Below are 360,623 nucleotides of genomic sequence, written 5' to 3'. Positions count from 1 at the left end.
GACAAGGCGGATAATTGCATCATCATCTGCTCCATCGAGAATATCGACCCGATGGGCGTCCACACCGGCGATTCGATCACCGTCGCCCCGGCGATGACCCTGACCGACAAGGAATACCAGATCATGCGCTCGGCCTCGATTGCCGTGCTGCGCGAGATCGGCGTCGAGACAGGCGGATCCAATGTCCAGTTCGCGGTCAATCCGGCCGATGGGCGCATGGTGGTCATCGAGATGAACCCGCGGGTCTCGCGCTCCTCGGCGCTGGCGTCGAAAGCGACCGGTTTCCCGATTGCCAAGGTCGCCGCCAAATTGGCCGTCGGCTATACGCTCGACGAAATCGACAACGACATCACCAAGGGAGCCATGCCCGCCAGCTTCGAGCCGACGATCGATTATGTCGTCGTCAAGATCCCGCGCTTCGCCTTCGAAAAATACCCTGGCGCCGAAGCGACGCTCTCGACGTCGATGAAGTCGGTCGGCGAAGTGATGGCGATCGGCCGCTCCTTCCAGGAGAGCATGCAAAAGGCGTTGCGCTCGCTGGAGACCGGCCTGTCCGGCTTCGATGACATGAGCTTGCCCGGCGTCGATGAGGCCGCCGATGAGACGGCGCGCAAACAGGCCGTCCGCGCGGCGCTGGCAATCCCGAGCCCCGACCGGCTGCTCGTCATCGCCCAGGCCTTCCGCGAAGGTCTCTCGCTTGAGGAAGTGCGTTCCGCTTCGCTGTACGAGCCCTGGTTCTTGCGCCAGATCGAAGAAATCGTACTGGTCGAGGGCGATATCTCGACGCTCGGCCTGCCGACCGACGCCGCCGCTTTCCGCGCCCTCAAGGCGATGGGCTTTTCCGATGCGCGGCTGGCGCAATTGACCAAGCAGGACGAAACCACGGTGCGCCGCGCCCGCCGGGCCCTGGGCGTGCGGCCGGTCTTCAAGCGCGTTGATACCTGCGCCGCCGAATTCGCCTCGCCGACGCCCTATATGTATTCCTGCTACGAAACGCCGGCCTATGATGGCAGCGTCGAGTGCGAATCCGAGCCGACCGGCCGCAAGAAAGCGATCATCCTCGGCGGCGGTCCCAACCGGATCGGCCAGGGCATCGAATTCGATTATTGCTGCTGTCACGCCGCCTTTGCCTTCGCCGAGATGGACATTGAATCCATCATGGTGAACTGCAATCCCGAAACCGTCTCGACCGATTACGACACCGCCGACCGGCTGTATTTCGAGCCGCTGACGATTGAAGACACGCTCGAACTGATAGAGACCGAGCGCTCGAACGGCACACTGCTTGGCGTCGTCGTCCAGTATGGCGGCCAGACCCCACTCAAGCTCGCCGCAGAATTGGAAGCGGAAGGCGTGCCGATCCTCGGCACCGCGCCGGACGCGATCGATCTGGCCGAGGACCGCAAGCGCTTCAAGGACCTGCTCAATCAGCTCGGCCTGCGCCAGCCACCCAATGTGATCGTCCATTCCGAAGACGAGGCGCGCGCTGCAGCCGAGAAGCTCGGCTTTCCGTTGGTGCTGCGCCCCTCCTATGTGCTGGGCGGACGGGCCATGGAGATTATCCGTGAAACCGACAGCCTGGAACGCTATCTGCGCGATGCGGTCAATGTCTCGGGCAAGACGCCTTTGCTGCTCGACCGCTATCTGACCGATGCCGACGAGATCGATGTCGACGCGATCTGCGACGGCGAGACCGTCTGGGTCGCCGGTGTGATGCAGCATATCGAAGAGGCTGGCGTACATTCCGGCGATTCGGCCTGCTCGCTGCCGCCCTATTCGCTATCGGCTGAGATGATCGCCGAACTGAAACGCGAAACCGTGGCCATGGCGATGGCGATCGGCGTCAAGGGACTGATGAACGTCCAGTTCGCAGTCAAGGATGGCGAAATCTTCGTGCTCGAAGTCAATCCGCGCGCTTCGCGCACCGTGCCCTTCGTGTCCAAGGCCATCGGCCAGCCGGTTGCCAAACTGGCGGCCAAGGTGATGGCCGGTGCCTGTCTGGCCGATTTCAAACTGAAAGATCCAGCCCCGAAACATGTCTCGGTCAAGGAAGCCGTCATGCCGTTTGCACGCTTCCCCGGCGTCGATCCAGTGCTCGGGCCGGAAATGCGCTCGACCGGCGAAGTGATGGGGATAGACATGACGTTCGAGGCAGCCTTTGCCAAGGCCGAACTCGGTGCCGGCATTCACCTGCCGCGCAGGGGCGGCGTCTTCATCTCGCTACGCGAGGGTGACAAGGCGGCGATGGTCGAACCGGCGCGGGTTTTGGCGATGCTCGGCTTCACCATTCTGGCGACCGGCGGCACGGCCAAGACCTTCAGCGATGCCGGCGTCCCGGTCACGCGAGTCAACAAAGTCTTCGAAGGCCGGCCCCACATTGTCGATTTGATGAAGAATGGCGAAGTTCAGCTCATTTTCAACACCACCGAAGGCCGCCAATCGCATCTCGACAGCTATTCGATCCGCCGCACAGCGTTGGAGATGAAAATCCCTTGTTATACAACCGCTTCAGCGGCGAGAGCGGCGATCATGTCACTGCGCCGGATCGATGACGGAGCCTTGGAACCGCGCGCCCTGCAAACCTATGCTTGATGGCGTGCAGCTCTGACGCTAGCCTGTTTTGATTTCCCGTAGTTAAGTGGTCGTATGAAACAGATCCCGATGACCGTCGCAGGGCAAAAAGCCCTCGACGACGAACTAAGACGTCTCAAGAGTGAAGAACGCCCGGCGGTGATCGCGGCGATCTCAGAGGCACGTGAGCATGGCGATCTCTCCGAGAACGCGGAATATCATGCGGCCAAAGAGCGCCAAGGCTATATCGAAGGCCGCGTGCAGGAGCTTGAGGACAAGCTCGCGCGCGCGCAGGTCATCGATGTCACCAAGATGAGCGGCAGCAGCGTCAAATTTGGCGCCACCGTCACGGTGCTCGACGAGGACACCGAGGAGCAGGCGACCTATCAGATCGTCGGCGAGGACGAAGCTGACGTGCATGGCGGCAAGATCTCGATCTCCTCGCCCATCGCGCGCTCGATGATCAACAAGGAAGTCGGCGATGTCGCCGAGGTCAACGCTCCGGGCGGACTGAAATCCTATGAGATCATGAAAGTCGACTGGGGCTGAGCCCGTCGACCCATCAATAATCAGTAACGGCCGGAGCGATGCTCCGGCCGTTTTCCATTGTCAGGCAAGACCTTTAGCGCAGCCCTGCAATGCGGTCGCCCGGGTCGATTGGCACACCGTCCTGGCGTAATTCGAGATGAACATGCGGGCCGGTCGCATTGCCGCTGGTGCCGATATGCCCGATTTGATCGTCGCGGCGCAGCTGGTCACCGACCTGAACCTCGGCGTCGGAGAGATGCGCATAGAGCGTGACCCAGCCATCGCCGTGATCGACCGCGACCAGCAGACCCCACAGCGTCGAGCCGTGATAGCCCCAACCGGAGAACACGACCTCACCTGCCCCGACGGCGTGCACGGGCGTGCCATAGGGCGCTGCGAGATCGATGCCGGCGTGGTGGGCGATGCGTCCCCCGCTCCGCTGACGGGCTTCGCCAAACGCGCTGTAGACAACCGCATTCGCGACCGGCGCGGTGAAACGCATCGAAACCGGCAGGGTCGAAGCGCAAGCAAGCAGCAAGAGCGAAAGCAGCACCGCCAGCACGAAGCTGCTCGCCAAGACCCGGCCCGTTCGCACCCGGATACGCGGGTCGCCGGGGCCGGGCAGGACTTCAGAATAGGTCAATATGAGCTGTCGCGACAAAGTCATCCCGGCGAGTCTGACAGGTCTTTGTGACCAGAAGGTGCTGGCCGGTCACACCGGCAAAAGGAAACGGCCGGAGCATCGCTCCGGCCGCCCTCATCCCCTATCTCTTGAAGACGACGGTCAGTTCAGTCCGGTCAGATAATCCGCCGGATCGACACGTTGCCCATCATGGTGCACTTCGACATGCACATGCGGTCCCGTCGCGACGCCTGTGCTGCCAACCGTACCGATGATCTGACCGGCGCTCACGGTCCCACCGCGCTGCACATCAATTTCGTCGAGATGGGCATAGAGCGTTGACCAACCATTGCCATGATCAATCTCCACCGTATTGCCCCAGCGATCCGAGCCATTATAGCCCATCGCGGCATGGGTCACCCTACCAGCGCCGGCTGCCGTCAGGGCAGTGCCTACCGGTGCGGCGATATCGATGCCGCCATGAAATGGGGGCGAACCAACCGGCCGTTCTGGACGCGGGCCATAGGCGCTGGTGATACGACCTTGCAGGATTGAACCGGACAGATTCGGAGCGACAGTGGACTGCGACGCGACCGCGAGTGCTGCAACCGCAGCCGGTGCTGGCGATGAGCCTTGCACGCCTGCGACCGCCCGAGGGGCCTTGGCCGCGATTCGGGCCTCAATGGCAGAGACGTCAGCCTGCGGGTCTATCGCCGCCATCACGTCATTGCCGACAGCCTGGTCAAGTTGCTGAGCCGCAGCCTGTGGCGCGATCATGTCGACCGGCGCGCTGACGACGCGCCGGGGCGTTACCGCCGTTTGCGCGAAGGCCACTGGAACAGCGAGGAGCAAGAGTGCGCCCGCAGTGAGAAGGGAGTGGCTGACGGTCTGGCCGCCTGAAAGTATGGCTTTAATACGCATTTCCCGATGTCTCCTGTCATGGGGTCCGAAGGCGGAGACCGGCTGGGCCGTCGTCCGCATGGTTTCAATCAGCGTCGCCGCATAGGCTCTGCGTTGGGTGTGGCCGAGCGCCGCAATGGCGTGGCGGTCACAGGCGATTTCCCGAGCCGCATCAAGTTCCCGCTCGATCTGGCGTAGGGGCCAGTTGAACCAGAACAGGATGGTGAGTGCCGAGCCGACCAAACGGTCACGCTCATCGCCGCGGTGCAAATGGCAGAGCTCGTGCACCAGGGCATGGCGAGCCAGCTCCGGTGAGTGCAACAGACTCTCCGGGGCAATAATCAGGCCGCGCCAACCGGTCAGAAAGGGCGTGGCCGCACGGGAACAAAAGCGCAGTTCCGGAGCCGGAAGACCCAGTTTCTCAGCCTCGCGATCCAGCAAAATGCGTTCATGGCGGGCCGCAATCCGGCTGTCACGCAACAGGCGGCGACGCTGGCCATGGCGCCGAAAGGCGAGCGCGAGCGCGGCGATCAGGCCGAGCGCGTAGATCGCCACCAGCATCCATTCCAGCGATGGCAGCACGAGAGCGGACGGAGCCGCTATCGCAGCGTCAACGCCTGGGTTGGCGGTCAACAGCAAGGCAGCGGGTTCGTCGATGAAGTCGAGCGCGGGCATGCCGGGCACCGTTTGGGGGATGGCGTAGAGCGCCGGTGCGATCAGCAGGGGCAGAACCGCGACCAGGCGCGCACTTCGCCACAGACCGGGCTGGGCGGGGCGCATGCGGGACTGCAAAGCAAGACCCGCCAGCCAGGCGAGGCCGGCCGCCGTCACTGAAAGCGCGGCGCCGAGCAGGAGGGCGGTGAGCAGACCGGTCATTGGGCGTCCTCCCCATCTTCCTGCCTGATTTCGGGCGTCTCCGCTTCGAGCAGGCGAGTCAACGCTGCCGCTTCGTCCTCGGAAAACAGCCGGCTATTGACGAAAGCGGTGGCCGGCAGCGGTCCGTCGAGATCGAGCACATTGGCCGCGAAATCACGGATCATCTGCCCCATCAACGCCACCTTGCCGACCTTGGCCGCGAACACCGAGAGGCCATGGACTTCGGAGCGTCCCACCAGGCCCTTGTCGGTCATGCGCGAAATCATCGTGCGGGTGGTCGAATAGGACCAGCCAGTTTCGCGTTCGATTCCGTTTTGAACCTCACGCGCACTCTGAGGGCCGGCTGCCCACAAATGCTTCAAAATCGCCAGTTCGGCCGGAGATGGCGCGGATAGTTTCATTCATGGCTCCCGTCACAGATACGCTACACTTGTAACCCATGTGACATCTGTAGCGCGCACCTGTCAAGGGGTTTGTCACGCTTGACCGCGACGAGGCCGCACCCTTTAACTCGCATCATGTCGCAAACGCAGGCCCCGCCCTCTTCCCCGCCCTTGTCGGCGACCAGCAGTTCGCCGGTGTGTTGGGTCGTCTCTGACGGCCGGCGCGGGATTGAAAACCAGGCGCTTGGCTTGGCCGACGCCGTCGCAGCGCAGCTCGCTCACCGCGACATCACCCTGCAGATCGGCACAGCCATCGCGCACAAGGACGGATCGGTCGCCCTGCCCGATTGCGGCCCGCCAGATTTGTGGATTGGCTGCGGCCGCGCGGCGATCAAACTGGCCGCCAGGCACCGCAATATCTCGCCGCGCTGTTTCTTCGCCTATGTGCAGGATCCGCGAACCCGCCACGGCGATTTCGATCTGATCCTCGCTCCGGCGCATGACCGGCTGGTGCGACCGAATGCGATCTCGATGATCGGCTCGCCCAACCGGATCTCCACCGCCGCACTGGCCGCCGGGCGTGCTGCCTTCGCGCCGCAGATCGACGCCCTGCCTGGCCCGCGTGCGGCGATCCTGATTGGTGGCGATTCCAAACGCTTCCGGCTGACGCCCCGGATCGCCGACTATCTCGTCGGTCGGATGGAGGATTTGCTGGCGCAGAATGTCAGCCTGATGATCACCCTGTCGCGGCGCACACCCAAAGCCCTGACCGAGCGCCTGACCAAGACGTTCGGCGGACGTGACCGCGTCTGGCTGTTTGATGGCGAGGGCGAGAATCCGTATTTCGCCTTCCTCGCTGCGGCCGACTGGATTTTCGTCACCGAGGAATCGACCAATATGCTGGTCGAGGCCAGCGCGACCGGCAAGCCGGTCTATGCGCTGCCAATGGATGGTTCTGCCGGGAAATTCACCCGTCTGCACGCGGCGCTGGAAGGCGTCGGCGCGCTGCGGCCCTGGCTTGGCAGACTTGAAACATGGTCCTACCCACCCTTGGCAGAGACCGCACGCGCCGCCAGCCTCCTCATCGAGCGCTGGCACCCCAATGCACCACCGCCCAAAGGAGAGACAGCATGACCCGTCTTCTCATATCCTTCCTCTCATTGTTCGGAGTCGCCATGTCGGAACCTGTTTCAGATTCAATTGTCAGCCGTGACGGCAATGTCTGGTTTGCCAGCCAGCCGAGCGAAGCCGATCTCGACGCCTGGGCTGCCGCCGGCGCCAAGCTGGTGATCAATTCGCGCACGCCGGAGGAGACCGCCAACTTGCGCTTCGACATGCGCACAGCCGTTGAGAGCCGCGGCATGCGCTATGCCGAATTGCCGATCGGCGGCGCATATGGAGCCAATCCGGCCTTGACGCCGCAATTGACGCAATTGCTGCAATCGGCCGACGGGCCCGTGGTGATGCATTGCCGGTCCGGAACTCGTTCAGCCCATCTCTATGCCGCCTATCTGATGACCCAGGACCCGTCCAACACCCACCCTTTCGACACGATGGGTTGGCCCGGTGGCCGCGATATGGGCATGGTCCACGCCCTGACACCCGACCCAACCGACTGATCGAACTGCCAAACGGGGCGGCAATAGCGGCAAGACGACCTATATAAGTGCCGACCCCTGAAGTGGCGGCTGCGCCCGCTCCCGAAATATTGAGGAATTCCCATGTCCGAGACGCGCCATTCGCGCCTGATCATCATCGGTTCCGGCGCCGCCGGCTATACCGCCGCCATCTATGCCGCCCGCGCCATGCTTGAGCCGGTGCTGATCGCCGGCCTGCAGCCTGGTGGCCAGCTGACCATCACCACCGATGTCGAGAATTATCCCGGCTTCGCTGACGTGATCCAGGGCCCCTGGCTGATGGAGCAGATGCGGGACCAGGCCGAAAAAATGGGCACGGAGATGATCTCCGACATCATCGTCGAAGCCGATCTGGGCTCCCGCCCCTTCGTGCTTAAGGGCGATGGCGGCACCGTCTACACCGCCGACGCTGTCATCATCGCCACCGGCGCCCAGGCCAAATGGCTCGGGCTGGAGAGCGAAGCGAAATTCCAGGGCTTCGGCGTTTCGGCCTGCGCGACCTGTGACGGCTTTTTCTATCGCGGCAAGGAAATCGTCGTGGTTGGCGGCGGCAATACCGCCGTCGAGGAAGCGCTTTTCCTGACCAATTTCGCGTCCAAGGTCACCCTCGTGCATCGCCGCGACAGTCTGCGCGCCGAAAAAATCATGCAGGACCGCCTGTTCAAACACCCCAAGATCGAAATGGTCTGGGACAGCGAGGTCGTCGAAGTGCTCGGCGAGATGGACCCTCCGGGCGTCACCGGTGTGCGCATCCGCAATCTCAAGACCGATGCCGTCAGCGATATTCCGGCGCACGGCTTCTTCGTCGCGATTGGCCATGCACCGGCGACCGAGCTCTTCCTCGAGCAAATGGAAACCAAGCATGGTGGCTATCTCGTCACCGAGCCGGGCACGCCGAAAACCTCGATCCCGGGCGTGTTCGCGGCTGGTGATGTCACCGACGACATCTATCGTCAGGCTGTCACCGCTGCCGGCATGGGCTGCATGGCGGCCCTGGAAGCCGAGCGCTATCTGGCCAGCCAGGAATAGAGCGCCGAACGGCGCACCCCCGGCTGACCGCTCGCCGAAGTGGTGATGACGACGCTGTAGTTGAGTGCTTGACCGAACCGATTAATTCGTCGATCATCGAAATGACGGAGCGACGGGGATTTATGCCCCGGCATTCCCGCTTTCGGCCGCCGCGTGATTGTGCGATTCTGGCCAATAATTATCGGCATGCCCGTCAGGACAGGGCCCGTATCGAGGACGCGTTATGTATCGAATTCTTATCACTGGCCTCGTTGCCATATTGCTGACCCCGGCGGCGAGCTTCGGAGCCGACGCGCACTCACCGTCAGCCCTCCAGCAATTTTCGTCCTTCAATGACAATTCCCGTCGGCATATTGATTATTCAGTCTGGTCGGACCTGTTGCACGATTTCGTCCTCAATGTTCCGATCATGGACCGCAAGCCCGAGCGTCAACGCACGCAATTGACCGGCAGCCGGGCCCTGACATCCAATGAGTCCCGCTACCGGTTCGAAGCCAATCGTGTTGCCTACAATACGATGTCCGACGAATACCGGCAGGCGATCACCGAGTATCGCGAAGATCTTGAAGCCCTGCCCTCGCAGATCGATCTGGCCAGTCTGAGCCGCACTGAACAATTGGCCTATTGGCTCAATCTGCACAATGTCGCGATCATCGAACAGATCATGCTCGAATACCCGGTCACACGGATCAATTCGATGCATGCGCATGGCAGCCGCGAGAATGTGTTCGACGCGAAGATCCTGACCGTCAACGGCGTGCCGCTCAGCCTGAACGATATCCGCCTGCGCATTGTCTACGCCCAGTGGGATGATCCACGGGTCATTTACGGCTTTTTCAACGGCGCGATTGGCGGCCCGGAATTGCCGCGCGACGCTTATGACGCGACCCGGATCTGGGGCCAGCTCGACCGCAATGCGACCGAGTTCGTCAACTCGCTGCGTGGCGTCGAGGTCGCCCGCACTGAATTGCGCGTCTCGCACATCTATCGTGAGGCCGAGCGTTTCTTCCCGAATTTTGACACCGATTTGCGCGCACATCTCAACCGTTATGCGAACGCTGAGACCCAGGAACAGGTCAATAATATTCGGCCGGTCAGAACCTCGGTGGAGGATTGGCACATTGCTGATCTGATCAATGGCTCAACACGCTGCACCGGCACGGGCGGCCCGGCACTAATGTATTCCACCACGGTCGAAGGCGCTCCGCGTTCCGACGCCATCAACGCGCCGCTCAGCTGCACCACCCTGCCAAGCAATGGCGTGATCTTGATGACCGCGGTCCAGGAGCGGCGGATCGAATTGATGCGCGAAGGCCGCTATGGCGAAGTCCGCACGATCGATATCCCAACCGACCAGAATGGTAATCGCATCCACCTGCGCCCGGCCGGAGAACCGACGCCGGCCTCCGATTCCGTCTCCGAAACCTCCGGGGAGTAGGCAAGGCTATCGCCCGGCCCGCTCCTGCCTGTAGAGTGCAGCGATAAGGGGATGCCGGGAGGGCGCCACGCATGGACTGGGACAAGCTCAAAACATTTCATGCTGCCGCCCAAGCGGGGTCTCTGACCAAGGCGGCCGAGATGCTCGGCCTGTCACAATCGGCGGTCAGCCGCCAGATCGCAGCGCTGGAGGAGGATCTCGGCGCCGCGCTCTTCCATCGTCATGCGCGCGGCCTGATCCGCACCGAGCCCGGCAATCTCCTGTTTGAGGCGGCCAAGGACATCGCCGCCAAAGCCGCGATCGCCGAAGCGCGCGTCCAGGACGCCCGCGACGAGCCGTGCGGCGAGCTGAAAGTCACCGCACCAATGGCGCTCGGAGCCATGTGGCTGGCGCCGCGTCTGGGTGAATTCCACGACCAGTTTCCGCAAATCCGGATCCGCCTGATGCTCGACGATCACGAGCTCGACTTGGCCGGCCTCGAAGCTGAGGTCGGCATCCGCCCCTGGCCCTCGACCCAGAATGACCTGGTGCAGCGCAAATTGCTCAACGTCAGCCAGCACCTCTATGCCAGCCCCGACTATCTCCAGAGGCACCAGGCGCCAGCCTCAATCGCCGATCTGGACGATCACTCGATCATCCATTACGGGCCGCCACAGCTGGCACCTATCCCGGGGCTGGACTGGGCCGCCAAGATTGGCCGGGCGGTGGGACAGGCGCCGCGCCCGGCAGTCATCGAGGTCAATACGCTTCACGGGGTAATGAAATCGATCGAAGCCGGCCTCGGGATTGGTGCCTTGCCCGACTATGTCGCCCGCGAAAATCCTTCGCTTCAATGCGTCCTGCCCGATCTGCACGGGCCGGATTTCGTGGTCTATTTCGTCTATCCCAGCGAATTGCGCGGTTCACGGCGCATTATCGCCTTCCGCGACTTCCTGCTTGAACAGGCCCGCCGCTGGGAAAGTTGACCGAGATGGCCCCGGTTCAAATGCATGGCTAAATTGTGGCGTCGTCCCATTTTTGCATGAGAACTATGCCGGATCGTCTCTGGTGCTGCAGCGCAGCATGGCGCATATAACTCCCACAGACGCGGTGATTACACCGCCTCCCTCCCTGCAAAGGGATTCGCATACCCCTCCTCCCCGTGAGGTATGCAAATTGCGCCGGGCCCTCCCCTCCCCCCCTGGGTCCGGCGCCCTCATTTCGGGCCTCTTTAGGCCCCCGACACGAAACTGCCCCGGCCAACAGGCTGGGGCATCTTTGTATCCGGAGCATTTTCAGGAAAAGTGGGAACCGGTTTTCCGGTTCGAAAATGCGACCTCTCAAGACTCAGCATTTACAGGAAAAGTGGGAACCGGTTTTCCGGTTCGAAAATGCGACCACTCAAGACTCAGCATTTTCAGGAAAAGTGGGGACCGGTTTTGTGGTTCGAGAATGCGGCACCCAACGAAATAGAGCCGCTCCATCGCGTGCGATGAAACGGCTCTCGTCAGGAAACTGGCGGGCGGATGGATCAGCCCAGGGTCGAGCGTAGCATCCAGGCGTATTTCTCGTGCGCCGTCAGACGCGGGCTGAGGACATCCGAAGTGGCGTCATCGCCGTTCGTGGCGGCCAGTGCCAGTGCCTTGCGGATGGTCGCGACAACCGCCTCATGCCCGCGCAGCAAATCAGCAATCATCACATCGGCCTTCTGGGCCTTGCCTTCCGAAGACACCGTGCCGGCGGCGGCCATCGCCGAATAGGACGCCGGCGCCTTGAAATCGAGCGCGCGGACGCGTTCAGCGATCAGGTCCGTGGCGAGCCAGAGCTCATTATATTGCTGTTCGAACAGCAAATGCAGATCGTGGAAGCGCGGTCCAGTGACGTTCCAGTGGTAGACATGCGTCTTGAAATAGAGCGCATAAGTATCCGCCAGAACCGCGGTGACGGCGGCGGCCATGGCCGTACGTTGCTCGTCAGAAAGGCCCATATTGATGCTCATAATGCTTCTCCTCTAGTCGCGTGCGGCGGGGGCCGCTGTGTCTGGAAACAATATGCTTGAACGGGACGCATAAAGCCAATCAGGAAACATTGTCAGAGCGATAGATTTTTCTTATTTCGCGACCAGCGAGTCACAGAAACGCTGGATCCGGATCCCGGCCTCCTTGAGCAGATCGTCCGAGGTCGCGTAGGAAATTCTGAACCCCGGCTCGAGCCCGAAGGCGACGCCCGGCACGACCGCCACCGCCTCGGCATCAAGCAAGGCCGAGCAGAAATCATTGTCATTATGGATCACGGTGCCATCCGGCGCCGTCTTGCCGATCACACCGGCGCAGTCAGCGAAGACATAGAAAGCCCCCTCCGGCGTTGGCGCGACCAGGCCCTTGGAGTGATTGACCCAGTCGAGCACCAGATCACGCCGGCGCAGGAAGGCGGCATTGCGCGCCTTGAGAAAGCTGTGGTCGCCATTGAGCGCCGCCACTGATGCCCACTGGCTGATCGAGCACGGGTTCGAGGTGGTCTGGGAGATCACCTTGCGCATGCCATTGATCAGCTCGACGGGTCCCGCCGCGTAACCAATCCGCCACCCGGTCATCGAATAGGCCTTGGAGACACCATTCATCGTCAGGGTCCGGTCCAGCAGACGCGGCTCGACCTCCGCGATGGTGGCGAATTTGAAATCGCCATAGATAATGTGCTCATACATGTCGTCGGTCATGATCCAGACCTGTGGATGCTTGAGCAGCACCTCCGCGAGTGCGCGCAGATCTTCGGCGCTATAGCCCATCCCGGTCGGGTTGGAGGGTGAATTGAGGATCAGCCAGCGCGTGTTGGATGTGATCGCCGCTTCCAGCTCGTCCGGGGTGATCTTGTAGCCATTGCCGATATCGGTCTTGACGCACACAGCTTCGCCGCCGAGCAGGCGCACCACTTCCGGATAGGTCACCCAATAGGGCGCCGGAATAATGACTTCATCGCCCGGATTGAGCGTCGCGGCGAGCGCATTGAAGATCACCGGCTTGCCGCCCGGCGCGACATGGATTTGGGCCGCCGTGTATTCGAGCGAATTGTCGCGGCGGAATTTCTTGACGATGGCGTCCTTCAATTCCGGAATGCCATCGACCGCCGTATAGCGGGTCTCATTACGCTGGATCGCCTCGATTCCCGCCTGCTTGATATGGTCGGGCGTGTCGAAATCCGGCTCGCCGGCACCGAGCGAAATGACGTCTATCCCCTTCGCCTTGAGGTCGCGCGCCTTCTGGGTCACGGCGAGGGTCGCAGACGGTTTCACGCGCTGCAGCGCGTCGGAGGGCGTAAAGGTCATCGGGAATGTCCTGAATCGAAGGATTGGCGTTGCGCAAACCTAGTCCCCGCATTCGCCCGCGCCAATCCCCGCAGCAGAGGGAAATGCGCAAAGCCCGGCTTTTGCCGCAAAAACTTGCGGAATTTTGCTGCGCCGCAACACCCGGTAGCACGCCCAGACATCGCCCCATTTTTTCCCGCAATGGCCGCAAACCCGCCCCGGGACGCGCAAATTCGCGGCCCAGCCTGATCATGGACAGGGAGATCGGCCGCCTGCTTCGAACACGCGCAGCGGGTGGCCGGTCACGACGCGAGGGACAACTCACATGGCATCCGGACACTCACACAGACCCGCTGGTGGACAGGCTTGGCTGGGGCTCATCACAGCCATCGCCGTTTTCGGTGCCAGCCTCTTTTTCTGGTCAGAAGCGCATGCGGACAGCGCCGCGGCACCATCAGAGACAACAGCGGCGACCGAGGCCGGCATGGTCCGTCTCAGCGAGATCAATGAAGGCGCGCTCCTGCTCAAGACCGTTGAGGGCGGGCTCTACATCCCGGCTCCATTGGTCGCGACCGATATCCGGCTGGATATCGCCGGTCCGATCGTGCGGGCGATCATTACCCAGCGCTTCGAGAACCCGTCCGACGCCTGGGTTGAGGGCACTTATGTCTTCCCGATGCCCGAGGATAGCGGTGTAGATCGGCTGCGGATGCAGATCGGTGACCGTTTCATCGAGGGCGAGATCCATGAACGCGAGCAGGCGCGCCGCATCTATGAGACCGCCCGCGCCAATGGCCAGCGCGCCAGTCTGGTCGAGCAGGAGCGCCCCAACATGTTCACCACCTCGGTGGCGAATATCGGCCCGCATGAGACGATCATCGTCCAGATTGAGTATCAGGATGTCGCCCGCCTGAATGACGGTACATTCGAGGTGCGCGTGCCACTGGCGATCACGCCGCGCTATATCCCGCAGCCGGAGGGCTTCGTCTTTGCCGCCGATGGCGGTGATCGGATGGAGGGTCTCGCCGACGCGATGCGGATCACGCCGCCACTGATGCATCCCTCCGCCGAACCGGGCGATTATCTGCGCCTGCCAGTCAGCATCCACGCCGACCTCCAGCCCGGCTTCGCACTCGGCGCCGTCGCCAGTCGCTATCACGCCACCCTGGTCGACCGTTCCATGCCCGGCCACGCCATCATCTCGCTCGCCGATGGCCCCATCCCCGCCAACCGCGATTTCGTCCTCACCTGGCGCCCGGCCGACGAGACCGCCCCCAGCGCCGCACTGTTCACCGAAGAGCTCGATGGCCAGACCTATCTCCTCGCGCAGATCCTGCCGCCAGCCCGGCTCGGTAGCGACACGCCGCGCCGGCCGCGCGAAACGATATTCGTGATCGACAATTCCGGTTCCATGGCCGGCGCCTCCATGCGCCAGGCGCGCCAAGCCCTGGTTGCGGCCCTCAACCGGCTCGAGCCCGGCGACCGCTTCAACCTGATCCGCTTCGACAATACGATGCAGCGCGTCTTCCCGCAGGCGGTCGATGCCATCCCGGTCAATATCGCCCGGGCGCGTAGTTTTGCCGCCAACCTGCAGGCAGAGGGCGGCACGGTGATGCTGCCAGCCCTGCGCGCCGCCCTGCATGACGACACGCCGGAGGACACCAGCCGTGTGCGCCAGGTGGTCTTCCTCACCGATGGGGCGATCGGTAATGAGGCCGAGCTATTCGCCGCCATCCATCAGGATTTGGGCCGCTCACGCCTCTTCCCGGTCGGGATCGGGGCTGCGCCCAACACCTATTTCATGAGCCGCGCCGCCCGGTTTGGCCGCGGCACCTTCACCCATATTGGCGATGTCAATGAAGTCGCCGGCGCCATGGACCGCCTGTTCACGGCGCTCGAACGTCCGGTGATGACCGATCTCGACGCGCTCTTTCCCGCCGGGGCCCTGAGCGAGATATGGCCAGCCCCCCTGCCCGATCTCTATTACGGCGAACCCGTCCTGCTCACCGCCCGCTTGGCCGGCCCCGAAGGCATGATGCGGCTGGAAGGCGAGCTGGCCGGCTCAGCCTGGCAGCAGGACATCGCTCTGACCGACGCCCGGCCCGCGTCCGGCGTCGCCACATTATGGGCACGCAATCGCATCCGCGCGCTGGAGGAAATGCGCTTCCAGGGCGCCACCCCGGCCAGCATCGACGCCTCGGTGCTGCAGACCGCGCTCGATTTCCACCTCGTCACCCGCCTGACCAGCCTCGTCGCCGTCGACGCCACCCCGGTCCGCCCGGTTGGCGATCAATTGGTCCAACGCGACGTGCCGCTGATGATCCCCGATGGTTGGGACTTCCAGGCGGTGATGGATCAACGCTTCGCGCCCGAACAACACGCCGCCCTCGACCCCAACCTACTCGCCCGCCTGCGCCCCGGTCAGGATCCCGACGCCGCGCCCGTCGATGCCGCTGGCATACCGCTACCAGCCACCGCAACACCGCGCGAACTGTTGATGGGGCTCGGTGGTCTGATGATGCTGATCGCCCTGATCTGGCTGATCGCCAATCGCGAGCGGCGCCTGTGGTGAGGGCCAAAACAGCTATCGCGGCGCTGGTATTGATCGCCGGTGCCGCGATCTTCGGTCAGGGGCTTTTTCTGACCGCGAAAGCGGAGTTCGCACAAATCCTGCTCGCAAGGGCGTGGACGCGTGCGATCGGCGGAGAGATCGCGGCCACACCATGGCCCTGGGCCGATACCTGGCCCGTGGCCCGGCTCTCCGTCCCTTCCTTGGGCGAGCACGCCATCGTCCTCGCCGAAGCCGGCGGCGAAGCGCTCGCTTTCGGTCCCGCCATGCTGACCGTCTCCGCCGCCGCCGGTGAGCCCGGCACCACCATCATCGCCGCCCACCGCGACACGCATTTCGAGTTCCTCAAAGATCTGAGGGTGGGCGACACCGTGATGCTCGAAACCCCCGCCGGCCAGCAGATCGAATATCGCGTCACCAATATGGAAATCGTCGACGCGGCCCGCTCCGGGATTGAGCCCGAAGGCGGACCGGCGCGGCTGGCCCTGGTCACGTGCTGGCCGTTCGGCGCCCTGATGCCGGGGCCGGAGCGCTATGTGGTCTGGGCGGAGCTAAAGGGCTAAAGGGGACAGGTATAATTAACGCGCCCGCACGACGGTTCCGCTATCGGCAAACCGGACAGACTGCGCGTTAATTATACCTGTCCCCTTTAGCTCCCGCTGGACGCCCGCGCGGGCGAGGCCGTAGCGAGCGCCCGGCCTGCCGCTCGAGCGTGGCGACCCAATCCTCTGCCCCGAGCGGATGCCCCGTCCGCGTGAAGAGCCCGATCCGGGCCTGAGTGGCGGCATCAAGACCTTGGGCGAGAAATCGCCCCCAGTCCGGGATGCGACGTAAGAAGGCAGGCTCGGCCAGCAGGCGGAAACGTTTGAGCCTGAGCCGGTGGCGCGTGCTCGACCAAGGCCAGTCCTGCGGCTGCTCACACAGGCCGGCACGAACCGGATTGAGCTCGACATAGCGCAGCGCCGCCAAGGCATGGCCCTCATCGAGCGGACAGGAGAAATAGCGCCCCTGCCACAGAAAGCCACTCCAGCCCTCGCGGGGATTGATCCGCTGCGTGTAACACAAATGGGTCTGATGCAGCGCTGCCGCCAGCCCCGTCTCGTCCTGTGGCACCAAAACGAGATGGACGTGATTGGGCATCAGGCAGAACGCCCAACAAGCCACACCATGCTTGCGGCATGCGACGCCCAGCAAATGCCGGTAGAGGGCATAGTCTTCATGACAGAAAAACACGCGCTGGCGACGATTGCCGCGCTGGGTGATGTGATGCGGGCAACCGGGAAGAACGAGGCGTGCAGTCCGTGGCATCACGCAATTATAAAGGAACAAAACACGAACACAAGCGGAAATTGAACGACGATGCTGGCACCGAAAAAGGGGCCATGTATAATTAACGCGCCCGCACCACGGTTCCGCTATCGGCAAACCGGACAGACTGCGCGTTAATTATACATGTCCCCTTTTTCTCACGTTCAGCCACGCGCCAGCAGGGCCTCGATCTTCGCCACCAGTGTCTCGCGTGCCTTGGCGGTGAGGAACACTTTCGGGAGCCGCATCAGCCGCGTCGCGTGCGGGCTCGCTCGCCGCACCGTGTCGCGATCGCCACCGGTGTTGAGATAAGCCAGTATCTCCACCATCATCGCCCGGTCGAAAGCCCATAGCCTCTCGCCACGATAGTCGAGCTGAAAGAAGGCCTCGCGCGGCCAGTCGACCTCGTGGGTGCGGTTGAGACCGCAGGCGAGGCAGCTCAGCCGCCCGGCCCAGGACAGCTTGGTGCCGGTCCTGTCGTCGGCGAGCATGACCGGCAGCGCCATCTCGCCATACAGGCCCTCGAAGCGGGCCTCGGCACCGCACTGCGGACAGGTCAGAGCCAGTTTCGGGGCAATGCCCTTGCGATCATAGACTTCAGTCATCGAAGGTCTCAAAAAGGGGACAGGTATAATTCACGCGCCAGCACGACGGTGCCGCTCTCGGCAAACCGGACAGACTACGCGTTAATTATACCTGTCCCCTTTTCTGGCGCTACTGGCCGGCTTGCAGCGCGCGGCCGCCATCGAGTATGTCGTCGCAGGTCTGCATCCGGGCGCGGTCTTCGCGGGACAGGCCGTCCATGGCGATGGCGCGAGTGGCATCGTCATACTGGGTGTCGGTGCCGAAGAACGCCGTCCACTCGGCGACGCATTCCTCATAGCTCGGTGCAGCCTGCTCGTCGTCCATGTGGTGATCGAGCGCCAGCGCCGGTGCGGCACACAGACCGGCTGCAGCGAGCAGGATCGCAAGGGTTTTCGTCATGGGGCCGGTCTCCTCGGCGGGTGGAGGGTCAATATCAGGCGCCACACTGCGCTGCCGCGCCGCTGCCGGCAAGCAGTTGGCGGCGAAAACCTTACCGGTTTGTCATGTTCCCGGACTGGCATCTGGCGACTGGCTCGGCTAGCGATAGACCCACGGCGGGGGCTGTTGGGAGTTTTGCTTGGGCCAGGCCGCCGTCCGACCCGTCCGTGAGATTGTCATTCGCCGCACCCTCGCCTGGGCGCTGGCGTTTGCCGCCAATGGTGCGCTGATCGTGCTGATTCTGGTGGCGCCGCGGCCGCCCGCCGCGCCGGCCGCTCTGACCGCGATCGATCTCGTTCTCGTCGCAACGCCGGAACCGGAGATCGAGCCGGACGACAGCCCGCCCGAAATCGCGCCTTCACCGCCCGCGCAAGCCGATATGGCGACGGCGACACAAGCCCGCGACGAAAGTGATGACGAACAGGTGGTCAATGCTGACTTGGCGGATGATGAAGAGGCACTGACCGACAATCCAACGGATAGCCCGCAGCAAGGCCTTGCTGCCTACGAAATTTCCGCCCTTCCCGAGACCGCCGCCCTGACTGGAACACCATTTATCGTTCGCGAAATCTTCTGCATGACCTCATCAGAAGCCAACCGTGAAGCCGGTCATTGCAGCGACGATCCCGATCCTGACGGCCTCGCCATGTTGCGCTTTGCCAGCGACGCCAATCTGGCGGCCGGGCAGCAGGCCGCAATCGGTCACGGGATGAGCGCCGAGCAAATTCATGCATTATTTGAAGGTGATGGCCTCGGGTTGACGGATCTGCGCGGGCGACCAACCCTGGCTGATACCAGCCGCCGCCCGACCTCCTCCGCCGACCAGATGCGCGACAGCCTGCCGCCACGCCATCCCGACCCGGTGTTTGGCGATTGACGATAGGCAGCAAGCCGGTTTCTCTGAGCCTTATGAACTTTCTGTCCGACACCACCGCCCCCGCCCATCCCAAACTGGTCGAGGCCATTGCCGCCGCCAATACCGGCTTTGAGCCGAGCTATGGCAATGACCCGATATCGGCCCGCGTCGAAGCCCGGTTGCGGGAGATTTTCGAGTGTGATCTCAAAGTCTTGTTCGCGGTATCCGGCACGGCCTCCAATGCTCTGGCGCTCTCCGTCCTGTGCCCGTCTGACGGCGCCATCCTGTGCCATGACGAAGCTCATATCCATCGCGACGAGCGCGGCGCGCCGGAATTCTATACCGGCGGCGCCAAGCTTATCCCGCTCGGCGGCGCACATGGTAAGATCGGGCTGTCCGAGCTGGACCGCGCCTTGGCGGAAATCCCGGAAGGCTTCGTCCACACCAGCCCGGTCCGGGTGTTATCACTGTCCAATCTGAGCGAAAGCGGTACCGCTTATTCGGTCGCAGAAGTTCGCGAGCGCTCAGAGCGCCTGAAGCAACGCCCCGCCTTCGTTCACATGGACGGCGCCCGCTTCGCCAACGCCCTGGTTTCATTGGGTTGTACGCCTGCGGAACTGACCTGGAAGGCCGGCGTCGACGCCCTGTGTTTCGGTGCCACCAAGAATGGCGCCCTCGGCGCCGAGGCGGTGGTGCTGTTTGGCCCGGTGATGGACCGGTTCGAGGCCTTGCAGGCGCGCCAGAAGCGTGGCGGGCATATGGCACCGAAAATGCGCTTCATGGCGGCCCAGTTCGAGGCTTGGCTGGAAGGCGATCTCTGGCTCGACCTGGCACGGGCCGCGAACGCTCGCGCCACCGACCTCGCTACCGGCTTGTCATCGATACCCGGTGTCGAAATCCTTCACCCCGTTGATGGCAATGAGATATTTGCTCGCATTCCGGAGTCCGTCGCCGCCAGCATGCGCGCCGCCGGAGCCGGGTTTTACCAATGGCCCGATGGTTCCGCCCGCCTCGTCACGAGCTGGTGCACCGAGCCTGGTGAGATCCAGGCCCTGATCGCTGCTGTCGGATAATTTACGTCTTGAGATTGTGGAACAAAGGGTGTACACCCGATTTCGCATGACAGGAGGCAGCAATGGCGCAAGGACGCGGGGTATTGTTTCATCTCAACTCGGTGGGGTTTGATCCCTTTGGCCGCGTCTTCATCGCCGATCGCGACGCAGCCCGTGCGCTGGCAGACATGCTGGGCAAGGCCGATGCGATCAGTTGTCGCTCCGGCTGCGGTGCGCCACTCAGCTGCGATACAGCCCTGATCACGCGCGAGGAATTGGTGCGAATGGGACCGGAATTGCTGGTCAATAACGCCGATTTCGCCTCGATCATCCGCAAGCGCAAGGCCGTCGGTGCCGGGGAGGCGGTCATTGTGTTCAACATTTACAAAGAGATGGCGAGTGCCGGCAAGGTGTGACAATCGGCCTCAGGAGGCTTCGGCCTCTTCCTCGTCCGTCGAACGACGCCAAGGGCCTGCGAAGCGCGGATCCTGGCGCCGGCGGCGGTCGGGTCCAAAATAGGTCGAGGCCTTGACGAAGCGGCGCGGCCGCTCGATCAGGGCCGAGATACGCCGGAACAAATCAACCGGACGCACCGGTTTGGCGAGGTATTCATTGACGCCGGCATTGATCGCCTCGATCACTTTGGAGCGATCCGTATGACCGGTGACCATGATGATTGGCAGATATTTATTGGCGCTGTCTGAGGCGGTGCGGACCAAGCGGGTAAATTCCAACCCGTTCAAATCGCCGAGCATATAGTCGACCAGCGCGAAATCCGGATTAACATCGCGCATGGTTTCGAACGCGTCGGCGGCATCGCGCACCTCGATAATCGTGCGAACACCAAACCCCTGCAGGATGGTGCGCAAGATCGTCGACATGTGTGCATTGTCCTCAACGATCAAAACACGGATGCGGTCGAAACTGCCAGACATGGGCTCTCACTGAGCATTGGTGAATCTTCAGTCCGCACAAGTCTGACCGTTCGACCTTAACCAAGTCTTGCTCCGCCCTGCCGCGACCGGTGTCACGCCGTGATTTCAGCAGTCTGTCACCCGTTTACAGTGGCTTACCCGACCCCGCGCGAAGCAGAGATTGGCACCCGGTCGAACCAAACGGCGATAGATCACTTTTCGGCGCCAGTGTGCTAGGCTCTGCGCCTGGATGGCGCTGGCCGTGACGTCCAGAGGAAAGGGCAATGCCGTGAATATGGCGGAACGATCCGTGCGTAGCCTGATCTTGCGGGCGCGTGCCTATGACAGCAAGGAACAGATCGACGATTTCCAGCCGGATCCGGACTCGGCAGAGCTGGATTCCGTTGAGTCCATGCTGACCGGTGATCGCGATCCGATCCGCGATGAGATCAGGAACTGGATTGATGGGCTTGATGAGGAAAGCCAGGTTGAGCTGGTGGCCTTGTACTGGATCGGGCGCGGCGATTTTGACGGCAATGATTTCATCGCCGCCGTCAAAGAAGCCCAAGCGCGCCGCAGCTCACCCACAGCTGGCTATCTGCTCGGCGTACCGATGCTGGGCGATTATCTGGAGGCCGGACTGGACGCGGTAATCGAAGCCGATGTGTTCGACGACGCCTGACGCCAGACATGGCACGCGAAGGCTTAGCCCCAGTGCACCTCAGTCTTGGGACCGCGCCCGGCCGCCCGAACGATATCGCTCCTGCGGCTGGAGATGACGTCCTGAATGCGTTGACCGAGCTTGTCCGGCATCACCGGTTTGACGAGAAAGCTGTCGGCACCAGCGCAAATGGATTCTTCGACGATATTGGCCTCGGAATGGCCGGTCAGCATAATGGTCGGAAGCGCCTGACTGCGCGACGTCGCATTGGCGCGCAGTTCGCGGATAAGCTTCACACCCGTTCCGTCCTGAAGTTCGTAATCCAGCAACATCAAATCGAGGTCTTGCCGATTGAGGTACTGCCAGGCGCTCTCGACGCCGTCGGCCTCAAACAAATGGTGACACCCCAAGCTGCCGAGCAAACGCGCGATCAATCGACGCGTTGCAGCAACGTCTTCGACGATCAGGATGCGGAACCCCTGCAGAATTGAACTAGTCATGACTAACCTCGGCGGCATTGACCCATTGAGTTGCCACAAAAAACTGAATTACCAATTAAGCCGAGTGACGGGATTGCACCGCGCCCCCGCGGGTCGCAGATTGCAATACCTGTCCAATTTTCTGCCCCAAGGTTCCGGCATTGACCGGCTTCGGCAGGACCGCATCGGCCCCGGCAGCCTCGGCGTCGCGAACAAAATGCGGCAGGCTGGGCGGCGCCAGCAGGATCATAGGCATGTCGGGATTGGCGCTGACCTGGCTATCGCGGAAGCGGCGAATGAGGTCGAGCCCGCTGGTCAGGCCGAGATCATAATCGACCAGGGCGAGATCGGGCCGGCTGAGACGGGCGACGACGAGGGCATCGTCCGGATCGCGGCACTCATAAATCCGGCTGATGCCGAGGCCACACAGCAGCGTCTTGAGCACGGTGCGGACCGAGCGGCTGTCGTCGATCAGTAAAAGCGTAACACCAGAAAGGTCGAGGGCGGACATGGGCAACTCCGGGATCCAGCCGTCCAGACTAGCCTGTCAGGCTTAACATCAGCCTACCCGTGGTTAATGGGGCGGCCGCGCCTGCTGACACCGTGGCGTCAGCATCGCACCCCCGCCCTCTGGCCGAGCGGGCACGGGATGCGTATATCGTGGGCATGGTCAAACTCACCCTCGACGACAGCCTCGCCGCACCGGAAGACTTCATCCTCGATACCGTGCCGGCGATCGCGCCCGCGCACCCGGTCGAGAATTGGGAGCCGCACCGCCCGGACCGGCCTGCGAAATCGGAAGGTGGCCAACGCTTTCGCTGCGTTGCCGAATTCGAACCGACCGGTGACCAGCCGCAAGCCATTGCCGAGCTGGTCGAAGCGATCAATGGCGGCGAGCGTGACCAGGTCCTGCTCGGTGCGACCGGGACGGGCAAGACCTTCACCATGGCCAAGGTGATCGAAGCGGTACAGCGCCCGGCCCTGATCCTGGCCCCGAACAAGACCCTGGCGGCCCAGTTGTACGGCGAGTTCAAATCATTTTTTCCCGATAATGCGGTGGAATATTTCGTCTCCTACTACGACTACTACATGCCCGAAGCCTATGTGCCGCGCACCGACACCTATATCGAGAAGGAGTCCTCGATCAACGAGGCCATCGACCGGATGCGCCATGCCGCGACGCGCTCCATCCTCGAGCGCGATGATGTTATCATCGTGGCCTCGGTGTCGTGTATCTATGGCATCGGCTCGGTCGAAACCTATACCGCGATGACCTTCGAGCTGAAGCCCGGCGACACCGCCGATCCGCGTGCTGTGATGCGCCAATTGGTCGATCTGCAATACATCCGAAACGACGCCGCTTTCGGCCGCGGCACTTTCCGGGTGCGCGGGGATAGTCTCGAGGTTTTCCCGGCTCACTATGACGACCGCGCCTGGCGCCTCTCCTTCTTCGGCGACGAGCTGGAGAGCGTCACCGAATTCGACCCGCTCACCGGCCGCGCCATCACCGATCTGAAAAGCGTCAAATTTTACGCCAATTCCCACTATGTGACCCCGAAACCGACCCTCAACCAGGCGATCCAGTCGATAAAAGCCGAGCTCAAGACCCGCCTCGCCTGGATGGAGAGCGAGGGCCAGCTGCTCGAAGCCCAGCGCCTGTCCCAGCGCACCGAATTCGACCTGGAAATGCTGCAGGCGACCGGCTCCTGCGCCGGCATCGAAAACTATTCAAGATACCTCACCGGCCGCAAACCGGGCGAGCCGCCGCCAACCATGTTCGAATACATCCCTGAAAACGCCATCGTTTTCGCCGATGAAAGCCATGTCTCCATCCCCCAGCTCGGGGCAATGTTCAAAGGCGATTTCTCGCGCAAGAAGACGCTGGCCGATCACGGCTTCCGCCTGCCCTCCTGCCTCGATAACCGCCCGCTCAAATTCGAGGAATGGGATGCGATGCGCCCCCAGACCGTCAGCGTCTCGGCGACGCCCGGCAATTGGGAACTCAACCAGACCGGCGGCGTCTTCGTCGAACAGGTGATCCGCCCGACCGGCCTGATCGACCCGCCGGTCGAGATCCGCCCGGTCTCGCTCACCAAAGACGGGAAAGCCGCCTCCCAGGTCGATGACGTCATCGACGAGGCCAGAAAGACCGCCGAAGCCGGCCTGCGCACCCTCGTCACCGTCCTGACCAAGCGCATGGCCGAGGATCTGACCGAATACATGCATGAGCAGGGCCTGAAAGTCCGCTATATGCATTCCGACGTCGACACCGTGGAGCGGATCGAACTGATCCGCGATCTGCGCCTCGGCACCTATGACGTGCTGGTCGGCATCAACCTCCTGAGAGAAGGCCTCGACATCCCCGAATGCGGCCTCGTCGCCATTCTCGACGCCGACAAGGAAGGCTTCCTGCGCTCCGAGACCAGCCTGATCCAGACCATCGGCCGCGCCGCCCGCAACAGTGAATCCAAGGTCATCCTCTACGCCGACCGCCGCACCGGCTCAATGGACCGCGCCATCGGCGAAACCGACCGCCGCCGCGCCAAACAGGTCGCCTATAACGAAGAACACAACATCACCCCCCTCACCATCAAACGCGGCGTCTCCGACATCCTCGAACAGGTCATGGAAAAACAAGCCAAAGCCCGCAGCCCCGGCGCCTGGCGCGGCGGCAAGGGCAGCGGCAAACCCAAAGGCATGCGCGACCAGGACCAGGCCGGCTATGGCGGCAATGTCATCGCCGTCATCGCGGATCTGGAGAAACGGATGCGCGAGGCGGCTGCGGATCTGGAGTTTGAGGAGGCGGCGAGGCTGCGGGATGAGATTAAGAAGTTGGAGGGGTAGACCAAAATGGAGTTGATCCAACACGAGTGATCTTGCGTTTTCCGTCCAGACTCGTTGACCCTCCATTCAACTACGGGGCCCCTTTTCTTGAGGGCGCTCCTTTGCGCCTCATTTCTTTTCACACAAAAAGCGCTAGAAAAGCTTTTTCGATAAACCGGCCAAAAAACCGGCCACTTCTGCGGACAAAATATTTCACCCAGAACGTGAAACTCTATGCTATTGTTGGAAACGTGAGAAAAAATGAACTGACCAAAAAACTGGCCAAAAAACCGGACAAATATGATGACAAGTGAAGATCGCAACGAATCCATTGGCCTTATGGAACCGCTGCTGATTTCCGAGTCATCACGACACCGAGGCGTGTTGAACGATCTCGCGCTTGAACTTGCGACCCGCTCAGCCGCATTCAAGAGCAGCCTGCCGAAGGAGATCGTTTCTGCCCTCGCAGAACTCGTCCGCTCGATGAATTGTTATTACAGCAACCTGATCGAAGGACACGAGACGCATCCGATCGATATCGAGCGCGCCCTGCTGGAGGATTATAGCGCCGATCCCGGGAAGCGGGATCTGCAACTCGAAGCCAAAGCGCATATCGCTGTCCAGTCATGGATTGATGCCGGCGGCGTAGCAGGCGCTGAAACCGACCCCGCAAGCCTGTGTGAGATCCATCGACGATTTTGCGTGCTCCTGCCAGACACTCTCCTTTGGGTCGAAAACCCGGAGACGAAAGAGAGGGCGCGCGTCATTCCCGGTGCCTACCGCACGGGCGATGTAAAAATAGGCCGCCATATTCCTGTGAGCCCCGGCGCCATTCCACGCTTTCTTGACCGCTTCCACGACGCCTATGGCAGGCCAGGAAAGGCCAGCGCGATCATCGGCGCTGCCGGCGCGCATCACCGTTTTTTGTGGATACACCCCTTTGCGGATGGCAATGGCCGCGTCGCCCGCTTGATGTCGCATGCCATGCTGCTGCGATCGCTGGACACCGGCGGTCTGTGGTCCGTGGCGCGCGGGCTCGCGAGAAAGGTGGAGACCTATAAGGAACACTTGGCTTCGTGCGATACCGACCGCCGGAACGATCTTGACGGGCGCGGCACATTGAGTGAAGAGGCCCTCGCCTCATTTACCCGCTTCTTCCTGGAAACCTGTCTTGATCAGGTCACCTTTATGGAGAGCCTGATGCAGCCCGCTGCGCTTCGAGAGCGTGTTTTGTTGTGGACGAAAAACGAAGCTGAAGTCGGGCGCCTGCCCGCCAAGGCTGGTCGCCTCATGGAGGCGGTTCTCTACCGTGGCTCATTGCCTCGCAGTGAGTTGGAAAACACCCTCGGCATGGCTGACCGAAGCGCCAGGCGCGTCGCTGCCGCGCTCGTCAAGGCCGGTGTCCTGACCTCGGAAACGCACAAATCCGACCTCAGACTTGCCTTCCCTGCCAGCTTGGCCTCGCTTTGGATGCCAGGTCTGTTTCCGGAGAAGTAGGGATGTTCGATCTGAACAGCCGCGAGGAAGCAATCCTAATTTGGCTCTCACTCGCGTTCGTCGGCATCATGTTTGTGCCTAAAGCTCGTCCGGCGCTGGCCAAGCTCATCAACGTGCTTTTCCAACCTTCGATTCTTGTGGCCATCGGGGCCGCGATCACTTGGGTCGCGCTTTGTGTTGCTCTTCTGGCGACGCTAAATATCTGGGCACTCTCGCACCTAAAAGGCACGCTGGTCTGGGTGCTAACCTTCGGGCTGGCAACGCTGTTCGATGTCAACCGCCTATCCGACACACCAAGGGCGCTTCGCACTCTTGCTAAAGATACCGTCGCAATAACGGCAATCATCGTCTTCATCGGTGAGTTCTACACGCTGCCGCTTTGGGGCGAACTTATCTTGATTCCGGCCTTGGTTTTCCTAGGCCTATTGCTCGCAGTTGCGGACACCAAACAGGAAACCAAGATCGTTGCGAGATTGTCTGAAAACCTTCTCATGATCGCTGGTTTGGGGATGCTAGGATTCAGCGTCTATCGGATCATTACTGACTTTCAGGAGTTCGCGAACCTCGACACTCTGCGTGATTTTGCGGTGCCAGCACTGTTGTCGCTGATGTATCTCCCATTCCTCTATGCCGTGCTCCTCTATATGGCCCACGAAAACGCCATCATTGGCATGAAAATCAAATTCAAGGACAACCGTCTCCGTCACTACGCGGCCCTGCGGGCGATGGTGGTGTTTGGCGGGAAAATTGAGCTGCTTCAGCGGTTCAAGCGCAACATGAACCAAGCCGAGGAGCTCAACCGAGCGACGATAGACGAAACAATCAAGGAAGTTTGGGAGTCTTACAAGCGCGCGAAAAACCCTCCCCACGTCCCCTGGGAGCTCGGATGGTCACCTTATACGGCCCAGAGCTTCCTGAAGGCGGAGGGGCTCAAGGCAAACGACTATCACCGGTTCGTTCGAGACTGGCTCGCCGAATCGCCACCGGCCGCGATTGATGATGGTTACCCTCCAAGCCGCATCACTTACAGAATCTACGGAACCAAACATATCGCAACCCGACTAACACTGACGCTGGACGTCAACCAGTTGGGCAAGCCGGAACAGGCTGACAACCGTTTCTGGGAATTGGCTGCGGTCCTGCTTTTCGAATCCATCGGCGACGAAGCAGTTGAAGTCTTCAAGCGGGATTGCATTGGTCGAGATAGCGGTGAGTACGTCATCAACGAAGTCAGCATCACGTTGAAGCGAGACAATTGGGGCATCGACGGTCATGGAGGTTACAGCCGCAGGCTGTTCATCTGTCACCCAGCACACGTGCCCGGTGACAACGGGTAAAGGCGCGCAAAGGAAGCCGCACCCACATTGATCGTGTCTTGTTGTTGATTCCCGGGATAAAGGGGGCCCACTGCACTCCCCCCTTAGCTCCCATGCCAGCCAGCGGGCCGTATCAAAGCCGCGCCGTCAAGGCCGCCTTCGGCGCCGCGTTGCGAGCATGCGCCTTGACGGCGCGAATTTGATGCGGCGGAGTCCTCGGCAAGAGGTTTATGGGTGGGTCTGGGCTGGAGCCCTGCCACTCAATCTCAAACGCCTATTCTATCGTCATCCCAGCGCCGGCTGGGACCCAGTTCGTAGAGCACGGCGCTTGATGAGTCTGGGTCCCAGCTTTCGCTGGGATGACGATCGTGGTGAGGTTGGAGTTTGACCTGTTTGGGTTTGGGCTGACGGCCTCGTCCCTCAAGCACAAACGCTCATTCTAGCGTCATCCCAGCGCAGGCTGGGACCCAGTTCGTAGGGCACGGCGCTTGATGAGTCTGGGTCCCAGCGTTCGCTGGGATGACGATTGTGGTGGGGTTGGAGTTTGACCTGTTTGGGTCTGGGCTGACGGCTTCGTCCCTCAAGCACAAACGCCTATTCTGGCGTCATCCCAGCGCAGGCTGGGACCCAGTTCGTAGGGCACGGCGCTTGATGAGTCTGGGTCCCAGCTTTCGCTGGGATGACGATTGTGGGAAAGCTGGGTGTCAAATTCGTCTGGCGGACAGCTCAATCGAGCGGGATCCACATGGCGATGGTCTCGAACCAGTCTTGCCAGTCGGGATTGGTGTCTTCGATCAGGCTCAGCTTCCAGGCGCGTTTCCAGGCTTTGATGTTCTTTTCGCGGGCGATGGCGTAGCCGAAATCCTGGTGGAATTCATACCAGACCAAGCGGGTGAGATTGTAGCGGGCGGCGAATTTCGAACCGCGGCCTTCGCGGTGCAGGATCATGCGCGCGCCGATATCACCCGTCACGCCGGTGTAGAGGGTACCGTTGCGCTGATTGGTCAGGATGTAGACGCAGGGATGCTTCGCCATGGGTTGGATGAGATTACATGTGAAGCAACATTATACACCTTTAAGGAGTCCATCGCAATAACGCTCGCGGGGCGGGCACGTAAAGGCACGCAATGTCCAAACCGTTATCCCGGCGCAGGCTGGGGCCCAGCCTGACAACGCGTCCAGCTTTACGAACTGGGTCCCAGCCTGCGCTGGGATGACGAACGTGGTGGGTTGATTTGAGCGGTGTGCGAGCGCGCCAGCCCCCAACTTATCCACCCCCTCCCCACCCGCCACTATACTTCCGCCCATGACAGCGAAAACACGACACCCGGCCCAACGCGAAGCGTTGGAGGCGCGGGCCCGGACCTTGCGGGAGCAGGGTGTGGGGACGGCGGAGATTGCGGCGGAGGTGGGGGTTCCCGCCTCGACCCTGTATCAATGGGCGGCGCGGGGGCGCTGGCGGCAGTGTGATTTGGCAGAGGCCGCGGTCGAGGGGACGGCCGCGCCGGGGCGGTTTGAAGTCAGGGCTGAAGCGCAGACGGGGGCCGCAGCGCCTGATCTGCCCAGCCTGCCGCCCAATGAGGCGGCGCGTTATCTGATGGCGCAGGCAAGCCGCTATGGCGTCGGCGGCCAGATCGCCAAGGCTGCGGCGACGGCGCGGCTGGCACGGCAATTTCTCGATCTGTCGGTGCGTGAGGCCGAAGCCGCGGCGCTGAAGGCCCAGGCAGACCAGAAATCACGGCGACAATTGCCACCGGAACTGGTCGGTGTGCCGCTGGATGCGCATTGCTTCCCGCTCGAATTTTCCCCCGGCTGGACCCTGAAGCGCGCCGAGGCCGAGGGGCGTGATGATCTGATCCCGATCGAGGTCCTGCGCGAGGATTTGCGCCAGAGACTATTCGGCCGGGACGATGCGACATCGGAACAGGACGGCGTTCCGACCCCCAGTCCAGAACCCGCGCCAGACGCGGCCCCAGACCCCGCCCCCGAGCCACAACCGACCTTGCGCCGCCGCGAAGGCCCGCACGTCTCGATCCGCCGGCTCTAGGGTCAGCCGGCTTCGGCGGCGGCGAGGTCGTGTTTGAGTTGGCCGATGGCGCCGGCCAAGGCGCCGGCGCCGCGGGCGATCTGGATCAGCAGAAAGGGGATGACGGCGAAAATCACGCCGGCGATGATCCGGTAGCCGAGGATCAGCCAGGAGAAGATGACGTTGTCGGGGTTATTGCGCACCGGGCTGAGGCTGAGATCGAACACTTCAAACGCATCGCTGAGCCCGCCGCGCATCGCCTGGTCGAGCACGAAGCCGATCAGGGTCTGCGGGCCGGCGCCGCTGGCGGGCGCATCGAGCAACAGCGCGGTGCCGGGCATCAACCAGTCCTGATAGATCACCAGTACAGCGAGCAGCGCGCCGGGAATGGCGACGCCGAACATCAGCACGAAACCGGTGCGGATCGCGGCGAGACGGATCGCATTTTCGGCGTAGGATTCGAATTCGCGAATATGGCGGCGGATGGTGTCCGGCTTCTGCGCCTTGCGGCCGCGCTGCTGTTTGATTAGCGCCGCCTCGTCGAAGCGGCGGATAATGCCGAGTTGGGCGATGGCGAGCGTGACCGAGATGATAAACGTCAGCGCGAGCCCGCCCCAGCTGAGCCAGAAGCGCGTCTCCTCGCGCGCCAGCCAATGCGACAGATCTGTCAGAAATTCCATGGCCCGATACCCCCCGAAGCTGGTCAATCTGTGGTAGGGTTCAGATTGCCACTGATGGCCGGTGCTGGCACGCAGTTTTCCGGCCGTGGCATGCGGTGAAAACGGGCATCGCCGGGTGGGGATTGCCAAGAAGTTGGCGCTATTTCCCAATTACTCGGCGAATTTGATCGCAAATTATGGCAAGGCTAGTCGATAAATCTCGCTTTCGCCGCAATTTGTGCAAACTTCGCCCCCATACCCCGCAACTCTTGGTCAAGAGGCAGGGAGGTGTCCGGTTTGCGGACTTATTCGACGGCCCAGTTCGAGATACGCATCGCTGACGGTCTGCTGGAAATGCGGACCGAGGGCCTTCGCACACCCGATATGGGCGCCGAGCCGCAGCGGGCGATGGAGAGCTTGTTCAAGGATGTGAGCGTGCGCGCCGTCGCCTTCGACATCCGCGCCTCGGATTTTCGCATCACGAATGTCGAGCTGGAATCGCGCGTCCGTCAGATCGGGCGTCAATGCCGTGGCCTGCCAATCGCCTTCATCAGTCGCGATGACCAGAAAGACCAGATCCGCATTGCGCTCGGCGCGATCGGGCAGATGAATGGCATCGCGCGTGGTTTTCGCTCGCGCGACAAGGCACACGCTTGGCTGCGCGAGGTATCCCGGCCGGCCTGACCCCTATTGCACCGTGCCGCTGGCGCGGCCGGCGATCAGCGTCGTGATCAGGCTTTCAAACCGCGCCAAGCGGGCGGCGCTATCAGGCGCTTCCAACAAGCCCTGGCGTGCTTCGGCCGGCATCGGTGCCAGCATGGCGAGCCGGTCGACCAGGGCCTCAAGCGGCATGGCGTCGACCCCGGTCCAGTCGAGCTGAATTGGCTCACCCCCCAACCAGGCCCGGAGCAGCGCAATCAGCCTTGGCCGATTGCCGGCCAGTGGCGGGCGCGGCACGAGATCGCTGACGTAGCGGGTGTAATCAACCCGGCCTGTCCGGTAGGGCGCTGCGGCATCGGTTTCGGCGTCGAGGGTAAAGCGGCAGATCCCGTCCAGTGTCAGCAGATAACGGCCATCACGCGTCTCGACGAAGGATTTGATGTGGCCGGCCGTGCCGACACGGCGCAGCGGTGGCTGGCCGGAGGGCTGATGGGTGGCCCGGTTGGTTTGCGGCTGGATGATGCCGATATGGCCGCCTTCGCGGCGCGCATCATCGACCATGTTGAGATAGCGCGGCTCGAACACGTTCAGCGGCAGGATTTCTCCAGGCAGGAGAATGCAGCCGGGAAGCGGGAAGAGCGGCAATGTGGCGGGCAGTGTGCGTGTCTTGGTCATGGACCAAAGATAGGAAGGGCTGACGCCGTCGCCAAGGGTTGGGCGAGGAATGCGTGCCTGGCGGCGCGTGCGGCTCGCAATGCAAGCCGCACGACATCCCCCATCCCCTGGGCCGTCAGACCGCCAGGAAGTCGCGCTTGCCGATCGGCACACCAATGCTGCGCAAAATCCCATAGGCCATAGAGGCGTGGAACAGCACGTTGGCGAGAACGTAATTCTGGACGAAGGCATGGCGCGGCAGGGTCATTTCCTTGCCGGGGCCGGCGGGGAAGGTGATCTCGCCCGACGGTTCAGCATCAAGCGCGGCGACCGGCAGAGCCCAGACAGCGGCGCGGGCGGCCGTCAGGCGGGCGCGCAAATCCTCGAACGAGGCTTCAGTGTCAGGAATCGAGGCGGGATCCTGTCCGGCCAGGCGCGACAGGCCACGCACGGAGAAATCGCTGACCAGCTGGACCTGGCGCTTGAGCGCGAACATGTCCGGCGTCAGGCGCCAGTCGAGATAGACAGCCTCATCGACCTTGTGCTCAGCGGCGTGGGCCGCCGCCTTGGCGAGAATACCGTCCAGCGCGCGATAGGTCTGGTCGAGCTGGGTCTTGGCAATGGATGAGAGTGGAATGGACATGATGACTTCCCCTTGGTTGGAAGCCAACAGATGGGGATGTTCGAGGCAAAGAGCCAGAGGGAAAATTTGAATATCTGCGATGGCGATATTCCGGTTCTCACCGGGGCCGGGCTGTCATCACGCCCGCCGCCGGCCATCGCGAATTGGCCGCAATGGCCGGTCGGTATCAGGCCTGTTCATCCCAGCGGCAAACGAGCTCGCCGGTAGCATTCCAGGTCGAAAGCCGGGCGCTGAAATTCGCGTCGGTATCGAGCAGGATGTCTGACAACAGCGCGTCTTCGCTGCCACCCGCCGGCACATCGCCTTCCTGGACGATATCAAACCCGCCGCCGCCCATGCGTTGGGTCACGACCATGCGGTAATTGCTGCCCGCATCGCCCATGCCCCACGCTGTGACGAGAAGTCCATCGGGGGTCTCAGCCATCTCGATGTGGCAGGCCGAGTTGGAGAAATTGACGCCAGGCTGATCCGAGAGAACCGGTTCGCCGGGCTGGATTGCGATCAGGGCTGCGCCTGCAATCGCCATCGCATTGACGGCTAGAATATTGATGCTCATGACAGTCTCCTTTTCACTGTCGAAAATTGAATGTCCGGGGCAAGCCGGGCTGCCGTGGGGAGGGCGAAGACGCCCTCCCCGAATGGGCGGCCGGGTTTAGTGTTGGCCCTGGATCACCAGCGTCACATTCCCGCTTCCGGTTTGCGTGACGTGGGCGTTCTGGCCATTGCCGACCTGGATGACGCCAACACCGTTATTATTGCCATACTGGTCTGTGGTGGCGGTGTTGTTGCTGCCGATCTGCGCGATCCCGGCCAGGTTGTTCGAACCGGTCTGAACGCTGGTGCCGTAATTATTGTAGCCCTGCTGGCCGATCACCGCGTCGTTGCGACGGCCGTACTGGTCGACATGGGCTTCGTTGTAGCGGCCGGTCTGGCCAACGGTCGTGCCGTTGCGTGCGCCGTCCTGGATGACGGTGACATACTGGCGGTCGCCGCGCTGATTGATCACCATCGACTGGCGATAGCCATTCTGGCGGGCGGCGAGGTCGTTGTTATAGCCTTGCTGGCTGATCGCCACGCGATTGCGCGATTGAGCTTCAGCGCCACCAACGGTGCCGAGGACAGAAACAGCGACGAGGGCGCTGGCGAGGAAAAGACGGATTTTCATGGCTTAACTCCATTTGGTGTTGCCCGACGCCCAATGCATCGAAGACTGATCCTGTTCTAACCGAAGCGAGGTGAGCCGATCCTGAGGTCCACGTTCAGACGTCCGACAGGTCGATGAATGCGAGATGTCTGGCGGTTTGTGCCACCCGGACAAGAAAACGCCCGGAGCCTGGGCACCGGGCGTTGAGTGGAGGGATAGACAGGAAGTCAGTGTCAGTGCTGGCGGCGAGCCGCGATGATCGCTCGCAGGCCGCGGCTGCGCTCAAGCTGGGACGCGCGTGGCGTGGTGCGATCGGGCATCGTTGCCGCAGCCGGACCGCGATAGGGCGCGGCGTTCGGCGCCTGATAACTGGTCGGCGACACCGCCGGACCGTCGAGCATCTCGACGGGGTAGAACGCCGGCGTTTGCGAGCGGCAGATCAGCCGACCCCGCTGGTCGAACACGGCCAGATCAACATGCAAGGCAGCGTTCTGGCCATATTCCGCATCGCGGATCTCGCTCATGGAACCCACCCTGCGGGTGCCGACAAAGCCCAGGCCCAAATGTGTCCGGGTCAAAATCGAGTCGCGTGAACCGGAGCCGGAAAAAGATCCGCTGAGACCGGCTTCCGTGGCACCGGTGGGCATCCCCTGATAGGCCAGCAAACGATAGCTTCCCGACAGGCCGGGCGCGGCCTTCGCCACAACCTGGGCCGAGGAATTGGAGAGATAGACCTGGACGGCGCAACGTTCATTCGCCGCGAGTGCCATGCCCGAGCTCTGGGCGTTGGCCGGAGCGGCACCGGCGACGAGCGCCAGACCGAGTGCAGCTGCAGCCAGTTTCAGTGCGGGTTTGGTGAAAGTCATTGATCGGGTCCTCCTGAACGACAAATCGGACGCGCACGTCCTATGGAGCCGTGAGTAGCAAACCCAGTCTGACGCGAGTCTGAGGAGGAAGTTCAGCGGGCGTTCACCCTGTCACTCGCCCGGACAGGCGGCTGACGGGTCAGGATACCGTCGCGGTGCTGCGAACAGTCTCATCTTGCCGAGCCGGCAAAAGGATCGAGGCGGCCAGAGTATTGCCGATGCCCAGCCAAGTCAGTTCGGCAAAGCCCATTGATTTCGCCAGCTTGATCCCACGGCCGCGATGGCCGACGCGCAGCGGATTGGCCAGCTCGGCCGTCTCGGCATCGATACCATCGCCATCATCCTGGATCAGCAGCGAAATCAAACGTTCACCGCGCTGAAAATCAACATTGACCCGACGCGCGTGATACTCCGGTTCGGCCATGCGCTGGGCCAGCTTGCGGGCCCAATTTCCACTGGCCAGACCCTGAGCCTTGTCCTCAGTGGAAAAATCGAGATTGCCATGCTCGATACCATTCGCCATCAGCACATAGAGCCCGACCGTCGTCTCACAGACGCGCGGCGCCATGGCGCCAAGGAAAAGCGCCGCCTGCACAGCCTCCTCCAGCGTGCGCAAGCGGAAACTCGCCGTGTCCAGCGTCGTCATGACGGGATTGGTCTGACTTGCTGCCGGCGAGATCTGGGACGCGCGATAGGCGAACAGGCCCTCGATCACGTTGGCGAGGGTGCCGGCATCACAGTCTTGGGTCAAAAATATATCGGCCGCCACAATGCGTTTGGGACTGACGGTAACAAGGATCGACTTTTGATGTGGTGCGGCATTGGCCCGGGCGGTCTCCAGGCAGGTAAGATTGGCATCATCGACAATGATCAGCGCGATCGGGCCGTCCGGATCGACGGTCGACCCCAGATAGACGGTCACGTCCATGCCTTTGGCGAGCGCCCGCGACAGTGTTCGCGTGCGCGGGCTGTCAGCCATGCAAAGCCAAAGCCGGTCCGGCGTCTTGTTCGACATCGATGCGGACATGCCAACCCCATTCCTTCGAGCCTGCCGCGGCCCATTCATGGTTAAAGTCTTTCAGCAATTTCTTAATAAGCGCTCATCGCGGTCGGCGCCACACCAGAGCGTCCGTCAGCAATTGTCGATCGAGCCAGATCCGCCCGGGCCCAGGCAAGAAAAAGGCCCCGGATCGCTCCGGGGCCCCTCATGCTTTGGCGGTCTCATCCTGCGAGCAGGCGCTTTGATCAGGCGTCGCGTCCGGCGACGACCCCAGCGGAGCGTTCGCTGCTGGTTGGGAAGCGGTAGAAGATATGGGTACCGATCCGGCGGGTCCGCACCAGCGAGGTGCTCCAATGCGGATCGACCGCAACGGTGTGATAATGGGTGGCGCGGCGGGTTACGTCGCGGCCAAAACCCATGAATGCGTGCTGGGCCACCAGTTCGGCCCGGCGCCAAGCGCGGCCGCGTGGCGTGCGCGTGGTCGAACCGTCGCACGTAAAGGAGAACTGGCAACCGGTATTCCGTTCGGCACCCTGATAGACCACACCGCAAATCGTGTCGGGATAGGCCGGGTGGCGCACCCGATTCATGATAACCTGGGCGACGGCGAGCTGGCCGACGAAAGCCTCGCTACGCGATTCGTAATAGACTGCCTGCGACAGGCAGTTCAGCTCGGCGGTAAAATCGGCGGCCATGGCAAAGTGCGAGCTGTCAAAGGTACGCAGATCGTCGAGTGGCCGCTCGGTCAGGATCGCGCCCTGCTGCAGGTCGGAATTTAAGGAAATGGCGGCAACTTGCAGCGTGCGCGGGGCATCCCAAGCGCCGTCGGCATCGCCCTCAAGCAGATAACGCTGGGCGAGCGACTGCCACATGACGGTCTCGTCCTGCTCACGGGCACGCCCGGAGGCGGCATTGAGCGCGAGCACGGTCAGTATGCACAGCACAATAAACGCCAGCGTATAAAACGCCGTCGCCACTTGCTCTTGCTGCCTGCGTACAGCGTCCAAACTCATTCGTACTCCGGTCTTCATCTCAGCCCGAATCGTTTCGATGCAACGACCGTACCATGCACAAATGAAGTCAATTTCGCATTAAATTTAGCGCGCCTCTCTATGAGGACAGACCGATCCGGTCAAGCACGCTGGCGGGTTACAAATAAGAAATGACTCTCCCAAGACAAGAGGAGAGCCATTTCATTACCCAAGTTCAATCACTTAAGATTGGCGTCGCAGATTCGCCTGCGCTGCAGCCAAGCGCGCAATTGGCACGCGATATGGCGAACAGGACACATAATCGAGCCCGACTTCTTCGCAGAATTCGATCGAGGCCGGATCGCCGCCATGTTCGCCGCAGATTCCCACTTTCAGATCGGGGCGGGTCTTGCGGCCCCGTTCGGCAGCGATGCGCACCAGCTCGCCGACGCCGTCGCGATCAATCGTCACGAAGGGATCTTTTTCGAGAATCCCCGCTTCAAGATAATCGCCGAGGAATTTGCTGGCATCATCGCGCGACAGGCCGAATGTGGTCTGGGTCAGATCATTGGTGCCGAAGGAGAAGAACTCCGCATCCTTGGCGATCTCGCCGGCCATCAGGCAGGCGCGCGGCAGTTCGATCATGGTGCCGATCAGGTATTTCGGTTTACCGCCGGTTTCCTCGGCCACGGCTTGCGCGACACCAGCGACCCGCGCCTTGAGAATGGAGAGCTCGGACACGGTTGCGACCAGCGGGATCATCACCTCGGCAAGCGGTTGAAAACCGGTTTCCTTTTCGACCGCGACCTGGGCTTCGAAAATCGCCCGTGCCTGCATTTCGTAGATTTCCGGGAAGGTGATGCCGAGACGGCAGCCGCGATGGCCAAGCATTGGATTGCTCTCGGCCAGATCGCGCGCGCGCACCATTAATTGCTCGGCAGGCAGGCCGGTCGCCTTGGCGACGTCCATCACATCTTCTTCCGTGTGCGGCAGGAATTCATGCAGCGGCGGGTCGAGCAGACGGATCGTGCAGGGCAGCTCGCCCATGATGCGGAAGATCTGCGCGAAATCATCGCGCTGCATCGGCAGGATCTTGTCGAGGGCGGTGACGCGGCCATCCTGGTCGTTCGACAGGATCATTTCGCGCACGGCGGCGATGCGGTCGGCATCGAAGAACATGTGTTCGGTCCGGCACAGGCCAATGCCTTCGGCGCCGAACTCGACGGCGGTCTGGCAATCCTGCGGCGTTTCGGCGTTGGCGCGCACTTTCATGCGCCGCGTCTTGTCGGCCCAGCCCATCAGGATGGCGAATTCGCCGGTCAGTTCCGGCTTGATCATCTTCGCTTCGCCGAACAGCACTTGGCCGTTGGAGCCGTCAATCGTCAGCATTTCGCCTTCATGGATGGTGCGGCGACCGACCGTGAACAGTTTTTTGGCGTAGTCGATCTTGATCTGGCCGGCACCGGAGACGCAAGGCCGTCCCATGCCGCGCGCAACCACGGCGGCGTGGCTGGTCATGCCGCCACGGGCGGTGACGATGCCTTCTGCCGCATGCATGCCATGAATGTCCTCGGGCGAGGTTTCGATGCGCACGAGGATGACTTTTTCGCCCGACTTGGCGCGCTCTTCGGCAACATCCGAATCGAACACGACGCTTCCCGTCGCAGCGCCCGGCGAAGCCGGAAGACCGGTGGTCAGCACATCGCGCTCGGCTTTCGGATCGAGCGTCGGGTGCAGCAATTGGTCGAGATGCGCCGGATCGATCCGCATCACTGCTTCGGATTCAGTGATCAGGCCTTCCTGGGCCATGTCGGTGGCGATACGCAGCGCCGCTTTGGCGGTGCGTTTGCCGGTTCGGGTCTGCAGCATCCAGAGCCGGCCACGTTCGACCGTGAACTCGATATCCTGCATGTCGCGATAATGGCGTTCCAGCTTGTCGAAGGCGGCGGAGAGTTCGGCATAGCTTTGCGGCATTGCCGCTTCCATCGACGGCGAGTGATCGCCCATGCGATCGCGCATTGCTTCAGTCAGGCATTGCGGCGTGCGGATGCCGGCGACGACGTCTTCGCCCTGGGCGTTGACGAGAAACTCGCCGTAATAGCCGCTATCGCCGGTCGAGGGGTCGCGCGTGAAGGCAACGCCGGTGGCGGAGGTCTCGCCCATATTGCCGAATACCATGGCCTGGACATTGACGGCCGTGCCCCAGCTGGCCGGAATGTCGTGCAGGCGGCGATAGGTCTTGGCGCGCTCGGTCATCCAGCTCATGAAGACGGCGCCGATCGCGCCCCAGAGCTGCTCACGCGGATCGGTCGGGAAAGGCCGGCCAAGGGCGGCAGCGGCGGCAGTCTTGTACTGGCCAACGATGTTTTCCCAGTCGTCGGCGCTCAAATCGGTATCGAGCGAATAATCGTTCTCATCCTTGAAGCCGTCGAGAATGTCTTCGAAAATCGCGTGATCCAGCCCCAGCACGACATCGGAATACATCTGGATGAAGCGGCGATAGCTGTCATAGGCAAAGCGGCGATCACCCGACAGCTCGGCCAAGCCGGCGGCGGTTTCGTCGTTGAGGCCGAGATTGAGCACGGTATCCATCATGCCCGGCATCGAGGCGCGGCCACCGGAGCGCACCGAGACCAGCAGCGGATTGGCCGGATCGCCCAGCACCTTGCCGGCGGTTGCTTCCAGCTTGGCCAGCGCGGTTTCGACCTGTTCGTCCAGATCAGCCGGGTAGTGACGCTTGTTCTCGTAATAAGCGGTGCAGACCTGGGTCGTCAGGGTGAAGCCTGGCGGCACCGGCAGGCCCAGCGTTGCCATCTCGGCCAGATTGGCGCCCTTGCCACCGAGGAGCTCACGCATTCCTGCCTCGCCCTCCGAATAGCCGGCACCGAACGCGTAAACCCACTTATTGCCTGCACTCATGACGTCAATCCCTGTTCAAGCATCGTCATCAACCATCAATCCGATTGAAATCAGCCACGGCACAGATCGCCGCCCGGATATCGGACAATAAAAGGAGTCTGTTGCGGCGCAACACGGGGTCGCCCACCACGTTCACCGTCACAGTCTCGAAAAACGCATCGATTGGCGCGCGGAGCAGAGCGAGCGCGGCCATCGCGGCGGTGAAATCTTCGGTATGCGCCGCAGCGATTCGCGCCCGCGCATCGGCCAGCGCAGAGATCAGCGCCCACTCCGGCGCTTGAGGCGGAGCAGCGAGATAGGCTGCGTCGGGCGCGCCATCATAACTCGTCCCGTCTTTTTTCTCTTCAGCCCGAAGAATATTCGCCGCCCGTTTGAAGCCAGCCAGCAGGGCCACACCGTCGTCTTCTCGTAGAAAGTTTTCCAGCGCGAAGCACTTCCGTGCCGAACGAACGAGATCGTCATCGCCGAGAGCAAAGACAGCGTCGATGACGTCGTGGCGCGTGCCATCATCGCTGAGGTGGACACTTAGTCGGTCGGCGAAAAACGCGAGAAGGTCAGCAACAATTTTGTCGAAGGCGGTGCCATACCGCTCAGTAAACCTTGAAATCTCAGCCAGCGCAAAAGAAGCGCTATCCTCATCGCCCTCAAGCATTGCGCGCTGCAGCTGCAAACGCAGTGACGACCAAGCTATCAAGGTGTCGAGCAGGGACCACGCCTTCGCCACATCTTCATCACTCACGTACTTACCATGAGCGATAGCGTTTCTGGTCTCCTTAGCGCCTATGTTGAGGTGCTTTGACAAACCAAAAACTAGTACGCTCCGATTGAGAAGCTCAAGCAAGCGGGCACGGCCGTCTCGGCTCACCTGCAATTGCAGCGAGTGGTCATCCTCGCCAAGCTTAATATCCCTAAATCTATCAATCAAATTATAGAGAAGGCTTGAGAGTAGTGGCCGTAACTGGATTCGAATGTTTGCCGGTTCGATCATGCGGATTACCCCCAGCGCCGCGCGCCTGAGCGCGAACGGATCCTTCGAACCGGTAGGCTTTTCGTCAATCGCCCAGAACCCGACCAGCGTATCGAGCTTGTCCGCCAGCGCAACGGCGACCGTTACCGGTGCGGTTGGCACGTCATCGGTCGGGCCTTGCGGTTTGTAGTGGTCCTTGATCGCGTCGGCGACGGCGGGGTCCTCGCCTTGGTCGAGCGCATAATAGCGCCCCATCGCGCCTTGCAGCTCGGGGAATTCATAGACCATTTCCGAAACCAGATCGGCCTTGGCGAGGCGGGCGGCCTTTTCGGCGAGGTCCGGATCGGCACCGACAATCGGCGCCAGTTCGCGCGCCAGCGCGGCGACACGTTCGACCTTGCCGGCGACGGTGCCGAGCTTTTCGTGGAAGGTGACCTTGGTCAGCTCCTTGGCCATCTCGTCGAGCGGCGTCTTGCGATCATTATCCCAGAAATGCCGCGCGTCAGACAGCCTTGCCGAAAGCACCCGGGCATTGCCCGCCGCGATGGCCTTGCCGCCATCCGGTGCCGCCTGGTTGGCGATGACGACGAAATTGGCCGCGAGCCCCGCTTCGCCCGGCTTGCGGACGGCGAAGTATTTCTGGTGGGTCTTCATCGTCAGGGTGATGACTTCGGGCGGCAGATCGAGGAAATCCGGGTCCATCTTGCCGAGCAGCGGCACCGGCCATTCGGCAAGGCCTGCGACTTCGTGAAGCAGGCCGGCATCCTCGACCAGTTCCAGACCGGCGTCCTGGCAAACCTTGCGCGCGCCAGCGAGAATGATCGCCTCGCGCTCTTCGCGCTGTTGCACGACATGGCCCTTTTCGCGCAGGATTTTGGTGTAGTGCGCGAAATCGGAGATCTCGAACGGGCCGGGGCCGTGGCGGCGATGGCCTTCGGTGATGTTGGAGGCGGCAATGCCGAACACCTCGAACGGCACGACGGCGCCATCAAACAGGCAGAGCAGACGATGCACCGGGCGCACCCAGCGCTGCAGCTTGTCGTCCTCGCCGAACTTCATTGATTTCGGCCAAGGGAATTCCTTCATCACCGCCGGGATCGCCTCGGCGACAACATCGACGGTCGCCCGGCCCGGCTTTTCGATGATCGCGACCCAGAACTGACCCTTCTTGTCGTCGCGCTTCTCGCAGCCATCGAGGCTGTCCAGCCCGGCGCCGCGCAGGAAGCCGGCAATCGCCTGCTGCGGCGCGTCGGTGCGCGGACCCTTGCGCTCTTCGCGAACATCATCGGTCTTCACCGGCAGGCCGGTGATGGCGAGGCCGAGGCGGCGCGGTCCCGCGAATGTCGTCAATGTCTCCCAGCCCAGTCCGGCAGCCTTGAGGCGTTCGCCCAACAGGCGCGCCAGATCGGCCTCGGCGCGCGCTTGCATGCGGGCGGGAATTTCTTCGCAGAAGATTTCAAACAGGAGTTCAGACATCAAACGCGTTCCGTTCAGGCGTGTTCTTGGGTGGACCAGCGTTCCATGAGAGCGAAATAGCCATCATCGGGCGCGTCTTCATAAATCAGGTCGTCATCATTGAACGTCATCCAGTCCTGGGCGCTACGCACCCAGATATGGCCGACGGGGCGCAGCTTGGCCCGATCATCGAGCGTGCCGGCCTTCAGCGACAGAGCCGGCTTGCCCTTGGTATCATGGGCGATGCGCGTGCCGCAGGCATCGCAGAACAGACCCATCTTGGCGGTCTTGCTTTTGGTCTCGACCTCGAAGGCCGTCGGCGCGCCCTTGAGGTAGCGAAAACCGTCGCGCTCGACCAGCATCGACATGCCGAAGGCGCTCGAGGATTGCTGCTGGCAGGCGGTGCAATGGCAGCAATACAGCGTCATCGGCTGTTTGGTGATCTCGAAGCGAATAGAGCCGCACTGACAGCCACCGCGCAGGGGCAGTTTCATGATGCACGCTCCACCAGGGCTCGCTCCGAGGCCACCCAGGCATCGGCGCAGCCCTTGGCCAGTTCGCGCACGCGGGCGATCCAGCTGGCGCGCTCGGCGACCGAAATCGCCCCGCGCGCATCGACCAGATTGAAAATGTGCGAGGCTTTGAGGCAGAAATCATAGGCCGGCAGCGGCAAGGGCTTGTCCAATACCAGCAGCGCCTTGCACTGATTGGCCGCGTCCTCGAACCAGCGTGTCAGCATGTCGACATCGGCATGCTCGAAATTGAAGGCGGAGAATTGCCGCTCGGCTTCCTGGAAAATATCGCCATAGCTCAGAGCTTCAGCCCCTTTGGCGCCGTTGAAGTCGAGGTCATAGACATTGTCGACGCCCTGGACATACATCGCCAGCCGCTCCAGCCCATAGGTCAGCTCGCCAGAGACGAGATCGACATCCTGGCCGCCCACCTGTTGGAAATAGGTGAACTGGCTGACTTCCATCCCGTCACACCAGACTTCCCAGCCGAGGCCCCAAGCGCCGACGGTCGGGTTTTCCCAATCATCTTCGACAAAGCGGACATCATGCAGATCGCGATCAATCCCGATCGCGTCGAGCGAACCGAGATAGAGCTCCTGCAAATCGGCCGGACAGGGCTTCAGCAGCACCTGGAACTGGTAATAATGCTGCAGCCGGTTGGGGTTTTCGCCATAGCGGCCATCGCCGGGACGGCGTGAAGGCTGGACATAGGCCGCTTTCCACGGCCGTGGGCCGAGCGAGCGCAGCGTCGTCGCCGGATGCAAAGTGCCCGCGCCAACCTCGACATCATAGGGCTGCAGAATGGCGCAGCCATGGCTGGCCCAATAGTGCTGCAGACGCAGGATGAGGTCCTGGAAGGACGGCGCTTTTTCGGCGGCCATGGCAATATTCCCGTCGGATCGGAAGTCGGGTTGAATTTGGCCGGACACTAGGCAAGCCGGGCGTCGTAATCAAGCCAGCGACAGCTGATCTTTTTGCGCTGCAACATTTGGGGAGTCCCGCTCAGACATCCATCGCGATCATCGCCTGTCCACGCAGGATGGCATCGGCCTCGGCGGTATGCGCGGCTTCGCCATCATCATGCAGCAGAAGCGGTGGCAAAATGACCAGCGGCGCTTTGCCGCCGAGCCGGGCGGTGACCAGCACCCGCTTGGCCGGGCGTTCGGCCCGCGGATGCACCGGCCGGATCGCGACCGAGCCGAAACGCGACGCCAGCGCCGCCAGGATATCGCCGAGCGCATCGGCGCGGTGGATCAGGGTCAGGCGGCCCTTCGGCTCGAGCACGCGGACAGCAGCGCCAATCCAGTCGGGCAGACGCGCATCGCCGGCCAGCCAGGCGCGCTGCTTCTCCGCCTTGGGCAGGCGCAGGGCCGTCGGATCGTCAAAATAGGGCGGATTGAAGAAGACCTGCGCGGCCTTGAGCGGGCCCAGCGGCTTTGCGATATCGCCCTGGCGCACCCTCACCCGTTCGCCGAGCCGATTGGCGGCAATATTCCCGGTCGCCAGCTCGACGGCCTGGGGATCGATCTCGATGCCGAGATAGCTGCAGGTGGGCATGCGTTGCGCCGCACACAGCAGCGCTGCGCCGGGTCCACAGCCGAACTCCACCAATAGCTCGCCCGGCTTGGCTGCGAGGCTGGCAGCGAGCAGCACCGCATCCATGCCGGCGCGATAGCCATGCGCCGACTGGCGCAATTGCACCCGGCCATCGAGCAGCCCGTCGAGCGTCGTCTCGCTCATTCGTCCTCCGGCAGGAGTTCGGCCAGCAGCCGCAAGGCTTCGACCTCATCCTCATCGAGCACCATCAGGCGGCGTTTGATGAAGGGCAGCCCGCCGCCATAGAGCGTCGACATGCCCTCATCGAGCACAATGCCCTCGATATCGGCATCGTTCAGCAGGCTCTGGGCGTAGGACAGCCGCACCGGATCATTGGTTTTCAGGACCTCTTTCATGCGGGGCACCAACTCCTGTGCTGAATTGCCACCGACATGGCCGCTTGCCGGACATGGCGGGGATTTCTATTGTCATCAGGTTTCTACCGGCTTCAAGGGAAACTCCCGGCGTGGACAGCATTGTGAGTGAAAAAGTGACGGCCTTGATGCCTGAACCGGCCGAGCGCAATGCCGCCGAGCGCCTCGCTGTGCTTGCCTTTGACGACATGCGCCGCGTCGACGCGTTGATCCTCGACCGGCTGCAGAGCCATGTGACGTTGATCCCCGAGCTGGCGCGCTATCTGATCGAAGCCGGCGGCAAACGCGTCCGGCCAATGATCACCATCGCCGCCGCCAACATGATTGGCTGCCGCGACGAGGCCCCGATCAAGCTCGCCGCTGCGGTTGAATTCATCCACACTGCGACCCTGCTGCATGACGATGTCGTCGATGAGAGCGGCATGCGGCGCGGCAAGGCCGCCGCCAATCTGGTCTGGGGCAATGCGTCGAGCGTGCTGGTCGGCGATTTCCTGTTTGCCCGCTCCTTCTCCCTGATGGTCGAAGCCGGCTCGATGAAAGCTCTCGGCGTGCTCTCCGCCGCCGCTTCAACGATTGCCGAAGGCGAAGTGCGCCAGCTCGCTGCGGTCAAGGATACCGGCGTCTCGGTCGAGACCTATCTGGAAATCATCGACGCCAAGACCGCCGCCCTGTTTGCCGCCGCCGCCCAAGTGGCCGGCATTGTCGCGGCCCGTCCAATCGTCGAGGAAAAGGCGCTGGAATCCTATGGCCGTGAGCTTGGCTTGGCTTTCCAGCTGGTCGATGATGCGCTCGATTATGATGGCGCTGCTGCCAAGCTGGGCAAATCGGTCGGCGATGATTTCCGCGAAGGCAAGGTCACCCTGCCGGTCGCGCTGTGCATCCTGTCGGCGGATAAGACCGAACGCGAATTCTGGGATCGGGTGATCGGCCGTCTCGACCAGCACGAGGGCGATTTCGAAACTGCACTCGATTGCATGCGCCGCCATGGTGCCCTCGAAGCCACCATCGAAGCCGCCCGCGCCCGCGCCGCCAAGGCGCGCGACGCTTTGTCGATCTTCCCGGCCAATCAATGGCGCCTGGCGCTGGAAGCCCTGGCCAGCTTCGTCGTCACCCGCGGCCACTGATTTTTCTGCCTATTGCGTCACGTCCTCGCCGGCTGCAGCGGCACGCCGGCGCACGATGCGGTGAAAGACTGTGAAGCCGGCGATGCCGATCACAAAGACGCCAATTTTCAACCCCGCCGGCCCCGCCGCGCCGATCAGCACCAGCGCGCCGCAAGCCAGGCTCAGCCCGGCCCAGATCGCCGCCACTCGGCGATGGCTCAGCCCGGTGCGGATCAACAACTGATAGGCATGCGCCCGGTGCGGTGCAAACAGGCGCCGCCCCGCCTTGGCGCGCGCCGCCATCGTCAACAAGACGTCGCCGAGCAGCGGCAGAATCAACAGCGGCGCCAGCCAGACGGTTCCGCTCGGCCCCAGCGCCGCCCAGCGCAGCGCCAGCCCCGCGAACAGGACCGAGGCCCCCAGCGCGCCGGCATCGCCGGCAAACAGGGTTCCGCGCGCCCGGATCAGCGGCACATTCCAGACCGCAAAACCCGCCAGAGCCGCGGCGAGGGCCAGGCTTGCCATCGCGACATCGTCGCCACCCGCCAATCCGAGCACGAGGCAGGCCGGGATCAGACAGGCCGCGATCAGCCCGTCCGAGCCATCCATGAAATTAACAGCATTCGAGCAGGTAAAGACCCATAGGCCAGTGCCAGCCAAACCGACAATCCACGGCAGGCTAACGACAAGTTCGCGAACAGGTCCGGCCATCGCTGCCAGGGCAAGGCTGATCGCCGCGAGAATGATGAATTTGAGCGCTTCGGGCAGGGTGAAAAGATCGTCGAGCAGACCCGTCACGCCAGCGATCCCGCCGCACAGGGCCAGCCCCGCCAGCATCGCACCGCTCGCCGGCGCCTGTTCTGGCATCAGCGCTAAAGCAATGAAAAATCCGGCTAATATCCCGATCCCCCCACCACGGGGCGTCGGCTTTTCATGGTTGGAACGTTGATTGGGTCGGTCAATAATTGCCGCCCTACGCATCACCCAGCCGAGCAGAAGCGCCGTCACGAAAGCCGCCAGCAGGGGCCAGATCTCAGACATGTCCGCCCTCCCCCAACTGCACCGGCATGATCATCCAGTCCGGCAATGCCGCCCGCAGCATCACCGCCGCCTGCTGCGCCTCGTCCAAGCTATTGTAAAGCCCGAAACAACTGGCTCCCGACCCCGACATTCGCACCAGGCTCGGCCGGCCCGTCGCAGCGAGCAATTCCAGGGTCCGGGCAATCTGTGGCACAGCACCAATCGCCGCCGCCTGCAAATCATTCGGCTCCGCTGCAAGCCAGTCAGACAAGGCCTCCAGCGCGGGCGCTGACTCGATCAGCGCCGCCGGATTGCCCTTGTCGAAGGCCTGGAAAACGGCAGCCGTCGAGACTGGAATTCCGGCATTGATGATCACCGCAAATAGCGGCGGCAGACCGTCAAGCAGTTCAATCCATTCACCAATTCCACGCATCCTGAGTGGGCGCGAATAGATACAGGCCGGCACATCGGCCCCCAGATTCAGCGCCAATTGCGCTAATTCTTCCACCGTCCATCCCAGCTGCCACAGCCGGTTGAGTGCCCGCAATGTCGCCGCCGCATCGGCCGAACCACCGCCCAGACCTGCCGAAACCGGGATCAGTTTTTCCAGATGAATCGCCGCCCCAACCCGCAGGCCCGCCGCAGCCTGCAAGGCCCGGGCAGCACGTAACACCAGATTGGCCCCCTCGCCCGCCAACGCCCGCGACGCCTCTCCGGACATAGTCAGCGTCAGACCGGGCGCCGGTTGAACGGTGATTGTGTCGCCCCAATCGGCAAACACCACCAGGCTGTCGAGCGGGTGATAGCCGTCTTGGCGCGCGCGGCCCACACGCAAGGTCAAATTGACCTTGGCCGCAGCGCGTTCGACGATTTCGCTGCCAGTCACGGACCTTCGACCTCGATCGGAACGGATTCGGCTGCAGGCACACCCGATTCCAGCCGCACCTCCAACCCGGCGCGCTCAGCATCATTGGGCTCGAGATCGAGCGTCCGGTGCCATTGGAAGCCGGCTTCAAGCTGGCGTCCGACCTGCCAATAGGCATCACCGAGATGATAGTTGATCGTCGCATTGCCGGGGTCGAGCGCAGCAGCGCGCTCCAGTTCGTTGACCGCGGCCTCGTAATGGCCGAGGCGGTAATGCGCCCAGCCGAGGCTGTCGACGATATTGCCTTGCTCGGGCTCCAGCTCGGCCGCCCGCGACACCATCTCGAAAGCGCGCGAGATATTGGCCCCGTGATCGATCCACAAATAGCCGAGATCGTTGAGGATTTGCGGCTCATTCGGCGCCACGTCGAGCGCTTCCAGATAAGCCGCCTCTGCAACCGACCAGTCCTCACTGTCGTAAAGACAGGCCGCGCGATAATAATAGTGCCGCCAATCATCCACCAAGCCCGCCGCATGACGGTCGACGATGACACTGCGATACAGCTCCGCAGCCTCGGGACACCGGTTCTGGACCCGAAGCAGATCAGCCAGGATCAAGCGGGCCTCAGTATTGCCGGTGCGATCAACCAGCTGCTGCGCCATCACGGTCGCTGTGTCCATCCGGGCCATCCGGGCCGTCAGCCAGATGCGGTCGATCTCGGAGGCGGTCTTGAACGGACCGTCCGGGACAGCGGCGTATTCGACCAGAGCCAGTTCTGGCAGGCTGATACGCTGCAAAGTCTCGCCCAGCATGACGCGGATTGCGGCATCATTCGGGTCGAGCCGTTGCAACATGCGCAGGTAGATAACCGCCATGTCCATCTGGGCCTGGGAGGCGAGGCTGGCTGCAGGGCCGAAGGCCGAACGGGCGGCGAATTGAGCAATTGTCGGGCGTCGCGCTGGGCGGCCGCCGGCCGTCACGCGATCAAGCGCCTGTTGGATGCTGGCATCGCGTGGATCGCCTTCCAGATAGGCTTGGTAGAGCGCGATGGCGTCGGCGGGACGCCGCTGTCGCTCAAGGAAATTTCCGTAGAGTTCGGTTGCCATGCGTGGGAAAGGCGAAGCGAAAACAGCCGCCTGGTAGGCACCATCGGCATCTTCGACGCGATCAGCGGCGTCGAACAACATGGCACGATGGATCGGAATGAAGGGGGACAGGAAGCCCGGCGATGACAGCGCTTCCGCCCCGGCCAGTGCTTGATCCACGGCACCGCTGCCGAGCAGAGCCCATTGCGTCCAGATCTGCGCCAGAAATGTGTTGAACGGGCCGAAGTCCGGCGCGCCATGCAAGGTGTCGAGCGCCTGTGCATAGCGTCGCTTGTCAATCTGATCCGCCGCGAGATAGAGGCTGGCCAGGCGGCTCGGATCGCCCTCTGCTGCGCTAGCCTCTGCCAACACGACGGAGCGATCCATTTCGCCAGCCAGAACGGCCGTGACATAGGCGCGATCCGTCAGAATAGCGTCGCCAGGCATGCGACGCAGCGCCTCGGCATAATAATCCGCCGCGCCCTGGGCATCGCGATTCACTCCGGCATGGCGGGCCGCCAGGAAGGCGCCATAGGCCGAACGGTCGTCATCGGGCACGGAGGCACAAGACACCATGGCGAAGACGGTGAGAAACAGGGGCAGGACGCGCAAGAGTTTGATCATGGCGTCATGCTCCTTCCTCGCGCGTCTGCGCGCAAGGCCTCAATACCGGTGGTGGACTACATATTGGCATACATCGGACCACCGCCGCCCTCGGGCGTCGTCCAGTTGATGTTCTGGTTCGGGTCCTTGATGTCGCAAGTCTTGCAGTGGACACAGTTCTGGGCGTTGATCTGGAACTTCTCCTCGCCGCTGACCTCATCCTTGATCCATTCGTAGACACCAGCCGGGCAATAGCGCGTCGACGGACCGGCAAACTCGCCCAGCTCCGAGCTCTCCTGCAGAGCCATGTCGGCGACCTTGAGGTGAACCGGCTGGTTCTCCTCATGATTGGTGTTGGAGATGAAGACCGACGACAAGCGGTCGAAGGTCAGCACGCCATCGGGCTTTGGATAGGCGATCGGCGTGTGCTGCGAAGCCGGCTCAAGACTGGCGGCATCGGTTTTGCCATGGCTCATCGTGCCGAAGGGCGACCAGCCGCCAAACAGCGTATTGCACCACATGTCGATGCCGCCAAGCATGACGCCGAGAAGCGTACCGAATTTCGACCAGAGCGGTTTGACATTGCGGACGCGCTTGAGGTCCTTGGCGACCCAGGAATTCTCATAGGCGGCCTGGTATTCGCTGAGCTCGTCATGGGCGCGGCCGGACTGGATTGCGGCAAAGGCGGCTTCGGCGGCGAGCATGCCGGTTTTCATGGCGTTATGGCTGCCCTTGATGCGCGGGACGTTGACGAAACCGGCGGAACAACCGATCAGCGCGCCGCCCGGGAAGGCGAGCTTCGGCACGGATTGATAGCCGCCCTCGGTGATGGCGCGGGCGCCATAGGACAGACGCTCGCCGCCCTCCAGCGTCGCACTGATTGCCGGATGGGTTTTCAGACGCTGGAACTCGTCGAAGGGCGACAAATAAGGGTTCTTGTAATTGAGGTGAACGACGAAACCGATCGAGACCAGGTTCTCGCCATAATGATACATGAAGGAGCCGCCACCGGTCTTGCCGTCGAGCGGCCAGCCCATCGTGTGCTTGACCATGCCCGGCTTGTGGTTCTCCGGCTTCACGCGCCACAGCTCTTTCAGGCCGATGCCGAATTTCTGCGGTTCCTTGCCGGCGGAGAGATCGAAACGTTCGATCAGCTGCTTGGCCAGCGATCCGCGCACGCCCTCGCCGATCAGCGTGTACTTGCCGCGCAATTCCATGCCCGGCTGATAGCTGTCCTTGTGGGACCCGTCCTTCGCGACACCGAAATCGCCGGTCACGACGCCCTTGATGGCGCCGTCTTCCTCGACCAGCGCGGCAGCTGGAAATCCGGGATAAATCTCGACCCCCAGCGCCTCGGCCTGCTCACCGAGCCAGCGGCAGACATTGCCCAGCGACACGATATGGCAGCCATGATTGCTCATCAGCGGCGGGAAAAAGAAGGTCGGCAGGCTGATCGAACCGTGATGACCCAAGATCTCGAAGATGTCGGTCTTCACGGCATCATTGATTGGCGCGCCCATATTCTTCCAGTCGGGCAAAAGCTCGTTGAGTGCCTTGGGGTCGACCACGGCGCCGGACAGAATGTGAGCCCCGATTTCGGCGCCTTTTTCCAGCACCGCGATCGAGACCTCGGCCCCGGCCTCGGCGGCGAGCTGCTTGAGACGGATCGCAGCGGACAGGCCAGCGGGCCCGCCTCCAACGATGACAACGTCATAATCCATGGATTCGCGTTCGATGGCGGCGTCAGTCATGGGGAAGCGACCTCTTGTCTATACGGAATCAGCACATATCCGGCTTGCGGCTATCCGGTCATAGCTTAGGATCGCCCCGGCATCCAGCGCTTGCGGCGCAGGGAAGCCAAATTTGTGACGTTGACGTTCACGTAAGGACTGACCATTCAAACCTCCCCCCTCACCTTGGCCGACGAAAAAGCCCTCAAGGCGCTGATCGCTTGGTGGGAGGAGGCTGGAATCCCGCTCGACGAACCGATTGTACGTCCGCGCGCGGCGGCAGCACCGGCGGCGAGCCGATCTACAGCATCCGCTCCAGCGAGCCAGCCCCGTTCAACCGAACCCCGCCCGGCGACAGCGGCCTCGGCCAAGGCCGCCGGCTTTGGCGATGGAGTCAGTGACGGACCGGGGGCGCGCGAACTGGCGGCCAAGGCCGACACGCTGGACGCGCTGCGCACGGCGATTGAAGGCTTTCACGGCTGCCCGCTACGCAATACAGCGCGCAATACCGTGTTCGCCCGCGGCAATCCGGCGGCGAAAATCATGATTATCGGCGAGGCGCCCGGCCGCGATGAGGATATGGAGGGCCAACCCTTTGTCGGCCCCGCCGGGCTTTTGCTCGACCGGATCTTCGCCTCGATCGGGCTCACGCCGGACCAGCTCTACATCACCAATGTCATCAATTGGCGTCCGCCGGGCAATCGCAGCCCGACCCAAGACGAAATCGCCTCCTGCCTGCCCTTCATCGAGCGCCATATCGCGCTGATCAAGCCGGACCTTCTCATCCTGGCTGGCGATATCGCTGCGCGGACCCTGCTCGCCAGCAGCGAGAACATCACCAAGCTGCGCGGCCAATGGGTCGACTACCCGCTGCGCGACGCGGCGGGCGAGCCAACGGGCAACACCATCCCCGCCTTGCCGACCTTCCACCCCGCCTATCTCCTCAAGCGCCCAACGGAGAAGCGTTTCGTCTGGCCGGACATGCTGGCGCTGGCGAAACGGCTGGAGGGCTGACCACACCCGATTGCGAATGACGCCGCGATCCCGCTCGTGGAAAATTCATGGCCTTTATAATTTTTGTTCTTGATTTGTTCTAAATCTGAGTCATAGTCCAGCTCATGACCGAGCGCCCTGGAGGCTACGCCCAAAATGCCCCAATCCAGACCCCGCCGCCCCGGGGTCGAGGTGCTCGGTCAAACCTTTCCGGGCGGTTTGAAGCGACGAGCCGCGAAGCGTTTGATGATGGCTGGACCGATGGCTGGACTGAGGGCGATGCGACGCCGCCGCAACTGGCGACCATCGTTCTGAAGGACACATCGCGCTCAATCATCGCGACCAATAATTCGCCTGATATTTCCTTCGACCAGTCGATCAATCCCTATCGGGGTTGCGAGCATGGCTGCGTCTATTGTTACGCCCGGCCCAGCCACGCCTTTCTCGGCTATTCGCCAGGGCTCGATTTCGAGAGCGTGATCTTTTCCAAGCCCGATGCTGCCGCCTTGCTCGAGGCGGCCTTCAACAAGCCGGGCTATCGGCCGCGCCAGATCATGCTCGGCGCCAATACCGATGCCTGGCAGCCGCTCGAGCGCAGACTGGAAACGACGCGCGATATCCTCAAAGTCTTCGCCCGCTACAAACACCCGGTCAGCTTCATCACCAAATCGGCGCTGGTGCTACGTGATCTCGACATTCTCGCCCCGATGGCGCGCGCCGGCCTTGCCTCGGGTGCGATCTCGCTGACCACGCTCGACCGAAAGCTGGCGCGAGATCTGGAGCCACGCGCCGCCGCACCGCACCGACGGTTGGAAACGATCAAAGGGCTGAGCGAGGCCGGCATCCCAACAACGGTGATGATGGCGCCGGTGATACCGGGGCTGAATGATCACGAGATCGAAGCGCTATTGGCCGAAGCGGCGACCGCCGGTGCCAGCCGGGCCGGCTATGTGCTGCTGCGACTGCCCTTGGAGATCAAGGATCTGTTCCGCGACTGGCTCGCCGATAAACGCCCCGACAGCGCAGCCCGCGTTCTGTCGCTGTTGCGCCAGATGCGCGGCGGCAAGGATTATGACGCCAGCTGGGGCACACGCGGTCGCGGCACCGGCCCCTATGCCGAGCTGATCGCAGCGCGCTTTCGCGCGGCGGTAAAACGCAGCGGTCTGGATGGCGCGCGGCCCGTGCCCGATTTCGCCGCTTTCGAGCGCCCGCTCGGCTCGGCGACACAGCCCAGCCTGTTCTGAGCGCCCGAGGGTAGTTATTCGATTGCAGCCCTGCCGCGCATTGATTACAGATTGTGCTGGGGGAAACATCATCATGAAACTTGCCCGAAACCTGTGTCTGGGGCTTTGCGCCCTTGTTCTCAGCGGCTGCAATTTCAACGAAATGGTGGCCGGTATCGTGCCGGACGACGCAAAACCCATGCTGGCCGAATTGATCGCAGCGGTCTCGGATCACGATTTGGAGGCATTCCGCCCCTACCTCAACCCGGAAATCGATCAGGCGGCCATCGAGGCCGCCCTGCCGCAAATTCTCGAACTGCTGCCCGAAGGCCCGCCGCAGGAGGTCAAATTGACCTACGCCTATCTTGGCGCAAGCGCGACCCTCAACGCCGGGACGCAGCGGACGCTCGCAACGGTCCACACGCTGACCTGGGACGAGCAGGTTCTGATGTTGCGCCTGGAGATGACCTCCGATGAAACCGGAGTATGGGTGATCAACAGATTCAGGTTCACCACCCCCACGCCTGAGCAAGTGGCCACACCGCCCGCCTTCAGCGAGCTGACCCTGAGCCACAAGATTTTCGGTGTCGCAGCGATCTTGGTGCCCCTATTTGTGTTGTTCACCCTGATCGCCATGTTCCGCACGCCGCAGATCAAGCGCCGCATCCTCTGGACCCTCTTCATCCTGATCGGCTGCTACCCGCAATTCGCGATCAATTGGAGCACCGGCGCCTGGTGGCTTGCTTCACCCACCATACAGACCGGTGAGTCCGGCGCATCGCTCAACCTGATTGGTTTTCTCGTCTTCGGTGCTAGCATTCTGCGCGAGGGCATAGGCCCCTGGGTCATCGCAGTTTGCGTTCCGATCGGCGCCCTTTTCTTCTGGTACCGCCGAATGAAAGGTGGACCGACCCGCAAGACAAGGCTTGAAGAGCGGGTGGAGAGCTAGGCTTGACCGGCCCTCCGTCCCTGCCTGTACAGCGGGGCATACAGGCGCAACCGGCAGCACGCTTGTCAGCCTGAATGAGGGTGGTGCCGGGACATGATTTTGGCCGACCACCGGGATAGGTTCGGCGACCGCTCACCGGGAAGCCGATCATGTCCATGGACCAAACCTTGATTGCCGGCGTCGATGAAGCCGGGCGCGGCCCGCTCGCCGGGCCTGTTGTGGCGGCGGCGGTAATCCTGGATCCGGCCCGGCCGATTGCCGGGCTTGGTGATTCCAAGGCGATTTCCGAGAAGCGGCGCGCCAGCCTCGCCGTGCAGATCCGGCAATATGCTTGGGTTGGGGTTGGCATTGCCGAGCCGGAGGAGATTGACCGGCTCAACATATTGCAGGCGACGATGACGGCCATGGCGCGCGCGGTGCGCAATCTGCCACGGGCGCCCGGACATGTTCTGATCGATGGAAATCGCGTGCCGGTCGGACTGCCCTGCAGCGCCGAGGCGATCATCAAGGGGGATGCCACGGAAGCGGCGATTGGCGCGGCCTCGATTATTGCCAAGACGGTTCGCGACGCGCTGATGCTGCGCGCCGCGCTGCGTTTTCCCGGATACGGGTTTGAGGGGCACAAGGGCTATCCCAGCGCCATTCATCGTAACGCTCTGATCGCGCTCGGCCCTTGCCCGATTCACCGTTTCAGCTATGCGCCGGTCCGAACGGCGCTCGAAAACCGCTAGACGCAGAATCGGACTCGCGGGTCAAATTCGGACTCCTTGTGGATAACTTGATTCGGACTTAACGACCCGTTAGGCCTGAATGGCTGAGAACAGCCCCTCATGCAGGCGAGTGGAGTGGTGCGTTATGGTGAAGTCCCCGATCGATCAGATTTTCGAGGGCGAGTGCGTCGAAGTGATGAAAACGCTTCCCGATGCGAGCGTCGATCTCGTCTTCGCCGACCCGCCCTATAATCTCCAGCTCGGCGGCGACCTGCACCGGCCCGACAATTCCAAAGTCGATGCGGTCGATAATGACTGGGACCAGATCGGCGGTTTCGACGATTACGACCTCTTCACCTGGAGCTGGCTGGAACAGGCCCGCCGCGTGCTCAAGCCGAACGGCGCCATCTGGGTGATCGGCAGCTATCACAATATTTTCCGCGTCGGCGGCATCCTGCAGGATGCCGGATTTTGGGTCCTCAATGACATCATCTGGCGCAAGACCAATCCGATGCCGAATTTCAAGGGCACGCGCTTTACCAATGCGCACGAGACCCTGATCTGGGCCGCCAAGACCAAGGACGGCCGTCCAACCTTCAATTATGCGGCGATGAAAGCCCTCAATGACGGCGTACAGATGCGCTCCGACTGGTCTCTGCCGATCTGTTCCGGTGGTGAGCGTCTCAAAGGCGAGGACGGCAAGAAGGCGCATCCGACGCAAAAGCCGGAATCGCTGCTGCACCGCGTCCTGCTCTCGACCACTAATCCAGGCGATCTCGTGCTCGACCCCTTCTTCGGCACCGGCACGACTGGCGCCGCCGCCAAACGTCTCGGCCGCCATTATATCGGCATTGAACGCGATGCCGAATATCTCAAAGTCGCCCGCGCACGGCTCGCTGAAATCCAGCCGGCCAGCAGCGATGCGATGTGCGTCACCCAGTCACCGCGCGCCCAGACCCGCATTCCCTTCGGCACGCTGGTCGAACGCGGTATGGTGAAGCCGGGCGATACGCTTTACTCGCCCAAGGGCCAACACACCGCCCGTGTGCGCGCCGATGGCTCGATTATCGCCGGTGACCGCTCCGGTTCGATCCATCAGGTCGGTGCCCAGATCCAGAGCGCACCGTCGTGCAATGGTTGGACTTATTGGCATATCCGCACCAAGCAGGGCCTCGCCCCGATCGATGTGATGCGGGCCGAGGTTCGGGCGACGCTCGAAAACTGACTCCTGTGAATAACTAGCGGCCGCCAACGTCTTTGCGCCGCGAGACCACCTTGTGCATCACGCTCGGCAGGGCGTGGTCCTGTAGCGCAGCGCCATCCGCCCAGATGCCTTCTTGCGGTTCCCAGCCAGGGCCCGCCTCGGCTTCGTGCACGGACAGGCGCAATTCGAAATGGGTGAAGACGTGGCGAATTTCCCCGCGATCCTCCCAGCTGGCCTCAAAAGGCGGCTCACCCGCCGCGCCGGCCTCACCCCACTCGCTCGACGGCACTTCCATCATCCCCCCCAGCAGGCCCTTGTCTGCGCGTTGGCGCAGCCAGATCCTGCCACCGCGCCGCACCAGCCAAGCGGTGCCATGACGGATCGGCCGGGCGATTTTCTTCAGCTTGCGTGGAAATTCGAGCATATCGCCTTGCGCCCTGGCCTCACAGGCAGAGCCCCACGGGCAGGCGTCGCAATCGGGGCTGCGCGGGGTGCAGATTGTAGCGCCGAGGTCCATGATCGCTTGGGCGTAATCGCCGGGACGAACAGGATCGGCGAGCTCGGCAGCAAGGCGGCGGATCTCCGGCTTGGCCTTCGGCATCGGTGTTTGAATTCGGTAAAAGCGGGTGAGGACGCGCTCGACATTGCCGTCAACAACGCTGGCCGGCTTGTCGAAGGCGGCGGCGAGAATGGCATTGGCAGTGTAATCGCCAATCCCGGGCAGCGCGCGCAGGCCATCCATCGTGTCGGGGAAATGCCCATCGAGCTCATTGGCGACCACCCCGGCACAGGCGTGCAGATTACGGGCGCGGGCGTAATAGCCCAGCCCGGCCCATTCGCGCATCACATCCTCGCGCGGCGCGGCGGCGAGGTCCTCGACGCGCGGCCACAGCTTGAGGAAGCGATGCCAATAGGGCGTTGCGTGCGGCACGGTGGTCTGTTGCAGCATGATCTCCGACAGCCAGATCGCATAAGGATCGGCTACATGCCCCGCGCGGCGGTCTTCCGGCCGCCGGCGCCAGGGCAGAGTGCGGCCTTCGCGGTCATACCAGCCAAGCAGGGCCTGGCGCAGGGCGTCAATTTTGGTCAGCGCGGCCATATGTTCCGTAACTTGCAGCGAGGCCTTATCGAGGCGACACTGCCAGCATGGTCTCGAAACCCCCTTCGTCAACTCTCGAACGGCAGGCGCGCCGCTTCCTCGAATCGCATCGCGGACGCCGTGCTATCCGCGCCGCGCCACCAGCCGGACGGGCTGCCGAACGCATTCTCAAACCATTGGCCAAACGTTTTGGCGTCGGGGTCGAGCGACTGGTCGAGCACTGGCCGGAAATTGTAGGCGCGCGTCTGGCCGAATGGTGCATGCCGGAAGCGATCCAGAATTCGGCCGGCAACAAGGTCTTGGTGATCCGCGCGCGCGGCCCGGCTGCCGCCGTGCTGCAGGCGGAGAGTCGGCGAATTCTTGAGCGCGTGCGCCTGTTTGCCGGAGACCGTGCCCCGACACGCCTGCGCGTTTTGCAGGGCGCCACACGTGCTCCCCTGCCCGCCGCCCGGCCGACGGCAAAGCCGCCAGCCGCACCGCAGGTGAGCGAGAGGGTAGAGGAATCCCTCGAGGCGCGGCTATTGTCCGCGCTTGATCGTTACGGCAATAGTGTCAAAGGCCGCAACGGCACCGATTTGTGATTCAGGGGGACACCCGCCATGCAACTGACCCGACGCGTATTCTCAGCCATCGCCTTGACCGCAACCCTGGCCTTGAGCGCCTGCGGCGGCGATGCCACTCCGGCCGGCGACAGCCAGTCGAGCTATGAGCGCGCCAATGATCGCGGCATCGGCAGCGCCACGGCGCCGCTGACCATGATCGAATACGCCTCAGTCGCCTGCAGCCATTGCGCCGCCTTCCACCAGGAAGTCTGGCCGATGCTTGAGAGCGACTATATCCAGACCGGCAAGGTGCGCTTTGTGTTCCGCGAAATGATTACCGGTTCGCCGCAATTTGCGATCGCCGGCTTCGCCCTGGCGCATTGCGTCGCGCCCGAGCGCTATTTCGACATGATCGATCTGTTGTTCCAACAGCAAAGAGCGATCTTCCAGGCTGCCGGCGAGCCCGGAGGTGCGCGTAGCCAATACCTCGCCATCGCCGCATCAATGGGGATGAGCGAAACGGCTTTCACAGCCTGCCTCGATAACCAGGATATCAATGCCGAGATCGTTGCCTCGCACGAGCAAGCCCTCGCCGATGGCATCGACAGCACGCCGCGCTTCCTGTTCAACGGCGAATTGCTGGAAGCCCGTCGGGCCCCAGGCGCCAGCGAGTTCACCTATTTCCTCGGCACCCGCCAGGTAATGATTGATGGCGAGCCGGTACCGGGCATTGTCGATGCGGACACATTCCGCCGCCTGATCGACCATCTTCTCGCCCAGTCGGATGGCGAAAGCGACGGGGAAGCCGCGGCCGCAGGCGAGCAGGAATAAGCGTCGGGAGCGGGCAGCTTTCAGTCGCAGCGCCATTCCCGAGCGGGTCGGCGCGGCGACTGCAGCCCACGCCTCGCTGTCTCACGACGCGCACGTATCGGACTGGCTATCCAATCTAACCTAGGGGAGTGTGCCGCTGTGCAACCGATCCGAACCATGTTTCCTGCGATTTTGGTCGCCTTGACCCTGTCTGTCGGCGCCTGCAGCGGTGGATCCGCTCCGGCTGGCGACGTTCAAACTGGCTTGGAACGCGCCGATGATCACGCAATTGGTAGCACCGACGCCCGCCTGACCATCACCGAGTATGCATCGGTCGCGTGTCACGCCTGCGCCGACTTCCACGACGCGATCTGGCCGATGCTGAGCGTTGAGTATATCGAGACAGGCAAGGTCCGCTTCGTCCTGCGCGAAATGCTCAACGGCTCAGCCCAATTGGCGGTTGTTGGGTTTTCGCTTGCCCACTGCGTCGCACCCGAGCGGTATTTCGACATGGTCGACCTGTTATTCCAGCAACAGAACGCGATCTTCCAAGCCGCCGGCCAGCCGGGCGGCGCGCGCAATCAATATCTCATCCTCGCCCGCTCGATGGGGATGAGCGAGGCAGCGTTTGATGCCTGCCTCAATAATCCGGACATCAGTGCGCCAATCATCGCCTCGAATGATCGCGCCATGAGCGAAGGCGTCAACGGCACGCCGCGCATTTTTCTGAACGGGGAGCAGCTTGATGCGCGCCGGGCTTCCGGTGCGGCCGGGGCGACATATTTCCTCGGAGACACCCAAATTCTGCTCGATGGCGAGCCGGTGCCTGCACGCGTCGATGCGGATACCTATCGCCGAATTCTCGACCATCTTCTTGCCCAACTCGACACGGAGACTGGGGAAGGATCCGATCCCGCAGACGCAGAGGACTGAGCCCTTGAAACCGATTACTCATCTATTCTGCAGCCTGATGCTCGCGCTGTTTATACTGGCCGGACTCACGGCCGCTGCCAGCGCCCAGTCCCCCGCCCAGGCGGAGCGGCCAGGCGATCACGCGACAGGGTCCGCGGGTGCCGAGCTGGTGATGGTGGAATATGCCTCCTTCGCCTGCCCGCATTGCGCCCATTTCCAAACCGAAGCTTGGCCGGTCATCCGCGACGAATTCGTCGAGACCGGTCGCGTGCGCTATATCTTCCGGCCGATGTTGACCTCACCGCCACAACTCGCGGCGATCGGCATGGTACTGGCCGAATGCGCCGATGAGAGCCGGTATTTCAGCGCGACGGACCTGTTATTCTCCGAACAATCCACAATTTTCGAGACCGCACAGGCCCAAGGCAATGTCGGGGCGGTCTATGACCGGATCGGCGGTGCTGTCGGCCTGTCGCCAGAAGCGCTGAACGCCTGTTTCGGCGATCCGGCAATGTCGGAAATGGTCAATGCCGCAGCAGTGCAAGCGAATGAAGATGGCATCACCGGCACGCCGAGCTTCATCATCCGCGGCAAGATCCTGGCCCTGTCGATGACCCCGCAAGGTGCGATCTACAATTGGGGCGACGAGCCGCTTTTGATCAATGGAGACACGGTCCCCGGACAATTGGACGGAGACACGCTGCGCCGAATCGTCCTTCACTTCCTCGACGGCGACGCGGAATAGCGCGGCCCGGACCCGTGTTTCACGCATTGATACCGGGCCATGACAGAGTACAGGACCCGATCGCCGGTCGGCGGTGATCGAAAGCTATGAGCATTAACGCGATGGAGGTCGGGTGAAATTCACGCAGCTCCGGCTGACCGGTTTCAAATCATTCGTCGATCCCGTGGACTTGCGGATCGACCCTGGCCTGACTGGCGTGATCGGACCCAATGGTTGCGGAAAATCCAACCTGCTTGAAGCTCTACGTTGGGTGATGGGGGCCACCTCGGCCAAATCCCTGCGCGGCGACGGCATGGAAGACGTGATCTTCTCCGGCACCGACAACCGCCCGGCACGCAATCATGCCGAGGTGATGCTCACCGTCGACAATTCCGACAAACGCGCCCCGGCCCGTTTCAATGATGCGGCCAGTCTTGATGTCACGCGCCGGATCGCGCGTGGCGCCGGCTCGGCTTACAAGATCAATGGCGAGGAAGTGCGGGCCAAGGATGTCCAGCTCCTGTTCGCCGATGCCGGTTCGGGCGCCAATTCCGCCGCCCTGGTGCGCCAGGGCCAGATCAGCGAGCTGATCGCCGCCAAGCCGGAAAATCGCCGCCGTATTCTCGAAGAAGCCGCTGGTGTTTCCGGTCTCAGGGCACGCCGCCACGAGGCCGAATTACGGCTACGCGGCGCGGAAACCAATCTCGACCGGCTGCAGGAAGTGATCGACGAGCTCAGTGCCCGCCATGGTTCGCTGCAGAAACAGGCCCGCCAGGCGGCACGCTACCGCAAGCTCTCGGCCAGCATCCGCACGCTGGAAGCCAGCGTCTGGCTCAATCGCTGGCGTGCGGCCGCGAGCTTGGTCGAAGAGAGCGAAGCGGCGCTGGTCGAAAAGCGTGAAGCGGCAGAAACAGCGACTGCGGCCGCCGCTGAAGCGCGGACCCAGGCGGAGATCCTTGCCGCGATGCGCGAGCCGGCGCGGCTGAAAGAGGCCGAAGCCGCGGCTGCCTTGCGACATCTCGAGCGCGAGCGCGACCGGATCGAACGCGATGCCGCTGAAGTCCAGCGGAGCATTGCCAGCCTCGAGGAACGCCTGCGCGAGCTCGCCTCTGCCACCGGCCGTGAACAGCATATCGTCGACGACGCCACCGCCAGCCGCGACCAGGCCAGCGCCGAGGTTGAACGGCTCGAAGCGGAAATGGCGCGCGAAAAATCAACGCTGGCCGGCGCCGAAGCCGCCGCCCTCGATGCGGACGCCCATCGCCGGGAAAAAGAAGCCCTGCTCGACGCCAAGGCCGGCGATGCGGCGGCGCGCCAGGCCGCACTGGAAAGCGCCCGGCGCGATGCCGAGCGGCTCGCGGCGCGCCTCGATCAAATCGAGCGCGAAATCACGACAGCCGGCGACGAGCGCCAACGCCTGCTAGCCTCCTCGGCTCTGTCCGAACTTGAGACCGCCCAGACCGCGCTGACCGAGAGCGAGGCCGCGCGCGAAGCTGCCAAGACGGCGCTCGAAGCCGCCGAACTCGCACGCCAGGATGCCGAGACCGGCCAACAGGCTGCAATCGAAGCGCTGCGCGAACTGGCGACCGAGCGTGAGACCCTTGAGCGCGAAGCGACGGCCATCGAACGCCTGCTTGCCAGCGCAATGCAGGGCAGCGTCTCGCCGGCCCTCAATGCGGTGCGTGCCCGCCCCGGCTATGAGCATGCCCTCGCGGCAGCGCTGGGCGATGATCTCGATGCTTCGCTGGATGAGAGCGCGGCGCGCCATTGGCACAAGACCGATTGCCATGCCGAAGCCCTGCCCGGCGGCTGTGTGCCGCTGTCTGACCATGTCGAGGCTCCTGCAGCCCTGAAGGCGCGCCTCGATGCCGTCGGTGTCATCAAGCCGGAGAAGGCCGAGGCGGCAGCCGCCAAGCTGAAACCCGGCCAGCGTCTGGTCACCCGCGATGGCGATCTGTGGCGTTGGGACGGGCTGGTTGCGCGAGCCGACGCGCCCTCCGCCGCCGTCGCCCGGCTGGAGCAACGCAATCGCCTCGACGCAATTCGCGAAGAGCTGGCAGGCAGCGAGGCCGCTTTTGCCGAGGCCACAAACCTGCGCGAGACCGCCCAGGCCCGCCTGGCCGAAACCCGCCAGACCGAACAGTCAGCCCGCGCCGCCATCGCCCCTGCCGAACGCGCTGTACGCACCGCCCAGGACAGCATTGCCAGCCTGCGCGAGACGGCGGCCAAGGCCTCGGCGCGTGCTGATGCGCTGGGCGAACGCCTGCAACGCCTCGAACTTGAACAATCCGAAAGCCAGACCGCGCTCGCGGCCGCCACCGGCCTGGTCACCGAGGCCGAGACCGCAGGCGATGACACTGAGGCGCTCGAGAGCGCCCGCAGCACAGCTGATAATGCCCGCCGGGTTGCTGCCGATGCACGGGCGGCACTGGAAAGCGTGCGCCGCGAATCGGAATTGCGCCGGCAGCGCCATCTCGCTGCCAAGCGCGACCGCGATGCCTGGGCCGAACGCTGCCAGACCGCAGCCGAGCGAATCGGACAGATCGCCGAACAAAGCACCGAGGCCCAGTCCGCGCTCGACCAGGCCTTGATGCGGCCGGACATGTTGCAACAGAATCTGCACGCCCTCACCGATACGCTGGAAGCTGCGACACACGCCGCCAGCGAGGCCCGCGCTGCGGCAGCAGGCACCGAGGACCAGCTCAAGGCCGCCGATAGCGCCGCCCGCTCGGCCGAACACGCTGCTTCCGCGGCGCGCGAAGGCCGCGCCGCCGCCGAGGCCCGGCTTGGCTCGGCCCGTGACCGGCTCAGCGAAACCACCGAGCGCCTGCAAGATGCGACCGGTGAGGCACCAGGAACCCTGTCCAAGCATGTCAGCGATGAGGAGCTCGAATCGCTTTCGGCCGGCGATGTGGAACGCCGGCTCGACGAAGCGCGCCAATCACGCGACCGGCTGGGCGCCGTCAATCTGCGCGCCGACGAGGAAGCCGAGGAATTGGCGAAGCGCGTTGAGGATATGAGCCGTGAACGCGACGATTTGCTTGCGGCCATCGACCGCCTGCGGAAGGCCGTCGACCAGTTGTCTCGCGAAGGCCGTGCCCGTCTTCTGGAAGCGTTCGACGTCGTCGACGGGCATTTCCGCACCCTGTTCGCGACCCTGTTCGAAGGCGGCCAAGCCGAATTGCGCCTGACCGAGAATGACGATCCGCTCGAGGCCGGGCTGGAAATCTACGCCTGTCCGCCGGGCAAGAAGATGGAAACGATGTCGCTGATGTCGGGCGGCGAGCAGGCGCTGACCGCTTCGGCATTGATATTCGCGGTCTTCCTGTCAAATCCGGCACCAGTCTGCGTTCTCGACGAAGTCGATGCGCCGCTCGACGATGCCAATGTTGACCGTTATTGCCGCATGCTCAATGAAATGCGGCGGATGACCGAAACGCGCTTTCTCGTCATCACTCACAACCCGCTCACCATGTCGCGCATGGACCGGCTCTACGGCGTCACCATGGCCGAAAGAGGCGTTTCCCAGCTGGTATCGGTCGACCTTGTCGGCGCGGAACAGCTGGTTGCCGCGGAATGAGTGTTTTCCGCAATTTTTTCAAAGATTTATTGGACACGCGCCTTTGCTTGACACTCCAAGGGGCCGAGTCTAGTTTGCGCGCGCCTGCCGGGAGGCTCGGCTGGCGGACCGATTTCCATGTCTGAACGAGACGATAGACCGAAAACACCCGACCGTAGCGAGGATCTGAAGGATTTTGACCGGCGCCTGAGCGAGAAGATCGCGCAGCACCGCGGCAAGACCCCGCAAGAGAACGATACGAGCAATGCCTGGAGTGTCAGCGTCAGATACGGTAGCGGCTTTGCCGGTGGTGTATTGGTCGGGACCGCACTGGGCTGGGCAGCGGACAAGTTTTTCGACATCGCGCCGTGGGGCATGCTGGTCGGACTGATACTGGGTTTTGCGGCCGGCTTGCGCAATATCATGCGCGAAGCGGCAGCGGCGAATGCTGAGACTGCGGCGAAAGCCGAAAATACTGGACGGGATGCCGGCGCCAAGCCGGGTTCTGACGCGACGAAAGAAGAAGAATGATGATGCTCGCCACCGATCCGATGCACCAATTCGTCGTGCAGCCCGTTCTCGAGCTGCCGACCCTGTTCGGTATCGATCTGACCATCACCAATGCGGCATTGTTCATGATCGTGACGACGCTGGTCACCAGCTTTGGACTGATCGCGTTGACCGGTCGCGGCGCCATGGTCCCGACCCGCTCGCAGTCGATCGCCGAGCTGCTCTATGGTTTCGTCGCCGATATGGTGCGTTCGATCATGGGCGAGGAAGGCCGCAAATTCTTCCCCTATGTGTTCACGCTCTTCACTTTCATTCTGGTCGCCAATCTGATCGGCATGTTCCCAGGCACCTATACGATCACCAGCCAGCTGGTTGTCACCTTCGCACTGGCGATGATCTCCTTCACCCTGGTTTTGATCACCGGCTTCGCCAAGAACGGTTTCGGCTTTCTCAAGCTGTTCGCGCCGGCTGGCCTGCCGCCGCTGATGTATATCCTGATCATTCCGATCGAGGTAATTTCCTTCCTGAGCCGTCCCTTCTCGCTGGCGATTCGTTTGTTCGCCAACATGATGGCCGGTCACACCCTGCTCAAATTGTTCGGCGGTTTCGTCCTGTCACTCTCGAGCATCGGCGCGGTTGGTATTGCCGCCGCCGTGATGCCACTCGCCGTTGCCACGGCGGTGACGGCGCTCGAGTTGATGATCGCCTTCCTGCAAGCCTATGTGTTCGCGGTGCTGACCTGCATCTATCTCAATGATGCACTGCATCCGACGCACTAGAGTTTTTCACCCTTCCAGCCACACACCTTATTCAACAGGAGCCATCCCATGGAAATCGAAGCAGCCAAGCAAATCGGTGCAGGCATTGCAGCTATCGCCCTCGGCGGCGCTGGCGTTGGTATCGGTACGATCTTCGGCCATTATCTGGCCGGCGCTCTGCGCAACCCATCTGCCGCAGCAGGTCAGTTCACCAATCTTCTGATCGGCTTCGCCCTGACCGAGTTTACCGGTCTGCTGGGCTTCGTCGTGGCGATGATCATCCTGTTCGGTTGATTTTTCTCCACCCGTTCCCATTGCCGTTCAAAGAGCATCGAAGATGATCAATTTCTCCGAATCCACATGGCTGATCGGCCAGGCACAGCCGCATGGCGAAGCCGCCGCCGATCAAGCCCATGCGGTGGTCGAACATGCCGCCGAGACACATGCCAGCAGCGGCTTGCCGCAGCTGGACGTCTCGACCTGGCCGGGACAATTGTTCTGGCTGGCGGTCACCTTCACCGTGCTCTTCATGATGATGTGGAAGGTCGTCCTTCCGCGCATTCGCAATGCGATTGAGGAACGGCGCGACCGTATCGCCGACGATTTGGATACGGCCGCCGACCTCAGGCAAAAGGCTGCCGACTCGGCGACCGAATATGAAAGACTGCTCTCGGAAGCCCGCGCCAAGGCGCATGGTCTGGTCTTGGCCAATCGCGCCGCAGTTGATCAGGAAATGGCTGCCGAAGCGGATCTCGCCGATCTTGAGATCGCCAAGCGTCAGGAAGCCGCCGAAGAGCGGATCGCCGACATGCGGACGAAGGCACTGGCAAAGGTCAATTCGATCGCTGTCGACGCCACACGGGCCATTATCACATCATTGACGGGGGCCGAGCTCGACGACAAATCGATCGAGTCCGCCGTCAGCGACGGTCGCTAAAGGACGCACATCATGAATTTCGACTGGATCCATCCAAACGAGGCCGCCTTCTGGGTCGCCCTGTCGTTCTTCATCATCATCGGTGTGATGATCTATGTCCGCGTTCCCGGCCTGGTCGCCAAGCAATTGGACGCGCGCGCCAAGGGCATTTCCGATGAGATCACCGAAGCGCGGCGCCTGCGCGAAGAGGCCCAGGAGCTGCTCGCCAGCTTCCAGCGCCGGCAGCAGGAAGCCGTTGACGAGGCTGCAGCCATCGTCGCCCAAGCCAAGAATGAAGCCAAAATCCTCAAAAAGCAGGCTCGCGATGATATGGCCGAGCGCCTTGAGCGCCGCACCGTCCTGGCCGAGCAGCGCATCGCCCAAGCCGAATCATCGGCCGCCGCCGAAGTGCGCGCCGCTGCTGCCGATCTGGCAGCCGCCGCCGCCGAACGCCTGCTCACCTCTTCGATGAAGAAGGCGGATCTCAACAAGCTGCTTGATGCCGACATCAAGCTGATCGGCACCCAGTTCAACTAGATCGCGTCAGCATTCCAGATAACAAAAGGCCCGCAGCGATCGCTGCGGGCCTTTTTGTTTGCCGGATTGTCAGCGCCTGGAGCGGCTTATTCGGCCGCTTCACTTTCACCGAAGGCGAAGCGGACACGTTTCCAAACCCATGGGAAGCGACGCAGTCCGTCGGTGATGAAGGTGTGTGCGGTCTTGGAGGCCGCAGCGACCAGCACCAGGCCAAACAGACCCATCGGCAAGCCAATCGGGATAAGTGGGGTCAAGAAAGCGACAGGGACAGCGAGGATCATCAAGATCACGCCGACCGAGATGACGACCGTGCGGATTACAAACACGAGCGCCGCACCGAATGCGTTCGACCGTGCCAATCCGTTCAGAGCCTCGTTCATGCGGTGACCATCCTCTAACCCGTTCTGCCTGGAACGCAGCCAGCATCGAGGCCGGTGAGCGTGACTGAATAGGTAACACGTAATTCGTAAACTTGACCCCAATGCGCGGCAAAAGAGCCGAAATTCAGGCAGTGTCTGCGACTCGTATGAGACCTGTTGTAAATCCGCACCGGATTCCGGCGCTCCGTCAGGCAGCGCCCGCGATCTTGCCGGCGTCCAGATTTTCGCTCCGAACTGGCGATTGCCCAATCGGAAGCGAACCTCCTCCCTCCAAATGAGCCGCAACAGGCGCAAACACAAGGTGGCGATGCCGCGATTTACATGAAAGATTTGTCACAGATGTCGAGTGCCCGTGGGCGGACGGGCCCGTCGGGGGAACAATCAGGCAGGCCCGATCGCGCCACCCCTCAACCTGGGCCGAGGGGTGGAGTCGATATGTCTTATTCCGCCGCGTCGGTAGCAGGCGTCCAGCGCAGCACGGGCTGACGTGCGGCGCGGGTTTCGTCGAGGCGGCGCATCGGGGCGTGGACCGGTGCCGCCAGGAAGCGGGCCGTCTCGCCGGCCTTGGCCGCAACAGCCAAGGCTTCCATCACATCGATGAAGCGGTCGAGCCCGCCCTTGGATTCGGTTTCGGTCGGCTCGATCAGCATGGCGCCGTGGACGACAAGCGGGAAATACATCGTCATCGGATGATAGCCCTCATCGATCATCGCCTTGGCGAAATCGAGCGTCGTCACGCCGGTGCCTTTCAGGAAGCGGTCATCGAACAGGGCTTCATGCATGCAATAGCCCTCGAAGGCCGGCGTCATCACAGTCTTCAGGCGTGCCAGGATGTAATTGGCGTTGAGGACGGCATCGTCGGCGACCTGTTTCAGCCCGTCTGACCCATGGCTCATCATATAGGTGAGCGCACGGGTGAACATGCCCATCTGGCCATGGAAAGCCGCCATGCGGCCAAACGGATGCAGATCCTTGCCTGCCAGCTCGCTCTCATGCTCGGCCATGTGCATGATCGCCATGCCCTTGGGATTATCGCGGTCGATCATCAACAGCGGCAGCGGCGCAAATGGGGCCAGCGCCTCGGACAACACCGTCGGTCCGGCACCCGGCCCACCGCCGCCATGGGGCGTCGAGAAGGTCTTGTGCAGGTTGATATGCATCGCATCGACGCCGAGATCGCCTGGGCGGACGCGCCCGACAATGGCGTTGAAATTGGCGCCGTCGCAATAGAAATAGCCGCCGCAGCCATGGATCAGATCGGCGATCTCACGGATATCGCGTTCGAACAGACCGCAGGTATTGGGATTGGTCAGCATGATGGCGGCGACATCATCGCCGAGCTTGGCTTTGAGCGCTGCCATATCGACGCGTCCGCCGGCATTGGCCGGGATCTCGTCAACGGTGAAGCCGCACTGCACGGCGGTCGCCGGATTGGTGCCGTGGGCCGATTCGGGCACCAGAACGCGGCGGCGATGTGTCTGGCCATCAGCGTCGAGACGGGCACGGATCGCCATCATGCCGCAGAACTCGCCATGGGCGCCGGCTTTCGGCGACAGGGCGACAGCGGGCATGCCGGTCAGGGTCAGCAGCCAATGGGCCAGCACGTCCATCACTTCATAGGCGCCCTGAACGGTGGAAGCCGGTTGCAGCGGATGCACATCGGCAAAGCCGGGCATCCGCGCGACTTTCTCATTGAGGCGCGGATTATGCTTCATCGTGCACGAGCCAAGCGGGTAAAGGCCCAGATCGATGGCGTAATTCTTCCGGCTCAGACGCACATAATGGCGCATGGTTTCCGGCTCTGACAGCCCGGGCAGACCGATCGGCGCCGTGCGCTCGAGCCCGCCAAGGCGGGTCTTGAGGCCTTTGGGTGCCGGAAAGTCGACGCCGGTATTTTCAACGCCGCCGCGCTCGAAAATCAATGGTTCGGCCTGTTCCAGCCCGCGTGAGCCGGAAACGGTGTCGGCATAACCGCCGGTGGCGATGTTTTCGGCCATGCGGGTCGGACGCCCTTGAGTATTCATTGCCATCAGAGGACACCCCGCAAGGCTTTTTCGAACACGATCATATCGCTCTCGGTATTGGTTTCCGTCGCCGTCACGAGGAGGAGATCCTCGAACTGGCCGGGATAGAGGCGGCTGGCGGGCACGCCACCGAGCACGCCCATGCGGGCCAGTTCTTCAACCACCTCGGCCGCCGGCTTGGGCAGGCGCAGGGTGAATTCGTTGAAGAAGCTCGTATTGAGCACTTCAACGCCATCAATCGAGACGAGCCGGTCGGCCAGCTCGCAGGCGGTCTCGTGATTGAGACGCGCCAGCGTGCGCAAGCCGGCTTCGCCGAGCAGCGTCATGTGGATGGTGAAGGCGAGCGAGCACAGGCCGGCATTGGTGCAGATATTCGAGGTCGCCTTCTCGCGGCGGATATGTTGCTCACGCGTCGAGAGGGTCAGCACATAGCCACGGCGGCCGTCGGCATCGACGGTTTCGCCAGCCAGACGCCCGGGCATTTGCCGGATGAAATTGCGCTCATTCTTGCAGGCGAACAGACCAACATAGGGTCCGCCGAAATTGAGCCCGACGCCAATCGACTGGCCCTCACCGACCGCAATATCGGCACCCATATCGCCGGGCGCTTCAACGAGGCCAAGCGAGACGGTTTCAGTGAAGACGGCGATCAAGAGCGCGCCCTTGGCATGGGCAGCTTCAGAGATGGCGCGCAGATCGTGCAGCTGACCGAAAATATCCGGCGTCTGCACCACGACACAGGCCGTGGTCTCGTCGATGGCGGCGATCAATTCGTCCAGACCGCCCAGGCCTGGCTTGGTGACGGCGATCTCGACATCGGAATGCTTGGCCAGCGTTTTGCTCGCCTCAACATAATGCGGATGCACGGTGCCGGCCATGACGGCCTTGTCGCGCTTGGTCACCCGCGCGGCCATCATCACCGCTTCGGCGCAGGCGGTGGAGCCGTCATACATTGAGGCATTGGCGACATCCATGCCGGTCAGGAGCGCGACCTGGGTCTGGAATTCGAACAGGGTCTGCAATGTACCCTGGCTGATTTCCGGCTGGTAAGGCGTGTAGGCGGTGAGGAATTCGGAGCGCTGGATCAGATGATCCACCGTCGACGGGATGTGGTGGCGATAGGCCCCTGCCCCGACAAAAAACGGCACCGAGCCGGCCGACATGTTTTTCGAGGCCATGGCCGACATGGCGCGCTCAACGGCGAGCTCGCCCTGTTGCAGCGGCAAATCGACCGGGTCTTTCAGATGCGCCGCGGCGGGCACGTCGGTGAAGAGCTCGTCCATCGAGGCGACGCCAATCGCTTCGAGCATGGCCTTGCGATCAGAGTCCAAGTGGGGAAGGTAGCGCATGTAATGAGCCTTAAGCGATGTGGGCGTTATAGGCGGCTTCGTCCATCAGCCCGTCGAGCTGGGTAGCGTCGGACAGCTTGATCTTGACGAACCAGCCAGCGCCGGCAGCGTCTTCATTGACCGTGGCCGGGGCATCGTCGAGCGCGGAATTGACCGCAACGATTTCGCCTGCGACCGGGGCATAGACTTCCGAGGCGGCCTTGACCGATTCAACGACAGCGAATTCATCGCCCTTGGCCAACGTCTTGCCGACATCAGGCAATTCGACAAACACGACATCGCCCAGCTGTTCAGCGGCGTGCACGGTGATGCCGACTGTGGCGGTGTCGCCATCGACGGTGATCCATTCATGGTCTTCGGTGTAACGCGTGGTCATGATCTGTCTCCTGTTCCAGCTGGTTCTGGAATGGTTGGAATTAGCCCCGGAAGAAATTATTCGGCACGAAAGGAAGCTTGGTCACGGTCGCCGGGCGCGGCTTGCCGCGCACGATCAGGTCGAGCTCGGTGCCCTCGGCCATTAAATCGCGATCGACATAGCCCATCGCGACCGGACCATTGATCGTCGGGCCGAAACCGCCCGAGGTCACGATGCCGATGATCTTGCCGGCCTTGGTCGCTATCTCGGCACCCTCACGGGCCGGTGCGCCTGTCAGCGTCAGGCCGATACGTTTCTGGGATGTCTTGGCATCGATCTGTTGCTGGATCACGCCCGCGCCCGGAAAATCGCCGCGCTCGCGGCGGGTCTTGGCCAAGGCCCAGATCAGCGAGGCTTCGACCGGCGTGCGGGTGGTGTCCATGTCATGGCCATACAGGCAGAGACCGGCTTCCAGGCGCAGCGAATCGCGCGCGCCAAGACCGATTGCCTCGACTTCATCCTGGGCCAACAGCAGCTTTGCGATATGGACCGCATCGGCCTCGGGAATGGAAATTTCGAACCCGTCTTCGCCGGTATAGCCCGAGCGCGACATCAGCACGTCGACGCCGCCCAAGCTGAAGGCGCCACACTGCATGAAGATCATCTTGCAGGCCTCAGGGCAGAGCCTGGCCATCACATCTTTCGCGGCCGGGCCCTGCAGCGCTAGCAATGCCCGGTCCTCAAGTCGAACCAGCTTGCCCTTGCCAGCCGTACCGGCGGCGAGATGGGCAAAATCCTGATCCTTCATCGCCGCATTGACGATCAGGAACACCCCATCACCATCGGGGCGCGAGACCATCAGATCGTCGCGGATGCCGCCCTGCTCATTGAGCAGGAGGGTGTATTTCTGTTCGCCGGCACCCAGCAGCGCCAGATCACAGGTGAGCAGCGCCTCAAGCGCAGCTTCATCGCCGGTATAGCGCGCCTGACCCATATGCGAGACGTCGAACAGACCGGCCTTCTCGCGCGTCTGCTTGTGCTCACCCATGATCCCGAGCGGATACTGAACCGGCATGTCATAGCCCGCGAAGGGGACCATCTTGCCGCCGAGTTCGACATGCAAAGCGTGAAGCGGGGTTTTATGGAGAATTTCGGTCATTGACGGTTCCTGACAAGAGCGCTGATCCTGCCAGCGGTGTTCCGCCGGCAAGTCGTCGCCCCCGCTGTCCCGTGACCTGAGAGATTCCGCGCGAACCCGCTCTTGCGAGACACGCTTGCTCCGTCGGTGGAGTTGAAGCCTGGCGGCTCCACTCACTTTCCAGCGTTCGTCTCTCTCGCGGTCCGTCTGCCTGAGCGTTTCCGGGGCGGTTGCGCCTTCGGCGCCGGCATATTCGCCGGTCTCTCCCGCGAGGAGATATCACCCGCCAGACGCGTCTCGCGACGGGTCTGGCAGTCGCGGCGCACTCTTAGTATCTGCCGCCGCAGAGTCAATCCACGACCGTCGATAATCATCGCGCCCTGTGGGTAAAATGCCCGGTAATTCGAAGCCGCGACAGCGCTGACTCATGATCAGGCGATTGCGGCCAACAGACAGGCCCGCCGGTTCGCGCTGGTTAGTCGCCCTGATTGGAGAGCGGCAGGCAGGCCATGAGCGCGTTTTGCAGGATGGTCGTGAAGCTCGTCTGGACCTCTGGCGTCATCGCGCCCGCCTCGGCCGCCGCCGTATCGCGTGCCGCCTGCCAGTCTTCGATCAGGCCCTGTTCCCGCGCGGCGCCTTGCGAGCCCAGCGCGAAGACGCGGTAAATCTTGTCTGAAGTCGTGTCGCGCACATGGCTGTCGAAACACGTGCAAAACTCGGTGTGGTCAACGGGCTCGCCGCCACTATGACCGACTTGCTGGATACGGCAGGCCTGTTGCAGCCAGACGGAGTATTGCTGCGGATCTTCGCTGAAAGCAGGGGTAGTGGTCGACTGCAACAACACGGCGGTGGCAATAAGGGCAACAGCGGGCATGTCGATCTTCTCCGAAGCACCGGAGGCAGACTAAAGCTTTACGGCTTTCGCTCCCTCCCCCGTTCGGGGGAGCCGCTACATTCGCTCGGGCGCTTCCAGGCCGAGCAAGCCAAGGCTGAGCTCGAGTTGCTTCAGCGTCGCTTCAGCCAGTGCCAGACGTGAAGCCTTGGTGGCCTCATCCGGAGCACCGAGAATCGGACAGGCCGAATAGAATTTCGAGAAGGCCTGGGCCAGCGAGAAAGCGTGATCGCACAGCGCGTTGGGCGCGCGATTATCGATCGCTTGGTCGACGGCGGCACCAAACGCATCCAGCGCCAACACCAGATCGCGCTCTTCATCGGCCCCGACCGAGATCGCGCCCGGTCGAACACCGGCCTCGGCGGCCTTGCGCATCAGCGATTTCACGCGCACCGCAGCATAGAGCAGATAAGGGCCGGTCTTGCCCTCGAAGCTGGTGAAACGATCAAGGTCGAACACGTAATTGGTCGTGCGATAATTCTGCAGATCGGCGAATTTGATCGCCGCCAGTCCCACCATGCGGGCGACGCGGTCATGTTCCTCGGGGCTGACATCAGCGGCGAGACCGGCCTCCTGAAGCCGTTGACCGGCGCGCTCGATGGCCGAAGAGATCAGATCGGCGAGCCGAAATGTGCCGCCATCGCGGGTGCGCAGACGCTTGCCGTCGGTGCCATTCACCGAGCCGAAATTGACATGCTCAAGCGCACCGTCCTTGACCAGTCCGGCCTTTTCGGCGGCGCGGAAGACTTGCTGGAAGTGATTGCCCTGGGCGCTATCGACGACATAGAGCGTCAGATCGGGGCCGAACGAGGCTTTGCGGTCGAGAATCGTCGCCAGATCGGTCGTGCCGTAGAGCGAGGCACCGCCCGAAGTAACGAGGATGAGTGGCGGCAATTCCTTCTTGTCGTCTTCGCGGGCGATATGGATCACCCAAGCGCCATCGCTTTGCTCGGCGATGCCGCGCTGCTTGAAATCCTCGACCATGGCCGGGATCAGCGGATCGACATCGCTCTCACCCTTCCACAGGTCGAAATGCACGCCGAGCGCATCGAAATCCTGCTTCAGCGCCGCGATTGAGACCGAAATGAAATGCGCCAGCAGGGCCCGATAGCCAGGCCGGCCGGCTTGCAGTTCAGCCGTCGCTTTGCGCGACAGTTCGAGGCGATCAGCGTCGGCCTTCGCCTTCTGGGAGGCCAGCGGGTAGAGGCGCGCCAAATCGTCGATATCGACCGGCGGTTCGTCGGGATATGGGCCTTCGAAGCCCGCGTCGAAATACGGCAGCTCAGGCTGTTCTTCGCGCAACTCGGTGATGAGGTGGCCCATTTGTAGGCCCCAATCGCCGAGATGGATATCGGAGACCACCGTATCGCCGCGAAAGCGTAATAACCGCTGCAGGCTGTCGCCCAGCACGGAGGAGCGCAGATGGCCAACATGCATCGGCTTGGCGACATTGGGGCCGCCGAAATCGATCATCACCTTGCGCGGCGTTGCCGTCACCGGGACTCCGGCGCGCGTATCGGCAGCAACCTCTGCGGCGCGCGCATCATAGGCGCTCTGGGCCGGTGTCAGATTGATGAAACCCGGTCCGGCGATCTCGGCCGCAGCGATCAGCGGATCACCGGCGATAGCGTCGACAAGCTTCTGCGCCAGCTCACGTGGATTCGATTTTGCCAGCTTCGCCGCTGGCATGGCACCATTGCACTGGAAGGGCGCCGTGCCGGATTTGGTCGAGGGCGTGACACGGCCCATCTCCCGCGGCAGCTGCAGGGCCGCGAACGCGTCGCCCAGCCGGGCGCTGAGCTGATCGGCAATTGACGGCATGAAATCAGTCCTGGCCAGCACCCACGCGGAAGCGTTGGCCGGTGCGATTAAAGGCGAGTTGTTCGTCGGTCAGTTCGAAACCGGTGAGGATCTCGAAATTGACCCCCGACGTATCAGCATTGAGACGCGGGATCGAAATCGCATCGATCGTTTCGGTCATGTAGACGCGATCCTGACCGGCACGGAAGCGGACAGTGACCGGGAAAACCTGTTTCTCGATGACAGCGATGTCGCGACGGGTCACGGCGACGAAATATTGATAGGTATGGCTCTCGCCCTGCGCTGCGGGCCCGCGACCGAAGGCCATGTCGAGCTCGAGATTGGCGATGATCGGGTTCTCGCCGGAATAGGTGCACAGCGAACGGACACCCAAAATTTCGCCGGTAAAGCCGATATTCTCGTAACGGACTTCGCCGCCCTGGAGTTCAACGATGCGGTGGGCATCATAGAGCGAAAGTGCCGAGGGACATGGACCGGCATTGGCGACCGGGTCACTGAAAGCCTGAACGACGGTCTGGCAACCCGAAAGCATGAAGGCTGCTGCGGCAAGGATGGCAAAAGAACGCATTGTGCACTACCTGACTTGAATACCCGCCCGGCCTCTGGATAGCGCCAAGCCACTTTGTTAGGACGGTCATACGATGCGCGCGAGGCGTGCGCAACGGTATCGCTGATGGAGAACTGACACCGATGAGTGGCGAGCGCCCCCCCCTTACTGTCCTGCTGGCTGCACCGCGCGGATTCTGCGCCGGCGTCGATCGCGCGATCCAGATCGTTGAGCGTGCGCTGGAGCGTTTCGGCGCTCCGGTCTATGTCCGCCACGAAATCGTCCATAACCGCCATGTCGTTGAGCGTCTCGAAGCGCTTGGGGCTGTTTTCGTCGAGGAACTCGACCAATGCCCCGACGACCGGCCGGTGGTGTTCTCCGCTCATGGCGTGCCCAAACAGGTGCCGGAAGAGGCAAAGCGGCGCAATCTGATCTATGTCGATGCTACCTGCCCACTGGTGTCAAAAGTCCATGTCGAGGCCCAGCGCCACCACGCCACGGATCGCGAAATCGTGTTGATCGGCCATGCCGGCCATCCCGAAGTCGTCGGCACGATGGGGCAATTGCCCGATGGCGCGATCACGCTGATTGAGACGATCGAGGACGTCGCTGACTTCACGCCGCTCAATGCCTCGCGCCTCGCCTTCGTGACCCAGACGACACTCTCCGTCGATGACACCTCGGCGATCGTCGCGGCACTGCAGGCGCGCTTCCCGCAAATCGAAGCGCCGCACAAGGAAGACATCTGCTACGCAACCACCAACCGGCAGGCGGCGGTCAAGGCGCTGGCGCCACGCTCCGACATCGTGTTCGTAATCGGCGCCCCCAATTCGTCCAACTCAGTGCGCTTGGTCGAAGTCGCCAAACGCGCCGGCGCGCCGCGCTCGCAATTGATCTCCAGCGCCGAAGACGTCGACTGGGCTGCGATCCGCGACATCGAGACGGTCGGCATCACGGCCGGCGCTTCGGCACCCGAGGATCTGGTCGAGGACTTGATTGCCGCGTTCAGAGCCCGGTTCGATGTCACTGTCGACAATATTCGGGTCACGGATGAAGATGTTGTGTTCAAGCTTCCCAAGATTGTGGGCTGACAGAAAGGCCCCGGCATGACCCGTTCACAACTCACCCGCTTGGGTCTCATTCTCGTGCCACTCGGCGTGGCCAGCTTCCTCTTGCATGAAGCCGGGCACTATTTCGCCGGGCGCGCCTTCGGTCTGAACATGTTTCTTCAGCTCAATAGCGCCGGTCCGGTTGATGGCACCCTTGAACTGAGCTGGCTGGCGCGCTTTTCGATTCTCGCGGGCGGCCCGGCAGTGACCATTGTTGAGGGCGTGTTGGGTTTTCTGATCGTGCGGCGAATGCCGGTTATTGGCGTTTCGCTGGCCTATTTCGCCTTCTATATGCGGATGTTGTCCTTTGGGATGTCGGTTTTCATCCACCCCAATGACGAAGCCAAAATGGGCGTAATGACCGGCATTGGCATCTATCCGATCCACTTGGCGGTCTGTGCGGTACTGGCCATCCTCGCCGTTCTCGCCATTCGCCGGGCCGGCGGGGGCTGGGGGACTTGGCTGGTCTGTTTTGTGGCTTCGAGCCTGGCCGTCACACTCGCGGTGTTCGGGGATCCGTTGATTGGCCGCATACTCTAGCGCGGCCCCAGAAATCCCAAACCCGACGGATCGGCTATCATTCGCAACCCTTGCGCATTCCCGGACCGCCCATCCGGCTCTCATCACGGCGGCAAACGTTCCAGGAGACCAATATGACGACGGAAAAGACGACCGAAAATTCAATGAACAAGACCCAGGTTACGGCGGTCGCGCCGGCCGACTTCATCGCAACCGTCGAACACCCAACCCGCCGCCAGGATGCCGAAACCCTGCTCGCAATGATGACACGGATATCCGGCTGGGAACCGCGCATGTGGGGCGAGACGATGATCGGTTTCGGCGAATATCACTATAAATACGCGACCGGCCGCGAAGGTGATTCCATGCGCACCGGCTTTTCGCCGCGCAAGTCCGGCCTCGTCGTCTACATCATGCCCGGCTACACCAATTTCACCCTGATCCTCGACCGGCTTGGCAAGTTCAAGGAGGGCAAGTCCTGCCTCTACATCACCAAGCTGGCCGATGTGGACCTGGATGTACTGGAAGAGCTGATCCAGGCGGGCCTCGACGACATGGCGCGGAAATACCCGAAATGAACTCCAAAGTGAGCACCGTGACGATCCATACTGACGGCGCCTGTTCCGGCAATCCTGGCCCGGGCGGCTGGGGTGCGATTCTGGAATGGAATGGCCATCGCAAGGAAATCTGTGGCGGTGAGGCCGACACCACCAATAACCGGATGGAGATGTTGGCGGCGATCCAGGCACTCGAAGCGATGAAGGCCAATCATCACGACATCATCCTGATCACCGATAGCAGCTATCTGCGCGACGGCATCACCAAATGGATCCATGGCTGGAAAAAGCGTGGCTGGAAGACCGCCGACCGCAAGCCGGTCAAGAATGTCGATCTGTGGCAACGCCTCGAAACCCTGACGCATGGCCAGACGATCGACTGGCGTTGGGTGCGGGGCCACACCGGCGATCCGGGCAATGAACGCGCCGACGAACTCGCCCGCCAAGGCTTGGCCGAGGCGCGGAGCGCAAAACGCTAAACCGTCGTCATTTTATTGCACGGCGCCGCGCGGAACTGCGTCGAGCGCTGCGGATATCTCCTTGATATCGAGCGGCTTGGACAGATAGCCGGTGGCGCCGATCTCAAGATAATGTTCGCGCGCGCCCTTGGTGGCATCGGCCGTGACGGCATAGATCGGAATGCCTGAATAGGGCTTGCCACTGCGACGGATCGTCTGAATCGCCTCGTCACCGGACATAACCGGCATCTGGATATCCATCAAAATGGCATCAAAGCGGTCGCTGTCGAGCGCTTCAATCGCCTCCAGGCCGTTTCCGGCGAGCCTGACCTCGTGCCCGGCATGCTGCACCAGGGCGGAGGCGACCAGCCGGTTGGTCATCACATCATCGACGACCAGTATCCGCGCCGACCCCCCCGGCCGGCCAGCCGGTACGAGTAATTCAGCGGGTTGGGTTTCAGCGGCTTCGGCCGGCGCCAAGGGTAGCTCGAACCAGAATTGGGAACCGGCACCGGGTTGACTTTCCAGCCCGATCTCGCCGCCGGCGAGCTGAACCAGGTCGCGGCAAATCGCGAGCCCAAGCCCGCTGCCACCATGCTCCCGCGTCCGCGAGGTATCGACTTGAGCAAAGCGGTCAAAAATCCGCTCCCTCTGGTCGGCAGCGATACCCGGCCCCGTGTCGGTGACGCAAAAGCGGATCCGGTTTTGCGGTTGCGGCTCGACCCGAACGGTGACCGAACCTTCGTTCGTGAACTTTACGGCATTGCCAATGATGTTGATCAACATCTGACGCAGACGCTTCTGGTCGCCGACAACCCTTACCGGCAGCTCGGCGGCCTGTTCGCAACGCAACGCAATCGCTTTTTTGCGAGCCGTCGCGTCGACCATGTCGAGCACCGATTCCACCACCGGCAGCCAATCGAACGGATCATTGGCCAGCTGCACCACGCCGGATTCGATCCTGGAGATATCGAGGATATCCTCGACCAATTCGAGCAGAGCTTCGCCCGAGGTTTGTAGCGTCCTGACATAGCCTTCCTGCTGCTCGGAAAGTGGTGTCAGCTTCAACAATTGCGACATCCCGAGCACGCCATTGAGCGGTGTGCGAATCTCATGACTCATATTGGCCAGGAATTGCGATTTGGCCTGATTGGCACTCTCAGCCCGGGCACGCTGGTGATCCAGTTCCTCTGTCCGTTCGACATCGTCAGTGATGTCGGCCAAGACCCCGGTCACCATCAAACTTCCATCCAGCCGCTTGCGAACAAGGCCGCGCGAACGCACATGCCGGATCGACCCGTCTGGGCGCACAATACGGTAGGCATGGGAATAGCCCTCGCCAACGTCCAGCACGCTGCGCGAACGGGCAAGAACCGCATCGCGATCGTCGGGATGGATCATAGCCGTCCATTCAGCAAATGTCGGGGTGGGCAGTCCGGCGCGCCCGAACAGGACTTTCAATTGTTCGTCCCAGATTGGTCGACCTGTTTCGATTTCGAATTCCCAAAGGCCGAGTTTCGAAGCGTCGAGCGCGACGGTCAGCCGGGTCGAAAGAGATTTCAACTCTTCCTCCCTGGCCCGGCGCTCGGTGACGTCCTGAAATGAGCCCACCAGTTTTGAGACCTGGCCATCAAGCGAGATCGCCCGCCCGACCGCGCGCACCCAGACGGAATTTCCCTTTGCGGTCACAAATGGAAGCTCAAGGTCCCAGGGCACACCATTGCTGACGCCGTGATCGATGGCTGCCTGCAGCGTGTCGCGGGCCTCGGGCGCATAGAATTCAACCGCCGTCACGAGGTCGGGCACATAATCATCATCGACTTCATGAATCCGGCGCGTCATCGAGTCCCAGAGCATCGTGCCGGCATCAAGATCGACTTCCCAACTGCCGATCCCGCCAAGCTCGGTCACCGCGCCCAGGCGAGCACTGGTACTCTCCCGCTCAGCGATCAGGCCCGAGCGCTCGGTAATGTCTTCAATCGAACCGGCCATCCGGATCGCTCGCCCGGTTTCGTTCCATTCAGCCTGCCCACACGCAGCCACGCGCAGATAATGTCCCTCAGAGTGCTGGAAATCGAGATCGAGAGCGAAGGGCGTGCGGTGCTTGAGATGGGCCCGTAACGCGCTCTGCAAGCGCACACGATCATCCGCATGAACGCGGTCAAAAAAGTCATTCATCGCGAGCGGATTGATCGTGCGCCCGTCAACCGGCTTGCCCGGCGAACGGCCGATCACTTGACGCAGTCGCTCAGAGGTAAACATCGTCCCCGCTGCGAAATCGAATTCCCAGATCGCGGCAGCGCTGCCGGCGATGGCGAGGTCATAGCGTGCCTTGCTCAGCGCCAGCTCAGCGAGCGCGCGGTCGCGGGCGATCTCCGTTCGCCGGGCCCGAAGCAGATTGGCGACCGTGGTGAAGAGTGGCGCGCACTCCGCGACGAGGGCTTCGTCATAACCACCGGGCCGGTTGGCAATCCCGATCATCGCAATGACGGCACCCTTTTCCTTGAGCGGCACGCCGAGATAGGCCTGCATTGCCGGCATGGGATCCAGAGCGGCAGAACCACGCGGATCTTGGTCTGGGGCATCGGCGATCACCAACTCGCCGGTCTTGAGCGTGTGCCCAACCAGGGTGTCGAAACGCCGGAATTCGAACGGTTCCCGACGCTGTTCATCAGGCTGCGCGCCGCTGGCGAGATCACTGAAAGCCTGAGTTCGGACATAGCGAGAGGATTCGTCCTCAACGACTTCGCCGATGAAGCCGCATGTGCTGCCGGTGAACTCCAGGGTAACGGCAAGCAAATGGTCGAAGGCTTCGTCGATCGAAGAAGCGTCGGTGATGAATTGCCGTTGAATTTCAGCGATGGCTGTCAGCAGCCGGTTGGCACGATGCGCCTCGGCGCTCTGGGTGCGGGTCTTGATTTGCTCTTCGACCACCCGCGCCAGCACTGCGAGGTGCTGCAACGTCATGCCATCAAGCTCAAACGGTTGATCATGGATCACGCACAGCGTGCCAATTCGATACCCGCCCTCCACCAGTAGCGGCATGCCGGCATAGCCACGGATATTGAGTGCGCCGGTGACAAGTGGATTTTGCTTGAACCGGTCATCCAGCCGCGCATCGGGCACATAGAGCATGGCATCCTGGCGGATGGCGTGGTCACAGAAGGCGACATTCCGCGGCGTTTCTTCAACGTCCAGCCCGACCCTTGATTTGAACCATTGCCGGTCATGATCGATCAGCGAAATCGCCGCCATCGAGGCTCCGGTCAGCGTCACCGCGAGCTTGGTGATCGAGTCGAACCCGTCCTCCGGGGCCGTATCGAGCAGGTTGAGCTCGTGCAGCGCCGCGATGCGTTTGGCTTCTTCGGTCAATTCCATGCCTGCTCCGCTTTTCGGCGGGGCAAACACTGCCCACGACAACCAATGCGGAACTCTGCCACGGCTTGGGTTTACGCCCCGTGAACCAGCGCCCTCATTGCTCTGCCGGATGCATAACTATGCCGGGTGTACGATCAGTGTCACGCCCCGAACCTCGTCGATAATGACCTGGCTGTCGCGGACCGGGTCGGAGCCGTCGCTCGTTTCGGCGCTCCATTCGCCATCGTCGAAATGGACACGGCCACGGCCGGTTGCAAAATCGCTGACCACTTTGACCCGCTGGCCGACCATGCGCGCAGCACGATCATTAAGGCCGGTCTCCTTGCCGCGGTTCAGGACAGGCCTGACCCAGCGATCACCCGCCCAGACGAGGACCAGGGTGAGCATGGCGAAAACACTCAATTGCACCGGCCAACTGACGCCCAGAAATCCGAACGCCAGAATGCCGGTGAGGAAAGCGGCGGCTGCCGGCCATAACAGGAAGGTCGTCCCGGTCAGCACTTCGCCAATCAGAAACAGACCGGCCAAGGCCCACCAGGCCCAGAGGCTCAGGCGTTCAAGCAGGGAAATTATGACATCCATCACTGACCTCCAGTTTCAAATTGCCGCATTTCAGGGCTTGCGGGTGGTCTCCCGAATCGCTTCATGCGCGGCCTTACCGAGTTCACCAACACCGGTGATCGTGCTGAGAATATTCGAGAATTCGGCCGGAATGATGACGGTGCGCTGCTGATCGCTGGTCGCCAGCTTGCCGAAGGCCTCGATATATTTTTGGCCGAGGAAATAATTGATCGCCGAGACATCGCCCTTGGCGATGGCGTTGGACACCATTTCGGTCGCCTTGGCTTCGGCCTGGGCCTCGCGTTCGCGCGCTTCGGCGTCGAGAAAGGCACTTTCGCGCCGGCCTTCGGCCTGACGGATCGCTGCTTCCTTCTCGCCCTCGGCGCGCAGGATGGCCGATTGCTTGGCACCCTCGGCTTCGAGAATTTCGGCACGTTTCAGACGCTCAGCCTTCATTTGCCGGGCCATCGCTTCGGTGATGTCGTGTGGTGGCGACAGGTCGCGGATCTCGATCCGGGTCGCCTTGACGCCCCAGGGATTGGTGGCCGAATCGAGCACAGACAGCAGACGCGCATTGATCTCGTCACGCTTCGACAGGGTCTCATCGAGATCCATCGAACCGATCACGGTCCGCACATTGGTCAGGCAAAGATTGAGGATGGCGAAATCGAGATTATCGACCTCATAGGCCGCGCGTGGCGCATCGAGCACCTGGATGAAAATCACCGCATCAACCGAGACGGTCGCATTGTCCTTGGTGATGACATCCTGATTGGGCACGTCGAGCACGCGTTCACGCATATTCATCTTGTAGCCGATGCTATCGATGAACGGCATGATGAAATGGAGGCCCGGCTTGAGGGTCCGGGTGAAGCGCCCGAAGCGCTCGACGGTAAATTCCTTGCCCTGTGGCACAGTCTTGATGACCGAGGCGATGACCGCCAGGGCCAGCAATAGCAGCACACCCGTGATAATGAGATCCATAACAGGCCTCCCTTTGTCGTTTCGGACCGGGCCTGTGCCCGGTCCGTCATGCGCCGGTCCAGCTTAGAGCTGGCCGAGAATATGGTCTGCGGACGACACCTTGAATTCGCCCGGTGCCTCGACATTCAGCTCCGTGACAACGCCATCCTTGGCGATCAGGGAAAAGCGCTGGGCGCGGGTGCCCATGCCAAAGCCGGTGCCGTCCATTTCGAGGCCGACCGCCTTGGCAAAATCGCCATTACCGTCAGCGAGCATCATGACGTCTTCGCCGACGCCCTGGTCCTTGCCCCAGGCATTCATGACGAACACATCATTGACCGACATGCAGGCAATGGTGTCGACGCCCTTGGCTTTGATCTCTGCGGCATGCTGCACGAAGCCGGGCAGGTGCTTGGCCGAACAGGTCGGGGTATAGGCGCCAGGCACTGAAAACAGCGCCACGGTCTTGCCGCCAAACACGTCGTCCGTGCTGACACGGTTCGGTCCGCTTGCTGTCATGGTCATGAAGCTGGCGTCCGGAATGCGATCTCCCACCGAAATGGTCATGGCTGATTCTCCTGCTGAAAAGACTAGTCGCGATTGCGCAGCCCAAGATAGCGGGAACACCGCTGGACGCATCCCCCTATTTAGCCGCATCATCCAATTATGAGCAGTAACGACTCACCTTCGCGGCCTCCCGGTTTTCTCGGCGGCAAATTGCTGATCGCTTCACCGGGGATCGGCGATCCGCGATTTGATCGCTCGGTGATCCTGATGTGTGATCATTCCGCCGAGCACGCGATGGGTATTGTGCTCAACAAGCAGGTCGAGGGCCTGCGCCTGCCCGAAGTATTTGAACAGCTCGGCGTCGAAACCACCGATGAGACCATCGACCGGCCCGTCCTGCTCGGCGGCCCGGTGGAACGCCAACGCGGCTTCGTGCTGCACACCAATGACTTCCAGACCGTCGATTCGACCTTGGCCGTGACCGATCATATTGGCCTGTCCTCAACCAAGGATGCCCTCGATGCCATGGCGTCAAGCACGCCGCCGCGCCGCTCAATGCTGGCGCTGGGCTATGCCGGTTGGGGTTCGGGGCAGTTGGAGGACGAGCTTGCGGCCAATGCCTGGCTGGTCGCCGATGCCGACGAGACTCTGGTCTTCAGCGACGATATCGACGGCAAATGGGAAAACGCGCTCGGCACTCTGGGCGTCACGCCGGAACATCTTTCGGGCGCATCGGGTACCGCCTGACGCCTCAGGCTGGCGGCAGGAAACGGCCTTCAATCCCGTCGCGCACCGCGAGCAGCGCTTGGTCGGGTGCGAGCGCGCCGGCATAGCGATAACCCTGCCCGAAATCACACCCCATCGCCCGCAGGCCGTCAGCACACGCGGCGCTCTCTATCCCTTCGGCGACGACTTTCATATCGAAATGCCGCGCCAGCTGGATCACCGATTGCACCACCGTGCCGGCGCTCTCATTGGCGGCCATGGCACGAACGAAATAACGGTCGATCTTGACGACATTGAAGGGCAGCATTTCCAGCCGCGCCAGCGAGGAATAGCCGGTCCCGAAATCGTCCAACGCCAAGGCCACGCCGCCGGCAGCCAGCTTGGCCATGGCGCTCGCGGCGAGATCCGGCTCGCGCATGATTTCGGTTTCCGCGATTTCAAGCTTGAACGCGCCCGGCGGCAATTTTGCCCGCCTCACCGTGTCGAGCAAAGCATCAGCGAAATCCGGCGACAATAATTCACTCACCGTGGCATTGGCGGCGACAAACAAGTCCCCGCTGCCCGCACATGCGGCGCGCCATACCGACAGGTCGGCAATCGCGGAGGCCCGCACTTCGGTACTGATCCGGCCGAGCAGATCGAGATCATCGGCCATTGCGAGAAAGTCCTGCGGCACCAGCACGCCGACACCAGGCCGCTCCCAACGCGCAAGCGCTTCGAACCCGGCGAGCCGTCCGGTCTCCAGCGCAATGATCGGCTGGTACCAAGCCAAGACTTCACCGGCGGCGACAGCATTGGCCAGCGCGTGTTCCTCGTGGATGCGCACAGCGCCATCCCCGCTCCAGCCGGCCGGGGTCATCAGACCAACAAATTGCTGCTCACCACTGCGTTCGCCGAGCAGGCGGATATAGGCGACGTCGCCACCCTCGCCGATCAGCCTGACCCGCAAATCGATCCGGTCGCCGCGAAGCGCCAAATCGAGACTGGCCTGATCAGCGGGGCCAAGACGGGCGCAAAATTCACCCCAGTCGCATTGCGCCCGGTCGAGCCCAAAACTTTCGAAGGCGCCGGTAAAACGGATCAGACCGCGATCCAGCGCGATGGTGAAAACCACCGCCCCGGCCGCGCGGGCACCGGTTTCGAAGTCGACTGAGGTCATAGTCTCGGATCGGTATTCAGCAGGGCGTAGCGATCATGGTCGCGCCAATCCCCGGCAATGTTGAGCAGACCACGCGCGCGGCCTTCATACTGGAAGCCAACGCTTTCGAGCAATTTGCGTGACGCCTTGTTCTCCGGGCGGCAGGCAGCTTCGACGCGATGCAGATCCAGGCTGTCAAACGCGAAGGCGAGAATCCGCCGCACGGCCGAACGCGTATGGCCTTGGCGGATATAGGGCGTGCCAACCCAATAGCCGATATCAGCGCTCTGTTGCACGCCGCGCCGGATATTGTTGAGATTGCAGGCCCCAAGCAGGACATTGTCGCGGCTTCGGAACACGAAAAACGGATAGCCCATGCCCGATTGACGGTCGAGTTGATAGCGTTCGAGGCGTCGCTTGAAGGCGCTGCGGCTCAGCTCGTCAATCGTCCAGGATGGTTCCCACGGCTCGGTGTGACCACGGCTGGCACCGCGCAGTTTGGCCCAGCTCTCATAGTCCTCAAGCATTGGCGCGCGCAGCCGGATGCCCTGACCCATCAGGGGCTCCACAATATCCGCATCACGCCAAAGTGCCACTGGTCTGCTCCCGTGGCGGCGATTGTTCGCCGCCTGTCCCTATTGCTTCTGCTTGGCCGACCAACGCAGCCGACCCCGGGCAATGTGCAGCGCCAAATAGACGCCAATCAGCGCCGCCGCCAGGCCGAACCACGTCAACGCATAGCCGAGATGCCGGGCCGGCGGGGTTTGTGCCAAGCTGGCAGGCAAGCCCAAATCGGCCCGGGCCCAGCGATCAAGCACCTGATCCGGGTCCGTTCCAAGCGCGCGCGCCATCATGTTCCGATCAAACACATACCACTGATTAGTGTCCGGATCGTTTCCGCTGGCGAATTGTCCTGGCCTCGGCAGCGCATCGATGCGCCAGCTCTGCGGACGGGAGACAATATTGCCGTCCATATCCTCAAAGCCGGTTTCCACGAACAGGTAGCGTTGCGGTGCATCAGCCGAGCAGCGCGGTGCCGGCATCAGCCCGACCCGAACCCAGCCCGGGCGGTCACGCAGGGAATAATAGCGCAGCTGCGCGCCGGCGAGCGGCGCCGGGGCTGTGATGCTCGGACCGAAAGGGCCATCGAACTCGCCGCACAGCGCTTGCTCAAAAGAGGTCACCGAGCCGCGCACGCCATAGGCGGCGATCAGTTCCGTCTTCCATTCCATCCGCCGCATTTGCCACATGCCGAGCGAAACGAGGATGGCCAGACTGACCAGCGTGAAGGCCGTCAAGACAGGGAGCGGTCTGAAGCGTGGCATGCGATGGGTCTCCACGGGCCGCCGAAGCGCGCCAGCAACGCTATTCGTCCAGCTGACCCTGTTGTGCGTCGTGTTGGAATTGCAGGGCAAACAACAGTCCCTTGAGGGGCCGCAGGCACAAGATCGAAGCCCCAAAAATGAACGGCACCTGGATGATCATATGCCCCCACCAGGGCAGGCCGCGAAAGGCGACCGCGACCAACAAAAACAGGGTGATCGCGAGGAAGCCGACGATGAACAGCGCAAACACGGTCGCACCGTCACCGACCTCGGCGCCTTCGAAAGTTGCACCACACGCATCGCAGCGCGGCGCAATTTCGAGCAGGCCGTCGAACATGGCGCCCTCCCCGCACTTCGGGCACCGGCCCGTCAGGCCAGCGACGAAGGGGGAGGGCTTTTCCACGTCAAATAATCCTACTGGAAGACCACATAGATGAAGGTGAACAGGAACAGCCAGACCACATCGACGAAGTGCCAATACCAGGCTGCCGCTTCAAGGCCGAAATGCTTCGTCGGCGTCATCTGGCCAGCCATCAGGCGGAACAGACAAATGGCGAGGAAGATGGTGCCGATGATGACATGCGCACCATGGAAGCCCGTCGCCATGAAGAAGGCGGACCCGTAGAGGTTTTCCGAAATCGAGAAGCCCGCTTCGGAATATTCGATCGCCTGCAGAGCGGTGAAGGAGAGCCCGAGGAGGACGGTCAGCAACAGGCCCAACTTGGCGCCCTTGCGGTCGTCATGCTGTAGCGCGTGGTGAGCCCAGGTCACCGTCGTGCCCGACAACAGCAACACCAGCGTATTCATCAGCGGGATATGCCACGGGTTGAACGTCTCTACGCCGGCGGGCGGCCAGGACGCCAACGCCGGGTCGATGCGGACTTCGTGGAAGATCGCGTATTCGAAGAAGACCCAGAACCAAGCGACGAAGAACATCACCTCCGAGGTGATGAACATGATCATGCCGTAACGCAGACCGATATCGACCACGGGCGTGTGATCGCCCTGGCTCGATTCCTTGATCACATCGCCCCACCAGCCGATCATCGTGTAGATGACCACGCCGAAGCCGAGAATCAGCCCACCCCAGCCGCCATCGGCATAGAGGATCGCCAGCGGATGATCAGGTCCGACGAGACCTTTCATATTGCCCACGGCACCGAGCGCCAGCAGGAAAGCACCCACGGAGCCGACGAACGGCCACGGGCTCGGGTCGACCAAGTGGTAATCGTGTTTTACGGCATGCCCAGCCATCGCGAATCTCCTGCGACTTCAAATCAGCCCTGTTGCGTGGTGATAACCGCCGCAGGGCAAAGGTTCAATGCTAAGGCGCGGCATCGCTTGGCGAAGACGCAGCCTCATCGGTTTCGAAAAACGTATAGGACAGGGTGATGGTATGCACATCATCCAGATAGGCATCTTCGACAATCAGCGGGTCGACGAAGAACAAGACCGGCATATCCATGGTCTGCCCCGGATCAAGTGTTTGTTCAGTAAAGCAAAAACACTCGATCTTGGAAAAGTACGACGCGACCTTGTAAGGCGCAACATTATAGGACGCGACGCCGGTGATCCGGCGGTCGGAAGTATTGGTCGCGCGATAATAGGCCAAGCCGCTCTCGCCGACATGCAGCGTTATTGAGCGCTGTACGGGCTCAAACTGCCAGGGAATGCCGCGACCGGTATTGGCGTCGAACAGAACGGTGACCTCGCGGTCGAGCACTTGCCCCGCCTCGCCCAGCGCAATCTGAGTGGTGCCACCATATCCGGTCACCTGACAGAACAGGCTATAGAGCGGCACAGCGGCAAACGCTGCACCGACCATCGCCACAGACGCAATGCCGGCAAACACGGCAACGCGCGCATTCTTGTTATCCAGCGGGTTCACAGGCTGCCAGCCTGGGCGAAATTATGCCCGATCCGAACCACAGAGACGACGAAAACCAACGCACAGAAGGCAAACAGGCTCAGCCCGATCGCGATATTGCGTCGCTTGCGCGCCGCCAATTGCTCGGGCGTCAGCACCACGCTTTCGCCCGGCACAACACGGCCTTCGCGGCCACCGAAGGGAATATGCTCAGCTTCGTTATCGTCTTGCGAGGTCATCCGCCGACTCCTGGAACGGCCATATATCCACCAAATCCATGCTCGATGATCAATGCGGCAAATAGGACGGTCAGATAGCCGATCGAATAGGCGAACAGATCGCGCGCAGCCTTGTCGCCGACGCGGACGGCATAGAGCGCGCCCTCCTCGGCAGACCCGGCTTCACCGGCGCGCGAGTTGAAGACGCGCCAGGCCAGCAGCAGGAACAGCGCCCCACCGCCCAGCGAAGTCAGGGCATAGGCGACGCCGCCAAGCCCGGTCAGCACCGGCGCGCCAGCGAAAATTACCAGCACAAAGGAATAGAGCAGAATCTGCAGACGGGTCGATTTGGGGCCCTTGGCGACCGGCATCATCGGAATGCCGGCGGCGGCGTAATCGCCACATTTATACAGCGCCAGCGCCCAGGTGTGCGGCGGCGTCCACAGGAAGATGATCATGAACAGGATGAAGGCATCGAGCGAGATGTGCCCGGTCGCCGCGACCCAGCCAATCATCGGCGGGAAGGCGCCGGCGGCACCACCGATCACAATATTCTGCGGCGTCGAGCGCTTCAGGTACATCGAATAGATCACGGCGTAGAAGAAGATCGAGAAGGCCAGCAGCCCTGCGGCGAGATAATTGCTCGCCATCGCCATCATCAGCACCGACAGGATTGAGGCAATGATGCCCAGCCCATAGGCATCGGCCTTGCTGACGGCGCCGCGCGGGATCGGCCGCTTGCGGGTGCGCTGCATGATGGCGTCGATATCGGCATCATAGGCCATGTTGAGCGCGCCAGCGGCACCGGCACCGACGGCCAGGCTCAGGATCGCAATGATCGCCAGCACCGGGTCCATATCGACCGGCGCCGCAACCAGGCCAGCGCAAGCTGTGAAGACGACAAGCGTCATCACCCGCGGCTTCATCAGATCGAAAAAGTCGCGGGGCGAGGCCGTCGAAACGGCCCCGCCCTCAGTGCGATGAACGCCGGGGTTGGTCGAGGTGTCCGCCATGGCGCCTATTTGATCCGCGGCAGCTCGTTGAACTGGTGGAAAGGCGGTGGCGAGGACAAGGTCCACTCCAACGTCGTGGCACCTTCGCCCCAAGGATTGGCATCGGCCTTGCGGCGACGGATCGCAGCTTCGATCAGCACCGCGAAGAACAGCACCATTCCGACCAGCATGATCAGATAACCGAAGGACGAAACCCCGTTCCAGAAGGCGAAGCCGTCGGCGTAATCGACATAACGGCGCGGCATGCCCTGAAGACCCAGGAAGTGCTGCGGGAAGAAAATGACATTGGCACCGACGAAGAAGAACAGGAATTGCAGGCGCGCGAGGATGGAATTGTATTTCACGCCCCAGATCTTTTCGAACCAGTAATACCAACCGGCAAAGATCGCGAACACCGCGCCGAGCGACAGCACGTAGTGGAAGTGAGCAACCACGTAATAGGTGTCGTGCAGAGACTCATCGACCCCGGCATTGGCCAGCACCACGCCAGTCACGCCGCCGACGGTAAACAGGAAGATGAAGCCGATCGCCCAGAGCATGGGAGTGCGCAGCTCGATCGAACCGCCCCACATCGTCGCGATCCAGGAGAAAATCTTGATCCCCGTCGGCACCGCGATGACCATGGTCGCCGCGACAAAATAGGCCTTCAGATCGACCGGCATGCCGACCGTGAACATGTGGTGGGCCCAAACGATGAAGCCGATCACGCCGATCGAGACCATGGCGTAGGCCATGCCGAGATAGCCGAAGACGGGCTTTTTCGAGAAGGTCGAGACGATGTGCGAGACCATACCGAAACCGGGCAGGATCAGGATGTAGACTTCCGGGTGACCGAAGAACCAGAACAGGTGCTGGTACATCACGGGATCACCGCCGCCCGCCGGATCAAAGAAGGCGGTGCCAAAATTACGATCCGTCAGCAACATGGTCAGCGCGCCGGCGAGAACCGGGAGCGAGAGCAGCAGCAGGAAGACCGTCACCAGCATCGACCAGACGAACAAGGGCATCTTGTGCATGGTCATGCCCGGAGCGCGCATGTTGAAAATCGTGGTGATAAAATTGATCGCGCCGAGGATTGAGCTGATACCGGCGATATGCAGCGACAGGATCAGCAGATCCATCGCAGGCCCCGGATGCCCCATGGTCGAGAGCGGCGGATACATCACCCAGCCGCCGCCGAATCCATTGGCGCCGCCAGCTCCGGGCACAAACATCGACATCACGGCCAGCGAGAAGGAGGCGGGCAGGAGCCAGAAGGAGATGTTGTTCATGCGCGGGAATGCCATGTCGGGTGCGCCGATCATCAGCGGAACGAACCAGTTGCCAAACCCGCCAATCATCGCCGGCATGACCATGAAGAAGATCATGATCAGGCCGTGCATCGTCATGATGACGTTATAGCTCTGGGCATCGCCGAAGAAGCCGCCGAATGCCGTGCCATTAAAGACCTGCAGGCCGGGCTCGGCCAGTTCCCAGCGGATCAGGCCGGACATGCCACCACCAACAATCCCCGCGATAATCGCGAAGATCAGGTACATCGTGCCGATGTCCTTGTGATTGGTGGAGAACACCCAGCGCTTCCAGTCATACATGCTGGGGGTGTGAGCGTCGTGATTTGCGGCGTCAGCAGACATGGTTCGGCCCATTCCTAATCGAGTTGCGCCAAGCGCGTATTCCGCGCGGCTTCATATGAGGCAATTACGGCATTCGATTCGTCGCTGCCCGGTTCAGCAGCGATCCAGGCGTCGAAGGCAGCCTGAGAAACGACGTGAACTTCGATCGGCATGTAAGCATGCCCCAGACCGCACAGCTCGGAGCACTGCCCGTAATAGACACCCTCTTCAGTGACCTGGAACCACGACTCATTAATGCGGCCCGGAATGGCATCGATTTTGGTGCCAAAGGCCGGCATTGCAAAATTGTGGATCACATCGGTCGCCGTAACCTGCAGGCGGATCGTTGCATCGAGCGGCACGACCAGCGGGTAGTCGACCGACAGATTGCGCAACTGCCCTGGCTGGAGGTCGGCTTCAGGCACCATCATGGAGAGATATTCCGGAGCCCCTTGGTCAGGATACTCAAACGTCCAGTTCCATTGGCTTCCTGTCGCCTTGATCGTGAAATCGGCGTCGGGAATTTCTTCTTGATAATAGAGAAGCGGGAAGGAGAAGACCGAGATCGCGATCAGGATCACCACCGGCAGAGCCGTCCAAACAACCTCGAGAAGGGTGTTGTGACTATTCTTGCTCGGAACCGGGTTGTTCTTGGAATTAAAGCGGATCATGCAATAGATCAGCAGACCCATGACGAAGAGCGTGATCGGAATGATGATCCACAGAAGCAAATTGTGGAATTCAGTGATCCGCTCCATGATCGGTGTAACGGCGTGCTGAAGACCCAGCGCCCCATCCACCGGTACGCTAAGCGCGAAGGCGGAGGTGGAGGCTAAAAACCAAGTGAGCACGATTGCGGTCAAGAAACGCATGGCTTCCCCATACAAGTCAGGCGTGAAGGCGAGGAACCCTCACCGATGGCGGCGGAATATAGAGCCGGTCACCTACGCTGTCAGGTCACCAAGCACACTATTTGTATCCCCTTGCGCAGGGCTTGGTCCAATTTGACGGAAGATTCAAGCCTATCAACAGTTTACCGTGCAGGTGGCGGAGCGCCATTATGCAGCTTTCTGCCTGAAATTGCTTTTGAATTTGCGATCTGCAATCGGTGTGACGGGCCGTGTGCGTCCATTCGCCTCACCGGGGAAGCGACCCGCTCGCGGGTCACGAATCAGGCCGCCCGCCGGTGACGGCGCTGCGATTGCTGCGCCCCGCGCTTATTCCCTCGCGGCGCGGGCTGAACTATGTCTACCCCTTCCAATGCGCGACAAACGAGGTCCTTCATGTCCGACGAACCGATCAGCCAGTTCGAATTCGACGCGGACGATGTCCGGCCCGTGCTTGCTGACGCACTCTCCGGTGCCGATGATGGCGAGTTGTTCCTGGAAACCGCCGCGTCCGAATCACTGGTGTTCGACGATGGCCGCATGAAGGCGTCCAGTTTCGACACCAGCCGCGGTTTTGGTCTGCGCTGTGTCTCTGGCGAAGCCTTCGGCTACGCCCATTCCTCCGATCCAACGCTGGACGCCGTCAAGCGCGCTGCGGAGGCCGCCTCGGCCGTCAAGCGCGGTCCCGCTGCGATTCTAGCTGCGCCGCCAGCCGGCACCAATCGCCGCCTGTATGACGCCATCGACCCGGTCGCCAACCCGGCCTTTGAGGTCAAATCCGCGCTGTTGCAGGAAATCGACGCCTATTGCCGCGCCAAGGATCCTTCCGTCGTCCAGGTCAGCGCTTCGATCGCCGGCTCCCTGCGCTCTATTTCCGTACTGCGCGCCGACGGCGATATGAAGACCGATATCCGCCCCCTCGTACGCCTCAATGTCTCGGTGACCGTCGAGCGCGAGGGCCGGCGTGAGACCGGATCGGCCGGCGCTGGCGGCCGCGCCGAATTCGATCAATGGATCGCGCCCGATGCGTGGAAAGGCTTGGCCAATGAAGCGATCCGGATCGCGCGAGTCAATCTCGATGCGATCGACATCCCGGCCGGGGTGATGGATGTGGTGCTTGGGCCAGGCTGGCCAGCGGTGCTGTTGCACGAGGCCGTCGGTCACGGCCTGGAAGGCGATTTCAACCGCAAGGGCTCCTCGGCCTTCGCGGGACGGATGGGCGAGCGCGTCGCCTCGCCGGGCGTCACCATTGTTGATGACGGCACGATGGAAAAACGTCGTGGTTCGCTCACCATTGATGATGAGGGCACCCCAACCGAGCGCACTGTCTTGATCGAGGACGGCATTCTGGTTGGTTATATGCAGGACCGGATGAATGCGCGCCTGATGGGCCAGAAGCCAACCGGCAATGGCCGGCGTCAATCCTACGCCTACCCGCCGCTGCCGCGCATGACCAATACCTATATGCTCGCCGGTCAGCACAAACCCGACGAGATGGTCGCCAGCCTTACCGACGGTATTTATGCCGTCAATTTCGGTGGCGGCCAGGTCGACATCACCTCTGGCAAATTCGTCTTCCAGTGCACCGAGGCTTATCGGGTTCGCAATGGCAAGATCGAGGCTCCGGTCAAGGGCGCGACCCTGATCGGTGACGGCCCGACCGCGTTGACGCAGATCACGATGATCGGTGATGATTTCGAGATGGACCCGGGCGTCGGTATGTGCGGCAAGGGCGGCCAGGGCGTGCCGGTCGGGGTCGGACAGCCGAGCCTGAAAATCGCCGGTTTAACCGTCGGTGGCGCTGCGTGACGGAAAAGCAATTATTGCGGAATATCTCTGCTGCGAAAGGGCTCGACATGGGGTTCCCCTCGCCCAAGTGAACCACCTTACCAATCGTTACATAGTGTGATTGGCGATTGGCCGATATCCCCTCTGCACGGTTTGGGGCCGGCGCACCATGTGGGGATATATGCGAGATTTCATAACATCAGCGATCGCGAGCACCGCTTGTTTGGCCGCAATCGGTTCGCCTGCATGGGCAGAGGCCGAGACCGAACAGAGCACCGATATTCGAGTGGAAACCCGCGATGGGCTATCGCGCTTCCCAAAAGCCTATTTTGACCAGTTTGCTCCCGTCACGGCGCTCGACATGGTGCAACGTATTCCCGGCTTTTCCCTGTCCGACGGTGATACCAGCCGTCGCGGCCTGGGCGACAGCTTCGGCAACGTCTTGATCAATGGCACCCGGCCATCGAACAAATCCCTGTCCCTGAGCACGGTCCTGCAACGCATTCCCATCGCCGATGTCGAACGGTTGGAACTGATCCAGGAGGCCTTGCCTGAATACAATATGCGCGGCCATTCGCGGTTGGTGAATGTCATCCTGGTCGAGGGTGCCGGCAATTCCGGCTCGTTCGATGCGCGCGCGCTGCTCTCGGCGTCCGGTCGACTGGGCCCGCGCGGGATCATTTCCTACGCCACCGTGGTGGGCCCGGTCGAGCTCACTTTCGGGCTCGACACCGGCATCTCCGGCACCCGGATCCGCCGCCGCAGCGTGTTCAATGATGCCAATGAGACGCTGCTCGAAAGCCAACGCGACAATGATCAGCGCCAATATCGGGAATTTCAGCCGTCGTTTTCGCTCAACTGGCTGATCGACGATGCGTCAAGTCTGCGTGTCGATCTCCAGGGCACGGTGTGGGACTGGCATCGCACCCAGGTCTCCTTCATCGACGCGCCGGCAACGGGTGGACTGGCTCCACTGCGCTACGAACAGAACCAGACCGAAAATCAGGGCAATTCCTATCAGGGGTCAGCGACCTATAATTACGATCTCGGCGATACGCTCTCACTTCAAACGATGGGGTTGCTACGACGCGAGAGCTGGGATGACGGGCCGGAAGCGTATGAAACCTACGATCCCGACGCTGGATTTCTGGGGTCCATCATCGTCTCTGGCGCTGGCGATTACGAGGAGACCGCCTTACGCCAGACGCTGGCCTGGACTCCCGACGCGCGCCACACGGTTGAATTCGGTGCCGAGATCGCGGTCAATGCTCGCGATACCAGTCTCGCCCTGTTCGAAAATGATGGCGTCACCATCACCCCCATCGTCCTCCCGGTCGCCAATACCCGCGTGGAGGAAACGCGCAGCGAAATCTTCGTCAACCATACCTGGACGATCAATGAGCGGCTCAGCCTTGAGAGCGGGCTGCGCTATGAGTTTTCGGAGATCGTCCAGACCGGCGATGCGGAACAATCGCGCTCCTTCGCTTATCCCAAGCCAAGCGTGACGCTGAACTGGCGTCAGGACGACCTTAACCGCCTGCGCTTCACGGCGCGGCGTGATGTTGCCCAGCTGGATTTCGGCAAATTCGCCAGCTCCGTCGATATTGCCGACAATAACGCCACCCTCGGCAATCCCGACTATGTGCCCCAACGCACCTGGACGCTCGAAACCGAATGGGAACGCCGCTTTGGCGATGAAGGCTCACTCTCCCTCCAGGTTGGCTATGACTGGATTGAGGATCTCGACGGCTGGGTCCCCATCACCACGCCGACCGGCGTATTCGATGCACCGGGCAATATCGGAGATGGCACCAATCTGCGCGTCACCGGCAATCTGACGACCCCGCTCGACAGCATCGGCCTGTCGAATGCCGTGATCGACATCTTTGCCGAGTGGTACAATACCAATGTCACCGATCCGCTGACCGGCGAGGACACGCCGTTCTCGGGAACGCGCGAATGGGAGTTTGCGCTGGATTTCCGCCAGACCTTTCCCGAGCTCCAGCTTGCCTGGGGCTGGGATTATCACTGGGTCACCGATGGCGAGGTTTTCCGGGCCCGGGAATATCGCCGCTACGGCAATACTGACGGGGATCTCGATCTCTATATTGAGACCACGCGTTGGGGCGGCGTCACCACGCGGCTCGGAGTCGATGCTGTGATCAATAATGGCGACGACCGGGAACGGGTCTTCTATGCCGGCTCCAGGGCCGCCGGCGTGGTCACTGGGACCGAGTATCGCAATGAAAGCGCGGGTTCGACCTGGTATCTGCAAGTGCGCGGTACGTTTTGAGTCAGAATTACAGAATAGATAAGTCACCAACTTGCGCACAAGGCATAAATTTTGGAAATCTTTCTGATTGAATATTAGTAACGATTCGAAACTTATCCTTTTCATTACATTATACCTTCGGTAGAATTACCAATATTTACATTGATTGCGAGAAATGTCCCAACTACTCCTGAGTTCATCGCTATGGGGGCGCGCAATCATTGTGGGGACACATGAAAACATATTTGAAATCAGCGGCCAGCGGCACAGCGCTGCTGGCCTGCCTTATCTTTGCGGGTTTCAGCGAGGCACAGGACGCCAATCCGGAAAACCCGCCAGGAACAATCGAATTCCGCAACGGCATCTCGGTATATCGCAATGACTATTTTGAACCCTTCTCGCCGGTCACGGCGCTGGACATGGTCTCGCGGGTTCCCGGATTCTCCGTGTCTAACGGCAATACCGGTCGGCGGGGCCTCGGCGACAGCTTCGGCAATGTGCTGATCAACGGCGCCCGCCCGTCGAATAAATCACTCTCCCTGGGCACCGTCCTGCAGCGCATTCCGATCAGCGACGTCGACCATATCGAGCTCATCTCTGAAGCCTTGCCGGAATACAATATGCGCGGTTATGCGCGGCTGGTGAACGTCATTCTCGTTGAGGGCGCCGGCAATTCGGGGTCATGGGATGCGCAGTTGAGCCTGTCAGAATCCGGCCGCCTCGGTCCTCAAGCGAATATTTCCTGGGCCCGGGTCGTTGGGCCCGTGGACATAACTTTCGGACTTTTTGCCACCAGTTCCGGCAACCTCGCCCGCCGTCGAAGAACAATGTTCGACGCTGCGGACACCCTGACCGAAATTCAACACGACAATGACCAGCAAGCCTACCGCGAGGCTACGCCATCCTTCTCGCTCAACTGGCAGATCGATGACCGCTCGAACCTGCGTTTCGACATCGAAGGCACACTATGGCGGTGGGCGAACCAGCAAGTCTCCTTTATCGACGCGCCGGCAGGCACGGGGGTTACCCCCCTTCGATACGAGCAGAACGCAACGGATAACCACGGCAATTCCTACTTCGCGTCTGCGACCTATGCGGTCGAATTCAGCGACACCCTGTCGAGCCAGACCATGGGCCTACTACGCCGCAGCACATCGGATAATGGCCCCGAGATCAATGAGGCCTATGACCCGGCAAGCGGGTTTCTCGGTGCCATCATCGTCAATAGCGGCGGCGATTCCGGCGAGACGGCGCTGCGGCAAACGCTGATCTGGACTCCCAATGACCGCAACACGGTCGAATTCGGGGGCGAGATCGCGGTCAATACAAGCGATAACAATCTGGCCCTGTTCCAGGATGACGGCACCACTGTGACGCCTATTGTCTTGCCGGTCGCCTCAACTCGCGTGGAAGAGACGCGCAGCGAGATCTTCGTCAATGACACCTGGACGATCAGCGACCAGTTCAGCCTGGAGAGCGGACTGCGCTATGAATTCTCCGAAATCGTCCAGACCGGCGATGCGGAACAATCCCGCTCCTTCGCCTACCCCAAGCCGAGCGTGACGCTGAACTGGCGCCGCGACGAGCATAATCGTGTGCGCTTCACGGCGCAGCGTGATGTCGCCCAGCTGGATTTCGGCAAATTCGCCAGCTCGGTCGATATCGCCGATAACAACGCCACCATTGGCAATCCGGATTATGTGCCTCAGCGCACCTGGACGCTCGAGACGGAGTGGGAACGCCGCTTTGGCGACGACGCCTCTTTCTCGTTGCAGCTGGGCTATGACTGGATCGAAGATCTCGACGGCTGGATCCCGGTCACCACCGCTGACGGCGTGTACGATGCGCCGGGCAATATTGGCGATGGCACCAATCTGCGCCTCAGCGCCAATCTGACGACACCGATGGACCGGGTCGGCCTCTCAAACGCCGTGCTCGATGCCTCAGCCGCGTGGTACAATACCAATGTCACCGATCCGCTGACGGGCGCAGACCGCCCATTCTCCGGCTATCGCGACTGGGAGTTCGGACTGGTCTACCGCCAGACCTTCCCGGCACAGCAATTGGCTTGGGGCTGGGAATCGCACTGGGCCTCGGACAGCGAAGTCTTCCGCGCCCAGGAATACCGTCGCCAAGGCTATACCGACGGCGATTTGAGCCTCTATATCGAGACGACACGTTGGGGCGGCGTCACAACCCGGCTCGGCGTCGATGGCCTGACCAATAATGGTGATGACCGGAAACGGGTCTTCTATACCGGCTCCAGGGCCGACGGCATTATTGCGGGAACCGAATATCGCAATGAAAACTATGGTGCGACCTGGTATCTGCGGGCGCGCGGCACCTTCTGAAGCTTGGCCGGATAACTGAGGGGCGGGTCGCCATCGCAGGCGCTCACGACGCGTTCACGTCTTCGAGAGCCATTCCGCCGAAACTGGTGCCAGCCTTGGTTCAAGGCTAGCATTGGTCATCCCGGCGGGAGGTGAAAACCCGCCCCTCATTTCCCACGCCCAGGCGGGCTGCAGGAGCATTTCGATGTCACACCGCAACCATCTTGGCCCCGCCCCGGCAGCCATAATTTGCCGCCGGACCCGACAGTCGCTACTGGCCGGCCTCGCGGTGCTCACGCTGTCCAGTGCTGCCCTCGCGGAACCCGTGGTTCTGGAGCGCGCGCCGAGCGGGCATTTGATCGTCGAAGTCGAGATTGGTGCCGGCGGCCCCTACATCTTCCTGCTCGATACCGGTGCCAGCAGTACGGCGATATCGCAACCGATCGCCGAAACGCTCGGCTTCCAATCGGTGTGGGAAGATTATGGCGATGTCCAATCGCTGACCGCGCGGTTCTCGGCCGAACATTTCACCTTGCAGGATCTTCGCTTCGCCGGCTTGGCACCGATCTCGCTCGACAGTGTCATCATCCCCGTCGATGGGGCGGAAGTCCGTCCGGTCGCGGGTCTATTGGGCGCCGATGCGATCCCGACAGCGCGCTATTCGGTCGATTTCGCCAACGCCACGCTGACCCTCGACGCCAATACCCCCGAGCACGCCGACGGCTACGTCAATTCCCAGAACCTGCTCCTCGGACAAGCTGAACTCGGCCAAGGCATGCACGGCGTCCGCGTGATGATCGATTCCGGAAGTGCCCGCACGCTGATCAATGAAAGGCTGCGCACCCAGGTCCAGCACCGCGCCGGCGGTGTCACCTATAATATTGATGGCGTGGCGAGTCGTCTGCCAAGCGATACCGGGGTGGAAGCCCAGCCCGTCCTGCTGCGTGGGCTGGAACTGGGCGGGCTATGCCGAAATTCGGTGCTCGCCCTACAGGCCGATCTCGACATTTTCGAAGCGCTCGATTGGGGCAATATGCCCGCCATGGTGATCGGGATGGATGTGCTGCAATACGCCACCATCACCGTCGACCGCGAAGCCGGTACATTCGAGATCAGCGCCACAAACGCGAACGATGCCTGCCGCGGCGAACGGGCGCGAGGCCTGGTGCCGGAGCAGGATGCTACGAGGTAGCCTCCGCCGCCAGACAAAGAAAAGGCCGCAGAGCGCTTGCTCCGCGGCCTCTCTTTTGTCTGCCAGTCCGGTGCCTATGGGGCGCCAGACGTGCGGTCCATCGACGGTCCACCGGCTTCGGTTTCTGTCGGATGGGGCGTCATCGTGCCATCCGCATCGCCCATCAGCTTCTTGATGATCGGCGAAATCAGCAGCATCACGACAGCAACACCCATCGCAATCATCCCGACCTGGGAATAGATCTGGATATAGGTCGCCTTGGCAGCCGCGACGTCGGTCAACTGACCGCCGATGGTCTCGGCACCTGTTGATGACGCGATGACGCCTGCAAGGAAGTTGGACAGGCCCGAATACAGGAACCAGGCGCCCATCGTCATGCCCACGACCGCGGGCGGAGCCAGTTTGGTGACTGCCGACAAGCCAACCGGGGAGAGCATCAGCTCACCCATGGTGTGGATCCAGTAGATCAGGAAGACAAAGTAGACGGCGGTCATACCTGTGGAGCCGCTGACGCCCATCCCGCCGACCAGAGCATAAAAGCCCAGGCCCGCCATGAACACGCCCAGCGCAAACTTTACAGGCGTTGAAGGATTGCGGCCGCGCTTGGCGAGCCAAATCCAGAGCCACGCCATGATCGGCGCGAAAATGAAGATGAAGCCGGCATTCAACCCCTGGAAGACAGGCGCTGGCACGGAGATACCAAACATGGTGCGATCCACAAGACGGTCCGTAAAGAGGCTCAGGGACGAACCGGCCTGCTCGAACAGGGCCCAGAACGGGATCTGCGCCAGCACAAAGTAAATCGCCGCAAACATCTTGCCACGTTCCGCACCCTTGGTCTGGAAAATCGCATAACCAACCAGCACCACGAACATGAGAATGCCCAGCGGCCCGAGAATTCCGCCCATATACTGCGGATTCATCACGGCCAGCATGGCCGTCGCGATAATGCCGAGACCGGCCAGATAGCAGGCCATTTCAACATTGACGGGTCCGAAGACCTTTTCCTTCAGCTTTGCGGGATTCGGTGGCTCGGCGCGCCCCTCCAGCCAGCTCTGAAAGATGAGGAAGGTGAACAGGCCCAGCAGCATGCCGATGCCGGCAAGGCCGAAACCCCAATTCCAACCATAGGCAATCCCGATCCAGCCGACCGTGACCGAGGCCAGGAAGGCGCCGAGATTGATCCCCATATAGAAAATGGTGAAGCCGGAATCCCGTCGTGTGTCGCCGAGATTATAGAGCGCGCCGACAATGGTGGAGATATTGGCTTTCAGGAAACCAACGCCGGCGATAATCAGCGCCAGCGCGAAGTAGAGAACATTGACGAAGAACGGGTCCTGCTCGACATGAGTCATGTCGCTGGAGAAGGGCAGTTCAGCTGGCAGGCCAACGGCATCCGGGTCAGCGATCACGAGGCGCGTACCCTCATCTTCGAAACTGATCAGGGACTGGCCCGTCTCGGAGACGATCATCTGATTGGCATCGCCGCCCCTGCCGTCGAGGGTGAACTCGTAGGACGCCCCGTCATAGGTGAAAATCTCCTGGGATCCCTGCCCCTCGAACGCCATCATCCCGTGTCCGAAGACGAGGAGAATTGCCCCAAAGGTGACGGCTTTTCGTTGCCCGAGATAACGGTCAGCGAGCGTGCCGCCGATGATCGTCATGACATAGACCAGGGCTGTGTAAGCCCCGTAGATCAGTGTCGAGCGTTCATCCGAAAACAGGAAGTGTTGAGTCAGATAGATGACCAGAAGGCCGCGCATTCCGTAATAGGAAAAGCGCTCCCACATCTCGGTCATGAAGAGAATTGCCAACCCCTTGGGGTGGCCGAAAAATGATGTGTCCGTCGATGCCGCAATTGGCGTGGCAGTGGTATCAGTCACGCAAGCCTCCCCTTTTCCCGCTTGATGCGGGCCCATTTCTGGCGCGCAATTGACCACGCGAAGGCGCAAGGCTCAAGCGTCACCTGCCGCTTGGGTCATTCATCTAGATTACAAATCAATGTGAAGCGGGCGAAAACTCAGTAGGCGCACTCGGTGAAGACCGGCTCGATAGAGCCTTTCCACTCGCCCTTGAAGCGTTCGATCAGGTGATCGGCGCGCGTCAGGCCCGAAACGGCGATTTCGTCGAGCTCGTCGAGGAAATGCGCTTCATTCTCGCCATAGCTGTTGAGACGGCCCCGCGCATTCAGCCCCGCCCGGGAAATCGCGAGCACTTCACGCGCCAGATCCTGCATTGGACGATCACCGTCATAACCCGCGCGCATGCCGTGTACGGCAGCAGCCAGGCGCAAACCTTCGCGATGATCGGCTGACCAACCCTTGACCAGATCCCAAGCGGCATCGAGCGCCGTGTCGTCATATAGCAGCCCGACCCAGAAAGCCGGCAAAGCGCAGAGCGTGTTCCACGGCCCACTATCAGCGCCGCGCATTTCCAGGAAGGTCTTCAAGCGCACTTCCGGGAACATGGTGCCGATATGGTCTTCCCAATCGCTGATGACCGGCTTTTCGCCCGGCAGGGCCGGCAAGCGGCCGTCGAGGAAATCCCGGAAGCTCTGGCCGGTGGCGTCGAGATATTTGCCGCCACGTTTGACGAAATACATCGGCACGTCGAGCACCCAGTCGACATAGCGCTGAAAGCTCATGCCCTCCTCGAAGACGAAGGGCAGCATGCCGGTGCGATTGCGGTCGGTATCGGTCCAGACATGGCCGCGATAGGAGAGATAGCCGTTCAGCCCGCCATCCTTGAAGGGGGAATTGGCAAACAGGGCGGTCGCCAGCGGCTGCAGCGCCAGCGAGACGCGGAATTTCTTGATCATGTCGGCTTCGCTGGAGAAGTCGAGATTGGTCTGGACAGTGCAGGAGCGGAACATCATCTGATGCCCCATCGTGCCGACCTTGGGCATATACGCCTTCATCAGCCCGTAGCGGGCCTTCGGCATCATCGGCGTTTCTTCCAGCGACCATTTTGGCGAGAAACCCAAACCCAGAAAGCCGGCACCGATTTCGTCGGCAACTTCGCGCACTTCCGACAAGTGGCCATTCACTTCGGCACAAGTCTCGTGCACGGTTTCAAGCGGCGCACCGGAGAGTTCAAACTGACCGCCCGGCTCCAGAGTGATCGAGGCGGCATTGCGCTTGAGCGCGACCAGCTTGCCGTCTTCCTCGACACGCTCCCAACCGAAGCGGGCCAGGCCCTCCAGCATTTTCTTGACGCTCGGACCATCGCTCTCATAGGGAATTGGCGTGTGGTCCTTCAGCGCAAAGCCGAATTTCTCGTGCTCGGTGCCGATCCTGAACGCGTCGCGTGGCTTGCAACCACTGGCAAGATAGGCGGCCAGTTGGTCGAGATGTTCGATGGGGGCACCTTCGCCGCCCTGGTTATACGTGCCGCTCATGCCAAGGCCCCCATCGCGGAACAAACCGCGCCAAACAATCTCTGTGTCAAATATGGAGGTGGAGGGCATTGAACAAGGGCAAGTCTCTGCGTTTCACGCCGACGTGAGACTCAGCCCCAATCACCGAGGCTGGCCTGCCACAGCGACAGCGCTGCGATCACAGCTGTCTCGGCACGTAAAATGCGCGGGCCAAGCGAGACAGCGCGAACAAAATCGAGCTGGCGCAATTGCGTGCGTTCTTCTGGTGAAAACCCGCCCTCGGGCCCAATCAACAGCGCTGCCGGCCCGGCCTCGCCAGCGTTCAGCACGTCCAACATCGGACGAGCCCGGCCCTCCTGCCCGCCCCAGGCGGTCCCGTCCTCATCGCCATCGCCCGCTTCGTCGCAATAATACAGCGTCCGCGCCGGATCCCAGCCCTCAAGGACGCGCTCGAGACGCGCCAGCGGCGCAATCAATGGCAGGTCGAGACGTTCGGTCTGCTCTGCGGCTTCCTTGGCGATGATGTGAAAACGCTCCGGCTTGATTCGATCGGCCTGGCTGCGCCGTGTTGAAACCGGGTGGATTTCGCGCACGCCCAACTCGGTCGCCTTCTCGACGATCAGATCGGTCTTCTGCCGCTTGACCGGCGCGAACAACAGCCACAAATCCGGCACGCTTGCCTGCGGCCGTGTCTGGGCGATCAGCGCCAACGTAGCGCCCTTGCGATGTGCGTTGCTGATCCGGGCCGACCATTCGCCGTCGCGGCCATTGAACAGACGCACACTATCGCCCTCGCCGCGCCGCATCACATTGAGGACGTAGTGCGTGTCCTCCCGGCTCAGCGCGAGATGGGCCGCCGGAGCGAAGGGGCAATCGAGGAAAAGGCGCGGATCGGTCGACATGCCCTTGGCTTTGGCGGCACTGCGTCTTGCCGTCAAGCCTGCCTTGAATTGGTCGCGCGGCTTTGCCACACCTTTGCGGATGCAATTGAATTTCGATCGGCGAGTCGCAGACTCCATTCCAAGCAGCTGGGTAGATCATGCGCCGGTGGCGCTGCGCCCCTATTTGCGTCTGGCGCGCTATGATCGCCCGATCGGATTCTGGCTGCTCGGCCTGCCGTGCGTGCACGGGTTGATGCTGGCGCGGATCGGCCAAGGCCTGGGCTGGATCGACCTCTGGTATCTGGTGCTGTTTGCGCTTGGCACCGTCGCCATGCGCGGCGCCGGCTGCACCTATAATGACATTGTCGACCGCGAGCTCGACGCCCGCGTTGCCCGTACCGCCAGCCGGCCCTTGCCGGCCGGAACGGTAACGCTGAAACAGGCTTGGATTTTCGTCGCGGCACAATGCGCAGTCGGCCTAATCGTTTTGATCCAGTTCCCGCTGCTGGCGATCGGGGTCGGTCTGGCCTCGCTGCTGCTGGTCGCGGCCTACCCGTTCATGAAACGGATCACATGGTGGCCGCAGGCCTGGCTCGGCTTGACTTTCAATTGGGGGATACCCGTCGCCTATGTCGCCGCGACCGGCAGGATCGACCTCACCATGCTGATCCTCTACGCAGCGGGCATTTGCTGGACGCTGGGCTATGACACGATCTATGCGCACCAGGACGGCGAGGACGACGCGCTGGTTGGCGTCAAGTCCACGGCGCGCCTGTTCGGCGAAAGCTCCCAGGTCTGGGTCGCCGGATTTTACGGCCTCAATGCGGTCCTGATCGGCATCGCGATTTGGCTCAGCGGCGCGACGCCCTGGGTCGTGATCCCTTACGCGCTCTATACGGCGCATCTGTTCAACCAGGTCCGCAAGCTCGACATCGAGAATGGCGATCAATGCCTGGCGATCTTCAAATCCAACCGCACGACCGGCCTGTTGCTCGCAGCGACACTGGCGCTCGCCGCCCTGCTTTGAAGCGGGCGCCTCCCGCCGCGCCAGATTAAATCTTGGTTATGTCCATTTGACCCAAAGCCCGCTTGGGGCTTTGATGTCGGCCAGCCAGATTTTAATCGAAGCGTGGGGAAAACATGACAATCTATCGAGGCTTGGCAGCGAGTTGCGCCGCCCTTCTCCTCGCCGCGTGCCAGCCGGCGGACCCCGTCACAGGGACTGACAGCGCGGCCGGTGATGCTGCAGTCACGCACGACACCAGCTTCCAGGTCGATGTCAGTTACTACCGGCTCGACAATGGTTTACGTGTCGTGCTGTCGGAAGATCACAGCGTGCCGACAGCAACGGTAGGCGTCTATTACGGCGTCGGTTTCCGCAATGAGCCGCAGGGCCGCACCGGCTTTGCCCATTTGTTTGAGCACCTGATGTTCCAAGGCTCGGCCAATCTGCCGCACGGCGCCTTCGACAATCTGATCTACGGCTCGGGCGGGGTGAATAATGGCTCGACCCGGTATGATTTCACGAATTACTACGAGGTCGTGCCGTCAAACGCGCTGCAGGCAATCCTGTGGGCAGAGGCTGACCGGATGGCGGCACCCAATCTCAACGAAGCCCAGCTCGACAATCAGCGCGAAGTCGTGCGCAACGAAGTCTTCGTCAATGTCATCAACCAGCCCTATGGCGGCTGGATCTGGATTGACTTGCCGATGGCGGCCAATGAGAACTGGCATAACGCGCATAATTTCTACGGCGACCTGAGCGATCTCGACGCCGCCAGCCTCGAAGACGCACAGAGCTTTTTTGACACCTATTACGCGCCCAATAACGCCGTCCTCGTCGTCGCCGGCGATATCGACAAGGGCGAGACGCTGGCCTGGATCGAAGACATGTTTGCGCCGATTGAAGCCGGCGCACCCCTGCCCGAGATCGACACCAGCGAGCCGCGCCAGAATGCCGAGAAATTTGATGTCCTCGAAGACGCGCTCGCCAATCAGCCGGCCTTGGCGGTCGGCTATCACATGCCCGATCGCGGCACGCCGGAATATTACGCCATGACGGTGCTCGACCAATTGCTGCTGCAGGGCGATGATAGCCTGTTGACCGCCTCGCTGGTCAATCAGGAAGGCTTCGCCTCCGGCGTATTCGGCGGCATCAATATGCTCGGCAATGCCTTCAATTATGACGGGCCAATGCTGTGGACGGTCGGGCTCATCCACGACAGCGAGTTCAGCGTCAGCGAAGTGATGGATACGCTCGACACCACAATCGAAGGCGTGCGCACCGATCTCGTCAGCGAAGTCGATGTCGAACGGGCGCGCACCAAGCTGCTCGCCGATTTCTATTCGACAGTCGACACCGGAACCCGTTTCGGCTTGGTCGACCTTCTCGCCTCCTTCGCCATGTTCGATGACGATCCCGAGCGGATCAACCGGATCACCGAAGGCTTCGAACAGGTGACGCCGGAGCTGATCCGCGCCACCGCCGAAGAGTTTCTTCGCCCGTCCAATCGCACCGTGCTCGAAGTCCGGCTCGCGCCAGACGATGCCGATGCGCCGGAATAACCAGGCCTTGATGGGAGCGAACACCATGATCAACACACTTTTCCGCGCGGCGCTCGCCGCCGCCAGCCTGGCCCTCCTGCCTGCGACCGCACTGGCCCAGGGCAGCGAGCAACCGCCCGTCGGCGCACCCAAGCCTTTCCACCTGCCGCAAACCCGCAGCTTCACGCTCGATAACGGCCTCGCCGTTACATTCATCCCCTATGGGCTGGCCCCGACGACGCGCATTTCGGTCCAGATCCGGGCCGGCAATATCGATGATGGCGACCGGACCTGGCTGGCTGATCTGACCGGAGCGATGATGGAAGAGGGCGCCGCCGGCCGTTCCAAGGAAGACCTTGCCACCGCGATCGCCGCGATGGGTGGTTCGGTCAATGTCGGGATTGGCTGGAATTCGTCTGGCGTCAGCACCAATGTGTTGTCGCAATACGCAGCCGATGCGACGGCCCTGCTCGCCTCCGTCGTGCGACAACCCAATTTTGACCCGGCCGAATTTGACCGCGTGCGCCAAAATCTGGTCCGCAATGTCGATATCCAGCGCGCCGAACCGGGTTCCATTGCCACGGAAGCCTTTCGCCGCATCCTGTTCGGTGATGGCCACCCCTATGGCCGCTCACTGCCGACCGAAGAGCAATTGCGCAGCTATACACTCGACGATGTGAGCGCCTTCTACGCCGCCAATTTTGGTGCCGGACGGACCCGCATCTATGTCGCCGGCCGCTTCGACGACGTGGAAATGGAAGCCGCGATCCGCGCCGCTTTCGGTGACTGGGCCCGCGGCGAGCCGGACCTGGCAGGCGGCACGGCGCCCCGGCACGGCCCGATCGTGCAATTGATCGACCGGCCCGGCGCACCGCAGACGACGCTTCGTCTCGGCTTCCCGGTGATGGCGATCGATGATCCCGACGCGCCGGCGATGACGGTGATGAATGCGATGCTCGGCGGATCCTTCACCTCGCGCCTGACCCGCAATTTGCGCGAAGACAAAGGCTATACCTACTCGCCTGGCTCGGGAACGACCTGGGTCATAGGCGGCGGGTTTTGGAGCTTCAATGCCGACGTGACCGCCTCCGAGACGGCACCGGCCCTGCGCGAGACCTTCATGGAAATCCGCAGGCTGCAGGACGAAACCCCGCCGCAAGCAGAAGCCAACAATATCCGCAACTGGCTGGCGGGGGTCTTCATCCTGCAAAACGCCTCGACGGGCGGGCTGATCGGCCAGCTCGCCAATCGTGACCTCTGGAACCTGCCGGCCGATTATCTCGACACTTACGTGCCGCGCATTCTCGCCGTCAGCGATGACGAAATTTCGCTGATGGCGCGCCAATATCTGCCGCTGGACGAGATGGTGCTGGTGCTGGTTGGCGATCTTTCCCTGATCGGCGACGAAGTCAGGGCCCTGCCCGAATTTCAGAATGCTCATATCATCACCGCATCGGACAACTGACAGACGCCGCAAATGGCATGGTGGCCGGGCCTTCGCGCCCGGCCATTTTGCGTTATACGCCGTCCATGACTGCAAGCCTCGACCCGATCGCCTTCGTGCGCGCGCACACCGTCCTGATGGCACCGCCCCTGGTGCCTGAAGTGCAATTGCATCTGGCCGTCGAGACGGTCGCGATCTGGGAGCAGACCGAGGAGGCCCTGGGTGCGATGGGCCTGCCACCGCCCTTCTGGGCCTTCGCCTGGGCTGGTGGGCAGGCGCTGGCACGCTATTGCCTCGACCATCCGCAGATCATCGCCGGCCGCCGCGTGCTCGACTTTGCCGCCGGTGGCGCCGTCTCGGGCATTGCTGCGATGCAGGCCGGGGCCGCCTCGGTGCTGGCCTGCGAACTGGATGCTTTTGCCATCGCGGCCATCGAGGCCAATGCGGCCGCCAATGCCGTTGCGCTGAAAACCCGGCTCGGCGATCTGGTTGGCAGCGATGAGGGCTGGGATGTCGTGCTCGCCGGCGATGTCTTCTACGAGGACGCACCGGCACGCCTGATCGGCGGCTGGCTACAAGATCTCGCGCGTCGCGGTGCCACCGTGTTGATCGGCGATCCGGGGCGTTCCTTCCTGCCCCAGGACCGGCTGGAAAAGCTGGCCGAATACACCGTTCCGGTCACCCGGGATCTGGAAGACCGCGAAGTGCGTTACGCCAAGGTCTGGAAATTCCGCTAGCCCCACTCCCCTGCCAGCCAGAATCACACCAGTTTCAGCCCCATGGCTCGTATCCGCGCTGTTGACCGGCGATTATTCCTTCTGCTCGAAATTGCGGCCCGGCGCCTCAACCGGGATGCCGATGCACGCCTGAAAGCCGAGGCTGGCGTCACTTCCGCCCAGGCGGCCGTGCTGTTCCTGCTCGCCCGACGCGGCGAGCGGCGTATGGGCGAGATCGGCGACATGCTGTCGCTCAACCCGCCAGCGGTGACAGGTCTGGTCAGCCGCATGCAAACCCTCGGACTGGTGAAAAAAAACGCCTCGAAAACCGATGGACGCTCGGCAGTGGTCTCGCTGACCGAGAAAGGTCGCGCCCTCGGCGATGCGGCCGATACCAGCCTGCGCGGCCTCAATACCGCGCTGGAATCCCGGCTCGGCGAAGACGACAGCAACATGCTCCACCGCGTCCTCACCCGCCTCGCCACAGAAGCCTGATCGCCAGCCCTGCTTGACGTATAGGTAAGCGTAAAAGCGTTAGCCAAGCGGCGGCGTCATGCTCTAGTGTGCGGCAAAATCAAATGGGAGACTGCGATGAGCGATCTGGTTCTGATCGAGGATGCCGATGGCATCCGCACGATACGCTTCAACCGCCCCGAGAAGAAAAACGCCCTGACGCGGGCCATGTACACCGCTGCCGCCACAGCGCTGGAGACCGGCGATGCGGATCCGGCGATCAAGGTTTTCATCATCGCTGGCGCCGGCGGTATCTTCACGGCCGGCAATGACATGGTCGATTTCATGCAGACCCCGCCAGCGCTCGGCGGCAGCGAGCTGCCGCCGGTCGGGCATTTCATGCAGGCCCTGCTCAACGTCACCAAGCCGGTCGTCGCGGCCGTCGACGGGCTCGCCATCGGCATTGGCGTCACCATGCTGATGCATTGCGATCTGGCCTATGCCTCGCCGCGCGCCACATTCAAGACCCCCTTTGTCGATCTCGCTTTGGCGCCGGAATACGGCTCCAGCCAGGTGATGCCGCGCATATTTGGCCATGTCATCGCCGCCGATCTACTGCTGCTCGGCTCGGTCTGGAATGCCGACAAGGCGGCGCGCCACGGGCTGATCAATGATGTCGCCGACGATGTCGAGGCCCTGGCCCGCGCCACCGCCGCCAAGCTCGCCGCCAAGGCGCCCGGCTCGCTGCGCGCCGCCAAGGCGTTGATGCGGCGCGCCCCCGAAGCCCTCGGTGAGCGCATGAATATGGAGAACGACCTGTTCGGCGAATTGCTGCGCTCGGAAGAATTCACCGAAGCGGCAACCGCCTTCATGGAACGCCGCAAACCGGACTTCTCCAAATTCGGCTGATTTGATCGTCTCAAGGGAGCAGGGCTTATGTTGCGTATCGTACTCGGCGCCAGCGGCGCTGTTCTGACAGCGGCCGTGGTGGCGCTCAACCTGTCCCCCATCGGCCAGATCTATCTGCCCTCCGCGACCGGCATCGTCGCCAAACAGATGTGCTCTTTGACCTGGGTCTCCGGTCTCGACCCGGATCAGGCCAAATCCCTCTACCTCGATCCCCTGCTCGGCGATGCCGGCAGCGTGTTGAGCTATTCGATGGACGAGGAGAGCCATGAGGTCAGCGCCTCACTGCTCGGCCTGTTCTGGACCCAGCGCGCGGTCTGGCGTGACGGGCTCGGCTGTACGCTGGTGCAGGGCGGGCATGGCTTCGATCCCGACCTGACAGTGCCCATCGCCCACGACTTCATCCCGATGCCGCTCGACACCGCCCACCGCGATACCTGGTTCGACACGGAAGCGCTGGACACAGCGATCGCCAGCGCCGTCGATGACAGCGCACAGAACAGCCACAACACACTCGGCATCGCTGTCCTGCATCAGGGCCATCTCGTCGCCGAATACTATGCGCCCGGCGCCAGCGCCGAGACCCGATTTCATGGCTGGTCAATGACCAAGAGCGTCATCGCAACGCTGGCCGGCAGCCTGGTCGAAGACGGCCTGCTGGATATCCGGGCCGAGGGCGATATCCCTGCCTTGGCCGCAGTCGGCGACCCGCAGCTCTCGGATATCACGATTGAGAGCCTGTTGCGGATGACCGGCGGGCTGGCCATCGCCGAGCTCAATAACGGCATGGACCCCAACTCGCAGATGCTGTTCACCCAGTGGGACATGCCGCATTTCGCCGCGACGCGCGAACGTCTCTATGCGCCCAGCGAGCACTGGCAATATATGAGTGGCAATACCATCCTCGCCGCCGACACGATGCAGCGCCGGCTCGGCGACAGCCTGCCCGAACAGATCACCGCGCTGCGGGCCCGCATTTTTGAACCGCTGGATATCTATTCCGCGATCATGGAGCCGGGCGAGAACGGCACCTTCCAGGGCTCGTCCTACATGTATGCCACGGCCCAGGACTGGGCCCGGTTGGGCCAGCTCTATCTCGATAATGGTGTCGCAAACGGCACCCGCATCCTGCCGGAAGGCTGGTATTCCATCGTCGCAGAACCCACGCCCCATTCGGGCGGCGGCTATGGGATGGGCTTCTGGCTGCCGACCGAGGCGACCGGCCTGCCGCGGGAAACCATTATGATGAGCGGATTCCAGGGCCAGTGGGGCTATGTCATGCCCGAGCAGGAGCTGGTGATTGTGCGCTTTGGCGCCACGGTCGGCGTCAGTTCGCGTTCTGGCCGACTGGCGCGTGAGATCGTCGCCTCGCTGCGGCCGCCGCTGGCGGCACAACCGGACGCGACAGCCACGCAACTCACCGGGGATCAGCCCGGCTAAGCCCCGGCGGCACACACCAGCGGCGGCGATTCAGCGACCAGGCCGGTGGCGATGACGGTGCGGACGTGAGTCCGCACCTCACCGGCGGTCGGGACATGGCTGCGAAGGCTTTGGAGCAAGGTGTGATTGGCCCGGCCGCGGCGCGGCGTGCCGACGGACCAGGTCTGGTAGTCCCGCTTTGATAGCGGCACCAATTCGAGACGTTGCGGGTCAGCGTGGCGCGGGTCATTGGCGATGGATTGCCAGAAGTCTTCCAGCGCATCGCGCCGACCTTCCAGCACTTCCAGGAACCAGCCACGATCCCAGATCAGGGCGCCGGTCATATGGCCGTCAGTGCTCGTCTTCATGCAACAGGCCAGAATACTGCCCAGATCGCCATTCAGCGCCCCGACGCCAAGATCGACCCGGGCCTTCGAGACCATCACTGCTCTGTGCAACATCATAAACGCGACCCGTGCCAATTTCCGTTCGCTGCTGACTAGCGAGAAGTCTTGAAGGCTTCGTCTCGGCAATCGGGATAATTTCAATCAAACAAGGCTAAAAACCGAGACATGCTTGGTATTCTAACCGGACCGACGGTGGCAAAGGCCCGCCGCAAATCAGCTTTTTCGCCCGGCCCAGCGCGGATGCGGCGCATCGCGCACTGGCAATTTGTGCAGCGAAGAGGCAGTTTCAACACAAGGTGCAAGCGAGACTGAGACATGGCCTATAAATCCCTGCGCGACTTCATCGACCAGCTTGAACGCGACGGCGATCTCGTGCGCATCACGACGCAGGTCTCGACCGATCTGGAGATCACCGAGATCCACAAGCGCACGCTGCACGCCGGCGGCCCGGCGCTATTGTTCGAGAATGTCGTCAATGAGCACGGCGTCAAAAGCGAGATGCCGGTTCTGGTCAATCTGTTCGGCACGGTGCGCCGCGTCGCCCAAGCGGTGACGCTCGGCGGCAAGCCGCGCTCGACGGCCGGAGAGCTGCGCGAGGTCGGTGAATTGCTCGCCTTCCTGCGCCAGCCCGAACCGCCCGCCGACCTCAAGGGCGCCATCGACATGTTGCCCCTGGCCAAAACCGTGCTGTCGATGAAGCCAAAAACCGTGAAGTCCGCGCCTTGCCAGGATGTCGTGCTGACCGGCGATGAGATCGATCTCGACCGTCTGCCGATCCAGACCTGCTGGCCGGGCGAGCCCGCACCGCTGATCACCTGGCCGCTGGTCGTCACCAAGGGGCCCTCATCCGACAAGCAGGATGACTATAATCTCGGCATTTACCGCATGCAGAAGCTGGGCAAGGACCGCACTTTGATGCGCTGGCTCAAGCATCGCGGCGGGGCCCAGCATTTCGCCCGCTGGAAAGACAAGAAGCCCGATCCCCTGCCCTGCGCCGTCGTGCTCGGTGCCGATCCCGGCACCATTCTCGCCGCCGTCACGCCGATCCCCGACACGCTGTCGGAATACCAGTTCGCCGGTATCCTGCGTGGCCAGAAGGTCGAGCTGGTCGATTGCAAGACCGTGCCGCTGAAAGTGCCCGCCGAGGCCGAGATCGTGCTCGAAGGCCATGTCATGCTCGACGAATATGGGCCCGAAGGCCCCTATGGCGACCACACGGGATACTATAATTCCGTCGAGCATTTCCCGGTCTTCAGGATCAGCGCCATCACCATGCGCAAGGATCCGATCTATCTGTCCACCTATACCGGCCGTCCGCCGGACGAGCCGTCCGTGCTCGGCGAAGCCCTCAACGAGGTCTTCATCCCGCTGCTGCAACAGCAATATCCGGAAATCCTCGATTTCTGGCTGCCGCCCGAGGGCTGTTCCTACCGCATCGCCGTCATCTCGATGAAGAAGGCCTATGCCGGCCATGCCAAGCGCGTGATGATGGGCGCCTGGTCCTTCCTGCGCCAGTTCATGTACACCAAATGGATCATCGTCGTGGACGCGGACATCAACCCGCGCGACTGGAAAGACGTGATGTGGGCCGTGAGCACACGCATGGACCCGGCCCGCGACATCGTCACCGTCGAAAACACCCCGATCGACTATCTGGATTTCGCCTCGCCGGTCTCCGGGCTCGGCAGCAAGATCGGGCTCGATGCGACCAACAAGATCGGAAACGAGACCAAGCGTGAATGGGGCGCGCTGCTGGATATGGATGATGCGACGAAGGCCAAGGTGGATGCGATGTGGGGGGAGTTGGGGCTTTAGCCGAATTTCACTTCGCCTTCCCAAACCGGCGTACCCGCGACGAACAGACAGCGCCGGTCGGCAGCGGTGAGAACTCGGCGACGGCACTGCGCAGTGGCCATCCGGATTCTGCGGCGGCGCTTGATCCGCTGAAGGACGTCCGCGCCTCAAGAATAATTTCATCGCCCTCTCGCCGGATACGTCCGGCCAGATCGAAGACCCTGTCATAAAAGCCTATCGGTACCGGGAGGCTTTCCAGCACAATTCCGGAGCTTCGATCCTCAATCGAAACATGAAGATGGGAGGGTTCCGGAAACACACCGATCGTCACGGCTGCGCGCAGAATGGAGTCCTTCAACTTTGACTCCAGAACGGTGAAACGAATGGAATCCCCCACCGCTTCGACATATCTGCAGGCGGCCTCGATCCGTTCCTTGTCTTGCGGGCAGAGCGCACACAATGCCTCACATGTCCGGGTCCGGCCCAGGCTCAACGCGTCCGGTATGTTCGGAAACTGCCGAGGAACGCCAACGCTCACATAGCGGTGCCACCAGAACGCTGCGATGTCGGAATACACGACATCGCCGGCGTTCACCGAGGGGGAGAACAGAAGGTAGAGCGAGTGGTATGCGCCGAGCGAGATGCCTTCAGTGTTGAGCCAGAATGCCAGGCGCCGCCCGAATGCATCCAGCTCGAAATCCCTGAGGTAGCTGTTTTGGCCACCAAGGAAATAGCGTATGTCGGAAATCAGCGATGGATCACCGGTCTGGGTCATGGTCGCTCCACTTGGCATTGACGCGCACCATCAACGGGCATGCCTGCCCGTGGGTCAAGACCGGGGGCGCTTGTGCTCAACACGCCGGAGATTACCGCTTCGTCCCTGTGCCAATTGCCGCATCGCAATCCCGCGTCATTTCGGGCAAACTAGACGTCACCGCTCCCTACACTCAGGACCGCGCCCATGCCCCCCGTCAAGATCGCCTATTATTCCGACCTGCTCTGCGTCTGGGCCTATATCGGGCAGCGGCGGCTGGATCAGCTGGTCGCCGACTTCGGTGCACAAATAGAATTCGAGCCGCATTTCTGTTCCGTCTTCCCCGATGCCTGGGGCAAGATCGAGGGGGCCAAGGGGTTTGAGGGGTTCAATGCGCATTTGCGCGAGGTGGTGGGGTCATTTCCCCATGTTGAACTACATCCGCGCGTCTGGCTCGATGCACAGCCGCGCTCCTCGGCCAGTGCGCATCTATTCGTCAAGGCGATCGAGTTGATCGAGGCGGAGGATGGCCAGGCGCCGGGCTGGGCTGATCGCGCCTCGACCAAAGCCGCCTGGGCGCTGCGCTGCGCCTTCTTCCAGCATGGCCGTGATATTTCCAGCTTTGCGGTCCAGTGCTCGATTTCCGACGAGCTCGGCGTTGAGTGCAGCCGGATCGAGGAGAAACTCTGCTCCTCCGAAGCCTTGACGGCGCTGCTGCGCGACTACCAGATCTGCAGCGACCAGGGCATCAAGGGCAGCCCGACCTTTGTGATGAATGAGGGCCGCCAGCGCCTGTTCGGCAATGTCGGCTACCGGCTGATCGAGGCGAATGTACATGAATTGCTGCGCAATCCACCGGCGAATCAAGCCAGCTGGTGCTGAAGCGGCCGGGGTTGCACGCCCAGATTCACCACACCTAATTTCCCCGGACTTGTTCCGGGGCCTGCCGGAGGAGAATACAGCCAGCTTGCCAACAAATGGCCGGCCCCGGAATTCGCTGCGCTCCTCCGGGGGAAGTGGTGTGCTTGGGGAGGCGTCGTATTCGCTCCTTATCCAGCATCCAAGCTACAAAATATCGTCATCCCAGCGCAGGCTGGGACCCAGATTCACGCACCGGCATCTATTTGATGTAGCGCCAATTTTCGCTCGCCTCCGCTCTACGAACTGGGTCCCAGCCTGCGCTGGGATGACGATTTATCGGTCAGTTTATCCCCACCCCCCAAACCTGCGCGCATACTTCAGCTGTTCCGGTCGCACGGGAGGCGTGAGCTCAGTCATTTGCGGCGATCGGGAGAGTGGAGCTCGTCCGGGCGGAGGTTTGACAGCCCAAGTTCCGGTGAGGCCATGATTGGGGAAGAGCGGCATCAGGGCTCGACCGTGCATCCCTGAATATTTCGAGACGGGGGCCGCAAGGCGTCCGACCAAATCTCCCATCTTTTCCAGGAAGAATTGGTGGGACGTCACGGATGTCACACTCAACTCAACTTCAACTCCGGAATCCGCCGGCGTCCCACACACCTCCCATCGCGAGGTGACCCCTTATCCCTCCAGCGGCAAGCCGCGTGGAGATTTTGGTGCAACGTGAAATGGGGACAGGTATATTTAACGCGCCCGCTCCACGGCGCTTGGCGGGCACACCGGACAGATTGCGCGTTAAATATACCTGTCCCCATTTTCGCCCCGCGCTGCCGAGCCGCTCTTGCGAAACTCGCAACAGCACGCTTCTATGGTTATATATTCGACAAATACCGGACAAAACGATGGAATTTCACCGCACCAAGCGCCTTCCGCCTTATGTTTTCGAAGAAGTCAATCGCCTCAAGGCCCAATTGCGGGCAAAAGGCGCTGACATCATCGATTTCGGCATGGGCAATCCGGATCTGCCGACCCCGGCGCATGTCCTGGCCAAGCTCAAGGAGACGGCTGACAAGCCGCACACGAATGGCTATTCCGCTTCGCGCGGCATCCCCGGCCTGCGCAAGGCGCAGGCGCGCTATTACAAGCGGCGCTTTGATGTCGAGCTCGACCCCGATAGCGAGGTCATCGTCACGCTGGGCTCCAAAGAGGGCTTCGCCAATCTGGCCCAGGCGATCACGGCACCCGGCGACGTCGTGCTGGCGCCCAGCCCGTCCTATCCGATCCACACATTCGGATTTCTGATTGCCGGCGGCACGATCCGGCATGTCAACGCGGCCTCACCGGATGAGTATCTGCGCGGGCTCAAGCATGCAGTGAGGCATACGGTTCCCAAGCCGATTGCCGTGGTGGTGTGTTATCCCTCCAACCCCACCGCACAGACCGCCACACTGGATTTCTATAAACAGGTGGTCGAATTCGCGAGAGAGCACGATCTCTTCATCCTGTCGGATCTGGCCTATGCCGAGGTCTATTTCGGCGATACGCCGACCCCGTCCATGCTGCAGATCGAGGGCGCCAAGGAACGGACAATCGAATTTACCTCGATGTCCAAGACCTATTCGATGGCCGGATTCCGGGTCGGCTTCGCGGCCGGCTCACCGCGCCTCGTCGCCGCGCTGGCGCGGGTCAAATCCTATCTCGATTACGGCGCCTATACGCCGGTTCAGGTCGCCGCCTGTGCCGCGCTCGACGGGCCGCAGGACTGCGTCGACGAGATGCGGGCGATCTACAAGCATCGCCGCGATGTGTTGGTGGAGAGCTTCGGCCGGATCGGTTGGAAAATCCCGGTGCCCGAGGCTTCGATGTTCGCCTGGGCGCCCTTGCCGGACGGATGCGAGGCGATGGGCTCGCTGGAATTTGCCAAGCAATTGATGGAAGAGGCCGGCGTCGCCGTCGCGCCGGGGATTGGTTTCGGCGAGCATGGCGAGGGTTATGTGCGTCTGGCCCTGGTCGAGAACGAGCAACGCATCCGCCAAGCGGCACGCGGGGTTGGCGAGTTCCTGAAAACCCGCCAACCCGCTATTCGCGCTGTGTAAATTCTAGAAGTAGTGCGTGACGCTGGTCGAGTGCGACCAGCTTCCGCCTGCCCGTGAACGGGAGCGGCGGCGGCGCATGCGCGATTGCATCACGGCGCGGGCATCGTCGAGCGAGGGCAGATCCTTGGCGCCGGCCGCGAGTTCATCGCGGTGAGCGACGAAATCATCATAGGCTTCAAGCTCGGGCGCCAAGGCATTGGAGACCAGCTCGATCATGATCGCATCGTCGATATAGCCAATGCCGGGCGTCGAATCGGGGATCAGATCGTCCGGATCGGCGAAATAGGCAAGCGCATCGAGGACGCGCTTGCGATCGTCACCGGCCAGACGCCAGTCGGCATCGCGCAGCATCGCGACCAGCGGGCCGAGCTGCGCGATCCGATCGCGAACAAAGGTCGGCGGATTGGCGGCCATCGCCTGCTGGCTCATCGCTGCCACGCCCTCGAGGATGACGGCTTCGTCATCGGCGGCGCGCGCATCGCGGGCCTTGGCGAGCCGGGCCCGGAAGAAATCCAGATCGGCTTCGCTCAGCTCGAACTCGACCTTGAGCGCGGTTTGGGTAGGAGCGGACATCAATTCAACCTCATCATTAGCCGACCTGGAAAAAGGGGCCGGTCGGCTAGGCCCGAATCAGGGACCGGACTGGCCCCCCCATGTGACGCAAGATTCCACATGACGAAAATTGCGCAAGCGGTATTGGGCTGAACTCAGTCCCCCGCGAACCAGCCGAAGCGCAGATTCTCGTAGACAACGCCGTCAATCGTCAACACGCCTTCCAACACGGCCTCGTCAGTGCTTCCGGAAGCCTCGGCAGCGAGGATCAGCTCGCGGCGATACCGACCGCGAAAGCTGACCACGCCCAATTCGTCGGACACCGCATCGAAGGCGATACTGTCGGATGTGACAACAAGATCGCCGGGCCAGACCCTGAGCCGGCGCGCATAACCGCCGCCGATCTCGCCCTGGACCCATTCACTGGTCGGGTCGGAGAAATCGAAGGCGGCCGGCGGGTATTCGGTGGCCTGGTGGTCAGCCACCCAGGGGTCCACCTCCCAGTCGGAGCCGAGATAGAAGGTTTCCAGCACCCAATCGCCGGCCCGAACCGGTGGATCCTGCAATGGCATGTAATAGCCGAACAGCGCCGTGCCCGGCTGGTGTTGGCCCGACGCCGCAGTCTGCGTTGCGGGCGCTGCCGTCGGGGCAGCAGCCGCCTCGAGGAAGAGCTGGTAATCGGTGGCGCTCTGTTCGGGAATCTCCTCCATCGGCGTGTGGCCGACGCCGGGATAGGTCACCGTCTGGGCTTGGGGTATGGCCTCGGCAAACTCCCCCGCCAGCGAAATCGGGACCAGATGGTCGTCCTCGCCCCACATGATCAAGACCGGCATCGTCAGGCTTGCCGCCTGATTGAACGCGTCGAGCGAATAGGCCATTTGTGCGCGTTCCAGCGTTGCATCACGATTGCCGGGGTGCCGGATCAGTTCGTAATAGCGATCAATCATCGGCTCGGTGACAACAGTCTGATCGGAGAAGGCGTCACGCAAGGCCTGCTCGACCAGGGGACGCGGCAGGAAGTTCTTGAGCGCCCGCGCGATCTGCGGATTGGCCGTCAGCGTGTAGATGAAGGGCGTCTCCTTGTCCGGATCAGCTGGCGGCCAGGGCGCACCGGAGGCGTCGATCAAAGCCAGACTGATCAAGCGCTCGGGATGGGCGACCGCATAGTTCAGCGCGATGGCGCCGCCGCGTGAATTGCCGGCGAGATTAAACTGTTCAATCCCCAGAAATGCCCGCACTTCCTCGACAATGCCGGCGGCGCGCTCAATCGAATAATCGCCGTCATTGGTCGCACCGGTCAGCCCGTGACCGGGCATGTCGATCGAGACCACGCGCCATTGCTCGCCGAGCAATCCGGCCCAACGCTCCCAAGTCTGCAGCGAGGCATTGGAGCCATGGATCAGGAAAACTGCGGGGCAGTCCGCACAGCCTTCATCGCGCATATGCACGGTGACGCCCGAGGACAGCTGCACGAATTGCGATGGCGGCTGACCGTATTTGGCGACGAGTTCATCATGGGGAATATCCGGCGCCCAGCCCCACCAGATAAGGCCGCCAATCGCCAGCACGGCGAGCCCCAGGATCGTCGCGATCAGGCGCAGGATGAATGTCATGAATGTCCCCGATATTTTCCTGCGGTCATACTGGAGCAATGACGAGCCGGGTCAATCGCGGGTTAAGCCGGCATTCACCCTGGAAACGCATTCAGATCGCCCGATCCCGACCCGCCTGCTAGCCTGCGCGTATGAATATTGCTCTCGATACCGCCGTCTCCGGCATGTTGAACGCCCAAGCCCAAGCTGGGGCGGCGTCCGAACGGCTCGTCAATGCCGCGGCCAAAGGCGAAGGCATTATTCAGGCTGTGATTGCGGTCAAACGGGCGGAAACCGCCCAGAAGGCGTCCGCAGAAATGGTCAAGGTCGCTGACGACATGATGCGGACCACGCTCGACATTATCGTCTGAGCCCGCCTCGGTCGCTGGGTGGCCGGTGGGAGTCATCCCCCGCTCATGCAGTCTCCATTGGCGTGTAGCTGCATGCGGGGGATGACGAACCGGCCGGCCTATCGATCTGCCCGCATCGAAATATGCACACAGCGCGGCCCGCCTCTCGCAATCGATCAGCAGATGTCCTATCTGGGGGCCATGACCGATAAAGTTTCCGTAGATATCGTCGCCGATCTGGTCTGCCCCTGGTGCTGGCTCGGCAAGCGCAATTGGGATGCCGCCCGCAAGCTGGTGCCGGAAATCCCGGTCGAAGCCGTCTGGCGCCCCTTCCAGCTCGACCCGGACCTGCCCCGCGGTGGTCGGCCCTATGGCGAGTATATGAAGGCCAAATTCTCCGGTGAAAACACCGAACGCTGGGCCCAAATGCGCGCCCATCTCGAACAGGCTGCGCCAGCGGCGGGGATTGAATTCCGCTTCGACGACATCCCGGTCCGGCCCAACACGCTCAATGCCCATCGCGTCCTGCGCTGGGCAGCGGGTCAGGGTGTGGCTGATGCCGCTGCCGAAGGTCTGTTCCGGGCCTTTTTCGCCGACAGCCGCGATATCGGCGATACCCACACGCTGAGCCAGATCGCCGGTGCGGCCGGCCTCGATGATGAGTTGACGGCCGAGCTGCTCAGCTCGGACCTCGACGAGAAGGCGCTGCGCGAAGAGGAAGCCTTCTTCCGCAAGCTCGGCGTCTCCGGTGTCCCGACCTATATTTTCAACGGTCGTTTTGCGATTTCTGGCGCCCAAGAGCCGAAAATTCTCGCCGATGCCATCCGTCAGGCGGCGCAAGAGCCGGCCGAAACCGAATAGGGCTTCCCCGAACGCACGGCAGCTTCTAGGTTTCAGCAGCAATTTCGGAGACCATCACCATGACCGCCATGCAAGCCGTCGCACTTTATGCTGGCCTCAACATTCTGCTGCTGGTCTTCCTGGCCCTGAATGTCAGCCTCAACCGGCGGCGCGCGAAAATCAGCCTCGGGGTTGGCACTGACGCCCGCCTGGAGCAGGCCTGCCGCGCCCATGGCAATACCACGGAAAACCTGCCGCCTGCATTGATTGGCCTCACCCTGTTGGGCCTGCTGGGCACCGGCACGCTCGTTATTCACGCGCTCGGCATTGCGCTGAGTTTGGGACGGGGTCTGCACGCCTATGGTCTACTCACCGACCCGGGTCGCAGCATGGGCCGGGTGACGGGAACGACCTTGACCTGGCTCGTCCTGCTGGCCAGCGCACTGCTTCTGCTCGCCAAGGCGATCAGTTGAACCATTGCGACCCACGGCCCTCGGGAGCTATAGCCGCAGCATGAACAATCCCAACACTGCCCCCGACCCGCAAAAACTGCAGGACATCGCTGCTGATTTGATTGCCCGCGCCCTGCGCGCCGGCGCCGATACGGCGGAAGCCGTGGTCAGCGAATCGCGCACCACCGAACTCTCCGTCCGTGACGGTGCGCTGGAGGATATCGAGCGCTCTGAATCGCTCGATGCCGGCGTTCGCGTCTTCGTCGGCGCGAAGCAGGCTGGCGTTGCCTTCTCCGACCTGTCCGAACATGGCCGCGCGCTGACCATCGAGCGCGCCGTGGCAATGGCTCGACTGTCACCGGAAGATCCCTTTTCGGCCCTCGCCGACGCAGAACGCCTGTGCCGCAAACCGCCCGAAATCGCGATGTTCGACCAGACTCAATGGTCGCCAGAGGAGCTGGAAGCGCGTTCGATCGAAGTCGAGCAGGCCGCACGCGCCATTGAGGGCGTCTCCAAGACCGATTCGGCCTTCGCCAGTTTCGGCCAAGGCGCGGCGGCCTATGCCACCACGACCGGCTTCAATCAGGGCTGGCGCAAGAGCATGTTCAGCTATGGCACCAGCGTCATCGCCGAAAAGAATGGCGCCATGGAACGCGATTACGCCGCGACTGCTGGTCGCCGCCCGGTCGATCTGCGCTCCACGCTCGATATCGGCACCGAGGCCGGTGAGCGGACGGCCAAGCGCGTCGGACCACAAAAAATCGCCAGCGGCGTGCAGCCGGTCGTGTTCGACCGCCGCGTTGCGACGACTTTCCTCTCGGCCCTGTGCGGCGGGATTAGCGGTCCGGCCGTGGCGCGCGGAATTTCTTTCCTGCGCGAGAAGCTGGATCAGCCGGTCTTCGCCTCCGGCATTAATATTGTCGATGATCCGCATCGCGACTGGGGCCACAGCTCGTGTGCCTTTGACGGTGAAGGCACGGTCAACCGCCGCTCCAACCTGATCGAGGATGGCCGTCTGACGACCTGGCTGCTCAACAGCGCCGCCTCGCGGCAGCTGAAACTGGCACCGACCGGTCATGCCCGACGCTCCATGGGCGGCGCCCCCGGTGCCGGACCAACCAATCTGCATCTGGAAGCCGGCGCCCAGAGCCGCGCGGCGATGATTGGCGGTATCGAGTCCGGTGTGCTGGTGATGGAAATGTTCGGGCCTTCGCTCAATTCCAATACCGGCGACTGGTCAGTCGGCGTGTCGGGCTATCGCATAGCCAAGGGCCAGATCGACCATCCGGTCAGTGAAATCACCGTCGCCGGTAATCTGATCGACATCTTTGCGCGCTTAATTCCAGCCAGTGATCTGGAATTTCGCGGGTCAGTCAATTCGCCCAGCGTGCTGGTCGATGCCCTCTCGGTCGGCGGGCTCTAGGCCAGGCGCAACGCCCTCTCTCAACGGGAAACGAAACATGGACAGCACCAAAATCAACCAGCAACTCCTGCACTTGGTCATCGGCGGCGAACTGGTCTGCGTTGATCCGCAGAATTGCGAGTTCAAGGACCTCGAATCCGTCGATTTCGTCGGTGCCTATGGCTGTTATGAAGACGCCAAGGTCGCCTGGAAAAACGCGGCACAGCGCACGGTCGACAATGCGCATATGCGCTATTTCATCATCCACGCCCACCACTTGCTCGAGCCCAAATCTGAGCAGCACCACGACTAACGGATCCGCGATTTGACCGATCAACCCAACCAATCCACAGCCGCGCTCGGACGCCGGCTCTGGCGTGACTGGGTCTCACGGCGGCCCGGGCTTTGGGTCGGAGCGGTTCTGCTCTCGGTCATCACGGCGGCGGCGGCGGCGAGCTATGCCGGCCTGGTCGGCTGGACCTTCAATCTGCTGGAACAGCGCGACGCGGGCTTCTTCCCGATCGCGCCACTGGTCGCGATCAGCCTCGCCGCGGTGCGCGGTGTCAGCCTGTATTTCCAGACCTTGCAGACCAACAAGCTCGCCCTGACGGTGATGCAGGATTTGCAGAACGCCATGTTCGTCAAGCTGGTGCATGCCGATTTCGCGCGGCTGCAATCAGAGCCGGTCGGCAGCCTCGTCTCGCGCTTTACCAATGATATCAGCCTGCTGCGTGAAACCCTGGTGCGGCTGGCGAATAATCTGTTGCGCGACAGCATGACCGTGCTCTGGGCCATCGCCTGGATGCTGTATCTCGACTGGATGCTGACCCTGCTGGTACTGGTGGTCTATCCGCTCGCCGCTTGGCCGGTGATCAAGATCGGCCAGCGTCTGCGCAAGACCTCGGCGCAGGCCCAGTCGCAAATGGGCGAAGTCACCAGTCAGTTGGAGGAAAGCTTCTCCGGCACAAGGATGGTGAAGACATACGGGCTCGAAGATTATGAAGCGGCCCGGGCCGACAAATCCTTCTTTGAACGTTTGAAATTCCTGTTCAGCATCACCGAGAACAAGGCTCGCGTCGATCCGATCCTGGAAGTGGTCGGCGGGATCGCCTTTGCCGGCCTGGTCGGTTTCGCTGGCTGGCGCCTGCTGGCCGGGGAGACCTCCGTCGGCAATATTCTCGGCGTGTTGACCGGGATCGGCGTGATGTCGCCAGCGATCCGCGCTATCGGCACGCTGAGCGCCGTCGTCCAGGAAGGCTTCGCTGTCCTTGATCGTGTCTTCCACCTGCTCGACGAGGACAATCACGTCGCCGCCGCGCTGGAAGCACCGGCCATCAAGGCCAGCGCCGGCGAGATCAAGCTGGACGCGGTCGGGTTCAATTATGCCGACGGCACGATTGCGCTGCACGATGTCACCCTGCGCGCGCCGGCTGGCAAGACAGTCGCTTTGGTCGGGCCGTCCGGCTCGGGCAAATCGACCATCCTCAACCTGATCCCGCGCCTCTACGACCCGCAGCAAGGCGGTGTGATGATTGATGGCACCGATATCCGCTCGGTCTCGTTGGACTCGCTGCGGCGCAATATCGCCCTGGTCAGCCAGGACGTGACCCTGTTTGACGACAGCGTTGCCGCCAATATCGGCTTTGGCCGGCTCGACGCTGATCGTGAAGCCATTATCGCCGCCGCCAAGGCTGCCGACGCGCATGATTTCATCATGGGTCTGCCAGATGGCTATGACAGTCCGGTCGGGCCGCGTGGCAATAATCTGTCTGGCGGCCAGCGCCAGCGCCTGTCGATCGCCCGCGCCATCTTGAAAGACGCCCCGATCCTGCTGCTCGACGAGGCCACCAGCGCCCTCGACACCGAATCGGAACAGCGCGTTCAAGCGGCACTCGAGCGGCTTTCAGCCGGGCGGACCACGCTGGTCATCGCCCACCGCCTTTCAACGGTGCGCCAGGCGGACTGGATTTATGTGCTGCAGGCAGGCCGGGTGCATGAGCAGGGTCGCCATGACGATCTGATCGCCGATGACGCGCTCTATGCCAAGCTGTGCCGGATGCAATTCGGCACTGAGCCGGGCTAACCGACCGACGCCGCGACGACCATTTTCGCGCGCAAATCCGCGGTTGGCAGGCGGACCGAAAACACCGAGCCGCCACCGGGCGCGCTTTCGACTTCGATATCGCCATTCATCAATTCAGCCAGCTTCTTGGAGATCGCCAGACCGAGACCGGTGCCGCCATTCTGGCGCGACATCGCCGACTCGCCCTGGCTGAACGGCATGAAAACACGCTCGATCAGCGCCGCATCCATCCCGACGCCGGTATCGCTGACTTCGAAATTGACCGTATGCTGGCCATCAGCAGCCTGCACCGTCAGGCAGCGAACCCGGATCTCCCCGCGTTCGGTGAACTTGACGGCGTTGGATAGCAGGTTGGACAGGATTTGGCGGATCCGCGCCGGATCGCCGCTGGCATCACCTCCGACGCAGGGGTCGATTTCGACATGCAGGTTCAGCCCCTTTTCGAGGGCCTTCATCCGATAGGGTCCGGCGACGCTGCGGGTCAGTTCCGCCGGACAATAACTGGACGCCTCAACCTCGAATCGGCCCGATTCAATATTAGCCAGATCGAGAATATCGTTGAGGATATCAAGCAGGGCATGACCGGAGCTCTGGATCAGCTCAACCATTTCGCGTTGCGAGGCCTGCAGGTCCGTATTCATCAGCAGGCTCGACATGCCAAGCACGCCATTCATCGGCGTCCGGATTTCATGGCTCATCGTGGCCAGGAATTTTGACTTTGCGCGGCTGGCCTCAGTCGCTTGCTGCCGCGCCTCGACGAGATCGTGGATGTCCGTCAGCGCCCCGACCAGCCGGATCGGTTCGCCATCCGGTGTTCGGACCGCTTCGCCGCGCAGGCGGAACCAGCGATGCGCCCCGTCGACTACCTTGATCCGCACCGACAGGTCAAAGGGACGTCCGGCGCGGAAATGGGCCTGAAGGGCTGACTCGATCCGGGGAAAGTCATCGCGGTGCAGCAGGGCGCGAAATTTATCGGCCGGCATCGTCGACTCGCGGGGTTTGTCGCCCAGCAATTCGCGGCATCGGGCCGATGTGTAGACCTGGTCAGTCTGGATGCACCAGTCAATAATGCCGTCTGACATGCCACGGATCGCCAAGCTGGCTCGCTCGCCGGTTTCTATTGCAAGGATTTCTGTCGTCAAACGGCGCCGGTAATGATGCAGGACTTTCAACAATTCATCCCCGTCCTCGATCGGTCGCTTGAACAGGGCGACAACGACGCCGATGGATTGAGCGCCCTGATAAAGGGGCATCCCGGCATAGCCGCGAATGCCCATCTCCTTGAGCATATGGTCGCGCGGAAATTGCTCGGCGACACCGTCCTCGAAAACAAGTGCTCCGGACTGCATCACGCTGGCGCAGGGTGTACCTTCGACCGGATAGCAGAAATTGCCGCTGATCACGCCCTGGGACGCGACATGTAGCGTTCGCATCTGCCGGTGACCGGCATCGGTTCGTCCGAGATAAACGCTATCGGCGCCGAAATAGTCGGCGACCAGGGTGACGAAGGCCGACAGAAATGCCGCACCTGATTCGCGTGACAACCGGGAATTGAGACCGTCCAGCCGCTCGTTCGTCCGGTCTGCGGCTAACACCATCTCACGCATCTGCACTCTCCCGATTCCCGTTTCAAGCCGGCCCAACCGGATATCAACGTGGTTAACGGGGATTAATCTGCCGCAAAGCTGGGGAAAGAGTCGTCATATCTGATGCATAGGGCGGGCATAAAGAATCAACCTGAGATTATTCGCGGCGAAGCAGCTTTTCAGTCAACAGGTTACCCCACCAGCTCGCCATGAACCCCGATTGCACCGCCTCCCGGTCATAAACGGTCTCGACCCAGTCCATGAAACCGATCGGATGCGATTCGTTATAGGCGCGATAGGTCTCGAAGAAATAGTCCAGTACGCCGGTCTTGCCCGCTTTGACGTGCAGATATTTCAGCGACAAGTGCGCGATGGCCTCATCATAGGGCAGGTTCAAATGCGTCAGCGCAAACATGACAGAGACCAGCCCGGCCCGGTCTGCGCCGGATTTGCAATGCACCAGGGCGGGATATTCGATGGTCTCGAAAATCTTCACCGCGCGCTGGATGCGATCCACATAGGGCGCCTCGCGTGAGCCGAACGGCATGTCGTGCAGGGCCAAGCCGTGCAGTTCGCACGCTTCGCGCTCAAGGTCGTAATAGCAAACCCCCGGCTGGGGCCCACGAATATTCAGGATCGTCTTGAAGCCGTCGGCCGCCAGGGCTTCGAGCCGGTCCGGCGAGGGTTGATTGGCCCGCCAGAGACCGCCGCCGACCTCGTGCATATTGTGGAAGCGCAGGCGCAAGACCCCGTGATCCTTCCAGAGGTAATCGCTCCAGGCGCGCTTTCGATCGGTCGGATCGGTGAGATCATAGGCCATGCGGGTTCTTTCTTGCTGGTCCCGGATTTAGGATGCCCGGGCCAGTGAGGCAACCGCGCGCCGTGCTTGACCTTTCAGGCGGTGAAGGCGAGCAAGGGAACACGATGTTGAAACGCTTGCTGTCAAAGCCCTGGGCCCAGGAAATCGCTGCCTTCCTCGCGCTGCTCTATGTCGAGCTGGTGCGCCGCTCGATTCGCTGGGAAGTGCGCAATGGCGAATACGTCCAGCAGGTCTGGGACGAGAATTTGCCGATTCTCGGCTGTGTCTGGCATGGTCGCGTTCTGATGGCACTTCAGGCTTGGAACCAGCATTATGACCGCATGGTCGCACTGGCATCGCGATCCCGCGAGGGCGATATCGGCTCACGCTTCGCGCGCTGGTACAAGGTTGGCCTGGTGCGGGGTTCATCGCGCAATAATGCCAAGCCGCAAGCGGGCAAGGGCGGTGAGGCCGCCTATCGCGCCATGGTCAGCCATCTCAGCGCCGGCGGTAGCGGCGCGGTTACGCCGGACGGTCCACGCGGACCGCGAATGCGCGCCGGCTATGGTGCCATCCGCATGGCGCGCGATACCGGCGTTCCGATCATACCCGTCACTTGGTCGACACGGCGAAAAACCGTGCTGCACAAGGCCTGGGACCAGCATTGCCTGCCGCATTTTTTCACCCGCGGCATCATCATCTGGGGTGATCCGATTTATGTGGCGAAAGCCGCGACGGCAGAAGAGATGGAGGCGGCCCGCCTGCTGTTGGAGACCCGGCTCAATGAGTTGACGCGAGAGGCCGATGAGGCTTGCGGCGGCGAGATTATTGAGCCCGACAGTCGAATGCGGCCTGGCACCGGTGCCACGGCCCGTGGCATAATCAATGCCCCTGCCAAAGCCGAGGGAGCCAAGCGGTGAACCTGCCCCCCTCCCTCATCGCCTATCGCCTGTTGATGCGCTGCGCCTCGCCCTTGGCCAAACCCTTGCTGATGCAGCGAACACGCGCCGGCAAGGAGGATGCCGCACGCCGCAATGAACGCCTCGGCCGGCCGACCTTTCCGCGTCCGCCCGGTCAGCTGGTCTGGCTACACGGTGCCAGTGTTGGCGAGAGCCTGGTCCTGGCCAGCCTGATCGACGCCTTTGCCGCTTCCCAGCCCGAATTGCGCTTTCTGGTCACGACCGGGACGATGACGTCGGCCAAGCTGATGGCCCAGCGTTTGCCGCCAGTCGCGCGCCACCAATATCTCCCAATTGACACGCTGGGTGCCGTCAGGGGCTTTCTCGACTATTGGAAGCCCGATCTCGCCGTGTTTGCGGAATCCGAACTCTGGCCCAACCTGGTGATCGAAAGCCAACGGCGCGGCATTCCGATGGCGCTGGTCAATGCGCGCATGAATAGCCGCTCGCTCGCCAATTGGAACAAACGCCCGGACTCGGCGCGCCATTTGCTGGCCTGTTTCGACTGGATCGGGGCCGCCGACAGCCGCACCCGCGACGGGCTGGAAAACCTGACCGGCCAAGCCATCACCCTGGCGGGCAATCTCAAACTGGAAGTGCGCGCCGAAACGCCCGATCCGAAAGCGCTGGCCGATATCCGCAAAAAGCTCGAAGGCCGCCCGGTCTGGCTCGCCGCCTCGACCCATCCGGGCGAAGAAGCGATCATTCTCCATGCCCACGCCCTGACCCTGAAGACCCATCCCGACGCGCTGCTGATCCTCGCCCCGCGCCATCCCGAGCGCGGCGAAGAGGTGGCCCGCCTGATCGACAAGCAGGGCTTCCGTTTCGTCCAGCGTTCGGCCGGAAAAATGCCATCGCCGGATCACCAGATATGGCTCGCCGACACGCTCGGCGAAATGCCGCTCTGGTATGGCGCCGCACCGGCGGCGTTGATCGCCGGCAGCCTGCTGCCCGATATTGGCGGCCATAATCCGATCGAGGCCAGCCAAGCCGGCAGCGTCGTTATCAGTGGCGAGCACACCGCCAGTTTCGACGATCTCTACGCGATTTACCGCCAGCACAAGGCGATGATCACCGTCACCAACGCGGCCACAATCACGGCGGCGCTGGAGAAGATCTGGTCGCATCGCGGTCCGCCGATCAAGGCCGCCCGCGCGGCCATCGCCGAAGCCTCTGGCGGGGCGATGGCGACCAGCCTGGCGGCGCTGGAAGCCTTGTTGAAAGACGGCAAGGCCGCGGAGATCGCGCCATGAGGGAGCCGGCTTTCTGGCGCACCGATGGCGGGCGCGGTTCGGGCAGCCTGGTGCGCGCCCTGTTGACGCCGCTGGGCTGGATCTATGGCTGGGCCACAGCGCGGCGCATTCGCAAGACGACACCGGTCGATCCCGGCATTCCGGTGATCTGTATCGGCAATCTCACCCTGGGCGGCACCGGCAAGACGCCCATCGCCCAGACCATCCTGACCCGCCTGACCGATATGGGCTATCGCGCCCATGCCCTGTCACGCGGCTATGGCGGGCGCCTGAAAGGCCCCGTCCGGGTCGACCCGGCGATACAGGGCGCGGGCGATGTCGGCGATGAGCCGCTTTTGCTGGCTCGCGTAGCACCGGCCTGGATCAGCCGTGATCGGCCGGCCGGTGCCCTCGCTGCCGTCGAGGCTGCCGCCCAAGTGCTGGTGCTTGATGACGGCCATCAAAACCCCACCCTGCGCAAACGGCTTTCCTTCGTCGTCATTGACGGCGAAGCCGGTTGGGGTGCCAACAAGGTGTTTCCGGCCGGACCATTGCGCGAACCCGTCACCAAGGGCCTCGCCCGTGCCGATGCGGTGATCGTGATGACCCGCAATGCCGACACCCTGCCCGATTATGAGGGCCTCGGCCTGAGCGATCTGGAGGTCCCGGTCCTGCACGCTTGGCTCGCCCCGACCCAGCCGCCGCCGCGCGGATCGTTGGTCGCCTTTGCCGGGATTGGCCGGCCGCAGAAATTCTTCGATGCACTGCAGGCTGCCGGTGCCGACCTGTCGGAAACCGGTCAGTTCGCCGACCATCACCCCTATTCCAAAGGCGATCTGAAACGCCTGCAACGCCTGGCCACGGCGCATGATGCGGCGCTGATCACGACGGAGAAGGATTGGGTGCGTCTGCCTGCCGCGATGCGTGACGACGTCACGGCCTGGCCGGTGCGCGCCGAGTTCGCCAATCCGGCGGCGTTGGACGGCCTGTTGCGGGACATGATGGACGCCAGCGCGCCGGGCCGCTAAATCCCGTTCATGATCGAAGCGCAACGCAATGCCTCCTTCCTGACTCGCGCCGGCTGGCACATCGAAGCCCTGGCTTGGGACAGCTATAACGCCTGGTACCGGGCCAAGGGGTTGGACCGGGCGTCGGATGCCGGCGGTGAGTTGCTGCAGCGCCTCGGGCCGCTGACCCCGACCCACAAGATCGCCCGCATCAATCTGCAGCGCTGCTTCCCCGAAGCCGCCGAACCGGAGATCGACCGGCTCTTGCGCGGAATGTGGGATAATTTCGGCCGACTGGCCGGCGAAATGCCGCACATGCATCTGTTCGAGGATGACGCCTTCTTCGAGGAGCGCGTCGAGTTCATCGGCCGTGAAAAGCTCGAAGCGGCACGCGATGCCAATCAGCCTCTGGTCATCATCTCGACCCATAGCGCCAATTGGGAAATCTCCGGCACCGCGATCTCCAAGACCGGCCTGCCCTGTTACATCACGTATCGGCCGGCCAATAATCCACTGATCGATGAGCGCATTCTCGCCGCCCGCGCCGATTACGGCATCAAGCTGATGACCGCCAAGGGCGGCGATGGTGCCAAGGAATTGCTGCAAACCTTGAAGCGCGGCGAGACCGTGGCGCTGATGAACGACCAGAAAATGAATGACGGCATCGAAGCGCCCTTCTTCGGCCATCCCTCGATGACGGCGCCCGGGCCGACCAAGCTGGCGATGCGCTTCAATTGCCCGCTGGTGCCGCTTTCGGTACGTCGGCTTGAGGGCGCGCGCTTCCGGATCGAGATCCATGACCCGATCGAAGTCTCGACCCATCCCGACAAGCCGACCGCCATCGTCGAGACCGTGACGCGGATCAATCAATGGATCGAAGCCGAGATCCGCCGCGCGCCGGAACAATGGTTTTGGGTCCACCGCCGCTGGGCGAAGGATGTCTACCGGCAGGGTTGATGTGCGCCTATTCGACCGTCTGGATAGCCGCCGGATCGAGCTCGAGCAAAAGGGCCGGGTCGACATAGAAGCTGTTCTGGAACTTCACCCGCCAGTCGAGATGCGGCCCGGTGGCGCGGCCGCCTGAGCCGATTTCACCGATCAATTGCCCCTGTTCAACCATATCGCCGACCGCCACGTGAACGGCGCTCATGTGCAGGAAACAACTGATCAGGCCGTGGCCATGATCGATGAAGACCAGCCCGCCCTCATAATACATGTCCGGTTCGGCCAGCACGACACGGCCTGAGGCCGGGGCGGTGACAGGCGTGCCCGGATCATTGGCCCAGTCCAAGCCCCAATGCGGATTGCCGGCGGTCCCGTTATAGATCCGTTGTGAACCATAGACGCCGGTGGTGATGCCCTCGGCCGGACGAGTGAAACCGCCGAGAAAGCCGGTCCCATCCCAATGGCTCGCGAAGGCAGCCTGCTTCTCGGCGTATTCGCGCTGGCGGCGCGGCAGGGTGGAGGGATCCGGTGTCACAGTCGATTGCGGCACGCCCTCGATACGCTGGATGGCAAATTCACGCTGGGTGATCGCCTGCATACGGTCGATCCGCTCTGCCATGCCGGCACCGGCGACCGTGAAGCGCATTTCGCGCGGCGCGTCGCGCGGAATGCCAATCACCGCCCAGCCCGAAGCATCGGTATCGGCGGTGACGTCACCGAGCGTGACGCGGCTATCGGGCCCGAAATGGCAGATCAACAGGGCGCCCTCGACGAACCCGCCGGCGCAGCCCTGAACGGGCGCTTGGGCCATCGGAGCCGGCATCGCTGCCACTTCGGCGGCGTCCGGTGATTGCGCCGCGATCATTTCGGCAATCGGATCAAGCGGTGCCGACGCGACCTCGGCCTGCAAGGCCAGCGCAGCAATCAGCGCGATCATCGACCCGCCCCGCCATGGATTTCCGACCATCGCCTGGTCGCCACAATCGTGTCGCGATAAGCCTCCTGGTCGTCGACGCTCCAATAGCGCAGATCCGCCAAAGCAATCGGATCCCCGGTCACGGCGCAGCGCACGAAGGCGCCTGGCTTGAGGATGATGAAATCGGAATCGCCGAATTCCAGGATGGCTTCACCCGAGAAATCAGCTTCGAAAGGATTGTCTGTCTGGTTCATGAAACCCGTTTAGCATGCGTTGACCGATGAGGGGAATGGGGCCGCCTGCGCCCGCACGAAAATCTCCACGCGGCTCGCCGCTGGAGGGATAAGTGGCCCTCCCGGGATGGGAGGTGTGTGGGACGCCGGCGAATGCCGGGTAACGCGTATAGTTTAAGTGTGACATCCGAGACGTCCCACACGTGCAGTTTTCTCGGGCTGTCTCCACCCCGGTTCCAATCCAGAAAGGTACTCAGGTCGGTCGTTTAGTGCCGTCAGACCTTAATGGACGCCCTGCCAGCGCTCGGGATGTCACCCCTTCGCCCGGACAGGCTGCACGCTCCCGATCGCCGCGACTGACTGAGCTCGTGCCTCCCGTGCGACCGGAACAGCTGGATTATGCGCGCGGGTTGAGGGGGTGGGGATAACATCCCTCAAAATTCGTCATCCTGACGCAAGTCAGGACCTCGATAGACCGGGCTCCGCACTCGTCACGTCGAGGTCCCGGCCTTCGCCGGGATGACGTGGGATAATTGTCGGCGGTGGGGGATAAGCCGCGCCCTAGAATAAAGTCCCCTGCCCAACACACCGCCTTCCCCCGGAGGAGCGCAGCGAATTCCGGGGCCTGCCACCCGTCAGGAGCCTGTCTGGATTCCCCTCCGGCAGGCCCCGGCACAAGGCCGGGGGAAGTATATTATTGTATTTGTGGAAAATTTCGACCCGCGCGGGCCACAGCCCGCCCTAAAACAAAGTCCCCTGCCCGGCCGCGCGCGGCTTGGCCTTCGGCAAGGGCTTGGCTTTCGGCCGTGCAACTGGCGCCCCCTTCCCCGGCTCGCCATCAATCACAGCCCCGCGCCGCGCATCGGCGAATTCCAGCTCGACGCTCGCGCCTGAAGCCAGGCTCGCCCCCGTCCGCACCAACTTGCCCTCCCCATCGCGCACCAGCACGAAGCCGCGCTTGAGCGCCGAAGTGTGGCTGAGCGCCTCGAGCCGGGCGGCCCAATTGTCGAGCGTGCGGCGCTGATCGCGCAGGATGCGCGTCGCGGCGGGGGCCAAGCGGCCGCTTCGATCCGAGAGGCGTTCGCGCTTTTGCTGGATGTCGCGGCGCAGGGTGACGGGGCGCAGGCGGGCCGTCAGCACCAGGAGTTTCGAGCGCTTTTCTCCGGCACCGGCCAGGAGCGCACCGTCGAGCTTGTCGGCGACCATGTCGAAGCGTTGGCGTTTGAGTTCCAGCAGCGAGGTCGGGCGTGGCAGGGCGCGCGCCGCCGAGCGAAGCTCGGTGCGGCGGCGTTCGATCAGACGGGAGAGGCCGGCGACCAGACGGCCGCCGAGCGTGTCGAGACTGGCTTTCAGTTCGGCGCGGACGGGGACGGCGATCTCGGCAGCACCCGTCGGTGTGGGCGCGCGGCGGTCGGAGGCGTAATCGATCAGCGTGGTGTCGGTCTCATGGCCGACGGCGGAGATCAGCGGGATCACCGATTCGGCGGCGGCACGGACGACGATTTCCTCGTTGAAGGCCCAGAGGTCTTCAATCGAGCCGCCGCCGCGCGCGATGATGATCACGTCGGGGCGGGGCACGGCGCCGCCCGCGTCCAGCGCATTGAAGCCCCGGATCGCTTCGGCGATCTGCCCGGCGGCTGCCTCGCCCTGGACCAGCACCGGCCAGAGCAGGACATGGCATGGGAAGCGGTCACGCAGGCGATGAAGAATGTCGCGGATCACAGCACCGGTCGGTGAGGTGACGACGCCGATGGTGCGCGGCAGGAAAGGGATCGGCTGTTTGCGCTCGGCATCGAACAGGCCTTCGGCGGCGAGCTTTTTGCGGCGTTCATCGAGCAGCGCCATCAGCGCGCCGGCGCCGGCCGGTTCCATCGATTCGACGATCAGCTGGTATTGCGAGCGGCCCGGATAGGTCGACATCCGGCCTTCGATGATAACTTCGAGCCCCTCCTCCGGCCTGAAGCGGAAATGCGCCGCAGTGCCCTTCCAGGCAATCGAGGTGATGACGGATTTATCATCCTTGAGGTCGAAATAGACATGGCCCGATTTGGCGACCACGACACGGCCCAGCTCGCCGCGCACGCGGACATGGCCGAAAGCGTCCTCCACCGTGCGCTTGAGCGATCCGGCCAGTTCGGAAACGGAGAATTCGTGGATATTGCCGGTCGGTGTGTCCATTCTCACTTGGTAAGGCGGATCGCGCCGGGCTGCAACGGGATGAGGGACTCACGATGTCGGGTAGTTTACGATAGGGGAAAGCTAGCTTTGGCATGAGGTCGAGATGAAGGTTCTGGTTATCGGGTCCGGCGGGCGCGAACACGCCCTGGTCTGGAAAATCGCCCAAAGTCCTATCCTGAAAACTCTGATCGCAGCACCGGGAAGCGCCGCCATCAGCGAGCTGGCCGAATGCGTCGACATCCCGGTGTCTGATCTGGACGGACTGGTCGAGCTGGCACGCAGACGCTCGGTCGATCTGGTGGTGATCGGCCCGGAAATTCCGCTCTGCGAAGGGCTGGCTGACAAGCTGCGCGCGACCGGTATCACGGTGTTTGGCCCGTCCAAGGCCGCCGCCATGCTGGAGACTTCCAAGGCCTACGCCAAGGATTTCTATGCCCGTCACAATGTTCCGTCGGCGCGCTATGGCGTGTTCGACGACGCAGCCAAAGCCAAGGCGTTTCTCGACCAGTTCGAGGCGCCCTATGTGCTGAAAGCCGACGGGCTCGCGGCCGGCAAGGGCGTGGTGATCCTGCAGACGCGCGAAGCGGCCGAGGCCGAGATCGATGCCTTCTTGTCGGGCAAGTTTGGCGCAGCGTCGAAAACGCTGGTGATCGAGGAATTCATGCGCGGTGAGGAAGTTTCGATCTTCGCCCTGTGTGATGGCAAGACGGTGCTGTATGGCGGCGCGGCCCAGGATCACAAGCGTGTCGGCGAAGGCGATACCGGTCCCAATACCGGCGGCATGGGTGCCTATTCGCCCGCCCCGATCGCGACACCGGCGCTGATCAAAACCGTGATGAAAACCATCATCGAGCCGACCGCCGCCGGTCTGGCCGCCGAGGGCGCACCGTTTCAGGGCGTGTTGTTTGCCGGCATCATGGTGACGCCCGAAGGGCCGAAAACGGTCGAATTCAATATCCGCTTTGGCGACCCGGAATGCCAAGTATTGATGCCACGCATCGCCGGCGATTTTCTGCCCTGGCTGAAGGCTGCAGCGAGCGGTGACCTCGCCAGCATGCCCCCCATCGACTGGTCACCGGAGCCGGCCATCACCGTCGTGATGGCAGCGGCGGGCTATCCGGGCGACTATAAAAAGGGCTCGGTGATCGAGGGCGTCGATGCTGCCAATGAGATGGACGGGGTTTTTGTGTTCGAGGCTGGCACCGCGCGGGACGATCAGGGGCGCCGCATCGCCGCTGGCGGCCGGGTGTTGAACGTCACCGCGACCGGGGAGAGCTTGCACTACGCGGCTGACCGGGCCTACACCGCGATTGACGCGATTGACTGGCCACAAGGCTTTTGTCGCCGCGACATCGCCTGGCGAGCGCTCAAGACCCATTAGGGCGGTGCGCTTCAGTCTGGAGAATTGACTTCCCGACTGGTCGGGGCATGTTTGACGCCAAGAAATAAATGGCGGGGAGACAAACATGTTTCGATCAATTCTCAGTTCGGTCGTCGCTGCGACGGCCCTGATCACAATCGGCGGCACGGCTCTGGCACAGGCCGATCCTGCGGCAGCCGGCGACGGGCTCACCGTCATTCACGCCGGTCATTTGCTGGCCATTCCCGGCCACGCGCCGGCCGATCAGCAATCCATCCTCATTCGCGACGGTCGCATTGAAGCGATCCAGGACGGCTTCGTGACGCCCGATGGCGCTGCGATCATCGACCTGTCCAATCGCTTCGTCCTGCCCGGCCTGATCGACAGCCATGTGCATCTGCAGGGCGAGCTGGGCCCTGAAGGCCGTCTGCTGGAAGTGACCGAAAACAGCGCCGACCTGGCCCTCAATGGCGCCCATAATGCGCGCACCACTTTGATGGCCGGCTTCACCACCGTGCAGGATGTCGGCGGAGATCTGGAAGCGTCAACCGGCCTGCGCGATGCGATCCGCGATGGCGATGTGATCGGGCCGCGCATGCGCGTCTCCGGCCCGGCCGTCACGCCGACCGGCGGCCATGCCGACGTCAATGGTTTCTCGACCGCGGTGATGGATGCCCTCACCAGCCGCTCGGCCTGTAATGGCCCGGCCGATTGCCGCCGGGTTGTGCGCGAGCTGATCCGCGCTGGCGTCGATGTCATCAAGATCACCGCAACCGGCGGCGTGTTGTCCAACACCGCCGCGGGCGTCGAGCAGCAATTCTTCGATGACGAATTGGACTCAATTGTCGGCGCAGCCCACATGATGGGCCGCCAGGTCACGGCGCACGCGCATGGCGTCACCGGGATCAATTCCTTCCTCGAAGCCGGCGGCGATTCCATCGAGCACGGCACCTATCTCGATGCCGCCTCGATCCGCCTGTTCCGCAGCCATCACGCCTATCTGATTCCGACCCTGCTAGCCGGGGCCACCGTCGCCGAGATCGCGCAAACCGCCGACTGGATGACGCCCGCCGTGCGCGCAAAATCGCTCTCGGTCGGACCGATCATGCTGGACATGGCGCGGCGCGCCCATGAGGGCGGCGTGATGATCGCCTTTGGTACCGATAGTGGCGTCTCGCGTCACGGCATCAATGCCCGCGAATTCCCGCTGCTGGTCCAGGCCGGTCTGACACCGATGGAAGCGATCGAGACGGCCACCGTCAACGCATCGACCCACCTGCAGATGGATGCCGATATCGGCACGATCGAGACCGGCAAATATGCCGACATCATCGCCGTCGACACCGACCCGCTCGACGATATCTCGGCACTGCTCGACGTCGATTTCGTGATGCAGGGCGGCGTGGTCTACAAGAACGAAGACTGATGCGGCCGCGCCGCCCTGAACGGCGGCGCACCGGCATTCAACACAACAGCCTCGCAAGCGGTCAGGCGGACGGATGGATCATGTCTCAAATCGATAGCAATTTTTCCGGCACCAAGGACGTCGCCGAGGCTCTGGCCTTCGACCAGGACGCGCTGGCAGCCTGGATGACGCAGAACGTGGATGGCTATGCCGGACCGCTTGTCGTCAGCCAGTTCAAGGGCGGTCAGTCCAACCCGACCTACAAGCTTGAGACGCCGGGACAAAGCTATGTTCTGCGCCGCAAGCCACCAGGCAAGCTCTTGCCGTCGGCGCATGCGGTCGATCGCGAATTTCGGGTGATGAAGGCGCTGGGCGAGGCCGGTTTTCCCTGCCCGAAAATGTTCGGCCTGTGCATGGACCGCGATGTGGTTGGCACGGAATTCTATGTGATGGAATTCATCGAGGGACGGATCTTCTGGGACCCGCTGCTGCCCGGCATGGAGCCGGCCGAACGCGCTGCGATCTATGACGCCTCCAATGCCACGCTGGCGCAATTGCACGGCATCGATATCGAAGCGGCTGGCCTGTCGGACTATGGCAGACCGGGCAATTATTTCGAGCGTCAGATCGGGCGCTGGACCAAGCAATACCGCGCCGCCGAGACCGACACCATCGAAGCGATGGACCAGCTGATCGACTGGCTGCCAACCGCTGCCCCCGAGCAGGAGCGCACCAGCGTCGTGCATGGCGATTACCGGCTCGACAATATGGTCTTCCACCCGACCGAGCCGCGCGTCATCGCGGTGCTCGACTGGGAATTATCGACCTTGGGCGATCCGATGGCCGATTTCACTTATCAGCTGATGGGCTGGATGGTGCCGCCAGCGATCCGCAGCGGTTTTCTCGGTGTCGATCTGGCCCCGCTCGGCATTCCCGATGTCGCCGCCTACACCCAAGCCTATTGCGCGCGCACGAACCGGACCGGTATTCCAGCGCTGGATTTCTACTTCGCCTATAACCTGTTCCGCCTCGCCTCGATCTGCCAGGGCGTCTATGCTCGCGCGCTGCAGGGCAATGCCTCCAATTCCAAGGCCCTGGAAACCGGCCAAGCCGTCAAACCGTTGGCGGAAGGTGCTTGGGGGTTTGCCAAGAAGGCCGGGGCTTAGGACGCCTTCATCGCCTCGATCATCGCGGCTCGTCGTTTCAGGCTGCCCCTCGTCCACGTGTTTTCGTAATTGTAGAATTCATCCACGGCGTAATCATCCGGCGGCAGGATGACCCACGGCTGCTTGGTTGATGTGAAGATATGCACGTCGGGCGGCAGCCGGTCGGGATTGTCCAACGTGCCCACGCGGATAAAGCGGATGCGTTCCCGCAAACCACCCATGTGATAATTGCTCCAGACGGCCACCCGGCATTTTGGACAACGGGCGATGATCTGTCCCTTGCCGCTGGGCGAGAGCGTATCAATCGTCTCCACCTCGCCGGCGAGCAGGCTGACCCGCGTCGCTTCAATCAGAGCGTTGAGCGCGAAGGCGGTTCCGGTCTGGCGCTGGCACCAGCGGCAGTGGCAGCAATGAACAATCAGGGGCTCCAGCTCCACACGATAGCGCACTGAGCCACAGCCGCAGCCGCCGTCGCAGGTTTCGGTTTTCTGGTTCATGTCCGGAGCCCCCGAGCGTTTTGTTGGCAAAGTTCACGTCTTGAGGACCATGAAACCCTGCCCGATGATGATGGCGGACCTATTCAGGTGCCTGTTTGGCCTCCACAGGTACCATGACATGGGCCATCGATGTGTCACCCCACATGACGTAGGGACCGCCAACATACGGATTGCGCGGCATATTGGATACCATGTCCAGATCCGGGAAAAGCATCATCAGATGGGGTCCGTCCTGCACCCAGACGCCGCCATCATGGAGGTCGGTCGCCATCGGATTGTCATTATTGACCATGGCGTCGCCGGCCAGCATGTAGGACACGCCGACGACGTCGGTGGAAAATTCGGACCCGCTGGCGGCGGCTGCCATCCAGTCCATCCAGACGGCGTCATTGCACATCGGGTGTCGATCGCCGGCAATCAGCCCGACGCCCGGCAGGCATACCCAGCCATTGCTGCCCTCGCGCAAAATCGTTCCGTCAACATCCATGATCGTGGCATTGTCGGTGATATCAGATGGCGCTGCCGTGATCGCACGGGCGATTTTTTGCTCGGCGGTTTCCGGTGCGCTCGAGGGCTCGTCGGCATAAGTGGGCGAAATCGCTAATACTGTCAGGCTGAGGAGGGCGATGCCTCCCGTGAGAGTTTTGGAAATACGTGTCATTTGAATCGCTCCATGAGAACAGGGACTGTGTGATTGAAGCCTAGAGCCTGTTTTGAGCGCATACTTGAAGGAAACTTGAAGTTTTCCTGAGGTTTGGTTGAATTCTGGCGCGTTTCTTCGCGATTATGCTAGGTCTGTGGCCATGCTGTACTGTTTTGATGGCTACGCGCTCGATGTTGATGCCTTTGAGCTGAGAAAGGCCGGGGAGCCGGTTGCCGTTGAGCCACAGGTCCTGAACCTGCTCAAACTATTGCTTGAAACGCCCGAGCGACTGGTTTCAAAAGACCAGATCGTCGATGCGGTCTGGGGCGGCCGCGCCGTCTCTGACGCCTGCATCGCCAATCGGATCAAGCTGGCCCGCTCCGCAATTGGCGATGATGGCAAGCGCCAAGCCAAAATCCGGACGGTGCACGGGCAAGGTTTTCGTTTTGTCGCCAAGGTGAAGGCCTCGGCGACGGTGGTCAGGCTCTCCACCGGCCCGCTACTCGATCCGGAGCTGCCAGCGTCTTCTGATGACGGTGAGCGAGATGTAGCGTGCAGCAAACCATCGATTGCCGTGTTGCCGTTTCAGTGTCTGGGACCGGATAGCGCCAACCTGCTGCTCGCCGATGCGATCCCCTACGACCTGATCCAGGCCCTGTCCTGCCTGCGCTGGCTCAAGGTGATCGCGCGCGGTTCCACTTTCCGTTTCCGCTCCGTGGCCCAGGACCCGGCGTCGGTCGGTCGTGCACTGGGCGTACGGTATATGATGACCGGCGCCATCGAAACGCGCGGCGCGGATCTGGTGGTGACGACCGAGCTGTCCGATACCCGCACCGGCGGCGTGATCTGGAGCGAGCAGTTTGTATCCACCCGCGACGGTGTCCACCAGCTGCGCGATGCGCTTGTCACCAAGGTGGTCGCGTCTCTGGAGATTTACGTTCCGCTCAATGAGGCCGGGCAGGCGCGGCTATGCGTGTCGGAGAATCTGGATTCCTGGGCCAATTATCATCTCGGCCTGCAGCACATGTACCGGTTCACAAAGACCGATAATGACCGGGCAGCGGCACATTTTGAGCACGCCATCGAACAAGACCCCAATTTTGCCCGCGCCCATGCCGGTCTGTCCTTCACCAATTTTCAAAGCGCTTTTCTTCGTTATGGCCCTTCGCGAAAAGAAGCGGTCATGGATGCCCATCGCTTGGCCGAGCGTGGCATCGAGCTTGATCCACTCGATCCGTTTGTGAATTTCGCCATGGGACGCTCGGTCATGTTGCGGGGCGAACTGGAGAATAGTGTTGCTTGGCTGGATCGGGCGATAACACTCAACCCCAATTACTCCCAAGGCCACTACTCGCACGCATTCGCCGACCTGCTCTCCGGGCAAACCAATGCCTCCTTCCCCCACCTGGATACGGCCCTGACGCTCAGCCCACTCGATCCGCTCGCCTATGCGATGCAGGCGGCGCGAGCCTTGTCATTTATCATCGACGGCGAGTATCAGCAGGCTGATCTGGCTGGTGAGAAGGGCGCACGAACGCCCGGTGCCCATTATCTGATCGACATGATCGCGCTGATCGCCTGCTCGCTGAACGGAAATGAAGCCGGTGCCACCCATTGGGCCGGCAATGTCAGACGCCGCCGTCCCGATGCCAGCCAGGCCGCATTCTTCGCCTCATTCCCGTTTTCCTGCAGTACGACCCGACAGACGATTTCCTCGGCTCTGAAGCGGTATGGGTTCTGAAGCGGGAGGAGGCGTATTCTCCAAGAGCAAGAGAGCCTTGAGGGGCACAAAGCGATTCCGTAGTCTCCACCGATAAATACGCGTGTGAGGGTTTGCCCTTGGGACGGCTCGTCCTTGGAATCCTTGTCACGCCGAGCGCGCGATTCATTATAACTGGCAATGGCGATGACGGTGACCATGAACACGGTGAACACGACGAGGGGCCACAGACTGACTTCAATTGAACCGATCATCTTCTGCCTCCAAGTCTTCAATCAAGTGAGCGCCAAACACGTTTGCAACGGGTATGCGCGAGCCAATGCAACCCCTCCCCGCCCAAGCCTGTCAAGCTTGGGCGGTGACCGACACAGCGATTGCAACATGGCACAGAGGCGCACTGCATGAGCATTCTCATCCTGATCATCTCGGTCTTCATCACCGCTTTCATCTCCGGCATTTTCGGCATGGCGGGCGGGTTGATCCTGATGGGGGTGCTGGCGATGATCCTGCCGGTCTCCGCGGCGATGGTTGTGCATGGTGTGGTGCAGACGGTCTCCAATGGCTGGCGCGCTATCCTGCTGGGCAAATGGATCGATTGGCGCATCCTCGGCATTTATCTGACCGGCTCGGCGACGGCTGCGGCGGCCTTGTTTTTCGCCGCCTTTGAACTGCCCAAGCCCTGGCTGTTTGTCGTGCTCGGTCTGGTGCCGGCGGTGATGTGGATACCGAAGGGCTGGCTCAAGCTTGATGCCGGCAATCCGGTCCAGGCGGTGATTTGCGGCTTTCTCGTTACCGGACTCAATACCGTCGCTGGCGTCTCCGGCCCGCTGGTCGATGTCTTCTTTGTCGCCGCCCCGCGTGACCGACGCATTATCGTGGCGACCAAGGCGGCGACCCAGGTCGTCTCACACTTGGTGAAAGTGGCGTATTACATCGCCCCGGCCATCGCCGCCGGTGCCCTGCCGCAAACCCACTGGTTACTGATTGCTGGCCCACTGGCCATCATCGGCACGACACTCGGTGCACGCCTGCTGGAAGTGATGAGCGATGTGCAATTTCGTAACTGGACGAAATGGATCGTGACGGGGATTGGGACGGTCTATGTGATACGCGGGATTCTGCTTTTGACCGGGAACTGACCCATGCAGATCGAACCGCGCATTCTGGAAAATGACATCGTCCGGCTGGAGCCGCTTCTTGAGGCGCATCGCGAGGTATTGCGGCCGTTGGCGGCGGAAACCGAGTTGTGGGCGCTGACCTCGATCCGCGGCGATGGCGAGCATTTCGATGCCTGGTTCGATTTGATGCTGACCGGGCAGGCGCGCGGAGACCAGATTTCGCACCTGGTCCGTGACGCCAAGACGGGCGAACCACTTGGGCATAGCGCTTATCTGGTGATCACACCGGCCCACAAGCGGCTGGAAATTGGCTGGACCTGGTATTGCGCCGAAGCACGAGGAACCCGGGTCAATCCGGCCTGCAAACGCCTGCTGCTCGGCAATGCCTTCGATGCCGGCGCCGAGCGGGTCGAGTTGAAGACCCATCACAAGAATTTGCGCTCGCAAAATGCGATGCTCAAAATGGGCGCGACCCGCGAGGGCACGCTGCGCCGTAATCTTTTGTGCTGGACCGGCGAATGGCGGGACTCGGTGTATTTTTCGATTCTCAGGGATGAGTGGCCGGCCGCGCGGGCCGGTCTTGACGCGCGCCTGGCGGCTTGAACCGCTATTTGGCCGGCAGGGTGCGGTTGAAGGCCAGACTCAAATCAGCCCAGCTGCCGATTTCCTCATCGGACAGATCGGCGGGGCCGTCGACCGTGACCCAGCCTTTCATCGGCCGGCCTGTGAAATCCATCGCGCGAGCCCCCGGCCGGGCGAGTGCCTCGGCATGGCGTTCGGGACCGACGCGAACATGCATCTCCTCGCCCGAGGTGCCATAGCTCATATTGCCGTTCACCATCAGCGTGATACCGCCGAACATCTTGCGGCGCACCGGGCTCGCTCCGCGTGCGATCAATGCGGCTTCCATGCGGTCTACGAGATCAGGATCAACCGCCATCATTCTTCCCTTTGCGACGCGCCCGGAAAAACCCGCGAAGAAGCACCGCGCTTTCTTCAGCCAATATGCCGGATGTAACCTGCGGACGCGAGTGACAAGTCGGCTGTTCGAAGAAGCGCGGCCCATGCCCGACGGCACCGCCCTTGGCATCGTCGGCGCCATAAATCAGGCGACCAATACGCGCGTGAGAGATGGCGCCGGCGCACATGGCGCAGGGTTCCAGTGTCACGAACAGCTCCAGCCCGGGCAGGCGGTAATTACCCAGTTTGGCGGCGGCGGCGCGCAGAGCGAGAATTTCTGCGTGCCCGGTTGGATCATGACCGGCAATCGGGCTATTGTGCGCCTCAGCGATGATCTCGTCCGTGGTCGGATCGACGATAATTGCGCCAATGGGCGTCTCGCCAGCTTTTGCTGCCGATTGCGCCAGGCGTAGTGCCGCCTCCATAAACCCGGTATCTCGCAACGTTGTCATAGCGGCGGCGTAGAGCGCCAATGGGAAAGGGTCAAGTTTGACCGACGCAGTAGAAAGCGGCGAACGCATCGCCAAATATCTGGCCCGTGCCGGCGTCGCCTCACGGCGCGAGATCGAGCGCATGATCGAAGGCGGCCGGGTCAATGTGAACGGCAAGGTCCTCGACACCCCGGCCTTCAAGGTGACCGGCCAGGAGACGATCATCGTCGATGGCGTCACGGTTGAAACGCCGGAAGCGACACGGCTGTGGCTGTATCACAAGCCGGCCGGCCTGGTGACGACGCATAGCGACCCGGAAGGGCGCGAAACCGTGTTCGATCAATTGCCCAAAGAACTCGGCCGCGTGATCTCGATTGGCCGCCTCGACCTCACCTCCGAAGGCCTGTTACTGCTGACCAATGACGGCGCCCTCGCCCGCGCCCTGGAATTGCCATCGACCGGCTGGACGCGGCGCTATCGGGCCCGTGCTTTCGGCTCGATCGACAATGCCGCCATCGCGAAACTGCAGGCGGGCATCACCGTTGAAGGTTTGAAATACGGCCCGATGGAAGTGGAAGTCGAGCGCGAGACCGGCTCGAATATCTGGCTGACGATCGGCATCAAGGAAGGCAAGAACCGCGAAGTTCGCCGCGCCCTCGATGCGGTCGGCCTGCGCGTCAACCGGCTGATCCGGATCGCCTATGGCCCCTTCCAGCTCGGCACAATCGAGCGCGGCGAAGTCAAATCTGTCGCATCGCGTGTCCTCAAGGACCAGTGCGGCCATCTGATGGAAGCCGGACATGTATTCGAAGAACTGGCCGCAGCCAGCGCCCGGCCGGTCAAACGCGCCGCCAAACGCACCATGGGCGGCGCCGGCCAGCCCGGCTACGCCAAACCGGTCCAATATCTGGAAGATTCCCAAACGCGCGGCCCCCGCTCCCGTCCTGATTCCAAGCGCCCAGACTCCAAACGCCCTGACTCCAAGCGGCCAGCTTCAAAACGGGTCGACCCAAATCGCCCCAGCCCGACCCGATCTGCACCGCGCGGGGCGAATGCCGGCAGCGCCGAGCCAGAGCGCGCCGATACGCGAAAACCGGCAGGCCGCAAGCCTGATGCGGGCGCTCATTCCGGAAAGCCCAAAACCGGCTTCCAGATGGCCGGCAAGAATCGCGACAGTGCCGGCAAGGCTGGCCCCAATGGCAGACCAAGTGCAGGTAGCAGACCCAGTGCGGGCGGCAAGCCCGGCCCCGGTGGCAGGCCCGGTCCGGATCGCAAACCCAGGGGGCGCGGCTAAGTCATGAGAATCGTCGGAGGTCTGTATAAGGGCCGCACCATCACAGCACCGAAGGGCCGCACCACGCGGCCAACCTCGGACCGGGCCCGCGAAGCGATCTTCAATATACTCGACCATGCCGAATGGGCCCCACCGATGGTTGGCTCCCGGGTGCTCGACCTGTTTGCCGGCTCCGGCGGGCTGGGGCTCGAGGCGCTGTCACGCGGTGCCGCCTTCTGCCTGTTCGTGGATTCGGAAGCCGGCGCGCGCGCCGCAATCCATGAGAATATCCAGACACTCAAACTGTTCTCGCAAACCAGCCTGCACCGCAAGGATGCCACGGCGATGGGCTCAAAGCCGGCTTCGATGGCCGAGCCCTTCGATCTGATCTTCCTTGATCCGCCCTATGGCAGCGGTCTGGGCGAAAAGGCGCTCGGTAAATTGCTGAGCGGCAAATGGGTCGCCGAGGATGCCGTCGCGATGCTGGAAGTCGGGATCCAGGAAAAGCCGGAAACGCCCGGCTGGATCGTCGCCAATGAGCGCGAATACGGTGCCGCGAAGGTCATCTTCCTCGAACGCGACAACTGAGCGGTGGCATTGGCGCCGACGCTCTAGCGCCGCCCGAACAATCGCTCGATATCTGCCAGTTTGAGCTCGACATAGGTCGGGCGGCCATGATTGCACTGGCCGGAATGGGGCGTCGCCTCCATCTCGCGCAGCAGCGCATTCATCTCCTCGCCATTCAGCCGGCGACCGGCGCGCACCGAGCCATGACAGGCCATCGTGCCGACCACATCTTCGAGCTTTTCCTTGAGTGACAGCGCCTGGTCATACTCGGCGAGATCGTCGGCGAGATCGCGGATCAGACCCTGCACATTAAGTTTCTTAAGCAAGGCCGGAGTTTCGCGCACGGCAATCGAGCCCGAGCCAAAGCCTTCGATCACCAGACCCAGCTCGGCAAGCTCGTGGCTACGATCCAGCAGGCGCTGGGCTTCGGATTCCTCGAGATCGACGATTTCTGGCACCAAAAGGCGCTGGCGCTGAACGCCGGTCTCGGCGAGCATCTTCTTCATCCGCTCATAGACCAGACGCTCATGGGCGGCGTGCTGATCAACGATGACGATCCCGTCGGCGGTCTGGGCGATGACATAGGTCTCGTGCAATTGCGCCCGGGCAGTACCGAGCGGCCAGTCCGGCGTCGGAGGTTGTGGCACTGCGCCGTCCGCGAAGTCGGGTGCGTTATCGCTTTCAATCCGTGCCGACATGCCCGGCTCGAAAACGCCCGGCTGTTGCGGGCCCGGCATACGGCCCCACAGCGCGGAATGCTGCGCGGCCTGATACTGGACGCCCGGCGGAGGCTGATAACCCTCAGGCCGGACCGCGCCAAGGGCGTGACCAGCCACGGTGGTGGAGGCGCGATGACCGGCAGCGGCGAGCGCATGGCGCAGCGCGCCGACAATCAGCCCGCGCACCAGACCGGCATCACGAAACCGCACCTCGGCCTTGGCCGGGTGAACATTGACGTCAACCTGGCCGGTGGGCAGTTCGACATTGAGGGCGACGACCGGATGACGATCGCGGGCGAGAAAATCCTGATAGGCGCCGCGCACCGCACCGCCGAGCAATTTGTCGCGCACCGGACGGCCATTGACGAACAGGTATTGGTGCATCGCATTGCCGCGCGAATAGGTCGGCAGGCTGGCAAAGCCGATCACCCGCACACCTTCGCGCTCCTGGTTGACCTCCAGCGCATTGGCACCGAAATCGGCCCCAATCACCGCCGTCATCCGCGCTTTGTGCGCCTCGCTGTCATCGCCGCTCTCAGCCGCAATCGACAGGCGCTTGCGCCCGTCCTGGGTCAGGAAGAAACCGACATCGGGCCGTGACATCGCCAGTCGTTTGACGACATCGGTAATGCCGAGATTCTCCGCCCGTTCGCTCTTGAGGAATTTCAACCGCGCCGGGGTGGCGTAGAACAGGTCGCGCACTTCGATCCGGGTGCCCGGCCGCCCCAGTGGCGCGACCGGCGCAACGCCATCGCTATGGCCGCCCTCGACATTGATCGACCAGGCATCGCCGGCGCCGCGCGCTTGGCTGATAATGGCGAGCCGGGCAATCGAGCCAATCGAAGGCAGGGCCTCGCCGCGAAATCCCATGGTGGAAATATTGAGCAGATCGTCCTGGCCGTCTTCGCCGAGCGGCAGTTTCGAGGTCGCATGGCGTTCAACGCAGAGGTCGAGTTCCTCGGCGCTCATGCCCTTGCCATTATCCTCAACAAGCAGGCGCGAGAGACCGCCATTTTCCGCTGCGATCTCGATCCGGGTGGCGCCGGCATCGAGCGCATTCTCGACCAGCTCCTTGACGACGGAGGCTGGCCGTTCGACCACCTCGCCTGCGGCGATGCGGTTGACGGTCTGCGCGGGCAGGCGGCGGATGGTCGGCTGGGTCATGGTCAAAGACATAGGGCCAACCTTTCGGCTGGCCCTGAGTCGGTCAAGTGTGCAGCCATGCTGCGATCAGATGCCGGGCAGTTTTGGCAGCAGCCGGCGATCCTGTTCAATTTCGACATCGCCGCCACCGGTCACGTTCAGGATCGACTCCTGGCGCGCGGCCTCGCCGGACGAATCGAGCGGTGTCGCATCGACGGGCGGTTGGTATTCGCCATTGCGCCAGAACAGGACCTGATCGGCAAAGCTGCGGGTCTTGTGGACAACGCCGGCGGTTTCGCCATCAATGATCGAGCGGATGAAAGGGTCGGCAGCGCCGCCGCCAGCATGGGCGACCAGCAGGGCCTCGGCATCGCTGCCCTGGAACTCACCCTGGGACCCAAGCAAGGCCGCGCGGGCCATCTGGTCAGGATAGATCTCTTCAGGCCGCGGCGCACCGGGCTGTGGCGGACGCAGATTATATTCTGGCGGCACGCTCAGCGGTGCAATCGTGACGGTGCGGAATTCGTCCGGCGTCACCTTGCCGCCGCCAAAGCCCTGCTCAACAGCGGCGCACCCTGTCAGGGCGAAAGAGGCCGCAGCTGCGGTAAGAAATACGGATGGCAAACGCATGTCGACTTAGCTCCAGTCAGTCTTCGGATCATGTGTATCGAAGAGTCTCGCCAATCTCCAGCCCGCAGACCATTACATCTTTGTAGCGGGCTTGGCACGGTCAAGGATGAACACATCCAGCACGATCGCGGCGACCCCGAGATTGATGCCAACATCGGCGATATTGAACACCCAGGGAAACATCAGGCCGGAAAAGTTCAGGAAATCGGCGACCGCACCATAAAGCGCCCGGTCCACCGCATTGCCCAGCGCGCCGCCGATAATCAGACCGAAGGCGATCGCCTGCCAGCGGTGCGTGACCTTGAAGGGCCCCAGCGACATCAGGCCGGCGATTAGCGCCAGCGCGACCGCCACGGAGAAACCAACCAACAGGAAGCGCCCCAAGGGTCCATCAGCACCGAGCATGCCGAAGCTGACGCCCTTGTTCCAGACCATGGTGAGGTCGAAGAACGAGGAGAGATCGATATGGCCGCAATTATTGACCATGCCGGCACGCTCAAGCGCGTCAGCACGCTGGAAATCCAGACAGCCGGGCGGCGAGAAGGCGAGCCGGTCGAGCACCAGCCATTTGGTCAGCTGGTCCAGCAGCAAGACCACGCCGGCAAGGCTCAGGCCCAGACGGGCCTGGCCATCAATCCGGATCGCCTTCAGACGCTCAAGCATGACGCTTGTCCCACTCAGAGACCGCATCGGCATCGCGCGGGCTGAGATCAGGATAGCGGCTGTCGCTGCCAATTTCGGTCGAGTATTTCCACGAGCGCGCACATTTGGTGCCCGCGGCGCGGCCCGGCACAACACCGATATCGGCGACGTCCTCGAGACGGAAGGCATCGCCCGGCGCGGGCCCGTCGATCAGGCTCGCTTGGCTGGTGATGCCGATCTCGGCGAGATATTGATCGACATCGCCATCGGCTTGGGCCGCCAGGGCCGCGCGATAGGCCGGGTCGGTGATGAAGACTTGCGGTGCGGCTTCAAGACTGGAGCCAATCCGCTTTTCACGGCGTTCCACTTCCAACGCCCCGTTGACGACACGGCGCAGGCGACGAATTGTCTGCCATTGTTCGGCGCGGGCACCATCGTGCCAATCGGTTGGCGTGTGCGGGAATTCGCGCAAATGCACACTATCGGTGTCTGATGGATGCAGGCCGAGCCAGACCTCTTCCATGGTGAAGGGCATGATCGGCGCCATCCATGCGGTCAACCGGTCGAGCACTTCATGCATCACCGTGCGGGCCGCGCGGCGGCGCAGCGCATCCGGCCTGTCGCAATACAGCGCATCCTTGCGGACATCGAGATAGAAGGCCGACAGATCAACGACGCAGAAATTGAACAGCGCCGAATAGACTTTCTTGAAGTCGTAGGCCGCATAGCCCTCGCGCACGATGCCATCGAGCTCGTGCAGGCGGTGCAGAACCCAGCGCTCCAGCGATGGCATCTGATGATGCGCCACGACTTCTGACGCCTCGAAACCATCGAGTGCACCGAGGACGTAGCGCATTGTATTGCGCAGCTTGCGATAGGCATCGACGCTGGTCTGGAGGATCTCGTCGGAGATGCGCAGATCGTCGGTATAGTCCTGGCCCGCCGCCCACAGCCGCAGGATTTCGACGCCATATTTCTTGGCGACATCGTCAGGGGCGACGACATTGCCGAGTGATTTCGACATCTTGCGGCCATCGCCGGCCATCACGAAGCCATGCGTCAACACGGCGTCATAGGGCGCACGGCCGCGCGTGCCGCAACTTTCCAGCAAGGAGGACTGAAACCAGCCGCGATGCTGGTCAGAGCCTTCCAGATAGAGATCGGCTGGCCATTTCAGATCCGGGCGCGGCTCCAGCGCGAAGGCATGGGTGCAGCCACTATCGAACCAGACATCGAGAATGTCGGTGACTTTTTCCCATTCATCGGCCGAGTATTCCTCACCGAGGAATTCCGCCGCGGGACGTTCGAACCAGGCATCCGCCCCGTCCGCTTCCACCGCTGCGATGATGCGGGCATGGACCTTGGGATCGTTGAGGACACGGCGGGTTGCCGTCTCGACGAAGATCGTGAGCGGTACGCCCCAGGCGCGCTGGCGCGAGACCAGCCAATCGGGCCGTCCCTCGACCATGGCGCGGATGCGGTTTTCCGCGACCTTGGGGGTCCACTCTGTATCACCGATCGCCTTCAGCGCGGCCTCACGCAAGGAGCGCCCATCCTGCATCGGCCGGTCGATAGCGACGAACCATTGCGGCGTATTGCGGAAGATCACCGGTGCTTTCGAGCGCCAGGAATGCGGATAGGAATGTTCCAGACGACCACGCGCCAGCAGGCGGTTCTGGGCGATCAGGGCATCCATCACCGCCTTATTGGCGGGACCGTCCTGGCCCTGCTTTTTGCCGTCAACACGGATGATGTGCAGGCCGCCGAATAGCGGGATGGTGTCGTAAAACGCTCCATCCTCGCCGACCGTTTGCGGAACCGGCGTCTGGCGATCATGCCATTCGGGATGCGCCATCCAGGCGGCATAGTCTTCGGCGCCGTGTCCCGGTGCGGTATGGACAAAGCCGGTGCCGGTCTCGTCGGTGACGTGTTCGCCAGCCAGAAGCGGCACGCCATAGCTCCAGTATTTGTCGGCATTGGCGAGCGGATGGGCGCAGACCAGGCCGTCGGGATTGACGGTCATCACCCGTTCGGCATGGATGATCTTCGCGGCGGCCGCGGTTTCTTCCCACAGATTGTCGGCGACGATCAGCGTGTCGCCCGGCATCGCCCAAGGCTTGTAGTCGCTCTCGCCCATCGCCGTGACCCTGTAGAGGCCATAGCTGATGTCAGGCGAATAGCAGATCGCCCGATTGGCCGGGATGGTCCAGGGCGTCGTCGTCCAGATGACCACTTGCGCGCCGATGCACTGGTGCGGGATCGCCGAACCGTCCTTGCGCAGACCGCGCACCGGAAAGCGGACATAGATCGTGGTCGAAACCTTGTCGTGATACTCAACTTCGGCCTCGGCCAGAGCGGTCTGCTCGACCGGCGACCACATCACCGGCGCCGAGCCGCAATAGACCAGGCCCTGTTTCACGAAATTGAGGAATTCGCGCACGATCACCGCTTCGGACGCAAACGCCATCGTGGTGTAGGGATCGTCCCAATCGCCAGCGACGCCGAGCCGCTTGAATTCCTCGCGCTGGGTATCGATCCATTCGCCCGCATAGGCGCGGCATTCGGCGCGGAATTCCTTGGTCGGCACGTCATTCTTGTTGCGGCCCTTGGCGCGGTAGGCTTGCTCGATCTGCCATTCGATTGGCAGACCATGACAATCCCAGCCCGGACGGTAGGGCGCATCAAAGCCGGCCATCTGGCGCGAGCGCACGACGAAATCCTTGAGGATCTTGTTCATCCCGGTGCCGATATGGATGTGGCCATTGGCATAGGGCGGGCCGTCATGCAGCACGAAACGGGTCTTGTCCTGGCTCTGTTCGCGCAGGCGGCGATAGATGCCCAGCTTCTCCCAGCGCTCGAGCCAGAGCGGCTCCTGCGTCGGCAGGCCGGCGCGCATCGGGAAATCGGTCTTGGGCAGAAACAGGGTCTGGCGATAATCGCGGCTATCAGCAGTATCGGTGCCGTTATCGGCGGGCGTATCCGTCATCGGATCGGGTCCTTGCGGTCAATATCTTGGAAGGTTCTGGAGGCGAGACAATCTCCCGGAACCGCCTGGATCAAGCCCGGCGGCCCGGGCCGCTAATTCGCCGGACAGAAGACGCCGGCGCCAGCGCCGCGTCGCATATGTTCAATCGGGAACAAACCATGCTCCGCGTATATCCGAGCCGGTCAGGCCGGTCCAGCCACGTGCGTCAGCACCGCGCGCGCCTGGGCCGCATCGAGCGCGATTTGGGCCTTGAGCGCATCAAGGCCGTCAAAACGGTGCTCGGCGCGCAAATGGTCATGAAATTCAACCGCCAGCTCACGGCCATAGAGGTCACCGTCAAAATCGAGCAGGTGAACCTCGAGCAATTCGGTGACACCGTCGACCGTCGGCCGTTTGCCGATATTGGCCACTGCGGGACGCGTAGCCGGTTCTCCATCGATGCCAACGAGTACCGCATAAACGCCATAGGCCGGGCGGACATAATCGCCCATGTTGAGATTTGCAGTCGGGAAACCGATCGTCCGGCCGCGCTGATTGCCCTGCACGACAATGCCATCGACGACCCAGCGAGCGCCGAGCAGTTCAGCGGCGGCGCGCATATTGCCGTCATGAATCGCCTGGCGGATGCGGGTCGAGGACACTTTGTCGGCGCCATTGCCCTCCAGCTCGGCGAAGGCCGAACGGATGCCGCGCGCCTCACATAATTGCGCCAGCTCCAGCGTTGAGCCAGTACGGCCGGCCCCGAAACGGAAATCGGCGCCGGTGACGATGCCGGCAATGCCGAGCCCGTCAGCGAGGACGGTTTGGACGAAACCCTCCGGTGTCATCTGCGCCATCGCCTGATCAAATTCGAGCACGTGCAGCTGCGCCACGCCCAAAGCGGCCAGCGTCGCATTGCGCCGCGCCGGACTCATCAGGCGAAAGGAACGCGCCTCAGGTGCGAAATAGCGGCGTGGATGCGGATCGAACAGGGCAACGCCAAGCAGGGCTCCGGCTTCACAAGCCAGCGAGCGCGCCAGATCGAGCACCGCCCGGTGGCCTATATGGACACCGTCGAAATTCCCCAGCGCGATAACGGCGCCGCGCGCACTGGATTTCAGCCCGTCATATCCGTGAAAAACCTGCATCAAAATTTATTCAACCGGTTTGCGGCGGCGCTTGCGCACCATGACTTCAGCTTCGGCCTGCATCGCGACCTTGCCCTCCACCGTGCAGACGCAATCCATAATCAGGCGCCGCGCCTTGATATCGATGTCCTTGACCGTGACGCGGGTCAGCACTTCATCGCCAATCCGGACCGGCTGGAAAAAGCGCATATTCAGGGCCAAAAAGATCGCGCCAGGTCCTGGCAGCTGATTGCCGAGCACGCCGGAGATGTGGGATGCGACGAGCGCGCCATGGACAATCCGGCCCCGAAACGGGGTCGATCGGGCGTAAACTTCGTCCATGTGGACCGGGTTATAATCACCGGAAACCTGCGCAAACTGGTCCAAATCGGCTTCTTCAACGACTCGCGCTGCTTCTGCCGATTGTCCGATTCGCATGTCCTCCAAGGCAATTCCATCATTTTCGGCCATGAGTCTCTCCGTCTCTTTGCCCGCTTTAACCGATTTTTATCTGCAATTGTCTAGGGTCATCGATGAAGACAGCGGAACAAGCTGTCCCAGGAAACGCGCCGAGTGGATGGAGACTTAGCATGGCTGTCGATATGACAATGTCGATCCTGGTTGTGGATGACTACAAAACCATGATCAGAATCATACGCAACCTGCTCAAGCAGATTGGCTTCGAGAATGTGGACGATGCGTCCGATGGAGGCGAAGCCTTCGCGAAGATGCAGGAAAACAAATATGGACTGGTCATCTCTGACTGGAACATGGAACCGATGACCGGCTACGAGCTTCTGCAGAAGGTTCGCGCTGATGAGGGCATGAAAGCAACACCCTTCATCATGGTGACCGCAGAATCGAAGACCGAGAATGTTGTCGCGGCGAAACGAGCCGGTGTGAACAACTACATCGTGAAACCCTTCAATGCTGGCACTCTCAAATCAAAGATGTCCGCCGTTTTGGGTGACTTCTAGGCTGAACCCTGGACGACCCGTTGTTTGAACCTGCTAAGCAAGGAGGGCCCCATGCCCGCCGCTAATGTTGCCGCGCAAGTCCGCAGCTCGCTCGCCTCGTTGAAGGCCAGCGATCTGCAAGGTGCGCAGATCATGGAAGTTTTGAAGCTGGCCCACCAGCTGACGGATACGATGAAGCTGTTTTTCAGCTCCCTCGACCAGTCGATCTGCCAGGAATTCAATTATATTGCCGATTATATCTCGCGCACGCGGGACGAGATTGCGGCATTGCGACCCAATGATATCAAGACCCAGCGCATTCCCACCGCCGGAGCCGAACTTGAGGCCGTGGTTGGGGACACCGAGAAAGCCACCGAGACGATCATGTCGGCGGCCGAGGATGTGTTGTGTGATGATGAACAGGATTTTGACGCTTATCGGGCCAATGTCGAAGCACGCATGATGACCATTATTGAGGCCTGCAGTTTCCAGGATCTCGCCGGTCAGCGCGTCTCGAAAGTCGTCAACAGCCTGCGCCATGTCGAAGAGCGCGTTGCCCACTTCGCCGAAGTGATGGGCGTGCGTGATGCCGACCATGCTCCGCACGAAGAGACGGCCCAGGAAAAGCGTGCCCGCGAGCAATTGCTCAACGGCCCGGCGATGGGCGGCCCGGAAACCAGCCAGGACGATATCGACGCGATGTTCGCGACGATGGATGCGCCGCCGGTCAATGATCTGGACCAGAACTCGATCGACTCGCTGTTCGACTAATCAGACCAGACCAGCTTGGGCGCCCACCAGCGCGCGGTGACGTCATAATTCCCCAGAATGTCAGCGACAGCCTCGAAATCGGGGCTGTCGCTATTCATATCTGCGCCATGGATGCCCTCGGCGATAAACAGCGCATCAACACCAGCCCGTAATGCCCCGGCGATATCGGTTTCAGGCCCGTCGCCAATCGCCAGCACCCGTTTCGGATCGAACGCCCTGCCCGATGCTTCCACCTTGGTCCGCGCCAGCGCGTAGATCGGGCGATGCGGCTTACCGGCGACGACGCTGCGCCCACCCATCGCTGTGTAGAGACGCGCGATGGCACCGGCGCAATAGATCAGACGATCACCGGACTGGACGATAATGTCGGGATTGGCGCAGACCAGATCGAGATCGCGCGCCAGCGCCGTCTCCAGCACTGCGCGATAATCTTCCGGCTTGCCGTTCCAGTAATCGTCAGGCCCAGTGCAACTGATGAATTGTGCGTCCTCGATGCCGGTAAATTCGATCTCCAACCCGTCATAGAGGTCATCATCGCCATCCGGCCCGATCCGCAGGGCGCGGCCAGGAGCGCGCAGGGCCAATTCGGCATGGATCGCATCGCCGGACGTGACCATCGCATCAACACTGCCCGCCGGCATGCCCATCTGGTCGAGCATGGCGGCCAGTCCGCGCGCGCGTTGCGGCGAATTGGAGACGAGACAGACAAAGCCGCCGGACTGGCGAAACCTGGCCAGCGCATCGACAGCGGCTGGCAGAAGGCTTCGGCCATCGCGGATCACGCCCCAGACATCGCAATACAGGACGTCATAGCGGTCACGAAGCCGGGACAGATTGGCGGGTTGGGACGGGGATACAGTCTGGGTCATGCAGGCGTTGAAGCAGCGTCGCTGCGCCGGGTCAATCGCCGTTAGCCAGCCATCCGGATGACATTGCCGGCTTCATCGAGCGCCTCGTCACGCACTGGACGCGGCTCGCCGAACAAATGGCCTTGGCCAAAGGCAACGTCGAGCTCGAGCACTTCGACGACGGTCGCTTCGGTCTCGATCTTGTCGACGATCAGATCAATCCCGTGCCGGGCGAACACGCCGGCCATATCTTCGTGTGCGATGGATCCGGCTTCGAGACCGGCGATCGATTCCAGATTATTGACGGCATCGAGCAGGCGTCCGCCGGCGATCTTGACGAAGCGCACACCGGCCCGCTGCATCTCATTCAGATCGAGATCGACATCGGTGACCTGATCGACCGAGAAACGGAAGCCGAAATCGACCATGCGCGACATGTTGCGCGCTGCGATGGCATTGCGTTCGATAAAAGCGCGCTGCGGGATTTCGAAGATCAAGGCGCCGGCCAGGTCATTATTCTGGCGGATAAAGTCGAGGAAGGACGGGAAGAAGCTCTCATCGGCCAGCGAATTGGGCGAGACATTGCAGAAAATCCCGACACGGCGATCCTGCTGCGTCAGCCGACGCAGGATCTGGACGCAACGGAACAGCAGAAGATTATCGACTTCGGTCATCAAACCCGCACGCTCGGCGGCCTCGATGAAAACGCTCGGTGCCAGCACACGTCCCGCCGCATCGCGCAGCCGGGTGAAACTTTCATAGAACATGATCCGGCGCTGCGGCAGGGTGACGATGGGCTGCAGGTAGAGGTCGACGCGATTGGCCTGCAGCGCTTCGCGGATGACATCGATGCTGACCGCCTTGCCGCTGGTCTCGACCGCATGGCCGGCCCGGTCCGGGATAGGTTCGCCGACCCGGCGCACCAAATCCTCCAGCACTTTGACTTCATGCACAAAGGCATTATCGCGTTCAACCGCTTCGCAGCGCAGCTCGTCGGTGATCTCATCAAGGCGGCGCTGGGCGGCCTCGAATTCTTCAGCCAGAGCGAGATTGGCCGATTTGAGACCGCGGATTTCTTCTTCCGTGGTGCGGCGTTCATGCGCATGGGCCGCAGCCGAATGCGCCATGCCCGCCACGATGAAGACGATGGCGCCCATCATCCAGGCCGTCGAGGTCGACATCAGGCCGAAATATTCAAAGCCGATCGCTGCGACGACGGCGATCATCACATAGGTCAGCAGGATGAGAATATCTGAAGCGCGGGGCATGGGCAGCCTTGTTGAACCCGGATTGCCGAAAACGAATCGGTAGCAATACGTAACGCTAAGCTGATCCCGCACCGGTTGTCGTTTGGTTAATGAAGGTAAACCCGCAGCGTCGCGCCTGCCCGCGAACATGAAAAAAGCGGCCCACCAGGGTGGGCCGCTTCGATCAATTCAGTGGAGTCCGCTATCAGGAAACGGTGTGCGGACGGATCAGGATTTCCACGCGCCGGTTGCGGGCGCGCCCGTCGGAGGTGTCATTGCTGGCGATCGGCGAACGCTCGCCCATGCCGGCGATGTAGAAACGGTCGCGCAGCACGCCCTGGGAAATCAGATAGCTGCCGACCGACGAGGCCCGCTGCTCGGACAGGGTCTGGTTATAGGCATCGGCGCCGGTTGAGTCGGCATGACCAACCACATCGACATAGGTGGCGGGATAGCGGTTCAGCACTTCGGCCGCATCGTTGAGGATGTGGTAGAAGTCCGATTTGATCGACGAGGAATTGGTGTCGAAGGTGACATCGCCCGGCATGATCAAAAGCAGATCATTGCCCTGGCGGCGAACGCCGACGCCACTGTCGGACAGGGCTTCGCGCATCGCGGTTTCCTGGCGATCCATGTAATTGCCGATCCCGGCTCCGGCGAGACCGCCAATACCGGCGCCGATCAGGGCATTGGTCCGGCCTTCCTGGCTGTCGGATGTATTGGTGAGATAGCCGAGCGCAGCGCCAGCGGCCGCGCCGATCAGCGCGCCGCGTCCAGTGTAATTGGGGCGGACTTCGCCGGTATAGGGGTCGGTGGTGGTGCAGGCCGTCATGGCCAGTGCAGCCAGGGTAGTCATCAGCGCAGTACGGATCTTCATCGGTTCGACCTCTCGATTGTGCGGTCGCTAGGACCATCAGGGCGTTCATTAACACAGGCAGGGCAGACGAGCGATATCAATCGCGCGATGAACGCAAAATGACCAGACCCGAACCCGGCACGAAATTTCCCGTGATCAGCGCACATCACCGCCCTTGACGCCGCCTGTCGCACTGCTTATCTGCCCCTCTGTTAGCAGTCGATGGTCGTGAGTGCCAAGCTCATGACCGAGCTGCTTTTTGATTTCTGTCCTCTTGTTGGAGATACACCAAGATGAGCTTTCGTCCTCTGCACGACCGCGTTCTCGTAAAACGCCTCGAAGAACAATCCACCTCCAAAGGCGGGATCATCATCCCCGACACCGCCAAGGAAAAACCCCAGGAAGGCGAAATCGTCTCCGTGGGCACCGGCGCGATCAAGGAAGACGGCTCTGTCCGTGCCCTCGACGTCAAAACCGGCGATCGCATCCTGTTCGGCAAATGGTCCGGCACCGAGGTCACCCTCGACGGCACCGAGCTGATCATCATGAAAGAATCCGACATCCTGGGCATTGTTAGCGCCTGAACGGCCGCCCCAATCCCATCTGACCCACTCTAGCAAACGGAACTAATCCCATGGCTGCTAAAGACGTACTTTTTGGTGCAGACGCCCGTGAGCGCATGCTGCGCGGTGTCGATATCCTGGCTAACGCCGTCAAAGTGACCCTCGGCCCGAAAGGCCGCAATGTCGTTCTGGAAAAATCCTACGGTGCCCCGCGCACCACGAAGGACGGCGTTTCGGTCGCCAAGGAAATCCAGCTCGCCGACAAATTCGAAAACATGGGCGCACAAATGCTGCGCGAAGTGGCTTCGAAGACCAATGACGAAGCCGGTGACGGCACCACGACCGCCACGGTCCTGGCCCAGTCCATCGTTCGTGAAGGCATGAAATCGGTTGCCGCCGGCATGAACCCGATGGATCTCAAACGCGGCATCGATAAGGCTGTTGCCATCGTCGTCGCCGAGATCAAAGCCTCTGCCACCCCGATCAAGGGTCAAGCCGAGATCGCCCAAGTTGGTACGATCTCCGCCAATGGCGCCACCGAAATCGGTGACATGATTGCCAAGGCCATGGAAAAGGTCGGCAATGAAGGCGTCATCACGGTTGAAGAAGCCAAATCCCTCGACACCGAGCTGGACGTCGTTGAAGGCATGCAGTTCGACCGCGGTTACCTGTCGCCTTACTTCATCACCAATGCAGAGAAAATGAATGTCGAGCTCGAAGAGCCCTACATCCTGCTGCACGAGAAAAAGCTGACATCGCTTCAGCCCATGCTGCCAATCCTGGAAACCGTCGTTCAGTCGGGCCGTCCTCTGCTGATCATCGCGGAAGACGTCGAAGGCGAAGCGCTGGCGACCCTCGTGGTCAACAAGCTGCGTGGCGGCCTGAAGATTGCTGCCGTCAAGGCACCAGGCTTCGGCGATCGTCGCAAGTCGATGCTGGAAGACATTGCCATCCTGACCGGTGGCCAGGTCATCTCCGAAGACCTCGGCATCAAGCTTGAAACCGTCACCCTCGACATGCTCGGCACTGCCAAGCGCGTTGGCATCACCAAGGACGATACCACCATCGTCGACGGTGCCGGCGAACGTGCCGCGATCGAAGCCCGGGTCACCCAGATCCGTCGCCAGGTCGAAGACACGACCTCCGATTATGACCGTGAGAAGCTGCAAGAGCGCCTGGCCAAGCTGGCAGGCGGTGTTGCCGTGATCAAGGTCGGCGGCGCGACTGAAATGGAAGTCAAAGAGAAGAAAGACCGCGTCGACGACGCCCTCAATGCGACCCGTGCGGCCGTTGAAGAAGGCATTGTTGCCGGTGGCGGCGTTGCGCTGCTGAAAGCTTCCCTGAAGCTGGTCGGCCTCAAGGGCGACAATCCTGACCAGACCCAGGGCATCGCGATCATCTCGCGCGCCCTGCAGTCCCCGATCCGCCAGATCGCCGAAAATTCCGGCGTCGAAGGCTCGATCGTGGTCGGCAAGGTGATGGAAAATCCTTCCCTCACCTTCGGCTTCAATGCCCAGACTGAAGAATATGGCGACATGCTCGACTTCGGCGTGATCGACCCGGCGAAAGTCGTCCGTACCGCTCTGCAGGATGCCGCTTCGGTCGCCTCCCTGCTGATCACCACGGAAGCGGCCGTTGCCGATCAGCCCAAAGAAGAAGGCGCTGGTGGCGGCATGCCCGACATGAGCGGCATGGGCGGAATGGGCGGAATGATGTAATCACTGACGCCCATGAGTCCGCCCATCATCGAAAGGTGAGCCGTCCGGGAACCGGACGGCGGGGCGGAATGGGCGGAATGATGTAATCATGCCGTTCAGCCCAGGCTGAATGACAAGGACAAGGCCGCTCCCGATGGGGGCGGCCTTTTTCTAGTCTGGTTTCACCGTCAGTCTTTCCGCCAGCGCAAGCAGGGCAGCCGACGCGGCGTCGAGCTTGGCAATATCCTCCGGCTCAAGCGCTGCGACCGCTGAGTCCAGTGCCGCGAGGCGTGCATTTCGCGCCGCGTCGAACTGCCGCCGGCCCTCCCCAGACAACGAGATTGTCACCACTCGGTTGTCCTTTGACGTCTTCGCCCGGCTCACAAGGCCTCCTGTTTCCAGGCCCTGGATATGCCGCGTCATTGTTGCTGGCGTGACCTGCTCGGCTTCGGCCAGGGAACCCAAGCTCAGGGGCCCCTTGAAGGCCAGGACTGACAGGATGGACAGTCGTGGTGCGCTCAATCTCGCCCCGTCATCGACTGTGCGCACCGCCCGCAGGAAGCGGATTGCGGCAGAATGTACCCGGTCCCCGGTCGTTCGGCCGCGCTTCGCACTATTGGATCCGCCCGTCATTGGTCTCGCAACTCCGTTCTCTTCGCTTGCGCGTCCCCTGCCTGGGAGTAGCTTGACTCTAAATATTTAGTTCGTCAAACTAACTTAATTGATTGTGCCGAGCGTGTCGGCAAAGTTTCGTGTCCCGAAGGCGCAGGCCAAGGCCGAAAGGTCGGGCATAAGGAGAGTGAGATGTCAGGAGTGACCGTTTCTGAAGCCGGCCCCGTCGCGGGGCTCATCCAGATCGCCATTCCGGCCAAGAAGCCGGAAACTTGCGCCGCCTTCTATCAAGACATACTCGAGCTGCCCAAGCTGTTCGAGACGGGTGGCATGAGTTTTTTCGATGCCGGCGGTATTCGCCTCATGGTTGGCCCGGCCGGCAATCTCCTGCCCGGCGCGGGTGCACCCATCTATTTCGGCACGGACGATCTGAGGACCAGTCAACGCATCCTCTCCGAAAAAGACGTGGAGTTCCATCCGGAGCCACTCATCGCTGACCCGTCGCAGACACCCCCGCTAGCGATCTGGTTCTTCCTAGATCCCGAGGGCAATACGCTTGCCTTGATGGGGCCGCTGAGGGCCTAGACCGGCACTCGGCCCACAAGTGATTCGGAAGTGCGCGCTCAGCCGAGCGGCACGACGGTCGAGAATTTATGGGTGGTGAAAACGACCGACGTCTCATAGCGCCTCACAACCGGATCGCTGAGCAGGGTCGTTTGGGCCCAGGCTTCGAACTCGCGCAAATCGGGCGCGTGCACGATCAGGATGAAGTCCACCACGCCGGCGATCGAATAGCATTGCGTCACCCGGCTGCTCTCAACCATTTGCTGGCGAAAGCGCGCATAGGCCTCGGCGGTGTCCTCACAAAAGACGACCGAGACGATCAGGGTCTGGCCCAGCGCATCACGGTCCAGCAGCGCCACATCGCCCTGGATAATCCCCTCGGATCGTAGTCGCTCAAGCCGACGGCGGACCGCCGTCTCCGACAGGCTCACCCTGGAGGCGATTTCCCGGTTCGGCAGACGATTATCCGCTTGAACAACGGTCAGTATGGCAAGATCGAATGTGTCCAGCATAGCGTGCCTCCATCGTGTCGACGATCAATCGGCGAAATTCGCCGTTGGTGATGCGGAAATCGCCCATTCACGGCACGCAATCCCGTCTAGTCTGCCCAGCCATCCGAAACAAGTTGCGAGTTTTCAATGTTTCCCGCCTCTCACACCCTGATCGCCGCTATCTCCGCCCTTGCCTGCCTGGCCAGCGCCTGCAGTGCCCAACCCGCCAGCCCGAGCGAGACCAGCCTCGACAGCCGCATCGAGGCGCGCATCGACGAAACGCTCGCCGAGGGCGTGGCCGGCGCCATCGTGCTGGTGGAAGTGGGCGGTGAGCGGCATGTGTTCAGCCGCGGCCTCGCCAACCGGGCAACCGGCGAACCGATGGCGGATGATGACCGCCTGCGCATGGCCAGCGTGGGCAAGCTCTACACCGCCGCCGTCATCCACCGGCTGGTGCTCGACGGTCAGGTCGATCTGGACCGGACGGCGGCGGATTATGTCGAACCGGCACGGATTGAAGGCGTGGCGAATGCCAACCTCGCCACCATCCGCCAATTGCTCAACCACACATCCGGCGTGCCGGACTATTATGACGATGCTTGGGATGCGCAGGTCAGCACGGTGGCGAGAAACACACCCGACACGACACTGGGTCATATCCAGGGCCGCGCTGCCGACTTCGCGCCCGGCGCGGATTACGCCTACTCCAACAGCAATTACCAGCTACTCGGTCTGGTGGCCGAAGCGGTCACCGGTCAGACGCTCGGCGCGTTGATGGACTCGATCATCTTCACCCCGCTCCACCTGCAGGCCACCGGCTATAATGTGTCTGGCGATCCGCATGATCGCATCCACGGCTATGGCCGCGGCGATGACGCGAATTTCGATACCTTCGCCCTGCAGGACAATAATGGCGCCGATGGCGGTGTTCTGGCGAGCGCAGACGATACCGCGACCTTCCTCGATGCCGTCTTCGCCAGCGACGGCGCACTGGCCGATATCGGCCGCTCCATGCTCTCCGACAAGCTCGATCGCGGCGATGGCCGCTACCGCGCGCTCGGCCCGATGTATGTCCAACACGAATCCGGTCTGAAGCTCGTGACGCATAGCGGCTATATCGACGGCTATGTCACCACGGTCGTCCGCGTATTGGCGCCCGACATCACCGTCATCGTCCACCTCAATTGCAGCGAGCCGCAACTGGCCGGAACATTGGCGCGGGACATTCTCTTCATGCTCGCAGCGCAGGGGGGATAGGGAGCGCGTCCCAAGACGACCTGTGGAGGCTGTCGCCAGAGTACCCACCAAGAAACTTTGGGTATCCAGCCGCTCGTCGTAGAAGGGGCGAAGGGGCCCGGTCGAGAGACGGGCCTGAGCTTATGCACCAAGCACTCTGACCTCCGGAACGAGCCGAGTCTACACCCTGAAAATATCTCGCAGCTGCAGTTGGTTGATATCCTGTCGAACCAGCTCCTTGGCCAAGAATGGGTAGCGCCGCTGGAGAAAGTCCATCGAGATGTCGGCCCGCGCATACTCCATCAGAATGTTGCATCTCTCCTGAACGTAACTGTCATCTTGATTCAGGCGCAGCGAATTGATTGTCATATTTATTCGACGGCGAAGCGCCCTTTCAAGAGATGGATTTGACCTCAAAAGGCAATCCGGAACGTCCATGTGAAACCAAGTATCTTCCACCTCAAAGGGATCTATGATGTTCGGCGAATTCCCCTTGGCGTTGTTCACCCGTCCATTGGCCAAACGAAAGTTGGCCCACTCGTAAGCGAGGCTAGGGTAGTCAACCTTCGGAAGGAAATGGTCTACCGTTCCCTGTTCTGGCATATACATCGCTGTGTAGGCGCAGATACCCGAGTAGGCAGCATGAAGGCTTGGCGCTGCTTTACTCCAGTAGTTCTTACTCTTGAACTCCGCAGAAGTCGGCGCCGGACACACGGCAAGAAACGCCGCTCCAGGGCGTCGCACATTTCTGTCAAAATCTGGGTACTCCGGCTTAGCGGCGACGCGGATCACATCATCACTCCATGCCGCTCAGCAAAATAGAGCCATCTTGGCCAGAACTTGTCATCACCCGCTAGGTGCGTTCGCAACCTATCCGAGACTTCAGAGACTTCTTCGAATGCGGGTTCTTCCTGTAGCTGAAGCGCCTTGGCTGCCTCGATCGCCGCTTCCGCCTCACGGGACCGAGCGTGGCGCAGTCCAAAGAGCGGGGACGTGAGCCATCCAGAAGCATCTCCGTATTTCACGAATGGAATTTCATCAAGCTTCACGTCTGGGCCATCACCGTAAAGATGGTAGAGAACGTCACTGGAGGGATCAAATGTTGCTTCCATTGAGGCGAGGATCATCGGCGAATGGGTCGCCGCAATCATCTGGAGCGCAAGATCGCTACTAAGCAAATCTCCCACCCCCATCAATGCGGGCAAGACAATGCGCTGCCATTTCGGATGCAGGTGAGCTTCAAGCTCATCAACCAACACCATCATCCTCCGGAGGGGGGGTGAACCCAGCCGTTCAGCTGCGAGTTCATGCTCTCGCCAGGACCAGATGATTAGATAAGCGAGAAGCAGCACTCGCTTGACGCCTGAGGACGCATGGGTAACAGGAATTGTCCCATACGTATGTTGAATGGTTGGGATCTCGCGAGGGTCCCCTGGCAATCTCACAGCCGGCCCAGGTACGAGAGTCCCCAGATCCTCCGGCGATAACCTCTTCAATATTGAAGCGAACTGGTCGAATGACCTCCGGTCCGCTGAGGTCTGCCATCGCACCCAGTCGCGAATGAGCCCCTCGAGCACTCCCTCGCGTCCATTCCAGACATCGGCGGCGGACAAACTTCCTGCAACGGCAGGGCGAAGATTGAACTGCTCACGGAGAGGGTCCGCAACTGCGAATGATCCGTCCGCTCGAGAAAAAACCGCCAACGCCTCAACGGTCATTGAGTCGCCGGAACGATCCCAAGACGACCGTTTGCGATCAAAGGTTGCCGCAAATGTCGACAGCCGCCCGGTCGAAGTGCTCAGTGTGTATTCCACCTTGGACGGTAGCTTGTCATCGCCCTGTTGTGGAAGCGCCTCGCGATCCGCCCAACCGCCAGTAGCTGCCCACCACGTAAAGTCCAAGAGAAAGGATTTGCCTAAGCCATTGTCACCCGTAACCACAGAAAGACGTGATCCAAAGTCCAACCGCATTTCGCGTGCCGGTCCCGCATTCACCAAATTTAGTGACGTAATCGTCCGCCCGCCTTCAGCTTCGGCATCAGGCGCTGCCGGCAGCTGGTGGAGGACAGATGTCATCTCCAGCGGCTCGGCGATAAATGCCAATTCGCTAGGCAATTTATCGCCCATCATTCTTGCTGAGAACAATCGCGACTCTTCATCTTTAGAAATGCCAAATTTCCTGAAAAACAACTCCACCAAGTCATCATACGTCGTCACGCCGTCTAAGTTTTCGCCCTTGAAAAACCAAATTGCCAACGCGTCAGCAGGAATTTCTGCAGAATGCCCCCTCAAATTTAGCTCATGTATCAATATGTCCAAATAATTTTCTGAAAAAGCCCATTCATTTGAACCGTGTTCATGCATAAACACGGACTTAAACGTTTGAGTATTGGCTGTTTGAAGACCGGTTGATGGGTATCGTTTAGTTAACCACCACTTGTAACTACCATTGAATGGTTGAAAGTAATATTCACTTCTACGGTCAATTCTGTGATATTCGTCCATTTGGGCTCGCGTAACCGTGTCGATGCTAACCTCTTCAGCCTCACCAACGCCTAGTCCATGGCGCTTACACGCCACGAAGGTTATCCCCACGAATGGATGGACGGTTGCGCGCAGAATTTTTATCGCGGTTAAGATAGCAACGTCAGAAATATACATAGATTGCCGCTCCTCAGTTAATTGCGATAATCATTTCGACCCAATTTTAGTTTCGGACACTGATTCGAGTTGGCGAACCATTAGATCGCAATATTCTCTCTTAGCGTCGATCCCGATGGCCCGAAATCCGTGCTTTCGCGCAAAGACTAGAGAGGTCCCGCTCCCCGCAAATGGATCCAAGACAACCCCCCGAGGAGGCGTGGTCGTCAGTATCGGGATACGAACCAGTTCCTGGGAAAAGCGTGCCTTGTGGCGCCCCGCCTGCCCGCGCACCGGGGGCACTTCCCAAGTATCAAGTGGTGGAAGTGTCGATCCTGATTCCGAGGTCCGACCGACAGCGCTTTTGTCGAAATAGTACCAACGTTCCTTCGCGAAATGAAACACATACTCGTGCGACATTGAACATCTATCGCGAACTTGATCTGGTATCGGATTGGGTTTCACCCAAACGTTGTCATTCCGAACCAGCCAGCCCCTATCTTGCATTTCAATCGCAAGACGGTGAGGAATCAACAGGAGCTGCTTCGGAACACACCACCCTCCATCCCCCTTCTTGTCTTGAGGGCGAATTCCAAACCTTCGCGCCGATTGCTTTGTCTCGCCGCTTCGATGCTCACCTTTTCCACTCCAATAGGTATCCCCGAGATTCACCCACAAACTACCATTATCAGCAAGGACCTTTCGGGTTGCATCGAACACATCGGCGAGTTCGGAAATGAAGGCGGAAGGATGAGACTCAAGACCAATTTGACGTTCGACATCATAGTCTCTCTGACCATAAAACGGGGGTGAGGTAACCACGCAGTTCACCCTCACGCCCGCCTCCGCGAGAAGTTTGAGACCGTCGCGAACATCCATATGAAGGACCAGGGTCGAATCATCCGAATAATACGCCGCATCCTGAAGATGCGTACAGGAGAAGGCTTCCTCTGACATGACCTGTGGAGACATTGCCTCATTCGCTCGGGTCAGGGGCCTTTTTTGAACCGCGGCGGCATCGACCAATTTCCGGCCTGCACTGTTTTTGGTTTGGCTCATTGGAATTCCGATGCGCTTGCGAGCCTAAGGTATAGTTGCAAGAGGCGTCCCAGAAAACCGAGGCACACACCAGCCTTCCGTCGCCCTCAGCCAACTATCCAGACACGGCCCTTAGCGCCGCAATCCGCGCGACCGACTGGTCGATCCGCGCTTCGGTCAGGCGGCCTTCGGTGATCGCTTCGCTGACCCAGCCGAGAACGCGTTGCGGCAATTGCGGGTCTGGCGCGGCGGAGTTGGAGAGCATGATGATGTCATTGCCGGCCTCGATCGAACGCAGCACGGCTTCGCGCTGGGAGTAATTCTCGTGGATCGCGCCCATGTCGAGATCATCGGTCATGACGGCGCCGGTATAGCCCATCTGGCCGCGCAGCAGGTCTTCGATCACGGGCGCCGAGAAGGTGATCGGCACGCCGGTCGGATCGAGATGGCGATTGGTGAGATGGCCGCCCATGATCAGCTGCGCTTCACCGGCATTGATCAGACGGCGGAAGGGGTCGAGCTCGGCCTCGCTCCAGGTGTCGGTGATGTCGACAAAGCCGGCATGGCTGTCGCCACGCGAATGGCCATGGCCGGGGAAATGCTTGATGGCGCAGACGACCCCGGCCTCGTCATAGGCCTCGATAAAGGCCGCGGCATAGGCGGCGACGGTTTCGCCATCATTGCCATAGGAGCGTCCATGCACGCCGATGACGGCGTTTTCCGGGTCATTGAGATCTGCGACAGGGGCGAGGTTGAGGTCGAAACCGGCGGCGACGAATTCATCGGCTGCTTCGCTATAAACGGCCTTGGCCTGCTCAACACTGTCGCTTTGCGCCACGATCAAGGCGCGCGGGATCGCGGTATAGCCGAGATCACGCGACAGGCGCTGCACCAGCCCGCCCTCTTGGTCGACCGCCATCCAGGCTGTCGGATCAATCTCACGAAAGCGCGCCGTCAGGCCTTCAACGCCCTCGCGGCTGCGCACATTATGGCGCAGGAAGAGCACGCCGCCGATCCGTCCACTGGCGAGATGCCCGGCGATCTGGTCAGCGCCGCCGGTATCAACCGTCGAACCGATGAAGCCGAGCAGCAGCATCTGCCCAACACGTTGCTCCAGGCTCATCGCCTCGCCGAAGGCGTAAGATGCGGGCAGCAGGCTGAGGCCGGCCCCGGCAGCAGCCCAGCGCAAAACGCTCCGGCGATCAGGCCCCTGGTCGGGATGGGTCATGGGGGAACTCCGAAGCGAACAAACTCGTGGTCACCATGCAAAGCGCAGGCCGTCGAGGCAAGCGCAAGATGAAGGTCGGATTGCGGAATCGTCACACCGCCGCCAGAGTTTTGTAGGTTTGGGAACGCCAGTCTGCCGGTCAGCCGCTCTTGTCACGATCTGCGGCCCCTGCAGTGACTTGGCGCGGCGCCAACCAAGCGTCGCGCCTCTTTCAACGCAGGAACGACCCGGTTCGCCAAGACCGGCCGTCCGGCGTAAACTTTCCAAATATTCAGCTCGGAGCCAAGACGCGGTAATGCTGCGCCATCCACTGTGCGCATCACATCCGATGAAAGGGACACATCATGAAGACCTTCCTGCTCGCCACAGCAGCCGTCACTCTGGCCGGGACCGCAGCTTGGGCGGTCGATGACGACAACCGGCATCCGGGCGTTCGCGTCGCCAATGATCACGCCATGACCTGGACCCAGGGCGGCACCGTGATCGAGATTCGCGGCGAGGACGGCGAGCGGACCATCCACATGCAGGGAAGCGGGGCCGATTCCCGGCTGACAATTAATGGCCAAGAGGTCCAGATCCACGGCAATCACGTGGTCATTGACGGACAGGAGGTCGAGGCCGACGGCGCGACCACCATCATCGTCGATGGCGATGAAATCCGGGTTTTGAATGGCGGCGACAGGGATCGCTTCGACAGCCAGTTCGTCATGCACATGGCCGAACGCGCCGAGAATGCGGCGCGCATGGCTGGTGATATGGATCAGTTCCGGTTCGAGTTCGATTCCGAAGGCATGGAGCACGACGTGATGGCCTCGCTTGAGGCCGCCCTCGAGGGTCTGGATCACGATGTGCTCATCGAAAGCGATTCGCGCGATTGGGGCGCCATGACCGAAGCCGAGCGCGAAACCGCCCGCGCATCCATGGAGAATGCCCGCGAGGAGATCCGCCAAGCGATGGAGGCCATGCGCGGCGAGATGCGCGAGGCCGCCCTGGAAGGGCGCGATGAGAGCCGCCGCGCGAGCGTCGAAATGCGTCATGTCGCCCGCGAAGCGGCGCGAGCCGGCCGCGACGAAGCCCGCGCCGCCCGCGACGAGGCTCGGGTCCAGCGCGATTCCGCGCGGGGTGAGCGCGAAGCGGCACGCGTCGAACGTCACCACGTGCGCGTCGAGCGCGACGCGGTTCGGGTCGCGCGCAATGAGGCCCGCGTCGAGCGTCACCACAGCATGTCTCAAGACCCGTCGATGGATAATGGTCGGCACGACGAGCAGGATATTCGCGTCGAAAGCAGCGATGACGGCCGCCGGCAGATCTGGGTCAATGGCGAGGAACAGACCGGCGATGATCTGGTCAGCTGGCTCAACCAGCTCGAAGCCGACCGGCTGGCCGGTGGCCGGACCGGTGAAGGCCGCCGCCAGGAGCGGCGGATTGTCCGCCTCAATCGCGAAGATGGCAGCGCCAGCGAGGTCGATCTGACCGGCCGCCGGGTCATCGTTTTGCGCAGCGATGATGCTGACAATGATCGTCGGGTGTTCGAGTTTGAATTCGAGACCGACGGCGCCGATGGCGAGAAATAGGTCCCGAAACGAATCGAAATGACAGACGAAAGGGCCGGCGCAAGCTGGCCCTTTTGCGTTCCGAACCGGATGACCAAGGAGTGTCGGAGTGGGCAAAAAGGCGGGGCTGGCCTAAGCCAGCCCCGAAATTTGCGGTTGGTCGATAAAGGACGTTTCTCCCCGAAACGCCAAGGACTAGACGGTCAGGCCCGGTCCAGGCGCGACGTTGACGTAGAGGTCATGTAAGGTCAACCCTAGTCTCCGCAATTTCAGTTGAAGATGGTTATTTCTTTACAGCTCAAACAGACTTCCCGTCACGTCCGGCCACGGTGCGTACAGCCTCGATCCAGGCATCACCAGCGACAGTGATCTGGGCCGGCTGCTCTTCACGCCATTCGCGGTTATCGCTGATCTGCGAGGCCAGCCGGGCGCCAAGTTTGAGATCCTTGATCGTCACCACACCCTGTTCGCGCTCGTCCGAGCCAATAATCACCGCCGCAACGGCGCCGCGCCGGTCGGCATACTTCAGCTGTTTGCCCATATTGCCGCCACCGGCGAAGGCCTCGGCGCGGAAGCCGGCCGCGCGCAGTTCCGATGCCATGGCGAGATAGCGCGCCGACTGGTCTTTTTCCGCCGCGATCACGATCACCAGCGGACGTTCCTGACCCGCACCAACACGGCCGAGCGCCGCCAGCGCAGCGGCAAAACGGCTGACGCCGAAGGAGAATCCGGTCGCCGGCACGGCCTGGCCGGTGAAGCGCGCGACGAGATCATCATAGCGGCCTCCGCCGCCGACCGAGCCAAACTGGATCGGCTTGCCGTCATCATAAGTCGCCGTCGCCAGCAATTCGGCCTCATAAACGGGGCCGGTATAATAGCCCAGGCCGCGCACGACGGAGGGGTCAAACACGGCACGGTTATCGCCGACACCGATGGCGGAGAGCACATTGTCGATCTCGCCCAGCGCCGCGAGACCAAGCCGCCCGGTCTCCGACTGACCGACCAGCGGCTCGAGCCGGCCGATCACGTCGCTGCGGCTGCCGCCGGTGGAATCGAGGAAGGCGAGAATTGTTTCAATGCCCGCAAGCTCCAGCCCGGCACCCGGTGTGAAATCGCCCGATTCGTCCTTGCGCCCGGCGCCAAGCAGATCGGCGACGCCATTGCGGCCCAGCCGGTCGAGCTTGTCGGCCGCGCGCAGAACCCGCATGCGGCGCTCGGGCTCGGCGGCACCGATGCTTTCCAGCACGCCGTCGAGAATGCGCCGGTCATTGACCCGGATCAGATACTCGCCGTCGGCGAGGCCAACCGCGCGCATCACTTCGGCCGACAGGGCGATCATCTCGGCATCGGCCGCCGGGCCGGGTGCACCGACAGTATCGGCATCGCACTGGACAAATTGCCGGAAACGTCCCGGGCCGGGCTTTTCATTGCGCCAGACATCGCCAGCCTGATAGCGGCGATAGGGCTTGTTGAGGTCCTGGAAATTCTCGGCGACAAAACGGGCCAGCGGCGCGGTGTGGTCATAGCGCAGCGACAGCCATTGGCCGTCATCATCCTCGAGCGCGAACACGCCCTCATTGGGACGGTCCTCATCGGGCAGGTGTTTGCCGAGCGCATCGGCGAATTCGAAGGCCGGCGTCTGTAGCGGCTCGAAGCCCCAATCGTCATAGATCCGGCTGGCGGTCTCGACGAGATGGCGTTCCGCGCGCAGCACCGATCCGGAGCGATCCTCGAAACCGCGTGGACGGCGGGCCTTGGGACGAAACGGTTTCTTCGCGCTCATGAAACTCTCCGGCTGGATCTGTGGATGGCCTGCCCCCTGTAAAGCAGGCAATCGCTCGTCTGTCAGCGCTCTTCAATATCGAACACGCTCCTGGGAACCAGTTTTTTCACCAGTTCAGCGCCTTGCGTCGTGAGATTCACCGGCGGTCAAACTCTTGCTGCTAGGCTTCAACCCGATCGTTAGTCGCCGGAAGTCTCGTCATGCGCCTTTTCCTGCCCGCCCTCGCCGGCCTTCTCCTCGCCAGTTCGGCGGCCTTGGCCGAACCGGGTGCCGATCTCGCTGATCAGGCCCGCAATATCGCCGAACAGGCCCAGCATCGCGCCGATTACGCCGCCGAGCGACCGGCCGCCCCCGCCGAGGCGATCGATCTCGACGACCCGTTGCAATTCGATCTCGACCAGTTCTCCGCCGATGCGATGCGGCTCAGCCGCGCCATTGATGAGGCCGGCGGTCCGATTGATTTGCGCTGTATTTTCCGTGGCATGTCCGGCGATGCCGCCAGCCGTCTGGAAGCGCTCAATGCCGCCGAGACAGCCGCCGACCAGGCCCGGGTCTATCGCGAGATCGCGGCCCTGATGCATGACGCTGCCGAAATCGCACCGGCCGCCGATGGCGCGGAATTGCCAGACACGCTGGGTCCGCCGGGCACCTGCCCTGCCTCACACGACTAGAGCCCGGCTCAGCCGGCCGCTTCGGCGAGGGCGTTGATGACGATATCGCGCGTCAAGACCGATGGCAGAACCCGCGCCGGGCCACCATCCGCCGGATAGACCAGATAGAGCGGCACGCCAGCTTGGCCATGCTCGGCAATCAGCGCCGCGATCTCGTCATTGCGATTGGTCCAGTCGGCGCGCATTTCAACCACACCATATTGCTCGAACGCGTCCAGCACGGCGCGGTCGCTGAGCGCGCCCAGCTTGTTGACCTGACAGGTGACGCACCAAGCCGCCGTGACATCGACAAAGATCGGCTGCCCCGCCGCCCGCAATTCCGCGACGCGCTCGCGTGACCAAACTTCTTCGCCGATTGCCAGGCTCGGCGCATTGGTCGCGGCCGGAAGGCGGGCGATGGCCAAGGTCGACGCCAGACCGGTCAGTAGCGCCAGGACCGCGACAATCGTCCAAGCCAGGTGTTTCTGTTTACGCGCCCAGATTGCCAGGCTGAGGGTCAACAGGCCGATACCGAGCAGCAACAGGCCTGACGGCCCGGATTGGATCACCAGCACCCAGCTGAGCCAAAGCACCGAGGCGAACATCGGGAAGGCGAGGAATTGCTTGAACTGCTCCATCCAGCGGCCCGGCTTGGGGATAAAGCGCTGCAGCGCCGGTGCGAAACTGATCAGCACGAAGGGCGCGGCCAGTCCGACCCCCATCGCGGCCGAAACCAATAATACCACGCCAACCGGCTGCGTCAGCGCCAGCCCTAGTGCACCGGCGGCCAAGGGTCCAACGCAAGGCGCGGCGACAATCACGGCGAGGATGCCAGTGAAGAAGGCGCCCTGGGCGCCCGGCTTCTGGCTCAAACCACCGCCGACACCCTGAAGACTGGTCCCGATCTCGAACACGCCGAGCAGGTTGAGACCGATCGCGAACAACAGCAGCGTGAGGGCCGCGACCACCACGGGCACCTGTAGCTGGAAGCCCCAACCGACCGGCAAGCCGAACTCACGCAGCCCGACCAACACCGCGGCCAGCGCAACAAAGCTCAACACGACACCGGCGAGGAAGAACAGGGAATGGCGTTTGACCCGATGTGGATCAGCGTGCGCCGCTTCAACGAATTGCAGCACCTTGATCGACAGGATCGGGAAGACGCACGGCATCAGATTGAGGATCAAACCACCGCCAAAAGCGAGCAGAAGCAGGCCGATGATGCCCGGCGCGACCGCCGGCAAGGTCGATGAGGGCCCAGCTGTCGGGGCCGATGCGGGCAACACCATGTCGCGATCTGGTTGGGCCTGGATCTCGACCGCAATTTCACGCGCGGCCGCACCCGATCCCATTGTGTAACGCAGTACGCCGCCACGCAGCCGGGAGGCCTGCGGTTCGGGCTGGAAGCCGGGGGTCAGGATCAGCCGCGTCAGGCCGGCATCGCGCTCGACGCGCTGGGCTGCGGCATGCTGGATCAGGCTGCCATCATAGGGAAAGAAGGTAAGGTCGCGTAAATCGGCATCGGGCGCGGAGAAATCGCCACCGCTCAGTTCCAGCACGATCGCGCTATCGGCAAAGCCGATCTTGGCATCAAGCCCGGCGACAGGCTGGGGCACCGCGTCGAAGGCCGCCTGGATATACCAGTGTCCGTCTTCATCGGGCTGCGATTGCGCCGCGACCGGCAGGGTCAGCGACAGGGTGCGTTCTTCGGGCACGCAGATGATTTCACACACCAGCCAGCTGGCATGGGCAATAATGGGCAGCTCGGACGCGGCATAGCCGGCATCCAGCTCAACCGTTACCGGCAGAACGATTTCATTGTGATAACCGTAATCCATGATCGTCTCAGCCAGCAGCATTTCGCTCGGCGCCGGCCATGCGATCTCACCGATGGTCACGCCGGCCGGGACGTCCCAGCGGATATCGGTTGGCAGTCCATTATCGCCGGGATTGCGCCAATACGTGTGCCAGCCGTCCGGCATCACCTGGTGCAACCCGATGTGAAACGCTTCACCCGGCGCCGCGACGCTCACGTCCGAGACCAGCTGGGCGTCGACTATCGGCTCGCTTGAGGCCCAGCCTGGTTGTGCCTGCCCGGTTGACGCGATACCCGCACTCAAAAAAATGGTCGCGGCGAGTGTGGCTAGAAGGCGCATGGACTGACCTCAAAACTGACGCGGGCGCGAGTTGCCCTGACGCGCCATATACTCATGATTTGTTGCGGACCGAAGCCTGATCGCGCAATGGTGATCGACGACACGCAGCCAACAAGCAAACGGCCGCGCTTTTCAGCGCGGCCGTTGCCGTCAAAATGACTTGGTGCAGGGCTAGGCCTTGGTCTTGGCTTCAGCCGCCGGTGGAAGCATCGAAACGCGACGCATGATGCGTTCCCAGCGCTGCAACGACATCAAATGCGCGGAGATCGCGAACAGATCGCCATTCTTGTGCATCTCGCCAAGCTTGTCGGCCGGCAGATTGCCGAATTTCTCTTCCGAGACGCCCCAATATTCCGCGACCGTGATGGTGTTGTCCGGATTGTTTGGATCGGCGACCCGCACGCTCTTCTGTTCGAACAGGTCCAGCGCATGGAGACGTTCGACGAAGGCTTCGGTGACCTTGGCGTCGTTTTCAAAAGCCGAGACGAATTCGACGGCCTTGTTGACATACTCGGTCGGCTCGCCGGCTTCGTCGAAGAAAGGCAGGTCCGACTTCGACTTGACGACGAAGGGCGCATCGACATCGACACAGACGGTCGATGGCTGATCCATCGGATTGGACGCGCTCACGAACGGGTAGCGGCGCACATAGGCCGGTACGTAATGATCGCTGTCGAACTGGCCATCCTCAGTGACGAACACATTCGTACCCTGACGCAGCCCCATCACCAGAACCGGCATTTTCTTGTCGCCGAGGAAGATGATCGGATAGCTGCCGCTGGCGATCGAAAACTCGCCGGCAATGGCGGGAACGAAATGCCAGTCCTTCAGAAAACTGTAAGGCGTGGCGATATTCTTCACGCCGTAAGTTTTGTGTTTGGTCCGGTTCAGCGGCTCTACAGTCTTGTAGAGTGGAACCGTCCCGGTGAGGCGCGCCTCGGTGGTTGGTGCGTCGGCCATGGTAGAAACCTCTTCATTGCTTTCGGCGCTAGATAGCGGATATGCCCGGTGGCGGCAACGCAGCCACGCAGGGACAGGAATTTCTCTCTGGAGCAAGAATAATGCCGAAATTGCCGCCTGACGTCATGCTGGCTGCGGTCCGTCGTAATGGTGATCGTCGAGGGCGGTATTCCAGCCCGGCGAATAGGCTGGCCGGTACCCGCTTTGAGGCCGACCAGTCGACGCTTGACGACCCGCCATCGCGATCACGGACGCAGCAGGTGTGTTTTGCCGCGAAACGGGATTAGATATCGCCATGACGCACCCTGATTCCACCCTCACAGCCCTAGAGGCTGCCGAAACGCTCTGCGCCAAGCGCGGCGAACGGCTGACCCCTGTGCGCCGCCGGGTGCTTGAACTCGTGCTCACCGCCGATGGGCCGGTGAAGGCTTACGACCTGCTCGAAGCGCTCAAACCCGGTCCCGGATCGGCAAAGCCGCCAACGGTTTACCGAGCGCTCGATTTTCTGATCGGGCTGGGGCTGGTGCACAAGGTCGAGGCGCTCAACGCCTTTGTCGGCTGCACGACGCACGCCCTGCCCGGCGGCTGCGCCGAACTCTTCATCTGCACCGATTGCGGTGCGGTCGAGGAACGTCATGGCGCCCCGGTCAGCAGCCAAATGCCGACCGGCTTCAGGGTCGAGCGTTCGGTGGTCGAGCATTTCGGACATTGCAGCAATTGCGCACACTGAAGAGGTCACCACGATGATCGAGATCTGGCGCGGCAATGCCAATGCCTGGGAATGCGATGAACTCGGCCACATGAATGTGAAATTCTATCTGGCCAAGGCCGGCGAGGCGGTTGCGAACCTCGCGGCACTGACCGGACTGAGGGACATTCACCGCGCCGACGCCAACGCCACCCTGTTGCCCACCACGTTGCACATCCGCTTTCTCGCTGAGGTCCGTCCCGGCGCGCCTCTGCTGATCGAGGGCGGTTGGAGCATGACCGGCGACACAGGCTGTAGTGCCGTGCTGGTGATGCGCCATGGCGGAACCGGCAAGCCAGCCGCCAGTTTCCGGATCGATCTCGACCATGTCTCGCCGCGCGACGGTCGCGCCTTTGCCTGGCCCAGCCACTTTGCAGAACGGCAGCGAGCTGGTCTGGTCGAGCCGCCTGCTTTCGCCTTGCCGCGTGGGATCGTCGAGCAAGCCGGCAGCGAACCAGCTTCGCTTGAACGGGCCGATACGCTGGGACTGGAGCGGGTCGGTCAGGGTCGCTTTACGCTCGGTGAAATGGATGTGTTCGGCCGCATGCAGAGCGAGGTTTTGCTCGGACGGATCTCCAACTCCGTGGTCAATTTCAAAGCGGGATTCCCCGAAGAATGGGCCTTTCACCAGGGCGAGACGACACGCCGGATTGGCTCGCCATTGCTGGAATGCCGAATCAGGGTCCAGCGCTGGCCGCGCGCCGGCGATGGTTATGTCATGCGCTCGGGCCTCAAATCCTTCGGCCCGAAAGTGCGCAATATCGTGCACTGGATTCTCGACCCGGCCACCGGCAAACCTTGGTGGTCAATGGAGGGCGTCGCCGCCGCCATGGATCTGGATACACGCAAGATTATCGACCTGTCCGATGAGGTTCAGGTCGGATTGGAGCAGGCCTGCATCGCCGGGATTGAGGCCTGAATCTGTGTTCTCGCCGCCACACTCGTGGCAGATCGGCGACAAAATGCCTGCCCTCGCCTTGCCCGCCACCCGGTGCCCGGTGTAACCAGCGCCTCCCGGACCAATCGGCACATTGGAGCAGGCCCATGAGCAGATCTATCTAACCTACGACGGTGGCTGAACGTGCCGCCTTCGTGTGCGATGACCCCGCGCCTGCTTTCAGGCCCGGCCCCGCATGATCGCGATGACGTTCTCCACCCACAGGTTTGATGCACTGCTTTCATGAGGACGGACCGTCTGGTCCGCTGCTGACATGTCGATTTCTGATCCCGAAACGCCCATAATCCGGACACTTAGCAATCTGCAAGTGCTCACCTTTCTGCGCCGCCAATGGCTGCGTCGCCCCTTTCTGCTGGCTGGCATGATCATTTTCATGGTGCTGGCGACGATGGCCGAGGTCTACATTCCCGTCGCTGCCGGCCACCTGATCGACGCACTGGCGGCTGGCCCCGAGACCGGAAAGCCCTGGCCCGCCTTCGCGATATATCTCGGTACGGCTGTGACTTATTATATCGTCCGGCAGTCGGCTTCGCGCTGCGAAGTGCCCTTCTCATCGGCCAATATGGCGGATTTGACGACCGAGGCCTTTGCCAAGGTCCAGCGCTTCTCGCTCGACTGGCATGCCAATACCTTCGCCGGCTCGGTCGTGCGCAAAATCACGCGTGGGATGTGGGCTTACGACACGATAACCGTCAATATTTTCCTTGGCTTGGGCCCATCACTTGGTGTGATGTTCGGCGTCGCGATCGTGATGGCGGTGCGCTGGCCATTGGTCGGCGGCGTCGTGCTGGTCGTGATGGCGGCTTTCATCGCCTCATCGCTGATGCTGAGCCGCTTTTATATCCGGCCGCAGAATATGCGCTCCAACGCGCTGGATTCGCAGATTGGCGGCGCGCTCGCTGATGCGGTTGGCGGCATTGCGACGGTCAAAAGCTTCGGCGCCGAGACGCGTGAAGATGCGCGTTTTCATGGGCTTACCTGGCGCTGGCGCAATGCGACCAAGAAGACCTGGTTGCGCTTCGTCAATTCCTGGCTGGTCAATATCGCCACCGATCTGTTGATGCAGGCCGGCCTGGTCGGGCTCTTGGTCTGGCAATGGTCGCGCGGTGCAGCGAGCGCTGGCGATGTCGTTGCGGCGCTGGCGGCCTATATGCTGGTGTCGGGCTATATGCGCCGCTTTGGTGAGCAGGTGCAGGCGATTCAGCGCTCGATGGATGAGTTGCAGGACCTCGCCGTGTTCGATCTGCAGGAGAGCTCGGTGGAAGATGCCGCCGATGCGCGCGATTTCCGGCCGGGCGCCGGTGCGATCCGGTTTGACCGGGTTGGCTTTACCTATGAAGGCCAGAACCGCCCGTTATATCACGACTTTTCGCTCGACATCGAACCGGGCGAGAAAGTCGCTCTGGTCGGTGCGACCGGCTCGGGCAAGTCGACTTTCGTCAAGCTGGTGCAGCGTCTCTATGACGTCGATGAAGGTGTCGTCGAGATTGACGGCCAGGATGTGCGCGATGTGGCGCAGGCGAGCTTGCGCCAGAATGTCGCCCTGGTGCCGCAGGATCCGGCTCTGTTTCACCGCACGATTGCGGAAAATATCGCCTATGGATCGCCCGGGGCGAGCGAGGCCGACATTATTGCTGCTGCCGAGGCGGCCCATGCCCACTCGTTTATCACTCGGCTACCGCTGGGCTATCGCACACTGGTTGGTGAGCGCGGGGTCAAGCTTTCTGGCGGTGAACGCCAGCGCGTCGCGATCGCGCGGGCGATCTTGGCCGACGCACCGATCCTGATTCTCGACGAGGCAACTTCCAGTCTCGACAATGAGACCGAGCGTGATGTGAAGCTGGCGATGGAAGCGGTGATGCGCGGACGCACCACCATCATCATCGCCCACCGCCTCTCGACCATCCGCGATGCCGACCGCATCCTGGTGTTCGACAAGGGCCGCATCATCGAACAGGGCAGCCATGACGAATTGGCCGCCCGTGATGATGGCACCTATGCGCGGCTGGCCGAGCTGGCGGCGGGATAGGCGCGTGGTGCGCTCATCACGTCCGCTTGACTGGTATCGCGCGGCCCGGCGTGCTTTTGTTCCGCCGATTGCTGTTTTTGAGGTCGTGATGCGTTTGCTTGTCAGCCTGCTTGCCCTGTTCCTGTTGGCCCCTGTGGCGATGGCGGACGATACATCGCCCTCGCCCTTCGACCAGAATTATTCGGCGATGGCCGAGGTCGATGCCGCCATGGCCGAAGCGCTGGCCGGTGACAAACGCCTGCTGCTCGTTTTCGGCGCTAATTGGTGCCATGACAGCCGCGGTCTGGCGGGGCATTTCCAGGACCCGGAACTCGCCGCGACACTGCGCGATCATTATGTGACGCGCTTCATCGATGTCGGCTGGCGCGACCAGAACCAGGACGTGATCCGCCGCTTTGGCGTTGCGGCGCTGTATGCGACGCCGATGGTGATGATCATCGATCCGGCCGAGGAAACCTTGCTCAATCGCGACACGCGCGAAACCTGGGGCGCCGCCGCGTCGACACCGGTCGAACAGGCCCGCAGCTACTTCGCGCACTGGGCCGGCGATATCCCGGCTTCAGGCGGGGTGGTGGAAACCTCGCTGGTCTATCAGGCGATGATGATCGAGATTGATGTGTTCGAGGAAGAGGAGGGCAAGCGGCTCGCCGCTGCCTATGTCGAGATTGGCCACTGGCGCGCTTTGCCCGAAGCGGAATGGCCGGAAGACTTCATGGCGCTGGTTGACGAGGTCGATGAATGGCGACGCGAACTGCCGCGTCAGGTGACCGAACTGCGCAGCAACGCCCGCTCCATGGTCGTCGAAGCCCTGACCGCGATTGCCGGTGATGCGCCGGTTTCAGCTGAGACCGTCGTCGTGCTCGACCGGCAAAATCCCGACCTTCACCTTGATTTTCAACCCCATCAGAGCGAGCGCTGGTAGCTCGGCCCTGCCATTTCAGGATCGCACCATGCCCTCCATTCCCTATTTCGAAATCCATTCATTTGCCGACCCGGACCTGGCCTTCAGCGGCAATCCCGCCGGCGTCTGCCTGATGCAGGCCTTCCCCGAGGATGACGTCCTGAAAGGGATCGCCGCCTCGAATAATCTCTCCGAGACCGCCTTCCTGGTGCCCGATGGCAAGGAGGGCTGGCATTTACGCTGGTTCACGCCAGCGATGGAGGTCGATTTGTGCGGCCATGCGACGCTGGCGGCCGGGGCTGTGGTGCTGGAATATGATCTGGGCGCGCAGGATATCGTTCGTTTCGAAACCCGCTCGGGCCGGCTCGAAGTGCGCCGCGATGGCACGGCCTTCGCGATGGAGCTACCACGGATCGGCTATGGTGCCGGGAAACGTGACGACGCGACCCAGTCCGCGCTCGGGATCGAGAGTGACCCGATCGAGGTGTTGAGCGTCAACCGGATTCATGGCGCCGGCTATCAGATGTGGGTGATGAGCGATCAGGCAGCCGTGAAGACGGCCGAGCCCGATCATGCCCGTTTGCGCGCGCTCGACACCAATATCATTCTGACGGCGCCGGGTGAGACATGTGATTTCGTCTCGCGCTTCTTCGCCCCTGCCTCCGGTGTTGACGAGGATCCGGTGACCGGATCAGCCCATTGCACTCTGGCACCCTATTGGGCCGAAAAACTGGGCAAGACCCGTCTGAGCGCGCGGCAGATCGGGCCACGTCCCGGCGCGCTCGAGGTCGAACCCAAAGGCGAGCGCGTGACCTTGTATGGCCACGCGCCGCGCTATCTGGAAGGCCGGCTCTGGCTGTAGCGCGAAGGATGCGCTGCAGTCAGATACGGGCTCGGTTTCTGACGTCTTCAGCCGGGCCGGTTAGTGATGGCCGCGGCGATTACTCCGATGATCGCGTTGGTCGCGATGACCGCGGCGGTCGCGATAGTCACGACGGTCACGGTGGTCATTTCGGGCATGGTCATTGCCCGAGCTGAACGTCGTCCCAAAGCTCAAGCCGAGCACAGGGCGCTGGCGTGGATAGTCGATCACGACATTGATGCTGCGCGAGTAGCCGTGGTGATCGACCGCATAATAGCGGCCAGACCGGTCAAGATAGACCCGGCCGGGCGATGACATGCCCCGCACGTCACGGCGTTCATAACGGTCGGGATAGTAATTCCACGCATACGCCGGACAATCGATCACCCGGCGATCACGAAAATCCTCCCGGCGGTCGCCGCCACCGGTGTAATGGCGGGCGTCGAAACGGTCCTCGCGCAAATCAGGGCAAGACGCCGCATTGGCATGCCAAGTGCCCGCGCTGGCCGCGCCGGAAAAACCGGCCATGCCAATGGATGCGAGCAGGGCAGCGGCGGCAAGTTTGGCGGTGATATTCATGACAATCTCCTGCGTTTGCTTATTCCATGCCGTCATTTGATCATGAGCCGCCTGAGGCGGGTTTGAATGCGCCGTTCAGCAAACAGTCATCTGCATGAACGATAGAATGGCCGTTCAATGACTTGGTCATGGCGGGGATTCACGCGATAAGCGGCCAAGCGACAGGGGGAGTTGCAAGCCATGCGTACCGGATTGATCGCGGCACTGACCGCCATTTTATGCGTTGCCACCAGCCAGGCCGATGAACCCGGCCTGCTCGGTGCGGCCCCGGACGCCCTGTCCAGCCGAGAAATCACCAGCTGGCTGCACCGGATCCAGAAACCCCAGCGCCCCGGCGATGTCTCGCGCGGTAACTATCGCGGCGTCGATACCTGCCGCTGGGCCAATGATGGCGAATGCGACGATCCCGGCATCGGCACAGGCGCTTGCGAACAGGGGACGGATTATTCCGATTGCTGGCGCATCGCCGAAAATGTCGAGGATGACAGTTGCCAGTGGGCCAATGACGGCGAATGCGATGAGCCCGGTTTCGGCACCGGTGCCTGTACCCAGGCGACCGACCTTTCCGATTGCGGCGCCATCATCGATCTGCGCTTTCGCAATGATAGCTGCGACACCGCCTTCAACGGCATTTGCAACGAACCGGGCGTTGGCGATGGCAGCTGCGCCGCGCGCACCGACCGCGCCGATTGCATTGGCCGCGACCGGCCGCTGACCATCAATGATCATTATTTCGGCCATGATGACCGCGTTTTCATGGACACTTCGCGAGCCCCTTGGGACGCGGTTGGTCAGATCGACATGGAGTCAGGCGGCGCCTGCACCGCAACCCTGATTGCCGATGATGTGCTGATCACTGCCTCGCATTGCATTGATGATGACGGACGCACCGACGCCCGCGCTGTCTTTCACACCGGCTATGATCGCCCGGGCGGTCCACTGGAAGCGCGTGTCACCGGCTATCTGATCGACCCGAACTGGAATGAGGAACGCTTCAGCGCCAGCGATGATCTCGATGGCACCGATTGGGCCCTGCTGCGGATCGATCGTCCGCTGGGCGCCCAGATCGGCCATGTCGGCGTGCGCGGCCTGGTCCAGACCGCCGGCAATCGCGGCGCCCGCCAGGCCGAGCTCTACCAGGCCGGCTATAGCTGGGACACCGGTGCGCATCTGTCCGGCAATCTCGGTTGTCACATCACCGAAGTCTTCAACGACAATACCATGGCGCATAATTGCGACACCACGCGCGGCGATAGCGGCTCACCCTTCATGGTGCGTGAGGGCAATCAGTATTTCGTCATCGGCACCGATTCCAACTTCCGATCCAACCCCGGCGGCCCAATGACATATATCGCCGTACGCTCGGAAGCCTGGCTGCAATATTACGACGATTTCGTCGCCGGCCGGATCGGGAATACTGGTCTGAGCACGCAGGCGGGCGGCAAGCCGGTGAAGTAGGCGGCGGCGGCGCTGGCCGCCTACTCCGGCGGCTGAAAAAGCGCCTCTAGCGCGTCGGCCAAGGCCAGTCGCCAGGCAGCCATGTCGTGACCGCCGGGATAAATGCTGTAGCCGGTCTGGTAGCCGGCGGCGGTGAGGGCTGCGGCCATGTTGCGGTTGGTGTCCAGCATGATGTGACCCTGATTGGTCGAGGTGGTGATGTATTCCAGTGAGCCGGCGGCGAGCTGGAAGCGTGGCGCTTCGGCGGCGGCCTTGGGGGGCGCTTGCCCGAGTTGGCGCGCCAGCCATTCCGGGGCTTCTCCCTCCGGCGCCCAATAGAACGATCCCGACAGCGAGATCACCGCACCGATCGCCTCGGGCCGCGTCAGGCCGGTCACCACCGCCGACAGGCCCCGCCGCGAAGCACCGCCGAGCAGGACATCACCCCGCGCCAGCCGGAAGCCGAATTGCTGGCGCAAAAAGGGTAAAAGCTCGTCGGCGACGAAGCGTGCCTGATCGGCATAGGCGCTTTGCGCACTGGCTTCGTCGAGCTGGTCAATCAGCACAACATGCATGGGCGGGATGATGCCCTTGCTGGCCAGATTGTGGACGATTTCCCAAGCCGGGGCGCGGGCGCCCCAATTGAAGGCGTCATAGAGGATCAGGACCGGCGATTGATCCGTGCCAGAAGCGGCGCGATGCATTTCCAGACTGACATCGCGCCCCAGCGCAGCGCTGTTGAGCCGCCGCGTCTGGACCGGCGGCAGGGCATCCGCTGCCACCGGCAACAGCGGCGACAGATCGCCAACGCCATCGAGGATCAGAACCGCCTCGGCATTTCGGCCCCGCAAATGACGCGGATTGTGCGGGTCGCTGACGCGCAAGGTCCCGGTGGGGCCAGTGACCAGAAAGCTGTAACTGGCTTGGACATCACGCGCCACATCCAGGCTCAAGGCCCAGATCGTGCTGCCCCCCAATCGGTGCAGCGGCAGGGTGTAATCGCGCTCGAAGTCGGTCACCGGCATGGTGACGTGCGGCGCGTTGATGACGCTGTTGAGCCGCACGCCCGTGACATCACCGCCGGCTTTGTAGAGAAAGGTCACACGGCGCTGCTGCGCATCGCCGGGGATGGGCTCGATCCGGGGCAGACCGCCACGCGCCAGCGCGGTCCAGGCCTGTTCGACTGCACCGGGCTGATCGGTCAGAAGGGTTTCGATCTCGGCCAAGCTGGCCAGCGCGGGCGCCGAAGACGGTGCATCCACGGGCGCGGCCTTGGCTGGAGCCAGTCCGGCCAGAATGAGGCTCAGGGCCAGCAGGGCCGCGATCAGATCCATGAAACTTCCCCTTGCCCATTCGAGACGTCAGTTTAGCCTGCCCGTCATCCATGGGGGAAGCCGATGACAGCCATACCGATCCATATCGCAACAGATCGCACCTCGCGGCTGATCCTGCTCGCCGCCCTGATTTTCGGCGCGATCTATCTGCTCGATGATTTCGGGCTCGGCACCCCCTACCCGCTCAATGTCGTCATCAAGGCCGGCGGCGTGGTTCTGCTCGGGCTCTACGCCCTGAAACAGGGGCGGCTCTGGCTCGGGCTCGGACTGCTCGCGGGCTCGGCCGGGGATGCATTCCTGGCGTTGGAGCCAACACAACAGGCGCTCGGCATTCTCGCCTTCGGTATCGGCCATCTGATTTATATCGGCCTGTTCGCCGACCAGCTACGCCGCAAGGGCAATCGCGGCCTGCCCGGCTATCTCGCAACCGCCGTGATCGCCGCATTTGGTGTCGTGATGCTAGTAGCGCTACAGCCGCATTTCGGCGAGCTGCGCGTGGCGGCCAGCGTCTATAACGGCATTATTCTGGTGATGGTGGCGCTGGCACTGATCGGCCGCGCGCCGCCGCTGGCGGTGATCGGGGCCCTGCTCTTCATGGTATCTGACGCGGTTCTGGCCTGGCGCATGTTTGCCGGCATGCTGGATTGGGCCGGTCCGGTGGTGTGGGTCTGCTATTTCGGCGGCCAAGCCTGTATCGCGGTCGGGCTGAGCCAGCAGCTCAGCCCTGCTGGAGAATTGCAAACGCCATCACGATGAGGCTTCCGGTCCCTGCCAGCCAGAACAACGAGCGGAGCAGGGGAATCCCGCTGGCATAGGCCGGCACATAGCCGGCTCGCGCGATCAGAAAGACCAGGGCCGCCCCTGACAGCATGGCGCTGTCGGTGCCCTTGATCAGCGCCAGGAGCGCCAGTGCCAGAAATACCGGTAGGGATTCGAGCATGTTGTTCTTGGCGCGATCCAGCCGGGCCGCCAACACCGACATTTCCGGTTGGGTATCACGGTTGCCGACAATGCCCGCCACATCGAAGCCGAAGCGGGACGTCTCCTGTACAAAGATTTGCAGCCCATACAGGGCCAGCACCAGAATGATGATCATCGTCAGGGTCATCGGTCCGCACTCCTTGAGATTGTGACCATGCCTTGGCAGCATACAGCAATCAGCGTGATCGCCGCCAGATTCAGTTCATCAGGCCCTGTTCGGACGCTTTTTCCTTCATCGCCTTTTGCAGCTTCTCGAAGGCGCGCACTTCGATCTGGCGGATCCGCTCGCGGCTGACGCCGAAATGTCCGGCCAGTTCTTCCAGCGTTTCGGGCTCTTCCGACAGGCGGCGCTTTTGCAGGATGTGTTGTTCGCGCTCATTGAGCTCGCCCATCGCGGCCTGCAGCAATTGCATCCGGGTGTCGAACTCATCGCTCTCGACCAGCTCGTCTTCCTGACTTTCCGCATTGTCGTCGGCCAGCCAGTCCTGCCATTGGCCATCGCCCTCAGTACCGCGCAGCGGCGCGTTGAGCGAGGCATCAGGGCCTGACATGCGGCCATTCATCGACATGACCTCATCGGTCGTCACGCCCAGCTTGGTCGCGATCGCCTGGGCCTGGTCGGGCTTGAGATCATTATCATCGATCGCCTGCATCTGGCTTTTCATCCGGCGCAGGTTGAAGAACAGCTTCTTCTGGGCCGCCGTCGTGCCCATTTTCACCAGCGACCAGGAGCGCAGGACATATTCCTGGATCGAGGCGCGTATCCACCACATCGCATAGGTGGCGAGGCGGAAGCCTTTTTCCGGGTCGAATTTCTTGACCGCCTGCATCAGGCCGACATTGCCTTCTGAGATCACTTCGGCAATCGGCAGGCCATAGCCGCGATAGCCCATCGCGATCTTGGCGACGAGGCGCAAATGCGAGGTGACGAGTTTTTCCGCAGCGCGGGAGTCTTCATGCTCGCGCCAGCGTTTGCCGAGCATGAATTCCTCATCCTTCTCGAGCATGGGGAAGCGGCGAATCTCGGAAAGATAGCGCGACAGACCCTGTTCGGGAGACAGTGAGATTGACAGTGCATTGGCCATGATTTTCCCTATCCCTGCTTGGAAAACAACGCCCTGCAAAAGCGCGCTGCTTCCCTGTCCGAACCCTATTTAGGGAGCCGGATTTACAATTGCGAGTGTATCACAGCCCTGTGACCGCCATTGATGGGCATATTGCCGCGCATGGCGGGTATTCACGGATGAGCGGCGGGGCATCGCCTAATCCTCTTCGGTGGCGAAAGTCAGCCGCAGCGCACGCAGAGCGGCGGGATTATAGATCGTGTTGTGGTGCTCGTCCGGCATCGGCTGATACCACCAGGTGAGGTCCTCCGGCGCGCCGGCTTCCAGGGCTGCGACGAGCCGGTCCATGCCCGTCTGCATGTCCTCGCCTTCATCGGCGATGGTGAGATAGAGCGAATGGCCGCCAAAGCCACCGGCGGCGAGCAGGTCGGCTGCCTCATGGCTCAGCCCTTCACCGCGCCACCAGAGCGACGGGCTGACGGCGATATAATGATCGAAACTGTCCGGCGCGCGCAGGAAGGTCTCGGCGATGAACAGGCCGGCCATGCTCTCGCCGATGATCGCGTCCTCGCCGGAGGTGCGGTAACGCGCCTCGATATAGGGTTTGACCTCGTCGAGCAGATGCTCGCGGTACTGGCTGGCGCCGCCATTTTCCGGGATCCAGCGCAGATCGTTCTCCAGCTGCGACGGTGCCGTCAGCTCGAGATAGCGGTTCTCGGTCTGGACACCGACGAGGATGAATTCGCGGTATTGCCGGGTCAGACCCGCCAGCGCGGCCATGCCGGCCATCGGCACGAAATCCTGCGCCACGCCGCCATCAACGACATAGAGCACCGGAAAACTGCGGCCCGCGCCATCGCCATAGCTCGCGGGCAGCGAGACCGTGATCGTGCGTGGCGCGCCATAAATCGCCGAATCCATCACGATTTGGGTTCCGATGGTGACTGGCGTGTCGCCCGGCAAAACCGGGGCCGGTGCAGGGGCGGGCTGGCAGGCGGTCAAGGCGAGGCTGGCGGCGGCCAACATCACGCACAGGCGGGCGCTCGAGATCAGGGTCATGATTGTCCTTATCCGGTCATGGCAACAGGGATTGCGCCTGTCTGACGCAATCCCTGCATTTTGCCAAGTTTGGCGGCGATGGCTCAAGCGGTTTGACGGGCCTGGCTGCGAACCAGCTGCAATTCCAGCCGCTTCACTTCGCGGATCACCCGGTTGTGCTGCAATTGCTCGCCCATAAAGCCCTTCATGAAGAGACCAACCTGCATCGCGGCCAGGGTTGCGACGCCCCAGCGGATCGCCACCAGCGTGTCGCTCGCGGTGAAGAGGTGCCAAGCGGCCCAGAGCGCCAGCCCGGCGGCGGCCATATTGACGATGTAGACCAGCCACATCACCCAGCCGAGCCGGCCGCCAAACAGGCCGAACGCCTGGGAGAAATAACCCGGCTCCTGGCCGAACTGATCGAGCAATTGACGATCCTCGGCGTCGAGCGCTTCGGCAATCATGGCGTCGAGTTCCTTGTCACTTCCGGTCATCTTGACCTCCTGTGTCGCGTGGTTGAGGGGTGGGCGTTTCCAGTGCCGTGCGCATTTTGCGGCGGCCATGCATCAGGCGGGTTTTGATCGTCCCCACCGGACTGTTCAGCGCGACGGCAATCTCCGCCACGGTGAAATCATCGATATAGAAGAGCGCCATCGCGGTGCGTTGCTCGACGGGCAATGCGGCCAATGCCCGCGCCAGCGGTCCGCGATCGGCCAAAGCTTCGGCATTGCGTTCACCATCATCGGCGCCTTCGGGCTCGGCCGCGAGCGCAGCGCCAGTCTGGCGTCGGCGTTGCAGGCCGCGCACAGTGGCGGCGCTTTTTCGGGTGACGATGCGATAGGCCCAAGCGGGAAAAGCGGCGGCATCGGCAAGACCACCCAGACCGCGCAATATGTCGATCCAGGCGTCCTGCAGCGTATCGCGGGCCAGTTCGGCCTCGCCGGTCAGCCGCACGGCGTGGCGCAGCAAGGCCGGCTGCCACAGACGGGCGAGCTGGCCACAGGCCGCGCGATCACCGCCTTGAGCGGCAATGACGAGATATTCCCCGAGGACCCGTCTGCTGTCGCGTTGCATTGGCTCTGCCACCCCGTCTGCCGGGCCGATCAGCGGCCCCGTTCAGAGTATAGGTGTGCCAGGGAGCGAAAAGGGTTCAATCGCGATTTGAGCGGGAGGTTTTGTCTCAGGCGCTCAGCCCTTCGCCGGCAGGCCCTTGTGATAGCTGAGATAACCGCGCTCAACCATCCGCCGCATCGCTTCATAGGCTTCCGACAGCTCGTCATAGACACCACGCAGATGCGCCAGCCGCTGCAGCTGGGCCGGTTCGAGTGCTTTGTGGGTCTTGGCGAGTTCGATGGCGGTCGCCACCCAAGCTGTGCGCGCCTTGGCGGCGGTCAGGGCGAGATTGCGGAAATCCTCCAGCGAGACGTGGTGGATGTCCTTCTGGATCACGGCCTGGTTGGCGGCCGAAACCGTGTAATCAATCTGTTCGAGATAACCACGCAGCTTGCGCTGCTCGGCCGGGTCCTGGACCAGATCGGGCTCGAAATGATCCGACATGCGCCGGAAACTTGATGTCGCAGACTTGCTCATGCCTCACCTCTACAGGCAAACAGGCGCCAAACATGCCAGAAACCGATTAACAGCGCCTCTATTACGCCGATTGCGCCAAATGTTCGCGAAACTGCGCCATCGTCATCAACTCGGTCGGCGTGCCCATGGCGCCGCCGGGATCGGATTTGCGCCCTGGCGAAACCTCGTCATGGCCAAACACGCGATCCAGCGAGAATGAGTCCGGGAATTTGCGCGCCAGCCAGATGCAGATCGCCGTCAGGGAGGCGAATTGCTCGGCGCTATAGGGCAGATACCAGCCCTTGACGATATTGCCGCCCTCGCACAGGCGAACCTCGTAATCGCGATACCATTCGCTTTCCTCACTGAGGCGCGTGCAGCGGCCATCATCGTCAAGCACGACACGGCCCTTCTCGTCGCGCTTGGTATTGAACCATGGGCAGAAAACGCCCGTCTGGACCGCCGGATAGAGCAGACCGGGATTGTTCAGCTCGAAGCCAACATAATATTGCGACACACCCTTGCGCCCCGTCACCGGACATTGGCTTTTGCCGGCGTGATAGCCCCAGCCTTCCCAGCTGAAGCCTTGCGGCAGGAAAATCCGTCCCGAGCGGCTGATGCCGCCATAATGATAGCCCTGCTCGGCTCCATAGCGCATCACGGCGGCCGTCGAGCGGTCGCTGGAGGGCTGGATCCGGGCCGCGTCGAAATGCACGATCAGGCCTTCAAGCCCGTTTGGCCGATAACCGCGCACCTTGTGGAAGACATCGGCCAGGGTTTCGAAATCCGGCTGCATTACCTCGCCGAGCGCCAGCCGCGACGGGCGCTCCTCATCATCGACATCATCAGCGGGCGGCGCCGGTTCGTCGCGAAAGTCCTCGCAGGCGCCCGTCCACACGAAAGCCTCGCCGCGACAGGCATACCAGCGGTCATTGCCGCCAACGCTGTCGCCGCTGACTGTATCAGTAATGAAAATCTCAGTGCCAGACGCCAAAGTCTCGCGGATCGGCGCCGATAATTTCGGCGCTCCCGTTCTGACATTGACCCGCGTATGAGTGCGTGCCCGCGCGATAATCCGATCTGTCATCTGTCCTCCCCAGAGCCGATGAACCCTTTATACAACCTGTTCTCACTTTTCGTACAGCGTTCGCCTTACAGGATTGTTACAGTTTACAGCCGCGCGGCTCCGGCGGGGACAAGCGCCCGCGATCCCGGCCCGGTGATCAAGGAAAACAAGGCTATCGCGGCGCTGCGGGGCGGCGTAATATCGACCCACGCGGTCCGCCGGACCTCGCTCAAAGGAGCATGACATGGCCAAGGGTCAGCAAAAATCCAACAAGGAAACCAAGAAGCCGAAAGCGGAAAAGAAGAAAACCATCGCCGCTGCGCCATCCACCAAGGGCACGATTGTGCCACCGGGCAAGAAATAGACTTTCGGCTTTCAGGGGACATGCCGCCGCTGCTCCGCAGCCGGCGCGTGTCCCCTGTTGCGGGTGCGCCGTGGTTTCAGTCCAGCAGTCGGGACGGCCGCAATCCGTTGAAACAGAACAGATATCCCGCCAGGATCATCGCCCAGCCGCCGACATTGAACCAATGCGTCCCGAAGAACATCACCACCACGCCCAGCACGACCAGCGCCGGCCCAATGCGTGACACTTTCAGATAGGACAGTGCCGGCAGGGTGACCCCAGGCATCAGGATATAGTTCGGGCCAAAGGTGATAAACGGCCCCCAGATCGCCGGCGTATCGATCAGCTGGCGCGCCACCTGGTTTTCCATTTCGCCGTTCGGCAGCGCCCAGAACACGAAATCGAGCACACACATACCGATCGTGAAGGCGACGCCCGCCAGCAGGAGCGGGATGGTCACAAGGTGGATATTGCGGCGCGGCAGCCGCCCGGCAAACGGCAGCAGCAACACCACCCCGACCAGCAAACCCCAATGCGCAAAATCGATCGGCCGCTGCGCCTCGACGAAAGGCTGACCGAGATTGATCAAGACCTGGCCGGCCGTGTAAATCACCAGACCGGCGATAAACAACACCCGATCCCAATAGCGCGGAAAATCCTGCGTATCTGCCTGAATGATCATGCCAACTCCTGTAGCGCCTGGCGGCGAATCTCCCCCTTGAGGCTAACCGCCGCTGCGCCCGGGTCAAAACTGTAATTGGCGTGGGTCCAGGAAAGCGATCAGCCCGCGCACGCCATGACCGCCTCTGCACCGGCCTTACATTTTTTGGATGCAAATCAGCCCTGACTGGCGTAAATCCCGCGCGCTGCGGGCCGGGGCGTAAGGACGCCTTCGCGCGGTGGGCTTGTCACTTCACATGTTGGATACGGCGTTTGACTGCGTCGCCTGCGGAGCCTGCTGTTTCAGCCGCCATCCGCGCTATCTCGTCCTTTTGCCGGAAGACCAGGCCCGCATCGGCCCCGACGCCCTGCCCCACGGCAGCCTGTTCGAGGAAGGCGGCCGCGCCTTCGTCGATTTCAGCTGCGGCCACTGCACCCATCTGCGCACTGACACCGGCCAAGCCCTCTGCGCCGTCTACGACCACCGACCCGAAGCCTGCCGCGCCTTCAGGGCTGGCAGTTTCGAATGCCAAAAAGCGATCCGGGCCAATGGCGTGATGGGCGAGAAGGTGCGCGTGGTGCCGGCGGCCTAGCTTTGCGCGCAGACGGAACCACACCCGCTCCACCCCACAAACCGTCATCCCAGCGCAGGCTGGGACCCAGTCTCGTAGAGCCAGGCCGGAATGGGGTAAGGCGCCAGGCTTTTCAGCGCCAATGCGTGAATCTGGGTCCCAGCCTGCGCTGGGATGACGATGGGATTGGCGTTGAGTGAAAAAAGCCGCCCGCCCGGGCGAGGCCATCCCGTAAACCTCTTGCCGGCAAGCGAGCGCTTTCACGGCCTGCATTGCTTTTCTGACCGGCACTTGTCACCCTCGTGTCGCTTGGCTGTCGTGGGCGACAGGCCGGCGGTGGGCTAGACAGGGGCTCGCAATCGGGCCGAACCGGGACAAGAGAGCCATCTCCATGGGACTGAAATCGCTGCGCCTTGAAAAAGGCTGGTCGCAGGAACAACTCGCCACGATCAGTGGATTGAGCGAGCGTACGATCCAGCGTGCCGAACGCGGCGAAACGCCCAGCCTTGAAACCCAACGGTCGCTGGCCGCCAGTTTCGAGCTCTCCCCGTCCCGATTGCGCGACTTGATCCAACCCCAAGAGGAGCGCCCCGATGTGGCCACCCCCGAAATCACCATGACCGACAGCCCAAAGCCCACGACCCCGCTTGCCGGCACGGCTCCGCCCATCATCACCCCGGCGCTGAAACGCATCCTGATCGCAGGCGCCATCTATATCGTCGTGATGAGCTGGCTCGCCCTGATGCAGGTATTCGCCGGCTGGGACCCGGAAATCCTGGCCCCTGTCGGCATTGTCGGCGCCAGCCTGATCGCAACCCTGGCCTTCGCCACGCTCGGCGGCGACAAGCCCGAGACCGCCCCAACGGACGGGGCTGACGGATCTGGCGCGGCAGACTGAGCCGCAAACAGCGGGTTTCAGAGGCCGAAGGGGCCAGGCGCGTAGACGGAACCACACCACCTCCCACCCACAAACCGTCATCCCAGCGAAGGCTGGGACCCAGCCTCACAGAGCCAAGCCGGAGCGGGGTTTGGCGTCAGGCTGATCGACGCCAGCGCGTGAATCTGGGTCCCAGCCTGCGCTGGGATGACGATGATATTGGCGTTGAGTTAGCAAGCCGCCCGCCCGGGCGAGGCCACCCCATAAACCCCTTGCCAGCCAAAGGGCCTCAGGGGCCAGGCGCGGTCAAGGGTGAAACCGCGAAGCGGCGCCCGCGGCGCCCTTGACCGCGCCTGGCCCCTGAGGCGGACTCTCGGCATGGGGTTTACGGTGGGGTGTGGGTGGGCGACGCAACAAAGTCTCGCGCTTCACGAGGAACACTCGATATCTTAGCTCATCTTTGGGCGACCAAACGGGACTTGCAAACCCTTGCAATGGGTTACAAGCTCGAACCTCAAATTACGACTGGTCACCCATGACAACTCTTGAAGAATTGCGCCCGCGCAAGAAGCGCACGACCATGTCAGTCCTTGATGAACTTGGCTTCGACGTCTCTGACTGGGCGAATTATAAGCGCGGAAGTTCTTGGGCCGCGGCGAATCCGAAGTATTGCTATGAGTGGGGCTTTTTGAACCCGGGCAAACTCGCCGTCCTGAATCTTTGGATACAGAACACCGACATCAGCGATGGCCGCGTTTCACAACCCAATAATTTCCGAGAGGATGCGAGATTTTGGAAAGCGAACGGGCGCGGCGCGGACTGGGGAAAACGCGCAGCGAAGCTCGATGAAATAATGCGTCACGCGGTCGAGGAGCAACTCCCACTTCGAGTCATTTTCCTTGATGGTACGATGCGAGACGCACAGGCCGCCAACGCCACGACATCTAAGGTCACGGCCCGCGATCTGGACCCGGAAGTTTGGCATGTTGCTTCGTACGACTTCGCGACGGGACAGCATACTGTGGTGCGTGGAGACATCGAAGAAGAGTATATGGATCAGTTCGATCTACCCTCGAACTCCAATCCACCAGACAAATACGAAACCACCTCGTCCACTTTCAAACGAGATCGCGCCGTTCGGAAACTCGCGCTGAAACTGGCGCGTGGAAAATGCCGCAAGTGCGGAATGCCGGGTTTCAAAATGCCCGATGGCCGCCGGTATCTCGAGACCCACCACATCGTGCCGCTGTCCGAGGGCGGCATAGATCATATCACCAACGTTATAGCGATCTGCCCCAACGATCACAGGGAGGCCCATTTCGGTTTGGAAAGCGACGCGATGCGAGTAGAGCTCCTTCGTATTGTTCGAGCCGACAGCACCTTAGACTCGTAAACCGAAATCTACCTCATACCGAACCGCGACCGCACATTGCCGCGCGGATTGGCAACTAACCCGCCCCACGCCCGCAGCGACATCGATGGCCCAGCCCCCCGAGGCAAGGCCCAAGGGAAACGACCCCGCGCTTCGGCAACAGCATCTATCGGTCGGGTGGATTTTCACATTGGATGTGATTTTGTCCATTAATATCTAGTTGACAGATATGTATCGCCGCCGTACAAGACAGCCTACGGAGGTCGAGATGAACAAGCAGCACGACAAAGAAGCACTCATGCAGTTCCTGGATTGGACCGGCGAGAAGGGGCTGACACCCATCAATACGGTGCAGTCGCGCAAGGCGGCCGTGAACAAGGTGTTGTCCGTCCTTGCAGACGATGAGGTCACCGACGTCACCAAGATTGATGTTGATGACCTCATGGATCGTTTCATCAACCTGAACCGCGATGGCTACTCACCAGAGAGCCTGCGCGCGTATCGAAGTCGCGTGGGCAAATCCATTGACGAGTTCTCAGCGTATCTCGAGAACCCGATGGCGTTCAAACCGAGTAGCCAACGTCGCCGCACTCGAAAGCTACGGTTGCCCAGCTCAGCAACGGGCAAGATTGGCAAAACAGCATCGCCACAGGGTCAACCAGCTGATTCGGCTCCTTACAAAGCGCCCTCAGTCGCAACCAGCATCATCCCTATTCCGATAAGAGCGGATCTCACCGTTCATATCCAAGGCATACCCTTTGATATGACTCAGGGAGAAGCTCGGCGGATTGCCAACGTCATCGTGGCATTGGCAAGTGAGGAGCATTAACAAGGAGGAGCAAGATGAATAAAAACAGAGTAATTGCCGCCATGCGCATGCTTGCCCGCATGGTTGGCAACAACAAAAAGGGCCACTCCACTCGCCCGTAGCAAGGAAATGGAGTGGCCCTTGGTGAGCGCCCAAGTCGGCAGCGTCGCGGACAATGTATCGTGACGCTGCCATTTTGTCAACGGAATCAAAAGGATTCTGAAAAATGAACAGTAAGAAGAAATTGTCCCCAAAAGATGTCCTCGACATCAAACGCCGCCTCAAGCGCGGCGAGTATCAACACCATATCGCCGCGCGGTTCGGCCTCAATCAAGGTCGCATCTCGGAGATAAAGAACGGGCATCGTTTTGCGGAAATCCCTCTGCCTAACGAAGACCAGCCCGACCTCCTGTAAGCTCTAGAGAACGGCGCGGCAGGGCCGCCGCGTCGTTCAACTTTTGACTAATCAATCGCCTCCCTGACCTTCCCGTCCTCGCTGAGATAAATCTCCCCGCCCTTCTCACGAAACTCCGCCGCCTTCTCCGCCATGCCGGCTTCGGCCTCGGCGATCACGTTCGGCGCGCGCGCAGAGCCAAACTTGTCGCGGATCTCTCTTGTGATCTCCATCGAGCAGAACTTAGGCCCGCACATGGAGCAGAAATGGGCCACCTTGTGGGCGTCCTTGGGCAGGGTCTTGTCGTGGAAATCGCGGGCGGTTTCCGGGTCGAGGGCAAGGTTGAACTGGTCTTCCCAGCGGAATTCGAATCGGGCGCGGGACAGGGCGTCGTCGCGGATTTTCGAGGCCGGGTGGCCCTTGGCGAGGTCGCCGGCATGGGCGGCGATCTTGTAGGTGATGACGCCGGTCTTGACGTCATTGCGGTCGGGCAGGCCGAGATGCTCTTTCGGGGTGACATAGCAGAGCATGGCACAGCCAAACCAGCCGATCATGGCGGCGCCGATGCCGCTGGTGATGTGATCATAGCCCGGCGCGATATCGGTGGTCAGGGGGCCGAGCGTGTAGAAGGGGGCCTCGTGGCAACACTCCAGCTGCTTGTCCATATTCTCCTTGATCTTGTGCATGGCGACATGGCCCGGCCCTTCGATCATCACCTGGCAGCCTTTTTTCCACGCAACCTTGGTGAGCTCGCCCAGGGTTTCCAGCTCGGCAAACTGGGCCCGGTCATTGGCGTCGGCAATCGAGCCGGGGCGCAGACCATCACCCAATGAGAAGCTGACATCATAGGCGCGCATGATGTCGCAGATTTCCTCGAAATGGGTGTAGAGGAAGCTCTCCTTGTGATGCGAAAGGCACCATTTGGCCATGATCGAGCCGCCGCGTGAGACGATGCCGGTGACGCGGTCGGCGGTCATCGGCACATAGGCGAGACGGACGCCAGCATGGATGGTGAAATAATCCACGCCCTGCTCGGCCTGTTCGATGAGGGTGTCGCGGAATACTTCCCAGGTCAGGTCCTCGGCGACGCCATTGACCTTTTCCAGCGCCTGATAGATCGGCACGGTGCCGATCGGGACCGGCGAATTGCGCAATATCCATTCGCGGGTGTTGTGGATATTCTTGCCCGTCGAGAGATCCATCACCGTATCGCCGCCCCAGCGGATCGCCCAGACCATCTTGTCGACCTCTTCCTCGACACTCGAGGTGACCGCGGAATTGCCGATATTGGCGTTGATCTTGGTCAGGAAATTGCGGCCGATAATCATCGGCTCCAGCTCGGTGTGATTGATATTGCACGGGATAATGGCGCGGCCACGGGCAATCTCGGAGCGGACGAATTCCGGCGTCACGAATTCCGGGATCGAAGCGCCGAAGCTTTCGCCATCGGCCATGCGCTCCTTGAAGCCGGCCATCGGCGTCTTGCGGCCGAGATTTTCGCGCTCGGCGACGTAGATCATCTCGTCCGTGATGATGCCGGCACGGGCGAATTCATATTGGGTGATCGGGGCATCGCCGAGGCCACGCATGGGCTTGTGCAGGCCAGGAAATTCGCGCGCCAGATACTTGCCCGAAGCGCCGCCATTATCGAGCGGGGTGACCGGACGGCCATCATATTCCTCGACGCCGCCACGCTTTTTGATCGAGGCCAGCCGGATGCGCGGCAGGCCATGCTCGACATCGATCGTCGCGTTGGGATCGCTGTAAGGCCCCGAGGTGTCGTAAACCCGCACCGGCGGCTCATTCGCCGTCGGATGCAAATCAATCTCGCGATGCGGCACCTTCAGGCCCGGCGCGGAAACCGGCGACGTCCAGATACGGCGCGAGCCGGGCAGAGCGCCGGTGGTGACTTTGGGGGTTTCGAATGAGGCTTGGCCATCTTTTGCGAAATTCATGGGCTTGTTCATTGGGGGGCGTCCGGTTTTGGCTGTGAAAGGGTTTGCAGGATGAGGCGCTCGACGGCGGGGCCGTCGGCGAGCGAGAAAAGTGTGAGCGCGGGACCCTCGTCAGACCGGGTCCAGACATGCAGGTCAAACGCCCCGGCCTCGGGCGTCAGGCGGATGCCCGCGATATTGCGCGTCAGCAGGCTGTAGCGATTGCCAGTTACGTCGAGGGAGACGAGCCGAAAATTCGTCAGCAGATAGGTGGGGTCTGTTTTCGGATCGAATTCGGGGCGCGCATTGAATATGCCAATCACCAGCCCCACGGAGATTGCGCCCAGCAGCAAGGCGACGAGCCCGTTCAAAAGCCCGAGAAACCCGTCCATGCCGCGCGTGTGACCGTATATGACCGCGGCGGTCGTTGCCGCAATAAATCCCAGCGCCCAGGCGGACATTGTGAGCCTGGCCCGCCAACGCGGCGGCAGCTTGCCTTTCGCCAGCGAGAAATCCGGCACCCCGCGCCAGATCACCGCTTCGCCCTCGAGCAGGAGATCATCGAAATCCTGCGTCATGGCTCCAACCCAAGCTCGGCCCTTGCCTTCTTCGTCAGGCCCGCAGCGACCAGCCGGTGGCTCTCGCCGAGATAGTCGCGCAGCATGTCGATATCGAGCGTTTCAGGCCCGGTCCATTGCAGCCAGGTCATGCCGCGCGAGGCGAGATAGGGCGCCGGGCGCATGCCCGGCTCGTCCTTGTAAATCTCGAACGTCATCGGTGAGCATTTGAACGAGATGCCGAAGCCTTCGATATCCTTGGCCCAGCCGCCAACGGCAAACACCTTGCCGCCGACTTTCCAGACATGCGCCTCGCCCCACTGCACGACGGTGCTGGTGGCGGGCAGCGTGCCGCAGAATGCGTTGAATTCAGCTTCGTCCATCACTTGGCTCCATCCCGACGCCGGCATGACCCGGATCCGGTCCTAAGGGTGATCTCTCAGCCTCGGCTTTCGCACGGGGCACCCCTTGGAACTATTGCCCGCAGAGTGGCTTGATGCGGAGGTTTTGGCAAGCCGGGCGCGGCGTTCAGCGGCCACGCTTTTTCGATGCATCTTCGCGCTCGACGGGGATGCGATAGGTGCGCCGCAGGAAGTCGAGCACTGGCTCGATATTCTCGACCGGGTCGATCCAGAAGGGATATTTGCCCTCGACACCCTCGCGCCGCACGAGACAGAAGCGGTTGCGGCCAGCGGCTTCGATGACACGCGCCGCCCCGATATCGCTGACCCGGATTTCTTCGTAGACACCGCCCTCAACCCCCACGGTCAACACCCGGCGATCGGTGAAGATGTGTCGATCCACCGGCTCCCCCTGCAACACCTTGCGGACGGCCCAGGCGAAATAGATGGCACCAGCCCAGCAAAGGAGCCCGATCAGAAGATACTTGAGGCCCTCGGCCAGCAGCGTGACCGGGTACAGGTCCAGATGGCGCAGGACAATCCAGCCATCCATCTGCATGAAAAGCCAGAGCCGCCAGAAGGCCCAGGCACCAAACCCGACCCCCATGAGGATAGTCACCGCCCCCGTGAGGCGCACACGTCCGTGCGATTGCACGTCACCGCTCACATCGACCTTCACCTCGCGAAGCACGGTTTCGCCCGCTTCAGCGACCCAGGGCGCGCGCGGACCGATGCCGCCCTCCGTCTCAACATTGCTCCACATCGACATGGGTTGGTCCATTTCCGCGGATGGTGGGACCAAGCCGTGCCGGCGAAGGTCTGTTGAAGTGCCAGGTTCGAGCGTGCAACCGTGCCGCGATTCTGGCAAGCGCGCCTTGGCCCAGACAAGGCTAAAGACACGCGACCTCCCCCGTTTTGGGGATTGCTGCGACAGCCCTCACCGCTAAAGTAAGACCGACAATTCAGGGGATTACCATGCTGATCACAACCGGACTGCTCGCCGCCATTCTGCTCCAGGGTGCCAGCACGCCCGTGGAGGCTCAGGGCCTGCCCGCTTTGCCCAATGGCCATTATGTCGAGCGCTTGGCCGATGGCAGCTCCGCCTGCGGCGATGCCGAGGCGCCCTGGTTCGACCTCGATGTTCGCGCCACACCCGACAACCCATCGGGCATTGATGGCGATGCCGGCGAACTCGTGCTCGGAGGGTATGGCGAGGTGGAGCGCGTCCAGCTCAGCTATGCGCTCTCCCTGACCGCGCCCGGGCCCGACCCCGAATTCGACTACGGCATGCGCATCATCAATATGATCGATGGCTGGCACACCCCGGCGGATGGTTCGCCCCCCTACCTGGAGCGATCCATTGTCCTCACCAACCCCAATGGCGATGCCGAGATTGTCGGCTCCGTCCTCACCTATAATGGTGAGCCGATCATCACGACCCGCTCGGCGCGCGCGCCGGGCGTCCATGGCGCCGCGATGAATGGCGATTTGCTCCAGCCCTACGAGCGCTGCGAGGCCGAGGCGGACTAACGGCTGCTTCAGCCCGCCCCGCCGGCCTCAGTTCAGCGCCACGCTCTGCCCGAAACAGGCATCATGCATCGCAAGGAAGGCAGCCGCATCGCGATTGCCGCCTTGCGCGGCTTCGGCGAGATAGGCGCGGGCGCGGTAGGGGTCACGGGTGCCGCGATTGTCGGAGAACATCAGGCCGGCATACAGGGCTGCGACGCGACTGCCATGCTCGTCGGCGATGCGGGTCATGGTGTGTTCGGCCCGCTCCCAATTGCCCTGCCATTGATATGTGGCGAGCGTGAGCTGGGCCAAGCTGGCGAGGCTGGCGCGGTCATCGGCTTGCAATAGCGTGCCACCCCAATAAAAGGCCGCGACATCGACCGGGATCTGGCGCTGGCGCGCCATCTGATCAAGCGCGACTGTCATGCCATCGCTGGTCGCCCCGAGATAATGATCACGCGCGTCGGCGAAGCGCGAACAATCATCGGCAAAAGCCGATGCGCCAAACCCGGCGTGAAGACCGAGGCTCACTGCCAAGGCCAGTGAATAACGCAACCTAAAACGGGACATTGGCCCCTCCTTTTCCCAATACGGGAGAAAGTTTGGGCGTCGGGGCTTAAGCCCGTTCCAAGTTGGGCGCCGGTTTTTTCAACAAATTCAATTCAATAACGAAAGGTTCACGGCCTGCGCAACGCGGCCCGGATCTTGCTCCTTCCTTAAGTCAGACCGGCAGATGAGGACGAAACCATGCGAGCGATATTCCATTCCGGCCATGGCCGGCTCGAAGACAAGTCGAACACTTTCACCGCAATGCGGATCGGTTTTGCGATTGTCGTCGTCTATGCGCACGCGGTGCTGATCCCGATGGGTCTGCCTTATCAGGGTGTCTGGCCGCAATTCGTCGATGCGACGGTGCAGCTGGCGCTCGACGGCTTCTTTATCCTGTCCGGCTATATGATCACCGCCAGCCTGCTCAATCGCCCCGACATGCTGTCCTTTTCCCTGTCGCGCGTACTGCGGATCTTCCCCGGCCTGATCGCCGCCGTCATGTTGATGTGGCTCGTCGTTGGCCCACTCTTCACCGAGCTGCCGCTTGGTCAATACTGGAGCCATGCACAGACGCTGCAATTTCCGCTGGTGATGCTCTCTCAAGCCGACCCGATGGCCGGCCTGCCGGGCGTGTTCAATGCCTCTCCGATTGGCGAGACGATGAATGGCGCGCTGTGGACGATCCGCTATGAATTGCTAGCCTATCTCGGTGTCGGCCTGCTCGCCGCCGTCGGTCTTTACCGCCATCGCAGCCTGATCCTGGTCTGGGCCGGTCTGGCCGCCGTGTTTGGCGTCCTCTACCAGATCTTCGGCTATAGCGGTCCCGGCGATGATACGATCGGCACCATGGCCCGCTTTGGTCCTGCCTTCATGATCGGCGCCGGCTTCTATGCCGCTCGCGACAAGCTTCCGCTCTCAGCCGGCTATGTCGCGCTGGCCCTGCTGGCGGCCTTCGCCAGCCAAGGCACGGCGATGGGTCCGGTGATGCTGCAGATCGCGCTAGCCTGGCTTTATCTCTGGGTCGGCTTTCTGGATGTGCCCGGCCGCGTCGGCAAGGCCTTGCGCGAAGTCGAGGATGTCTCCTACGGCGTCTATATCCTGCATTGGCCGCTGGGCATGATGGCCTTCGCCCTGATCCCCGGCATCGGTGCCAACGCCCTGTTCGCGATCATGCTGACCAGCGCGATTGCGGCTGGCTGGGTGATGCGCGTGACGGTCGAAAAGCCAGCGCTTGCGATGAAACCTCGCCTGCTGAACTGGATGCGCCAGCCACGCATGGTCGCCGCTGAATAGGGGTCAGCGCACCGCTTGGTTCGCCGGCGGCCGGCATCGTGCGGGGGGCGCGATGTCGGCCCAAAGCCGGGTGACCTCAACGTCTTCCACATATTGCAAATAGACTTGTGGGCCCATCTCTCCCCGAGGGAGAAATGATGCGGACCGGCGCTCATCACCTGAAATGAATTCGGCCGTCACTGGCCGATGGATATTGCCGAACCCGCCCGATTTCAGCCTCAGTATCCGGTCACTTGCCTGCAGCCCGGCGCGCGCAGCCGGCCCGTCCTCGACGATTCTTGCAATCATACCCGGCTGCTCATCCGAGAGCTCCCAGCCCAGCGCATAGCGGGGCCAGCGACCTTCAACGAGATTGTAATCTTCTCCGCCCGTCCTCAGCTGGCAGGGCATGGTCTGCTCCAGCTGGGCCTTGTCTGTCTCACCCCGCCAGAGGCCCAGCCGCATCGCCGTCGACCAGAAGCGCTCGGCGGTGATCGGCGCGTCATGGCCATCGATGAGTGCGCGCACGAACGCATCAAGGCCCGGTGATAACAACGCCCCATCCGCGCCGGTATCCAGCCGCAACCAGGCGAGAAATCCGTAATCATAATCGGCGAGCTCGGGTGTATGCGCGATCTGGCGATTCTGTAGCGCGACATTGGCCCGATCCAGTAGCGCGGACGGCTCAAGCGCACCGAGTTCGATCAGGACACGATAGGAGGCAAAGTCGGCGAGGCCCTCGCCAATCCAGTGCGATGTGGCGTCAGGGTTGGGCGAGCCCAAGCGTCCGGGTGCCCAGATATGCGCAATCTCGTGCGCGACGCCGATCCTCAAAGCCGCCGGGGCCACGCCTGGCCCGTAAAACATCGCTTGCGCGTTGCCCTGCGCCGTCGCAGTAAAGGCCGCGAATTCGCCGTGCCGGCCGCCGGTCTGAAGCAGGAGCGCGGAATAGCCGCCGATCCCTTCACCTCCCCAGGCGGTTTCGAGATAGTCCAGAACGCGTCCAGCCATGTCCGAGACGTCACCCAGAGCCGCGGCTGCTGCCGCATGATCGCCATCCAGCGGCCAACCATACACGGCGACGCTATTGCCACGGGACCGGTGCGGGCTTGCGGTCCACCGCCCGGCCGCGAGATAGGAGAAGCGCAAATCGTCCAGGTGGTCGAGATGCCAGATGCTGGGCGCGACCTGCTCGGCGGAGGGAAAGACAACCGGGCCGGTGCCAGCCCAACCGATCAGCCGCACCTCGGCTTCGCCGAAGCGAAACGGCTCGCCAGTCTCGTCCACCGGACGCAGGGCAGGAAACATCGCCCGCCGGTCGATGAAGATATTGTCCGCACCCACGATCACGACACTGCAGGCAAGGACATTATTGATCGAGACATCATCCGCACGCAGCACAGCCGAGACCCGATAGGTGATTTCGACAGGACCGGGCCCGCGCGGCACGAGATCGACCCGCCCGTCACGGCGAAGGTCATGCGCGGTGATATCAGCATTCACGACGCTCAGAACGTCATAATCTACGCCCGGGCAGTCCGGCGTGCGGCGGCTCATATCGCGCAGTTCGAGCGCGGCGAGGCGATCGCCCGGCACGGTTATCCGCACCTGAAATTCAGCGGGCGCGCCACCCGCCAACGTATCGGGAAACCTCAACTCGATCCGGACGAGATCATCGGCACGTGCCGTGTCGAATCCGCCCAAGCCGAGCATCACGACGATCATCAGAAAGATTGAAACCGACCGCTTCATCGCAAATCCGGGCTCGAACGAGTTGACGTGCCGCGCAACCAGGACAGCTTCTCCGGCCCACAAACAACCATAAAACCGCCAGCATTGCACGCCGCAGAATAGAGACTAGCCCTCAACCGGCGTCCCGAACACGGTCATTGCCAAACCCAACAGGCCCAGGCTGGCAAAACCGGCGGCCTTGATGGGCTGGGCGCCAGTGCGCCAGGCGGCCAGCGCTGCGAGTGCGGCCTGCAGGGCGTAATACAGCGCAAAGGCGCGCGAGGCGTAGGCGATGATCTCGAAAATATTGGACGTCCAGGTCAGCACGAAGCCGGCGCCGACCAGGATCGCATAGGCCAGCCGCAGGGGGATGCGTCCGCCGCTGAGTTCGACCATCAACCCGCCCGAGCCACCCGTATCGGCGACGGCGGCGCTGAACTGGGCACTCAGGGCGGCACCAACCAGCAGAATCGGTAAAATCGGCGCCACGATCCGCATCATATCGACGACCGCCGTCTCGCTGAATGGCAACTCGCTCGGCGTGAAAACATAAGCAATCAGCGCGATATAGACGACATAGATCGCCGTTGAGATGATCTGTGCCAGTCGCATCGAGCGGATGCGAGTCGCGGCATCGTATTCGGCGCGCAAATAGCGCGAGGTCTCGAAACCCTGGATCGTGACGATCAGGCCAAATGCCAGGGTGATGGCGGGCCAGCCCGTTATTTGCGGCGCCACGACGTGCATTTCACCCGAGCCGATATGACGGGCATTGAACACCGCCAGCCCGACCAGCAATCCGGCAATGATCGCCAGCTTGATCCCGACCGAAACCTGTTCAAGCCGTTCCAGCGCCTTGAAGCCCTTGGTCCACCCGACCGCGAGGATGATCAGCATCACCGCACTGGCGACGAGACGGGCGTGCAGCTGGTCGTCGAACGGCGTCAGGCTGACGCTGAAGGCACCGAGCAGGTTGAGATAATAGGCGACCGAGATGACATAAGCGAAAGCAAGCACCCAGGATGAGGCGGTCTCAATTTGGCCTGCCAGGACGCCGCGGTCATGACCTTCAGTATTGATATCGCGGATATTGGCGCGGATCGCTGACCCGAACAGCCACGCCCCCAGACACAGCGCCGCCATCATCACCGGAGCGAGATAGCCGTAGGAAGTTTCCAGGATGGGTCCGAGCACGAGAAAGCCGCTGCCGATGATCGAGGCCAGCGGCGTAATCGTGGCGCGCCAAAGCGGTTTGTTCGCCAGGCGTGGCCAAAGCAAGAGCCCGCCAATGGCGAGCGCGACGACGACAATCAGGAGATTGAGGATCAAAACCGCTCCAACCGGCGTCAGGCCCGGAACGGGTCCTGCATCAGGATCACGTCTTCGCGTTCCGGACTGGTCGAGACCAGGGCGATCGGGCATTCGATCAGCTCTTCGACGCGGCGGACATATTTGACCGCTTCAGCCGGGAGATCGGCCCAGGAGCGCGCGCCGGCGGTCGAACCCTGCCAACCTTCAAGCTCTTCATAGACCGGGGTGACCCGGGCCTGGGCTTCCTTGCCAGCGGGCAGATAATCGAGGCGCTGGCCGTCGAGCTCGTAGGCGACGCAGACTTTCAGCGTCTTGAAACCGTCGAGCACGTCGAGCTTGGTCAGGGCGACACCGGTGACGCCGCCGACCTGCAGGGTCTGGCGCGTGATGACAGCGTCGAACCAGCCACAGCGGCGCTTGCGGCCTGTGACGGTGCCGAATTCATGGCCGCGCTCGCCGAGCTGCTGGCCGTCATCATCATGCAATTCGGTCGGGAAGGGCCCAGCGCCAACGCGCGTCATATAGGCTTTGGCGATGCCGAGCACATAGCCGACATCCTTCGGTCCGACGCCGGTGCCCGCCGCAGCTTGGCCGCAGACGGTGTTGGACGAGGTGACGAAGGGATAGGTGCCGTGATCGACATCGAGCAGAGCGCCCTGCGCGCCTTCGAACAGAATTTTCTTGTCGGCCCGGATCGCATCGGCCAGCACACGCCAGACTGGCGCGGCATAGGGGATGATTTGCGGTGCGATTTCCAGGATCTCGGCGAGCAATTGTTCGGCCGGGTATTCGGGATGGCCGAGGCCACGGCGCAGAGCGTTGTGGTGATGCAGGATATCGGCGACGCGCGCTTTCAGAGCCGTCTCGTCCATCAGATCGATGACGCGGATGGCGCGGCGGCCAACCTTGTCTTCATAGGCCGGACCGATGCCGCGGCGGGTCGTGCCGATGGCTTCGCCGTCATCGCGGTTTTCACGCAGCGCATCGAGTTCGCGGTGGATCGGCAGGATCAGGGCGGCGGTTTCGGAAATCTTGACGACGTCGGGATTGATATCGACGCCCTGGGCGCGGATCCGCTCGGCTTCAGCGATAAAGGCCCAGGGATCAACGACGACCCCATTGCCGATCACTGACAGCTTGCCGCGCACGACACCGGAGGGGAGCAGGGAAAGCTTGTAGACTTTCTCGCCGACGACCAGCGTGTGGCCGGCATTATGCCCGCCCTGGAAGCGCGCCACGACATCGGCGCGGTGGCTGAGCCAGTCGACCAGCTTGCCCTTGCCTTCATCGCCCCACTGGGCACCCACTACGGTCACGTTCGCCATGTCTGACTCCTGCTCTGTCGCGGGTTCTTGTCACGAAGCCGTGACCCGGACCAGATCAATTTGCATTTATCCGGCGGGCCCGACAACATCAGCCTCAGGATTTCCTCCCTTGTGGTCAGGTGGAGAATGAGATGGTTTCGACAAAGGCAGTCCTCGCCTCAACCTTGGTGGCCCTCGCCATGCCGTCTATCGCCAGTGCGCAACAAGCCCCGCCGCCCGGCTGCGTCGAAGCGGTGCAAGGCGATTTCGATTTCTGGGTCGGGGAGTGGAATGTCTACGCACCCGATGACGGCCCCTATCAAGGTCAGAACTCGATCACCAAAACCCAGGGCGGCTGCCTGATCACCGAACGCTGGACCGGTGCCGGTGGCAGCACCGGCGAGAGCATGAATTTTTACGACCCGCTACTGGGCGCCTGGCGCCAGGTCTGGGTCAGCGCAGGTGCGTTTATCGATTATAACGGCGGGCTCAATGATGACGGTGCGATGGTGCTGACCGGCGAGATTGCCTATCCCGGCAATGGTGTTCGCGCGCCTTTCCGTGGCACTTGGACACTGCAGGCGGATGGCTCGGTTCGGCAACACTTCCAGCAGGCCGATGCCGAGGGCAATTGGTCGAACTGGTTTGTCGGCATCTATGTGCGTCAGAACGATGATCCACGCGCCGAAGAGGCGGCAGCCGCGCGCGGTGAATAGCCCCCCGCCTCAGAACTCGACGACGTAGTAATGTTCCTTGTCGTACAGGCTGTAGATGACCCGCGTCGGGAAACCATAGGCGTGCTGCAGGTAATCGCGCTGTGAGGCGTGGATTTGCCAGCCGCGCACCTTGGCCCAAGCCTCGCCCGGCATTTGCATGTTCGGGGCGGGCTGGTTGTCGACGATCAACTGACCGGTCTCGCCGCCAAACTGGCGCATCATGCGGCTCGGCGCGAGGATGTAGGCGATGGCGCGCGGCGCGTGCTCCGGATCCAGTTCGCGCAGGCGCCGGACGGCCTCGGTCGCGGCGCGGCCCGCAGTGCGATGATCGGGATGCCAGGACAGACCGCTTTCCGGCCAGAAGGTGACGACCAGATCGGGCTGCCAAGCCTGCATCCGCTCCATCAGGCGCCCGACATAGGTTTCGAAATCCGCATCCGACAGACCGCCATCGGGATAGTCCCAGACTTCCTGCTCCTCGAGCCCGAGGGCCCAACCATTCTTGAGCACTTCGGCGTGCCGGATAATGCCGAGTTCTTCCGGGCGGCTGACTTGCGGCAAGGGCGTTCCCGCCTCGCCGCGCGTCGCGGTGATCATCCGCGTCACGGCACCATCGCGCTCATGGGCACGGATCAGCAGGCCGGCGACGGATTGTTCGTCATCGGGATGCGCGAAAATGGCCAGCACGGAGTGAGCCCCTAGCGCACCGGCAACCGAGGGCACGCTCGGCGTGCCCGGCTCTTCGAACAGCGAGTCGAGCCAGAGCCAGGCGCCCGCCAGCGAAATCACCAGCACGCCGGCAACGGCGATCAGTACGCGCATCACCGGCGAAGCAGGCACGCCCTAGTGCCCGAAGCGATAGCTCAGACGAACACCGGCATTGTCGAGCGCCTGATTGCGGCCCTTGGCCAGGATCTGGCCGTGCGAGACGTGCTCGTAATAAGCCCCGATCGCCCAGCGATCATTGATGTCGTAATCGACACCGAAGGTCGTGTGGAACAGATAATGGCTGCCCATCAGTGAGCGCGTTGTTGCGAGGCGGATCCGTTCGGGATCGCTCGGGAGCGAGTTCTCGTCGATATCGACGACGCCGTCATTATAGGACAGACCTTCCTTGATCTCGAAGTGCCAGCGCTCGCCCACCGGAATATTCCAAGCGAGGCCAGCAGCACCGAAATTCGTCAGGCCATTGGTGTTGAACGAGCCATAAACATAAGGCCGCGGCGACCAGATACCGGACAGGAAATCCGGTGAAGCGAACAGGATTTCCGCCGTCACATTCGGACCGTCTTCGATATGGTCGGCCAGATCATGAGCCGTCACGCCCAAGCGGAATTCCATCCCGCGATCTTCTGCCTGGGCCGTTCCGGCCAGCAGTGCGACGGTTGCCGCCGCCATCATCAAACGTGTCATGATCACCCCTTTGAACTGTGGCCTGATGCCAAATCCCTGATTGCGCAACGGATAGCGCGACCGTTACGCCGCGTCCAGCGCCTCGCGCCAGGCCCAGTCGAGCCAGGGCCCGAGTGCGGCCAAATCATCACGCTCGATTGTCGGCCCGCACCAGATGCGAATACCGGGTACGGACTGGCGATGCATCGAGACATCAAGCGCCGCATTTTCGCGCTCAAGCAGCGAGCAAATGCGCTTGGTGAGCGCCCATTGCGATTCGGAATCCATCGCCGCGACACGTGGATCTGTGAATTTCAGCGTCACTGAGACTGGCGAACGCACGGCCGCATCTTCGCACAGATAGCCAAGCCAGTCGGATTGTTGCACCCAGGCATCGAGCGCCGCGAAATTGGCTTCGCGCCGCCGCACCAGCTCCGGCAAACCGCCAATGCGCGCGGCCCATTTCAGCGACGAGACATAATCCTCGACGCACATCAGCGAGGGCGTGTTCAGCGTCGAGCCGTCATAGACGGCCATATTCGCCTTGCCGCCGGCATGCAGCTGCAACAGGCCGGGGATCGGCCAAGACGGGTGGTAGCTGTTGAGTCGTTCGATGGCGCGCGGGCTCATCACCAGCATTCCGTGCTGGGCTTCGCCGCCGAGGCATTTCTGCCAGGAAAAGCTGAGAACATCGATTTTGGACCAGTCGATATCGACCGCGAAGGCCGCCGAGGTAGCATCGCACAGGGTCAGGCCCTCACGGTCCGCATCGATCCAGTCGAGATCGGGCACCCAGACACCGGCCGCAGTACCGTTGAGCGTGAACACCGTATCGCGCTTGCCATCATGTTGGGCCAGATCGGGCAATTGCCCGGCCGGGGTTTCGAAAATCCGCAGATCGTCCAGTGGCAGCTCGTCGCGGGCGTCAAGGATCCAGCGCTTGCCGAACACGTCCCAGCCAAACACATCGACGCCGCGTTGACCGAGCAAGGACCACATCGCCGCTTCCATCGCGCCGGTATCGGAGCCGGGCAGGATGCCGACTTTATAACCCTCGGGCAGTTCGAGCAGGGCATGGGTGCGGTCGATCGATTCCCTGATCCGCGCCACCGCCTGACCGGTGCGATGGGAGCGCGACAAGGGCGCTGCGGCGAGCCCCTCCCAGGTCCAGCCCGGATGTTTTTTTACCGGTCCACAGGAAAAACGCGGATCGGCAGGCCGGATCATTGGCTTGGGATTCTGGGTATCGGCGGCGGCAGTCATGGAATCGGCCACATGTATCTCCGGATCAGGGGGCGGCGGGGGAGTCGCGGACACGTTGACGCCCCGCGCGCAGCGGGGCAAGAGGCTTTGCATGATCCCGTCACAGCGCGCCCTGTTCGACCTGCCGCGCGAGGTCGCCTATTTCAACGCCGCCTATATGGGCCCGATGCCGCTTGCGGCCTCCGGTGCCGGGGCGATCAGCTATGCGCGCAAAGCACAGCCCTGGACCCTCGACATCCAGGCCGATTTTTTCGCCGCGCCGGAAGCTTTCCGCACCAAGGCCGCGAGTCTGTTCGCCGCCAGCCGCAATGACATCGCCATCGTGCCGGCAGCGTCGTACGGGCTGGCGACGGCGGCGCGAAATCTGGCGCCGGATTCGCGCTCGGAAATCCTTGTCCTCGACGCGCAGTTTCCGTCTAACGTTTATGTGTGGCGCGGCTTGGCTGAACAGTATGGCGCCCGCATCCGCACCGTCACACGCAACGAAAATGAGAGCTGGACCGAGGCAGTGCTCGCCGCGATTGGTACCGCGACGTCAATCGTCGCCTGCCCGCACGTGCATTGGGCCGATGGCGGTCTGCTTGATCTCGCGGCAATCAGCGATGCGGCGCGGCGCCAGGGCGCGGCACTGGTGCTCGACCTGACCCAGTCGCTCGGCGTGCTGCCATTCGACATGGCGGCGATCCAGCCCGATTTTGCCGTCGCGGCCTGCTATAAATGGATGCTCGGCCCCTATTCAATTGGCGCGCTCTATGTCGCGCCGCAACACCAGCAGGGCGAGCCGCTGGAAGAGAACTGGATCGTGCGCGACCGGGCCGAGGACTTCGCCCGCCTGGTCGATTATGCCGATGAATACGCGCCCGGTGCGCGCCGCTTCGACATGGGTGAGCGCTCGGCCTTCCAGCTGGTGCCGGCGGCGAATGTCTGTTTGCAGCATCTGCTCGATTGGGATCCGGTAGCGATATCGCAAACCCTGGGCGCCCGCACAGCCGAGATCGCCGAAGCCGTGGCACCGCTGGGGCTGCGCGATGCAACGCCGCAGCGTGCGCCGCATTATCTGTGTTTGTCCCTGCCCGACGGCGCGCCGGCCGATCTGGTCAAGCGTCTGGCCGCGCGTCAGGTTTACGTCTCGCAACGCGGCGACCGCCTGCGCGTGACGCCGCATCTCTATAATGACCAGATCGACCTGGCCCGGCTTGTCGCGGCGCTGAAGGCCGAGCTCTGATTTGAACCGGCCCCTGCACCATCCGACCCTGCGCGATTGGGCCATGTTGCTCGTGCTGACGCTGCTCTGGGGCTCGGCCTACGCTTTCATCAAACATGCGGTGATCAGTTTCTCACCTGCAGCCCTGATCTTCGTGCGCATCGGCGTCGCCGCCATTTTATTGACCGGCTGGACCTATGCGCGCGGTCACCGTCTGCCACCGCTCAATGACAAGCGCTGGCTGTGGTTTGGCGCGCTCGGCCTGTTCGGCAATGCCCTGCCCTTCTTTCTGATCAGCTGGGGCCAGCAGACGATTGATAGCGCGCTGACCGGCATTTTGATCGCCACCATGCCGCTGACCACAATCGCGCTGGCGCATATCTTCGTGCCGGGTGAGCAGATGAATGCGCGGCGGCTGGCTGGCTTTCTGTTGGGCTTTGCCGGTGTAGTGGTTTTACTGGGGCCGGTCGCCCTGCGCGGCCTGGGCGGGACCGGACTGTTTGCGCAGCTCGGCGTGCTCGGCGCGGCGGTCTGCTATGGCATCAATGCAGTGCTGGCCCGCCTTCTGCCCGACACGCCGCCCTCACTGTCTGGCGCTGGCATGCTGATCATGGCCGCTTTGCTGGCCCTGCCCTTCGGCGTCTGGGATATGGCGCAGATGGAGCCCGCACCGGCCTCGGCCTGGATGAGCGTATTGTGGCTGGCAATCGGTCCGACCGCCTTCGCGACCGTGCTGTTGATGCAGATCGCGCGCACTGCCGGGCCGAGTTTTCTGGCAACGGTGAATTATCTGACCCCAATCGCCGCCGTTGTGACCGGGCTGCTGATCGGTGAAACCATTGGCTGGAACGCGCTGCTGGCCCTGACGATTATCCTCGGTGGTGTCTGGCTGGCGCGCAAGAAACCCGCCCCGCCGCCGGTTTGACGCCGCAGCCTATTCCCGGATCATCCACATATGATCGACCGGCCCATGACCTGCCCCGAAGCCGGGTGCACGGGAGATGGCTTCATAGAGATAATCGCCGGCATGTTTGACGGAATCCGACAGGGAATAGCCGCGCGCCAACAGCGCCGCGATGGCTGAGGCCAGGGTGCAACCGGTTCCGTGCGTGTGGCGGGTGTCGAGGCGTGGACGTTCGATAATCTCCATCCCGCGCGAGGACACCAGCACATCGCGCGCAATATTGCCCGGCAAGTGCCCGCCTTTGACCAGTGCGGCGCGGGCCCCCATTTCGATCAGCGCTTCGGCAGCTCCGATTTGCGCGTCAATATCATCAATCTTGCCGCCGGCCAGCCGTTCGGCTTCCGGGATATTCGGGGTGACGAGCGTGGCGAGTGGCAATAACCGGTCGCGGATCGCCGCTTCGGCGCCGGCATCGAGCAGGGTATCGCCGGACGTTGCGACCATCACCGGATCGAGCACAAAAGGCCGGCCGGGCGCACGGCGTTCGATCAGATCGGCAACGGCGAGCACGATGGCCTCATCAACCAGCATACCGGTCTTGATCGCGTCGGTGCCGATATCGTCGAGCACGGCCTCGATCTGGGCGATCACGATCTCGACGGGAACGGGATGCACCGCGTTGACGCCGAGCGTATTCTGCGCGGTGATCGCGGTGATGGCGGTTGTCGCATAACCGCCCATCGCGGCGATGGCCTTGATGTCCGCCTGAATGCCGGCCCCGCCACCACTATCGGATCCGGCGATCACCAGAACGCGTCCGGCGTGTTCGATCTCGGTCATATTTACAGGCCCTTTGGCATTTGACGCATCATTGCGGCCGTAGCGCCTCGGCCTGGCTGCGCGCACGCAAGGCTGCGGAGTCGCTGGTCGCGTGTTCGGCGGCGCGCAGATAGAGCGTCCGCGCTGCAGCGCGATCACCCTGTTGCAGGCGCAGATCGGCCAATGCCATCAGGGCAGTGACATCATTGGGCTCGAAGGCCAGCATCTGTTCGTAAATCCGGCTTGCCTGACCTGCATCGCCCGCCCGCGCGAGACAGCCGGCATGGCGCATCAGCCCGGCATCGTCCCAGGGATTGGCCTGAACGGCCGCCGCAGCGGTGGCACAGGCGGAGACATCAACCGGCAGCGAAGCGGCGGCCATGGTCGCGGCCCGGGCCGACACATTGCTCGCGCGCGCCGGGCTGTCGGGAGACGATGCCGCTGGGGCATGGGTTTCTGGCTCGGCGGCGGCGTGGACAGCTGGCGCCGGCATTGGCGTTGCGGCCGCCTGTTGAACGGGTGCGCTCGCGGGTGCCGCACTGGCGGCGGATGCCGGAACAGGCGCCGGAGTGGGGGTCGGTGTCCAGGCCGGATCTGGCGCGGGATAGTTCGAAGCGGTCCGCGTTGCCGAGGATGCGCTGCCGTCCAGATGCACCCGGACCAAGACGCCGCCCTGTCGCAGCTCGGCCTCGGTCGCAGCCCACGATCCATGGCCTTGCAGCCGGATGCGGGCGCCGGTGGGCGTCGGCTCGACTTGCAGCGCGGTCACAAGCTCGCGGTCGCGCGGCGTGATCGTGTGGGAAGCGACGCTGACGCCGTCGATCACCAGATCGAGCCCCTCATCGGTGGCCTCGTGCCTCAGCATGGTCGGCTGGCCGTCAAAGGCGAGCCAGATCAACCCTTCCTGTCCGGACAGGCGGGCGCGCACATCGCGCAGCTCGGCGTGGGCGGGGGAGGCCGCCATCAGGATGAAGCATAAAAGGGTCAGGGCGCGCATGGTTCATGCCCTCGGCCGCGTCGCGTTAAGGCCGGGTTAAATCTCAGCCAATATCGGAATCGCGACCTGCATCACAAACATCATAGCCCAGAGCGCCGATCAGATCCCCATTCCCCTCGCGCACGGATTCGAAGACATAGCAGCTGTCGGACGCATCAGGCATGAAGGCGCGCACGAAAATCGGATCGCCCTCGCCCAAGATGGCGTCGGCGGCATTGATCGCCCGCAGCGAATTGACGTGGCTGCCGTCATCACGCGTCGCGCATTCCCAGCTGCTGCCGTCATGGTCGACCAAGCGGATCGCGGTGGCACCGCCGGTCAGGGTATAGGCGAGGGAGACATGATCGGCCTCGCCGGCCATTTCGGCCAAGCAGACGTCAATCGCCGGCAGATAGTCGGCGAGATAATTGGCCCAGCGATCAATCGGCGCGGTTTCCATCGCGCAGCCGTTCATCTGTGCATCGCCGACTCGCACCGTCACGAAATAGGGATCGATGTCGCCATCGGAATTGTGACATGGCCCGGCCTGCAGCTGCACAAACACCGCCCGGCCATGATCGGTGACGCCGTCATAGCGCCGCACGCCGCCATCGAGATAAGGCATGGAAATCAGCAATTCGGCCCGGTCCGTCTCGCTCTCTGCCGCATCGAGGGTGAAATCAACCCGCGCTTCGCCGCTAACCGATTCAAACACCATCCGGCCCTGCCACTCATCGCCGGCGAGCCGGTAGCCGAAGCGTGTGTCAGCCGCCCGGCTGGCCCGCGCCGGCGCATAATCGAACGCGCTGCTCGCCACACCGCCGCCAATACCGGCCCCCGTGCCCGTTGTCGCGCAAGCCGTCAGACCCGCGCAAACCAGCGCGATTACGATCACATGTTTCATCGGTTTCCCCCGGGATGCGCGGCTGCTTTGAAGGCAGTTATATCACGAAGCAGCGCGGGGCCGAATGCCGAATGCCGGGGGTGGTATTTGGCGCGACGCGCGCCCCGTCCGCCTCCTTCTCCAAGAGAGAAGGCGCCCAAAGGGCGGATGAGGGGGAAACGCCGCCGGCGAGCGATTGAAGAGAGAGCCGCGTCAGCCCTGAGTCGTAGCGCTGGCCGCCTCACCCGCCCCTGCGGGACACCCTCGCCTCGCGGAGAGGAAAAGCGTTGCCCCAAAGCTCAGAGAGTTTTCCGCAGAATTGCCCACTGCTTATCCACAGCCCTAAACACTGTCAGTGAAATGCTCGGCGAGGTGATCCACAAACAGGCGCACCCGATGGGTGAGATAGCGGCTGGACGGGAAGACGGCCCAGAGATTGCGGTGGTCGGGTTGCCAGTCCGGCATCAGCGGCACAACGCGCCCAGCGGCCAGCGCGGCTTCGGCGGCATAGCGCGGCGAGCAGGCGATGCCGACGCCGGCGGCAGCGGCTTCGATGGCGGCACTGGCACCGTTCAGGGTTAGCCGACCGGTGACACGAACGTCGAATATCTCGTCGCCACGCGTGAATTTGAGTTGCTGCGGCGCCGGCTTGTTACGATCGATGATGACATCATGGGCCGCGAGCTCGGACGGGTGAAGCGGCGCACCCCTGGCGGCGAGATAGGCCGGTGACGCGACCAGGGCCATGCAGGCCGGGGCGAGGCGCCGCGCAATCAGAGCGCTGTCATCGAGATTGCCAATCCGCACGCCAACATCAAAACCGTCCTCGACCAGATCGACCATGCGATCCGCCAGCGAAAGCCGCACCTCAACGCCGGGCCAAAGCGTCATGAAAGCGGCAATCGGGCGCATTAATTGCCGCGCCCCGAAATCGACCGACGCCGTCACGCGCAACAGGCCGGCCGGAGCGGAACGGGCATCGGCGACGCCTTCTTCCAGCGCATCATATTCGGACAGCCAGGGCCGCACCCGGTCGAGCAGGGCAGCGCCTGCCTCAGTCAGCCGGACCGAGCGCGTCGTGCGCTCAAACAGGCGCGCCTGCAGCCGTGTCTCCAACGCCGTGATCTGCTTCGAGGCGGCGCCAGGCGTGATCCCCTCGCGCTCGGAGGCTTGGGTGAAGCTGCCCAGCTCGGCAACAGAGGAGAAAAGCCGCAAGGCGTCGATCCGGTCCATTTATTCCTCAAACGATAAAGCGAGGCCAATTCATGCCGCATTGCCCCAAATCGATCAAGAGAGGATCAGCCGCGAACCAGTTTGAAATTCTTCCGCGCCAGTCGTATCGGCAGGGTGAAATCAATCAATTTTGCTGCACCAATGCTGCGCAGCATTTTGTCGGCCCGCGCGCGCGCATCACCCTCCAGAGAGGCGAGATGATCGGTGACGCGTTGCAGCATCCAGAGCGGATAGGGGAAGATGGCGCGGTCAGTTTCAACGACATTGTCACCATGCCCGATCATCGCTTTATTGAAGCCCAACATGCGTGGCAATTCAGTGACTTCCGGGTTGGCGTCGGACCAGTCCGCGAGCGCCTTTGCGGTGTCGAGCAGAACTGGCAATTGCTGCGCCGCGAACATTTCCAATATCGGAAGCAATGTTGGCGAGAGTTCATCGTTTGCGACGAATTCGCCAGTCAATGCGTGCTGCGGTGCGTGGGTGCGCCGGGCCCAATCGGCGACGCGCGGCGCCAGTCTTTCCATGATCGCGCCGGAGGCCGGGTCGCGCAGCAAATGCGCATAGAGCGGGCCGAGAAAACCGTAATCGCCAATCGACGGCCGTGTTCCCAGCAGGAAGTCCTGCGTCCCAAGATGCGCCTCAAACGCGGCAAGGAAAGCCTCAAAGGCGGCCTCGACCGCGGCAACGCTATCCGGATTGATGCCCAACACCGGCAGGGCACCGGAAAAGAAGTCGACCGATTTCTGTACGGCTGCGCGTTGTTCGGCCGGCGGCAAATCGGGATAGGAGGTGGCGCCGAATTCGGCTTGAGCGAAGTCGCGATTATAGGCCCAGCGATAATGCATAGCCGGGATCACCAGCCATTCATCGCCAAACAATTCCAAGATCAAAGCTGCCAGCTTCTGTACCGGCCCGGCGGGATAAACCGAGGGGCCCGGCTCGCGGGCTTCGACATAATCGATGATCTCGGTCGTGTCCTGAACGGCGACGCCATGCTCGCTACCGTCTTCATGCAACAGCACCGGCACGACCGGCCAGCCGATGCGTGGCAGGATGATCGACTTGTAGATATCGACCGTCGAGAGCTGCTCGCGGAAGGGCACATTCTTCCAGCGCAGATAGCCGCGCGCCTTGCCTGTATAGAGCGAGACGGCGGTGCCGATCAGCGTATAGGTCATGATGAGACTCCCAAGCAGTTTCAGGAATTTGAACGCTTGCAACGGCCGGCGCAAGCGCTGGCCTGCCGTCAATCCGCCTTGCGCGCGATTGTTTCCAGCACCATCGGAGTGATCATCAGGCTGGCCGGGTCGGCTTGGCGTTCGGCGACGAAGGCGGCGAAACTGACGGCGTCTTCCGCGCCGAGAAAGCCCAGATCAACCAGACGCGCCGGCGCCTGTTCCAGCCAGGTCAGTGGCCATTGCCAGATCCAGTCGCCAGGGTTGCCGGCATGGACAATCGGCTTCAGGCTCAGCGTCTGCCAGCCCAGCGCCGCGAAGGCTTTGGGGAAGCGCTGCGCGACATTCGGGTCGCCGCCAAAATGGCGCCAACTCGCCTCGACTGCTGCGAGAAAGCGGTCAAACACCGGCGCGCGTGGCTCGAGCCGGAAGCTGCGATAATCGCCGTATTCCTGGGTGATGTAGCGTCCACCCGGTTTGAGGGCGCGATCAATCCCGGCCAGCACCGCATCCGGGTCGGGCACGAAGCAGAGGCACCAGCGTGACCAGATCGCGTCACAGCTCGCCTGCGGCCAATCATAATCGGCCAGATCGCATTCAACCGTTTCGATATTGCCCAGTCGGCGCGCCGCAGCCCCTTCGCGCAGGGCGTCAAGAAAAAGGGCCGACTGATCGACGGCAATCACGCGACCGCTCGGGCCAACCATGCGCGCCAGATCGAAACTGGCATAGCCGGGCCCGGCACCAACATCCATCACCGTCATGCCGGGGCGGATGCCGCCGCTCTGCCAAGCCTGCAGCGCCGCCTCGCGCCAGATCGCATGCTGCAAGCCGAGACGCTCGATCTCGGCCTGGTTGGCACCGATTATATAATCATCATCGTTGAGTGTGGCGGCTGACATCAAATTTCCTCCAAGGAGTGGAGGGAAAGCCTTAGGCCATCATGCGGCTAGCGCGCCACCCGATTCTTGGTCGCAATGATCTCGGCAGCGCTGGGCGCAGGCTGTAGGATCAACGCCGTATCAACTTGGGTCGAGCCATAGCCCGACAGGCCCGCCGATTGCTGGATCGCCGTCCACGCCTGCCAGCCCATCCCGCCGGTCAAGGCCAATGCCAAGGCCCACGAGGCCAAAGCAATTAGCCGTGCCGAAGACTGCCAGGAGATTTGACCGAAGCGGATCATGGGTATTCCCAGTCGACGACTCGCTTGTGCGAGACGGCTCATAGTCGCCGGATCGCCCGGGCGCGCATGTCATATTTGATGAATGAAAGGTTTACGGGCCGGTTGGAGAAACCAGGCAGTGCGCACAAAAAGGCCGGCCCGGATAACCGGACCGGCCTTTTCATTCAATGCATCATCGCCAATCAGGCGGCGACGGCGTCCTTGCCGAAGCGGCCGTAGAAAGTTTCGCCTTTCTTGGCCATTTCACGCAGCAGCGCCGGCACAGCGAATTGCTCGCCATAGGCCTTTGCCAGCTCATCGGCACGCTTCACGAAGACCTTCGCCCCAACCGTGTCGATGAAGCTCAGAGCGCCACCGGTATAGGGTGCGAAACCCCAGCCGAGGATGGAGCCGACATCGGCTTCGCGTGGATCTTGGACAATGCCCTCTTCCATGCAGCGCGCGGCTTCGAGCGCCTGGGTGTAGAGGATGCGATCCTTGATCTCGGCCGGTGTTGGCTGGACTTCGGCGTATTTGCCGTTCGGAGCAAATTGCTCCAGCTCGGGCCAAAGGCGCTTGGGCTGGCCTTTCTCGGCAGGGTAATCATAGAAGCCCTTGGAATTCTTGCGGCCCATACGATCATACTCTTCGACCATCTTGAACAGGATCGGCTCGGTCGGAGATGGTTTGTAGGCGTCGCCGAGGTCGAGCTTGGTCTGTTTGATCAGCTTCACGCCAAGATCGAGGGCGACCTCATCCTGCAGCGAGAGCGGACCAACCGGCATGCCGGCCATTTTGGTCGCATTCTCGATCAGGGCCGGCTTGATGCCTTCGGCGAGCATATTCATGCCCTCGCCGATGAAGCGCATCACGCAGCGATTGGCGTAGAAGCCACGCGTGTCGGCGACCACGATCGGGGTTTTGCGGATCTTGGTGACGAAATCGATCGCACGCGACAGGGCATAATCGCCCGTCTTGTCGCCCATGATGATCTCAACCAGATTCATCTTCTCGACCGGCGAGAAGAAATGGATGCCGATATACTGGTCCGGACGGGACGAGGCTTTGGCCAGCGAGGAGATCGGAATCGAGGAGGTGTTGGAGCCGAACACGGCGCCTTCCGGGATCACGGCTTCGGCCATTTTGGTGATCTTGTGCTTGAGTTCGGAGTTTTCGAACACGGCCTCAACGACCAAATCGACATCCTTCATCAGGGCGTAATCAGTGGTCGGCGTGATCATCGCGGCCAGCTTGTCGGCCTTGTCCTGGGTGATCTTGCCGCGCTTCACGCCGCCGGCAAAATGATCCATCGCATGCTGCTTGCCCTTTTCGGCGCCCTCTTGCGTGGCGTCGATCAGGACAATTTCGATCCCTGCCTGAACCGAAACCGTGGCAATGCCGGCGCCCATGAAGCCGGCACCGATGACGCCGACCTTCTTGATCTCGCCCTTTTTCTGGCTGGCCGGACGGCGGCCACCCTTGTCGAGCGCCTGCTTCGACAGGAAGATCGAGCGGATCATGTTGCGGCTTTCAGGCCGCAGCATCAGCTTGGTGAAATAGCGGCTCTCAATCTTGATCGCCTCATCCATCGAAACCTGCGCGCCTTCATAGACGCAGGACAGGATGTAGCGCTGAGCCGGGTAATTGCCGTAGGTGGTTTTGCGCAGCATCGGGCTGGCAGCGCCGAACATTTGCGCACCGGCTGGATGATAGGGGCCGCCACCGGGGAAGCGGAATTTGTCGGCGTCCCAGGGCTGTTTGGAATCGAGCTTGTTTTCCTTGACCAATTCCTTGGCCTTGGCGACCAGTTCGGCCATCGGCACGACGGCGTGGATGACGCCTTGTGCGAGCGCCGTATTGGCATCCATCTGCTTGCCTTGCAGCAAGATCGGCGCAGCATTCATCAGACCAACCAGGCGCGGCAGGCGCTGGGTGCCGCCACCGCCGGGCAGAACGCCGATCATGGCTTCGGGCAGGCCGAGCTGGGCTTTGGGATTGTCCGATGGCATGACGCGGTAATGACAGGCGAGCGCGATCTCGAAACCACCGCCAAGGGCGAGGCCATTGATCGCGGCCGCCACCGGCTTGCCGCAGGTTTCCAACGCCCGGAAAGTCTTGTTGAGACGGAAGCATTGCTCGAACAGCTTGGCCTTCATCTCGTCTTCGGGAAGCTTGGCATATTCGGCGGCAGAGCCACCCAATTCGGCCAGATCGGCACCGGCGCAGAACGCATCCTTGCCGGAGGTGATGACCGCACCTTTGACGCTGTCGTCAGAGGCAATCTTGGCTGTCAACGTGTCAAAATCCGTCATGACGTCGGCGGAAATGACATTCATCGACTTGCCGGGGCTGTCGAAAGTTATGAGGGCGATGCCGTCGCTATCGATCTCGAATGTGAAGTTTTTCATGGTGTTATCTCCTGATCGATCCGATTAGACGCGTTCAATAATGGTCGCGGTGCCCATGCCGCCGCCGACGCAGAGCGTGGCGAGGCCGGTTTCCTTGTCGGTGCGCTCGAGCTCGTCGAGCAGCGTGCCGAGGATCATCGCGCCGGTGGCACCGAGCGGGTGACCCATGGCGATGGCGCCGCCATTGACGTTCATGATGTCGTGCGGGATTTCATAAGCCTGCATCAGGCGCAGCACGACGGCGGCAAATGCCTCGTTGAGCTCCCACAGATCGATATCCTTGGACGACATGCCGGCTTTCTTCAAAGCCTTGGCCGTAACGGTGACCGGGCCGGTCAGCATGATGGTTGGCTCGGAGCCAATCGAGGCCATTGAGCGGATACGGGCGCGGGGCTTCAGGCCAGCCTTGATGCCAGCTTCCTTGGAACCGATCAGCACAGCCGAAGAGCCATCGACGATACCGGAGGAGTTGCCGCCGGTATGGACCCAGTTGAGATATTCGATCTCGGGATAGCGCTGCAGTGCGACGGCTTCAAAACCGACGAAATCCGACATGTCCTTGAAGGCCGATTTCAGGCTGCCGAGCGCCTGCATATCAGTGCCCGGACGCATGTGCTCATCCTTGTCGAGAATGGTCAGACCGAGTTGGTCCTTGACCGGCACGATGGACTTCTTGAACCGGCCTTCAGCCCAGGCCTGGGCCGAGCGGCGCTGGCTTTCCATCGCATAGGCATCGACATCATCACGGCTGAAACCGTGCTTGGTGGCGATCAGGTCGGCGGAAATGCCTTGCGGCACGATATAATGGTCGAAGCTCATCTCCGGATCGACGCCCATGGCGCCACCATCGGAACCCATCGGCACACGGCTCATCGATTCAACGCCGGAGCCAATCGCGAAATCGGCCTCGCCGCACATCACCTTGGCGGCGGCGACATTCACCGCTTCCAGACCCGAGGCACAGAAACGGTTGATCTGGTAGCCGGCGGTCGTCTCGGCATAGCCGGCATTGATCACGGCAGAGCGCGCGATGTCGGCGCCCTGCTCGCCGACCGGCGAGACGCAGCCCATGATGACATCATCAACGAGGGATGTGTCGAGCCCGTTGCGGTCGCGGATCGCGGCCAGCTGCTGGGTCGCCAGCTGCAGAGCGGTGACGGCATTGAGCGCCCCGTTCTTCTTCTTGCCGCGCGGCGTGCGAACGGCGTCATAGATGTAAGCCTCGGTCATGTTACGTCCTTTCCCGTTTTCGGGTTGAATGCTTTATCGACTTGGTTGTTTGGGCCCGACGAAGTCCGGGCCGATGGGGTAAATCTCTTCGGGGCGATCATTCCTCCGCCCCCACTTCGGTCATATGGTGAGCGACGGCGTTTTCGCCGCGTGCTTCGAGCGCCTTGGCGATCCGGAGGCGTTCGTCGGCTGGCTTGTTCTGCGACAGCTTGGCCTTGCCGACCAGGCGGACAATCTTGAATTCGAACGCCTGGATCGCGCTCTCGAGCCGAACGCGCTTGCCAAGCTCGATATTGGTAATGCGCCAATCGGATTCGAAATCGGCGATCTGCGAGGAAAGCGAACGTTCCGCCGCCTCGCCCTCAAGCGGAATGAAATGCCCGAACGCATGCACCGCCATGTAATTCCAGGTCGGGACATTCTTGTCCGGCTCGGAATACCAGGTCGGCGAGACATAGGCGTGCGGGCCAGAGAAGATCGCCACCGCTTCCTTGCCATCGCGGATCGCTTGGGAAATCGGATTGGCCTGGGCGACATGGCCGATCAGCATCTGGCGGCCATCATCGAGCTTGAGCGGGATATGCGTCGCCGCCAGGTCAGGCTCACCGGGCACCAGCACGATGGCGAAATCATAGGCGCGCATCAACGCGGAAAGCGAGGCCTGGTCTTCAATGCGGAAGTGTTTTGGCGTGTACATGGTTCGCGTCCAATAAGCCCTAAAGTGACCTGGCGATCAGCAGTTTCATGATCTCATTCGTGCCGCCATAAATACGCTGAACGCGGCTGTCGCGCCACATTTTGGCGATGGGATATTCATTCATGTAGCCATAGCCGCCATGCAGCTGCACGCATTCATCGACGACTTCGTTCTGGACATCGGAAACCCAGTATTTCGCCATCGAGGCGGTCGAGACATCGAGCGTGCCGGCCAGAAGGCGTTCGGAACAATGGTGGACGAAGACCTCGGCCAGGGTCGCCTTGGTCTTACACTCGGCGAGCTTGAACTGGGTGTTCTGGAATTTGATGATCGGCCGGCCAAAGGCCTCGCGCTCTTTCACATAGGCAATCGTCTCGATCAGGGCGCGCTTCATCACGCCGACACCCTGGACGGCGATTTGCAGGCGTTCCTGCGGCAATTGCTGCATCAGCTGGATAAAGCCCTGGCCCTCTTCCGGACCGAGCAGCGCACTGGCGGGAACCCAGACATTGTCGAAGAAAAGCTCGGCGGTGTCCTGGGCCTTGAGACCAACCTTGTCGAGCAGCTTGCCGCGGCGAAAACCTTCCAGCCCGTCGGTCTCGACGAGGAAAAGCGAGGTGCCGTCATAGCCCTTCGACGCATCGGTCTTGGCGACGACGATGATCAGATTGGCGGTGCCGCCATTGGTGATGAAAGTCTTGGCGCCATTGATGCGATAGCCATTGCCGTCCTTGACGGCGGTGGTCTTGATCGCCTGCAGGTCGGAACCGGCATGCGGCTCGGTCATCGCAATCGCGCCGACCAATTCACCCGACACCATTTGCGGCAGGAGGGCGTGTTTTTGCTCTTCCGAACCGTAATTCCAGATATAGGGCCCGATGATGGAGTTGTGCAGCGAGGCACCCCAGCCGCCGACGCCGCGCATCGAGGCCTGCATGTGGAACACATAATCATGGCGCCAATCACCACCGGCGCCGCCATATTCTTCCGGGCATGACGGCACCAGCAGGCCCGCCTCGCCGCCCTTGAACCAAAGTTCGCGATCGACAATGCCGGCCGCTTCCCAGCGTTCGGCATTGGGTGTGCATTCCTTCTCGATGAAGCCGGCGATGGCGTCAGAGAAAATATTGACGTCTTCGCGATCAAGCCAGGCCGGCTTGGGTACATTCAACGGATCCTGCATCTCACCCACTCTCCAGTTTCAGTCTTGTTGTGTCTGCGTCAGTCGGGCGGTGCGGCCTCAGAACTCCTCGGCCGTCAGCGCCATCATCGCATCGGCACCGGTCTTGACCTTGGCGAGATGCATCGCACCTTCAGGCACCCAGCGTTCGATGAAATAGGCACCGGTCTTGAGCTTGTTGGGATAGATCGGATCGCTGTCACCGGCGGCGATCTTGGCGGCCGAAACCTTGGCCATCCGCGCCCACATATAGGTCAGGCAAGTCAGACCGAAGAGCTGCAGATAATCATGTGAGGCGGCACCGGCATGGTCGAAATTCTTCAACCCGTTCTCGACCAGCCAATTAGTGGCTTCCTCAAGCTGGGCCTTGCAGCCGGCGACGGCGTCGAGATAGGGCTGCATCGTTTTGTCGCCACCTTCGGCGACAAAGGCGTCGAGCTCGGCAAAGAAGCTCATGATCGGACGCATACCGTTCATCGCCAGCTTGCGGCCGACCAGGTCGAGCGCCTGGATACCATTGGTGCCTTCATAGATCAGGGTGATGCGGGCATCGCGCAGCAATTGCGACGCGCCCCATTCCTCGGTGAAGCCAGATCCGCCGTGGACCTGCAGCCCGTTGGAGACCATGTCGAAGCCCTTGCCGGTCAGATAGCCCTTCACCACGGGAGTGAGCAGCGCCATGTAATCGCCGGCCTTCTCGCTGACGGCCGGATCGGTCGCCCGCTTCTCAAGATCGCCCTGCAGCGCCGTCCACAAACCGAAGCAACGCGCGCCTTCAACAAAGCTTTTCTGGTCCATCAACATGCGACGGACATCGGGATGCACGATGATCGGGTCGGCCGGGCCATCGGGATTTTTCGGTCCGGTCAGGGAGCGACCCTGGAGCCGATCCTTGGCGAAGCCGAGGGATTGTTGATAGGCGGCTTCAGCAACGGCATAGCCCTGCAGGCCAACGCCGAGACGGGCTTCATTCATCATGACGAACATGATCCGAAGGCCCTTATTCTCCTCGCCGACGAGCCAGCCCGTGGCGTCGTCATAATCCATCACGCAGGTGGCATTGCCGTGAATGCCCATTTTTTCTTCCAGCCCACCGCATTTCAGTGTGTTGCGGGTGCCCGGATTGCCGTCACTATCGGGAATGAATTTCGGGACCACGAAGAGGGAAATCCCCTTCATGCCTTCCGGCGCGCCTTCGATGCGGGCCAACACGAGGTGGATGATATTCTCAGCCAAGTCGTGCTCGCCGGAGGAAATCCAGATCTTCTGGCCGGTGATTTTGTAAGAGCCGTCAGCTTGGGGCACGGCCTTGGTGCGCAACATGCCCAGATCCGTGCCGCATTGTGGCTCGGTGAGATTCATCGTGCCGCCCCACTGGCAGGCAATCATCTTGGGCAGGTAAAGACGTTTCTGCTCGTCTGACCCGCCGGTATGCAAGGCGGCGGCGGCGCCGAGCGTCAGGCCGGGATACATGCCAAACGCCATATTGGCGGCCGAAACCATTTCATTGACTGCCAGATTGAGCACTTGCGGCAGGCCTTGGCCGCCATATTCCGGATCGGCGGACAGCGCTGTCCAGCCGCCGTCGGCCATCTGCTTGAAGGCATCCTTGAACCCGGTTGGGGTTTTGACATTGCCGTCCATATCGCGAACGCAGCCCTCGACATCACCGATATGCGAGAGCGGTGCGAGCACGCCCTCACAGAATTTCGCACCCTCTTCGAGGATGGCATCGATCGTGTCGGCATCGGCGTCGGCAAAGCCTGGCAGATCGCCATACTGGGCGATATTGAGCACATCATGGAGAACAAAACGTTGGTCACGAACCGGTGCGCGATAAGGGGTTGTCATGTTGGGATCTCCGAATGGCGTGAATGGGGTCAAAATGGCTTGGACTGGTCAGGCTATTCCGCGTTCAGGCTCGACCAAGGGTCGAGACGCGCCGAAGCCAGCGCTTCAAAGGCACGCGCGCGGCGGCGCACTTCGTCAGAGGGTTCACGATCCGCGAGGCGGTCGCGCATCCAGTCGAGTCCGGCCTGAAGCTCGGCGATGGCGTGGTCGACATCCTCGCGCTGTTGCAGGAGCACCCGGATGCGCGCCTCAAAGCGCTCAATCGCCGGCTCGATCCGCTCGCGGCCACCGCGATAGATCGGCTCAAGATCAAGGATTTCCTTGATCTCGTCGAGGGCGAAGCCAACGCGCTTGCCGCGCAGGATCAGCTCGATCCGGGCATGGTCAATCGCGGAATAGATTCGGCTGGCACCGCGACGCACCGGATGGATCATGCCCTTCTGCTCGTAAAAGCGCAGCGTGCGGGGCGTGACGTCGAACTCCTGGGCGAGTTCGCGGATGGTGAATTCGGAATCGGGGGCGACGGAATTAATCATGTCCCATTATAGCCACACGTTGACGCGAACGTCAACGTCATTTTTATCTTTCAGCGCCATAAGCAGGTGAATTTGGCTTCCCCCCTTCCCTCCGGCATCGTCACACGGCAATGTTGCACCATGATCCAATTGACCCGAATTTTCCGACTTGCCCTCACAGCCCTGGCGGCGATGTCCCTGCCTGCCTTGGCATACGCTCAGCCTGCAGCTGACGACCCGTTCTCCGTGCTTCAGGCCCACCCCGCGCCTGCATCGGAGCCGGTTACCGAAATCGCGATTTATACGCCTGCTGGCGCCTTCTTGTCGCGCGATGCCTATCTGGCCGCGCGCGGCGTGCATGACGAGCAGGTTTTGCGCACCCGCTGGCGCGTCGAACGCTTCGGACTTGATGGCGTCTCTCAGTCAAGCCGCACCGCCGAAGTTGTGATCGGCGACGGATATGTCACCGAAGTCACCGATCCGGGCGCCGCCGTGATTGATTTCGACCAGAACCGCATCCTGACGCGGGTCGCCAGCCTGACCGGTCCGGTGATGCGCAATCAGCCGGTGGTCGGTCATGTCCACCGTCAGATGGACACGTTTACCTTCTACACCCATAGCGGCGAACTGGCTGAGGTGACCGGGCCCGATGGCAGCCATTTCGAGCGCTTCTGGATCGAAGCGGCGATGGGCGTGCGCCTCGCTGACGTCCCGATGTTGGTGACGACCACAGACGAGGGCGAACAGGAAGTCCGCCGCAATGCCGATGGCGCGGTAATCTTTGGAATTCGACCGGGCAATGCCGGCACCGCCGTCGAGGCCGACCTGTTCCGGCGCTGGCTGCGTCACACGGCGCCAATCCATCCCGATGCGTTGAATGTCATGACCGGACTCAGCGGCATTCCCGAACGCTTTTCCTATATTGTGTTCAGCCCGAGCAGCCCGGACGGTCGCCGCGAAGTCTGGACCCGGCTGAGTGCTGGCGACAGCACGGCACGCTTCCCCTGGCCGGAGAATCTGCCCGCCGCACCGGCCGCAGATTATGACTGGCCAGACACGCATTTGGTGCCGTTGGTCCAGGCGGGTTTCGATGCCGCCGCCGTACCGGCCGCAAGCCCAGACGAACAGGCCTTTCTCGATGCGTCACGCGTCGCGCAAGACAAAGGCGATCAGGCTGGCGCCTTCCTGATCCTGTACCAGGCTTCGCACCATCTCGGCGCCTGCCCGGCCCGCTCGGCAAACCCCATTTGCACCCGCACTTCACAACTGGTCGCGGCGGGTCTTGGCGATGCCGAGTTCGAACAACTCCTGACGACACTTGCGGCTCTGCAGATCGACCGGATGGCCGCGCTCGACGGGCTGCGGCCCTATCTCGATCGTACCGATCTGGCAGGAGCGGCCGCCAATCTCCTCGCAGCCGAAACCTTGGCCACGTTGCGAACTGGCGATCCGGATATTGCACCGGACCTCGATCCGCTGATCCTGTTCGCCCACAGCGCCCAAGCAGATCCCTATTGTTCGCTGACCTATTGGCATGCTGGCCGTCTTGCCGCCAGCGACGGCGACGTCGAATCCGCTTGGATGTTGTTTGACCTCGCCGCTGGCCTTCCTGCCGCTGCCACAACCCTGCCGGTGCGCGAAACCGCAGTGATGAGCGCGCAATTACGCGCGATTGCGCCCAATTACTTCGGACCAATACTGGCCAACCCCAATGGTGAGTCCGCAACGGAGCCGCTGCCTGAGCCTGAACCTGAACCGGTCTCCAGTCCCGATTAACGTGGGCTGTCCACAGTTTTTACGGCGCGTTAACCGAGTCGGAGCCTTGTTCAGACTCAGCATTTCGACGTTTTGACGCCGAATTCCGAGATTGGGTGTGGAAACACTACATATAGCGTTCCCAACCTTGGTTTACACAATATTAACCGCCCGGTAGCTTGAGCTTGGGCAATTAGGTGAGCGATTCGCATGTCGTCTGCAGGTCCTTGGAGCGTCAAGGGAATTGATCCCCGCGCTCGGGCGCGTGCCAAGACGGCGGCGCGCCATGACGGGGTCACCTTGGGCGAGTGGCTCAACCGGGTCATTCTCGACGATTCCGATCCGGCCAATCCAACCTGGGACGACGCGCTCGAAGGCTTTCCGGGCTTTGGCGGCGGCGGCGCCCCTACCGACCTTGGCGAGGACCGCCTGCTGCGCGCCATGGTCAACCGGCTTACCGAGCGGATCGAAGCAGCCGAACACCAGTCTTCACAAACCCTTGGCAGCCTCGACAAAGCGATCAACCAGCTGGTCGACAAGGTCGGTCGCAGCAGCGAACGCCAATCGGAACAGCTCGACGAAACGCGCGAAGATCTGGTTCGCGTCCGCCAAGGTCAGGACGACCTCACCAGCCGCATTGCGCAGATCGAATCCGGTCAGGTTACGCCCCACCCCGAGGCCAACAAGGTGATCGAAACCACGATCATGAAGCTGGCCCGTCGCCTCTACGAACACGAAAACGACATTGCCGCGCAGCTGCACGACACCGGCCAGCAAGTGAAGGATCAGGGCGAAGCCGCGCACAAGGCGGCCGAGGCACTGGCGCTGAAGCTGGAGCGGGCCGAACACCGCGCCGCCGATATTGCCGACCAGGCCAAGCGCCGCGACGACCGCTCGAGCGAGGTGCTCAACGGTTTGAATCGCGCTACCGACAGCCTGCGTCTGCGGGTCGAGGGCGCCGAACGCCAGACCAATGACGCCGCCCGCACGCTCGACACCACAGTCTCGCGGCTCGAAGACCGGCTTAAAATGCTGGAGACGCGTAATTCCGGTGACAATATCGAGTTGGAACGCCGCTTCGACCGCCTGTCAGCCGAAGTCGCCAGCATCATCGCCGAAACCCGCGCCCAGGTCGCGACCGCCCTGACCAATGTCGCTGCCGAGCCGCGCGTCGACCGGCTCGAGACCGCCCTCACCCAAGCGCTCGGCCGTATTGATGCCGCCGAACGGCGCCAGGGCGACGGCATGCACAAGCTCGGCCATGAGCTGACCAAGTTAGCCGGCGCGATCGACCGCCGCCTGACCGAGAGCGAACGCCGCGCCCAGGATTCTCTGCGCGATGCCCGCGCAGAACAGAATATCGACCGCCGCCTCGACGAAGTCCGTCAGGAAGGCAAGGCATCGCTGCGCCAGATGGGCGATGAAGTCACCCGCATGGGCAAGGCCTTGGCCGACCGCATCGCCAGCTCTGAAGAGCGCGCCTCATCGAACGTCGCGGCCGCAACCGACCGCATGGCCGAGGTAATTGCCCGGCTCGACGAGAAGAAAGCGGCATCCGACGAAGCGCTCGCCGACCGTCTGCGCCAATCGGAAGAACGCACGGCTCAGCGGATCGAAGATGCGATGACCGGCGTCCATGAGCGTCTCGCCACCGCCCGCACCGACACTGAAGACGTGCTCTCGCCAGTCCAGCGCGCCATGTCGGCCCTTGCCGACCGGCTCGAGGCGATCGAAGCGCGTAAGATCGAGGACGAGGCAGAGGTAGAACCGGAAACACAGGAAGCGGCGGCCGAACCCGTGCCTGAGCCGATCGATTTCGACACGCCGCTCTCACCACCACCGCAAGCGGAAACGCCGCGCAGCCATTACGCACCCGAGGAGCTTGACCCATTCCTCGCCGCTGAGCCGGAGCCTCATATCGCAGCGCCGGTTCACATGCCGCATGTGAGCGCACCGACTCAGCCAGTTCCGGCACCGATTTTGCGCGCGCGTGAGCCGGCCCCAACCCCACAACCACAAACAGAGGCGCAAGCACCGGCACCGGTGCAGTCTCAACCGCAGCCCGCCCCGCCCCAGCGCAATATGGCCGCTGCCATCGCGCCGCAACCTGCCATTTCCCACCCAGTGCGTCAGGCACCGCTGCAGTCTGCACCGCAACCGGTTGTCCAGCCGACGCCGCAAGCTGCGCCGCAGCCAAGAGCACAGCGGATTGGCGCCACTGCCGATGCAGACTTCCTCGCAGCGGCACGCGAACGCACCCGCCAGCAAAGCGCGATGCCTGACTATGATCGCGACAGCCGCCCATCCAAATTCGGCCGCACCCTGCTGTTCGCCCTGCCTGTCGTGGCGCTGGTCATGCTGGCCGGTGCTGGCGCCATTCTGGTCTGGGAAGCCATTCGCGGCGATGCCGACACCCAAGCTGCCAATGCCGTGCAGGAGCGCAGCTTTGTCGCGTCCGTCGAGGCCGGCTTCGCCGCCGACGGGGCCGCTGTAGCGCCGGCCATTCCTGAAGCGCTGCCCGCAACATCACCTGCCGAGAGCGATACTGCGCCAGCCCAAACGGACACCGCACCTCGATCGTCGCCCACCCAGGCAGCTTCACAGACGCCGCCAGCCAACGCCGTCGCCGATACCAGCGGCATGACTCTTCCGGCCACACCGAGCGTCGAGCCCAGCCGGGCGGCACCACAACGGTCCACAGCAGGCACGGGCTCGGTGACGCTTGAAGGCGCCGCTGCCGACGGCAATCCGGTTGCACGTTATCTGCTTGGCATGCGCAGCTTGGAAGCGGGCGATGCGGCCACCGGCGTCATTCTGTTGCGCCGCGCCGCCGAACAGGGCGTGCCCGCCGCGCAATACCGCTACGCCAAACTGCTCGAAACCGGCGAAGGAGTCGCCATTGACCTCGAAGCGGCCCGCCGCTGGACCGAACGCGCCGCCAATGCCGGCCATCGTCGGGCGATGCATAATCTGGCGGTGATGAATTATTATGGCACCGGAACGGCGGTGAGTTTCGACGAGGCGGCGCGCTGGTTCCAAGAGGCCGCACTGCTGGGTCTGCGCGATTCTCAGTTCAATCTGGCGCTGCTGTTCGAGAGTGGCCAGGGCGTGCCGGAAAGCCTGCCCGACGCCTACACTTGGTACTCCATCGCTGCCAGCGACACCGATCCGACCGCTTCGCAGCGCGCCGCCGCGCTGGAGGACAGGCTCGATCCGGAAGCACTTGCCGAAGCGCGCCGCACCGTTGCGGCCTTCCGGCCGCGACCGATCAATCCCGAGGCCAATGGGCTGTATCATGATCTGCCCTGGGAGCAGGTACCGCTGGCCGATTCCAACACCATCTACCGCGCCCAGAGTTTCCTGGCGGCCTTGGGTTATTCTCCCGGACCGGTGGACGGCGTGATTGGCGGCCAGACCCATGATGCGATCATGGCTTTCGAAGCCGACCAGGGATTGCCGCAAACCGGGCGCATCGATGCCGGCCTGCTCGATCAGCTCGAACGCGCAGCTGCGGGGTAGCGGGGCGGTGCAAATATACCTCCCGATCGCCGAGATTTCGGTAAACATCTTCTTGTTGTTGGGATTGGGGACGGGTGTGGGGTTCCTGTCCGGCATGTTCGGTGTCGGCGGCGGCTTCCTGCTCACTCCCCTGCTCTTCTTCATCGGTATCCCGCCGGCTGTTGCCGTCTCGAGCCAAGCCAACCAGATCGTCGCCTCATCGGCCTCCGGCGCGCTCGCCCATTGGCGGCGCCAGACACTCGACCCGAAAATGGGTGGATTGCTGCTTGTCGGCGGTGCCGCCGGCTCGATCATCGGCGTCCAGATCTTCACCGCCCTGCGCCAGCTGGGGCAGATCGACCTGTTCATTTCACTGACCTATGTCGGCTTTCTTGGCACAATCGGCCTGTTGATGTTCATCGAGAGCGCGCGCTCCATCCTGCGCCGCAATCGTCCTGCGCCCCGGCGCGAAGGCGGCGTCGGGCACTCCAAGCGTGGCTGGATTGACGCCCTGCCCTTCAAGATGCGCTTCCCGCGTTCGGGCCTCTATATCTCGGTGATCCCGCCGCTGGTGATCGGATTATTCGTCGGGACACTTTCGGCGATCATGGGCGTCGGCGGCGGTTTCGTGATCGTGCCGGCGATGATCTATATCCTGCGCATGCCGACCAATGTCGTCGTCGGCACCTCACTATTTCAGATCCTGTTCGTCACCGCCCTGACCACCTTCCTGCAGGCGGCCCAAAACCAGACCGTTGATGTCGTCTTGGCGATGATGCTGACTGTGGGCGGCGTCGTCGGAGCCCAGTTCGGGGCCCGTGCCGGTCGCCATGTCAAAGCGGAAGAATTGCGCGCCCTGCTGGCGATCATGGTCATCGGCGTCTGCATCAAGATCGGACTCGACCTCGTCGTGACTCCGGCCGACCTGTTTGTCGTGCTGCCGCACGGCGGAGGGCTGCCGCAATGATCCTGCTTGCCCTCGCCCTCATACTCCAACCCAACATTCCCAACGAAGCGCCCGGCATCATGGCAGCGCTGACCCAGGAAACCGTCGAGATCCGCGAGAATTTCGCCGGCACGTCATTGGTGCTCTATGGCGCCACGCGTGGCCTGACCCTGCGGGATGAAATTGTTGTCGTATTGCGCGGGCCGAACCAGGATTTGCGCGTCATGCGCAAGCGTCGCAGTTTCGGCATCTGGGTCAATGCGGCCCCGATCGAATTCGATACCGTGCCGAGCTATTACGCGATCGCCAGCTCGCTGCCGCTCGATGTCATCGCGCCGCCCGAAGCTCTGGCCCGCAATGGGATCGGGCTGGAGACTCTGCTCGACCCGGCCATCGATCCCAATCACGAACCACCCGATGAAAGCGTCGTGGCGAGCTATCGCGCGGCCGTGCTGCGGGCCGGTAGCCGTCACGCGCTTTATGCGGAAACGCCCGGCGGCGTCGATGTGCTCGATGGCGGCCTGTTCCGCGCCGTGCTCAAACTGCCGCCCCGCACGCCGGTCGGCAATTACAATGCCGAGGTCTATCTGTTCCGCGATGGCCGCCCAGTGGCGAGCCGGACCACCAGCCTTCGGGTTGAAAAGGCCGGCTTCGAGCGCGTCGTCTATGAGTTCGCCCATGATGCGCCGATGATTTACGGCCTGTTTTGCGTCGCCTTGGCGATGCTGGCCGGCTATCTCGCCTCGGTGCTTTTCGGACGCGACTGAGCCCTGTCCGGGATCAGCTTCGCCGCCCGCACCGGATAGACCGCGTTCTGACCCATGATCAGCGCATCTGGCGTGGCGCCAAAGCAGCGCCCGAAGGCCGCGTCGCAAACATTCAGCCCGCCGGTGAAGGCGCCGAAAGCCGGCATCACCAGACGCGTCCCGTCGGTGGCGAAACAGCGCGCGCGCACGGCGCGACCCTTGCCCCTCACCTTGGCGCAGGGATGCAAATGCCCGGCAATCTCGCCCGGTGCCAAGCCTTCGAATGGCAGATGTCGCAAGGTCAGCGCTCCCAGCGCCAGTTCATGCAGGATCGTGCCGCCAAAGCGTAGTGGCGGTGCCGGATCATGATTGCCCTCGATCCAGACCCAGTCCTCGACCGCGGCGACCAGCGCCTGCAGTTCGCCGGCATCGACCGCATCCATCCGGCCATCGGCACCGAGATCATGAAAACTGTCGCCCAGCGCGATCACACGCTGCGGCTGATGGCGCGCGATACACTCAGCCAGTCGGCGCAGGGTCGAGCGCGTATCATAGGGCGGGATGAGCTGGCCACGCGCGGCATAGGCCGAGCCTTTTTCGAAATGCAAGTCCGAGACGATCAGGGTCGCCAGATCGGGCAGCACCAACACCCCGGCAACATCGGCGCGCGCGGCCATGCCCTGGATCTGGAAGTCGTGTAGCTGGGGCCGGTTAGTCAAGGCGAGTCGCCTCCGCAATCAGATCATCGGCGGCATCGATCAGAATGCTCTCCTGCCCCTCACCCCGAACGGATTCGCGGCCGATTTCCAGCATCACCGGCACCGCCAACGGCGAGATCCGGTCCAGCGCCTGATGCGTGATATGGCCCTGAATGCGCGTCAGCGCCTCGCCGAGCCGGTGGATGTCGAGCAGGCCGGTGCCGGCATCGATCCAGGCCGCGCGTAACAGGATGTGATCGCTCTCGTGCTCGCGCAGAACATTATAGATCAGATCGGTCGAGAAAGTGATCTGGCGGCCGGACTTCTCCTGACCGGGAAAGCGGCGCTCGATCAGGCCGGCGATGATGGCGCAATTGCGGAAAGTCCGCTTCATCAGATCGCTCTCGGCCAACCAGGCTTCGAGGTCATCGCCGAGCATGTCCTGGGCAAATAGTGCATCGAGATCGAGCCCCGACATATCGCGCAACCCCCAGACTGCGAGCGCATATTCATTAGCGACAAAGCCCATCGGCCGCATCCGCAGACGCTCCAGCCGCCGCGTCAGCAACATGCCCAAAGTCTGGTGCGCCAGCCGGCCCTCGAAGGGATAGCAGACAAGATAGAAGTGCGCCGCGCGCGGGAAGGTCTCGACCAAGAGGCCATCCGCCTTGGGCAGTTCCGAGCGCAGACGCTGGATCCGCAGCCAGTCGCGTACCTGGTCCGGCAGGCTGGCCCACAGCGCCGGGTCCTGCACGATCTCGCGCACCCGGGCCGCGAGATAAGTCGAGAGCGGGAATTTGCCGCCATTATAGGACGGGATTTTCGGCGTCGTATCGGTGGAGCGCGTCACCCGTGCCGTCATTTCCTCGATGGCCTCAAAGCGCAAAACCTGGCCGGCGAACAGGAAGGTATCGCCCGGCGCCAATTGCTCGATGAAATACTCTTCCACCTGGCCCAGCCTCTGGCCGCCACGGCCGCGCGAGGAGACCACCACTTCCAACATCGGTGCTTCAACGATGGTGCCGACATTGAGCCGGTGACGCTGGGCAATCTGCGGCGTGCGCGCGGCCCACAGCCCCTCGCGGGTTTTCACCATGCGGCGGAAGCGCTCATAGGAATTGAGCGCATAGCCGCCCGTCGCGGCGAAATCGAGCACACGGTCGAAGGTGTCGCGAGCGATGCCGGAATAGGGCGTCGCGGTGCGGATCTCGTCATAGAGGGCATCGGCTGCAAACGGCTCGCCGCAGGCGCGGCCCATGATGTGCTGGGCCAGCACGTCGAGCGCGCCGGTCTGTAGCGGTTCGCCATCGAGCGCATTGGTGGCGACAGCCTCGCGCGCCGCTTCGCATTCGAGATGCTCGAAGCGATTGCTTGGTGCCAGCAACGCGCGGGACGGGGTATCCAGCTGGTGATTGGAGCGGCCAAGTCGCTGGATCAGGCGCGAGGAACCTTTTGGCGCCCCCATCTGGATCACCAGATCGACATCACCCCAGTCAATCCCGAGATCGAGCGTCGAGGTACACACGACGGCATCGAGCTTGCCGGCCGCCATCGCCGCCTCGACCTTGCGCCTCTGCTCCGGCGCCAGCGAGCCGTGATGCAGCGCGATGGCGAGCTTGTCTTCATTGAGCCGCCACAGCTCCTGGAAAGTGAACTCAGCCTGGGAGCGCGTATTGACGAAGACCAGCGCCAGGCGCGCCGCCTTGATGCGCTGATAGACATCGCCCATCGCATGACGCGTCGAATGGCCAGCCCATGGGATGCGCTCCTTGGGATCGAGAATCTCAACCTGCGGCCGCGCGCCGGGGGCACCGCGAATGATCACCGCCTGGCGCTCGCTTTCCCCGGGCCGCTGGGCCGCCAGCCAGCGCGCCAGTTCCGCCTCATCCTTGATCGTCGCCGACAGGCCCACGCGCTGCGCGCCCGGTGCCCAGCGCGAGATCGCCGCCAAAGCCAGGCAGAGCAGATCGCCACGCTTTTGCGGCGCCAGGGCATGGATTTCATCGATCACGATATGCCGGAGGTCGGCGAAGAAGGTGCAGGCATTGGGCGAGGCGCAGAACAGGGCCAATTGCTCCGGCGTCGTCAGCAATATGTCGGGCGGGGAAGCGCGCTGGCGCTGACGCTTGGACGGCGACGTATCACCCGTGCGTGTCTCGATGCGCAGATCGAGCCCCATCTCGGTGACCGGCGCGGTCAGATTGCGCGCGACATCGACCGAGAGGGCTTTGAGCGGTGAGATATAGAGCGTGTGCAGGCGGTGCGGGCGGTTTTTCGGGGTGGCTGCAGCCAGTCCTGCCAGTTCGATCAGGCTCGGCAGAAAGCCGCCGAGCGTCTTGCCGCCACCGGTTGGGGCGATCAACAGCGCATCCTCACCGCGCTTGGCGGCTGCGATCATCGCCAGCTGGTGTGGTCGCACCGTCCAACCACGCGCCGCGAACCAGGCCTCGAAGGCAGGCGGCAGGAGGGTGGGCGCATCGCTGAGGCTCATGGTCGAGACTTAGCGCGCGCGCCAAGGGGGACAAAGCACAAAACCATCCCCCTGCCCGGCCGGCGCCATCTGCGCCATTATGGGGGCTTGAATGATATCATTGAGGGATAATGCGGCATGGAACATGCGATTTTGGCGCGCTTTGGCGCCCTCGACACCGCCTTTCACGCCCGCGCACCGCGCGGCGAAGTGTTGCAGGCGCGCTTCGCGGCGCTGGCAGCTCTCAACGCCCCGCTCGATGTCGAAACCCTGATCGAGAAGAGCTTCGAGACCCGCGATCAACTCAATGCCGGGCTCGGCCCCTGGCGTTCGCCGAGCCGCCCGATGCGGCTGGTGTTCGCAGCGGCGCTGGTGGCCGGGGGCCGCACGGCGCAGCAATTTCTTGAAACCCGCCGAGCCCTTGCGCTGCAGCGCAAGGCGCGCGGTGCGCGCGGCCTCGCCCATGGCGGCTCCTGTGCGGCACTGTCGCTGGTCACTGCCGGTGGCCAAGCCTGGCAGGCCGACCAATTCTATGACGTGCTCGACGCCATCGCCGCGCCCTGGTGGCAGCGCGATGCGCCGCGCGAGGAAGTGCTCGCCGCCGCCTTCACCGCAATGGGCGAAACCCCCGAGGACGCCGTCAATCACCTCACCCGCGCCCGCCAGGCCCTGATCACCGCCGGCGTTCCACACCCTCACGCCATGGCCGCGGCCTATGAAGTCGCCACCACCGCGATGGACCCGGCTGCCCTCGCCGGTGCCTGGACCAGCCTCAATATCGCCGTGCGCGGCCGCTCCGCTTTGCGCCATGGCACCGGCAAGACCGGCCTCGCCATCCTCGCCGCCAGCGGCAATGGTCCCGCCATGGCCGACGCCCTGGTGCAGGCCTTCGAGGCGGTCGGAGAGCTCAAACCCAAACCCACCAGCCAAACCGCCGCCCGCCTCGCCCTGCGCCTCGCCCAAGCCCAGGCCGGCCTGGCGAAGCCAATCGCCGCAGCCGGCGATCTGGCCGCAATCCTGGCAGCCCAGGCGGCGATGGTTGCGGCGGTGACGGCGAGTACGGGAGCGGTGGCGGTGGGGGCGCATTGAGGCCAGTCTCAGTCCTCAGCATCCGCAGACTTGCCCTCGACGAGGCTGCCGGCACCGTCCCGCGTCGCGCGGGTAATTCGGGCGAGGTCGTCGGCGAAGGTCAACACCTGTTCGGCGCGCTGCAGCGCGAGGCCTGACCGCCGCTCCGCCGCCTTGCGTAGGTCCGCTTCGTGCGCCCGCGCCAACAGGCTGTAGGATTTCTGCAGTCGAATCCCGACTTCCACCGCGTTGACACCATCCTTCTCGGTCGCGGCAAAGGCGTCCTCCAGCAAATCGTCCGGGCACAGCGCCGGAACACGGATACGGCTGCAACGCGGCGCCTTTGCGTCCTCGCAGTGCGCCGCTGAGTCCCGGTCAAGCAGGAGATGGGTCAGCTTGTTGATGATATCGATCGCGGTGCCCGGATCATTGACCGCCGGCGACAGGGCGCGGGATGCGATCTCCGACAACACGATCAGACCGAAGCGCGGATCCTCGTCAAAGGTGCGCTTGTTGCCAACGACAAAGGCACGCACCAGGCACTCCCGATCCGCATCCTCGAGGTCACGGACTGGTCCTTGCCAATCAACCGTCAGCAGGGCCCGCGCTGGCGAAACAAACGCGCCCGGGACGGAACGCACATCGAGCTTGACGTCCTGCGCCTCGGCCCAGCTCTGCAGGCTGTCGGTATCGATATGCTGGATATAGCCAAACGTCGTCGGGCACACGGGCGTCCCGGCCTCAGGCATATCCGAGACCGCCACACCGCCCAGAGCCCTGTCACCGGTCCAGGGCCGAAAGGCCAATGCCGTCGCCGCCTCGACTTTCTCAATCGTATTTCCGAGCCGGCCAAGCCGGGCGATATTGTCGACCCATCGCACGAATGTCAGCACGACCCAGCTGAAAATACCAAGCGTTATCAGAAATATACTGAAACGACCGGCAATGTCGTAAAAGCCGACGCGGATCGCAACAATGCCGACAATCGAATAGATGAAGGCACCGATGAAACTGGACAGCGCGGTCTGCGAGACCCGGTCGGCAATCACCAGCGAGAAGGCGCGCGGTGTAGCGCTGCTGCCGGCGGCGGCATAGGCCGACACCATTGATGCAACAGCGAATGTTGCGACGCCGAGCATGCTCGCCGAGATCACCGTCAACAGTTTTTCGATCGTATCGGCGCTGATATCGGGCAGTGGCAGGCTGTCGGGCAGCCGATCTGCGGCCTGCGCCAGAAAGATCAAGCCGACCGCCATCGCCGCATAAGTCAGCGGCCGCACCCACAGGCGCTCGCGCAAAGCCTTGAGCGAGAAAATGAGCCGACTTCCAAACATAGCAGTCCTCACGCATCGCGCCGCACGGTCTCCAGCTTACGGGATAGCGGGCCAGACACAATCAGACCGCCGATGCAAACCGCGCCCAGGGGGCATCCTCGCTCCCCATTTCCCTTTCACACAAACTTTGCTACCCGTCGGCACGTAACAGCCGAACAGGACGCACCTCATGATTCCCGAAGACTTCTTGAACCCCGAAACCATTGCCGTGCTGACGCAGCGCGCGCTCGATGCCAGCACCAATCTTTTGCTCGCTGCGGCGATCCTGATTGCCGGGATGATTGTCGCAGGCTCTATGCGCAAGGCGATTGTCCGCGCGGTCCACAAGAGCTCCCGGATTGACGACACGCTCGGCGCTTTCTTTGCCTCGCTGGCCTATTGGGCCCTGATGATTGTGGTGCTGATCGCAGTGCTGTCGCGCTTCGGGGTCGAGACCACCAGCCTGGTGGCGACACTCGGTGCGGCGACGCTGGCGATCGGTCTGGCGCTGCAGGGGACTTTGTCCAATCTCGCCGCCGGCGTGATGATCGTGATGTTCCGACCCTACGGGCTGGGCGACTGGGTTGAAGTGGCTGGGCAATCGGGCACGGTGAAGGACATCAATCTCTTCACCACCATTCTGGCGACCGGCGACAACAAGAAGATCATTGTGCCCAATGGCGAAGGCTGGGGCAGTGTCATCGTCAACTACTCCGCCAATGCGACGCGCCGCGTCGATCTGGGTTTCTCGATCGATTATGGCGATGATATCGACAAGGCGATGGCCGTGATCACGGCCGTGCTCGAAGCCGATGAACGCGTTCTGAAAGATCCGGCCGTATTCACCGCCGTCAAGGCGCATGGCAGTTCCTCGATCGATATTGTCTGCCGTGCCTGGTGTGCGACGGGCGATTATTGGGGCGTGTTTTTCGACGCGATGAAGGACGTGAAACTGGCCTTCGACAAGGACGGGATTTCAATTCCCTACCCGCATCAGGTCAATGTCGCCCGCAAATCCTGAGCCCTGGCAGCCATCGGGGCTGCGGCCCCGATTGCGCCGCATTTTCAGTTAGAGTGAGCCCATGACCGAACGACAAGAACCACGAGCCGAGACCACCCCAGCGCCGCGCCGCACATTTGTGCAGCGACTGCTGCGCTTTGCGCCGACCGATCTGGTGCGACTGGTTTTCCTGTGTGTTCTGGCCGGCTTCTTCCTGGCGGCCTTCCACGTCAATCCGCGCCGGCTCTGGGTCGATTTCTTCGGAACGCTGGCAGAATCCTGGAGCCGTTTCATCGGCTTTATCAGCGACAGCGCCTTGTGGGCGGTCGATTATCTCCTGCTCGGCGCCGTTCTGGTGGTGCCAATCTGGATCGTGATCCGGGTGATCCGCGCTTTGCGCCGTGACTGAAAATCCTTGCAAAGCAGAGATTTAAACCAGTCTTAACCAAATTTCTTGGCAGGATTGAAACCTTCCGCGCGTAAAGCTGTGGCGATGAGCGCTGCACAGATCACATTTGCCGATCCGGCGAACGAGCCCCCCGCCACCCGCGACTGGGGCCGGCAGCCAGCGCTCGTGCTCCATTCCAACAGCTTCATGCGCAATCTGGTGATTGGCCTGCTACGTGATGCCGGTGTGCGCGACATTCTCGTCGCGACGCAAGCCGGTGCCGCGCTGCGCCTGATGCAGGAATCCGCCCCGGCCCTGGTCGTCGCTGACTGGAGTGACCACAGCGATGCCACCGAGGATCGCGTCAAACTGCTGCAGCGCATCCGCACCTCCGGACATAGCGAATATCGCGACACACCGATCATCCTGCTCTCCTCACCGCGTTCGCGGCCCGAGATCGAGCGCGCGCGCGACGCCGGTGCGAGCGAATTCCTGATCACGCCGCTGGCACCGATCACCATGATCAACCGGCTCAAATCGATGCGGGCACAACCGCGTACCTTCATCGAAGCCTCGCGCTTTACCGGCCCCGATCGCCGCCGCCGCCCGCGTCCAAAAATGGGCCCGAGCCTGAAGCGCGTGGTCGATGTCGAGACCGGGCGGACCACATCGATGGCGGCCGCGCGCAGTGCTGCCGTGGCATTGGCGCATGAGACCAAGCTCACCGGCGACCCGCTCGCCATCCGCGTCGGGCGTTCGTTGCAACGGTTCATCGCGTCGCTGTCGAGCTATACCCCGGTTGAGGCAGAAGTTGTCGAGATGCATCGCGCCGCGCTGGCGCAGCTGGTGCGGATGGCCGAGGCCGGAAATCCGCTGCGCGATCCCGTCGTCAGCGGGCTGGAACAGATTGTCACCCAGCGTTTGCAGGCGCGCTGAATCGCGTCTGGTGAGCCTCACCGCGCTGGCCTAAAATAACCGCATGTCCCACACCGACAATCCCGATGACCTGCAGGCCCTGCTCGACGAGTTGGCACCGCTTCTGGTCGACGGCTCGCCCCACGCTGTTGCCCTGGGGCTGAAACTGGTTTCGCTCAAGCCCGGCCATGCCGTGATGTGCGCGCCCTATTCGCCCGATCTGGTCGGCGATCCGGAAACTGGCATCCTGCATGGCGGCGTTATCACCGCTCTGCTCGACCATGTCTGCGGCCTGGCCGCATTCAGCGGCTTTGGCGGCCATGACACGCCGGCGACGCTCGATCTGCGGCTCGACTATATGCGTCCGGCCAAGCCAGGGCTCGACGTCACCGCCGAAGCCGTCAGCCTCAAATCCCACGGCCTCGTCGCCTTCGTGCGCGCCACCGCCCATGATGGCGATATCAATGACCCGGTCGCGACCGCCCAAGCCGCCTTTATGATCACCAAAGCATCGCAAGCTGCCCAGGACCGCGCCATGAAGGCGCTCCAAAACGGACAAGCGTTATGAGCCGCGAGCTGATCGAAACCCTGCTGGCGGCGCCTTATGTGGCCCGGTTTGGCGTCCGGCTGGAGCAGAAGGGCGATGAGCTGACCGGCGTTTTGCCTTACGCGGAAATCCTGGTCGGCAATCCGTTGATCCCGGCTCTGCATGGCGGTGCCATTGGTGCCTTTCTCGAAATCGTCGCCTCGGCCTCACTGCTGGCCGGTCAATCGCTGGAGCGTCTGCCGCGGCCGATCGATGTCGCCATTGATTATCTGCGCCCGGCCCGCGCGGCCGATGTCTATGCCCGCGCCATCATCAATCGTAGTGGCCGTCGCGTCGCCAATGTCCGCGTCGAGGCCTGGCAGGGTCGCAGCCGCGCGCCCGTCGCGACCTTGCATGGCCATTTCCTGATCACGCCCAGCAGCGCTGACCCGGCTGGCTGAAGCCGGACGACGGGTCGGCAATATGTCCGGTTGATTACCCCCTCGACACTAACTGGACAACGGGTTTCCAATTGTTACGTCAATGCCCAGCTCGCGGCCATGGAGGGCATGCCAGCCTCTCAAAGTCAGTGGCCGACCGACGCGCAGACAGCCGGCGGCCTCGTTTCGATGAGGGACTTCCGATGATCAAACACTCCATTCTCGCCGCCACACTCGCCCTGTCCGCCGGCTCAATCACCGCCGCCCAGGACCAGGAATCAAGAATCATCCGGTTCAATTCCAGCACCCTGGGCGATGCCGATGACCGCCGCAAACTTGAAGCCGATATCCGCCTCGCTGCACGGGATATCTGCCGTGTACCCGGCGTACGCGGAGCACGTGCCATGCACCAGCAGCGCCAATGCGAGACCGAGGCGGTGACAACGGCCATGCGCCGGGTCGATGTCCGCCTGGCACAGTTGCGCCAGGACCGGCGCAGCCCTGGCGCCGAGGTCAGCTAGGAGCCTACAGATCAGGCCCATGCCAGCCCAACCCCGGCCGGCCCGGCCCTGGCTGGGTCGTGGCCGCCGGGCGGGCTTGCGACGAACTGTCCACTGGCTACCCGCGGCGACGGGTCTAATCTGGTTTGCATGGACACCATCGGACCCTTGATCGCCTATTACGACGCGGCCTGCCCGATCTGCCGCCGAGAGATGGGGCATTACGTCCGTCATAGCGATCACATCATTCGTATGCACGATGCGAATGGTGACCTGCCCGATGATGTCAACCGGGAGGCGGCGCTGGCATCCCTCCATGTCCGCCTCCCCGATGGAAAGCTGGTCGACGGCTGGGCCGCTTTCATTGCGATCTGGGAACGTGTGCCCGGCTGGGGCCTGCTCGCTTGGCTGACACGACCGGCGCCGATCCGGATCCCGCTCGACGCCCTCTATCGCTGGCTCGCCCCGATGCGTCCGCGCGACCGCTGCCGCGACGGCGTGTGCGGCATCTAGCTGTCGAATTGAGCGACTGGCGGGATCAAAATCACGCCCACTCGCGCAAGCGCTTGCCAGCCGTGCCGGGCCGGGATAGTGGCGAGCGATGTCCAGCCCTTCTGAAACCAGCCGCCCTGCACTCACCCGTATCGACGTCATCAAGCGCGCTCTGCCGCTGGTGATCGCCAATGCGACGGTGCCGCTGGCCGGCGTCGTCGACACCTTCGTGCTCGGCCTGTCGGGCGATAAGGGCGATCTGGGCGGGGTGGCGCTGGGCGGCGCGATCTTTTCCATCTTCTATTGGAGCTTCTATTTCCTGCGCATGGGCACGACGGGGCTGACGGCCCAGGCCGATGGCGCGCACCAGCGCGCCGAGACCCAGCGCATCCTGATCCGCGCCGTCGCCATCGCCGCACTGCTCGGCATCACCGTCTGGCTGCTGCGTTATCCCATCGCTTGGGGCGGGTTTGCCGTGCTGCAGGGCGAGCCCGGCGTCGAGACCAAGGGCGCCTCCTATCTGCTCGCCCGTGCCTGGGGGGCGCCGGCAGCGCTGGCGACCTTCGCATTGACCGGCTGGCTGATCGGGCTGGGTCGCAACACTGCGACATTGGCCATCTATGCCGTTTTCAGCGGTATCAATATCGCGCTCGACCTCTGGTTTGTGCTTGGGCTCGGCTATGGGCCCGGCGGCGTCGGTGCGGCGACGGCGATCGCCGAATGGGCCGGTCTGCTCGTCGGCCTCGGCTTCGTCGCCCACACGCTGAAGCGCCAGGGCGGCTGGGCCAGCGAGGTCCTTAACCGCGCCAGCCTGCTCAATCCGGGCGCCATCGCGGAAATGTTCAACGTCAACATCAATCTGATGATCCGCACCTGGAGCCTGATTGTCGGCTTCACCTGGTTTGCCAATGCCGGCGCGCGCCAGGGCACCGCCATCCTCGCCGGCAATCACGTGTTGCTGCAGGTCATCACGTTATGGGCCTTTGTGCTCGACGCCTTCGCCTTTATCGCCGAGACCGAGGCAGGCCGCGCCTTTGGCCGCCGCTCGCTGAGCGGTCTGCGCCGAGCCGTGCGCCTGACCGGCGAGCCAATGTTTGCCGCCGGTGCGATCTTCGCAGTGCTGACCTGGCTGTTCGGCGCCGATATTCTGGGTCTGCTGATTGCTGATCCCGAAGCACGCGCTTCCGCGATCCGCTATCTGCCCTGGTGCGCCGTCATCCCCTTCCTCGGGGCGGGCGCCTGGTTGATGGACGGGGTCTTCATCGGCACCACCAGCGGCAAGATTTTGCGCAATGCCGGTGTTGCCGCCGTGGCGATCTATCTCGCCGCCGACGCGGCTCTGTCTCCGGCCTTCGGCAATACCGGCGTCTGGATGGCGTTTCTGATTTTCTATATCGCGCGCGGCGGCACGCTCATTCTCGCCTACCCGTCGCTTGAGCGCAGATTGCAATCAATGCCGACCGCTTCAGTGATCGAGGCGAAACCATCGGCCTGAAGCCGTTTGACGAGGCCAGACTTGATGCGCTGCACCAAGCCAGGCCCGCGATAGACGAGGCCTGTATAAAGCTGGACCGCATTGGCACCGGCGCGAATCTTGGCATAGGCCGCATCGGCGCTATCAATGCCACCAACCCCGATAACCGCCAGATCCGGACCCGCAATGCGTCGGAACAGACGCACCAGCTCGGTTGAGCGTTCGAAAATCGGCGGACCCGACAGGCCGCCACCCTCACCCATCAGGGGGCTGGTCAGGCTCTCGGGCCTCAGGATGGTGGTGTTGGAGACGATAATCCCGTCGAGCCCGTGACGGCCGATCGCCTCGATCATGCCGGGCACGTCTTCGTCAGCGATATCCGGGGCGATCTTGAGGAAGACCGGCGCCGGACCACGCACTTGCGCCACCGCTGTGAGCAGATCATCGAGCGCGCCATGAGCCTGAAGATTGCGCAGGCCGGGCGTATTGGGCGAGGAAATATTGACGGTGAAGAATTGCGCCAGATCCTTCAGCCGTTCCAGACAGGCGACATAATCGGCGATGCGATCCTCGCTATCGAGATTGGCGCCAAGATTGACCCCGACCATGCCGCCGCGCCTCTGGCGCCGGCGCAGTCGCGCTTCGAACGCATCGAGGCCGAGATTGGGGAAACCCATCCGGTTGATCACCGCTTGGTCGGAAGCGAGCCGGAAAATGCGCGGACGCGGCTTGCCCTCCTGCGCGCGCGGGGTCACGGCGCCCAGTTCGACAAAGCCGAAGCCGGCCGCCAGCAACGCATCGGGGGCCTCGGCATTCTTGTCGAAACCGGCTGCCAGCCCGACCGGATTGGGCAGATCGAGCCCGGCAATACGGGTCGCCAACATCGCATGGTCAGCGAAGATCTGCCGGGGTCCGAGCCCGGCCTTGAGGCCGAGTATCCCGAAGCGGTGGGCCGTCTCAGGCTCAAACACATGCAGCGCGCGTGCGATCAGATCGTGGATCACCACTGGCCTCCCAGATCGGACGGCAAGACCCAGTCGCCCTCCTCATTGCGGCGCACATGGCGCACGCCGCGCACGGCGCTGACGGGAATGTCGCCATAGACGTGCGGAAACAGCTCGCCGCCGCGCGATTTTTCCCACTTCACACGGGCCCCCAGCGCTTCAAGATCAATCTCGGCGAGGAGTAGGCGCGGATGCTCATTATAGTGTTTGAGCAGCGTGCCCTCGACCTGTGCCGCGGCGGAGAGATGGATGAATCCATCGGCGATATCGTACGACTCGCCGTGAAACACGCCGGCCATCATCACTGCGGCCCAGCCCTCAGGCGTCGCGAGTCGGTATGCAATCTTGTCGCTCATCAGCTGGGGTTAACCCGCGCACGAAGACCGCGCAAGGTTCTCTGGTTCATGGGCTTATTTTCCTATAACTTTCCTTGTTCAGGGACGTATCGCCATGTTCACGCACGACCAGATCTGGCGCGGGATCGACCGCCTCGCCGCCCATGCCCAGACCAGCCCCTCCGGGCTGGCGCGGCGCGCTGGTCTGGACTCGACCACGTTCAATCCGTCCAAGCGGATCTCCAGTGACGGCAAATTGCGCTGGCCCTCAACCGAGAGCCTGACCAAGGCGCTCAGCGCAGCCCATCTCGGCTTCGCTGATTTCGCAGCCCTGGTCAGCGGTGAGAGCCGGGCGCGCTCCTTGCCAGCGCTTGATCTGGCGGATGGCGACAGGGCCGCCGCTTTCGATGCGATCGGTCTGCCGACCGGGCCGGGCTGGGCCCGTGTGCCTTTTCCCGATCTCGGAGAGAGCGACGCCTACGCCCTGCGGGTGGAAGGCGAGGCGATGCTGCCGATCTACCGGCCAGGCGATCAGCTGATCATTGCGCCTGATGAGAAGCCGCGTCCGGGCGACCGCGTGATGGTGAAAACCCGCGATGGCGAGATTTCCGGCTGGCAGCTGGGCCACAGCACGGTGCAGGAGGTGGCGCTCAAATCGCTCAACCCATCAGGTCCGGACCGGATCATCAAACTGGTCGAGATTGCCTGGATCGCCCGCATCGTCTGGGCCAGCCAATAGGCCTATTGCGTCATCTGCGCGACGGCCCAGGCCGTGGCCGCATGGCGATCACCGCTGAGGCCTTCCAATTGCACCGCCTCGGCCAGCAACCCGGCTTCGAAAGCATCGCGCGGTTCCAGCCCGAGCGCGATATCGAGCTGTTGCCACGCCATCAACGTCCGGTCCGGATCGTCCAGCGCGATCAGGCCGAGCGCGAGAAAATAGCGTAGCGCTGGATTGCCGGGATCAAGTGCGATGGCCTGGCTGTAAAACCCGGTGCCGGCTTCGACCGAGGCGCCGAGCATCTCCATGCCGCGCGTGCCGCCGCGCCGCGCCACTTCGAGATTCCAAGCCCCCAGCGTGCCGAGCGCCCAGACATTGCCCGGATCCTCCATCACGACGGATTCCAGCAGTGCGCGCCCGCGTTGTGGCACGCGCAGGAACAGGGCTCGCATCGTGCTGGTATAGCGGCCCTGATAGCCCAGCGAGATCGCCAGTCGCAGTCGCGCCTCGGCGCTCTCATTATCGGCGCGGTAGGCAGCCTCAGCCAGATCAAGCGCATCGCGCGTCAGCGCGCGGCGGTCGGGATTGTCCGGTTCGAGCATCAACTGCGCCACCAGCGCGCGGGCCGCATAGGCATACCCCTCCGCACCGCCAGCCTGTTCCGCCTGGCTCGCGGCCTCCTGCCAGTGACCACTGGCAAAGGCCTGTCGCGCCCGGTCCATATCGGCCTGGGCCGGGGCGGTAAGAAGGACGAGGGCAAGCAGGGTGAGGATTCGCATTCGCGCAATGTAGATCAGTTGCATGACGGAATGAAGCGGGAGTTTGCCCCCCGGCCCGCGCGCAGGCCGCGCCGCCATGCCGCGACCATTTGCGCATTGGCCAGAGCGCCAATGACGCGCAGAGTCCGCACCATGGCTGGGGCCGTTGCGGAGTGAAGACGTGATCAGCGACAAGGCCTTCCAACCGCCCAAACCGCCCTATGCCCGCTATAGCCAAGTCGGCCGGCTGACCGTGTCAGACTATTGGACCTATTTTCGGGCGATGAATCGCAATCCGCTCGAGATCTGGGGCGAGCATCATTTCGAGTTTCTGATCGCGCCCTTCCGCTTCCTCGGCCGCGACAGCCTGTTGATCAATGATCCCGCCGCCATCCATCACTGCTTTGTCACCAATGCCGCCAATTACCGCATGAATCCCGTGCGCCAGGCGGTGTTGAAGCCCTTCTTGCGCGATGGGTTGCTGACAGCAGAGGGCGAGGTCTGGAAGACCGCCCGTCACGCCGTCGCTCCAGTCTTCACCCCGCGCACGGTCAATAGTTTCGCGCCCAAAATCCGCAGCGTTTGCGACGAGGCCGCCGAGGCTTTCCTCGCCGTAGATGGCCGCACGATCTCGCTTTCCGATGCGATGGTCGATCTGACGCTGGATGTGTTGATCGAGACGCTGTTCTCCGGCGATGAGGCGCTAGACAAGGCGCGCTTCAGCGCTGGCATTTGCCGCCTGATCGAGATCACCGGCATCCCGCACCCGTTTGATCTGATGCATTTGCCCGGCTGGCTCCCGCGTGTTGGCCATGGCGCGGCGCGGCATGTGATCGCCGATCTGCGCCGCCAAGTCGCCCATGTCGCCGCGGTGCGCCGGGCCCAGCCCGATGCCGAAACCGCTGGCCGCACGCCGGACTTTCTCGATCTCCTGCTCGGCGCCGGGCTCGACGAGACCGCCATTGTCGACAATCTCCTCACCTTCCTTGCCGCCGGCCACGAGACCACGGCCCGCTCGCTGGCCTGGACGCTGTATCTGCTATCTCAATCGCCCGATGTATTGCACCGCCTCGAAGCGGAAATCGATGCCGCACCGCTCGACACCGCCGATCCGGCCAACTGGATGGACGCCCTGCCCTGGACGACGGCAGTCATCAAGGAGAGCCTGCGCCTCTACCCCTCGGCCCCGATCCTGGCCCGCACCTCGATCGCCGCCGACACCGTTGCCGGTCTGCCGGTGGCGCCCAATACCGATGTGCTGGTCTCGACCTGGCTGTTGCACCGCCAGCGCGATTTCTGGCCGCAGCCCGACAGCTTCCAGCCGGAACGCTTTTTCGGCGCGGCGGCCGAGGCCATCCCGCGCCACGCCTGGCTGCCGTTCGGCCTCGGTCCACGGGTGTGTATCGGCGCCCGTTTCGCGATGATGGAAATGGTGATCGTACTCGCCTGCCTGCTGGGCAAGCTGCGCTTCGACTTCGCCAGCGAGCGCCACCCTGTCCCGGTAATGCGCATCACGCTGCAGCCCGATACAGAAGTCCCGATGCGCGTCACCCGGCGTCAGACGTTGGGATATTGAAACACCTGTTCCAGCGGCACTTTGAACGTCGCCGCTATCCTGAAAGCGACCTCAAGCGAGGGTGAATACTTGCCCTGCTCGATGGCGAGAATAGTCTGACGCGTCACACCGACACGCCGCGCCAGCTCGGCCTGGGTCATCTCATCGGCGGCAAAGCGTAATTGCCGGATGGCATTGGTGATCCGGGTTGGTTTGACCATGTTCAGAACCCCCGGCGATAGGCAATCAACATCCAGACCGACTTGGCCATTTCCGACAGGACCAGTGCCACCAGCAAGGTGTGCGCGACCCAGAAGCCCTGCCAGCCGGCCATCACTTCAAACATCGCCGCCACAGCGCCAATCGCGACGACATAGCCGCCCAGCGCATCGCCGCGTGTGGAGATCGCTTTGTCGCGCTCATCGGCCTCGCTAGCGATATCATCGGCCAGCTCCAGACCTTTTTCGACCGAACTCGCGGCATAAATGCCAATCCCGACCTGACCGACAATGATCAACGCCACCAGCACGCCGACCATGATGTAGAGCCGCGCCTGATAATCGATCTCGGCGACCGGCTGGCTGTTCACCGCGCCCATCAGGTCGAGGAAATACCAGCCATAAACTGCGATCATCGCCAACAACGTGACCCATGCGCCTTGTTCCCGAAATGCCATGTCAAAAACTCCCAACTTCGTGTTAAATATTTTGTACAAACACGATGTAGGAAAAACCAGACCTTATGTCAATAATTATGTACATTTATCTCACGTGTAACGACAAGCGGCGCGCCGCCCCGCCGCATCGCGGAAAAACTTCAGCCCACTGCGACAGGTTTTCAAGTTCCGCGCGTTGATGGAGGGAGACACGGACGCCAAATCCCCCCGGACGGCTGCGTTCCCCACGGATCTGCGCGGCCCTGGCGCTCCGTGTCTCACGCCGCCCAGTCGGCGGGATGAAAGGCCTCGCCCCCCCGGAGCTTTTCATCCAGACACTGCAACTCACGCTGACGGGCGAGACCCTAACCAAGCAATTCGCCCGTCAGTGCCTTGCGGATCAGGGCGATGGTTTCGTCAATACCGTAAATTGCCACGAAGGAGCCGAAACGCGGCCCCTGTGACTGGCCCAGCAGAACCTCATACAGCGCCCTGAACCAATCGCGCAGATTGTCGAACTCTGCCGCCTTGCCCGCTGCATAGACCTCGTTCTGGATCATATCCGGATCGCGGCAATCGGCGCCCAGCACTTCGAGCCGCGCGATCAGATCCAGCATCGCCGCGCGTTCGCGATCATCGGCGGCGCGGAAGGATTTGTTCGGCTCGACGAAGTCCTGGAAATACTTCACCGCATAGCCGGCCAGCTGGTCCATCATCGGATGGGTCTGCGGCGAGGCACCGTCGCAATAGCGGCCGATAAAGCCCCACATCACATCGGTATTATGCGCACTGCCGGCCGACGCCAGATTGAGCATCAGGGCAAAGCTGATCGGCAGGCTATCGGTTGGCGGATTGCCGTTATGGATATGCCAGACAGGGTTTTCCATCTGCTGCGCCGGCGTCTGGCCCGGATAGGCCGCCAAATGCTGCATATACTCATCGACCGCCTTGGGAATGACGTCAAAAAACAGGCGCTTGGCCGTCTTCGGTTTGACGAAATTATAATAGGTCAGGCTCTCTTGCGGCGCATATTTCAGCCACTCCTCGACGGAGAGCCCATTGCCCTTCGACTTGGAGATCTTCTCGCCCTGCTGGTCGAGAAACAGCTCGTAGACAAATTGCGTCGGCGGCTCGGCGCCCAGGATACGGCAGATGCGCGAATAGATCGGCGCATTGGTCTGGTGATCCTTGCCGAACATCTCGAAATCAACCCCGAGCGCGGCCCAGCGCATCCCGAAATCGGGCTTCCATTGCAGCTTCACCTGACCGCCGGTGACCGGCAGGGTCGTCTCGGTTCCGTCCTCATCATCGAAGGTGATCGTGCCGGCCTTGGCGTCGATCGATTTCATCGGCACATAGAGCACGCGGCCGGATTTCGGCGAGATCGGCAAAAACGGCGAATACGTCGCCTGGCGATCAGCCCCCAGCGTTGGCAGCATCACTTTCATGATGTCGTCATAACGCTCCAGCGCCCGGATCAGGATCGCGTCATAAACGCCAGATTTGTAGAGCGCCGTCGCCGACTCAAACTCGTAATCAAAGCCAAAACTGTCGAGGAAGGCCCGCAGGCGCGCATTCATGTGGGCGCCATAGCTGTCATGCGTGCCGAACGGATCGGGCACCACGGTCAGCGGCATTTGCAAATAATTCGCCAGCATCGCCTGATTGGGCAGATTGTCGGGAATCTTGCGCATCCCGTCCATATCGTCGGAGACACAGATCATCCGCGTCTGATACTTCCCCTCGGTCAGCGCCTCGAAGGCATGCCGCACCATCGTCGTGCGCACCACTTCGCCAAACGTCCCCATATGCGGCAGCCCCGACGGCCCGTAACCGGTCTCAAACACCACCGGTTTATTGCCCAGCCCGGCCTGCTCGATCCGCTTCAAAAGCAGACGCGCCTGTTCGAACGGCCAGGCTTTGGCATTGAGGGCGAGTTGCGCGGTCATGATGGTGGCTTTCAGTGAAGAACTGCGAAGCCGCCGAGGTAGGCTGTGCGGGCGTGGGCGTCAAGCGGCGCGGGGGAGATGGGATGTGGTGAGCCCCGGAACAGGTCTGGGGAAGGCGGGTTGCAGGGAAATGGTGTGGCGATCATGCGCCGCCGCGCAGCAGACCCAAAAAAAGGCCCCGGTCCGCGCGAGGCGGCCGGGGCGTTTTCAGCATTGCCATGAAGCCAATCAGGCGGCGCGAACCGTTTCCAAAAACTGCCTGACTTCGCTCTGCAGCTTGTCGGAATGATCCCGCAGCGCTGCAGCAGCGGCATCAACGGTTCCGGCGACGGCGGCGGATTCGGAGACCGATATCTGCACGCCGCTAATGTCTTCCGACACCGAGCGGGCGCCGGCGGCGGCCTGCTGGGCGGCGGCGGAGATTTCCGACGTCGCTGCGGTCTGTTCCTCGACTGCGCCGGCCAGGGCCGTCGTGGTGCGGTCAATCTCGTCGACGCGGCCAATGATTTCGCGCGTCGAGGCGATGGCGTCATTGGACGACTGGCCGATCTTCTGCAGCTGGCTTTCGATCTGCACCGTCAGCTGCTGCGTCTGCTCGGCGAGGGCCTTCACTTCACTGGCCACGACGGCAAAACCCTTGCCGGCATCGCCGGCCCGGGCAGCTTCAATGGTGGCGTTGAGGGCGAGCAGATTGGTCTGCTCGGCGACACCGGTGATGGCGCGCACAATCTCGTCGACGCCGTTGACGGCCTCAGTGAGGCTGTCGAGATTGGCCGAACTGACCTTGGCGTGATCGCTTGAGGACCGCGCGGCGGTGGCGGAAGCCGCGACCTGCGAGGAGACTTCCAGGATGGAGGCGGTCAGTTCTTCCGAAGCGGCGGCAATGGACTCAACGCCGGCACTGGCCTGTTCGGCGGCGGCGGCGACCGAGGTCGAGCGGGCACCGGTTGATTCGACCGAGCCATTTAGCTCACGGGCATTGCCCTGCAGCGCCGCCGAGGCATCGGCCAGGGCCTGGATGACGGTTCCGACCGATTGCTCGAACATGTCAGCCATTTGCCGGGTAGCTTCGCGTCGGGATTCAACGGTACGGGCTTCGGCTTCGGCATTTTCTGCCCGCACCCTGTCCATCTCGATCGAGTTGTCCCGGAAGACCTGCAACGCCCGCGCCATGTCGCCGATTTCATCGCTGGCTTTGACACCATTGATTTCGAAAGTGTTGTCGCCATCCGCGAGGCGACGCATATCGCGGGTGATTCGTGTGATCGCGCCGCTGATCTGGCCAGAGAAGAACAGACCCAGCACGACAGCCAGCACCACTCCAACGCCAACGGAAACCAGTACCGTCATCTCGGTGCGCCCGACATCCGCCTGGGCCTGAGGCCCGAGTGTATTCTGGGTCGCAACACTCTGGTCACGCTTGGCGGCTGCGGCGGCTGCGATCTGGGGGCCAATCGTATCCATTGCGGCAAGGTGGGAATTGCGCGTTGAGATCGCTTGGACTGCGGCGTCGAAACCCACATTGAACGTCCCAAAAGAGGCCTCCGCCTGTCGTAACAGTGCCTGACGTTGAGGGTTTTCGATCCGGCCTTCCAGATCGGTGAAGGCCTGACGTACGGCCTCGGTCTCGTTACGAACCCTGTCAGAGTCTTCGGCGGTATTTGAGGTCAGGAAACGATCAGCATAGAGCCGCGCCAGCAGAAGTTTTTCCTGCACTATCGAGGCATAGTAGGCTGCTTCGCCGTCGCCATCACGATAGGCTGACGCGATCACTTCGCTCAACACTTCGCGCACATTGCGTCCCGCCTCCGAGAAATCGGCCACGGCCGCTTCACGCAGGTCCTGCTGTTCCACAGCCGCGCGGAAGGCATCACGATATTGAACGGCCTGCTCGCCCGCATCAGACAGGCCGGCTGTGTCGAGTGCGCCAACCAGGCCCTCCAGCGTCGTCTCAAAACTCGCTACCCGCTCGGGAGCGCCGCTGGCGCGCCAGCGAAACCCTTCCAGCCGGGCCGCGCCGAGATCGACATTGACCGCATTAACCGCAAGGCTCTCTCGCGCAGCGCCGCGATACTGGGTGAATATACTGCCCAGAGCCTGGGTCCCGAAATAGCCGAACATTCCAATTGTGATCGAAATCGCGGCGAGCAATAGAAATGCACCAAGCATTTTCTGGCGAAGGCTGAGTTTGAACATGAGACACTTTCCTAAAATTTAGTGCAAAATGAAGGACGCCTCCTAGCAATATATTAACGGTCATATTATATTACTTAAGGGTTATCGAGACTTGCTTCTCGTTTCGTCAGACGCACTCAACCGAGTCCGGAGCATCCAGGTCAGCACCAAGCTCGACACAATCAGCCCATGAAGGCCATCGCGGCACAAATCGAGGCGCCGATCAAAAGATCGAACACGATCCACTGACTCCACCACGACAGGGCGCCAACCGGTTGGGAGCGGCGGTCGCCCAAAATCGGCGCCGCGAGGCCGTCACCCGTTTCGACGCTTGTCGCACCACCTTTTTCAGCAAGAAAGAGGAGGGAGATAGTCGATGCAGCTCAAACCAAACTCCTTCCTTTTCCTTGTGTCCTGATCGGAGACATAGGTAATAGAAGCTCGGGGGCAGGCTCGACGCCTGTCAGTACAACGCAGCGCCGGATTACTCCTCCGCTACCCGACCGAACAGATCGCCAAAGAAATCACCTTCATTCCAGGATACACCCTCGTCGGAATCCGCGATTTCGCGGGCGATGAGATAGTTGATGTCGGCGAATTTGGCGCCCTGGTCGAACAGGACATTCAGGCCGCCATCGAGCTGGTCGGAGGGTTGGTGATAATGGGTTTGCACGAAGCCCATCAGACCGCGGCCCTCATCCCAGCGTGGATCGGGTGAGGCGAAGCCGGTCGAGAGCATGATCGCGGGAATGCCCTGGCGGACAAAGCTGTAATGGTCCGAGCGCACGAACAGGTTTTGTTGCGGGATCGGGTCGGGGCTGACGACAACGCCAAGCCGGGCGGCGGCGCGCGTCGTGATCGCGCCGAGATTGGAATGCTCGGCGCCAAAGGCCAGCACATCGCCAAACTCATAGGTGATCACCGGCATGTCGAGATTGACGTCGGCGATCATTGAACCGGCGGGAATGGTCGGATTGCGGGCGAAATGTTCCGAGCCGAGCAGGCCTGTCTCCTCACCGGCCAAAGCGATGAACAGGACCGAACGGCGCGGCGTGCCGAGCTCGACGAAGCTGCGCGCGGTTTCAAGCAGGACCGCTACCCCGGCGGCGTTGTCGAGCGCGCCATTGCAGATCGCGTCGCCGCTCTCATCGGCGCGGCAACCCTGATCGGGCTTTCCCGGATCGGAAACCGTGCCGATATGATCGAGATGCGCGCTCAACACCACCACTTGGGCGGCGAGTTCCGGGTCAGCGCCGCGCAAAATACTCACGACATTGGGGTCGGAGAATTGTTGCGAGATGGAGCGCTGGCGAATGGTCACCGTGTGCGGCAGGACGAAATGTGGATAGCGCGCACCGGCCTCGTCATTCATCGCGGCGCGCACCTCTTCCAGGCTCATCTCGGCGCCGTCGAACAGGGCCGCGCTGAGCTCGGCATCGAGCGTCGCCGAAGCGCGCAGTTGGTCGTAATTGGATGGGCCGGTCGCCGATGTCAGACGAATGCTCGGAAGCGCCGCCGGGCCATTGGTGAATTCGGCCGCATCCTCATCACTCCAGTCACTCAGCGAGATCATGCCGATCGCGCCATGCGCCGCCGCCGTATCGCGTTTGACCGAACGGTGATGCGCCGCCTCTTCGCTCGGCAGGCCGTCAGGAATGCCGTCAACCACGACGACGATCTTGCCGGTGATATCGAGGCCGGCATAATCATCATGGCCCCGCGCCGGCGCCGAAACGCCATAACCGACAAAGACCGGCTCGCCCGTGACGGACGATTCCGCCAATGCCGGATTTAATTGCACATAGACCGAATGGCCCTGGTCATAGGTGACACCGTCCATGGTGAATTGATCATAATCCCGATCGGCCTGGATTTGCTGCATCGGCACGGCCGCAAAATAAGTGCCGTCATCGCCGGCCGGCTCAAGCCCGAGCAGGCGCATCTGCGCCGCAACATAATTGGCCGCGATCGCGTAGCCCACGGTTCCGGTGCCACGCCCCGCCAGTTCATCGGACGCCAGAAAGCGGATATGCGCCTCGATATTCTCCGCCGCGATATGCGGCATCGCCACACCAACCGCCGCCCCCGTGTTCGCCTGCGCAAGCGTATCCGCCTGCGCGACCGGGTCCGTCTGGAGGATGGACGGATCCAGGGCACAGGCAGAAAGCGCCAGACCGGCGATGATCGGTGTGAGATGTTTCATGATGCTCCCTCAAGCAATTTTTGCTGTGTATTTCGCAACTGCAGCACAATGGTGCAGGAAACCCCAAAACCTTGAAATCTCCGTCCCCGATGGAGCATGATTGGAATAAGGCCTCCACAGACACAACTTAATTTCCCGAAACCTGCGCGCAATCGTGGGCGGGGGGAGCGGGCAGATGGAGAAAGTCAGCTCTCCGCCAGCCCCCAGCCGCCCTTGCCCGTCAGTTTGCGGCCGACGAGGTAAATCGCCAGCCCGATCGGGCCGAACATCAGGGTGAAGAACAGGCTCGGCGCCATCAGCCAGTAGGGGATATCGCGGCGTAAAGCGTCGCGGCTGAGCCAGGCGCCGATGAAGAGGTCGAAGACGAGATAGTGGGTCCAGCCCGTCAGGGCGCCGACCGGGCGGGCGAATAGGGCCATCACGCCGGCGAGGGTCGAGAAGCCGGCGCCTTCGCTCGCCTGCCCGAAGAAGACCCCGGCGGACAGGAAGCTCAGATAGATCACGCCGAGCAAGAGCGGGAAGAAGGCGGTGTGGACGAGGCGCTGCGTCCATGTCCAACGCGGCGCGAACAGCAGCAGCGCCCAGGCCGGGAAGATGATCAGGTGAAGGGCGAAGTAGATAGTTTCATACATGGCGGGTCTCCGTGGTGTGGATGGAGCCTGTGACAGGCGGCGGCGTCAAGCTTTGGCGGCCCTCCCCGGGACATGCTCCGGCTTTGCCGGTGCGTGTCCCGACTCGCGACGGTCCAGGCGGGACGGCTGCAGGGCTGATCGGCGGTGGCGCGAAGCCGGAGACGAGCTTATCCCCCACCGCCTCCAATGAGCGCACGTCATCCTGACGCCAGTCAGGACCTCGACGTAGCAGGTGCGGAGCCTGTGATATCGAGGTCCCGGCGTTCCCCGGGATGACGGGTTTTAGGCAAACTTATCCCCACCCCCTCCACCTGCGCGTATGCTTCAGCTGTTCCGGTCGCACGGGAGGCACGAGCTCAGTCAGTCGCGGCGATCGGGAGCGTGCAGCCTGTCCGGGCGAAGGGGTGACATCCCGAGCGCTGGCAGGGCGTCCATTAAGGTCTGACGGCACTAAACGACCGACCTGAGTACCTTTCTGGATTGGAACCGGGGTGGAGACAGCCCGAGAAAACTGCACGTGCGGGACGTCACGAATGTCACGCTACTTACATTACCGGTTACCGGCATTCGCCGGCGTCCCGCACCCTCCTATCCCTCCAGCCGCTCGCGGCGTGGAGATTTTGGTGCAACCTAAAAAGGGGACAGGTATATTTAACGCGCCCGCGCCACGGCGCCATTGCTGCGCAAGCCGGTTGGCGGCGCGTTAAATATACCTGTCCCCTTTTAACTTGCTACTGACTGACCGGTCAGTTACATACGAATCATGATCCGCAAACCCAGCCATCGCCGCCGCCCGGAAGCGCGTCCCGAGGAAATCCTCGAAGCGGCGCTGGCGGTGTTTGTCGAGCAGGGCTTTGCCACGGCGCGGGTCGAAGATATCGCCCGGCGGGCCGGGCTCTCCAAGGGCGCGCTCTATCTTTATTTTCCCTCCAAGGAAGCGATGCTCAATGCGCTGGTGGAGCAATCCGCCGGGGCGCTGGCGCGATCGGTCGAGCAACACGTGGCCCACAGTGCCGCGGTTGATCCCGAGGCGGCGCTGCGTGGCCTGTTGCGGATCCTGATCACCGCCATGTCATCACCGAAAATCTCGGCAGCGCCGCGTCTGATGCTGACCGAGGCGCACCGCTTTCCCGAACTCGCCGCCTTCTACCGCGAACACGTGCTTGATGTGATGCGCCGCTCGGTGAGCGCCCTGCTCGCAGCAGCCGTTGAAAAGGGTGTGTTCCGCAAGGTCGATACCGACGCCTTCATGCGCGTCATGATCGGCCCCGGCATCGTGCATATGGTGTTGACAACAATTTTCGAACTCAAGCCGGAAAAGCTGACCGATCCAGGCGACCTCGCCGATGCGATTGCCGATATCGTGCTTTACGGCCTCATACCGCGCCAGGAGAGCCTGCCTTCATGACCCGTTTCATCGCGCCCGCTTTTGTTTTGGTCCTGCTCAGCGCCTGTTCGCCGCCCATCGAGCCTGGCCTGCACGGCTATGTCGAGGGGGATTTCATCGCATTGGCGCCGGATATGCCCGGCCGGATTATCGAAACCAGCCTGCTCGAAGGCGGCCCAGCCACCGCTGGCCAGATCGCCTTCCGGGTCGACGATACCGACGCCCAAGCCGCCCTCGCCGCCGCAACGGCCCAGCTTGCAGTCGCAACGGCGCAGTTCGATGATGCGGCAGCCGGCGCGCGGGCTCCGGAAATCGGTGCCGCTCGCGACCAGCTCGCTCAAGCAACAGCCGCGCAAGCGCAAGCCGGTGACGATTTGACCCGCACCCGCGAGCTGTTCCAGCAGGGCCATGTCAGCCAAGCCAGGCTCGACCAGGCCGAGGCGGCAGCGGAGACCGCCAATGCCCGCGTCAGTGAGATGCGCCAACGCCTCAACCTGGTGCAATTACCGGCGCGCGAGAACCAGTTGCGCGCGCTGCAGGCGGCGATCGCAGCGGCACAGTCCAGCGTCGACCGCGCCGAATTTACCCTCAGCCAGCGCCACATTACTGTGCCCTCCAATGGTCATGTCGAACGCCAGATCCGCTATGCGGGCGAACAGGCCGGACCAGCCCAGCCGGTCTATTCCCTGCTACCCGAAGGCGCAGTTCACGCGGTCGTCTTCATCCCGGAAGGCGAACTGGCAGCGACCCCGTCTGGCACACGCCTCGCCGTCAATTGCGATGGCTGCGCGTCCGGCCTGATGGCAACCATCACCCGGATTGATGATGAGGCGCAATTCACCGCGCCCTTCATCTATTCCGACAGCGAACGTTCCCGGCTGGTCTATCGCGCCGAAGCCCGGTTTGATGCCAACCCACCGCCCCCGGGCACGCCGCTGCGGCTCGAGGTACGCTAGCATGGATGGCGAACTCGTCATTGATGTCCACGGGCTGACCAAGAGTTTCGGCAACACCAGGGTGGTCGACGATTTCTCGATCCAGGTCCCCAAGGGCGCGATCTATGGATTTCTTGGCCCCAATGGTTCGGGCAAGACGACAACGATCCGGCTGATGTGCGGTCTGTTGAAGCCCGATGGCGGCGGCGGCACGGCGCTGGGTTATGACATCGTCACCCAGAGCCGCGAGATCAAATCGCGCGTCGGCTATATGACGCAGAAATTCTCCCTCTATGGCGATCTGACAGTGCGCGAGAATCTCGACTTCATGGCCCGCCTGCACGCGGTACCAAACCAGACACAGACCGTGCTCGCCACCCTTGCGGAGTATGATCTGGAACCGCGGGCCAAACAGCTCGCCGCCAATCTGTCTGGCGGCTGGAAACAGCGCCTGGCGCTCGCCGCAGCGACCATGCACAAGCCCGGCCTGCTGATGCTCGACGAGCCGACCGCCGGGGTTGATCCCAAAGCGAGGCGCGATTTCTGGGACCGCATCCGGCGCCTGTCGCAACAGGGCGTCACCGTGCTGGTCTCGACCCACTACATGGATGAAGCCGTGCAGTGCGATTCCATCGCCTATATCGCCTATGGCAAGAAGCTGATCGATGCGCCCTCGGCCGATATTGCCGGCATTGTCGGCCTCACCACCTGGCGCATTGAGGGCAAGGGCCTGCAGCCCGTTTATGACGCTCTGCAACACGCGCCCGGCGTCGACCAGATCGCCCGTTTCGGCTCGGCTCTACATGTCTCGGGGCGCGACGAGGCGCTGTTGGAGCGCGCGATTGCGCCCTGGCGCGAGCGTCCGGAATTTGATGTCAGCAAGGCGAAGACCGGACTCGAAGAAGCCTTCATCTGGCTGATGACCGGCGCGCAGGACAATTTCCAATGAACCGCTTCGCTTCCTTCAACCGCATCATCGCCATCCTGCGCAAGGAATTCATCCAGATGACGCGCGACCGGCTGACCTTCGGCATGATGGTCGGGATCCCGGTGATGCAGCTTTTGCTGTTTGGCTATGCGATCAATACCGATGCGCGCCATTTGCCGACCCTGGTGGAAATGGGCGATAGCGGCCCGGCCAGCCGCGCCATCATACAGGCGATGGAGACGTCGGAATTCTTCGACATCACTGGTATCGTTGCCTCGCCCGAAGAGGCTGATATGGCGCTGCGCGATGGGAGAGCCTCCTTCGTGGTGGCGATCCCGCCAAATTTCGAACGCGATCTGGCGCGCGGCGAGCGGCCGCAAATCCTGCTCGACTCTGACGGCTCCGATCCGGTTGCCGCCGGGGCCGGCAGCGGCGCCTTTGCCGGCATCGTCCAGCGGGCGCTTGAGCCTTATCTCGGTGAGATGACGCCGCCGGTCGAGACCGTGATTCACCGCCGCTACAACCCGGCCGGACGCACTGCGCTCAATATCGTTCCCGGCCTGCTCGGAACCATCCTGACCCTGACGATGGCGATGATGACGTCGATTTCGCTGACGCGCGAAGCCGAACGCGGCACACTCGAGGCCTTGCTCTCAACGCCGACCGAGGCCTTCGAGGTGATGATCGGCAAGATCACGCCCTATGTCTTTGTCGGATCCTTGCAGGTCGCCATCATGCTGGCCGGGGCACGCTATCTGTTCGGGGTGCCGTTTCTGGGCAGCCCGTTCGCTTTCATCATCGCCAGCGCGCTCTTCATCGTCGTGAACCTGGCCTTGGGCTTTTTGTTCTCGACCGTGGCGCGGAGCCAGATGCAAGCGATGCAGCTGACCATGTTCCTGTTCATGCCCTCCTTCCTGCTCTCCGGCTTCATGTTCCCCTTCGCCGCCATGCCGCATTGGGCCCAGGCGTTGGGCCAGCTCATTCCTACCACGCATTACATCCGGGTGGTCCGCGCCGTGATGCTCAAGGGCGCCGCTCTGCCCGACGTCTGGCCGAGCATCTGGCCGCTGATGGTGATGTTCATCGTCATCGCCGTGGTCGCGATCCGGCGCTATCGCCGGACACTGGATTAGGGTTTGGCGTCGTCGTCGAAGATCTGTTCGATCTTCAGTTTGAACAGCCGACCAAGCTTGAATGCGAGCGGCAGCGAGGGATCATATCTGCCTGTCTCCAGCGCATTGACGGTCTGCCGCGAGACATCGAGACGACCTGCCAAGGCCTGCTGGCTCCAGCCAAGCTCGCCCCGCAGCTCGCGCAGACGGTTTCTCATGCGTCAGCCCCGCCGATGATCTGCAGGGCCACGCCGTATCCCAGGGCAAAGCCCGGCAGAAGCAGATAGGCCGGCAAATCGGGGGCATCCAGCAGCTGAGCGAACAGCCCCCAGATCGTGGCCAACAGGAGCACGGTTCCAGCTGACAACGCGACCGCCCGAATTCTGAGGTCGCGCATCATCTCGTCGGATGACTGGATCATGGCACTAAACGCCCAGACCCAACCGGCCAGGAATAGCGATGGCAAGGCAAGCAGGCCGATGCGCCAGAATGGCGGGGTTACGCTGTCGAGCCAGGACATCGCCAGAACCAGGCTCAACACATAGCCCAGCACCAGCAGTGTGTTGCGCAGGGTGAAGCTGCCGAATGCCCGGTCGACGAGATTGACTGACGCCCGTCTCGCCCTCTCCAGCCGCCATAGCCATGCGGCGAGCGACAGGACGCCAACGGCGGCAGCGATGATCGGCCAGATCAGACCTTGTGACCGCACAAATAGCTGAGCTGCGACTATCAAGCTGACGATCCAGACCAGCAAGAGCAGGAAATCAATCCCAGACGGTGCGCGATGCCCCGCATCCGCCTTGTTCAACCTGTCTGTCATCGCCCTATCCCCGTCCCACGCTGCAAGTCCGGGTGGTCAGGAAGCGCGTGGGTCTGGATTTTGCGGCTCATGACCAGATTCGCCCGGGCCAACTTGTCCGCCCCCGCAATCGGGTCGGATAAACTGGGTGTCAGCAAATGCCTGCCGAATGAGCCTCCCGGAAGAGGCACAGTCCTCGCCGATGTGTTTCTCTGCCGCGCCGCGCACGGTCTGTGGTCAAGTTCAAAATCGCGCCGGCCCGGTTCCATGACAACACCCTGTCTGTAAAGCGTACTTGTCATTTATATGTAAAGGATCCTTGTCGTCAAGTTTGAAACATTTCCTCCCACGCAAGGCCTGGCCCCGCCTGGTCGAACAAAAAAGGGGCGCCCGGTCTGTCCGGACGCCCCTGTTCATGGGCTCAACTGCAAGGCACGGCACCATCAGGTGCCGGATCTCGCCTAACCCTTATTCGGCTGTTTCGTCGTGCGCAGATACGGTTTGATCTTCTTGTAGCCGGCCGGGAAGAGCTTGTCGGCATCAGCATCCGAGAGCGTCGGCACGATGATGACATCCTCGCCATCGACCCAATTGACCGGGGTCGCGACCTTGTAATTATCGGTCAGCTGCAGGCTGTCGATCAGGCGCAGGATTTCGTTGAAATTGCGGCCCGCGCTTGGTGGATAGGTGAAGGTGGCGCGGATCTTCTTGTTAGCGTCGATGACGTAGACAGCGCGGACCGTGACGGCAGACGCCGCATTCGGATGGATCATCGAATAGAGGGTCGAAACCTTGCGATCCACGTCCGCGATAATCGGGAAATTCATCGCGACATTCTGGGTTTCCTCGATATCCTTGATCCAGGCCTTATGGTCTTCGGCACTGTCGACCGACAGGGCAATCGCCTTGGTATTGCGCTTGGCAAATTCGTCCTTCAGCTTGGCGGTGAAGCCGAGCTCAGTGGTGCAAACCGGTGTAAAATCAGCCGGATGCGAGAAGAACACCACCCAGTTATCGCCGATCCAGTCGTGAAAGCTGATCGGACCTTCATTGGTGACGGCATCAAAATTCGGGGCAATATCGCCCAGCAACAAACCCATATTCGTCTCCTTGGTTCAAAAGCGTGAAAAAACACACTAGGACAAAGGTGCGCTTTGCCGCGCGCCATTTCAAGATGCGCGGCAGAGGGCGTGACAGGATGAACACTCAACAGGGCAGGCCTTGATGAACCGGATTTTGATTTTGATGCGCCACGCCAAAGCCGTAGACCGGATGGACGCCGATGACGATTTTCAGCGTGGCCTGACAGCGCGCGGTCATGAGGATAGCCGCCGGGCCGGCGAGATGCTCGCGGGGCTCGGCCTGCCCGTCGATCGGGCACTGGTCTCCCCGGCCTGGCGTACGCGTCAGACCTTCGACCATCTTGGCCCCCTCATCGGCACACCGCCCATCGAGGATCCGATGGCGCTCTATCATGCCAGCACCGAAATGCTGGAACGCGCGGCGCTGGCTGCCTTCCAACAGGTGCAGCGCATCGTCATGGTCGGGCATAATCCCGGCATTGGTGGATTGGCCCACAAGCTTGCGGCACGTTGCGGCGCCCGCGAAGCCTTGCCGATGGGCTATCCGACAGCGACCGCAACCGTGTTTTCACTTGTGGGCGAAACGCTGGATTCGCCGACCCTGATCGGCGTGTTCAATCCGGGCGATTGACTCCCCCAAAAGTTGTGTTTCTATAGCATAAACCAAAAACACAACCTTGATGGGCATCGCCATGGATGGTGGCCAAAGCAAACACATTCCCGCTGCATCCGGTCAACCAAGCGGCCCCGCCGCCCACAGGGTTGGCACACCGGACATTCTGTCACGCCTATGGGCCCACGATGCGGCGGACGGTCTGGCTTCGCGCACACCGGGCTACAGCGCCAAGGCGGGCCTGAATCCAAGCCAAGGCGCAAGCGTCAATTTGGCCCTGAGCGTCCTGATCCTGCTGGCCGCGCGACGCCTCACGCTTGATGCCGACCTGCTCACCGGTCTCGGCGCGGTGGTGTTCGCCAGTCTGATCGGTCTTCGCTTGACCGCCTGTCTGGTGCCACCCGCTTGGGCCGCGCGGCGCACATTGGCTCCCAGCGCTCTGCCCCGCGCCAGCGTGATTATTGCGCTCTACCGGGAAAGCGCTGTCTTGCCAGTCCTGATCGCGGCGCTGGAGGCGATCGACTACCCCGCCGACCGCCTCGAAATCCGTCTGGCGCTCGAAGCCGATGACCACGACACGATTGCCGCCGCACGGGCGCTGAAGCTCGACCAGAAATACCGGGTCATACTGGTCCCCGAGGGCGGTCCACGCACCAAGCCGCGCGCGCTCAATTACGCGCTGCGTTTTTGCTCCGGCGAGATCATCACCGTGCACGATGCCGAGGACAGGCCGCATCCACGGCAATTGCGCATCGCAGCAGAGAGTTTTGCCGCGGCGGGGCCGGACCTGGCCTGTTTGCAGGCGCCGCTCAACTGGTTCAATCGCGAGGAATGCTGGCTGACACGGCAGTTTGCGCTGGAATATGCGGCTCATTTTCACGCCCTGCTGCCGCTCTATGCCCGACTTGGCTGGCCGCTGCCACTGGGCGGAACCAGCAATCATTTCCGCGCCGCCGCGCTGCGCCGGGCGGGCGGTTGGGATGCCTGGAATGTCACCGAGGATGCCGATCTGGGCTTTCGCCTGTACGCGCTGGGTTATCGCAGCAATGTGATCGCGCCCATGACACTGGAAGAAGCGCCAACCCGCATCTGGCCCTGGATCTGCCAGCGCAGCCGCTGGCTCAAGGGCTATGCCCAGACGTTGGCGGTACACAGTCGCAGCGATAGCGCCAGTTCCGGTCCGCGCAGCGGATTGGGGTTGGGAATGACGCTCGGGGCCGCACTCATCTCGGCCCTGTTACACGCGCCGTTGGCGGCGGCCTGCTTGTTTGGCTTGGTCAGCGGCCAATTCGGGGGCAGTGCTTGCCTGCTGTATGGCGGGTTTCTGGTCGCCGGCTACGGTGCTGCCGCGCTGAGCGCCGCGACTGGCATGCGGCGCGCCGGCCTGAGCGTGCGCTTGGGCGATTTGCTGACCATGCCGCTCTACTGGCCGCTACAGAGCTGGGCTGCAGTGCGGGCTCTGTACCAGCTGGCGACCAGACCCTATTTTTGGGACAAGACCGAACACGGCATCAGCAGACTGGCGGACCCCGCATGTATCTCTCCCTCACCGCCACCCTCATCGGTCTGGCCTGTTGCAGCGCGCTCTTCTTCGTCGGACGCTGGCGCGCCGGCCAGCCCGCGCGGCCCGAACGCGGACCGCGTCTGATCCCTTGGACACTGGTCGCCATCATGGCCGCCGCCGTCGGCGTCATCCTGATCGCTCACCTCGCCGAACTCGGCGGATTGGATCTGAGCCAGTTGCGGCGGCGCTAATTCGCCGGGAAATTCTCGTCGAGAAAGGCCTGGCTTTCGCGCAAGACGGTCGCACGAGCTTGGGGATTGCTCAGATAATGATCCTCGCCCGGCAGCGTCACGAAGCGGGCGTTCGACCGGCCCTCCATCGCATTGTACATCAGCCGAAACTGGCCATAGGGCACCGTCGTATCGAGCTCGCCATGCATAATCAGCAGCGGGGCCCGGAAATCGGCGGCGCGTTCAGCCGGCGTGATTGTCCCCTGTTGCGCGCGATTGCCATATCGGTCGCCCATGAACTGCTCCCAATAGCGCACGGATATCTCCAGGCTATTGCGGCTTTCCAGGATCGCAAACGGGTCGGTGACGCCGGCGAAGGAGATTGCGCAGGCGACATTCTCCGGATCACGCAAGGCCACCATAAGAGCCGCATAGCCGCCATAACTCCAGCCGGACGCACAATACGCACCCGGCCGGGCGAGACCGCTTTGCTGCAGGGCGTGAGCACCGTCGATGATGTCGTCGATCATGCGCGTGCCGAAGCCGCCATAACCGGCTTCGAGGAAGTCATAGCCATAGCCGTCGGAGCCGCGGAAATTCGGTTGCAACACCGCATAGCCAAGCGAGGCGTAAAACGAGGACCACCATCCATATCCGGCCGTATCGCGTGCCTGCGGGCCGCCATGCGGCATGACGATCAGCGGGAAAGGTCCATCGGCCTGCGTCTGCCCCGGCGGCAGCGTGACATAGGCCTCGATCGCCAGCCCGTCGGAGGCGGTGTAATCAAAGCGATTGCGCGGTGACGGCGCCTGCCCCTCCGGCAGGACCGTCTCGACATCGAGCAGGCCAAGCCCACCGCTTGTCAGGTCGAGCAGGTAGATATTGGCCGGCTGGCCGGAATCCTCGCCGACCACGACCAGCTTGGTCCAGTCGCGGTTCCAGGCCGTGATCGTGATCGAATCCTCGGTCAGGATCTGGCGCAGTTCGGCGTGCACCGCCGCGAGTTCCGGATTGGTGAATATCTGGCGCCGCAGGTCGTCGACATAGGTAAACCCGACCACATCCATCGCGTAATCATCGACGATCGGGTCCATCAGGGAGACATCGACATCGCCGACGTCGAACCGGGAAACTTCACCACTGGCAATATCAAGCCGGCGCAGGCCGAGCCCCGGAATTCGCACTGCCGTCGCCCGGCCTCCGTCGGCCAGGCCGTAAATCGCCGGGATCTCGCCATTGAAAATGCCCGAATAGATCGCCTCATGCGACCCACGCCCCGAACGGTTGATCGTATATTGTCCGGTCTCATCGACAAAGCGCGCCTCCAGCACCGCCTCACCGGCCTGGTTCATGACGTAGTCAAAAGCTGAATCGGTGGAGACGTGGAGACGGCGCACGCGGCGGCCATTTTGGAGATTCATCTCGTACACTACAGTGCCGAAATCATCACGGCTCTCGATCCGTGAACCGGTGCGCGCCCGGGTATCGAGGGCGTAGGTGATCTGGACGGCAATCCGGTCGTCGTCGCCGATCAGCGGCGAAACCATGTTCGAGCCGACCATCAGCATTTCCGAGCGCCCGGTCGCCACCGAATAGGCAATCGGCTGGTTCAGAGTCCAGGTTCTCAATCCCTCGCGGGTCGGCAGCGTTTGAACCGAGGTGACATAATAGACCAGGTAGGAATCACTCGGCCAGGAGAAGCCGGTCATCCGGCCGCCCTCGGGGGCGGGAATGACGATCGGTGCCGCACCGCTCTCCAGGTCGTAAATGCAGATCTCGCGCAGCCCGCGCGGACTGCATCCGGTCGCCAGATGCGAACCATCGGGTGAGATATCCGCCGACCATATCCGCGGCATGGCAGCATAGGTCTCGACTTGCGCCGCTCCCGGCCCAGACAAGATCAACGCCAGAACAAGCCCAACAAAAATCGGCATGATTTCCCCCCGAAACAGGTCGGCGCAAACCCCCTCGATCACACGCGAACCATGTATCAGATTGGGTCGCGATATATTTGCGTGTCAATTGGAAATGCAGCCTCAGATAGACTGCCTTGCGTCAATTGGAGCTGGTCGGTGAAGGGACTGGAGCGGGTGAAGGGAATCGAACCCTCGTCGTAAGCTTGGGAAGCTTCTGCTCTACCATTGAGCTACACCCGCGAAGTGGCGACTATAGACGGAGCGGTTGGCGGCGGGAATGGCTTCGTGCACGCAGGCCGGGCGGGTGAGCAGCAGCATGGGCCAGTCTATCGACCGGCCCTTGCCCATCCGTTCGTGCCATCAAGCGCTACGGCGCCGGATCCGGCGGATTATGTTCCAGCAGGAAGCGTTCCAGGTTGGTGTAGAGCTGGAGTTTATCCCCGACCGTCATTTGATTGGAATAATGCCGGCCACCCTCAATCGATATGAGTTCATAGGGCCGCCCGACCGCTTCCATCGCCTCGGCCATGATTTCCGCCTGATGATAATCGACAACGATGTCCTCAGTGCCGTGGATAATCATCAAGGGCGCGGACACATCACTCGCATGTTTCGCTGGTGAAACGGCATTGATCGCAGCCTCGTGCGCACCGCGCCAGTCGCCGATATTCCGGGCCCAATAGAGTTGGGAAGACCCGCGATTGCGGCCTTGCTCATAGCCCATCATCGCGACGATATCCGAGACCCCTGCGCCGGCGATGCCGCAGCGATACCGATCCGGTGTCAGCGTCATGCCTGCCAGGGTCGCGTAACCGCCATAGCTCCAGCCGAAAATACAGACCCGGTCGGGATCGATAATCCCGCGTGCGGCGAGCGCGTCGACACCGTCATCGAGATCGTTCTGCATCGCGTGACCCCATTGCCCATAGCCAAGCTCGGCGAGCTCAACACCATAGCCGCCGGAGCCACGAAACTGGGGCTGGAACACGGCATAGCCGCGCGAAGCGAGCAATTGGGACCACTCGTCAAAGCCGTAATAGTCCCGCGATTCCGGGCCGCCATGCGGCATCAGGACCAGAGGCAGATCATGCGCATCGCGTCCGACCGGAAGCGTCAGATAGCCAAACAGGCCGAGCCCGTCGCGCGCATCGTAATGCACAATCTCGACCGGCGAAACCTGCGCATCGGCGATGCGGGGCCGTGAGCGTGCCAGAAGCCTGACATCGCCAGTTCCCGGATTGATCAGATAATACGCGCCCGAGGTTTCGCCGCCCTCGACGTGAAGGACAACCTTGTCGAAAGCCCGATCCCAATTAACGATATTGACATTCGACTGCGGGAAAGCCGCTTCGATATCAGATTGCAATTGCTGGAATTGCGGATCGAAATACACCTGACGTGGCCGCTCTTCCTCAACCCTCGCACCAATCACCGCATTCGTGCGCCAATCCGTGATCAAGCCGCCGACATCGGCGATGTCTGAGCTGAGAATCGGCCCTTCAATCCGCTCCTCGACAAGATCGAACCGAAACAGCGCGCGCCGTCGGCCCGGCAAGGTGTTTGCCGCATCACGATCAGCATCGGAGCGAAAATAGGCATAGCGCCCGGTCGGATCGACGCCCGACACCCAAGGCAGTGCGGCTGTCCACTCCTGCCAATTGCGGGCCGCGAAGTGGAATTCGCGATCGAGTGTCTGACGCTCGGAATAAACCCTGTGCCATTCGCCGGTCCCTTGGGTGGTCCATAGCTCGTAGGGATCAGCACCCTCGCCTCCCCCTCGCTGTCGAATGATCGGCTGATCTTGCGCATTCAAAATATATTCGAAATCACGTGTGCCGAGAAATTCGCGGCTTCGCGCGGTTTTGCGGTCCAACCCCTGTTGGAAGAGGCTGTAACCTTCACCGCCGCGGCGGCGCGACGAAGCGCTGTTGGGTGTGTTCCGATCGGCCGGCACCCAAGTCAAAACCGAGTCCGCGTCCTGCTCATTAATCGATGCAAATTCAGTTCCGTAATCAAGCTCGACCACATGCTGGTCCGAAATCCGAAGCAGATATTCGCGCCAAATATAATTCTCTTCGCCCATACCCCAAAAGGTGCCGCGATACATGTAGGTCAGCCACAGATGAGTATTGCTGGCAAACCTCATCGAATTGACGACCTGATCGTCTCCAACATCGATAACAACCGGCTGTTCGGAACCGTCCAACGTGACGATGACGATATTGCGCTCCTCCCAGCTCTCACCGGAGATGAAGGCAAGGTGGCTGCCATCCGGGGATATCCGGACCAGCGCCATGTTGGGCAAGGCGGCAAAGTCTTCGATCGACGGAGGCGCTTGGCCGATGGCCGCCGGCTGCAGGCTGACCAATGCCAGTATGATCAGTAAAAAGCGCATCGAATCCCCCCATTCAAGCAATTTGAAGTTGCTACACTCCTTGACGCGACACAACCAGAAATTCAGATCACGAACGTCTGCGACGATTTTCGTGGCGGCGAGTCTCATCGCAACATAGAAAAAAGGCCGGTCAATAGACCGGCCTTTCTCTTCATTTGCAGTCCTGAACGGCTACGGCGCCGGATCCGGCGGATTGTGCTCCAACAGGAAGCGTTCCAGATTGGTGTAGAGCTCGCGCTGATTATCGACCGTCATCCTATAGGACTGGTGGGGTCCGTCCTGGATCGCCACCATCTCATAGGGTTTACCGGCGGCATCCATCGCCCGCGCCATATATTCGGCCTGGGTGAAAGGCACGATCAGATCATCTGTGCCGTGGATGATCATCATCGGTGCCGTGATATTATTCACCTGCTGCGCTGGTGAAATCGCCGCGATATGGGCAGGGTCCCGGCGCCAATCGCCAATATTTCGAGCCCAATAGGCCTGGGAACCACCGCCGAGCCGACCGCGTTCATAATCCATCATGGTCAGAATGTCGGACACGCCGGCCCCTGCGATGACACAGCGATACAGGTCAGGTGTCAGTGTCGCGCCGGCATAAGCCGCATAGCCGCCATAGCTCCAGCCGAAAATGCAGACCCGGCCAGGATCAACAATGCCCTGATCGACCAGAACCTGCATGCCGTCCCAAAGGTCGGTCTGCATCGCCTCGCCCCAGTGCTCATAGCCAAGCTCGGCAAACTCGACGCCAAACCCGCCGGAACCGCGAAACTCCGGCTGGAAAACGGCATAGCCACGGGCAGCCAGGAATTGGGCCCACGGGTCAACGCCATAAAAATCACGTGCCTCAGGGCCGCCATGCGGCAGCAGCACGGCGGGCAGGTCCCGCGCGTTCCGGCCCGGTGGCAGGGTCAGATAGCCAAATAACTGGAGACCGTCCTGGGCTGTATAATGGATGATTTCCACCGGTGCCATGGCATCATCGGGAATGCGCGGCCGAGAGGGCGCCAACAGCGAGACATCACCGGAAACACGATCAAGCAGGTAATAGGCGCCCGAGGTGTGTCCACCGGAAATATTGACCACAACCTTTCGGAACGCGGCATCCCAGCTGACGATGTGAACGTTCGAGTCCGGAAAGAAGCCGACCAATTGGTCGTAGAGTTCCTGGAATTCCGGGTCGAAATATTCGACATGCCGGCGCTCCTCATCCCATGACACACCAATGACGGCGTGCGTGCGCCAATCGGTCATGAAATTGTCGACGTCCGAGATATCCGAAGACACCAGCGGTCCCTCGATTGTTTCTTCCTGGAAGTCATAGCGGAAAACGGCACGGCGGCGGCCCGGTGTCTCGGTGCCATGCTCGCCCATGGTTTCCGACGAGAAATAGCCGTAGCGCCCGGTCGCATCAAGCCCATCAATCCCCTCGATGACCCCGACCCAGTCGCGCGTGGTGCGGCTTGCAAACTGGAATTCGCGCTTCAGTTCAAACCGTTCGGTGTGAACGCGATGCCAGCTTCCGGTGCCATATTTGGTCCAGAGCTCGAATGTGTCGCCCCAACCGCCCTTGTAACGAACGAAGGGTTCGCCTTCGGCGTTGAGGACATAATTATAGCCCTCGTCAGAGGGAAAAACCCGCCGGGACCGCTCGCGGTCGAGAGCCTGACGTTGGAAAACGACCCCACCGCTGGAATAGGGCACGGTGACGAGAACATTGTCCTCGTCGTCCATATCGATATCGACAATGCGCGTGTTGAGCGGCAATTCGACGACATTCTGGTCTGCCACGCGAATGATGTAGGGCCGACCGACATCAACCCGTTCACCAAGCGAGGCAATCCGCCGTCTCTGGCTGTAGGAAACCAGAATGTGCTCATTGCTGAGCCAAGAGGTGCCAACCACAATCTGGTCGTCACCGCCATCAATCACGATTGGGGCACCGCCCACAAGAGACGCCACGATGATGTTGCGATCCGAACGCCGCTCACCGGCAATGAACACGATCCGCTCACCATTCGGCGAAATGCTGACCGATGTCATGTTCGCAAGCGCCGCATAATCATCGACGCTCGGCACGGGTTGCGCCTGTGCCGGTGCCATGAGCGCGAACGCCAAGCCCACTAGAATTGCCAAATTTCGCATGATTGACCCCTTCCCCAATTGCGACTGTGACCTGCGGGTCACCTCCCGGTAAAGTCAACTACCAGCGCACCGGGATCAAGCCCTGCGGGCATCATCCCTGCAATCATTTCAATCGGAGAAGAATTTCGACAGCTTGAGCCCTTGCGCCTGGTAGTTTGACGCCACAGCGCCATAGGCACGCACCGGCGGTCCAAACATCGGCTCATACACCAAGCGTGCGATCGCCTGGCCGTGATCCAGAATGAAAGGCACATCATAGCCGCGGACCTCCAGAACCGCCCGACTACCCGAGCCACCGGTCTCGGCAATCCCGAAACCGGGGTCAAAAAACCCGGCATAATGGGCGCGGAATTCACCGATTTCCGGCGCAATCGGTGCCATTTCGGCGGCTTCGTTGAGCCCGATCGAGACCGCTTCGCGTGAGGCGAGAATGTAGAACTCGCCCGGATCGAGCACCAAGCGCTTGTCCGGCGCCGTCATCGGCTCCCAGAAGCGGGCACTGGGATGGCCACCAAGCTTCGACAGGTCAACCAAGCCGGCATGGCGGCGGGCCCGATAACCGACAATCCCGTCACCAAACCCGGCCAGATCGACGCTCACCGTTACTTCGCGCAAGCGAGTGTGGGCACCGCGGCGAAACCGGATCTGGCTCAACCGGTCGCCCTCGCGCGCCAAAATGGAAAAGGTACGCGGGCAAATTTCCGCGTAGAGCGGCCCCTCATAACCGACAGGGGCCTGGTCGAAAGCAATGCCGTGGTCAGTGATGACGCGGGTGAAGACATCGATCCGCCCGGTTGAGCTTTTCGGATTCATCGCCGCGGTGAGGCCCGCTGGCAGTTTGAGACTTTCCTGCAGCGGTGCGAGATAAACACATCCGGTTTCCAGCACGGCACCGCCGCGCAGATCGACCGTGTGCATCACCAAATCGTCGGCGAGGCGCTCGGCGACCGTCATCGCCTTGCCAGGCAGAAAACTGGCGCGCAGACGGAAAGCTTTGCTGCCGAGCCGCAAATCGATGCTGGCCGGCTGGATCTGTGCCGCGTCGGGCGGTATGTCCGCCGCGATCACACCCTGGTCGAACAGGGCTTTAAGCTGATGGTCTGGAAGAATACCGGAAGCGGACATGACGGGATCAGGATAGCTGCGAAAGGGGCTCAGATGTCCGACATCCACCGCCGCCTGTCCAGCCATGCTGACCGTAGGGGGTTGAGCGATGTCGCGGGCGGGCGGATGATGGGCCTGAGTTGAACCCGGTCGCGAAGCGATCCGGCGGCAATGGACGGATATGACACCATGTATGAACACGAAACCGATGGTGTGAAAATCTGTGTCAGCCCGGACTATCTTGAAGACGAGTCCGAGCCCGATGAAGGCCGTTATGTCTGGGCCTATACCGTCGAGATTGAAAACACATCGGCTCAACCGGTACAGCTGATCTCGCGCCAATGGGTGATTACCGATTCAATGGGCCGTAGCGAACATGTGCAGGGCCCCGGCGTCGTCGGCGAGCAACCGGTGATTCGCCCTGGCGAACGCTTTCGCTACACCAGCGGTGCACCCCTCTCGACGCCGTCCGGCTTCATGAGCGGCAGTTATGAAATGCGCCGCGAAGGCGGCGACAGCTTTGCCGCCATCATTCCCGATTTTCCGCTGGACCGGCCCTATGACCGCCTCAGCCTCCACTAACACCCCGCTCGTCACGCGCCCCTCACTGCGGAGTGCGTTGCATTGAATATGTCCTTGCGGCCCGTCGTCTTCATGATCGGCATGATGGTCACGGTATTGTCGGCCGGCATGCTGGTGCCGGGGATTGTCGATCTGATCGCCGAGGAAACCGAAAGCGCCCGCGCCTTTTTCCTGTCCTCGGTTCTGGGCCTGTTTTTCGGCGGCTCGATCTCGCTGGCCAATCGCGGGCCGGTCGACTTCATCACGCCGCGCGGCGTTTTCCTGTTGATGGTCGGCGCCTGGATTGCGCTGTCGATCACGGCAGCCCTTCCGCTACGGCTCGCCGGCGAGGGCATGAACTGGACCGATGCCCTGTTCGAAGCCGTCTCGGGCCTGACGACAACCGGCGCGACCGTGCTGACCGGGCTGGATTTCCGGCCGCCCGGCTTTCTGCTCTGGCGCGCCATCCTGCAATGGCTCGGCGGGATCGGCATCATCGTCACCGCGATGGCCTTCTGGCCGATGCTTGGAGTGGGCGGGATGCAGCTCTTCCTGCTCGAAACCGGCGACAAGACCGACAAGGTCCTGCCCAAGGCAACCCAGATTGCCGCCAATATCTCAGCCGTCTACGCGCTGCTGACGCTGATCTGCGCGGTGGCCTATTTGATCTCTGGCATGAATTTGCTCGACGCCACGGCCCATGCAATGGCGACACTTTCAACCGGCGGCTTCTCGACCTCGGATCAGTCGATGGGCAAATTCATGCACACCGGCGCCGACATGATCACCCTGGTCTTCATGATCGCCGCCGCCCTGCCCTTCACGCTGCTGGTGATGGCCTTGCGCGGCAAGCCGCAAGTGATCCTGAAGGACGCCCAGGCGCGCGGCTTCCTGTTTGTCGTGCTGCTGTCCACAGCCATCCTGACCGGCGTGCTGGTTGCGACCGGGGTCCATGGCGATGAGGCCGCCTGGCGGATGGCAAGTTTCAACGCCGTCTCGATCATCACCGGCACCGGCTATGCGACCACCGATTACGGCAGTTGGGGCGCGGCGGCGGAAGCGACCTTCTTCGTCTTCATGTTCATCGGCGGCTGCGCCGGATCGACCAGTTGCAGCATCAAGATCTTCCGCTACCAGATTGCCGGAACCGCAATCCGCCGCTATCTCGCGCACTTGCTGCGACCCAACGCGATTTTCCCGATGCGCTATAATGGCCGGCCGGTCGCCGACAGTGCGCTGCACTCGGTGCTCGGCTTTTTCTTTGTCTTCTTCGCCGTCTACGCGATCAGCGCCGCCCTGCTTTCGGCGATCGGGCTTGATCTGACAACGGCGCTCTCCGGTGCAGCCACATCACTGGCCAATGTCGGGCCCGGTCTGGGCGACATTATCGGCCCGGCGGGGACATTCCAGACCCTGCCTGACACCGCCAAATGGATCCTCACCGGCAATATGCTGATCGGCCGGCTGGAAGTGCTCGCCGTGCTGGTGGTGATCATGCCGCGCTTCTGGCGGTCCTGATCCGACGGGGTCAGCGCTCGACTGCCGCCACTTCATCGGGCAGGAAATTCCAGTCGCGATTGCAGTATTCGCAGGTCATGACGATCTTGCCGTCGCGGGTCATGTGTTCCTGATCGTCAGCGGGAAAGCTGGCGACGATCCGCAACAGGCGTTCGCGTTCACACGAACAGCGCCGCTGCAGCACTTCGGGATCAAGCAGACGCACGCCATCTTCATGGAAGAGACGATAGAGCAGCCCGCCCGCTGAGAGCAGAGGATCGAGCAATTCGTCATCGCTGATGGTTTCGAACAGGGCGCGGACATGGTCCCAATCATCCTTGGCCGAGCCACGGCTTTCATCGCCGGCGACCGCCTGCAACAGCGCCCCACCGCCGCGCCACTGCTTGCCACCCTCTTGCGTCCACACTTCGCCAACCGCCATGCGCAGCCGCGTCGGTGTCTGTTCGGACTGGGTGAAGTAATGCTCGGCGATCACGGCCAAGCTGCCGCCCTCGAGCGGCACGACGCCCTGATACTGGTCCATCTCGGGGCCCTGATCGATCGTCATCGCGAAATACCCCTCGCCGAGCAGGGTCTTGATCGTCGGTGTGTCCTTGTCGGCAGCCGCAAGGGCTGCCAGCACGGCATCGCGATCCATCTTGGCGAAACCGCGTACGCCTTCGCCCGTGGTGTATTCAGCGACGATGAAGGAGACCGGGCCGGTGCCATTGGCCTGAATGATCAGACGCCCATCGAATTTGAGCGCCGGGCCCACCAGGCCAGCCAGCACAACGGCCTCGCCCAACAGGCGCGCGACCGGCTCGGGGAAATCATGGGCCGACAGGATCTGGTCAAGCGTGCCGGCGGAGCGGAGGACACGCCCCCGCACCGCACGGCCTTCAACCTGGAAGCCCGCGATAAAATCACCCGGCTCGCCGGGTATTGCGGGCGTGATATCGGTCATGAAGTTCGCCTAAAGTGCGCCCAGTGCCTCGTCGAGGATCGCAATGGCCTCGCTGGCATCCTCACGGGTGATGACCAGTGGCGGCGCCATCCGGGCGACATTGTCGCCGGCAGCGCCGATCAGCAGATGGCGATCACGCGCCAGCACAAGAAGCTTTTTGGGATCGAAGCCTGGCTTCAGCTTGATACCGAGCAACAGGCCCTTGCCGCGTACTTCCTCGATCTTGTCGGGATGACGGTCGGCGAGACCATGCAATTGCTGCTGCATGAAATTCGCCATCTCGACGACATGCTCGAGGAAGCCGTCCGAGGTCAGCTCGTCAAACACGACATTGCCGACGGCCATGGCCAGAGGCCCACCGCCATAGGTGGAGCCGTGCGTACCGACGACCATGCCCTGGGCAGCCGCTTCGGTCGCCAGGCAAGCGCCCATCGGGAAGCCGCCGCCAAGGCCCTTGGCCGAGGCCATGATATCGGGATCGGCGCCCTCAACCCATTGGTGAGCGAACAGCTTGCCGGTACGGCCCGCGCCACACTGGACTTCATCATAAATCAGCATCAGGCCGTTTTCATCGCAGATCTGACGCAGGCCGCGCAGGAAGGCGTCATCGCCCGCGCGCACACCGCCCTCGCCCTGGACCGGCTCGACACAGATCGCAGCGGTTTCTTCGGAAAGGACGGCGCGCACAGCATCAAGATTGCCGAATTCGACATGGTCGAACCCTTCCATCGCCGGGCCGAAGCCTTCGAGGTATTTCGGATTACCGCCGGCATTGATGGCGCCATAGGTGCGGCCATGAAAGGCACCGGTGAAGGTGATGATGCGATAGCGCTGCGGATTGCCGGTGACGAACTGATAGCGCCGCGCCGTTTTCAGCGCGCACTCGACGGCTTCCGTGCCGGAATTGGTGAAGAAGACGCGGTCCGCAAAGGTCGCGCCGGTCAATTTGTCGGCCAGTTCGACCCCGGCCGGAACGCGGAACATGTTGGACAAATGCCATAATTTTCCGGCCTGTTCGGTCAGCGCAGCGACCGCTTTGGGGTGCGCATGACCGAGGCAGTTCACAGCGATACCGGCGATGAAATCGAGATAACTGTCACCGGCTTCGGTGTACAGCCGAACGCCTTTGCCGTGGTCGAAAACGAGTTCTGGCGGAGCGTAGGTATCCATCATAGGCGCAGGCATCGGGTCTCTCCGGATTGTGTGAACGCGCCGCGTATCAGCGCAATGACGGTCTAGGCCGGTCTGTTCAGCTCTTCAAGCGCCAGCCTGCACGCAGCAGCACGTAGCAGACAATCGCCAGCGCCAGATTGATGGCACCGACCAGCAGGACACCGACCGTCAAGGAACCGTCGGCGACGCCGGTGAAGCCGTAGCGAAACCCGTCAATCATGTAGAAAAACGGGTTGAACTGGCTGATCAAACGGATGGATTCCGGCAGGCGGTTGATCGAGTAAAAAGTGCCAGACAGGAAGGTGAGCGGCGTGATGACAAATGTCGTGACCGCCGCCATGTGATCGAATTTCTCCGCCCACAGCCCACCGAGAATGCCGATCATCCCCAGCATCGCTGCAGCACCGACGCCGAAATAGGCCACCGCCCAATAGTGCACCGGGATGACATCGACGAAGGGCACAAGCGTCAGCGCCGTGACCAGTGCGACCAGCAAACCGCGCGTCACGGCCCCGCCAATGAAGGCAATCTCCAGCTCAAGCGCAGACAGGGGCGGCATCAGGAAATCGACGGCATTGCCCTGCACTTTGCTCACCAGGATGGAGGAGGAGGTGTTGGCGAAAGCATTATTCAGCAGCCCCATCATGATCAGGCCCGGTGCGAGGAATTCGACGAAGGAAATGCCGTGAATTGCAGCACGGCCTGACCCCAGCGCGACGGCGAAAACTGTCATATACAGCAAGGTCGTCGCAACCGGCGCCAACACGGTTTGCGTTGTGACTTTAAGAAAGCGGCGGACTTCCTTTTTATACAGCGTCCACAGGCCGAGCCCGTTAATCGCACCGAATGTGCGCGGACTGGCGACGGGTCTGGAAGCAGCAGGACTCATAACGGATTACCCTTAAGGTTTCAGTAACCATCAACGTTAACGATTTGGCTTGCAAGTGAGCTTTCCACAGGATTGGTGCGAGCCTGATCTTGTGGTTTTTGTCTCGTTGGCTACAATATATAGTGTAATTAATCATGAATTGAGGTGTGCGCTGTTTACCATCATCAAGGTGGCTAGTGCATCCCAACCGGGAGAGAGTTGCGATGGCCTGGACTGACGAACGTGTCGAAGAACTCAAGAAACTTTGGTCGGAAGGCCTGAGTGCGAGTCAGATTGCCAAACAGCTGGGCGGTGTCACCCGTAACGCTGTGATTGGCAAGGTCCACCGGCTGGGTTTATCGGGGCGTGCGACACCGTCTCGGCCGGCCCGCCGACCAGCAAAGCCCTCGCGGCCACGCACTACGGCCACCTTGACCGAACCGGCCCGCGCCGCTCGTCCCGCCCCTTCGGCACCGGCGACGATCCCATCGGCCCCCGTGGAGCCAGCTGTTCTGCCATCCGGCGAATTTGCCACAGTCCTCACCTTGAAGGACAGCATGTGCAAATGGCCAATCGGCGACCCGGCTCAAGCCAGCTTCCGCTTCTGCGGCCGCAAGACCGGCGCCAGCAATGCTTACTGCGATGCTCACGCCAATATGGCCTATCAGCCCAGCCAGAAACGCCGCCGCAGCGGCGAAGCGACGGCCGCACTGAACTCCATCACCGCAACACGACGTTATAATTTCTGATCGGATCGCATTTTTTCAGATCCCGTCATGCAGCGGCCGCCCCTCGGGGCGGCCGTTCTGTTTTGCAGGCTTGTTTGGCGAGCGCGACCGGTTCGGCGATCAGTCGCCGTTGATCTCGAACGCATAGCCGGCAGAGCGAACGGTCCGGATCGGATCGACCTCCCCGGGCTTGTTCAACGCCTTGCGCAAACGGCCGACATGGACATCGACGGTTCGCGCCTCGACATAGACATCCGAGCCCCAGACCGCATCGAGCAATTGCTCGCGCGAGAAGACCCGTCTTGGGTGTTGCATCAAATAGTCCAGCATGCGGAATTCGGTCGGACCGAGATGAATCTCGCGTTGCCCTCTTCTGACCCGGTGCGCGACCCGATCGATTGCGATATCGCCGCCGGTCGTGACATCCTCCGCCAGACCCGGACGGATCCGGCGTAGCACCGCGCGAATCCGGGCAAATAATTCGGTCATCGAGAAGGGTTTGACGATGTAATCATCGGCACCAATATCGAGTCCGCGGACCCGGTCGGATTCCTCACCGCGCGCCGTCAGCATTATGATCGGAATATTGCTGGTCTCCTGGCGCCCTCGCAGGCGGCGGCATACCTCAATTCCCGACACTTTCGGCAGCATCCAGTCCACCAGAACGAGATCGGGCGTGGCCTCAGCGGCAAGCATCAGCGCTTCCTCGCCATCGCGGGCGATGGTGACCTGATAGCCTTCCCGGTCCAGATTATACTGAAGCAGGGTGGCCAATGCGTCCTCGTCTTCCACGACAAGTATTTGAGGCTGCATGATCGACTCTCCTGATCAGCTCATCAAGCCGGTGGATGGTCAGTGGATTCAAGCGCTTCGCCCGTGACGATATAGTGCAAGGCCTCCGCGATATTGGTCGCATGATCACCAACGCGTTCGAGGTTTTTGGCGACAAACAGGATGTGCGCGCCCGGCCCGACCAAGCTGGGGTCTTTGGACATGGCCAGCAACATTTCGCGGATCAGACCGTTATAGTGGTCATCGACCTCATCATCATTGCGCCAAACACGAACCGCCGGCTCAATGTCGAAGGATGACAGGGCATCAAGCACTTCGTGCAATTGCTTGCCGACGATCACGCCGAGCCGCTCAACACTGTGCATCAGTTCCAAGGGTGCGAAACCGACCAGCTTCTTGGACCGGTAAGCGATATTCTTGGCGAGATCGCCAACCCGTTCCAGATCGCTGGCGATCTTGAGGGAGGAAATTGTCATCCGCAAATCCGTCGCGAGCGGCTGGCGCAGGGCGAAGAGCCGGATCACCCGCTTCTCGATATCGACCTGCATCGCATTGACCTGAACCTCGCGCTTGCGAACCTCCGGGATCACCGATGCATCGCGCCGTACAACAGCGGCAACCGCCGCCTCGAGCTGCATCTCCACAAGACCGCCCATGCGCGCAAGTTCGTCGGCGAGCTTGTCCAGCTCCTCACCATAGGCCGTCACGATATGTGTATGCTTGGATAGCGCCATTTGGCCCTCCTGGGACAATCGCCTCGTTAGCCGAAGCGTCCGGTGATGTAGTCCTGAGTTCGCGATTCGAGGGGATTGGTGAAAATCTCCTCGGTCGGGCCCACTTCAATCAGCGAGCCCATGTGGAAAAATGCGGTCATTTGTGACACCCGCGCCGCCTGTTGCATCGAGTGGGTCACGATGATGATGCAATAGTTTTCGCGCAACTCATCGATCAATTCCTCGATCTTCGCGGTCGCGATCGGGTCGAGCGCCGAACAGGGCTCATCCATCAAAATGACTTCCGGACTCACCGCAATCGCGCGGGCGATCACCAGCCGCTGTTGCTGGCCGCCAGAAAGCCCCGTGCCGGGATCCTGCAGGCGGTCCGAGACCTCGGCCCAGAGCCCGGCCTTGCGCAGACTGTGCTCTACAACGTCGTCAAGTTCGGATCGGCTGGAGGCCAGCCCGTGGATGCGGGGGCCGTAAGCAACATTGTCATAGATCGATTTCGGAAACGGATTGGGCTTCTGGAACACCATGCCGACGCTGGCACGCAACACCACCGGATCGACCGCGCGGTCGTTGATCTCGGCACCATCGATCTTGAGAGAACCGGTAACGCGCGCGCCCTCGATCGTATCATTCATCCGGTTCATGCAGCGCAGAAAGGTCGACTTGCCGCAACCCGACGGTCCGATGAAAGCAGTCACGCTGTGATCTGGGATGTCGAGCGAGACATTGAACAAGGCCTGCTTCTCGCCGTAGGACACGCTGACATCGCGCACCTCCACCTTGACCGGCGAGGAGCCAAGCGAATTCTTGTGATAGACGGTTGGTTGGATTTCGGTGTCAAACATGACGCTACCACCTTCGTTCGAAGCGGCGGCGCAGATAGATCGCAACAGCATTGAAGCTGATCATCAGCGCCAGAAGAATGAGAATGGCCGCAGCAGTGCGCGCTTCGAAAGCGCGCTCCGCGCCATCTGACCACAGGAAAATTTGAACAGGCATCACGGTCGCGGGCTCGGTGAAACCGGCCAGGCCGAGGCTCGGCGCATCGGCGATGAAGGCGACCATGCCGATCATCAACAAGGGCGCCGTTTCACCCAGCGCTTGGGCAAGGCCAATGATCGAGCCGGTGAGAATGCCCGGCGCCGCCAAGGGCAGGACATGGTGAAACACCGATTGCGTCTTGGAGGCGCCAATCCCGAGCGCCGCCTGACGAATTGACGGTGGCACCGCTTTGAGGGCGGCCCGGGTCGCGATGATCACCGTTGGCAAAGTCATCAAGGAGAGCACCAACCCACCGACCAGTGGCGCGGATCGCGGCAGACCGAAGGCATTGATGAACACCGCCAGACCCAGCAGGCCGAACACGATTGACGGGACGGCGGCCAGATTATTGATGTTGACCTCAATCAGATCGGTGAAGCGGTTCTTCGGCGCATATTCCTCAAGATAAACTGCGGTGAAAACCCCGATGGGAACCGACAGGAACATGGTGATAATCATGGTGAGGATCGAGCCATACAAAGCGCCCTTCACCCCGGCCAGTTCCGGCTCGCGCGAGTCGGCATTGGTGAACAGATAGGTATTGAAGCCGGCTTTGATCACGCCGCGTGCGACCAGCGAACGTGTCCAGACAATCAGCTGATCAGACACCCGGCGGCTCGCCTCCGGCGTATCGATCACATAGAGCGTCCAAGCGCTTGCGTCGGCAACCTCACCATTGCCCAACAGGGCGACACCGCGAGCCGTGCTGCCATCCACCGCCAATTCGTTGATCCTGAAAGCCTGCCCATCCGCTTCAACAATAATGCTCGGCATTTCTGTCGTGATCGGCAGAAACCCGTTTGCCGCCAACGCGGCCTGCCGCAATCGCTCGGCGGCGGCGGCGTGGCGGTCGCCTTCGGCTTGCAGTCGCGCCGCATCCTCGATCGGCGCCTGTTCGACCGCCTCGCCCACCTGCTGAGACCGCAATTCCAATATCCGCGCCTCAGCGCCCATCGATTGTCCGATCTCGCGCGCCAGCGCCGCGAAATCGCCCGTGCTCGAGCGCAGGACAACGCCCTCGCCCTCCGGCGCGACGGATAGAAGTCCGCCGACCGGCAGGGTGCGGTCCTCGACGAGCCGGCCTTTGAGATACAGGTCGAGATCGTCGGCCAAGGGCATTGTGAAGACGTAATTCGTACCGATCAGCCCGGGGTCTTGCAGCACCGCATCCATCAAACGGGTTGCGTTCAGCGGGGTGTAAAGTCGGAACAGCGTGCGCACATCACCGCGTGACGTGACGCCAGGAAACTCTTCGCGCAAGGCGTTCTGGAGAACACGGTTATAGGAGCCGCGACGCAGTGAAGCTTCCGATCCATCGCCTTCCGGATCGACCAGCTCACGATCTAGCGAGACAGGCAGTACGAGCTCATGGGCCGTGAAGGCCGGCAGGCCCTCGCTGGCGATCGATCCGATCAGAATGAACAGGATCGCGACCGCAAGACCGATTGCCGTCAGTCCGGCAGACCGGAAGCGCAGCTCGGCGCGGTAACGCTTGGCCAATCGCTTTTCGACGCGCTCACGTACGGGGAAGGCAGGGCTCGTATCAGTCATATTTTTCCCGATACTTCTGGACCACGCGCAGCGCGACGATATTCATGATCAAAGTCATCACAAACAGCACCAGGCCAAGCGCGAAGGCCGACAGGGTTTTGGGACTGTCGAATTCCTGGTCGCCCGTCAGGAGCATCACGATCTGCACGGTGATCGTCGTAACAGACTCCAGCGGGTTCGCCGTCAGATTGGCACCCTGTCCGGCCGCCATGACCACGATCATCGTCTCGCCGACAGCACGGCTGACCGCCAGCAAAATCGCACCGACAATGCCCGGCAGGGCCGCCGGCATCACGATTTGCGTGATCGTCTCGGAGCGGGTGGCCCCCATCGCAAACGAGCCGTCGCGCAGCGATTGCGGTACAGCATTGATGACGTCATCGCTAAGCGAGGAAATGAAGGGGATAATCATCACCCCCATCACGAGACCTGCCGAAAGCGCGCTTTGAGTCACGACACTTTCAAAGCCCAGGGCGCTAAACAGGACGCGGATCGCCGGGCCAACCGCCAGCAAGGCGAAAAATCCATACACAACGGTCGGGATTCCCGCGAGTATTTCGAGCACGGGTTTGGCGATTTGGCGAAAATTCGGGCCGGCATATTCCGACAGATAAATCGCGGAAAACAGACCGATCGGCACGGCCACCACCATGGCAATAACCGTGATCATCGCGGTGCCCGCAAACAGGGGCACAGCCCCGAAGGCACCGGACTGGCCGACCTGGTCGGCGCGGATCGCCATCTGGGGGCTCCACTGCAGACCAAACAGGAAATCGAGCACGGGCACCGATGCAAAGAAGCGAAGGCTCTCGAACAAGAGCGACAGAACGATGCCAACCGTGGTGAGAATGGCGATCACTGATGAGACAAACAATGCCGCCGTCACCAACCGTTCGACATTATTGCGGGCCCTGAACTGGCCGGAAACCTGGGCGCGGGTCACGGCAAAGCCAACCACAGCAACCAGCAAGGCCATTATTGCCGCACCGTATTTCAGCCAAACGCTGTAATGCGTGATGGCCTGGGCCGCAGCGCGCAATTGCGGCGATTGCCGGCTGGCCAACTCGCCGCGAGCAATCCGCCGGCTGTCCGACAGAAATAACTGCCGCCGTTCGCGTGGCGCTTGCTCGAGTTCATAGCCAGCCAGAGCCCGGTCACTGGCGCCATTGGCCACTGCGCCGGATTCGACTTCGTCGACAACAGCCTGCCGCCGAAGTCGCGCCGCATCCTCCGCCGCGGTCGACAGATTCAAAGCTTCAATCTGTTCGGCCTGTAGTTGATTGAGACGGTCGGGATCTCGCTGGTCACCGCGGGCATTGCGCAGATCCAGGATATCCTGGTTCAAACCCTCGACGCGAACCCTCAACCCGGTGGCAGCTTGGGTGAGTTCGGTAAAGTCGGCGTCACCGGCGAGCTGATCGTCCAGCACCGCATTGATCGATACGGCGTCGGCTTGCAGGCTGCCGATGGCGAGACGTTCGACCAGTTGGCCGCCAAAAATCGCATAAATCGCCAACAGCAGAAGCGCCGGAACGCCAGTCCAGATCGCAACAAAATAGCCGTGATAATTCGGCAGCGAGTGCAATCCGGCCGTGGCACCTTTCACCGACGCGATCGCACGAGACCGGCCGACATAGAAGCCACCAGCGACCATGACGAGGAGTGCGAAGGAAACGATGGCGATAATCGACATGCAGAGCTCAAGCCTTCGGTCGTTCGGCGCAATGCCGCAGATAGCAGGAGGTCATCAGCAAGTCACCGGATGCCCAGCGAGACTTTATGACAGGTAGACAACAGTTTTATGACAGCCGAACGAGCCGGTATTTCGTTGGCGATGATCGGCCGTCATGGCCTGTCTGCTTCCACGCCCGCCTTGGTCACGGTCGGGAAAAAGACAGAAAATACAGAGCCGCCGCCCGGAACACTTTCAACGGTCAAGCCGCCGCGATGACGATTGACGATGTGTTTGACGATCGCCAGTCCAAGCCCGGTGCCCTCGCTGGCTCCGCTCTTCTGGCCGCTAACCCGATAAAAACGTTCTGACAATCGCAGCAAATCGCGACGTTTGATTCCAGGTCCTGAATCGCGAACCCGCACCGCAATATAGCGCTCGCCCGGCCCCGATTTCGGCGCCGCCAACGTCAACCGGCCGGCATCATCGCCCAGTATCGGAGCTGGCCGCTCGACCTGATCACGGCTCTGCGCGGGCTCAATCCGAACCAGCACACCGGAATCAACCGGCGCGTATTTGATCGCGTTTTCGATCAGATTCTGGAGAACCTCCATCAACTGGTCCCGATCGCCGACCACGCGCGCTGGCTCTGGCGCTTCGAGGCTCAGAACGATCTTTTTGTCGGCGGTCTGGGGCCCCAAGAGAGCGATGACTTCACCAGCAAGCACCGTCAGATCGACGTCGCCGATGGGCGGAACATGCTCATCCATCTCGATGCGCGACAGGGACAGTAAGTCATTGATCAAGCGGCTCATCCGCTCGGTCTGGTCGAACATGATCGCCAGAAACCGCTCCCGCGCCTCCGGATCATCCTTGGCGTGCCCGCGCAGGGTCTCGATAAACCCGGCCAGCGAGGTGAGGGGCGTCCGCAATTCATGGCTCGCATTCGCCAGAAAATCGGCCCGCATGCGATCCGCCCGCTTGATCGAGGTTTCGTCGGCGAGGACCAGCATCGCGCGCCAGTGGGGAACTGAATCACCCGTGGGCTGTATCGGTGCAATGATGGCGCGGACATGGCTTTCAACCGGCGCCAGCGTGGCATATTCCACCGGCTGCACCTTCTCGCCCTGCAAGGCGGCGCCGACGGCCTCAATCACACGCGGTTGCCGGAGCACCGACGATAAATGCCCCTCCAATGCACCGAGGCCAAGAAATTCGCGCGCGGCCGGATTGGCCATCTCGATCCGGCCGCCCGGCCCGATCAACATCACCGGGATCGGCAGATGCTGCAGCATGACATCCGCTGACGCGGCGACAGCATCCGTCGGGTGAGCAACACGGACTGCAGACGGCATGGAGGATGCGTTCAACGTCGTGCTGACCGTCAGATAGTAGAAGGTCGACAAGCCGGCGAACGTGGTGATCGCCACGAAGGTCTCGACGAAGCCGAGTTCGCCGAACAGCCAAAACAGAACGAGCACCAGGGAGCCCATTGTCGCGACGATGGCTGTGTCGCGGCGGCGAATTCGGATTGATGGCTGGCTGTCCACGTCGACCTTTCTCAAGTTTCATTCGCCTTGTGCATCGCGACTAGGCATATAACACCGCCCGATCCGGAGCGGATATGGGCACTCTACACACTGATATCGCACATTCCGGGGCTGCGACGAAGCCGATCCCAAAATGACGTTTATTGGCTGTATTTTACATCTCGAAAATCGAGAGGGTTTTCATGTCATTCGCTAATGTTTTAGTGTTTTTCGATAAAAATCTGTTGACATTCGCTATGGGCTCCCTAGTTTGGCGGAAATCAGGAAATCACCACACGCAGGAACATCGCATGCAGAAAAGCCTACTGATCGTCGCGACGGCCCTGACAGTGGCCTCTTGCGCCAACATTCCGGCTTTTCAGCCTGATACCCTCCTGCCACCAACGCCGGAAGCATGGTCGGCAATCGCCGATGGTGCCGGCGAGATTGAAACCCAAGACTGGATTCAATCGCTGGGCGCGCCGCAACTGGCAGCCCTCGTCGATGAGGCGCTGATCGCCAATCCAGGCATGGCGCAGTCTCTCGCTCGATATGATGCCGCCCGCGCCGGTGCGCGGATTGCTGGCGCCGGCCGCTTGCCAACACTGAACCTTGGATCGGAAGTTTCGCGGACCGAACCCTATCGGGGCGCCGGTTCCGACAGCTTCTCACTTGGGCTATCTTCCTCTTGGGAAGTCGATTTGTGGGGCCGGGTTCGCAATGGTGCCGATGCCGGTTCGCTCGATGCCGAAGCGGCAGCCGACGATTTGCGCGGTGCCAGACTTTCAGTCGCTGGCTTCGTAGCCAAAGGTTGGCTGGCGCTGATCGAGGCGCGCCAACAAGGCGAGCTTGCAGCCCGCGATGTCCAGCGTAGCCAGAACGCACTCGACCTGACCGACAGGCGTTTCACGCGCGGTCTGGCACGCAGCTCAGATGTTCGCACGGCACGTAGTGCCTTGGCCTCGTCGCAGGCCGCCCTCGCCTCACGGCAGAGAGCCGAAGCCGTCGCGGCGCGCAGCCTTGAAACATTGTTGGGACGCTATCCGTCCGGACAGATTTCACGGGACGGCGACTTCCCGCAAATTGACACCCTCGCCAGCGTCGGTTCACCCGCTGATTTGCTGAGCCGTCGGCCTGATGTCCGGGCCGCCGAACGCCGACTGGTCGCCGCCGGATTGCGCGCCGATGCCGCCGGAAAGGCCCTGTTCCCGAGACTGTCCCTCAGCGGCAGCACTGGCAGCGGCGGCGTCGATGTCGCTGACATGTTCGATCTCGACACCCTGGTATCCAATCTGACGGCGTCGATTGCCGCCCCGATTTTCGCCGGCGGGAGCCTGCGGGCCCAACGCGACCAGGCCGAGGCAAATGCCCGGCTACAGGCCGCTGCCTATGTCTCCACTGTGCTGAATGCCTGGCAGGAGGCCGAGAATGCGATTTATGCCGACGCCATCCTCGCCCGGCGCGTCGACAGCCTGCAGCGGGCCTTTAACGAAGCCGCCGAGGCAGAGTCGCTGGTGATCCGCCAGTATGCGAGCGGCGTCGCTACAATTTTCGATCTTTTGAATGCCCAAAGCCGGCGTATCAGCGCCGAGAGCCAATATGTTTCGGCTCGTCGTGATCGCGCGACGAACCGTGTCGATCTTTACCTCGCCATCGCCGGCGACTTCTCCGCGGCCCCTTCCGCAGACCCGGCCGCGCAGACAGGAGAATAATCATGGGACGTTTCATCATTTTCGGCATCGCCGGCATCGTTGTGGTTCTCGCAGTGGTCGCCCTCATCGCCACGAAGCCAGAGCCCCAGCGTGCGAACGCAACGCCGCAGCCGATTGCTGTCTTCGTTGATGAAGCGCGGCAGGAGACCGTGGCTCTGGTGGTTCACTCCCAAGGCCAGGCCCGGCCGCGCACCCAGATCAATCTGGTGCCGCAGGTTTCCGGCCGTATCACCTACGTCAATCCGAACTTCATCGAAGGTGGGTTTTTTGAAGCTGGTGAAACACTGATCCAGATCGAAGCCGCCGACTACCACCTCGCCGTAACCCGCGCGGAAGCCCTCGTGGCGCAAGCGCAGCAGGGATTGGTTCGCGAACAGGCCGAAGCCGAGCTGGCCGAAAGCGAATGGGCAGATCTGGGTGACGGTCCCGCTTCGGCACTGACGCTGCGCGAGCCCCAGCTCGCCGAGGCCCGGGCACAACTCGCCAGCGCCCAAGCCAGCCTGCAGTCGGCCCGGCTTGATCTCGGACGCACACGTGTGTCCGCCCCGTTTGACGGCCGCGTGCGGGTCAAGAGCGCCGATGTCGGCCAATTCGTGACCATTGGCACGCAGCTCGGCGAAGTCTTCTCGACGGATGCCATCCTGGTGCGCTTGCCACTGACCGATAATGATCTCGGCCTGCTGGGTATTCCAATTGCCTTCGAAGCAACCAACCAGGCGGACCGGATTCCCGTGACACTGACGGCCGTGCTGGCCGGCGAAGCGCGGACCTGGACCGGCTACATCACCCGCACCGAGGGCGCGATCGATCCACAAACCCGCGTCCTCTACGCCACCGCCCAAGTGGATGACCCCTATGGTGCTGCAGCGAGCGGCGGCGCTCCCCTGGCTGTCGGCCTCTTCGTTGATGCCGAAATCGAGGGACGCAGCGTTGATGGTGCGGTGGTTTTACCGCGTTCTGCCCTTCGCGGCGAAAACAGCGTCTATGTCGTCAACGAAGGCGGCACGCTGGATATCCGCACCGTGAATGTTGTGACTTCGACCGCCGACCGGCTGGTCGTCTCCTCCGGGGTTGTGGACGGAGAAATGGTTGTGGTCTCACCGATCCGCGGGGCCAATACCGGCATGCGTTTGCGCTCACTCGACACGACCGGCGAGGTCATTTCGGCCTATTCGGCAGTCATCGAGTCCGAGAGTGATGACGACCAACCCGAAACTGATGCCAATGGCAGCGACGGTGAAACCGTTGCGAGCGCCGGCTAGTTCGACGATCCGACCAGGAGACGGCCATGACCGACCCGAACACGACACAAGACGACGCACCGCGCGGCATTATTGGCTGGTGGGCCCGCAATTCCGTCGCGGCCAACCTGCTCATGGTCGTCGCCCTGATTGGTGGCATTTTCGGCTATTCCGAGCTGAACCGTGAAGTCTACCCGACCATTCCGGTCAATGGCGCCTCGATCTCGGTCGCCTGGCCGGGGGCCTCGCCGCGGGAGATTGAAGAACAGATCATCGTGCGCATTGAGGAGGCCTTGGCCGACCTCGAAGGCGTCGACACGATCACGTCAACGGCGCGCGAGGGCAGTGGCAATGTCAATGTCGAAGGCTTGCCCTCGGTCGATATCGGCGAGTTCATCGACAACATCAAACTCAAGGTCGACTCCGTCAGCAACCTGCCGCAATCCTCCTACCGGCCAGTGGTGCAGCCCTGGATTAATCAGGATCAGGTGATCGGGTTTGCCGTCCACGGATTCGTTGATCGCCGCGATCTGCAGCAGATTGCCCGTGAAATTCGGGACGAAGTGGCTCAACTGCCCGGCTCCTCCCTGGTCAATGTCTGGGCGACCCTCAATGAAGAAGTCTCGGTCGAGCTGTCTGAGGACAATCTGCAGCGCTATAATCTCAGCTTCGACGAAGTCGTACGCGCCATCCGCTCCAGCTCGCTCAATGCCTCGGCCGGACGCGTGCGGACAGATCAGGGCGAAGTCAGCCTGACCTCACGCCAGCAGGCGAACTCACAGAGCGATTTCGAGGACATCATCGTTCGCCAAACTGCCGCTGGCGGCACTTTGCGGGTGCGCGACGTGGCGCATGTTACCGACGGCTTCGTCGACGCCAATCTGGCTGCGACCTTCGACGGCGAGCCGATGGCGCTGATCGTCGTGCTGACGACGCCAGGCATTGATGTGGTCGATGTTTCGAAGAGCGTGCGTGACTATATTGATCGCAAGCAGCTGGAATTGCCGGACGGCGTCGGGCTGTCGCTGTGGTGGGACAATTCCACCGCTTACAATGCGCGTATGTCGATCATCCTCAACTCGGCGCTTTCGGGCGGACTGCTGGTGCTGATCGTACTTTTTCTCTTCTTGCGCCCGATTGTCGCCTTCTGGGTGACCGGTGGCATTTTCGTCGCCTTCGGTGGCGCCTTCCTGCTGTTGCCCATGCTCGGCGTGACGCTGAACATGCTGTCGCTATTCGCCTTCCTGTTGGTGATCGGCATCGTCGTCGATGACGCGATCGTCGTCGGGGAGAATATTCACGACCGCGTCGAGCGCGGAGAGAACGGGCTGACGGCCTCAATTGTTGGCACGCAAATGGTGCTCAAGCCGGTCATTTTCGCGATCATCACGACGGCGATGATGTTCATGCCCTTCATGCTGTTGTCCGGTCCAATGGTGCAATTCACCAAGCAAATCGCGCTCGTGGTGATTGCGGCCCTAGCCTTCTCGCTGATCGAGTCCCTGCTGATCCTGCCGGCTCACTTGGCCCACATGAAGCCACAAAAGACGACCGGCTTCTTTGGCCCGCTAATCAAGTTCCAGCGCGTCATCGCTGAGTCCATGATCTGGTTTGCTCGCACTATTTATCGTCCGATGATCAAGTTTGCGATCCGCAACCGCTACGCCACGCTGGTCGTATTCTTCGGCATATTCGCCTTCTCGATCGCGCTGATGATGACCAATCGCGTCGGTTCGGTCTTCATGCCGCAGATCGAAAGTGAGACCGTCCAGGTCAATATCCAGCTCGCCGAAGGCACGCCATGGAGCCGCACCGAACTCGTTCGGCAACAGCTTGACGATGCCCAGGACGAGGCGATGCATTACTATCGCGACCTGTTTCCGGGTGAGGGCGACATGATCCTCAGCCGATCGACAATCGCGTCTGATGGCCGCGTCCGGGCCTGGATCACGCTGGCGGAACCGGAAGTCCGGCCTGGCCTGCTTGCCACTTCGGAAGTCGCACTAAAGATCCGCGAATTCCTCGGCCCGATTCCCGATGCTGAGGAAGTCACCCTTGACTCGACCTTCAATGATGGCGGCGACGAAGTTGATTTCGCGATTTCTCACCCGGACCTCGCGGTCCTGCGAGCTGCAGCCGACGATCTGAAAACGCAATTGCGCAGCTATGACACGCTCTACGACGTCGTGGACTCGCTGCAGACCTCGACCGAGGAATTGCAATTCAGCCTGCGTCCCGATGCCCAGTCTCTTGGGCTGACGCTGCAGGACGTGACGCGCCAGGTCCGTCAGGCTTTCTATGGCGAGGAGGCCCAACGCAATCCGCGCGACGGCCAGGATGTCCGGGTCATGGTCCGGCTGGAAGAAGGCGCCCGCCGTTCGCTCGATACGCTGCGCGAGCTGCGCATCCGCACCAGTGATGGACGGGAAGTCCCGCTCTCGGCTGTGGCTGACGTCAATTTTGCCCCCGGCCTCAACCGGATCAATCGTCGCAATGGCATGCGCACCGTTACCGTCAGCGCGCAATTATCTGATCCGGCCGCACGCGGCGATATCTCAACCAGTCTCGATGAGGAATTCTGGGACGGATGGGAAGCGCGCTTCCCCGGCATTAGCCGCGACGAAATTGGCCAGTCCGAAGGTCAGGCCGAGTTCATGAGCGAATTGACCGGCCTGCTCGGAATGGCACTGGTAGCGATGTATATCCTGCTCGCCGTTGCCTTCCGCAGTTATACCCAGCCGATCCTGATCATGATCGCCATCCCGTTCGCACTGACCGGTGCCATTTTCGGCCACTATATGTTCGGAATCCCGATCGCCCTCTTTTCCTATTTCGGAGTTGGCGCGGCGGCAGGGGTCGTCATCAACGACAATCTCGTGCTGATGGATTTCGTCAACCGGCTTCGTGAGGAGGGCGTCGGCGCCTTTCAGGCGCTGGTCGACGCCGGGGTGCAACGCTTCCGTCCGATCCTGCTGACGTCGGTCACGACTTTCCTCGGCATCCTGCCGATGATGTCGGCGCGGTCGACCCAAGCGGAATTCCTCAAGCCCATGGTCGTCGCACTCGGCTTTGCCGTTATCTTCGCCCTGTTTTTGACCTTGCTGCTGATCCCGGCCCTCTACGCCATCGGAGTGGACGTCATTCGTCTGTTCCGCGGCCTGTGGACCGGCAAGAAACAGCCCCGGTTGGGCGAGGATTATGCCGACACCGATTTCGCCCACGGCGAAATGCCCGGTCATCTCGACCATTCGCCAGCCGAGTAGCCAGAACGGACCCCGCGCGATAACCTGCGCGGGGTTCTTTTTTTAAATAGCCAGGGGATTTATCTATGAAAAAGTTATTGTTGAGCAGCGCGATGTGCGTGCTCCTTGCGGCCTGCAACCAGGCTGGTGTGTCCAGCGTCGACACCGAGTTGAGCGCCAATACTGCGACCCAAGCCGCGCCGCAGCTCGGCGATTGGGGTTTCGACCAAGACGGTATGGACTTGGCATATGCGCCGGGCGACGACTTCTTCCGCTTTGCCAATGGCCATTGGCTCGACACAACCGAAATTCCAGCGGATCTGTCCAATTACGGCATGTTCACCGAGCTGGCGCTGGAAGCCGAAGAGGATGTCCAAGAGATCATTCTCGACCTCGCTGCCGATCACCCCGCCCAGGGGACAATCGAGCAAAAAGTCGGCGATCTCTATGGCAGCTGGATGGATACCGAGACCGTTGAGACGCGGGGCCTCACGCCCGCGCAGCCTTACCTCGATGCCATCGCAGCCGCGACCACGCATGAAGATATCCGGGCCTTGTTCGCCGATATCCACCAAAACGCTCCGCTCGGCGTCGGGGTTATCCCGGACCCGGCGGATACCACGCGCTATACGGTCTTTGTCGGCCAGGGCGGGTTGGGCCTGCCGGACCGCGATTATTATGTCGATCTGGAAAACGAGAACTACGCCCGCTACCGCGAAGCCTATGTCGCCTTCATCGCACAGATGCTCGATCTGGCTGGCATTGACGGCGGCACCGACAAGGCGGACGCCATCATGGCGCTCGAAACCCGGCTGGCCGAGGTGCATTGGACGCAGGCACGCTCGCGCAATATCCAGGAAATCTACAATCCAATGCCGCTGGAGCAGCTCAGCGAGCTGGCGCCACAGCTCGACCTGACCACCGCCATGACCACGCTCGGCCTCGACGGCGTTGCGACCTATCTCGTCGCGCAGCCGAGCGCCATCGAGGGCACGGGACGCATCTTCGAGGAAACGCCGGTCAGTGTCTGGCAGGATTATCTGACCTTCCATTTCCTGCAGAACAATGCCGGCAATCTGCCGGCAGCATTCGACCAGGCCGATTTCGACTTCTACGGCCACATCCTCAATGGCACGGACGAACAACGCCCGCGCGACCGGCGTGGCGTCAATATTGTCGGCCAGCAACTCGGTGAAGCCGTCGGCCAAATCTATGTCGAGCGCCATTTCCCGGCCTCGTCGAAAGCGGCGATGGAAGGCCTGGTCGCCAATCTCGTCACCGCGTTGGAAGGCCGGCTCAACGCTTCGGAATGGATGGATGACGAGACGCGTGCCAACGCACTTCGCAAGCTCTCCACCTTCGAGCCGCGTATTGGCTATCCCGACGAATGGCAGGATTATTCCGATCTGCAGATCACCTCTGACGATCTGTTCGGCAATATGATGCGCGTCAATGACTTCGTCTGGAACCAGCAATTGGAAGATCTGGCCGGGCCGGTCGACCGCGGTCAATGGCCCTACCCGCCGCAGACCATCAATGCCTCCTATAATCCGTTGATGAACCAGATCACCTTCCCGGCCGGCATACTTCAGCCGCCCTTCTTTGATCCAAATGCAGATGCTGCCGTCAATTATGGCGCAATCGGTGCGGTGATCGGACACGAAATCGGACATGGCTTCGACGATCAGGGCCGCCGCTTCGATTTTGACGGTTCGATCCGCGATTGGTGGACCCCCGCCACCGACGCACGCTTCGAGGAGCGTGCCGGACGGCTGGAAGCCCAGTATAATGGTTATTCTCCGATCGAAGGCATGTTCGTGAATGGTGAATTCACCATGGGCGAGAATATCGGCGATCTGGGTGGGGTTCAGATGGCCTATACCGCCTACCACCAGTATCTCGACTCCTGCTGCGGCGGTGAAGCGCCGGTGATTGACGGTTATACCGGTGATCAGCGCTTCTTCCTGGCCTGGGCTCAGGTCTGGCGCCGGCTGTATCGTGAGGACAATCTCGTCTCGCGCCTGACAACCGATCCGCACAGCCCGTCACAATACCGGACCAATGGCGTCCTGCGGAATCTGGACGCTTGGTATGCAGCGTTCGATATTCAGGAGGGCGACGCCCTCTACCTGCCGCCTGAAGAGCGCGTCTCGATCTGGTGATCGGGCCAGCCGAGCATTGAAGACTGACAAAACCATGCGGCTCGGGGAAACCCGGGCCGCACCGGTTTAGGGCTGGGGTTTGCGCCAAAAACTAACAGAACCGTCAGTTGCTTCCTGGTGACAGCGGATTATTGTCCAAAGTTAACGTAAATTTCCCGGGGAATTCGAGAATGAGAAAATATCTACTCAGCGGCGCCTGCCTTGCCTTGCTTGCCGCCTGCAATCCGGCGGCCGAAGCGCCGGCGACAGACGCATCGGCAACCGAGACACCAGCGGCTGAGACCCCAACGATGACGGGCGAAGCCTCGCTCGGCAGTTGGGGCATCGAGACACAATATGTCAGCGACAGCGTCAATGCGGGCGATGATTTCTTCACCTACGTCAATCAGGGCTGGCTCGACACCGCTGAAATCCCGACCGGCTTCAGCTCGGCCGGTGCCTTCATCGATCTCTATCTCACCTCCGAACAACGCGTAAATTCGATCATCGAGGACGCCGCAGCGACTGAATCGGCTGCCGGAACGCCCGAGCAGCAGATCGGTGACCTCTATCGCAGCTATATGGATACCGACCGGATCGAAGCGCTCGGTCTGACCCCGATCCAGGACGAACTGGATGCCGTGCTGGCCTCGACAACGCATGAGGACATCGCCCGCTGGTTTGGCCGTCCGGTGCACCAGTCGATGATCGGTCTTTATGTCAGCCAGGATTCCGGCAATCCGCAGCGCTATCTCACCCATGTCTCGCAAGGCGGGCTAGGCCTGCCAAATCGGGATTATTATCTCGATGAGGGTGAGCGTTACGTCGCCTATCGTGCGGCTTATGTCGCCTATATCACCAATATTCTAACCATGTCCGGCGTCGATAACCCCGAAGGTCGCGCCGCCGATGTGATGGCGCTGGAAACGGCGCTTGCGCAGGTTCAATGGCCGGCCGAACTGGCTCGCGAATCCGTGCCGAATTATCACCTGATGACCCTGACCGAGCTCGAGGCCTATGCGCCGGGCTTTGAATGGTCAGCCTTCCTGGAAGAGCTGGGCATTTCCGACATCACCGAAGTGGTCGTCAATACCGACACCGCCGTCCAAGCCTCTGCACAACTGTTCGCAGAAACGCCGGTTGATGTGCTGGCCTCCTATCTGGCCTTCCACTTCGTCGACAATCAGACGGGGCAGCTGCCGGCGCGCTTCGATGATGCGAGCTTCGACTTCTACTCCCGCACCCTGCGTGGGGTCGATGAGCAACGGACCCGTGATTTGCGGGCGATCCAGTTCGTTAATGGCCGCTTCGGCGAGAATATCGGCAAGGTTTATGTCGAGCGCTACTTCCCGCCTGAATACAAGGCGCAGATGGAAGATCTGGTCGGCTATCTGCGCGCCGCTTTCGCGGCCCGTATCGCGACGCTCGAATGGATGGACGACGCCACGCGCGCCGAAGCCCAGGCGAAGCTCGAAAGTTTCCTGCCAAAAATTGGCTATCCCGATGTCTGGCGTGACTATTCCAGCATCGAGGTTGCGCCCGATAATTTGATCGGTAATGCCCGCGCGATCTCCGCTTGGAACTGGGCCGACCAAGTCGCCCAACTGCATGAATCCAAGCGTGACTGGATGTGGTATATGAGCCCACAGACGATCAATGCTTACTATAATCCCGACAGCAATGAGATCGTCTTCCCGGCCGCCATTCTCCAGGCTCCCTTCTTCGATCCCTTTGCCGATCCGGCCGTCAATTTTGCCGCTATCGGCGGTGTCATCGGTCATGAAATGGGCCATGGCTTTGACGATCAGGGCGCTGAACAGGACGGCCAGGGCGTATTGCGAAACTGGTGGACCGATTTCTCGCGTGAGCATTTCCATGAGCGCACCGAGGCCTTGGTTGCCCAGTATGATGAGTTCTCCCCGGTCGAGGGCGAGCACGTCAACGGCCAACTGACCTTGGGCGAGAATATTGGCGATCTCGGTGGCCTTACCATCGCCTATCAGGCCTACCACGCTTATCTCACGGACCATGGCGGCGACGCTCCGGTGCTCGACGGGCTGACCGGTGACCAGCGCTTCTTCATGTCCTGGGCCCAGGTCTGGCGCTCCAAGCAGACCGAGGACAGCCTCGTATCGCGTCTGCGTTCCGATCCGCACAGCCCGGCGCAATACCGGGTCAATGGCGTCGTTCGCAATATCGACGCTTGGTACGACGCGTTCGGCATCACGACGGACAATGAGTTGTACCTGCCGCCCGAAGAGCGGGTTTCGATCTGGTAGTCAGATCGAATGACAAATCAGGCGGTCCGGCCATGCCGGGCCGCCTTTTTTCTGCGTCTGCGATGGAGCGGGCCAGAATGAAAAGCCGCCAAAGGCTTGCGTCCTGATGATCGCGCTCTAGTCTTGCGTCCAACCAATTTTGAACCAGACGGAGATATCACCCGTGAAGAAAATCCTCCTTGGCACCGCCTGCTTTGCTTTGCTGACCGCGTGCAATCCAGCCGCTGAAGCACCATCAACCGACGCCGCCACGTCCAGTGAACCCGCCACCCAGGCGACTGCGCCAGCGCTCGGCGCTTGGGGCATCGAGACCCAGAACATCAGCGAGACCGTCGCCCCCGGGGATGACTTCTTCCGCTATGTGAATGAAGGCTGGCTCGACACGACGGAAATTCCGGCCGGCTTCTCGAATTTCGGCTCTTTCTCCGAACTCGCCCTGAGCGCAGAAGAACGGATCGACACCATTATTACTGACGTTTCGGCGACGGATAACCCGGCCGGCTCGGTCGAGCAGCAAGTTGGCGATCTCTATGCCAGCTACATGGATACCGATCATCTCAACGCGCTCGGCCTGACCCCGGCCCAGCCCGGCCTCGACCGGATCGCCGCGGCGCAGAGCTATGACGACATCATCGACCTGTTCGGTGCCAACGGCTTTGCCTCACTATTCGGTGGCGGAGTTGGCCGCGATGCGGGCAATCCTGATACCTACGTGGTCTACATCCGTCAGTCTGGCCTGGGTATGCCGGACCGTGATTATTACCTGCGCGATGATGAGCGGTTCGACGCCTATCGCACGGCCTATGTTGATTACATGACCGACGTATTTGGCATGTTGGGCGAAGACAATGGCGCCGAACGCGCCCAAGCCGTGCTCGATATGGAAACCGCTATCGCGCAAATGCATTGGACGCGTGCCGAGAGCCGCGACCGCGTCGCCAGCTACAATCCGATGACACTCGAGGAATTGGAGGCCTATGCCCCCGGTTTCGATTGGGCGCGATTCATGACGGCGCTGGACTTTGCCGATCAGGACCATGTCGTCGTGTCGCAGAACACGGCCGTCCAGTCACTTGCTGCCTTCTTCCAGGAGATCCCGTTGGAGACCTGGAAGGATTACCTGGCGCTGCACTATATGCGGTCGAACAGCAATGAGCTGGACGAGGCATTTTACGATCGCAGCTTTGATTTCTGGAGCCGTACGCTTTCGGGCACTGAAGAGCCACGGGCGCGTGATCGCCGCGGCATCCAGTATGTCAACGGGCCTCTCGGACAGGCCATCGGCCGCATCTATGTCGAGCGCTATTTCCCGGCTGAGAGCAAGGAAGAGATGGAAGACCTGGTCGGCTATCTGCGCCGCGCCCTGGCCGACCGGATCGAGACGCTGGAGTGGATGGATGACGAGACCCGGGCCGAAGCGCTCGACAAGCTCGCCAAATTCACCCCGAAGATCGCCTATCCTGACCAATGGCCCGACTATTCTTCGATCGAAATTCGTCCGGACGATCTGTTTGGCAATTCCGAACGCATCTCGGCCTGGTACCGCGCCGACAGCCGCGCCCGCCTTCATGGCCCGATCCGCGATTGGGAATGGGGCATGTCGCCTCAGACGGTGAACGCCTATTATTCCTCAACCGCCAATGAGATCGTCTTCCCGGCTGCGATCCTGCAAGGGCCGTTCTTCGACGCCCACGCGGATCCGGCGGTGAATTTCGGCGGTATTGGTGCCGTGATCGGCCATGAAATGGGCCATGGTTTCGACGACCAGGGCAGCCAGTCCGATGGCGATGGCCTGCTACGCAATTGGTGGACCGATTATTCACGCGAGCAATTCGACGCCCGTACTGATGCGATTGTCGCCCAATATGAGGAGTTCTCACCGGTCGAAGGCATGTTCGTGAATGGCCGCCTGACCCTGGGTGAGAATATCGGCGATATTGGCGGGCTTTCCATGGCCTACCGCGCCTATCACATGTATCTCGCTGATCATGGTGGCGAAGCGCCAGTGCTCGACGGATTCACCGGCGATCAACGCTTCTTCATGGCCTGGGCGCAGGTCTGGCGCCGGCTCTATACCGAAGACAATCTCGTCTCGCGTATCACGACTGACCCACACAGCCCGTCGCAATATCGGACCAATGGTGTCGTGCGGAATATGGATGTCTGGTACGACGCCTTCGGTGTCACCGAAGACGATGCCCTCTACCTGCCGCCGGAGGAACGCGTTTCCGTCTGGTAGGCCTTTCAATATTGAGCGAAGCGGCCCGGCTATTGGTCGGGCCGTTTTGTGTTGGGGGTTGCGAACTTGCGCCGGTTACCGTCTTATCGCGCTGACTTTAAGGGGAAATCATGGAAACCGAACTCGAACCACTGATCAGCAATGATGCCGTCGTCCTGGGTCTGCTGACCGTGATTTTGGGGGCCGTCTTCTGGACCTCGACGGCAGGTGGTCCGTTCTTCCGTCGCTTCTACCAGATCTTTCCGCCCCTCCTGCTTTGCTATTTCCTCCCCTCCCTGTTGAACACGTTCAACATCGTCGATCCGGACCAGTCGCGGCTCTATTTTGTGGCATCGCGCTATCTTCTGCCCGCAGCCTTGGTCCTGCTGGCGATGTCGGCCGATTTGCCAGCCACCCTGCGGCTTGGCCCCAAGGCGCTGACGATGTTTCTGACCGGCACGATCGGGGTGATTATCGGTGGACCGATTGCGCTTCTGATCGCCAGCTCATTCATGCCTGATTTGATCGGGGTCGATGGTCCCGACGCCGTCTGGCGTGGCATGACCACCGTTGCCGGCAGCTGGATTGGCGGCAGCGCCAACCAGACAGCCATGTATGAGATCTTCGATGTCGGCGACCAGATATTCTCGGCCTGGATTGCTGTAGACGTCATCGTCGCCAATATCTGGATGGCCTTTCTGCTCATCGCCGCAAATAACGCGGCCGCCCTCGACAAGCGGCTCGGCGCTGATGCGCGATCGGTCGACCATCTCAGGATCAAGGCGGAGGCCTATGAGGCCGAACACGCGCGAATTCCGGAACTTCGCGACATGATCTTCATCGCGGCAATCGGCTTCGGCGCCGTCGCGATTGCCCACTTTGCATCCGACCTGCTCGCGCCATGGTTCACCATTCACTATCCGGAACTCGTACAATACAGCCTGCATTCCGGCTTCTTCTGGCTGATCATCGTCGCGACCTTCATCGGCGTCACCCTCTCCTTCACGCCAGCGCGCAAATTGAGCGGTGCGGGTTCGATGAAAACGGGCTCGGTCTTCATCTACATTCTAGTGGCGACCATCGGCATGAATATGGACATCACCGCGATCGCCCGGAATCCGGAATTCTTCCTGATCGGTCTGATCTGGGTGATGGTCCATGCGAGCTTGCTGATCCTCATGGCGATCCTGATCAAGGCACCGGTCTTCTTCCTCGCGGTCGGCAGCCAAGCCAATATCGGTGGGGCCGCCTCGGCGCCTGTCGTGGCGTCGGCCTTTCACCCCTCGCTGGCGCCGGTTGGCGTATTGCTGGCGGTAGTCGGTTATGTCATCGGCACCGGCGGTGCCTGGCTGACGGGGCAGATACTGAGGATCGTCGCCGGAGCCTGAGCGCCCCTGTGCCGCGAGTGCCACACTGATTTTTCGCGTGTCCGGTGAAACTTGAATTAGTTGGTTAATTATCCTTAACGATTTGGCTCGGTTGCGATAAGCTTCAAAATCATGGAGCGCCTCGCGTCAGGTTGCGGCCTCCGTCCTGAAGGGGGGAATCAATATGAAGAGCACAATTTTGGTCACCGGGAGCATGATTGCCATTATGGCATCGTCGGCTGCCTTCGCCGGCGACACCGACTGGCTTCCGCCGGATCCGCCAAACCATGCTGCCAGCGGCGAATGCTATGCCCGCATCCGCATTGAGCCCGAGTACGACGCCTTCAGCGAGCAGGTCGTAACCCAGGACGCCTATGAGCAGTATTCCGCCATCGGCAACAGCACCCGGGAAGGTCAAGGTTTCCGCGCCTCGCCGACGCTGCGCGAGGAAACTCGTGAATATGTGTCACGCGAAGCCGGCATGCGCTACATCGTCCACGAGCCGGTGTACAACACCGTCACCGAAACCGTTCAGGTCCGGCCTGCTTATACCGAATATACGGTACAGCCTGCCGTGCACGACACTGTAACCGAGACCATCATGGTCCGCGAACCCCGCAATGTCTGGCGTCGCGGCTACGAGCCCGGTGCCTCGATGACCCGCTATGATTCAGAAACCGGCGAAATCTGGTGCTTGGTTGAGGAGGCTGGCGAATACCGCACGGTCACCCGCAATATCATCGTCGAGCCAGCCGAAATCACCGAGCAAACCCATCCGGCCGAGTTCGCGTCCATCACCCGGGAAGTCCTGGTGCAACAGGCGAGCGTCGAGGAAGTTCCCATCGATCCGGCCTATGACAGCTATTCGATCCAGGTCATCGATCAAGCGGCCTCCGTCGACAGCCAGATGGTATCTGCGCAATCTGAAACTATCACCCGTTACTCGCTGCGCACGGAAGAGCGTTGGGAATGGCGTCTGGTGAATTGCGACGATATTGACCTGCCTGGTCATAATCCACCGATGAGCACCAATATCCCTGCTGTGGCCACCAATCAGCCACCTGCACCGGGTAGCAGCACCTATCTCTACGGGACTGACATGCCAGCTGGCGATCAGACCTATTCCGAGGAAGTGCCCGTGGCCCAAGCCTCATATTCGAGAAGTTCGCGTTCGGCACGTCGCCGGAACTAACTGACCGAAAACAGTTCAGGCATTTGTCTGGATGGAATACGGACGGCGCGGGACATCCCGCGCCGTTTCCGTTTAGGGTGATGCCCATGAGCGGAACCGATTACATCATCGGCTATGGCAGCCTGTTGAGCGCCTATAGCCGCCAAACCTATTCCAACGTCCACACGCCCGTCATCCCGGTGATGGTAACCGGCTGGCAGCGCGGCTGGACCACCCGTTATGGCGATGAAGCGGCGACCTATCTCGGCGTGCGGCCAGCGGAGAATGCCATGTTGAGCGCGGCCCTGGTGCCGACCCTGATCACAGAGGAACTGCGACATCGTGAGCGCGGTTACACCTTTACCCCGGTTGCGCGCGACACGATCAAGCTGATGCAGGATGGCGCGATGGAGCTCGACACCGCCCGGTTCTGGATCGTGGTCAATCACGAGCAGTTGCGGGCCGATGAAAGCCATCCGATCCCGCAATCCTATATCGACACCTGTCTGATCGGTTGCCTTGAAACCGGTGGCGATGAGATGGCGCGCCACTTCATTCAATCGACGGAAGCTTGGGACAGCCACCGCGTCAATGATCGGGACTGGCCAACGCCGGTCTATCCGCGCGGCACTCCGGCCAGTCCAGCGCAAAGGGCTGAGATCGACGCTCTGCTGCGCATTGCGCAAGTTTGAATTAGCTCTCAAATTTCGCCCGATTACGGTTTGGCAATTTGCCAGACAGGTAACTGTAATCGCACAGCAACATCTCAATCGGGGTGGTCGATTAGACTGATCGCAAACAAACCGAAGCGGGACGGGCGATTTAGTGTACCAAACTTTGATTGTGCTTGATGACGTGCTCAAGAATGCTGAGGAGCTGCGGCAGGCGGCGCTTGGCCTCGACTATGCCGACAAGACCGAGCGGGATTATTTTCCCGGCCGCAATTCGGCAAAGGGCGTCCGCGTCCCGGCGCTCGAAGACCTGGCCCAGCATCTGACCGGCGAACAGCTGGTTCCCGGAACGGAGATGCACGGCAAATTCCGGCTCGCCTCGGCCCAGGACACCGCCAAGGGTGGGGTGCATGTCGATCAATGCAATTGGTCCGGCCTGTATTTCCTGAGCCGCGATTCCGACTGCGTCGGCGGCACTGATTTCTTCCGCCACCGCGAGACCCAGAGTGAACACGCGCCCTATACGCAGGCCCATCTGGATCAATGGGGGTACAAGTCCTACAAGGATTTCGTTGATCGCGTCGCCACGCCCCAAGCCAAGGACTTCGACAAGTGGGATCGTATCATGACGATTCCGATGCGATTCAATCGGCTGATCCTGTTTCGGCCCTGGCTGTGGCATAATGCAGGTCCCGGATTTGGCTCCGTGCCCCAGGATAGCCGGCTGGTCTATCTGATGTTCCTCAATAATGCCCGACCGGGCTGAGAACTTTCTCGCTGGCCGGCAAACGCGCGATGGCGGCATCAGCCGCAGCCAGGGTCGCGGCAAAATAGGTCGTCCGGTCGAACGGAGCCGGTGATTTGGTGGCGGGCAAATCGTCGAGTAACCGGCGTGGGAAGCCGAAGTCTGGCTCCGCACTCTGCCCGCGCCACGTCCAAGCACCGTGAGCCGGATCGAAATCATACAGGGCTGCGAAGCGCCAGCCGTGCGCGGCGAGGAAATCGACGGCGCGGATCAGGAAGTCGACTTCCTCAGCCTCCATCACCCAGTGCAGGCTGACCCGGCACCAACCCGGCCGCAGGCCGGCCTGTCCCGCCAGCACCGCATCGCGGATCGTCTCAGACTGGGCGGCGTCGATCCCGAGCAGGTCATGACCATAGGGGCCGGCGCAGGAGCAACCGGCGCGCGACTGAATGCCGAACAAATCATTGAGCAGGGTCGTGACCAGGCGCGGATGCAAGATCTCGCCGTCGGGATCGAGAATATTGAAGGAGACGATGCCGAGGCGCCGTGCCGGATCAGCCTCTCCGAGAATGTCGATCTGCGGGTTTTGCCCCCAGTGCGACATGGCGCGTTCGAGGGCTTCATGCTCGAGCTTGGCAATCGTCGCATGGCCGATTTCGGTCTGCGCCTGCAGCGCCAGCGCGGCGCGCACCAATTGCGGCACGCCGGGTGTTCCGGCGCTTTCGCGCGGTTCAATCTCATCGATGTAATCATGACCGGTCTTGGTGACATAACGCACCGTGCCGCCGGCACTTTGTGTCGGCGGCAGATCGCGCCGGTAAAGCGCCTCATTGAACAGCAGGATCCCACATGCTCCCGGGCCGCCGATGAATTTGTGTGGCGAGAAATACACTGCATCGACCCAGGCTTCGGGCTCAGCTGCCGGGTGCATATCAATCGGCAGATAGGGCGCGCTCGCCGCGCAATCGAGACAGAGGATCGCGTCATGAGCATGCAGCAGTTTGGCCAGTGCGATCACATCACTCTTGATGCCGGTAACGTTGGACGCCGCCGAGAAGGCGCCAATCCGGCGGCGGCCAAGCCAGCGTGGATCGCGCAACTCCGATTCCAGATGCGCCATATCGATGCCGCCATCCGCCGCCAGCGCGATCTGCACGACCTCGCCCAAGCTTTCGCGCCAGCTGAGTTCGTTGGAATGGTGTTCATAGGGGCCAACGAAAATCACCGGACAATCCGCCGCCAGGGCATCGTCAACGGTTTGGCGCCCATCGGGACCGAGCCTGGCGGCGATGGCAGCCACCATCCGATCGCGGCTGGCCGGTGCGATAGCGAGGCCGAGGATTTCCTGCAATTTGTGGATCGCCCCGGTCGCGCCGGACGAGCAGGCAATCAGGCAGTCTTCAGGCGCAGCATTCACCGCCTGCCGAATGATCGCCTCGGCTTGATGCATCCAGACCGACGAGGCGCGTCCGGTGGCGCTATCGACCGTGTGCGGATTGGCATAAAGCCCGGACAGGCTCTCGATCTGGGTCTCGACCTGCCGCAAGGCCCGGCCGCTGGCCGTGTAATCGGCATAGACCATCAAACGTTCACCGAACGGTGTCGCCAGCATCGCGTCACGACCGATCATGCCGTTGCGCAGACGCGAAAGCGGGTCGGATGGGTCGGGAAAAAGGGTCATGATTGCGGAGCCTGGGCGAGTGAAGCGCTATCAAACCATCCCAGGTGAAGTTAAAAACACTCAATTTTACTCGAAATAGTGCAATATGAAGCGATAGGCACCACAATACGGAGAGTTTCCAGTGCTGGACGACTATGACCGCCGGATATTAAAGCTGATCCAGAGCGACAGTGATCGCACTTTGCAGGACATCGCCGACCTGATCGGGCTCAGCGCAACCCCGACCGCGAGGCGCATGAAGCGCTTGGCTGAACAGGGCATCATCCGCAAGAATGTCAGCCTGCTCGACAGCGAAGCGCTCGGTCTGCACGCGACGCTCTTCGTCTCGATCCGTACCAGTCATCATGATGCAGAATGGCTGGGGAAATTCGCCGAAGGTGTGCGGCGCATGCCCGAGGTCGTCGAATTCTACCGGCTCAGCGGTGATGTCGATTATCTGCTCAAGCTCTGCCTGCCCGATGTCCGCGCCTATGACGAGGTCTATAAAAAGCTGATCGCGATCGCGCCACTGTCCGATGTCAGTGCCAGCTTCGCCATGGACGCGCTCAAGAACACGACCGAATTGCCGCTCTGACGCCCTGAAGGCTGGAATGTGACAGGAGAGAAATGGTGCACCGGGAGAGATTCGAACTCCCGACCCCTAGATTCGTAGTCTAGTGCTCTATCCAACTGAGCTACCGGTGCAGGCCATGTCTTCAGGGGCTATGTCCCCAAAGAGGCGCGGAACCTAACCGCGAGCTTTGGCGAAAGCAAGTACTGCGCACCGGCAAACGCAGGCGTCGTGCACAGGCATTGGAGGCCGGGCCCGCGAGGCTGGTCAGGATGCCGCGTGGACACCGCGCGCCACCGCTCGGGCCAGGCAATCAGCGGCCAATGAGCCAAGACGGGCGAGGTTGAATTCGACCGGTTGCGGCAGCTCCCGCGCTGCCGTCGAGAGGGCAAATACGACATCGCCATCGAACGGCGTATGCACCGGGCGGATCGCCCGTGCCAGCCCGTCCTGGGCCATGATGGCGAGACGCTGGGCCTGGGCTGGGGTCAGGGCGGCATCGGTGGCGATACAGGCGATGGTGGTGTTCTCACGGGCGCCGGGATTGATCTTGGCCGCACCCCAATCCTCCGGCGGAGCCGACCAACCGACCGGCGGACGGGCGCCGCCAAACTCGCCGTCAATCTCCCACGGCCAAGCCCAGAACACATCGCTGCCCGGCATGGTGACCGAACCGAAACTGTTGACGCAGACCAGCGCCGCAATCGTGATGCCGTCGGCCGTGACCAGGCTGGCCGAACCGGTTCCGCCGATCCGCGATCCGGCGCGAGCGCCATAGCCGGCCCCGGCGCGTCCCAGCCGCACATCGTGAGAGGCCGCCGCGAGTGCCGCCTTGCCCAGATCGCGATAGGGTGGATCTTCGCCCCAAACCTTGTCGCCGCCATTGGCGAGGTCATAGAGGATCGCCGCCGGGATCACCGGCGAGACCGGGACGCCGGGCATTTTCATCAGGGCAAAGCCGCGCCCCTGTGCGCCCAGCACAGCCGCAACACCATCGGCTGCAGCGAGCCCGTAGGACGAGCCGCCTGACAGCACCACGGCATCGACCGCATCAACCAGCGTGTGGGCCGCCAGAGCATCGGTCTCACGCGTTCCCGGCCCGCCACCGCGGACATCGACGGCACAGACGGCGCGCTGATCCGGCAGGATGACGGTGACGCCGGTCTGCACCGAAGCGTCTTCCGCTTGGCCGACTTTGAGCCCGGCGACATCGGTCAATGTGTTGGTTTTTCCCGGAACTGCCATTAGGGGCCTCTCATCTGGCGCGAGTTCGCGCTATCGTGCTTACACCGAGACAGGGGGCAAGTGCCATGATCCGTTTTCTTCTGTGTGCCAGCGCATTGGCATCGACACTCACCCTGGCCGCCTGCGGCCAGAGCGCCAGCGTCGAGACTGCACCACCACCCACCCCGGCCAGCCAGACCAGTCAGGCGATGGTCGCCGCCGCCAATCCACTCGCCGTCGAAGCCGGGCTCGATGCCCTGCGCGCCGGCGGTGATGCAATCGATGCCGCGATAGCGGTGCAGACCGTGCTCGGCCTGGTGGAGCCGCAAAGCTCCGGTCTCGGCGGCGGTGCCTTCATGCTGTATTACGACGCCTCCACCGGCGATCTCACCGCCTATGACGGCCGCGAGACCGCGCCGGCCAGCGCCACCCCCACACTCTTCCTCGACGAAGACGGTCAGCCGCTGAGCTTTTACGATGCGGTCTTCTCGGGCCATTCGGTCGGCGCGCCGGGCGCCATCGCCATGCTGGCCCTGGCCCATGGCGATCATGGCGAACTGCCCTGGGCCAACGGATTCCAGGCCGCGATCGGGCTGGCGGAAAACGGGTTTGCCGTCTCGCCGCGGCTACAGGGTTTCATCGCCGGCATGGCTCCGCGCTCTCCGATCGATGAATGGCCGGCCTCGCGGGCCTATTTTTTCCTCGAAGATGGCAGCGCCCTGCCCGTCGGCTATCAACTGCACAATCAGGCCTATGCCGACAGCGCCCGTGCCATCGCCGCCGACTGGCGCAATCTCTATTCCGGGCCCCTGGCCGCCGAGATTGTGCAAGCGGTCCAGGCCGAGCCGCGCCCTGGCGGGCTCACCCAAAGCGATCTGGCCGGCTATCAGGCGCTGCGCCGCGAAGCGGTCTGCCGGGCCTACCGGCAATGGACCGTTTGCGGCATGCCGCCACCGGCTTCGGGCGGTGTAACCGTCAATGAAATCCTCGGCCTGCTCGAGCCCTATGACATGGCCGCCACCGGGCCGCAGACGCTGGAAGGTTGGCGCCGCTTCATCGAGGCTTCGCGCTTGGCCTATGCTGATCGCGACGCCTATGTCGCCGATCCCGAGTTCGTCACCGTGCCGGTCGAGGGCCTGCTCGCCAGCGACTACATCACCACCCGCTCCAACCTCGTCGCTGGCGCCGTCGCGACCCCGCATGTCGTCGCCGGCATCCCGGCCGGGATTGCTGCCCCCGGCGTGGATGCGACGCCCGATTCGCCGGGCACCAGCCATCTCGTAATCGTCGACAATGAGGGCGATGTCATCTCGATGACGACGACGGTCGAGAGCGTATTTGGCAGTCAGCGCATGGCCGGCGGCTTCTTCCTCAATAACCAGCTGACCGACTTCTCGCGCATCCCGATCGATGCCGATGGCCAGCCCATCCCCAATGCGCCTGCTGCGGGCAAACGCCCGCGCTCCTCGATGTCGCCGACCATCGTGTTCGATGCGAACGGCCATTTCGTGCTCGCAACCGGCTCGCCCGGCGGCTCCTCGATCATCGCTTACACGGCCAAGACCCTGGTCGGCATGCTCGATTGGGGCCTCACCCCGCAACAGGCGATCGAACTGCCCAATGTCGTCGCCAATGGCGATATCGTGCGGATCGAGGACGGCATGCCGGCCAATGTGCTCGCAGGCCTGCAGGATCTCGGCTTCACGCTCGACGCCAATCGCGGCGAGAATTCCGGCATCCACATCGTGCGGCGGCTTGAGGACGGCACCCTGATCGGCGGCGCCGATCCGCGCCGCGAAGGCGTCGCGCTCCAGCCCTGAAAAAGGGGACAGGTATATTTAACGCGCACGCGCCGCAGTGCCTCTCTTGGCCAAACGGGTTGGTGGCGCGTTAAATATACCTGTCCCCTTTTTCCGTTGCACGACAATCTCCACGCCGTTTCCGGCTGGAGGGATGGGCATTGATCAGGCGGGATGCACGGGAAGATCCGTCGAACCCTTGTCTCATTAAGCGCTTGAGTGAAAATCCGATCCTTCGGATCTTCCCGCACGCGATGTTTTTGCAGACGCCGCGACTTGTCTTGTCCAACGCTTTCTAAGCCTGCCGACCGTGTGGGCCAATTGGCCTCACCCCACCATCGCGAGGGGTAGAAAGGCCCTGTCGGGACGTCACCCCCGGTCGCGCCAATCCGCCCGTTCAAACCCTTCTCTTTTACCGTCCGGCCGTGGCCGGGATCAGGGTCTGGGCACCGTCAGTGGGCGAGCCTCCAGGATCGCCGTCTCTCTCGTCCGCTCTTTCATGGTCCGGGACCGTTATTTCCCGTCCACTCGAGGCATCGCACGGCCACCACATCACCAGACGGTCTAGAAACGCCCCGCTCGGCAGCCGATGCGGGGATTATGGGCGCGCGTGAAGGGGGTGGGGATAAACTGACCCATAAATCGTCATTCCAGCGAAGGCTGGAACCCAGCTCGTAGAGCGGTGGCGGACGAAAAGTTCTCGCTATATCAATCAGGTGTCGGCGCGTAAATCTGGGTCCCAGCCTTCGCTGGGATGACGATGATTTGTGGTTTGGGCGCTGGATAACTCAGCGATGGCGCACCCTACCAACCCATAAATCGAAACTTCCCCCGGAGGAGCGTAGCGAATTCCGGGGTCTGCCATCGCTCGAGAGCCTGGCTGGATTCCCCTCCGGCAGACCCCGGAACAGGTCCGGGGCAAGGGAGCTTTGTGATTTTTGGAGGGGTGCCGCCCGCTAATGCACATCCGGCTCCGGCGCCTGGCGCGCCGCGCCCGCGCGCAGAAAGGCCGAAATCGCCGGGAAATTGGTTTCGCCATAGCATTCCATCAAATGCCGGACCGGACGGGCGCTGTCGGACTGGGCGCGCAGGAAGGCGAACTCCAACTCGAGCAGGCGTTCATTGGCGGTGCCCTGCCACCAATAGGTCAGCACGGTTTCGAGCGTATTGAGATAATCAATCATCAGCCAGCGCAACTGGATGATGTGCTTGGCGGTCACACCGGTGATGAAACCATCCTTCTCGGCCAAGGAGCCGAGCGCGCCGGGATCGTAGAATTCGACACAGCCGCGCACATCATCCAGCAGCGAGACCGGCAATCGAGGCAGGTTGAACTTCTCGATATCCTGGATGATGCGGCTGTTGAGATGGCAGGCATTATTGACGAATTGCAGCATGAGGTCGGTTTCGGGCCGCTTGTTGTCGATATAGATTTTGGCCGCATCGATCGCCGCCTGCTTCTTGAGCCGCTTGTTTTCGGCGACCCAATTGGCCCGGCTTTCCGACAATTGCATCGCCGCGACAATCACGCTGAGCGCCATCACCACCGAGGCAATCGCCGTCACTATTTCGCTGACCGAACCGAATTCCATGCTGTATCCCCCGTGGTTTGGCGGGAGGGTATAGCGGGGGACCGGGTGACGCTACGAAAAACCGGGCGGGGCCACGATCGTTCTCAACCCCGGCATACTGACGAAAGTCAGGATGACGGGAATTAAATTAGAAACGACAGAAAACACCGACTAAACAATAGCAACCCAAACAGACTATTCGCGCCAGTCAGAAGTGGAGCGCATCCGGTATGATTGAAATACGAAAACGTATTTGGCTTCTGCGAGCTGTTGCGGCCATCGTCACAATCGCCAGCATCTATCTGTTCGCACCCTGGCGCGAAGCCCTTGCGTATCTGAAACCCCTTCCCGCGACGGTTCAGGCCGAGCTTGATCATGTCCTCGATTACGGGCTGGACGGGATCATCGTCTATGTCGACCGCGCCGGTCATGAGCCGGAATTCTACGCCGCCGGCTGGCATGACCGCGAGGCCCGCATCCCCGCCGATCCGCACGCCCTGTTCAAGATCGCCAGCATCTCCAAACTCTATATCGCGGCGGCAACCGCCATGCTGGTCGCCGATGGCCGGCTGGATCTCGACGACACCGTCGCCGATTACTTCCCCGATCTGGTGGGCCAGCTCGCAAATGCCGACCGGATCACGCTGCGCATGCTGTTGCAGCACCGCAGCGGCATTCCCAACTGGGTCGAGGATCCCGACCGTTGGGCCATCACTTCGGGCGAGGTGAATGATTATCTGGCGCTGGTGTTTGATGATCCGGCGGAGTTTGAGCCCGGCACGCGTTATCAGTATTCCAACACCAATTATCTCCTGATCGGCAATATCCTCGACCAGACCCTGGGCCATCCACACCAGCAATTCATCCGCAGCGCCATCCTCGACCCGCTCGGTCTGACCAACACTTTCGCATCGATGGATGATGTCGACCTGACCCGCATCCCCGGCGGCTATGATCCGGGCTGGCCCGAGGAGAATTTCCGCTCACGCGTTCACATCGTCCCGGGCGGCACCATGGTCGCGACCGCTGAAGATACCGGCATCTTCCTGCGCGCCCTCAATGACGGCTCGCTCTTCACCGATGAGGAACAGGCGATCTACTCTTCCGTCTACGAATACGGCCATACTGGCCTGCTCGCCGGCTATTCCAGCATCGCCCGCTATCACGCCGATATCGACGCCGTGGTGGTGCAGTTTGTGAATACGAGCGGCGGGAATACATGGACGGCGACGGAGGTGGTTTATGACCGGATTGTCCGGATCTTGCGGCGGGAGGAATGATTGATGTTCGCGAACAACCTCTAACCACCGCGCGCACAATCCTTCCATCCCTAAGCCACTTGAGGCCCGGACCGGTTATCCGTGGGCGCCGGGAGGACGGAGCTCGTCCGGGTTGGCTGGTTGACCGCAGCACGAGCCCCGGCGTGGCCATCGAAGGGGAAGGCGGCACAAGGCTCGACCGTTTCTCCCTTCCGGTTTCGGGACGGAGGCCGCAAGGCGTCCGACCAAATCTCCGTGTGCGGGGTGCCGCCGGTGCCACTCACATAGATTAAACAAACCGGCCCCGGCCGGCATCCCGCACTCCTCATCCCGCCAGGTGGCGAAACCGTGGCGCCTTCAGGCTTGCCGGACGGCACCAAGCGCAGCAGCAGCCTTGCGGGCAGGCAAGGGCCCGGTAGCGCGCAAGCTATTGGGGTTTGCCAAGGACTTCTTCGCCCAAACCAGGGCCCGCATGGCGCTGGCGCGCGAACGCCTGGAGCTGGACGCCGACAATGAGGTGGCGCGGCGCCAGGCCTTGGTCGCCGAATACACCAGGGCTGGCACCTGGGCGGTGGAGATCGAGCTCGACATGCAGGTCAATGACGACGCCGCCGGCCGGCCCCTGCCCGAGCCGCGCTGGCAGGAAAACTGGGAATTGGTCGGCGAGCAAGTGCCGGAAGACCGGGAGGAACCAGGCTTAGCCGGGAACTGAGACGGTCAGGCTAGTCCACCGCCGCCCCTTGCGCATCCGCATCGGGATCCGCCAGGCATAGCCAGCGGCTCTGATTGGTCGAGGTCGCATTGGGCACCCAGCCGGTGACGCGCGGGCTGACGAGCTGGCGGTTGGCCTCGATGAAGATCGGGATCACCGGCGATTGGTCGAGGATGAGCTGTTCGGCCTGGGCCAGCAGGGCGCTGTGTTCGGCAACATCCGGAGTGCGGGTGGCGGCATCGGTCAGGGCGTCGAATTGCGGATCGGTCCAGCGGGTATAGTTGAGCTCGCCGGCGCGGCTCTCGTATTGCATCAGCACGCCATAGGGATCGTTGAAATCAGGCACCCAGGACGAGGTCGCTACCTGGAAATCGCCGCCGCGCATCGACTCGAAATGGATCTGGCTGTCAGAGACACGCACCTCGACCTGCACCCAGGGCGCCAGCGTCATCCAGTCCTGCTGGATCACCGGAATGGTGCGCGGCCAATTGGCGGCCGGCTGGTAGGCGAGTTCGAACACCAGCGGGTTGTCGGGCCCGAACCCGGCGCCCTCAAGCAGGCGGACGGCTTCGGCGCGGCGGCGTTCCATCGGCCAGTCGGCAAAGTCGAGCCGCGGCCCTTCAAGGGCGCCGTGAACCGCGTCAGCCATCATGCGGAAGGCTGGCACATCGGTGCCGCCCATCACATTGCCGGTCAGGAAGCGGCGGTCGATCGCCATCGAGAGGGCACGGCGCACATCGGCGTTGTCGAAGGGCGGAGAGGACGCGTTGAAGTCGATCTCACGCATCATCAGGGAGGGAATGCTGCGCACCAGCTCGGGATTATGCTCCGTCAGAAACGCGGTGTTGGAGCTGGCGAAATCGACATTGAGATCAAGCTCACCGCTGCGCACCCGACGCTCGGCAGCGGCGGTGTTGACGGTCGGGAAGTAGTAGATATCGGTCAGACAGATCTCGGCCGCGTCGTAGAAATTCGGGTTGGCGACCAGATGGATAAAGTCATTGGAATGCCACTGGGCAAGCGTATAGGCGCCGCTGGTGACCATGTTTTCCGGCCTCACCCAACGCTCGCCAAACGCCTCGATGGTATGGCGCGGCACCGGCACGCCATAGAACATCAGCACGGTTGGCAAATAGGGCGCCGGATAGGCCAAGTTGACCTCGACAGTGCGGTCATCCAGAGCGCTGACGCCCAGCGTGTCGACCGCAGCGCGGCCCTCGAACACCTCCTGGGCATTGGCGATCATCAACAGCGCTGCGGCATATTGATTGCCCGTCGCCGGGTCGAGCGGCCGTTGCAGACCGTAGACAACGTCATCGGCGGTGATCGGCGTGCCGTCAGACCACAGCGCGCCCTCGCGCAGGGTAAAGGTCCACACCAGGCCGTCATCGGAGACGGTGGCGGCGGAGGCCAGGCCCAGGATCGGCTCGCCGGCCGCATCGGGCTCATAGAGGCCGGCAAACAGGTCGGCGATAATGGTGCGCTCATCGCTGATCAGGGCGAGGTCGGGATCAAGCGTCAGCGGCTCGAGCCGGTTGCCGCGATTGAGCGTGGTGTTGTTCCCGGCCGGCGCACCGCCGCAGCTCGCCAGCAGCAGCGACAGGCCGGTCACAAGACCGGCAGCCGTCGAGTTGAACCTCATGCGAACGCCCCCGAGTGAAACATCATTGCCCTGCGGCCGCTTCCGGATCGGCCAGGCAGAGCCAGCGGCTCAGATTGATCTGGTCCGGATTGGAGATCCAGCCGGTGACACGCGGATTGACCAATTGCCGGTTGGCCTCAAAGAAGACCGGGATGACCGGAGTCTGGTCGAGGAAGTATTGCTCGGCCTGGGCCAGCAGGGCGTTGTGCTCGGTCTCGTCGGGCGTGCGCAGTGCGGCCTCGGTCAGCGCGTCGAAGGCGGGGTCATGCCAGCGCGAATAATTGATCTCACCGGCGCGGGTCTCGTACTGGAACAGGACGCCATAAGGGTCGTTGAAATCCGGTCGCCATCCCGAGGTCGAGACCTGGAAATCGCCGCCGCGCATGCGGTCATAATGGATCTGGCTGTCACTGGTGATGACCTCAACCTGGACCCAGGGTGCGATCGTCATCCAGTCCTGCTGGATCACCGGCACGATGCGCGGCCAGCTGGCCGAGGGCTGGTAGTTGAACTCGAACACCAGCGGATGATCGGGCCCGAAACCGGCGCCCTCGAGCAGGCGGCGCGCTTCGGCGCGGCGCTGGTCCATCGGCTGGTAGGCATAATCGACACGCGGCCCGTCGAGCCGGCCATGAATTCCCTCTGCCACGACACGATAGGCCGGCGCATCGAAGCCGCCGAGCACGTCATGGGTCAGGAAATTGCGGTCGATCGCCATCGACAGGGCGCGGCGGACATCGGGGTTGTCGAAGGGCGGCGAGGTATTGTTGAAATCGATCGTGCGGATGGTGAAGCTTGGTACCGATTGCACCAGCTCAGGATTATGTTCGAGCAGGAATTGAGTATTCGAGCTGGCGAAATCGACATTGAGATCGAGCTCGCCCGAGCGCACCCGGCGTTCGGCGGCCGCGGTATTCACCGTCGGGAAATAATAGATATCGGTCAGGCAGACCTCGGCCGCGTCGTAGAAATACGGGTTGGCAACGAGGTGGATGTAATCATTCGAGCGCCACTCGGCGAGCGTATAGGGACCACTGGAGACCATGTTTTCCGGCCGTGCCCAACGGTCACCAAACGCCTCGATGGCATGTGTCGGAATTGGTTGGCCGTAATACATCAGCACGGTCGGCAGATAGGGCGTGGGGTAATTGAGCCGCAGTTCGACCGTGTGCGCATCAATGGCGCGGACGCCGAGGGTATCGACCGGGGCCCGTCCTTCATAGACCTCCTGGGCGTTGGCGATCATCAGAAGGGGCGCGGCGAACTGATTGCCGGTGAGCGGATCGAGCGGCCGGTGCAGACCGAATACCACATCCTCAGCCGTGATCGGCTCACCGTCCGACCAGAAAGCGTCATCGCGCAAGGTGAAGGTCCAGGTGAGCCCGTCAGGCGAGACTTCGGCACTCGAGGCCAGCGCCAGGATGGGCTGCGCATCGGCGGTCGGCTCATACAGGCCGACGAAGAGATCGGAGACGATGGTGCGCTCATCGGTGATCTGGGCCAAATCCGGATCCAGGCTCAAGGGCTCGCCACGATTGCCCCGATTGAGGGTTGTGCCATTGTCGACAGCGCCGCCACCGCACCCCGTCAGCGATACAGACAATGCAGCAATGAGGCTGAGTGTGATCCGGTTGAACATCATGCGTAATCCCCCGATTGAACGGCGCGACCCTAAACAGGATACTGATCGATACAAGCAGAATGCGGGGACCGGGGAGCTATCAATTCAGGCGAAATTGCATCGCGCGAGCGGCCAGTACTCGCATTAATTCATGGCAGACCTGCGACGGCAGGCTGAGAATTTGCGTGACGCGTGCCGTTGGCCTCGTTATGCGGAGCGCTCATCAGGATAATCGTCATGCTCGAACTGTTTCTCTCCGCCCTCGTCACCTTCTTCGTCGCCATCGATCCGCCCGGTGTCGCGCCGATCTTTGCCGCGCTGACGGAGGGCTCACCCAAGGCTCACCGCCGGGCCATGGCGTATAAATCGGTGATGATCGCGTCTGGCGTTCTGCTCGCTTTCGCCCTGGGTGGCCGCTTCCTGCTCGATGCGATGCATATCAGCCTGGATGCTTTTCGCACCGCTGGCGGCGTCTTGCTGTTCCTGATGGCGCTGGAAATGATCTTCGAGAAGCGCACCGAGCGCCGCGAAGAACGGGCCGAGAAACTGACCGAGGAACACGAGAACCATCCCGAAGTCTGGGACGATATTTCCGTCTTCCCGATGGCGATCCCGATGCTGGCAGGGCCTGGCGCGATCGCCACAATCATGCTCTTCATGTCCGAGGCTCACACCGTCGCCTATCAGGCGGTTGTGTTCGGAGCCGTCGGCATCAACCTCCTGCTTTGCTTGGGTGTCTTCCTCGTAATCGGGCCGGTGATGAAATTCGTTGGTGCCTCGATGGCGGCGATGATCACGCGAATTCTTGGCGTCATTCTGGCGGCGCTGGCGACCCAATTCATCTTCGACGGCATCCACGGCGCCTTCATGGCCGGCTGACCGGCCACGCCCGGCCAGAGGCCGGCAACCAAATATTAGCCGGTTTGTGACATTCTGCTCGCCTAAGGGTCCGTCAAAGAGACCCGCAGGTGATGGAGAATTGGATGGGGTTTCGTCTCGCCATGACAGTCGCCGCAGCCCTGCTGACCACAGTCGGGCTGACCGCTGCCGCTTACAGTTTCACGCAAGGACAGACCGATCAGGCCATCGCCTTCGGTTGGCCGGCGATCGCGATAGCGATCGCCTTCGCGATTTTCATCCCGTCGCAGTCACGGGCGAATTCGCAGATTCAGGACTTGTTGGACAGCGGTTTGAAGAACGGCGCGTAAAGATCAGGCCGCCGGTCGCGGAACACGCCCCAAGCGGCGCGGTGCCGTTGGAGGAAGTCGCGATCAAACGTGCCTGAGACAATGCCTTCTTCGGTTTTGCCGAGCTCAGACACCTTCTCGCCGCTATGGTCGCAGACGAAGGATGAGCCATAAAACACCTGGCCATCCTCATCGCCAATCCGGTTGGCAGCCAGCACTGGCATCACATTCGCCACCGCATGGCCCTGCATGGCGCGCTGCCAGCGTGCCGAAGTGTCGAGGCTGTCATCATGCGGTTCGGAGCCGATAGCCGTCGGGTAGAGCAGGACTTCAGCGCCCATCAACGCCATCGCTCGCGCCGCCTCGGGGAACCACTGGTCCCAGCAAATACCGACACCGATGCGGCCAAAGCGCGTAGCCCAGACCTTGAAACCGGTATTGCCGGGGCGGAAGTAGTATTTCTCCTGATAGCCAGGGCCATCGGGAATATGGCTCTTGCGATAGACACCCATCGGGCGGCCATCGGCATCGATCATCACCAGTGAGTTGTAATAAGCCTGACCGTCGCGCTCATAAATCGAAACCGGAATGACAACGCCGAGCTCGGCAGCGAGCTCGCTCATCGCGATGACGCAAGGATGCTCCATCGCCGGGTAGGCGCGGGCGAAATTGGCTTCGTCCTGGGTCTTGCAGAAATAGGGACCCTGAAACAGCTCCGGCGGCAAAACCACCTGCGCACCAGCGGCCGCAGCCTCGCGGATCATGGCCGAAACGCGTTTGATATTGTCAGCGATATCCTCGTCGAACCCGGTCTGCAGGCCGGCGATGGTGATCGTCTGGTTCATGGCTTTGGTCCTGCCGGGATGTGGGTTGTGACGCAATGGAAGGCACCGCCACCGCTCAGAATGGCACTGGATCGACATCCGACCACGGTGTGGGTCGTGAAGAGCGCGCGCAACGCCTCAAGCGCCGCCGCTTCGCTCGGTGTTCCATAGGTTGGGACCACAAGGTTACGCGGCCCGATCACCCAGTTCATATAGCTCGCCGGCAGCACCTCGCCGGCCATATTGACGACACGCCCTGGAGACGGAATCCGGTGAACCGTCAGTTTGCGGCCCCGCGCATCGGTCATGGCCGCCAACTCGCCGGCAATCGTATCGAGCATTGCGGTCTGCGGATCATCCGCGCCAAAGCCTTGCATACACACGACCTCGCCGGGACGGACGAAGCGCGCGAGATTGTCGACATGACCGTCGGTATGGTCACCGATCAGGCCCTTATCGACCCACAACACTGTTTCCACGCCAAGCGCGGCCTTCAACCGGTCCTCGACCTGGGCTTCGGTCAGATCGCCATTGCGGTTTTTGTTGAGCAAGACATCGCGCGTCGTGATGACGGTGCCCTCACCGTCAAATTCGAGCGCGCCGCCCTCGGCGATCATCTCGACATCGATGATGCGGGCGTCGACCATGCGGGCAATTGCGGTCCCGACAGTCTGGTCACCGGGGATCTGGAACTTGCCGCCCCAGCCGTTGAAGGGAAAGCGGGCCGCGACCAGTTGACCATCGCGGTGCAGGAAGACCGGCGCGGTATCGCGGGTCCAGACATCGCCGTAATTCTGACGAACCAGAACCGCCTTGTCGCCCATCGCCGAACGGGCCGAGGCCTCGGTCTCGTCATTCGAGACCAGCACCGTCAAGGGCAGCCGTTGGCCGCCGGGCACAGCTTCGATCAGCGCCGACAGGAAGGCGGCAAATTCGATGCGCGCCGGCTCGAGATTTTCCTTCCAGATACTCGCCTCAGCCGGCCAGCAGGTGACGATCCGATCAGGAAGTTGCGATTCGTGGGGGATGGTGTGTTTGCTCATGATCGCGCCTCTATCACACGGACGATCAACACGCGAGCGCAAAAAAGCACGGCCGCCGCGCAAAAAAGAAGGGCGGCTCAAGAGCCGCCCTTCCGCTGTGTATTTACAGGTAATGCAGGTGGTTAGAAGTCGTACTTCACACCAAACAGGACCTGCCAGGTCGACGCAGTGGAGACCCGGGATTCCGGAGCCTGCGGGTTGAAGCTCTGGAAGACATACTGGTTGGCGACCGCATCATAATCCGCGTTCACGATATTGCGGATTTGCGGGAAATTCGCCTGGTTGAGAATGCCCCATTCATCATTGATCAAATTGCCGAGGTTTTCGATCACGAGATAACCCGCAGCCCGATGACCTTCAGCAAAGCCCGGGAATTCCTGCTCGATGCGCAGATCCATCTTGGTCCACCAGGAACCTTCATGTGAGTTGCGCTGATCGATGGCACCACGTGCCAGACCGTTGGCATCGGCGTAGGCGAAGAAGGCCGCCGTGTCGAAGCCAGGTGCGAAGCGAACCAGCGGATCGCTCGCATCGGTCGGTACGTAGAGCAGGTGACGACGGTCAACGAGATCACCAAACATGTCGCCATCATCCCGATCGAAGGAGAAGGAATAGCCACGCGATTGGCTGACTTGCCCGAACAGGGTGGCCCGGGTTGTCAGGTCGTCGAAGAAGTTATGCTCCCAGGAAACCCGGCCTGTGAAACGGTGCGGGATCTCGTAGTTGGACGTGGTGGCCCGCGGGTTGTTCGGATCGGAGACCGCGACGTTCGCGTAGTTCGAGAAGGCAACCGATGAGGTCATCGGGTTGGCATCTTCGGACTGGGTGTAGGCATAAGCAGCTGTCCAGCTCAAACCCAGGTCATCATAATCACGGCTGACCGCGAGCGACAAGACGAGGGATTGGCCGCCGTCGAAATTGGTCAGAATGAAGTCCTGATTGAAATTCCGGCTTGAACAGGCTGCAGCGGTTGGAACGACACAATCGGGATCGCTGCGATCGATCGAGCGATAGATCGGGCGACCATCCGGTGCCGTATCAACTTGCTCAAGCGTTGCATCGACGATGCCGGCTGCGTCGCGGCTTTGCGAGTAAAGCAGATCGCCCATCACTGTATAACCGTCACCGAGATAAGGCAGAGCGCCGTCATAGGTGAAGCCCAATGCCGCTTTCCATTCGGCCGGAATTTCGAAATTCGGGTCGATGGCGTTAACGCCGGAATTGGCTGCGCCGGTAGCAACGCTGTCATACATGCTCTGTGGCACGCCCCAGATCGGCCGACCGCCAGTACCTTCGTCCTGGGTATAGGTCTCTGCACCGGTCAACAGATTGTCTGGCGAACGGTTGGTCAGCTGGACAGCCGTCAGGCCATCATTGGCGAAGTTGTTGGAAACCCAGACATTCGGATTGCCGCCGGAATAGAGGCCAAAGCCACCACGAAGCGTCAGGTCACGACGGGCATCCCATGTGAAGGCGAAGCGAGGCTGAACCAGCCCGCGGCCATCGAGGGAGTCGGCGTTGGTGTAGCCATTACGAGCCAGAAAGTTCGGGTTCGCGTTCGGCACGTCATCGGTCGTGTACCAGTCATAACGCAGACCGGCGATCAGGGTCAGGCCATTCGGGCCAGACCATTCGTCCTGCGCGTAGACGGTGTTGATGTCGTAAGTGAAGCTCGCACCGGCATCGGCAGGGTTATTCGTGCCGCGGGCATTGCCGTAATAGATGCGGTCGACATCGCCATTGCGGAAATCAGTGATCGAGTTGAAACGCCATTCGCCCTCGGTGTGCTGAACAAAGAGGTTGAAAATGTCGTAGGTCAGACGCTCGGCGCCGAAGGAGATGAAGTGGTCGTTCCACTGATAGTGACCCACGCCCTTGAGGGTCATGGTCGAGTAGTTGAGTTCGTTGGACTGACGTGAATCGTCGGCACCCATGTAGATGGTGTTGCCGCCGACTCGGATCTGGACTTCACCGAAATCGGTGCCGTTGATCGAAGCTTGAGTGAAATCGACCTTCTGGTAGGAGGCCCGCACCTCGGTAGAGAAATTATCCGTCCAGTTGGAGAACAGCTGCGCGGTGTAGGCGGTCAGGTCTGAACCACGATTATAAAGGTGGTTCTCGTACTCGAACTCATTGTTGTCGCCGTCAGACTCGGTACGGTTGGCACCTTCCGACTGGTTGTAGGTCAGCGCAAAACGGTGGTCGTCATTAATGTTCCAGTCGACACGAACCAGGATGCTTTCATCGATAACCGGGGCATTGCCTGGAATGCCACCTGGATTATAGCCATAGACGTTCTGGGCGATGTCGAGAATGTCGGCATAATCGGCCTGGGTAAAACCAGTGATCTCGGTTGGAGCGCCGGAACCTTCAGGACCACGATCAAAAATGTCGATACCTTCAAAGCGCTCATAAGCGGCGAAGAAAAACAGGCGGTCGCGGATGATTGGGCCACCGAAGGTGATGCCGTAACGCTTCTGCTCGTATTCAGGGACAGTGAAGTCGGTGCCTTCAAGCGAGTCGCCCTGAAGTGCGTCCGAGGTGAAGTCGAAGAAGGCGCCGCCATGGAATTCATTGGTGCCGGATTTGGTAACAGCATTGATGTTACAGGCGGTGAAGCCACCGTATTCGACGTCAAACGGGGCCAGCTCCACAGAGACCTGCTCGATGGCGTCGTAGGAGAATGGCATGCGCTGGGTCGGGTAACCGTTCGAGTTGAGACCGAAGCCGTCATTCAGGCCCAAACCATCAACCGTAAGGCTGTTATAGCGCGGATTGGCACCGGCGCACTGGATCGAGTCGTTGAACGATTCGTCGATATAGATGCGAGGATCCTGGCGCACGACATCGGCGAGCGCGCGATTGATCGCAGGGGTTTCTTGCAGGTCGCGCAGGCTGAAGGTCGAATTCGGACCAACAGCCGTATTCAAGGCCTGAATGGCTGATGCGGTGACGACGATCACGTCGGTCGTTTCAGAGCCCGCGGACATTTCGAGATTGAGCGACTGGCTCTCACCGAGTGACAGGAAGACGTCTTCGACGCGGCGAGGCTGATAGCCGTCAGCCGTGATCGTGACGTTGTAGGGACCACCGACGCGCAGGCCGGTCGAGGAGAACCCGCCATTGGCGCTGGTTGTGGTTCTGGAAATCGAGCCACTGGGTACGTGTTGGATGGTGACGCGGGCACCGGAAATCGCGGCGCCAGCGCCGTTGATGACCGAACCACGCAGCGAAGACGAGGTTTCCTGCGCATGGACAGCGACCGGCGCGGCCGCCAGCAGGGCGATGGTCGCCGCGCTCAGTGAAAGTTTTTTCATGAATGTCATTTGGAGATGTCCCCCTAGGATCGACCAAACAGGGGAGCGTGTCCCCCGACGAAGCAAGCGCCTCGTACGCCGGACCTACGAAGAATCCAAGACAGGCCAGCGAAGGTTTTGTGACCGTCGCCTAACCGTCGCCAAACTTGAATCCGCGCGTCATGGGCTGAATCGCGCAAGATATGTGTTTTCGGTCCGGCATTTGCCCTACATACGGGGGGCGAACCCGTTGCGACCACCGCATTCCCTGTCCAAAGCGCTCTTTACGCGCCACAGTGGAAAGGGCATAGCCTGCGGCGAAAATGTTACACTTTCTTAAGACTTGTGAGCCCTCAATGGTTGAGTTGAATCGAAAATACACCCCATGGGCGTGGACTTGGCAGCGGGCGACCGTCGCACTGATTCTTTGCGTCACCCTGGTCCGCATTCTCGCCCTCGCGCTCAACCCGATCGAGCTTTACGCCGACGAATCCCAATACTGGGTCTGGTCGCTGCAACTGGACTGGGGCTATTTCTCGAAACCGCCGATGATCGCCTGGTTGATCAGGCTGGCGACGACCCTGTTCGGCGACAGCGATTTCAGCGTCAGGCTGGCCTCGCCCGTGCTGCATTCGATTACGGCCAGCTTCCTCTTCCTCAGTGCCCGCAAGCTCTGGGACGCCCGGACCGGGTTTTGGGCAGCGCTCATCTATCTGACGATTCCATCCATGTTCATCTCCGGCGCCGTCATTTCGACCGACGTGCCGGCCATGTGCGCCTGGTCCGCAGGGCTCTACGCACTTCTGCGCCTGCGCGATGGTGGCGGCTGGGCCAGCGCCGTCGGGCTCGGCGTGGCGATAGGTCTCGGCTTCCTGTCCAAATACGTCATGCTCTATTTCGTGCTCGGGCTGGGGATCGGCATCGTCATCGATGCACCGACGCGCCAGGCCCTGCTCACCTTGCGTGGGGCGCTCGCCTTGCTGATCGGCACGGCCTTGCTCACGCCTAATATCATGTGGAATGCGGCGCATGATTTCGCCACCGTGACCCACACCGCCGCCAATGCGAATTGGGGCGGAGACCTGTTTCACCCCGGCGAACTGGTCGAGTTTCTGGCCGGACAGCTGGGCATTTTCGGGCCGGCCTTATTCGTCGTCCTGCTGGCAATCCTTGGCGGCATTCTCTGGCGCTTTCGTGAGGCCTTGCCCGAATCGCGACTGCTGGCGGCCTTCATCCTGCCGCCACTACTGACCGTATCCGCAGAGGCCTTCATCAGTCGCGCCCACGCCAATTGGGCTGGCGCCGCCTATGTCGCAGCCACCCTTCTGGTCGCCAGCTTTTTGCTGCGCGGACCGGCTTGGCGCCGCGGCGTGCTCTATGGGTCGATCGCCTTCCATACCGCGCTCGGATTATTCATGAGCGTCGTGGTGGTCAGCCCTTCGCTGACAGAAGCCGTCCACCTTGAAAACGCCACCAAGCGCATCCGTGCCTGGCAGGCAACCGCCGACGCCATCGGCGAGGCGGGCATGGCTGCCGACTACAGCGCTCTCGTGTTCGACGACCGCAATATCTTCCACCAGATGCAACGCTATGGCAGCGATACTAACCCACCACTGGCGATGTGGTTGCGCTATTCCGGACCGGTCAATCATGCCGAACAGGAATGGCCACTCGAGGACGGTCATGCAGCACCGATCCTGATCGTCTCGCACCGGCCGCTGGAAGTGGCAAAAATGCGTGAGGATTTCGACCTGTTCGAATCCGCTGGCAGCCTGTCTATCCCGCTCGATGGCGACAAGACGCGCGAATTCACGCTGTGGCGGGCACAGGGCTATCACCGCATTGAGCGCGATGCGGCCTATGAGGCGCATTGGCAGGAAATCGATGACGGCAAGCGGGACGAGGACTGATTACTCCGGCAGCCCCAGCGCCAGGCAAAGATTCTGCAAGGCCTGAACCGCCGCGCCCTTGAGCAGATTGTCGAGCGTGCAGACGATCACGGCGTGGCGGCCATCGGAACTGAGCCCGAAGCCGCCAATCACAGCGCCGGCCACCTCCGCCCCATCGCGCACTTCCGGTGTCTCTTCGGTCACGCGCACCAGTGATTCACCGCGGTAGGCCGCCTCATAGAGCGCGATCAGGGCTTCACGTGTGATCGGCTCTGCCAGGGACAGGTGCACCGTCGCGACGATGCCGCGAAAGAAAGCCGCCACGTGCGGCGTGAAATGGACATCCACCCCGAGCTGCCGCGACATCTCTTTCTCGTGCAAATGCCCGGTCAGGGCATAGGGCATGAGATTGTCACGCAAGGCTTCCAGGTTATTTTTCCGCGACGGCGTCGTGCCGGCACCAGAATAGCCCGAGACACCGAAGACATGTGGATCGGCCGCCAGTCGGCCCCGTAGCGGCGCAATGGCCAACTGCCCGGCCGTAGCATAGCAGCCTGGATTGGAGATCCGCCTTGCCGAGCGCAACGCGTCGCGGCCGTGGATTTCAGGCAGACCATAGGTCCAGCCATCATCGAACCGGTAGTCCGCCGAGAGATCAACAATCATCGTATTCCGGCTCACCACTTCAATCGCAGCGACAAAGGCGCCGGCGGCATCATTGGGCAGGGCGAGAATAACGGCATCCGCTCCTCGTTCTGCGACCGCCTCAGGCGACAGGGCTTCGAACATCAGTCCGGCCGCTATCTCCGGCGCGATATCGTGGACCGCTTGGCCGGCCAGTTCCCGTGAACTGGCGAAGACGAGTTCAAGATCATCGCGCGCCGCAATCAGGCGCAGCAATTCGCGCCCGGTATGGCCGCGTGCACCAACCAGACCGATCCGCTTTTTCATGACACCGGCTCCAACGTCGGCGCCAGTTCGAACACCCGTGTGACAACGGCGTCGATCTCGGCCGGGCGAATGCCTTCGCCGCGCCAGAAGACGGTCCATTCATCACGCCGGATCGCGCCGTCGCATTCGTCAAAATAGAAGTTGTTGACCGGATTGGCCGTCCGCGACCGCCAGATCAGGCGAGGCGCATATTCGACCAAGCGGTGCCAGACCGTGCGCCCCAGCCCTTCGCCACGCGCATCGTCCAGCACGGCAAATTTGTCGAGATAGATCCAGTCATCCAGCCGCTTCGTGATCGCGGCGGCCCGGTAGCTATCGGTGACGAAAGCGTGGTCGAGCACGAGATTATCCCAATAGCCGGCGATCGGAGCGCGACCGAAGGCCTTGGTTACCAAAGCGTCGAGACGGCCGAGATCGAGCTCATCCTTGGAGCTCGTCGACAAGATCGTCTCGCCGCGACGGATCAGCGTGCCAGCGCCGGCATGGGTAAAGAGCTCACGCGCCAACTCTGCCGGGCTGGTGATCGAAACCGAGCTGGAGAGCGGCAAATCGTCGAGCAGGCGCTTGATCTCCTCAAGCTTCAATCGCATGCCGCCATTGACCCATTCTGCGTTCATCAGGCCCGCGTAATCGGTCGCCAGGTTGATCGAGGACAGCACATCGCCCGCTTCGTCGAGCAGGCCGCCCGTGCCCGTCAGGAACACGACCTTGTAGGGCTGCAAGGCTTGCACCAGGGCGCGCACCGCAAAATCGGCATTGATATTGACCAGGCGACCGTCATGGGTTTCACCAAGACAGGCAAGGATCGCCGCCTGTCCAGCCCGCGCAGCCGCCGCGACAAGTTCGAGATGGATATTCGTCGGCTCGCCGACCCGGCCCAACTTGTCTTCGTCGATCAGCTCAGCCTCGAACACACCACGCGGCACAGCAGCGGCGCGGCCACCGGCCTCACGGATCGCGTCGACCAGCTGGAGATTGGCGCGGGTCAGCGTGTCGCGAATGATCGGGATCGCATTCTCACGGGTGACCCGCAAACCATTGATGCGTTCGGTGCCAATACCGGCCTCGGACAGGGCCGCATCCAACTGCGGGCCGCCGCCATGCACCACAACTGGCGACAGGCCGACCGATTGCAGAAAGGCCAACGCCGTTGCCAGACCGTCAAGATCCTCCTGGATCACTGCGCCGCCGACCTTGATGACGGCGAAGCGTTCCTGGTCCAGCCCGGAAAAGCGCTGCAGGTATTCGCGGATCTCCTTGCCGTCGCGCATATGCGACAGCAAGCGGACAATCGTCGGGCGAACGCCGGGGGCTTGAGCCGTCACTTGAACTGTCCCTGATTGGCCAGCGCTTCCATCACGGCCTGTTGCACCGGCAAGCGATTAGCGGCCTCTTCGATGCCCAGAAAAGCGGGGCTATCGACGACGGCATCGGCGATCTTCACATTGCGCCGCATCGGCAGGCAATGGCTGACGGTGGCACTATTGGTCAACGCCATCTTCTCCGGCGTGATCATGAAATCCGCGCCCTTGGCACGATAGGGCGCCTCGTCTTCCCAATGGCCATAAAAGGGGAGCGCGCCCCAGCTCTTGGCATAAACCGCATCGGCACCGGAATAAGCTGCCTCAATATCGCTCGTCATCGTGACAGAGCCGCCGCCCTCGGCGGTAAAGCGCTCGGCCGCACCCATATAGCGTTCGTCCAGACGGTAGCGCTCATCGGGGACCAGAAGCCGGATATTCATCCCGAACTTGGCCGCCATCAGCAGCGCCGAATTGGCGACCGCCGTATTGAGCGGTTTGGGATGCGGAACCCAGGTCAACAAGAAGGTCTTGTCCTGCACGGCGCCGATCCGCTCCTGCATGGCCAACATCATCGCCAGCTCCTGACAGGGATGGACGATGGTCTCCATATTGATCACCGGCACGGTGGAATGCCGGGCGAAGGCCGAGATCATCGGATCCTCGCGCTCGACGGCCCAGTCCTTGAACTCGGGGAAGCAGCGAATTGCAATCAGATCAACATAGCTCGACAACACTCGCGCGGCCTCACGCACATGCTCCTCGGCGGTCCCGTCCATCACCGCACCGTCGGCGAATTCGAGTGGCCAGGTCGCACCCTTGGCATCGAGCACAATGGCGTGCCCGCCCATTTTCCAGGCACCGATATCGAAAGACGAGCGAGTGCGCAGCGATGGATTGAAGAAGAGCAGCGCGATCGATTTGCCTTCGAGCGCACGGCTGCCCGAGCCAGATTTGAAGCTGGCCGCGCGATCAAGCAGGCCTTGGAGTTCGGGGCGGGTCCAATCGGCAGTCGATAGAAAATGGCGCATCAGGGTCTCGAAATCTGGTAATGGCGGGAAAGACAGATACTCGGCCATAAGACCGGGCGCTGTTGAAGTCCATAAGTCATTACAAGACTGGCGAGTTGACGCCAATTGCCCGACCCTGTCGGGTCACAGCTTCGTCGCAAGCGCGACAGGGCAAGCATCGCCGAGCTCGCATTCCGCTTCGCAGCGGTTCAGGCGGGGCGGCTTGCGGTCCGGGCCGCACTAGTTCGGCGAAAAAGCCCGGCCCCGGCGCATCCGAGCGAGTGACCGTTCCGCAGCTTCTTCAGCCTGCTCGGCCTGACGTCGCGTCATGCAGATCCGTTCGCGGAAATTGCTGCCGGTCTGCCGGCGTGTATGACAGATCACTTCATTGGGATCATTTTCGACCACCTGAGGCGCGTCCGGCGCCGCCGTCTCTTCCGCAGCAGGTTCGGTCTGGCTCACCTCGGCGTCCACCGGAGCGACCGCCAGTTCAGTTGTATCCTGCCCATTGGCCAGACCCGGCGCCGACAGCAGACATGCGGTGGCAAGACCAGTCACGATGAATCTGTTCATGTTGTTCTCCTCCCGTGCGTTGAAACCAGTCGCGACCCGATTGCGGCGCGGCAAAACCAGCGGAATGATGCGGCGCAACCCCTCTAAATGCAACTTAAAAGCAAATAGCGCACGACGGCCCCACCGGTTCGTCGGGGCGTGCAAGTCGCTCGCAGGTCACAGCCCGCGGCTAAGGCGACAGCCTAAAAGCCGCGCAATCGCCGCATCGCATAGGCCGCTTGGCGCTCTTCGCGCTGCGCCTGGAACCGCGACCGGCAACGCCTTTCACGGAAATGACTGCCATTGCGGTATTGCCAGCGGCAAACAACGCTGTCCGGCCCCTCGGCGACAATCAGGATCGCATCTTCGTTGTCGGTGTCCACTGTCGCCGTCGGGCTAGTGGCCCGGCGGCGAAGCGTCTCCAACAGCAATAATTCGGCTGCTGCGGCGGCCTCGTCCGCCTGCGCGTCGAGCGCTCGCGGAACACTTTGATGGGTGGGCTGACCAAAGGCAGCGCCGCCCAACAGAACTGCACTGGTAATCGCGGTGATGCGAATAATGCCCAGCACGGCCGTTCCGCCTCCAGATTGAGTGTGCGAGTGATCGCTGCAAGCCTGCTACGTCATTATTCCACGCGAGGGGTCCAAACGCAATAAACGCGCCGGGAAAGCGCCCTGCCGCACAGAAGTGCTGGAAATTGGCGGGGGCTTGTGGAACAAGCAAACCCGACCGAGGAGCCCCGCCATATGTCCGTTATCGCCATCATTCCCGCCCGCTATGCCTCCGGCCGTTTTCCCGGCAAGCCACTCGAAAAAATTGCGGGTCGCATGATGATCGAACGCGTCTGGCGCTCAGCCAGCGCGGCCCCCGGCGTCGACCGCGTCGTCGTTGCCACCGATGACGAGCGCATTGTCGATGCCGTCCGGGGCTTTGGCGGCGAAGCGGTGATGACCGATCCGGCATGCCGCAATGGGACGGAGCGCGCGCTCGACGCTGTGAAGCGACTGGGCAGCGATGCGGACATCATCATCAATGTCCAAGGCGATGCCGCGCTGATCCCGCCCTGGGTGATCGGCGATGTCGCCACTGCCATGCTCGCCGACGAGGCTTTGGCGATGGCGACCCCGGCCGTGAAAATGCCCGAGGAAACCGCGATCCGGATGCGCGAGATGAAGGCCAAGGGCATTGTCGGCGGCACCACCGTCGTCTTCAACCGGGCGATGGACGCGCTGTATTTCTCCAAGGGCGTCATCCCCTTCCAGCGCCATCCCGAAGCCGGCACACCGACCTGGCAGCATATCGGCCTCTATGGCTATCGCCGTGACACGCTGGAGCGGATCGTCGCGCTGGAACCTTCGCCGCTGGAGAAAGCCGAAAGCCTGGAGCAATTGCGCGCCCTGGAGAACGGCATTCCGATCCGGATCGTGCCGACTGATTATCGGGGCCGCTCGGCTTGGTCAGTCGATGCACCGGAAGACGTGCCCGTGGTTGAGGGCATTATCGCCCGCGAAGGTGAGCTGGTGCCATGAGCAAGGTTTTGCTGGCCCGTCACGGCAATACATTCGGTCCCGGCGACAAGGTCGTCTGGGTTGGCGCCAAGGAGGACCTGCCGCTGGTCCACAAGGGCGAGGAACAGGCCGCCGCGCTCGGCAATGCCCTGCGTGATGCGCGCCTGACACCAGAACGCATCATCACCGGCCCCCTCCTGCGCACCCGCCGCGCCGCCGAGCTCGTCGCTGTGCTTTGTGGCTTTCATGGCAAGGTCGAAATTGATGACCGATTGCGCGAGATTGATTACGGCTCTTGGGGCGGCAAGTCCTGCGACGAGATCATCGCGGAATTCGGCGCCGAAGCGCACCGCACCTGGAATGAAGAGCATCGCCGGCCCGACGGCGTCGACTGGTCACCCGACGAGGCGACTTTGCGGACCAATGCGCTCTCCGTGATGCGCGATGCAGCGCTGAGCCGCCGCTTTGCCCTGATCATCACCTCGAACGGCGTGATGCGCTATATGCACGGCGTGCTTGAGGGCGAGGAGCACGACGCGAAAGTCAAAACCGGCAATATCTGCGCGGTCGACATCGAAGCCGGCCAACGCCTGTTCTGGAACCAGGCACCGGAAGCTGCGATGCTCAGGACCGTGTTCGCCTAATCCACACGCTGGATAAAGTCTTCAATTGCGGTCCAGGCCTGCGGCTCGGTCATGAAGGGTGCATGGCCGGTCTCTGGCACTTCGACGACATCGAGATCGGGTTTGCGCCGATGCATCTCTACCGCCGTCGCAGCGCTCAGCAAATCGCTGATTGCGCCGCGTACGAGCAGGGTCGGGATTGATTTGAACGGCTCCCAGAACGGCCACATATCGGGCGGGATGGCCGAACTGTCGATCTGATCGACAATCGCGCCGTCATAGGCCAGGGCGATGCGGCCATCGCCAGTCTCGACCCAGGTCTTGTGCGCGAAATCGAGCCAAAATTCCGCATCGTCCGCGCGCGCCGGGAAGGCTGCCAGATTCGCCTCACGCGACCGGGCCGCCGCCTCGTCCCACGTCCCGACCGGGTCGCGGCTCGCGACATTCGTCTTGATCCGGTCGAGGCCGGCTTTCGCAATCTCTGGGCCGATATCGTTCAGCACCGCCGCCGCCACCTTTTGTGGTTGCTGTGCGGCGATAATCATTGTCATCAGGCCACCCATCGACGTGCCGATGAAGACCGCGCGTTCAATGGCCAGCGCATCGAGCAAGCCAATCATGTCGCCGGAATAGGTCAGGGGCTGGTAGCGCTCCGCCTGCGGATCAGGATCCGAGCGGCCGCGGCCACGCTGCGACGCCACGATGACACGCCGCCCCAGCGTCGCCAGACGCGGCGCGAGATCCTCGAAATCGCAGACATTGCGGGTCAGCCCGTGCAGGCACAGAACCGGCAGACCGCGCGCCTCACCAACGGCCGGATAGTCGCGATAGTGCAATCGCAGACCATCGGCGGTCGTGAAAAAATGATCGCTGAATCCTTTTGACATCAGGCCGGCTCAGCCGCTCGATCCACATCGTGTTGCGGCACATGCTCGACCCAGTCGCGGGCGAGATAGCGCGCAGCCCAGAACATGAAGCCGGCAGCAACCAGGTAAAGACAAGAGCCAATCAGGATGGAAATCCGCAGCGAACCCTCGCCATAGGTCGGCGCCAGCAAGGTCGAGAGACGGCCGAGCACGTAGACGCCGCCGCCAATGCCCAAAAGATTGTTGATGAGCAGGAAGACCGACGATCCGCTGGTCCGCATGTGCGGCGGGAAAAGGTGCTGGAAGGCTGACAGCACCGGTCCCAGCCAAGCGAGCCCGAGCGCCGTTGGCACAAACAGGATGACGACCGCCATCAGTGCCGAAGGCGACATGATGCCGGCCCAGTAGAGCGGCGTACAAATCAGGAAGGCGATCGCCGGGACGGTGGCGAAGGCTGAGCGTTTGCGCTTGCCCATCCAGTCGCCCATCACACCGCCGAGGAAAATGCCGAGGCTGCCGGCCACGAACAGGACGCCGCCAAACAGCCAACCCGTTTCCGTCAGCGAGAGTTGGAAGCTGCGGGCGAAGAAGGAGGGCAGCCAGAAGAAGACGCCATATCCCATCATCGAGGAGGCCGAGGCGCCCATGATCATCAGCCAGAAACTTGGTTTCTCAAGGGCGAGATTCATGAACTCGCGGAAGAAGACGAAGAAGACGCCAATCAACGCGCCGGCGATGGCACGTCCCACCAGCCAGCCGATGGCACCCAGTCCGAGCCCCTCGCCGGTTATCAATGCGGGAACGCCCCAAGCGAGCAATCCGGGCAGAAGCATCAAGACGCTTGTGCCCAAGGCCAATACCGACCAATGCGCGCACCGGCTCACCCACTGGCCGGCGAACCAGCCACAGGCTGCCCCGAGCGCAGCGACGGCCAGCAAAAGCCCGACCGACTGCGAGGCGCCGCCACCGAATACGGTGATGCTGAAAATCGCCAGCAGGCTCGGCAAGGCGAACAGCACCGCGCCGGCGATCGACAGGATGCGCGCCTTGGCCGGGGGATAGGCGGCCTCCGTCTCGAGCGCCGTCGGGCGCTTGGCGAGGACGCCGTCAAACTGTCCTCGCACGGGCTCGCGAACCAGAAGTTTGAAGATTGGCGCCAATATGACACCGGCAATGCCAACAATGAAGAATGCCGAACGCCAGTCGAGGCTATCGGAGATGCCGCCGCCCGCGATTTGCGAGCCGGCGATCACGCCAAAAGCGCTACCGACGGGAATTCCCAGCGAGTAGATCGCGAGCGCCCGGGCGCGTTTCTCTGGCGGATGATAGTCGGCAATGATCGTGTAGGCTGGCGCCACGCCGCCGGCCTCGCCGATCCCGACGCCAACCCGCGCCAGGAAGAGCTGTGTGAAATTGGTCGCAAGACCGCTCACGGCCGTAAAGCCGCTCCAGATCAATAGCGAGCCCGTCATGATCCAGGTTCGGTTGATGCGATCAGCGAACCAGGCGATCGGCACGCCGAGAGTCGAATAGAGGAGAGCAAAGGCGATACCGCCCAGCAGACCAAGCTGTTCGTCGGTCAGACCCAGATCTTCCTTGATCGGGATGGCGAGGATCGAGATAATTTGGCGATCGAGAAAATTGAAAGCGTAGACGAGGAAGAGGAGCAGCATCACCAATTTGCTGTAGTTCGCGCTCGGCAGTTGAGTCGCTTTCGACCCGGCTGGACGATCCGTCATTGTCTCTCCCCTGAAATGGCCCAGGCACATCACTGCGCCAGCTATCCTGATTGAAACCAAACCTGAACCCTCGTTCAGGTTTGGTCAAACCCCAATTCCCTCAATCCTCTGCAGGCCGCAGCTTGCGCAAGTCTTGCTCCGGTGCACGATGTGCCACACAATTACATCGAAGCCCAACCGAATAAGGGGAAATCGGGATGAGATATATGGTTCTTGCCGCCGCGATTGGCGGACTGGCCCTCGCTGGCTGTAGCCAGCCGGCTGACGAAACGACTACCGACGCCGCGACCCATGCGGCTGACACAACAACCGAGACACACGCGGCGGCGTTCCAGCCCGCCGTGATGCCAACGACCGGCGATATCAATGAAGCCGATTTGCGCTACCGCATCTCGACCCTCGCCGATGACGGCTTTGAGGGCCGCGCTCCAGCCACGCCGGGTGGCATGGCCGCCAGTCAATGGGTCGCCGACGAAATGGCCCGGATTGGGCTCGAGCCTGGCTATCAGGGCAGTTATTTCCAGCCGGTTTCGCTGCTGGAAGTGACACTGGATACCGCCAGCTCGAATTTCGACGTCCTTTTCAACGGTGCACCGCTCGACCTGCGCATGGGCGACGATATCGTCTACTGGACCAAGCTGAACCAGCCGGAAGTCTCGGTTGCGGACAGCGATCTGGTGTTCGTCGGCTATGGCGTCGTCGCTCCGGAATATGGCTGGGACGATTATGCCGGCGTCGATGTCACGGGCAAGACCGTGGTGATGCTGGTCAATGATCCCGGCTATGCCAATCCCGACAGTGGTCTCTTCAACGGCAATGCCATGACCTATTACGGGCGTTGGACCTATAAATACGAAGAAGCTGCCCGGCAGGGCGCCGCCGCCGTCATCCTGATCCACCAGACCGCGCCAGCCTCTTATGGCTGGAATGTGATCACCGGGTCCTGGTCCGGCTCCCAGCTTGACCTGGCAAGGGCACCCGGCGAAGGCACATTTGCCGAGGTTGAGAGTTGGGTTACCGAAGATATCGCCCGGCATTTGTTCGAGCTTTCCGGCCTCGACTTCAACACGCTGACCGCCAGCGCGGCCCAGCCCGGCTTCACCGCCGTTCCGATGACCGGCCTGAGTGCCGGCGGCACGTTGCACAACACGACCCGCACGATGGATTCCCGTAATGTCGTCGGTGTGGTTCGCGGCACCGAACGGCCGGACGAATACGTGCTCTACACCGGCCATTGGGACCATCTCGGTCGCCGTGACGTGCCCGAAGGCGAAGACGGCATTTATAATGGCGCCGTCGACAATGCCTCCGGCACCGCTGCCATTCTGGAAATCGGCGAAGCCTTCGTCGCCAACCCACCAGAGCGCTCGGTAATGGTCATCGCCGTCACGGCGGAAGAATCCGGCCTGCTCGGTTCAGCCTATTACGGGGCACACCCGGTCGTGCCCTTCAGCCAGACCGTCGGCGGCATCAATATCGATGCGATCATGCCCGTCGGACCATCAAATGATGTCGTGGTTGTCGGCTTTGGCGCCTCTGAGCTTGAGGACATTCTCGCCGAAGAGGCTGCCCTGCAAGGTCGCCATCTCGCGCCAGACCCTAACCCGTCGGCAGGCTCCTTCTATCGCTCCGACCATATTTCGATCGCCAAGCACGGCGTGCCGATGCTCTACTCCGAAGGTGGAACCGATCTGGTCGATGGTGGCACCGCAGCGGGTGAAGCGGCCGGTGAAGACTACACCGTCAACCGCTACCACGCACCGAGCGACCAATATTCACCCGATTGGCGGATGGACGGCATGACCCAAACCGTCACGCTGCTCTATGATGTCGGCGCACAACTGGCCAATTCCGACGCTTGGCCAAACTGGTATGAGGGCAATGAATTCCGGGCTCTGCGTGACGCGCAACGTGGAAACTGAGCCAACACACCTGGTAAATACAAAGGGCGGCCCAGTGGGCCGCCCTTTTTTATGCTCTCACGCAGCGAACCAAGTCGCGCGATTAAAACGTCTTGCGGGTGACGATCTTTTGCCCACGCAGTTCCAACCGACGCTCATACTTGGCCGGGTCGAGCACAGCGCCCGAGTGCACACAATAAATTGCGCGCACCTCGGAGATGCGCGGCCAATGGATGAAGTCGCACAATAGCGCGGTTGTGCCGGAGCCATTGTTGATCTCGACCGTCCCGAGACTCTGCGCGAACACCAGATCGCTGCGGAACATGCCCTTGGTGCGCAGGGCCTCCATTGTCGCAGCGAAATCGCCGCCAAGAAAGCGGCTCGCCGGCCGGCCTTCGACCGCTTCGCGGGACACACCAAACAGCTCCAGCGCTCCGGCGGAAATCGCCTTGAACATGCCCATCGAGTCGGTGACGAATTCGATGCCGGGATTGAGCGTCACGAGGTCAACCCAGGTCGGCGCCGGTGCCACGACGAAAGCGTCCTGCACCAGTTCTGCCATACGGCGCTTGACCCGGTCGGGCGGATCCGACTCGCCATTCTCCCAGCGCGAAATCATCGCCTGGGTCACCCCGAGATCAGCTGCGAGCGCCGCCTGCTTCAACCGCTTCGACATCCGGAAATTCCGGATGATCGATGGCCAATTCACTTTGCTCGGCGCCCCGGCGAGATTGATGTCCTGTACCAAATGGCCCCCCTTAGGGCTTTACTCCAATTGTGATCCTGGCCGTCCCGCTGGTGGAGAAGGTCAGACGTTCTCACGCCACCGACACGCGCATATCCATCGACCGCAGCAGGCCCGTTCGCGATTCACGGTTTGCACATGGCTCGAACCGCAGTTTCACGAATTGTCTCTGCCAAACCGAGATCATAGCACCAACCTTTAGTTTCAACGCATTTTTTCCTCGCGTCAAAGAATCAAGCCGCCGACCTGTCGAATACTGTGTCGCTGAGGCCACGCAACGTCTCGGCGCACCCGCACAATCTCATTTTAACAGCTTGCCTGAGTCACTGGTGCAAATATCCAGTGCCATCCGCGCTGGCGGCGAAGCCCGGTTGAACTGGCGAAACCAGGGGGATGGCCATAAGCGAATTTCCGGCTAATGTCGCATACGCCATCCAATCATTTTTGCGGAGAACGGCTTGCCCCAGGCGGATATTGAAACAGCCAAACAGGTCTGCGCCCGGCATGATGACCGCGCCGAGGCGCTGATTGAAATCCTGCACGACGTCCAGACCCGGCACAAATGTGTCAGCGACGATGCAGCGCGCGTCATCGCGCACGAACTCAATATCTCCCGCGCCGAAATCCAAGGCGTGCGCAGCTTCTATGCGGATTTCACGACCGAACCGCACGATCCAAACCGCCTGCGCCTGTGCCGGGCCGAAGCCTGTCAGTCCGTTGGCGCTGACCGTCTCGCGGCCGAACTGGACAAGGCGGGCATCGCCCATGAAGCAGTCTATTGCCTGGGCAATTGCGCCCTTGGCCCCGCTGCCCTGATTGGCGAGACGCTGATCGGGCGTGCCTCGGTCGATGTGCTTGCCGCGGCGCTTGGAAAGGCGGACAGCGATGACTGAGCCGCTCACCCTTTATCTGCCCCGCGATGCCGCTGCCCGCTCGGTCGGCGCTGATGCGGTCGCTGACCGGCTTGAGGCCGTCGCCCAACAGCGTGGGATTGAGCTGTCGCTGATACGCACCGGATCGCGCGGCATGATGTGGCTCGAACCGCTTTTGGAGATTGAACGTGACGGAGTCCGCCAGGGTTTCGGGCCCGTCGGTGACGGCGATGTCGACGCCTTGTTCGATCAGGGTTTAGCCGACACCCACGCACTCGCACTTGGCCCCGTCGAGGCGCTGAGCTGGATGCAGGCCCAGACCCGCCTGCTCTACCGCCGCTGCGGTGTGATCGACCCGCTCGACCTGGACGCCTTCCAGGCGAGCGGCGGACTGACCGGTCTGCGCGCCGCCCTGGCCCAATCCCCGGCGGCGACCATCGAGGCAGTCACCGCCTCGGGCCTGCGCGGACGCGGTGGTGCGGGCTTTCCCGCCGGGATCAAATGGAAGACCGCCGCCGACGCGCCGGGCGGGCAGAAATATATCTGCTGCAATGCCGATGAAGGCGATAGTGGCACCTTCGCCGATCGTATGTTGATCGAAGGCGATCCGGGTCTGTTGATCGAAGGCATGGTCATCGCCGGCCTCGCCGTCGGCGCGACCCAGGGCCTGATCTATCTGCGCTCGGAATACCCCGACGCCATCGCAACATTGCGCGCCGCCATCTCTGCCTGGGAAAGTCGCGGATGGCTCGGCGATGATATTCTCGGCTCGGGCAAAAGCTTCCATCTCACCTTGCGGCGCGGCGCCGGATCCTATGTCTGCGGCGAAGAGAGCGCGATGCTCGAAAGCCTTGAGGGCAAGCGCGGCGAGGTCAGGGTCAAGCCACCCATCCCGGCGATTTCCGGCCTGTTCGGCAAGCCGACCATCGTCAATAACGTGCTCACGCTCGCCAGTGTGCCGGATATTCTCGCCAACGGCGCTACCGCCTATCAGGCGCTTGGCAATGAGCGTTCGCGCGGCACCCAGGCCTTCCAGCTGGCCGGCAATATCAAACGCGGCGGCTTGTTTGAAGCGCCCTTCGGGCTCTCCCTGCGTGAACTGATCGAGACCCATGGCGGCGGCACCCGGTCGGGGCGGCCGATCCGCGCCGTCCAGGTCGGCGGCCCGCTCGGGGCCTATTTGCCCGCCTCGATGCTGGACCTGCCCCTGGAATATGAAGCCTTTGCCGCCGCCGGGGCGATGCTCGGTCATGGCGGGATTGTTGTGTTTGACGATACGGTCGACATGGCGCGGCAAGCGGAATTCGCGATGGAATTCTGCGCCGAGGAAAGTTGCGGCAAGTGTACGCCCTGCCGCATCGGCTCTGTGCGTGGTGCCGAGACCCTGGCCAAGGTTCGGCGCGGCGAGGATGTCGAGGCCAATCTCGCTCTGGTCGAGGAGCTGTGCACCGTCCTCACCGATGGCTCGCTCTGCGCCATGGGCGGGCTGACACCGATGCCGGTGATGAGCGTCCTGCGCCATTTCCGCGAGGACTTCCAACCCCGGCCACTACAGTCAGATAAAACGGTGGTAGACTAGGATCATGGCTAGCCGCAAAGCGTCAGATTTCGGAACCCCGGCCAAGACGGGCGAACCGAGTGTCAGCCTCGAGATTGATGGTAAGCGCGTCTTCGTGCCGGCCGGCACATCGATCATGCGCGCCGCGGCCCAGACCGATGCCCGAATTCCCAAGCTTTGCGCCACTGACAGCCTGCAGCCGTTTGGATCCTGCCGCATGTGCCTAGTCGAGATTGACGGCCGCAAGGGCACGCCGGCTTCGTGCACCACACCGGTCGCAGAGGGCCTGAAAGTCACCACCCAGTCGCCGCGTCTGGAAGCCCTGCGCCGCGGCATTATGGAACTCTATATCTCCGACCACCCGCTCGATTGCCTGACCTGTTCGGCTAATGGCGATTGCGAGCTTCAGGACACCGCCGGCGAAGTGGGCCTGCGCGAGGTGCGCTATGGTTTTGATGGCGAGAACCATCTCGATGAAGGCATCGATGCCTCCAATCCCTATTTCCAGTTTGACGGTTCGAAATGCATTGTCTGTTCGCGCTGCGTCAGGGCCTGTGACGAAGTCCAGGGCACGCTGGCGCTGACGATCGAGGGGCGCGGCTTCAATTCCAAGGTTACCGCCAGCCTCGGCGAGAGCTTCTTCGACAGCGAATGCGTCTCCTGCGGTGCCTGTGTCCAAGCCTGCCCGACTGCGACATTGATGGAGAAGTCCATTGTCGAGCACGGCCTGCCCCGGCGTGAAGTGAAGACGACCTGCGCCTATTGCGGCGTCGGCTGTTCCTTCATCGCCGAGCTGCAGGGTGATGAAGTAGTGCGCATGACACCCGACCGCGATGGCGGCGCCAATGAGGGTCATTCCTGCGTCAAGGGCCGCTTCGCCTGGGGCTATGCCACGCATCAGGAACGGCGCCTCTCGCCGATGGTGCGCGAGACTATCACCGACCCCTGGCGCGAATGCAGCTGGGACGAGGCGATTGAATTTGCCACCAGCCGATTGCGTCGTATCCAGGCCGAACACGGCACCGGTTCCATTGGCGGCATCACCTCATCGCGCTGCACCAATGAAGAGGTCTATGTCGTCCAGAAAATGGTCCGCGCCGCCTTCGGCAATAATAATGTCGATACATGCGCCAGGGTCTGCCATTCGCCGACCGGTTATGGACTGAGCGCGACGCTGGGTACTTCGGCGGGGACCCAGGATTTCAAATCGGTTGAGCAGGCCGATGTCATTCTGGTGATCGGCGCCAATCCGACCGACGCGCATCCCGTCTTCGCCTCACGCATGAAACGGCGCCTGCGCGCCGGGGCCAAGCTGATCGTGATCGATCCGCGCCGCATCGATCTGGTGCGCGCTCCCCATATCAGCGCGGCGCATCACCTGCAGCTGCGCCCGGGCACCAATGTCGCCGTCATCAATGCCCTCGCCCACGTCATCGTCACCGAGGGCTTGGTCGACGAGGCCTTTGTCGCCGAGCGTTGCGAAGATGAGAGTTTCAAACGCTGGGTCGATTTCATCCGCGATGCCAGCAATTCACCCGAATCCGTCGAGGCGGTCAGTGGCGTACCGGCGCAAGACCTGCGCGAGGCGGCGAGGCTCTATGCCACGGGCGGCAATGGCGCGATCTATTACGGGCTCGGCGTCACCGAACACTCACAAGGTTCCTCCATGGTGATGGGCATGGCCAATCTGGCGATGGCGACCGGCAATTTTGGCAAGGATGGCGTCGGGATCAATCCGCTGCGGGGCCAGAATAATGTCCAGGGCTCATGCGATATGGGCTCCTTCCCGCACGAATTCCCCGGCTACCGCCATGTCGCCGACGATATCGTCAGAGGCACATTCGAGCAGGCCTGGGGCCGCGAATTGCTGGCCGAGCCGGGTCTGCGCATTCCCAACATGTTCTCCGCCGCCCTCAATGGCACCTTCCGCGGCCTCTACATCCAGGGCGAGGATATCGCCCAATCCGATCCCGACAGCCACCATGTTCTGGCGGCCTTGCGGGCGATGGATTGCGTCATCGTGCAGGACCTGTTCGTCAATGAAACGGCGGCCTATGCCCATGTCTTCCTACCCGGAACTTCCTTCCTCGAAAAGGACGGCACATTCATCAATGCCGAGCGCCGCATCAACCGGGTCCGCCCGGCCATGCCGGAGCGCCAGGGCCTGTCGGAATGGGAGACGGTCTGCCGCCTGTCCACGGCGATGGGCTTCCCGATGCATTACGACAATGCCGCCGCGATCATGGACGAGATCGCCGTCCTGACGCCGACCTTCGCCGGGGTCAGTTTCGAGCGGCTCGATAACGGTCCCTCGATCCAGTGGCCCTGCAATGAAGCGGCACCCGACGGCACGCCAGTGATGCATATTGACAGCTTCGTGCGCGGCAAGGGCCGTTTCATGATGACGCAATATGTGCCGACCGAGGAACGCTCCAACCGGCACTTCCCGCTTTTGCTGACCACGGGCCGCATCCTCAGCCAGTATAATGTCGGTGCCCAGACCCGGCGGACCGAGAATTGCCGCTGGCATGACGAGGATGAGCTGGAAATCCACCCGGCTGATGCGGAAATGCGCGGCGTCGCCGATGGCGATATGGTCTCCCTCTCGAGCCGCAAGGGCGCGATCACGGTACGGGTCACAATCACCGACCGCGTGCCGCCTGGCATCGTCTACACCACCTTCCATCACCCGGAGACCGGCGCCAATGTCGTCACCACCGAGCTGTCCGACTGGGCGACCAGCTGCCCGGAATACAAGGTGACTGCGGTGCAGGTTTCGCCATCCAACATGCCGTCCGACTGGCAGGCCGAGCGCGAGCGACGCGCCCACCGCGCCGTGCGCGTCATGCCGGCTGCGGAATAGGTTTCAGGCGTGGCGAGCCCTTCTATCCCTGTCAGCCGGCGCGCGAGCGTCTATTCGTCCGCCCCGGTGCCGCGCGGCTGGGGGATCGCCGAAGAAGTCCCGGTCGAAATCGGATTCAATGGCACCGCCTGGACCGTGATGATGGCGACGCCGGCCGATATCGAAGACCTCGCCATCGGCCTGGCCCTGACCGAGGGAGCAGTGGCGGGCGGGCGCGATATCGACGGAGTCGATGTGCGCCAATGGCCCGAAGGCCTCACCGCCGACATCCGCATCGCGCCTGAATTGCTGCGCAGCGAAAGAGTGCACCGCCGCGCGCTTGATGGCCGTACCGGTTGCGGCCTGTGCGGCATCGAAAAACTCGCCGATCTGCAGGCGCCACCGGTCGCCGTGCCACCCGGTCCGGTGATCGCGCCAACGGCCATTCGCGCCGCGCTTGGTGCCCTGCCCGATCACCAGCACCTGAACCGCGAAACCCGCAGCGTCCACGGCGCCGCTTGGTGCCGTACCGATGGCGAGATTATCCTCGTGCGCGAGGATGTTGGCCGCCATAATGCGCTCGACAAGCTGGCCGGCGCCCGCCTGCGTCATGGCGAAACGACTGATGAGGGCTTTGTCGTGATGAGCAGCCGTTGCAGTTTCGAGCTCGTATTCAAGGCGGCGCGTATGCGGGCAGCCCTGCTCGCTGCGCAGTCCGCCCCGACCGGACGGGCGCTTGATCTGGCACAGCGATTGAGCCTGCCGATCGCCGCGACCGGATCGCGCGGCGCGATTGTTTTCTTTGCCCCGGAGCGTGCCGATGAATGATGCAAACCTGCTCCGGATGGCCGACCAGATTGCCGATTTCTACACGCCCTATACCGAAGCCGAGGCGATTGAGGGCGTCGCCGTTCACTTAAGGAAATTCTGGGACCCGAGCATGCGGGATCGTTTGATCACGCTGTCGAAAGCCCCCGATGCCGGGCTGCGCCCGATCATCGCCGCCGCGATCACGCGGTTGATTGCCCTGCCCTGACACAAAGCGGATCGAGCCGACCATGAAAACCGATATTGAAGTCGCCCGTGCGGCAAGCGTGCTGCCAATCGCCGAAATCGCAGCCCGTCTCGACATTCCCGTCGATGCCATCGCCCAGTACGGCACCGACAAGGCCAAGCTGACAGCGCCCTTCCTCGCCAGTCTCGAGGGCAAGCCCGACGGGCATCTCATCCTGGTCACCGCGATCAATCCAACCCCGGCGGGCGAGGGCAAGACCACGACCACGGTCGGGCTCGGCGATGCGCTCAACCGGATCGGCAAGAAAGCGGCGATCTGTATCCGCGAACCTTCCCTGGGACCGTGCTTCGGCATGAAGGGCGGCGCGGCAGGCGGCGGCCATGCCCAGGTCGTGCCAATGGAGGATATCAATCTCCACTTCACCGGCGATTTCCACGCCATCACCTCGGCGAATAATTTGCTGTCGGCGATGATCGAGAACCATATCTATTGGGGCAATGCGCTCGAGATCGATCAGCGACGCATCGTCTGGCGCCGCGTCGTCGACATGAATGATCGCGCCTTGCGCCAGATCACCACCTCGCTCGGCGGCGCGACCAATGGCTTTCCTGGCGAGTCCGGCTTTGACATCACCGTCGCCTCCGAGGTGATGGCCATTTTATGCCTGGCCAAGGATCTGGAGGATCTGCAACGCCGGCTCGGCGATATCATTGTCGCCTACCGTCGTGACAAGAGCGCCATCACCTGCCGCGAATTGAAGGCCGATGGCGCGATGACGGTGCTGCTGAAAACCGCGATGCAGCCCAATCTGGTGCAGACGCTGGAGAATAACCCCGCCTTCATCCATGGCGGCCCGTTTGCCAATATCGCCCATGGCTGCAATTCGGTCATCGCGACCCGCTCGGCGCTGAAGCTGGCCGATTACGTCGTCACCGAGGCCGGTTTCGGTGCCGATCTCGGGGCCGAGAAATTCTTCGACATCAAATGCCGCAAAGCGGGGCTCAAGCCCAAAGCCGTGGTGCTTGTCGCCACGATCCGGGCGCTGAAAATGAATGGCGGCGTCGCGAAGGACGGTCTTGGAACCGAGAATGTCGCCGCCGTCCAAGAGGGTTGCGCCAATCTGGGCCGGCATCTGGAAAACCTTGCCAAATTCGGTGTCCCGGCAGTCGTTGCGATCAATCATTTCACCGCCGACACCGAGGCCGAAATTGAAGCCGTCAAAGCCTATGTCGCGCGGCTGGGCCGCAAGGCCATCGTCTGCCGCCACTGGGCCGATGGCGGAGCCGGTGCCGAAGAACTCGCGGCCAAAGTAGTCAAGCTGGTTGAGGGCGGCAGTGCCAGCTTCAAGCCGATCTATCCTGATGACATGCCCCTGTTCGAAAAGATCGAAACGATTGCGCACGAGATCTACCGCGCCGACGGCGTCAGCGCCGACAAGGCGGTGCGCGACCAGTTGAGCGCCTGGGAAGCGGCCGGTTTCGGGCATTTGCCGGTCTGCATGGCCAAGACCCAATACAGTTTCACCACCGACCCGGAACGGCGCGGCGCGCCCGATGGCCATACCCTGTCGATCCGCGAAGTGCGTCTCGCCGCCGGGGCCGGCTTCATTGTCGTGATCTGCGGTCAGATCATGACCATGCCCGGCCTGCCGCGAGTGCCTTCGGCGGAGAGCATCGGGCTGGATTCTGATGGCAATGTCGTGGGCTTGTTCTAGCCACCGCCGGTCAACGGCTGATCACGCTACGCGGCCATTTGGTTGCATAGAGAAATTATGCCTGTTTAGAGTTTATAGAGATATTTGGACCCAACATCATCTCCCGGCAATTGGGAGTTTTGTGCCGTGACCGCAAATTGCAATCAAACCGCTCAGACCAGCGGCGATGCCCTCCCCGCTGGCGTCAACCTTTCCCGCCGTTCGCACGAGCGCACGCCGCTCCGCCTGCATGGCAGCTACCGCACCGGAGCCCGCGACGCTGAGATGGCCCTGATGGTCGCCGATGTCTCGCCAGGCGGGGCGCGCCTGCTGGCGGCTGACATTCCGACGCTCGACGCCGAAGTCATCATGAAGATTTCCAGCCTCGGCTGCCTGACCGGCAGGGTGGTGCGGGCCTCGGTTGAGGAATTTTCGGTGCAATTCACTCACTGCTCAGCCGAGCGCGAACGGATGGCGGCCTCGATCGCCTGGAATTTCAACAAATCGCGGCTCGGTCTCGCAGACCGTCGCGGTGCCGGCAGCGATCCGGTCGATGTTTGCGACCCGGTCGAGTTTTCCGATGGCGGCCGGATCGAGGCCGAGATCACCGAGCTGACCCTCTCCGGCGCGACCTTTCGCTGCGCCCGAGCAGTGGAAGTCGGCGAGCCGGTCCGGATCGGTGCGCTGACCGGAAGCGTCGTCAAGCTGATGGATAACGGCTTCGCCGTCGTGTTCGACCCACCGGAAAATTGATCAGGCGTCGGCGAGGACTTCATCGTCCTCGGGCACGGTGAATTGTAGCTCGATATAGCGTGCATAAAGCCCGCCACGCGCGAGCAATTCGGTGTGCGTGCCCTGGTCGATAATGCGGCCGCCCTCAAGCACCACGATGAAATCCGCCTTGCGCACCGTCGCCAGACGGTGGGCGATGACGATCGTCGTGCGGTTACGCGACAGGGCTTCAAACGCGGTCTGGATCACCAGCTCGCTTTCGGAATCCAGCGCACTGGTGGCTTCGTCCAGCAGCAGGATCGGCGCATCGCGCAGGATCGCCCGGGCAATCGCGAGGCGCTGGCGCTGGCCGCCGGACAGGGTGCGGGCATTCTCGCCGAGCTGAGTCTCATAGCCCTCCGGCAACGCCATGATGAAGTCGTCGGCATTGGCGGCCTTGGCGGCCGCAATCACCTCGTCCAGCGTCGCGCCGGCCCGACCGAAGCGGATATTGTCGGCGACTGAACCACCGAATAGCGGCGCATTCTGCTGCACGATCGACATCGCATTGCGCAGCTCGGTCGGGTCGAGCTGGCTGATATCGACCCCATCAACGCGCAGCTGGCCCGACGCCGGATCATAAAGTCGCAGCAGAAGCTGGAACATGGTGCTCTTGCCGGCACCGGACGGCCCGACCAGGGCGACGGTCTGGCCCGGCTTCACGGTCAGGGAAATCTCCTCCAGCGCCAGAGTTTCCGGACGCGTTGGATAAGCAAAGGAGACAGCCTCGAAGCCGATCTCGCCGCGCACGGGTGCGGTAAGGTGCTGCGGCTCATCCGGCACAGCGATATCGGGCTTGGCGGCGAGCAATTCCATCAGGCGCTCGGTCGCACCGGCGGCGCGCATCACTTCGGTATAGGTCTCGGTCAGCATGCCGACGCCGCTGACGGCGACGAAGGCATACATCACAAACTGGGTCATCGCGCCCGGCGTGATGCCGCCCGACTGGACCTGGATGGCGCCAAACCACAACACCGCGATCAGGCCCGACAGGATCACCGTAAAGATGATCGCCGTCATATAGGCGCGCACCTCGATGCGGGCGAGCGAGACCTTGAAGGTGGTCTCAACCGCCTCGGCAAAACGGCTCCGCTCCTCCGGTTCGCGAGTGAAGGCCTGCACGGTCTCAATCGCCTGCAGGCTTTCGCTGGCGCGAGCCGAGGCATCAGCGAGATTGTCCTGGCTTGAGCGCGACAGGCGCTGCACCCGGCGTCCGAACAACAGGATCGGTCCGATAATCACCGGCCCCAGCGCCAACACCATCAAAGCGAGCTGCCAGTTGACGACGACCATCAGGATCAGCGCCCCGGTCGTGGTCGCGACCGTGCGCAGTGCGACGGAGACCGAGGAGCCGACTACGGTCTGGATCAGCGTCGTATCGGTCGTCAGGCGGGAGAGCACTTCGCCGGTACGGGTGGTGGCGTAAAATGTCGGGCTGAGTGAGAGCAGATGATCGAACACATTGCGCCGCAGATCGGCCACGACCCGCTCGCCCAGACGGCTGATGAAATAGAAGCGCATCGCACTGGCCAATCCGAGCAGCGCCGCAACCGCGATCCCGACCAGGAAATAGGCCGACAGTCCCGAACCGACCGAAAACGCGCTGCACATCGCCGAATCGGACGCGCCGGCAAAGCCGCAATCAACCACCAGCCGGAAGGCGCCGGGCAGGATAAGCGTCAAGCTGGAGGCGAGCACCAGAAACAGGGTGAAGGCCGCCAGCAGACCGGGATAGGCCAGCACATAAGGCAAGAGCCGCCGCAGGGGCTTGGCGCTGCGCGCCTTGGCCCGATGCGTCGCATCGCGTTCCATTTCGGAGGCGAAGCTGGAGCCCCGGTCGGTATCGGCGCGATGTTCAGCAGTCTGCGATGTCTCGGCCAAGGGGGTCTCCATGGATCGATCTGGGGGATGCGGCAAGGTTGGAGTTTTCATATAGGACGTTCGGCGCGCGCTTGCACCGGGTGATGCGGCAGCGGCTCAGTTCGCTGGCTTGCGGGCGACGATGAAAACCGCGACAGCCTTGTCCGGTCGCCATTGATGCTCGATCTCGAAACCGGCCTGCTGCAGGCTTTTCACCAATTGCGCCGCCGTGAAAATGCGCAGCATCGGGAACAGGCCGAAGAAGCGTCCGATTGGTGCGATCAGGCCGAAAAACCACAGCTTCTCGCCCAGGCAGGCCGTGCTGGAGATGAAGACACCGCCGGGTTTGACCAGCGCGTAGACACGGGCGATCGCCGCGTCACGGTCCTCCAGCAAATGTAGAATGCTCAGCCCGAGCACGGCGGCGTAGCGCTCCGGCGCCGCCTCGATATCGTCAAACCCGACCCGTTCGAAACTGATATTCTCGACCTTCGCCTCGACCGCCCGCCCCCGGGCAATCTCAAGCATTTCGCCGGACAGGTCGGTGGCGTGGATGTGTTTCACAAAGGGCGCATGGCTGACCGCCGTCATGCCGGTGCCACAGCCAAATTCCAGCACCTCCATCTCGGGGCTGAAATGGCGACGCGTGATCTCGAGCTTGGTCTGGTAGGCCGCCTCATCGCTGATCGGGTTGTTGGCATATTTCGCCGCCAGACGGTCCCAAAAACGCTGGTCCTTGCTGAGGGCTTTGGATTGAGAACTCATCGGTTTCACCTTTTCCGGCGCTGCGCCGGGTTACGGCCGCCAATCTGATTGTTGAAACCTGTCTATCCATACAAAAACCGAAGGTACATTGCCGAATAATGCGATGCTGCTATACACAAAACGATGAATTGGCCCGCCATCGCCTTCGACTGGAATCAGATCCGCGCCTTCCTCGCCACCGTCGAGGAGGGCTCGTTTTCGGCTGCGGCCCGCGCCCTCGGCCAAACCCAGCCGACCTTGAGCCGCCAGATTTCCGCCCTTGAAGGCGAGCTCGGCATCACCCTGTTCGAGCGCGGCCATCGCGCCATGGTGCTGACCGAGCCGGGCCGCGCCCTGCTCGAGCCGGTGCGGGCTATGGCCGAGGCCGCGACACGCATCTCGCTGACGGCTTCGGGGCAATCGCTGCAGATCGCCGGCCGCGTCTCCCTCACCGCCACCAATAGTATGGCGACGCAATTCCTGCCGCCGGTCGTGGCCAAGTTGCGCCAGCTAGCGCCGGAGATCGAACTGGAAATCATCGCCTCCAACGAGGTGCGCGACCTGACCCTGCGCGAGGCCGACATCGCGATCCGACATGCCCGCCCGGAACAACCGGAGCTGATCGGCAAGCTGTTGCGCGAGACGCGGGCCTGGTTCTACGCCAGCACCACTTTTCTCAACCGCCATGGCCGCCCGCAATCGGCCGCCGATCTCACCGGTTATGACTTTATCGGCTTCGACCAGAATGAGCGCTTCCTGCCCTACCTCAATGATCTCGGCCTCTCGCTCACCCTGCGCAATTTCAAGCTCAATACCGGCAGCGACACGGTGATGGTTGAATTGATCCGTCAGGGTCTCGGAATCGGCATGCTGACCGAGGACATGGCCGCCCTCCACCCCGAACTGGAACGCGCCCTGCCCAGCCTGCCGCCAATCCCGGTCCCGATCTGGCTCGTCACCCATCGCGAGCTGCACACCAGCAGGCGCATCAGACTGGTGTTCGACCTGCTGGCCCAGGAGCTGGGGCGCAGGTGAGCCACACCAAAATCTCCACGCCGCGAGCGGCTGGAGGGATAAGTGGCCCTCCCGGGTGGGAGGTGTGTGGGACGCCGGCGGATGCCGGAGTTGATGGTGTAGTTGAGTGTGACATCCGGGACGTCCCACACGTGGAGATTTGTTCAGGCCCCTTGCGGGCCCTGCCTCGAAATGACCGGGGACGCACGGTCGAGCCCTGATGCCGCTCTTCCCCAATCATGGCCTCACCGGAACTTGGGCTGTCAAACCTTCGTGCGGATGAGCTCCACGCTTCCGAGCGCCGCGAATGACTGAGCTCACGCCTCCCGTGCGACCGGAACAGCTGAAGCATACGCGCAGGCTTGGGGGGTGGGGATAAGTTGGCCTAAAATCCGTCATCCTGACGCCAGTCAGGACCTCGATTTCACAGGCTCCGCACTTGTCACGTCTAGGTCCTGACTTGCGTCAGGATGACGTGGGATCATTTTCGGAGGGTGGGGGTAAGTCGCATTGCTCCACCGCCAACCACAAGCTCAAAATCAAAACGCATTGTCATCCCGAAATCGGTGTCAGCGATGCGTTTGCGCGCTGGTATACCCAGAAGGCATCCTCGCCGCCATCGGATCTGACGCGCAATATGATGTGGGAGAGGTCCTGGTCCCAGTCGATCATTTCAAACGGAAGCTGGTGCCGAAGTGCTTCGAGCTCGTTTGCCAATTGGTTGAAATCCTCGGCCCAATACCAATCGCCACCCCCCGCGCCCAGCCAGCGCAGGCCAACCACGCGGCTGGTGCGCCAGTCGAGCAGGAAGCCATCGAAATCCACCTTGGCGCCTTCGAACAGCGGCCGGCCGATCTCGCCGCTCGTGAGATCTAGGCGATGAATGATCAGACCATCCTCGCCAACCGCGTCCGCAAGGGTCACCGTCTCGCCGGAATAATCCAAACCGGCCGTGGTACCGCGCACCACCGACCATTTGCGGTAACCCCGGTCCGGCTCGAAACCAGCCGCGTCCCACTCGTCTCCGAGATCAAGATAGACCCGATGCCAAGTCTGGTCATCAGATCGGGTCCAAATGGTCCGGCCATTATAGATGCTCAACCCGAGGATTGCCCGGCCGAGCGTGTCAAAGCCCACAGACGAGCCATAGCTGGCCGGGGTTGGGCCGGGTGGGGGTACATATCGGCCATCAAGGGACACATTGGCATCCGTATAGCGGATCAGATATTCCGGGCGCATATCGCTTCCCATATCGTAAAGCACATCACCCACATACGGATTGGTGTTTTCCCGGTACGCTTCCATTATGACGAGACGATCAGGGGCTTCGACGGCCAATGCTGCGACCCGGGAACTGCCCGACAAGGGCTCGACGTCCCGATTCTCCAGGTCGAAAATAAACTGCCGCGCAAAAACATCGTGCTCGCCCGAGCGGATGACCCGGGCCCGGCTTGCTACCGTCAGCAGCAAATGAGTATCGGACAAATAGCTGACGCCGACATAACTGCGTGACTCCTCGACCGCCCTCGGCCCTTCATCCCCTATGGTCCGAAACCGGCGGGCGATGTCGAGCGTATCAAGTCTCAGCGACACAGAACCCGTTCCGGTACCGTCGGAGGGCCCGACTTCAAGGAACGCCACATCATCCAGCACCCGAATATAGGCCAATCTGGATCCATCCGGCGAAATCGCTGCGTCGAAGACACGACCGTTCTGGGCGCTGGAGGCCGCGCTGACACTGGCAAGCGCGAGCCCGATTAGCCACGTCCAAAATCCACGCATATTCAACGCCCCCCGGAACCGGCAAACAACAACTCAGAGAAATAAGGTGCATCAAAACCCGAGTTGCGTGCAAGAAAATTTGCGTGCGGGACCCGCGCTGACTGGTGTGGTGATTAATCGCGCCCGGCCGCCAGCATTACCCAAGGCGACCGGTGCGCGCCCCGGTCACGACCCAATCCAGCGGCTGATCGAACTCATCCACCGGCACTGCCGCAACCATTTGCGCCTCATGGGCCAGCCCGACCGCTAGCGGCGCGGCGGCAGCGCGCAAGCCGGCAAGCGTACGATCGTAATAGCCCTTACCGAAGCCGAGGCGATTGCCGTCGGGGTCGATGGCGAGCAGAGGCACCAGCAAAATATCCGGAACGAGTTCCGGCGCGCGGGCCGACGGTTCCATCAGGCCGAAGGCGCGAGGCTCAAGCGCATCGCCGGGCTGCCAAGCGCGGAAGATCAGCGGCGAACCGGGCGCGACGATAACCGGCAGGGCCAGGCGTGCGCCGCGCTCCGCCAACGCGACCATCAGCGGACGCGGATCAATCTCGCCAGGCAAAGGCCAATAGCCGGAAACCACCGCACCGGGCGCCAGGAGCTCAAACGGGAAGTGTGCCACCAGCCGCTCGCCGGCATCGGGGTCAGTCTTATGGGCGCTCTGGCGCGCCACAAGGGCGCGCCGCCGCAACTCGTCTTTGAGCGCTTGCAAATTCATGTGGCGGCTCCACCTGCGCCGGCAAGGCATGTAAATCCCCACTGACCCGACGGTGCAGGTGGGCGCCGCTTACAGAGGACCAGGGTCCCTAGCAGAGGCAGCTCCCTCGTGGTGATGTACGGTCCGTGGGATTTATGCCCCATCGCACGCTGCAGATAACCGCCGGGATCATATGTGAGGCCTAACGGCATTCAGCTCAAGGGCGCGCATCTGCAAATCGGATCTTCTTCTCAGGGACTGGCGCCTCGCCATCTTCGAGATCGCGCTCGGGGAAGTCGAGACTGGCGGCCAGGGCCTCCAGCCGCTGCGCCGCCTTGAGCAGGTGTTCGGCGAGATGCTGGCGCTCTTCGCCATACTCGCTATCAGAGCCCTGGGTCTGGGAGCGCACCTGCGCCAGCTGGGCCTCCAGGGTTTCGATCCGGCGCTCGGCATCACGCAATTCATCGACCACGATCAGGGACGCCATCACCGCCAGCCGCAAATCGCCGATCTGCCCGACCTGGTTGGCCATGATGGTGACCTTGCCGTCGAGATAGCCGGCCAGTTCGCGCAAATAGGCTTCCTGTCCTTCTTCGCAACCAATTGAATAGACCCGACCATTGAGTGTGACCGCTACCTTGGACATGGCCCCTAGCCCTCCTCGTCTACATACAGGCGCAATTCACCGATCGCCCGGTCGAGCGCGTCCGATGTTGCTTGCGCGACCTCTTGCAAAGCCGCCTCACGGGCACGGGCTGTGTCGAGAGCGTCGGCAAGGCGGGCGCGATCATCATCGCTGTCGCGGGCGCCGATTGCGGCGGATTCCGCACGCTCGACGCGGCCGCGCAGTTTCTTGGTCTGGCCTTCAATGCGCGCCAAAGCCCCATTCAGCCGGGTTACGGCCGCCAGCAGGGGATCGTCGGCGGAATTGGGTCGCACTGTCATGTCCCTAAAATCCGCTGTGTCGGGGCAAAGTTCAAGTACGCTCTCAACTTTTCCGCCTCCCGCCTTGACTCTTGTGACCAATATCCAGTTTTCTCGCACTCGATTGCGGCCAAAGCCAGACCAATTGCTGCGGCGACGAGCGGGCGCGGATCGGGCATCACGCCGTTGACCCCGTCCGGCATCCGCGCCAAACAGTGAAATTCGTTTTCCTCTGAACCAGGTCAGACCACTCGATGTACAGCCTGCCCGATTGGGCCTTCTACCCGCTCGCTGCCCTGGTCGTCGCCGGAATGGTTGGAGGCGCCCTGAGCTATGGCGATAACTCGCTGAGATCCCGCGAAGAAATCCTCACAGACGGGATTGTGTTCCAGGGCGACAGTCTCAATGCGATCACTGTCGGCAATGGCTTGTCGGCCCAGGTCTTGGGCGAAGGCGACGAGATTTTCGCACGCATCAATGCTGTGCGCGGACCATTTGAGGGTGTCCAATCCGCGGGAGCATTTTTCACGCTATCGCCAACCGAACTGGACGCGATCCAGGGCCGGCGTGTGCGGGTTCGCTTCACGGTTCGCAGCGCGGACGAGTTCGGCGCTACGGGGGTACGCCTCAATCTGTTCATCCCCGGTGTCGGGCAAAACTCCGGTCGCCAGGAGGAGCTTGGCTCTGAATTCGAGTCGTTCACGCTGGAGATCAATCCACCGACCTGCACGTGGGACTTCGGCTATATCGGGCTCTGGCCGGACTGGAGTTTCGAACGCAATGCCGTCGATCTCGAGCGCGTCGAACTAACGCCGATGGATGTCTCGCCCAACTGCTAGCACGGCTTGAGCGGGCGCACGTCCGGGGCGCGGATCAGCAGCCGCGACGGGCTCCAGCCCATCCATTCCGACCCACTCCCGCCAAGCATCAAATATGCAACTGAAGCGAAATTTTCGTAAGCGACGCCTCAAATACTGCGTCCGCACCGCGATGTTTGCGGGCGCTTTCGCTGAGGACATCAGACTGGTAGATCTGTCATCCCAACCCGCTCCGGAGCCTCCATGTCATTGATTCAAGACAAAAATGCCCTCGCCTCCGAGTTTGGCCGTCTCTGCAGCGACGCGGGCGCCGTCATCATGGATATCTACAATTCGGACTTCACCTCCCGCAGCAAGGACGACGCATCGCCAGTCACCGATGCCGACGAGCTGGCGGAAAAAATCATCCTCGCCGGGCTTCAGTCAATCCTGCCGGGCATTCCCGTGCTGGCTGAGGAAAGCTTCTCTGCGGGCTTCCGTCCCGAGGTCGGGTCAACTTTCGTGCTGGTCGATCCCGTCGACGGCACCAAGGAGTTCATCAATAAAAACGGTGAGTTCACCGTCAATATTGCACTGATCGAGAACCGCGTACCGACCGCCGGGTGCGTCTATGCACCAGCGCGTGAGCGAATCTATCTCGGTGGGACGCGGGCTTGGGCCGGTAGGCTGAAAGCGGGCGAAGCGATTCGCCCGGACCAGCTCGCCTCGATCAACACCCGCGCGCGGCCCACAGGCGGGCTGACGGGCGTGATGAGCCGCTCACATGCTGATGCGGCCACGCTCGCCTTTGCCGACGCCGTCGGCGTCACCGAGCGCACCTCAGCCGGATCCTCTTTGAAGTTTTGCCTCATCGCCGAAGGCCTGGCCGACGTCTATCCACGCTTCGGGCCGACCCGGGAATGGGATACCGCGGCAGGTCATGCGGTACTCAAGGCGGCCGGCGGCGCCGTGTTGACGCCAGACGGAGAGGAATTTCTCTACGCCAAAACGGAAACCGAATTCCTCAATGGTGCCTTCGTCGCGTGGGGCGTGCGCCCGTAACGGGAAAACAGACGGGAGTTAGCCCAGTCGGCCGGTTTCACGAAGATAGGCAACCACCAGATCGGCCGCATCCTCTGCCGATATTTCACTTGTATCGATGCGCATTTCCGGATTCACCGGCGCTTCATAGGTGCTGTCGAAACCTGTGAAATTCTTGATTTGGCCAGCCTTGGCCTTCTTGTAGAGCCCTTTCGGGTCGCGCTGGATGCAGACCTCAATCGGCGTGTCGACAAAAACTTCGAGGAACTCGTCCTCGGCAACCAGTTCACGCACCATCTGCCGTTCCGATTGGAAGGGTGAAATGAAGGAGCAGGTCACCAGCAGACCGGCCTCGACGAACAAGCGCCCAACTTCGCCAATGCGGCGGATATTCTCGACCCTGTCCTCGTCGGTGAACCCCAGATCACGATTGAGGCCGTGACGGACATTGTCGCCATCGAGCGAATAGGTGTGGTGCCCGGCATTGGCCAGCTTTTGCTCAACCAGATTGGCGACAGTGGATTTCCCCGCGCCCGACAGACCCGTAAACCACAGAATAGCAGGCTTTTGTGCCTTGATCTGGGAGCGTTCGGTCTTCGTCACCGTCATCGCATGATGGTGAATGTTGGAGGCCCGGCGCAGACCGAATTCGATCATGCCGGCGCCGACCGTCTGGTTGGTGAACCGGTCGATCAGGATGAAGGCGCCCATATCGCGGATCTTGTGATAGGGGTCAAAGGCAATCGGTTGCGCCGTCGAAACATTGCACATGCCGATGCCGTTCATTTCCAACTTGCGGCAGGGTTGCTTTTCATAGGTGTTGACGTCGACGCGATGGCGTAGCGACGAAATCGTCGCTGGCGTGGTCGCGGTGCCGATCTTGAGCAGATAGGAGCGGCCAGGCAGTAGATCGTCCTTGTTCATCCACAGGATTTCGGCCGCAAACTGGTCGGAGACCTCCGGCCGTTCCTCGGCGGAGGACAGGACATCGCCGCGGGAAATATCCATCTCGTGATCGAGCACCAGAGTGACGGAATCGCCGGCCATGGCCTCGTCGAGATCGCCGTCGGCGGTGACGATACGGTTGACACTGGCAGTCGTGCCCGACTTGGCGACAATGACGGCATCTCCGGGCTTGATCGAGCCGGAGACGACCATGCCCGAATAGCCGCGAAAATTGAGGTTGGGACGATTAACCCATTGAACCGGCATACGAAATGGTTGGCTTTGCACGTCTGCGGCTACGTCCAGAACTTCCAGATGCTCGAGCAGGGTCGGACCAGCATGCCACGACATGTTTTCACTGCGAAGGGTAACGTTTTCGCCAAACCGCGCCGACATCGGAATTGGCGTAATCGTTTCGAAACCGAGGCTTTCAGCGCTCTTGAGATACTCTGCAACGATCTCGTGGAAGCGGCTGCGTGAGTGGTCGACAAGGTCCATCTTGTTGACGGCCAGAACGATGTGGCGAATGCCCATCATACGGGCGATATAGGTATGGCGCAGGGTTTGAACGAGGACCCCGCGGCGCGCGTCAATCATCATCACGGCGACATCGGCGGTCGAGGCACCGGTCGCCATATTACGGGTGTATTGCTCATGGCCTGGCGTGTCGGCGACCACGAATTTGCGCTTCTCGGTCGCGAAATAACGATAGGCGACATCGATGGTGATGCCCTGCTCGCGCTCCGCCTCCAGACCATCAAGCAGCAGCGCGAAGTCGATTTCCTCGCCGACGGTGCCGTGTTTGCGGCTGTCGCGCGCCAGCACGCTGAGCTGATCTTCAAACAGCAGTTTGGAATCGTATAACAGGCGGCCGATCAGGGTCGATTTACCGTCATCGACGGAGCCACAGGTCAAAAAGCGCAGCACACCCTGCCCGCCTGATTGTGTCAGTCGTTCGGTGATGGCGTCGTGCGGGTCCATGTCCTCCATCAGAAATATCCCTCACGCTTTTTCTTCTCCATCGAACCGGACTCGTCATGATCGATAAGCCGACCCGACCGTTCCGACGTGCGGGCTGTGAGCATTTCGATCACGATTTCCTCGAGCGTCGTGGCACCGGATTCAACGGCCCCGGTGAGCGGGTAGCAACCGAGCGTGCGGAAGCGAACGAGACGAAGCTCCGGTGTCTCACCTTCGGCGAGCGGCAGGCGATCATCATCGACCATGATCAATTGACCATCGCGCTCGACGACCGGCCGGTGGGCCGCGAAATAGAGCGGCACGATCGGAATGTCTTCCTCGAGGATATATTGCCAGATATCGAGCTCGGTCCAGTTGGAGAGCGGGAAGACGCGGATCGATTCCCCCTGCTTGATCTTGGTATTGTAGTTGCGCCACAATTCGGGTCGCTGGTTTTTCGGATCCCAGCCATGATTGCCGTCGCGGAAGGAGAAAATCCGCTCCTTGGCGCGCGATTTTTCCTCGTCGCGACGGGCGCCGCCGAAGGCCGCATCGTACTTGTGTCGGGTCATGGCGCTGCGCAACGCCTCTGTCTTCATCACTTGGGTGTGCAGGTTGGAGCCATGGTCGAATGGATTGATGCCGCGCTCGACACCGTCCTGGTTGATCTCGACGCGAATCTCCAGGCCCAGCTCGGCGGCGATCGCGTCGCGGAAGGTGATCATGTCACGGAATTTGAACGTGCTGTCGACGTGTTGCAGGGGAAAGGGCGGCAGCGAAGGGTAGAAGGCTTTCATCGCCAGATGCAGCATGACGGCCGAATCCTTGCCGACCGAATACAGCATCACCGGCCGCTGAAACTCGGCGGCAACCTCGCGCATGATGTGCATGCTTTCCGATTCAAGCGCCTTGAGATGCGCAGAGAGCGGGCGGTCCCGATGGCGCGCACTCTGAAATCGCTTCGCGTAAGCACGGACGCTTTCCTGAATCGTACTCATCATGTCCTCGCTGGCCGCAACGCTTCAAATGCCGCCACACGAACAAGCGCGCACCGCATCAAGGCGATTTAGGGAAGGTTACGCGCAAATACCACCCGTCACAGCCATTAATCCCAGGCCTTACCAGGCCTGCGCCTCAGGCATGGGCCGCCGGATAGCTCAACACCGCCTCGATCACCTGGTCGATATCAGCATCGGGCATGTCCGGATGCATTGGCAGGGAAACCACGCGGTGCGCCGCCGCCTCGGTGACGGGCAACCCGCCCGGGGCAACTGGGTAAGGTGCATAGGGCTCATGCAAGTGGAGCGGGATCGGGTAATAGATCGCGCTCGGCACGCCCTTCGCAGCCAGATGGGCGCGGAAGCCATCGCGATCTGCGACCTCGATCGTGTATTGCGCCCAGGTTGATTGGGCATTGTCGGGCACACGCGGGTATTTGACCTGATTGCCAAAACCGGCGGCATAGCGATCGGCAACGCGCTGGCGCATTTTGATTTCATCGCCAAACACCCGCAGTTTTTCGATCAACACCGCAGCCTGGATGGTGTCGAGGCGGGAGTTGAGGCCGATGCGCGCATATTCATAGCGTTCCTTGCCTTCGCCGTGCACGCGCACCGACTTCATCAGGTCGTACAGCGTGTCGTCTTTGCAAAGCACCGCGCCGCCATCGCCGTAGCAGCCCAACGGCTTGGCCGGATAGAAGCTGACGGTTAGAACATCGGCCCAGTGCAGAGAAGATTGGCCGTCGAGCGTGCAGCCAAAGCCCTGGGCACCGTCGGCGATGAGTTTCATCCCGTGTGCGCGGGTGATTTTCGCCAGCGCAGGGTAGTCGGCGGGCTGGCCAAACAGATCGACGGCGATCACAGCGCGTGGGCTCTGCTCGCCCTTGGCTTTTACGGCGTCGATTGCAGCGGCCAAGCTGACCGGCGACATGTTGAAGGTGTCGGGATCGATATCGACATAGACCGGCGAAGCCCCCGCCAGCACGACAACTTCAGCGGTCGAGGCGAATGTGAAGCTCGGCACGAAAACGGCATCGCCCGGCCCGATACCCCAAGCCATAAGCGGGATCAGGATGGCGTCGGTGCCATTGGCGCAGGAGAGCGCGCGGCCTTCGCCATTGAAGCGCGCCAGATCCGCCTCCAGCTGCGTCACTTCCGGCCCGAGAATATAACGGCCCTCGTCCAATACCTTGGCGACGGCTGCGTCGATGCGGGCGCCGATGCGGGCGCGTTGGGCCTTGAGGTCGATGAAGGGGATCATGTCGGTCATGCGGCTTCCCGATTTTGAAAAACGCGTGGGTCGCTAACGCGTCACGCCGTTGAAACTTCCCGCCCTATAAACCGGGGTTCAGGGCCGACAAAGTCACGAAAGGTTTCGCTATTCCCCGGATTTCCCTACTCGACCGTCACTGACTTCGCCAGATTGCGCGGCTGGTCAACATCTGTGCCTTTGTGGACCGCGACGTAATAGGCCAGCAATTGCACCGCCACCGCCGCTACCAGCGGCGCGGCGAGGCCCTCGGCTCGAGGCAGGGTGATGATCGCGCTTGCCTCGCCCTCAAGTTCGGCAGCACCCAGATCATCGGTAATCGCGATCACGCGTGCACCGCGCGCGCGGACTTCCTGGATCGAAGAGCGTGTCTTTGTAAAGAGGTGGTCGTAGGGCGCGATGACAATCACGGCGACGTCCTCTTCGATCAGCGCGATCGGACCGTGCTTGAGTTCGCCTGCGGCATAACCTTCAGCATGGATATAGCTGATTTCCTTGAGCTTCAGGGCTCCTTCCATCGCCATCGGAAAGAATTCATTGCGCCCGAGATAGAGCACGATCGAAGCCCCAGCCAATTCGCCGGCGAGGTGGTTGATCTGGTCTTCGATCCGAAGCGCATGCGCCATCAGCCCGGGAATGCCCATCAGGCGATTAACGTGATCGGCTTGTCCGGCGGCATCTATATGGCCGCGCTGGACGCCGGCGAGCACGGCGAGTGAGGCGAGTGAGGCGAGCTGGCAGGTAAAGGCCTTGGTCGAGGCAACGCCGATCTCGGGGCCGGCCATGGTCGGCGCCACAATATCGGCTTCGCGCGCCATGGACGAATGGGGCGAATTGACCAGGGCGACGGTCTTGAGCCCGGCGGCCTTGCACATCCGCATCGCTTCGAGCGTGTCGGCGGTCTCGCCCGACTGGGAGATGAAGAGTGCCATGTCATTGGGCATAAAGGCCGGTTTACGATAGCGAAACTCAGAGGCGATATCGACCTCGACCGGCATTCCGGCCAGCGCCTCAAACCAGTATTCGGCGATCTGGCCGGCATAGGACGCGGTGCCGCAGCCGACGATCAGCAGCCGCGAGGCGGCGGCAAAATCAATCCCCGGCCGGTCTCGGACCTGACCGCCAACGGCATCGAGATAGCCGCTGAGCGTATGGCCGACGACTTCCGGTTGCTCATAGATTTCCTTCTGCATGAAGTGGCGATAATTGCCCTTCTCGGCCAATACCACCGAAGTGATCGCCGGCTGAACCGGGCGAGCCACGAGCTGGCCCGCGACGTCAAAGACCTCAATACTTCCGGGGCGGATGACGGCGGCATCACCCTCTTCCAGATAGATCATCGAGCGCGCCTCACCGGCAATCGCCATGATGTCGGAAGCGAGATAACCAACACCATCGCCCGCCGCAGCGACCAGCGGTGCCCCGCGCCGGGCGCCGAGCAAAACACCGTCTTCGCCGGCAATGACGGCGGCAAGGGCGAAGGCGCCTTCAAGCCTGGCCAGCACGGCCAGCCAGGCAGCCGTGACATCGCCGCGACGCTCAATCTCGCGGTCGAGCAGATGCGCTACGACCTCGGTATCAGTTTCGCTGGCGAAGACATGGCCTTCGGCGATTAATTCGTCCCGCAGCGGTTTGAAATTCTCGATAATCCCGTTGTGAACCAAGCTGACGCGACCGGATTGATGGGGGTGAGCATTTGGTTCAGTCGGTGCGCCATGGGTTGCCCAGCGCGTATGAGCGATGCCAAGCGAGCCGGCCATGCCGCCCTCAAGCAGTGCCTCCAGCGCGGCGACCTTGCCCGGCGCCCGGGCGCGCGAGACGCGTCCATCAAGATCGATCAGAGCGACACCGGCGCTGTCATAGCCGCGATACTCCAACCGGCGCAGGCCATTCATCAGCACGGCAAGGGCATCAGCCCGCCCTGTAACTCCGACAATTCCACACATGCTACCGCCCTCGCCTGTCCGCCGTCTGTTCTCGCCGGCGCAGCGCAAAAGTCGCGCCACGTCGAGTCGCCAATGCCATATACAGGCAAGCGGCCAATCTGTGCCACCGCTTCTGCTGCGCTCCTGAGTCGAGCGGCACCCTGTTCACGACAGATCTATAACGATCCGGCGCACATCTCGGGCACTGACTGGCTCTTGTGGGCTTGCGCCAACTCGAAGCCGCCCCGCTCCGTGCGGCGCCGTGCCGAGGCCGCAATAGGGCCTCGATGTACCACCACATTCCACGTTGAGATGGGACCTATGGTGCCGACGCGGCACAGGGACGGCGCCACATTCCAGCTTTCGAGCACCGGTGCTCTGACGGTGCATTTCGCACCGTTCATCAAGACGTTGACCCGTGCGATTACGCCTGTTGTTGAATTTTTCCGCCTGGTCTCACTGAATGCCGACCCTAACGCCTGTGGGCGTTCACTCACTTCATTGGATGCCCCGCGAATAGCGTTGTGAGCACACGCGGCTTTGCCGCAGAACGCTGGCGCGCCCCGCGGGCTTTGTCGCTCGACCCTCTGAAAATGGCCGCGACACCGGATCTACTTCTGGTGCTCCAACAACCGCGTAGGCGCGCTGGCCTGCCACGACCGCACTGAATCTCGCGGGTGAGTGTCTCGCACGTAGGTTTTCAGAAGATTTCGGCTTGAAAAATGCCGCCACGCGGCTTGACGGGCTAGCCGTCCGATTGCCGCGCGAGCTGCGTAAGATATTGGCAATATGGATTTTTAGGAAACTCCGCGCCGAGATGAAGCAATTGATCACGGTCGATCCAGCCCCGGCTGAACGCGACTTCCTCGATACAGCCAACCCGGAGCCCCTGGCGGGCTTCCAGCGTGCGGACGAATTCTCCGGCCTGGATCAAAGATTCATGAGTGCCGGTATCCAGCCAGGTAAACCCGCGACTGAGCAATTTCACATTCAATCGCCCGGCTTCGAGATACAGATTGTTGAGTTCCGTTATTTCCAACTCACCGCGCTCGGAGGGGCGAACCTTGTGAGCCATTCGGGAGGCATCACCATCATAGAAATACAAGCCCGTTACCGCGAAGTTTGACTTGGGTATTGCAGGCTTTTCCTCAAGTGACAGAACTTTTCCATCATCGTCAAACTCGACGATGCCATACCGATGAGGGTCGAGCACATGATACCCAAACACCGTCGCCCCCTCATCCTGCGGCCCCACCGCCCTGAGTGTGTCCCCAAACCCGCTCCCGTAGAAAATATTATCCCCCAGGATCATGGCGCTCGGCGCACCATCGAGAAATTTCTCGCCGATGATGAATGCCTGCGCCAGCCCTTCCGGAGCCGGTTGAATCGCATATTCAAGAGTCATCCCAAGACGCGAACCATCGCCGAGCAAACACTCAAATGCCGCTCTATCCTCGGGTGTTGTGATGATGAGCACTTCACGGATTCCCGCAAGCATCAGCACCGACAACGGGTAATAGATCATCGGCTTGTCATAAACGGGGAGCAGTTGCTTGGAGACAACCCGCGTCAACGGATGCAGCCGCGTACCGGCGCCTCCGGCGAGGATGATACCTTTTCTCATGATGTCTCCAATTGCGCCGAGTTCATCAGCACTTCGATTGTTTCCGCCAACGCCTCACCCCACGGGCGAGGCGAAATTCCATAAATCTCGCCGATCCGCGCACAATCCAGCACGGAATTGGCCGGGCGCTTGGCCGGTGTGGGATACTCCGCTGTACTGACAGGCACAAGCCGTGGTGAGTTGAAGCCCCGCCTCGCGGCTAGGTCGAATATCTCGCGAGAAAAACCAAACCAGCTGGTGGCACCCGCACCGCAGAAATGGAAAACGCCCCAGCACTCCGGCACCGGGTCTTCGAGGACTCGCCGGGCAACGCTCAACAGGGCCGCAGCCAGATCTGCCGCTGACGTGGGACAGCCATGCTGGTCACTCACGATTCGCAATTCATCCCGGTCGGCTCCGACCTTCAGCATAGTTTTCACGAAATTATGCCCGTGGGGGGAGTATATCCACGACGTCCGAACAATGACTGACTGGGCATGGGTCTCTGCAAGGGCGCGTTCTCCCGCGAGCTTGCTCGCCCCATAAACCCCGGTTGGCGCGACAGGATCCCCAGGCTGATAAGCATATCCCTCACGACTGCCGTCGAACACGTAATCGGTAGAAACATGTATCAGAGGCAGGTTCCGCTGATTGCAGAACCGACCGATTTCCCGCACGCTTTCAGCGTTGACCCGAAAGGCCGTTTCATGATCGGCCTCCGCCTTGTCAACGGCAGTGTACGCTGCGGCAATCAGAACAATATCGACGTCCCCGACAGCCGACAAAACCTCAACAACCCGCTGCGGCTCCGACAGGTCAAGCTCATTGCGAGACAGGGCGTGAACCGTCACATCATGTTGTCCAGCCTGCTTCAGAATCTCCGTCGCCAGCTGCCCGTTTCGTCCGATAAGAAGCAGTTTCATTTTATTCAGCGATCATCTTGTCCCGCAGGCCAAGGCGCTCACCAACCTGGCCGCGTGACTGGATCGCGCGCCACCAAGCCTCATTGTCGAGATACCAACGCACTGTCTGCGCCAGACCTTCCTCAACGGTGACGGACGGGGCCCAGTTCAGCTCACGCTCAATCTTTGACGCATCGATCGCATACCGGAAATCATGACCAGGACGATCCGTGACGTGCGTTATCAGATCGGCGTATTTGCCATCCGACCGCGGCCTCTGCTCGTCCAGAATTACACAAAGCGTTCTGACAAGGTCGATATTGGACACTTCGTTATTGCCACCAACATTGTAGGTTTCACCCAATTTGCCGGCCGTCAGAATTGTCAGCAGTGCGTCCGCGTGGTCGTCCACGAACAACCAGTCACGGACATTCGTCCCGGCGCCATAAATGGGGATCGGGCGCTCCGCGAGGGCATTCAGGATAACAACAGGAATCAGCTTTTCCGGGAATTGGAACGGGCCATAATTGTTCGAGCAATTCGAGACCACGATCGGCAGGCGGTAGGTTTCGCCCCACGCCCGCACCAGCATGTCGGACGCTGCCTTGCTGGCTGAATACGGAGAATTCGGCTTGTATGAAGTTTCCTCGGTGAACTTCCCGACTGCACCTAGGCTGCCATACACCTCGTCCGTGGACACATGGTGGAACCGGAATCCCTCCCGACGAGCTCCCGACAAGGTTTCAAAATAGGCGCGGGCGGCTTGCAAGAGCACGTAGGTGCCCTCAATGTTTGTGGAGATGAACTCGCCGGGCCCGTCGATCGAGCGGTCCACGTGGGACTCCGCAGCGAGGTGCATTACGGCATCCGGTTGATGGACCAGGAATATCCGCGCCATCTCGGCTGCGTCCCGGATATCCGCCCGTTCGAACGCATAAAGATCTGAGCCGCTTACGTCGTCCAAATTCGCCAAGTTGGCCGCGTAGGTCAGACAATCGACGTTGACCACGGAAATGCCATGAGACTCAACTGCCCGACGAACAACCGCAGAGCCGATAAAGCCGGCCCCACCAGTCACGAGAATTTTCATATCAACTCCAGCAGCCAAGTTTTCCCCCGAATGGCGGCCCGGCTTCAAATTATTCCCGCCTTCCTACCGGAATGGCGATTCGAACTCAATCCAACTTGGTGCGCGGAGGTCCTTTTCCGATAACACCGCGCGATCGGCTAACTCACCCCAGTCAATCCCGAGCCCCGGATCATCCCAACGCACATTCCCGTCACAGTCAGCAGAATAGCGCGCAGTGACCTTGTAAGCGACTTCGGTGTCATCCTCGAGAGTGATGAACCCATGCAGAAAACCGATGGGCACCAGTAACTGCTCACCGCCTCCCGCCGTCAGCTCAGCAGACAACCAATCGCCATAGGTTGGCGACCCCACCCTGACGTCAACGGCTACATCAAGGATTCGGCCACGCAGCACCCGCACAAGTTTATCCTGTGCGAACGGTGGAGACTGGTAATGCAAACCCCGGACCGTGCCGGCCGGCTTCGAGTAGGAATGATTGTCCTGGACGAAATCGAGGTCGAAACCGGCGGTTGCCATCGTCGCCTGATTATAGCTTTCACTGAACCAGCCACGGTCATCGGTAAATCGACGCGGAATCAACAACTTGATATCGGGAATTCGAAGAGATTGAACCTGCATCAGTTTAAACGGAGCTCCAGTAATCAGCCTATATCGCGTCGGCGGAAATGACATCACCCCGCCAAGCGTCGAAGTGATGGAAAATTTACGTTCCATTTCCGCGCCTACCGAGCCAAATATGTCGTTGGCCGGGCACCCGACAACCACATATTGAACGATTGAGTCCGATAAACACAAGCTCCATTTACTTTGAACTAAGAGATTCCAAGAAGAACAAGAATGTCTCAATGAAGGATCGTGAAAGCCCATACGGTGAACGCCGCTTGATTATTGCATTGACGGACTTGGCACCGATTGCCTCACTATGGACGCTGTTTTGGGGTAAAATTAACTCCCTCACCGAGGTTTACGATTTCCGACCAGCTCAAAATGGCCTATCCTGCTATCGGATGGCACAAGATGGCGAGTGGCTTGCCTATCGAGACGCCGGTCGGGCGGATCCGACTCCGGGACACTCAACCTGTCTTCATCCTCATCGCTACCACCCCACTCTACCATTTTTTTTCGGGCGCGATCCTAGTTGAATCCACTGCAGTCCTACTGCCAATCCTCTGCTTGCTGGCGCTCCACAGCTGCCGTCATGAAGATCACGACACCTTCCCCTTCGCGCTCCCGGGCGGTCTGTGACTACTTCACGAGCACGGAATTTCTGTGCTAACCGCAAGGAACTGGGCCGTGCGAGCATGGATTTGCCGCAACTCGACCCCGCTTCGAACCCTTAGTATAGCGGTGGCGCTGGTCGCCCAGTATCACTTCTCCAAGGCACTCAAGGAATAGACCCCAATTGGGGTCACGTTGACCAGCAACGCCATGCGTTCTTGAAAATTTGGGTTCATCAATTGGGTGATGAACAAGGTCGCTTGCGGGGATGCAATCTGGGGCCGAACCTTGCCTCACTTATTCGGATCGTCGCCAATCGTTATCCTGCTCGCCGCAATCTCTGTATCGCACAGGCGATACTGGAAATTACATGCCGCAACCCTCAGTGCCTTCACTTTGTTCTATGGCGTGCCCTATTCTATGGCGTGCCCTGGAGCCTCCGTTTCACACACGACTATTACCAATATTCGAACGGCATGTTTCTACTGGTCGCTGGCGCCATCGCCCGAGCTGTCGTTTCTCAAGACGTTGCTCAGCAGGTCGTTGAGCCTTTTGGTTGGCGATTGCTTGGCGAGAGCCTGGTGCGGTCTGGCGGTATTGTATCAATCGAGGTC

At 61.9% G+C, this 360,623-nt stretch carries 330 protein-coding genes, 2 tRNA genes and 2 riboswitches; of the genes, 151 read left to right on the top strand and 181 right to left on the bottom strand.

From position 1 onward, the window contains the following. Nucleotides 1–2,592: carbamoyl-phosphate synthase large subunit (gene carB, locus AAC029_RS01660; RefSeq protein WP_339743269.1), on the top strand; the 2,592-nt coding region annotated here is incomplete at its 5' end. A 54-nt stretch (nt 2,593–2,646) separates the two neighbouring features. Then, the gene (gene greA, locus AAC029_RS01655; protein WP_339743267.1) at nt 2,647–3,120 is read left to right on the top strand and encodes a transcription elongation factor GreA; all 474 of its coding nucleotides are present in this window, start codon (nt 2,647–2,649) and stop codon (nt 3,118–3,120) included. Nucleotides 3,121–3,193: 73 nt separating this feature from the next. Here greA and AAC029_RS01650 read toward each other — a convergent pair whose 3' ends face one another. The 3 genes from AAC029_RS01650 to AAC029_RS01640 all read right to left on the bottom strand — a co-directional run bounded on the left by AAC029_RS01650 (nt 3,194) and on the right by AAC029_RS01640 (nt 5,898). Then, nucleotides 3,194–3,766, bottom strand: a complete 573-nt coding sequence (locus AAC029_RS01650; RefSeq protein ID WP_339743265.1) for a M23 family metallopeptidase — start codon at nt 3,764–3,766, stop codon at nt 3,194–3,196. Nucleotides 3,767–3,883: 117 nt separating this feature from the next. Further along, entirely contained in the window at nt 3,884–5,497 is a 1,614-nt protein-coding gene (locus tag AAC029_RS01645; protein WP_339743262.1) for a M23/M56 family metallopeptidase, read from the bottom strand. Then, on the bottom strand, nt 5,494–5,898 hold the full coding sequence (locus AAC029_RS01640) for a BlaI/MecI/CopY family transcriptional regulator (protein WP_339743260.1): 405 nt from the start codon (nt 5,896–5,898) through the stop codon (nt 5,494–5,496). Before AAC029_RS01640 ends, AAC029_RS01645 begins: the two co-directional genes overlap by 4 nt. 177 nt (nt 5,899–6,075) lie before the next feature. Between AAC029_RS01640 and AAC029_RS01635 the strand changes: the two genes are divergently transcribed. The 5 genes from AAC029_RS01635 to AAC029_RS01615 all read left to right on the top strand — a co-directional run bounded on the left by AAC029_RS01635 (nt 6,076) and on the right by AAC029_RS01615 (nt 10,949). Continuing rightward, nucleotides 6,076–7,014 (top strand): mitochondrial fission ELM1 family protein, encoded by a 939-nt coding sequence (locus AAC029_RS01635; protein WP_339743258.1) that lies wholly within the window; start codon nt 6,076–6,078, stop codon nt 7,012–7,014. Beyond that, on the top strand, nt 7,011–7,499 hold the full coding sequence (locus AAC029_RS01630; protein WP_339743256.1) for a sulfur transferase domain-containing protein: 489 nt from the start codon (nt 7,011–7,013) through the stop codon (nt 7,497–7,499). Before AAC029_RS01635 ends, AAC029_RS01630 begins: the two co-directional genes overlap by 4 nt. A 102-nt stretch (nt 7,500–7,601) precedes the next feature. After that, complete coding sequence (gene trxB, locus AAC029_RS01625; protein ID WP_339743254.1) at nt 7,602–8,546, top strand: thioredoxin-disulfide reductase; 945 nt, start codon at nt 7,602–7,604, stop codon at nt 8,544–8,546. A gap of 223 nt (nt 8,547–8,769) precedes the next feature. Beyond that, nucleotides 8,770–9,984 (top strand): DUF547 domain-containing protein, encoded by a 1,215-nt coding sequence (locus AAC029_RS01620; RefSeq protein ID WP_339743252.1) that lies wholly within the window; start codon nt 8,770–8,772, stop codon nt 9,982–9,984. 71 nt (nt 9,985–10,055) lie between these two features. Beyond that, on the top strand, nt 10,056–10,949 hold the full coding sequence (locus tag AAC029_RS01615) for a LysR family transcriptional regulator (RefSeq protein ID WP_339743250.1): 894 nt from the start codon (nt 10,056–10,058) through the stop codon (nt 10,947–10,949). Nucleotides 10,950–11,494: 545 nt separating this feature from the next. Here AAC029_RS01615 and AAC029_RS01610 read toward each other — a convergent pair. Next, nucleotides 11,495–11,962: a DNA starvation/stationary phase protection protein gene (locus tag AAC029_RS01610; RefSeq protein WP_339743248.1), complete on the bottom strand. Its 468-nt coding sequence runs from the start codon at nt 11,960–11,962 to the stop codon at nt 11,495–11,497. A gap of 111 nt (nt 11,963–12,073) precedes the next feature. After that, nucleotides 12,074–13,285, bottom strand: coding sequence for a pyridoxal phosphate-dependent aminotransferase (locus AAC029_RS01605; RefSeq protein WP_339743246.1), 1,212 nt, complete (start codon nt 13,283–13,285; stop codon nt 12,074–12,076). Between the two features lie 304 nt (nt 13,286–13,589). On the opposite strand from AAC029_RS01605, the gene AAC029_RS01600 reads away from it, so the two are divergent. Both AAC029_RS01600 and AAC029_RS01595 read left to right on the top strand, forming a co-directional pair. Then, complete coding sequence (locus tag AAC029_RS01600; protein ID WP_339743244.1) at nt 13,590–15,836, top strand: marine proteobacterial sortase target protein; 2,247 nt, start codon at nt 13,590–13,592, stop codon at nt 15,834–15,836. Further along, a complete protein-coding gene (locus AAC029_RS01595; protein WP_339743242.1) occupies nt 15,833–16,396 on the top strand; it encodes a class GN sortase in 564 nt (187 codons plus the stop codon). The genes AAC029_RS01600 and AAC029_RS01595 overlap by 4 nt, the downstream gene beginning before the upstream one ends. Before the next feature lie 67 nt (nt 16,397–16,463). On the opposite strand, the gene AAC029_RS01590 is transcribed toward AAC029_RS01595, so the two are convergent. The 3 genes from AAC029_RS01590 to AAC029_RS01580 all read right to left on the bottom strand — a co-directional run bounded on the left by AAC029_RS01590 (nt 16,464) and on the right by AAC029_RS01580 (nt 18,125). Next, the gene (locus AAC029_RS01590) at nt 16,464–17,141 is read right to left on the bottom strand and encodes a transposase (RefSeq protein ID WP_339743240.1); all 678 of its coding nucleotides are present in this window, start codon (nt 17,139–17,141) and stop codon (nt 16,464–16,466) included. A gap of 164 nt (nt 17,142–17,305) precedes the next feature. Beyond that, nucleotides 17,306–17,746: a hypothetical protein gene (locus tag AAC029_RS01585; protein ID WP_339743238.1), complete on the bottom strand. Its 441-nt coding sequence runs from the start codon at nt 17,744–17,746 to the stop codon at nt 17,306–17,308. 109 nt (nt 17,747–17,855) lie between these two features. Then, entirely contained in the window at nt 17,856–18,125 is a 270-nt protein-coding gene (locus tag AAC029_RS01580; protein WP_339743236.1) for a hypothetical protein, read from the bottom strand. Nucleotides 18,126–18,303: 178 nt separating this feature from the next. Here AAC029_RS01580 and AAC029_RS01575 point away from each other — a divergent pair, with 178 nt between their 5' ends. From AAC029_RS01575 to AAC029_RS01565, 3 genes are all read left to right on the top strand, one after another. After that, on the top strand, nt 18,304–19,041 hold the full coding sequence (locus AAC029_RS01575; RefSeq protein ID WP_339743235.1) for a hypothetical protein: 738 nt from the start codon (nt 18,304–18,306) through the stop codon (nt 19,039–19,041). A 32-nt stretch (nt 19,042–19,073) separates the two neighbouring features. Next, nucleotides 19,074–20,093 carry a beta-eliminating lyase-related protein gene (locus tag AAC029_RS01570; RefSeq protein WP_339743233.1) on the top strand — a complete coding sequence of 340 codons (1,020 nt, stop codon included), beginning with the start codon at nt 19,074–19,076 and terminating at the stop codon, nt 20,091–20,093. A 62-nt stretch (nt 20,094–20,155) separates the two neighbouring features. Continuing rightward, on the top strand, nt 20,156–20,488 hold the full coding sequence (locus tag AAC029_RS01565) for a hypothetical protein (RefSeq protein ID WP_339743231.1): 333 nt from the start codon (nt 20,156–20,158) through the stop codon (nt 20,486–20,488). A 9-nt stretch (nt 20,489–20,497) separates the two neighbouring features. On the opposite strand, the gene AAC029_RS01560 is transcribed toward AAC029_RS01565, so the two are convergent. Further along, nucleotides 20,498–21,007, bottom strand: a complete 510-nt coding sequence (locus AAC029_RS01560) for a response regulator (protein WP_339743229.1) — start codon at nt 21,005–21,007, stop codon at nt 20,498–20,500. 289 nt (nt 21,008–21,296) lie between these two features. Between AAC029_RS01560 and AAC029_RS01555 the strand changes: the two genes are divergently transcribed. Beyond that, nucleotides 21,297–21,668 (top strand): DUF3775 domain-containing protein, encoded by a 372-nt coding sequence (locus AAC029_RS01555; RefSeq protein ID WP_339743227.1) that lies wholly within the window; start codon nt 21,297–21,299, stop codon nt 21,666–21,668. Between the two features lie 23 nt (nt 21,669–21,691). Here AAC029_RS01555 and AAC029_RS01550 read toward each other — a convergent pair whose 3' ends face one another. Both AAC029_RS01550 and AAC029_RS01545 read right to left on the bottom strand, forming a co-directional pair. Further along, nucleotides 21,692–22,147: a response regulator gene (locus AAC029_RS01550; protein WP_339743225.1), complete on the bottom strand. Its 456-nt coding sequence runs from the start codon at nt 22,145–22,147 to the stop codon at nt 21,692–21,694. Nucleotides 22,148–22,202: 55 nt separating this feature from the next. After that, a complete protein-coding gene (locus tag AAC029_RS01545) occupies nt 22,203–22,637 on the bottom strand; it encodes a response regulator (RefSeq protein ID WP_339743223.1) in 435 nt (144 codons plus the stop codon). Nucleotides 22,638–22,792: 155 nt separating this feature from the next. Here AAC029_RS01545 and uvrB point away from each other — a divergent pair, with 155 nt between their 5' ends. The 3 genes from uvrB (at nt 22,793) to AAC029_RS01530 (ending at nt 27,783) form a co-directional block, all read left to right on the top strand. Continuing rightward, nucleotides 22,793–24,970, top strand: coding sequence for an excinuclease ABC subunit UvrB (gene uvrB / locus AAC029_RS01540; RefSeq protein WP_339743221.1), 2,178 nt, complete (start codon nt 22,793–22,795; stop codon nt 24,968–24,970). A 279-nt stretch (nt 24,971–25,249) separates the two neighbouring features. Beyond that, nucleotides 25,250–26,446 (top strand): Fic family protein, encoded by a 1,197-nt coding sequence (locus tag AAC029_RS01535; protein ID WP_339743219.1) that lies wholly within the window; start codon nt 25,250–25,252, stop codon nt 26,444–26,446. 2 nt (nt 26,447–26,448) lie between these two features. Further along, the gene (locus tag AAC029_RS01530) at nt 26,449–27,783 is read left to right on the top strand and encodes a hypothetical protein (protein ID WP_339743217.1); all 1,335 of its coding nucleotides are present in this window, start codon (nt 26,449–26,451) and stop codon (nt 27,781–27,783) included. A 705-nt stretch (nt 27,784–28,488) separates the two neighbouring features. On the opposite strand, the gene AAC029_RS01525 is transcribed toward AAC029_RS01530, so the two are convergent. Further along, the gene (locus AAC029_RS01525) at nt 28,489–28,797 is read right to left on the bottom strand and encodes a GIY-YIG nuclease family protein (RefSeq protein ID WP_339743215.1); all 309 of its coding nucleotides are present in this window, start codon (nt 28,795–28,797) and stop codon (nt 28,489–28,491) included. Nucleotides 28,798–29,068: 271 nt separating this feature from the next. On the opposite strand from AAC029_RS01525, the gene AAC029_RS01520 reads away from it, so the two are divergent. Beyond that, nucleotides 29,069–29,809, top strand: a complete 741-nt coding sequence (locus AAC029_RS01520; protein ID WP_339743213.1) for a hypothetical protein — start codon at nt 29,069–29,071, stop codon at nt 29,807–29,809. 2 nt (nt 29,810–29,811) lie between these two features. Here the strand turns inward: AAC029_RS01520 and AAC029_RS01515 are convergent, their stop codons facing one another. Next, the gene (locus AAC029_RS01515; RefSeq protein ID WP_339743211.1) at nt 29,812–30,468 is read right to left on the bottom strand and encodes a hypothetical protein; all 657 of its coding nucleotides are present in this window, start codon (nt 30,466–30,468) and stop codon (nt 29,812–29,814) included. Nucleotides 30,469–30,735: 267 nt separating this feature from the next. Here AAC029_RS01515 and AAC029_RS01510 point away from each other — a divergent pair, with 267 nt between their 5' ends. Next, nucleotides 30,736–31,131, top strand: a complete 396-nt coding sequence (locus AAC029_RS01510; RefSeq protein ID WP_339743209.1) for a hypothetical protein — start codon at nt 30,736–30,738, stop codon at nt 31,129–31,131. Nucleotides 31,132–31,134: 3 nt separating this feature from the next. Here AAC029_RS01510 and AAC029_RS01505 read toward each other — a convergent pair whose 3' ends face one another. The 13 genes from AAC029_RS01505 to AAC029_RS01445 form a co-directional block, all read right to left on the bottom strand. After that, nucleotides 31,135–31,782, bottom strand: coding sequence for an LON peptidase substrate-binding domain-containing protein (locus AAC029_RS01505; RefSeq protein WP_339743207.1), 648 nt, complete (start codon nt 31,780–31,782; stop codon nt 31,135–31,137). 115 nt (nt 31,783–31,897) lie between these two features. Beyond that, a complete protein-coding gene (locus AAC029_RS01500; protein ID WP_339743205.1) occupies nt 31,898–32,404 on the bottom strand; it encodes a DUF1993 domain-containing protein in 507 nt (168 codons plus the stop codon). Between the two features lie 166 nt (nt 32,405–32,570). Further along, nucleotides 32,571–32,960, bottom strand: coding sequence for a curli-like amyloid fiber formation chaperone CsgH (gene csgH, locus AAC029_RS01495; protein WP_339743203.1), 390 nt, complete (start codon nt 32,958–32,960; stop codon nt 32,571–32,573). Nucleotides 32,961–33,056: 96 nt separating this feature from the next. Next, nucleotides 33,057–33,569 (bottom strand): curlin-associated protein, encoded by a 513-nt coding sequence (locus AAC029_RS01490; RefSeq protein WP_339743201.1) that lies wholly within the window; start codon nt 33,567–33,569, stop codon nt 33,057–33,059. A gap of 212 nt (nt 33,570–33,781) precedes the next feature. Then, nucleotides 33,782–34,414 (bottom strand): hypothetical protein, encoded by a 633-nt coding sequence (locus AAC029_RS01485; protein WP_339743199.1) that lies wholly within the window; start codon nt 34,412–34,414, stop codon nt 33,782–33,784. 139 nt (nt 34,415–34,553) lie between these two features. Then, nucleotides 34,554–35,441, bottom strand: a complete 888-nt coding sequence (locus AAC029_RS01480; RefSeq protein WP_339743197.1) for a hypothetical protein — start codon at nt 35,439–35,441, stop codon at nt 34,554–34,556. Nucleotides 35,442–35,659: 218 nt separating this feature from the next. Beyond that, entirely contained in the window at nt 35,660–36,427 is a 768-nt protein-coding gene (locus tag AAC029_RS01475) for a cell wall hydrolase (protein WP_339743195.1), read from the bottom strand. A 201-nt stretch (nt 36,428–36,628) separates the two neighbouring features. Then, nucleotides 36,629–39,304, bottom strand: coding sequence for a pyruvate, phosphate dikinase (ppdK, locus tag AAC029_RS01470; RefSeq protein ID WP_339743193.1), 2,676 nt, complete (start codon nt 39,302–39,304; stop codon nt 36,629–36,631). Nucleotides 39,305–39,332: 28 nt separating this feature from the next. Then, nucleotides 39,333–41,747, bottom strand: a complete 2,415-nt coding sequence (gene glyS, locus AAC029_RS01465) for a glycine--tRNA ligase subunit beta (RefSeq protein WP_339743191.1) — start codon at nt 41,745–41,747, stop codon at nt 39,333–39,335. A gap of 14 nt (nt 41,748–41,761) precedes the next feature. Next, entirely contained in the window at nt 41,762–42,220 is a 459-nt protein-coding gene (locus tag AAC029_RS01460) for a GFA family protein (RefSeq protein WP_339743189.1), read from the bottom strand. Further along, a complete protein-coding gene (locus AAC029_RS01455) occupies nt 42,217–43,119 on the bottom strand; it encodes a glycine--tRNA ligase subunit alpha (RefSeq protein WP_339743187.1) in 903 nt (300 codons plus the stop codon). Before AAC029_RS01455 ends, AAC029_RS01460 begins: the two co-directional genes overlap by 4 nt. Nucleotides 43,120–43,240: 121 nt before the next feature. After that, the gene (locus AAC029_RS01450) at nt 43,241–43,978 is read right to left on the bottom strand and encodes a methyltransferase (RefSeq protein WP_339743185.1); all 738 of its coding nucleotides are present in this window, start codon (nt 43,976–43,978) and stop codon (nt 43,241–43,243) included. After that, nucleotides 43,975–44,190 carry a DUF2007 domain-containing protein gene (locus AAC029_RS01445; protein ID WP_339743183.1) on the bottom strand — a complete coding sequence of 72 codons (216 nt, stop codon included), beginning with the start codon at nt 44,188–44,190 and terminating at the stop codon, nt 43,975–43,977. The genes AAC029_RS01450 and AAC029_RS01445 overlap by 4 nt, the downstream gene beginning before the upstream one ends. A 122-nt stretch (nt 44,191–44,312) precedes the next feature. Between AAC029_RS01445 and AAC029_RS01440 the strand changes: the two genes are divergently transcribed. After that, nucleotides 44,313–45,332, top strand: coding sequence for a polyprenyl synthetase family protein (locus tag AAC029_RS01440; RefSeq protein WP_339743181.1), 1,020 nt, complete (start codon nt 44,313–44,315; stop codon nt 45,330–45,332). A gap of 9 nt (nt 45,333–45,341) precedes the next feature. Here AAC029_RS01440 and AAC029_RS01435 read toward each other — a convergent pair whose 3' ends face one another. Genes AAC029_RS01435 through AAC029_RS01420 form a run of 4 tightly spaced genes read right to left on the bottom strand, consistent with a single transcriptional unit; the run spans nt 45,342 to nt 50,635 of the window. Further along, nucleotides 45,342–46,352 carry a hypothetical protein gene (locus AAC029_RS01435; RefSeq protein WP_339743179.1) on the bottom strand — a complete coding sequence of 337 codons (1,011 nt, stop codon included), beginning with the start codon at nt 46,350–46,352 and terminating at the stop codon, nt 45,342–45,344. Further along, nucleotides 46,345–47,217 (bottom strand): 4-(cytidine 5'-diphospho)-2-C-methyl-D-erythritol kinase, encoded by an 873-nt coding sequence (locus AAC029_RS01430; protein WP_339743177.1) that lies wholly within the window; start codon nt 47,215–47,217, stop codon nt 46,345–46,347. The genes AAC029_RS01435 and AAC029_RS01430 overlap by 8 nt, the downstream gene beginning before the upstream one ends. After that, on the bottom strand, nt 47,214–48,905 hold the full coding sequence (locus tag AAC029_RS01425; RefSeq protein ID WP_339743175.1) for a tetratricopeptide repeat protein: 1,692 nt from the start codon (nt 48,903–48,905) through the stop codon (nt 47,214–47,216). The genes AAC029_RS01430 and AAC029_RS01425 overlap by 4 nt, the downstream gene beginning before the upstream one ends. 56 nt (nt 48,906–48,961) lie before the next feature. Continuing rightward, the gene (locus tag AAC029_RS01420) at nt 48,962–50,635 is read right to left on the bottom strand and encodes an electron transfer flavoprotein-ubiquinone oxidoreductase (protein ID WP_339743173.1); all 1,674 of its coding nucleotides are present in this window, start codon (nt 50,633–50,635) and stop codon (nt 48,962–48,964) included. 165 nt (nt 50,636–50,800) lie between these two features. Between AAC029_RS01420 and AAC029_RS01415 the strand changes: the two genes are divergently transcribed. The 5 genes from AAC029_RS01415 to AAC029_RS01395 all read left to right on the top strand — a co-directional run bounded on the left by AAC029_RS01415 (nt 50,801) and on the right by AAC029_RS01395 (nt 55,714). Further along, on the top strand, nt 50,801–51,628 hold the full coding sequence (locus AAC029_RS01415) for a uracil-DNA glycosylase (protein WP_339743171.1): 828 nt from the start codon (nt 50,801–50,803) through the stop codon (nt 51,626–51,628). A gap of 104 nt (nt 51,629–51,732) precedes the next feature. Then, entirely contained in the window at nt 51,733–52,851 is a 1,119-nt protein-coding gene (locus AAC029_RS01410; protein WP_339743169.1) for a PA0069 family radical SAM protein, read from the top strand. 73 nt (nt 52,852–52,924) lie between these two features. Continuing rightward, complete coding sequence (locus AAC029_RS01405; protein WP_339743167.1) at nt 52,925–53,779, top strand: hypothetical protein; 855 nt, start codon at nt 52,925–52,927, stop codon at nt 53,777–53,779. A gap of 149 nt (nt 53,780–53,928) precedes the next feature. Further along, nucleotides 53,929–54,510 carry a ribonuclease HII gene (locus AAC029_RS01400; protein WP_339743165.1) on the top strand — a complete coding sequence of 194 codons (582 nt, stop codon included), beginning with the start codon at nt 53,929–53,931 and terminating at the stop codon, nt 54,508–54,510. 124 nt (nt 54,511–54,634) lie between these two features. Then, on the top strand, nt 54,635–55,714 hold the full coding sequence (locus tag AAC029_RS01395) for a site-specific DNA-methyltransferase (protein WP_339743163.1): 1,080 nt from the start codon (nt 54,635–54,637) through the stop codon (nt 55,712–55,714). Between the two features lie 13 nt (nt 55,715–55,727). On the opposite strand, the gene mutY is transcribed toward AAC029_RS01395, so the two are convergent. After that, entirely contained in the window at nt 55,728–56,792 is a 1,065-nt protein-coding gene (mutY, locus tag AAC029_RS01390; RefSeq protein WP_339743161.1) for an A/G-specific adenine glycosylase, read from the bottom strand. Nucleotides 56,793–56,839: 47 nt separating this feature from the next. Between mutY and AAC029_RS01385 the strand changes: the two genes are divergently transcribed. The 10 genes from AAC029_RS01385 to AAC029_RS01340 all read left to right on the top strand — a co-directional run bounded on the left by AAC029_RS01385 (nt 56,840) and on the right by AAC029_RS01340 (nt 66,060). Next, entirely contained in the window at nt 56,840–57,373 is a 534-nt protein-coding gene (locus AAC029_RS01385) for a DUF721 domain-containing protein (protein ID WP_339743159.1), read from the top strand. Between the two features lie 18 nt (nt 57,374–57,391). After that, the gene (locus AAC029_RS01380) at nt 57,392–58,165 is read left to right on the top strand and encodes a thioredoxin domain-containing protein (protein ID WP_339743156.1); all 774 of its coding nucleotides are present in this window, start codon (nt 57,392–57,394) and stop codon (nt 58,163–58,165) included. Between the two features lie 156 nt (nt 58,166–58,321). Further along, on the top strand, nt 58,322–59,077 hold the full coding sequence (locus AAC029_RS01375) for a thioredoxin domain-containing protein (RefSeq protein ID WP_339743153.1): 756 nt from the start codon (nt 58,322–58,324) through the stop codon (nt 59,075–59,077). A gap of 4 nt (nt 59,078–59,081) precedes the next feature. Continuing rightward, a complete protein-coding gene (locus tag AAC029_RS01370; RefSeq protein ID WP_339743149.1) occupies nt 59,082–59,801 on the top strand; it encodes a thioredoxin domain-containing protein in 720 nt (239 codons plus the stop codon). 112 nt (nt 59,802–59,913) lie between these two features. Next, the gene (gene smc / locus AAC029_RS01365; protein WP_339743146.1) at nt 59,914–63,360 is read left to right on the top strand and encodes a chromosome segregation protein SMC; all 3,447 of its coding nucleotides are present in this window, start codon (nt 59,914–59,916) and stop codon (nt 63,358–63,360) included. A gap of 117 nt (nt 63,361–63,477) precedes the next feature. Then, nucleotides 63,478–63,870: an AtpZ/AtpI family protein gene (locus tag AAC029_RS01360; RefSeq protein ID WP_339743143.1), complete on the top strand. Its 393-nt coding sequence runs from the start codon at nt 63,478–63,480 to the stop codon at nt 63,868–63,870. Continuing rightward, nucleotides 63,867–64,628, top strand: a complete 762-nt coding sequence (locus AAC029_RS01355) for a F0F1 ATP synthase subunit A (protein WP_339743140.1) — start codon at nt 63,867–63,869, stop codon at nt 64,626–64,628. Before AAC029_RS01360 ends, AAC029_RS01355 begins: the two co-directional genes overlap by 4 nt. A 48-nt stretch (nt 64,629–64,676) precedes the next feature. Further along, entirely contained in the window at nt 64,677–64,901 is a 225-nt protein-coding gene (locus tag AAC029_RS01350) for a F0F1 ATP synthase subunit C (RefSeq protein ID WP_339743137.1), read from the top strand. 43 nt (nt 64,902–64,944) lie between these two features. Next, a complete protein-coding gene (locus tag AAC029_RS01345; RefSeq protein ID WP_339743134.1) occupies nt 64,945–65,544 on the top strand; it encodes a F0F1 ATP synthase subunit B' in 600 nt (199 codons plus the stop codon). Between the two features lie 12 nt (nt 65,545–65,556). Further along, on the top strand, nt 65,557–66,060 hold the full coding sequence (locus AAC029_RS01340) for a F0F1 ATP synthase subunit B (RefSeq protein ID WP_339743131.1): 504 nt from the start codon (nt 65,557–65,559) through the stop codon (nt 66,058–66,060). Nucleotides 66,061–66,146: 86 nt separating this feature from the next. On the opposite strand, the gene AAC029_RS01335 is transcribed toward AAC029_RS01340, so the two are convergent. From AAC029_RS01335 to AAC029_RS01300, 8 genes are all read right to left on the bottom strand, one after another. Next, on the bottom strand, nt 66,147–66,440 hold the full coding sequence (locus AAC029_RS01335) for a hypothetical protein (protein ID WP_339743128.1): 294 nt from the start codon (nt 66,438–66,440) through the stop codon (nt 66,147–66,149). 440 nt (nt 66,441–66,880) lie between these two features. Further along, entirely contained in the window at nt 66,881–68,470 is a 1,590-nt protein-coding gene (gcvPB, locus tag AAC029_RS01330; RefSeq protein ID WP_339743125.1) for an aminomethyl-transferring glycine dehydrogenase subunit GcvPB, read from the bottom strand. After that, nucleotides 68,470–69,813 carry an aminomethyl-transferring glycine dehydrogenase subunit GcvPA gene (gcvPA, locus tag AAC029_RS01325; protein WP_339743122.1) on the bottom strand — a complete coding sequence of 448 codons (1,344 nt, stop codon included), beginning with the start codon at nt 69,811–69,813 and terminating at the stop codon, nt 68,470–68,472. Before gcvPA ends, gcvPB begins: the two co-directional genes overlap by 1 nt. A gap of 10 nt (nt 69,814–69,823) precedes the next feature. Continuing rightward, nucleotides 69,824–70,189: a glycine cleavage system protein GcvH gene (gcvH, locus tag AAC029_RS01320; protein ID WP_339743119.1), complete on the bottom strand. Its 366-nt coding sequence runs from the start codon at nt 70,187–70,189 to the stop codon at nt 69,824–69,826. Nucleotides 70,190–70,229: 40 nt separating this feature from the next. Further along, nucleotides 70,230–71,327: a glycine cleavage system aminomethyltransferase GcvT gene (gcvT, locus tag AAC029_RS01315; protein ID WP_339743117.1), complete on the bottom strand. Its 1,098-nt coding sequence runs from the start codon at nt 71,325–71,327 to the stop codon at nt 70,230–70,232. Nucleotides 71,328–71,495: 168 nt separating this feature from the next. Next, a riboswitch (glycine riboswitch) is annotated at nt 71,496–71,585 on the bottom strand. Nucleotides 71,586–71,781: 196 nt separating this feature from the next. Next, nucleotides 71,782–72,180, bottom strand: coding sequence for a hypothetical protein (locus AAC029_RS01310; protein WP_339743114.1), 399 nt, complete (start codon nt 72,178–72,180; stop codon nt 71,782–71,784). Nucleotides 72,181–72,255: 75 nt separating this feature from the next. Further along, the gene (gene argS / locus AAC029_RS01305) at nt 72,256–74,019 is read right to left on the bottom strand and encodes an arginine--tRNA ligase (RefSeq protein ID WP_339743112.1); all 1,764 of its coding nucleotides are present in this window, start codon (nt 74,017–74,019) and stop codon (nt 72,256–72,258) included. 4 nt (nt 74,020–74,023) lie between these two features. Continuing rightward, the gene (locus AAC029_RS01300; protein ID WP_339743110.1) at nt 74,024–74,587 is read right to left on the bottom strand and encodes a hypothetical protein; all 564 of its coding nucleotides are present in this window, start codon (nt 74,585–74,587) and stop codon (nt 74,024–74,026) included. Between the two features lie 122 nt (nt 74,588–74,709). Here AAC029_RS01300 and ispH point away from each other — a divergent pair, with 122 nt between their 5' ends. The 4 genes from ispH (at nt 74,710) to rnhA (ending at nt 77,230) form a co-directional block, all read left to right on the top strand. Continuing rightward, nucleotides 74,710–75,657: a 4-hydroxy-3-methylbut-2-enyl diphosphate reductase gene (gene ispH / locus AAC029_RS01295; protein ID WP_339743108.1), complete on the top strand. Its 948-nt coding sequence runs from the start codon at nt 74,710–74,712 to the stop codon at nt 75,655–75,657. Nucleotides 75,658–75,672: 15 nt separating this feature from the next. After that, nucleotides 75,673–76,215, top strand: a complete 543-nt coding sequence (locus tag AAC029_RS01290) for a hypothetical protein (RefSeq protein WP_339743105.1) — start codon at nt 75,673–75,675, stop codon at nt 76,213–76,215. Nucleotides 76,216–76,328: 113 nt separating this feature from the next. Then, entirely contained in the window at nt 76,329–76,772 is a 444-nt protein-coding gene (locus tag AAC029_RS01285; protein WP_339743103.1) for a DUF1801 domain-containing protein, read from the top strand. Continuing rightward, on the top strand, nt 76,769–77,230 hold the full coding sequence (gene rnhA, locus AAC029_RS01280; protein ID WP_339743100.1) for a ribonuclease HI: 462 nt from the start codon (nt 76,769–76,771) through the stop codon (nt 77,228–77,230). The genes AAC029_RS01285 and rnhA overlap by 4 nt, the downstream gene beginning before the upstream one ends. A 12-nt stretch (nt 77,231–77,242) precedes the next feature. On the opposite strand, the gene AAC029_RS01275 is transcribed toward rnhA, so the two are convergent. The 4 genes from AAC029_RS01275 to AAC029_RS01260 form a co-directional block, all read right to left on the bottom strand. Beyond that, the gene (locus AAC029_RS01275) at nt 77,243–80,587 is read right to left on the bottom strand and encodes an ATP-binding protein (protein ID WP_339743097.1); all 3,345 of its coding nucleotides are present in this window, start codon (nt 80,585–80,587) and stop codon (nt 77,243–77,245) included. A gap of 117 nt (nt 80,588–80,704) precedes the next feature. Then, entirely contained in the window at nt 80,705–81,169 is a 465-nt protein-coding gene (locus AAC029_RS01270) for an NfeD family protein (protein ID WP_339743094.1), read from the bottom strand. Between the two features lie 30 nt (nt 81,170–81,199). Beyond that, complete coding sequence (locus AAC029_RS01265) at nt 81,200–82,132, bottom strand: SPFH domain-containing protein (protein ID WP_339743091.1); 933 nt, start codon at nt 82,130–82,132, stop codon at nt 81,200–81,202. A 63-nt stretch (nt 82,133–82,195) separates the two neighbouring features. After that, nucleotides 82,196–82,678, bottom strand: a complete 483-nt coding sequence (locus tag AAC029_RS01260) for a peroxiredoxin (RefSeq protein WP_339743089.1) — start codon at nt 82,676–82,678, stop codon at nt 82,196–82,198. Nucleotides 82,679–82,777: 99 nt separating this feature from the next. On the opposite strand from AAC029_RS01260, the gene AAC029_RS01255 reads away from it, so the two are divergent. Further along, on the top strand, nt 82,778–83,365 hold the full coding sequence (locus AAC029_RS01255; protein ID WP_339743086.1) for a YqgE/AlgH family protein: 588 nt from the start codon (nt 82,778–82,780) through the stop codon (nt 83,363–83,365). Nucleotides 83,366–83,369: 4 nt separating this feature from the next. Here AAC029_RS01255 and AAC029_RS01250 read toward each other — a convergent pair whose 3' ends face one another. From AAC029_RS01250 to coxB, 10 genes are all read right to left on the bottom strand, one after another. Then, nucleotides 83,370–84,503, bottom strand: a complete 1,134-nt coding sequence (locus AAC029_RS01250) for an EAL domain-containing protein (RefSeq protein ID WP_339743084.1) — start codon at nt 84,501–84,503, stop codon at nt 83,370–83,372. Continuing rightward, nucleotides 84,500–85,039: a GNAT family protein gene (locus AAC029_RS01245; RefSeq protein ID WP_339743081.1), complete on the bottom strand. Its 540-nt coding sequence runs from the start codon at nt 85,037–85,039 to the stop codon at nt 84,500–84,502. Before AAC029_RS01245 ends, AAC029_RS01250 begins: the two co-directional genes overlap by 4 nt. A 78-nt stretch (nt 85,040–85,117) precedes the next feature. Then, the gene (locus AAC029_RS01240; RefSeq protein ID WP_339743079.1) at nt 85,118–85,807 is read right to left on the bottom strand and encodes an SURF1 family protein; all 690 of its coding nucleotides are present in this window, start codon (nt 85,805–85,807) and stop codon (nt 85,118–85,120) included. A 40-nt stretch (nt 85,808–85,847) separates the two neighbouring features. Continuing rightward, complete coding sequence (locus AAC029_RS01235; protein ID WP_339743076.1) at nt 85,848–86,144, bottom strand: DUF983 domain-containing protein; 297 nt, start codon at nt 86,142–86,144, stop codon at nt 85,848–85,850. A gap of 77 nt (nt 86,145–86,221) precedes the next feature. After that, nucleotides 86,222–87,061 (bottom strand): cytochrome c oxidase subunit 3, encoded by an 840-nt coding sequence (locus AAC029_RS01230; protein ID WP_339743073.1) that lies wholly within the window; start codon nt 87,059–87,061, stop codon nt 86,222–86,224. Nucleotides 87,062–87,131: 70 nt separating this feature from the next. Beyond that, entirely contained in the window at nt 87,132–87,695 is a 564-nt protein-coding gene (locus AAC029_RS01225) for a cytochrome c oxidase assembly protein (protein ID WP_339743070.1), read from the bottom strand. Continuing rightward, nucleotides 87,692–87,913 carry a protoheme IX farnesyltransferase gene (locus AAC029_RS01220; RefSeq protein ID WP_339743067.1) on the bottom strand — a complete coding sequence of 74 codons (222 nt, stop codon included), beginning with the start codon at nt 87,911–87,913 and terminating at the stop codon, nt 87,692–87,694. The genes AAC029_RS01225 and AAC029_RS01220 overlap by 4 nt, the downstream gene beginning before the upstream one ends. Next, a complete protein-coding gene (locus AAC029_RS01215) occupies nt 87,910–88,905 on the bottom strand; it encodes a heme o synthase (protein WP_339743064.1) in 996 nt (331 codons plus the stop codon). Before AAC029_RS01215 ends, AAC029_RS01220 begins: the two co-directional genes overlap by 4 nt. 5 nt (nt 88,906–88,910) lie before the next feature. Next, entirely contained in the window at nt 88,911–90,539 is a 1,629-nt protein-coding gene (gene ctaD, locus AAC029_RS01210; RefSeq protein WP_339743061.1) for a cytochrome c oxidase subunit I, read from the bottom strand. A 14-nt stretch (nt 90,540–90,553) separates the two neighbouring features. Further along, on the bottom strand, nt 90,554–91,390 hold the full coding sequence (coxB, locus tag AAC029_RS01205; protein ID WP_339743058.1) for a cytochrome c oxidase subunit II: 837 nt from the start codon (nt 91,388–91,390) through the stop codon (nt 90,554–90,556). Between the two features lie 411 nt (nt 91,391–91,801). Between coxB and tldD the strand changes: the two genes are divergently transcribed. The 4 genes from tldD to AAC029_RS01185 all read left to right on the top strand — a co-directional run bounded on the left by tldD (nt 91,802) and on the right by AAC029_RS01185 (nt 98,987). Further along, nucleotides 91,802–93,214 (top strand): metalloprotease TldD, encoded by a 1,413-nt coding sequence (gene tldD, locus AAC029_RS01200; protein WP_339743055.1) that lies wholly within the window; start codon nt 91,802–91,804, stop codon nt 93,212–93,214. 265 nt (nt 93,215–93,479) lie between these two features. Beyond that, nucleotides 93,480–95,486 (top strand): TonB-dependent receptor, encoded by a 2,007-nt coding sequence (locus AAC029_RS01195; RefSeq protein ID WP_339743052.1) that lies wholly within the window; start codon nt 93,480–93,482, stop codon nt 95,484–95,486. A gap of 212 nt (nt 95,487–95,698) precedes the next feature. After that, nucleotides 95,699–97,816 (top strand): TonB-dependent receptor, encoded by a 2,118-nt coding sequence (locus AAC029_RS01190; RefSeq protein ID WP_339743050.1) that lies wholly within the window; start codon nt 95,699–95,701, stop codon nt 97,814–97,816. A gap of 184 nt (nt 97,817–98,000) precedes the next feature. Continuing rightward, nucleotides 98,001–98,987, top strand: coding sequence for a retropepsin-like aspartic protease (locus tag AAC029_RS01185; protein WP_339743047.1), 987 nt, complete (start codon nt 98,001–98,003; stop codon nt 98,985–98,987). Between the two features lie 74 nt (nt 98,988–99,061). Here the strand turns inward: AAC029_RS01185 and AAC029_RS01180 are convergent, their stop codons facing one another. The 3 genes from AAC029_RS01180 to AAC029_RS01170 form a co-directional block, all read right to left on the bottom strand. Next, the gene (locus tag AAC029_RS01180) at nt 99,062–100,870 is read right to left on the bottom strand and encodes a peptide MFS transporter (RefSeq protein WP_339743045.1); all 1,809 of its coding nucleotides are present in this window, start codon (nt 100,868–100,870) and stop codon (nt 99,062–99,064) included. Between the two features lie 137 nt (nt 100,871–101,007). Then, entirely contained in the window at nt 101,008–102,384 is a 1,377-nt protein-coding gene (locus tag AAC029_RS01175; protein ID WP_339743042.1) for a glutamate--cysteine ligase, read from the bottom strand. 110 nt (nt 102,385–102,494) lie between these two features. Then, a complete protein-coding gene (locus tag AAC029_RS01170; RefSeq protein ID WP_339743039.1) occupies nt 102,495–103,265 on the bottom strand; it encodes a 16S rRNA (uracil(1498)-N(3))-methyltransferase in 771 nt (256 codons plus the stop codon). On the opposite strand from AAC029_RS01170, the gene ubiA reads away from it, so the two are divergent. The 7 genes from ubiA (at nt 103,264) to AAC029_RS01135 (ending at nt 110,747) form a co-directional block, all read left to right on the top strand. Further along, a complete protein-coding gene (ubiA, locus tag AAC029_RS01165; protein ID WP_339743036.1) occupies nt 103,264–104,271 on the top strand; it encodes a 4-hydroxybenzoate octaprenyltransferase in 1,008 nt (335 codons plus the stop codon). The genes AAC029_RS01170 and ubiA overlap by 2 nt on opposite strands. Nucleotides 104,272–104,384: 113 nt before the next feature. Continuing rightward, nucleotides 104,385–105,809: a pitrilysin family protein gene (locus tag AAC029_RS01160; protein ID WP_339743033.1), complete on the top strand. Its 1,425-nt coding sequence runs from the start codon at nt 104,385–104,387 to the stop codon at nt 105,807–105,809. Nucleotides 105,810–105,834: 25 nt separating this feature from the next. Further along, nucleotides 105,835–107,253: a pitrilysin family protein gene (locus tag AAC029_RS01155; protein ID WP_339743031.1), complete on the top strand. Its 1,419-nt coding sequence runs from the start codon at nt 105,835–105,837 to the stop codon at nt 107,251–107,253. Nucleotides 107,254–107,318: 65 nt separating this feature from the next. Continuing rightward, nucleotides 107,319–107,969, top strand: coding sequence for a 50S ribosomal protein L11 methyltransferase (locus AAC029_RS01150; protein ID WP_339743028.1), 651 nt, complete (start codon nt 107,319–107,321; stop codon nt 107,967–107,969). A gap of 42 nt (nt 107,970–108,011) precedes the next feature. Further along, entirely contained in the window at nt 108,012–108,443 is a 432-nt protein-coding gene (locus tag AAC029_RS01145; protein ID WP_339743025.1) for a MarR family winged helix-turn-helix transcriptional regulator, read from the top strand. A 96-nt stretch (nt 108,444–108,539) separates the two neighbouring features. Next, nucleotides 108,540–109,310: an enoyl-CoA hydratase gene (locus tag AAC029_RS01140; RefSeq protein WP_339743023.1), complete on the top strand. Its 771-nt coding sequence runs from the start codon at nt 108,540–108,542 to the stop codon at nt 109,308–109,310. A gap of 27 nt (nt 109,311–109,337) precedes the next feature. Next, nucleotides 109,338–110,747, top strand: coding sequence for a serine hydrolase (locus AAC029_RS01135; protein WP_339743020.1), 1,410 nt, complete (start codon nt 109,338–109,340; stop codon nt 110,745–110,747). Here AAC029_RS01135 and AAC029_RS01130 read toward each other — a convergent pair. After that, nucleotides 110,744–111,190, bottom strand: a complete 447-nt coding sequence (locus tag AAC029_RS01130; protein ID WP_339743017.1) for a BLUF domain-containing protein — start codon at nt 111,188–111,190, stop codon at nt 110,744–110,746. The two genes, AAC029_RS01135 and AAC029_RS01130, sit on opposite strands and share 4 nt — an antisense overlap. Before the next feature lie 258 nt (nt 111,191–111,448). On the opposite strand from AAC029_RS01130, the gene AAC029_RS01125 reads away from it, so the two are divergent. Beyond that, nucleotides 111,449–112,948, top strand: a complete 1,500-nt coding sequence (locus AAC029_RS01125; protein ID WP_339743014.1) for a UbiD family decarboxylase — start codon at nt 111,449–111,451, stop codon at nt 112,946–112,948. A 7-nt stretch (nt 112,949–112,955) separates the two neighbouring features. Here AAC029_RS01125 and AAC029_RS01120 read toward each other — a convergent pair whose 3' ends face one another. After that, a complete protein-coding gene (locus tag AAC029_RS01120; RefSeq protein WP_339743012.1) occupies nt 112,956–113,702 on the bottom strand; it encodes a hypothetical protein in 747 nt (248 codons plus the stop codon). Nucleotides 113,703–113,888: 186 nt separating this feature from the next. Here AAC029_RS01120 and AAC029_RS01115 point away from each other — a divergent pair, with 186 nt between their 5' ends. Together AAC029_RS01115 and AAC029_RS01110 are read left to right on the top strand one after the other, a co-directional pair. Beyond that, nucleotides 113,889–114,563 carry a hypothetical protein gene (locus AAC029_RS01115; protein ID WP_339743008.1) on the top strand — a complete coding sequence of 225 codons (675 nt, stop codon included), beginning with the start codon at nt 113,889–113,891 and terminating at the stop codon, nt 114,561–114,563. An 878-nt stretch (nt 114,564–115,441) separates the two neighbouring features. Continuing rightward, nucleotides 115,442–116,635: an LL-diaminopimelate aminotransferase gene (locus tag AAC029_RS01110; RefSeq protein WP_339743005.1), complete on the top strand. Its 1,194-nt coding sequence runs from the start codon at nt 115,442–115,444 to the stop codon at nt 116,633–116,635. Nucleotides 116,636–116,638: 3 nt separating this feature from the next. On the opposite strand, the gene AAC029_RS01105 is transcribed toward AAC029_RS01110, so the two are convergent. Together AAC029_RS01105 and AAC029_RS01100 are read right to left on the bottom strand one after the other, a co-directional pair. After that, a complete protein-coding gene (locus tag AAC029_RS01105) occupies nt 116,639–117,208 on the bottom strand; it encodes a DUF1232 domain-containing protein (RefSeq protein ID WP_339743003.1) in 570 nt (189 codons plus the stop codon). A gap of 134 nt (nt 117,209–117,342) precedes the next feature. Then, nucleotides 117,343–118,800, bottom strand: a complete 1,458-nt coding sequence (locus AAC029_RS01100) for an alpha/beta hydrolase (protein ID WP_339743001.1) — start codon at nt 118,798–118,800, stop codon at nt 117,343–117,345. A 131-nt stretch (nt 118,801–118,931) separates the two neighbouring features. Between AAC029_RS01100 and AAC029_RS01095 the strand changes: the two genes are divergently transcribed. From AAC029_RS01095 to AAC029_RS01070, 6 genes are all read left to right on the top strand, one after another. Beyond that, entirely contained in the window at nt 118,932–119,150 is a 219-nt protein-coding gene (locus tag AAC029_RS01095; RefSeq protein ID WP_339742998.1) for a hypothetical protein, read from the top strand. A gap of 180 nt (nt 119,151–119,330) precedes the next feature. Beyond that, complete coding sequence (locus tag AAC029_RS01090) at nt 119,331–119,990, top strand: DsbA family oxidoreductase (protein WP_339742995.1); 660 nt, start codon at nt 119,331–119,333, stop codon at nt 119,988–119,990. A 59-nt stretch (nt 119,991–120,049) separates the two neighbouring features. Further along, a complete protein-coding gene (locus AAC029_RS01085) occupies nt 120,050–120,442 on the top strand; it encodes an MAPEG family protein (RefSeq protein ID WP_339742992.1) in 393 nt (130 codons plus the stop codon). Between the two features lie 40 nt (nt 120,443–120,482). Further along, a complete protein-coding gene (locus AAC029_RS01080) occupies nt 120,483–121,844 on the top strand; it encodes a TldD/PmbA family protein (protein ID WP_339742990.1) in 1,362 nt (453 codons plus the stop codon). A gap of 37 nt (nt 121,845–121,881) precedes the next feature. After that, nucleotides 121,882–122,136 (top strand): DUF4170 domain-containing protein, encoded by a 255-nt coding sequence (locus tag AAC029_RS01075; RefSeq protein WP_339742987.1) that lies wholly within the window; start codon nt 121,882–121,884, stop codon nt 122,134–122,136. 12 nt (nt 122,137–122,148) lie between these two features. After that, nucleotides 122,149–123,906, top strand: a complete 1,758-nt coding sequence (locus AAC029_RS01070) for an ABC transporter ATP-binding protein (RefSeq protein ID WP_339742984.1) — start codon at nt 122,149–122,151, stop codon at nt 123,904–123,906. Here AAC029_RS01070 and AAC029_RS01065 read toward each other — a convergent pair. Both AAC029_RS01065 and AAC029_RS01060 read right to left on the bottom strand, forming a co-directional pair. Next, entirely contained in the window at nt 123,903–125,513 is a 1,611-nt protein-coding gene (locus tag AAC029_RS01065) for an ATP-binding protein (protein WP_339742981.1), read from the bottom strand. The two genes, AAC029_RS01070 and AAC029_RS01065, sit on opposite strands and share 4 nt — an antisense overlap. 136 nt (nt 125,514–125,649) lie before the next feature. Next, nucleotides 125,650–126,312 (bottom strand): sulfur transferase domain-containing protein, encoded by a 663-nt coding sequence (locus AAC029_RS01060; RefSeq protein ID WP_339742978.1) that lies wholly within the window; start codon nt 126,310–126,312, stop codon nt 125,650–125,652. A 104-nt stretch (nt 126,313–126,416) separates the two neighbouring features. Between AAC029_RS01060 and AAC029_RS01055 the strand changes: the two genes are divergently transcribed. The 4 genes from AAC029_RS01055 to AAC029_RS01040 are packed head-to-tail and all read left to right on the top strand — an operon-like array spanning nt 126,417 to nt 130,446. After that, complete coding sequence (locus AAC029_RS01055) at nt 126,417–127,211, top strand: lysophospholipid acyltransferase family protein (RefSeq protein WP_339742976.1); 795 nt, start codon at nt 126,417–126,419, stop codon at nt 127,209–127,211. Further along, nucleotides 127,208–128,503 (top strand): 3-deoxy-D-manno-octulosonic acid transferase, encoded by a 1,296-nt coding sequence (locus AAC029_RS01050; RefSeq protein WP_339742972.1) that lies wholly within the window; start codon nt 127,208–127,210, stop codon nt 128,501–128,503. The genes AAC029_RS01055 and AAC029_RS01050 overlap by 4 nt, the downstream gene beginning before the upstream one ends. Further along, entirely contained in the window at nt 128,500–129,510 is a 1,011-nt protein-coding gene (lpxK, locus tag AAC029_RS01045; RefSeq protein ID WP_339742969.1) for a tetraacyldisaccharide 4'-kinase, read from the top strand. Before AAC029_RS01050 ends, lpxK begins: the two co-directional genes overlap by 4 nt. A 9-nt stretch (nt 129,511–129,519) precedes the next feature. Beyond that, the gene (locus AAC029_RS01040) at nt 129,520–130,446 is read left to right on the top strand and encodes a lysophospholipid acyltransferase family protein (protein WP_339742966.1); all 927 of its coding nucleotides are present in this window, start codon (nt 129,520–129,522) and stop codon (nt 130,444–130,446) included. A 7-nt stretch (nt 130,447–130,453) separates the two neighbouring features. On the opposite strand, the gene AAC029_RS01035 is transcribed toward AAC029_RS01040, so the two are convergent. The 3 genes from AAC029_RS01035 to xseA all read right to left on the bottom strand — a co-directional run bounded on the left by AAC029_RS01035 (nt 130,454) and on the right by xseA (nt 133,761). Next, the gene (locus AAC029_RS01035) at nt 130,454–131,371 is read right to left on the bottom strand and encodes a M23 family metallopeptidase (RefSeq protein WP_339742964.1); all 918 of its coding nucleotides are present in this window, start codon (nt 131,369–131,371) and stop codon (nt 130,454–130,456) included. Then, complete coding sequence (locus AAC029_RS01030; RefSeq protein ID WP_339742961.1) at nt 131,368–131,604, bottom strand: DUF2093 domain-containing protein; 237 nt, start codon at nt 131,602–131,604, stop codon at nt 131,368–131,370. The genes AAC029_RS01035 and AAC029_RS01030 overlap by 4 nt, the downstream gene beginning before the upstream one ends. Before the next feature lie 720 nt (nt 131,605–132,324). Next, nucleotides 132,325–133,761, bottom strand: a complete 1,437-nt coding sequence (xseA, locus tag AAC029_RS01025) for an exodeoxyribonuclease VII large subunit (protein WP_339742958.1) — start codon at nt 133,759–133,761, stop codon at nt 132,325–132,327. Nucleotides 133,762–133,864: 103 nt separating this feature from the next. Between xseA and purD the strand changes: the two genes are divergently transcribed. From purD to AAC029_RS01010, 3 genes are all read left to right on the top strand, one after another. Continuing rightward, a complete protein-coding gene (gene purD / locus AAC029_RS01020) occupies nt 133,865–135,142 on the top strand; it encodes a phosphoribosylamine--glycine ligase (RefSeq protein WP_339742955.1) in 1,278 nt (425 codons plus the stop codon). A gap of 85 nt (nt 135,143–135,227) precedes the next feature. After that, nucleotides 135,228–136,547, top strand: coding sequence for an amidohydrolase family protein (locus tag AAC029_RS01015; RefSeq protein WP_339742953.1), 1,320 nt, complete (start codon nt 135,228–135,230; stop codon nt 136,545–136,547). An 80-nt stretch (nt 136,548–136,627) separates the two neighbouring features. Beyond that, on the top strand, nt 136,628–137,692 hold the full coding sequence (locus tag AAC029_RS01010; protein WP_339742950.1) for a phosphotransferase: 1,065 nt from the start codon (nt 136,628–136,630) through the stop codon (nt 137,690–137,692). Here the strand turns inward: AAC029_RS01010 and AAC029_RS01005 are convergent. Together AAC029_RS01005 and AAC029_RS01000 are read right to left on the bottom strand one after the other, a co-directional pair. Then, nucleotides 137,689–138,189: a GFA family protein gene (locus AAC029_RS01005; RefSeq protein WP_339742947.1), complete on the bottom strand. Its 501-nt coding sequence runs from the start codon at nt 138,187–138,189 to the stop codon at nt 137,689–137,691. The two genes, AAC029_RS01010 and AAC029_RS01005, sit on opposite strands and share 4 nt — an antisense overlap. Before the next feature lie 79 nt (nt 138,190–138,268). Then, on the bottom strand, nt 138,269–138,850 hold the full coding sequence (locus tag AAC029_RS01000; protein WP_339742945.1) for a hypothetical protein: 582 nt from the start codon (nt 138,848–138,850) through the stop codon (nt 138,269–138,271). A 142-nt stretch (nt 138,851–138,992) separates the two neighbouring features. Between AAC029_RS01000 and AAC029_RS00995 the strand changes: the two genes are divergently transcribed. The 3 genes from AAC029_RS00995 to AAC029_RS00985 all read left to right on the top strand — a co-directional run bounded on the left by AAC029_RS00995 (nt 138,993) and on the right by AAC029_RS00985 (nt 142,273). Further along, on the top strand, nt 138,993–140,573 hold the full coding sequence (locus AAC029_RS00995) for a winged helix-turn-helix domain-containing protein (protein ID WP_339742942.1): 1,581 nt from the start codon (nt 138,993–138,995) through the stop codon (nt 140,571–140,573). Between the two features lie 380 nt (nt 140,574–140,953). Continuing rightward, nucleotides 140,954–141,691, top strand: coding sequence for a sulfite exporter TauE/SafE family protein (locus AAC029_RS00990; protein WP_339742940.1), 738 nt, complete (start codon nt 140,954–140,956; stop codon nt 141,689–141,691). A 3-nt stretch (nt 141,692–141,694) separates the two neighbouring features. Further along, nucleotides 141,695–142,273 (top strand): GNAT family protein, encoded by a 579-nt coding sequence (locus tag AAC029_RS00985; RefSeq protein ID WP_339742938.1) that lies wholly within the window; start codon nt 141,695–141,697, stop codon nt 142,271–142,273. A 4-nt stretch (nt 142,274–142,277) separates the two neighbouring features. Here AAC029_RS00985 and AAC029_RS00980 read toward each other — a convergent pair whose 3' ends face one another. Both AAC029_RS00980 and tadA read right to left on the bottom strand, forming a co-directional pair. Continuing rightward, entirely contained in the window at nt 142,278–142,610 is a 333-nt protein-coding gene (locus tag AAC029_RS00980; RefSeq protein WP_339742935.1) for a TfoX/Sxy family protein, read from the bottom strand. Continuing rightward, nucleotides 142,600–143,082, bottom strand: coding sequence for a tRNA adenosine(34) deaminase TadA (gene tadA, locus AAC029_RS00975; protein ID WP_339742932.1), 483 nt, complete (start codon nt 143,080–143,082; stop codon nt 142,600–142,602). The genes AAC029_RS00980 and tadA overlap by 11 nt, the downstream gene beginning before the upstream one ends. A 37-nt stretch (nt 143,083–143,119) precedes the next feature. Between tadA and AAC029_RS00970 the strand changes: the two genes are divergently transcribed. Then, nucleotides 143,120–144,355: a pseudouridine synthase gene (locus AAC029_RS00970; RefSeq protein WP_339742930.1), complete on the top strand. Its 1,236-nt coding sequence runs from the start codon at nt 143,120–143,122 to the stop codon at nt 144,353–144,355. Nucleotides 144,356–144,358: 3 nt separating this feature from the next. Beyond that, nucleotides 144,359–144,922: a 16S rRNA (guanine(966)-N(2))-methyltransferase RsmD gene (gene rsmD / locus AAC029_RS00965; RefSeq protein ID WP_339742928.1), complete on the top strand. Its 564-nt coding sequence runs from the start codon at nt 144,359–144,361 to the stop codon at nt 144,920–144,922. 23 nt (nt 144,923–144,945) lie between these two features. Here rsmD and mutL read toward each other — a convergent pair whose 3' ends face one another. The 6 genes from mutL to AAC029_RS00935 form a co-directional block, all read right to left on the bottom strand. Then, complete coding sequence (mutL, locus tag AAC029_RS00960; RefSeq protein WP_339742925.1) at nt 144,946–146,796, bottom strand: DNA mismatch repair endonuclease MutL; 1,851 nt, start codon at nt 146,794–146,796, stop codon at nt 144,946–144,948. Between the two features lie 54 nt (nt 146,797–146,850). Further along, complete coding sequence (locus AAC029_RS00955) at nt 146,851–147,393, bottom strand: DUF3035 domain-containing protein (RefSeq protein WP_339742922.1); 543 nt, start codon at nt 147,391–147,393, stop codon at nt 146,851–146,853. 72 nt (nt 147,394–147,465) lie between these two features. Further along, on the bottom strand, nt 147,466–148,056 hold the full coding sequence (gene lspA / locus AAC029_RS00950) for a signal peptidase II (protein WP_339742919.1): 591 nt from the start codon (nt 148,054–148,056) through the stop codon (nt 147,466–147,468). Continuing rightward, on the bottom strand, nt 148,049–151,021 hold the full coding sequence (ileS, locus tag AAC029_RS00945; RefSeq protein WP_339742915.1) for an isoleucine--tRNA ligase: 2,973 nt from the start codon (nt 151,019–151,021) through the stop codon (nt 148,049–148,051). Before ileS ends, lspA begins: the two co-directional genes overlap by 8 nt. A gap of 182 nt (nt 151,022–151,203) precedes the next feature. Continuing rightward, a complete protein-coding gene (locus AAC029_RS00940; protein WP_339742912.1) occupies nt 151,204–152,148 on the bottom strand; it encodes a bifunctional riboflavin kinase/FAD synthetase in 945 nt (314 codons plus the stop codon). A 6-nt stretch (nt 152,149–152,154) separates the two neighbouring features. Continuing rightward, the gene (locus AAC029_RS00935; RefSeq protein WP_339742909.1) at nt 152,155–152,598 is read right to left on the bottom strand and encodes a MaoC family dehydratase; all 444 of its coding nucleotides are present in this window, start codon (nt 152,596–152,598) and stop codon (nt 152,155–152,157) included. 119 nt (nt 152,599–152,717) lie between these two features. Between AAC029_RS00935 and AAC029_RS00930 the strand changes: the two genes are divergently transcribed. Then, nucleotides 152,718–153,104: a response regulator gene (locus tag AAC029_RS00930; protein ID WP_339742907.1), complete on the top strand. Its 387-nt coding sequence runs from the start codon at nt 152,718–152,720 to the stop codon at nt 153,102–153,104. Nucleotides 153,105–153,155: 51 nt separating this feature from the next. Continuing rightward, nucleotides 153,156–153,854: a protein phosphatase CheZ gene (locus tag AAC029_RS00925; RefSeq protein ID WP_339742904.1), complete on the top strand. Its 699-nt coding sequence runs from the start codon at nt 153,156–153,158 to the stop codon at nt 153,852–153,854. On the opposite strand, the gene AAC029_RS00920 is transcribed toward AAC029_RS00925, so the two are convergent. From AAC029_RS00920 to AAC029_RS00910, 3 genes are all read right to left on the bottom strand, one after another. After that, entirely contained in the window at nt 153,851–154,723 is an 873-nt protein-coding gene (locus AAC029_RS00920; protein WP_339742901.1) for a TIGR01459 family HAD-type hydrolase, read from the bottom strand. The two genes, AAC029_RS00925 and AAC029_RS00920, sit on opposite strands and share 4 nt — an antisense overlap. A 41-nt stretch (nt 154,724–154,764) precedes the next feature. Beyond that, nucleotides 154,765–155,970 carry an EAL domain-containing protein gene (locus tag AAC029_RS00915; RefSeq protein WP_339742898.1) on the bottom strand — a complete coding sequence of 402 codons (1,206 nt, stop codon included), beginning with the start codon at nt 155,968–155,970 and terminating at the stop codon, nt 154,765–154,767. A 184-nt stretch (nt 155,971–156,154) separates the two neighbouring features. Next, nucleotides 156,155–156,826, bottom strand: coding sequence for an OmpA family protein (locus tag AAC029_RS00910; RefSeq protein WP_339742895.1), 672 nt, complete (start codon nt 156,824–156,826; stop codon nt 156,155–156,157). 272 nt (nt 156,827–157,098) lie between these two features. Between AAC029_RS00910 and AAC029_RS00905 the strand changes: the two genes are divergently transcribed. Both AAC029_RS00905 and groL read left to right on the top strand, forming a co-directional pair. Then, nucleotides 157,099–157,389 carry a co-chaperone GroES gene (locus AAC029_RS00905; protein WP_339742893.1) on the top strand — a complete coding sequence of 97 codons (291 nt, stop codon included), beginning with the start codon at nt 157,099–157,101 and terminating at the stop codon, nt 157,387–157,389. A 50-nt stretch (nt 157,390–157,439) separates the two neighbouring features. Beyond that, nucleotides 157,440–159,086 (top strand): chaperonin GroEL, encoded by a 1,647-nt coding sequence (groL, locus tag AAC029_RS00900; protein WP_339742891.1) that lies wholly within the window; start codon nt 157,440–157,442, stop codon nt 159,084–159,086. A 150-nt stretch (nt 159,087–159,236) separates the two neighbouring features. Here groL and AAC029_RS00895 read toward each other — a convergent pair whose 3' ends face one another. Further along, the gene (locus AAC029_RS00895; RefSeq protein WP_339742889.1) at nt 159,237–159,698 is read right to left on the bottom strand and encodes a MarR family transcriptional regulator; all 462 of its coding nucleotides are present in this window, start codon (nt 159,696–159,698) and stop codon (nt 159,237–159,239) included. 171 nt (nt 159,699–159,869) lie between these two features. On the opposite strand from AAC029_RS00895, the gene AAC029_RS00890 reads away from it, so the two are divergent. Further along, entirely contained in the window at nt 159,870–160,262 is a 393-nt protein-coding gene (locus AAC029_RS00890) for a VOC family protein (protein WP_339742887.1), read from the top strand. 38 nt (nt 160,263–160,300) lie between these two features. Here the strand turns inward: AAC029_RS00890 and AAC029_RS00885 are convergent, their stop codons facing one another. Further along, a complete protein-coding gene (locus AAC029_RS00885) occupies nt 160,301–160,753 on the bottom strand; it encodes an Lrp/AsnC family transcriptional regulator (protein ID WP_339742885.1) in 453 nt (150 codons plus the stop codon). Between the two features lie 126 nt (nt 160,754–160,879). On the opposite strand from AAC029_RS00885, the gene AAC029_RS00880 reads away from it, so the two are divergent. Then, complete coding sequence (locus AAC029_RS00880; protein ID WP_339742882.1) at nt 160,880–161,989, top strand: serine hydrolase domain-containing protein; 1,110 nt, start codon at nt 160,880–160,882, stop codon at nt 161,987–161,989. Between the two features lie 159 nt (nt 161,990–162,148). On the opposite strand, the gene AAC029_RS00875 is transcribed toward AAC029_RS00880, so the two are convergent. From AAC029_RS00875 to AAC029_RS00860, 4 genes are all read right to left on the bottom strand, one after another. Next, nucleotides 162,149–162,760, bottom strand: a complete 612-nt coding sequence (locus AAC029_RS00875) for a hypothetical protein (protein WP_339742880.1) — start codon at nt 162,758–162,760, stop codon at nt 162,149–162,151. Then, nucleotides 162,757–164,628, bottom strand: a complete 1,872-nt coding sequence (locus tag AAC029_RS00870; protein WP_339742878.1) for an AAA family ATPase — start codon at nt 164,626–164,628, stop codon at nt 162,757–162,759. Before AAC029_RS00870 ends, AAC029_RS00875 begins: the two co-directional genes overlap by 4 nt. Before the next feature lie 30 nt (nt 164,629–164,658). Beyond that, on the bottom strand, nt 164,659–165,666 hold the full coding sequence (locus AAC029_RS00865; protein ID WP_339742875.1) for a site-specific DNA-methyltransferase: 1,008 nt from the start codon (nt 165,664–165,666) through the stop codon (nt 164,659–164,661). Nucleotides 165,667–165,760: 94 nt separating this feature from the next. After that, entirely contained in the window at nt 165,761–166,873 is a 1,113-nt protein-coding gene (locus AAC029_RS00860; protein ID WP_339742872.1) for a glycoside hydrolase family 3 N-terminal domain-containing protein, read from the bottom strand. Nucleotides 166,874–167,217: 344 nt separating this feature from the next. On the opposite strand from AAC029_RS00860, the gene AAC029_RS00855 reads away from it, so the two are divergent. After that, nucleotides 167,218–168,447 (top strand): hypothetical protein, encoded by a 1,230-nt coding sequence (locus AAC029_RS00855; RefSeq protein ID WP_339742869.1) that lies wholly within the window; start codon nt 167,218–167,220, stop codon nt 168,445–168,447. Nucleotides 168,448–168,724: 277 nt separating this feature from the next. On the opposite strand, the gene hisS is transcribed toward AAC029_RS00855, so the two are convergent. Beyond that, nucleotides 168,725–170,209 carry a histidine--tRNA ligase gene (gene hisS / locus AAC029_RS00850; RefSeq protein ID WP_339742866.1) on the bottom strand — a complete coding sequence of 495 codons (1,485 nt, stop codon included), beginning with the start codon at nt 170,207–170,209 and terminating at the stop codon, nt 168,725–168,727. A 200-nt stretch (nt 170,210–170,409) separates the two neighbouring features. On the opposite strand from hisS, the gene AAC029_RS00845 reads away from it, so the two are divergent. Next, nucleotides 170,410–170,880 (top strand): hypothetical protein, encoded by a 471-nt coding sequence (locus AAC029_RS00845; RefSeq protein WP_339742864.1) that lies wholly within the window; start codon nt 170,410–170,412, stop codon nt 170,878–170,880. An 8-nt stretch (nt 170,881–170,888) separates the two neighbouring features. Here AAC029_RS00845 and AAC029_RS00840 read toward each other — a convergent pair whose 3' ends face one another. Both AAC029_RS00840 and AAC029_RS00835 read right to left on the bottom strand, forming a co-directional pair. Beyond that, the gene (locus AAC029_RS00840) at nt 170,889–173,015 is read right to left on the bottom strand and encodes a protein-disulfide reductase DsbD domain-containing protein (RefSeq protein WP_339742861.1); all 2,127 of its coding nucleotides are present in this window, start codon (nt 173,013–173,015) and stop codon (nt 170,889–170,891) included. A 171-nt stretch (nt 173,016–173,186) separates the two neighbouring features. Continuing rightward, nucleotides 173,187–173,975, bottom strand: a complete 789-nt coding sequence (locus AAC029_RS00835; protein ID WP_339742859.1) for a SapC family protein — start codon at nt 173,973–173,975, stop codon at nt 173,187–173,189. Nucleotides 173,976–174,270: 295 nt separating this feature from the next. Here AAC029_RS00835 and AAC029_RS00830 point away from each other — a divergent pair, with 295 nt between their 5' ends. The 5 genes from AAC029_RS00830 to AAC029_RS00810 all read left to right on the top strand — a co-directional run bounded on the left by AAC029_RS00830 (nt 174,271) and on the right by AAC029_RS00810 (nt 179,473). Further along, nucleotides 174,271–174,705 (top strand): transcriptional repressor, encoded by a 435-nt coding sequence (locus tag AAC029_RS00830; protein ID WP_339742857.1) that lies wholly within the window; start codon nt 174,271–174,273, stop codon nt 174,703–174,705. Between the two features lie 13 nt (nt 174,706–174,718). Further along, complete coding sequence (locus AAC029_RS00825; RefSeq protein ID WP_339742854.1) at nt 174,719–175,642, top strand: thioesterase family protein; 924 nt, start codon at nt 174,719–174,721, stop codon at nt 175,640–175,642. A gap of 292 nt (nt 175,643–175,934) precedes the next feature. Next, the gene (locus AAC029_RS00820) at nt 175,935–177,710 is read left to right on the top strand and encodes an ABC transporter ATP-binding protein (protein ID WP_339742852.1); all 1,776 of its coding nucleotides are present in this window, start codon (nt 175,935–175,937) and stop codon (nt 177,708–177,710) included. 88 nt (nt 177,711–177,798) lie between these two features. After that, nucleotides 177,799–178,632, top strand: coding sequence for a thioredoxin family protein (locus AAC029_RS00815; protein ID WP_339742849.1), 834 nt, complete (start codon nt 177,799–177,801; stop codon nt 178,630–178,632). A gap of 28 nt (nt 178,633–178,660) precedes the next feature. Next, complete coding sequence (locus tag AAC029_RS00810; RefSeq protein ID WP_339742847.1) at nt 178,661–179,473, top strand: PhzF family phenazine biosynthesis protein; 813 nt, start codon at nt 178,661–178,663, stop codon at nt 179,471–179,473. 60 nt (nt 179,474–179,533) lie between these two features. Here the strand turns inward: AAC029_RS00810 and AAC029_RS00805 are convergent, their stop codons facing one another. Continuing rightward, nucleotides 179,534–180,052 (bottom strand): hypothetical protein, encoded by a 519-nt coding sequence (locus AAC029_RS00805; protein WP_339742844.1) that lies wholly within the window; start codon nt 180,050–180,052, stop codon nt 179,534–179,536. 180 nt (nt 180,053–180,232) lie between these two features. Between AAC029_RS00805 and AAC029_RS00800 the strand changes: the two genes are divergently transcribed. Continuing rightward, nucleotides 180,233–181,510 (top strand): trypsin-like serine protease, encoded by a 1,278-nt coding sequence (locus AAC029_RS00800; protein WP_339742842.1) that lies wholly within the window; start codon nt 180,233–180,235, stop codon nt 181,508–181,510. A gap of 20 nt (nt 181,511–181,530) precedes the next feature. On the opposite strand, the gene AAC029_RS00795 is transcribed toward AAC029_RS00800, so the two are convergent. Then, the gene (locus AAC029_RS00795; protein WP_339742839.1) at nt 181,531–182,823 is read right to left on the bottom strand and encodes an alpha/beta hydrolase-fold protein; all 1,293 of its coding nucleotides are present in this window, start codon (nt 182,821–182,823) and stop codon (nt 181,531–181,533) included. Between the two features lie 63 nt (nt 182,824–182,886). On the opposite strand from AAC029_RS00795, the gene AAC029_RS00790 reads away from it, so the two are divergent. Then, a complete protein-coding gene (locus tag AAC029_RS00790) occupies nt 182,887–183,579 on the top strand; it encodes a lysoplasmalogenase (RefSeq protein WP_339742837.1) in 693 nt (230 codons plus the stop codon). Here AAC029_RS00790 and AAC029_RS00785 read toward each other — a convergent pair. The 8 genes from AAC029_RS00785 to AAC029_RS00750 all read right to left on the bottom strand — a co-directional run bounded on the left by AAC029_RS00785 (nt 183,542) and on the right by AAC029_RS00750 (nt 189,566). Continuing rightward, entirely contained in the window at nt 183,542–183,931 is a 390-nt protein-coding gene (locus AAC029_RS00785; protein WP_339742835.1) for an MAPEG family protein, read from the bottom strand. The two genes, AAC029_RS00790 and AAC029_RS00785, sit on opposite strands and share 38 nt — an antisense overlap. A gap of 70 nt (nt 183,932–184,001) precedes the next feature. Next, on the bottom strand, nt 184,002–184,889 hold the full coding sequence (gene rpoH, locus AAC029_RS00780; protein ID WP_339742832.1) for an RNA polymerase sigma factor RpoH: 888 nt from the start codon (nt 184,887–184,889) through the stop codon (nt 184,002–184,004). Nucleotides 184,890–185,066: 177 nt separating this feature from the next. After that, nucleotides 185,067–185,927 carry an alpha/beta hydrolase-fold protein gene (locus AAC029_RS00775; protein ID WP_339742829.1) on the bottom strand — a complete coding sequence of 287 codons (861 nt, stop codon included), beginning with the start codon at nt 185,925–185,927 and terminating at the stop codon, nt 185,067–185,069. 83 nt (nt 185,928–186,010) lie between these two features. Next, the gene (locus AAC029_RS00770) at nt 186,011–186,400 is read right to left on the bottom strand and encodes a DUF6768 family protein (protein WP_339742826.1); all 390 of its coding nucleotides are present in this window, start codon (nt 186,398–186,400) and stop codon (nt 186,011–186,013) included. Further along, nucleotides 186,387–186,980: an RNA polymerase sigma factor gene (locus AAC029_RS00765; protein ID WP_339742824.1), complete on the bottom strand. Its 594-nt coding sequence runs from the start codon at nt 186,978–186,980 to the stop codon at nt 186,387–186,389. Before AAC029_RS00765 ends, AAC029_RS00770 begins: the two co-directional genes overlap by 14 nt. Before the next feature lie 114 nt (nt 186,981–187,094). After that, nucleotides 187,095–187,496 (bottom strand): hypothetical protein, encoded by a 402-nt coding sequence (locus tag AAC029_RS00760; protein ID WP_339742821.1) that lies wholly within the window; start codon nt 187,494–187,496, stop codon nt 187,095–187,097. A gap of 61 nt (nt 187,497–187,557) precedes the next feature. Further along, a complete protein-coding gene (locus AAC029_RS00755) occupies nt 187,558–188,562 on the bottom strand; it encodes an N-acetylmuramoyl-L-alanine amidase (RefSeq protein WP_339742819.1) in 1,005 nt (334 codons plus the stop codon). A gap of 419 nt (nt 188,563–188,981) precedes the next feature. Beyond that, on the bottom strand, nt 188,982–189,566 hold the full coding sequence (locus AAC029_RS00750) for a hypothetical protein (protein WP_339742817.1): 585 nt from the start codon (nt 189,564–189,566) through the stop codon (nt 188,982–188,984). 235 nt (nt 189,567–189,801) lie between these two features. Between AAC029_RS00750 and AAC029_RS00745 the strand changes: the two genes are divergently transcribed. The 5 genes from AAC029_RS00745 to AAC029_RS00725 all read left to right on the top strand — a co-directional run bounded on the left by AAC029_RS00745 (nt 189,802) and on the right by AAC029_RS00725 (nt 193,588). Continuing rightward, complete coding sequence (locus AAC029_RS00745; RefSeq protein WP_339742815.1) at nt 189,802–190,137, top strand: YkgJ family cysteine cluster protein; 336 nt, start codon at nt 189,802–189,804, stop codon at nt 190,135–190,137. Between the two features lie 370 nt (nt 190,138–190,507). Continuing rightward, complete coding sequence (locus AAC029_RS00740; RefSeq protein ID WP_339742813.1) at nt 190,508–191,014, top strand: helix-turn-helix transcriptional regulator; 507 nt, start codon at nt 190,508–190,510, stop codon at nt 191,012–191,014. 514 nt (nt 191,015–191,528) lie between these two features. Further along, entirely contained in the window at nt 191,529–192,386 is an 858-nt protein-coding gene (locus AAC029_RS00735) for an HNH endonuclease (protein WP_339742810.1), read from the top strand. Between the two features lie 247 nt (nt 192,387–192,633). Continuing rightward, nucleotides 192,634–193,194: a hypothetical protein gene (locus AAC029_RS00730; RefSeq protein ID WP_339742807.1), complete on the top strand. Its 561-nt coding sequence runs from the start codon at nt 192,634–192,636 to the stop codon at nt 193,192–193,194. A 205-nt stretch (nt 193,195–193,399) separates the two neighbouring features. After that, a complete protein-coding gene (locus tag AAC029_RS00725) occupies nt 193,400–193,588 on the top strand; it encodes a hypothetical protein (protein ID WP_339742804.1) in 189 nt (62 codons plus the stop codon). Nucleotides 193,589–193,635: 47 nt separating this feature from the next. Here the strand turns inward: AAC029_RS00725 and thiC are convergent, their stop codons facing one another. The 4 genes from thiC to AAC029_RS00705 all read right to left on the bottom strand — a co-directional run bounded on the left by thiC (nt 193,636) and on the right by AAC029_RS00705 (nt 197,228). Next, a complete protein-coding gene (gene thiC, locus AAC029_RS00720) occupies nt 193,636–195,522 on the bottom strand; it encodes a phosphomethylpyrimidine synthase ThiC (RefSeq protein WP_339742802.1) in 1,887 nt (628 codons plus the stop codon). Between the two features lie 8 nt (nt 195,523–195,530). Continuing rightward, the gene (locus tag AAC029_RS00715) at nt 195,531–196,079 is read right to left on the bottom strand and encodes a hypothetical protein (RefSeq protein WP_339742800.1); all 549 of its coding nucleotides are present in this window, start codon (nt 196,077–196,079) and stop codon (nt 195,531–195,533) included. Next, the gene (locus tag AAC029_RS00710; RefSeq protein ID WP_339742797.1) at nt 196,076–196,441 is read right to left on the bottom strand and encodes an MmcQ/YjbR family DNA-binding protein; all 366 of its coding nucleotides are present in this window, start codon (nt 196,439–196,441) and stop codon (nt 196,076–196,078) included. The genes AAC029_RS00715 and AAC029_RS00710 overlap by 4 nt, the downstream gene beginning before the upstream one ends. After that, nucleotides 196,437–196,537: riboswitch (TPP riboswitch) on the bottom strand. Its footprint overlaps the gene before it by 5 nt. Nucleotides 196,538–196,586: 49 nt before the next feature. Continuing rightward, nucleotides 196,587–197,228, bottom strand: a complete 642-nt coding sequence (locus AAC029_RS00705; protein ID WP_339742794.1) for a hypothetical protein — start codon at nt 197,226–197,228, stop codon at nt 196,587–196,589. 206 nt (nt 197,229–197,434) lie between these two features. Here AAC029_RS00705 and AAC029_RS00700 point away from each other — a divergent pair, with 206 nt between their 5' ends. Then, nucleotides 197,435–197,989: a hypothetical protein gene (locus tag AAC029_RS00700; protein ID WP_339742791.1), complete on the top strand. Its 555-nt coding sequence runs from the start codon at nt 197,435–197,437 to the stop codon at nt 197,987–197,989. Nucleotides 197,990–198,016: 27 nt separating this feature from the next. Here the strand turns inward: AAC029_RS00700 and AAC029_RS00695 are convergent, their stop codons facing one another. Further along, entirely contained in the window at nt 198,017–198,538 is a 522-nt protein-coding gene (locus tag AAC029_RS00695) for a hypothetical protein (protein ID WP_339742789.1), read from the bottom strand. A 177-nt stretch (nt 198,539–198,715) separates the two neighbouring features. Between AAC029_RS00695 and AAC029_RS00690 the strand changes: the two genes are divergently transcribed. Next, nucleotides 198,716–199,810: an acyltransferase gene (locus AAC029_RS00690; protein WP_339742786.1), complete on the top strand. Its 1,095-nt coding sequence runs from the start codon at nt 198,716–198,718 to the stop codon at nt 199,808–199,810. A gap of 3 nt (nt 199,811–199,813) precedes the next feature. Here AAC029_RS00690 and AAC029_RS00685 read toward each other — a convergent pair whose 3' ends face one another. The 3 genes from AAC029_RS00685 to AAC029_RS00675 all read right to left on the bottom strand — a co-directional run bounded on the left by AAC029_RS00685 (nt 199,814) and on the right by AAC029_RS00675 (nt 204,156). Continuing rightward, complete coding sequence (locus tag AAC029_RS00685; protein ID WP_339742784.1) at nt 199,814–201,541, bottom strand: hypothetical protein; 1,728 nt, start codon at nt 201,539–201,541, stop codon at nt 199,814–199,816. Between the two features lie 105 nt (nt 201,542–201,646). Next, on the bottom strand, nt 201,647–202,942 hold the full coding sequence (locus AAC029_RS00680) for a hypothetical protein (RefSeq protein ID WP_339742782.1): 1,296 nt from the start codon (nt 202,940–202,942) through the stop codon (nt 201,647–201,649). Then, nucleotides 202,867–204,156, bottom strand: coding sequence for an adenylosuccinate synthase (locus AAC029_RS00675; RefSeq protein ID WP_339742779.1), 1,290 nt, complete (start codon nt 204,154–204,156; stop codon nt 202,867–202,869). Before AAC029_RS00675 ends, AAC029_RS00680 begins: the two co-directional genes overlap by 76 nt. Before the next feature lie 131 nt (nt 204,157–204,287). Here AAC029_RS00675 and AAC029_RS00670 point away from each other — a divergent pair, with 131 nt between their 5' ends. Further along, a complete protein-coding gene (locus AAC029_RS00670; RefSeq protein WP_339742777.1) occupies nt 204,288–204,851 on the top strand; it encodes a hypothetical protein in 564 nt (187 codons plus the stop codon). Between the two features lie 9 nt (nt 204,852–204,860). Here AAC029_RS00670 and AAC029_RS00665 read toward each other — a convergent pair whose 3' ends face one another. The 3 genes from AAC029_RS00665 to AAC029_RS00655 form a co-directional block, all read right to left on the bottom strand. Next, on the bottom strand, nt 204,861–205,691 hold the full coding sequence (locus AAC029_RS00665; protein WP_339742775.1) for a PIG-L family deacetylase: 831 nt from the start codon (nt 205,689–205,691) through the stop codon (nt 204,861–204,863). A gap of 3 nt (nt 205,692–205,694) precedes the next feature. Next, complete coding sequence (locus AAC029_RS00660; RefSeq protein ID WP_339742772.1) at nt 205,695–206,264, bottom strand: acyloxyacyl hydrolase; 570 nt, start codon at nt 206,262–206,264, stop codon at nt 205,695–205,697. 63 nt (nt 206,265–206,327) lie between these two features. Then, nucleotides 206,328–207,518, bottom strand: a complete 1,191-nt coding sequence (locus tag AAC029_RS00655; protein ID WP_339742770.1) for a phosphoserine transaminase — start codon at nt 207,516–207,518, stop codon at nt 206,328–206,330. A gap of 79 nt (nt 207,519–207,597) precedes the next feature. On the opposite strand from AAC029_RS00655, the gene AAC029_RS00650 reads away from it, so the two are divergent. Continuing rightward, nucleotides 207,598–208,731, top strand: coding sequence for an aminotransferase class V-fold PLP-dependent enzyme (locus AAC029_RS00650; protein WP_339742767.1), 1,134 nt, complete (start codon nt 207,598–207,600; stop codon nt 208,729–208,731). Nucleotide 208,732: 1 nt separating this feature from the next. Continuing rightward, nucleotides 208,733–209,635, top strand: coding sequence for a DMT family transporter (locus AAC029_RS00645; protein ID WP_339742764.1), 903 nt, complete (start codon nt 208,733–208,735; stop codon nt 209,633–209,635). 9 nt (nt 209,636–209,644) lie between these two features. Here AAC029_RS00645 and thiD read toward each other — a convergent pair whose 3' ends face one another. From thiD to AAC029_RS00580, 13 genes are all read right to left on the bottom strand, one after another. After that, complete coding sequence (gene thiD, locus AAC029_RS00640; RefSeq protein ID WP_339742761.1) at nt 209,645–210,454, bottom strand: bifunctional hydroxymethylpyrimidine kinase/phosphomethylpyrimidine kinase; 810 nt, start codon at nt 210,452–210,454, stop codon at nt 209,645–209,647. Between the two features lie 28 nt (nt 210,455–210,482). Further along, complete coding sequence (locus tag AAC029_RS00635; protein WP_339742758.1) at nt 210,483–211,430, bottom strand: tetratricopeptide repeat protein; 948 nt, start codon at nt 211,428–211,430, stop codon at nt 210,483–210,485. 43 nt (nt 211,431–211,473) lie between these two features. Beyond that, a complete protein-coding gene (locus AAC029_RS00630) occupies nt 211,474–212,313 on the bottom strand; it encodes a hypothetical protein (RefSeq protein WP_339742755.1) in 840 nt (279 codons plus the stop codon). Between the two features lie 321 nt (nt 212,314–212,634). Beyond that, complete coding sequence (locus AAC029_RS00625) at nt 212,635–213,525, bottom strand: LysR family transcriptional regulator (RefSeq protein ID WP_339742752.1); 891 nt, start codon at nt 213,523–213,525, stop codon at nt 212,635–212,637. Nucleotides 213,526–213,590: 65 nt separating this feature from the next. Beyond that, the gene (locus AAC029_RS00620) at nt 213,591–214,703 is read right to left on the bottom strand and encodes a glutathione S-transferase N-terminal domain-containing protein (protein ID WP_339742750.1); all 1,113 of its coding nucleotides are present in this window, start codon (nt 214,701–214,703) and stop codon (nt 213,591–213,593) included. 68 nt (nt 214,704–214,771) lie between these two features. Further along, complete coding sequence (locus AAC029_RS00615; RefSeq protein ID WP_339742748.1) at nt 214,772–215,602, bottom strand: class I SAM-dependent methyltransferase; 831 nt, start codon at nt 215,600–215,602, stop codon at nt 214,772–214,774. 47 nt (nt 215,603–215,649) lie between these two features. Beyond that, nucleotides 215,650–215,883: a hypothetical protein gene (locus AAC029_RS00610; RefSeq protein ID WP_339742745.1), complete on the bottom strand. Its 234-nt coding sequence runs from the start codon at nt 215,881–215,883 to the stop codon at nt 215,650–215,652. A 182-nt stretch (nt 215,884–216,065) separates the two neighbouring features. Next, nucleotides 216,066–218,270 (bottom strand): 3-hydroxyacyl-CoA dehydrogenase NAD-binding domain-containing protein, encoded by a 2,205-nt coding sequence (locus tag AAC029_RS00605; RefSeq protein ID WP_339742743.1) that lies wholly within the window; start codon nt 218,268–218,270, stop codon nt 216,066–216,068. Between the two features lie 24 nt (nt 218,271–218,294). Continuing rightward, the gene (locus AAC029_RS00600) at nt 218,295–219,500 is read right to left on the bottom strand and encodes an acetyl-CoA C-acetyltransferase (protein ID WP_339742741.1); all 1,206 of its coding nucleotides are present in this window, start codon (nt 219,498–219,500) and stop codon (nt 218,295–218,297) included. A gap of 97 nt (nt 219,501–219,597) precedes the next feature. Continuing rightward, complete coding sequence (locus tag AAC029_RS00595; RefSeq protein WP_339742740.1) at nt 219,598–220,197, bottom strand: FMN-binding negative transcriptional regulator; 600 nt, start codon at nt 220,195–220,197, stop codon at nt 219,598–219,600. 19 nt (nt 220,198–220,216) lie between these two features. Beyond that, nucleotides 220,217–221,380: an acyl-CoA dehydrogenase family protein gene (locus AAC029_RS00590; RefSeq protein WP_339742738.1), complete on the bottom strand. Its 1,164-nt coding sequence runs from the start codon at nt 221,378–221,380 to the stop codon at nt 220,217–220,219. 57 nt (nt 221,381–221,437) lie between these two features. Further along, nucleotides 221,438–223,228 (bottom strand): acyl-CoA dehydrogenase C-terminal domain-containing protein, encoded by a 1,791-nt coding sequence (locus tag AAC029_RS00585; RefSeq protein WP_339742735.1) that lies wholly within the window; start codon nt 223,226–223,228, stop codon nt 221,438–221,440. Nucleotides 223,229–223,281: 53 nt separating this feature from the next. Continuing rightward, nucleotides 223,282–223,764: a MerR family DNA-binding transcriptional regulator gene (locus AAC029_RS00580; RefSeq protein ID WP_339742733.1), complete on the bottom strand. Its 483-nt coding sequence runs from the start codon at nt 223,762–223,764 to the stop codon at nt 223,282–223,284. Nucleotides 223,765–223,884: 120 nt separating this feature from the next. On the opposite strand from AAC029_RS00580, the gene AAC029_RS00575 reads away from it, so the two are divergent. From AAC029_RS00575 to AAC029_RS00560, 4 genes are all read left to right on the top strand, one after another. After that, entirely contained in the window at nt 223,885–225,519 is a 1,635-nt protein-coding gene (locus tag AAC029_RS00575) for a hypothetical protein (protein ID WP_339742731.1), read from the top strand. A 189-nt stretch (nt 225,520–225,708) separates the two neighbouring features. Then, nucleotides 225,709–229,017: a peptidoglycan-binding protein gene (locus tag AAC029_RS00570; RefSeq protein ID WP_339742728.1), complete on the top strand. Its 3,309-nt coding sequence runs from the start codon at nt 225,709–225,711 to the stop codon at nt 229,015–229,017. Then, nucleotides 228,974–229,963: a sulfite exporter TauE/SafE family protein gene (locus AAC029_RS00565; RefSeq protein ID WP_339742726.1), complete on the top strand. Its 990-nt coding sequence runs from the start codon at nt 228,974–228,976 to the stop codon at nt 229,961–229,963. The genes AAC029_RS00570 and AAC029_RS00565 overlap by 44 nt, the downstream gene beginning before the upstream one ends. Then, nucleotides 229,960–230,709 (top strand): TIGR02186 family protein, encoded by a 750-nt coding sequence (locus AAC029_RS00560; protein ID WP_339742724.1) that lies wholly within the window; start codon nt 229,960–229,962, stop codon nt 230,707–230,709. The genes AAC029_RS00565 and AAC029_RS00560 overlap by 4 nt, the downstream gene beginning before the upstream one ends. Here the strand turns inward: AAC029_RS00560 and pdeM are convergent. Both pdeM and AAC029_RS00550 read right to left on the bottom strand, forming a co-directional pair. Continuing rightward, a complete protein-coding gene (gene pdeM, locus AAC029_RS00555) occupies nt 230,676–231,407 on the bottom strand; it encodes a ligase-associated DNA damage response endonuclease PdeM (RefSeq protein ID WP_339742722.1) in 732 nt (243 codons plus the stop codon). The two genes, AAC029_RS00560 and pdeM, sit on opposite strands and share 34 nt — an antisense overlap. Next, nucleotides 231,400–233,877, bottom strand: a complete 2,478-nt coding sequence (locus AAC029_RS00550) for a ligase-associated DNA damage response DEXH box helicase (protein ID WP_339742720.1) — start codon at nt 233,875–233,877, stop codon at nt 231,400–231,402. The genes pdeM and AAC029_RS00550 overlap by 8 nt, the downstream gene beginning before the upstream one ends. A 117-nt stretch (nt 233,878–233,994) precedes the next feature. Between AAC029_RS00550 and AAC029_RS00545 the strand changes: the two genes are divergently transcribed. Further along, nucleotides 233,995–234,945: a hypothetical protein gene (locus AAC029_RS00545; RefSeq protein WP_339742718.1), complete on the top strand. Its 951-nt coding sequence runs from the start codon at nt 233,995–233,997 to the stop codon at nt 234,943–234,945. A gap of 8 nt (nt 234,946–234,953) precedes the next feature. On the opposite strand, the gene AAC029_RS00540 is transcribed toward AAC029_RS00545, so the two are convergent. Next, entirely contained in the window at nt 234,954–236,258 is a 1,305-nt protein-coding gene (locus AAC029_RS00540; RefSeq protein ID WP_339742716.1) for a DUF2254 domain-containing protein, read from the bottom strand. 169 nt (nt 236,259–236,427) lie between these two features. On the opposite strand from AAC029_RS00540, the gene AAC029_RS00535 reads away from it, so the two are divergent. From AAC029_RS00535 to AAC029_RS00500, 8 genes are all read left to right on the top strand, one after another. Then, nucleotides 236,428–237,258 (top strand): mechanosensitive ion channel domain-containing protein, encoded by an 831-nt coding sequence (locus tag AAC029_RS00535; RefSeq protein WP_339742713.1) that lies wholly within the window; start codon nt 236,428–236,430, stop codon nt 237,256–237,258. Nucleotides 237,259–237,319: 61 nt separating this feature from the next. After that, the gene (locus AAC029_RS00530) at nt 237,320–237,646 is read left to right on the top strand and encodes a DUF6460 domain-containing protein (protein WP_339742711.1); all 327 of its coding nucleotides are present in this window, start codon (nt 237,320–237,322) and stop codon (nt 237,644–237,646) included. 84 nt (nt 237,647–237,730) lie between these two features. Next, nucleotides 237,731–238,561, top strand: coding sequence for a response regulator (locus AAC029_RS00525; RefSeq protein WP_339742709.1), 831 nt, complete (start codon nt 237,731–237,733; stop codon nt 238,559–238,561). A 43-nt stretch (nt 238,562–238,604) separates the two neighbouring features. Beyond that, entirely contained in the window at nt 238,605–239,108 is a 504-nt protein-coding gene (locus AAC029_RS00520; RefSeq protein ID WP_339742706.1) for a PaaI family thioesterase, read from the top strand. After that, complete coding sequence (locus tag AAC029_RS00515; RefSeq protein ID WP_339742703.1) at nt 239,105–239,527, top strand: PaaI family thioesterase; 423 nt, start codon at nt 239,105–239,107, stop codon at nt 239,525–239,527. The genes AAC029_RS00520 and AAC029_RS00515 overlap by 4 nt, the downstream gene beginning before the upstream one ends. A gap of 182 nt (nt 239,528–239,709) precedes the next feature. After that, nucleotides 239,710–240,027: a UrcA family protein gene (locus AAC029_RS00510; protein ID WP_339742700.1), complete on the top strand. Its 318-nt coding sequence runs from the start codon at nt 239,710–239,712 to the stop codon at nt 240,025–240,027. Between the two features lie 129 nt (nt 240,028–240,156). Beyond that, on the top strand, nt 240,157–240,519 hold the full coding sequence (locus AAC029_RS00505; RefSeq protein WP_339742697.1) for a DUF393 domain-containing protein: 363 nt from the start codon (nt 240,157–240,159) through the stop codon (nt 240,517–240,519). 88 nt (nt 240,520–240,607) lie between these two features. Continuing rightward, entirely contained in the window at nt 240,608–241,993 is a 1,386-nt protein-coding gene (locus AAC029_RS00500) for an MATE family efflux transporter (protein WP_339742694.1), read from the top strand. On the opposite strand, the gene AAC029_RS00495 is transcribed toward AAC029_RS00500, so the two are convergent. Both AAC029_RS00495 and AAC029_RS00490 read right to left on the bottom strand, forming a co-directional pair. After that, nucleotides 241,921–242,976: a quinone-dependent dihydroorotate dehydrogenase gene (locus AAC029_RS00495; protein WP_339742692.1), complete on the bottom strand. Its 1,056-nt coding sequence runs from the start codon at nt 242,974–242,976 to the stop codon at nt 241,921–241,923. The genes AAC029_RS00500 and AAC029_RS00495 overlap by 73 nt on opposite strands. Beyond that, a complete protein-coding gene (locus AAC029_RS00490) occupies nt 242,973–243,332 on the bottom strand; it encodes a DUF952 domain-containing protein (RefSeq protein WP_339742689.1) in 360 nt (119 codons plus the stop codon). The genes AAC029_RS00495 and AAC029_RS00490 overlap by 4 nt, the downstream gene beginning before the upstream one ends. A gap of 94 nt (nt 243,333–243,426) precedes the next feature. Here AAC029_RS00490 and AAC029_RS00485 point away from each other — a divergent pair, with 94 nt between their 5' ends. Continuing rightward, nucleotides 243,427–244,050, top strand: a complete 624-nt coding sequence (locus AAC029_RS00485; protein ID WP_339742686.1) for a helix-turn-helix transcriptional regulator — start codon at nt 243,427–243,429, stop codon at nt 244,048–244,050. Nucleotides 244,051–244,052: 2 nt separating this feature from the next. On the opposite strand, the gene AAC029_RS00480 is transcribed toward AAC029_RS00485, so the two are convergent. Further along, nucleotides 244,053–244,835, bottom strand: coding sequence for a hypothetical protein (locus AAC029_RS00480; RefSeq protein ID WP_339742684.1), 783 nt, complete (start codon nt 244,833–244,835; stop codon nt 244,053–244,055). 136 nt (nt 244,836–244,971) lie between these two features. On the opposite strand from AAC029_RS00480, the gene AAC029_RS00475 reads away from it, so the two are divergent. After that, complete coding sequence (locus tag AAC029_RS00475) at nt 244,972–246,366, top strand: cytochrome P450 (protein WP_339742681.1); 1,395 nt, start codon at nt 244,972–244,974, stop codon at nt 246,364–246,366. Here the strand turns inward: AAC029_RS00475 and AAC029_RS00470 are convergent. From AAC029_RS00470 to AAC029_RS00445, 6 genes are all read right to left on the bottom strand, one after another. Next, complete coding sequence (locus AAC029_RS00470) at nt 246,348–246,566, bottom strand: helix-turn-helix transcriptional regulator (RefSeq protein ID WP_339742678.1); 219 nt, start codon at nt 246,564–246,566, stop codon at nt 246,348–246,350. The genes AAC029_RS00475 and AAC029_RS00470 overlap by 19 nt on opposite strands. 2 nt (nt 246,567–246,568) lie before the next feature. Continuing rightward, nucleotides 246,569–247,021, bottom strand: coding sequence for a hypothetical protein (locus AAC029_RS00465; protein ID WP_339742676.1), 453 nt, complete (start codon nt 247,019–247,021; stop codon nt 246,569–246,571). 344 nt (nt 247,022–247,365) lie between these two features. Continuing rightward, nucleotides 247,366–248,949, bottom strand: coding sequence for a lysine--tRNA ligase (locus AAC029_RS00460; protein WP_339742673.1), 1,584 nt, complete (start codon nt 248,947–248,949; stop codon nt 247,366–247,368). A gap of 228 nt (nt 248,950–249,177) precedes the next feature. Further along, nucleotides 249,178–251,145 carry a methyl-accepting chemotaxis protein gene (locus AAC029_RS00455; protein ID WP_339742670.1) on the bottom strand — a complete coding sequence of 656 codons (1,968 nt, stop codon included), beginning with the start codon at nt 251,143–251,145 and terminating at the stop codon, nt 249,178–249,180. A 463-nt stretch (nt 251,146–251,608) separates the two neighbouring features. Continuing rightward, on the bottom strand, nt 251,609–253,327 hold the full coding sequence (locus tag AAC029_RS00450) for a M28 family metallopeptidase (protein ID WP_339742667.1): 1,719 nt from the start codon (nt 253,325–253,327) through the stop codon (nt 251,609–251,611). Between the two features lie 185 nt (nt 253,328–253,512). Beyond that, nucleotides 253,513–253,959 (bottom strand): ABA4-like family protein, encoded by a 447-nt coding sequence (locus AAC029_RS00445; RefSeq protein ID WP_339742665.1) that lies wholly within the window; start codon nt 253,957–253,959, stop codon nt 253,513–253,515. 763 nt (nt 253,960–254,722) lie between these two features. Between AAC029_RS00445 and AAC029_RS00440 the strand changes: the two genes are divergently transcribed. Genes AAC029_RS00440 through AAC029_RS00425 form a run of 4 tightly spaced genes read left to right on the top strand, consistent with a single transcriptional unit; the run spans nt 254,723 to nt 258,342 of the window. Then, entirely contained in the window at nt 254,723–255,367 is a 645-nt protein-coding gene (locus AAC029_RS00440; RefSeq protein WP_339742663.1) for a TetR/AcrR family transcriptional regulator, read from the top strand. Then, nucleotides 255,364–256,302: a hypothetical protein gene (locus tag AAC029_RS00435; RefSeq protein ID WP_339742660.1), complete on the top strand. Its 939-nt coding sequence runs from the start codon at nt 255,364–255,366 to the stop codon at nt 256,300–256,302. Before AAC029_RS00440 ends, AAC029_RS00435 begins: the two co-directional genes overlap by 4 nt. 1 nt (nt 256,303) lies before the next feature. Then, the gene (locus tag AAC029_RS00430; RefSeq protein WP_339742657.1) at nt 256,304–257,230 is read left to right on the top strand and encodes an ABC transporter ATP-binding protein; all 927 of its coding nucleotides are present in this window, start codon (nt 256,304–256,306) and stop codon (nt 257,228–257,230) included. Beyond that, the gene (locus AAC029_RS00425) at nt 257,227–258,342 is read left to right on the top strand and encodes an ABC transporter permease (protein WP_339742655.1); all 1,116 of its coding nucleotides are present in this window, start codon (nt 257,227–257,229) and stop codon (nt 258,340–258,342) included. Before AAC029_RS00430 ends, AAC029_RS00425 begins: the two co-directional genes overlap by 4 nt. Here AAC029_RS00425 and AAC029_RS00420 read toward each other — a convergent pair. The 3 genes from AAC029_RS00420 to AAC029_RS00410 form a co-directional block, all read right to left on the bottom strand. Beyond that, the gene (locus AAC029_RS00420; protein ID WP_339742652.1) at nt 258,339–258,539 is read right to left on the bottom strand and encodes a helix-turn-helix transcriptional regulator; all 201 of its coding nucleotides are present in this window, start codon (nt 258,537–258,539) and stop codon (nt 258,339–258,341) included. The genes AAC029_RS00425 and AAC029_RS00420 overlap by 4 nt on opposite strands. Continuing rightward, nucleotides 258,536–259,141: a hypothetical protein gene (locus AAC029_RS00415; RefSeq protein ID WP_339742650.1), complete on the bottom strand. Its 606-nt coding sequence runs from the start codon at nt 259,139–259,141 to the stop codon at nt 258,536–258,538. Before AAC029_RS00415 ends, AAC029_RS00420 begins: the two co-directional genes overlap by 4 nt. 440 nt (nt 259,142–259,581) lie before the next feature. Then, on the bottom strand, nt 259,582–260,220 hold the full coding sequence (locus AAC029_RS00410) for a peroxiredoxin (RefSeq protein ID WP_339742647.1): 639 nt from the start codon (nt 260,218–260,220) through the stop codon (nt 259,582–259,584). Between the two features lie 124 nt (nt 260,221–260,344). On the opposite strand from AAC029_RS00410, the gene AAC029_RS00405 reads away from it, so the two are divergent. Further along, complete coding sequence (locus AAC029_RS00405; protein WP_339742644.1) at nt 260,345–260,833, top strand: histidine phosphatase family protein; 489 nt, start codon at nt 260,345–260,347, stop codon at nt 260,831–260,833. Between the two features lie 61 nt (nt 260,834–260,894). Further along, entirely contained in the window at nt 260,895–262,463 is a 1,569-nt protein-coding gene (locus AAC029_RS00400) for a glycosyltransferase (protein WP_339742642.1), read from the top strand. A 103-nt stretch (nt 262,464–262,566) separates the two neighbouring features. Here AAC029_RS00400 and AAC029_RS00395 read toward each other — a convergent pair whose 3' ends face one another. The 5 genes from AAC029_RS00395 to AAC029_RS00375 form a co-directional block, all read right to left on the bottom strand. Next, nucleotides 262,567–264,483, bottom strand: a complete 1,917-nt coding sequence (locus AAC029_RS00395) for an alpha/beta fold hydrolase (RefSeq protein WP_339742640.1) — start codon at nt 264,481–264,483, stop codon at nt 262,567–262,569. A gap of 148 nt (nt 264,484–264,631) precedes the next feature. Continuing rightward, nucleotides 264,632–264,705: transfer RNA gene (locus AAC029_RS00390), tRNA-Gly, on the bottom strand. Nucleotides 264,706–264,832: 127 nt separating this feature from the next. Then, nucleotides 264,833–266,860 carry a S9 family peptidase gene (locus AAC029_RS00385; protein ID WP_339742637.1) on the bottom strand — a complete coding sequence of 676 codons (2,028 nt, stop codon included), beginning with the start codon at nt 266,858–266,860 and terminating at the stop codon, nt 264,833–264,835. 171 nt (nt 266,861–267,031) lie between these two features. Next, complete coding sequence (locus AAC029_RS00380; RefSeq protein WP_339742634.1) at nt 267,032–269,008, bottom strand: prolyl oligopeptidase family serine peptidase; 1,977 nt, start codon at nt 269,006–269,008, stop codon at nt 267,032–267,034. 108 nt (nt 269,009–269,116) lie between these two features. Next, nucleotides 269,117–270,133 carry a 2'-deoxycytidine 5'-triphosphate deaminase gene (locus tag AAC029_RS00375; RefSeq protein ID WP_339742632.1) on the bottom strand — a complete coding sequence of 339 codons (1,017 nt, stop codon included), beginning with the start codon at nt 270,131–270,133 and terminating at the stop codon, nt 269,117–269,119. Between the two features lie 168 nt (nt 270,134–270,301). Here AAC029_RS00375 and apaG point away from each other — a divergent pair, with 168 nt between their 5' ends. Together apaG and AAC029_RS00365 are read left to right on the top strand one after the other, a co-directional pair. Next, on the top strand, nt 270,302–270,694 hold the full coding sequence (gene apaG, locus AAC029_RS00370; protein ID WP_339742630.1) for a Co2+/Mg2+ efflux protein ApaG: 393 nt from the start codon (nt 270,302–270,304) through the stop codon (nt 270,692–270,694). Nucleotides 270,695–270,742: 48 nt separating this feature from the next. Then, entirely contained in the window at nt 270,743–272,191 is a 1,449-nt protein-coding gene (locus AAC029_RS00365; protein WP_339743275.1) for a TrkH family potassium uptake protein, read from the top strand. Nucleotides 272,192–272,201: 10 nt separating this feature from the next. Here the strand turns inward: AAC029_RS00365 and AAC029_RS00360 are convergent, their stop codons facing one another. The 3 genes from AAC029_RS00360 to AAC029_RS00350 form a co-directional block, all read right to left on the bottom strand. Continuing rightward, on the bottom strand, nt 272,202–273,134 hold the full coding sequence (locus tag AAC029_RS00360) for an Hsp33 family molecular chaperone (RefSeq protein ID WP_339742628.1): 933 nt from the start codon (nt 273,132–273,134) through the stop codon (nt 272,202–272,204). A 9-nt stretch (nt 273,135–273,143) separates the two neighbouring features. Further along, a complete protein-coding gene (locus AAC029_RS00355) occupies nt 273,144–274,319 on the bottom strand; it encodes an aspartate aminotransferase family protein (protein ID WP_339742626.1) in 1,176 nt (391 codons plus the stop codon). A 64-nt stretch (nt 274,320–274,383) separates the two neighbouring features. Continuing rightward, nucleotides 274,384–275,196, bottom strand: coding sequence for an ABC transporter permease (locus tag AAC029_RS00350; protein WP_339742624.1), 813 nt, complete (start codon nt 275,194–275,196; stop codon nt 274,384–274,386). A gap of 203 nt (nt 275,197–275,399) precedes the next feature. Between AAC029_RS00350 and AAC029_RS00345 the strand changes: the two genes are divergently transcribed. Beyond that, entirely contained in the window at nt 275,400–275,924 is a 525-nt protein-coding gene (locus AAC029_RS00345; protein ID WP_339742621.1) for a GcrA family cell cycle regulator, read from the top strand. Between the two features lie 99 nt (nt 275,925–276,023). Here the strand turns inward: AAC029_RS00345 and phoB are convergent, their stop codons facing one another. The 6 genes from phoB to AAC029_RS00315 all read right to left on the bottom strand — a co-directional run bounded on the left by phoB (nt 276,024) and on the right by AAC029_RS00315 (nt 283,252). Beyond that, nucleotides 276,024–276,716: a phosphate regulon transcriptional regulator PhoB gene (gene phoB / locus AAC029_RS00340; RefSeq protein ID WP_339742618.1), complete on the bottom strand. Its 693-nt coding sequence runs from the start codon at nt 276,714–276,716 to the stop codon at nt 276,024–276,026. 23 nt (nt 276,717–276,739) lie between these two features. Next, nucleotides 276,740–277,429 (bottom strand): phosphate signaling complex protein PhoU, encoded by a 690-nt coding sequence (gene phoU, locus AAC029_RS00335; protein ID WP_339742616.1) that lies wholly within the window; start codon nt 277,427–277,429, stop codon nt 276,740–276,742. Nucleotides 277,430–277,455: 26 nt separating this feature from the next. Beyond that, on the bottom strand, nt 277,456–278,268 hold the full coding sequence (gene pstB, locus AAC029_RS00330; RefSeq protein WP_339742614.1) for a phosphate ABC transporter ATP-binding protein PstB: 813 nt from the start codon (nt 278,266–278,268) through the stop codon (nt 277,456–277,458). Between the two features lie 4 nt (nt 278,269–278,272). Continuing rightward, on the bottom strand, nt 278,273–280,015 hold the full coding sequence (gene pstA, locus AAC029_RS00325; protein WP_339742611.1) for a phosphate ABC transporter permease PstA: 1,743 nt from the start codon (nt 280,013–280,015) through the stop codon (nt 278,273–278,275). Continuing rightward, nucleotides 280,008–281,708 (bottom strand): phosphate ABC transporter permease subunit PstC, encoded by a 1,701-nt coding sequence (pstC, locus tag AAC029_RS00320; protein ID WP_339742608.1) that lies wholly within the window; start codon nt 281,706–281,708, stop codon nt 280,008–280,010. Before pstC ends, pstA begins: the two co-directional genes overlap by 8 nt. Nucleotides 281,709–281,860: 152 nt before the next feature. Then, nucleotides 281,861–283,252, bottom strand: a complete 1,392-nt coding sequence (locus tag AAC029_RS00315) for an ATP-binding protein (protein WP_339742606.1) — start codon at nt 283,250–283,252, stop codon at nt 281,861–281,863. A gap of 275 nt (nt 283,253–283,527) precedes the next feature. On the opposite strand from AAC029_RS00315, the gene AAC029_RS00310 reads away from it, so the two are divergent. The 10 genes from AAC029_RS00310 to AAC029_RS00265 all read left to right on the top strand — a co-directional run bounded on the left by AAC029_RS00310 (nt 283,528) and on the right by AAC029_RS00265 (nt 300,024). Further along, nucleotides 283,528–284,928 carry an efflux transporter outer membrane subunit gene (locus AAC029_RS00310; RefSeq protein ID WP_339742604.1) on the top strand — a complete coding sequence of 467 codons (1,401 nt, stop codon included), beginning with the start codon at nt 283,528–283,530 and terminating at the stop codon, nt 284,926–284,928. A gap of 2 nt (nt 284,929–284,930) precedes the next feature. Next, entirely contained in the window at nt 284,931–286,190 is a 1,260-nt protein-coding gene (locus AAC029_RS00305) for an efflux RND transporter periplasmic adaptor subunit (RefSeq protein WP_339742602.1), read from the top strand. 26 nt (nt 286,191–286,216) lie between these two features. After that, nucleotides 286,217–289,432: an efflux RND transporter permease subunit gene (locus tag AAC029_RS00300; RefSeq protein ID WP_339742599.1), complete on the top strand. Its 3,216-nt coding sequence runs from the start codon at nt 286,217–286,219 to the stop codon at nt 289,430–289,432. Between the two features lie 65 nt (nt 289,433–289,497). Continuing rightward, nucleotides 289,498–291,573, top strand: a complete 2,076-nt coding sequence (locus tag AAC029_RS00295; RefSeq protein ID WP_339742597.1) for a M13 family metallopeptidase — start codon at nt 289,498–289,500, stop codon at nt 291,571–291,573. A gap of 170 nt (nt 291,574–291,743) precedes the next feature. Then, a complete protein-coding gene (locus AAC029_RS00290; protein ID WP_339742594.1) occupies nt 291,744–293,831 on the top strand; it encodes a M13 family metallopeptidase in 2,088 nt (695 codons plus the stop codon). Between the two features lie 163 nt (nt 293,832–293,994). Then, on the top strand, nt 293,995–296,070 hold the full coding sequence (locus tag AAC029_RS00285) for a M13 family metallopeptidase (protein WP_339742592.1): 2,076 nt from the start codon (nt 293,995–293,997) through the stop codon (nt 296,068–296,070). 110 nt (nt 296,071–296,180) lie between these two features. After that, nucleotides 296,181–297,437, top strand: a complete 1,257-nt coding sequence (locus tag AAC029_RS00280; RefSeq protein ID WP_339742590.1) for a DUF819 family protein — start codon at nt 296,181–296,183, stop codon at nt 297,435–297,437. A gap of 163 nt (nt 297,438–297,600) precedes the next feature. Further along, nucleotides 297,601–298,608, top strand: coding sequence for a hypothetical protein (locus AAC029_RS00275; RefSeq protein WP_339742588.1), 1,008 nt, complete (start codon nt 297,601–297,603; stop codon nt 298,606–298,608). An 86-nt stretch (nt 298,609–298,694) separates the two neighbouring features. Beyond that, the gene (locus AAC029_RS00270) at nt 298,695–299,279 is read left to right on the top strand and encodes a hypothetical protein (protein WP_339742585.1); all 585 of its coding nucleotides are present in this window, start codon (nt 298,695–298,697) and stop codon (nt 299,277–299,279) included. Nucleotides 299,280–299,412: 133 nt separating this feature from the next. Then, a complete protein-coding gene (locus AAC029_RS00265; protein ID WP_339742582.1) occupies nt 299,413–300,024 on the top strand; it encodes a DUF6445 family protein in 612 nt (203 codons plus the stop codon). Here AAC029_RS00265 and AAC029_RS00260 read toward each other — a convergent pair. Then, on the bottom strand, nt 300,002–301,684 hold the full coding sequence (locus tag AAC029_RS00260) for an aminotransferase class V-fold PLP-dependent enzyme (RefSeq protein ID WP_339742580.1): 1,683 nt from the start codon (nt 301,682–301,684) through the stop codon (nt 300,002–300,004). The two genes, AAC029_RS00265 and AAC029_RS00260, sit on opposite strands and share 23 nt — an antisense overlap. A gap of 121 nt (nt 301,685–301,805) precedes the next feature. Between AAC029_RS00260 and AAC029_RS00255 the strand changes: the two genes are divergently transcribed. Then, nucleotides 301,806–302,258 (top strand): Lrp/AsnC family transcriptional regulator, encoded by a 453-nt coding sequence (locus tag AAC029_RS00255; RefSeq protein ID WP_339742578.1) that lies wholly within the window; start codon nt 301,806–301,808, stop codon nt 302,256–302,258. Between the two features lie 33 nt (nt 302,259–302,291). Here the strand turns inward: AAC029_RS00255 and AAC029_RS00250 are convergent. After that, nucleotides 302,292–302,368 (bottom strand) — tRNA-Arg (locus AAC029_RS00250). Between the two features lie 133 nt (nt 302,369–302,501). Next, nucleotides 302,502–303,479, bottom strand: coding sequence for a P1 family peptidase (locus AAC029_RS00245; protein ID WP_339742575.1), 978 nt, complete (start codon nt 303,477–303,479; stop codon nt 302,502–302,504). Nucleotides 303,480–303,544: 65 nt separating this feature from the next. Between AAC029_RS00245 and AAC029_RS00240 the strand changes: the two genes are divergently transcribed. Beyond that, entirely contained in the window at nt 303,545–305,278 is a 1,734-nt protein-coding gene (locus AAC029_RS00240) for a gamma-glutamyltransferase family protein (RefSeq protein ID WP_339742573.1), read from the top strand. A 935-nt stretch (nt 305,279–306,213) separates the two neighbouring features. Here the strand turns inward: AAC029_RS00240 and AAC029_RS00235 are convergent. Next, nucleotides 306,214–306,849: a hypothetical protein gene (locus AAC029_RS00235; protein ID WP_339742571.1), complete on the bottom strand. Its 636-nt coding sequence runs from the start codon at nt 306,847–306,849 to the stop codon at nt 306,214–306,216. A 209-nt stretch (nt 306,850–307,058) separates the two neighbouring features. Here AAC029_RS00235 and AAC029_RS00230 point away from each other — a divergent pair, with 209 nt between their 5' ends. Together AAC029_RS00230 and AAC029_RS00225 are read left to right on the top strand one after the other, a co-directional pair. After that, on the top strand, nt 307,059–308,108 hold the full coding sequence (locus AAC029_RS00230; protein WP_339742568.1) for a serine hydrolase domain-containing protein: 1,050 nt from the start codon (nt 307,059–307,061) through the stop codon (nt 308,106–308,108). 373 nt (nt 308,109–308,481) lie between these two features. Beyond that, complete coding sequence (locus tag AAC029_RS00225; protein WP_339742566.1) at nt 308,482–308,799, top strand: hypothetical protein; 318 nt, start codon at nt 308,482–308,484, stop codon at nt 308,797–308,799. Nucleotides 308,800–308,809: 10 nt separating this feature from the next. On the opposite strand, the gene AAC029_RS00220 is transcribed toward AAC029_RS00225, so the two are convergent. Beyond that, the gene (locus AAC029_RS00220) at nt 308,810–310,441 is read right to left on the bottom strand and encodes a peptide ABC transporter substrate-binding protein (protein WP_339742563.1); all 1,632 of its coding nucleotides are present in this window, start codon (nt 310,439–310,441) and stop codon (nt 308,810–308,812) included. A gap of 22 nt (nt 310,442–310,463) precedes the next feature. Beyond that, on the bottom strand, nt 310,464–312,083 hold the full coding sequence (locus AAC029_RS00215) for a peptide ABC transporter substrate-binding protein (protein ID WP_339742561.1): 1,620 nt from the start codon (nt 312,081–312,083) through the stop codon (nt 310,464–310,466). A gap of 216 nt (nt 312,084–312,299) precedes the next feature. On the opposite strand from AAC029_RS00215, the gene AAC029_RS00210 reads away from it, so the two are divergent. Beyond that, nucleotides 312,300–312,941, top strand: a complete 642-nt coding sequence (locus AAC029_RS00210) for a MarC family protein (RefSeq protein WP_339742559.1) — start codon at nt 312,300–312,302, stop codon at nt 312,939–312,941. Between the two features lie 104 nt (nt 312,942–313,045). Next, entirely contained in the window at nt 313,046–313,270 is a 225-nt protein-coding gene (locus AAC029_RS00205) for a hypothetical protein (RefSeq protein WP_339742557.1), read from the top strand. On the opposite strand, the gene aguB is transcribed toward AAC029_RS00205, so the two are convergent. The 3 genes from aguB to AAC029_RS00190 all read right to left on the bottom strand — a co-directional run bounded on the left by aguB (nt 313,231) and on the right by AAC029_RS00190 (nt 318,442). After that, nucleotides 313,231–314,094 (bottom strand): N-carbamoylputrescine amidase, encoded by an 864-nt coding sequence (aguB, locus tag AAC029_RS00200; protein ID WP_339742555.1) that lies wholly within the window; start codon nt 314,092–314,094, stop codon nt 313,231–313,233. The genes AAC029_RS00205 and aguB overlap by 40 nt on opposite strands. Next, on the bottom strand, nt 314,091–315,116 hold the full coding sequence (locus AAC029_RS00195; protein WP_339742552.1) for an agmatine deiminase family protein: 1,026 nt from the start codon (nt 315,114–315,116) through the stop codon (nt 314,091–314,093). The genes aguB and AAC029_RS00195 overlap by 4 nt, the downstream gene beginning before the upstream one ends. Before the next feature lie 122 nt (nt 315,117–315,238). After that, nucleotides 315,239–318,442: a TonB-dependent receptor gene (locus AAC029_RS00190; protein WP_339742550.1), complete on the bottom strand. Its 3,204-nt coding sequence runs from the start codon at nt 318,440–318,442 to the stop codon at nt 315,239–315,241. A 326-nt stretch (nt 318,443–318,768) separates the two neighbouring features. Between AAC029_RS00190 and AAC029_RS00185 the strand changes: the two genes are divergently transcribed. Continuing rightward, complete coding sequence (locus AAC029_RS00185) at nt 318,769–320,322, top strand: glycosyltransferase family 39 protein (protein WP_339742548.1); 1,554 nt, start codon at nt 318,769–318,771, stop codon at nt 320,320–320,322. Here the strand turns inward: AAC029_RS00185 and argC are convergent, their stop codons facing one another. From argC to AAC029_RS00160, 5 genes are all read right to left on the bottom strand, one after another. After that, complete coding sequence (gene argC / locus AAC029_RS00180) at nt 320,323–321,252, bottom strand: N-acetyl-gamma-glutamyl-phosphate reductase (protein WP_339742546.1); 930 nt, start codon at nt 321,250–321,252, stop codon at nt 320,323–320,325. Continuing rightward, nucleotides 321,249–322,577, bottom strand: a complete 1,329-nt coding sequence (locus AAC029_RS00175) for an acetylglutamate kinase (RefSeq protein ID WP_339742543.1) — start codon at nt 322,575–322,577, stop codon at nt 321,249–321,251. Before AAC029_RS00175 ends, argC begins: the two co-directional genes overlap by 4 nt. Beyond that, nucleotides 322,574–323,584, bottom strand: a complete 1,011-nt coding sequence (locus AAC029_RS00170) for an N-acetylornithine carbamoyltransferase (protein WP_339742541.1) — start codon at nt 323,582–323,584, stop codon at nt 322,574–322,576. The genes AAC029_RS00175 and AAC029_RS00170 overlap by 4 nt, the downstream gene beginning before the upstream one ends. Before the next feature lie 219 nt (nt 323,585–323,803). Beyond that, on the bottom strand, nt 323,804–324,136 hold the full coding sequence (locus AAC029_RS00165) for a hypothetical protein (protein WP_339742539.1): 333 nt from the start codon (nt 324,134–324,136) through the stop codon (nt 323,804–323,806). A gap of 182 nt (nt 324,137–324,318) precedes the next feature. Beyond that, the gene (locus AAC029_RS00160; RefSeq protein ID WP_339742536.1) at nt 324,319–324,684 is read right to left on the bottom strand and encodes a hypothetical protein; all 366 of its coding nucleotides are present in this window, start codon (nt 324,682–324,684) and stop codon (nt 324,319–324,321) included. 177 nt (nt 324,685–324,861) lie between these two features. Between AAC029_RS00160 and kdsB the strand changes: the two genes are divergently transcribed. Both kdsB and AAC029_RS00150 read left to right on the top strand, forming a co-directional pair. Continuing rightward, nucleotides 324,862–325,644 carry a 3-deoxy-manno-octulosonate cytidylyltransferase gene (gene kdsB, locus AAC029_RS00155; protein WP_339742534.1) on the top strand — a complete coding sequence of 261 codons (783 nt, stop codon included), beginning with the start codon at nt 324,862–324,864 and terminating at the stop codon, nt 325,642–325,644. Next, on the top strand, nt 325,641–326,267 hold the full coding sequence (locus AAC029_RS00150) for a histidine phosphatase family protein (protein ID WP_339742531.1): 627 nt from the start codon (nt 325,641–325,643) through the stop codon (nt 326,265–326,267). The genes kdsB and AAC029_RS00150 overlap by 4 nt, the downstream gene beginning before the upstream one ends. Here AAC029_RS00150 and AAC029_RS00145 read toward each other — a convergent pair. Both AAC029_RS00145 and AAC029_RS00140 read right to left on the bottom strand, forming a co-directional pair. After that, a complete protein-coding gene (locus AAC029_RS00145) occupies nt 326,264–327,133 on the bottom strand; it encodes an alpha/beta hydrolase (protein WP_339742529.1) in 870 nt (289 codons plus the stop codon). The two genes, AAC029_RS00150 and AAC029_RS00145, sit on opposite strands and share 4 nt — an antisense overlap. Then, nucleotides 327,133–328,851 (bottom strand): MFS transporter, encoded by a 1,719-nt coding sequence (locus tag AAC029_RS00140; RefSeq protein WP_339742526.1) that lies wholly within the window; start codon nt 328,849–328,851, stop codon nt 327,133–327,135. The genes AAC029_RS00145 and AAC029_RS00140 overlap by 1 nt, the downstream gene beginning before the upstream one ends. Nucleotides 328,852–329,048: 197 nt before the next feature. Here AAC029_RS00140 and AAC029_RS00135 point away from each other — a divergent pair, with 197 nt between their 5' ends. Beyond that, entirely contained in the window at nt 329,049–330,773 is a 1,725-nt protein-coding gene (locus tag AAC029_RS00135; protein ID WP_339742523.1) for a M28 family metallopeptidase, read from the top strand. A gap of 82 nt (nt 330,774–330,855) precedes the next feature. On the opposite strand, the gene AAC029_RS00130 is transcribed toward AAC029_RS00135, so the two are convergent. Beyond that, nucleotides 330,856–331,461, bottom strand: a complete 606-nt coding sequence (locus tag AAC029_RS00130) for a helix-turn-helix transcriptional regulator (protein WP_339743273.1) — start codon at nt 331,459–331,461, stop codon at nt 330,856–330,858. A 494-nt stretch (nt 331,462–331,955) separates the two neighbouring features. On the opposite strand from AAC029_RS00130, the gene AAC029_RS00125 reads away from it, so the two are divergent. From AAC029_RS00125 to AAC029_RS00095, 7 genes are all read left to right on the top strand, one after another. Then, complete coding sequence (locus AAC029_RS00125) at nt 331,956–332,390, top strand: NAD(P)H-dependent oxidoreductase subunit E (RefSeq protein WP_339742521.1); 435 nt, start codon at nt 331,956–331,958, stop codon at nt 332,388–332,390. After that, nucleotides 332,383–333,948 (top strand): NADH-ubiquinone oxidoreductase-F iron-sulfur binding region domain-containing protein, encoded by a 1,566-nt coding sequence (locus tag AAC029_RS00120; RefSeq protein WP_339742519.1) that lies wholly within the window; start codon nt 332,383–332,385, stop codon nt 333,946–333,948. The genes AAC029_RS00125 and AAC029_RS00120 overlap by 8 nt, the downstream gene beginning before the upstream one ends. A gap of 4 nt (nt 333,949–333,952) precedes the next feature. Further along, nucleotides 333,953–336,790 (top strand): formate dehydrogenase subunit alpha, encoded by a 2,838-nt coding sequence (fdhF, locus tag AAC029_RS00115; protein ID WP_339742517.1) that lies wholly within the window; start codon nt 333,953–333,955, stop codon nt 336,788–336,790. A 9-nt stretch (nt 336,791–336,799) separates the two neighbouring features. Further along, nucleotides 336,800–337,597 (top strand): formate dehydrogenase accessory sulfurtransferase FdhD, encoded by a 798-nt coding sequence (fdhD, locus tag AAC029_RS00110; RefSeq protein ID WP_339742515.1) that lies wholly within the window; start codon nt 336,800–336,802, stop codon nt 337,595–337,597. Beyond that, nucleotides 337,590–337,805 (top strand): formate dehydrogenase subunit delta, encoded by a 216-nt coding sequence (locus AAC029_RS00105; protein ID WP_339742513.1) that lies wholly within the window; start codon nt 337,590–337,592, stop codon nt 337,803–337,805. The genes fdhD and AAC029_RS00105 overlap by 8 nt, the downstream gene beginning before the upstream one ends. Before the next feature lie 22 nt (nt 337,806–337,827). Further along, the gene (locus AAC029_RS00100) at nt 337,828–339,498 is read left to right on the top strand and encodes a formate--tetrahydrofolate ligase (RefSeq protein WP_339742511.1); all 1,671 of its coding nucleotides are present in this window, start codon (nt 337,828–337,830) and stop codon (nt 339,496–339,498) included. 126 nt (nt 339,499–339,624) lie between these two features. Further along, nucleotides 339,625–340,230, top strand: coding sequence for a PilZ domain-containing protein (locus AAC029_RS00095; RefSeq protein WP_339742509.1), 606 nt, complete (start codon nt 339,625–339,627; stop codon nt 340,228–340,230). On the opposite strand, the gene AAC029_RS00090 is transcribed toward AAC029_RS00095, so the two are convergent. Next, nucleotides 340,231–342,129: an ABC transporter transmembrane domain-containing protein gene (locus AAC029_RS00090; protein WP_339742507.1), complete on the bottom strand. Its 1,899-nt coding sequence runs from the start codon at nt 342,127–342,129 to the stop codon at nt 340,231–340,233. It abuts the gene before it with no gap. 96 nt (nt 342,130–342,225) lie between these two features. Then, complete coding sequence (locus AAC029_RS00085; RefSeq protein WP_339742505.1) at nt 342,226–342,873, bottom strand: class I SAM-dependent methyltransferase; 648 nt, start codon at nt 342,871–342,873, stop codon at nt 342,226–342,228. A 123-nt stretch (nt 342,874–342,996) separates the two neighbouring features. Between AAC029_RS00085 and AAC029_RS00080 the strand changes: the two genes are divergently transcribed. Beyond that, nucleotides 342,997–343,887: a LysR family transcriptional regulator gene (locus AAC029_RS00080; protein ID WP_339742503.1), complete on the top strand. Its 891-nt coding sequence runs from the start codon at nt 342,997–342,999 to the stop codon at nt 343,885–343,887. A 531-nt stretch (nt 343,888–344,418) separates the two neighbouring features. On the opposite strand, the gene AAC029_RS00075 is transcribed toward AAC029_RS00080, so the two are convergent. The 4 genes from AAC029_RS00075 to AAC029_RS00060 all read right to left on the bottom strand — a co-directional run bounded on the left by AAC029_RS00075 (nt 344,419) and on the right by AAC029_RS00060 (nt 347,278). Beyond that, nucleotides 344,419–345,648: a hypothetical protein gene (locus AAC029_RS00075; RefSeq protein WP_339742501.1), complete on the bottom strand. Its 1,230-nt coding sequence runs from the start codon at nt 345,646–345,648 to the stop codon at nt 344,419–344,421. A 136-nt stretch (nt 345,649–345,784) separates the two neighbouring features. Then, complete coding sequence (locus AAC029_RS00070; protein ID WP_339742498.1) at nt 345,785–346,354, bottom strand: 5-formyltetrahydrofolate cyclo-ligase; 570 nt, start codon at nt 346,352–346,354, stop codon at nt 345,785–345,787. Nucleotides 346,355–346,550: 196 nt separating this feature from the next. Continuing rightward, nucleotides 346,551–346,979 carry a cell division protein ZapA gene (locus AAC029_RS00065; protein WP_339742495.1) on the bottom strand — a complete coding sequence of 143 codons (429 nt, stop codon included), beginning with the start codon at nt 346,977–346,979 and terminating at the stop codon, nt 346,551–346,553. Nucleotides 346,980–346,984: 5 nt separating this feature from the next. Further along, complete coding sequence (locus AAC029_RS00060) at nt 346,985–347,278, bottom strand: DUF4164 family protein (RefSeq protein ID WP_339742493.1); 294 nt, start codon at nt 347,276–347,278, stop codon at nt 346,985–346,987. 233 nt (nt 347,279–347,511) lie between these two features. On the opposite strand from AAC029_RS00060, the gene AAC029_RS00055 reads away from it, so the two are divergent. After that, entirely contained in the window at nt 347,512–348,096 is a 585-nt protein-coding gene (locus AAC029_RS00055) for a hypothetical protein (protein ID WP_339742491.1), read from the top strand. 222 nt (nt 348,097–348,318) lie between these two features. After that, entirely contained in the window at nt 348,319–349,116 is a 798-nt protein-coding gene (gene cysQ / locus AAC029_RS00050; RefSeq protein WP_339742488.1) for a 3'(2'),5'-bisphosphate nucleotidase CysQ, read from the top strand. Between the two features lie 18 nt (nt 349,117–349,134). Here the strand turns inward: cysQ and cysN are convergent, their stop codons facing one another. The 8 genes from cysN to rfbC form a co-directional block, all read right to left on the bottom strand. Next, on the bottom strand, nt 349,135–351,030 hold the full coding sequence (gene cysN, locus AAC029_RS00045; RefSeq protein WP_339742486.1) for a sulfate adenylyltransferase subunit CysN: 1,896 nt from the start codon (nt 351,028–351,030) through the stop codon (nt 349,135–349,137). Beyond that, nucleotides 351,030–351,998, bottom strand: a complete 969-nt coding sequence (cysD, locus tag AAC029_RS00040) for a sulfate adenylyltransferase subunit CysD (RefSeq protein WP_339743271.1) — start codon at nt 351,996–351,998, stop codon at nt 351,030–351,032. Before cysD ends, cysN begins: the two co-directional genes overlap by 1 nt. 136 nt (nt 351,999–352,134) lie before the next feature. Then, the gene (locus AAC029_RS00035; RefSeq protein ID WP_339742484.1) at nt 352,135–353,271 is read right to left on the bottom strand and encodes a DegT/DnrJ/EryC1/StrS aminotransferase family protein; all 1,137 of its coding nucleotides are present in this window, start codon (nt 353,269–353,271) and stop codon (nt 352,135–352,137) included. 125 nt (nt 353,272–353,396) lie between these two features. Next, a complete protein-coding gene (glmS, locus tag AAC029_RS00030) occupies nt 353,397–355,217 on the bottom strand; it encodes a glutamine--fructose-6-phosphate transaminase (isomerizing) (protein ID WP_339742481.1) in 1,821 nt (606 codons plus the stop codon). A 724-nt stretch (nt 355,218–355,941) separates the two neighbouring features. Continuing rightward, nucleotides 355,942–356,820 carry a glucose-1-phosphate thymidylyltransferase RfbA gene (rfbA, locus tag AAC029_RS00025; protein ID WP_339742479.1) on the bottom strand — a complete coding sequence of 293 codons (879 nt, stop codon included), beginning with the start codon at nt 356,818–356,820 and terminating at the stop codon, nt 355,942–355,944. Beyond that, entirely contained in the window at nt 356,817–357,722 is a 906-nt protein-coding gene (rfbD, locus tag AAC029_RS00020) for a dTDP-4-dehydrorhamnose reductase (RefSeq protein ID WP_339742477.1), read from the bottom strand. The genes rfbA and rfbD overlap by 4 nt, the downstream gene beginning before the upstream one ends. A 1-nt stretch (nt 357,723) precedes the next feature. Beyond that, entirely contained in the window at nt 357,724–358,791 is a 1,068-nt protein-coding gene (gene rfbB, locus AAC029_RS00015; RefSeq protein WP_339742475.1) for a dTDP-glucose 4,6-dehydratase, read from the bottom strand. Nucleotides 358,792–358,854: 63 nt separating this feature from the next. Then, nucleotides 358,855–359,505: a dTDP-4-dehydrorhamnose 3,5-epimerase gene (rfbC, locus tag AAC029_RS00010; RefSeq protein ID WP_339742472.1), complete on the bottom strand. Its 651-nt coding sequence runs from the start codon at nt 359,503–359,505 to the stop codon at nt 358,855–358,857. 743 nt (nt 359,506–360,248) lie between these two features. On the opposite strand from rfbC, the gene AAC029_RS00005 reads away from it, so the two are divergent. Further along, nucleotides 360,249–360,623, top strand: a 375-nt coding sequence (locus AAC029_RS00005) for a hypothetical protein (RefSeq protein WP_339742469.1), incomplete at its 3' end; no start/stop codon positions are given.

It is taken from the genome of uncultured Maricaulis sp. (assembly GCF_963975345.1).
GTDB lineage: Bacteria > Pseudomonadota > Alphaproteobacteria > Caulobacterales > Maricaulaceae > Maricaulis.
This window is presented reverse-complemented; position numbering and strand designations above follow the sequence as displayed.

Coding starts and splice junctions, on each gene's coding strand:
- greA (WP_339743267.1), top strand. CDS start 2,647: ATGAAACAGATCCCGATGACCGTCGCAGGGCAAAAAGCCCTCGACGAC.
- AAC029_RS01650 (WP_339743265.1), bottom strand. CDS start 3,766: ATGACTTTGTCGCGACAGCTCATATTGACCTATTCTGAAGTCCTGCCC.
- AAC029_RS01645 (WP_339743262.1), bottom strand. CDS start 5,497: ATGACCGGTCTGCTCACCGCCCTCCTGCTCGGCGCCGCGCTTTCAGTG.
- AAC029_RS01640 (WP_339743260.1), bottom strand. CDS start 5,898: ATGAAACTATCCGCGCCATCTCCGGCCGAACTGGCGATTTTGAAGCAT.
- AAC029_RS01630 (WP_339743256.1), top strand. CDS start 7,011: ATGACCCGTCTTCTCATATCCTTCCTCTCATTGTTCGGAGTCGCCATG.
- trxB (WP_339743254.1), top strand. CDS start 7,602: ATGTCCGAGACGCGCCATTCGCGCCTGATCATCATCGGTTCCGGCGCC.
- AAC029_RS01620 (WP_339743252.1), top strand. CDS start 8,770: ATGTATCGAATTCTTATCACTGGCCTCGTTGCCATATTGCTGACCCCG.
- AAC029_RS01615 (WP_339743250.1), top strand. CDS start 10,056: ATGGACTGGGACAAGCTCAAAACATTTCATGCTGCCGCCCAAGCGGGG.
- AAC029_RS01610 (WP_339743248.1), bottom strand. CDS start 11,962: ATGAGCATCAATATGGGCCTTTCTGACGAGCAACGTACGGCCATGGCC.
- AAC029_RS01605 (WP_339743246.1), bottom strand. CDS start 13,285: ATGACCTTTACGCCCTCCGACGCGCTGCAGCGCGTGAAACCGTCTGCG.
- AAC029_RS01600 (WP_339743244.1), top strand. CDS start 13,590: ATGGCATCCGGACACTCACACAGACCCGCTGGTGGACAGGCTTGGCTG.
- AAC029_RS01590 (WP_339743240.1), bottom strand. CDS start 17,141: ATGCCACGGACTGCACGCCTCGTTCTTCCCGGTTGCCCGCATCACATC.
- AAC029_RS01585 (WP_339743238.1), bottom strand. CDS start 17,746: ATGACTGAAGTCTATGATCGCAAGGGCATTGCCCCGAAACTGGCTCTG.
- AAC029_RS01580 (WP_339743236.1), bottom strand. CDS start 18,125: ATGACGAAAACCCTTGCGATCCTGCTCGCTGCAGCCGGTCTGTGTGCC.
- AAC029_RS01570 (WP_339743233.1), top strand. CDS start 19,074: ATGAACTTTCTGTCCGACACCACCGCCCCCGCCCATCCCAAACTGGTC.
- AAC029_RS01565 (WP_339743231.1), top strand. CDS start 20,156: ATGGCGCAAGGACGCGGGGTATTGTTTCATCTCAACTCGGTGGGGTTT.
- AAC029_RS01560 (WP_339743229.1), bottom strand. CDS start 21,007: ATGTCTGGCAGTTTCGACCGCATCCGTGTTTTGATCGTTGAGGACAAT.
- AAC029_RS01550 (WP_339743225.1), bottom strand. CDS start 22,147: ATGACTAGTTCAATTCTGCAGGGGTTCCGCATCCTGATCGTCGAAGAC.
- AAC029_RS01545 (WP_339743223.1), bottom strand. CDS start 22,637: ATGTCCGCCCTCGACCTTTCTGGTGTTACGCTTTTACTGATCGACGAC.
- uvrB (WP_339743221.1), top strand. CDS start 22,793: ATGGTCAAACTCACCCTCGACGACAGCCTCGCCGCACCGGAAGACTTC.
- AAC029_RS01535 (WP_339743219.1), top strand. CDS start 25,250: ATGATGACAAGTGAAGATCGCAACGAATCCATTGGCCTTATGGAACCG.
- AAC029_RS01530 (WP_339743217.1), top strand. CDS start 26,449: ATGTTCGATCTGAACAGCCGCGAGGAAGCAATCCTAATTTGGCTCTCA.
- AAC029_RS01525 (WP_339743215.1), bottom strand. CDS start 28,797: ATGGCGAAGCATCCCTGCGTCTACATCCTGACCAATCAGCGCAACGGT.
- AAC029_RS01520 (WP_339743213.1), top strand. CDS start 29,069: ATGACAGCGAAAACACGACACCCGGCCCAACGCGAAGCGTTGGAGGCG.
- AAC029_RS01515 (WP_339743211.1), bottom strand. CDS start 30,468: ATGGAATTTCTGACAGATCTGTCGCATTGGCTGGCGCGCGAGGAGACG.
- AAC029_RS01505 (WP_339743207.1), bottom strand. CDS start 31,782: ATGACCAAGACACGCACACTGCCCGCCACATTGCCGCTCTTCCCGCTT.
- AAC029_RS01500 (WP_339743205.1), bottom strand. CDS start 32,404: ATGTCCATTCCACTCTCATCCATTGCCAAGACCCAGCTCGACCAGACC.
- csgH (WP_339743203.1), bottom strand. CDS start 32,960: ATGAGCATCAATATTCTAGCCGTCAATGCGATGGCGATTGCAGGCGCA.
- AAC029_RS01490 (WP_339743201.1), bottom strand. CDS start 33,569: ATGAAAATCCGTCTTTTCCTCGCCAGCGCCCTCGTCGCTGTTTCTGTC.
- AAC029_RS01485 (WP_339743199.1), bottom strand. CDS start 34,414: ATGACTTTCACCAAACCCGCACTGAAACTGGCTGCAGCTGCACTCGGT.
- AAC029_RS01480 (WP_339743197.1), bottom strand. CDS start 35,441: ATGTCCGCATCGATGTCGAACAAGACGCCGGACCGGCTTTGGCTTTGC.
- AAC029_RS01475 (WP_339743195.1), bottom strand. CDS start 36,427: ATGAGTTTGGACGCTGTACGCAGGCAGCAAGAGCAAGTGGCGACGGCG.
- ppdK (WP_339743193.1), bottom strand. CDS start 39,304: ATGAGTGCAGGCAATAAGTGGGTTTACGCGTTCGGTGCCGGCTATTCG.
- glyS (WP_339743191.1), bottom strand. CDS start 41,747: ATGTCTGAACTCCTGTTTGAAATCTTCTGCGAAGAAATTCCCGCCCGC.
- AAC029_RS01460 (WP_339743189.1), bottom strand. CDS start 42,220: ATGAAACTGCCCCTGCGCGGTGGCTGTCAGTGCGGCTCTATTCGCTTC.
- AAC029_RS01455 (WP_339743187.1), bottom strand. CDS start 43,119: ATGGCCGCCGAAAAAGCGCCGTCCTTCCAGGACCTCATCCTGCGTCTG.
- AAC029_RS01450 (WP_339743185.1), bottom strand. CDS start 43,978: ATGAGCGAGACGACGCTCGACGGGCTGCTCGATGGCCGGGTGCAATTG.
- AAC029_RS01445 (WP_339743183.1), bottom strand. CDS start 44,190: ATGAAAGAGGTCCTGAAAACCAATGATCCGGTGCGGCTGTCCTACGCC.
- AAC029_RS01435 (WP_339743179.1), bottom strand. CDS start 46,352: ATGTCTGAGATCTGGCCCCTGCTGGCGGCTTTCGTGACGGCGCTTCTG.
- AAC029_RS01425 (WP_339743175.1), bottom strand. CDS start 48,905: ATGATCAAACTCTTGCGCGTCCTGCCCCTGTTTCTCACCGTCTTCGCC.
- AAC029_RS01420 (WP_339743173.1), bottom strand. CDS start 50,635: ATGACTGACGCCGCCATCGAACGCGAATCCATGGATTATGACGTTGTC.
- AAC029_RS01410 (WP_339743169.1), top strand. CDS start 51,733: ATGACCGAGCGCCCTGGAGGCTACGCCCAAAATGCCCCAATCCAGACC.
- AAC029_RS01405 (WP_339743167.1), top strand. CDS start 52,925: ATGAAACTTGCCCGAAACCTGTGTCTGGGGCTTTGCGCCCTTGTTCTC.
- AAC029_RS01400 (WP_339743165.1), top strand. CDS start 53,929: ATGTCCATGGACCAAACCTTGATTGCCGGCGTCGATGAAGCCGGGCGC.
- AAC029_RS01395 (WP_339743163.1), top strand. CDS start 54,635: ATGGTGAAGTCCCCGATCGATCAGATTTTCGAGGGCGAGTGCGTCGAA.
- mutY (WP_339743161.1), bottom strand. CDS start 56,792: ATGGCCGCGCTGACCAAAATTGACGCCCTGCGCCAGGCCCTGCTTGGC.
- AAC029_RS01385 (WP_339743159.1), top strand. CDS start 56,840: ATGGTCTCGAAACCCCCTTCGTCAACTCTCGAACGGCAGGCGCGCCGC.
- AAC029_RS01380 (WP_339743156.1), top strand. CDS start 57,392: ATGCAACTGACCCGACGCGTATTCTCAGCCATCGCCTTGACCGCAACC.
- AAC029_RS01375 (WP_339743153.1), top strand. CDS start 58,322: ATGTTTCCTGCGATTTTGGTCGCCTTGACCCTGTCTGTCGGCGCCTGC.
- AAC029_RS01360 (WP_339743143.1), top strand. CDS start 63,478: ATGTCTGAACGAGACGATAGACCGAAAACACCCGACCGTAGCGAGGAT.
- AAC029_RS01355 (WP_339743140.1), top strand. CDS start 63,867: ATGATGATGCTCGCCACCGATCCGATGCACCAATTCGTCGTGCAGCCC.
- AAC029_RS01350 (WP_339743137.1), top strand. CDS start 64,677: ATGGAAATCGAAGCAGCCAAGCAAATCGGTGCAGGCATTGCAGCTATC.
- AAC029_RS01345 (WP_339743134.1), top strand. CDS start 64,945: ATGATCAATTTCTCCGAATCCACATGGCTGATCGGCCAGGCACAGCCG.
- AAC029_RS01340 (WP_339743131.1), top strand. CDS start 65,557: ATGAATTTCGACTGGATCCATCCAAACGAGGCCGCCTTCTGGGTCGCC.
- AAC029_RS01335 (WP_339743128.1), bottom strand. CDS start 66,440: ATGAACGAGGCTCTGAACGGATTGGCACGGTCGAACGCATTCGGTGCG.
- gcvPB (WP_339743125.1), bottom strand. CDS start 68,470: ATGGCAATGAATACTCAAGGGCGTCCGACCCGCATGGCCGAAAACATC.
- gcvPA (WP_339743122.1), bottom strand. CDS start 69,813: ATGCGCTACCTTCCCCACTTGGACTCTGATCGCAAGGCCATGCTCGAA.
- gcvH (WP_339743119.1), bottom strand. CDS start 70,189: ATGACCACGCGTTACACCGAAGACCATGAATGGATCACCGTCGATGGC.
- gcvT (WP_339743117.1), bottom strand. CDS start 71,327: ATGACCGAAATTCTCCATAAAACCCCGCTTCACGCTTTGCATGTCGAA.
- AAC029_RS01310 (WP_339743114.1), bottom strand. CDS start 72,180: ATGCCCGCTGTTGCCCTTATTGCCACCGCCGTGTTGTTGCAGTCGACC.
- argS (WP_339743112.1), bottom strand. CDS start 74,019: ATGCCGTCAATTGCCGATCAGCTCAGCGCCCGGCTGGGCGACGCGTTC.
- AAC029_RS01300 (WP_339743110.1), bottom strand. CDS start 74,587: ATGCGTTCTTTTGCCATCCTTGCCGCAGCAGCCTTCATGCTTTCGGGT.
- ispH (WP_339743108.1), top strand. CDS start 74,710: ATGAGTGGCGAGCGCCCCCCCCTTACTGTCCTGCTGGCTGCACCGCGC.
- AAC029_RS01290 (WP_339743105.1), top strand. CDS start 75,673: ATGACCCGTTCACAACTCACCCGCTTGGGTCTCATTCTCGTGCCACTC.
- AAC029_RS01285 (WP_339743103.1), top strand. CDS start 76,329: ATGACGACGGAAAAGACGACCGAAAATTCAATGAACAAGACCCAGGTT.
- rnhA (WP_339743100.1), top strand. CDS start 76,769: ATGAACTCCAAAGTGAGCACCGTGACGATCCATACTGACGGCGCCTGT.
- AAC029_RS01275 (WP_339743097.1), bottom strand. CDS start 80,587: ATGGAATTGACCGAAGAAGCCAAACGCATCGCGGCGCTGCACGAGCTC.
- AAC029_RS01270 (WP_339743094.1), bottom strand. CDS start 81,169: ATGGATGTCATAATTTCCCTGCTTGAACGCCTGAGCCTCTGGGCCTGG.
- AAC029_RS01265 (WP_339743091.1), bottom strand. CDS start 82,132: ATGGATCTCATTATCACGGGTGTGCTGCTATTGCTGGCCCTGGCGGTC.
- AAC029_RS01260 (WP_339743089.1), bottom strand. CDS start 82,678: ATGACCATTTCGGTGGGAGATCGCATTCCGGACGCCAGCTTCATGACC.
- AAC029_RS01255 (WP_339743086.1), top strand. CDS start 82,778: ATGAGCAGTAACGACTCACCTTCGCGGCCTCCCGGTTTTCTCGGCGGC.
- AAC029_RS01250 (WP_339743084.1), bottom strand. CDS start 84,503: ATGACCTCAGTCGACTTCGAAACCGGTGCCCGCGCGGCCGGGGCGGTG.
- AAC029_RS01245 (WP_339743081.1), bottom strand. CDS start 85,039: ATGGGTCAGGGCATCCGGCTGCGCGCGCCAATGCTTGAGGACTATGAG.
- AAC029_RS01240 (WP_339743079.1), bottom strand. CDS start 85,807: ATGCCACGCTTCAGACCGCTCCCTGTCTTGACGGCCTTCACGCTGGTC.
- AAC029_RS01235 (WP_339743076.1), bottom strand. CDS start 86,144: ATGTTCGACGGCCTGCTCGAAATTGCGCCGCGCTGCGATGCGTGTGGT.
- AAC029_RS01230 (WP_339743073.1), bottom strand. CDS start 87,061: ATGGCTGGGCATGCCGTAAAACACGATTACCACTTGGTCGACCCGAGC.
- AAC029_RS01220 (WP_339743067.1), bottom strand. CDS start 87,913: ATGACCTCGCAAGACGATAACGAAGCTGAGCATATTCCCTTCGGTGGC.
- AAC029_RS01215 (WP_339743064.1), bottom strand. CDS start 88,905: ATGGCGGACACCTCGACCAACCCCGGCGTTCATCGCACTGAGGGCGGG.
- ctaD (WP_339743061.1), bottom strand. CDS start 90,539: ATGTCTGCTGACGCCGCAAATCACGACGCTCACACCCCCAGCATGTAT.
- coxB (WP_339743058.1), bottom strand. CDS start 91,390: ATGCGTTTCTTGACCGCAATCGTGCTCACTTGGTTTTTAGCCTCCACC.
- tldD (WP_339743055.1), top strand. CDS start 91,802: ATGTCCGACGAACCGATCAGCCAGTTCGAATTCGACGCGGACGATGTC.
- AAC029_RS01190 (WP_339743050.1), top strand. CDS start 95,699: ATGAAAACATATTTGAAATCAGCGGCCAGCGGCACAGCGCTGCTGGCC.
- AAC029_RS01185 (WP_339743047.1), top strand. CDS start 98,001: ATGTCACACCGCAACCATCTTGGCCCCGCCCCGGCAGCCATAATTTGC.
- AAC029_RS01175 (WP_339743042.1), bottom strand. CDS start 102,384: ATGAGCGGCACGTATAACCAGGGCGGCGAAGGTGCCCCCATCGAACAT.
- ubiA (WP_339743036.1), top strand. CDS start 103,264: ATGCCCTTGGCTTTGGCGGCACTGCGTCTTGCCGTCAAGCCTGCCTTG.
- AAC029_RS01170 (WP_339743039.1), bottom strand. CDS start 103,265: ATGTCGACCGATCCGCGCCTTTTCCTCGATTGCCCCTTCGCTCCGGCG.
- AAC029_RS01160 (WP_339743033.1), top strand. CDS start 104,385: ATGACAATCTATCGAGGCTTGGCAGCGAGTTGCGCCGCCCTTCTCCTC.
- AAC029_RS01155 (WP_339743031.1), top strand. CDS start 105,835: ATGATCAACACACTTTTCCGCGCGGCGCTCGCCGCCGCCAGCCTGGCC.
- AAC029_RS01150 (WP_339743028.1), top strand. CDS start 107,319: ATGACTGCAAGCCTCGACCCGATCGCCTTCGTGCGCGCGCACACCGTC.
- AAC029_RS01145 (WP_339743025.1), top strand. CDS start 108,012: ATGGCTCGTATCCGCGCTGTTGACCGGCGATTATTCCTTCTGCTCGAA.
- AAC029_RS01140 (WP_339743023.1), top strand. CDS start 108,540: ATGAGCGATCTGGTTCTGATCGAGGATGCCGATGGCATCCGCACGATA.
- AAC029_RS01135 (WP_339743020.1), top strand. CDS start 109,338: ATGTTGCGTATCGTACTCGGCGCCAGCGGCGCTGTTCTGACAGCGGCC.
- AAC029_RS01130 (WP_339743017.1), bottom strand. CDS start 111,190: ATGATGTTGCACAGAGCAGTGATGGTCTCGAAGGCCCGGGTCGATCTT.
- AAC029_RS01125 (WP_339743014.1), top strand. CDS start 111,449: ATGGCCTATAAATCCCTGCGCGACTTCATCGACCAGCTTGAACGCGAC.
- AAC029_RS01120 (WP_339743012.1), bottom strand. CDS start 113,702: ATGACCCAGACCGGTGATCCATCGCTGATTTCCGACATACGCTATTTC.
- AAC029_RS01115 (WP_339743008.1), top strand. CDS start 113,889: ATGCCCCCCGTCAAGATCGCCTATTATTCCGACCTGCTCTGCGTCTGG.
- AAC029_RS01110 (WP_339743005.1), top strand. CDS start 115,442: ATGGAATTTCACCGCACCAAGCGCCTTCCGCCTTATGTTTTCGAAGAA.
- AAC029_RS01105 (WP_339743003.1), bottom strand. CDS start 117,208: ATGTCCGCTCCTACCCAAACCGCGCTCAAGGTCGAGTTCGAGCTGAGC.
- AAC029_RS01100 (WP_339743001.1), bottom strand. CDS start 118,800: ATGACATTCATCCTGCGCCTGATCGCGACGATCCTGGGGCTCGCCGTG.
- AAC029_RS01095 (WP_339742998.1), top strand. CDS start 118,932: ATGAATATTGCTCTCGATACCGCCGTCTCCGGCATGTTGAACGCCCAA.
- AAC029_RS01090 (WP_339742995.1), top strand. CDS start 119,331: ATGACCGATAAAGTTTCCGTAGATATCGTCGCCGATCTGGTCTGCCCC.
- AAC029_RS01085 (WP_339742992.1), top strand. CDS start 120,050: ATGACCGCCATGCAAGCCGTCGCACTTTATGCTGGCCTCAACATTCTG.
- AAC029_RS01080 (WP_339742990.1), top strand. CDS start 120,483: ATGAACAATCCCAACACTGCCCCCGACCCGCAAAAACTGCAGGACATC.
- AAC029_RS01075 (WP_339742987.1), top strand. CDS start 121,882: ATGGACAGCACCAAAATCAACCAGCAACTCCTGCACTTGGTCATCGGC.
- AAC029_RS01065 (WP_339742981.1), bottom strand. CDS start 125,513: ATGCGTGAGATGGTGTTAGCCGCAGACCGGACGAACGAGCGGCTGGAC.
- AAC029_RS01060 (WP_339742978.1), bottom strand. CDS start 126,312: ATGGCCTATGATCTCACCGATCCGACCGATCGAAAGCGCGCCTGGAGC.
- AAC029_RS01055 (WP_339742976.1), top strand. CDS start 126,417: ATGTTGAAACGCTTGCTGTCAAAGCCCTGGGCCCAGGAAATCGCTGCC.
- lpxK (WP_339742969.1), top strand. CDS start 128,500: ATGAGGGAGCCGGCTTTCTGGCGCACCGATGGCGGGCGCGGTTCGGGC.
- AAC029_RS01040 (WP_339742966.1), top strand. CDS start 129,520: ATGATCGAAGCGCAACGCAATGCCTCCTTCCTGACTCGCGCCGGCTGG.
- AAC029_RS01035 (WP_339742964.1), bottom strand. CDS start 131,371: ATGATCGCGCTGATTGCTGCGCTGGCCTTGCAGGCCGAGGTCGCGTCG.
- AAC029_RS01030 (WP_339742961.1), bottom strand. CDS start 131,604: ATGAACCAGACAGACAATCCTTTCGAAGCTGATTTCTCGGGTGAAGCC.
- xseA (WP_339742958.1), bottom strand. CDS start 133,761: ATGGACACACCGACCGGCAATATCCACGAATTCTCCGTTTCCGAACTG.
- purD (WP_339742955.1), top strand. CDS start 133,865: ATGAAGGTTCTGGTTATCGGGTCCGGCGGGCGCGAACACGCCCTGGTC.
- AAC029_RS01015 (WP_339742953.1), top strand. CDS start 135,228: ATGTTTCGATCAATTCTCAGTTCGGTCGTCGCTGCGACGGCCCTGATC.
- AAC029_RS01010 (WP_339742950.1), top strand. CDS start 136,628: ATGTCTCAAATCGATAGCAATTTTTCCGGCACCAAGGACGTCGCCGAG.
- AAC029_RS01005 (WP_339742947.1), bottom strand. CDS start 138,189: ATGAACCAGAAAACCGAAACCTGCGACGGCGGCTGCGGCTGTGGCTCA.
- AAC029_RS01000 (WP_339742945.1), bottom strand. CDS start 138,850: ATGACACGTATTTCCAAAACTCTCACGGGAGGCATCGCCCTCCTCAGC.
- AAC029_RS00995 (WP_339742942.1), top strand. CDS start 138,993: ATGCTGTACTGTTTTGATGGCTACGCGCTCGATGTTGATGCCTTTGAG.
- AAC029_RS00990 (WP_339742940.1), top strand. CDS start 140,954: ATGAGCATTCTCATCCTGATCATCTCGGTCTTCATCACCGCTTTCATC.
- AAC029_RS00985 (WP_339742938.1), top strand. CDS start 141,695: ATGCAGATCGAACCGCGCATTCTGGAAAATGACATCGTCCGGCTGGAG.
- AAC029_RS00980 (WP_339742935.1), bottom strand. CDS start 142,610: ATGGCGGTTGATCCTGATCTCGTAGACCGCATGGAAGCCGCATTGATC.
- tadA (WP_339742932.1), bottom strand. CDS start 143,082: ATGACAACGTTGCGAGATACCGGGTTTATGGAGGCGGCACTACGCCTG.
- rsmD (WP_339742928.1), top strand. CDS start 144,359: ATGAGAATCGTCGGAGGTCTGTATAAGGGCCGCACCATCACAGCACCG.
- mutL (WP_339742925.1), bottom strand. CDS start 146,796: ATGTCTTTGACCATGACCCAGCCGACCATCCGCCGCCTGCCCGCGCAG.
- AAC029_RS00955 (WP_339742922.1), bottom strand. CDS start 147,393: ATGCGTTTGCCATCCGTATTTCTTACCGCAGCTGCGGCCTCTTTCGCC.
- lspA (WP_339742919.1), bottom strand. CDS start 148,056: ATGCTTGAGCGTCTGAAGGCGATCCGGATTGATGGCCAGGCCCGTCTG.
- ileS (WP_339742915.1), bottom strand. CDS start 151,021: ATGACGGATACGCCCGCCGATAACGGCACCGATACTGCTGATAGCCGC.
- AAC029_RS00940 (WP_339742912.1), bottom strand. CDS start 152,148: ATGCAGGTTTTTCACGGATATGACGGGCTGAAATCCAGTGCGCGCGGC.
- AAC029_RS00935 (WP_339742909.1), bottom strand. CDS start 152,598: ATGGCCGAAAATGATGGAATTGCCTTGGAGGACATGCGAATCGGACAA.
- AAC029_RS00930 (WP_339742907.1), top strand. CDS start 152,718: ATGGCTGTCGATATGACAATGTCGATCCTGGTTGTGGATGACTACAAA.
- AAC029_RS00925 (WP_339742904.1), top strand. CDS start 153,156: ATGCCCGCCGCTAATGTTGCCGCGCAAGTCCGCAGCTCGCTCGCCTCG.
- AAC029_RS00920 (WP_339742901.1), bottom strand. CDS start 154,723: ATGACCCAGACTGTATCCCCGTCCCAACCCGCCAATCTGTCCCGGCTT.
- AAC029_RS00915 (WP_339742898.1), bottom strand. CDS start 155,970: ATGCCCCGCGCTTCAGATATTCTCATCCTGCTGACCTATGTGATGATC.
- AAC029_RS00910 (WP_339742895.1), bottom strand. CDS start 156,826: ATGAAGATCCGTACTGCGCTGATGACTACCCTGGCTGCACTGGCCATG.
- AAC029_RS00905 (WP_339742893.1), top strand. CDS start 157,099: ATGAGCTTTCGTCCTCTGCACGACCGCGTTCTCGTAAAACGCCTCGAA.
- groL (WP_339742891.1), top strand. CDS start 157,440: ATGGCTGCTAAAGACGTACTTTTTGGTGCAGACGCCCGTGAGCGCATG.
- AAC029_RS00895 (WP_339742889.1), bottom strand. CDS start 159,698: ATGACGGGCGGATCCAATAGTGCGAAGCGCGGCCGAACGACCGGGGAC.
- AAC029_RS00890 (WP_339742887.1), top strand. CDS start 159,870: ATGTCAGGAGTGACCGTTTCTGAAGCCGGCCCCGTCGCGGGGCTCATC.
- AAC029_RS00885 (WP_339742885.1), bottom strand. CDS start 160,753: ATGCTGGACACATTCGATCTTGCCATACTGACCGTTGTTCAAGCGGAT.
- AAC029_RS00880 (WP_339742882.1), top strand. CDS start 160,880: ATGTTTCCCGCCTCTCACACCCTGATCGCCGCTATCTCCGCCCTTGCC.
- AAC029_RS00870 (WP_339742878.1), bottom strand. CDS start 164,628: ATGTATATTTCTGACGTTGCTATCTTAACCGCGATAAAAATTCTGCGC.
- AAC029_RS00865 (WP_339742875.1), bottom strand. CDS start 165,666: ATGAGCCAAACCAAAAACAGTGCAGGCCGGAAATTGGTCGATGCCGCC.
- AAC029_RS00860 (WP_339742872.1), bottom strand. CDS start 166,873: ATGACCCATCCCGACCAGGGGCCTGATCGCCGGAGCGTTTTGCGCTGG.
- AAC029_RS00855 (WP_339742869.1), top strand. CDS start 167,218: ATGAAGACCTTCCTGCTCGCCACAGCAGCCGTCACTCTGGCCGGGACC.
- hisS (WP_339742866.1), bottom strand. CDS start 170,209: ATGAGCGCGAAGAAACCGTTTCGTCCCAAGGCCCGCCGTCCACGCGGT.
- AAC029_RS00845 (WP_339742864.1), top strand. CDS start 170,410: ATGCGCCTTTTCCTGCCCGCCCTCGCCGGCCTTCTCCTCGCCAGTTCG.
- AAC029_RS00840 (WP_339742861.1), bottom strand. CDS start 173,015: ATGCGCCTTCTAGCCACACTCGCCGCGACCATTTTTTTGAGTGCGGGT.
- AAC029_RS00835 (WP_339742859.1), bottom strand. CDS start 173,975: ATGGCCGACGCACCAACCACCGAGGCGCGCCTCACCGGGACGGTTCCA.
- AAC029_RS00830 (WP_339742857.1), top strand. CDS start 174,271: ATGACGCACCCTGATTCCACCCTCACAGCCCTAGAGGCTGCCGAAACG.
- AAC029_RS00825 (WP_339742854.1), top strand. CDS start 174,719: ATGATCGAGATCTGGCGCGGCAATGCCAATGCCTGGGAATGCGATGAA.
- AAC029_RS00820 (WP_339742852.1), top strand. CDS start 175,935: ATGTCGATTTCTGATCCCGAAACGCCCATAATCCGGACACTTAGCAAT.
- AAC029_RS00815 (WP_339742849.1), top strand. CDS start 177,799: ATGCGTTTGCTTGTCAGCCTGCTTGCCCTGTTCCTGTTGGCCCCTGTG.
- AAC029_RS00810 (WP_339742847.1), top strand. CDS start 178,661: ATGCCCTCCATTCCCTATTTCGAAATCCATTCATTTGCCGACCCGGAC.
- AAC029_RS00805 (WP_339742844.1), bottom strand. CDS start 180,052: ATGAATATCACCGCCAAACTTGCCGCCGCTGCCCTGCTCGCATCCATT.
- AAC029_RS00800 (WP_339742842.1), top strand. CDS start 180,233: ATGCGTACCGGATTGATCGCGGCACTGACCGCCATTTTATGCGTTGCC.
- AAC029_RS00795 (WP_339742839.1), bottom strand. CDS start 182,823: ATGGATCTGATCGCGGCCCTGCTGGCCCTGAGCCTCATTCTGGCCGGA.
- AAC029_RS00790 (WP_339742837.1), top strand. CDS start 182,887: ATGACAGCCATACCGATCCATATCGCAACAGATCGCACCTCGCGGCTG.
- AAC029_RS00785 (WP_339742835.1), bottom strand. CDS start 183,931: ATGACCCTGACGATGATCATCATTCTGGTGCTGGCCCTGTATGGGCTG.
- rpoH (WP_339742832.1), bottom strand. CDS start 184,889: ATGGCCAATGCACTGTCAATCTCACTGTCTCCCGAACAGGGTCTGTCG.
- AAC029_RS00775 (WP_339742829.1), bottom strand. CDS start 185,927: ATGACCCTGATCTCGAGCGCCCGCCTGTGCGTGATGTTGGCCGCCGCC.
- AAC029_RS00770 (WP_339742826.1), bottom strand. CDS start 186,400: ATGACCGGAAGTGACAAGGAACTCGACGCCATGATTGCCGAAGCGCTC.
- AAC029_RS00765 (WP_339742824.1), bottom strand. CDS start 186,980: ATGCAACGCGACAGCAGACGGGTCCTCGGGGAATATCTCGTCATTGCC.
- AAC029_RS00760 (WP_339742821.1), bottom strand. CDS start 187,496: ATGAGCAAGTCTGCGACATCAAGTTTCCGGCGCATGTCGGATCATTTC.
- AAC029_RS00755 (WP_339742819.1), bottom strand. CDS start 188,562: ATGACAGATCGGATTATCGCGCGGGCACGCACTCATACGCGGGTCAAT.
- AAC029_RS00750 (WP_339742817.1), bottom strand. CDS start 189,566: ATGATCATTCAGGCAGATACGCAGGATTTTCCGCGCTATTGGGATCGG.
- AAC029_RS00745 (WP_339742815.1), top strand. CDS start 189,802: ATGTTGGATACGGCGTTTGACTGCGTCGCCTGCGGAGCCTGCTGTTTC.
- AAC029_RS00740 (WP_339742813.1), top strand. CDS start 190,508: ATGGGACTGAAATCGCTGCGCCTTGAAAAAGGCTGGTCGCAGGAACAA.
- AAC029_RS00735 (WP_339742810.1), top strand. CDS start 191,529: ATGACAACTCTTGAAGAATTGCGCCCGCGCAAGAAGCGCACGACCATG.
- AAC029_RS00730 (WP_339742807.1), top strand. CDS start 192,634: ATGAACAAGCAGCACGACAAAGAAGCACTCATGCAGTTCCTGGATTGG.
- AAC029_RS00725 (WP_339742804.1), top strand. CDS start 193,400: ATGAACAGTAAGAAGAAATTGTCCCCAAAAGATGTCCTCGACATCAAA.
- thiC (WP_339742802.1), bottom strand. CDS start 195,522: ATGAATTTCGCAAAAGATGGCCAAGCCTCATTCGAAACCCCCAAAGTC.
- AAC029_RS00715 (WP_339742800.1), bottom strand. CDS start 196,079: ATGACGCAGGATTTCGATGATCTCCTGCTCGAGGGCGAAGCGGTGATC.
- AAC029_RS00710 (WP_339742797.1), bottom strand. CDS start 196,441: ATGGACGAAGCTGAATTCAACGCATTCTGCGGCACGCTGCCCGCCACC.
- AAC029_RS00705 (WP_339742794.1), bottom strand. CDS start 197,228: ATGTCGATGTGGAGCAATGTTGAGACGGAGGGCGGCATCGGTCCGCGC.
- AAC029_RS00700 (WP_339742791.1), top strand. CDS start 197,435: ATGCTGATCACAACCGGACTGCTCGCCGCCATTCTGCTCCAGGGTGCC.
- AAC029_RS00695 (WP_339742789.1), bottom strand. CDS start 198,538: ATGTCCCGTTTTAGGTTGCGTTATTCACTGGCCTTGGCAGTGAGCCTC.
- AAC029_RS00690 (WP_339742786.1), top strand. CDS start 198,716: ATGCGAGCGATATTCCATTCCGGCCATGGCCGGCTCGAAGACAAGTCG.
- AAC029_RS00685 (WP_339742784.1), bottom strand. CDS start 201,541: ATGAAGCGGTCGGTTTCAATCTTTCTGATGATCGTCGTGATGCTCGGC.
- AAC029_RS00680 (WP_339742782.1), bottom strand. CDS start 202,942: ATGCCCGATCGCCCTGGTCTCGACCAGTCCGGAACGCGAAGACGTGAT.
- AAC029_RS00675 (WP_339742779.1), bottom strand. CDS start 204,156: ATGGCGAACGTGACCGTAGTGGGTGCCCAGTGGGGCGATGAAGGCAAG.
- AAC029_RS00670 (WP_339742777.1), top strand. CDS start 204,288: ATGGTTTCGACAAAGGCAGTCCTCGCCTCAACCTTGGTGGCCCTCGCC.
- AAC029_RS00660 (WP_339742772.1), bottom strand. CDS start 206,264: ATGACACGTTTGATGATGGCGGCGGCAACCGTCGCACTGCTGGCCGGA.
- AAC029_RS00650 (WP_339742767.1), top strand. CDS start 207,598: ATGATCCCGTCACAGCGCGCCCTGTTCGACCTGCCGCGCGAGGTCGCC.
- thiD (WP_339742761.1), bottom strand. CDS start 210,454: ATGACCGAGATCGAACACGCCGGACGCGTTCTGGTGATCGCCGGATCC.
- AAC029_RS00635 (WP_339742758.1), bottom strand. CDS start 211,430: ATGCGCGCCCTGACCCTTTTATGCTTCATCCTGATGGCGGCCTCCCCC.
- AAC029_RS00630 (WP_339742755.1), bottom strand. CDS start 212,313: ATGAAACATGTGATCGTAATCGCGCTGGTTTGCGCGGGTCTGACGGCT.
- AAC029_RS00625 (WP_339742752.1), bottom strand. CDS start 213,525: ATGGACCGGATCGACGCCTTGCGGCTTTTCTCCTCTGTTGCCGAGCTG.
- AAC029_RS00620 (WP_339742750.1), bottom strand. CDS start 214,703: ATGACCTATACGCTGATCGGCACCGCCGTCTCGCTCTATACAGGCAAG.
- AAC029_RS00615 (WP_339742748.1), bottom strand. CDS start 215,602: ATGTCAGCCGCCACACTCAACGATGATGATTATATAATCGGTGCCAAC.
- AAC029_RS00610 (WP_339742745.1), bottom strand. CDS start 215,883: ATGATCCGCTTCGGTCAAATCTCCTGGCAGTCTTCGGCACGGCTAATT.
- AAC029_RS00605 (WP_339742743.1), bottom strand. CDS start 218,270: ATGAAAAACTTCACATTCGAGATCGATAGCGACGGCATCGCCCTCATA.
- AAC029_RS00600 (WP_339742741.1), bottom strand. CDS start 219,500: ATGACCGAGGCTTACATCTATGACGCCGTTCGCACGCCGCGCGGCAAG.
- AAC029_RS00595 (WP_339742740.1), bottom strand. CDS start 220,197: ATGTACACGCCAAAACACTTCCGCATTGAAGACCAGGCCTCGCTTTCC.
- AAC029_RS00590 (WP_339742738.1), bottom strand. CDS start 221,380: ATGCAGGATCCGTTGAATGTACCCAAGCCGGCCTGGCTTGATCGCGAA.
- AAC029_RS00585 (WP_339742735.1), bottom strand. CDS start 223,228: ATGACAACCCCTTATCGCGCACCGGTTCGTGACCAACGTTTTGTTCTC.
- AAC029_RS00580 (WP_339742733.1), bottom strand. CDS start 223,764: ATGATTAATTCCGTCGCCCCCGATTCCGAATTCACCATCCGCGAACTC.
- AAC029_RS00575 (WP_339742731.1), top strand. CDS start 223,885: ATGATCCAATTGACCCGAATTTTCCGACTTGCCCTCACAGCCCTGGCG.
- AAC029_RS00570 (WP_339742728.1), top strand. CDS start 225,709: ATGTCGTCTGCAGGTCCTTGGAGCGTCAAGGGAATTGATCCCCGCGCT.
- AAC029_RS00565 (WP_339742726.1), top strand. CDS start 228,974: ATGCCGGCCTGCTCGATCAGCTCGAACGCGCAGCTGCGGGGTAGCGGG.
- AAC029_RS00560 (WP_339742724.1), top strand. CDS start 229,960: ATGATCCTGCTTGCCCTCGCCCTCATACTCCAACCCAACATTCCCAAC.
- AAC029_RS00550 (WP_339742720.1), bottom strand. CDS start 233,877: ATGAGCCTCAGCGATGCGCCCACCCTCCTGCCGCCTGCCTTCGAGGCC.
- AAC029_RS00545 (WP_339742718.1), top strand. CDS start 233,995: ATGGAACATGCGATTTTGGCGCGCTTTGGCGCCCTCGACACCGCCTTT.
- AAC029_RS00540 (WP_339742716.1), bottom strand. CDS start 236,258: ATGTTTGGAAGTCGGCTCATTTTCTCGCTCAAGGCTTTGCGCGAGCGC.
- AAC029_RS00535 (WP_339742713.1), top strand. CDS start 236,428: ATGATTCCCGAAGACTTCTTGAACCCCGAAACCATTGCCGTGCTGACG.
- AAC029_RS00530 (WP_339742711.1), top strand. CDS start 237,320: ATGACCGAACGACAAGAACCACGAGCCGAGACCACCCCAGCGCCGCGC.
- AAC029_RS00525 (WP_339742709.1), top strand. CDS start 237,731: ATGAGCGCTGCACAGATCACATTTGCCGATCCGGCGAACGAGCCCCCC.
- AAC029_RS00520 (WP_339742706.1), top strand. CDS start 238,605: ATGTCCCACACCGACAATCCCGATGACCTGCAGGCCCTGCTCGACGAG.
- AAC029_RS00515 (WP_339742703.1), top strand. CDS start 239,105: ATGAGCCGCGAGCTGATCGAAACCCTGCTGGCGGCGCCTTATGTGGCC.
- AAC029_RS00510 (WP_339742700.1), top strand. CDS start 239,710: ATGATCAAACACTCCATTCTCGCCGCCACACTCGCCCTGTCCGCCGGC.
- AAC029_RS00505 (WP_339742697.1), top strand. CDS start 240,157: ATGGACACCATCGGACCCTTGATCGCCTATTACGACGCGGCCTGCCCG.
- AAC029_RS00500 (WP_339742694.1), top strand. CDS start 240,608: ATGTCCAGCCCTTCTGAAACCAGCCGCCCTGCACTCACCCGTATCGAC.
- AAC029_RS00490 (WP_339742689.1), bottom strand. CDS start 243,332: ATGAGCGACAAGATTGCATACCGACTCGCGACGCCTGAGGGCTGGGCC.
- AAC029_RS00485 (WP_339742686.1), top strand. CDS start 243,427: ATGTTCACGCACGACCAGATCTGGCGCGGGATCGACCGCCTCGCCGCC.
- AAC029_RS00480 (WP_339742684.1), bottom strand. CDS start 244,835: ATGCAACTGATCTACATTGCGCGAATGCGAATCCTCACCCTGCTTGCC.
- AAC029_RS00470 (WP_339742678.1), bottom strand. CDS start 246,566: ATGGTCAAACCAACCCGGATCACCAATGCCATCCGGCAATTACGCTTT.
- AAC029_RS00465 (WP_339742676.1), bottom strand. CDS start 247,021: ATGGCATTTCGGGAACAAGGCGCATGGGTCACGTTGTTGGCGATGATC.
- AAC029_RS00460 (WP_339742673.1), bottom strand. CDS start 248,949: ATGACCGCGCAACTCGCCCTCAATGCCAAAGCCTGGCCGTTCGAACAG.
- AAC029_RS00455 (WP_339742670.1), bottom strand. CDS start 251,145: ATGTTCAAACTCAGCCTTCGCCAGAAAATGCTTGGTGCATTTCTATTG.
- AAC029_RS00450 (WP_339742667.1), bottom strand. CDS start 253,327: ATGAAACATCTCACACCGATCATCGCCGGTCTGGCGCTTTCTGCCTGT.
- AAC029_RS00445 (WP_339742665.1), bottom strand. CDS start 253,959: ATGTATGAAACTATCTACTTCGCCCTTCACCTGATCATCTTCCCGGCC.
- AAC029_RS00440 (WP_339742663.1), top strand. CDS start 254,723: ATGATCCGCAAACCCAGCCATCGCCGCCGCCCGGAAGCGCGTCCCGAG.
- AAC029_RS00435 (WP_339742660.1), top strand. CDS start 255,364: ATGACCCGTTTCATCGCGCCCGCTTTTGTTTTGGTCCTGCTCAGCGCC.
- AAC029_RS00430 (WP_339742657.1), top strand. CDS start 256,304: ATGGATGGCGAACTCGTCATTGATGTCCACGGGCTGACCAAGAGTTTC.
- AAC029_RS00425 (WP_339742655.1), top strand. CDS start 257,227: ATGAACCGCTTCGCTTCCTTCAACCGCATCATCGCCATCCTGCGCAAG.
- AAC029_RS00420 (WP_339742652.1), bottom strand. CDS start 258,539: ATGAGAAACCGTCTGCGCGAGCTGCGGGGCGAGCTTGGCTGGAGCCAG.
- AAC029_RS00415 (WP_339742650.1), bottom strand. CDS start 259,141: ATGACAGACAGGTTGAACAAGGCGGATGCGGGGCATCGCGCACCGTCT.
- AAC029_RS00410 (WP_339742647.1), bottom strand. CDS start 260,220: ATGGGTTTGTTGCTGGGCGATATTGCCCCGAATTTTGATGCCGTCACC.
- AAC029_RS00405 (WP_339742644.1), top strand. CDS start 260,345: ATGAACCGGATTTTGATTTTGATGCGCCACGCCAAAGCCGTAGACCGG.
- AAC029_RS00400 (WP_339742642.1), top strand. CDS start 260,895: ATGGATGGTGGCCAAAGCAAACACATTCCCGCTGCATCCGGTCAACCA.
- AAC029_RS00395 (WP_339742640.1), bottom strand. CDS start 264,483: ATGCCGATTTTTGTTGGGCTTGTTCTGGCGTTGATCTTGTCTGGGCCG.
- AAC029_RS00385 (WP_339742637.1), bottom strand. CDS start 266,860: ATGCGCTTTTTACTGATCATACTGGCATTGGTCAGCCTGCAGCCGGCG.
- AAC029_RS00380 (WP_339742634.1), bottom strand. CDS start 269,008: ATGCGAAATTTGGCAATTCTAGTGGGCTTGGCGTTCGCGCTCATGGCA.
- AAC029_RS00375 (WP_339742632.1), bottom strand. CDS start 270,133: ATGTCCGCTTCCGGTATTCTTCCAGACCATCAGCTTAAAGCCCTGTTC.
- apaG (WP_339742630.1), top strand. CDS start 270,302: ATGTATGAACACGAAACCGATGGTGTGAAAATCTGTGTCAGCCCGGAC.
- AAC029_RS00365 (WP_339743275.1), top strand. CDS start 270,743: ATGTCCTTGCGGCCCGTCGTCTTCATGATCGGCATGATGGTCACGGTA.
- AAC029_RS00360 (WP_339742628.1), bottom strand. CDS start 273,134: ATGACCGATATCACGCCCGCAATACCCGGCGAGCCGGGTGATTTTATC.
- AAC029_RS00355 (WP_339742626.1), bottom strand. CDS start 274,319: ATGCCTGCGCCTATGATGGATACCTACGCTCCGCCAGAACTCGTTTTC.
- AAC029_RS00350 (WP_339742624.1), bottom strand. CDS start 275,196: ATGAGTCCTGCTGCTTCCAGACCCGTCGCCAGTCCGCGCACATTCGGT.
- AAC029_RS00345 (WP_339742621.1), top strand. CDS start 275,400: ATGGCCTGGACTGACGAACGTGTCGAAGAACTCAAGAAACTTTGGTCG.
- phoB (WP_339742618.1), bottom strand. CDS start 276,716: ATGCAGCCTCAAATACTTGTCGTGGAAGACGAGGACGCATTGGCCACC.
- phoU (WP_339742616.1), bottom strand. CDS start 277,429: ATGGCGCTATCCAAGCATACACATATCGTGACGGCCTATGGTGAGGAG.
- pstB (WP_339742614.1), bottom strand. CDS start 278,268: ATGTTTGACACCGAAATCCAACCAACCGTCTATCACAAGAATTCGCTT.
- pstA (WP_339742611.1), bottom strand. CDS start 280,015: ATGACTGATACGAGCCCTGCCTTCCCCGTACGTGAGCGCGTCGAAAAG.
- pstC (WP_339742608.1), bottom strand. CDS start 281,708: ATGTCGATTATCGCCATCGTTTCCTTCGCACTCCTCGTCATGGTCGCT.
- AAC029_RS00310 (WP_339742604.1), top strand. CDS start 283,528: ATGCAGAAAAGCCTACTGATCGTCGCGACGGCCCTGACAGTGGCCTCT.
- AAC029_RS00305 (WP_339742602.1), top strand. CDS start 284,931: ATGGGACGTTTCATCATTTTCGGCATCGCCGGCATCGTTGTGGTTCTC.
- AAC029_RS00300 (WP_339742599.1), top strand. CDS start 286,217: ATGACCGACCCGAACACGACACAAGACGACGCACCGCGCGGCATTATT.
- AAC029_RS00295 (WP_339742597.1), top strand. CDS start 289,498: ATGAAAAAGTTATTGTTGAGCAGCGCGATGTGCGTGCTCCTTGCGGCC.
- AAC029_RS00290 (WP_339742594.1), top strand. CDS start 291,744: ATGAGAAAATATCTACTCAGCGGCGCCTGCCTTGCCTTGCTTGCCGCC.
- AAC029_RS00280 (WP_339742590.1), top strand. CDS start 296,181: ATGGAAACCGAACTCGAACCACTGATCAGCAATGATGCCGTCGTCCTG.
- AAC029_RS00275 (WP_339742588.1), top strand. CDS start 297,601: ATGAAGAGCACAATTTTGGTCACCGGGAGCATGATTGCCATTATGGCA.
- AAC029_RS00270 (WP_339742585.1), top strand. CDS start 298,695: ATGAGCGGAACCGATTACATCATCGGCTATGGCAGCCTGTTGAGCGCC.
- AAC029_RS00260 (WP_339742580.1), bottom strand. CDS start 301,684: ATGACCCTTTTTCCCGACCCATCCGACCCGCTTTCGCGTCTGCGCAAC.
- AAC029_RS00245 (WP_339742575.1), bottom strand. CDS start 303,479: ATGGCAGTTCCGGGAAAAACCAACACATTGACCGATGTCGCCGGGCTC.
- AAC029_RS00240 (WP_339742573.1), top strand. CDS start 303,545: ATGATCCGTTTTCTTCTGTGTGCCAGCGCATTGGCATCGACACTCACC.
- AAC029_RS00235 (WP_339742571.1), bottom strand. CDS start 306,849: ATGGAATTCGGTTCGGTCAGCGAAATAGTGACGGCGATTGCCTCGGTG.
- AAC029_RS00230 (WP_339742568.1), top strand. CDS start 307,059: ATGATTGAAATACGAAAACGTATTTGGCTTCTGCGAGCTGTTGCGGCC.
- AAC029_RS00220 (WP_339742563.1), bottom strand. CDS start 310,441: ATGAGGTTCAACTCGACGGCTGCCGGTCTTGTGACCGGCCTGTCGCTG.
- AAC029_RS00215 (WP_339742561.1), bottom strand. CDS start 312,083: ATGATGTTCAACCGGATCACACTCAGCCTCATTGCTGCATTGTCTGTA.
- AAC029_RS00210 (WP_339742559.1), top strand. CDS start 312,300: ATGCTCGAACTGTTTCTCTCCGCCCTCGTCACCTTCTTCGTCGCCATC.
- AAC029_RS00205 (WP_339742557.1), top strand. CDS start 313,046: ATGGGGTTTCGTCTCGCCATGACAGTCGCCGCAGCCCTGCTGACCACA.
- aguB (WP_339742555.1), bottom strand. CDS start 314,094: ATGAACCAGACGATCACCATCGCCGGCCTGCAGACCGGGTTCGACGAG.
- AAC029_RS00195 (WP_339742552.1), bottom strand. CDS start 315,116: ATGAGCAAACACACCATCCCCCACGAATCGCAACTTCCTGATCGGATC.
- AAC029_RS00190 (WP_339742550.1), bottom strand. CDS start 318,442: ATGACATTCATGAAAAAACTTTCACTGAGCGCGGCGACCATCGCCCTG.
- AAC029_RS00185 (WP_339742548.1), top strand. CDS start 318,769: ATGGTTGAGTTGAATCGAAAATACACCCCATGGGCGTGGACTTGGCAG.
- argC (WP_339742546.1), bottom strand. CDS start 321,252: ATGAAAAAGCGGATCGGTCTGGTTGGTGCACGCGGCCATACCGGGCGC.
- AAC029_RS00170 (WP_339742541.1), bottom strand. CDS start 323,584: ATGCGCCATTTTCTATCGACTGCCGATTGGACCCGCCCCGAACTCCAA.
- AAC029_RS00165 (WP_339742539.1), bottom strand. CDS start 324,136: ATGAACAGATTCATCGTGACTGGTCTTGCCACCGCATGTCTGCTGTCG.
- kdsB (WP_339742534.1), top strand. CDS start 324,862: ATGTCCGTTATCGCCATCATTCCCGCCCGCTATGCCTCCGGCCGTTTT.
- AAC029_RS00150 (WP_339742531.1), top strand. CDS start 325,641: ATGAGCAAGGTTTTGCTGGCCCGTCACGGCAATACATTCGGTCCCGGC.
- AAC029_RS00145 (WP_339742529.1), bottom strand. CDS start 327,133: ATGTCAAAAGGATTCAGCGATCATTTTTTCACGACCGCCGATGGTCTG.
- AAC029_RS00140 (WP_339742526.1), bottom strand. CDS start 328,851: ATGACGGATCGTCCAGCCGGGTCGAAAGCGACTCAACTGCCGAGCGCG.
- AAC029_RS00135 (WP_339742523.1), top strand. CDS start 329,049: ATGAGATATATGGTTCTTGCCGCCGCGATTGGCGGACTGGCCCTCGCT.
- AAC029_RS00120 (WP_339742519.1), top strand. CDS start 332,383: ATGACTGAGCCGCTCACCCTTTATCTGCCCCGCGATGCCGCTGCCCGC.
- fdhF (WP_339742517.1), top strand. CDS start 333,953: ATGGCTAGCCGCAAAGCGTCAGATTTCGGAACCCCGGCCAAGACGGGC.
- AAC029_RS00105 (WP_339742513.1), top strand. CDS start 337,590: ATGAATGATGCAAACCTGCTCCGGATGGCCGACCAGATTGCCGATTTC.
- AAC029_RS00100 (WP_339742511.1), top strand. CDS start 337,828: ATGAAAACCGATATTGAAGTCGCCCGTGCGGCAAGCGTGCTGCCAATC.
- AAC029_RS00085 (WP_339742505.1), bottom strand. CDS start 342,873: ATGAGTTCTCAATCCAAAGCCCTCAGCAAGGACCAGCGTTTTTGGGAC.
- AAC029_RS00080 (WP_339742503.1), top strand. CDS start 342,997: ATGAATTGGCCCGCCATCGCCTTCGACTGGAATCAGATCCGCGCCTTC.
- AAC029_RS00075 (WP_339742501.1), bottom strand. CDS start 345,648: ATGCGTGGATTTTGGACGTGGCTAATCGGGCTCGCGCTTGCCAGTGTC.
- AAC029_RS00070 (WP_339742498.1), bottom strand. CDS start 346,354: ATGAATTTGCAAGCGCTCAAAGACGAGTTGCGGCGGCGCGCCCTTGTG.
- AAC029_RS00065 (WP_339742495.1), bottom strand. CDS start 346,979: ATGTCCAAGGTAGCGGTCACACTCAATGGTCGGGTCTATTCAATTGGT.
- AAC029_RS00060 (WP_339742493.1), bottom strand. CDS start 347,278: ATGACAGTGCGACCCAATTCCGCCGACGATCCCCTGCTGGCGGCCGTA.
- AAC029_RS00055 (WP_339742491.1), top strand. CDS start 347,512: ATGTACAGCCTGCCCGATTGGGCCTTCTACCCGCTCGCTGCCCTGGTC.
- cysQ (WP_339742488.1), top strand. CDS start 348,319: ATGTCATTGATTCAAGACAAAAATGCCCTCGCCTCCGAGTTTGGCCGT.
- cysN (WP_339742486.1), bottom strand. CDS start 351,030: ATGGAGGACATGGACCCGCACGACGCCATCACCGAACGACTGACACAA.
- cysD (WP_339743271.1), bottom strand. CDS start 351,998: ATGAGTACGATTCAGGAAAGCGTCCGTGCTTACGCGAAGCGATTTCAG.
- AAC029_RS00035 (WP_339742484.1), bottom strand. CDS start 353,271: ATGACCGACATGATCCCCTTCATCGACCTCAAGGCCCAACGCGCCCGC.
- glmS (WP_339742481.1), bottom strand. CDS start 355,217: ATGTGTGGAATTGTCGGAGTTACAGGGCGGGCTGATGCCCTTGCCGTG.
- rfbA (WP_339742479.1), bottom strand. CDS start 356,820: ATGAGAAAAGGTATCATCCTCGCCGGAGGCGCCGGTACGCGGCTGCAT.
- rfbD (WP_339742477.1), bottom strand. CDS start 357,722: ATGAAACTGCTTCTTATCGGACGAAACGGGCAGCTGGCGACGGAGATT.
- rfbB (WP_339742475.1), bottom strand. CDS start 358,791: ATGAAAATTCTCGTGACTGGTGGGGCCGGCTTTATCGGCTCTGCGGTT.
- rfbC (WP_339742472.1), bottom strand. CDS start 359,505: ATGGAACGTAAATTTTCCATCACTTCGACGCTTGGCGGGGTGATGTCA.